This is a genomic window from Bacillus sp. PAMC28748 (genome assembly GCF_014250415.1).
GTDB lineage: Bacteria > Bacillota > Bacilli > Bacillales > Bacillaceae > Bacillus > Bacillus licheniformis.
This window is the reverse complement of record NZ_CP060192.1, coordinates 3652791-4114163: the sequence shown is the minus strand read 5'-3', so window position 1 is coordinate 4114163 and position 461373 is coordinate 3652791. Positions and strand designations below refer to the sequence as shown.

Below are 461373 nucleotides of genomic sequence, written 5' to 3'. Positions count from 1 at the left end.
TTATGTTAGCGTGAACCAAAGGGAGATGCTATACTAAAAAGCATAATTTCACAATTGGAGGAATGAAAGAATGGCTATCGTAAAAGCAACTGATCAAACATTCTCATCTGAAACAAGCGAAGGCGTAGTTCTTGCCGACTTTTGGGCTCCTTGGTGCGGACCTTGTAAAATGATCGCGCCGGTACTTGAAGAGCTTGATCAAGAAATGGGAGACAAACTGAAAATCGTAAAAATCGATGTTGACGAAAACCAAGAAACTGCCGGCAAATACGGCGTGATGAGCATCCCGACTCTCCTCGTACTAAAAGACGGCGAAGTGGTCGAAACATCTGTCGGCTTTAAACCGAAAGAAGCGCTTGAAGAACTGGTCAACAAACATTTGTAAAATAGAAACCTGTGAAAAAGGCGATTCCAAAGGGATCGCTTTTTTCTTACAAGTCATCTTCTTTCTCCATTTGTGGCGAACGTACGGTCGGTCATGGTAAACTTAAATGAAGGAAAAACGCCGAAATAAGGAAGGATTTTTGATGAACAAAAAAATCAAAGAAAAGCTGGCCCTTCTTCCGGATCAGCCTGGCTGCTACTTGATGAAAGACAGGCAGGATACCGTCATCTACGTCGGGAAAGCGAAAATCTTAAAAAACAGGGTCCGCTCCTATTTCAGCGGGTCCCATGATGCCAAAACACAGCGTCTTGTCAGTGAAATTGAAGACTTCGAATACATTGTCACATCCTCGAACATCGAAGCGCTCATTCTTGAAATGAATTTAATCAAAAAGTACGACCCGAAATATAACGTGATGCTTAAAGATGATAAAAGCTACCCGTTCATTAAAATCACGAACGAGCGGCATCCGAAGCTGATTGTCACAAGGAAGGTCAAAAAAGACAAAGGCCGCTATTTCGGGCCGTACCCCAATGTCCAGGCTGCGAGGGAAACAAAAAAGCTGCTGGACCGCCTCTATCCGCTCAGAAAGTGCGCCAAGCTGCCTGACCGCGTCTGTTTGTACTATCATCTCGGACAATGTCTGGCGCCATGCGTATATGATGTGTCTGAAGAGACAAACAGACAGCTCACAGAAGAAATTACCCGCTTTTTAAAAGGCGGCTACAATGAAGTGAAGAAAGAGCTTGAAGCAAAAATGCTCGAAGCCTCGGAAAACCTGCAGTTTGAACGGGCGAAAGAATTCCGCGATCAAATTGCCCATATCGAGTCAACGATGGAAAAACAGAAAATGATGCTGAATGACATGGTTGACCGCGATGTATTTGCCTATTCGTATGACAAGGGCTGGATGTGCGTCCAGGTCTTCTTCATCAGGCAGGGCAAATTGATTGAAAGAGATGTCAGCATGTTTCCTTTATACAGGGAAGCAGACGAGGAATTTCTGACATTCATCGGGCAATTTTACTCCAAAAACAACCATTTTCTTCCGAAGGAAATTTTGGTGCCTGACAGCGTCGACAAGGACATGATTGAGGAGCTTTTGGACGTGAACGTGCGCCAGCCGAAAAGAGGAGCGAAAAAAGACCTGCTGCTCCTTGCCCATAAAAATGCAAAGCTCGCTTTGAAGGAGAAGTTTTCGCTCATTGAACGGGATGAAGAGCGGACGATCGGCGCGATTGAAAAGCTCGGAAAAGCGCTGGACATCTACACGCCATACAGAATTGAAGCGTTTGATAACTCAAATATTCAAGGAACGGACCCTGTTTCGGCCATGGTTGTATTTCTCGATGGAAAACCGCATAAAAAAGAGTACCGCAAATATAAGATCAAGACGGTTGAAGGTCCTGACGACTACGGATCAATGCGCGAAGTCATCAGAAGAAGATATACAAGGGTGCTGAAAGAGAATCTGCCGCTGCCTGATTTAATTTTGATCGACGGCGGAAAGGGGCAGGTGTCTGCCGCCCTTGACGTTCTGGAAAATGAACTGGGTCTCGATGTCCCTGTTGCCGGTCTGGTGAAAGACGATAAGCACAGAACATCCAACCTTTTGATCGGCGATCCCCTTGAGATCGTCCAGCTTGAGCGGAACAGCCAGGAATTTTACCTGCTTCAGCGCATTCAGGACGAAGTGCACAGGTTTGCGATCAGCTTCCACAGGCAGCTCAGGGGAAAAAGCGCATTTCAATCGGTGCTGGACGGCATACCGGGCGTCGGCGAACAGCGGAAAAAACTGCTGTTAAAACATTTCGGTTCCGTTAAGAAAATGAAGGAAGCGAGCGCCGAAGATATCCGCAAGCTCGGCATACCTCTGAAAACGGCGCAGCTGATCGAAGAGGCATTGAAAAAATAATGTTGAACTTTTAAAAAGAATCTGATAGAATTTGTACTAATTTCATAATAAGATCGTGTGATATGGTGAAGATAGAGGTGCGAACTTCAAGAGTAGGCTTGATGAGGAAGATGGATTCCGATGAAGAAAGCCGAAAGGGGAGCGTCGCCGAAGCGGGGAAAAATCCACTCGTTTTTCCTGCTGGCTTTACATTGAATAAATGTGAGGCTGTCAAGAAATCATTTCTTGGAGAGCTATCTCGTTGTTTAAGATCATCGGCATTTTTGTTGGTTAAAGCAATGAGGGAATTCTCTCGTTGCTTTTTTTGTGCAAAAAAAACCGTACAGGCCGCCGGTCAAGCTTTCCTCTTCATACATAAACAAACACGAACGAAAACAAAAAGGGTGGTATTTGATGGGTCTCATCGTCCAAAAATTTGGCGGAACTTCCGTAGGGTCAGTGGAAAAAATATTGAATGTCGCAAACCGCGTCATCGAAGAAAAACAGCGCGGTCATGATGTTGTCGTCGTCGTTTCGGCGATGGGCAAATCGACGGACTCCCTCGTCGCGCTTGCCAAGGAAATCACCGAGCAGCCGAGCAGCAGGGAAATGGACATGCTGCTGACAACAGGAGAGCAGGTGACGATTTCGCTGTTGACAATGGCTTTGCAGAACAAGGGGTATGATGCGGTTTCCTATACAGGCTGGCAGGCCGGCATCGAAACCGAAAATATTCACGGCAACGCAAGAATTACGAACATTGATACAGCCAAGCTGAAAGAGCGCCTGAATGAAGGGAAAATCGCCGTTGTCGCCGGATTCCAGGGCGTCACAGCGGAAGGCGAAATCACAACGCTCGGCAGAGGCGGATCAGATACGACAGCCGTTGCCCTCGCAGCAGCCCTGAAAGCTGATAAATGCGACATTTACACCGATGTGCCGGGGGTTTTCACGACGGATCCCCGCTATGTGAAAACAGCGCGGAAGCTGGCCGGAATCTCCTACGATGAAATGCTGGAGCTTGCCAATCTTGGAGCAGGCGTCCTTCATCCGAGAGCTGTTGAATTTGCGAAAAACTACCAGGTGCCTTTGGAAGTCCGTTCAAGCACCGAAAAAGAAGCCGGCACATTAATCGAGGAGGAATCATCAATGGAACAGAATTTAATCGTAAGAGGCATTGCATTTGAAGATCAGATCACACGCGTGACCGTATGCGGCCTGGCGAGCGGCCTGACGACGCTGTCAACGATTTTTACAACGCTCGCCAAACAGAACATCAACGTTGACATCATCATTCAATCGGTGACAGGCACAAGCAAAACGTCGATTTCTTTCTCAGTGAAAACGGAAGACTTAAAACGGACGGTTGAAGTTCTAGAAGAATACAAAGACGCGCTCGACTATGAACAGATTGAAACGGAAAACAGGCTTGCCAAAGTGTCGATCGTCGGTTCTGGCATGATCTCCAACCCGGGAGTAGCAGCGGAAATGTTCGCTGTGCTGGCGGAAAAAAACATCCAGGTCAAAATGGTCAGCACATCCGAAATCAAAGTTTCGACTGTCGTCAACGAAGGCGATATGGTGAAAGCCGTTGAAGCGCTGCATGATGCTTTTGAACTGTCGAAGCAGACAGCAGTCATTTAAAAAGAAAAAGGCGGGACTTTTGCAGTCTCCGCCTTTTTGCATAGTTATGCCGGGTCTTTCAAATCCCATTTCACCGTTAAAACCACTTTTCCGGCTCTTTTTTTCACCTGTTCATAAGATTCGGCAATTTGTTCGTTCATCAGCTGGATTTGCTCGGCGATAAACCCGGCTTCAAGCTGAAAGCAGGGCTCCTTTTGATACTTGAGGCGGTTTGAAACCAGCGGGCCTTCGAGTTCAAACTCAAGCTCCTGTTTTTTTGAATGGACGATCGCAAGCGTTCCCCAGCCTGCATCCTGAAAGAAAGCGGGAAGATCCTCCCGGGATTCAAGCGGGAACTTGCGGGCGAGCTTTTTTCCCGCCCAGTACATCATATCTGCGTAGTCTTGTCCCAGCATATCGGGAAGCAGCACTTCCCTGATCAACTCATAGCCATATGCGGAGACTTCCAGCTCTTTTAATTGCGCTAAGTTTGCTTCATATTTATTCATATCCAATGTCTCCCCTCTTTTCTCCGTTTATTATAGCTTAAATGGGGTGAAAGATTACAGCGGAGACATGCATTTAGGAAGAAAAAAATCTGATATATTTATATTTTGATAAAATAAAATTTTCAAAAATATGATTAAATTTTAGAAAATTTCAATTTATGTACGCGTTTTCTTGACGCCTATTTCTCATAGGAGTAAAATGAAATTGTCATAAAAACTTAACAAAGTGCGATATTTGAAACAGGACGGGGGATAGGAGACCTTTCATTTTTACTGCACTTTTCAACTAGGGGGTAAAGCAATGGCCGGGAACAGAGAGTTTGTTTATCGAAGACTGCATTCTTTGCTTGGCGTCATACCGGTGGGCATATTTTTAATCCAGCATTTGGTTGTCAACCATTTTGCGGCAAGCGGAGAAGAGGCGTTTAATAACGCCGCTCACTTTATGGAAAACCTGCCGTTCAGGTACGCTTTGGAAATCTTCGTGATTTTCCTTCCGCTGATTTATCATGCTGTTTATGGAGTATACATAGCTTTTACAGCGAAAAACAATGCGAACAGATTCGGCTTTTTTAGAAACTGGATGTTCGTTCTGCAGCGGATTACAGGAATCATTACCTTGATTTTTGTCAGCTGGCACGTGTGGGAAACACGGATTGCCGCCCAAATGGGGGCAGAGGTGAACTTTGACATGATGGCTGATATTTTGAGCTCCCCGATCATGCTCGGCTTTTACATTGTAGGTGTCCTCTCAACAATCTTCCACTTTTCAAACGGTTTATGGTCGTTTGCTGTCACTTGGGGAATCACTGTTTCTCCTCGCTCACAGCGAATCGCCACGTTTGTGACAATGGGAGTCTTTGTTGTGCTGTCCTATGTAGGGCTGAGAGCGATTTTGGCATTTGTGTAAAAGAACTAGATTACTAGAGGGAGTGGGGCAGGCATGAGCAATTCAAGCATCATCGTTGTCGGCGGAGGACTAGCGGGTCTGATGGCGACCATTAAAGCTGCGGAAGCAGGAACAAATGTAAAACTATTTTCGATCGTTCCCGTTAAGCGCTCACATTCCGTATGTGCGCAGGGCGGAATCAACGGAGCGGTCAATACAAAAGGTGAAGGAGACTCCCCATGGGAGCATTTTGACGACACGGTGTACGGAGGCGACTTTCTGGCGAATCAGCCGCCGGTCAAAGCGATGTGTGAAGCGGCGCCGTCGATCATTCATTTGCTTGACCGCATGGGCGTCATGTTTAACAGAACGCCTGAAGGGCTGCTTGACTTCCGGCGCTTCGGAGGAACCCAGCATCACAGAACGGCATATGCGGGGGCGACGACCGGACAGCAGCTCTTGTACGCGCTGGATGAGCAGGTTCGCCGCTTCGAAGTTGAAGGGCTCGTTTCGAAATATGAAGGCTGGGAGTTTCTCGGAGCCGTTCTTGATGATGACAATACGTGCAGGGGCATCGTCGCCCAAAACTTAACGACGATGGAAATCGAGTCGTTCCGTTCGGACGCAGTCATCATGGCGACCGGGGGGCCGGGCATCATCTTCGGAAAATCGACGAACTCGATGATCAATACCGGATCAGCCGCTTCGATCGTTTACCAGCAGGGTGCTTACTATGCGAACGGAGAGTTCATCCAGATCCATCCGACCGCCATTCCTGGAGACGACAAGCTGCGGCTGATGAGCGAATCGGCGCGCGGTGAAGGCGGACGAGTCTGGACGTATAAAGACGGCAAGCCTTGGTATTTCCTCGAAGAGAAATATCCGGCATATGGAAACCTTGTGCCGCGTGATATTGCGACGCGTGAAATATTTGATGTGTGCGTCAGACAAAAGCTCGGCATCAACGGCGAAAACATGGTTTATCTCGATCTTTCCCACAAAGATCCGAAGGAATTGGACATCAAGCTGGGCGGAATCATTGAAATCTATGAAAAATTCATGGGTGACGATCCGCGCAAGCTGCCGATGAAAATCTTCCCTGCGGTTCACTACTCAATGGGCGGACTTTGGGTCGACTACGATCAGATGACCAACATTCCTGGACTGTTTGCCGCGGGAGAATGCGACTATTCGATGCACGGCGGAAACCGCCTGGGAGCGAACTCGCTCTTGTCAGCCATTTACGGCGGCATGGTGGCAGGTCCGAAAGCCGTTGAATACATTCAAGGTCTCGAAACATCCGCAGAAGATCTGTCTTCTTCCGTTTTCGATGCATACGTCAAAAAGGAAGAAGAAAAGTGGGCTGACATAATGAAAATGGACGGCAATGAAAATGCTTATGTCCTTCATAAAGAGCTCGGCGAATGGATGACAGACAACGTGACGGTCGTGCGCTACAATGACAAGCTGCTGAAAACGGATGAAAAAATCCAAGAGCTTGCCGAGCGCTACCGAAACATCAATATCAACGATACGGCAAAATGGAGCAACCAGGGCGCCGTATTCACGCGCCAGCTGCACAACATGCTGCAATTGGCACGGGTGATCACGCTCGGTGCATACAACCGGAATGAGAGCCGCGGCGCCCATTATAAACCGGATTTCCCTGAACGTAATGACGAGGAATGGCTGAAAACAACAATGGCGAAACATGCAGGCGATTTTGAAGCCCCGAAATTCCATTATGAGGATGTCGATGTTTCATTAATCGCACCGCGTAAACGGGATTACTCGAAGAAAAAGGTGGCGAAATCATGAGTGAAAATAAGACAATCAAGTTTATCATCACTCGTCAGGATACATCGGATTCTAATCCTTACCAGGAAGAGTTTGAAATTCCATACCGTCCGAATATGAACGTGATTTCCGCTTTGATGGAAATCAGAAGGAACCCGGTGAATGCAAAGGGAGAAAAAACGTCGCCGATTGCTTGGGATATGAACTGTCTCGAGGAAGTGTGCGGCGCTTGCTCCATGGTGATCAACGGCAAGCCGAGACAGTCCTGTACAGCGCTGATCGACCAGCTTGAGCAGCCGATCCGCCTTGAACCGATGAAAACATTCCCGGTTGTCCGCGACCTTCAAGTGGATCGGAGCCGCATGTTTGATTCGTTAAAGAAAGTCAAAGCATGGGTGCCGATCGACGGCACATATGATCTCGGACCGGGACCGAGAATGCCTGAAAGAAGACGTCAGTGGGCTTATGAGCTGTCAAAATGCATGACTTGCGGCGTGTGTCTTGAAGCTTGTCCGAACGTGAACGATAAAACAAACTTTATGGGACCTGCACCGCTCTCGCAAGTTCGCTTATTCAACACCCATCCGACGGGAGCGATGAACAAATCTGAACGGCTTGAAGCGATTATGGGAGACGGCGGACTGGCCGAATGCGGCAACTCGCAAAACTGCGTGCAGTCGTGTCCGAAAGGCATCCCGCTCACAACCTCAATCGCTGCATTAAACAGGGATACGACCGTTCAGGCGTTTAAAAACTTCTTCGGAAGCGACAACACGGAATAACACGAAAAAACGCACCTCTTCAAACCGAAGAGGTGTTTTCATGATCAAAGGGGATGAAAACATTGAAATTGCCGGGATATATCGAAGAACCGTTTGACACATGGTGTCAGTCATTTTCTTTTTTTGATGAAGTTTCCGTCCGTTTTTCAGAAACGGACATGTTCGGTCATATGAACAATGTCACACCGTTTGTCTACTTCGAAGAAGCGAGGATTTCCTATTTCAAGCACCTGGGCGTCATGGACCGCCTTTCAGACGGGAAGAGCGCGGCCATTCCCGTCGTGGCGAGCCAGCAATGCGACTATTTTCAGCAGGTCATGCTTCATGAACGTTTAAAAATCGGCGTCAAAACAGCATCTGTCGGCAACGCCTCGCTCACCCTCCATTACGCAGCGAAAAATGGGGAAGGCGGCCTTTGCTTTACAGGACTGGCGGTTATGGTGCAAATTGCGAAAGATACGGGTAAACCCGTGAAATGGACAGACGAACAAAAAGCAAAACTGCTTGGCAATAACTCATTTCCTGAGAAATAATTGACAGGGAGAGGAAAATGAAAAAAGCGATAATCATCGGCGCGAGTTCCGGAATTGGCAATGCGCTTGCCAAGCAGCTGTCAGCCGGAGGAGTGGAGGTCGGTCTTGCTGCAAGACGGTATGAGCTGCTAGCCAAATTGCGCGACGACCTCCCTGGACCTTCATACATTAAAAAGATCGATACAGCCGACAGCGAACACTCGCCTATACTGTTGAAAGAACTGCTTGATGAGATGAATGGGGCAGACGCAGTCTTCATCTGTTCAGGTGTTGGATATTTGGAAAGCGAAATGGATTGGAGCAAAGAAAAGGAAACGATCGATGTCAATGTGACGGGATTTGTGTCCTGCTCGAACGTGTTGATGGAGCATTTTATCAAAAACGGGAGAGGGCATTTAGTCGGCATTTCATCCATCGCCGCGCTGAGAGGAAACGGAGGGGCCGTCACCTACGCCGCTTCAAAAGCATTCGTTTCAAATTATTTAAAAGGACTTCGTCAAAAAGTGAAAAAACTCGGTTGCGATGAAATTGCGGTCACCGAAATTCAGCCCGGCTTCGTGGACACGGCTCTTGCAAAAGGTGATCATCTGTTTTGGACGGCTTCGCCCGAAAAAGCGGCTGCACAAATCATCAGCGCTGTGCAGAAGAAGAAGACGCACGCATATATTACGAAGAGATGGCGGCTGATCTCCTGGATTTTAAAATGTCTTCCTTAGAAGTTCAGCCCTGAAACGATGCCTGTGTCATGATTTGAAAAATAGGTGTTTGAGGGAACCCTTTTCTCCGTCAGAAACGTCACCGACCTTGCGTATGTTTCATATGATATCACGACTATATCGAAACCCATTCGTTTCAGATCAGCTCTCACCTTAGCAAGGAGGGTTACAATACTTGAAGGAGAAAGAGTTTCAATCAAAGCCGCTGCTAACAAAAAGAGAAAGAGAAGTGTTCGAATTGCTCGTTCAAGACAAGACAACAAAGGAAATCGCAAGCGAGCTCTTTATAAGTGAAAAGACTGTACGTAATCACATTTCCAATGCAATGCAAAAATTGGGAGTGAAAGGCCGTTCGCAAGCTGTTGTTGAACTTCTTCGAATGGGTGAGCTAGAGCTCTAAATTGAGCCGGTGTTCCTTCTTGTATCAAGAAGGGAACCGGTTATTTGTTTTTTCAAGAGCAATTTGTATATTCATGTTGAAGTCTTGCAATTTGTGTAGAAAAGAAGGAAAATAGACTCAAGTGTTTTGAAAACAAAACAACGAGTCGAGCGAGGTAGAGAAAATGAATTCGAATGCTTCTTTGAATCACATAGCGGACATTGAAAAATCACTCCGCCATATTGCGGGCATCATTAAACAAAAAGGAAGAGAAATTCTCACCCAATATACGATTACCCCTCCCCAGTTTGTCGGTCTTCAATGGCTGTATGAATACGGGGATATGACGATCGGCGAGTTATCACAAAAGATGTACCTGGCGTGCAGCACCACAACGGATTTAATTGACCGAATGGAGAAAAACAACCTCGTTGAACGGGTTAAAGATCCGTCCGACAGGCGCGTAGTCCGCATTCATCTTTTATCGGAAGGAGAGCGGATCATCCAGGAGGTCATTCAAAAAAGGCAGGACTATTTAGAAGACATGTTAGAGGCGTTTTCCGAGGAAGAAACAGCCGCGTTTGAAAAATTATTAATTAAACTTCAGCAGGAAATGAACAGAAAATGAGGCGATTTTGTTGGATCAACCGATAGGAGTCATTGATTCGGGAGTCGGCGGTTTAACCGTTGCAAAAGAAATCATGAGGCAGCTGCCGAAAGAAAAAATTATATATCTTGGAGACACGAAAAGGTGTCCATACGGACCGAGGGACAGAAAAGAAGTCCTGTCATATACATGGGAAATGACAAATTATCTGTTATCCCGCCACCATATTAAAATGCTCGTGATCGCCTGCAATACAGCAACGGCCATCGCGCTAGAGGAAATCAGCAGGGAAGTTGCGATACCCGTCATCGGCGTGGTGCAGCCCGGAGCCAGAACCGCGATTAAAGTGACGGAAAACCAGCGAATCGGCGTAATCGGAACGGAAAACACGATCAAAAGCGGCGCATACGAAGAAGCGCTTCTTTCGTTGAACGGAGATTTAACGGTGGAAAATCTGGCTTGCCCAATGTTTGTCCCGTTTGTGGAAAGCGGCAAATTTTTGGATGAGACGGCTGATGAAATCGTCAGGACGTCACTGCACCCGCTCAGAGATTCATCAATCGATACGCTGATTCTCGGATGTACGCATTATCCGATTTTAAAAGAGCCGATTCAGCGCTATATGGGAGAGCGCGTCAACATCATTTCCTCCGGAGATGAAACGGCCAGGGAAGTCAGCACGATCTTGTCATACAACGGTTTATTAAGCAAAACGGCGGAACCGCCGGAACACTTGTTTTTAACAACTGGGGAGCGCGCCCGCTTCACAAAAATTGCAAACGATTGGTTTGGATACGAAGTGAAAAATGTGGAAAGCATTTCTCTTCAGGAGACCGCTGTAAAATAAAGCTGCCGCACATGCAAACGGCAGCTTTTTTCATGGCCTTTTCTTTTAAAGAAAAGGTTTTTTGTATTCAGAGGGATTTTTTTAAAAAGCGGTCTAATTCAAAAACGGGCTCGTATACATAATAGTACAAACTGCCTTAGGAGGGAAAAGTATGCTGAAAAAAGGAATGAAAGGAATCGCGGTTACGGTTACGGCCTCCGCGCTGCTTCTTTCCGGGTGCGGAATATTTCAGTCAGATCAAGCCTCAGAGGAGATAGATCCGCCGCAGGACATCACATATGTAAAAGAGGAGAAGGAGCAAGACAAAACAGACAAAACCAAAGATAAAACAGAAGACAAAGGCAGCAAAACGACAAGCGACGATAAAGCCGCTCAAACGGGCGATACGGTCATGAGAGAGCTTTATCTCATTGATAAGAACGGCTATGTGACAGCGCAGACGCTGCCGCTGCCAAAGCAGGAAGGGACGGCTAAACAAGCGCTTGAATACCTCGTTGAAGGCGGCCCTGTTTCAAACATCCTGCCAAACGGATTCAGAGCCGTGCTGCCGGCGGATACAACGGTCAATGTTGATATTAAAGAAGACGGAACAGCGATCGCTGATTTCTCAAATGAATTTAAAAACTATAAAGCTGAAGATGAGCAAAAAATCGTACAGGCGATTACATGGACGTTAACGCAGTTTAACTCGATTGATAAAGTGAAGCTCCGCATGAACGGCCATGATTTGAAAGAAATGCCTGTTAACGGCACGCCGATTTCAGAAGAACTCAGCCGCGAGGACGGCATTAACCTCGACACGGCGGGTGTGACAGATATAACGGCGACACAGCCGGTCACCGTCTATTATTTGGCTGAATCAGATAAAGGCACATATTACGTTCCGGTGACAAAGCGGACGTCTGCAAAAGAAAAAGATCAGGTGACGGCGGCGATTAAAGAGCTGACTGAAGGACCGGACAATAAAAGCGGCCTGCTCTCCGATTTCCAGGGCGACGTCAAGCTTGAAAACAAGCCGAAGATTGAAGACGGCCATGTAACCCTCGACTTTAACGAAGCGATCTACGGAAGTGCCGACGGCCAGAAAAAAGTGATATCGGATGAAGTGTTAAACAGTATCGTGTTGACATTAACCGAACTGCCTGATGTGAAAAGTGTGTCGGTTACCGTGAACGGAAAATCCGAGCTCGTGAATGAAAAAGGAGAAAAGCTTTCCAAGCCGGTTTCAAGACCGAGCAAGGTGAACACAGGTAGTTTTTAAGCCGAAATTTTTGATATACTATAGAAAAAGAGGTGAGCGATCAAAGCTGCCTCTTTCTTTATTCAGCTTTTTGGAAGAGCGGAATGATTGTGAAAGGTTTATGTACATACAATCGGAGGTAAAAAATGAGATACGATGGAAGAAAAAACAATGAACTGCGCCCTGTCACAATGGACCTCGACTTTATTACGCATCCCGAAGGATCGGTCCTGATTACAGTCGGCGGGACAAAGGTGATATGCAACGCGTCTGTGGAAGACCGCGTACCGCCCTTTTTGAGAGGAGAAGGGAAGGGCTGGATCACCGCGGAATACAGCATGCTGCCGCGGGCCACGAACCAAAGGACGATCAGGGAATCGTCAAAAGGGAAAATCTCCGGGCGGACGATGGAAATCCAACGGCTGATCGGAAGAGCTCTTCGGGCGGTTGTTGATTTGGAAAAGCTCGGTGAGCGGACGATCTGGATCGACTGCGACGTCATTCAGGCGGACGGGGGTACGAGAACTGCGTCGATTACCGGAGCATTCACCGCCATGGCGCTTGCCGTCGGAAGACTCGTCGAAAAAGGCGCGCTGAAGGAGATGCCGATCACCGACTTTTTGGCTGCCACTTCAGTGGGCATCGATAAGGAAAAAGGATTGATCCTTGATTTGAACTACCAGGAAGATTCTGCAGCTGAGGTTGATATGAACGTCGTCATGACAGGCGAAGGCCGCTTTGTCGAACTTCAGGGAACAGGAGAGGAAGCGACATTCTCAAGAAGTGAACTGGACGGGCTTTTAGAGCTGGCTGAAAAAGGGATCGCCGAACTCATCGAAAAGCAGAAAGAAGTGCTCGGCGACGTTGCATTATCTATTCAACAATAACATGAGAAAGGCTGATACACGATGAAGGAAGTCATCATTGCCACGAAAAACGAAGGGAAAGTCAGGGAATTCAAAGCGATGCTTGAACCGAGGGGCTACGATGTCAAATCTTTACTGGACATCGGCTATACACCCGAAATCGAAGAAACCGGGCAGACTTTTGAAGAAAACGCTGTGATTAAAGCGGAAACAATTTCGAAAGAAACCGGAAAAATCGTGATTGCCGACGACTCCGGCCTGTCTGTCGACTATCTCGGCGGCAGCCCCGGCGTATACTCGGCCCGCTATGCAGGAGAAGAGAAAAACGATCTCGCCAATCTGAAAAAGCTATTGAAAGAGCTCGAAGGGGTGGAAAAAGAAGACCGTTCCGCGAGGTTCAGATGCGCGCTCGCAATATGCATTCCCGGACAGGAAACGAAAACGGTCGAAGGTTCTGTGGAAGGGTACATTACCGAAGAGCCGTGCGGCACAAACGGCTTCGGCTACGACCCGGTTTTTCTCGTCAAAGACAAAGATCAAACGATGGCCGAGCTCTCAAGCGGCGAAAAGAACAAAATCAGCCACAGAGCGGAAGCGCTGAAAAAGCTGTCCGCTTTATTGGATCAAGCGTAAAGGAGGAGGGCCGATCATGAAGGTTCTGATTGTCAGCGACAGCCACGGCCTTGAAGACGAACTGGAAATGATCGCTGAGCGGCACGGGAAGGAAACAGATCTCATCATCCATTGCGGGGATTCTGAATTGGACCCTTCCCATCCCGCGCTTTCCTCTTACTTAACGGTAAAAGGAAACTGCGATTTTTACGGGGAGTTCAAAGACGAAATCGTCGTTCCCGCCGGATCGAGAAAGCTTTTTTTCACACACGGGCATTTATACGGCATTAAACAGTCGCTTTTAAATGTGTACTGCCGGGCTGAAGAGCTCGGCGCCGATATCATCTGTTTCGGCCATTCCCACATCGCGGGAAGCGAGCTGATGGACGGAAAACTGCTGATCAACCCCGGCAGCATCCGCCTTCCGCGGGTGCGGAAAGAAAAAACTTATGCTATACTAAACATTGACAAAGACAATGCAACGGTTCGCTATTATGACTTGGACGGCCGGGAAGTCGAAAGCCTGACGAACCATGTACAATTGCCAGCACATTCATGAGGAAGAATTTTTTTCTTCCTCGTGAAGAAAAAAATTCTAAAAAGTTGTTGACTTTATGTCCCGATCCGCATATAATAAATCTTGTCGCTGATAGTTAAAGCGAAACAAAACAACATCATGTCCCAGTAGCTCAGCTGGATAGAGCAACGGCCTTCTAAGCCGTCGGTCGGGAGTTCGAATCTCTCCTGGGACGTCACGTAATGGGGCGATAAAGCCCGTCATCATACGCTTTCTACTCGTTAAATGTAACGGTCAATGTATCGGTCAATTAAAAAACCGACGCAATTTTGAACCGTTCAATTTAACGAAGTAGGAGGCGTTTTTTGTTGACGAAAAAGAAACCGATTTTCACAATCGACGAAGATTTTTCCGATTTGACTACGGCGCAGAAGCCTCCGGTAAATACGCCGAAAAAGCGAGTGAGGGATCGAATTACCATCGAAATGAAATTATTTGAGAGAAACAACAATTAAGTCTGATGGATTCAGGAATTTATATTGGTCCAAGACGGAGAGCCTGCGGACACCAAATTGACGTTGTATATACGTTTATTTGGTGTCTAATTTGTTTTTAGGAGGGATTTAGCATGTCAGCTACACAACTGACTTTTCTGCCGCCTATAGACGAAAAAGAAGTCAGAAATACGATTATAAGGGAGCTAAAAAGATATAAGGCTTTAAAGGTTCAGCTTGAAAACCGGAAAGAACGGGAAGCGGCCGGGATGAATAACCTTTTCCCGCAGCTCAGGGATCAGCACTCTTTAAATGAATTGAAAGTTTGTCAGATGGACAGGGCGCTTAAACAAAGCCTTGATGGTGATGAATTAAAGATCATAAAGGCCAAGTATCTCTCTCCCCAAAAAATAAAGGACATTGAGATTTATATGGAGATGGGGTTGAAAAAGGACAAATGCTATCAGGTCAAACGGCGGGCCATTTACAATCTTGCGACAGCTCTCGGGATAATCTGAGGGCTGTTGTGAACAAAAAAGCAGACTCCCAGGAGTCCGCTTTATCAAAGTGTACTTTTTTAATCTTAAGGGCCGAACTGAATCACGTTATGATTTAACCAAAAAACGCATTTTCAGCAACTTTAAAGTCTCCAGTACCGAATTCAGCTTTTCCTTGAGTAGTAAAGTTTAAAATACCAGTTAAAAATACACCTGTTATTACTGCACCTAAAAGTAATTTTTTCATGAGACAAGTTCCTCCGTCCATGTTTGAATTTTGTCGCGAGCGACTACTCCTTCATCGAAGTATTTCGCCGCTAATTCATGATATTCCTTCTTTTTGAAGTGTCTTGCTGCAATGATAGCTAAATCTGCTACGTCTGACCAAAGCTTTTTGTCTCTTAGCATATTCAATCCTTTATCTAATAAGGTCTTATCCAACTCTTTATATATTGAGTGTATGACTAATAACTTGGCTTCGTACGTTTTTTCGTTTATTTCTTTTGCGAGATTGAGGGCTTTTTGATACCAATGTGTCCCTTCTTCGAATAAACCTTTCTTGAATAAAACCCTTGCCAGCATATAAGAAGTTCTGATGATTGCGATTTTGGAATGTAGATTTTCAAAAATGTCGAGAGCTATTTCGAAGGATTCACGCGCTAAATCGAGTTTTTCTTGTCGTTCGTAAGCAAGACCGAGATTGTGATGTCCGAGTCCCTCAACGTAATTTTGTCGGGTATCAGCAGCCATTTTTATTGCTTTTTTATATACGGACTCAGTTAATTCGTATTGATGTAGATCCAGTCTGTTTGCCGCAATTATCATTTGAGTGGTTGCTGCCCGATTTTCATAATTTCCAAGGGCTAAAAAGCTTTCGAGCGCTTTTTCTGCGTGTGTTAACGAGAAAAAATTTTGGTGAATTTCATAATATGCAATAGCAATTTGATAATTGAATTCTGCTCGTTCTGCTTCGTCTGGTATTTTATTTATCCAATTTTCAGCAATGCGATAAAAATTAATGGCTTTCGTAAAGTTCTTTATGTAAAACTGATACAGCCCGCTGAAAAAGTAAAAGTAATACTGAAGCATGTCGTCCGTCTTCTTTTCTTCAGCTCTATACTTAAGACTTTTTAAGATGCTTCCGGATTCGTTATATTTTTCGATCAATAATTTATACCGAGAATCTATCATATTGAAATAAAGCAAAACATCTTGATTCTTCTCCATATTATCAATAGCCTTCTGAATTTCTTTCTTCATTTGAGTTGCTTTATGAACTTGCTGTAACTTAATTGTTGCATACCATTGATTCAACATATTCCCGACCTTTTCGGATCGTATTTTAACAACCAATTCCCACCATTCCTTTCGTATAATTGATTTGAAATATTCAAAAAAATAAGTATCCATTTCCTTTTTCTGCATACCTTTCATTTTACAGAAAGGATCATTTTTTTACAATGATTTTCCTTTTTTGGAATTCAAAAAAAGCCTGTCGACTGTGTTGGGTTTTAAGACCTGATCAATAAGATTCATTTTCATGGATAGACAGGATTTATTCACCAATTTCTTTCCGTAAAGTGGTAAAATCTATACTGATTGTAACTTTAGTATTAGAGGGGAATGCCATGAAGACTCTTGATGTCCATGCGTTGCACCATGCAATTGATCAAACGCTGGAACAATTAAAACAGCAGTCAGACGAATTATCCAAAGTCAAAAAAGCCGTAGAGGGCATTACATCACTTGATGATGCTTTAAAAGGAAAAGGCGGCGACGCGATCCGCGCCTTTTACGAGGAATGCCACACCCCTTTTCTACAGTTCTATGATACTTTCATAGAGGAATACAGTTCCACGCTGAAGAAAATGAAAAGCGCGCTGAATTCGCTGGAACCAAACCACAACGGGTTTATTTCGCAAAGCTTTCTTGAGCACGAGCTGGAACAAGGATTGAATGCGGCCGACCGCACTACGAAGCGTTTGGTTTCTAAAACAAATGCCACGATCGCAAAAGTCAGCCACATTGTCGATTTGCCTGATTTGAATGACAGCGGTTTTCACGAACAGAATCAGAAAGCTTTAAAGGAAATCAATCAGACAATTGAAAAGCTGCACGCCTTCGACCGCGAACAGACAAGCGCTCTTAAAACCGCTGAAAACGACCTGGAAACGATGCAGAGATACATAAGCCGGCTTGAAAAAATGTACACAGGCCCTAAAATTGAAATTACCGGTTACCAAAAAGGCTCGATTTTAAAGCCGGATGAGATGGATGCTTTGCGTGGTGGACAAGACACAGCGATGGGCGTCATGTTGGATAAGCTGGATAAGAGATCAAAGCTTGAAAAAGAGGCCAGCAAAATAGAACCTATGAGTCATACTGATACGTTGAAGAAAAAACTTGAAAAGTTGTATGATGATCCGGATGAGTTTCTCAAAGTTGCTAGAGAGATTGGATATGATAATCTTACATCTGAACAGATGAATTATGTTACTGCCATTGAAGAAGCTTATGAGTTCAGAGCAGATCCAATTAAAGGAACTCTGGAAGATGGAAAACATGTCTTAGAAAGTATGAAAGGCTTTGTGGTTGGAGGATATGAATTTGCAAAAGATACGATCCAAGGAACGATTGAAACAGGTAAAGCTCTTATTGGACAAGCAGACGACTTTATTAAAAACCCAAAAGCAACTGTAAATTCAGTACTTGAGTATGATTACAAAGCCGCTTTTGAAAGTATGTTGCAATCAATCGCAGATTCGTGGGACGAAAAAATGGTACATGGGGATTCATATTCTCGCGGACACTATATTGCTTATGCGATTGGGACGATATGGGGGTTGGCAGAGGCCGGTCCTACTGTCGTATCAGGCTCAAAAAGTCTTGGCAAAGCTGGCAAGGCTGCAGCCCAAACAGCAAAGAAAAGTGTTAACTCTGTTAAACAACATTTCAGCCCGCCTAAAAATCGCTATACTCCTGCATTAGAAGGGATGCTCCAAAGAGCGGGAGAGGCCCCTAATGTGAAAAATACGCCTTTGCTGAGAGAGCTGGTTGAGGATAAGAAGAAGAGTGTGCTTTTTAAAGCTAATAGTGGGAAAAAACCTGGAAAAGCAGATAGTCATGCAGTACATACAGTAAAATACGGAGACCAGTATACCAGATTAAATCGTAAAAAAGTTTTGAAGCCAAACGTTGTGTATGAAACAAAACAGGGCTATACGTTTAAAACGGATCAAAAAGGTCGAATTAATAGTGTAAATGCCGATTTGCAACTTGGAAAAGCAAAAAGAAATCTGTATGCTCAATCTAACGTTGGTAAACCAGATAGACTGCCAGATGATGACGGAGGACATTTAATTGCTTCTCAATTTAAAGGTTCAGGGGACATAGATAATCTTGTGCCTATGAATTCTCAGGTTAATAGAAGAGGCGGAAAGTGGTATGAGATGGAACAAGAATGGAGGAACGCTTTAAAAGAAGTTCCCCCAAAAAAAGTTAAGGTCAAGATCAGCCCTATATATAAAAATGACTCTTTAAGACCGGATTATTTTAAAGTCGAATATAAAATTGGGAATGAAAAAATCAAAAAAATAAGAATTAAAAATGAGAATGGAGGTTAATATTTATGGAAACTGAAAAGATGGAAAAATTATACCAAGAGATAGCAGAGGGGATTAACGAAATCATCCCTACTGAATGGGAAAAGGTCTATCTCTATGCTGAAATATTAGATGATTCATCAGAGGTTTTCTTTTATTTTAATGTACCGCAAAATAAGGATTATATTTATTCTCATAACATACCTGAACATTTCAATGTTAGTGAAGATATCTATGATGAGTTATTGTTTGAGCTTCATGATTTATTTGAGGATCTGCAAAATGAGTTTAAACAAAATAATTCCGAAGTTTGGACAAATCTCACTTTAACACTCGAGAGAAATGGAAAGTTTTCAATGGATTATAATTATGATGATGTAATTAAATCAGATTTAAATGGTTCTCAACGACAAATTATCTGGGAATATAAGAACTTAGGCATTTTTCCTAATGATGAAGATAATATTAGATTCTTGGAAGAGTATTTAAATTCAAATAATAATTAATAATAAGCTCCCTATGAAAGGGGAGTTTTTTTATGAAGAAGTTGCTGTTTAATGGTTAGATATCCGAGAAAAAGCCGACAAAAAGGGGGATAAAATGGGGGACTTTTTCTATTCCATTTTGTCATACGATAGAGACAAGAAAAACGAACGTGAATATCGAGTCCAAGACGGAGAGCCTGCGGACACTGATCTTTTGCACACGGATGTTGTGCAGCTGATTGGTGGCCGCTTTTTTATTGGCCAGAATGGGAGACGCACCTTTCCCTTATCAAGGGTGAACTCGGATGTATCGAATGATGATGAAGATCGTCAGCTTCAAAGGAGGAGCGGCTGGAGTCTATGCAGGATTGCGCGCGATAGTCGCGGGGAACGCAAGCGGTGAGATCCCGTTTGCACAGGAAGTCATTTTTATATGGCTTCCTATAATCTTTGCGTCCTCATGGAAGAAAATCCAAAGACTCTCCTGGTTTCAGTTGTAAATTTTGATGAGGCTGAGGAAAAAGCGCTCAACCTGGCTTTAAATAAGATCAGCGGTGACTGGGATGATTACAAACTTGAACAGGTTTTGGAAGACCTGCAGCACAATAATTTTGATCTATCCCTTACAGGCTTCTCAGAAAGTGAAATAGATGAAATCTTGGGAGAGCTGGCTGAGCATGAAGGCAACGAAGGAAAAATCAATGACAGCCAGGAATTAGACCTGGATGATTATGAAGATGATCATTTCCAACATACCTGCCCCAAATGCGGATTTTCATTTAATGAATAGATGATTACATGGAAAAGAAAGAGTACCGTTGGAAGTTGGGCGATTTAAAAAACATCAAGAAAAATGGCCTTAAAGTATTCAGTACATTCTCTTGCGGCGGGGGTTCCTCTATGGGCTATAAGCTCGCCGGTTACGATCTTTTGGGGAACTGTGAGATCGATCCGCAAATGATGAAGATTTACAGGAAGAATCATAATCCGATATATCCTTTTCTTATGGACATCAGAGACTTTAACAAAATGGAAAATCTGCCTGATGAATTGTTCGATTTAGATATTTTTGATGGTTCCCCGCCCTGCAGCGTGTTTTCTATTGCGGGGGATCGGGAAAAGGCTTGGGGAAAAGAAAAAGCCTTTCGTGAAGGACAGGCAAAACAGTCACTTGATGATCTATTTTTTCATTACCTTGATGCTGTTGAAAGGCTGCGGCCAAAAATCTTTGTGGCCGAGAATGTCAAAGGAATGGTCAGCGGAAATGCAAAAGGTTATGTGAAGCTGGTGATTGAACGGGCCAAGGAAATTGGATATGATGTTCAACTGTTCTTGTTGAATGCTGCCACAATGGGAGCCCCGCAACGTAGAGAGCGGGTCTTTTTTATTTGCCGAAGGAAGGACTTGAATTTACTACCGCTTAAATTGTCCTTCAATGAGCCACCGATTGTATATAAAGAATTCAGAAGCGGCCATGGTGCAAGGCTTAAAGAAACATCAAAGCTTTATAAAAGATGGGTGAAGCGACGGCCGTCGGATAATAATGGGAGACATCACGAAAAGGATTGAAGGGAAAGAATCTAATTTCAATACGATATTAGTGAAAAATAGCCTTGTCCCGCCTACTCTCGGGAGTGGTTCGGTATTTGTCCGTTATGATGAGCCCTACTATATCTCTGAACGGGATATCATTTTAATGCAATCTTTCCCACTCGATTATGATTTTATGGACGCATCTGTTCAATATGTTTGTGGGATGAGTGTTCCTCCGGTCATGATGAAAAAAATATCGGAACAGATTTACAATCAGTGGTTTTAATAATTCTCACTACATTTAGAAAAATGTTATTATTTTTCTAAAAAGGGTGGAATATATGACCGTTGTGCCGGAGAAATTGTACTGTAGAGCTTGTAAGAGAAAAACAAACCATCAGATAGTTAAAAATGAGCATGACAATGAACTAAAGTATTCAATAAGTAATTTAGATTATGATGAAGAAATTGATTTTCAATTTAATGAGGATTATGCAATAGTTCAATGTAGAGGTTGTGACGCTATTGCTTTTCTAAAAATATACGGCGATGAAGATATGTTTCATATAGTCGGTTCAAATTATCATACTGATAGAGAATACTTTGTCGAATACACTGTCTTTCCAGAAGAGCCAAAAAAGGAGGATCCGGTAGAACAGTTATTACAATTCAAAGAAAAATATGAATTCGATCACTTACCTAACTTAATAAATGGAATTAGAAATGAAACAATTAATGCTTATCGCCAACGTATGAATTTATTATGCAATACGGGAATTAGAATGCTTATTGAATCAATATGTATGGTAAATGGAATTGATAAAAGACCGAAGATTAAGAAGGGAGAACCAGTGTTAGATGGTGATAAAAACCCGGTAATGGTCAATTTAAATTTGGTTCAAAAGATAAATGAACTTAAAGAAAAGAATATAATTGATGAGGAACAACGAAGGATACTCTTGGAAATTAAAGATGTAGGAAATCAGACAGTACATGAAATATTTCGACCGAAACGGAGAGATTTATTGTTATATCTAGAAACATTAGATTTAATACTATTTAATATTTATGAATTACCTCATATTAAAATAACAAATTCACCAAGCCCTAGTTAGGGCTTATTTTTATAAAGAGGGTGCTGACAACACCCTCCCTTACCCAAGGCCATCACCCTGGTAAGAGCGTGATGAAGACGCGGCCGCGTTTCGTGGGAAAATCACGCTCTCATCTCTATTCTATTGGAGGACCAGGCAAATGGCAATATAAAATACAAACATACGTTCCTGCGATGATAAAGAAAAAGAGAAACTGCTTCTCCTGCATAGCGCTGAATTGCTTGAAAACATCAGTCAATCTAAAGAGAAATATCGAAAAATTATTCAGGCAGGTATCACCCAATGGGTCAAAGATTTTCAAAGCGGTCATATTAAGGTGAACACTGTTGAAGATTTAAAAAAGCTCATCGAGCTCGATATACAGCTGCAGAAAGATGAAGAAATTTAGGGAATATATTCCCTATTTGGGTTTATTAATGCATAATGAATATAAGAATTTTCTTGAATGACATAAAAAAATTGATAGTAATGCCTAAATGGGGGAGAAATTATGTCTGAGTTAATGGATAAAAAAAGTTTTTTCGAAAAATATAGAATCAAAGAAGAAACTTTCGAAGGTACTGATTTAAAATGGGAGGAATTAAAGTCGATTTACAATGATTATATATCTTATAGGCCGCTGCTTGAAAGTACAGGGAAAACGATTGCTGATCTATTAAGAACTCATCCTGATGCCCATACTGTTAGAATGAGAATAAAAAATCCTGAACATCTTATCGAGAAATTGATAAGAAAAAAGGCCGAAAATAATGACTTTTCCTTTGATTTAAAGGATTATAAGACGAAAATAACTGACTTAATTGGAGTGAGAGTTCTTCATTTATATAAAGATCAGGCAATAAATCTTGATGAGATGATAAGAGAAAATTGGGAGTTAGCAGAGCCAGTCACTATCTATTTTAGACATGGTGACATAGATGATGATGAGAAAGCTGAATTAGAAGCAGAAGGGAAATTCAATGTTAAAAAACATTCTGCTGGTTATCGTTCCTGGCACTATTTAATAAAAAGTCGTTTAACTAAAGAAGAGACATTGGCTGAGATACAGATTCGTACAATTTTTGAAGAGGGTTGGAGTGAGATAGACCATCAACTTCGTTATCCTTATTATGTCGGTGATCAAATATTAACTAATCAGTTACTAGTGTTGAATAGATTGGCTGGTAGTGCAGACGAAATGGTAAATTCAATAAAAGAAACATTAGAGCGGTTTAAAGAGCTCAATAAAGAGAAACAAGAATCACAAGATACGATTGAGGAATTACGAAAAGAGATAAGAAATTTGAACTTGAAGAAACCACAATCAGAGTCACTTTTAGAATTAGTAAATAATATTGAAAGAAAACAAAGCTATTTTAGCATTCCTGATTTCTCTCACTTAGCGGAAGCGATGGAGCGTGCCCAAAAAATCGGAGGTATTGATGCACTAAAAAGAGCTGCTGAATCTATATCTATAGCGCAAATAGCTTCAAAGCCAACAAAAGAAAATAAGTAAAACAAACTCAAACTCAATTCAGGTTGCGGAGGTGGGTGAAATGTAATGGCCAGACCGCGTGATCCAAGACGTGACGAAGCGTTCCGTTTATGGAAAGAAAGCAGCGGAACCAAGAAATTAAAAGACATCGCGGATGAATTGGGCGTCTCAAGCAGTACCGTCCGCAAGTGGAAAGCAATAGATAAATGGGAAGATAAAATCAAAGGGAGCGCTCCTAAATCGAATGGGAGCGCTCCTTTTCGTCCCGGTGCTCCAATAGGCAATAAAAACGCCAAAGGAAACAAGGGCGGGAATGCACCGCCTGGAAACGAAAATGCGAAAGGGAATAGGGGTGGTGCTGCTCCAAAAGGGAATAAAAATTCCGTCCGTACCGGCGAATATGAAACGATCATGTGGGACTTTTTAAATGAGGACGAGCGACAGCTATTTGGAGAAATTGAAACCGATCCGCTTTATCAAATTGATTTAACGATCAGGGAGTTGAGTCTTCGGAAGCGGCGGATGATGCAGCGAATAAATAGAATCCAGAACGGTTTATCTGAAAAGCAGCGCCGCGTGCTTCAGCAAATGCGCAAGGTCAAGGACATCGTTCAAACCCCGGATAAGAATGGACTAGTCAAACCCGTCCCGGTTATGAATGAGCGTCTTGTTGTGACTGAAATTGAAGAAACCGAGATGAGGGCTATTGATGATATTTTGAATATCGAGGAGGCGCTCACCCGTGTAACGGATAAACGGTTGAAAGCCATTCGCCAGAAATACGATATGATCCGCTTAATGGATGAACATGAATTGAAGCTCCGCGGCATCTATCTTTCAAATGAGACAAAACAAGCAGAGCTTGAACGCCTTACCGCCCGCCCTGTGGACAATTCTGTGAATATCACAATTACTCGTAAGGGTGACGGCAAATGACGGTAAAAGAAGTCAATCCGCATTTTGAAGATTTTCTCTTTGACTGGAACCAAAAATTTCAGCTGCTCGTTGGCGGTTACGGATCATCCAAAAGCTATCACATTGCTCTCAAGCTCATTTTGAAGCTTCTTGAAGAAAAACGGACAGTCTTAGTCATTCGTGAAGTGTACGACACTCATCGGGATTCTACATTCTCTCTTTTTGAAGGGATCATCAATGACTTAGAGATTGATCATATTGTGAGGTGTATGACATCTCCGATGCAAGTCAGGTTCCCAAATGGCAGCCGGATCATCTTCAAGGGGCTGGACAAACCGGCCAAACTGAAATCGATCAACAACATCTCAATAATATGGATTGAGGAATGTTCAGAGGTCAAATATGAAGGCTTTAAAGAGCTTCTCGGCCGTCTGCGGCATCCTACGCTGCCGCTTCATATGATTTTTTCCACGAATCCGGTCGGGGAAGACAACTGGACGTATAAGCATTTCTTTAAAGACGATCTGAATAATCGATTTGTCCTGGATGATAAAGAGCTTTATGAAAAGCGAACGATCGTCTTAAATGACACATACTATCATCATTCCACGGCGGAAGATAATTTGTTTCTGCCAGAAAGCTATGTAAGGCAGCTGGATGAACTGAAAGAATACGATCCAGACCTTTACCGCATCGCCAGGAAAGGTCATTTTGGCGTGAATGGGGTTCGGGTTTTTCCTCAGCTTGAAGAGTGGCCACACGATGAAGTAATGCAGGCCGTCTCGAACATTGACTGCCCCATCAAGCGGGTAGGAATGGACTTTGGTTTTGAAGAATCCTATAACGCCGTTGTCCGGCTTGCGGTGGATCATAAGAAAAAGTACCTCTATATCTATTGGGAGTATTACAAAAGAGGAATGACGGATGACAGGACAGCAGAGGAGCTCCAAGAATTTAAGAACACCCAAGAGCTTATCAAAGCTGATTCAGCGGAGCCTAAAACGATTCAGTATTTCCGACAGCATGGTTTCAATATGGTGGGAGCTCATAAGTACCAGGGTTCGCGCCTACAGTATACGAAAAAGATCAAGCGGTTTAAAAAGATCATTTGTTCCGACCAATGCAAGAACACCATTTTTGAACTCAAGCCGCTGACCTATAAAAAGGACAAGCTGGGTAACATCATTGAAGATGAATTCAAGATCGATCCCCACACTCTTTCGGCCATCTGGTATGCCCTCGATGATTACGAGGTCACCGATCTGAAGGAGAAACCGAAAATCCGGCAGCGGCCAAATAGAGAGAGGAGGTAAAGCATGGCTCAACAATCTGTGAAAGCCACCGTGTTCAAGGCAAATGCCCCAAGTGAAACGACCAAACAGATTTACGAAGATCAATTCGACTATAAAGGAAATGACATCATCGAGCCGCCTTATAGTTTGAAGGAATTGAAAAGCACCGCAGAGTATTCAACGATCCTGCAGCAGTGCATCCATGCCTATAAGACCAAATATTCTCGGTTTTGGTTTTGATGTAGAGTACACCTTTGATATTAACGGAGATGATGTAAAACCTGGATTTTGCTTTTGGCAACAGGGGAACGAATGTCCACTTTTTAAACTTACGAATTAATTGGAAAATTGGGAGCGAGCGGGGAGCGGATTCGCTCCCAATCAGGTATTTTTCGTTCCTCCAGAAAACAAAAAAGAGCAAAGAACCTTGATATCATGGGCTTTCGGTTAAGTGGTGTCACATGCTGTCCATAAGGGTCATCGGCCTTCTAAGCCATCGGTCTGGAGTTCGAATCTCCCCTGGGACGTCACTGAAAAAAGCCTCAAACTTCTTGGCATACAAGGGTTTGAGGCTTTTGGTGTTGCAAAACAACAACATCCTAAAAATTCCCTTTCATCATTTCAAACAAAATGAAAAAGCTAAAGGGTGTGATCAATTTTAAGGAGGATGTTGTAATGACAAAACAACAGCAAAATCAGCAGCAAAAGCAGAAGCAACAAAAACAAAAGCATGAGCAGCTGCTCGGGGCCAACATCACAGATACCGAACTTGCTCAGGAATTCGGAAATATCCAGCAGCAGCTTGCCCAGCTGGAGCAAACTGTTAATCAAATGGGGTCACAGCAGCAGGGCCAAAGCGGCCAGCAGAGCTCTCAATTGAGCCAGGGAATCAATCAGCTGAAACAGCAAATTCAGCAGTTCAGCTCCCAATCTCAGCAGCAAATGCAGCAGACGGATCAGCAAATTCAGCAAAGCATTCAGCAGGCTGTCCAGCAGCTGAATCAGGCTCTTCAAGGGATCCAGACAAACCAGGCCATGAACCAAATGAGCCAGGCGCTTCAGCAGGCGCAGCAGTCATTTAACCAGCAAGGGCAGCAAGGACAACAGGGTCAGCAAAATCAACAAAACCAGCAGCAAAATCAAAATTTTCAACAGCCTCTACAATAAAAAGCTGTAAAGAGCCGTTTAGCACGGCTCTTTTTTATATCGGTCATTCCTCGTTTTGATCCTCTTCGTCATGGGTTGGATGCGCTCCGGGATATTGACGCGGCGTTCCTTGATGAAGATTGCGGAATTCGTATGCGAAATTGCTGTAGTATTGCTGGCCTTCCTTCCATGGCGTGCTTTTGTTCTCAACGGGCTCGTCTTTGCCCTGTGCAGCTCCATACGCACCTTCAGGAAATTCTTCAGCTGTTAAAAAGTTTCTTTGCGTTTCAACGTTCGACATTTCTTTTTTGTCGTCCATCAGATCACCCCTGTTTTAGTTTTATTGTTGCCATGAAAAAGGGGAGCTATGTGTTTTCGTTTTGTATGCAGTAGGTTTCATTTTAAAAACGGGATAAGATGCTCATTCTCTGCCGGGAGTACAAGGGGGGAAATGCGCCGATCACAAAGAAAATAGACATTTTGTACAGAAAGAACCTGTCAGATAAAGTGGTATTTTATGGTTTATTGGTCCTTTTCTCCTCAGCTTTTAAGAGCTGTCCTTCTATCTTATGACCCGTCTATTCTCGCTTTTTGTTATACATCTCAATTCAGCAATGGTTTTATCTGTTTTCCAGATTGATGTAAATGGGGCATTGGTTGTAAAATTTACCATGAGAGAAAATCTTACAATGTTCGTTCTGCTTTTATTTTAGAAAGGGAGCTGAAAAAAGGTGCATACGCTAGAAAAAATGGAGCAAACAAATTTCCAGACGGCGAGAGATTATGTGACACAAGCATACGAGACAGTACAGAAGCGAAATTTTTACGAAAGCGAATTTCTTCAAGCTGTAAAGGAAATATTTGATTCCCTTGTCCCTGTATTGGCAAGGCATCCAAAGTATATCGAACACCGCATTCTTGAGAGGATCGCAGAGCCGGAACGGATGATCACCTTCAGGGTGCCGTGGGTCGATGATGAAGGCAATATCCGGGTTAACCGAGGGTTCCGGGTTCAATTTAACAGTGCAATCGGTCCGTATAAAGGCGGCATCCGCTTTCACCCTTCTGTGAACGCGAGCATTATTAAATTTTTGGGTTTTGAGCAGATTTTTAAAAATTCTTTGACCGGACTGCCGATCGGAGGCGGAAAAGGCGGGGCTGATTTTGATCCGAAGGGCAAATCGGACAGGGAGATTATGAGTTTTACGCAGAGCTTCATGAATGAACTGTACAGACATATCGGACCGGACACGGATATCCCTGCCGGCGATATTGGTGTCGGAGCAAGGGAAGTCGGGTTTATGTTCGGACAGTATAAAAAGATTCGGGGCCGCTATGATGCAGGCGTGTTAACAGGCAAAGGCCTTGAATACGGGGGCAGTTTAACGAGGAAAGAAGCGACAGGGTACGGTCTGGTTTATTTCGTGGAAGAAATGCTGAAGGATCAGGGGCTGCGCTTTGAAAACAGCACCGTTGTCGTCTCCGGTTCAGGGAATGTGGCGCTGTACGCGATGGAAAAAGCCGCTCAATTCGGTGCGAAAGTGGTGGCCTGCAGCGATTCTGACGGCTATGTCTATGACGAAAAAGGCATCTGTCTTGAGACGGTGAAGCGGCTCAAAGAAGACGGGAACGGAAGGATTCGCGAGTATGTCAGCGAGCATCCGGAAGCACACTATTTCGAGGGATGTACCGGCATTTGGTCTATTCCATGCGATATCGCGCTTCCGTGCGCGACCCAGAACGAAATTGACGAAGAGGCGGCCGAAGTGCTCATTTCAAATGGGGTCAAAGCTGTCGGAGAAGGAGCAAATATGCCGTCTGAAGAGGGCGCCGTCAAACGCTTTTTGGATGCGGGAGTTCTATTCGGACCGGCTAAGGCTGCAAATGCCGGCGGTGTAGCCGTTTCAGCGCTCGAAATGGCGCAGAACAGCGCACGGCTTCACTGGACGGCGGAAGAAACGGATGCGAAGCTCAGGGCGATCATGGCTGATATTTACAAGAGAAGCGTTGAAGCGGCTTCAGAATACGGACGGCCCGGAAATCTGCTCGACGGCTGCAATATAGCCGGATTTATCAAAGTGGCGGATGCGATGATCGCTCAGGGAGTCGTTTAACGGTAAAAAGAGAGAGCATGATGCCCTCTCTTTTTTTGTGCTTTATTCATTGTCTCTGAATCCACCGGTAAAGGCGTGTACAGCCGGAACGGAAATTCCCGGGTAGCCGATGCCGAATCCGAGCGTCGGAGTGGTGAACACCCCGCCGTACGGATAATAGGTATATGGCCCGTGTGCTGAAGGATTATAGACATAAGTAACCGGGTAGCCGAAGTATCCCGGGTATTGGCGCACGCGGGGAACAGAGTGCGCAGGAAATGTGCGGTACATCATATTCACCTGTTTCTTTTTGATTAACACCAGTTTATGTAAAAAATCGTAAAATGGAGTCTGTACATATATGTGGCAAAAAATCTAACCGGCGGGGATGAAATTATAAAAAATTGTCGGGATAAAATCTAACAAAACTGTATAAAACGCCAGTTTTTTTATGTAATCTTTATAGATTACATAAAAAATTTTAAATTGTTTTTCAATTTTACATTTCCTTTTATATCAATCATGTAAGCGTATACAAATAGATTGATTAATCAAAATTGTCTAATAATTTTAAAAAATACGGTTGACACTGTATGTAAAGGGGCGTAATATGAGTTCAAACAAAAGAACAAATCACTTGAAAACTTTTCATCTTTCCCGGGAATGACAGCGGGAAAACGGGTTCCCGCATCATGAATTTTTAATCGTTTAAAGCGTTCATTTACAACAGAAAGGTGTGCTTGAGGGATGGGGGACCAGAAAGACCAGTGGATCTTCCTAAACGACAAACTCGTTAAAAAAGAAGACGCTAAAATATCAGTCTATGATCACGGATTTTTATACGGGGACGGCGTGTTTGAAGGGATCAGGGTATACGACGGCAACATCTTCAGAATGCAAGAGCACATGGACCGCCTCTACGATTCTGCGAGATCGATCATGCTGGAGATTCCATATCCACAGGAAGAACTGACACAGCACGTACTCAAAACAGTCGAAAAAAACGGGCTGAAAGACGCTTACATCCGCTTGGTCGTTTCAAGAGGAGCAGGTGACCTCGGACTCGATCCAAACAATTGTTCAAACCCGAGTGTCATCATAATTGTCGAACCATTGGCAATATTCCCGAAACATTTATATGAAACGGGGATTGACATTGTTACGGTTCCGACAAGAAGGAACAGACCCGATGTGCTGAGCCCTAAAGTAAAATCGCTGAACTACTTAAACAATATTCTTGTCCGGATCGAGGCGCATATGGCGGGTGTGACGGAAGCGCTCATGCTCAATGATCAAGGCTATGTCGCCGAAGGGTCTGCGGATAACGTATTTATTTATAAAAACGGAAAGCTCTTGACGCCTCCGGGCTATATCGGAGCGCTTGAAGGAATCACCCGGAATGCCATCATCGAAATAGCGCGAGAGCTCGGCTATGAAGTGAAAGAAGAGCCGTTTACCCGCCATGACGTATACACAGCCGAGGAAGTGTTTTTAACCGGAACGGCTGCAGAAGTCATCGCGGTCGTAAAAGTTGACGGCCGCAAGATCGGGGACGGCAAACCGGGAGTCCACACAAACCGGATGCTTGAAAAGTTCCGCGAGCGCGTCGTCCGTGAAGGGTTAAAAGTCAGCCTCAAAGATCAAAGCTTAAGTGTCAGCTGAATAAAGATAAACGTTGAAGAGGATAAGTAGCAGCGGAAACGCCGCCTGCAGAGAGCCGGGATTGCTGGGAACCGGTGACGGCCTCCGCTTGTGAACTCCCCTCTGAGTGTCAGTCTGAACGATTTCCATGTTTAGTAGGGCTGGCCGGGTGAACATTACGAAGGTTCACTCGTTATTAAACCGGATAAGCGATTATCCATAAGGCGGCTTTCAAAAGCCGCGAACAAGGGTGGTACCGCGGAAAGAAAAGCCTTTTCGCCCCTTTGGCCTGCAAGGTGTGCAGCGTCAACAGTGGGCGGGAAGGCTTTTTTTAGCTGCAAAAGCAGATTGGATACATGCTTTGCGGCACATATATATTGATTATTTTTTGAAAAACAATTGTGAATGAACAGTGATGATGATCACTTGATAAGGAGGAAGAAAAATGGGGACGAATGTACAGTTGGATGCTGAAAATGCCCAATGTACACAAACAATGGCAGGGGCGTCAATGCTGATCGAGGCTTTAAAACAGGAAAATGTTGAAGTGATCTACGGGTATCCGGGCGGTGCGGTCCTGCCGATTTATGACAAACTCTACGGATCGGGAATGTTTCATGTGCTGACGCGCCATGAACAAGGCGCCATCCACGCAGCCGAAGGATATGCAAGGATTTCCGGGAAACCGGGTGTCGTCATCGCTACATCCGGACCGGGAGCGACCAACCTTGTAACGGGTCTGGCCGACGCGATGATCGATTCATTGCCTCTCGTCGTATTCACCGGTCAGGTTGCGACATCGGTTATCGGATCTGACGCATTCCAAGAAGCGGACGTCATCGGAATTACGATGCCGATTACAAAGCACAGCTACCAGGTACGCAATGCCGAAGATTTGCCGAGAATTATTAAAGAAGCATTCCATATCGCAACAACAGGAAGACCGGGCCCCGTTTTAATCGATATTCCTAAAGACATCGCCGTTGTAGAAGGAGAATTCCGCTATGACCACGACATTCACCTTCCGGGCTATCAGCCGACGAAGGAACCGAATTATCTGCAGATCAGAAAGCTTGTGGAAGCGGTCAGTGCAGCGAAAAAGCCGGTTATTTTAGCGGGTGCGGGCGTCTTGCACGGGAAAGCGTCAGAAGAATTAAAAAATTATGTCGAACAGCAGCAGATTCCGGTGGCACATACGCTGTTAGGCTTGGGAGGATTTCCGGCCGATCATCCGCTTTTCCTCGGGATGGCCGGAATGCACGGAACGTATGCGGCCAACATGGCTCTGTATGAAAGCGATCTGTTAATCAGCATCGGTGCCAGGTTTGATGACCGGGTCACAGGGAACTTGAAGCATTTTGCAAAATATGCGAAAGTCGCTCACATTGACATCGATCCGGCTGAAATCGGCAAAAACGTTCATACGCACATTCCGGTTGTCGGCGACAGCAAGCTTGTACTGACGGAGCTGATCAAGCAAAACGGCAAGCCGAGCGCTTCTGATGAGTGGAAAAAGCAGCTTGCGGCATGGAAAACCGAATATCCGCTCTGGTATGAAGAAAATGAAACAGAAGGATTCAAACCGCAGAAGCTGATCGAATATATCCACCGCTATACAAAGGGCGAAGCTATTGTAACAACAGACGTCGGACAGCATCAAATGTGGGCCGCGCAATTTTATCAGTTCCAAAAAGCCGACAGATGGGTCACTTCCGGCGGGCTCGGCACAATGGGCTTCGGACTTCCGGCGGCAATCGGAGCACAGCTTGCGGATAAGGATGCGACGGTTGTATCGATACTCGGCGACGGAGGATTCCAGATGACGCTGCAGGAGCTGTCTGTTATTCACGATCTGAACCTTCCGATCAAGGTCGTGGTCTTAAACAACCGCTGCCTCGGAATGGTCCGGCAATGGCAGGAAATCTTTTACGATGAGCGCTATTCGCACTCCAAGTTCACATCACAGCCTGATTTCATCAAGCTGTCTGAAGCTTACGGCATCAAAGGCGTCCGAATCACATCCGAAGAAGAAGCGGAAGAAAAGCTGGAAGCGGCGCTAACGTCGAATGAACCGATGGTCATTGATGTTCAAGTTGCACAAGCTGAAAAAGTATTTCCAATGGTTGCGCCTGGAAAAGGGCTGCACGAAATGGTGGGGGTGAAACCTTGAAAAGAATCATCACGCTGACGGTTTTGAACCAAAGCGGCGTCTTAAACAGAATCACAGGGTTGTTTACAAAACGGCATTACAACATTGAAAGCATTACGGTCGGCCACACCGAAACCGCGGGAATTTCCAGAATCACGTTTGTCGTTCATGTGGCAGATGAAAAAGAAACGGAACAGCTGACAAAACAATTAAACAAGCAGATTGATGTACTGAAAGTCACGGACATTACGAATCAATCGATCGTCCAAAGAGAGCTGGCGTTAATCAGGGTGGTTTCCCCTCCGTCGAGCAGGACGGAAATAAACGGCGTCATCGAACCGTTTCGGGCGTCTGTCGTCGATGTCGCAAAAGACAGCGTCGTGATTCAAGTGACAGGGGAATCGAGCAAGATCGAAGCCCTGATCGAACTATTGAAACCATACGGGATTAAAGAGGTAGCCAGAACAGGCACCACGGCCTTTGCGAGGGGAACTCAGCAAAAGCCGGCCTCTATTAAAACAATATCTATTGTATAAATCATAAAAAGGGAGAGATTGAAATGGTAAAAGTATATTATAACGGTGATATCAAAGAAAACGTATTAGCAGGCAAAAAAGTAGCGGTGATCGGATACGGCTCACAAGGCCATGCGCACGCACTGAACCTGAAAGAAAGCGGAGTGGACGTCATTGTCGGCGTCAGAAAAGGGAAATCCTTTGCAAAAGCAGAGGAAGACGGCCATCAAGTTTTCACGGTAAGAGAAGCGGCAGAACAGGCCGACATCGTCATGGTGCTTCTTCCGGATGAACAGCAGCAAAAAGTGTATGAAGCGGAAATTAAAGACGGACTTCAAGCTGGCAATTCACTTGTATTCGCCCACGGATTCAACGTTCATTTCCATCAGATCGTGCCTCCGGCGGATGTTGACGTATTCCTTGTCGCTCCTAAAGGACCGGGACATCTTGTCAGAAGAACGTTTGAACAAGGTGCGGGGGTTCCGGCGCTGTTTGCGATCTATCAGGATGTGACAGGGGAAGCGAAAGACAAAGCCCTTGCTTATGCTAAAGCGATCGGCGGCGCAAGAGCCGGTGTTCTTGAAACAACATTTAAAGAAGAAACTGAAACCGATCTTTTCGGAGAACAGGCGGTGCTGTGCGGAGGATTGACTTCCCTTGTCAAAGCCGGGTTCGAAACGCTGACAGAAGCGGGCTATCAGCCTGAACTCGCATACTTCGAGTGTCTGCACGAGCTGAAGCTCATCGTCGACTTGATGTATGAAGAAGGTTTGGCAGGGATGAGATATTCGATTTCCGACACAGCGCAGTGGGGAGACTTCGTATCAGGTCCGCGCGTTGTCGATGAGAAGGTAAAAGAATCAATGAAAGAAGTATTGAAAGACATCCAAAACGGTACATTCGCAAAAGAGTGGATCGTCGAAAACCAAGTCAACCGTCCGCGTTTCAACGCCATCAATGCAAGCGAAAACGAACACCAAATCGAAGTGGTCGGCAGAAAGCTTCGCGAAATGATGCCGTTTGTCAAGCAGGGCAAGAAAAAGGAAGCGGTGGTAGCCGGTGCGAAAAATTAACTTTTTTGATACGACACTCCGTGACGGTGAACAGTCGCCGGGCGTTAATTTAAACACGCAGGAGAAGCTGGCGATCGCCCAGCAGCTTGAAAAACTCGGGGTCAACATTATGGAAGCGGGCTTTCCCGCTTCATCCCCCGGGGATTTCAATGCAGTAAAAGAAATCGCAAGGACGATTAAAAACTGTTCGGTAACAGGGCTTGCCCGCTCTGTCAAAGGAGATATCGACTCGGCGTGGGAAGCGCTCAAAGACGGAGCTGAACCAAGGCTTCACATTTTTATCGCCACTTCTGACATCCACTTAAAATATAAGCTGAAAAAAACGCGCGAACAGGTTCTGGAACAGGCGGTCGCAATGGTGAAATACGCCAAAGAACGCTTCCCGATCGTCCAGTGGTCTGCCGAAGATGCGTGCCGGACTGATCTTCCGTTTTTAGCCGAGATTGTAAGCGAAGTGATCGCCGCGGGAGCGGATGTCGTCAATCTGCCGGATACGGTCGGTTATTTAGCGCCTGCCGAGTATGGAAATATCTTCCGCTATATTAAAGAAAATGCCCGCAATGCCGACAAAGTCCAGCTTTCAGCCCATTGCCACGATGACTTGGGCATGGCTGTCGCCAACTCTTTGGCTGCGATTGAAAACGGAGCGGATCAAGTCGAATCGGTCATCAACGGCATAGGCGAAAGAGCGGGGAACGCCTCGCTTGAAGAAATCGCCGTCGCCCTCCATATCCGAAAAGATTTCTACCAGGCGGAATCAACGATTCAGCTGAATGAGATTAAACGGACAAGTGATTTAGTGAGCAAGCTGACCGGCATGGCCGTGCCGCGGAACAAAGCGGTTGTCGGCGATAATGCCTTTGCCCACGAATCAGGCATTCACCAGGACGGCTTCTTAAAAGAAAAAACAACATATGAAATTATTTCTCCGGAACTTGTCGGCGTGAAAACGGATGCGCTTGTGCTCGGAAAGCATTCAGGGCGCCACGCATTTAAAGATAAGCTGCAAAACCTCGGATTCCAGCTTGGAGAAGAAGAAATCAATAAATTCTTCAACATTTTTAAAGAGCTTACCGGAAAGAAAAAGGAATTTACGGATGAAGATCTCATCTCGCTGATACTCGAAGAGAAAACGGCAGACCGCAAAATCGGCTATGATTTTATTTCACTGCAGGTTCATTACGGCACCTCCCAGGTTCCGACAGCAACAGTCTCCCTTAAAGATCAGGAAACGGATCAGGTCATCCAGGAAGCGGCGACCGGAGCGGGAAGCGTTGAAGCGGTGTACAACACGCTGAAGCGCTGTATGGATAAAGAAGTCCAGCTCCTTGATTACCGGATTCAATCCAACCGCAAGGGACAGGATGCATTCGCGCAAGTATACGTCAGGGTGATGATCGATGGAAAAGAATCGGGAGGACGCGGGGTTGCCCAGGATGTTCTCGAAGCATCTGCCAAAGCCTACTTGAATGCTGTGAACCGCTATCTCGTATTGAAGACGAATACGGAAGGATTGTCAAAACAGGCGGCTGTAGGATCATAACAGTAAGAAGGAAGGAGTTTGTTGAATTTGAAAAAACGAATCGCACTTTTGCCCGGTGACGGAATTGGTCCCGAAGTATTGGACGCGGCTGTTGATGTGCTGAAAAGCGTTGCTGAACATTATCAGCATGAATTCGAATTTGAATACGGCCTGATCGGCGGGGCGGCAATTGATGAGGCAGGAGCGCCGCTTCCTGAGGAAACTGTCGCCGCCTGCAAAGCTGCGGACGCCATTTTGCTCGGAGCTGTAGGCGGGCCGAAATGGGATCAAAATCCTTCTGAGCTGCGGCCTGAAAAAGGGCTGCTCGCCATCCGCAAGCAGCTCGATCTTTTTGCCAATCTGCGGCCTGTTAAAGTATTTGAAAGCCTTGCGGGAGCTTCTCCGTTAAAAACCGAATATATCGAAGGTGTTGACTTTGTCATCGTTCGCGAGCTGACGGGCGGCTTGTATTTTGGAAAGCCGAGCGAGCAGTACGTCAATCAGAACGGCGAGGAAGAAGCGGTTGACACGCTGTTTTATAAAAAGTCGGAAATGGAAAGGGTCATCAGGGAAGCCTTCCAAATGGCGCAGAGTCGAAAAGGCAAAGTGACCTCCGTTGATAAAGCCAACGTTCTTGAGTCAAGCAAACTATGGCGCAAGACGGCGGAAGAAGTGGCGAAAGAGTTTCCTGACGTCAAGCTTGAGCACATGCTCGTCGACAATGCAGCCATGCAGCTCATCTATGCGCCTGGACAGTTTGATATTATCGTGACAGAAAACATGTTCGGCGATATTTTAAGCGATGAAGCATCGATGCTGACCGGATCGCTCGGCATGCTGCCGTCGGCCAGCTTATCAAGCTCTGGACTTCATTTATACGAACCTGTGCACGGCTCGGCTCCTGATATCGCGGGACAGAACATTGCCAATCCGCTTGCGGCGATCTTGTCCGCGGCTATGATGCTCAGGACGTCATTCGGTCTTGAAGCTGAAGCGCAAGCTGTTGAACATGCAGTCGATCAAGTTCTCCGGGCAGGAAAACGGACGAAGGACCTGGCAAAAGGCTCGGAACATTGCACAACTCAATCGATTACAGGGGAAGTAAAAGCCGCGCTGGCAGACGACAATGCCATTTCAAACATCATGACCGCTTACGTTTAAGGAAAATGGATATTGGTAGAGGGAGGAAGAAAGATGATGCCTCGAACGATCATCGAAAAAATTTGGGATCAACACGTGATTAAAAAAGGTGAAGGGAAGCCTGACCTTCTCTATATCGATCTGCATCTGATACATGAGGTAACGTCGCCTCAGGCCTTTGAAGGCCTGAGGCAAAAGAACAGAAAAGTCAGACGGCCTCAAAATACGTTTGCCACGATGGACCACAACATTCCGACTGTCAATCGGTTTGAGATTAAAGATGATGTCGCTAAACGGCAGGTCAGTGCGCTCGAACGGAATTGCGAAGAATTCGGCATCCGCCTTGCAGACTTGTCAAGCGTAGACCAGGGGATCGTCCATGTCATCGGGCCTGAACTGGGATTGACGCTCCCGGGCAAAACGATCGTTTGCGGAGACAGCCATACATCCACACACGGAGCGTTTGGCGCGCTCGCTTTCGGAATCGGAACGAGCGAAGTCGAACACGTCTTGTCAACGCAGACGCTTTGGCAGCAAAAACCGAAGACGCTGGAAATCCGCGTTGACGGCAAACTGCAAAAAGGAGTGACGGCTAAAGACGTCATTCTGGCGATCATCGGAAAATACGGGGTTAAATTCGGTGCGGGCTATGTCATTGAATATACCGGCGAAGTGTTCCGAGACATGTCGATGGACGAACGGATGACGGTTTGCAACATGTCAATCGAAGCTGGGGCAAGAGCTGGATTGATTGCACCGGATGAGACGACGTTTGAATATGTCAAAACAAAAAAATATGCGCCAAAAGGCGAGGATTTTGAGAAAGCTGTAGAAGAATGGAAGAACCTGAAAACCGATCCGGGGGCGGTCTACGACCGGACGATCGTGATGGACGGAAGCGCCATTTCTCCGATGGTGACGTGGGGCATCAACCCTGGCATGGTGCTGCCGGTTGATGAAACGATTCCGGGGCCTGAGGCTTTCTTGCAGGAAGACGATAAAAAAGAAGCGCAGCGCGCATATGAATATATGGGTCTTGAACCATATAAAAAAATCGAGGACATTACAATTGAGCATGTCTTTATCGGTTCATGCACCAACTCGCGTATGACAGATCTTCGCCAGGCGGCCGAAATGATTAAAGGTCAAAAAGTCGCCGACGGCGTCAGAGCGATCGTCGTACCCGGCTCGCAAAGCGTCAAAATCCAAGCGGAAAAAGAAGGGCTTCACAAGATTTTCATCGAAGCGGGCTTTGAATGGAGAGAATCGGGATGCAGCATGTGTTTGAGCATGAACAATGATGTTGTCCCTGAAGGAGAGCGCTGCGCTTCGACTTCCAACCGCAATTTTGAAGGCAGGCAGGGCAAAGGAGCCAGAACGCATCTCGTCAGCCCGGCGATGGCTGCGATGGCCGCGATTCACGGCCGCTTTGTCGATGTCAGAAAATATTACCAAGAGACAACAGCTGTATAGAGGAGTGACAAGATGGAGCCATTAAAGACCCATAACGGAATAGCGGCGGTGCTAAACAGAATCAACGTAGACACGGACCAGATCATTCCGAAGCAATTTTTAAAAAGGATCGAAAGAACGGGATACGGCCGTTTTGCTTTCTTTGACTGGCGCTATCTGGATAACGGCGATCCCAATCCTGATTTTGAACTGAACCGGCCGGAATACAAAGGCGCTTCGATTTTAATCGCCGGCGAAAACTTCGGCTGCGGCTCTTCAAGGGAACACGCGCCATGGGCGCTTGACGACTACGGATTTAAAATCATTATCGCGCCGTCTTTTGCCGATATCTTTCACCAAAACTGTTTTAAAAACGGCATGCTGCCGATCCGCCTTCCTTATGAGGCGTGGAAAGAGCTTGCTGAACAGTATGAGTATCAATCTTTGACGATGACGGTCGATCTCGAAAAACAGACGATAACAGATCATGCCGGGCGGCAGATTGCCTTTGAGGTCGATCCGCATTGGAAAGAGATGCTGCTGAACGGTTACGACGAAATTTCTTTAACATTGCTCCTTGAAGAAGAAATCGAACAATTTGAGAAACAGAGAAGTTCTTGGCTGCAAGCATAAAAAAGCTGTCCGATGTAGATCGGAGGCTTTTTTTGCTGGCGGCAGCATACTGCCGCCGGTTCTTTCTTGTGTTTAGCGGGCCGGGTTGATACACTTGTTAAAAAATAAGTGCCTGAAAGGAACTTAGAAATGAAGCATGACAAGAAGAACTCGAAGATCATACCGTTCCCGAACGTAAAGGAGCGTTTAGTGCACAAAGGGATGGGTGCGCTCAAAGAAAAGAATTACCATGAAGCGCTCAGGCTGTTTTCTGAAGCGAAGCGCTATGATGATGAGGAATCTGATATTTATCTGGGAATGGCCATCTGCCTGCTTGAAATCGGCGAGCTTGAAGAAGCGAAAGGCATCTGCGAAAAAATGCTGAAGGAAGGCCACGGCCACTATTTTACCGTTTTGCAAGTCTATATGACGATTTTAATCCAGCTCAGACAATACGAAAAAGTTAAAGAAACGATCGAAGCTGTACTCGAAGAAAACAAGCTTCCTCCTGAAAGCGCGGAACAGTTTTATAAACTGCTTGATTTCAGCCGCAAGATGACGGAAGACCCGGGGCCTGAGGACATCACCGAAGACCTTCCCGAGACGGAGGAGGTTGATCAGGAAAGGCTTTTGAATGACACGGAAGAGCAGGTTAAGCTTCTTCACGGGCTGAAGGACCGCAATCTGACAAGCTATATCGGCTTGTTGAAAACGATTCTGCAAAATCCGAGCGCACATCCTGTCGTAAAAACGATGATTCTTCAGCTTTTAGCCGAGTCAGACCATGAAAAGCCGACGCTTGTCGCAAAATTTGGCGATTCGATGACAATTAATCCGACAGAGACGGTCAAGCCTGATGACATGCCGATATTAAAGCATGTTCTGAGCGTGCTCGATGATACGCTGGGGAATGAAAATCCCACGCTGTACCAGGCGGTCGAAGAGCTGTGGAGAAGGCATATTTACGTCCTCTATCCGTTTCAGCCGAAATACTCAAACCGCGAGCTCTGGGCTGCTGCACTGCATAAAGTCGGATATGAGATGCACGGGATCGACATCGATAAAGAGGAGCTTCATATTCTCTATGAATTCAATGACAGACAGCTTGACGAAGCCTGCGCGCTGATCAAAGACATAGAAGAAATTTCTTATTTGTAAATGTTGAAAGCAGCAGGCATTGTGTTATAATATAGTGGTTGCATTTGTGAAAAACGGAAGTTGATCCGTTTGCCGCTAAAGATTCATTATTTATCTTTGTATACATAATGATGGCTGTCAGAAACACATGAGCTGCACTCAGTCGGCAGCTTGCGATGGACGTAGCCGTTTGCTTGTTTTAAAATGGAAAACCGACACAACCTGAATAGATTTTGGAGGGAAACACATGTCAGTAAAATGGGAAAAGCAAGAAGGAAACGAAGGCGTTTTAACGGTTGAGGTAGATGCCGATACCTTTAATAAAGCCCTTGATGATGCATTTAAAAAAGTAGTAAAGCAAGTATCCATTCCTGGATTCCGCAAAGGGAAAGTGCCGCGCGGTTTGTTTGAACAGCGTTTTGGCGTAGAGGCGCTTTATCAGGATGCGCTGGACATCCTGCTTCCTGTCGAATATCCGAAAGCGGTAGAGGAAGCAGGCATTGAGCCTGTTGACCGTCCGGAAATCGATGTGGAAAAAATCGAAAAAGGCGAAAACCTGATCTTCACTGCGAAGGTAACGGTTAAGCCTGAAGTGAAACTTGGCGAATACAAAGGCCTTGGCATTGAAAAAGACGATACTGCCGTAACGGATGAGGACGTTCAAAACGAACTTAAGTCTCTCCAAGAGCGCCAGGCTGAACTCGTTGTAAAAGAAGACGGCAAAGTTGAAGAAGGGGACACTGTTGTTCTTGACTTCGAAGGATTCGTAGACGGCGAAGCATTCGAAGGCGGAAAAGCGGAAAACTATTCCCTTGAAGTCGGTTCAGGCTCTTTCATCCCGGGCTTTGAAGATCAGCTTGTCGGACTTGAAGCCGGTGCTGAAAAAGACGTTGAAGTGACATTCCCAGAGGAATACCACGCGGAAGAGCTTGCGGGCAAACCTGCGGTATTCAAAGTGAAAATTCACGAAATCAAAGCGAAGGAGCTTCCTGAGCTTGATGACGAGTTTGCAAAAGATGTCGACGAGGAAGTTGAAACGCTTGCCGAGCTGACTGAAAAAACGAAAAAACGTCTCGAAGAAGCAAAGGAAAACGAAGCGGACGCTAAACTTCGCGAAGAGCTTGTCTTGAAAGCAGCTGAAAACGCTGAGGCTGACATTCCTCAAGCGATGATCGACACAGAGCTTGACCGCATGATGAAAGAATTCGAACAGCGTCTTCAAATGCAGGGCATGAACCTTGAGCTTTACTTCCAATTCTCAGGACAGGATGAAAACGCGCTGAAAGAGCAAATGAAAGAGGATGCTGAAAAACGCGTGAAATCCAACCTGACACTGGAAGCGATCGCCAAAGCGGAAAACCTTCAAGTCACTGACGAAGAAGTCGAAGAAGAGCTTTCTAAAATGGCTGAAGCATACAACATGCCTGTTGAAAACATCAAACAAGCAATCGGTTCTACAGACGGAATGAAAGAGGACTTAAAAGTTCGCAAAGCAATTGATTTTCTTGTAGAAAACCGTTAATATGTTTCATAATCATACTTTATATAAAACAGGGCGCGAATGTTTCGTGCCTTGTTTTATACAATTTTGACTTATCATCTTTTCTTTGGGAAAGGATAGATAATGTCGTTTTGATCAACATACATATTGAATATGCCGGACGGCAAACACAACGTTATCGCCTTTTTGGAAAGTGTGGTAAAATGCAATACATAATGGAACGAATGTTTTCAAGCGATGTTTCTTTTAACGAAGAAACAGGAATGACAAGGATATAAGGGGTGAAAGAATGTTTAAATTCAACGAGGAAAAAGGACAATTGAAATGCTCGTTTTGCGGTAAAACACAAGATCAGGTACGCAAGCTTGTCGCCGGACCAGGCGTATATATATGTGACGAGTGCATCGAACTTTGCACTGAAATTGTAGAAGAGGAACTCGGCTCTGAAGAAGAAGTGGAGTTCAAAGATGTTCCGAAGCCAAAGGAAATCCGCGAGATTCTTGATGAATACGTCATCGGCCAGGACCAGGCAAAAAAATCCCTTGCCGTGGCCGTCTACAATCATTACAAGCGGATCAATTCGAACAGCAAAGTCGACGACGTCGAGCTGTCAAAAAGTAACATTTCCATGATCGGACCGACTGGAAGCGGAAAAACGCTTCTTGCTCAAACGCTTGCCCGCATCCTGAATGTGCCGTTCGCCATTGCGGATGCCACGTCGCTTACTGAAGCAGGCTATGTCGGTGAAGATGTGGAGAACATTTTGCTTAAGCTGATCCAGGCAGCTGACTACGATGTTGAAAAAGCGGAAAAAGGCATTATCTACATCGATGAAATCGATAAAGTGGCCAGAAAGTCCGAGAACCCTTCGATTACACGCGATGTATCAGGCGAAGGCGTTCAGCAGGCATTGCTTAAAATTCTTGAAGGTACGGTTGCCAGCGTTCCTCCACAAGGCGGAAGAAAGCATCCTCATCAAGAGTTCATCCAAATTGACACAACCAACATCCTGTTCATTTGCGGCGGAGCTTTTGACGGAATCGAGCAGATCATCAAGCGCCGTCTCGGCCAGAAGGTCATCGGCTTCGGCTCTGACAACAAGCATGAAGACCTTGAAAAAGAAGCGCTTCTTTCCAAAGTGCTTCCGGAAGACTTGCTTCGCTTCGGGCTGATCCCTGAATTCATCGGCCGTCTCCCGATCATCGCAAGCCTTGAGCCGCTGGATGAAAAAGCGCTGGTTGAAATTTTAACAAAACCGAAAAACGCGCTTGTTAAACAATATAGAAAAATGCTTGAATTGGATGATGTGGAGCTTGTGTTTGAAGACGAAGCGCTCACAGAAATCGCTAAAAAAGCAATTGAACGTAAAACAGGAGCACGCGGACTTCGTTCCATTATCGAAGGAATCATGCTCGACGTGATGTTTGATCTGCCGTCTCGCGAGGATATTGAAAAATGCGTGATCACAGGCAAAACCGTCACTGACGGCGAACCGCCGCGTCTCATTATGAAAGACGGCACGGTCGTCAATAAAGACAAAAAAACTTCAGCATAATGCAGAGAACCTCCTGGCCTAAAGGAGGTTCTTTTTTTGCATCCGGAAACCGTCGGCATCCCGGAGCAGAGTGACGGCTTCAAAAGCAAAATAATCCCTTTCTGTACGTTTATTCCCTCCCTGATCAGGAAATACTATCTGACATACTAAAGATACGAAACCATTTCAGGAGGGACCATCAGTTGAGCTGGACGAGCATTGCACTTTTTGTACAACTATTTTTCGGGATCATCATCGGATTATATTTTTGGAATTTGCTCAAAAATCAAAGAACCCAAAAGGTTACGATAGACAGAGAGTCCAAAAAAGAGATGGAACAGCTCCGGAAAATGAGATCAATCCATTTATCAGAACCTTTATCGGAAAAGGTGAGGCCGACGGCTTTTAAAGACATCGTCGGCCAGGAGGACGGCATTAAAGCGCTGAAAGCCGCCCTTTGCGGACCGAATCCGCAGCATGTCATTATTTACGGCCCTCCAGGTGTGGGAAAAACGGCAGCTGCAAGGCTTGTCCTTGAAGAAGCGAAAAAGAACAAGCGCTCACCGTTCCAGGAACATTCCGCCTTTGTCGAGCTTGACGCGACAACGGCCCGTTTCGACGAGCGGGGAATCGCCGACCCGTTGATCGGTTCGGTCCACGATCCGATTTATCAGGGCGCCGGAGCGATGGGGCAGGCCGGAATTCCCCAGCCAAAGCAGGGAGCCGTCACGCATGCACACGGTGGAGTATTATTCATCGATGAAATCGGAGAGCTTCATCCGATTCAAATGAATAAAATGCTGAAGGTGCTCGAAGATCGGAAAGTTTTTTTGGAAAGCGCCTATTACAGTGAAGAAAACACGCAAATCCCCAAGCATATTCACGACATTTTTCAAAACGGGCTGCCGGCGGATTTCAGACTGATCGGCGCGACGACAAGGATGCCTGATGAAATCCCGCCTGCCATTCGGTCGAGATGTTTGGAAGTGTTCTTCCGCGACCTTGAAAAGCACGAATTAAAAACGGTCGCCAAAAAAGCGGCAGATAAGATTCAAAAGAAAGTCGCAGAGGAAGGACTCGACCTGTTGACGCGGTATGCGAGAAACGGCCGCGAAGTCGTCAATATGATGCAAATCGCCGCCGGAATGGCTTTGACTGAAGAGCGCGACGAGGTGACGGTTGAAGATATCGAATGGGTGATCCATTCGAGCCAGCTGACACCGAAATACGAACAAAAAATCGCCTCTAAACCGCAGGTCGGCATCGTCAACGGACTTGCCGTCCACGGGCCTAACAGCGGTTCGCTGCTCGAAATTGAGGTCACAGTCAATCAGGCGGCTGATAAAGGATCGATTAATATCACAGGCATTGCAGAAGAAGAGAATATCGGCAACCAGTCAAAATCGATCCGCCGGAAAAGCATGGCGAAAGGATCGGTCGAAAACGTCATGACTGTATTGCGGACAATGGGAGTCAAAGCTTCGGATTATGATATTCACGTGAATTTCCCCGGCGGTATCCCGGTTGACGGACCATCTGCAGGGATTGCAATGGCGGCGGGCATATTCTCCGCTATTCATAAGATTCCGATAGACCATACTGTCGCCATGACGGGTGAAATCAGCCTGAACGGCCGGGTAAAGCCGATCGGCGGCGTGATTCCGAAAATCAAAGCGGCCAAGCATGCGGGGGCAAAAACAGTCATTATTCCGCACGAAAATGTTCAGTCGATTTTAAAGCGGATAGAAGGCATACATATCGTTCCCGTCAAAACCTTGCAGGAAGTACTCGACCTCGTATTGGTCAACCCTCCTTCAGAAATGCCCGACGGCGTTCAAATGAAAAGAGAATCCGTTTAAATCCCCATCGTTTCAGATGGGGATTTTTTTCGGGGCGGTTTCTCCGAAGCCGGGAGCCGGCATGTTTTCTTAGCGGAGGACATCTTTTCCTTTTTCAGAACTGAAAGAAAGGGTATACTACAGGAGACCCTTTTTATTTCGCCGGGCTTACAATTGTACAGGAATAAAAAAAGTATATTATAATGGTTCATACTAAAGTTACGGAGGTGTCAGTCAAAATGGCAGATGAAACGAAACGAAACATCCCGCTCCTCCCTTTAAGAGGTTTACTCGTCTATCCGACGATGGTTTTGCACCTTGACGTCGGGCGTGAAAAGTCGGTTCAGGCACTTGAACAGGCGATGATGAATGACCATATGATCTTTTTGGCAACGCAAAAGGACATATCCATAGACGAACCGGATGAAGACGAGATTTTTACATTCGGAACCTATACGAAAATCAAGCAGATGCTCAAGCTGCCGAACGGAACAATCCGCGTTTTGGTGGAGGGGTTGCAGCGCGCCCGCATTCTTGAGTACCATGACTTAGATGAATATACGTCTGTAAAAATCGAGCGAATCGATGAAGAGACTGAAAAAGATGTTGAAGATGAAGCACTCATGCGCACATTGCTTGACCACTTCGATCAATACATAAAGATTTCGAAAAAAATATCGGCGGAAACATTTGCCGCTGTGACAGATATTGAAGAGCCGGGAAGAATGGCCGATATTGTCGCCTCCCACCTCCCGCTCAAGCTGAAAGACAAGCAGGAAGTGCTGGAAACGATCGATGTCAAAGCCAGATTGAACAAAGTAATCGACCTGATTCACAATGAAAAAGAAGTCCTTGAGATTGAAAAGAAGATCGGGCAGCGCGTCAAGCGTTCAATGGAAAGAACACAAAAGGAGTATTACCTGCGCGAGCAGATGAAAGCCATCCAAAAAGAACTTGGCGATAAAGAAGGAAAAACGGGCGAGGTCCAAAAGCTGACCGAAAAAATCGAACAGGCAGGAATGCCTGACAATGTGAAAGAAACCGCGCTTAAAGAGCTGAACCGGTACGAAAAAATTCCGTCCAGCTCAGCTGAAAGCTCTGTCATCCGCAATTATATCGAATGGCTTATTTCTCTCCCATGGAACGATGCAACAGAAGACAGGCTGGATTTAAAGCTCGCCAGTCAAATTCTCGATGAAGAACACCACGGCCTTGAAAAAGTGAAGGAGCGGGTTCTCGAATATTTGGCTGTCCAGAAGCTGACCCGCTCGTTAAAAGGACCGATCTTATGCTTGGCCGGCCCTCCGGGTGTTGGAAAAACCTCTCTGGCGAAATCGATCGCCAAATCGCTCGGACGCAAATTCGTCCGCATTTCCCTTGGCGGCGTGAGGGATGAATCTGAAATCCGCGGTCACCGCCGCACATATGTAGGCGCCATGCCGGGCCGCATCATTCAGGGGATGAAAAAAGCAGGCAAGAACAATCCCGTATTCCTTTTGGACGAGATTGACAAAATGGCGTCGGATTTCAGGGGAGATCCCGCTTCAGCGATGCTGGAAGTGCTCGATCCTGAACAAAACCATACGTTCAGCGACCATTATATTGAAGAGACATTTGACTTATCAAAGGTTTTGTTTATCGCAACCGCGAACAACCTGGCCACAATCCCCGGCCCGCTCAGAGACCGCATGGAGATCATCACGATCGCCGGCTATACGGAAGTGGAAAAGGTCGAAATCGTCAAAGACCATCTGCTTCCAAAACAGCTGAAAGAACACGGTTTGAAAAAATCCAATCTGCAAATACGGGAGCAGGCTGTCCTGGCCGTCATTCGCTATTATACGAGGGAAGCCGGCGTCAGAAATCTTGAACGCCAAATCGCAGCGATATGCAGAAAAGCGGCGAAGCTGATCGTATCAGGGGAAAGAAAAAGAATTACGGTCACAGACAAAAACCTTGAAGACTATTTAGGAAAAAGAATGTTCAGGTACGGACAGGCTGAGCTCGACGATCAGATCGGCGTTGTCACAGGTCTTGCCTACACGACGGTCGGCGGTGATACGCTGTCCATCGAAGTGTCTCTTTCCCCCGGGAAAGGCAAGCTCATTTTGACCGGAAAGCTCGGCGATGTCATGAGAGAGTCGGCGCAGGCCGCATTCAGCTATGTCCGTTCAAAGGCGGAAGAGTTGAACATCAGCCCTGATTTTCACGAAAAACACGATATTCACATTCACGTGCCGGAAGGAGCCGTTCCGAAGGACGGCCCATCCGCGGGGATCACAATGGCGACGGCTCTTGTCTCGGCGCTGACGGGCCGACCTGTTTCGCGAAATGTCGGCATGACCGGCGAAATCACGTTAAGAGGCCGCGTTCTTCCGATCGGCGGCTTGAAGGAAAAGGCGCTCGGCGCACACCGTGCCGGCTTAAAGACTGTCATTATGCCGAAAGATAATGAAAAAGACATTGAGGACATTCCAAACAGCGTGCGGGAAGGCTTGACCTTCATTCCCGTCGCTCACCTGGACGAAGTTCTAAAGCATGCGCTAGTAGGAGAAGAGAAATGAAAGTAACGAAATCAGAGATTGTCATCAGTGCGGTGAAACCCGAGCAGTACCCTGAAGGGGGACTGCCGGAAATCGCCCTTGCAGGGAGATCTAATGTCGGAAAATCGTCATTCATCAATACAATGATCAACCGTAAAAACTTAGCGAGGACATCTTCAAAACCGGGCAAAACACAGACATTAAACTTTTATATCATTAACGATGTCCTTCACTTTGTCGATGTGCCCGGCTACGGATTTGCAAAAGTCTCCAAAACGGAGCGCGAGGCTTGGGGCCGTATGATAGAGACGTATTTGACATCCCGCGAAGAACTGAAAGCGGTCGTTCAAATCGTCGACCTCAGGCATGCTCCTTCACAGGATGATGTGATGATGTACGACTTTTTAAAGCATTATGAAATTCCTGTGATCGTGATTGCGACAAAAGCGGATAAAATCCCTAAAGGCAAATGGGAAAAGCATGCCAAAGTCGTCAAAGAGACGCTTAATATAGAAAAAGAAGACCGGCTCATATTGTTTTCCTCCGAAACGAAAAAGGGTAAACAAGAAGCATGGTCGGCGATCGAGCAAATGATCGCGAGATAAAGAAAAAGCACTTGCGGGATTGATGCAAGTGCTTTTTCTTGAATAAACTATTTTCTTTTTAAGAATAATAAGAGCAGACTAACCGCGATAAAAGCGGCCGGCCAATAAGCTTCTACATATGCCGTCTCGATATTCACCGACTTCAGCCAGGCGGCAATTTGCCGGAAAAAGTAAAGATAGAGGGCGACCGCGATCATCAGCAGACTTTCATATTGATATTCTTTTGTCTTAAACGATTTGACAAGCAGCGCCGCACCGAAGATCAGCACGATGACCGCAAAATCATCCGCGCGGCTGAAATAGTCCTCTTTAAATGTGAAATAAACGCCGATCGCTGTCATTAAGAGCCCTGCAAAGGAATGGGCGGAATCGGCTTCCTTCTGTCCCTGATAAAAAAGAGCCAGTCCGACGAGACCTGCAAGTACAGACCATTCTTCCTGGCCGTCAAACAGGCTGATCCGGCCCGACCGCAAAAAGGCGTAGACAGCAACGGCTATCAACAGCAATGGAAGCAAAACAGATTTCTTTTTCAAAGTATCACCTTCTTGATGTAGTGAAAGAAATAGAAACACATTTTCTACTATATCACATCAATTTTTTAAAATCTGTTCACATTTTGGGAAGAGAAAATAGTGAATATATGTTATAATCGTTTTGAATAATAAATTCTATATTATAATCATTCTAATTTAGATAGATGTTGGGGGTGCAAGCAAGAGTTATGCATATACTTGTCGTGGGATTGGATTACAAATCAGCCCCTGTTGATATACGTGAAAAGTTAACCTTTCAGCCGGATGAGCTGGGGCAGGCGATGTCGCAATTGAAAGAAGAAAAAAGCATACTTGAGAACATCATCGTGTCGACATGCAACCGGACAGAGCTGTATGCAGTCGTTGATCAGCTGCACACCGGACGTTATTATATGAAAATGTTTTTGGCGAACTGGTTCGGATTAAGCAAAGAGGACGTTTCGCCTTACTTGAAGTTTTATGAAAACGACGGGGCCGTTGAACACCTGTTCCGCGTATCGTGCGGATTGGATTCGATGGTTATTGGAGAAACGCAGATTTTGGGCCAAGTGCGTACAAGTTTTAAGCTGGCTCAGGAAGAGAAGACAATTGGTACCGTTTTCAACTATTTGTTTAAGCAGGCGGTCACGGTCGCAAAGCGCTGCCATGCCGAAACGGACATTGCTTCAAATGCTGTATCCGTCAGCTATGCCGCCGTCGAGCTTGCCAGGAAAATCTTCGGCGACCTTTCCGATAAACACGTGCTGATTCTCGGGGCGGGCAAAATGGGTGAGCTTGCGGTTCAAAACCTGCACGGCCACGGAATCGGACAGGTTACGGTGATCAACAGAACATTTTCAAAAGCGAAGGAGCTTGCCGGCCGTTTTTCAGGCGCGGCGAAAAGCTTGAATGAGCTGCAATGCGCTTTGATGGAAGCCGATATTCTCATCAGTTCGACCGGCGCCAGCGGCTATGTCGTCACAAAAGAGATGATCGAACATGTCAATAAGCTTCGCAAAGGCTGTCCGCTTTTTATGGTGGACATTGCCGTGCCGCGGGATCTTGACCCGGCTCTCAGCGAAGTGGAAGGCGTCTTCCTGTACGATATTGACGATCTTGAAGGGATCGTCGAAGAAAATTTGAAGGAACGCCAGGCCGTTGCCGAAGAGGTGGAGCTGATTATTGAAGCTGAGATCGTTTCTTTTAAACAATGGCTGAATACGCTCGGCGTCGTGCCGGTCATCTCGGCTCTCAGGGAAAAAGCCTTGACGATCCAGGCGGAAACGATGCAGAGCATCGAACGGAAGCTCCCTCATTTGAGCACAAGGGAGAAAAAACTTTTAAACAAGCATACGAAAAGCATTATCAACCAGCTTTTGCGCGACCCGATTTTAAAAGTGAAGGAGTTTGCGTCAGAAGCTGATGCCGAAGAAAAGCTTGCACTGTTCACGCAGATTTTTGATATTGAAGAAGCGGCTTTTCCCGACGGGGAGAAGCAGGACGAACGTCAGCCGGTTCATGCGTTTAAGCGGCAAAATCCGCAGGGTTTGACTTCTATCGCGAGCGAGTGACAGACATGACAGACACATTGTTAGCAAGGCTTAACGAAGTTACAATCGTGTTGTACGCGTTCACCGTTCTCTTTTATTTTATAGACTTTTTACAGCACAACCGGAAGGCGGGAAAAGCGGCCTTCTGGTTGCTTTCTATTGTCTGGATTCTCCAGACGGTTTACCTTTTTTATTTCATGCAGTACACAGATCAGTTTCCTGTTTTGAATAATGCGCAGGGGCTTTATTTTTACGCGTGGGTGCTCGTGACGCTGTCTCTCGTTTTGACGAAACTCTTGAAGGTGGATTTTCTCGTTTTTTTCACCAATCTCATCGGCTTTTCAATGGCGGCGATCCACACGTTTACTCCGACGGCCCAGCAGTCGGCGGAGCTTTCGGGCAGGCTCGTGTCCGAGCTTTTGATCATCCACATTACGATGGCGATTCTTTCGTACGGGGCATTTTCATTGTCCTTTGTCTTTTCCGTGCTGTATCTTTTTCAGTACCGCTTATTGAAAAAGAAAAAGTGGGGGAAATGGCTTTTGAGAATAGAAGATTTGTCAAAACTTGATCATATGGCGTATGTCCTCAATCTCATCGGCGTTCCCATGCTTCTGCTGAGCCTGATTCTGGGGATTATCTGGTCGTATGTATCGCTTGAAACCCTGTACTGGGCGGATCCGAAAGTGCTTGGATCGATCGTGCTGCTTTTTTTATACGGATACTATTTATTTATCAGGATTGTCAAAGAGCTGCAGGGAAGGATCGCGGCCATGTGGAATGCCGCGTCTTTTCTTGTTCTTTTAATCAATTTCTTTTTGCTCGGCAGCTTTTCGCAGTTTCATTGGTTTAGTTAGTTAAAACGGTTGCCCGTGACGGATTGGGAGGAAGAAAACATGAGAAACATCATTGTAGGCTCAAGAAGAAGCAAATTGGCGATGACCCAGACAAAATGGGTGATCAAAAAGCTGGAGGAATTAAATCCGGATTTCACGTTTGAAATAAAAGAAATCGTTACAAAAGGCGACCGGATTTTGGATGTTACGCTGTCAAAGGTCGGCGGGAAAGGCCTGTTCGTCAAAGAAATCGAACAGGCGATGCTTTCCGGGGAGATTGACATGGCCGTTCACAGCATGAAGGACATGCCGTCGGCGCTTCCTGAAGGGCTGATGGTCGGCTGCATTCCAAAACGGGAAGACCCCAGGGACGTTCTCATTTCAAAAGGCCGTCAAAAGCTGGCTGACTTGAAACAAGGCGCAGTTGTCGGAACGAGCAGCCTCAGAAGAAGCGCACAGCTTTTGCAAATGCGCCCCGACCTTGAGATCAAGTGGATCAGGGGAAATATCGATACAAGGCTGAAAAAACTTGAAACCGAAGATTACGACGCGATTATTTTAGCTGCGGCCGGCCTGTCAAGAATGGGGTGGAAGGACGATGTCGTCACTGAATTTCTTGATCCGGAAAGCTGCCTTCCCGCCGTTGGGCAAGGCGCTTTGGCGATCGAGTGCAGAGGCTCTGATGAGGAGCTGCTGTCTCTCTTTTCGCGCCTGAACGACCGCTACACACAGCTGACCGTCACGGCTGAGCGCGCTTTTCTTCATGCGATGGAAGGCGGCTGCCAAGTGCCGATCGCAGGATTTGCAAAGATGGACGAAGACGGCGTCATCGAACTGACCGGTCTGGTGGCATCGCCTGACGGAAAAACCGTATACAGAGAAACCGTAAAAGGAAAAGATCCGGGGGCTGTCGGCAGAGAATGCGCGGCGGTCATGTCGGAAAAAGGAGCGAAGGCACTGATTGACCGGGTGAAACAGGAGCTGGAAGATCATGAAGCATGATCTTCCTCTACAGGGAAAGAAAGTGCTCGTCACCCGCAATAAAGCGCAAGCCCAATCCTTTAGGGAAAAGGTGGAGGCTTTGGGCGGAGAAGCTGTTTTAACGTCATTGATTTCGTTTCGGCCCGCCCTTCCGCCAGAGGCGGCCCAGCGCTTTCAAGCGGATCTTGAAAGCGCGGACTGGCTTGTTTTTACAAGCGTGAACGGGGCAAAATTCTTTTTTTCTTATTTAAAGGACGCCGGGGCCAGTGCTCCTCTCGCGTCCGAGGCGAAGGTTGCTGCAGTCGGTGAAAAAACAGCCCGGTATTTGCGCGACAGGGGTCTTTCTGTCGATCTGATGCCGGAGTTATACGTGGCTGAACATTTGGCGGAGGCACTTAAGCAAAATGCCGGACGTCATGACAAAGTGGTCGTTTTAAAAGGGAATTTATCCCGGGACGTCATCAAGAAAACCCTCTCTCCTCTCGGAATTCAAGTTTCGGAATGGATTTTGTATGAAACCGTGCGTGATGAAAGGGGAATTCTGGACCTGAAGGAAGCAGCAAAGCACGCGTCTTTTGATTTTGTGACGTTTACCAGTTCTTCGACGGTACATACATTCATGTCCATTCTGAAAGAGGAGAGCTTAGCGTGGGCCGAAAAGAACCGGACGGCTTTTATTACGATCGGGCCTTTGACAAAGAAGGCGCTGTCGGACTACGGAATTCCATCATATATGCCGGACGTCTATACAATCGACGGAATGCTGCGCGAAATGTGCCGCATTTCAAGAAAGGGAGAATGACTAATGGAAGCATCATTTCAAAGACACCGCCGCCTGCGGACGACAGCAGGTATGCGGAAATTAGTAAGGGAAACCGAGTTAAGAGCATCTGATTTCATTTATCCGATATTTGTTACCGAGGAAGAGAACGTCAAAAGCGAAGTTCCTTCTATGCCGGGCGTGTACCAGCTGTCTTTGGACCGTTTGAAAGAGGAGATGGAGGAAGTCGCAAGCCTCGGCATTCAATCTGTGATCGTCTTCGGCGTGCCTGAGCACAAAGATGATGTGGGAAGCGGAGCCTATCACGATCACGGCATCGTCCAAAAAGCGATTGCACAAATTAAACAGGACTTTCCTGAACTTGTCGTTATCGCCGATACGTGCCTATGCGAGTACACGGACCACGGTCACTGCGGCCTGGTGGAAAACGGTGAAATTTTAAATGACGAATCGCTTGTTCTTTTGGCAAAAACCGCTGTCAGCCAAGCCCGTGCAGGCGCTGACATTATTGCGCCGTCAAACATGATGGACGGTTTCGTTGCCGCTATCAGGGAAGCGCTTGATCAGGAAGGATTTACAAATGTGCCGATCATGTCGTACGCTGTAAAATATGCGAGCGCTTTTTACGGACCGTTCCGCGATGCTGCGGGAAGCAGTCCGCAGTTTGGCGACCGCAAGACGTACCAAATGGATTATGCCAACCGCAGGGAAGCTCTCCGGGAGGCAAAATCCGATGTGGAAGAAGGCGCCGATTTTCTGATCGTCAAGCCGACGCTTTCATATCTTGATATCGTCAGAGAAGTGAAGAACGAATTTAACCTGCCTGTTGTCGGATACAATGTGAGCGGGGAGTATGCTATGGTCAAAGCCGCCGCCCAAAACGGATGGATTGAAGAAAAAGCTCTTGTTCTCGAAATGCTGACAAGCATGAAGCGGGCTGGCGCCGATTTGATCATTACGTACTTTGCAAAAGACGCGGCAAAATGGATTTCGGAATAAGAATTTGAACTGGGGGTTTTAGAGGATGCGGAGCTATGAGAAGTCTAAAGCGGCATTCGAAGAGGCGCAACGAGTCATGCCGGGCGGGGTGAACAGCCCGGTCAGAGCCTTTAAATCAGTCAACATGGACCCGATTTTTATGGGGCGGGGAAAAGGATCAAAAATCTATGATATTGACGGAAACGAATACATCGATTATGTCCTGTCATGGGGACCGCTTATTTTGGGCCACAGCAATGAAAAAGTGGTGAAAGAGATTCAAAAGGCGGCAGAACACGGGACAAGCTTCGGTGCGCCGACAGAACTGGAAACCGAGCTTGCCGAGCTTGTCATCGACCGCGTTCCTTCCATAGAAATCGTCCGGATGGTGAGCTCCGGTACGGAGGCGACGATGAGCGCCTTGCGGCTGGCGCGCGGATACACAGGCCGTAACAAAATCGTAAAATTTGAAGGCTGCTACCATGGACACGGTGATTCCCTGCTGATTAAAGCGGGCTCGGGAGTAGCGACACTCGGCCTCCCTGACAGCCCCGGAGTTCCGGAAAGCATTGCAAAAAACACGATTACCGTTCCTTACAATGATCTGGAAAGCATGAAACTTGTCTTTCAAGAATTCGGAGATGACATTGCAGGCGTCATCGTTGAACCTGTCGCTGGCAATATGGGCGTCGTACCGCCGGTTAAAGGGTTCCTCGAAGGGCTTCGCGAGCTGACTGAGACGCATGGCGCCCTGCTGATATTTGATGAAGTGATGACAGGATTCAGGGTGGATTACAACTGTGCCCAAGGCTATTTCGGGGTGACGCCTGATTTGACATGCCTCGGAAAAGTGATCGGCGGCGGTCTTCCTGTCGGCGCTTATGGAGGAAAGGCGGAAATCATGGAGAAGATCGCGCCGAGCGGTCCGATCTATCAGGCCGGGACGCTGTCCGGCAACCCGCTTGCCATGACAGCCGGACTTGAAACGTTGAAACAGCTGACCCCTGAATCCTACCGGGAATTCTCCCGCAAAGCTGACCGCTTGGAAAAAGGAATTTCTGAAGCTGCAGAGAAAAATGGCATTCCGTGTACATTCAACAGGGCGGGGTCTATGATCGGCTTTTTCTTCACAAATGGACCGGTCATCAATTATGATACAGCGAAACAGTCTGACCTCGGACTGTTTGCCGAATATTATAAAGGAATGGCCGATGAAGGCGTGTTTCTGCCGCCTTCACAGTTTGAAGGGCTGTTCTTGTCAACCGCTCATACGGATGACGACATTGAGCATACGATTAAAGCTGCTGAACGCGTATTCGAAAGAATCAGCCGCTCCAGATAAAGAAAAGGGCTGCCGGACATTGCCGGCGGCTCTTTTTTGCATGGTGCCGAAAACGGCTGCTGATTTTTCTGTTCATATTCTGCCTGCTTTTCACATACATCTTTACTGACATCTAATTTTAAAAATTAGGTGAAGGGAGGATATCAGTTTGCCGCAAAACAATCGTTTGCAATTTTCTGTAGAAGAGTCAATCTGTTTTCAAAAAGGACAGGAAGTATCCGAATTATTATCGATTTCATTGGATCCTGACATTACCGTTCAGGAAGTAAATGATTATGTATCCATACGAGGGTCATTAGAGCTGACAGGCGAATACAACATAGATCAAACCCGGGAGTATGCAGAGCTGCCTGCGACAAGCCGATTTGTAGAAGATGTAAAGCTGAAAGGGGACGGCAGCGCAGAGCTGACGCATTGTTTCCCAGTGGATATCACCATCCCGAAAGACAAAGTCAATCATTTAAACGACGTATTTGTTTTTATTGACGCTTTCGATTATCAGCTGACAGATGCGAGGATGCTGACGATTCAGGCTGATTTGGCGATTGAAGGCCTCTTGAATGTGAGCGGTGAAGCGGGTGAAGAAGAACCGCGCACTATGCCTGCGGCCGTCCATCCGGAAGAGGAGCTCGAACCTGCCTACAGATCACCTTCAAACGACGAAGATCAGGGTGAAGAGAAAGAATATTTGATCCAGCTTGACAGACCTTACGAAGAGCAGGACGAAGAACAGGCGGAAGAACATGATACCGGTGAGGAAACGGTTCCGATTTACCAGTCGTTTCTCGGAAACGACACAGAGGAAGCTAAACCGTTTTTTACAGCGTCTTTGTCGGCGGCAGAGCGTACGAAGCGCGAAATAGAAAATCAAAAAGAAGCCTCTCTTGAACAGCCGGAAGAAGAATATAAGCTGAAAAGAGAGAAAGTGGAAGAGGAACCGGAAGAATATGAGCTGAAAAGAGAGAAAGTGGAAGAGGAACCGGAAGAATATGAGCTGAAAAGAGAAGAAGCGGAAGAAGAGCCGGAGCTGTCGCACAGCTCTTATCAACCTCACGAGGAACTGAAAGAGAACCCGTTCTACAGTGTTCCTCCTCTTCTGAAGGAAGACCAGAATGACAGGGAGCCTGAGGCTTTTGAGGTTGAGGTGACACAGGAAGCAGAAGCGATTGATGAAGAAGAGGAAGCCGGGCATACGATTGAAATCCCGGAATATTCGTTTCATGAGCAGACGGAGCCCGAAGAAGAAAGAGATGAAATGCAGGCAGCGGATGAACAGGAAGTGTCAGCAAAGGAAAACGACAACGCACTCTATTTGACAAAGCTGTTTACAAAGCAGGGAGAGGAGGAGTTTACTCGAATGAGGATGTGCATCGTTCAGCAAAATGATACGATTGATCTTCTGTGCGAGCGCTATGATATTAACGTCCAGCAGCTCATCCGGATGAATTCCCTTTCCCTTGACGAGGAATTAAAAGAGGGACAGATCCTTTATATACCGGATTATCAAAACAGCCATGCCTAATGCATTGATAAAAATGTGGTGAAGCCGATGGAAGGCATCCAGTCTGTTTTAAATGAGTACGGTCTTACGCCTGAATATATGGAGTCCGTCAGTTCAAAGGTGTGGAAAGTGTATACGGATCACGGTGTATTTGCTCTGAAAAAATTGGCGGCTTCAAGAAACACCCGCTTCACGGAACAGATGATCATGCTGGAGGAAAAAGGCTACAGGCAGTTCGTTCCTGTCTATCGAAACCGCACAGGCGAATTTTTAACGCAAGCCGGAGAAGATGTCTGCTATCTCATGCCCTGGCTTACTCTTGAAAGGGAGGAAGAGCGGGATCAAAAACACGAATATATGTTTAAAGAAATCGCTCTTCTTCACCAGCGGACGGAAAAAGAGCTCGGCGTGAGGCGGGAAGAAATACTCGGACACTATGAACGGACAAAACGGAAATGGGAACAGCAAAAACAGAAATATGAAGCATTCATCATGAAAGCGGAAAACGAATGGTATATGTCCCCGTTCCAGCTTCAGGCGGCCATGTATTTCAAAGAGACGATATCAGCTGCCGACTTTGCGCTCGCCCGCCTTGAAGATTGGCATGAAGCCATGAGAGAAAAAGAGTCTGCCAGAATGGTCTTAAACCACGGGCACCTGTCCGTTCGGCATTTTCTCTATAACGATACCGGAACGGGTTACTTTACGAACTTTGAGAAAGCGGGACATGCGCCGCCTGCAAATGATCTCATCGTATTTTTTACTAGAATGTTTAAGACGAACCCCGTTATGTGCACGGAATGTGTAAACTGGTTTTATACGTATCACAATGTCTATCCTTTGCGGGAGGAAGAAATCGGCTTATTCCTCAGCTATATGGCTTACCCGGGGCCTGTATTCGGCGTACTGAACCGCTACGAACATGAGAAGGGGCTCGGGGAAAAAGAAGCCTGCACAAGGCTTTTAAAGGCGTACTGGCAAATGAAAAACGCTGAGCCGCTTGTGATGAGCATTCACGAGACGGAAGAAAACAGAAAACTGCAGGAAGAAACAGAGTCCCCATCATCATGATGCGGACTTTTTTTCGTGCTTAAATCCAGTCAAGGTGAAAGGCGCACGCAAGGAATATGAGAATGCCCAAAAGGAGGACATCAAATGTGGTAGGAAAGATGATCGTGCGGATGCCCTGGAATATCGTAATCGGGAGGACGACTTGAACAGCAACAAGCCTGACTTGCTTCAGCCACGGCTGGAATGAATATGTGTTGAATTTTTTTCGCATCTTATGCCTCCTCTCCTTTTCGTTACAGCATCATATGAGGAAAAGGAGCTTGTGTGCATGGCCCAATCTCGTATAAAACAACAGAAAAACGGAAAAGATGATTGACGAAAATGAAAAAGATTTAGTAATATAAGAAAAAGTACGTGCTGAAAAGTCAATGATCACCCGCTTTGAATGGGAAGAGTACAAAAACAGACGCTTGCAGAGAGGGAAGCCGGTTCGCTGAAAGGCTCCCAGTCAGTCTTTTTTGGAAGGTCGCCCAGGAGCGCAATTTCTCGAACAAAAAAGTAGAGAAATTCGGGAAAGTCCCGTTATCCCATTTAAGTGCGTGAATGCGTTTTTTTTGCATTCATGAAAAAAGGTGGTACCGCGAGAGAGTTCTCTTCGTCCTTTTAACAGGATCAAGAGGACTCTTTTTTATTGTTCAGCCGTTTAATACTGTTGGAGGTTTGAAAATGGATAATCAAGAACTGACGATGCCGACAAAATACGATCCGTCTGCAGTTGAAAAAGACAGATACGACTATTGGGTGAACGGCAAATTTTTCGAAGCGAAAAACGATCCTGAAAAAGAACCGTACACCGTTGTCATTCCCCCGCCGAATGTGACGGGTAAGCTGCACTTGGGGCATGCTTGGGATTCCACCTTGCAGGATATCGTGACAAGAATGAAACGGATGCAGGGCTATGACGTGCTCTGGCTGCCGGGTATGGACCACGCCGGTATTGCAACCCAGGCAAAAGTAGAAGCGAAGCTTCGTGAAGAAGGAAAAACGCGCTATGATCTCGGACGCGAAAAATTCCTTGAAGAAACATGGAATTGGAAAGAGGAATATGCCGATTTTATTCGCAGCCAGTGGGCAAAGCTCGGTCTCGGCCTCGATTATTCTAGGGAGCGGTTCACCCTCGATGAGGGGCTTTCTAAAGCGGTGCGCGAAGTATTTGTAAAGCTTTATGAAAAAGGGCTGATTTACCGCGGAGAATATATCATTAACTGGGATCCGGCAACCAAAACGGCTTTGTCAGACATCGAAGTCATCTATAAAGACGTACAAGGTGCGTTCTATCATATGCGATATCCGCTGAAAGACGGTTCAGGCTCGATTGAAATTGCGACGACCCGTCCGGAAACAATGCTCGGCGATACAGCGGTTGCGGTGCATCCGGAAGACGAGCGGTACAAACACCTAATCGGAAAAACGGTCATTCTGCCGATCACGGGCAGAGAAATCCCGATTGTCGGAGACGACTATGTCGATATGGAATTCGGTTCAGGCGCCGTCAAAATTACGCCTGCCCATGATCCGAACGACTTTGAAATCGGAAACCGCCACAACCTTGAACGCATTCTCGTCATGAATGAAGACGGCACGATGAATGACAATGCCCTTCAATATAAAGGCATGGACCGTTTTGAATGCCGCAAGCAGATCGTGAAAGATCTTCAGGAAGAGGGCGTGCTGTTCAAGATTGAAGAACATACGCATTCGGTCGGCCACAGCGAACGAAGCGGAGCAGTCGTTGAGCCGTATTTGTCAACACAGTGGTTCGTGCAAATGCAGCCGCTTGCCGACGCCGCCATCGAATTGCAAAAAAGCGAAGGCAAAGTCAACTTCGTCCCTGACCGTTTTGAAAAAACGTATCTGCACTGGATGGAAAATATCCGCGACTGGTGCATTTCTCGCCAGCTCTGGTGGGGCCATCGGATTCCGGCATGGTACCATAAAGAAACCGGTGAAATCTATGTCGGCGTTGAAGCGCCGGAAGATGCAGAAAACTGGGAGCAGGACAAAGACGTTCTTGATACATGGTTCAGTTCCGCTCTTTGGCCGTTTTCAACGATGGGCTGGCCTGATATCGATGAGGAAGATTTCAAGCGCTACTATCCGACGAACGTCCTTGTCACAGGCTACGATATTATTTTCTTCTGGGTATCGAGAATGATCTTCCAAGGTATCGAATTTACCGGAGAACGTCCGTTTAAAGATGTCTTGATCCACGGGCTCATCCGCGACGACCAGGGCCGCAAAATGAGCAAATCGCTCGGAAACGGCGTCGATCCGATGGATGTAATCGACAAGTACGGAGCGGATTCGCTGCGCTACTTCCTTGCAACAGGAAGCTCTCCGGGTCAGGATTTACGCTTCAGCTTTGAAAAAGTAGAGTCAACATGGAATTTTGCGAACAAGATTTGGAACGCATCAAGGTTCGCTCTGATGAACATGGACGGCATGACATACGAAGAGCTTGACCTGTCAGGGGAAAAATCCGTTGCCGATAAGTGGATTTTAACAAGGTTGAATGAAACGATTGAAACCGTGACACAGCTGGCCGACAAGTACGAATTCGGCGAGGTTGGCCGCCATCTCTACAATTTTATCTGGGATGATTTCTGTGACTGGTACATCGAAATGGCTAAACTTCCGCTTTACGGCGAAGATGAAGCGGCGAAGAAGACAACCCGCTCCATTTTAGCGTATGTGCTGGATCAAACGATGCGCCTCCTGCATCCGTTTATGCCGTTCCTGACGGAAGAGATTTGGCAGCATCTTCCTCACGAAGGGGAATCCATTACAGTCGCCAAATGGCCTGAGGCCGTCAAAGAATATACGGACACCGAGGCCGCGGCGGATATGAAGCTTCTCGTTGAAGTCATCCGCGCCGTACGGAACATCCGCAGCGAAGTTAACACGCCGCTCAGCAAGCAGATTGAACTTTATATTAAAACGAGCACGCCGGAAATCGCTGAACGACTTGAAGAAAACCGTTTGTACGTAGAACGCTTTACGAATCCGAGCCTTCTTCAGATCGGAACGGATATTCAAGCGGTCGATAAAGCGATGACCGCTGTCGTATCTGGCGCCGAGCTGATCTTGCCGCTCGAAGGTCTGATTAACATTGACGAAGAAATCAGCCGCCTTCAAAAAGAACTCGATAAGCTGACGAAGGAAGTTGAACGGGTTCAGAAGAAATTAAGCAATGAAGGATTTATGAAAAAAGCACCTGCACATGTCATTGAAGAAGAGCGGGCGAAAGAAGCCGATTATACGGCGAAGCGTGAAGCTGTAGAAAAAAGAATCGCCGAATTGAAAAACTGATAACACGAAAAAGGAGGTGTTTTCCAGGTCTTTCTAAAGCCGCTGGAAAACACCTTCATCAATTGAAGGGAAGGAATGCGCTTGTTCAAAACGTTTGATGAAGCACTCAGCTGGATTAACGGAAGGCTTAAATTCGGCGTGAAGCCGGGTTTGGAACGAATGGAATGGCTGCTGAGAAAGCTCGGGCACCCCGAGAAAAAGCTCAATGCGGTTCATGTCGCCGGAACAAACGGAAAAGGTTCAACGATCGCTTTTCTCCGTTCGGTATTAAATGAAGCCGGTTATACAGCAGGCACCTTCACATCACCGTATATCATCACCTTTAACGAACGGATCAGCGTTGACGGCGCCCCGATCTCAGATGAAGAATGGACGGCGCTCTTTAATGAGGTCGGGCCTCTTGTCCTTGAGCTTGAAAAAACCGAATTCGGAGCCGCCACAGAATTTGAAATTATTACGGCATGCGCATTTTTATATTTTGCTAAATACAGGCGGACAGATTTTGTTATTTTTGAAACGGGCTTAGGCGGCCGTTTGGATTCGACAAACGTCGTGAAGCCGATGTTAACGGTCATCACTTCGATCGGCCATGACCATACGGCGATATTAGGCGGTACATTGAAAGAGATTGCCGCGGAAAAGGCAGGGATCATCAAACGCGGCGTTCCTGTTATCACAGCCGTTCATCAGCATGAAGCGGCTGAGGTGATAAAGCGAAAGGCGATGGAGACAGAATCTGCTTTTATATCCCTTCACGAGGATTGCCAGCTGTACGGGGAGCTTTCATTGCCTGAGGGAGAGCAGTTTTCGTTGAAAACACCGTTACATCATTATGAAGGAATTGAAACAAGCCTGATCGGCACCCATCAGCGGCAAAACGCGTCTTTGGCCATACTTGCGGCCGAATGGCTGACAGCCGAAAAACATGCGGCGATCGGCGAAAAAGAGCTGAAACGCGGCATTCGTAACGTGGGATGGCCCGGCCGGTTTGAGAAGGTATTGAACAAGCCTCTTGTTTATATCGACGGCGCTCATAACAAAGAAGGGATGGAGCGGCTGGCCGAGACGATCTCCTCCCACTTCGCCGGGCGGAATATTCACGTATGCTTCAGCGCTCTTAAAGATAAGCCGTACAGAGACATGATCCGCAAAATCGAGTCGTTTGCGTCATCGATTCACTTCACATCCTTTGATTTCCCGAGGGCGGAATCCGCTCAAAAGCTGTTTGAGCAAAGTACCGCTGATTATAAAACATTTGATGAAGACATCGCCTCTGTTTTCCGGTATATCGAAGAAAAAGCTGAAGAGGAAAAAGCGGTGGTCGTTATCACCGGGTCGCTTTATTTTATTTCCGCCGTCAGGGCAGCTTTAACTGAATAAAACATAAAAATGCGCTTTTGGCCACCGGCTGACGGCGCATTTTTATGTTTTAGGAAAAGAGGAGGCGCTTCATATTTGCTAAAATAACAGCCGCTAGGCAGCAGCTTTTTTCATGAAATTTGATTCTGCGAGGTTGATAACGATGTTCATCTTTTACCTTTTTACGGCAGGTTTAGTGCTCGGCTCTTTTTTTAATTCGGCCGGGCGCCGCATTCCTGAAAAGATATCATTGATTGCTCCGCGTTCCCTCTGCCGCGTCTGCAAAAGGCAGCTGGGCTTCTCGGAGCTGATACCGGTTTTGTCCTATTTGATGCAGCGGGGGAGGTGCAAAGGATGTCAAACCCCGCTCTCGATCGTGTATCCGGCAGTTGAGCTCTCCGCCGCCATCCTGTTTGCGTTTGCCGGCATGCACGTTGGGCATGAGGGGGAGCTGGTGATTGTGCTTGCTCTTATATCTCTGCTTTTGATCGTCTTTGTATCTGATGTGACACACATGATCATTCCGGATGCTGTTCTTTGTTTTTTCCTGCCTGTCTTTGCCGTCGGACGATTCCTTGTTCCTCTGGAACAGTGGCACTCAAGTTTGAGCGGTGCGATGGCCGGCGGTATGCTGCCCCTCTTGACGCTGCTTTTGACGAAAGGGGGGATCGGCTGGGGAGACGTAAAGCTGTTTGCGGTAATCGGCATGGCGCTCGGCAGCCGCCTCCTCGTTCTCGCTTTTTTCCTCTCGGCAGCCGCAGGAACGGTGCTTGGTCTTATTGCACTCCTGGCAGGCAAACTGAAGAAAAATGAACCAATGCCGTTTGCTCCCGCGATTCTGGCCGGGACGCTGACGAGCTGCTTCTATGGCGAACCAATGATCGAGTGGTACCTTCAAACGGCATGGTGGTGAAAAATTTGACGAAACCTTTTTGGGCAAGACGACAAAAGTCTTGTTCTTTTTTTTTGAGGCTGTGATAAAGTGTGGACATTAAGAGGGACAGCCTTTAGGAGAACTCCTCCTTCCTTCTGGCTTCCCTCTGCCGAGCGTATAGAGAGCGGCCAAGCTGCCGCCTAAATCAATATAAAACAATTAACAGAAAGCGAGGGAAGCATATGAAAAAACGGAAAAGCAAGAAAAACTCAGCTAAAAAAGCGCCCGAACAAGACCCGCTTAAAGTGATGATCAACGGCAGAGAAGAGACTATCTACGGAAATGAAAAAGAGTTTTCCAACAGAAATGAAGAAAAGAAGTTTACCTTTTCGAACTGGGAAGAAAAGAGAAAGGCAGAACGGGAAATATCGGCTTCAAAAGAGGACGGCACACATGAAACAGGTGAATTTACATGGACGCCACCGGACGAAGAAGAAACCGTCTACAAAGACGATCCTAAAGTGGTGGCGCCTTATCAAAAGAAAAACGAGCCCAAAAACAACCGCAAAACGAAAACGTCTCTTACGTATCCTGTGAAGCGATTTGCCGCGACCATCGTCTTTGCTGTTTTGCTCGGGACGGGACTCGGTCTGTTTGCGCTGAATCTCGCAACGCATAAAGAAGGAGTGCCGGCTTCCGGCAGTCTTGGGGCGGATGCTGAAAACGGCCAGACCGTTAAAGCCGGTGACTCCGGTGCCGAGGAGAAAAAGAGCGGAGAAAAAAATAGCGGACAAGCGGGAGAATCTTTTAACAGCTTCGCCGTTCAGGCCGGAAAGTTTTCGTCTAAAGAAGGAGCGGATACGCTGGCCTCTCAAATCGCAGACAAGGGGTATGCCGCCGTGTCGATTGCCAAGGACGACGGGTTTTATGTAATCGCCGGAATAACGGGAGAAAAGCAGATGACATCTGAACTTGGCAAAATATTAATCGAAAACGATTTTGAAGCGTGGGGCGGAAAAGAGCTTCCGGTTGCAATCGAGTCCGGTTTGCTGGAGCCTTTTAAAGAAGCGGCTGAGCTGTCGGCAAAAGCGATTCTCGGCGCGGAGGTTACATCTCAAAACATAGCCGATGTCAAAGCTCAACTTGACGGGGCCCAATCAAAAGGCTCTGAAGAGGTAAAGAAGAGCATACTGGAAGCCGTCAACCTTCTGGAGAAACCGACCGCAGCCAACGGCTGGAAGAGCCAGCAGCTATTGCTGGGCCAAATTAAATAAATAGAAAACCAGCAGACGTGCTGGTTTTTTTATTTTCGCGATTTTTGTCATTAAAAAGTTATTTTTCTGAAATTGTGGCGGCGGCGTTCTTTTGGTAGGATAAAACAGGTATCTTTTTTTCCTATGCAAAAACCTTTGAAAGGATGGCTTCTTATGACCCGACAGCTCATATTGGCTTCACAATCACCCCGCAGAAAGGAACTCCTCGATCTCCTGCAGATTCCGTACAGCATCGTTACGAGCAATGCGGAAGAAAAATTAATTCGAAACTTTTCACCAGCAGAAAACGTCAAATGGTTGGCGGAACAAAAAGTGCGTGCAGTAGCCGAACAATATCCTGATGCCGTCGTGCTTGGCGCCGACACCATTGTTTATTATGACGGAGCTTATTTGGGCAAGCCCAAAGATGCCGAAGATGCAGAACGGATGCTGAGCATGCTTTCGGGACAGACCCATTCAGTGCTCACCGGCGTCTGCATTAAGGACGGCGAAAGATGCGAAACATTTTTTGAGGAAACCGAAGTCTCTTTTTGGCCTCTTGAAGAAAAGGAAATCAGCGCTTACATCGCTACGGGAGAACCGTTTGATAAAGCCGGTTCATACGGAATACAAGGAAAAGGCGCGCTTTTTGTCAAACAGATAAAAGGAGACTATTATACAGTTGTGGGCCTTCCGATTTCCAAAACGATGAGAATGCTGAAAACGTTTGATCTCCACTCCTTTTGATGTACCGAACGAGAAGGGAATCAAAAGGGAGGGTTTATCATAAGCGATCTGCCATTGAAATTAAAAGATTTTCCTGATGAAGAAAGGCCAAGGGAGCGCCTTCTCAACACAGGCGCCGAAAGTTTGTCAAACCATGAACTGCTTGCGATACTGCTCAGAACCGGTACGAAAAAAGAATCGGTTCTTCAGCTTTCAAGCCGGCTGCTTCAAACGTTTGACGGCCTCCGTTTGTTAAAAGAAGCATCCGCCGAGGAGCTTTCAAGCATTTCCGGGATCGGCCGCGCAAAAGCCGTGCAGATTTTGGCGGCCCTTGAGCTTGGCCGGCGCATTCACAGTCTGGCTTGCAAAGACCGTTATGTGATTCGTTTTCCCGAAGATGCGGCCAATTTTTTAATGGGGGATATGCGCTTTCTCTCTCAGGAGCACTTCGTATGTGTGTATCTGAACACGAAAAACCAGGTGATCCACAAGCGCACGGTTTTTATAGGGAGCCTGAACTCTTCAATCGTCCATCCGAGGGAAGTGTTTAAAGAAGCTTTAAAGCGCTCCGCAGCTTCATTCATCTGCGTCCACAATCATCCGTCCGGAGATCCGGCTCCAAGCCGCGAAGACATAGAAGTTACACAGCGCCTTCACGAGTCCGGACAGCTGCTCGGAATCGAATTGCTCGATCATATCATCATCGGTGATCAAAAATTTGTGAGCTTAAAAGAAAAAGGATATTTGTAACACTTTTTTTTTCATTAAATTAAGCTATAATAGAATTTATGGGTTTTTGCTTAGGAATATTGTTTTAAGAAAGGAAGATACATACAAATGTTTGGAATTGGTGCGAGAGACCTTGGAATAGATTTAGGAACGGCGAATACGCTTGTTTTTGTGAAAGGTAAAGGAATTGTCGTCAGGGAGCCTTCTGTCGTTGCACTGCAAACAGACACAAAGCAGATTGTCGCAGTCGGAAATGATGCGAAAAACATGATCGGACGTACGCCCGGCAATGTCGTTGCCCTCCGCCCGATGAAGGATGGCGTAATCGCTGATTATGAAACAACAGCGACAATGATGAAGCATTATATTAGCAAAGCAGTTAAAAACAAAGGCTTATTTGCGAGAAAGCCGTATGTCATGGTCTGTGTCCCGTCGGGAATTACGGCCGTCGAGCAGCGTGCGGTTATCGACGCCACGCGCCAGGCCGGAGCGAGAGATGCATATCCGATTGAAGAACCGTTTGCAGCGGCGATCGGTGCAAACCTTCCTGTTTGGGAGCCGACTGGAAGCATGGTGGTCGACATCGGAGGCGGAACGACCGAAGTCGCGATTATTTCCCTCGGCGGCATCGTCACATCCCAGTCTATCCGCGTTGCCGGAGATGAAATGGATGAAGCAATCATTACTTATATTAGAAAAACATATAACTTGATGATCGGTGACCGGACTGCAGAAGCGATCAAACTTGAAATCGGTTCTGCCGAAGCTTCTGAAAACGGAGAAAGCATGGAGATCCGCGGCCGCGATCTTTTAACAGGCCTGCCGAAAACGATTGAAATCACTGAAAAAGAAATTACAGCGGCTCTTCGCGACACTGTGACCGCCATTGTCGATGCCGTAAAAAATACGCTTGAAAAAACTCCGCCTGAACTCGCGGCTGATATTATGGACCGCGGAATCGTCCTTACGGGAGGCGGCGCACTGCTGCGCCACCTGGACAAAGTCATCAGCGAAGAAACGAAAATGCCGGTTTTAATTGCGGAAGACCCTCTTGACTGTGTAGCGATCGGAACAGGTAAAGCTCTCGAGCAAATTCATCTATTTAAAGGCAAAAATTAAGGACACAGGGAATAGAAGAGGTGTATAATCATGCCGCAGTTTTTTACAAATAAACGGTTGATGCTTTTACTCCTTTGTATCATCATTTTAGTGGCAATGATTGGATTTTCGTTAAAGAATGACCGGAATGCAACTTGGCCCGAAAAATTTATTGGCGATACAACTGGTGTATTCCAGACGATTTTTCATACGCCCGCTCAATTTTTTGCGGGCTTCTTTGAAAATATCGAAGACTTAAAAAATACGTACAGCGAAAATGAGCGCCTGCGGAAAAAGCTCGACGGCCAGACACAATACGAGGCAAAGCTGCAGGAGCTTGAAAATGAAAATAAGTCTTTAAGAAAAGAGCTCGGCCATCTGAAATCAATTAAAGACTACACGCCGATTCTGGCGACCGTTATCGCCAGAAATCCCGATAAGTATGAGTGGTGGAACCTGATTACGATCAACAAAGGTTCAAAGCACGGCGTTGAGAAGGATATGGCGGTAACAGATGAAAACGGCAACTTGATCGGAAAAATCAAAAGCACAAAAGTGAACAATTTCACTTCCACCGTCCAGCTTTTAAGCGCAACAGACAGAAACAACAGAATCTCCACAGTTATCGCTGCAGATAAAGGCAAGAAAACGGTGAACGGAATCATCAACGGCTACGACTCAGATAAAAAGGCGCTTTCCATGGAAATCATCGAGCCTGATGAAGACAGGGAAGTGAAAAAAGGTGACCTCGTCGAAACTTCCGGTGCGGGCGGCGTTTTTCCTAAAGGCCTGACAATCGGAAAAGTGACAGAGGTTGAACCAGATTCCTACGGTTTGACGAAAATCGCTTATGTAGAGCCGGCAGCCGATATGTATAACCTTGATAACGTCATCGTCGTCGACAGAACGCTTGATACGGTGGATGTCGACAAGATGGACGATGAGGAGGAAGGGTCGTGAAACGCTTCCTTCTTCCCGTCGTCATGATGTTTGTTTTAGTATCTGACAGCGTCTATGCGGATTTTGTCAACTTGCCTTTTGTGACGGAAGAACAGCAGCTCATCCCGCGTTTTCTGCTGCTTGTCTTAGTTTTTATGACGGCTTATGTCAATCAGCCTTTTGCCATTACATATGGATTTATTTTCGGACTGTTATATGATATTAATTACACCGACCTTTTAGGTGTATATATGTTTGGTTTTGCCGGTATTTGCTATTTATCGTCAAAAGCGTTCAAAGTATTGCAGACAAACGCGCTGGTCGTCATTTTTATTTCGCTGCTCGCCGTCTGTGTTCTTGAATTTTACCAATATGGCGTGCAGATGCTGATACGTCCGGAAATTATGCCGTTCCATCAATTTGTGCTCGGCAGGCTCCTGCCCACGCTTGCGCTGAACGCCGTTGGCGGCCTTCTGCTCATTTACCCGTTCAAATGGTTTTTTACCAGTCTTAAGAAAGAGCTGAGGAATGAGTAAAAAGAGGATTTTATGAGCCGATGTCGAAAAGAGTATGATGTTGAGGTGAACACCGTGAAGACCCAAAAGCAGCAATACGTAACAATTAAAGGAACGAAAAATGGATTGACGCTTCATCTTGATGACACATGCTCTTTTGAAGAATTATTGTACGGTCTTCAGGATATGCTGTCACTCGAACATTATATGGATGGAAAAGGCCAGAAAATCAATGTTCTCGTTAAGCTCGGCCACCGCTATGTGACCGAGGAGCAAGAACAGATCCTGACCGATGTGATCACTGAGAAACAAAATCTGTTCATCCACTCCATTGAAAGTGAAGTCATGACCAAAGATGAAGCAAACCGCTTAAAAGCGGAAAGCGAAATTATTTCTGTCGCTAAGATTGTCCGTTCCGGGCAAGTCCTTGAAACGGAGGGTGATTTGCTTCTCATTGGGGATGTGAATCCGGGAGGAATGGTGAAAGCCGGAGGGAATATTTTCATCCTCGGCTCATTAAGAGGGATTGCCCACGCCGGTTTTAATGGAAATAAACGAGCTGTTATTGCGGCTTCGGATATGAGACCGACTCAATTGCGTATCAATCATGTGCTCAATCGCTCCCCAGACAACATCCAAGAAGGGAACGACATGGAATGTGCTTATTTAGATGAAAATGAGAATATGGTCATTGACCGCCTTCAGCAATTAGCTCATTTAAGACCTAGTTTAACAAGGCTTGAGGGAGGAATGTAAAATTGGGTGAAGCTATCGTAATAACCTCGGGGAAAGGCGGAGTAGGCAAAACGACGACGTCCGCAAATCTTGGCACCGCCTTGGCCATTTTGGGGAAACGGGTATGTCTCGTTGACACGGATATCGGCCTGCGCAATCTTGATGTTGTCATGGGCCTTGAAAATAGAATCATATATGATTTGGTGGATGTCGTTGAGGAACGATGCAAAATCCATCAGGCGCTTGTGAAAGATAAGCGCTTTGATGATTTGCTTTATTTGCTGCCGGCCGCTCAGACAAGCGATAAGTCGGCTGTTTTGCCCGAGCAGATGGTCAAGCTGATCCAGCAGCTCAAACAAGACTTCGACTACATTGTCATTGACTGCCCTGCAGGGATTGAGCAAGGTTATAAAAATGCGGTCTCGGGCGCAGACAAGGCGATTGTCGTGACAACACCGGAAATCTCCGCTGTTCGTGACGCTGACCGGATCATCGGCCTGCTTGAAAAGGAAGAAAATATTGAGCCGCCGAGACTTGTCGTCAACCGGATCCGCAACCACTTAATGAAAAACGGCGATACGCTGGATGTTGATGAAGTCATTCAGCACTTGTCGATCGAACTGATCGGTATTGTTGCGGATGATGATGAAGTGATTAAAGCTTCCAATAACGGGGAGCCTGTCGTCATGGACCCGAATAATAAAGCTTCAATCGCATACCGGAACATCGCCCGCCGCGTGCTGGGCGAATCTGTGCCTTTACAGTCGTTTGAAGAAGAAAATAAAGGCGTTTTCGCAAAGATTAAATCATTTTTCGGCGTACGCGCTTAACTGCAAAAAGCAATCTCCAAAGCGAGATTGCTTTTTTTGCAGTTTTATTGATCGTTTTCTACTTTATGCTTTAGCAAGGAAAGCTTATTGTCCCAATACATGTCGAAGTAGGCGAGCCACTGCTGCAGCTCGGCGAGAGGTTCGGGATGAAGCCTGTACAGTTTTTCTCTGCCCGCTTTTCTCCCGCTGACTAGGCCTGCTTCGGACAAAACTCTGAGATGCTTTGAAACAGCCGTCCGGCTCATCGGGAAATGGCTGCTGATATCTGTGACAGGCAATTCTTTGCCGGCGAGGAGCTCCAGCATTTTTCGCCGGGAGGGATCGGAAACGGCTTGGAACACATCATGTTTTGCGGCGGATGTCACTAGCCCTCAACTGCCTGACGCAGCTTTTGATTGACGATTGTTTCCCAGCCGCCATTCATCCGATTGCGGACATCCGCTTGCTTTTCTCCCGCTTTTGAAACCGTTTCTTCCGGCGCACCCCATCCTGAATGAATCAGGGTAAATTCGGTTTTTTCTGCAGAAAGCTCTTTCAATTCAAATGTGACGATCCATCCCGACGTATCCCAGCTGAAAGCGAGTCGATGCGGCGCATCAAGCTCGATCACTTTGCACGGGGAGGGGCCGAAAGGAGACTGCAGGGTGAATTCGCAGCCGATCTCCGGGCGGAAATCATTAGGCATAAACCAGGCGGCGATGCCTTCACTGGTGGCGACGGCCTCCCACACTTTTTCTATCGATGCGTGAAAAACAGCCTGTTTATGTATATCAGGCACTAGTTGATTGCTCATAATAGACCTCCTAGAAAAAAGTAAAACCAAATGGTTTCCTTTCTATTATATGAAACCTTTTAGTTTTATGTCAATGTTCCGTCATAATTCCCTGGGACAAGGCATATCATTGAACAAACGAACCTGAATGTAAAGGATGAGGGTTATGAGTCATAGAGCAGATGGGATTCGAAAAAGAATGGCCAGGAAAAGAAAGCGGAAAACACCGGACAAACAGCCCTTTTCATCAGACGGCAAAAAGCGGCCGCTCAAGCCGCCTGCATGGACAGCCTTTTCGGAAGATGAAAAAGGAGGAGACTTCCCTCCGCCTGAAGGAAGTTCCCTGCTGATAAACGGGAAGCACCCGCTTGTCAAGGCGGATGCGCTCATCTTGAAATGTCTTCTGTCGGCATGCCTTGTTCTTGTGTCCGCCATTGCCTACAAAGGCCAGTTTGAACCCGCAAACCAAATCAAACCGGTTATCAGCCAGGTGTTTACTGAAGAGTTCCAATTTGCGGCCCTCCAGAATTGGTATGAATCCAAGTTCGGCGATCCCCTCGCATTCTTTCAGCCGAAAGGCGCCAAACCGTCCGGCCAGGTCGAGGTGAATCAGGATCTCGCTGTACCTGCCGTAGGAAAGGTTCAGGAGAAATTCTCAGGGCAGGGCATTAAGGTAGAAACAGAAGACGAAACGATCCGCAGCATGAAGGAAGGCTATGTCATTGAAGTGGACAAAAATCCGGAAACAGGCCTGACGGTGGTCTTGCAGCATGCGGACAACAGCTATACCTACTACGGCCAGCTGAAAAAAGCGGATGTCGCTTTATACGATTATATAGATAAAGGAACGAAGCTCGGAACGATTGAGCAGGATAAAAATCAAAAAGGCATCTATTACTTTGCGATCAAACAAGGAGAGGAATTTGTTGATCCGATACAGGTGATCACATTTGAGTAAATGGACGGAGCTCTTCACCAAGCTTCACATTCATCCGCTGCTGTGGCTTGTCATGGCGATCGGTATCATGACAGGACATATTAAAGCGCTGTTTTGTTTAATGATCATTATTTTGATCCACGAGCTTGGCCACGCTGCTGCTGCCGTTTATTTTTCATGGAGAATTAAAGGCATTTTCCTGCTGCCTTTTGGAGGAACGCTGGAAGTCGATGAACACGGCAACAGACCGTTAAAGGAAGAGCTTGCCGTCATCGCCGCGGGGCCTGTTCAGCACATTTGGCTTCAATTTGCAGCCTGGCTTTTGGCGGTCAATTCGCTCATCAGCCCTCATATATTTGAAACGTTTACTTTTTACAATCTGACCATCCTCTTGATAAATCTGTTTCCTATTTGGCCGCTTGACGGCGGGAAGCTGCTGTTTCTGCTGTTTTCAAAACACCTTCCGTATCAGAAAGCGCAGCGGATGATGCTGGCTGTATCGTGCTTTTGCTGCGCTGTTCTAATCGCGGCGACTCTGCTGGTCTCCCCGTCGCAGCTGAGCGCTTGGGTGCTTCTCGTATTTTTGGCTGCATCCCTTTACCAGGAATATCGCAATCGGCATTACGCCCATATCCGTTTTTTGCTTGAGCGCTACTATGGAAATGAGAGGGAAGTGCGGCGACTCGCACCGATCACGGTGTGCGCCGAACAGCAGATTTATGAGGTCATGCTCATGTTTAAAAGGGGCTGCAAACACCCGATCATTATTGAGAAGGACGGACAAAAACTGAGCCAGCTGGATGAAAATGAAGTTCTCCACGCTTATTTTACAGACAAGCGCACGACTTCCTCAATGGAAGATCTGCTTCTGGTTTATTGACCATCCTTCTAAAAGACATTGACACTCGGGCTCTTTTCTGGTATATTTTTTAATGTTATGGATGTAGCACCCGTGCTACAACCGCTCAGCACAGGCGTTAAGTGCTTTCTTAGCCCCCTGTGACTGGCGAGTCTTAGTTTATTAGGAGGTGCAGAGATGTACGCAATTATTCAAACAGGCGGAAAACAAATCAAAGTTGAAGAAGGCCAAACTGTATACGTCGAAAAGCTTGCTGCTGAAGCCGGCGAAACAGTTACTTTTGACAACGTATTGTTTGTCGGCGGTGAAAATGTTAAAGTTGGCAGCCCTACGGTTGAAGGTGCTACGGTAACAGGCAAAGTTGAAAAACAAGGCCGCGCTAAAAAAATTACCGTATTTAAGTACAAGCCGAAGAAAAACCAACACAAAAAACAAGGTCATCGTCAACCTTACACTAAAGTTGTTATCGAAAAAATCAACGCTTAAGGCGTGTATGATATGATTCATGCAAAGATTACAAGATCCCGATCGAACAAAGACATCTTGGGCTTTGAAATGTCGGGACATGCGAATTTTGCTGAACATGGTCAGGATCTCGTTTGCGCAGGGGCGTCGGCGGTCGCCTTTGGAGCCGTCAATGCCGTAATGAAGCTGACGGGCATTGAGCCGGTCATTGACCTCGGGGAAGACGGCGGGTTTTTATCTTTCCGCTTCCCGGACGGTACGGATCGTGAGGCTTTTGAAAAGGCGCAGCTCCTTCTCGAAGGCATGATCGTCTCCCTTGACACGATCGAACGAGACTACAAAGGTTACTTAAAAGTAACGACGAACAAAATATAGGAGGTGAGCTACATGCTAAGATTAGATCTTCAGTTTTTTGCATCTAAAAAAGGAGTAGGTTCAACGAAAAACGGACGTGACTCTGAGGCGAAGCGCCTAGGTGCTAAACGTGCAGACGGTCAATTCGTATCTGGCGGTTCAATCCTTTATCGTCAGCGCGGAACAAAAATCTATCCAGGTGAAAACGTTGGGCGCGGCGGAGATGACACTCTATATGCAAAAGTCGACGGAACTGTTAAATTCGAACGTTTCGGCCGTAACCGCAAAAAAGTGAGCGTATATCCTGTAGCCTAACCTTTAAACGAAACTCCGGTCGTTCTGACCGGAGTTTTTTACATTCAGCACCATGACTTGCTTAAAACACCTTCCCGACGCCTAAATAAGGCCGGGTTTCCGCTCTGATTCTGCTTCGTTAAAGTATATAAACGTGTTTCATTTATACTGCCTTCTCTGTTATAATTCAAAGTACAAACTGAATCAGACTCCTAAAAGAGAGACCAAACGATTGGGAGTGCCAAAATGGAAGAAACTTCGAAAAAACGAGAAAAGAATATGGACGATAAGGCTTTGACCCATGAGCTTATCCATCTGCTCAGCCACTCAAGGCACGACTGGATGAATAAACTGCAATTGATTAAAGGAAACTTAACATTAAAAAAGTATGACCGCGTATTTGAAATTATCGATGAAGTGGTCATCGAAGCTCAGCATGAATCAAAGCTTTCAAACCTTAGAATCCCGCGCGCGGCGTATGAGCTGCTTACATTTAACTGGATGGCCCATTCGCTGACGCTTGAATATGAGGTGATCGGTCAAGTCAAGGATTTGTCAGCTTATGAAGAAAGGCTCGTCGTTCTCATCAGAAAGCTGTTTGGGATTTTTGACGATGCCGTTTTGAAAGGCAGCGACAATCATCTGACGATCACGCTGCAGACGGACGGTCCGGACGACCGCCTCGTCATCTTTCTCGATTTCCACGGCGTATTCACAAAGCTGACCGGTATCAAAGACTTTCATCATTCACTGGCCGACTTTTATGAAATCAAGCGGTTTGATGTAACAGACCGTGAGTGCATCGCCGAAATTCATATCAAGTAAAGCGGTTTTTTAGGAATAGAACGGAGGACATTATGTTTGTTGATCAGGTGAAAATATACGTAAAAGGCGGAGACGGAGGCAACGGTATGGTTGCTTTCCGCCGCGAAAAATATGTGCCAAAAGGAGGCCCTGCCGGAGGTGACGGCGGAAAAGGCGGAGACGTCGTTTTCAAAGTTGACGAAGGTCTCAGCACGCTGATGGATTTTAGATATCAAAGACATTTTAAGGCAGCGCGCGGAGAACACGGCATGTCTAAAAACCAGCACGGCCGAAATGCCGAAGACATGGTTGTGAAAGTCCCGCCCGGCACGGTTGTCATTGACGATGATACAAAACAGGTCATCGCTGATTTAACGGAGCACGGACAGGAAGCCGTCATCGCAAAAGGGGGACGCGGCGGACGGGGCAATACACGTTTTGCGACGCCTGCCAACCCGGCGCCGCAGCTTTCTGAAAACGGCGAACCCGGCAAGGAGCGCTATATTGTTCTCGAGCTGAAAGTTTTGGCAGATGTCGGTCTTGTCGGCTTCCCAAGCGTCGGAAAATCAACGCTCCTGTCTGTCGTGTCTTCGGCCAAGCCGAAAATTGCCGATTACCACTTTACAACGCTGAACCCGAATCTCGGAATGGTCGAAACGGAAGACGGCCGCAGCTTTGTAATGGCGGATCTTCCGGGACTGATTGAGGGGGCGCACGAAGGAGTTGGCCTCGGACACCAATTCCTCAGGCATATCGAAAGAACGCGCGTCATCGTGCACGTTATTGACATGTCGGGTCTTGAAGGGCGCGACCCGTATGAAGATTATGTGACCATTAATAAAGAGCTTGAACAGTATAATCTCAGGCTGACAGAACGTCCTCAAATTATTGTCGCCAATAAAATGGATATGCCGGATGCGGAAGAAAATCTGAAGGCTTTCAAAGAAAAGCTCACAGATGATTATCCTGTTTTTCCAATCAGCGCGGTGACCAGACAAGGCTTGAGGGATCTGCTGTTTGAAATTGCCGACCGTTTGGAAACGACGCCGGAATTCCCGCTCTACGACGAAGAAGACATGGCTGAAAACAGAGTCATGTATAAGCTTGAGGATGAGGAAGCGCCGTTTGAGATCAGCCGTGATCCTGACGGCACCTTCGTGCTCAGCGGAGCCAAGCTTGAACGCTTATTTAAAATGACGGACTTTTCAAGAGATGAGTCTGTTAAGCGTTTTGCCAGACAGCTTCGCGGAATGGGCGTCGATGATGCGCTTCGGGCCCGCGGTGCAAAAGACGGGGATACGATCCGTCTTCTCGAATTTGAATTTGAATTTATCGACTGATCATACCGGAGAGTTTGCCAAGCAAGCTCTCCGACTTTTAGCTGAAAGGAACGCCCTTCCTTTCGCAGGATCAATGTAAAGGAATCAGGGTTTTTAAAAGGAGAGAAAAGTCTGTGAAAGAGGAGACCTTTTATCTTGTCAGGGAAGACGTGCTGCCGGAGGCAATGCGGAAAACACTTGAGGTCAAAAAGCTGATTGAGCGGAAAAAAGCGGAATCTGTAGCTGAAGCCGTACAAAAGGTAGATTTGAGCCGAAGCGCTTTTTATAAGTACAGAGATGCGGTTTTTCCTTTTTATACGATGGTCAAGGAACAGATTATCACGCTTTTTTTTCATTTGGAGGACCGCTCAGGAACGCTGTCCCATCTGCTGCAAGTGGTAGCTGAATCGGGCTGCAATGTGCTGTCGATCCACCAGACCATCCCTCTTCAAGGAAGAGCGAATGTCACGCTCTCTGTCAGTACGAGAGGCATGGATGAAAATATCGATTTGCTGATGAACAAATTAAGAAAGCTGGAATTCGTAGAAAAGGTCGAAATACTAGGTTCGGGCGCTTAAGGGAGAGAATGACATATATCATGAGTATGAGAGTAGGTTATTTAGGTCCAGAAGCAACTTTTACGCACCTTGCCGTCTGCTCCTGCTTTTCAGATGCAGACCAGCAAGCATTTAACACGATACCGGCCTGCATGGATGCGGCGATGAACGGGGAGATCGATCTGGCTGTCGTCCCGCTTGAAAATGCGATTGAAGGATCGGTGAATCTGACAATAGACTACTTAATTCACGAACAGCCTCTTTATATTGTCGGAGAAATCACCGCTCCCATCCGTCAGCATTTGCTTGTGCATCCTACCAGAAAAGAGGCTTGGGAAGACATTCAGAAGGTTTATTCCCATTCCCATGCCATCGCGCAATGCCATAAATTTTTGCACAGCCGGTTCCGCTCCATTCCGTTTGAATATGCGACATCCACCGGAGCAGCTGCAAAATACGTGAGCGAAAATCCGGAAGAGAACATCGGCGTGATCGCCAATGAAATGGCAGCAGATACTTACGGATTAGACATCGTCAAAAGAGATGTGCATGACTATGAATACAATCACACGAGATTTGTGATGCTTCATCCGGATCGCGAGGCATCCCCTCCGGTCAACCCTCAACTCAAGGGAAGACCGAAAACGACTTTGCTGGTGACCCTTCCTTCGGACAGATCGGGAGCTCTCCACCAAGTGCTGTCGGCTTTCGCCTGGAGAAATTTGAATCTTTCTAAAATTGAATCGCGGCCGACAAAAACCGGTCTCGGCAATTATTTCTTCATTATTGATATTGAAATGGCCCTGGATGACGTGCTGATTCCAGGTGCAATAGCTGAGCTTGAAGCTTTGGGCTGCAAGGTGAAAATGCTCGGTGCCTACAACGCATATACACTATAAAAGAAAGGTCCTTTGCGCTGATAACGGCAAAGGACCTTTTCTTTTATTCGGGAATGAGGATGCCCGCTTTTTGCAGGGCGCCGCAAGCTTGTTCGATCTTCTCTTCATCATCTGCCTCCAATGTGTGGAGATGGATGCCGTTTGTCAGCTGAGACAGATAAGCGGCGTTTGTCGAAGAGATTTTTTTGACGAAATCCGCGACTTCTTTTCTTGTGCTGACCCTGATCGAAGCTGTTAAGTCTCCGTAGACCGGATGTTCAATCGTTACATCTTTCACCGTTACGCCAAAGTCGACGATCAGATTCAGCTCTTCTTCCGTTTTTTCGGGTTCGTGGTCACAGGCGATGATCCGCTGAACCGGCTGTTTTTTGCCGAGGGCTGACCGCAAATACATGTACCCTTGGCTTGTTGCGATGATCGGTTCGTTTTTTGCTTTTAATAAAGAAATATCCTGTACGATGACCTGCCGTGAAACAGATGCTCTTTTGGCCAGCTCGCTTCCTGTAAGCGGAGCCTCTGACTCCTTCAGCCAAGCCAGCAGCTGCTGGCGCCGCTCAGCTCCCGTAAGTTTTAATCCGTCTGTCAATCCGATGGTCTCCTTTCTCATTCATCATATCTTCAAGAACGTCCAACAGCCTATCAACATGTTCGCTTGTCGTATCGCATCCGAATGAAATCCGGACGAATTGAAGCGCGAGCTCCCTAGGGATCAAAAGGGCTTTCATCGTATTCGAAGGCTCATGATAGCCCGCTGAACACGCGCTTCCGGTAGAAATGCAAATTCCTCTCCGATTACATTCCAGCATAGTATATTGTCCTTCAAAGGAATGAAAAAAACAACCTATAATATGCGGCAGAACATGCGAATTTGCCGAATCGGGCACAGCAAGGGAGACGGGAAGCTTCCGGTCTTTTACTCCTTCCAGAAAACCTGCGCGCAGCTCCTGGAATTTGAGATGCGCGGCATCCATGCGGTTTATTGTCGACTCTGCAGCGGTAATGAAAGCGCCGATTCCGGGGACATTGACGGTGCCGCTTTTAAAGCCGTTTTCATGCAAAGTGCCCGGGTAGACGGGTTTCCAGTTTACACCCGGCCGAATATAGACAGCCCCAACTCCTTTTGGGCCGTATACTTTGTGGCTTGAGACCGATAAGGCATCAGCGCCGAGCTCATCAATGCGGACCGGAATCTTGGCAAATGTCTGTACGCAGTCGCTGTGCAAGAGCACGTCCCGCTTATGCAGGTAAGCCGAGAGCTTTGCCAGAGGCTGGATGACGCCTGTTTCTGAATTGGCATGCTGAATCGAAACCAGACCCGTATCCGGGCGGAGGTGCCGTTCAAGTATATCCCTTGTAATGATGCCTGAAGCATTCGGCTTCATCAAGTCGACATCAAATCCCAGCATCTCGAGATGCCGTTTCAAAATATGGATCGACTGATGCTCCATTTCTGTCATTAAAAAGCGCTTTTTCCCGGCGGGAAGTCCATTTAAGATGGAGTGAATCGCTAAAAAGTTGGCTTCGGTGCCTCCGCTCGTAAAATAAACGCCTTCTTCTTCTCCGGATAAAAGTTCTGCCATCCTTTGGCGGCAGCAGCGCAAAATGTTTTCGGCTTTCCCTCCTGCATCGTGCAGACTGCTCGAATTTCCGTATACGTCTGTGCTAAGTTTTTGAAACGCGTCCAAGGCTTCTTTTGATGCCGGTGTCGTCGCTGCATAATCAAGATAAATCACGGCGCTCGTCTCCCATTCTTTATAAAAAATACTTGAGTTTATTTTATCGATGTGTAAATATAGGTGTCAAGACACATGTAAACTTACAGGAGGAGTCGACATGTCTCATCAGACGATTATTGTTGTCGGAGCAGGTGCCGCAGCGTTGTCTTTTGCTGCATCCATTCCGCCGTCTTATGAAGTGGTTGTGATGACAAAAGCATCTGTAAAAGACAGCAATTCAACCCTCGCTCAGGGAGGAATTGCATCTGCTGTATTGCCTCGCGATTCCTGGTCGCTTCATGCGGACGACACGTTGTATGCCGGGTGCGGCCACAATCAAATCGAAGCGGTCCATGATGCCATTAAAGACGGACAGCGCCTTGTTGATGAGCTGATCCTTCAGCATTTCCCTTTTGATACTGACGAATCAGGAAAGCTGAGCCTCGGAAAAGAAGGCGCGCATTCGGTGAACAGAATTTTGCATGCCGGGGGAGACGCAACAGGACAGGAGTTGATCCGGCACTTAATCGGACGGCTCGGTCCGCACGTCGTGCTGAAAGAATACGAAACGGCGGCGGATTTATGGATTGAAGACGGACGCTGCTGTGGCGTCTGGACGAAAGACAGCCGTGGGAAGACGTTTCTCAGAAAAGCCGATTTTGTCGTGCTGGCGGCAGGAGGCTGCGGAAATCTATTTCAAATCAACACGAATAACCGTTCTGTGACAAGCGATGCGATTTCTTTGGCGTATCGGGCAGGAGCAGAGCTCGCAGACTTGGAATTCGTTCAATTTCATCCTACATTGCTTGTCAAAGACGGGCGCGCGCACGGACTTGTTTCAGAAGCTGTGCGCGGAGAAGGTGCTGTGTTGATTGATGAAAACGGACAGCGGGTGATGGAAGGCATACATTCTTTGCTGGATTTAGCGCCGCGGGACGTTGTATCTCGGGCGATACACCAAAAGCTTGCCTGCGGAAGCAGCGTATTTTTAGATATTTCCCGCATATCAGACTTTAAAAGCCGCTTCCCTACGATTTCTTCTCTTTGCGAAAAAGCCGGTATTTCCATTGAAGAGGGCCGGATTCCGGTTTCACCGGGCATGCATTTTTTAATGGGGGGCGTTTCTGTGAATAAATGGGGAGAAACGGCTGTTCCAAACCTTTTTGTGATCGGGGAAGCCGCTTGCACCGGCTTTCACGGTGCCAACCGTCTGGCAAGCAATTCTCTCTTGGAATGCATCGTCTTCGGAAGGAGAGCGGCGGAGCGGATTCAAGCCTGCCAAAAACCGGAGCCTGTCAGAGGCCAATCTCCTCAGCCTGAGAATGTGACGTATTCTGTTCCTTTGACAGATGTGAAGGATATTCAGAAACAAATGACAGATTATGCGGCGATCGTGCGGACGGAGGATGAATTGACGAAGGTGAAAGAATGGCTTGAGCGAATGCCGGTTCAAATCGTAAATGTGAAAGAAATCACAATAGAACAGCTCGAGCTAGCTCATTTATGGCAGACTGCCAAACAGATGACGGCCTCGGCACTGCTTCGTACAGAAAGCAGGGGCGGCCATTACCGTTCGGATTGTCCGGCGCCTGATGATAAAAACTGGCACGGCAAGCAAATCGTTCACACAAAAGGCGGGATCAAGATCAGACAAAACGAAGGGATTGTGAAATATGCAGCGGTTCATACTTAGGAACATGCTTAAGGAATTTTTCAAGGAAGATATCGGCCGGGGGGATCTCACTTCAGAAGCCGTTTTTGATGACAATCATCAATGCGAAGCTGTCATCACAGCGAAGGATGACGGCTTGTTTGCAGGAGAATTAGTGATTCTGGAAGGCTTTCGGCTGCTTGATGAAACGATCGCCGTCCACATGCTGAAAACAGATGGCGAAGCGGTTCGTAAAGGGGAAACGATCGCGCGACTCAAAGGCCGTGCAGCTTCCCTCATGACCGGTGAACGGGTTGTGCTGAATCTCATTCAAAGAATGTCCGGGATCGCCACATTAACAAAGCAGTCCATTATCAGGCTGAATGATCCGAATATCGCGATTTGCGATACGAGAAAGACGACCCCGGGCCTGCGCATCCTTGAAAAATACGCGGTCAAAACCGGCGGGGGCAGCAATCACCGCTTTGGATTGGACGGCGGCATCATGATTAAAGACAACCATATTGCCGCCTGCGGCTCGATTTCAAAAGCGGTTGAAAAAGCGCGGTCAGCGTGCGGCCATATGGTCAAGATCGAAGTGGAGATCGAATCTGAACAAGAGCTTCATGAAGCGATTGAGGCCGGCGCCGATATCATTATGTTCGACAATTGCCCGCCCGAGACGGTGAAAGCATTTGCTGAAATGACACCTGCCGGCATTATAACGGAGGCTTCAGGCGGAATTTCATTTGAAAATCTCCCCGCTTACAGGGGAACAGGGGTGCACTGTATTTCATTGGGCTACTTGACTCATTCGGCGAAAAGCCTTGATATCAGCATGAATGTTGATCTGAAAAAATAAGCGGGATTGGAGAGGGTACAGATGTCTATTTTAAAAGTGATTCATGACAGGAACGCCGGCATGATGCCGGAGGTGTATAAAGAATTGACTGAGGAAGAAATGGCCGGAAGGATTTTGAAAATCAAAAAGAAATTCGGAGCAAGGCTGTTTATCCCGGGGCATCACTACCAAAAAGACGAAGTGATTCAATTTGCGGACGCGACGGGCGATTCGCTCCAGCTGGCACAGGTCGCCCAAAAAAATAAAAAAGCGGAATATATCGTGTTCTGCGGCGTACATTTTATGGCGGAAACAGCCGATATGCTCACTTCGGACGAACAGATTGTCGTTTTGCCGGACATGCGCGCAGGCTGTTCGATGGCCGATATGGCCAATATGCGGCAGACAAATCGCGCCTGGGAAGAGCTGACGAAGCTGTTTGGCGATACGGTCATTCCGCTCACATATGTCAATTCGACAGCTGAAATTAAGGCTTTTGTGGGAAGAAACGGAGGAGCGTCCGTGACATCCTCAAATGCGGCGCGCATGTTGACATGGGCGCTATCGCAAAAGGAGAGGATTTTATTTCTTCCGGATCAGCACTTGGGACGCAACACGGCATTTGACCTCGGCATTCCTCTAAGCAGGATGGCGGTATGGGATCCAATTGCAGAAAAACTTGAGTATAACGGCGATATGAAAGACATAATAATCATTTTGTGGAAGGGGCATTGTTCAGTTCACGAAAAATTTACCGTGGCGAATATCAAAAGTGTTAAAGAGCGGGATCCGGACATCAATGTTATCGTTCATCCGGAATGCACCCACGAAGTCGTTGCGCTCAGCGATTTCAGCGGATCTACAAAAAAAATCATCGACTCCATTAATGAAGCAAAACCGGGGAGCAAATGGGCGATTGGAACAGAGATGAACCTTGTTTCACGCATCATTCAAGAACATCCTGATAAACAAATCGAATCCCTTAACCCTGATATGTGTTCTTGTTTGACAATGAACAGAATCGACATGCCGCATTTGCTGTGGTCGCTGGAGCAGATCGACAAAGGTGAACCGACAGGCGTGATCAAAGTGGATCAAGATATTGCAAAAGATGCCATTCTTGCGCTGAATCGGATGTTAACGATCCGTTAACTTTTTGGAGAACAAGTTTTTATCATAACCCCTCCGCTATGCGCATAAATTTGTGGAGAAGCATATTTGTTATTCTCATCTGTTCGTTCACGTTTTTGCATAGGAGGGGAAAACGTTGAAAATTCATATTGTCCAAAAGGGCGATTCTCTGGAAAAAATCGCGGAAAGATATGAAGTGGACTTTGAAGAACTGAAAAAGCTGAATTCGCAGCTGAGCAATCCAGACTTGATCATGCCGGGCATGAAAATCAAAGTACCGTCAGGGGGAGTGCCGGTCAAAAAAGAAGAACAGCTCAATATGCGAAAGGAATTACCGAAAAAACAGCAGGAACATCCATTTGCAAAAGAAAAGCCGAAAAGCAAGCTTGATGTTGAAGATATAAAACCGAAAGAAAAGCCTTCGGTTCCTTATGTTCCGCCTGTCCCGAACATCGGACAATCAAGTTTGCCTGAAGGCGACATTTCGAATTTGTATCAAAGCGTCAATCAGCTTCATCAGCCGTACGTACCTCCAAAACCTTATGAACATCAAGAGAAAGGCCCCAACATGTATAATCCATGGACAAATGAGGAGGAAAACCATATGGAAAATGTCAATTATCCGAATGTTCCGCAGCCGCCAAATGTCGGTGCAGCAGGTGATGAAAATAAGCAGTTTCACGGCATGCCGAATGTAGCTGCAGCGGGATATCATCACCATCCATATCCTTATCCGTTCTATCCTGGAGGCTGCTGGATTCCTGTTTCACCGGTGCTGCCTGGATCGGGATTTTGCCATCCTTGGTATCCATATCCTGCTCAAATGCCTTATATGCATCAGCCTAGCTATGTATCTCCTGCTGAATATGACGATGATGACAACATGGGGCATGACAATGCCGGTCATCACGGATACCATCATCAGCCGATGACTGCCCCGGCATATGCGCCTTACCAGCCGTTCCCGGGATTTGCACCGCCAAACGTCGGTCACGCCGGGGACCCTAATATGGCACACGGCAAAGAAGATGACTGCGAGTGCGGGCCGGGCCAATTCCCGGGAGGTTTTCCAGGTGCGGCGCCATATGGACAGATGCCGCAAATGGGAGCTCCGTACGGTATGGGGGGATACGGACAGCAGCCTGCAGGGGGACAGATGTTTAACAGACCGGAAGATGATGAAGACTGATTCGGAATGGGACGATGATCTATCGTTCCTTTTTTATTGTGGACCGCTATAAACATTTTCATGCTATTTAACGGGAATGTCTATAACTGTCAAGGGTAACTCTTCGCATCCCGCACATCCTAAAAAAGAGCGCAATGCTCAAATTCAGCGGTTTTCACGGGGGGTACTACCATTGGACAGCAAGCTGAAAGTGTTTTCGGGGATTTTGCTTTTGACAGCAGGTCTATCTGCATGCGGAACGAACGACGCTATAGATAATGGAAACAATACGCGCCCGATCGGATATTATTCAAATGATGCAGATCGTAATGCAGGTCTTGATAATGACGGTCCTGTTACAGAAATGCTTGAAAACATGAACGGGAGAAACGGTGCAACAAACGTAAACAATCGAGCGGGCAACGGCAATCCCGTTCCAACAGGCGATGGAACTTACAGCCGGGGAGACATGAATTATCACAACCATTTGGTGAATACGGCGGATACAGGCTATGACAGACCGGAAAACCGTAAAATCTCAAGGAATATCACTGGGCGCGTCAACAAATTGAATTATGTTGACGAAAGCCAGGCAGTCGTAACGAATGAAACGGTCATCATCGCCGTACGGTCTGATAAAAGGCTGACAAATAACGAGAGAACTCAAATTAGAAAAGCAGCCAAAACATTTGCCGGAGACCGGACCGTTCAAGTTGTCGAGGACGACGGCGCATTTACAAGGCTGCGCGAAATGAACGATGATCCTCAGAACATTAGGGATCGCGGAGACACGACGAATAACAATTTGAACCGCTTGCGGAACCAATAACAAGCAGGGAATTGCCGGGGATTCCCCGGCAATTTTTTATAAGCGCTCGGCCGATTCCTTTACAAAAACGGGGAAAACCGTATAAAGTGTACATAGAGACGAGAATTATTTTGGAGGTAGAAAGTTATGGCTGGCCATTCTAAATGGAAAAATATTCAGAGACGAAAAAATGCCCAAGATGCTAAACGCGGCAAAATTTTCATGAAGCTTGCCAAAGAAATATATGTAGCCGCGAAAGAAGGGGGACCAGATCCCGAATCTAACGCAAGTCTGCGTCTCGTCATCGATAAAGCCAAAAATGCAAACATGCCAAATGACAACATCGACCGCGCCATCAAAAAAGCTTCCGGCAGCCAGGATGGAAAAAGCTATGAGGAAATTACGTATGAGGGCTACGGACCAAGCGGTGTGGCTGTCATGGTCAAATGTTTGACAGATAATAAAAACCGGACGGCGACAAGCGTCAGAACCGCTTTCAGCAAAAACGGCGGCAGCTTGGGAGAAACAGGATGCGTTTCTTATATGTTCGACCGGAAAGGATATATTGCAATCGAACGTGAAGATCTTGAGATAGATGAAGAAGAGTTTATGCTTGAGGTCATTGATGCCGGTGCTGAGGAGCTTGAAACGAGCGAAGAGCTGTTCGAGATTTATACAGAGCCCGAACAGTTTGAAGAAGTGAAGAAAAGCTTGGAGGAGCGCGGCTACAAGCTGGCAACATCCGAAATTACAATGGTTCCGCAAACCTATGCAGAAGTCGATGAAGCGCTTCAGGAAAAAGTCGAAAAGCTCATTGACGTGCTTGAAGATGATGACGATGTGCAGGAAGTGTATACGAACGTTCATTAAAGAAAAGGGCGCCGCTCAAGATTAGCGGTGTCCTTTTATGCTTCATCAAACCATTTAGCAGCCGTATCAAGCTCCAGCGGAAACATGATTTGATTTTTGATCATATATTGTGAAGGAATCTGTCATCTATGAGAGGAGGATCTATAAATGGCTGAACAGCAAGGAAATGAGAAGCCTTTCACGGCTATGGGCGCCGGTGCGCAAGATCAGGAAACCGCTCAAATCATCGAGAGAGTCGGCAGCCTTATCACCGGATTTGGCGAATCCATCTATGAGCTGGTACAGAAAAACAGCGGCATCGATCTGAGAGAGGCTGACTTCACAAAAAGCGAGAATGCGGAACTGAATCAAGCGATCCAAAATATTATCAGCGAATACATTCAAAATCTCAACAATCTGAATGCCGATCTCAGCGGAAAGATCGGTGAATCGATCCAAGGCATCGTCACAAGCAAAGATCAAAAAGACGCTTAAATATTGGACAGCATGATAATATTGTCGGCAAAGCTGCATTCAGCCTTGTCGACAAGTTTTTTTTATACATACGAAAATTTTGCTGTAACGGTCAAATGCTTTTTTTCATCCCGCAGCGCCGGCATTCGCGCAAAAACTGCCCGTTTTTCACAGAGCTTTTAAAAAGGGTGTAATCGCAATTGTCGCACCGTCCGTGGCGGACATCCAAATATTGATTGTAATCATAAACTTTTGTCAGGTCGTAGCCTTTTGTTTCATATTCTGTTTCCATGTTTTATCACCTGCACTTTTATTGTCGGTTATAGGATAACAGAACGGGGGAGAAAAGAAAATATAACATCTGCCGGTGGCGGCCGCAGATGATTCTCACTTTTATCAAACCGTATACCCCGTTCCTGATAGAATGCTTCATTCTCAAGCTGGATGGGCTTTTGGGAAAAACCTGCAACCAGAGGAGCCCATTCTTATGAGATTTTCTTCTTAAAATTTATCGATCTTTTAAACTAAAGAAAAAGTATTGTTTTAATAAAAATATTTAAATTTTTATTTTTTATCAAACTTATTCATAATTGAACGCGTCATGTCTAAAGCGTAAAATAAATGTGTCACAAAAAAGCCAAATATACAATGAGGCATGGAGGACATGCCTATAAATCGAAAGGTAGTGTAAAAGGGGAATAACCAATGAAGAAAAAAGTACTCATCTACTTGGTGATCGCAGCAGTGATGATAAATGGTGTATACAGGTGGTCCGAAAAAACAACCCGGGAAAGCTATCAGATCCAGGCCGGGGACAAATACAAGAACTTCAAGGAATTGCAGGAAAACGAAAAAAGCGGCTATGACATTGATTATCACGAAAAAGCGGGAAGCGACTGTTTAATCTTTTCGCCCCATGGAGGAAGAATAGAAGGCGGAGTGAGCGAGCTTGTCCGAGCTTTTAATGATGATTATTCAACTTATTTATTCGAAGGAAAAAAGGATGAGAACAACTCCGATCTTCATATTACCAGCACAAACTTTGACGAGCCTCTGGCATTGCAGAAAATAAAAGAACACCGCTATACCATCGCATTCCACGGCTATTCGGGCGACCGTCCGCACACGCTTGTGGGAGGAACGGACAGAAAGCTGGCAAAAGCCATCGTCAAATCTCTGAAAAAGTCTGACTTTTCCGCAGAATTGGTCAAAGTGGACGGGAAATTTGCCGGAACTGCTGAGGAAAACATCAATAATGAAAGCCAGACAGGAATGAGCGTGCAGCTTGAAATCAGCACGGCTCAGAGGAAAGAGTTTTTCGAAGACTTTTCCTATAAAGAGAGGGAAGAGACAAAAACGAGAACATTCCGAAAATATGTCAAGGCGGTCCGCAAGGTGCTGCAGGACAGATGCTGAAAATGGAAACTCATGTTATTCTGTGTATGAACTGCTAAAACATGAAGGAGGAATAAAAGAATGGAACGGAAAGACCGCATCGTTCAGGAATTTATGTCCCACCGCCTTGTGACAGAAGAACTCATTCAAAAAATTGATGAAAAACATCTCGATTACAAACCGACTGAAACGTCGATGCCAGCAAAGGAACTTGTCACGCATATGCTGCAATCTTTCTATACCTTTGCTTCGGCGGCAAAGGAAGGGAACGGAGAGCCTTTTAAAAAGAAGCCCGAAGAAACAGGGACAAGCTTGAGCGAGCTTGCCAAAACGTATACAGAAAAAACAAAAACGCTGCTTGAATCCTTTACGGATGAAGAATTGGATCGTGAAGTCGATTTGACCGGCGTCTTCGGACGAAAAGTAGCCGGCGAACAGCTACTGCAGCTCGCGATCGGACACGAAATTCACCACAAAGGCAATCTGTTTGTTTATGTCCGTGAAATGGGACACACGGATCTGCCTTTGTATGTAAAGATTCATTGATCCTGAGAGCCCTCCTTGAAAGAAAACCGGTTAAAAAGGAATACGAAAGCACCCGGGAGTACACATTATGAGTAAAAGCTAAAGGAGGGTGTCAGGTGAATACGCAGCGTGCCCAGGAAATCGTCGAATCACCCGATATGGTTGATGTTACTTATAACGGCAGGCCGATTTATATTCAGCGTGTCGACGAACAAAATGAAACCGCAAGAATCTTTCCGCTCGGCCAGCCGGAGAACGAGCAGGAAGTGCCGCTCGCAAATTTGAAAGAACATTAAAAAGAAACCCCTTCTGAGGAAGGGGTTTTGTTTTGGATTTGCCTGCCACACAGCCATCAAAAAAACACCCGAAAGACCGAGTGTTTAATTTATAATTTTCGCAAGTCCTCTTACTGCCAGCCTCAGCACATAAAACAATGGCTCAAGCAAATCGACGAGATAAAGATAATCCCATTTGTCATCATTACGTTTATTTTTTTTCTTCAACGAATGTTTCTCCTTTCTTGACGGTAATGGGGTTATTTCATATACGAGCATGCTTCCTATAAGTTTCAGATTACGGGTGAAATTTGTTTTTTCTGGAGGCCCATTGTTTTTGAAGCCAGCTTTTTTTATAAAGATAAGCGATCAATTCCATCCACATCTTAGGAAGCCTCTGCGGGAAACGGCTTTTTTTGTAAAGGGTTTGATAGGCTGTTTTTAAGTCATCCCACTGCCTGCATTCTTTCGTCTGCAAAAATCTGGCGACATCGATGACTTTGATTGTTCCAGACGGCGTCAGTATCAGGTTTCGGAGGTGGATATCGGATGGATTCAATCCTTTCCGCCTCGCATCGTTCAATGCGCGGTCGACCTCGCAGATCATGTCATCATCGATCCGAATGCCTTTGTTTAAACACTCATAAAAAGTATATCCTTTAATATACTCCATTAAAATATATGATGGCCCTGTTTCATATATATCAGGATAATAATTCGAATCAGAAAGCTTTTTGTAAATCTCCGCTTCCCTTGCGGCGATGTTCTTAAATTCAGGAAAAAAGACTTTAAGAGCCATTTCCCTGCCGCCCTCTTCAGTCAGCTTAAAAACGTATGCGCTCCTGCCTTTCCCGATCAATTCCAAGTCATCGGGTTTTTGGATAAGCTTGTTGAACTTTTTTTTCGTATCATACTTTACGGCTTCTGCATAGGTATGCGCCTTTTTCACGCTGAGCTCACCTTCTTTTTAAGGGCTGGTCAAACGAAAAACTCTCTATAATGTTGTTTATACATGAGAATGGGCTGTTTTGCACCTTAAATGCTTTTGAGTTCTTCATATTGGTTTGAAAATGTAACATTCGTAAACCGGTTGTCATCTAAAAAGAGATCGCTTGCTTTTTTAGATTAATTTTTAAAAGCGTTGGTCAAACTAAGGATATGATCGTTAAGGCAAAAAAGAAGGTGATATTGATGTACAGCCGAAGCAAGTTCAAAATCGGTTTATTGCTTATTGGAAGTCTGCTGGCCGCGCTCAGCTTTCACCTGGAGGCCTTGGCCGAAAAGCCGGCTAAAGTTCAAATCCAGCTTGAAAAGGTTTATCTGGACGGAGACGTTGGAATTGAGAATAAAGTAGAGGCCGCTCGCACACTGGAAGACTTTAAAGCTGCTTATAAAGGGTGGCAGCTCATCGATCAGAAAAAGGGGTTTATTCTGTTTCGCAAACAGGTGGACGACATTTCTCCCCTCAGCAAAACAAACGGTTATATCGGAGTGACTGAAGATGGCGTGATTTCGACTTTTCACGGTCGCCCGGGCATCTTATCAGAACCCATTCAATCGTTTTTTCAGATTGATATAAAGCGGCTGGAAAGCCGGATGGCGGATGATCTGCGCAAAGGGATACCATACCGCACGAAAAAGGAATTTGAACATGTCATTGAAGCCGTAAAATCATCCGGAAGCCAACATCATGTAGAAGATATGAAGACATGACGCTGTTATGTCTTTTTTCAGCTGCAGACAGAAGCTTTTTTAGCGAACATATGTTAACTTTTTCATTCTAGCTTTGCCTGTTTTGTGTTACAATGAAGAGCAGTCAAAGAGGTGAATGAACGTTGATCGAATTCGTAAAAGGGACGATTGATTATGTATCGCCCCAATATATTGTCATTGAAAACGGCGGGATCGGCTATCAGATCTTCACGCCAAATCCGTTTATTTATAAGAAAAACAGCAAAGAAACAATCTATACATACCATTATGTAAGAGAAGACACGAATGCGCTGTACGGCTTTTCGACAAGGGAAGAAAAAATGCTGTTTACGAAAATGCTGAATGTTACGGGGATCGGCCCAAAAGGAGCGCTTGCGATCCTCGCTTCCGGCGATCCGGGAGCGGTGATTGAAGCGATCGAGAATGAGGACGAAGCATTTCTCGTCAAATTTCCCGGCGTAGGCAAAAAAACGGCAAGGCAGATCATCCTTGACCTGAAAGGGAAGCTTGCGGATGCCGTTCCTGAAATCGCTGCCGATCTGTTTAACCATGAAGAGCGGGAGCAAATTCATGAAGCGGCAACGGCTCTTGAGGAAGCGCTTGAAGCATTGAGGGCGCTCGGCTATTCCGATCGGGAAATTAAAAAAGTCCAGCCTCATTTGAAAAAGGAAGAGGCGCTTTCGACAGATCAATACGTTAAAAAAGCATTGCAAAAATTGTTAAAGTAAGGTGATATCATGGATGAGCGGCTTGTATCAAGTGAACTAGACAACCATGAATCAGCGATTGAGCAAAGTCTGCGTCCGCAAAGACTTGCTCAGTATATCGGCCAGGAAAAAGTGAAAGATAACCTCAAGGTTTTCATCGAAGCTGCGAAAATGCGGGAGGAAACCCTTGACCATGTCTTATTGTACGGGCCGCCGGGATTGGGAAAAACGACGCTCGCCGCGATCATCGCCAACGAAATGGGAGTCAATCTCAGAACGACGTCAGGTCCGGCGATCGAGCGCCCCGGTGATTTGGCGGCGATATTAACGGCTCTGGAGCCAGGTGACGTTTTATTTATAGACGAGATCCACCGCCTGCACCGTTCGATCGAAGAGGTGCTGTATCCTGCGATGGAAGATTTCTGCCTTGATATCGTGATCGGCAAAGGACCGTCGGCACGTTCTGTGAGGCTCGATCTTCCTCCTTTTACCCTCGTCGGCGCGACCACAAGGGTTGGGCTTTTAACCGCGCCTCTCAGGGACAGGTTCGGCGTTCTGTCGAGGCTTGAGTATTACACGCGTGATGAGCTTTCAGAGATCGTGATCAGAACGGCAGAGCTGTTTGAAGTCGACATCGATTCGCTCTCGGCTCTCGAAATCGCGAGACGGTCAAGAGGGACGCCGCGGATTGCCAACAGGCTTTTAAGGAGGGTCAGGGATTTTGCCCAGGTGCTTGGAAACAGCTCCATCACAGAGGAAGTGGCGGTTGATGCGCTTGAACGCCTCCAGGTTGATAAACTCGGGCTTGACCATATCGACCGCAAGCTTTTGATGGGCATGATCGAAAAATTTGGCGGCGGCCCCGTCGGCATCGATACGATTTCGGCTACTATCGGTGAGGAGTCTCACACGATTGAGGATGTGTATGAGCCGTATCTTCTTCAAATCGGTTTTATTCAAAGAACGCCGCGGGGGCGCATCGTAACCCCTGATGTTTACAGCCACTTTAAAATGGAGGTTCCGAACCATGACTGAATTTCCAAAGATTTTAATGGTGCTGGGCGCCGTCATTTTTGGCATCGGTTTATTCATGCAAGTCATCGGCAGGCTTCCCGGCGACATTTTTGTGAAAAAGGGAAACGTGACGTTTTTCTTTCCGGTTGTTACATGCATTGTCATCAGCATCATTCTGTCCGTCGTGTTTTCATTCTTCGGACGAATGAAATGATGCGATATTCAAGTCTATAGATAGAGTAAGGTGAAAAAAGATGAAAGTAGAATTATTCGATTTTGACTTGCCTGAACGCCTCATCGCACAGGTTCCTTTAAAAGAGCGGGATGCGTCCAGGCTGATGGTGCTGGATAAAAAAACAGGGGAGATCACTCACAGCACGTTTAAGCACGTGATTGATTTTCTGAACGCGGGCGATTGCATCGTTCTGAACGATACGAGGGTGCTGCCGGCCCGCTTGTACGGAGTCAAGGAAGAGACGGGAGCAAAGGTTGAAGTTCTTCTGTTAAAACAGGAGGAAGGGGACGTCTGGGAAACGCTTGTCAAGCCCGCAAAGCGGGTCAAGCGCGGAACTGTTCTTTCGTTCGGTGACGGCCGTCTAACGGCGGTCTGCACAGAAGAGCTCGAGCACGGCGGCAGAAAAATTGAATTCCGCTATGAAGGGATTTTTTACGAGGTGCTCGAGTCGCTCGGTGAAATGCCTCTGCCTCCTTATATTAAAGAACAGCTCGATGACAGGGAGCGCTATCAGACGGTTTACTCAAAGAAACAAGGATCGGCGGCTGCGCCGACGGCCGGGCTGCATTTTACGGAAGAGATTCTCGATGCGCTCAGGGAAAAAGGCGTGCATATTGCGTTTATCACCCTTCATGTCGGTCTTGGGACATTCCGGCCTGTCAGTGCGGAAAATGTAGAGGAACACGACATGCATGCCGAGTTTTATGAAATGTCGGAAGAAACGGCAGCATTGTTAAACCGCGTCAGACAGGAAGGCGGAAGGATCATTTCCGTCGGCACGACATCGACGAGAACGCTTGAGACAATCGCTTCCGAGCATGACGGCCGCTTCCGGGAAGCGAGCGGCTGGACATCGATTTTTATCTATCCCGGCTACACATTCCGGGCAATAGACGGGATGATTACCAATTTTCATCTTCCGAAATCGTCCCTCATTATGCTTGTCAGCGCGCTCGCAGGCAGAGAGCATGTGCTTTCCGCCTACCGGACCGCAGTGGAACACGAATACCGCTTCTTCAGCTTTGGAGACGCCATGTTGATCAAATAAAATTCAAAAAGATTGGAGGGCTCATAATTTGTCGCAGCAACCGATACGCTATGAGTTCATAAAAGCATGTAAACAAACAGGAGCAAGGCTGGGGAGAGTGCACACCCCGCACGGCTCTTTTGAAACGCCGGTGTTTATGCCCGTAGGAACGCTCGCCACCGTTAAAACGATGTCGCCGGAAGAGCTGAAAGAAATGGGTGCAGGCATTATTTTAAGCAATACGTACCACCTTTGGCTGAGACCGGGCCATGACATCGTCAAAGAGGCGGGGGGGCTTCATCAGTTTATGAATTGGAACCGCGCCATCTTGACGGATTCAGGCGGCTTTCAGGTGTTTTCCCTGAGCGAGTTCCGCAAAATCGAAGAGGAAGGCGTTCATTTCCGCAATCATTTAAACGGAGACAAGCTGTTTTTATCTCCTGAAAAAGCGATGGAAATCCAAAACGCCCTCGGCTCGGATATTATGATGGCGTTTGACGAATGCCCGCCATACCCGGCAGAGTACGATTATATGAAGAAGTCTGTTGAACGCACGAGCCGCTGGGCGGAAAGGTGCCTGAAAGCTCACAATCGCCCTGACGAGCAGGGGCTTTTCGGAATCGTTCAAGGCGGCGAGTACGAAAATTTGAGAAAACAAAGTGCGAAAGACTTGATTTCATTGGATTTCCCGGGATATGCTATAGGTGGACTATCCGTCGGAGAGCCAAAAGACGTGATGAACCGTGTGCTGGAGTTTACAACTCCGCTGCTTCCAGCGGATAAACCGCGCTACTTAATGGGTGTCGGTTCACCGGACTCACTGATTGACGGAGCCATCCGCGGAGTGGATATGTTCGATTGCGTGCTGCCGACAAGGATAGCGAGAAACGGTACGCTCATGACGAGCGAAGGGCGCCTCGTCGTCAAAAATGCAAAATATGAAAGAGATTTCAGGCCGATTGATGAGCAGTGCGACTGCTATACGTGCCGCAATTACTCGCGCGCTTATATCAGACATTTAATCCGCTGCAACGAAACGTTTGGAATTCGTTTAACTTCTTATCATAATCTTTATTTTCTGTTAAAATTAATGGGGCAAGTGAGAGATGCCATTCGTGAAGATCGTTTAGGTGATTTCCGGGAAGAGTTTTTTGAGCGCTACGGTTTTAATAAACCAAATGCTAAAAGTTTCTGACACATAAACGAAGAAAGCGATAAAGCCATTTGAAAGGGGTGAAAAAATAATGGAGATGCTTGGAACATTACTTCCGATTATTTTAATGTTTGCGGTTCTTTATTTCCTTTTGATCCGTCCGCAGCAAAAGCAGCAGAAGGCTGTCCGCCAGATGCAGGAGGAGCTGAAAAAAGGGGATAAGGTCGTAACGATCGGCGGCCTGCACGGCATCGTGGATTCAATTGACGAAAGCAAGGTTGTCATCAAAACAGGCGACAATACCCGTCTGACATTCGACCGCCGCGCAATCAGAGAGGCGTCAGCAGAATAGCCGAAAGATACATAAACATCGGAAATCGGGCTTTCACACGACGTGACGGCGGCGCTGTTCGGACGGGGACGTCCGCGCGCTATAAGCGCCGTTCCTTATTGTTTTAGGAAGCTGCGAATGACGAAAGAAGCCTGCGGGCACTGGGAAAAGGGAGCGGACATCCGCTCCCTTTTTGCTGCCTTTATGCACGGCTCCCCTGCAGATTGACCCCGAAAACCCCGCCCAGCATGCTGACTCCCAAAAAGCCGGAATGATAGAGGAGCTGCTTCAAATTGAAGGCCTCTCCAAAGCCGAGATATTGAAACAAAAGCACCGTAAGGGAGAAGCAAAGCGCTGTCAACCCTCCGCTCAGCCACCCCTTTTCCTTCGATTTTCCTCCCGCAATAAAACCGCCGATGAACAAGGTAATAAAAGATATGGCGGTAATCAACCAGCTGAATGAACTTTCGGTTAATGATGTGAAGGTAAGGAGCAGCGAAATAAGCAGGCTTCCTGCAAACATCAAAGCGAAAATGACCACCAAGCTGTATAAAATCCCTTTGCCGACTTGTTTTGGTTCGTTCATCACGATCCTCCTTTCAAAATAGACGGGCTCGTCTTTTTAAATGTATTCTGCATGTTTCGCAAATAGACTAGCTCCCCCGACCTTTTATACATAAAAGACTCAAATTAACAAAGGCTATGTTTATGATCATGATAGGCGGAAGGAGGCGGGCCGTAATGGATGAAATCTTAGCTCTTACGTTTCGGACGATCGTTTTGTATTTCATCATCTTTATTTTGTTTCGCTTGATGGGGAAGAGGGAAATAGGCGAGCTGAGCATACTGGATCTTGTCGTTTTTATCATGATGGCCGAAATCGCGGTTTTGGCTATTGAAAATCTCGATGACCACCTTCTCCATACGATCATCCCGATTCTCGTTTTGACGCTGATCCAGGTTATATTTGCATATCTGTCATTGAAAAATCAAAAAATCCGCCGGCTTCTCGATGGAAAACCGACGATTATCATAGACCGCGGAAAAATTGATGAACACGCCATGAGGACACAGCGCTATAATTACGATGATTTGATGACGCAGCTGAGAGATAAGAATGTGGAACGAATCGGGGATGTTTCATATGCGATTTTGGAGCCGACCGGGAAGCTTTCAGTGTTTACAAAAGACGGGCCGAACAAAATGATCGAACTGCCGTTGATTGTTGACGGAGTTGTTCAGAAAGAAGAATTGGAAAAGATCGGGAAGGATCAAGAGTGGCTTGAGCAAAAGCTTGAAAAAAGAGGACACCGCGATCTTTCCAAAATTTCTTATTGCACTTACAATAAAGGTTCTTTTTTTATTGACATAAAGGATGAATTCAAGCCTTAAAAAGAAAGCTATGAAATCCAGCGGCCGAACAGCGGAAACCGCTGGATTTCTTCCTTTTTGACCAGCTTGAAGGCAATCAGAAGGAAAACGTAGAGACAGCTTGTAACCGCGATACATAAAAGCAGGCGCATCGGCTCGGACTGGGCTAAAAAAAGGTGTTCTTTCATCAGAAGGCTGCCCCACCCTGATATCAAAATGACGCCGAAGGATACGATATATTCTTTCAGGTTAATGCTGATGGGAAGCACTTTGCTGACGGTTGCAGCGTGCAGCAAAGTGACAAGGATGATTCCCGTCAAGATCGCAAGCGCAGCCCCCATAATGCCAAGCGAAGGCCGTGAAGCGAGAACAAAAATGAGACCGGTTTTCACAACGGCGCCGACCAAGCTGTTCATCATTGCCGCGCCGGCCAGGTTTAAAGCCTGCAGGACGGCCTGCAGGGGGCCTTGGAAATAGTAGAACAAAAAGAATGGAGCCATGATTTTGACGTAAATGGCGGCATTTGACGACCCGTACATCACGCTGACCAGCTCATCAGCATACGAAAATAAAATGACCGCTGATATTCCGCCGCTTAATAGGCAAAGCCTCATCGCCTGCTCAAGCCTGTATTCCACAACCTGCATTTTTTTCTGCTCGATTCCTTCGCTGATGGCGGGAACGAGCGCGGTAGACAGCGAATATGTGATAAAGCTCGGGAGGGTGAGAAGCGTCAGGGCAAAGCCGGTCAACTCCCCGTACTGGCTCGTTGCGGCGGAAGCGGCGACCCCTGCTATCGCAAGGCTTTGCGCTACGACAATCGGCTCAAAAAACCATGACAGGTTCCCGATAAAACGGCTGCCCGTCGTTGGGAGCGAGACGCTCATCAGCTCGAAAAAAGTCGTTCGCCCCGCTTTAAGCGATTGGAAAAAACGTTTTCTGATGCGGATTTTCTTTTTGTATTTAAAGGCGACGAACAAATAAAGGAGTGAAGCCAATTCGCCAAACACGGAAGACAGCATGGCGCCCGCTGCTGCATACTCGATGCCGAGCGGAAGGAATGCTGTCGTGCAGACGGCGACGAGCGATATCCGGACAATTTGTTCGAGAACCTGGGACACGGCAAGCGGCCGCATATTTTGCTTCCCTTGAAAATAGCCCCTCAGCACGCTGGAAACGGCAATGATCGGCACGACCGGCGTAACCGCCAAAAGCGGATAAAGCGTTCTTTTGTCTGTGAGCAGCGTATCGGCCATCAGCGGGGCGTAAATGAGAAACACCGGAGTGATGATGGCGCTGAGCGTCCCGGTGATCGCAAGAGACATCACTAAAATCTGTTTTGTCTTCCTATGGTCTCGGCGCGCTTCCGCTTCAGCGACCAGCTTGCTGATGGCGACCGGGAGGCCGAACTGGGTGAGGGTGACGGCCAGAAAAAAAGTCGGGGCCGCCATCATGTAAAGCCCGACGCCTTCACCACCGATGAACCTTGCGATGACAATCCGGTTGATAAAGCCGAGCATTCTCGTAATCAAACCCGCCGCTATTAAAATGAGCGTTCCTTTTAAAAACGTCTGCTTCGTCATTTCTAGAGTCCCCTGCCTTCTCAAACAACCTTTAATCATATACAATAAGATATGCGCATACATCGTCCAAGCATGACAAGTCTCTCTGAAAAAATGTGAAAGGAGCGTGGCTTTGGCATGGGCAAACATCCGGCTGATCTGTACAAGGATCATTTAAAACCCTTTCTTCGCAGCAAGACGGAAGAGTTTAGAATACTCGGTTATGACGATATTGAAATAGAGGAATTGTGGTCATACTTATTGAATAAGAAATGGAAGAACCGGAAGGATGTTCAAATTCACCAGCTGGCCGGTGACATTTTATCTGTGAAAATTGGCGAATTTATGAACTATGCAACCGTAGAATCGTTTAAAACGTCTAATTTACTCGACAGCAAAGAAGGGCAGGATATGCTCGATGAGCTGCTGAGGTAGCCGTTGATTTTGGTTGATTTAAGGAGGAAATACATAATGAAAAAAGGACGCTTGATTGCGTTTTTCCTTACCGTTCTCTTGATCGGTACAGGACTGGGAATGTTCACGAAGCCGGCTGCAGACAACATCAGCCTCGGCCTTGATCTTCAGGGCGGTTTTGAGGTTCTGTATGAAGTCCAGCCTGCCAAACAGGGCGACAAAATTGACAGGGATGCCCTCATCAGCACGGTTGAAGCGCTGAACCGCCGGGCGAATGTATTAGGCGTCAGCGAGCCGAACATTCAAATTGAAGGAAACAACCGGATCAGGGTTCAGCTTGCCGGCGTCGACAACCAGAACAGGGCGCGGGAAATCTTATCGACACAGGCTCAACTTACGTTCAGGGATACGAATGACAAAGAGCTTTTGAACGGTGCGGATCTTGTCGAAAACGGCGCCAAACAGTCGTTCAAGCAGGATACGAATGAGCCGATCGTGACGATCAAGCTGAAGGATGCCGATAAATTCGGCGAAGTGACGAAGAAAGTGCTCGATATGAAGCCGAACAACCAGCTCGTCATCTGGCTTGATTACAAAAAAGGCGACTCTTTTAAAAAGGAATCGCAAAAAGCGGATCATAAATACATTTCCGCTCCGAATGTCAGCCAGGTGCTGAATACGTCAGACGTGATGATTGAAGGCAACTTTACGATTCAGGAAGCAAAAGACATGGCGAGCATTTTAAATGCGGGAGCTCTTCCTGTCAAACTCGTTGAAAAGTATTCGACATCCGTCGGAGCGCAGTTTGGGGAGCAGGCTTTGAATGATACCGTGTTTGCGGGAATCATTGGTATTGCTATTATTTTCTTATTTATGCTTCTTTACTATCGCTTGCCTGGTTTTATTGCGGTCATTACGCTTTCGGTCTACATCTACATTACACTGCAGATATTCGACTGGATGAATGCGGTTCTGACCCTTCCGGGGATCGCGGCTCTTATATTGGGCGTCGGGATGGCGGTTGACGCCAACATCATTACGTATGAACGCATAAAAGAAGAGCTGAAGCTCGGCAAATCGGTCCGTTCGGCTTTTAAAGCAGGAAACAGAAGATCGTTTGCAACGATTTTTGATGCCAATATTACGACGATGCTTGCCGGAATCGTGCTTTTCATATTTGGTACAAGCTCTGTCAAAGGCTTCGCGACCATGCTGATCCTATCCATTTTGACAAGCTTTATTACAGCTGTCTTCCTGTCGCGCTTCCTGCTCGGCCTGCTGGTCGAAAGCCGCTGGCTTGACCGGAAAAAAGGCTGGTTTGGGGTGCGCAAAAAAGACATTTTGGATATCAGAAAGACAGACGAAAATACGGAGCCTCCGAACCCGTTTTCCAAATGGGATTTCGTCGGGAAGCGCAAATGGTTCTTTGCATTTTCGGGCGTTCTTCTGGCCGCTGGTCTTATCGTCTTGCTTGTGTTTAAGCTGAACCTCGGCATCGATTTCTCAAGCGGATCGAGAATCGAAGTTCAAAGCGATCATAAGCTGACAACCCAGCAGCTCGAAAAGGACTTTGAACAAGTCGGGCTTGATCCTGACTCGATCGTTCTTTCAGGCGAAAAAAATGATCATGGCGTCGCCAGGTTTGTCGGCGTGCCGAATCAGAAAAAGATCGCTGAAGTGAAAGATTATTTTAAAGACAAATACGGAAGCGAACCAAATGTCAGCACCGTATCGCCTACCGTCGGCAAGGAGCTGGCGAGAAATGCGCTTTATGCGGTGATCATCGCGTCAATCGGGCTCATTTTGTATGTCTCGATCCGCTTTGAATACAAGATGGCGATTGCGGCTATTACTTCATTGCTGTATGACGCGTTTTTCATCATTGCCGTCTTCAGCCTGACAAGGCTTGAGGTTGATGTTACTTTCATTGCTGCCGTGCTGACGATCATCGGCTATTCGATAAATGATACAATTGTAACGTTTGACAGGATCAGGGAGCATATGAAAAAGCGCAAACCGAAAACCTTCAGCGACTTGTCGCATATTGTGAATTTGAGCTTGCAGCAGACGTTCACGCGTTCGATTAATACGGTGCTGACTGTCGTCATTGTCGTCATTGCACTTCTCATCTTCGGCGCTGCATCGATTTCGAACTTCTCTGTTGCGCTGTTGGTCGGACTTTTGAGCGGAGTATATTCATCACTCTACATCGCAGCTCAACTATGGCTTGTCTGGAAAGGGCGCGAACTGAAAAAGCCGAAGCGCAAGCCTGCAGAAGAATAAATAATGGACTGCCCGCACTGCCGGGCGGTCTTTTTTTGATTTGAATAGAAAAAAAGTTGTTTTGGCGGCTTTCTATCGATCTTCTTTTTGTTTAAAATTGGAGCAGAGCGGGAAAATAACGCTAGAAAACGACGCGAATGGAGAGAGTATCTCATGAACAAACAATGGACGTTAATTGCTGCACTTATTTTTACATTAATTGTTGCTGTTTTCGCGGTCATTAATGTTGAACCGGTGAAGGTTGATTTTCTTTTTGGTACAGCAGAATGGCCTTTGATCCTGGTGATTTTGGTGTCGGTATTGATGGGGGCGCTTATCATCGGCTCGGCCGGCGCTTTCCAGATCATGCGGCTGAAAAAAGAGCTCAAGACGCTCAAGAAAGAAGAACGGGCAAAGCATCCTGAACTCGAAGCCGAACCGGCGGCGCCCGAAAATCAGAAAGACTAGAAAGATTGTACGAAATAAATTGAATCCCCTCATGCCGCTCTAGTATAATAGTGTGGTTGAGGGGTGAATTTATGTTAGCGTCAAAAATGCGTTGGGACGTGCAAACGCCCGACAAAGAAAAGGTGGAGCAGCTCGCCGGAAGGTTAGGCATTACTCCCCTTGCCGCCTCATTGCTTGTCATGAGAGGTTACGATACAGCCGACAAAGCATCTTCATTTTTATATGGCAATGATGCACGTTTTCACGATCCTTATCTGCTGAAAGATATGGAAAAAGCTGTACGGCGAATCAAACAGGCAATTTCAGATCAAGAAAAGATTATGATTTACGGCGATTATGATGCGGACGGTGTGACAAGCACGACTGTCCTTTTGCAAATGTTGAAAAAATGTTCAGCACAAGCCGATTTTTATATACCTGACCGCTTTAAAGAAGGGTACGGTCCGAATGAAGCGGCCTTTCGCGGGATCAAAGAATCAGGCTATTCATTGATCATTACAGTTGACACAGGCATTGCCGGCGTTCATGAAGCTGAAGTCGCTAAAGAGCTCGGCATCGACCTGATCATTACGGATCACCATGAGCCGGGTCCCGTTTTGCCGGATGCTTATGCGATCATTCATCCGAAACAGCCGGGCTGCGGCTATCCATTTAAAGAGCTTGCCGGCGTCGGTGTGGCATTTAAGCTTGCCCATGCCTTGAACGGAGAGCTTCCGGAAGATTTGCTCGACCTTTGTGCGATCGGTACGATTGCCGATCTTGTGCCGCTTCATGATGAAAACAGGCAGATAGCCAAGCGCGGCATGGAACAGTTCAGGAAAACGAAGCGTCCAGGATTAAAAGCGCTGGCGAAAATTGCCGGAGCGGAGATACATAACGCGGATGAAGAGACCATCGGTTTTCAAATCGCGCCCCGCTTAAACGCGGTCGGCAGAATTGAACAGGCTGACCCGGCCGTTTACCTCCTGAACACAGAAGACGAAAGAGAAGCGGAAGAGCTTGCTGAGGACATCAACGCCTTGAACAAGGAGCGCCAAAAAATCGTCAATCAGATGACAGAGGAAGCCGTTCAGATGATCGAGGAGGAAGGCCTTGACCAGCCTGTGATCGTCGTAGCGCGGCCGGGCTGGAATCCTGGCGTCGTGGGAATCGTGGCTTCAAAGCTTGTCGAGCGGTTTTACAGGCCCGCCATCGTCCTTGGCGTCGATGAAGAAAAAGGAATTGCCAAAGGATCTGCGCGCAGCATCAAAGGATTTGATTTATTTCAAAACCTTTCCGAGTGCCGGGATATTCTCCCGCACTTCGGCGGCCACCCGATGGCAGCCGGAATGACGCTCAACCTGGAAGACGTTTCGGCTCTGAGGGAGAGAATCAACCGTCAGGCTGAAGCGGTTCTGACCGAGGCAGATTTTATCCCCGTCCAAGACGTCGATTTGTGCTGCCGGCTCGAAGATATATCGGTTGACAGCATTGCCGAAATGAACTTGCTGGCGCCGTTCGGCACGGGAAACCCGAAGCCGTTCGTTCTTGTCAGCGACGTAAAAATTGATGACGCCAGAAAAATCGGCGCCAACAAGAATCATTTGAAGCTTGTGCTTGCAGACGACGGGAACAAGCTCGATTGCATCGGATTTTATAAAGGCGATATCGAAGAAGGAATCGTTCCTGGAGCAAAGATCTCGATTGTCGGGGAACTGTCGATTAACGAATGGAATAACAGAAAAAAACCGCAGCTGATGATCAAAGATGCGGCCGTCAATGAATGGCAGCTGTTTGATCTGCGGGGAAAACGGTCATGGGAAGAAAAAATATTGAAGCTGGACCCTGCGAAACGGGCGTGCATCTGCTTCCGCGAGGAAACAAAAGCAAAGCTGGCAGGGACAGGCCTTGAAGAAGAGCTGACCGTCATCAGCGGCCCTGAAGATGCAGAGCGGCTCGACCTTGAGAGCCGTTATGCGGTATTTATAGATATTCCGCAGTCGCTCGACATCTTTGATCATGTAATAAACGGCAAAAAGCTGGAGCGCATTTATCTGATTTTTTATCAATCAGACGAACATTTTTTCTCAACATTCCCAACAAGGGAATATTTTAAATGGTACTATGCTTTCCTCCTGAAAAGAGGTTCTTTTGACTTGCCGAAATACGGCGGAGAGCTTGCCAGACATAAAGGCTGGACAAAAGACACAATTGATTTTATGACAAAGGTGTTTTTTGAGCTCGGTTTTGTTACAATAGAGAATGGTGTTTTATCTGTTGTTTATCATGCCGAAAAGCGCGATTTAACAGATTCTGAAACCTACCGGGAAAAACAGCGCCTGATTGAATTGGAGCAAAAGCTCATTTATTCTTCGGCGGATGAGCTTAAACAGTGGCTGGATAAGCGGATGGCGGAAAAAGCCGGCGCTTATAAAGTATGAGGAGGACATGAAGACAGATGGATTTGAAGAAGTATGTGACAATTGTGCCGGATTACCCGAAGGAAGGCGTACAATTTAAAGATATTACAACATTGATGGACAAAGGCGACGTCTATCGCTACGCGACAGATCAAATTGTAACGTATGCGAAGGAAAAAGAGATCGATCTCGTCGTGGGACCTGAAGCGAGAGGATTTATCATCGGCTGCCCTGTCGCATATGCGCTTGGGGTAGGGTTTGCGCCTGTCCGCAAAGAAGGCAAACTGCCGCGCGAAGTCATCAAAGTCGACTACGGATTGGAATATGGAAAAGATGTCCTGACCATCCATAAAGATGCCATTAAACCGGGGCAGCGCGTCTTGATCACTGACGACCTGCTTGCAACCGGCGGGACGATTGAAGCAACGATCAAGCTTGTTGAAGAGCTCGGCGGCGTCGTGGCCGGAATCGCTTTCCTGATCGAACTGACATATCTTGAAGGAAGAAATAAACTGGACGGATATGATATTTTAACCTTGATGCAATACTAAACAAATTTTATACTATAAAAAGCACTCATAAAAAGCGGGTGCTTTTTTTCCTATTCATAAAAGTATTCCGGGGCCGGCAAAAGCCCTTTTGAATTTCTTCTCTTTACATCTGTGACATTTTTCTTGATAATAATTACAATACAGTTTTCAATTATAAAAAAGGTGATTCCATGGCGAACGAACAAGTATTAACCGCTGAGCAAGTCATTGAGAAGGCGAAAAGTTACCTTTCCGATGAACATGTTGCTTTTATAAAAAAGGCTTATCAGTACGCGGAAGACGCACATCGCGAACAATACCGCAAATCGGGCGAGCCGTATATTATCCATCCGATCCAGGTCGCGGGAATCCTCGTCGATTTAGAAATGGACCCCGCCACAATAGCGGGAGGATTTCTCCATGATGTGGTGGAAGATACGAGCGTAACGCTTGAAGATTTAAAGGAAGCATTCAACGAAGAAGTTGCGATGCTTGTCGACGGCGTCACGAAGCTTGGGAAAATTAAATATAAATCACAGGAAGAACAGCAGGCAGAAAATCATCGGAAAATGTTTGTGGCTATGGCTCAGGACATCCGCGTCATTTTGATCAAGCTGGCGGACCGCCTTCACAACATGAGAACCCTGAAGCATCTGCCGCAGGAAAAGCAGCGCAGAATTTCAAATGAGACGCTTGAAATATTTGCTCCGCTGGCTCATCGCCTTGGGATTTCAAAAATAAAGTGGGAGCTTGAGGATACCGCTTTACGGTATTTAAATCCGCAGCAATATTACCGGATCGTCAATTTGATGAAGAAAAAGCGGGCCGAAAGGGAATTGTACGTCGAAGAGGTCGTAAACGAAGTGAAAAGCCGCGTCGAAGAGGTCAATATTAAAGCGGACTTTTCCGGCCGGCCGAAGCATATTTACAGCATCTACAGAAAAATGGCGATGCAAAACAAGCAATTCAACGAAATTTACGACTTGCTCGCAGTCCGGATCCTCGTCAACAGCATCAAGGACTGCTACGCGGTTTTAGGCATCATTCATACGTGCTGGAAGCCGATGCCGGGCAGATTTAAAGACTATATCGCAATGCCGAAGCCGAACATGTACCAATCGCTCCACACCACGGTCATCGGTCCGAAGGGCGATCCGCTGGAAGTCCAGATCAGGACGTTTGAAATGCATGAAATTGCGGAGTACGGAATCGCTGCCCACTGGGCTTACAAAGAAGGCAAAAATGCCAATGAAGATTCAAGCTTTGATAAAAAGCTTTCCTGGTTCCGCGAAATTTTGGAATTTCAAAATGAGTCGAGCGATGCCGAAGAATTTATGGAATCTCTTAAAATCGATTTGTTTTCCGACATGGTATTCGTTTTTACGCCGAAAGGGGACGTCATCGAATTGCCGTCAGGATCCGTGCCGATCGACTTTTCGTACCGAATCCATTCAGAAATAGGCAATAAAACGATCGGGGCCAAAGTAAACGGCAAAATGGTCACCCTTGATTACAAGCTGCGCACAGGGGATATCGTAGAAATTCTGACGTCCAAGCATTCGTACGGTCCGAGTCAGGACTGGATCAACCTTGCGCAGACATCTCAAGCGAAGCATAAAATCCGTCAGTTCTTTAAAAAGCAGCGCAGAGAGGAAAATGTCGAAAAAGGCAGAGAACTGGTTGAAAAAGAAATTAAAAACCTGGACTTTGAAGTGAAGGACGTCTTAACAGCCGAGAATCTGCAGAATGTCGCCGACAAATTCAACTTTGCCAATGAAGAAGACATGTATGCCGCTGTCGGCTATAACGGCATTACAGCCGCTCAAGTTGCAAACCGCCTTACGGAAAAAGAACGGAAGATCAGAGATCAGGAAGAACAGGTGAAAAGCGTTCAGGACGTAACGCCTGAAGTGAAACCTTACCAAGGGAAGAAACGCGAAGCGGGTGTTCGCGTCAAAGGCGTTGACAACCTTTTGATCAGGCTGTCAAAATGCTGCAACCCTGTTCCGGGAGATCCGATCGTCGGATTCATTACAAAAGGCAGGGGCGTATCCGTCCATCGCGAGGACTGCCCGAATGTTTTAACAAATGAAGCGCTCGACCGGCTCATTCAAGTAGAATGGGAGCATGAACCGCAGACCCAGCGGAGAAAAGAATATAACGTCGAAATTGAGATTCTCGGCTATGACCGCCGCGGTCTTCTTAATGAAGTTCTACAGGCAGTTAATGAGACAAAAACAAATATTTCATCTGTTTCAGGTAAATCGGACCGCAATAAAGTGGCGACGATCCATATGGCGATCTTCATTCAAAATATTAACCATTTGCATAAAGTAGTTGAACGGATTAAGCAGATCAAAGATATTTACTCCGTGCGCAGGGTGATGAATTAGGAGGAAAAGCGTCATGAGATTAGTTGTTCAGCGCGTCACAGATGCAAGCGTTTCGGTAGGAGGCGAGACTGTCGGCGAAATCGGCCTCGGCTTGATGGTGCTTGTCGGCGTGACGCACGAAGATACGAGCGAGGATGCCGCATATTTGGCGGAGAAGCTTGTCAATCTGCGAATTTTTGAGGATGAAGGCGAAAAGATGAACCTGTCGCTTTTAGATGTCGGGGGCTCCGTTTTATCGGTTTCTCAGTTTACCTTGTACGGCGACACGAAAAAAGGAAGACGGCCGAATTTTACAAAAGCGGCAAAGCCCGATCAGGCGCTTCAATTGTACGAAGAGTGGAACAGCATGCTTCGCGCAAAAGGCGTCACTGTCGAAACGGGAAGATTTGGAGAAATGATGGATGTCAAGCTGACAAATTCGGGTCCCGTCACGTTTATTATGGATTCGAAAGCATAAAAAGCTCCCGATTGGGAGCTTTTTAAATTAGTCAAAATAGTTTTCTAGACCGCTTCTGATGCCGTCTGTCACTCTTTCTCTGTAAGCGTTCGTGCTGACTACCGCTTCTTCTTGAGGATGGCTCAAGTAGCCGAGTTCAAACAATGCGGCGGGCTGTTTATTTTCTCTTAATACGAAGTAGTCCCCGAATAGTACGCCGCGGCTTGGCAGAGGCGAGTGCCTTTCGATCTCGGACTGCACGTCTGCTGCGAGCTTCCGGTCTTTGGACGGGCTGTAGTAATAGGCCGTATTTCCCCTGACGGACGCATTTGGAAAGCTATCATAATGAATGCTGATAAAAGCGTCGGCGTTTCGGTAATGAGAGGTCGCGACCCGCGACTGAAGGCTGACGAAAGAATCGTCATTCCGCGTCATATAGACGTTGACGCCATCGGCTCTCAGTTTCGCGGCAAGAAGCGTTGCCGTTTTGATGGTCAGCCGTTTTTCGAGCGTCCCCCGCGTTCCGATTGTCCCGCTGTCATGTCCTCCATGTCCGGCATCGATGACAACCGTTTTATTTTTGATTGTGCCTCCCGAGCTTGACCGCTTTGCCAAAGGCGGTGCTGCGCTTTTCGAATCTCCGGCTGAGCCTGCCTGGTCAACAGTCTGAACGACCCAGCTTGCGACATAAGCGGAATCGCCGTTTGACAGTTTGATTTCATACCAGTCTCCTTTTGTAGAGACGATCGGGTAAGACTCGCCTTTTCCCGTGCGTTTGACGATCGCTGAGGATGTCGAAGGCCCGCTTCTAACATTTGTGCCTTCATACACGATGGTGGCCTGCCGTTTTGCTTCGGAGCTGCTGCTTGTTTCCGAGGTTCCGCTGTTCTGTTTGTTTCCTTCGAGAATATAGTGGCTTGCGGCCCAGCCTTTTTGTCCATTAAATTCGATTTCATACCAGCCGTGCTGTTTGTTTAAAATCGTCACACTTGCATTCCGTTGGAGCGTGGCAATAATCCGGCCTTGATGGGAAGCTGTGCTCCTGACATTTAAGGTGGATACGCCGACCGTTCCCGATTTTGATGATGAAGCATGTGATGAAGACGATTGAGACTGTTTCGCGCCTGAACCTTGATTGACATAATCTGAATAGACCCAGCCTGTGATGTTCTGATAGGAAATCTTTATCCATTTTCCGTCGGTCTTTAGCAGGTCAGCCTGTTCTCCTTCAGGGAATACGCCTTGGACTTCATATGAAGTGCCGGGGCCTTTTCTGATTCTCAAGTTTGCTTCGGAAGATGTGACTTTTCCCGATGCGGAATCAGATCCGCTGGAGACTTGGCTCTTTTTCTTGATCAGCCAGGATACGACCCAGCCTTTTTGCCCGCCGTTCAGCTGGATTTGCACCCAATCCCCGCGTTCTTCAAGAATCGGATAGCTTTCATTCCTGCTGACGACGCTGACGATTTCGTGGCTCAGTCCAGGCCCGCTTCTGACATTGATTTCATCGGTGGCAATCACGGCTTCCCCGATGGCTGCAGAAGCTGTGTTTGACGATGTATAAAAGGCTGCTTGTGCTGCCAGCATCATCGATAGGATCAATACCGCTCTTTTTTTCATATTGATTCCCATCTCCTCCTTTCGGTAAAAAACTTGGAACACTACTTCTTCTTCTATATCGTATATTCCTTGCCGTTTTTTTAATAAAATGAAAATGATTTGTTTATACTATAGAAAAAAGATATCAAAAGGATGTTGCTGCATGAGGTATAATCAAAGAATGGGCAGGGCGATCCATGAGCAAGATGCGAATCTGCATCTAAAGGAGCATGCGGACCCGGAGCGCGCCGGCTTCATGGAAGAAACGGCCACTGAGCTGGGGCTCACGTCCAAAGAATCAATTCAGAATAAAAAGAACCGCAAATAGGGTTGACATGCAAACGTAACACTCGTATTATAATATAAATTAGTGTACATATGAGCTGAACTGAAGATGGAGAATAGTAGGCAAGAGTACGTGAAAAGAGAGGAACCGCCCTGGGCTGAAAGCGGTCTGCACGGTATCTTGACCGAATGAACACTCCGAAGGTTTCCCGCTGAAAGCCCGGCATAACATGCGAGCAATTAGGCGGCGGACGTGAACCTGCGTTAAAGGCATGAGCGGGAACGGATTTATCGTTCCAACTAGGGTGGCACCACGGGTATAACTCTCGTCCCTACTATTGGTTTTATAGTAGATTCGGGGGTTTTTTTATTTCCATAAATGAGAAAAGCATTTAAGTCATGAGGAGGATTTTAAAAATGGGATTTAATATTCCAAGGGGAACACAAGATATTCTCCCCGGAGAATCGGAACGCTGGCAATATGTCGAAAAGATTGCGAGAGAAACGTGTCATGCGTATCAATATAAAGAAATCCGGACGCCTATTTTTGAACATACAGAACTATTTTCCCGCGGGGTGGGAGAATCGACCGATATTGTGCAAAAAGAAATGTATACATTCGCAGACAAAAAAGGAAGAAGCCTGACGCTTCGTCCTGAAGGCACTGCATCTGCAGTACGCTCTTTTGTGGAAAACAAACTTTTTGCAAATCCGGTTCAGCCGACGAAGCTTTACTACATTGGACCGATGTTCCGCTATGAAAGGCCGCAGACGGGCCGCTACCGCCAATTTTATCAATTCGGCATCGAAGCGATCGGTTCGAACGATCCGGCGATTGACGCGGAGGTCATTGCTTTGGCGATGAGTGTATACCGGAAAGCGGGTCTCAGCAACCTGAAGCTTGTCATTAACAGCCTCGGCGACAAAGAGAGCCGAACCGCTCACAGAGAAGCGCTGATCCGCCACTTTGAGCCGCGGATCGACGAGTTTTGTTCAGACTGTCAAAAACGGCTCCGGCAAAACCCGCTGCGGATTCTGGACTGCAAAAAAGACAGGGATCATGAACTGCTGAAAACGGCTCCGTCGATTCTTGACTACTTAAATGAAGAATCTAAAGCATATTTTGCAAAGGTACAGCAATATCTGACGGACATCGGCATTGCATTTGAGGTCGATCCGAATCTGGTGAGAGGGCTTGACTATTACAATCACACGGCCTTTGAAATCATGAGCAATGCCGAAGGCTTCGGAGCGATTACGACGCTTGCCGGCGGGGGGCGCTATGACGGCCTTACCGAGGAGTTCGGCGGTCCGAAAGCGCCGGGCATCGGCTTTGCGATGAGCATCGAACGCCTTCTCGCCGCACTGGATGCTGAAAATGTAAAAGTCGGAGCGGATGAAGGCATTGACTGCTATATCGTGACACTTGGCGACAAAGCCAAAGACTATTCCGTATCCCTTCTCTATAAACTGAGAGAAGCGGGGATATCCGCGGAAATCGACTATGAACAGAAAAAAATGAAAGGCCAGTTTAAATCCGCCGACCGTCTCAATGCGAAATATATCGCTGTTTTGGGCGAGGATGAACTGAACCAAAATCAAATTAATGTCAAAGATGGGAAAACAGGAGATCAACAGGCCATCGGCCTTGATGATTTCATCCGTTTTTTGAAAACAAACACTGAAAGTTAAAGGAGAGGACCGCTTTGTTTGGACGAACGTATTATTGTGGCGAAATAACGGAGAAGGCGATCGGAGAAACCGTCGTTTTAAAAGGATGGGTTCAAAAAAGACGCGATCTCGGAGGCTTGATTTTTATTGATTTGAGAGATCGTACCGGCATTGTGCAGGTCGTATTTAATCCAGACGTTTCCAAAGACGCCCTGGAAACAGCTGAAAGCATCCGCAGCGAATATGTGCTTGACATTACAGGCAAAGTCGTTGCCCGTGAAGAAGCAACAGTCAATCCAAACTTGAAGACCGGAAGGATCGAAATTCAGGCGGAATCGGTAGATGTGCTGAGTGCGGCCAAAACGCCTCCTTTTGCGATCAGCGACCAGGCTGCAGAAGTATCTGAAGACATCAGATTAAAGCACCGCTATCTCGACTTGCGCCGTCCGGAGATGTTCAACTCCCTGAAAATGCGCCATAACGTCACAAAAGCTGTCCGCCGCTTTTTGGATGACAACGGCTTTCTTGATATTGAAACGCCTGTTTTAACAAAAAGCACGCCTGAAGGCGCGCGCGACTATCTTGTACCGAGCCGGGTGCATGAAGGGGAATTTTATGCGCTTCCGCAATCTCCGCAAATCTTTAAGCAGCTCTTGATGGTGTCAGGGTTTGACCGCTATTATCAAATCGCCCGCTGCTTCAGGGATGAGGACCTGCGCGCCGACCGTCAGCCTGAGTTTACGCAAATCGATATCGAAATGTCATTTATGAGCCAGGAAGACATCATGAAGCTCTCAGAAGAAATGATGGCGCATGTGATGCGTGAAACGCACGGCATTGAAATCTCGCTTCCGCTTCCTAGAATGTCGTATGAGGATGCAATGAACCGATACGGCTCAGACAAACCGGATACGCGCTTCGGCATGCTGTTGACGGATGTGTCAGAAGCAGTGAAGGATTCGGACTTTAAAGTGTTCGCTTCGGCTGTGGCGAACGGCGGAGCGGTCAAGGCGATCAATGTAAAAGGAGCCGCTGCAAACTACTCTCGCAAAGATATCGATGCGCTTGGAGAGTTCGCTGCAAACTATGGAGCAAAAGGGCTGGCTTGGCTGAAAACAGAAGCGGATGGACTTAAAGGACCGATTGCGAAGTTTTTTGCCGGCGAAAAACAGGAGGCACTTGTTCAGGCGCTTGACGCCGCAGACGGGGATCTGCTTCTCTTTGTGGCCGACAAGCTCGAAGTCGCCAATGACGCGCTGGGAGCGCTTCGTTTAAAGCTTGGTAAAGAGCTGAACCTGATCGATGAAAGCTTGTTTAACTTCTTATGGGTTGTCGACTGGCCGCTTCTTGAGTACGATGCTGAGGAAGGCCGCTACTATGCCGCACACCACCCGTTCACAATGCCTGTCAGAGAGGATCTCAAGCTGATCGAGACGAATCCGCAGGACATGAAAGCGCAGGCTTACGACCTTGTCCTAAACGGCTATGAACTTGGCGGCGGCTCGATCCGTATTTTTGAAAAAGACGTTCAGGAGAAAATGTTTGGCCTTCTCGGCTTTTCAGAAGAAGAAGCGAAGGAGCAATTCGGGTTCCTGCTCGAGGCTTTTGATTACGGGGCTCCTCCGCATGGCGGAATTGCGCTCGGTCTTGACAGGCTGGTGATGCTGCTCAGCGGCCGTACGAATTTGAGGGATACGATCGCATTTCCGAAAACGGCCAGCGCAAGCTGCCTGATGACCGAAGCGCCAAGCGAGGTCGACAATGCTCAGCTTGATGAGCTGCACCTTGAAATCAAACGCAAAATTCGACAGTAAATTGTAAAATATACGGCTGTACATCCCATTGAAAATCAAAGGGACGTATGATATCATTTTTAACAAATAAAGTCCTGATGTGTTTGTTGTACACCTAGTTTTGACCGAACATTTTTTTACTTGGGAGTTCGATGTTTCCGAATGGAGCAAATGCCTCTTATCACTCGTGTGCTCAGGAGGACTTGCAAAGTTTGGAACAGAACACCCACCTGCCGAGAGCGGGATCAAAACGAAGGAATACGACAACGGCACAATCGGGACTTTTTTGTGCTTGAAAAGGCCGTTTTTCGGCCATACATAGGATAATCTATGAGGCGAAGCGAAAAAATATGACGGCAAAATGAAATAGACCGCTTGTTTAATCACCCGATTATGATAAGATACTATCGGTAACTGTTTATAAAGATGGAGTGAGATTCTTGTTACATCAGTTTTCACGCAACGAATTAGCGATTGGAAAAGAAGGTTTAAATATTTTAAAAAACAGCACGGTCGCCGTTTTGGGCGTCGGCGGGGTCGGTTCTTTCGCCGCGGAAGCGCTCGCCCGTTCAGGTGTCGGCAGAATCGTGATGGTCGATAAAGACGATGTTGACATCACGAATGTCAACCGTCAGCTGCCTGCTTTACTTTCAACGGTCGGACAGCCGAAAGTTGACTTAATGAAAGCGAGAATCGCCGATATTAATCCGGAATGCGACGTCATCGCTTTAAAAATGTTCTATACCGAAGAGACGTATGAACAGTTTTTTGCATATGAACCGGATTATGTAATCGACGCTTCAGACACGATTCATTATAAAATCCACTTAATGAAAGAGTGCCTGAAGCGCGGCATCAACATCATCTCAAGCATGGGAGCGGCCAATAAAACAGATCCGACAAGGTTTCAAGTGGCCGATATTTCAAAAACCCACACCGATCCGATTGCAAAAGTCATCCGGACGAGGCTTCGCAAGGAAGGCATTACGAAAGGCATTAAAGTCGTCTTTTCTGACGAAAGTCCGATCGTGATCCGTGAAGACGTACGCCAAGTCGTCGGAAATGATGAAGCGAAAATCCGCAAAGCGCAGATGCCGCCGTCTTCAAATGCTTTTGTTCCGTCAGTCGCAGGCTTGATTATGGGCGGCCATGTGATCATGGAGCTTTTGAAAGATATTCCGATCAAAAGGGTGAAAGATAAGTAATACAAAAACGACAGCAGAGGTGCTGTCGTTTTTGGTTTCAAGACAAACGGCCTGTCTCCTTAATGAAAAGAAACAGGCCGTTTATTATTTTTGTTTCATCAGCTTGTCGTATACTTGTTTCAGTGCGAGTTCAAATTTTCCCGTCTGCTTCGGCTGATAGTAAACTTTGTTTTTCAGCGGATCAGGCAGGTACTGCTGTTTGACCCAGCCGTTCTCGTAATCGTGCGGATATTTGTATTCCACACCTCTGCCAAGCTCAGCGGCTCCTTTGTAATGGGCGTCCTTTAAATGGTTCGGCACATCGCCGATCTTTCCGGAGCGGACGTCTGACAGCGCTTCGTCAACTGCAAGGATCGCCGAGTTCGATTTAGGAGACAGGCAGAGCTCAATCACGGCGTTGGCCAGCGGAATCCTCGCTTCCGGAAATCCGATTCGTTCCGCCGTTTGAATGGCTTGAAGCGTTCTTCCACCAGCCTGCGGACTCGCCAGCCCGACATCCTCATAGGCGATAACAAGCAGCCTCCGTGCAAGGCTTTCCAAATCCCCCGCTTCAATAAGCCTTGCCATGTAGTGCAGTGCAGCATTGACATCAGAGCCTCTGATTGATTTTTGGAAGGCGGAAATGACATCATAATGCGCGTCTCCATCTTTGTCATGGACAAAGCCTTTTTTCTGCAGGCATTCTTCTGCGATTTCCAATGTAATGCGTATCGCTCCCTCACTGTTTTCCTTTGTGGACAATACGGCAAGTTCGAGCGCATTCAAAGCTGAGCGGACATCTCCGCCGCAGCCGCGGGCCAAATGGTCAAGCGCCTCATCATCGACGGCAACGTCATACGAACCGAGGCCTCTGTGTTTATCTTCAAGCGCCCGTTTAATGGCCGTTTTGATTTGTTCAGGGTCTAACGGATGCAGCTCGAAAATCTGCGTTCTGCTTCTGATCGCCGGATTGATCGCATGGTACGGGTTGGCTGTCGTCGCCCCGATCATGATAATCATGCCGTTTTCCAAATACGGAAGGAGAAAGTCCTGCTTGCCTTTGTCAAGCCGGTGCACCTCATCAAGGATTAAGATAACCTGCCCCGACATTTTTGCTTCGGCGGCAATGGCTTCCATATCCTTTTTATTATTGATGACTGCGTTCAGCTTTCGGAAAGCGATGCTCGTGCTGCCGGCAATCGCCGTGGCGATCGACGTTTTGCCGATGCCCGGGGCGCCGTACAGAATCATCGATGAAAGGTGTTTGGCCTGCACCATCCGATGAATGATCTTTCCTTCCCCGACCAGGTGATCCTGGCCGAGAACCTCTTCGATTTTTGTAGGGCGCATTCGAAATGCGAGTGGTTTCATGATTGATCTCTCCCGAATGTATTCTTTTTATAGAGTAACGGAAAAAAGACGATTAGAAAAGAAATGAATATGGCAAGCTGAATATAAGGCCGAAAATGAAAGTTTATATAAAGTGTGCTATAATAACCTGTAATCTATCAGACGGACAAGGCCGGAACCTTGTCCCAACCGAGTTTTTAATATATAACAGACGCTTGAATCCGACAGCCGGCTTCCTGCCGGTGTTTCAATCTTGGAGATCGGCTTATGCCTTATGAGGATGCACCGCGGCGCTTTCTGCGCCTGAACGGGACTCGGCTTAAGGGCTTTTGTTTGCTGTGAGGAACGCCGAGCACCTTTGTTCTGGTGTGAAAAGGACTCGGCTAAGGGCTTTCACATCCTGTGAAAAACGCCGAGTACCTTCGTCCTGGTGTGAAAGGAGACTCGGCTAAGGTCTTTCGCGTCCTGCGAAAAACGCCGGTCACCTTCGTCCTGGTGCAAAAGGAGACTCGGCTAAGGTCTTTCGCGTCCTGCGAAAAACGCCGAGTACTTCGTCCTGAAGGCATGATTTATTATAGGTTAGAGGTGTTTATTTTGAAAATATCAACTAAAGGCAGATACGGGCTGACGATTATGATTGAGCTTGCGAAAAAGCATGGGGAAGGCCCGACTTCTTTGAAAAGTATTGCTCAGACAAACGATTTATCGGAACATTATTTGGAACAGCTTGTTTCACCTTTGCGGAACGCCGGGCTTGTGAAAAGCATTCGCGGGGCCTACGGCGGCTACATTCTTGGTGACGAGCCTGCGGCGATTACGGCGGGCGATATCATTCGCGTCCTGGAAGGGCCGATCAGCCCGGTGGAAGTGCTTGAAAATGAGGAGCCGGCAAAGCGCGAACTGTGGATCAAGATTCGCGATGCTGTCAAGGAAGTGCTGGACTCCACGACGCTTGAAGACTTGGCCAGCTATACAGAGGGCGAGCAGGAAGCGTATATGTTTTACATTTAAGATCGAGGTGTAATGGTAGGATGGAACGGATTTACTTAGACCATGCAGCGACTTCTCCGACTGACCCCCGGGTAGTGGAAAAAATGCTGCCTTACTTAACGGAAAACTTCGGAAACCCTTCAAGCATTCATTCCTTTGGAAGGGAGAGCCGGAAATGGCTTGACAGCACGAGGGAGCTGATCGCTCAGGAAATCGGAGCGCATCCCAATGAAATCGTTTTTACGAGCGGGGGAACCGAAGCCGACAATATGGCGATTCTCGGAAGCGCGCTGGCGAGAGAGAAGCAGGGCCGCCACATCATCACGACAAAGATCGAGCACCATGCCGTTCTGCATACGTGCAACAGGCTTGAAGAAATGGGATTTGACGTCACATATCTAGACGTCGACGAAAGCGGAAGAATCTCCGCCGAGCAGGTGAAAGACGCACTGCGAGACGATACCATCCTGGTGACGGTTATGTATGGGAACAATGAAGTGGGAACGATTCAGCCGATAGATGAGATCGGCGATCTGCTAAAGGACCATCCCGCGCTGTTTCATACAGATGCGGTTCAAGCCTTCGGTTTTTTGCCGATTGATGTGCAAAAAAGCCGTATCGATATGATGTCTGTCTCCGGACATAAACTTAACGGGCCGAAGGGAACAGGCTTTTTATACGTCAACGAAAACGTGAAGCTCAGCCAGCTTCTTTTCGGAGGAGAGCAGGAACGCAAACGCCGGGCGGGAACGGAAAATGTCCCGGGAATCGCGGGGCTCGGTGAAGCTGTTTTGCTCTCGGGTCGGGAAAGAGAAGAAAAATCGGATCTTTACCGCCGGTTTAAAGACATCATCACCCGTACGCTGGAAGCAGAAGGCGTCTCATTCGATGTGAACGGCAGCAGGCGGCACAGTCTGCCGCATATTTTGAATTTGTATTTCCCGGGAGTATCTGTTGAATCGCTGCTCGTCAATCTCGATATGGCGGGAATCGCAGTATCGAGCGGATCGGCGTGCACGGCCGGGTCTGTGCTTCCGTCTCATGTTCTCTCCGCCATGTTTGGCGAAGAAGACGATCGGCTCACGTCATCCATCCGGATCAGCTTCGGCTTTGGCAATACAGAGGAACAGGTTGAGCGCGCCGCGAAAGAACTTGCTAAAGTTGTTAAGCGTCTGTCATAAATTTCGGGAAGCCATGCTCCGAGCTAAAGATTCGCATCCTGCCCGAAAATGATGATATGATCTGAAAGGACAAGTTTTTGAATTGATTTATTGGAGTTGATGAAAATGGCGAAGCGGCCTGAAGATACACGGGTGGTCGTCGGAATGTCCGGAGGCGTTGATTCCTCTGTGGCGGCTTTGCTTTTGAAAGAGCAGGGCTATGATGTCATCGGAATTTTTATGAAAAACTGGGATGACACAGATGAGAACGGTTTTTGCACAGCGACGGAAGATTACGAAGATGTCATAAAGGTATGTAATCAAATCGGCATACCGTATTATGCGGTGAATTTTGAAAAGCAGTATTGGGAAAAGGTTTTTCAATATTTCCTTGATGAATATAAAGCGGGCAGAACGCCGAATCCAGATGTCATGTGCAATAAAGAAATTAAATTCAAAGCCTTTTTGGAGCATGCTTTGTCGCTTGGAGCCGATTATTTGGCCACCGGCCACTATGCGCGGGTCGACCGTACGGACGGGCGTGTTAAAATGCTCAGAGGGCTTGATGAAAATAAAGATCAAACCTATTTTCTAAACCAGCTGACAGAAGAGCAACTGAGCAAAGTGCTGTTTCCGATCGGGCAGCTTCAAAAAAGCCGCGTCAGGGAAATTGCAAAAGAAGCGGGGCTTGCGACAGCTGCCAAAAAAGACAGCACAGGCATCTGCTTTATCGGGGAACGGAATTTCAAAACGTTTCTCAGCCAGTACCTTCCAGCACAGCCGGGAGATATGCGGACGATGGAAGGCGAATTTAAAGGCCGCCACGACGGTTTAATGTACTATACGATTGGACAAAGGCACGGCCTCGGCATCGGCGGAAGCGGAGAGCCGTGGTTCGTCGTCGGAAAAGACCTTGAAAAAAACATCTTGTATGTAGATCAAGGTTTCGACAATCCGCTGCTTTTCTCCGATAAGATTACGGCGACAAACGTAAGCTTTGTGCATAAGGGCGTCTTCGGCGGCGAAGAGGAGCTCGCCTGCACGGCCAAATTCCGCTACCGCCAAGCCGATCATGAAGTCACTGTCAGAATGACCGGGACGGATGAAGCGGAGGTCGTCTTTAAAGAGCCGGTCCGCGCCGTGACGCCGGGACAAGCGGTTGTCTTTTACAAAGGCGAAGAATGCCTCGGCGGCGGAACGATTGATGATGTGTTTAAAGACGGACAACAACTTTGGTATGTATAAAACCGGGGCTCTGGATACACCCCGGAGCTTCTCGAACGGCTGCCGGCAATGTCGGCGGCCTTTTTAAAATAGTTCGTGAAAGGGAGAGGGCTTTTGGATTACAATCAAATTGGAATAGATGCAATGCAAAAAGGCGACTTTGAAAAAGCCGCTGAAGCCTTTACAAAGGCAATTGATGAAAACAGCGGAGATCCGGTGCCTTATATCAACTTTGCCAACCTGCTTTCTGCAGTCGGCGAATTGGACAGGGCGCTTAAGTTTTACGACAGGGCGGCTGCTTTGGATGAGAAAGCAGGAGCGGCTTATTATGGAGCAGGGAATGTCTATGTCATGAAAGAGCGGTATCAAGAAGCGAAGGACATGTTCGAAAAAGCGCATCGGACGGGCATGGAAAACAGCGACTTATATTATATGCTCGGAACCACGCTCGTGAAGCTTGAGCAGCCGAAGCTCGCAATGCCGTATTTGCAAAGAGCCGCCGAGCTGAACGATGCGGATGTCGAAGCCCGTTTTCATTACGCGATGTGCCTTGCCAATGAAGGGATGCTGGACGAAGCGATCACGGAATTTTCAAATGTAACGGAGCGCGACCCGTCCCATGCCGATGCATTTTATAATTTAGGCGTTGCCTATGCGTTTAAGGAAGATCGGAAAACAGCGCTCGACATGCTGAACAAGGCGCTGGACATTCAGCCGGATCATATGCTCAGCATTCGCGCCAAGCAGCTTTTAGAAGAAGCTTGATTGATCAAGGGCCGTCATGACCGATTTTGAATGGAGGGGGGATAACAGTGATGCAGCGCCATAACCCGGACCAGATCGAAATGGAAGAAGCTTCATTTGTAAAAGGAACGGTAACGGCTGTCATATATCATAATGAAACAAACCTGTATACCGTACTGAAAGTAAAAGTGGAAGAAACATCAGAGTCTTTTGAAGACAAAACCGTTTCTGTCACCGGTTACTTTCCTTTGATCCATGAAGACGATATCTACACATTTTACGGAAAAACCGCCTCCCATCCGAAATTTGGCCTGCAATTTCAAGCGGATCATTTCAAAAAGGAAGTGCCGACAACGAAAGAAGGCGTGATCCAATACTTGGCCAGCGATTTATTTGAAGGAATCGGCAAGAAAACGGCCGAGGAAATTGTCAATAAGCTGGGGGAAGGGGCAATCAACAAAATTTTAAGCGACGGCGCCGTCCTGTATGATGTCCCGAAGCTCTCCAAAAAAAAGGCGGATAAGCTTGCCGCTGCCCTTCAGCAGCATCAGGGGCTCGAGCAGATTATGATCTCCTTGAGCGAATTCGGCTTCGGCCCCCAGCTGTCCATGAAAATTTATCAGGCGTACGAAGCGGAAACGCTCGATAAAATCCGCGAAAATCCGTACCAGCTTGTCAAAGATGTTGAAGGAATCGGCTTTATCAAAGCAGACGAACTGGGCGGCAGAATGGGGATCTCAGGCAAACATGAAGAGCGGATCAAAGCGGCGATTTTATACACGGTTGAAGCGACATGCCTTCAAGAAGGGCATACGTACATAGAAACGAGACAGCTCATCATCGAGACGCAAAAGCTGTTAAACCAGTCAGCAGGCGATGAAAAAGTAACCGAGATGGATGTGGCGGACGCGATCATTTCCTTAGGGGAGCAAAAAGAGCTGTTCATTGAAGATGAAAGGTGTTATTATCCGTCCCTTTACTACGCTGAACAAAGCTTTGCCAAAAGGGTGCAGAAAATCGCCGGACAGACCGAATACGATGACCAGTTTCCCGAATCGGAATTCCTGCTCGCTTTAGGGGAGCTTGAAGAACGGATGAAAGTGCAGTACGCGCCAAGCCAAAAAGAAGCCATACAAAAAGCGCTGATGTCGCCGATGCTGCTTTTGACGGGCGGACCGGGAACCGGGAAAACGACCGTCATCAGGGGAATCGTCGAGTTGTACAGCGAGCTGCACGGCTTAAGCTTAAATCCGGCTGATTACAAAAAAGATGAAACGTTTCCGTTTGTGCTGGCAGCACCGACCGGCCGGGCCGCTAAGCGGATGAGCGAGTCGACCGGTCTGCCGGCCGTTACGATTCACAGGCTTCTCGGCTGGAACGGAGCCGAAGGATTTACGCACGATGAAGACAATCCGATTGAAGGACGGCTGCTCATTATTGATGAAACGAGCATGCTTGATATATGGCTTGCCAACCAATTATTCAAGGCGATCCCCGATCGGATACAGGTGATCATGGTCGGAGATGAAGACCAGCTTCCGTCCGTCGGTCCCGGACAGGTGCTAAGGGATCTGTTGGCATCGAATGTGATTCCTTCTGTCAGATTAACCGACATTTACAGACAGGCTGAAGGCTCTTCAATCGTTGAACTGGCGCACGAAATGAAACAGGGAAAGCTTCCGGAAAACTTGGCCGCCCCGACAAAAGACCGTTCTTTTATTCGCTGCCGCCAGCAGCAGATCAAAGAAGTCGTCGAAAAAGTCGTCAAAAACGCGCTGCAAAAAGGATATTCGGCCAGGGATATTCAGGTTTTGGCTCCGATGTACAGAGGAGCGGCCGGCATCAATGAGTTGAACGCCCTTTTGCAGGGCATACTGAATCCGCCGAAGCCGAAAGGCAGGGAAATGAAGTACGGAGATGTCGTGTACCGTACCGGAGATAAAGTGCTCCAGCTCGTCAACCAGCCGGAGCATAACGTGTTTAACGGTGACATGGGCGAGATCGTCTCGATTTTTTATGCGAAAGAAAATACGGAAAAAGAAGATATGGCCGTTGTCTCTTTCGACGGGAATGAAATCACGTTTGCAAAAAAAGATTTCAACCAGTTTACGCACGCCTATTGCTGTTCGATCCACAAATCGCAAGGCAGCGAATTTCCGATCGTCATCCTTCCGGTCGTCAAAAGCTATTACCGGATGCTGAGAAGGAACTTGCTTTACACGGCTATTACAAGAAGCAAAAAATTCCTGATTCTGTGCGGCGAAGAGGAAGCCCTTGAATGGGGCGTGAAAAATAAGGAATCATCAGAAAGGCAGACATCGCTTAAAAGACGGCTTCAGCAGGCGGCACATGAAGAGGATGAAGAGCTCATGGCGCTTCAAAAAGAGCTGCCATTCAGCGTCTATGACGCCAATATCGGGATGGAAGGCATTACACCTTTTGATTTTATGGAAAAGGAAGCAGAATAAGTGTTTTTCATGGAATCCATTTCATCGTATGAGTCGCGGCGCAACAGCAGATCATAAGAGTGTTCGTAAAAAGGTGGTTGATCACACTTTGAGAACATGCAATGAGCTGGAAGGACTCAATGTTTACGACAGACAGTCTTCTCTCCCGCTTGGGGTGGTAACGGATATCTGTTTTTCTCACGAAGGGACATGTCTCGGATTGATTATGGAAGAGAAGCGGCGCTTTTACAATCCCCGTTCGCTTCTTCCGCTTCCCGCGGTCACCGAAATCGGACGTGACGGCGTATACGTTGATTTCACCGAGTTCAAGCCGATGCAAGTTCCGAAGCAGAGTCTTTCTTATGACCAGATGAAGCAAAAAATGGTCAAAAACGGAGCAGGAGATACGCTGGGCATGCTGGAAGATGTATACTTTTCTTCCGACACGGGCATAATCGTAGCATATGAACTATCAGACGGTTTTTTTGCCGATTTGTCAGGCGACAAAAAGCAGATTCACTCATCTGGGGAACCGCTTGAAGTAGGCAGAAGCACAATCGTCTTGAACGAATAAGAGGTGTGTGTTCAAATGCTCGTTTGCCCGAATTGCAAAAGCAAAAACATCGGCAAAATCGGTGTAAATCAATATTACTGCTGGGGATGCTTTATTGAGCTGACCCTATCAAAAGGAAAAATTTCGACCCATCAAGTCGAAGAGGACGGAACATTGAGCAGCCTGGACGATCTGTTTACAGATGACGAACGAACGATCAACCTTTGAATGGAGGTTAGAAAGTTGAATCGTACAATGACTTCTCTCATTTCTTTAGGAGCCGGGGCTTTAATGTACTACATGGCGTCTCAGAACGATATGATGAACAAGCGAAACATGAGAAAGCTGAGAAGACGCGTCATGAAAATGTTTTAAGCAGAAAGGGATACCCTTAAAAGGGGTGTCCCTTTTTTTCTTAGGGAATAATTACAAGCAGAAATCAAAAGCTAACAAGGGGTGAAAAACATGCTGAAAAAACCGCTGCAGCTTTTAATGTGGGTCTCGATCTTTATGCTTTTGCTATTAACCGTCTATATCTTTTTGCAGCTGAGAATGATTTGGGAGCCTGTCTGCGTGCTGCTCAAGTCGATTCTGATCCCGCTGGCGATCGCGGTTTTTATCACCTATCTGCTTTTGCCTGTCGTGGAAAAGATACACCGGGCAGGCGTGCCGAGAACATTGAGTATTTTGCTGATTTATTTTCTGTTTTTTGCAGGTCTCGGCTACGCTTTTTACAAAGGGGTGCCGATCCTCATTAAACAGCTGACAGAGCTTTCAGAGGGAATTCCGGTTCTTGCCGCATCATACGAAAACATGCTGGATCAGCTGCATCATCATACAGACGGCTGGCCTGACGGCATGCACGACAGAGTCGACAGGTTCGTCAATCAGACGGAAGAATTCGTTGCAAGCTGGGTAGAACGGACGATACGAAGCATCCGATTCGTTTTTGATTATATGCTCTTGGCGGCGATCATTCCGTTTTTAGTATTCTACATGGTGAAAGATATTGATACGATGAAAAAGGCGGTATGGTATTTGACGCCTTCTTCATGGAGAGCAAGAGGCAGCGAATTCATCCGGGATGTCGATGATTCTCTCGGGGACTACATCAGAGGCCAGCTTTTTGTCTGCCTTGTCATCGGCTTGGGAGCGAGCCTGTCATTTTGGTTTTTTGACCTGCCCTATCCGCTGATCCTCGGCCTTGTCATCGGCGCGACAAATGTCATTCCGTATTTCGGCCCTGTCATCGGCGCGATTCCGGCTGTCATGGTAGCAGCCGCTTTATCGACGAGGCTCGTTTTCGTGGTGATCATTACGATTTTGATTCTTCAGTTTATTGAAGGCAATATCCTCGGGCCCCTTGTCGTCGGCAAAAGCCTGCATATGCATCCGGTTGTCATTATGCTTGGATTGCTGGCGGGCGGGGAGCTTGCCGGCATCATCGGCATGATTCTGGCTGTGCCTGTCATGGCTGTTATCAAAGTGATGCTCGTCCATTTTTTAGCGGCAAGAAAAGCGTAAGCGGCAGAAGTTTGACATAACGGCTTCCGTTGTCTATAATTTCGAAATAGACATACATACGTATCTCGATTGACGGATCCGAGTATACTGAAGCCCTGTTTTATAGAGAGAAGCTCCATAGCGGTGAAAGAGCTTTAACAGAAGATCAGTAGAAGCTAATCCTGAGTGCAGGCGAAAACCTGCCGTCTTCATCCGGCGTTATTCGGATATCAAGGTGATGGGCGTTTCGTTTTGTTACGCACATAATCAGGGTGGTACCGCGAGAGGAGCTCTCGTCCCTGTGTAAACGTTGTTTGCATGGGGCGGGGGCTTTTTAATTTGCATGTGCATCATTAAAGGAGGAAAAAATAATGAAGACATTAACATCCGCACAAGTGCGCCAAATGTTTTTAGACTTTTTTAAAGAAAAAGGGCATGCCGTTGAACCGAGCGCCTCTCTTATTCCGCATGAAGATCCCTCCCTGCTTTGGATCAACAGCGGAGTCGCGACGCTGAAAAAATATTTTGACGGACGGGTTGTGCCGGAGAATCCGCGCATCTGCAACGCTCAAAAATCAATCAGGACGAACGATATTGAGAATGTCGGGAAAACAGCCCGCCACCATACGTTCTTTGAGATGCTCGGCAACTTTTCGATCGGCGATTATTTCAAAGAAGAAGCGATCGAGTGGGCATGGGAATTTTTAACCGATCAAAAATGGATCGGCTTCGATCCCGAACGCCTGTCAGTCACGGTGCATCCGGAAGATGACGAAGCGTATGAATTATGGTCAAAAAAAATCGGCATACCTGAGGAACGGATCATCAGACTGGAAGGAAACTTCTGGGATATCGGCGAAGGCCCGAGCGGACCAAATACCGAAATCTTCTATGACCGCGGTGAAGATTATGGAAATGATCCGTCTGATCCGGAGCTTTACCCGGGCGGGGAGAACGAGCGTTACCTAGAAGTATGGAACCTTGTGTTCTCCGAGTTCAACCACAATCCTGACGGAACATATACACCGCTTCCGAAGAAAAACATTGATACCGGGATGGGTCTTGAACGGATGGTATCTGTTATTCAAGACGCCAAGACGAACTATGATACGGATTTGTTTATGCCGATCATCAAGGCGACAGAAGCCATTTCAGGAGAAAAGTACGGCACATCTGCTGAAAAAGATACGGCGTTTAAGGTTGTGGCCGATCATATCCGGACGGCTGCGTTTGCGGTCGGCGACGGAGCGCTTCCGTCAAACGAGGGGCGCGGCTATGTCATCAGAAGGCTGCTTCGCCGCGCTGTCCGCTATGCGAAGTCCATCAATATCAACCGTCCGTTTATGTATGAGCTCGTACCGGTAGTTGCCGACATCATGGCCGCTTTCTACGGCGAAGTCAAAGAAAAAGCGGACTTTATTGCGAAAGTCATCAAAACAGAGGAAGAACGCTTCCATGAAACATTGCACGAAGGCTTGGCGATTCTCTCAGAAGTTATTCAAAAGGAAAAAGCAAAAGGTAACCGCATCATTTCCGGGGAAGATGTCTTTAAACTGTATGATACGTATGGATTCCCTGTTGAACTGACTGAAGAATACGCAGAAGATGAAGGCATGCAAGTCGATCATGAAGGATTTGAGCGCGAAATGGACAAGCAGCGCGAACGGGCCCGGCAGGCGCGCCAGGACGTCGGCAGCATGCAGGTTCAAGGCGGCGCTCTCCGCGATATCATGACAGAAAGCGAGTTCATCGGCTATTCCGATATCAAAACGGAAACGAAAATCGCCGAGCTTCTTCAAGACGGAGAACTTGTCGATCTCGTTCAGGAAGGCCAAAAGGTTCAGTTCATTCTGGAAAAAACGCCGTTCTATGCTGAAAGCGGCGGACAAATCGGTGATAAAGGCTGGGTTAAAAGCGGTGATGCGGCTATTCGCGTCACAGACGTTAAAAAAGCGCCAAACGGCCAGCACCTGCATGAAGGGATCGTGGAAAGCGGCGCAATTAAAAAAGGCATGAGCGTAACGGCAGAAGTCACTGAGCGGCTCAGAAAAGACATCGTCAAAAACCATACCGCGACACACCTGCTTCACCAGGCGCTGAAAGATGTGCTCGGTACGCATGTCAACCAGGCCGGCTCGCTAGTCACTGACAGCCGTCTGCGCTTTGACTTCTCTCACTTTGGACAGGTGACAAAGGAAGAACTCGAACAAATCGAAACAAAAGTGAACGAGAAAATTTGGGCATCGATTCCGGTTCAAATCGACTTAAAACCGATTGATGAAGCGAAAGCGATGGGAGCCATGGCACTGTTCGGCGAAAAATACGGGGACATCGTCCGCGTTGTTCAAGTCGGCGACTACAGCATCGAGCTGTGCGGAGGCTGCCATGTGAGAAATACGGCTGAAATCGGCCTCTTTAAGATCGTATCCGAATCAGGCATCGGGGCTGGCACCCGCAGGATCGAAGCGGTAACAGGGCAGGGCGCTTACGAAGAGATGAACGCCAAACTGGAGCTTCTCGAACAGGCGGCAGAAGTCCTGAAAACCAACGTGAAGGAAGTGCCGAAACGGATCGAAGCGCTCCAGTCTGATCTGAAAGAAGCTCAGAGAGAAAACGAATCTTTATTGGCGAAACTGGGCAATAAAGAAGCCGGAGAGATTTTGGAAAAAGTAAAAGAAATTGACGGAATCAAACTGCTCGCAGAAAAAGTGAATGCCAAAGATATGAATCACCTGCGCACAATGGTTGACGATCTGAAGGCGAAACTGGGCTCAGCCGTTATTGTTCTCGGGGCGGTTCAAAATGAAAAAGTGAATATTTCCGCCGGAGTTACAAAAGATTTAATAGAGCGGGGTTTCCATGCAGGCAAGCTTGTCAAGCAAGTCGCAGAAGCATGCGGAGGCGGCGGAGGCGGCCGTCCTGACATGGCGCAGGCGGGAGGAAAACAGCCTGAGCGGCTGGCTGAAGCATTGGCATCTGCGGAAGAATGGGTAAAATCCGTTTTATAAATAGCGATTGTGGTGTAGAATGGTGATTAGAAGGTAATCAGGCTGAAACTTTGCCTGCGAATTTGGGAAAGAGGTGCAAAACGGTGAGCTCATTTGATAAGACGATGAAATTCAACTTTTCCGACGATTCGATGGAAACCAATGTAAATGAAGTGCTGATAACCGTCCATGACGCGCTTCAGGAAAAAGGCTACAACCCGATCAACCAAATTGTCGGATATCTGCTGTCAGGAGATCCCGCTTACATTCCAAGGCATCGAGATGCACGCAACCTGATTCGGAAAATAGAAAGAGACGAGATAATCGAAGAATTGGTTAAATCGTACTTAGAACAGCATAAAGAGGCGTAAACAAGCATGCGAATATTAGGTCTGGATTTAGGTTCGAAAACGCTCGGCGTAGCGCTGAGCGATGAAATGGGCTGGACGGCTCAAGGGATAGAAACGATTAAAATCGACGAGGCGGGCGGTGACTACGGCTTGAACCGCCTTGCCGAATTGACGAAAGACTATGTAATAGACAAGATTGTACTCGGTTTTCCCAAAAACATGAACGGAACCGTCGGCCCGAGGGGGGAAGCGAGCCAGAAGTTCGCGGAAGTGCTTGAAGAAACGTTTCAAGTTCCCGTCGTGCTTTGGGACGAGCGCCTCTCGACAATGGCGGCCGAAAGAATGCTGATTTCAGCAGATGTAAGCAGGCAAAAGAGAAAAAAAGTAATTGATAAAATGGCGGCCGTGATGATCCTTCAAGGATATCTCGACAGCCTAAACTCATGAGGTGATTACGATGGAACACGGAGAAAAAAACATTACAATTGTAGACGATAAAGGGAATGAACAGCTGTGTGAAGTGCTCTTTACATTTGACAGCGACCAGTTTAACAAGTCATACGTGCTTTATTATCCGATTGAAGCACAGGACGATGAAGAGATCGAGATCCATGCTTCAAGCTTCGTACCGAATGAAGCAGGAGAAGACGGCGAACTGATGCCGATTGAAACAGAAGAAGAGTGGGATATGATTGAGGAGACGCTGAACACGTTTTTAGCGGATGAAGACGAAGAAGAATAAAGAAGCGGCTAGACTGCTTGACAAAATCCTAAAACGATTGAAGTTTTAGGATTTTGTCATTCTTTAAAGCGTGATCTGCAATTTTTCTCACCCGGCTGCCGACAGGCGGCTTTTTTTATTAAAACATTTTGTAATAAATTGCCGAATGATAACGAATCATGTAGTATATACCATGGGAGGAGAGGAGGACACCAATGTTTGAAGATCAGACAAAGAAACCGTTTATAAAAAGACTCCTTAAACATAAAATAAAGTTTTGGCTGACTGTGGTTGCGGTTCTGCTGATTTTAACCGCAGGCGCTGTTTCGCTCTACGTTAAATCGGCGCTCGAACCGGTCGATAAAAATAATGCAAAAACGGTCAATGTCTATATTCCGGAAGGATCGACCGTTACGTCCATCGCCGCCAAACTAAAAAAAGAGGACCTAATTAAAAACGAAAAAGTATTTATCGCTTATGTGAAATTTAAAAATGCCTCCGGCTTTCAAGCGGGGAACTTTCAGCTCAGCCAGTCGATGGATGCGGCAGGCATGATTAATAAGCTGACAACCGCTTCACATGTGCCGGCATTTAAAATTACCGTTCCTGAAGGAAGGCAGCTCCAGGAAATCGCAGACATCATCGCCGGACAAACGAACTACTCGGCAAAGGACATTATGAAAAAGCTGGATGACAGGGAATTCATCAGCCGATTAAAACAGAAGTATCCGAAACTGATCACAGACGACGTGTTGAACAAGAACATCAAGCATCCGCTCGAAGGATACCTGCATCCTGCGACATATCTATTTTACGACCCTGAGACGAAGCTTGATGCCATTATCGAAGCGATGATCAAACAAACAGATCAGCTGGCTGAAAAGTATGAAAAGCAGATGAAAGACAAAAAGATGTCCGTCCACAAAGCCTTGACGATGGCTTCGTTAATTGAAGAAGAAGCTACCGAAAAAGCGGACCGGCACAAAATCTCAAGCGTTTTCTACAACCGCATCAGCAAAAATATGCCATTGCAAACGGATCCGACCGTCTTATATGCACTGGGAGAACATAAAAACCGCGTCATGTACAAAGACCTTGAAGCGGATTCCCCATATAATACGTACAAACATACCGGTCTTCCGCCCGGGCCGATTGCAAACGCTGGAGAGACTTCCTGGGAGGCGGCATTAAATCCGGAGCAAACAGACTATGTTTATTTTCTTGCAAAGAAAAACGGGGAAGTCGTCTTTACAAAAACGCTTGAAGAACACAATAAAGCAAAAGCCAAATATATTACGAACACGCAGGACGAGGAAAAAGGAGAGTAAAAAATACTCTCCTTTTATTCGCAAATACAAAGGTTTTATGATAAAATATATCGGGTTGTTTATTGGAGAAAAGACAGTCAACTGCTTTAGGAGAGTGCTGAACACCTGACCTAAGGCTCTTTTTTATGAAAGGGAGGCCATCTGCCCGTGAAGATTGGACACGAAGAATTGACCGGCTATCTTGAAAAGCTGCTAAAGCCGCGGCCGGCTGAAATTATGAAACTGGAGGCCTATGCCGAAGAGCATGGCGTGCCCATTATGGAACCGACAGGAATCGAAGTGCTCCTGCAGCTTCTTTCATTCAAAAATCCGAAAAAAATTCTTGAAATCGGTACCGCCATCGGCTATTCGGCGATTCGGATGGCGCTTGCCCTTCCCGAAGCCGAGATTTTTACAATCGAGCGCGATGAGGACAGGTATCGGGAAGCGCTGAAAAACATCCGGTCATTCCAGCTTGAAAACAGAATTCACGTGTTCTTCGGCGATGCGCTCAGCGAGTCTGACCCCGTTCAATCGATGGCTCCCTATGATGCGCTGTTTATCGATGCCGCAAAAGGCCAGTATCAGAAGTTTTTCAGTATATATGAAAAAATGCTTGCCGATGACGGCATCATTTTTACGGACAATGTCCTTTTCAAAGGCCTTGTCGCATCAGAATACAATCAGATCGAAAGCAAGCGCATCAAAAAGCTTGTATCGAAAATAGATCATTACAATCATTGGCTGATGGAGCATCCTGACTACCACACGGCGATCCTGCCTGTGGGCGACGGATTGGCCGTCAGTCAAAAAAGAGGTGAACGGATATGAAAAAGCCTGAACTGCTTGTGACGCCGACTTCTGTTTCGGATATTAAGCCTTTGGCAGAGGCGGGCGCCGATGCGTTTATCATCGGTGAACAAAGGTACGGTCTGCGTTTAGCCGGGGAGTTTTCCAGAGAAGAAGTAAAAGAAGCCATCATTCAGGCTCATGAAAAAGGCGCAAAAGTATATGTTGCTGTGAACGCGATTTTTCACAATGACCGGGTTCCGGAACTGAATGACTACCTTTCATTCTTGGACGAGGCAGGCGCGGATGCGGTTGTCTTCGGCGATCCCGCCGTACTGATGGCTGCACGGGAATCAGCGCCGAACATGAAGCTTCACTGGAATACGGAAACGACCGCAACCAATCATTATTCCTGCAACTATTGGGGGCGCAAGGGCGCGAAGCGCGCGGTGCTTGCAAGAGAGCTCAACATGGACAGTATCGTTGAGATTAAAGAGAAAGCAGACGTCGAGATTGAAATTCAGGTTCACGGCATGACATGCATGTTCCAGTCAAAGCGCTCCCTGATCGGCAACTATTTTGAATACCAGGGAAAAGTCATGGATATCGAAGGCAAGAAAAAAGAAAAAGGCATGTATCTCCATGATAAAGAACGCGGAAATAAATATCCGATTTTCGAAGACGAAAACGGCACGCACATCATGAGTCCGAATGACGTCTGCATCATTGATGAGCTTGAAGATTTAATCGATGCCGGCATCGATTCATTTAAAATCGACGGAATTTTAAAATCGGTCGAATACATGACTGAAGTAACGGCCATGTACCGCGAAGCCATCGACCTTTGCATCGCAGACAGGGAAGCATATGAAGACAAGAAAGAACAATGGATCGAGCGGATCGAACAGCTGCAGCCTGCAAACCGCAGCATCGATACCGGATTCTTTTTCAAAGAAACAGTATACTAAAAGGAGGGATAGCCATGTCTGCAGTAAAAGATAAAATTTCCAAAATCGTTAATGGAAAACGCGTCATTACGAAAAAGCCAGAACTTCTTGCTCCGGCGGGGAATTTGGAAAAACTGAAAATCGCTGTCCACTATGGAGCAGACGCTGTATTTATCGGCGGACGTGAATATGGACTCCGCTCAAACGCAGATAACTTTTCAATTGAAGAAATGGCTGAAGGTGTCGAATTCGCGAAAAAATACGGCGCAAGAATTTATGTCACGACAAACATTTTTGCGCATGAAGAAAATATCGACGGACTGGAAGACTATTTGCGCGATCTCGAGGGAGCAGGCGTGTCAGGCATTATCGTCGCTGATCCCCTGATCATTGAAACGTGCCGCAGGGTTGCGCCGAAGCTGGAAGTGCATTTGAGCACACAGCAGTCCCTTTCAAACTGGAAAGCCGTTCAGTTCTGGAAGGAAGAAGGCCTTGAGCGGGTTGTGCTCGCACGTGAAACGAGCGCACTTGAAATCAGGGAAATGAAAGAAAAAGTGGATATTGAAATCGAAACGTTTATTCACGGTGCGATGTGTATCGCTTATTCCGGCCGCTGCGTGCTCAGCAACCATATGACGGCAAGGGACTCCAACCGCGGAGGCTGCTGCCAGTCATGCCGCTGGGACTATGATTTGTATCAGACGGACGGGACGAATGCACTGCCGCTATATGAAGAAGGCGATGCTCCATTTGCGATGAGCCCGAAAGATCTGAAGCTGGTCGAATCGATACCGCAAATGATTGAAATGGGCATCGACAGCCTGAAAATCGAAGGCCGGATGAAATCGATCCACTACATTGCGACAGTCGTCAGTGTGTACAGAAAAGTGATCGATGCTTATTGCGCTGATCCTGAAAACTTCGTCATCAAAGAAGAATGGCTGAAAGAACTGGACAAATGCGCCAATAGAGACACGGCGCCTGCTTTCTTTGAAGGAACGCCAGGATATGAAGAGCAGATGTTCGGCGTCCACGGCAAAAAGACAACATACGACTTTGTCGGACTTGTCCTTGACTATGATGAAGAGACAAAAATGGTCACGCTCCAGCAGCGGAACTTCTTTAAATCCGGAGACGAAGTCGAATTTTTCGGTCCGGAAATCGAAAATTTCACATGCAAAATTGACACGATTTGGGACGAAAAAGGCAATGTGCTTGACGCAGCCCGCCATCCCCTGCAGATCGTCAAATTTAGAGTGGACAACAAGATTTATCCTAGCAACATGATGAGAAAGGGGCAGTAATGGCATGGGGAAAAAACCGGTAGTTATCGGCATAGCGGGAGGCTCCGGATCAGGAAAAACGAGCGTCACCAGATCCATTTATGAACAGTTTAAAGGTCATTCGATCTTAATGCTCGAACAGGATTTATATTATAAAGATCAGAGCCATCTGCCGTTTGAAGAGCGGCTGAATACGAACTACGACCATCCGCTTGCATTTGACAATGACTATTTGATCGAGCATTTAAACGAATTGCTCGCGTACAGGCCGATCAAAAAGCCGATTTACGATTACAAGCTGCATACGCGTTCAGAGGAAGTCGTGCACGTCGATCCGAAAGATGTTATTATTTTGGAAGGAATCCTTGTTCTCGAGGATGAAAGGCTCCGCGACTTAATGGACATCAAGCTGTATGTCGATACGGACGCCGACCTGCGGATCATCAGAAGGATGCTCAGAGACATAAAAGAAAGGGGACGTTCGATCGATTCTGTCATCGAGCAGTACATCTCAGTCGTCAGACCGATGCATAACCAGTTTGTCGAACCGACGAAACGCTATGCCGATATCATTATTCCGGAGGGCGGCCAAAACCGCGTCGCCATCGACCTGATGGTAACAAAAATACAAACTATTCTTGAACAAAACGCGATTTTATAATAACATAGCATAGACAAACACAACTCTGACCATATTATGTATAGAAATTGAAGGGTTCTCATCCTGAGCCCTTCTTTAACTGTATAAGCACCATTTACCGGAGCCTTCCATCCGGTTTATATGATACTTTACAAATATGGGAGAGAAGAAGGGGACAAGGGTTGTCCTCATTCTTGTATATTCAAGTCTATACTCTCACATACAAGTGATGAGGAACCAACTAGAAGGAGTGAAGGAACATGGCACAAGAGAAAGTATTTCCTATGACAGAAACGGGAAAGAAAAAACTGGAAGAAGAACTTGAGTATTTGAAAACGGTTAAACGTAAAGAAGTTGTTGAACGTATTAAAGTGGCAAGAAGCTTCGGAGACCTTTCCGAAAACTCCGAATACGATTCAGCAAAAGAAGAACAAGCTTTTGTAGAAGGGCGCATCACAACCCTTGACAATATGATCCGCAACGCAAAGATCATCGAAGATGACGGTGCAAACTCAGACATCGTCAGCCTTGGAAAAACCGTTACATTTACGGAGCTTCCTGACGGTGAAGAAGAATCTTATACGATTGTGGGCAGCGCGGAAGCCGATCCGTTTGAAGGAAAAATCTCGAACGATTCCCCAATCGCGAAAAGCCTTCTCGGCAAGCAGGTTGGAGACGAAGTAACCGTTCAAACACCTGGCGGCGAAATGCTTGTAAAAATTGTGAAAATTTCATAAAATTTGTTTAGCAAACGATGACCTCGTCCACAATGTGGATGAGGTGTTTTTATAATGAAATGGCAAAAGCGTATGAAGTGGGTATCGATTATCATTTCGGCTGCTCTTTTATTTCTGCTGATCAGGCTGGCTGAAATTCAACTGTTTTTTACCGAGTCCTTTTCTAAACGGAATGTGAACTTAATCCAGGAAAGCGTCAAACAGCGCACGGAGGAAGTTCGGATTTCAGACGGGAGAGGATCTTTTTTAGATCGGAACGGCGAACATTTGTCCGTCAGCCAAAGACCGGCCATCGTCTTGTTCCCTTTTTTAAAAAATCAGCCGTGGCCGGCCAAAGAAGCAGCCGAAATTTTAAACATGACAGAAGATGAGCTTGGAAGCAAGCTGGACCATGCAAAAAAACCCGTGATTCTCACAAAACATGACGGAGCGTCCGTTTCAAAGACGGCTCTCGAAAAAATCAATAAACTGAAATATCCGGGCGTTTACGGCGTATACATAGAAGAAACAGAAAAGAACAGGCTGGCTTCGCATACGCTCGGTATGACCAATCAAGACCCGGACCTCCTCAGACGCAAATATCCCGATAAAGAGGGCCTCTCCATCAGCACGAAAATCGGCACCTTCGGCATGGAGCGGACGTTTGATGAATTCCTGCTGCCTGAACAAGACACAAAACTGTTGTATCATGTGGACGGATTGGGAAACCCTTTGTTCGGCATGGACGTCAAATATACAGCAGACGCAAATCCGTTTTACCCGCTGCAAGTCAAAACAACGCTCGATAAAAAGGTTCAGCAGGCAATGGAAGATGTACTTGATGACCATCAGCTCGATAAAGGCGGGGCGGTCCTGCTTGACATCGAGACGAACGGCGTGGTGGCGATTGCGAGCAAGCCCGACTTAAACATGGCTGCGCAAAAAACAAGGCAGAACTATATGCTGACTCCGGTATATCCCGGCTCGGTTTTTAAAACCGTGATTGCCGCTGCAGCGATTGAAAACGGCTTGGATCATCCGTCTAAAACCTTTAACTGCAATTTGAACCTGTACGGTGAGGCCGGAGAGGACAAAGGAAAGCTCAGCCTGGAAGACAGTTTTGCGGAAAGCTGCAACTACACGTTTACAAATCTTGCCGGACAGCTCGTAGAAAAAAACAGCTCCGTGATCGAAGATACTGCTGCAAAGCTTGGGCTGACCGGACGGGTCGGCTGGGAAGGAAAGCTGTATCATGAAGATGAGTTCAGACAGTTTTATCATGAAACTGCAGGATCAATCTGGGGGGATGAAAAGGACAAAAAAGTTAAAAAAGCTGTAGCCCAGACCGCTATCGGCCAAAAGAATGTGAAGCTGACTCCGTTGGAAATCGTCAACATGATGGCGACCATCGCAAGAGGCGGAGAGAAAAAACAAGTCAAGATCGCAGACCAGATCGAATATAAAAACGGCACATTGATGACGGCTTTTAAAGATCACGAGCTCCCAGGAGAGAAAATCGACCAGTATACAGCGCAAAAGCTGCAAAAACTGCTCAGAAAAGTTGTCACATCTGAAAAGGGGACGGGCCGGCGCTTCAGCGATCTTCCGTACGATGTAGCGGGAAAATCGGGCACAGCGCAGACAGGCAGGACGACAGATGACAAAAAAACGCTCTATCATAAATGGTTTGCCGGTTATTTTCCGGCGGACAAGCCGAAATATGCGCTCGTCGTCGTCCATATGGATACGCCGGATAGCAAGGCTGCGACAAATGCCGTATTTTATGATATTGTTAAAAAAGTATATGAAATTGAAAAGAACCAGACATAGAAGAATGCCTCAGGTGATGATAAAATAGGAAGCGAGGCAAGAGGGAAAAAGGAGTGCAATGAACTTGAGCGAAACAAGGGAATCTCGTTTTGAAAATCGTGATAAGCGCAGGAAAGCGAATCTTGTGCTTAACATTTTAATAGGCATCGTATTGGTATTAATCGTTGTCGTTGCCAGCAGTCTGATGATGAACAGTCCGAAGGAGCAGGCGCAGCAAGATGTCTCGAAAAACGATTCTGAACAGACGACAGAAGCGCCTGCTTCCGACAATAAGAAACAAACATCTGATGAAGATGTAAAAGATGAGGACAAAGGAAAAAGCGATTCTGCCGATAAAGAAGACAGCGATTCCGACTCAGACAAGAATAAAGAATCTGCTTCAGACGAGGACAAGTCAACATCAGATGATCCGTTTGAAGGAGCCGAAGTGACAGAAGGCGGTTCAAGCGCCAATGTTGAAAAAACGATCATCAATCCTGACTGGGAGCCTGTCGGCACACAACAGAGCGGACAGCATACCGCAACATATGATTCCTCTTCACAAGACTGGAAGGAAATGCTTGAAGCCATTTCATATGCGACAGGGGTTTCTAAGGATAACATGACGGTGATCTGGCTCGGAAACAACGGCAGCCCGCAAGATGCGAAAGGAACCATTCGGGCGAAGGACACTGGCGTCAAATACCAGGTAGCCATTACTTGGGTTGACGGAAAAGGCTGGAAGCCGACAAAAGTTGAACAATTGAAATAAAGAAAAAAGCGGCCGGTTGCTAAAACCGGGCGCTTTTTTTATGATTCGGCTTTAAAATGAACGACTGCGCTGTAGTGGATCCGTCCGTCAATAACCGCCGTATGGTGGGAAACCGAATGGACCCTCAGCAAAAGCGCCTGGTTGTTTTCAATCTGCTGACTGATCTTTTTTTCAAGCTCCTCTAAGCTCAGTGCCTCAAAAAACTCAATTTTATCTTTGATCAGATCGAGGCCGAAGTTCATAAACCAATCCTCCATTCGTTTCAAGTCATTTTTTATTAAAGCAGAGAAGCGGCCGGGTGACAAGGGAAATATAACCAAGCCTTTTTTGTACCCAAAACGAATGACTTGTGGTAGGATAAGAACTAATCAATCGAATAAATCATACTATACTTATAGGAATTGTAAAAATAGATGGAGAGTGACGACAAAATGGGAAGAGAGTTCATTCCTTTATTTGAGAACTGGGCAAATTCTTATGATGATACAGTAGTTGGCCGCGATCTTCAATACAAAGAAGTGTTTCGCGACTACGACGGCATTTTGGATGATGTCGTCAGCCGCTCGGGGCATAAAGTTCTTGAATTCGGCGTCGGCACAGGCAATCTGACTGCAAAATTGCTGGCGGCCGGAAAGGCAGTCACCGGTGTAGAGCCTTCAAAAGCGATGAGGGAAATTGCCGAGGCAAAGCTGCCGGAGAATGCAGTGATCGTTGACGGAGACTTTCTTGACTTTCCGGACCCTCCGTTTTCTCCCGACACGATTGTCAGTTCTTATGCGTTTCACCATCTGACAAACGAAGAGAAGCGGGAAGCTGTGAAGCGATATGGAAAAATGCTCGGGAAGCATGGTAAAATAGTGTTTGCTGATACCGTCTTCAAGGATCGGGAAGCCTTCTCTGCCGCTGTTAAAAAAGCGAAGGAAAACGGGTTTCTGCAATTGGCGGAAGACCTTGAAACGGAACATTATCCGACGATTTCGGAGATGGAAACGATCTTTACCTCAGAACATTTCAGTATCGCCTTTCAAAAGCATAATGATTTTGTCTGGGTAATGGAAGCGGCAAAATTGTAATTTGAAGGGAAGTTTTAAGATATGAAAATCGCAGTTATCGGAGCAATGGAAGAAGAAGTCACGATTTTGCGAAGCAAACTCGAACAGACGAACCGGGAAGTCATCGCAAACTGTGAATTTACCAGCGGGTTTTATGAAGGAAAAGAGGTCGTGCTTTTAAAGTCCGGCATCGGCAAAGTCAATGCAGCCATGAGCACGACGATTCTGCTTGACCGCTTTAAACCGGACGTTGTCATCAACACCGGATCAGCCGGCGGCTTTCATCATTCGCTTAATGTCGGAGACATCGTCATCTCGACCGAAGTCCGCCATCACGATGTCGATGTCACGGCATTTGATTATGAATATGGACAGGTTCCGAATCTGCCGGCTGCATACAAAGCCGACAGTGCATTGATCCAAGCGGCGGAAGACGAAGCGTCTGAACTGGGGCACATTCAGGTTGTCAAAGGAACGATAGCAACAGGCGATTCCTTTATGAGCGATCCTGACCGCGTCGCATTCATCCGCGGCAAGTTTGAAGACCTTTACGCGGTTGAAATGGAAGCTGCGGCTGTCGCGCAGGTTTCTTATCAATTTAATACGCCGTTTGTTGTCATCAGGGCGCTCTCAGACATCGCCGGAAAAGAATCTGAAATTTCATTTGACCAATTTTTGGAACAGGCTGCCAAGCATTCGACAGATCTTGTGCTTCGCATGATTAAAAGAATCAATTAAAACAGGGGGAGGCTCCCCCTCTGTTTTGCACCTCTTGAAGGAGGAAGGAACATGAATGTGATCAAGGATATCACCGAATTGATCGGCAAAACGCCGCTTCTGCAGATTTTGGATTTTCGAATCCCTAAAGGCGTTAACATATATGCAAAACTTGAAATGATGAATCCGGGAGGCAGCATTAAAGACCGGCTCGGAGAAGTGCTGATTGCTGAAGCGATCGGTTCGGGAAAGCTGAAACCCGGTGGAACGGTCATTGAGGCAACAGCAGGCAATACGGGAATCGGTCTGGCTCTCGCCGCCAGAAAGCACGGCATTCGACCCGTTTTTTGCGTACCCGAGCATTTCAGCATGGAAAAACAGTCGATTATGAAAGCGCTCGGCGCTCGGATAGTTCATACCCCCAGAAGTGCCGGGATGAAGGGTGCGATTGAAAAAGCACTTGAACTTGAGAAGGAGATTCCCGATTCTTATTGCGTTTTGCAGTTTAAAAACCCAGTAAATCCATTGGCTTACTATAAAACGATTGCCCCGGAAATATGGAATGATCTTGGCGGCCGGATTGACGTCTTCGTCGCCGGAGCGGGGTCAGGCGGCACATTTGCGGGAACCGCCAAGTTTCTGAAAGAAAAAAATCCGTCCATTAAAACGGTTATTGTTGAACCGGAAGGCTCGATTTTAAACGGAGGGGAACCGCATGGGCATAAGACCGAAGGAATCGGAATGGAATTCATCCCGGAATACATGGAGGAAAGCTATTTCGATGAGATTTACACAGTGCTTGACGAAGATGCGTTTCGACTCGTAAAAGAAGCCGCGGAAAAGGAAGGGCTTCTGATTGGAAGCTCATCAGGCGCCACGTTGTTTGCCGCATTGAAAGAAGCCGAAAAAGCGAAAGCCGGCACAAACATTGTGACGATTTTTCCCGACAGCAGCGACCGCTATTTAAGCAAAAAAATTTACGAAGGAGGAATATGATATGAAGCCAAAAACGAAAATGATTCACGGCGGAATTACAGGAGACGAAAAAACAGGAGCGGTATCGGTTCCTATCTATCAGGTCAGCACGTACAAACAGCCTCGCGCCGGCCAGCATACAGGATACGAATATTCCCGGACGGGAAATCCGACGAGAACGGCGCTCGAATCCTTGATCGCGGATGTTGAAGGCGGTGCAGCAGGCTATGCGTTCGGCTCTGGGATGGCGGCGATCACAGCCGTCATGATGCTTTTTAAAAGCGGCGATCACATCGTATTGACAGATGATGTATACGGCGGCACCTACCGCGTGATGACAAAGGTATTGAATCGCATCGGCATTGAAGCGACCTTCAGTGATACGAGCAGCATCGAAGACATCGAAAAAGCGATCAAGCCGAATACAAAAGCGATTTATGTTGAGACGCCGACAAATCCTTTATTGAAAATCACTGACATCAAGAAAACTGCTGAAACAGCGAAAAAGCACGACTTATTGCTGATTGTCGACAACACCTTCTACACGCCGTACTTTCAAAATCCAATCTCGTTGGGAGCCGATATCGTCCTCCACAGCGCGACGAAGTACTTGGGCGGACACAGCGATGTCGTCGGCGGACTTGTCGTAGCAGCCTCGAAGGAACTCGCAGAAGAGATCCATTTCATTCAAAACTCTACAGGCGGGATTCTCGGGCCTCAGGATTCCTGGCTCTTAATGAGGGGGATGAAAACCCTTGGCTTGAGAATGGAAGCCCATGAGCAAAATGCCCGGAAAATCGCGGCGTTTTTAGACGATCATCCCGCCGTCAAAAAGGTTTATTACCCAGGGCTGCCGTCCCATCCGGGACATGAGCTTGCCAAGCGGCAAAGTACGGGCTTCGGAGGCATGATCTCGTTTGATATCGGAAAAGAAGAGAACGTGGACCTTGTCCTTGGCCGTTTGAAATGGTTTACGATCGCCGAAAGCCTTGGTGCGGTTGAAAGTCTGATATCGGTGCCGGCGCGAATGACTCATGCTTCGATCCCGCCTGAACGCAGGCTGGAGCTTGGCATCACAGACGGATTAATCCGTATTTCCGCCGGGGTTGAGGATATTGACGATCTGTTGGAAGACTTGCAGCAAGCGCTGGCCCCTCTTTCTTAAAATGGCTGAATTTACATGTCTGGTCATCTGTCAATCTATGTTATTCTCAAATCATATCCATTATGAAACAAAAGCAGGTGATCATGACATGCAGAAGAAAAAAGTCAAATCGCTGATGGAAGACTATAAGCAGTTTGCTTTTACGCTTCTCAGCGTAAGCGCATTTTTATATATCGGATCTGTCATTCCGGGACAAGGTTTGGAAACAGGCCAAAAGATGACAATGATGCTCGCGACGTGCGGCTTTTTAGGAGGAGCTTTCTATTGTGTGAAGCGCTCGCTCAAATATAAAAGACAATTAGACGAAATGGAAGAATCATAAGCAGAGAGACTCCTGAAGGGGTTCTCTGCTTTTTTTTGCTCGATCAATCCGTCCATTTTTTAAAAAAACGGTTTACAAACAGGAATTTGATGGATATACTTACAAAGTAAACAAAAAGCAAAGGAGGTTGATGAACATGAAACCAGCACTGACTACATACATTAGACTTTGTGAATGCCAATACCATGATTCATCAAACCTGTGGGAGAGATTGTGCACTTCCTTAACCGATGCTTTTACAGCACAGCCGATACGTTAGGAAGTTAGGCATAATAATACGCTGCTCCTCCCGCAAGATAAAGACTCGATTCGTTTTTATCTGGCGGTTTTTGTTTGCGCCCGCAGGTTTGTCAGATGATCTGCGGGCTGTTTTTGTTTTTTAGCGAACTTGAAAGGGGGTGAGCGATGTGACCATTAATCTATTCTTCTTAACACTAACCATTCAGAGACGATTTAAAAGTCCGGAAGAGTACGAGCGAGAATACGAAATTGAACAAATGTACAATGAAATGAAAGATCTGCAGCTAAAATATCTTTACCTGAACAGCCAGCGCTAACTTAAAGCGCGAAAAAAAATAAAGGAGGAGATCATGATGATTTATAGAAGGGAACTGTTGGCACATTACACTCGGGAGAAGGACCAGGTTTAGCCGGGGCAAAACGAGTTCCGCATCTCCGCTTTTCTGCATAATATGAAGCAAGCAATTCAAGGAATGCAGGTGAAAAGCATGCAGAAAAACGGCAGAATGCCTTTTATCGGCCACGGGTATACATCGATGCCCCATTCTTTCAAGCACGGATACGGTAATCCGTACCGGCGCCAAAGAATGGAGATGGTGCGCCACTTCGGGTATTGGCCGCATTATTGGTATTATTGAGAAAGAGCAGAAAACGGTTTGTTTTCTGCTCTTTTTCATTTGAACAAACTAAATGGCAAAATGAAAGGGGAGCTTTAAAGCCCCCCTCCTGTTCATTTAGCAGACGTAACAAGCGCCGATGATAATTAAAAGAATGAATAGAACCACAACAAGCGCGAATCCGCCTCCATAGCCGTATCCGCCGCCGTATCCGCCAGGGTAGCCACCCCAGCTGCCGCAGCATCCGCCGCCGTAACCAAAGCCCATAAATAGCACCACCTTTTAGTGAAAATTCCATATATACTATGCATGGGATTAAGTTGTGGAAAGGGCGGATAGACCAATTCATTAAAAAAACAGTTTTCTTAAAGCGAAACTTTTCAAAGCTGAAGCCGTCTAGTTATGGAATGTAACAAAACAATGCAGTTATTTTTGCAAATGCTTTTAATATTCGGTTCATTGGCCGATATGAGTGGAGAAAGGCCCGTTTGTACGATTTGCAGCAAAAATCGGGCTAATTAGAATTAAAGCAGGTGTTTTAACGTGTTTGAACAATGGCTTGGAAAACAATTGCGGAGCCCGAGAGGCATTTTGTCGAAATGGGTCGCGTCATATATGGAAAACGGGAATCATGATATAAACGAATGGACCATCAACTTGATGGATATCTGTCCGCATGAGCGCATCCTTGAAATCGGAACGGGAAGCGGAGCGGCACTTTATCGGATTGCGGAGATGCTTGAGGGCGGCAAGGCCTGCGGCATAGACGCATCAAAAAGCATGGTCAAGCAGGGAATGCGGCGAATCCGTCATGTGAAAGAAGAAGGAAAAGCCGAATTAAAGCTTGGCCATGCCGAACAAATTCCTTATCCGGATCGTTCTTTTCATAAAGTATTTTCAGTCCACACCATTTATTTTTGGACGGATTTCAAACAGGCATTAAAAGAAATTTACCGTGTTTTACAGGTTGACGGCACGCTGTTTCTCGCTGTGCATCTGGAAGGGCAAATGAAAAAATCGAAAAAAACAAAAGGCTTTTCCTTATACTCAGAAGAGCAAATCAAGCAACTGCTTGAGGAAAGCCATTTCAGAGACATCACGGTACATATGAACAAAAATTACTGCTGCATTTCTGCGGTAAAATCATGAACTTTGTATGATCATCCCTTTCAATACGGAAGGGATTTTTTATGTTTGATAGAGTTGAAACTGGATCTTAAATATCATATTTTTGATTTTTAAAGAAAAGTATTCCATTAACATAGCAAACATGGTTTAATATCAAAGTGAACGTTTTTACTATATTTTCCGGAGGTATTTATGAACAAAAGGATCGTGAAAAGTTCAATTGTTTTCTTTCTCCTTGCCGCATTAATTTTTGGCCAGCTGCCTTTACCGAAGACAATGGCAGCCGAAGACAGCGTTCCGAATAACGAAACCACATTGACCAGCGCGTCCCCTGTTGAAGCTTCGTTTCAAAGCGATGACGAGGTGCATTGGTATAAAGTCAATCCTTCAAATCAGGAAATCGCAAACTATACGCACTTCCGCGTCAAATTGAAATCAGATGCAGAGCTGAACATTTCCGTCTACTCCAGCCTGGAAAATGCAACTGGTCATCAAACGTTTGACCGATACAACGGCTACTCCTATGAAAATAATCCCGCTCTAATCGATTTTCCGATTGCCTGGAAAGGTCCTTACTACATAAAAGTAGAAAATCACCATGATGAGGAAAACGAAACCACTTCAATTACAGATATTTCTTACACCATAAGCTATGAAGGCGTCACCCTGCCTCCGTCAATCCAAGAGGCAGAAGAAGAGTGTCCGGCAGAATTAAGCGTCTCCGAAAGGGAAACAGGCAAGGGCATATTAAAACAGTTAAGAACGATCAGGGATGAAGTTCTTTCAAAAACTGAAAAAGGAAAAGAGCTGTCTTCCCTTTACTATAAAGCAGCTCCATTCATCAGCGCAAAAATGCTCTTTAACAAATCGATGAGAGACAGTGTCTACAAAGACCTGGTGCAGCTGAAGCCGCTGTTTGCCGATGTCGCAAAAAACGGACAAGTGAGCGCATACTCGATTACGAATGATGATCAAAAAGCGATCAGCCGCCTGTACGAAACAGCTCGCGCGTCCGTTCCCGAGCCGTTGAAAAAACAGCTGGATCAAGTCGCGAAAGACATCGGCATCGAACAATTAACAGGCAGCAAAGTATCGGCTGTGCTTGAAAAAGCGGGGATGGCGACAGCTTCATCAAGCGCGCCCGAAAACCGTTACATCGTAAAATTGAAAGAAGGCAAAAAACCGGGATCTTTCAAATCTAAAGCCCAATCATCCGGCGTCCAGGCATTAGAGCCCCTCGGTAAAAGCAAAACGGCATTTAAAGATATGTACGTTGTGGAAATGAAGGAAAGCCGTTCTTCCGGATTCAAAGCGGCGGCAAAGCAATATCAGGCGGCAGCCTCCAAGATCGCCAAGATGCCTGAAGTGGAATTCGTCGAACAGGTTCAGCAATATGAAGCACTGTCAAGAGACACCCAATATCCATATCAATGGTCGCTCAAAAATAACGGCAAAAACCGTGCTGCGAATGCTGACATACAATTTGAACAGCTTCAGAAGCTGATGAAAGGCAAAAAGCTGAAAGATACAGTAATCGCCGTCGTTGACACAGGCGTTGATCATACCCTTGCGGATTTAAGCGGCAGCGTCAAAAAAGACGAAGGCTATAACTATGTCGGCCGCACGGCGGATGCGATGGATGACAATGGCCACGGCACACACGTGTCAGGCATCATTGCAGCCGCGCAAGACAACCATTTTTCGATGGCGGGAATCAATGCTTATGCCAAAATTCTGCCTGTCAAAGTGCTGGATTCTTCAGGCAGTGGAGATACGGAACAGATTGCAAACGGCATCATCTATGCCGCCGACCACGGTGCAAAAGTCATCAATTTAAGTCTTGGCGGGCCATACAGCCGGGTGATGGAATATGCGCTTAAATATGCGGCTTCCAAAAATGTGACGATCGTTGCCGCCACCGGAAATGACGGAGTATCGGAGATTTCCTACCCTGCATCTTCGAAATATACGCTTTCAGTCGGGGCGACCAATAATCTCGATCTTGTCTCGGACTACTCCAATTATGGAAAAGGTCTCGATATGGTGGCGCCGGGAACCGATATTCCAAGCCTCGTTCCGGACGGGAATGTCACTTATATGAGCGGAACATCGATGGCGGCGCCGCACGTGGCAGCTGCAGCAGGACTTCTTTTGTCACAGAATCCGTCCTTGAAACCAAAGCAAATCGCAAGCCTATTGACCGAGACGACAGCAGATGTGGCATTTGAAGAGCAGGATAATCCCAACCCGGATTATGACCTGGATATAGAACCGGCTGCACAAATTCCCGGATATGACTTCGTCTCCGGGTGGGGAAGGCTGAATGTTTTTCATGCAGCCAGCGTTTTTGAGCTGAACATGAAGGTTCATCCCGTTTTAAACCGCCATACGGCAGTGACAGGCACAGCCAAAAGCGGTGTGACGGTCACAATCTTGCGAGGGAAGCAAGTATTGGGGACGGGCACGGCCGGAAAATCAGGCGCGTTTTCAGTGAAAATTCCGGCCCAGAAGGCGGGGCAAGTTCTTCATGTCGCGGCATCGGGCCATCAGGCGGAAACCTCGCTCAGAACCGTCGTGGAAAAAGCGCCGAAAAACCCGTCCGTCAAACGCATCACGAACAAAGATACTGCCGTAACGGGTAGAACGGCAGCCGGCTACACGATCAAAGTGAAAAACGCGTCCAAAAAAGTGATCGCGCAAGGCAAAGCGGATGCATCCGGAGCGTTTAAAGTGAAAATCAACAAGCAAAAAGAATATGCCGTTTTGTATGTCTCCGCATCTGCTGATGACCACAGAGAAAGCGGCGATGTCAAAATGACGGTGGCTGACGTCATCCCGCCAGGCGCCCCGAAAGTTTATCAGGTTTCCGATAAAAGTACGGTGATTCAGGGAAAAACAGAAGCAAACGCGCAAGTCAGCGCAAAAGCTAAAGGAAAGACGATCGCTTCCGGCAAAGCGAACGGAAAAGGTGAATACAAGCTGAAAATCAGCAGGCAAAAAGCCGGAACCGTCATCAGCGTAACAGCAAAGGATAAAGCCGGAAATGTCAGCAAAGCGACAGATGTCACTGTGCTTGACAAAACCCCGCCGTCTGCGCCGAAGGTGAATCCGGTGACAAACAAGAGCACGGCCGTTAAGGGGAAAGCAGAAGCGAACGCCGCCATCATCGTCAAATCAGGAAAGAAAACGATCGGAACCGGCAAGGCCGATAAAAAAGGCGCGTTTTTTGTCAAAATAAAAAAACAAAAGGCAAACACCGTTTTAGCGGTCACTGCAAAAGATAAAGCCGGCAATACGAGCAAAGTGAGCAAAATAAAAGTCAAAAAGGCAAAATAATCCGATGGCGGAGGAACTGATGACATATCAGTTCCTCTTTTTTTCATCAAAATTAATATATAAGAATATTATTAAATCTGCACTGTCTATTTTCAATTTGTGATTTTCAGCTCATATCGCCAATTGGTCCTATTATCCCTTTTTTCATTTTTCCTTAAAAATTTTTATATTAAAAAAGGAATCTTCGGGTGTTCTGTCAAAAAGTGAATGTATTGGAAACAGCGGAATGAACGTTCATTCCGCTGACTTGGAGGGCAAAATCAATGGAATCGGAAAGCAAATATCAGAAGATTATCGAGGCTTCGCTCGTCCTTTTCGCGGACAGAGGCTTTGACGCCGCAACCATTCCGATGATCGCCGATAAGGCAAACGTCGGTGCAGGCACCATCTACCGCTACTTTGACAGCAAGGAAGCACTTGTAAACGTCTTGTTCCAAGACAGTGTGAAGAGATTTAAAGAAAAGATAGAGGAGGGCTATCCTGAAGATTCAGCAGGCATAAAAAAACAATTTCAGCACATTTTCCGCTGCCTTTTCGAGTTTTCTCAGGAAAATATCCATGCGCTGTATTTTTTGGAAATTGACAAGACCTCTCATTACTTGACTGAGAAAAGCCGCGAGGTCTTGAACGAACTGCTGGATTTCATCTATTTATTTTTTGAAAAAGGGAAAGCGGCCGGCATGATTCGCCCTTTGCCTTCCCACATTTTGTCGGCTGTTGTATTCGGAGCGTTCGTTCATATTCAGAAGTTGGTAAGAGCAGGGGAATTCGAGGACCCTACCGAACTGATGGAGGAGATTGAAGAATGTTCCTGGGATGCTGTTAAACATCATGGATGAAAAGCTTTTTTCCAAAACAGAAAGGATGATTTTCATGAACAAGTTAGATGGAATTCCAATCCCTAAAACTTACGGGCCGCTCGGCAACCTGCCTTTGCTTGACAAAAACAGGGTCTCCCAGTCACTTTGGAAAATCGCGGATGAGATGGGGCCTATCTTTCAATTTAAGTTTGCGGATGCGATTGGGGTTTTTGTGTCCAGCCATGAACTGGTTAAAGAAGTCTCTGAAGAATCCCGTTTTGACAAAAACATGGGGAAGGGGCTATTGAAAGTTCGCGAGTTCAGCGGAGACGGGCTCTTTACAAGCTGGACGGAAGAACCCAATTGGCGGAAAGCCCACAACATCCTTCTGCCGAGCTTCAGCCAGAAAGCGATGAAGGGATACCATCCCATGATGCAGGATATCGCCGTCCAGCTCATTCAAAAGTGGTCCCGTCTCAATCAGGATGAAAGCATTGATGTGCCGGACGATATGACGCGGCTGACGCTGGACACGATCGGCTTATGCGGGTTTAACTACCGCTTTAACAGCTTCTACCGTGAAGGGCAGCATCCGTTTATTGAGAGCATGGTCCGGGGTTTGAGCGAAGCGATGAGACAGACGAAGCGCTTCCCGCTGCAGGATAAGCTGATGATTCAAACGAAGCGCCGCTTTAACAGCGATGTCGAGTCGATGTTTTCTCTTGTTGACCGGATCATCGCTGACCGGAAGCAGGCCGAGAGTGAAAGCGGAAATGACCTCTTGTCGCTTATGCTTCATGCGAAAGACCCTGAGACCGGCGAAAAACTGGATGATGAGAATATCCGCTATCAAATTATTACATTTTTGATTGCCGGACACGAGACGACGAGCGGTTTATTATCGTTTGCAATCTATCTGCTCCTGAAGCATCCGGATAAGCTTAAGAAAGCGTATGAAGAAGCAGACCGCGTGCTGACCGATCCCGTCCCATCCTACAAACAGGTTCAGCAGCTGAAATACATCCGAATGATTTTGAATGAATCGATAAGGCTTTGGCCGACGGCACCGGCTTTCTCTCTTTATGCAAAAGAAGAAACGGTTATCGGGGGAAAATATTTGATTCCAAAAGGACAGAGCGTTACAGTGCTCATCCCAAAACTGCACAGGGATCAAAGCGTCTGGGGAGAAGATGCCGAGGCATTCCGGCCTGAACGGTTCGAGCAGATGGACAGCATTCCGGCGCACGCATACAAACCGTTTGGCAACGGCCAAAGGGCATGCATCGGCATGCAGTTCGCCCTTCATGAAGCGACGCTTGTGCTCGGCATGATTCTTCAGTACTTTGATCTTGAAGATCATGCAAACTACCAATTGAAGATCAAAGAATCGCTGACATTAAAACCGGATGGTTTCACAATCCGGGTGAGGCCGAGGAAAAAAGAAGCAATGACGGCGATGCCGGGCGCTCAGCCTGAAGAGAACGGACGGCAGGAAGAACGGCCTTCCGCACCGGCGGCGGAAAATACGCACGGAACCCCTCTTCTTGTGCTCTACGGTTCAAATCTCGGCACAGCCGAAGAGATTGCGAAGGAGCTTGCTGAAGAAGCGCGTGAGCAAGGGTTTCACAGCCGGACGGCGGAGCTTGATCAATACGCAGGCGCCATCCCGGCAGAAGGGGCTGTTATCATTGTGACGGCTTCCTATAACGGAAACCCGCCCGATTGCGCAAAGGAATTTGTCAATTGGCTTGAGCATGATCAGACAGACGATTTGCGTGGTGTCAAATATGCGGTATTCGGCTGCGGTAACCGCAGCTGGGCCAGCACCTACCAGCGGATTCCGCGCCTGATTGACAGCGTATTGGAAAAAAAAGGCGCCCAAAGGCTGCACAAGCTTGGAGAAGGGGATGCAGGCGATGATTTTGAAGGACAGTTTGAGTCATGGAAATATGATCTGTGGCCGCTTTTAAGAACCGAATTTTCATTGGCCGAACCCGAGCCGAATCAAACAGAAACAGACAGGCAAGCCTTATCTGTCGAGTTCGTAAACGCACCTGCGGCTTCGCCGCTGGCTAAAGCTTATCAGGTGTTCACAGCGAAGATATCGGCAAACCGAGAACTGCAGTGTGAAAAGAGCGGGAGAAGCACAAGGCATATTGAAATATCGCTTCCTGAAGGCGCCGCATATCAGGAGGGAGACCATCTCGGTGTGCTACCGCAAAACAGCGAAGTGCTGATTGGCCGCGTTTTTCAGCGGTTTGGGCTGAACGGAAATGAACAAATTCTGATTAGCGGCCGGAATCAAGCATCACATTTGCCTTTGGAGAGGCCCGTTCATGTCAAAGACCTTTTTCAACATTGCGTCGAGCTCCAGGAACCGGCCACAAGGGCCCAGATACGCGAGCTGGCGGCTCATACTGTTTGTCCGCCTCATCAGCGCGAGCTTGAAGACCTGCTGAAAGATGACGTCTATAAGGATCAAGTGTTGAATAAGCGGCTGACAATGCTTGACCTGCTTGAGCAATACCCGGCCTGTGAACTGCCGTTCGCCCGTTTTCTGGCGCTTCTTCCTCCGCTAAAACCGAGGTACTATTCGATTTCCAGTTCGCCGCAGCTTAACCCGCGGCAAACAAGCATCACCGTCTCTGTCGTAAGTGGCCCGGCGTTGAGCGGCCGCGGGCATTATAAGGGAGTTGCATCGAACTATCTCGCCGGCCTTGAGCCGGGAGACGCGATTTCGTGTTTCATCAGAGAGCCTCAGTCAGGCTTCCGGCTTCCCGAAGATCCTGAAACACCGGTGATCATGGTCGGGCCGGGCACCGGAATCGCCCCTTACCGCGGATTTCTTCAGGCGCGCCGCATCCAGCGCGATGCCGGTGTGAAGCTCGGTGAAGCGCATTTGTACTTCGGCTGCCGCCGTCCGAACGAAGATTTTCTGTATCGAGACGAGTTGGAGCAAGCGGAAAAGGACGGAATCGTCCATCTGCATACAGCGTTTTCCCGGCTTGAGGGCCGGCCGAAAACATATGTGCAAGATTTGCTCAGAGAGGATGCAGCCTTGCTGATTCACTTGTTGAACGAAGGCGGCCGCCTGTATGTGTGCGGAGACGGAAGCCGCATGGCTCCAGCTGTTGAACAAGCTTTGTGCGAGGCGTATCGCATAGTACAGGGTGCGAGTCGGGAAGAGTCGCAAAGCTGGCTGTCCGCACTTTTAGAAGAAGGGCGCTATGCAAAGGATGTATGGGACGGCGGCGTTTCCCAACATAATGTGAAGGCGGACTGCATTGCAAGAACGTAAACAAAAAGAGGCATTCTGAATTGATCAGGATGCCTCTTTTTTAGAGTTTGTTATTTTTTCATTGATATAGATGAAAAGGTTTGATCCCAAGAACAAAACGAGCAAAATATACACCCATTTTGCCGGCGTTTCCCAACCCTCGAAAAAAGGCAGAGAAGCAATGAATGTTTGTCCTTTCATGATGACAAACACCAATAACGCCACAAAGATGATGAGAGTGATTCCCTGTAAGATGAGCGTTTTTGCACTTCGTTTTTTCAAGTCGTCCCATACGTACACCAGCACGAATACGAGGGAGGCCGTTGAGATGATATCATTCGCTGTGCCGTTTATCTTGAGCCCAAACCTGAGAAAAAGATTTAAACATACAGATGCCAAAAATCCATAAAATCCGATTGTTTTAAGCAAGGTGATTCCCCCCCTCAAACCATTATAGAGGGAGATAAAGGAAAAGCCAACATGACAGGCTGTGTTCAATCATTCTAAAAACGGCTGATCTTCAGGAGGAATCGCCATGCTGGCTTTGATTTAAATATCGGCATGCGGTGAAGAAAGTTTAGCTTTTATTTCGGACCTGTGAATTGTCTTGCCGTTTGTTTCTTTTGGCTTCGGCAAAGAAAATGACCGGATAAGCGATCAAAAGCAGCCCGATAATGAATGAGATGATTCCCGGCCATTTAAAATGGGTCCAGAAGAAGCCTCCGAAAGACCCCGCTAAGCTTGAGCCGAGATAATAGCTCAGCAAATAAAGGGAGGAAGCTTGAACGCGCTGTTCGCCGGCCGTCTGCCCGACCCAGGAGCTTGCGATCGAATGCGACCCGAAAAATCCAAATGTAAAAACAGCGATTCCGGCAATTTTAAGAGGAAGCTGAGGCAGAAGCGTAAGCAATGCGCCTCCTGCGATAATGGCAATCCCGATTTTCAGCATCAACGGGCTGCCAAAACGATCGGCTTTCTTCCCCATATAGACAGAACTGAGCGTCCCCGCCAAATAAACGATAAAGATGAACCCGATGACAGTTTGAGAGAGTCTGTACGGAGGTCCCATCAACTGAAACCCGATATAATTGAACAGCGTAACAAAGCTTCCCATTAATAGAAATCCAAGTGAAATGATTGACAGCAGCCGTTTGTTCATCAAGACGGCGCCGTAGGCCAAGCTCGCTTTTTTCACACTTGTTTTTCGCTTAGCGGAGTGCTGCGGCCGGGGCAGCAAAATCCAAAACAAATAGCTTAATAGTACTGATAATGCCCCGATGATTCCTAGCTCCGCGCGCCAGCTGAACAAGTCTGTCAAAAGGCCGGTCAAAAGCCTTCCGCTCATTCCTCCGAGGCTTGTGCCGCTAATGTATAGCCCCATCATTTTGCCGAGCCCTCGCGGATCAAATTCCTCTCCGACATAAGCCATGGCGATCGCGGGCATGCCTGCAAGGAAAAAGCCAAGCAGCCCTCTCATCGCCAAGAGCGCCGCGAAGTTCGGACTAAAGGCGGTCAAGAGGCCGAGCACTGATGTCGCAAACAGGGATATTGCCATAATCGTTTTCCGGCCGAACCCGTCAGATAAAGCTGCTGCCGTGAGCAATGCAAAAGCCAATATGCCTGTTGAAATGGATAAAGTTAAGCTTGCAGCTGCCGCCGATATGCCGAATTCCTCCGCAAACAGAGGCATGAGCGGCTGTGTGGTGTAAAGTGTGGCAAATGTCACAAAACCGCTGATGAATAAGGCGATGCTCGCTTTGTGATAATCCTTCGAATGCGGCTGTATGTAGGTCATGGCAGCTCCTCTTTTCTAGAATGACAATCTATGTTTCATGGTACGCTTTCATTTGTGATGTGTCTAATTTATAATAACTATCATCATCATGCGTTTTATTTATGAAGGAGCGGATGAGGATTGGAACTCTATCAAATTGACCATTTTATTGCCGTGAGCAGGCATAAACACTTTACAAAAGCAGCCTTGGAACAACGGATTTCCCAGCCGGCTTTGAGCAGGTCGATCAAAAAGCTTGAAGAAGAATTGGGCGTCCCGCTGTTTATTCGAAAAACAAAATCGATCCGCCTGACAAAGTACGGCGAGCAGTTCCTCATCAAAGCGAAGCAGGCCCGCCTTGCCCTTGACGAAGGCGTTCAGCAAATCAGGGAAAGCGTCAATCCGAATGCCGGGGAAATCTCGGTATCATTTTTGCATACGCTTGGTTCGCGGCTCATGCCGCAGCTGATTGCCGAATTTAAAAAGAAATACCCGAATGTTGCTTTCCGTCTGTATCAGGCCGCAAATGAACATCTTCAGCACATGGTGGAGACGGGCGAAGCTGATATCTGCCTCAGCTCTCCGCCGCTTCCAAACGAGCATCTTGAATGGACGGTGTTGGATACTGAGCAGCTTTATCTGGTGCTTCCAGCCGACCACCCGCTTGCAGATCGGAAAGAAGTCGCGATCCGGTCGATTGCACACGAAGACTTTGTCTGTTTTAAGCCGGGCTATGGTCTTCGATATGTGTTTGATCAAATGTGCCGGGGACTGTCCATCAGCCCGAAGCTTGCTTTTGAAGGGGAAGAAGTGTCGACGATTTTGGGACTAGTATCAGCAGGGCTCGGTGTAGCAATCCTGCCGAAAACGGCGGAGCACGTCCATTCTCCAGTGGCATTTTGCCGAGTGTCAGACTACCGTTCTGAGAGGACGATCGGTCTCGCCGTCCTGAAAGACCATTATTTGTCGCCGGCGGCACGCAACTTTAAAGAATTTGTCATTGAATATTATCGCCGGAACGAACGGTCTGATCAGCCGTAACTCAAATAAGGACTTCTCAAGATGACAAATATCCTGTATATTGATAATGATAATTATTATCAATTGGAGGATTAAATATGACGAAAAAGCAATATTCTTATATATTCACCCTTTTACTCGCTTTCGCTGTATTTCTTTCAGGCTGTCAAAGCGGCCAGAAACAGGCTGCATCAGAGAAAAATGAAGAGAAAACAAGAGTGGTGAAAACCATCAACGGAAATGTCACTGTACCGGCTAATCCGAAGCGCGTCGTGACGATTGGCTATGCGGGAACCATGCTTGCATTCGGGATCAAGCCGCTTGGAGAAACGGGAAAGTACCTTGGAAGTCCTTATATTAAAGATCAAGTTTCAGGAATAAAGGATATCGGGGGAAAAGACGGTTTTTCAGTATCTGTGGAAAAAGTTCTTGAACTTAAACCCGATTTAATCGTATCGATGACGAACGATTCAAAAGAATATGAAAAGCTGTCAAAAATCGCTCCCACTGTCGTCTATCCGTTCGGCACATTTAAAGATGCACGCGATGAAATGAAAACGTTTGGCAAGCTGCTCGGCAAGGAAAAGGAAGCTCGGGAGTGGACGAAAACGTTTAATCAAAAAATGAAAGCCGCCCGCGCGAAAATTAAAGATGCATCTGTAAAAGGTGAAACGTTCTCTTTAATCGGCGCATATGCAAAATCTTTATATGTCTACGGGGCATACGGGTATCGGGGCGGAGAAGCGATCTATACGCAGCTGGGACTGACGCCGCCTGAATCTGTTAAAAAGGATGCAATTGATACAGCTGACGGATATAAAGCCATATCTTTCGAGGTCCTGCCGAAATATGCCGGAGACTACATATTTGTCGACGAATCATACAACGGAAAGCTTGATCAGGACAATCCGGTTTGGGCATCGCTTGACGCGGTGAAAAAAGGCAAGGTCTTTTTCCTCGATCCGGACAGATTTTGGCCGTATGATCCAAACGCTGTTCAGGCACAGGCCGAAGAAATCGCCGACATGATTTCCAAGAAAGCGAAAAATAAATAGAAAAGCGGGGAGCCGAAAAGAATGATCCGGCTTCCCGCTTTTTCATTTTTCATAATGCTGAAATTGAATATCCAGTGTCCGGAGGTACGTTTGCAGGCCCGCATCTTGGATGGGGATGATATAGGCGGCTTCATCTGACTCATTATGGTGGGAATGCCATAATCCCGGCGGTGTAATGAAGGCTTTTCCGGTTACCCAGTCAATTCGTTTCGGATCAATGATTTCCTTTGTGGCCGGATCGATTTTGCTTCCGACTAATGTATACGTGCCGGGTGCGGCATAGGCGACAAAATCGAGAGCCACCGACTTGTGGCTGTGAGGAGCTTGATTGGAGCCGGGAGGCACGATGCCGAACATTGCCCACAATACATGGGTGATCGTCAGCGTTTGATCGAATATTTCATTGTTCAAGAGAACGGAAATGCGGTTGCGATAACGGGCGTCAGGAGCGGCGGCCGCTTCAGCCAATTTTGCTTTTGACTGTTCAGCGGTGTAGAGAGTTGGTTGAAAGCGGGATTCCGACGGCTTTACGCCCAAATAATTCAGGAGAGGTGAATCGGTGATGTAATAAATGGCTGCATCTTCTGCTGCGGTATGCCGGCTGCCTGAACCGGCAGGCAAAGTCAAAAAATCGCCTTTCTGCCAGTGAATCGTATCTTCGCCCGTTTCGGTTTTCCCTGCGCCGCTGACAATGTAATATAGTTCGCTTGTCGCACGGGGGGCAGTGTGTATCGTGTCGCCTGAACGAATCTTGATGAAGTGGGCGAGAAGGGAAGGGCTTGAAGCGGGATAATCCGTCTTCAGTTCTTCGGAAATGTCCAGCGGGATGATCCGCGTTTCACCTGTCTCATACAATTCAGGCCCGAACTCTTTCACAGGAACCGGGCTGATTATTCCGCTTCCAATCGGGTCAGAGGCAGTGGTATACTCGAAAAAACGGGCATGTTTCGTCAAATGCTCGGCTCGGGTTTCAAATTGAGAATGCATTGAAAAAACCTCCTGTTATTTTTAGATAATTCAATCATATCTCATTTGGAAGATGCTAGTAAACAGTTGCATTGACAAAAAACAGATTACGGAAAAGAGGGATTGCATTGGGAAAAGGATTGAACGGCAGAAGAATTGCCATCGGAGCATCGCGAAAAACGGATGAAATGAGCACGCTGATCAAAAAGCAAGGCGGGGTTCCCCTCATTCGCTCCCTTCAGGGTACCGTGTTTTTGGCCGAAAAAGAAGTAGGCCCTGATTTGCGTGCCTTCGTTGAAACGGGAGCCGACTGGGTGATTTTCACGACCGGAATCGGGACGGAAACGCTTGTCAGCCTAGCTGAGAAACTTGGGATCGGAGAGCGCTATTTACAAGCGATCCGCAGGGCGAAAGCGGCATCGAGAGGCTACAAAACAATCGCCGCTTTAAAAAAGCTCGGCATTACGCCCGTTGCGGCGGATGAAGACGGCACGACCAAGGGACTGATCGACTCGCTCCAATCCCACGATTTTTCCGGCAAACGGGTGATGGTTCAGCTCCACGGCGAAAACGCTCCGTCACTGCTTCAGTTTTTGGAAGAGAAAGGTGCAGACGTTGTTCCGCTTCTGCCGTATCGGCATGTTGCTCCAGACCGGGAAACCGTCGCTTTATTGTGCAGCGAGATCATCAACCGTGAAGTGGATGCGGTTTGCTTTACAACGGCTGTCCAAGTCCGCTCGCTTTTTCATTTCGCGAAAGAAAACGGCTATGCGGAGAAAATTGTTCAATCTTTTCAAGACAGCGTGTTGGCGGCCGCTGTCGGAAAAGTGACGGCAGAAGCTTTAAGAGAAGAAGGAGTCGAACGCCTTCTCGCTCCGGATCTCGAACGGATGGGAGCGATGATTGTGGAGCTGGCGCGGTTTTATGAAACGGAAGAGGGGATAAGAACACAGTAAGTGCGAAAGAAATCAGCAGATTGGGGTGTGGGAGTCTCCTTGGGGGCGTTGTGATGTTTTTTAAAGATGCAGACCCAAAAGGAAAAAAGCCGAAGATGCAGCTTGCCGTGCGGCTTTTATTTTCTGGGCCGTGATACTTTTTGGAAATAGTACTTTTGAATATTTTGATCATGAGCCGTTGATTGCGAATTTTTCTTTTTTGCTAGGCTTAGGCTTAGCCGTGTTTTTTCTGACGGAACGCCTGGTCAAACGGCTTGCATCCGCAAAAACAAGAAAAACGCTTCGCTGATGAGCCGAAGCGTTTTTTGCTTTATAAAACAAATTGATCTGAGACGAATACTGCGCCGTCTTCTTTAAACATACGGGCGGGCTTTGTTCCGATGACCCGGATGTCTGAAGTGCTTGCTGCGATTCCTGTTTCCTCTGGCAAGGCGATGACGGGAGTGCCAAAAGCATTCCTAAACCTTTTAATCAGCGGATCATGTTCAGCCTTGTAGTGGCACCAAACCGAATAGTCTCCGAGGAGCTTTAAGCCGTTAAAATCCCGCAATCCGCAAGCGTTGCGATCCATATAAGAGCAAGTCATAATGTTCTTTCCGAGAATGACGGCGCCGGCGCTTCCGCCGTAAATGGCGCCGCCGCTTTCGGCACAGCGCTTTAAAACCGCGGTAAAATGCGATTCGATGAATTGTTTTAGCAGACGAAACGTGTTTCCTCCGCCGATATATACGGCAGAAAACACGTCTAAATCGTGTACGGTTTTACCTTTGACATCCGTCCACATGACAATGTTTTTGATGCCGAGCGGGTGAAAGAGCCGGCTGATCCAGTCGAAGCCGTCATCATACCTGTCGGCGTCCATGGCAATCGGAATATACAATAATGGCTTATGAGGACAGATGCTCCGGGCAAAATGCCGATCCAGCTGTTCGGTTTGGTGTGCATCTCCGCCTCCGGAAAGAAACCATTTTCCCATCCTGACCTCCACTTATTTATCATGTTTCCTGTAATTGTTCATTCAGCACGCTGTCCTCCAAAACAGCAAATTTGTCTCCATACACTTTTGTAATGTGTTTTTCGCCCCAGGAGCACAGCGAATCCAAAATGTCTTTAAGCGTCCATCCGTATTCGCTGAGTTCGTATTCGACCTTCGGCGGCACCTGCTGGTACACGATCCGGTTGATGACGCCGTCCTCCTCCAGTTCGCGCAGCTGCTGGGTCAGCATTTTCTGCGTAATGTTCGGCATCAGCCGCTTGAGCTCGCTCGTGCGTTTTTTGCCGTGCGTCAAGTGACACAAAATCACGCATTTCCATTTCCCGCCGATCACTTCAAGTGTAGCTTCGACAGATATATTATACTTTTTCGGCTTCATGTTCTCCTCCAATCCATAGGTACCGAAAAGTACCTATCTCACTTTTTGGTTCCTATCACACTTAAAAGTGCGTACTTTTTTTTGCAGATGATATGTACCATAATATCATTAGCCGGCAGCCATTTGCTATACCTTAAAAAAGAAAGGAGAAAAAGAATGACCTCTGTTCATGATAAAAAACGCAGTATATTAGCGCTTTTAGCCTTGGCGGCCAGCGCATTTGCCATCGGCACGACCGAATTCATCAGCGTGGGGCTTCTGCCTTTAATTGCTGAAGACATGAATATTTCGGTGACGACGGCAGGACTGACCGTATCATTATACGCACTGGGCGTAACAGTCGGCGCACCTGTTCTGACGTCTGTCACATCCAGTATGCCGAGAAAAGCGCTGCTGCTGGTGATTATGCTCATTTTTATGATCGGCAACGGGCTTGCGGCATGTGCCGGAAGCATCGGTGTTTTATTAACCGCCCGCGTGATTTCGGCGTTTTCTCATGGCGTATTTATGTCAATTAGTTCAACGATTGCGGCAAGCCTAGTCCCGGCGGATAAAAGAGCCGGAGCGATATCGATCATGTTTACCGGGCTGACGATTGCAATGATTACCGGAGTTCCCATCGGCACGTTCCTCGGTCAGCAGTTCGGCTGGCGGATTGCTTTTGCGGCGATCGTCGCTGTCGGCGCACTGGCGTTTATCGCCAACAGCTTACTTGTTCCGGGCGATTTGCCGAAAGGCGTCCGAACGTCTTTCAAGAGCCAGTTGAAGCTTGTGACCAATGGGCGGCTGCTGCTTTTATTCATCATTACGGCGCTTGGTTATGGAGGGACATTTGTTGTCTTTACGTATTTATCCCCGCTGCTTCAGCATGTGACGGGCTTTAAACAGGAAGCTGTTGCCGTCATTTTGCTTGCTTACGGCATTGCCGTCGCGCTCGGAAATATTATCGGAGGTAAAGCGGCCAACAAAAAACCGCTTACTGCATTATTCTATATGTTCATCGCCCAGGCGGCTGTGCTTCTCATCTTAACGGCGGCTGCTCCTTATCAGGCAGCGGGCTTTATCGTCATCATGCTGATGGGATTTTTAGCCTTCATGAATGTCCCCGGGCTCCAGTCCTATGTGGTGATTCTGGCTGAACGGTTTGTTCCAGGGGCGGTTGATGTCGCATCAGCTGTCAATATTGCGGCGTTCAACGCCGGTATAGCGATCGGTTCTTATACAGGAGGCGCCATCACACAATCGATCGGATTGATTCACACTCCATGGGTGGGAGCTTTGATGGTGCTCGGCGCCGTCGTGCTGACAGGCTGGAGCAGGGCGCTGGAACGAAATGATCAAAAACAAAATGATCAAAAACAAAATCAAGCTTTAAAGGAAAACTGCGCATGACGCATACAAAATATAAGGAGGCCAATTAAATGATGACAGCAAAAAATTTGCAAGATCGAATCAAATTGAATAACGGGACAGCTATGCCTTGGTTTGGACTTGGCGTATTTAAAGTAGAAGAAGGGCCCGAACTGGTACAAGCCGTAAAAACGGCGATTAAACACGGCTACCGCAGTATTGATACCGCAGCCATCTACGGTAATGAAGAGGGGGTTGGGCAAGGAATCCGCGAGGGGTTGAAAGAAGCCGGCATTTCAAGAGAAGACCTGTTTGTTACATCAAAGGTCTGGAATGACGATTTAGGCTATGACGAAACGATTGCAGCCTATGAGGCGAGTCTCGAAAAGCTCGGACTTGACTACCTTGATTTATACCTGATCCACTGGCCTGTTGAAGGACGCTACAAAGCGGCGTGGAAAGCGCTTGAAACACTTTATGAACAAGGACGCGTAAAAGCAATCGGAGTGAGCAATTTTCAGATTCACCATCTGGAAGACTTGCTGAAAGATGCCGCCGTCAAACCGGCGATCAACCAGGTTGAGTATCATCCGCGGCTGACGCAGAAAGAGCTGCAAGCGTTTTGCCGTGCGCACGGCATCCAGCTGCAAGCATGGTCGCCGCTGATGCAAGGCCAATTGCTCAGCCATCCACTGCTGAAAGATATCGCGGACAAGTACGGCAAGACACCGGCCCAAGTCATTTTGCGCTGGGATTTGCAAAACGGGGTCGTTACGATTCCGAAGTCGACTAAAGCGGAGCGGATTGCCCAAAACGCGGACATATTTGATTTTGAACTGACCACCGAGGAAATGAAGCAAATTGACGCGCTGAATGAAAACACCCGTGTCGGCCCTGATCCCGATAACTTTGACTTTTAACAAAACGGCCCCGTTCGACATTCGAACGGGGCTTTAATTGAATTGTGCGGTTACACCGCCGGACTCCATCATCATCAGTTCTTTTTTCATATCCAATCCGCCCCGGTATCCCGTGAGCTGCCCGCTTTTACCGATAACCCGATGGCAAGGCACCACCATTAACAGCGGATTTGCGCCGATCGCCGCGCCTACTGCCCGCACAGCGGCCTGCTTTTCAATATGCTCGGCGATATCGGAATAGGAGCAAGTGCTGCCGTAAGGGATTTCGGAGAGCGCCTTCCACACTGTCAGCTGAAAAGGCGTGCCGGCAAGGTCGACAGGAAAGTTGAAATGAGTTCGCTTGCCGTTCAAATACGCCTGCAGCTGCTCGGCGTATTCTGCCAATCCTTTGTCATCCCGAATGAAAACTGGCTGTGTAAATCTTTTTTCAGCCCAAGCGGCCAAATCCTCGAAGCCTTGATTCCATCCCCCTGTAAAACAGAGCCCGCGGGCAGTCGCCCCAATGTGAATCTGCCAACCTCGGCAAATAAGCGTACGCCAGTATACGATTTGATCGTCCATATGTTTACCTCCGTTTCATTTGCCGGTACGACGTCGGCGATTGCCCAGTCTTCTTTTTAAACAAAGAGGCAAAATATTCCGCATTCGCAAAATGCCTACCATTGAAGCGATTTCTGCGATCGATCGTTCTGAATGAGCAAGCAAATCGACCGCTTTCTCAATCCTTTTCTGCAGGATGTATTCTGCCGGCGAGACGCCTTTGATTCGTTTAAATGTCCGCTGCAGGTGAAAAGGGCTGATATGGCACCTGTCAGCCAAAGCTTGCAGAGACAGCGGATCGCGATAAGATTCCTCGATGATTTCCACCACACGCTGTGCCAGCTCTTCATCCGGCAGCAGCGCCCCGGCCGGATTGCAGCGTTTGCAGGGGCGGTACCCTTCTGATAAAGCATCTTTTGCATTGAAAAAGATCTGCACATTGTCGATTTGCGGAACTCTCGATTTGCAGGAAGGGCGGCAAAATATGCCGGTCGTTTTGACCGCGTAATAAAAAACTCCGTCATAGGCGGAATCGTTTTCCGTAATCGCCCGCCACATTTCAGGCGTCAATCGTGATTTGCTGTTCATATCTTCACCCCGATCTATGTCAGTATAACCTATATGACAGCCGGAGGTGGAGAGGCGGAGAACGGCACAGCAAGAAGACAAAGAAGAAGAGAGACTGTTGCCTGGACCTCCGAAACGCGCTACAATTCATTTACAACACAGGATGGGGTGAGAATATTGCCGGAATCAGTGAAGCAGGCCTCCTAAAATAAAAATCTATATTTTAGGAGGTAAAACATGAATTTTCAAACAATCGAGCTTGACACATGGTATAGAAAATCTTATTTTGACCATTACATGAAGGAAGCGAAATGTTCTTTCAGCATCACGGCAAACGTCAATGTGACAAATTTGCTCGCCTTGCTCAAGAAAAAGAAGATCAAGCTGTACCCGGCTTTTATTTATATCGTATCAAGGGTCATTCATTCGCGCCCTGAGTTTAGAACAACTTTTGATGACAAAGGACGGCTGGGTTATTGGGAACAAATGCATCCGTGCTATGCGATTTTTCATCAGGACGACCAAACGTTTTCCGCCCTCTGGACGGAATACTCAGACGATTTTTCGCAGTTTTATCATCAATATCTTCTGGACGCTGAGCGCTTTGGAGACAAAAGGGGCCTTTGGGCTAAGCCGGACATCCCGCCCAATACGTTCTCAGTTTCATCTATTCCATGGGTGAGCTTTACAAACTTCAATTTAAACCTTGATAACAGCGAACACTTGCTGCCGATTATCACAAACGGGAAATACTTTTCAGAAGGCCGGGAAACATTTTTGCCCGTTCCCTGCAAGTACACCATGCCGTGTGTGACGGCTATCATGCCGGCGCCTTCATGAACGAGTTGGCACGGCTTGCCGCCGATTGTAAGGAGTGGCTTGTGTGACAGAGGAAAGGCCGATATGATTCGGCCTTTTTTATATGCGCTGCTTAGCGGTCTTACTGTGGTGTGTTTACTCCCGGCATTTGGAACGCCGGCTCTCAACAAACTTTCTGTAGTGAAAATCATGAACCAAACGGATCGTCGGCCTGATTAACAGCTGAAAGCTGCCGATCACAAACATCCATAGTCCCGCCGGCTTCAGTTCCTCGGAGAAAAAGCAGAAGCTCCCGACAAGGAATAAAAGGCCGATGAGAAAATCGTTTAATGTATGTAGAACTTTGTATCTTTTTTTGAAAAAGAGTTCATATCGATTGTTATTGTTTTGCGGCATTGCTTGATCACTCCAATCCTTTTATTTACCCTGCCGGAAGCCGGAGTGAAACGCCGGTATACATAGGATTTATGAATTAGGAAAACATATGGGGAAATAAACCATCCAGGAGTGAAAAATATGCGGTTATTCATATGTGCATCGTGCCTGTTCGGCTTGATTGTTCCGTCATTTGAAACGAAAGCGCTGACGTTTGAAGAATTGCCGGTTAAACAAGCTTCAAAACAATGGGAAGTTCAAATCGGTAAAGCCGAAGCCGGAAACGGAATGGCGAAACCGGAAAAAGGAGCGTTTCATACTTATGCTGTCGAAATCAAAAACATTGGACACGATGTGGCTTCGGCGGAAATTTTTGTCTATCGGAACGAGCCTAATTCTTCAACGAAATTTTCGCTTTGGAACATTCCTCACGAAAATCCGGTTTCTTTAGCCAAAAGCTTAAATCACGGAAGCTCTGTCAAGCACCGCAATCTGCTTATGGCAGAGAATGCGACCGAATTGGAAGTGGACATGATTTGGACGGAAAAAGGAAGCGAAGGCAGACTTTTAAAGGAAACGTTCATTTTCAAGGGAGATGAATCATGAAGAAAAAATGGCCGTTCATCGTCAACGGTCTTTTTTTAATGACTTAGGCAGCCGATCGTTCGGCCATACGATATCGAAGCGACCTCGAACCAGCAGAGCTCGTCACAAAACATTTGCATTTAAAGAAAAATACAGGATGTTTTCACCAATATTTTTCTCAATGATGATACACTATTGACAAGCTGCTACTTTGGGAGGGTGTTTCCATAGATGCCGATGAAGCAAAAACACCAAATGTGTCATGAGAGCTCTCTCTAATCGATATAAAAGTAGGGTGAACCGGGGTTGTCAATCTGTAAAAGATCTTTTTTTATCCCGTGATACGCTTTTGGAATTCTGAATCTTCAAGAAAGTCCCCAGCCTTTTGCTGATCAATCGAGAACAAAGGATGATACATATGAAAAGAATAGATAAAATCTACCATCAGCTGCTGGATAATTTTCGCGAAAAGAATATCAATCAGCTTTTAAAGATACAAGGGAATTCGGCTAAAGAAATCGCCGGGCAGCTGCAAATGGAGCGTTCCAATGTCAGCTTTGAATTAAACAATCTCGTTCGGGCCAAAAAGGTGATCAAGATTAAAACGTTCCCCGTCCGCTACATCCCGGTGGAAATTGTTGAAAACGTCTTGAACATCAAATGGAATTCAGAGTTGATGGAGGTTGAAGAACTGAGGCGGCTGGCTGACGGCCAAAAAAAGCCGGCGCGCAATATATCCGCCGATCCCCTCGAGCTCATGATCGGGGCTAAAGGGAGCTTGAAAAAGGCAATTTCTCAGGCGAAAGCGGCAGTCTTTTATCCTCCGCACGGCTTGCATATGCTGCTGCTCGGGCCGACGGGTTCGGGGAAATCGCTGTTTGCGAATCGGATCTACCAGTTCGCCGTTTATTCTGACATATTGAAGCCCGATTCCCCGTTCATCACATTCAACTGTGCAGATTACTATAACAACCCTCAATTATTGCTCTCTCAATTGTTCGGACATAAAAAAGGGTCTTTTACAGGTGCGGGTGAAGACAAAGCAGGATTAGTCGAGCAGGCGGACGGGGGCATTCTGTTTATGGATGAAATCCATCGCCTCCCGCCGGAGGGGCAGGAAATGCTGTTTTATTTCATAGACAGCGGCACATACAACAGGCTTGGTGAAACAGAGCATAAACGAACGGCAAAAGTCCTGTTTATCTGTGCGACAACAGAAAATCCGAGCTCTGCATTGCTGAAGACATTTTTGCGGAGAATTCCGATGACCGTACATATCCCTTCGCTCAATGAACGGTCCCTTGGAGAAAGAGTGGAGCTGACAACGTTTTTATTGGGGAAAGAAGCAGAGCGGATCAAAAAAAACTTAAATGTGCACATCGATGTCTATAATGCACTGATTCATTCTGCAAAATTCGGAAATGTCGGGCAGCTGAAATCAAATGTACAGCTGGTCTGTGCGCACGGGTTTTTAAATAACCTTGACAAAGACGAGGTTGTTGAACTGACCGTCCGGGATCTTCCGGACGAGATCAAAGAGGACTGGATGTCCAGCAGCAAAAATATTGAACGGAGCAAAATGATTTCTGAATATGTCAACATTACAACGATCATCTCTCCGATTGTGGAAGATGAAGCAACGAAAATCGATGACTCCTTTAACTTGTATCATGTCATAGAAGAAAAAGCGAAAATCCTCAATAAAGAAGGCTTAACAAAAAAGCAAATCAATCAATATATATTAACGGATATTCATTTGCACGTCAGAAGCTTTTTTAATCAGAAAATGCTTCAAAACCACAGTTTACTCAAATTCGTTGAAGACGACGTGATTCAGATGACGAAAGAATTAAAGGGAGTCGCCGAACATGAGCTTGACTGCAAGTTCGACCGTAAATTCATCTATTTCCTGAGCATGCACATCGCCGCATTTTTAAAGCGCGGAAAGCAGATTGATGTCTTAAATTCGCAGGAAACAGATGAAATCAGGGAAACCCATGTGAAAGAATACGAGGTCGCACTCATTTTCAAAGATAAAATTCAAGCATATTTCAAAGTAACCGTTCCGGAAATCGAAGTCATCTACTTGACGATGCTCATTCAGTCGATTAAATCATGGAAAGAAAACAAAAGGACGGGCATTGTCGTGGCCGCCCATGGAAACAGCACGGCAAGCTCTATGGTTGAAGTAGCCACTGAACTGCTGGGAAGCACCCCGATCGCTGCGGTTGATATGCCTTTGACCGTTTCACCCTCGGAAATCGTCAGCTGCCTAGCGGAGAAAGTGAAGCAGGTTGATGAAGGAGAAGGCGTTTTAATGCTTGTCGACATGGGATCGCTTGCGATGCTGGAAAGCAGGCTTGAACAACAAACGGGCGTTAAAATAAAAACGATCAGCAATGTTACGACATCTATGGTGCTCGATGCCGTCCGCAAGGTGAATTATTTGAATTTGAATTTGCACGCCATCTACGATTCGGTTACAAAGGATTTCATCGATTTATGGGCCGATAAACCGCGGGTCTCAGGCAAAAAGAAGGCGATCGTCTCCATTTGCACAACAGGCGGCGGAACGGCGAAGAAGCTCGAAGAGATTTTAACATCAATCGTGAGCAGGACATCTGATGAACAAATCAGCATTTTGACGGTGCCATCGATCAAATTAGCAAGCCGCATCAAAGAAATTGAAAAAGCGTATGAGATTCTTGCCACGGTTGGCACGAAGAACCCTAAAATCGATGCTCCGCACGTCCCTTTAGAAGTATTGATTGAAGGGGAAGGGGAAAAAGTGATTCAGCAGGTGATTGCAACCGGCGATATCCCGATGAGCGGCGGATTATCCGGTGAAAATGTGGTTGTAAAGGAGCTTTGCGAAGACAGCCTGAAGAAGTATCTTGTCTTTTTGAATCCCTATCATGTGATAGACATGCTGTTGGAGTGGCTTCAGACGGTTCAAGACGAACTGCGTATGACATTCAGCAACGCTGTGCTGATCAAAGTCATCATGCATACCGCTTTTGCTTTTGAAAGGGTGATCAAACAGAACCCGATCGCTTTTCCGGAGGAGGAAGAGATGAATGATCAGCTTGAAAACGTTCTTCACATCACAGAGAAAACATTAAAGCCTTACGAAGAAAAGCTTGGTCTTGCGATCAGCGAAGATGAAAAAATGTTTATCGCGTCCATCTTTGCTGAAGAGTTATAGCTGTTTCCCATCGGCAATTTTTTCATGTAAACCTGTATTAAGTGGACCCCCATTTTAATACAGGTTTATTTTTATGCTTAAACGTGTTTCAAATATGAAAATAATTCGTCTTGAAATACAATGAAAGCGCTTAATACAGCTTTGTTGGCACGATACTTGCATTATAAATAAGCGAACGAAAAAAGAAAGGAGCAAATGTACATGATTACAGTCATTATCAGCGGCCACGGAAACTTTCCCATAGCATTAAAAGAATCTTCAGGGATGATATTCGGAGAAGAGGAGAGCCTGATCGCGGTGCCGTTTCTGAAAGGGGAAGGCATTCAGACACTGCAAGAAAAATATCATCAGACGCTGAAGGATGTTCCGGAGGAACACGAGGTGCTTTTTTTAGTGGATATTTTCGGCGGGACGCCATATAACGCAGCGACCCCTTACATCGCGAAAGAGCGGAGATTCGATATGGCAGCCGGAGTGAACCTGCCGATTTTGTTAGAGGCATTGAGCTTGAGGGAGCATATGCCGCTCAAACAACTGCTGAACCAGTTGAAAAAGATGAGCCGGGAATGCTTCCAAATATGCAGCGAGCAATTGGAAAAATTCAGTCAGTCCAATCAGGGAAGAGAGGATGAATTGTAATGAAAATCGTTTTGGCAAGAATTGATGACCGCTTTATTCACGGCCAAGTATTAACAAGATGGATCAAAATCCACGCTGCTGATCGCATTATCGTTGTCTCCAATGAGGTGGCACAGGACGAAATGAGAAAAACGCTGATCCTTTCTGTTGCACCTTCAAATGTAAAAGCCAGCGCCGTTTCGATTTCCAAAATGGCCAAAGCGTTCCACAGTCCGCGGTACGAAGATACGACGGCAATGCTGTTATTCGAAAATCCGGGCGACATTGTTTCCTTAATCGAAGCAGGCGTTCCGATCGAAACAGTCAATGTCGGCGGGATGCGTTTCGAGAATAACCGCAGGCAAATCACGAAATCGGTAAGCGTTACTGAAAAGGACATCAAAGCGTTTGAACAATTGCAAGAATTGGGCGTAAAGCTTGAATTGAGGCAGCTGCCGTCAGATTCGAGCGAAGACTTTATGCAGATGTTAAGAAACGCAACAAAATCCTAGAAGGAGGGTTCTAAAGGCATGTCAACGATTCAAATTATTTTGCTGCTCGTCATTGCAGCTATAACAGGTATCGGTAGTGTATTGGACGAAGGGCAGACACACCGTCCGCTGATTGCCTGCACTTTGGTCGGCCTTGTCCTCGGGGATCTGAAAACAGGCATCATTCTCGGCGGAACGCTGGAGCTGATGGCGCTTGGCTGGATGAATGTCGGTCTTGCAATGGCCCCCGATACGGCCATCGCTTCCGTGATTTCGACTATCTTAGTGATTACCGCCGATCAGGGAATCGGCGAAGGGATCGCCGTCGCGGTGGCTTTGGCAGCTGCGGGTCAGGCGCTGACGATTTTCGTCCGGACGATCACCGTATTTTTAATTCACCGCGCCGACAAATACGCAAAGGATGGCAATTTTAAAGGAATTGAAATTATGCATATAACTGCCATGGCGTTTCAGGCGCTGCGCGTTATGATTCCGACATTGATCGTGGCTCTGATCAGTGTCAGCGCTGTTCAGGCGTTTTTGGGAAATATTCCGGAAGTCATCACAAAAGGCTTGCATATAGGCGGAGGCATTATCGTTGTTGTCGGGTATGCGATGGTCATCAACATGATGAACATTCCGTATTTGAAGCCGTTTTTCTATATCGGTTTTTTGCTGGCCGCGTTTACCGATTTCAATTTAGTCGGCTTCGGCGCCCTCGGGCTCTGTCTGGCATTTTTATATCAGCAAGTGATGCAAAAAAATCATGCTCAAGGGGCGGTTGCTGCCGCCAGTGACGGCAGCATGGCCGCTTATGATGATGACGATGATCTGGATGCTTAAAAATTAAAGGAGGGACGAATAATGGGCACAGAAAAAAGATTAACGAAGAGAGAGATTTTCAGTATGTTTATCCGCTCAAACTTTTTGCTCGGATCTTTTAACTTTGAGCGTGTACAGGCGCTCGGCTACTGCTACGTCATGATTCCGGCGATCAAAAAACTGTACGGTCCGGGAGCAAAACGGAGCGAAGCGCTCCAGCGCCATTTGGAATGGTTTAATACACATCCGTGGCTGACAGCGCCGATATTTGGCGTAACCGCTGCGATGGAAGAAGAAATGGCCAACAATAAAAAGATTGATGCCAAAGCAATTAATGGAATGAAAATCGGCTTAATGGGCCCGTTGGCAGGCGTGGGCGACCCGATTTTCTGGGGGACGTTGCGCCCGGTTTTGGCGGCCTTGGGAGCGTCGCTTGCTTTAAGCGGAAACATCGCCGGCCCGCTTTTGTTTTTCTTTTTAATCAACGCCGTCAGATTAAGCACTAAATACTACGGATTAAAGTACGGCTATGTGAAAGGCATGGAAATATTGCAGGACTTGGTGGGGAACCGCATTCAAAAACTGACGGAAGGCGCTTCAATACTCGGGCTGTTTGTGATGGGAGCTCTCGTTTCCAAGTGGACCACAATCAATATCCCGATCGTCGTGTCGAGAATTAAGGATGATGCAGGCAAAGTCGATGTACAGACCGTGCAAAACATTTTAGACAGCATCATGCCTGGTGTGCTGCCTTTAGGATTGACATTGCTCGCTGCCTGGATGCTTCGCAAAGGGGTGAATCCTCTGCTCATGATTTTCGGTATTTTTATCATCGGGATTGTCGGCTATTGGGCAGGTTTTTTGGCATAACATGTTTTGGGTGTTCTTTTCTTAGCTTTTGAGAAGCAGGTCCATTCGGCCGCAAAAAAGGGGGCGGCTGTTTGGACTTCCTGCCTAAAAAACCGAGTGAAGAAGAGGGGGGGAAAAGTCATGAAAAAGAGAATGATTCAGATGGGGATCATAGGGGCTATGATGTTCCCGGAAGCCTTTTCCGCAGCTGCTGCCGACCCGGACTACTATAACGAGGATCATCGGCCCAAGTATCATTTCACGCCGGAAGCAAACTGGATGAATGACCCGAACGGGATGGTGTATTACGCGGGGGAATATCATCTGTTTTATCAATATCATCCATATGGCTTGCGCTGGGGGCCAATGCATTGGGGGCACGCGGTAAGCAAAGATTTAGTCAAGTGGGAGCATTTGCCGGTCGCACTGTATCCGGATGAAAAAGGAACGATTTTTTCGGGCAGCGCTGTCGCCGATCGGCATAATACTACAGGGTTTCAAACAGGGACGGAGAAGCCGCTCGTTGCCATTTATACGCAGGACCGGAGCGGGGAACAAGTGCAAAGCATCGCCTACAGCAATGACAAAGGCAGGACATGGACGAAGTACTCAGGCAACCCTGTCATTCCAAATCCGGGAAAAAGAGATTTCCGCGATCCGAAAGTCATTTGGCATGAACAGACAAAAAAGTGGGTGATGTTGCTTGCGGGGGGCGATCGAATTCTGATCTATACATCGCCTGACTTGAAGCGGTGGACATATGCGAGCGAATTCGGCGAAGGAGAGGGCAGCCATGGAGGCGTGTGGGAATGTCCGGATCTGTTTGAGCTTCCTGTAGAGGGCAGGCCGAATGAAACGAAATGGGTGATGCAAGTCAGTGTTGGAGACGGTGCTGTCTCAGGAGGATCAGGCATGCAATATTTCGTCGGCAGTTTTGACGGAACAACCTTTAAAAATGAAAACCCGCCGAATCGCGTACTATGGACAGATTACGGCAAAGACTTCTACGCAGCTGTCAGCTGGTCTGATATCCCGAAGTCAGACGGACGAAGGCTTTGGTTAGGGTGGATGAGCAATTGGCAATACGCAAACGATGTTCCCACTTCCCCGTGGAGAAGCGCAATGTCGATCCCGAGAGAAGTAAAATTGAAAGCGTTTTCCGAAGGGCTTAGAATGATTCAAGCTCCGGTAGCGGAGCTGCAGTCGATACGGGGAGCATCGCAAACGTGGAAAAACAAGATCATTTCGCCTCGAAACGGAAATTTGCTGAAAGGGCTGTCAGGCGATGCTTATGAAATCAATGCGGAATTTCAAGTAAATACCGGAGCTGCGGCCGAATTCGGCTTTAAAGTCCGAACAGGGGAAAACGAGTATACGAAAATCGGCTACAGCAAAAACAGCGCTTCACTGTTCGTCGACCGGAGCCAATCAGGAAACGTCTCCTTTAATCCGAACTTTAACACTGGAAAGCATGCGGCCCCGCTGGAACCGGTCGCTGGGAAGGTGAAGATGCGCATTTATGTCGACCGCTCTTCAGTCGAAGTATTCGGCAACGACGGGAGGCAGGTGATCACCGACATTATTTTGCCGGACCAATCCAGCAAAGGGCTAGAAGTATACGCATCAAACGGGTTTGTCAAGCTGAATTCCATGACGGTTCATCCTCTGAAAAAAGTATGGGGAGCGTCGCCCTTTCAATCAAATTTGACCGGCTGGACGACCGTAAACGGTGTATGGGCCGATACGATTGATGGAAAACAAGGGCGCTCTGAAGGAGATTCGTTCATTTTATCTTCAGCAAAAGCAACAGATTTCACATATGAAGCAGATGTCGCGATAAAGGATGGAAATGGAAGAGGGGCAGGGGCTCTCGTGTTTCGGGCCGATCAGGATGTTAAAAACGGATACCTTGCCAATGTGGATGCCAAGCATGACGTGGTGAAGTTTTTCAAATTTGAAGACGGCTCGGCCTCTGTTATTGCCGAACACCGCACACCGATAGAAACCGGCCGGAAATATCACCTGAAAACGGTGGCCCGCGGTGCAAACTTTTATATTTACCTTGATGATCAATTGGTGATAAGCGCCCGGGATTCAACGTTTGCCGATGGAGCCTTCGGTTTGAATGCATGGGATGCGACCGCAGTCTTCCAACATGTTTATGCCAAACGATGATCATGTGGCTGGAATGCCGGGCATTCCAGCCTTTCCTTTAAAAGACGCTGCGGACCAATCCGCCGTCCGCACGCAAGGCTGCACCATTGATCGGCGAAGAAAGCGGACTGCTTAAAAATGTGACAAAGTGCGCGATTTCTTCCGGCCGAATCAGCCTTTGTATGATAGAGGTCGGCCGGTTTTCTTTCATAAACCGCTTTTCCGCTTCTTCGACTGTCAGGTTTTCATCCGGATAGAGGGTCTTCAGCATCGTTTCAACGCCTTCGGTTAAGGTTGAGCCCGGCATGACCGTATTGACGGTCACATTTGTACCTGCCGCTAGCTCTGCCAGGCTCCGGGAAATCGAAAGCTGCATCGTTTTTGTTGCGCTGTAATGAGCCATTTCCTGTGACGGCATAACCGCGGCTTCGCTCGCAATAAAAATGACCCGGCCTTCTTTTTTCTCGATCATGCTTTGCAAATACCTCCGCGAGAGCCTTACCCCGCTCATAATATTCACTTCGAAAAAGCGGAACCAATCCTCATCCGGTATCTCGAAATATTCCGCCGGTTCAAAGATCCCTAAATTATTGACCAGAATATCAACATCCGGGAATGCTGCTAATAGGCTTTGACACCCTTTTTCAGTGCCAAGGTCATAAGGGGCCGCTTGAAGAACAGCCTCGGGAAATTGGCCTTTCAATTCGTCTATTGTTTGGTTGACCTTTTCTTGCCGGCGTCCGTTAATGATGACAGACGCACCTTCTTTCGCAAGTGAAGCGGCAATCGCTTTGCCGATTCCGGACGTCGATCCGGTCACCAACGCTCTTTTTCCCCGTAAATCCAAGTTCATCATTGATCCCTCCGTTTTCTTTTCATTATAAACAGAACAATGTCAAACAAAACATCAATTATGATTATGGAACAGAAGACACCAAAACGGAAGTACGCACTTTTAAGTCATATAGGCACTTTTTTGTGCCTATAGGTATAAGGAGGGAACTTGATCAAAAAAACCCGCCGGCTGTAAACGGCGGGCTTGCTGTTTATGGGAAATTCAATCATAACAAGTAACGGTGATATATGTATCATTCCCTTTAAACAGGACGAGTTCTGCTTGTTTATTCGCACCATCTGTAAAACTGCTGACATCGATCGCCGGACTGTTGCTTTTCGGTCCGACGTAGAAATTTTTTCTTGCGATTTCAGGCGTGCTTCCCGCCCCGTCAACTTCATACAGCGTAAATGTAAAGCCGTAAAAGCTGTTGTTGTGAAAATAAAATTTCCCTCCGCTTGATTTGATGATCGGAGTTTGCGACGTCATGCCGTATGTGCCGATATTATCCCATACACCGGCACCTGCTGCAGTCGCCGAAGAAAAAGGCAAAAGCAAACACGCCAAAGTGAGCAGTAAGGCACCGATTTTGCTGAATTTCATGGCTTGAGCCTCCTTTTGAAGTCATTACATGGGGGATTATATCATCATTGCCAATGAAACGAATGAGGCGTTACTCCCCGACGCCTTTTCTGCACGATGCATTTTTTGTAAGCAGCATCCATAAACTGTCTTTCATTAAGACAAAAGACCGGGGGATAGGCGCTCATTTTGCATGCATATGCTCTTTTTTGCTGGTGTCGATGAAAAATACAAAAAATTTATATTTTTTAAAATTCGCACTTTACAGGTAGGCATAGTATAGATTATATTTAACAATAAAAATAAACCAATTGAAGTGGGAGGCCAACATGAAAAAGCTGATTGTGTTTGTCTTGATAGGATTATTTGCGCAGCTGATAGATGGCGCCTTAGGGATGGCGTACGGGGTGACATCGTCATCATTGCTGCTTGCCTTCGGCATCGCACCGGCGGTTGCGTCAGCATCCGTTCACCTGGCGGAAGTCGTTACAACCGCGGCATCTGGTGTGTCGCATATAAAGTTTGGAAACGTCGATAAACAAACGGTCAAACGACTCGTCATCCCAGGATCGCTCGGGGCATTTCTCGGCGCTTCCTTTTTAAGCAACATTCCGGGTGAGCTTGCGAAACCTTATATTTCAATGTTTCTGCTTGTTCTCGGCGTGTATGTGCTCATTCGATTTCTATTCATGTTTAAAATAGGAGAGCAAAAAAACAATATCAGCCTTTCGGGAAAAAAAGCCGTTCCCCTGGGATTGATCGCGGGTTTTGCCGATGCAACCGGAGGGGGCGGCTGGGGGCCGATTGCCACTCCTGTTTTGTTATCCAAAAAAGGCGTCAGTGCGAGAAAAGTAGTGGGAACTGTTGACACAAGCGAGTTTGCCATTGCCGTTTCGGCAACGTTAGGATTTTTCATTTCGCTCGGCTGGGAAGAAGTCAATTGGCTGTGGGTTGGTGCATTGATGATTGGCGGAATTATTGCGGCACCGATTGCCGCCTGGCTGGTGCAGAAGGTGCATGCCCGATTAATGGGCGTTCTGGTCGGCGGGCTGATCATCCTCGTCAACACAAGAACGCTTATCCATTCGTGGATCGATCAAACAGCATTATATCCGGTTATTTATATTGGAATTATCGCAGTTTGGATATCAGCTATTGTCTATATTGTTGTAAAAATAAGAACAAGTGATCAAACTGCTCAAGCGTTCAATCAGTAACTCTGCGACGGCTTTAGGCTTTCATGGACGTCGCCGTCAACAAACGAATAGATTCCGATCGGACAACCGAAGGGCTCCTGTTAGACTGCCGTTCCTTAAAAAGGAACTGTTAACTAAGAGGATTTTTTATTTTTAAATTTACTTATAGCGAGATCGGCATAGCACCGGTCTCAGCTTGTTTTCATTCCTTTTTTACATCTCTCCGTCTCATTTCTATACAAGGAATGCGGAAGGTGTTCATTAATGAACACCTCCCGCTTGATTGCCGATTGAATGTGGATTTTCCTGGAATTATAATATTTGTGAATGAGTGGATGTGAACAGCCTAACGCATTATTTCGGTATACAATTCCGATGCAGGCTGTTATTTACAAAAACAGAGATGGAGGTTGGATGTATGTCTTCAAAACAAGAGGAGAGCTTCGCCATATTAACTGAGAGAGAATTGTCTTCTGCAGCATTTAAAGATGAGGCGTATGAATTTTACAAGCGATTACGCGCTTCCCGTCCTGTCTGTCCCGTATCGATGGGGGAGCTGGGCGAAGGCTGGCTCATTACGAGGTACGATGATGCGGTCCATATATTAAAGGATGCAAGAGTGAAAAAAAATTACGAAAATGCGTTTACCGAAGAAGAATTAGAGAACTTCTCCGCTCTGGAAAATGAAGAACCTTTATCAAAGCATATGCTCAACGCAGATCCCCCCGACCACGGCCGTTTGCGGTCTCTTGTTCAGAAAGCATTTACTCCCCGGATGGTTTTACAGCTCGAAAACAGAATCCAAAAAATAGCTGATTCCTTATTGGATCAAGTAGAACCGAATCATTCCATGAATCTTGTAGACGACTTCGCTTTCCCGCTGCCGATCATTGTCATCAGCGAGATGCTTGGTATTCCGCTTGAAGATCGGCAAAAATTCAGAGTTTGGTCCCAGGCGGTTATTGATTTTTCTGACACGCCCGAAAGCCTGGAGGAATACAAGTATAAAATAGGCGAATTCGCTGAATACCTGGAATATTTGGTACGCAAAAAAAGGGACGAGCCGGCTGAGGATTTAGTCAGTGCATTAATTCAGGCAGAAAGCGAAGGAACGAAATTAAGCATAGAAGAGCTGTATGCGACGATTATGCTTCTTATCGTCGCAGGACATGAGACAACGGTAAACTTAATAACCAATATGACCTTGGCCTTGCTGAACCACCCTGAGCAACTGGAAAAGCTTCGCCAAAACGCAGATTTAATCGACTCAGCCATTGAAGAGGCGCTCAGATTTTACAGCCCCGTGGAATTAACCACCCTCCGCTGGGCGGCCGAACCGTTTACATTGCACGGCCAGGAGATTAAGAGAAAAGATGTGGTCATCATTTCATTAGCCTCGGCCAACCGCGATTATATGGTCTTTTCGAATGCCGACCGCTTTGATATTGAAAGAAAGGATAACCGCCACCTAGCCTTTGGCCATGGCAGCCATTTTTGCCTGGGCGCACCGCTTGCCCGATTGGAAGCCAAAATCGCCATTCAAACCTTGCTGCGCCGCTTTGAACATATAGAGATTAAAGGCGAAAGGGAGCAGATCAAATGGAAAGGCAACTTTTTGATGAGAGCTTTAGAAGAGCTGCCATTATCTTTTTAAATGATGGGATTTGCGATCAGCTGTGATGTGCTATCTGCCATTTTGGCAAGAGAAGGTATGGAATGTTTTCATCTTGAAAATAGAACATCAGACGATGAGACGTTCATCTCTATCACAAGGCTCATAAAAAAATCGTACTCCCCGATATGACGGGGAGTACTCCTCTTGCCGGCTTAATCTTCTATTGTTATTCAGGTTCGCTTTCACGAATGCCTCCTCTCATATTTTCCTCGCAGGTTTACCGCACAACAGCTTTAACTTTCTTATTGATTTTAATATTTGTAAGTTTCTTGTTTCTGTTTATAATTAGAAACATATGTTAATGTTCCGGCACCTGTTGAAACCGCTTGACAGATGGGCATTCCCGGAATATTATGTGAGGCTCTTTAAAATATACTGGCTAAAGAAGAAAGGTGTTTTTTAATTTGAGAGGATTCATCAAATGGGCAGGATTGGCGATTCTGTGTATTGGCTTGTTTGCGTGTACTTCTAACAGGAATGCCGAAAATGTTCATTATGCAAAAGACGACAGACAAACATTGGATATTTATACACCGCAGTCAAACGAGGGCGAAAAACATCCCGTTCTCATCTACCTTCACGGCGGAGGATGGACAAGCGGCGACAAAAGCAGGGCTGCTTCGAAGCCGGCATTTTTTACGGATAACGGCTATGTTTTTGTATCTGTCAACTATCGGCTTCATCCCGATGTTCAGTATGATGAAATGGCTGATGATGCGGCCAAGGCCGTAAAATGGGTGATGGATCATGCGGACGAGTATCAAATCGATCCGTCAAAAATCAACGTCATGGGACATTCGGCAGGGGGACACTTGGCCGGATTAATTGCCGCAGATTCAACATATTTAAATCGTGTCGGCCTCACGCCGGCCGCACTCAATTCGATTGTTGTTTTAGATGGCCCCTTGGATATGAAACGATTCATCGAAGCGATCCCGTCTTATAAAGAAGTGTTTGGCACAGACGAAAAGGTGTGGACAAAAGCATCGCCGCTCTCATACATAAACAACTCAAAATTGCCGCCGGCCTATCTTGTGACCCGCTGGGAAGACCCTGCCGTTTACAAGTTCGCGGAAACCGCAAACAAAGCGAAGGCAACGGAATTTGTGTATCAAGTCAACAGCTTATCTCACAGTGATTTAAACAAGATGTTCGGCTCTCCAGATGCACCGGCAGAAGCGCAGAATCTGACAAAAGCGGTTATGGCGTTTTTAGAGAAGGAAAATAAATAGATCAAACGGCCGACTCGGCTTCCTACATGTACTTGCTGAAAGGATATAAACAGCTGTTAAACTAGCAGAGAAAGGCCGAAAATGTTAAATTCGGCCTCTTCTCACACTTGGCACCCCCTTACTCATAAGACATCGATCTGAAAATTCCCAAAATATAAACAAAACATTAATAAAATCAAGCCATTTGATTAACAAATTTACGATACGATCATATAGAACTTGATGATTGGGAAAAGCATTTTGAGAGAAGATTAAGAGCAAGGGAGATATGATGTGAGAATGAAACGATTAAGGATGAGGAAGCATTTACTGATAGCTGTCTGTACTTTGGCACTTCTTCTAAGTTCCCCGATTGTAAGCGATGCGAGCCCGGCAACTAAACCAACAACTGCAGATTCGCCGCAATCTTCCGGATTTTTCGTAGACCATTACAAAAATAATATCTCTGCCAATACGACGGCGGAATCCAATCCTGTCATCGGCCTGCTTTCCGAATTTAATAAACTTTGGACTCCCGGAAAGACATGGAATACCGGTACTAAACTGAACAGCAGGGTGCTGGATGCCAACATTCAAAAAGTCGTGGATATTGCTGAACGCCGCACGATGCTTGAGGAAAATGCTGCCTATTTTGATGATCGGCGGAGCCAGAGCTACAGTATAATTGACGGCCTCGGCAAGCTTGCCGGCGTCTATCGAATGAACGCGGGAGCGACGACAACGATCACCAGCATTCCGGCAGATGCCTCGATTAGAAAATACAATGATGAAGGAACCAATTCGGGCAGCACCAGCTCTGAACTTGGAAATGTCGTAAGTTTGGTCAATACTTTACGCGGCAACTATTCTTCATCGAATCCGGCTAAAAGCTATTTCAACTATCCCCGCCCGTTTCGCTGGAAAGACAATTCGATCATTGTTCCAACGCTTATCCCCGTCATCAATCCTGATCCGAACAAAGACGGAGGTTTTCCAAGCGGACACACGAACGCCGCATATCTCAGCGCTTTTGCTATGGCCTATGCGATACCGGAGCGTTATCAGGAGCTGCTGACTCGCGCTTCAGAACTCGGTCATAACCGGATTGTTGCCGGTATGCATTCCCCGCTGGACGTCATGGGGGGACGAGTAATGGCAACAGCTTTGTCTGCAGCAATCCTGTCTGACCCCGCAAATGAAAGATTGAAGAAAACGGCTTTTGATGAAGCCCGCCGTAAATTATTAACGCAAACCGGTACAGCTGAAGACAGATACAGCGATTATGAGAAGAATAAAAAACAATATACGGAACGATTGACATATGGATTTCGACAAATGAACAAAACCGCCAAACCAATGGCAGTTCCAAAGGGAGCCGAAGTCCTGCTGGAAACACGTTTTCCTTACCTTGACAAAAAGCAGCGCCGTTCGGTTTTAGCCACTACCGGTCTTCCGGCCGGCTACCCTGTTCTTGATGATCGAGAAGGATGGGGAAGGCTTAATCTCTTTTCCGCGGCAGATGGGTATGGGGCTTTTACCAAAAATGTTACCGTGACCATGGATTCCGCAAAAGGCGGCTTCCATACAGCCGATCGCTGGCGCAACGACATCTCCGGCACCGGAAAGCTGACCAAAAAAGGGACAGGCGCTTTGAAGCTGGAAGGGGATAATACATATTCCGGCGGTACACGGATTGATCAAGGAACACTTGAGGGCGGTTCGGAGACAGCTTTCGGGAGAGGTGATGTTGCACTAAACGGAGGCATCCTTAAGGAAGATGCGCCGGGAAAACTGATCATCGAAGGAGACTACAAACAATCTGCTAAAGGAATACTTGAACTTCAGCTCAGCGGCAAAAAAGATCAGTTGAAAATTAAGGGAAAAGCAAGATTGAAAGGGACATTGCGTCTCAATTTTACGGACAATTACGTACCGGCTGACGGATCGGCGATCATAACCTTCCGCAAGCGTCATGGATCATTTTCTTCCGTCGAGACCAGTGGATTGCCAAGCAAGTATAAAGTGAAGATCATCTATAAATCCAACAGTATTCAGTTGAAAGTTGAGCAAAAGGGGAGAAGCTGATCTGCAAGAGGATTCACTCAAAAGCTGCAAGCTGGCGCATACTGCCGCCAGCTTGCTTTTAGTTTTGATGAAATCACAGCCAGAATGGCTGTACATCTTGAATGGGGAATCTTAAAAAATAGTCGGCACCATTCCCCCGTCCATACGGATCGGGGACCCTTTAAATGCGGATGCATAGGGACTGCATACAAATGCAGCCAGTCTGCCGATTTCAATAGGCTTGATAAATCGCTGTATTTCGGATTGAGGCAGGTTTGTCGTCATAAATTTCTTCTCTTTTTCTGAAAAAGTCATCCCTTCATCGGGGTACATTCCCTCAATGATTTGCTTCACATTCTCAGAGAGCGTCGGCCCCGGCATGATCGTATTGACTGTCACTTCTGTTCCGATTGTTAATTTTGATAAGCTTTTTGACAATGATAATAGCATTGATTTTGTCATACAATACTGAGGCATCTGGCCTGAAGGCATCATCGCTTCTTCACTTGCGATAAAGATGATGCGGCCAAAATCACTTTTCAGCATTTTAGGCAAATAAAATTTAGATAAACCGTTTGCAGCCAGCACATTGGTGCGGAAGTATTTTTCCCATACTTCATCGTCAACGTCCTCATATTGCATCAGTTCATAAATGCCCATATTGTTTACTAAAATATCGATTTGAGGGTGTTTTTTAAATAAAGCTTCCCTTTGCCTAATATCCACAATATCAGCCGCGGCGTTTTGGGGAAAGGTGTCAGGAAAAGCTGATTTTATTTCATTGACTGTTCGTTCTGCCTCTTCCTCATTTCGTCCGTTAATGAGTACATGAACACCTTCTTTGGCAAGTTCAATAGCGATGGCTTTTCCTATACCTTTCGTCGATCCGGTAACTAAAGCTGTTTTATTTTTTAATCCCATATCCATTAAACATTTCTCCTATTCTAGTTAAATCCATTCAGCCGGGTCTTCTTACGCCAATTAGAAGGAGTCTCGCCTTCCCAAAGGCGGAAGGCCCGGTAGAACGAGTTCTGATCTTCATATCCGATCAGAATGGCCACTTCTTTAATATCGAGCGAAGGGTCTGCCAAGTACTCCCGCGCCTGCTCATGTCTGACTTGGATCAACAGCTGTTTGAAGCTAGTGCCTTCGTCAGTAAGCCGGCGCTGCAAGGTGCGGCCGCTCATTCCCAACTCGCTCGCAACAGTCTGAATGTCGGGGTGCCCTCCTGGAAGCGTGCGTTTCATGATCCACTTGACCGCTCCGCTGATTGAAAGGCTATTTTGCTGATCATTCAACGATTGATCCAGCACGGGAGTCAAAATCTCCAGCAACTCCGCGTTATACGAGACAAAAGGGCGGTCAAGATCTCCTCGATTCAGCGTCAGCCGGTTCCGAGCTGCACCGCTCCGGATGCGGCAGCCGAAGTATGCTTCAAGCGCCTGCATGTCGCCCATTGGGTGTGCAAACTCGACCGACTTCGCTGTCAACGGCTGACCTGTGCCCCGGCGCCCGAGTTCCAGAAGAAATGCCAGTGTAATGCCAATCAAGAGCGGCGGACCGGGTAGCTTATCATCCAACCATTCCAGTTCGATTGCGCAGTGCTCATCTTCTTCGGTGATACGCAGGCTTTCAGGAGGGCATAATTGTTTGTAGCGGGCCATTCGTTTTAGCGCGCCGCGGTAGTCACGGGCATGGTAAGCCGCTAATACGGCCGGAGGGTAATGTGCCGGCTCAAAGCCGGTCGCAAGCTTGATGATTCCTTTGGAAACGTCATCAACAAGGTCGGAATACGCCTGCCAGATCGCGAAGTATTGGGCGGCGGTGACAACTGGTTCAGTCATCACGGTGAGCGGCAGCCGGGCTTTTCGAAGCACATCAGGGGCGTTAATTCCTAATTGACGCAATCCTGCCCAAAATCCTGCCGGGAATTTAATTCGAGTATGAGACATCTTGAGCACTCCTTTAACTTTCTGCACCTTCGCTCGTTTGGTCGTCATTCTGTCCAGCCTTGTTGGCGGGACAGTTATAACTTTACCTAACCATTGTCGATCTGTAACTAGCAAAGAGCGACATTTAACTTGCCGATCACGCCGAACGTGTCAGCCCGCCATATGCGTACGAAGGCTGTGACAGGCAGGCGCCTTTAATCTATCATGTCCTTCGAATAGGAGGGGATTCAAACAGCACAAACATTTCTTTTCCTTGAATGGACAAATTAAGTTCTATAGGACAACAAGCGGGGAAAATCTCCCGGCTGTAAAATCATCCCTTCCCGATAGCGGGATTTCCTTTTCCCATCACATGTTTTCTTGCAATGAAAAAGAGGAGGACGGCAACAAAAAACTCGGAAAGCGGCAAGGATAGCCAAACTCCCGTGACGCCAATAAACTTTGGCAAAATCCAAAGCAGGATGAACAGGGACACGAAGCTTCGCAATATAATGATAACAACCGATGAGCCGGCCCGGCCAATAGATTGAAAGTAACTCATATAGACAAAGTTATAGCCAAGGAAGGTATAGCCGATAAAAAACAGGCGGATTCCATCGATGGCCAGCTGCTGGATTTCGGTTGATTCTATTCCGAATAAGCCTACAAGGAATGGGGCAGCCCCCCAGCCGATAACGAGCAAAAGTATGCCCAGGATTACGGCGGTCTTCTCCCCAATCTTCATGCTGCTTTTGATTTGTTCGGTTTCTTCAGCACCATGATAATAGCTAATCATGGGCTGAAGTGCCATTTCAATGCCGAAGAAGGACAGGAACATGAACCCGTGAAGGTAGTTAATGACCGAGAAGGCAGCGACTCCTTCCGTGCCTGCCAGGCTTGCCATTGCCAAGTTGTATCCTGTAACAAATACGAGGAGCCCGGCCTCTGCCAGAAAGCTTGGAAACCCGATGGCAAAGATGTGCATAAGGGATTTCCAAGACCACTGAAACGCCGGCCTTCTCAGTTGCGCTTGACGGTTGAAGAAGTGCAGGGATAATACAAGCAGTCCGGCGAATCCGCCAAGCACCGTTGAAATCGCAGCGCCTGTTACCCCCATGTCCAAAATCATGATCGTATAAAAATTCAGAATGATATTCACAATCGATGTCGTTGCAAGAGCCATCATCGAAAGCTTCGGACTGCCGTCATTCCTTACAAAAATACTTAAGACCTGTTCTAATGTAATGACCCAGCCGAATAAAAACATGACACTTAAGTACTCTATGACAAAAGAAGAGGTGTCGGAGTTGGCACCAAGCCATATCGAAATGGTTTGAATGTTGAGAATCCCGAATACTCCTAAAAGCACGCTGATGATAAGCGCCAAGAAGAGAGCCAATGAAAAAATGCTGCTGGCCTTCTTGGGGCGATTCTCCCCGATGCTGATGGAGTACTTTGTTGCTCCGCCTATCCCAATCCAAAGAGCGATGGCCATAATGAGTGAAATAACCGGATAGGAAAGGTTCACTCCAGCCAGTGCTGCGGTTCCAATGCCATTGCCTACGAACAGGCCATCAATTAAAATATTCGCTGACATCAGGATTAATCCAAGCGTTGCAGGGACGAAATATTTAAAAAACACTTGATTTACTGGTAATTTCATGAGCTGCTGATGTGTTTCTGTCATCATGTATTCCTCCTATAATGAGCTACAGGAGTATTCTAAACCTTCAAGTTACTTGAAGGTCAATCAAAACTCTTTGTTACCGGAATTTGGATTAAAGTGACATAACGAGCTGACTCCTTGATCACAGCATCATCAAGAAATGAGATTTCAACAGGGATTCCCGCCAGCTCGTATTCCTTCTCTTTCAGCTGGCTTAAAACGAGCTGATAACTTTTCCTGATGTCCTCGTAGGGACCAATATGGGGGTAACTCGCATACAACCCTTCGTTTAAATAGTCTTCACTGTCTTCCTCGTGCAGCAATTCAAATACGCCGATATATTTTACCGGTCCTTCTTGCTTCAAGCTCTCCATATCAACGATTGTTCCAATGTCTCCGGTGAAGAAGCCGTTATTCTCAATCGACTGGCTTGAAAGCGTTTCTTTATCCTTTAAATAAATGTCGTCGCCTTCCTCCATCAGGTCGACAGGCTTGTCAAAATACAGGTAGGAAATAGCCCGTTTTGGGAAATACTGAAATGTTAAAGCAGGATGTTCGGCAAGTTTTATTCCTTCTTCGATTGTGGAAATTTTGTTCTCGATTCTCGCCGCGTTGCGTTGGAGACGAAAAATTTCCGCTCTGACTTCCTCAAGCTTTTTCTTCAAAATTTCCATCGTTGTTTCCGGAGTCCTTTGATCTAACTGATGCTGAATATCTTTTAACGAAAATCCATTTTTCCTTAAAAAAATAATCGTATCCAGGATCTGAAATTGTTCAACACCATAATATCGATAAGATGTTTCAGGATCGGTATACTTTGGCCTGAACAGCCCGATTTCATCATAGTAACGCAGAGTCGATGCAGGCAGCTTGAAAAGTCTTGCTACTTCTCCTACACGGAATCGATTGTTCATCATGTTTCACCTCATCTGTTCGTTTTAGTGATATCACCAAATACAGAGCTATTCGGTTATCGGAATTATGTATTAAGTCTACTATTGACATTAGGTGAAAATACATGCCTGGTCAATAAGGAGGCCCAGTATCCCTAAGCAATCTGTTCGATGCAAAACAATTCTTTTTGCCAAACCAATCTATTGAGGATTTTTAAAAATAAATGAGGGCTCCATCATTGGAAGCCCTCATTTGCCATATTTTTTTCACTGCGAATAAAAAAATCTGTATACAGTTTGATTAAAGAAGCTCATTCAGGAAAGCTCCCGGCTAATTTATTGCCGAACCGCTCTTGTTCTGATCGAACGAAAGCGCGGGTGTTCTGCCAGTATGGAACGCTTCATTTCTTGTACAACCGGGTGGTCTGACTTTAAAAAACGATGTTTATCGTAAAGTCCGGCCAATTGGCCGTGGTCTAATACACCTAGTGTATCACTCAATTGATAGGCGGCTTTTAAATCATGTGTGATAAAAAAATAAGACATTCCGAAATCGTCTTTGAGCTCTTTTAATAAACCCAATATAAGCGTTTGGGTTACCATGTCCAGGCTGCTGACAGACTCGTCTAATACGATCAGCTTCGGCTTGAGCGAGACCGCTCTTGCAATATTAATCCGCTGCAATTGGCCGCCGCTGAACTGGTGCGGATATTTTGTTAAATCCTTTTCAGTTAAGCCTACTCTTTCCAAGAGCTCGATAATGGTCCGTTTTTTCTCAGCGATTGTGAGCCTTTCATAGTTTTCTAGCGGTTCTGCTAGAATTTGTTCAGCCGTCATTCTCGGGTTGACGGAAGAATAGGAGTCTTGAAAAACAGCTTGAAGGTCGCGGCGGATTTTCCGCCGGATTGACTGATCTGCTTTATAGAGATCATGTCCTTGAAAAAAGATTTGCCCCGATTGCGGCCGCTCCAAACCAAGCATCACTTTTCCCAATGTGCTTTTCCCGGCTCCGCTCGGTCCAACCATGCCTAAGCATGCGCCTTCCTCAATCGAAAAGCTGACATTGGAAAGGACTTGTTTCGATTGAATTTTCCACTTGAATAATTTGCGCGCTGTATAATGATGAGTGACTTCTTTCACTTGTAATAAACTCACTTGTTCACCCCATCTCAAATGCCGGCCTTCCTCATACTGACTCAAGTCGCAAGTTGATCCACCGGCAATGTCAACCGTGCACTTAATAGCTTCTTAGTATATTCATGCTTTGGTTCATCAAACAGCTGAAACACATCTCTATTTTCTACAATTCTCCCATTCTGCATCACAGCAACTTCATCCGCCATTTCAGCAATAACGCCGAGGTCATGAGATATAAGCAAAATCGCCGTGCCGAAGTCAGAACGCATGCCGTCTAAATATTTCAGCACCGTCTTCTGATTATACACGTCGAGCGCAGTGGTAGGCTCATCCGCGATGAGAATGGCAGGCTTTAAGCATGATGCAATTGCAATCATGACCCGTTGAAGCATTCCGCCGCTTAATTGAAAAGGATAAGAATGTAAAAGTTTAGCAGGGTGGGGTAGGTTCACATGATGCAATGCTTCGGTCGCAAGCTCTTTCGCCTGTTTCTTGCTAAAAGATGTATGAGAGCGAATCGATTCGGTCATTTGCTGTCCTATCGTAAAAACGGGTGTAAAAGCGTTCATCGGATTTTGCATGATATAGGCAATATCTTTGCCGCGGATTTTACGCATTTCCTTATCTGCTAATCCGTTCAATTCACGGCCTCGCAATGCAATACTTCCTTCCACCTTAGTTGTTTTTGGATCAAGCGTCTGAAGAATAGACATGCTTGTTACCGTTTTTCCGCAACCGCTCTCACCAATCAGACCAAGGACTTGGCCGCGCTTCAAATCAAAATTGATGTCTTGCACAAGGGTTGAATGTCCTTTTTGGTTGTTAACCTGTACATGCAAATCTCTGACTCGAAGCACCGTTGATTGTTCTGTTCCCAACTTCCTCATTCCTTTTTAAAATCGACGTTTGACACCGTATTGATCTGATAAGGCTTCGCCCAATAAATTGAATGTCACAACCACAATCATGATCATCACCCCTGGATAAATCATTAACTCGGGATTCGACCGAATATACGATTTACCTTCATGAATCATCGCTCCCCATTCAGCCGCCGGGGGCTGGACGCCCAAGCCGAGAAAAGACATAGCCGAGATATCCATAATGGCCCAGCCCATTTCCAACGTACCGATGACGACGAGGGGAGGGAGGACATTAGGGATGATATGATTTTTAATGATTTTCCATTGTGAAGATCCATTGATTTTTGCCGCCGCAATAAAGTTCTCCTCTTTCAGACTCAGCACCATTCCTCTGAAAATTCTCGCATAATAGACCCATTGCACAAGCATGAGGGCCAGAATGACTTGAGGAAGTCCGGGGCCGAAAATGCCCACGAGGCCAAGAACTAAAATTAAGTTCGGAAAGGCCATTACACCATCGCAGCATCTCATTAACAGCTGGTCAATCCAGCCGCCTTTATACCCTGAAATCGTCCCGACAATGAGGCCGATAACGAGGGAGGAAATGAAAATAAGCATCGCGAATCCCAAAGAAATCCGGGCGCCGTACAAAAGGCGGGATAAGTTGCATCTTCCCAGATGATCAGTTCCTAAAGGAAATTCCCAGGATGGAGGCTGCAGCTTATATACCATATGGACATCAGCAGGATGGTGCGGCGCAATCCAAGGGGCGAATACAGCGATAATAAAAAGGATGGTTAATATAGTGGTGCATACCGTAATCACTTTTTGGCCTTTGAATATCCTGCGTATACTTATCATCATCGATGCTGCCCTTCTTTCCTTGAAATGCGCGGGTCAATATACATTTGAATGAGATCAACAATTAAGTTGCTCAATATAAAAAAGGTAGCGGCTAAGAACACATAGCATTGAATGACAGGGATGTCCCGATTGAAAATGGCCTCAATAAAATAACGGCCAAAGCCGGGCCAAGAAAAAACGACTTCAACAATAATTGTGCCGGTAAGCAGCTTGCCAAGATTCATTCCCAGACCCGTAATCATCGGAGAAATGGCCATTCGCAATACATGTTTGGCCATAATGTTCAACTTCGCTATTCCTCTTATGCGTGCAAATTGAACATATGGTTCCTGCAGGTTTTCGATGACGCTTGCACGGAGCAGCCTTGTATACATCGCAATTAAAGGAAGCGCCAATGTCATAGACGGCAGTACGAGATGCTGCCATGTCCCAGCGCCCTCTACCGGGAAAAGGTCTAATTGAACAGAAAAGAAAAAAACCAGCATATACCCTAACCAAAAAGTTGGGATGGATGCCCCGAAAAAGGAAATGAAGCGGCTGATATGATCAACTGCACCATTTCTTTTGATTCCCGCTAAGAAGCCGAGCGGCACACTGACAAGCACCGCAATCAATAAACTCCCAAGCGCAAGTTCGACCGTTGCCGGCATTCGGTGTGCCACTTCGTCCCAAACCGGCTGGTTTGAAACATAAGATATGCCAAAATCAAGCTGGCATATCTTCAAAACAGAGTTTACATATTGAATAAAAAATGGCTGATCCAAGCCAAACTCATGTCTTTTTTGCGCTAAAATTTCATCAGTTGGCTGGATATGCGCTGCGGCTAAGTATGCTTCAGCTGGGTCAACCGGCGAGAGATGAATCATTCCAGTTGTCAGAAGTGCAGCTAAAAGAAAAACTGGAATAATCGACATGATTCGTTTCAATATATAGTTGCCCATAAAAGCCTCCTAGTGTTGCTGCTTGACGCGAATGCCTGTAAATGGATGTTCGTCACGGTTAGCAGGGAACGTAAAGTCGGTGATATTCTTTTGATATATCGCCGTCTTTTTAATGTAAGAAACAGGTACGATGGCTCCCTGGTCTTGAAGTGATTTTAAAATAGATGAGTAATGCTCCTGCCGCTCTTTTTCATCAGTCGTTTGAGGCACCTTTGCCATCTGTTTGATTAGCTCGTCCTTGTTTGGATAGGCTGAGATCGCTTCATTAAATCCGAATCCTTTGGACGCGACAATGTTTAAAAATGTATGCGGGTCATAAGGCGCACCATAGTTGCTAAAGAAGTTCATATCAAACTCATTTGCCTTAAACCGTTTGACTTGGGTTGCCAATTCTACGCCTTCAAGATTCAGCTTTACCCCGATCGCTGCCCATTCTGCCTGCAGCGTTTCAGCCATTGTTTTTTGAATGGATTCAGCTGAATCATACATTAAACTAAATTCAAGAGGCTTTCCGTCTTTCTCGCGCACGGTCTTGCCATTCGGAAGCTTCCAGCCGGCCGCATCTAATAACTCTTTTGCTTTTTCTGTATCATAGTTGATTTGCTTTACATCAATATCAGACGTGTATGGGAAGTCTGTCGGCAAAATATGATCTGCTTTTTCTTCTAACCCTGAGGTGATGCCTTTCACCATGGCTTCTTTGTCAAAACCGTATTGCAGGGCCTGCCGCACGCGCTCATCAGAAAGCTGTTCTTTTTTCGTATTCATGACGAGCTGTCTCGTCGCCACGGGTTCAGAAAGGCTTGTTTCATATTGACCTGTCGATTGCAGCTGCTTGTATGCATCCAAACTGATAACGCCTTCGCCGTAAATGAGGTCAAGCTCGCCTTTTTCAAATGCTAGCACCCTTGTTTCGGCATCTGGGATAACTTTCACTTTGATTTTCTCGACTTTTGGCTTTTCACCCCAATAATGTTCATTGCGTTTAAAAACCGCATATTCATCAGCTTTATGCTCTTCCAATACCCATGGGCCCGTACCAACCGGTTTTTCGACACCCTTTGATGTATCGCCGTCCTCAGGGAAGCCCGCTTCTCCCAAAAACCGGACCGGCCGTACAACGGCTAGTTCCTGAATGGTCGGGTAGTATGGTTCAGTCAATTTTAATTTAAATGTATGGTCATCGATCACTTCTGTTTGGGCTATTTTTGAAATAAACCCTAACCAGCTATGTAATTCAGTATGTTTTAAAATGGAGTCAAAATTCTTTTTCACAATTTTCGCATCAAACTTCGTTCCATCTGAAAATGTTACATTCTTACGCAAATGAAACGTATATACTTTACCGTCACTTGATATATCCCAAGATTCGGCTAAATGCGGTTTAAGCTTTCCTCCCGCTTCATAGGTAACCAAAGGTTCATATACCATCGACTGGGCAAATAATTGGGAAGGATTATACACATGCGGATTCATTTCGCCTATATCTCTAGGCCAAGCCATTGTGACCAAGTTTTCATGAGTTTTCTCTGTTGAATTTCCTGAGGTTGTACATCCGGCTAATAAAATAGAAAAGGCGAGCATTAATATAAAAATAATTTTAATTTTCAAACTAATCCTTCCGCTCATCATGCTTTGTTTCCTCCTAAATGAAGTTGATAATCATTTTCATTTTATGCAGGGGGCATACCCTTGTCAATGTAAGATATAGGAACTATCTAAATGCTGCGGAATAGGGAGCGGCGGCAACCCATGAAGAACGAGCGGAAAGGGGGAAGCGGCAAAATCGAAGTGGGCGAAGCATGAACTTTTTATTAAAATGGATTGTAAAAATGGAGCAATCAAAGTACACTTAATGATAATGATAATCATTTGCGTTTGGTGTTTGTGAACTCATGACATATACCGGGAGTGAAGAGCGATGAGCAGAAATGAATTGTTTGATGTGACCGTTATCGGCGGAGGTCCGGCTGGGTTATATTCCGCCTTTTACAGCGGACTGCGGGGAATGAAGGCAAAGATTATTGAATATCAGCCGATGCTGGGCGGAAAGGTTCACGTTTATCCTGAAAAAATGATCTGGGATGTCGGGGGATTAACGCCTATTTCCGGAGCCAAGCTGATAGAACAGCTGGTGCAGCAGGGGTTAACGTTTCATCCTGAAGTGCTGCTGAATGAGAAAGTCGAATCGATTGCCCGCAATGAAGAAGGGTTGTTTGAATTACATACGGCTGCCTCAGGTGTGCATCTTTCCAAGACGGTCATCGTTGCCGTGGGCGGCGGCATCCTCAATCCGCAAAAGCTTCAGATAGAAGGCGCAGAGCGTTTTGAAGTGTCCAATCTGAATTATACGGTTAAGTCACTGCAGCATTTTAAAGATAAAACGGTCATTGTATCCGGCGGCGGCAATTCGGCTGTCGATTGGGCCAACGAACTCGAACCTGTAGCGAAAAAGGTCTACCTCGCTTACCGCAAAGATGCGCTCAGCGGGCATGAGGCCCAGGTGGATCAGCTTCTGAACAGCTCGGTGAGCTGCTTCTTTCATACAGAGATTACCAAGCTGATCGCTTCGGAAGATCATGAGGTGATCGAACGGGTCGAGCTCACGAACGCTCAAACAGGTGAGGTGATGGAACTGCCTGTCGACGAGGTGGTTATCAACCACGGATATGAACGCGACACCTCACTTCTGGAGAACAGCCGCCTTGATGTTACCCGAGTGGATGACTATTATATTGCAGGTACTTCCAACTGCCAGTCTTCCGTGCCCGGTCTGTATGCGGCGGGGGATATTGTGCATTACGAAGGCAAGCTGCACCTGATCGCCGGAGCGTTTCAAGATGCGGCAAACGCGGTCAACAGCGCCAAGCGATTTATCGATCCCGAAGCGCACAAGAGTGCGATGGTGTCGTCGCATAATGAGGTTTTCAAAGAGCGCAACCGCGAGCTTGTCAAGAAGATGTTCGTGTAGATAAGGAATATTTTTCACCCGCGGGAGCGGCTGATTCGTCAAAGAGGATCTTGGACATATGGCAAGATCCTCTTTTTATTTAAACCAGCCTTTTTCCTTTGAACGAGTAATGGCTTCAATCCGATTTTTCACCTCAAGCTTTTCAAGAATCATTGAGATATAATTTCGCACGGTTCCGCTTTTGATGCTGAGTTCTTGGGCGATTTCTTTTGTGTTTTTTCCGTCAGCCACAAGTTCAAGCACTTCTTTTTCTCTATCTGTGAGGGGATTGGCCTCACTGTACATGTCTTCCATCAGTTCAGGCGCATAGATCCGCTTTCCTTTCATGACGCTGCGGATGGCGCTCGCAAGCTCTTCGCTTGGGCTGTCCTTTAACAAATAGCCTTTAACACCTGCTTTAATGGCTCGCTGAAAATAGCCGGGGCGGGCAAAAGTGGTTAAGATAATAATGTTGCAGCCTGTATCCTTTAATTCCTCAGCAGCTTCAAGCCCCGTCTTTCCGGGCATTTCAATGTCCATAATGCATATATCAGGCCGATGTTTTTTTGTGAAATCAACGGCATCTTGTCCGGTAGTGCCTTTGCCGACGACTTCCATATCATCTTCTAAGTTCAGAAGCGATCCTAAAGCGCCCAAGAGCATCTGCTGATCTTCCGCAATAAATATACTAATCATGTAAGCCATCCTTTTTTTTATTTTGAGTTGTTAGGAATTGACATGGTAAGCTTGGTGCCGTTTTTTGTATCAATGTGTAGGCTTCCGTTTGCAAATTCAAGCCGTTCTCTCATGCCAAGCAAGCCGTGTCCTTTTGAAAAGCACTTCTCTTCACCTTGAAACGTTCCATCGTCAGTCACTGTAATGACAACCTCCTTCCAGAGCTGCTGGATGTCAACGCGGCAGGTCTTAGCCTGGCTGTGTTTGACGACATTAGTGACAGCTTCCTTCAAGCACATGCTCAATATGTTTTCATTAAGCAATGAGATATTTTCCGGCAATTTATCTTCTTCATAGATGAACGCAATGCCGGCTGCTTCAAGAATTTGTTTGATGTTTATGATTTCATCCTTGAGCCGGATGCCTTTCATGGAGGATACGATTTTTCTGACTTCATTTAAAGAAGTTCTCGCAGTTTGCTGAACGCTTTTCAGTTCACGCGCGGCTTGATCGGGATCTTTGTAAATTAATTTTCTCGCCAAGTCGCTTTTTAAACCGATAAGAGACAGCTTTTGTCCAAGTGTATCATGGAGGTCGCGGGCAATCCGCTGCCGTTCTTCTAATTTTACCAAATTGGCAATCCGTTCATTAGCATACTCGAGCTTTTCTTCCAGGCGTTCACGCTCCTTGCGGCTTCTAATGCTGAACGGCAATAAAATCGCACTGATGAGGGTGATGACCACAAAGGGAATTTGTGTCAGAAAAAATTCCTTTTTTAACACGAGACTGAAGTTGGCAGCGACGGCTGCGCTTATTAAGTGGACGTAATATAAAATATGAAAAGGGGCTCGTTTTTTAATGTTCCCTATAAAATATGCGATAAAAAAAGCAAAATAAATATAACTGAACATCATAATCGAAGCGGTTGAAATGCCGATTAAAATAAACGCCCACAAATAAACGTCCCAGCCTTTTGAGACAAAAGCAAATCTGTATACCGCAAAAAATAAAAGCGTCAAAATGATGCCGACGACGATAACAAGTGTAGATGATGATTGCATGATAAAGTAGAAGGGAAGGATGAAAAATATTGTCCATATATACGGCGAGATCCCGTTCAGTTTTTGAAATGTAAAATGTTTTTTGAACATGTTATAACCTCATTTTCAGCTTTTCATCTTTAGAGTAACTTTACCATTGCCGGAGCCTGATTGCATCATCGGACAATAAAAAGGAAGTCTTCTTGTTGATATAAGAAGACCTCCTTATCGTCAGGCGTTCTTCCGCAGCTTCTGTTTTTTCGTTGAATCCGGCGAAGGATGGGAAGATGTTTGTTTCATGTCCCGAAAGGTTACAAATTGCTTTTTTTCTTCATCCCAAAGCCGGAACGCGAGTGATTGCAGGCTTGTTTTCAAAGTGATGGTCGGGACGTTTTTTAAAGGTTCGTGCTGTTCATGTGCGGTTTCAAGTTTATAGTTAGGCACCTTTGGACTGAGATGGTGAACATGGTGGTACCCGATATTGCCTGTAAGCCATTGAAGCAGTTTCGGGAGTTTATAAAACGAACTTCCTTCCACAGCGGCCTGAACATAGCTCCAATTTTCATCCGCTTCAAAATAAGAATCTTCAAATGTGTGCTGAACATAAAACAGCCAAACGCCGATCGAACCTGAGATCAGAAAGATCGGACCTTGTACGAGCAAAAATGATTGCCAGCCAAAAATCAGGCAGCAGACAGCAGCCAATGCCGCGATTGCAAGGTTGGTGAGGTATGTGTTCACACGCTCTTTCCGTCTTGCTCCTTTTTTGTTAAAGCGGTTTGTGATCAGAAAGACATAAATCGGTCCGAGAATAAACATGATAAACGGATTTCTGTAAAGTCTGTATGCGATTTTTGTGCGCAGAGGTGCGGCTTTATATTCATTTACCGTCAGCAGCCAGATGTCACCCGTTCCCCGTTTATCCAGGTTGCTGCTTGTCGCATGATGAATCGAATGGCTGTGCTGCCATTGAAGATAAGGAAATAAAGTCAGAACGCCTGTCAAAAAACCGAGAATATGGTTAAGGCGTTTTTGTTTGAAAAAGGATAAATGGCAGCAGTCGTGAAAAATAATGAAAATTCTCGTCAAAAACCCTGCGGCAATCACCGTTATTCCTAAAGTAAGGAGATAGGAGACATTGAGGCTGAAATAGGCAAGAAACCACAGTCCGAAGAAAGGAATAAACGTATTCAAAAGCTGAAGCAGACTGTTCTTGGTATCAGGCTGTGCAAACGCAGCAACCTGTTTTGTCAACTGTTTTTGTTTATGGGCAATGGTTTGTTCAGTCATAGTAAAGTTATCCTCTCATAAATAGGTCTTAAATTAAGTTTACGGCACAGAGAGATGTCTTTGTAGTAGCACACATCATGCTTCAAACATGACACTTGTCATGTTTCCTTAACTCGAATGGATATAAGAAGATTGACAATATCATGATGGGGCAACTCCGCATGGTAAGGTGGCAAGCAGGTGAAGTTAAGGAACGGCTAAAACGTGCGATGATTGATTAATGAAACAAAGTTCTTTTACAATGATGTAATTGATGATCATATATTAGTCATTTAGATAAGGAGTGAATTCATATGTCACGAATGGAGAATAAAACATTTAATTGTGAAAAGGAGTTGACGCTCAACATTATCGGAGGAAAGTGGAAAATGCTGATTTTGTGGTTTTTAGGAAAAGAAGGTACGAAAAGATTCGGAGAATTAAAAGCCCTGATGCCCGGCATTACGCAAAGAATGCTGGTGAATCAGCTGCGTGAATTGGAAGAAGATCATATTGTACATAGGGAAGTATATCCGGTTGTTCCCCCAAAAGTTGAATATTCCCTTACAAAACAGGGAGAAAGTTTAATGCCTATATTAGAGGCGATGTATGAGTGGGGTAAAAATTATATAGAAACCAACTTTTCAAAAGATGACAAATAGAATAATTGACTTTGAGATATTGTTCTAGAGACAGTATCTTTTTCTACACCATATGAGGAAAAGTATAGTATGTAAAAAAAAAGTGCGTACTATTAAAGGCATTTTCCCCTTGTTATACTTTTGATGTAACAGAAATATCAAAAGAGAATCATCCGCGGAATTCTTAATTTAACAGGGGTGACGTTAAGTGGAATTACAGTTAGCATTAGATTTAGTCAATATACCGGAAGCAATCAAAGTGGTAAAAGAAGTAGAAGAATACATTGACATTGTAGAAATCGGTACGCCGGTTGTGATAAATGAAGGCCTTCGTGCAGTAAAAGAGATGAAAGATGCTTTCCCGAATTTGAAAGTGCTGGCAGACCTTAAAATTATGGATGCGGCCGGGTATGAAGTAATGAAAGCCTCAGAAGCAGGAGCCGATATCATCACCATTTTAGGAGCCGCTGAAGATATGTCTATTAAAGGCGCTGTAGAAGAGGCAAAAGCTCAAGGAAAAAAAATCCTGGTGGATATGATCGGAATTAAGGACATCGAATCACGCGCTGCCGAGTTGGATGAACTTGGTGTGGATTATATTTGTGTGCATACGGGTTATGATCTTCAAGCCATTGGCCAAAATTCATTTGCAGACTTAATGACCATTAAGAATGTAGTAAAAAACGCTAAAACGGCTATTGCAGGCGGAATTAAATTGGACACATTGCCCGAAGTCGTTAAATTAAAGCCCGATTTGATTATTGTTGGGGGCGGTATTGCAAATCAAGATGATAAAGCTGCGGCAGCCGCAAAAATGAAGCAGATGATCCAGCAATCATGAAGACCCATGATTATGTAAAAGCGATCATCGCAGAGCTTGATCATGCAACGTCTCAAACTCAAGCGGAAGGAATAGAGAACTTCATATCCAGTATCATGTCTTCTGAAAAAGTGTTTGTTACCGGTGCAGGTCGTTCCGGTTTAATGGGGAAGTCATTTGCTATGAGATTAATGCACCTGGGTATCAATGCATTTGTAACAGGAGAAACCGTAACACCTGCATTTACCGAAAACGACTTGCTTATCGTGGGCACAGGATCAGGGAAAACAGAAAGTTTGCTTCATATGGCGGAAAAGGCAAAAGATATCGGAGGCACTGTAGCGGCAGTTACGACCTCTTCAGATTCGCCAATCGCTGAAATAGCTGATCTGATCCTGCAGCTGCCGGGTTCACCCAAGGATCAAACGACGGGCAGTAAACAGACTATACAACCGATGGGATCGCTTTTTGAACAGACTCTTTTATTGATTTATGATGCTATCATATTGCGAATAATGGAAATAAAAGGGCTGAATACTCATAACATGTACGCAAATCATGCAAATCTTGAATAAATAAACCTTCATGTAAAGAAAATCACCATCCGCTATCTCGGACGGTGATTTTTTGTATACCAACCGGTTTTTAACATAACATTTACATCTTTATTATGATTTTAAAATGTGAATATCGTAAAATGAAAAATCAATTGGACATTGAGGAAAGGAGCTTGTCATGCTTACAAGTTTTAGCCTGATTGGATTTATACCTTTCATTATTGTTGCTGCTTTAATCATATTCGGGTTGAGAAAGCTTGTGCTTTCTTTAAGAAATAAGTAGAGTGCTGATAGTCATATCATTGTCACATTTTGATAAAGTGTTGTTTATATACTAATCACCTAAAGATTGGGTGCGAGCTGATTTTTAATGATATAGCTCTTGTATCTTCTATTATGATGAACATATGGTCAATTATTGAATATATTTTGATTATGTGTTATGTTTTTATCAAGTTAGCAGAAATCATTCTTTGTACCAAAAGCGAAACAATTGATCAGGGACAGGTAAAACCTCTTATTTCTCTAACGAAATTTAAAATGATCAAAAAGGGGATAAGCAAATGCCATTATTACGTTTCGATCTAATAGAAGGCCGTGATGAACAAGCATTAAACCTGGTCTGCCTTATTTAGACATCATCAGGGATATGCGAAATTCTCTCCAGATTCCGCTGGTTTCGTATCAAGTAAGCGGAGAATATGCCCAAATAAAAGCCGCATCGCAAAACGGCTGGATTGACGAAAAAAATACAGTGTTGGAAAGCATGCTTGCGATGAAGAGGGCCGGTGCGGATCTTATTGTTACATGTTTTGCAAAAGATATAGCAAAATTTCTTCGGGAGGAATCATGAAACGGGCAGCGATCATATTCATTCGATTCTACCAAAAGGCGATATCCCCTCTTTTCCCGCCGACTTGCAGATTTTATCCAACATGCTCCAACTATGGGCTTGAAGCGATTCAAAGGTTCGGGTTTATCAAAGGCAGTTATCTGCTTATTAAACGATTACTGAAATGCCACCCTCTTCATCCGGGAGGCTTTGATCCTGTTCCAAGCAAAACAGATCAAAAAAGGGAAGGGGATTCAAATTAATATTGTAGGATGATCTATTGATCGTTTTTCCTTGCAGGGCAGGCAGGGGAAGTTGACCGCTTTCCTGAAGAACTCCTGCACATTCAGAGCAGTAAATGAAAAGGCTGCATAAAGATGACCGGGTGTATGTTTCAGCAATACACCCGGTCATCTAATTGTGTATTTTTATACGAGAAATTTCGTTATTTATCAAGACCTAAATCAAAAAAAGTCATAAAAAATAAGGAGTTATATATATTTTACATGACTAATATGTATAACTCCTTTAGTTCTTGTTCAATAATCGCGCCCGATTGTGGAAGATCGTTATTCAACTAAAGCCCCCGATAGTTGAATAAGAAAAGCAAAAGAACTTGCTATTTCACAAATATATCCACCAAATTTTCATATTAGTTTGTTTTTCATACATACTGATAATAAATAAAACCTTGTTAAAACTTTACAAGACAAACTGAATTGACTATAGTCTAATTAGACCAAAATATTGATGTAAAGAAGTGAAAATTAGATGATAAAGTCTTTTTTAATGTTGGGGCAGTCGAATATGGCAGGCCGTGGATTTTTGAATGAAGTAGACCCTATCTATAATGAAAAAATAAAAATGCTGCGCAATGGGCAGTGGCAGATGATGACAGAGCCGATTAATTACGACCGTCCGGTTTCCGGCGTTGGCCTGGCGGCATCTTTTGCAGATGCATGGTCGAAAGCTCATCCCGATGAAGAAATTGGCTTGATCCCTTGTGCGGAAGGTGGCAGTTCATTGAATGACTGGCATCCGGAAGGCATCCTTTTTCAGCATGCTTTGTCCGAAGCCCGCTTCGCCCTCCGCTCCAGTCAAATTTGTGGAATCCTTTGGCACCAGGGTGAGAGTGACAGTTATCGTTCGCTACATGAAACTTATTACGAGAAATTAACCCTTATCATCGAGACGCTAAGAAACGAGTTGAAACTTGATGAGGTACCGTTGATTATTGGAGGGCTTGGTGACTTTCTTGGGAAGACCGGTTTTGGACAGCACGCGACCGAATTTCGACAGGTTAATGAACAATTGCTGCGTTTTGCTAATGAACAACAGAATTGTTATTTTGTTGCTGCGGCAGGTTTGACTGCGAATCCTGATGGCATTCATTTAGATGCAGCTTCACAACGCAAATTCGGTTACCGCTATTTCGAGGCTTTTTCGAAAAAGTACCATATCCTGAAACCCATTTCGGGAGAGGAGCAATCACTGAAAGTGAATGGTGACTATTCTAAAACAGAACAGATTTACCTTCACAGCATGGATTTGGCTTCGGGTAAAATCACGTACGCGGAATTCGAGGCGCGGATGGCGATGGTGATGAAACCATAATTCCCTTACTTATCCTTGGCTTGCTAATCCAAAACCCCGGAGCTCACGGCTATGAACTTCTGGCCTGTTTGTTGGACAATCAAATAATATACAATTATTTAACCGATTTATAAATGAAAAACTCCCCAATCTAAATTCTTTAATAGATTTGGAAATGGTAGGACTTTTTCTCGCATCCTCTCCAACGATCAAGTTTGGCAATGTGAGGGCCGATTAAACCAATAAAGCCAATTGCTCCAACAATCGAAACGGCCCCTGCGGTTAAAAGGGCAGAGATGAAAAATAAAAGAGCATTTGTTTTCTTTAAAGAAAGGCCCAGGAGCACAGCTGATTCTGTTCCAGCCTCCAGGCATTTGCGATTCCCGCTGTCAACAATCCCGCAATGAGCGCAGGAACTGCAATTGGCCATAAAAGGTTCAAGTGAATCCAAACCCTTCCATTCAGTGATCCGATCGTCCACAATAAAATGCTTCCAAGCGCTTCTTGATGTCTAAGTAAAATAAATGAAGTCACAGCTTGCAATACCGCTGAAATTAACCATGCCGTTTAACAAAAAGACAGACGACATCTTCTTGGTATAAGCGCTTAATAGATAAACGAAAACAGCCGCCAAAATTCTGCCGATGCATTAAAAAAATGGAAGAAAAAATGAAAGCTGCAAATGAGCAGGTCCATATGTAATCCGCTCGAAGACGGACTTCCGTCTCTTAAGGTATCGTGAACACCGCCAATCCCAATCACCAAATCCGGTTCATATTGATAAATGTTCTGAAGATTAGGTTTATAAAACGTGCCGCCGATTAATGGGATCTGATGGTCTTTCCCATAAAAATTCGTCTTCATAGCGTACCATTCAACAAAGATAAAAAAGTCATTTAAAAGGAAGCAAAAAAATTAGGAAAAAAAGCTTCCCATGGATGTATCAGGCTTGCGATTCCAGATGCAAAATGGATGTATGAAAACATACCTGAAAAAACAAAAGCTGTGATCAGCTGATTTGGCTCGTTTTATTGATCAAGTTAGGAGACTCTTTTTTTAAGAGTCTTCTTTTTGCAAATATCGGTGGCATTCGAAATTGACGCATGAAGAGAAAAGGCGGTCAAAAACACCCCCTTTCTGCTTTAAAATGTTTCATATAATAAACATAAATGATATGCAGAGGAAGTTTAGTTTTGATCAGACTTAGGAAACAAAACAACCGCTAAAAAAGATGAGGATCATACATGGCAACTGATCTTTTCATGCTGATGTAGCCGTTGATGGAGAGCATTAAAACAAATAAAGTGGATTTGTAATGATTAGATGAAGTGAAAGAGCATGATAATGGAGTTAAAGTAATGAATTTAATTTAAGAAGGAAGTGAAAGCATGGATCTTGAAACGGTTATGAAAGAACTGGAAGCGCTGGGTACGGAAAACATGAAAAAAAGATACATAACGAATGGTGCACACGAACCGCTGTTTGGCGTGGCTACAGGCAAAATGAAGCCGCTCGCAAAGAAAATCAAGAAAAATCAGCCCTTGGCGGAGCAGCTTTACGCTACCGGGAACTACGATGCCATGTATTTTGCCGGCATTATTGCTGACCCAATGACAATGACTGAAGCGGATTTTGAGCGGTGGATCGATGCGGCGTATTTCTATATGCTATCTGATTATGTTGTTGCCGTAACTTTGGCAGAAACCGATTTTGCGCAGGCTGTTGCTGATAAATGGATCTCAAGCGGTGAAGAGCTTAAAATGTCGGCAGGCTGGAGCTGTTACTGCTGGCTTTTAGGTAATCGACCGGACGATGAATTTAATGTAGCTAAAATTGCCAGTATGCTTGATCAGGTGGAACGTACGATTCACGATTCTCCAGATCGAACAAAATCGGCTATGAATCATTTTATCTACACAGTCGGGATTTCATATTTGCCGCTTCATGAAAAGGCGGTTGAAACCGCAAAAGCAGTAGGCCCGGTCGAACTCAGGCGGGGCAAGAAAAAAAGCAGTATCCTGAATGCTTCCAAAAATATTCAAAAAGATATTGATAGAGGCCGTCTCGGTTTCAAACGGAAATATGTAAGGTGTTAGCATAGTTTTCAGTAAACCATCTAAAAATAAATAGGAAGTGGAATATGGAAAATAACGTTTTTGAACAGATCGCAAAGCGATATGATACAGAAGAAAGAATTGAATTAGCTAAAGTGATCGTGAATGAAGTAAGACCGGAATTGCGAAACAGTCAATCAAAATCTTTAATTGACTATGGGAGCGGTACGGGTCTCATTAGTTTAGAATTATCAGATTTAGTACATTCTATTTTGCTGGTCGATTCATCCAAACAAATGCTGGAGGTGGCGAAAGCTAAAATTTCTCGCAAAGGAATCGCCAACGCAAAGACGCTTTATTCAGATTTCACCCAAGAAACTCCTGAACTGAAGGCAGACATCGTTTTAATGTCACTAGTCCTTCTTCATATTCCGGATACAAATAAAATTTTACAAGAACTGTTCGGCATTTTAAATGATGGCGGCAAGCTCATAATTATTGATTTTGACAAAAATGACAAAATACAACATCCGAAAGTTCACAACGGTTTTTCGCACGAAGAATTGAAAAAAAGATTATCCGATATTGGATTTAAATCAACTGAAATGAAGACATTTTTTCACGGCCGGCGTATTTTTATGAATCAAGATGCTTCAATGTTTATATCCAGCAGCATAAAGTGATTTCTTGTTTTTTTAAAATGAAATAGGAAAAGCCGGAAAATGACCCGGCTTTTTTCATCACTTCTTTTTCTCTGGACGGTAAAACTCATCATGCATTTTCGATCAACGCCCGTTTCTCGGGTTCGCGAAATCTAAGCTCCTTCGCGGTTTCGCACTGCGCTTTTTTTCTTAATTCAGTCCGAAACGGCCGACGGTGACTTCTTTTGTCGATGTTTTTTTGTTTTTAAAGATGGCGCTTATTATACTTTTGCAGAACTAAAAATTTGATTTATCCTCAGCAGTTCAGTATTATACGCATAGGGGTATATGTATAGGCGGGCGATGGTCCATTAGGATAAAGCTTGTCTGGACAAAAAGCCATCACTGGTCTTAACGAATGTGACAGAAATGCAGGACAGTTCATATCTGCGTAGTAACGGTTTGCGGAAAAGTTGAAGGATATGTCATCATCATAAGGAAATAGGAGGTTATGTGATGGAATACGATGATCAATTAAAAAATAGGATCAAACGAGTTGAAGGTCAAGTTCGAGGGATATTAAAGATGATGGATGAAGGAAAAGAGTGTAAAGAACTCGTAAGCCAAATGTCAGCTGTTCGTTCTGCATTAGATCGGGCCATCGGTGTTGTTGTAAGCAGTAACTTGGAGAAATGCGTCCGCCTTCAAATTGAAAGAGGAGAAGATACCGAAGACCTCATCCAAGAAGCCGTTAATTTATTGGTTAAAAGCAGATAATGTTTAGATGGCTGTTGTTTATGATACAGCCTCTATATACCCCTGGTTAAAAGAAATTTTGCTGTTTTTATACCCTTTAGGGTATAAAAAGCTGACTTATATTTTTTTTAGTTTTTATATACCTGTACGGGTATAAGTATACAAAAGTGGGAGAGTTGTTATATGTCAGACCAAAAAGAAAAAACGACCATTGTTTTATTTAGCGGTGACCTAGATAAGGCGATTGCCGCTTTTATTATTGCAAATGGCGCCGCTGCTTATGATCATGAGGTAACAGTTTTTCATACTTTTTGGGGGCTTAACGCTTTAAGAAAAGATGAACCGGTGCCAGTAAAGAAAGGACCGCTTGAAAAAGCGTTCGGCTTTATGATGCCCCGTGGTTCAAAGAAACTCGGATTATCCAAAATGAATTTTGCCGGTATCGGGCCTAAAATGATCAAACATGTCATGAAAAAGCACGGCGTACTGTCTCTGCCTCAACTGATTGAAATGGCGCAAGAACAAGGAGTTAAGCTTGTTGCCTGTACAATGACAATGGACTTGTTAGGCTTGCAAAAAGAAGAACTCATCGACGGCCTTGATTATGCAGGTGTTGCCGCTTATCTAGGCGATGCCAACGAAGCAAAGGTGAATTTATTTATATAATCTCCAAATTGAACGGTTGCTTCTTCGGGAATGCAAAACAGGAAATCCTGAAGCAGCCAAATGGAACAGTGATATAAAACAGAAAATGAATATGGAGGGATGATTGATGAACATCAAAACTGATCGCGTATTAGATGCAAAAGGGCTTGCTTGTCCAATGCCCGTCGTAAAAACGAAAAAAGCCATGAATGAGTTAAAACCGGGGCAGGTAATTGAAGTGCATGCTACTGATAAAGGGTCTCTTGCTGATATACGGGCATGGGCAAAGGGAAGCGGTCACCAGTATCTCGGTACAATAGAAGACGGAGATATATTAAAGCATTATCTTCGAAAAGCGGGTCACTCTGAAATAAAGAAAGTAAAAACGTTTCCTTATACGATTCAAAATGAAGAGCTTCAAAAAAAGGTAGAGGCGGGCGAGCGGCTAACAGTAGTTGATGTTCGGGAACCTGCAGAATACCGTTTCGGCCATATTCCCGGAGCGATTTCAATTCCATTAGGTGAACTTGAAAAAAGAGCGCACGAACTGAATAGAGACGGGAAAATTTATGTTGTTTGCCGTACGGGTAATAGAAGCGATCTGGCAGCTAAACAGCTTGCGGATAATGGCTTTAAAGATGTTGAAAATGTTGTCCAAGGTATGGCGGAGTGGTCAGGCCCTGTTGAAAAAAATCAATAAAAGAAAAATTGGAGGAATGATTTGAACGGCCGTAAAAGTTGCAATCATTGCAACAAGTTCTGATGCCATTTGGGCCCTAACATTTTAAGGAGGTTTAAATGTGAATTTTACATTCGTTTCACCAAAAGAAGTAGCTGAAAAGCTATTAAGAAAAGAATCATTTTTTATTTTAGACGTACGAAATAAAGAGGCCCTTAGTGATTGGAAAATCGAGGGAAGCCGGGTTGAACATTTAAATGTTCCGTATTTTGATTTAATTGATGGTATAGAAAAAATTGATGGCCAAGTCCTAAAGATCAAGATGTTCTAGTCGTTTGCGCCAAACAAGGGTCTTCAGAGATGGTTGCACAGCATTTAGTGGATGCCGGTTTTGAAAGAGTGCTGGTACTTAAAGGCGGTATGAAGGCGTGGAGCAAATTTTTACATCCAGTCAAAATCGGAGACTTGAAAGAAGGAGGGACGATCTATCAATTCGTAAGAATGGGGAAAGGCTGTTTATCCTATTTTATCGAAACCGACGGAGAAGCAATTGTAGTTGACCCTGCTCGTTCTGTTGATGCATATATAGATTTTGCGAAAGAGAGAAACGTTACGATTAAACATGTGGTCGATACACACTTACATGCGGATCATATTTCGGGCGGACGTTTACTGCGTAAGCGTACAGGAGCTGCATACTACCTGCCGCCAAAAGATGCGGAGGAAGTGCTATTTTCATATGAACCGCTAGTTGAAGATGAAAATATTTCTGTAGGAAGCGCAGGTATGAAAGCAGAACCTATTTACTCACCTGGACATACGATTGGTAGCACCTCTTTAATGATTGATAATCGCTATTTGTTAACAGGAGATATTTTATTTGTTGAATCGATTGGCCGGCCGGACTTAGCTGGAAAAGCCGGGGATTGGGCAGAGGATTTGCGTAACACATTGTATGTAAAATACAAACAAATATCAGGTGACTTGATTGTTCTTCCAGCTCACTTTTCGACAGTCAGTGAATTAGGCGATCAGGGGCAAGTCCAAGCTAAGCTGAGTGATTTATATAAAAAGAATGCCGGTTTAAATCTGGATGAAAATGAATTCAAAGGGGCTGTATCAGAAAATCTGCCGCCACAGCCAAATGCATATCAGGAAATCCGTCAAACCAACATGGGCAAAATAATGCCTGATGCTGACAGGCAAAGCGAGATGGAAATGGGACCGAACCGTTGTGCGGTTCATGGATGAATATAGATTTGAAGATAGGGAGAGATAAAAAATGAAATCAGATAAAGTAATAGATGCTAAAGGATTTGCGTGCCCGATGCCAATTGTGAAAACAAAAAAAGCGATGGATGAATTGCAATCCGGAGAAGTGTTAGAAGTACATGCCACTGATAAAGGGGCAAAAAGCGATCTAACAGCATGGGCGAAGTCAGGCGGTCATGAGTTGCTTAAAGATACAGAGGAAGATGGTATATTAAAGTTTTGGCTTAAAAAAGGTTAAATGTGATAAAAGGGGGCTATTCCCCCTTTTTATTGATGGAAAGGAGGAAAGGTAGTGGACATATCTTTTATTCTTCTTATATTTTTCATCGGATTCATTGGCTCTTTTATGTCCGGAATGCTTGGTGTCGGGGGAGCAATTATTAATTACCCGTTGCTATTATATATACCTGCTTTATTAGGGTTTACAGGCTTTAACGCACACCAGGTTTCAGGTATAGTGGCAGTCCAGGTTTTTATTGCTGCATTTTCCGGTGTGTGGGCTTACCGGAAAGACGGTTACTTAAATAAAGAACTGATCTTCATCATGGGGTTAAGTATTTTGCTTGGAAGTCTAATCGGCGGCTATGGGTCACATTTTTTCTCCGAAGATGCCATAAACATGGTTTACGGATTATTGGCGATCATTGCAGCCATCATCATGTTGATTCCAAAGACAGGAACAGAAGGTAATCAAAGTGATCACATTCGCTTTCCAAAGATATTAACCTCAATCATGACTTTTGTGGTCGGTTTGGCTTCAGGTATAGTCGGTGCGGGCGGAGCTTTTCTGCTTGTTCCGCTCATGTTAGTCATTATAAAAATACCTGCACGAATCACAATCGCAACATCACTCGCAGTTACATTTATTTCATCGATTGGAACAACAGCTACAAAGCTCGTCATTGGACAGGTGCCTATTATGCCGGCTTTGGTTGTAATGGCTGCCAGTCTGATTGCATCCCCGCTAGGTGTTTTCATTGGCAAGAAAGTGAATGCTAAAGTTCTTCAAGGTATTTTGATATTCGTTATTTTTCTTACAACAGTGAAAATTTGGGTTGATATCTTACTGTATTGACCGTCTTGAAGGAGGAATTGGATGAAAGAAGCTGCAGAACTAACTTCAATGGTGTCAATTGAGAAATTTATAACTGATCATCAATTAAGTTTTATATATATATCAAGACCTCAATGCACAGTCTGTCACGCTGTTCTGCCTCAGCTTAGAGCACTGTTGGCCCGCTTTCCAAAGATCAAATTAGGACATATAAATGCTGACATAGTGGAAGAGGTTGCCGGCAGGTTTTCAGTCTTCACAGTTCCTGTGCTTCTTTTGTTTATTGAGGGAACCGAATGTCTACGAGAAGCGCGTTTTATTCATTTTGAACAGCTTGAACAGAAGTTAAAAAGAGTCTATCAGTTGTACGAGGAATAGATAGCTAAGGGAGGGTCCATGATGTGTCAAAACCCGGCTCGGTATACAGAAGAAGGAATGTCAAATGAAAGCGGCTATTTAAGGCAGATCTTCGACCATTTGCAGGATGGGATCATCATGATGGATCAGGAACGCACAATTCTGGTGATTAATCCGTCCGCAGAGAAGATGACGGGATGGAAACTAGGGGATAAGGTTCCGTACTGTTCCTACTGCCAAACGAGAAAACTGGAAGCGGGAGAAGAGCGTTGTTATTTGCTGGCCAAGCGGGAAATTCCTTATTTTCTCTCCTCGATGCCCACCTATGAAGGGCGATTCGTCGACATGGAGATGAGTACGGCTGTCATTTCCGAAAACGGCGATCAAATGGAAGTTCTTTTGGTCCTGAAAGATTTAACAATGAAGAAAAAGGAGGAAGAAGCGAAGATCTCCAAGCTGGTTCTGCAAAAAACGTTAGAGGCCCAGGAAAACGAACACAAGCGGCTTGCCCAGGAACTGCACGATGGTGTAGGGCAATCGCTTTATTCGGTTTCAGTAGGCATTCAAGCGATTCAATCGCGCATGGAGCAGGAAGAAACATTTAAAGATTACATGCAGGACATCATCGATGAACTGGAAAAAGCAATCCAAGACGTCAAGCTCTACTCTCTCCAGCTGCGCCCGCACAGTCTCGATCAATTGGGGCTGATCCCTGCTGTCAAGCATCTTGTTTCCAGCTTAAACAAGACGCATCAGGATGTTTCTATTACGTTTGCCTCAAGCGATATCAGCAATCGCTTGCTGCCGATTTTTGAAATCAATTTGTACCGCATCATTCAGGAGGCGCTTCATAATGCCCTGAAATATTCGCAGGCGACACTTATTGAAGTCATACTTTACAAAGAAGACGGCGAGCTCGTTTTGATCATTCAGGACGATGGCATTGGTTTTGAACGCGGGCTGACAGAGGAAGGCCTGGGGTTCAAACATATGAAAGAGAGAGTCGATCAGATGGATGGAAGTCTTCGAATTCACTCTGCACTTCAGAGTGGCACGACGATTAAAGTGAAAGTACAGGACAAGGAGGGGAAGGAGAGTGATCAGGGTATTGCTGGTCGATGACCATATGATGATTCGCAAGGGCATCCGTGTCCTTTTGGAAGGCTTTTCTGGAATTGAAATTGCGGGAGAAAGCAATAATGGCAACGAAGCCGTTCTTAGCGCCGGACAGTTAAAGCCGGATGTCGTGCTGATGGATTTGTCGATGCCGAACGGGTTGGACGGATTCACAGCGAGCAGTGAGATCCGAAAGTTGAATCCTTCTGTTAAAATCGTGATTTTGACAATGCATGATGAGGAAATTTTTGTCCAAAAAGCAATAGAGGCGGGGGCGCATGGCTACGTCTTGAAAAACAGCCATTATCGGTTGCTTTATCAGGCGATTGTCGAAGTGTACAGGGGCAATCTCTTTTACAAAACATCTGTATCGCAAGACATCATTGATCAATGGCTCAATTCAGAGCCCAAAAAGCCGACCTCTGTATTAACTGTCCGCGAAAAGGAGATTCTCAGATTCATTGTGCTGGGTTATGCCAATAAGGAGATTGCCGATAAACTCTCAATCAGCGTCAAAACCGTCGAAAACCACAAAACGAATATGATGCAGAAGTTAGATCTGGACTCGAAACACGAATTGATTCAATATGCGATCAAAAATAAATATCTCGATCTGTCGTTGTAACATACGGCCCCTTAACCCCTGTCAGCTTGTGAAGACGGAGCTCACATAAAAGTAGGGGAGTTCCCCTATACAGAAAAAGGAAGATTGATGTTAACTTAAAAAAAGAGAGACGCATCATTAAGAAAAACAGCAGCTTTCTATAAACATAAGGGGGTTGACCATGGCAAGACATGCTCGTTATTCCATTGTCATTGTAGGAGCCGGGACTGCTGGCATCTCTGTCGCCGCCCGTCTCGTAAGGATTTCTAAAAAACTCAAAGGACAAATTGCCATCATTGACCCGCAAACAAAGCACTACTACCAGCCTTTGTGGACATTAGTTGGAGGCGGCGCAGCGAAGAAGGAAGAGTCCGAGCGAGATCTGGCTTCTTTAATTCCCGCTGGTGTCGACTTGATCGGCGATGCTGTAACGGAGTTTCGGCCGAATCAGAACACACTTCTTACAAAACAAGGAACGATCGTTTCCTATGATTATCTTGTTGCAGCAGCCGGTTTGCAAATCGATTGGGACGGGGTCAAAGGCTTGAAAGATGCGGTCGGAAAAAACGGGGTTTGCAGCAACTATTCATATCATACGGTAGACAGCACTTGGGAAAACATCCGCAATTTTAAAGGCGGAACCGCCATTTTCACTCATCCTGATTCTCCCGTAAAATGCGGGGGAGCTCCACAGAAAATTATGTACTTAGCAGACGACTATTTCCGCAAGTCAAATGTCCGCCATCAGTCGGAGATTATTTTTGCATCGGCGAAATCGATCATTTTTGATGTCACCAAATACGCAAATGCGCTCGAAAAAGTCGTCCTGCGCAAGGATATCCAAACGATGTACAAGAGAAACTTAATCGAAATTCGGCCTGATTCAAAAGAAGCCTTGTTCGAACATTTGGAGACGGGGGAGCAGGAAGTATTCACATATGATCTTCTTCATGTGACTCCACCGATGAAAGCACCTTCATGTATAAAAGAAAGCGCATTGGCGGATGCCGGCGGCTGGGTCGATGTTGATCCGTACACTCTGCAGCACAAAAAGTTTGCCAATGTTTTCGGAATTGGAGACTGTTCCAACCTGCCGACCTCCAAAACAGGGGCGGCGATTCGCAAACAGGCTCCGGTTGTCGTGCGAAATCTAATGTCCTTGATAAAAGGCTCTTCATTAGATGCAAAGTACGATGGATATACCTCGTGCCCCTTGGTTACAGGGTACAACAAACTCGTGCTGGCCGAGTTTGACTATCACAAGGTGCCGCAAGAAACGTTTCCATTTGATCAGTCCAAGGAACGATTCAGCATGTACCTGTTAAAAAGAAGATTGCTTCCCATCATGTATTGGAATGGCATGTTAAAAGGACTGATGTAAGACAGGACAAAGCATGATGCGAACTCAAAAAAGGATATATTGCGATAAATGTTTCAAGAGGGGGAATACAACATGTTATTGCGCTATTTTTACGATAAAAAACTGGCCCATGCATCCTATCTGGTTGGCTGCCAAAAAACAGGGGAAGCCATTGTGATTGACCCCGGCCGCAATCTAAAACCATATTTGCAAGCAGCCAAGGAAGAAGGGCTAAACATCACAGCGGCCGCAGAAACCCATATTCACGCCGACTTTGTTTCCGGTGCCCGCGAACTCGGCGCTACACATCAAGCGAAGCTGTATCTTTCCGATGAAGGAGACGCAAATTGGAAATACCAATATGTCGATGAATCGAAACATCAACTTGTGAAAGACGGCGATCGCTTTTCCATTGGTAACCTGATGTTTGAGGTTATGCATACTCCCGGCCATACCCCGGAAAGCATTTCTTTCCTGTTGACGGACGGCGGAGGAAATGCGGATCGTCCAATCGGCATCTTTACTGGAGATTTCGTCTTTGCAGGCGACATCGGCAGACCCGATTTGCTTGAAAAGGCGGCGGGGATTAAGGGAACGTCAGAGTCGGGGGCAAGAGCGATGTTCAAGTCCCTCATGAAGTTTAAACAGCTCCCGGATTACTTGCAGGTTTGGCCGGCTCACGGCGCAGGGAGCGCTTGCGGCAAGGCATTGGGAGCCATTCCAACTACGACTGTCGGCTACGAAAAGATGTTTAACTGGGCAATGGCTTACACCGATGAAGAGGAATTCGTAAATGCCTTGCTTGATGGACAACCAGAACCGCCGAAGTATTTTGCTGAGATGAAACGAGTGAATAAAGAAGGCCCTGCATTGCTCAAAGATCTTTCTGCCGTTTTAGAGATTATGTCGATTGAACAAGTGAAAGATTTGCAGGGGAAAGAGCAAATTGTGGATACCCGCTCCTCCCGGGAATTTGCTGAAGGGCACCTCAAAGGCACGATCAACATTCCATTCAACAAGGGGTTTACAAACTGGGCAGGCTGGCTCATCGACTACAATCGTCCTGTGTACTTCATAACGTATCCGGCTGAAGTGAACGAACTCGTGGAAGCGCTGCGCTCTGTAGGCATTGACAATATTGCAGGGTTTATGGATCGTGACAAAATTCTGGAAAGCGGTGCTTTTTCACTTGAATCGTACGCGGAGATCATACCACTGGAGATCGCAAAATTAGTGGAAGACGGATTCGTGCACGTGCTTGATGTTCGCAATCTGACTGAATGGCAGGAAGGTCATATTCCGAATGCGCAACACATCATGCTGGGAACGCTCCCAGAACGGCTCGATGAAATTAGAAGGGACTGTCCGATTCTTGTGCAATGCCATTCCGGAGCCCGATCTGCAATAGGGGCCAGCATCCTGCAAGCTAACGGCGGTTTCAAACAAGTATTGAGTTTAAGCGGCGGCATTGTCCAATGGCAGAAAGACGGGCTTGCCATTTCAACCCCTTGCAGCGAATTAAAATGAAAGAAAGTTTCTCTGCTCAAGCGCATGGAATAAAAAGTAAAGAGGCCGCTATGTCTTACTCCCGGCCTCTTGACTGATAGTATTTCCGCTTTTCCTTCTCCGTCTGATCACTCTTCTGAAACATATCCGCAGCGCCCGATTCTTCGTTTTTCTCTTTCTTCGAATCAAGGCCGACGATGACTGTTTTTCCCGTCCGTCCACGATGAAATACATTTCGTTGCATACAAAAAGCGATTTGTTGACTTTAGGAAATTGACATTGACAAAAGTATTGTGCAAAATACCCCCTTTTTATAAAATGAAAAGTAATTATTTGGATATTGAAGGGGGAGAGTGTGTGAAAAAGAAAATGTGTTTTTTAATAGTGCTGCTTTTTGCAGGTGGTTGTTTTGTGACTCCATATGACTTTGTCTCGGCTGAAGAGTTTGTAGACCATCAAACTGACAGTGACGATCTATATTACTCAGGGAAAAAGACAAGGGAAATGGTAAAGGATGGGCCGATGCATTTTACGCTGGAAACAACATACCATGAAAATGGAATCGTTGAAGCCATTGTTATGGAAAATAAACATACGACTCATATTCAATATAACCCCGCAACGGGCATGACTATATTAAACGGTGTCACATTAGAAACAAAGAAAGAATTTGAAATGGGTTTGCCAGCGTACAAAGAAGTATACATGGGCACTGTAACAAATAATGTTCCGGCAGGCACTTTGGTTGGAGCGGCAATTTCTTTGACGAGTATATGGACCAGGGTTCCTGCGAGCAGAGTAAAACAAACAGTTTTAACCCTAACTTCATTGGCTGTAGGAGAGACGCTTGATAAATTAATAAAGGTAAAAATCAAGCAATATAGAACTTCGAAGCCTGTGAAAGATGGAAGCATGTGTTACAAACAATATAAATATAAGCATAAGTCCACTTGGTACTATAAGAAAAAACAAAGTAAACAACAAAGCTCAAGCTGGTTTTTACAAAGTAAGCCCTGTTAAGGAGAGAGAAAATGAGCAAATGTCCGATATGCAGGAAACCGTTTACTTTTAGAGAAAAATATAAGCTTATTAGAACAAAAACGCCAACTTGCCCCAGATGTAAAAGTCCACTAAAGGAAACAACAGCTTCAAAATTGCTTTTTGGTTTAATTTTTATTTTGCCAATACTTTATTTTATGTCTTTTTGGAGCGGATGGGATTCAATAGTAAAGTGGTTTTCTCTTTTTATTTGGATTGTGTTTTGTTTATATATTTTGCAACCTGTACTTTATCGTTTTGATAAGACAAAAGCTTAAGTTATTAAGCTAAGGAGAGAGAGTAAAGCAACTCCCAAAAAGGAGTTGTTTTTTATTGGTGAAATAACAATTGCTTTTTATCATATTTTATTAAAATTTGTTGAATTGTGTTCGTGTTATTTTTAATCATATATAACATATTTGCTGAATATTTGTTTTGATAATCATAAATCAATATTTTTTGAGAGCGAGTGTTTTTACGTGAGGTGCGGAATGAAAAAGATCATAAAGGTATTTTGTATTGCCGGATTAATAAATTTGGGCAATTGTGTTTATATAATTAGAGGATTTTTTGAAGAAAAAAGAGTGAATTACCTTTTTTTGATGATAGAATACTATGTAATAGCATAAATAAGGAGGATTCTATGAAAAAGAAACTTTTATTTATTGGAGTGCCAATTGTGGCAATCCTTGCAATCATTTTATTTATTTCAGGCAGATCCCCTGAACCTTCAGATCTCGCAAAAGAATTTGAAGAAAAAATTAAACAGGAAGATGCTAAGGGATTATTGAAACTTGTTAAAGTTGACAATGGAACGAAGTGGGGAGAAAAGGAAGCCGAAAGTATAATCAAGTATTTAAAAGATGATGAGTCTGATTATAAAGATCAAATCATGCTATTAAATGCACAGGCCAGTTACTACGAATCAGATGGAAAAGCCAATAATATAATTTCGCAGCAATATCCTGGGGAAAGCATATCTAATATTGGTCCTTTTTATATTAAAAAGGATAAAGGGATTTTTGGAGGCGACAAATACGTTTTAAAGGCCCGTGGTTATAAGTTAGAAGTACATGCAGCCAAAGGAGCTAATGTTACTTTTAACGGTGAAACAGTTGATATGCAAGGTAAGGGTTCCAAGGAGCTAGGTGTTTTTGGGCCAGGGGTATATACCATTAAAGGCAGCAAAAAATATGATTATACAACGGTTGATGATAAAACAGAAGTGACGCTATTTGATCCTGAAAAATTTGAGGAAACCGCCAGCCTTAATTTTAGCGGTGATACGGTTTCTGTAAACTCTGACATTCCGAATACAAAGGTACTGGTTAATGGGAAAGAATCAGGAGAATCTATTTCCGAAAATACGGTGTTTGGCCCCGTAAAAGACGGTATTAAGCTTCAAGGATTAGCTGAATTTCCATGGGGGGAAGGAAAAAGCGAGGCAGTCACAGTCCAATCAGAAACTACGGAAGAATATAACCTTACACCTAACCCAATTGTCAACGATGAGATGAAAGAAAAAATAAAATCGCTGATCAATGATTTTGCTAAAAATAGAAATGAAGCTAAAGCGAAAAAAGATGCAAATAAGCTTAAAAATGTTTCAGACAGTTTGAAGAAAAGCTACATAGATGTAATTAAGAATTATGACAAAGAAAATTACTATGAAGGTAAAGCTTTGGGTACTCGCATTGACTTTTCTAAGGTGACTTACGAAAACGGCAGTGGGGGAAAACAGTTGATCCATGTTCCTGTGGAATTTCATCTGAAATCGAGAGAGGTTTATGAATTTATGGATTCAGAGCTTGAAGAAAATTTCGATGAAGAAATCGTAACATTACAATACGATGAAGAGAAAAAAAGCTGGATTATCGAAGGTGAAAAAGATGACTATGAGTCATCGAATAATGATTATATGGCAAGCAAAGATGTAGCCAAAACAACTTTTTAAGATGATTAGCCCTTCATGATTGAAGGGCTAAATTCTTTTCTGCTTGTTTTTTTTGTTTTTCTTTCTTAACCCTTTCCTTATCGATAAAACTCATGGAACATCTACATTAAAATCGCGTTTTTCAATCTTAGAAACATAACTGCATGTGATCCCTAGTTCTTTTGCAATTTCCTTTTGTATTTTTTCTATTTTTAACTTAATCCCAAATCCTCCAAATATAACTTATTTTTCACGCTCATCTAAAATATTGATGGTCTTTTTATTTTGCTAATTCCAGATTTAACTGAATTGTGGAGATAAAATCCTCATTTTAGACTTCAGCATATTAATCAGCGATACTTCCTTTTCTTCTTGATCTTGGCCGATGGGTTCGTACAGTGAAACATCCTTTTGAGTTTTCTTCCGGGTTCTAAGGTGCATCAGAATTTCGTTTTCTATACACAGCGCGGCACACAACAAAGTAGCAAGTTCTAGTTGTAACAAAGGAAGAAAAACCCCTTCTATTAGTAAGGATAAAAAAGTTCCTTATTCTAATGGAAGGGGGAGGGCGTACTATTAAACTCTAAAAGAGTTCAGTTTTCCAAGACTTTTTAGGAGCGAAGAACCACAAATTCCAAAAGTCATCCTTTGACTTAACTGCATATCTGTAGATTGTTGTTGACTTTGAAGCGGATGGAGCACTTAAATAAAATTCATGGTTCGGAGCCTTGTCATGTTTACCTGAAATGGATGCCATACTCTTCGTCAGCATTACATTATAACTGTAGTCAATCTTTGGATAATAGCTTCCGAATGGTATTCCAACTGCATGTGTTACAGTCCAATGGAGGTAATCGCTTTTTTTGCTAGTGATATGCAGCTTTATTCCAGAGCTACTGGCGGTTTTTCTTTCGATGATTTTTTTGCAGTTCGGGTCGCTACATCTAACAGATTGACTGACATCTTTAAACAGGGTTATGCTTGTCGGCGAATGGAATTGTGTATTAACCATCGCCTGTGTTCTGAATTTACTTGATGTATCTGAAAATCCTCTATTATCCCCCTTTAAATATGTTTTCGAAATCTCTGGTTTAGGATCTGCAACTGTTTTGTAAGGAATGAAAGTTTTATAATCCCATCCCTTCATATTATCCTTTGGTAGCTTTCCTTGTATTGAAAAGTTTTCGTCAGTCGTTACATCAGCTAATACAGAATCTTTTGATTCTAAGTATGATTCTTTGTTTTCCGGCATATCTACAACTGCAGAGAGGGAACCTTCAACACTCATGATTTTAGATTTTTCTTCTTCTGAAAGATTTGAACCCGATTCTTGTATCTTTTTCTCGATCTCTTTTTTCTTTGCTTCAGGCGGGTCCAAACTAACTTGGATAGAGTAGTTGTATTTTTCACCTGATTTCACATGGTAGTCTATAAACTCTTGATTTGTTGTTTCACCTATTTTTTGATCGTCTCTATAAACCTCATATACTCCGTCTTTGTCAGGGAGTTCATCCCATGAAAGCTGAACGCTTTCAGCATCAGCTATAACATTTAAGTGACCGTTTTGAATTTGGTAAGCCATTAAATCTTCGGCATAAGATTCTTCAGATGAATTTAAAGCTTTTTCTCCTAAATCATTGGAGACGTTTAGAGTAACCACTTTCTTTAACTTATCTTTTTGAAAGATCCCTATTTTATATTTATCTCCAATCGTTGACACATCATCACTGTATTCGTTAGAATCACCTTCGTAAACTGGTGCGCCATTTTTGAAAAACTTGTATTCGTCTCCTTTTTCGTTTACCTTTAATGTAACATGTCCATTTTTTACTTTTGTTTCAATATCAGGGATCTCTTTCGCATAACCTTTAGGTATTGAACATAAACAAAGAAACAGAATTAGCAAGAAAGATAGAACAAAAAACTTTCTCATGGGAATTCCTCCGATCTTTGAAAAAATTGATTTCAAGAGAAAGGGAGTTTGATTAATGCGTATTTTTGGTGGGATTATTAGTTATTTATGTACAGTTGTTTTTTCAGTTGTATCAGCGGCAATTGTCTACACGTTGATGTTCTTAGAAGGGTTTGGTTTTTCGTCTTTTGGAGCGATAAGTTTGTTTATGTTTGTTGCTTATTTAATCTTTGCTACACCGATACAAATCTTTCTAAATCGCAAACCAAAAAAATTTCATGGATGGTATTTGGTGACTTACTTTATAGTTTCTCTTGTCGTTTGTGGGGTTTTAGCCTTATTGACTAATTACGGTCTGACTGCTTTTGTTTCGTATAAACTATATCTTTTTAGTTTTCTTTTGGCATTAATTTATTGGTTTTGGGACTCTGTTTTTAGACAAAAGAAATAGAGCACATAAGATTAAGTCAAATTTCACCCCTTTACTTTTTATTTGTGCGAGTCAATTGTACCACACGAAATTACAATTTCAAGAAAATATACATATTTTTTAGAAATAAACCTTTTTTAGGATTTAACTGTTCTTTGTTAGATCAGTTCAGTGATAAACAATACACTTTATGATGAACCATAGGGTTTCTTCATGTGCGGGTCAGCCAACGGATATGATCACAACCGATAAAGCGAAGACCTAGTCGTCCGTTGCTTGGGTGATCAACTATCATCACATTTTGTTTCTCCAGCATCAGCACACCTTACGAAAACATACGTTAAAAATGGAGTTAATCCGGGATATCTAGGCAGTAGAAGCTCAGCGACTTATCGAAAAAAAGTTATTAGGAAATTTAAGTCTGACAATGCTGTCAAAGTATCAATAAAGGGATGGCAACAAAAACAAACCGATGATAATGAAGCTAAGGTGACTTATTACCTTTACCAGGATGGATCAGAAGTAAACCATGTAACTGTACTGAGAGAATATAACTGAATCACGCAATTGGTATTACAAAGCCTTCAGCAATGTTAAACCTGGTGTTGAAAGAGAAACCTATGCGGAAAACAATTCCTCAGGAGGTGTTGGATTAGGATTAGATGCTTATTGGGATACGGCAGAAAAATAAAACTGACGTAAGGATAATCCACGTCAGTTTTTTAGTATTGAGAGAAGGGGACTCAGAATCTAATCCTGTTACTATACTATGTAAAGGCATCAGACCCGACACTATCCTACTTTTATACTCGAAGGAGTGAAGAGTTTAGTCGGTGTTCCGGTTTTACAAAGTATTCAGTATCTCTTTGAGTCCATTATTTTTCCAATGCTCAGACTGTCGAGTATCATTTTTGATTAACCTTTCAATTTGTTTAGGAGATAAAATTACAATATCCTTGACTGCACCAGATCTGATTGCTTTACGGAGAGCAGATATGTCAAGTTCTATTATATTTTCACTATATCCCTTTGCACACCGCCTTTTTCAGTACCATCTTTATCAAATCGATTTATCGGAATCCATGCCTCTTGTATTACTGACAGAAATGGTAATAGTATGTTAATTGTCGGAGAAAGGTGGTATGGAAAAAGTACTTTATCCTTAGAGTTCCTTCTGAACAATTGTTATATTCAGATTTTAACCATTTAAGAGAAGCCGCCGATATTTGCGATATCCTTTTTAAGGAAAATATTAATTATAGGAGGAAAAAATGATTTTAATAAGAAAAGCCAAATCGTCAGACGCTAATTCAATTGCCAATGTTCATGTGGAAAGTTGGAAAACCACATATCAAGGAGTATTGCCTGATGACACGTTATCTAAGCTCTCTGTCGAAAATCAGGCAGAGCTTTGGAGAACTTCATTAAGTGATCCTCAAAATCAAGATATTGTCTATGTTGCACAAGAAACCGACGGTAAAATTATAGGCTTTGCTTCCGGAGGTCCAAACCGTGATCATCTTAGCAAATATAAGGGTGAAGTTTCCGCGATTTATCTGTTGTTACAGTATCAGAAAAAAGGAATCGGATCTCGACTAATGAAGGCGATTGTAGAGGAGCTTGTAAAGAAAAACATAAAATCATTATTGGTATGGGTTTTAGCCGGTAATCCATCGATAAATTTTTATGAAAAGCTAGGTGGAAGGCAGAGCACAACAAAACAAATACAATTCGGTGAAGGTTATTTCAAAGCTATTGCTATCGGCTGGACGGATATAAATGGTTTTTTGTTATAAAATGATCTACGTGTTATTATATGCTCCCCTAAAGGTAGGCAGATGAAATAAAAAAATCTGTTTGGTTGCTTTGGGAATCGGGATGCTCGTTACCAGGCCAATGATCGGAAAAATGATTGATAAGATTGGTGCGAAATCCGTGGTTATGATCAGTCTTGTTTTTCCGCTTATCTTAATCACCGATAAAACAAGTTTGATCTGGATTTCCATCGTATTGTTCATCCGCTGCACCAGTATCGGGGGGAATCTTCCGTTGGCGAGTGACGCTTATACAGGGCTTGACAGAAAACAACTTCCAGAAGCAGGTGTCGGTATTAATAATATTGAAAACCCTGGTTCAAGCTTCGGTTCAGCTGTGATCGCAACCGTTGGCGCAACTGTCATGGAAGGATTGCAACCAACGATTGCGAATAGCTTAAAAGGTTATCATGCCGGGTTCTTAGTTTCTACAATTGTCCTTGCCATAATCTTCATCCCACACATAAAAAAGCCAAATAAACAAATGCTCACTGGTGAAGTTTACACGCTCCAAGAGCATTCAAAATTGGCTGATTTATTCCATACGGGGAAACTTCATCAAGCAGAAGACGCGCCCGTTACCCAGCCAAATTAGCTCGCATAAAAAGAGGCCGGGTTTATATAATTCCGAGCCTCTTCATCGATCTCACTTCCCCTTCGCCTTCTTCCTTTTCTCCTTCTCCGCCCGGTAAAACTCATGAAACATCTTCATCAGCGCGCGCTTCTCAATCCGCGACACATAGCTCCGCGAAATCCCAAGCTCTTTCGCAATTTCGCGCTGCGTTTTTTCTTTCTTCAAATCAAGGCCGAAGCGGCCGACGATGACTTCTTTTTCTCTGCCGTCAAGGATGTCGATGTATTTTTTGACTTTTTCAAGCTCCATGTTGAGCTGGATGGTGTCGATGACGTCTTCGTTTTCTGATTTGAGGACATCAATGAGGCTGATTTCAATGCCACTCACAGGTTATCCGTTTTTGTTGTATTAAAGTGTTAAAGATTTGACTGTTTTTGTTCCGATCGCCACTCTCCCTTATCCTTGGTGGATCGCTTTTTTCGATGAGTGATGGCGGGCAAGGTCCGCCCATTTTCTTCGCGACTCTGCACTACTCCTAGCCGTTACAGTACGTTGTATTTTTAATAAAATCACGAAGCCGCTAAAGGAAGTGGTTTGATATTAGGGAATTGCATCTGACCGATTAAAGGATTGGTTTTGTACTTTGTTTTTAATAAAAGGACAATATGCTGTGCAGGAGCCAGAAATGTTTGCGGTGTATGCGTTAGTGTCTCATAAGTCACAGCGTGCTATATGAGCAGAAGTTGAATTGATGATTAATCAGATAGAATAAATATTGGAAGAAGGGATGTAAGCAAAAGAATTTAGATAAGGAGATGCTGGGGTGAAAGCACAGGCACTTTTTCAGACAACAACAAGTATCGATCATCCGGCTTACTCTTCAGAATGGACCCATACTGCAATCGATAAAATGTTTAATGAGTTGCTTGATCTTGTTATACGTGGTTTGAAATAGAAGCCTTTGAAAAATTTAGCCTTCAGACAGCCACTACAAACTTCCGGTTTAAAAAGAGTTAATCCTTGTTGATCATCAAGTCATGAATTTGACATGGGACGAAGCGAGGCAAAGCAGAGGAATGACAGCAAAATGATCTTGGCACAACGTTGGCACTCTGTTTTTGTTTAGACCGTGTATTATGGTATTAAGCGAGTAGACAAGTTTATTTTTTGTGATTACTGCATAAAATACATCGAGAATTACCCCTTTTTTCAAGAGGTATCCTGAAGGATGCTTCTTGTTTTTTGGAATGAATTCGAATAGGCAAATATGGATCTTACACATATTTATAAATATATATTCTCTCCTTTCAATTTAAGTATCCTTAAAAAAGATTTTTGAGGATACTTTTTTTGATTTTAGGCTATGGATAGTACGCGATCGGACAAATATGGGTGATTGTAATGGTACATGTATACACTGTTTATCATAGTTTGATAATGATAATATGATTAATGAATGAAAGGGGAGCTTATTCATGTTTCATTGCAAACCAAATGTGATGCCGCCAATTGTACACCCGACTAATTGTTGTCAAACTCATACTTTTTCAAAAACAGTTGTGCCGCATATTCATCCGCAGCATACAACTAATGTGCATCATCAGCATTTCCAGCATGTCCATCAATATCCGCACAATTATTCTAGTTTCAATCCGGTTACACACTCTCATACTCATTGCGGTAAACCTTGTTGTAACTAGTGTGATTTAACAATGTTTGTATGGTTTACAGTGCATCTTCATATTTAGCACCCAAATGAAGGGTGCTTTTTTACTTGGATAGCTACTGATCACGGGAGCTTCGAGTGTATACGAATAGCCAGAGTACAAGTGGTAAAAAATGATTTTCATTGGTAAGATCATCGCCGACAAAAACAATTTTTAAGTAGACTGAGTAACTCTTTGGTGTGAAAAAAGTGGATCAAATAAAGAATATTTTCGAAAATGAATGATTATATAAATATCATTCAATTTAAAAAAAGGCGGGAATGAAGAAGGGGATGTATAGTTAAAAACATGAAAATATATAAATGTAGTGCAGATTTATAGCAATGGTGAGTAGCATCCTACATGATTGATCTGGAAGATGGATCTTATGGGATAAGAAGACGATGTTAAAAAAGTTTAGTTAGGATTCAAACTTATCTTATCTCTCAGTAAACAGAGGCTAGAATTTTCTTCTCTTGGCTTCTTACAATCACTTCCCCTTCGCCTTCTTCCTTTTCTCCTTCTCCGCCCGGTAAAACTCATGAAACATCTTTATCAGCGCGCGCTTTTCAATCCGTGATACATAGCTCCGCGAAATCCCGAGCTCCTTCGCAATCTCCCGCTGCGTCTTTTCTTTCTTCAAATCAAGACCGAAGCGGGCGACTATGACTTCCTTCTTCAGTCCGTCATGAATGTCGATGTATTTTTTACTTTTTCAAGCTCCATGTTGAGCTGGATGGTGTCGATAACGTCTTCGTTGTCCGATTTAAGGACATCAATAAAACTGATTTCATTGACTTCTAGAGGTTTTCCGTTTTTGCTTTATTAAAGAGGGAAAGAATTAATTGGTTTGGTTCAGTTCAGGTATCTCTTTTAACAACCTGACAATTTAAATGCTTATTGTGTAACTTAATGTTCAACATTGTTTAAATAAAGGCTTAAGGATTAAGAAATAATGCAGGAATCTTTAATATTTTTCGTAAACGGGTCACTTTTTTCGGAAGTACATAAAAGCCCTCAATTTGTCATTAATGAATCTGTCATTTAAAATATATGATGAAATTTTTTTCGGAATTTTTGGGATTGTGATTACTATCGATCTATCTACAGGTGAAAAGGTTAAGAAAAAGAAACGAAAATAAGGGAGAAGGTCTTTGTGATCTGGCCAGAAGAAGTAGCACATAAGGCGAACCATTCAGAAGCCTTTTAGGGTTTGTCAGTAAAAAAGGCTTTCAGCCGCAGAGAAAACCACCCGTTATCATGGGTGGTGATTAATGAATAGAAAAAATTCTTATAAAAAGGAGTCTCAAAATGATTAACATACTTATTGTCGATGATGATGAACATATTCTTGAATTACTCAGTCATTACCTTCAAGTCGAAGGCTACGTTGTTTTTGAAGCTTTTGATGGTGAACAAGCTTCATCCATTCTTGCAAGAAAACAAGTTCATTTAGCTGTGGTCGATGTGATGATGCCCAATAAGGATGGATTTCAACTATGTAAAGAAATCAGAAAATATTATGATTTTCCTGTTATTTTGCTGACAGCAAAAGACCAGTTGCCAGATAAGGAAAAAGGCTTTTCTGCCGGAACGGATGACTATTTAACTAAACCTTTCGAGCCGACGGAATTAATATTTCGCATAAAAGCATTACTGCGTCGATATAAAATGGTGAATTCCGAAAAAATCCGCCTCAATGATACTGTAATAGACCGGAAAAGTTATGAAGTGCATTGTAACGATAAATTATTGATGCTGCCGATGAAAGAATTTGAACTATTGTCACAGCTTGCAAGCTATCCAGACAGAGTTTTTACACGGGATGAATTAATCCAGTTGATTTGGGGAGCGGACTTTGATGGAGATGATCGAACAGTAGATGTTCATATTAAACGGCTGCGCAGCCGTTTTTCCACTACCGATGATTTTAATATTAGAACGATTCGCGGTGTCGGTTATAAATTGGAGGTGGCAAAAAAGTGAGGACACTCTATTTAAAAATTGTGTTGACTACTATTGTTGTCATGATGTTCAGCAGTGTGGCCGCTTTTTTCATTTCCAATGCATATTATCAATACAACCTTAAACCTTACAATGACAAAAAATTAACCCGTATGGCTGAAGATGTAAAGACATTTTATGAAAGCAGTCCAAATGTCAGACTTGATCACTATTTAAGAAATATCGGTGATTTAGGTTATCAAATTTATTTAGTCGATGAACAGGGGCGGGGTTCTTTTTTTGGCGGGTCATTTAGAGAAAAAGAGTTAAGCGATAAAGTGATTCAATCTGTATTAGATGGTCATGTATATCACGGTATTTCCCAATTTTCTTCAAAAGGTTTTATTACAGGATTTTTTGATAACGTACTCATCAATACGATTGGAATTCCAATTAGGGACAATGGTCATCAATACGCCCTTTTTTTCCGTCCTAATACGGAACTTCAATTTGGAGAGTTACGGATTTTTTTTGCGTTGATCCTTCTTCTCACCATTTTCATCAGCATTCTTTTAGTTTTGGTTAGCACCCGTTACATTGTGAAGCCAATCACTAAGTTAACTCAAGCTACAAAACAAATCGCCGAAGGAAAATACGATATTCAATTAAACACAACATTGCGCGATGAAATCGGTGAATTGACCAACCATTTTTCGCGCATGGCAAAAAATTTGGAGCAGCTGGAAGCCATGCGTCAAGAATTTGTTTCTAACGTTTCTCATGAAATTCAATCACCGCTTGCTTCTATACAAGGCTTCTCAAAGACATTGCAATCGAAGAAATTATCTGAAGACCAGCGTCAACATTACTTGTCCATTATCGAAAAAGAGAGCCGACGCATGTCGCAATTAAGTAAGCAATTATTAACACTTGCTTCCTTGGATAAAGAGAAGGAAATATTGAGTAAAAACACCTTTGATGTTGCTGCTCAAATTAAACAAGTGTTATTTATGACGGAATGGAGCTGGCGTGAAAAAGACTTAGCTTTGGAATTGGAGCTTCCCGCTGCTTTCATTTATGCGGATGAACAATTGCTCCATCAAGTTTGGACGAACCTTCTTGTGAATAGTATCAAATTTACTGAAAACGGCGGTTCCATTTCCATCAAGCTGATGCAAAAAGATGATGAATATCACATAGAATTCAAGGATACAGGCATTGGTATTTCCCAAAACGATTTGCCTTATATATTCAATCGTTTTTATAAAGCGGATAAGGCAAGGGGCCGTAAAGAAGCCAGCAGCGGTTTAGGGCTTGCTATTACTAAAAAAATTATTGAGCTGCACGACGGGCAAATTTATGTTGAAAGCCAAATAGGAAAAGGAACAATTTTTCATATTTGCTTGCCTAAAGAGTAATGTAATTTGCCGTTCATGTGCTGTTCATATTCCCCGTCTATATTTTATCTAAGGCAATAAAGCTGTTAAGAATAAAGGATATCGCGATTGGAGGAATAGACGGTGTTTCTTGCTTTACGAGAAATTAAATACGCAAAGTTGCGTTACTTTCTAATTGGGTTCATCATGGTGCTTATTGCATGGCTTGTTCTTTTTGTTTCAGGACTTGCAAAAGGGTTATCTTCTGATAATGCGTCTTCAATTCAAAAGATGGATGCGGACTATCTTGTGATTCAAAAAGAAGCGGATAATCGCTTGGTCCGTTCAATATTGTCTGAGGATAAACTGAAAGACATTCGAAACAATACCAACAATAAATCGGCTGCGCCTTTAGGCATACAGATGACCACATTTACTCAGAACGGGTCTTCTAAGAAGGTTGATGCAACATTTTTTGCCGTAGATATGAAAGGGTTTTTGGCTCCTGATGTTGTCGAAGGCCGTATGATTAACAACAAGACCAAAAATGAAGTCATTGCAGATCGTTCGTTAAAAGAAGATGGATTGAAATTGGGGGACTATATAAAAGAGCAGTTCTCTGGTAAAACGTTTAAAATCGTGGGGTTTACTAAAGGAGAATCATTCAGCCACGCACCTGTGATTCACATCAACTTCACAGAGTGGGGAGATATTCATCAACGTTCTGCGAATCAACAATTGTTTTTTAATGCAATCGCATTAAAGACAAGTCAAGATACCGCAGAGCAAATTGGCGAGAATGTAACAGGGGTTGATATCATTGACAAAAGCCAGGCTCTAAAAGGTATTCCCGGTTATGCTGAAGAGCAAGGCTCACTTATCATGATGATTGCATTTCTCTTTATTATTGCAGCTTTTGTGTTAGCCGTATTCTTTTATGTGATGACCATACAGAAAATCAATCAATTTGGAATATTAAAAGCCATTGGTGCAACGACCGGTTATTTAGCGCTTCATATTATTTTACAAGTTTTATTGTTAACATTGATCAGTCTCTTGATCAGTATTGCATTAACATATGGTGTAGCAGCTATATTACCAACCAACATGCCATTTGATCTTACACCGCAATTGGTTTTAAGTTGTTCAGGTCTATTTCTGTTTGTTTCTCTGATAGGATCATTACTTTCTCTATATAAGGTTTCAAAAATTGATGCAATTGAAGCGATTGGGAGTGCTGCACAATGAGTCAAAAACTGATTTTTGATCATGTCGATAAAGTATTCGGAGATGGCGATTCATCTGTAAAAGTTCTTGATAAAGTGTCTTTAGAAGTGAAAGCCGGGGAATTTGTTGCTGTGGTCGGACCTTCTGGGTCTGGTAAAAGTACGTTCCTCTCAATTGCCGGTGCATTGCTTTCTCCGACAACAGGCCGCATTCTGATTGATGAAAACGACATAAGCCAGTTAACTGAAAAAAAGTTGAATCGTATTAGATTGGAAAAAATCGGATTTGTATTCCAATCATCTCATTTAATCCCTTATTTAACAGTTCACGATCAGTTGTTGCTTATTTCAAAGCTGGCCGGAAATGATCATAAAGAAGCGGAGCAAAGAGCAGTTAATCTGCTTGAAAAACTTGGATTGAAACATCGTATTCATCGTTATCCGCAAAGTTTATCCGGGGGAGAACGTCAACGAGTTGCAATCGCTCGTGCCTGGATGAATGACCCGGAGATTATTCTTGCGGATGAACCGACAGCGAGTCTTGACTCAGAGCGGGGCCGGCAAATTGTAAAAATGTTAGCAGATGAAGTAAAATCCAGAGAAAAGGCCGCTGTAATGGTTACTCATGATAAAAGAATGTTAGATTTATGTGACCGTGTGGTGTATATCGAAGATGGCAAACTTTTAGAACTAACTTAAGAGAATAGTAAAAGTACGTGCCTGCTCACTTAAGACTTAATGAAGCAGAAGCTTCCTATGTGATAAAGAGGATGGTTTTAATGCTTGTTTATGGTTTCCCGTGCAACTTATTTGTCATTGATATGAGTTAAAAGTTCTTATACGATCAATCTGTTCTTCGAAATCTTTTCACTTTGTTTAGAGTCAGGGGAAATTCCCTTGACTTTTTGTTCTCTCTATATCTCCCCCTATAAAACTTATTAAACACCTTCATCAGCGCGCGTTTCTCGATCCGGGACACATAGCTCCGCTCCTTCGCGATTTCCCGTTGCGTTTTTCCTTTCTTCAAATCAAGACTAAAGCAGTCGACGATGACTTCTTTTCTTTTAATTTTTTCAAGTTCTATGTTGGGCTGGTGTTAATGACGTTTTCGTTTTCAGACTATCATATTACATTGACTCCCAGAAGTTATTATTTTATTAAATCGATAAGGAGTGACACGGATTTACTCAGGAATCTAGGCAAGCTCACTAGTTCAGATTCATTCTTTATTTCCTTTTAATTAAAAAGATGAAGTAGTGACTATTTTGCTGAAAAACAGTGTACTAGCGTTGAAAACAAACAGAATTGAATGGATACAATAAAAGGATATTGGTACTACACGATTTTCACAATTCTTAAAAGAGTTTAAGAAACTGAACAGCATTATTCATAGAATAAAAGAAAATTTTTGTTTAAGGTGTAAGACGTATGTATAGAGAGAATAGATGCCCATACTGCGGTAGATGTATAAATGTATGCTGTTGTGTTAAAACAATTGGTATTCCAGGAAAGAGAGGACGACGAGGTCAAGCCGGTCCTCAAGGACCAACAGGTCCGACGGGAGCCACGGGAGCCACAGGGACAAGTGTAACTGAAAACTCTATGTATGCATCTAATACAATTGGAAGTACGATACTAGTTGTTTTAGGTGGTTCACCAATCCCTCTACCGAATAATCAAAGTTTAGATGGATTCATAGCAAATGGAAGCAATACCACATTTACTGTTCCAGTGACAGGACGATATTATCTCTCATATCAAATAAACACGACTGCTTCATTACTTGCTGGTTCAAGGTTAACTTTGAATGGAAGCCCAATATCTGGTTCAATTATATCACCAGCAGTGGCTATTTCGAGTTACAACAATGACGTCATTGCGAACCTACAGGCAGGGGATAACATATCACTACAATTATTTGGATTAGTGGCTACTGTAATACTATTAGGTGGGGGATCAACAGGTGCTGCCTTAAGCGTTATTCGTTTAAACTAATTCTAAGTAAAAGATTCAATACGAAAAAATGCAATAAGTAAAGAACTATGATGAGTAGTGAGAGAATACAGAGAAAAAAAGGGTTGTTTTTAAAAAAGAAACATGTCAGTGGGAAAATCTAAACTGTAGCTACAGCAAACAACAATGTAATTTTTAAGGTAAGACTTTATCGATATGAAACTTTAGAAATCTAACCCGTTATTCTAAAAATAATAAGGTACTTGATTAGAGTATCCCCCTCAACATATGAAAAATGTACCTGATGGAGTAAATTTTTCAAAAGGGATAAAAAAAGTTAGAAGTGGAGGACGCTTTTAAAGCATCCTCCCTTACATTTTTGGGGGGCGCGGAGTTGGTTTGTGTATACAATAAATGATTTTACTTCCTCTTCGTCTTTTTCAGCTTCTCCTTCTCAGCCCGATAAAACTCATGAAACATCTTCATCAGCGCGCGTTTCTCAATCCGTGATACATAGCTCCGCGAAATCCCGAGCTCTTTCGCGATTTCGCGCTGCGTTTTTTCTTTCTTCAAATCAAGGCCGAAGCGGCCGACGATGACTTCTTTTTCTCTGCCGTCCAGGATGTCGATGTATTTTTTTACTTTTTCAAGCACCATGTTGAGCTGGATGGTATCGATGACATCCTCATTTTCAAATTTCAAGATATCAATTAAAGAAATTTCGTTGCCACTCACAGGTTATCCGTTTTTGTTGCGTTAAAGTATTAAAATTTTCTTGAGGTTAAAAAAGATCACTAATGCTTTTCTGTCATTTCTAAAAAAATTTAAAATCAAAAACTGCTGTACACATCGCATTATTATAAAATCAGCATGCTCATACTGTTTTTGAATGAGCAAAAGGGAGGCTTGGGTCAATTTGAAATTAAGAAGTGTATTGTTTAAATTAGATTTTAGTAAAACAATTTTCGGATTTTTCTTTATATTCATATTGATATTGATATTGATATGGAAAATCCGGAAGCGTATGTAATATTCTTATGGTAAAATTATAATATTGAAAAATTTAAAAAAGAGGTTGATGTCATGGTAAATTTCAGAAAACTCAAATCGAAAAAAACAAAACCGAAGTCAATTGAACCAACTGAGATATTCAGAAGATTACCCAAACCAGAAGGAATTAATGATTTGTATACAAGTCAAACTGAAATACTCCAAAAATGGTTTGACCGTAGAAATGAGCGGGATATAGTACTTAAGTTACATACAGGAGGCGGTAAGACTTTAGTGGGCTTACTTATTGCACAATCTACCCAAAATGAAACTGGTGAACCAGTTCTCTATTTAACCCCCACTACACAACTGGTTAAGCAGACACTTGAAAAAGCTGATAAATTAGGTATTCCTGCTGTACCATACGTAAAAGGTGGGCCTCTTAACAACGATTTTGTTAATGGGAAAGCTATTATGGTCGGGACATATAAGGCATTATTTAATGGAAAAAGTAAATTTGGTCTTCGAGGTGAAGCAAATCCGCAGAAGATAGCCGCAGTTATTCTTGACGATGCACATGCTGCTTTTTCAGTGGTTCGTGATTCGTTTACTCTTAATGTGGAAACTAAGGATAATTATACTCGTTATTCAGAGCTAGTTGACCTGTTTCGAAAATCTTTTAAGGATATTGATAAACTTGGGACATTAGAAGATATAGTTTCAGGTTCTGATTATTCAATTCTAGAAGTACCCTATTGGGCTTGGCATGAACAATTAGATGTGGTTAGAGAGCAACTAAAGTCTGATTCGGATAAGTACGGTTTAGTATGGCCGTTGTTAAGAGATCAACTTCATCTCTGTCACGCACTTGTCAGCAAAGATGCTTTTACAATCACACCCATTCTTCCTTTAGTAAATGCATTTCCAACCTTTTATGAAACACCCAGGAAAATTTATATGTCAGCAACTATCGCAGACGATAGTGAAATTATTCGAACTTTTGATGCAAATCCTGATTCTGTTAAAAATGCTCTTCAATCTCGATCCTTGGCAGGTGTAAGTGAGCGAATGATTCTTATACCTGAATTAATGTCATTTGAGTTCCAACAGGAGCATAGTGAAGGAATTATTAAATGGGCAGCTGATAAAAAAGAAGTTGGGTCGGTTGTTCTTGTTTCATCGGATGAAGCGGCAAAGGTTTGGTCCAAAGTGGCAACTGTCGCAAAGGGGTCAAAAGAAGTCGAAAGATTGGTTACACAATTGCAAGAGGAAAAGATTAGAGGTCCTGTTGTCTTCGCCAATCGGTACGACGGAATTGATTTGCCTGGTGACTCTTGTCGAATACTACTTATGAATGGTTTACCATCAGGAACTTCTAATTACGAGCTTTTCAAAGCAAGTGCCTTTTATGGGGGGACAACTATCACTCGCGTGTTAGCTCAAAGAATTGAGCAAGGAATAGGCAGAGGAGCTCGTGGAGCAGGGGATCATTGTGTAATTTTATTAGTGGGAAGTGATATTTCATCTTGGGTTGCAAAGGATGCAAACTTTCAATTTCTTACTAGTGCAACCAGAGCTCAATTAGATATAGGTATAGAAGTAAGTAAGGAAATAGAGAGTGCGAGAGACTTAGTAGAAACTATTCAAAGAAGTATTGACCGAGATAAAGAATGGACTGAATATCATGCTGAAACTCTTGCTGAGCTGGTCGATGAAGATGCATCTAATGATTTTTACCTTACTCAAGCTAAAGTGGAAAGGAAAGCAGTAAATCTTTGGAATGACGGTTATCATGAAAAAGCAATTGCTAAACTTGAACAAGTAGTAGATGACGATAAACAAGCTCATGATATACAAATGCGTGGATGGTTTCAACAATTAGCGGCTCGTATAGCAGATAGATGGGGTAACAAGGAAAGAGCTTTAGACTTACAGCGTCAAGCCTTTGCCAGTAATAGAAACTTAATTAGGCCAAGAAGTCTTACACCATATCGGCCTTTATCAGTACCAACATCGCAAGCAAGAGCAATTGCTCAGAAAATAGGGGGCTATCGACAGCGTCAAGGGTATTTAAAGTCATTCGAGGAAGTTGTAGCGAATTTGCATCAAGATGCAACAGCTAATCGATTTGAACAAGCTCTTTGCGATTTGGCTTCCATGATAGGACTTAGCTCTGAGCGTCATGATGTTGACGGTGAAGGCCCAGATGTACTTTGGCTATTGCCAGAACGAGTTGGATTTGTTATTGAAGCAAAGAGCAGAAAAAAAGAAAAAAATGCATTGACAAAGGAACAACACGGGCAACTTCTGGTAGCTGCTGAGTGGTTTGCAAAAGAATATCCAGAATACAAGTGTGTAAGAGTCAGTGTGCATCCAAAGAATCAGGCTACCCGTTCTGCTGTAGCAGGAGCCTCACATGCACTTACATATGAAAAGCTTATGTCTTTGGTTGCAGATGCCCGTACATTTTTATCTTCACTTTGCGAATCACAGCTTAATACTGAAATGCTAGAGGCAGAATGCAATCGACTGTTAGAAATTTCAAATCTTCGTTCTGATCATATTGCAAAAAACTATTTGATACCTTTTGATATTCAAGCTTGAGTGATTTCACATTGAAATTTTGCTAGTTAATTTGCTTATTATTTTGGTAGTATATCAGTGTCTAAAGGCGCATATTCCAATTTTTAAGCATTTTTTACTGAATGTGTTGTTAAAAGCTGAATAATCATTTTGTTCTAAGAAAATGAGGTCAATAAATATCAGATAAACCAAATTGTTAAGGAGAATTCAAGATGTTAAAAAAAGAAAGGGAATCAGATGGTCTTTTGTATTATGGGGAGGAGGGTTATTAACTTTAATATTATTACTAATAGTATTCATGATGGCAGGGGATTTTGCTGTCTCTGTTCATATTTTAATGCTTATTGGTTATGTGATTTTTGCAATTCCGATTTATGTATTTTTTTATTATCCAATTAAACCTAAAAGAGATAATTTATATTTATGGTTAGATTCACCTTACGGAAGAGATGAGGACCTTATTTCTGATCTATCAAAAATTCCAGTTAATAATACGTTAACAAATTTAGATACATTATCAAGAAGATTGTTAGTTTATGCTAATTTTGATGTGAAAAAATTGAGGCTATTAAAAGCGTACTTTAGGACTCTTTATGCAGAAAGTCAGGGCGAAACGTTTTTAAAGGCAGCTTTTGCAATTTTTTGTGGTCCTGTTATCATTTACGCGTTAAATAACTTTGACTCATTAATGCTCTTTAAACCCATAGAGTTTCAAGACGTGAATCCAACATTTTTGACATTATTTAATATTTTGGCTGCTATATTTTATCTATGTGGTTTCTTATTTAAAATGATAAGAGGTATTACGACAAATAAAAAAAGAAATCGTTTAGTCGAAGAAGTTATTGATGCTTGTATTAGCAATTTAAAAGATTAGACCCTGAGAAGTTTATTGGCAAAAAATCTTACTAATATTTAATACTAGCGGGGCAACCCTGTGAAGGTTCAAGTCCTTTCGACCGCATCATAGGAATACCAAGGGTTTAATTCCCCCCTTGGTATTTTTTGTTATACTTTCGTTTATTTTTTACTCCAGTTACTTAAAGTAAGTTTTTATAAGAAAAATAGTATACTACCTTAAATTTTCATAAAAATGGTAGATTGGAAACTCCATCAGTTTTTCTTTGTCTTCAGCCTCAAGGGAATTAAATATTCTCTGAGCCTTCACTTTACTTTCTAATAAGACTTCACATGCGAAACTTAATGTTTTGTCCGTAGCACTCTCAGCTCTATCTTGTATATCCAAGATATCAGCTTGTTCTTCTTCTGACAGTTTATAACCCTTTATGAGCTTAATTAGGTAAATATTGACCTTTGGGATGTCCTCTGTTAAAAATTTCGAGAGGTGTCGTTGATTTAGATCAAGAGCAAGGTCTAAATATTTCTCATCATGGAATTTATTATAATAATTTATATAGTTTAATGAAGTATTAATTGTTAAGTGAGCTTTGATATCATGGTGTTTATCAGAGAAAGATAATTTAACTATTTCAAAATCAAAGTTAGCATCTTTCGCCATCTCCTCAACGTTTTGAGCTGAATAAATACTAACTCGTTGATAATAATCCTCCCAATTATCAGGTAAACTGACAGGAATCTTATCATCTTGATCATGTTCTCTAAGAAGATCTGTTTTCGGTAATAATCCACCTATTGTTGTTAAAACTTCATTACTGTAAAAGTTAATGAAGTTATCACCAGTGAAAACTAATCTTACTCTTACGTAATCAGAAAGATTAATTGCGTATAACCTCATGTTTTCTAGTTTTTCTTGATTATTGATGTTTAGCAACTTATATTGTTTCTTCTTAAAAACTTTAATTATGCCATTGAATAACGACGATAAATTCTCATCTTTATTAAATACATAATTTTCGTTTATTCCAATTTGACTGCAAACGTCTATTAACTCTTTGTGCGACTTAATGTCTTCTTCAATAGTCTCTAACTTCTTTTTATTGTCTAACCTCAACTGTAACTGGAAAGACTGAAATGGGAGTTTATCGTGTACCATGAAATAGTTTATTATTTGCAAACACTTCATATATGAACCTAGTGTTTTCAATTTACCTAATTTAAAAGACCCGGCTATTTTTTCTTTTTGCAATTCAATACTCAAAGTGTCTTCTATGACAACTTTGTGATAATCTTCCGTCTCAATTATTTCGTAGGTAATATTAACTTCCTCATCATTTAATCGTATACTCTCTGTTTTAACACTTTGTATTTTGGTTAATTGGGCTACGTCTATAGGTATCCCTATATTGTCTGCTGTGAACCCATAAACATAGGCAGTCCTTTCAAATAAATCAGAATAGTCATTGTTTATATCGGAGATGTCCACTTTATAACTTGTGAAATTCATTTGCTCACTAACCTCAATATATTGTTGGGGCTGTTTTTTTACGATATTTATAAATCTATTACACAGAGGTTCTAAAGCGCCCTTATCTAACTTTTTGAAGTCTAGGGTAATAGACTTTTTTCCGTTTTTATCAAGTTCTACTAAGAGCATTTTTAAATCGAATGGAGCCAACATTCGATAATATGCTTGCCTTTTTAGTGTAGTTGGATTTATTGTTACAACAAAGTAAAATACGCCCACACCAAATTTATAATAAACTTCTATGTCTTCTTTCTTTACAGGGTGTTTTATTTTGTCTCTTTTGTGAATTTTTTTAAATGTCGTAGTTCCTTTAACTTGTACTCGAACTTCACCAACAACATTTGATTTGACTAGGTTTTTATTGTTATAAACAAGAATCTCACCATCAAAAGAGATCCCCTTATCATTCCAAGTAATGTTACTAACCAAGTGGAATGGTGGTTGAAGTGTTAAATTGTTGATTTCTAAGCAAGCCAAATGTTCAATAATTGTTGTATCAATTTTGTCATGATTTTTTTCATTACGCTTTTTTATCATTAAAGTATCTCCTTAATATTATTAATTAGAAGTCCATAAACGATAACCTTTATTGTGGGCTTATGCCTGTGATAGTTTAAGACTCTCATATTAATAATACCAAGGATTACAATTTCTTTGGAATTTTTTGTTTCAGGATGTGAAAGTATTGATATGATGATATAACTGAAAGAAATATGAAGTGAGACAAAAAATAAAGAGAGAAGAGAGTATGAATATGGAGTTTAACTGAATTCTATTAATAGTGTTGAGTTAAATAACTAACGCCAACTCACCTTGAAGACGAAAACAGTGCGCATTTTGTGCCCAAAATGAATATAAACCATTGTAAATGGACGTAGTGAGTGACTTGAAATGCTTGAAATAATAGGTTTTTATTAGTAATAATCTCCCGCTATTGCGTGCCTAGTGAAAGAAATAGAAGCCGGAATTTTAGACCGGCCTCTACGACATCACTTCCCCTTCGCCTTCTTCCGCTTCTCCTTCTCCGCCCGGTAAAACTCATGAAACATCTTCATCAGCGCACGTTTCTCAATCCGCGACACATAGCTCCGCGAAATCCCGAGCTCTTTCGCGATTTCACGCTGCGTTTTTTCCTTTTTCAAATCAAGGCCGAAGCGGCCGACGATGACTTCTTTTTCTCTGCCGTCGAGGATATCGATGTATTTTTTGACTTTTTCAAGCTCCATATTGAGCTGGATGGTGTCGATGACGTCTTCGTTTTCTGCTTTCAAGACATCGAGGAGAGAAATTTCAATGCCACTCACAGGTTATCCGTTTTTGTTGTATTAAAGTAATAAAGAATCTTTAAGTTTAACGTAAGTTTTTGGGCATGCCGAGATGTGAAAACAAAGAAATTTCAGTTTCTCTTTCCAATATTCGGGAGACGATTTAATCAAGCTCGATCTATTTCGCCCTGATCAAGAAAAAAGTGAATACTTGGGTACGTTATGGACGGTTTCAGAGAACGGTACGGCTCGTCAGCACTTCTACACGAAGTTTCTTATACAAACGCCTGAACCGCACGATTTAGATTAAAGCTAGAAAGGAAAATTGTGTATGCTGCGGGACAGAGGAGTATCAAATGGGTGTCAATGATGTTACCGGAACACGTTGAATTGATCAAAGAATATCATGAAGGTCTTGATAAGGTTAAAAAGCCGGTTTTAGATGAACAAAAATATGACGAACTCAATAATAAAGTAATCCGTGATGCGATGGAAGAGAATAAACTTTTGCAATTTTTCTTTTATCAGATTTCAGAAGAGAGAGAAGATAAAAGAGTTGACTGGACATATCCATTATATTGATACCTTAAAGTGAGAGCTATGAGCCTTACAGATTAAAGATGTATTATAAGTAGATAACATTATCGGGATCGAATCAAGCACTCTCTTCTAAAGCTCTTATCCAAGTATAGGGCTGATTCACTTGTGTTGAATAAAAGGAATTGATAGCTGTTCAATTTCAGAAAGGTCAATTAAGTTTTCTAACCAGGACTTAATTGACCAAAACAGAGAGAGGGTCAAGGTAATAGATGGGACACAAAGTATTTATTCTTTTAAGAAATTTTCGGCTAAACAAAGCCCCCCCATTAAGACACCAGCTACAAAAAAACCAATCGTAATTTTCCAATCAAAAAGGAAGTAAGAAAACAAAGTACTGATAAAGGTGTAAATTAACCAAATTAAAGGTGGGCTTTTTTGTTTCAAGATCATCCATCCCTTTCAGCTCAATATTTTTCAGCATCGTTCTGTTTCCAGAAATAATCAGAAAAAACGCCTGCAAAAGCCTCCATTGAATTGTCTAGCTCTTGCATATTGTTATCTACTCCACCAGCTTCTAATAAAATAGAGTGCTTGGACAAATCTTGATTATAGAGGCCATTCCCTGCATCTCTCCCTTTCGCTAGTACACCTCTGCTTATTCCAGGGTATTTTTTTTCTAGTTCTTTATGAAGATTTTTTGCAAATTCTAGATTTTCTTCGTAGTTAGGATTTGCTTTGCCTATAACAAAAACCAAGCGAGCATAACTCTTACCTTTTATATTAATCGTAGTTTTCTCTTTTCTAAGTGCATCTCTATGAATATCGATTGCATATGTTAAATCTTTATTTGTTGCAGTTGCTTCTTTAACAAGTGAACGGGAATAGCGATATGATTGATTGGCGTTCCATCCTCTATTATGAAGTTTTTCAGTTGCATTTACAGTACTTTGTTCAACACCAATTCCTTTACTTTCTAGGTTTTGTTTTAATTTTTTCCCCACCCCTATAACATTAACTCTTTCATCAGAACTAACTGCATCATCTGGCGTATTTGCATTCTTAAGAAGAGGAAGGAAGGATTCCCAGCTGTGAGTATGATAAAGGTAAACAACTTTTCTTCCGTTAGTGGTCTGAGAAGGTTTTGGGTTCGAATCTTTATTTTCTTTACTATCCTCTGTCAACATTTCTTGTGAAACTTCTTTTTCTTTTAGCAATACTTCCATTGGGGGTGAAGACTCTTCAGGTAGAGTAGTGAAATCTGTCCCTTGTCCAGCGACTTCAATTTTCGTATCAAATTCTGAAAACCCCGGAATTTCTTTTCCTAAGAAGGTTCTGTAGTCATCGGGTTTTACATTGGTCATTAATTGAAAAGCTAACTTAGTTATTGAAATGTCCTTTAATGGATTTTGATTTGCTGCAAAATATTTATTTTCACTGGCTAGAAAATAGTGAAAAACCTTTTGAGAATCGGTTTCTCTTAATGCAGTATTCATAAAGTCCGCTGAGATTCTAATTGAAAGAAACGTTGTCATCAATCCTATGATTATAAACAAACCAACAAAGGATAAAATCCCTGCTTGAATATAAAGGAAGACATATCTCTTTTTTCCCTTTCTTTTCATAATGCCCCTCCTAAAAAACGATTTCCTTGTAAGTATATGAAAGAGTAAGAGGGAATAGAATCATAAATAGACAAGTTTCAAAAAACAACCCTTTTCGAACCAAATTTCCCTTTTATTTTTTTTATATGAAAAAAAAGGATTTTTTGTAGTCTTGAAGAAATGAATACAAAGAACTTATTTCTTTGCTGAAAGGGTGGGATTGGATGGAGTTAATTTTTTTCATACAATGTTTCTTTAGTGTAATGTTCTCAATCTCTTTTATCGTTAAATTGAAAAACATTAGCGGTTTCATCGAAACAGTCTCTTCCATAATAAGCAATCTTTTTGTTGTAAAAATTTCCGCATACTTTTTCCTTATCTTAGAGGCGTTAGCAGCGATAACAATAGCATTTAATACTACCAAGCTTTTTGGTGAAGTGATCATTTTGATGTTATTGCTGGCATTCTTAATTAGCAATCTATTGGTTCAATTTAAAAAGCAGAAAATCAAATGCAATTGTTTTGGGAAACTAAGTGAAGAATTTCTTGGTGACAAGGTTTCATATTATCGTATAACAGTTTTAGGTCTGTTACTGGGAACTCTAATTTTTTTTAGAAGGTCCCAAACAGGTATTGAACTCGTTCCTCTTAATACGACTCTAAATCTATTCTTATCAAGTATTGCTGTCATGCTTACATACTTTTTAATTAATACTTACATACATTTAATGTATATGAGGAGGAATAAATATTGAGTGAAACAATTCTAATGATCTCCCTGTCTTTTTTAGTTATAACAGTTGCATTCTTGGTACTGCAACTTTATAGGAATATGCTAAGAACAAAGAAGCAACAGGGATTATTAAAAAGTGACGAAGGACTACCGAAAGGAGAAACTTACCCAATCACCACATTAAAAACGATTGTGGGGCAAGAAGTGACTATCTCAAAAAAGACACGAGGAGTTATATTGATCTTCACTTCATATGGATGTAGTGGTTGTAAGAGAGTTTACCCATTTCTTGAATTACTTAAGAAAGAGTATCCCAAAATACAATTTGAACTAATAATGTTAGCGAACAAGAAACAGGCACAAGAAACTATATCTTTATATAATTTAGAAGATTGGTCAGTATCAATAATCGACCATGAACACTTACATACCCTTGGAATAACCGGTTTTCCTTTTTCTTACTTAATTTCAAATGAAGGAAAAGTAATCGAAAAGGGTTTGATAAATTATAAAAAAGATATTGACTTTTTAGTATCTATGTTACAAGTAAAAAAAATATCTTAATATATTCAGAACTTGAAAGGGGGTGAAAAAATGGAGAACGAAGAACTTAATCTTGATTTTGCACCTCAAGATGCAGACTGCTGGTATATTTATTGCTCCACTAACACTTGTGGACCAGGAAGACAAGCTACAATAGAATATTGTAATGGACCAGATAGAGTGCCTTATAAACAGCATTGTGGATGTGGGTACTTCGCGTAAAATAAAGGGGGTCGGGTATTAATCCGATCCTCTCTTAAGAGGTTAAAATTGTGATTACATACTTTTTGAAATCTTTTCATTTAATTTTCAAAACTAATAAGCTATGGATTTTTGGTTCTCTATTTATTCGTATCTTGAATGGATTGTTTCCTGTATGTGAATTATGGATACTTACTAGACTTGTTAACGAAACAGCAAGTATCATAACAGACAAAAAAGACAACGTTTTTACATTACTCCTCTTATTATTTATACAATTAATAATTATGATATCTAGGTCTGCTTGTGTTCATATCATGAATGTATTAGACAAGGATATGGAATTAAAATTGAATCTTAAGTTGGGAAACATGATCATTGAAAAATCCATGAATTCCCCCTTCTTTTATTTTGATATGCCTGAGTTTTATAACCATCAATTTAGGATTAACAACTATGGGCCCAGTTTTTTAAGGCCGATCAGCAACTCTATGCATGTACTGCAATTATGTATAACAATTGTTTCGTATATAGGCTTTTTGTTCTTTATTCACTGGGGACTTGTCGTCTTAGGGATCCTAGCATCAATTCCTGCCTTCATCATCCAATACAAGTTTGGTTACTCAAATTTCAATTTGAATAGGCTCCAATCCGGATTAATGAGAGAAGCAAGCTATATCAATTCCTTATTTTGAAACAAACAAAGCGTTAAAGAGATCAAATTATTTAGATCAGGGAATTTTTTAATTAATAGATGGAGGAATCTCACCACATCAAACAATAAAAAAATGTTAAAGCTTTTTTTAAAACAAAATAGGGCAAACATAGGATTGGACTCTCTGACCGCTGTTCTTTATTCCATGTCTGCAGTTTTAATGGTCTGGCTGTTGAAATTAGGAAAAATGAATATAGGAAGCTTTGTATCAACTGCACAAGCAATTCAGGGACTACAAGGAACTGTTAACCAAACATCACATTTATTAGCTTCACTTTTCGAAAGCAATCTCTATATAAAAGACTTTTTTGATTTTATTGAATATCAAAATGAAGATGATGCAAAAAAAGAAAAGTTAGAAAAAAACATTGTAAATAAATCGGATACAGCAAATATCTCACTTAAGCATGTTTACTTTAAATATCCACTAAGCAACGGTTACTCTCTGAAGGACATTAATTTGGAAATAAAGGATAAAGAAAAAGTTGCGATTGTAGGTCATAATGGTTCAGGAAAAACTACATTGATTCAATTGATTACCGGTCTATATAAACCCACTGCTGGAAACATCTTTTTAGAAGGGAAAGATTTATGCCAAATAGACGAAAATGAGTTAAGTGAGTATGTGAGCGTTGTTTTCCAAGATTTTGTTAAATATGCCTTGTCAGTTAAAGAAAATATTGCTTTAAGCGATATTAGTCAAATAGACAATTTAAACGAAATTAAACAGACTGCATTTTTAAGCGGAGCAGACAGCTTTATAGAGGCATTGCCTAATGGTTATGATACGACTTTGGGAAAAGTGCTCCCGAATAGTATTGATATCTCAGGAGGTCAGTGGCAGCGGATAGCTCTTGCTAGATCAATTTTCAAAAAATCAAAATTAATAATACTGGATGAGCCAACTGCTGCTCTAGATCCTAAAACAGAGGCCTATGTCTTTGAGAAATTTAGAGAATTGACCGAGAATAAAACAGCTATTTTTATTTCACATCGATTAGCTTCGGTTAAGATGGCAGATCGAATTATTCATTTAAAAGATGGTCAGATTTTAGAAGAAGGCAGCCACAAAGAGCTTATGGCGTTAAAGGGTGAATATTATAATATGTATATGTCCCAGGCTAAGTGGTACGATGGGCAAAGAGAGGAGGTTATCTCCTAAGTTAGTGGCAGCTAGATAGGGAGGCCAGTCTATTTCCTGCAGTTATCAAAATGAGACTGAAAATGAAACGAATACCGGCTTCGATCGATGAAAGTGGGCTGTCTCAGTGCAGGGTTAAGGGCTTGATGACGACTAATTACATAATGGTCAAATAAGTTTTCTAAACCAAACTCAATTGACCTTTAGCGATGTTAAAGCCTATTATTTTGGGGGAGAGGCGCTATAATACTTTTAAATTTAACCCGTTATCCTTAAAAATAATGAAGAACTCGATTAGAGTATCCCCCTCACCATATAAAAATTAATTTAGATTAGCTAACATTTTTGTTGGAAATGTTCCTGCTTGAGTGAAACTTACAATACTGTTAGTGTTGTGGTTGGTTCAAACGTTACTTTTTAACAGGCTTAAAAGTGGTTAGAAGTGGGGGAGTTTTTAAAGCATCCCCCACTTACATTTTCTGAATAATTAGAACAGAAACACAATGAATGAATTTCACTTCCTCTTCGTCTTCTTCAGCTTTTCCTTCTCCGCCCGATAAATAAACAAAAAGAAAGCATAGAAAAAACAATTTCAATAATCCCTGTATGATGTCAACGCCAGATGTTAATGATACATGTTGAACTTTTTAAATGAAGAGTACAGCTGAAATTTTTCCATAGGGGTTGGTGAAAGTGGTAATACCTAATGTTGGTGAAAGTACACGGATCTGTTTACAGACATGGATGGGTACTTATGTTTGCGCGGAGAATGGTGGCGGTGATTTGGTTGTGGTTAACCGCCCAGAAGCTAAAGAGTGGGAAACCTTTGAACTCAACCGTTTGGATGAAGACCACATCACACTTAAAGCACATAATGGCCAATACTTATGCGCTGAAAACGGTGGTGGAACAATCATCGTTGCGAACCGAGGAGAAGCACATGAATGGGAGAAATTCGGTCTGTTCATCGATCATAATGGACTTGTGTCCCTGTCAGTACATAATGGCCAGTTCCTTTGCGCTGAGTCAACAGGGGTACTTATGGCAAATCGAAATGAACCAAAAGAATGGGAAGCTTTCCGGATCGTCGATCCTTCAAACTCGAACATTGAACAGACACGGATCGAAGTTAATGTATACAAGATCGTTTCTGCTCCCTTCTGGCATACTGGGACTGTCATTGATGGTCGTGAGTACTATTTCCAGGATAACAATCAGGTTGAGACTTGCAATCCAAGCGGAATGGATCTTAAACACCATCGTACAATGGTACGTATCGTACCTGGTAACTTGGATAAAGCAAAGGCGACTCTCGAGTCAGTCATTAATCGATGGAACGGCACAAGATATGACGTAGCTGGTCACAATTGTAACTTTTTCACTGACGATCTTATTAAATCTCTTGGTGCCCCTGGCCTCGATCAAGAATACCTCAATGCTAGTGGCTTGGCCAAGGGATTGAGGCAAGTACCCGGGGGAGCCACTGTGCAAGAGTTAATTGTCAAGTGGCCTATCACTGACAAACGACTTGATCAGGCCTTCATGGATGATTTACAGCGACTTGCACGTTTGCCAGATGATATAAGAAAAGAGATTGTCCGTTTCTTTGATCGTATTCGTTTTCCGTGGTCATGGTGAATTATTTTGGACAGATTCACTAACAAATTATCTTGCAGTGATCATGATAGATGTGCTGTGAAAAACGAAAATAACATTATAGTAGCAAGACCGAAGAAGATGTATTACAGGAGGTGAAACAATGTATCAATCAATACATAACTCACAAATGTTTATGTTCATATGTGTTTGCCTTATATCTTTATGCGGTATTACGGCTGTAGTATTGGGATTGCGAAAAAAAAGTAAAGGCTAATTTAATTTACAAAAGAAAAAGAGGCCAGGTTAGTATAACTCCGAGCCTCATCATCGATCTCATTTCCCCTTCGCCTTCTTCCGCTTCTCCTTCTCCGCCCGGTAAAACTCATGAAACATCTTCATCAGCGCCCGTTTCTCAATCCGCGACACATAGCTCCGCGAAATCCCAAGCTCCTTCGCAATTTCGCGCTGTGTTTTCTCTTTCTTCAAATCAAGGCCGAAGCGGCCGACGATGACTTCTTTTTCTCTGCCGTCCAGGATGTCGATGTATTTTTTCACTTTTTCAAGCTCCATGTTGAGCTGGATGGTGTCGATGACGTCTTCGTTTTCCGATTTGAGGACATCAATCAAACTGATTTCGTTGCCTTCTTTGTCCTGGCCGATCGGGTCATGGAGTGAGACGTCTTTTTTCGTTTTTTTCAATGCGCGCAAATGCATGAGGATCTCGTTTTCTATACAACGCGCCGCATAAGTGGCGAGCTTAGTTCCTTTTCCGGCTGAATAGCTTTCGATTGCTTTGATCAGCCCGATCGTTCCGATGGAAATCAGGTCTTCTGCATCCTCGCCTGTGTTTTCGAATTTTTTGACGATGTGGGCGACCAGCCGGAGGTTATGTTCGATCAGCATGTTTCTCGCGTGTTCATCCCCCTGGGCCATCAGCTCCAAGTACTTTTTTTCGTCACTGCTTGACAGCGGTTGTGGAAAGGCATTGTTTTTCACATATGATACTAAAAAAACGAGTTCCTTGATGACATAACCGAGCGCTGCAAAAACACCTGTCATTAACGGCACCTCCACAAAATGTATGTAGGCAGAAGCCTATATGTAAATGTATGTGGGAGGGGGGATGTCTGTGTCTGTACCCGGCAAAATTGCCGGACTGCCAAATATTCCGGCGTTCTGTTCGGCATGAAGCCGCTTGTTTTCGCCGGAAAGGGCGACCGTTGCAATCGCTTCCATTTTTTAGCCGTTTACAAAAGTTAACAAGAGCGGGATAATAAAGGTAAGGGGGTGAGGGTGCCGGACGGTTCACCATATCGTAAACGCTATCAACCAGCCGGTCCGGTGCGGCAGATGAAAAACAAACGTCTGTTCATACTTTCGTTGATTGTGTTGAGCGTGGTCATGATCGGAGTTCAGGAAACCTTCCCAAACCTGCTGACGACAGGGTTAATGACTGTCGTTATTGCGGCGGCAGTTTTTAATATTTTAAAAGAATCGCTGAATAAAAAAGATGAAACACACAGCAAATGAGGCGACAGAAAGCGACGGTGCTTCTATCGCCAATAGGAAAACCGGCTCAAAGTGGTGAGCCGGTTTTCTTATTTGTTATTCTTTCAGCGCTTTTCCCATGCCTTTTAAAAATTGCAGGCCGAAGCCGACGGCCCGGTTGATGTCCGGATCGTTCATGGCTTTCAGCAGATCGAGGACTCCGGTTTTTTTATCGCTTTTTAAAAAGTCCTCTCCTTGTTTTGTGCCGGCGACGATGCTTTCTACAAGTTTCCCCATGACTTCCGGTTCGGCTTTGGAGAGAGCGCCGCCTGCTGCAATGGCTGTATTCATCAGGTTTTTGGCCGGCTCTTTGGACAGCTGGCCGAGGACGATTTTGGCGATGTCTTCCTTCGCGCCGATCATGCTGTCTGCGGCATCAAGGATCCCGAGGCCGTTCAGTTCGCCGAGAAGCTTCATCGTTTTTGAAACGGCGGCTTCCTGTTCAGCCAAAAGGGCTTTGAGTTCTTCGAGTTTTTCAAGCTTTATTTGCTCCTCAGATTTTTCTTCTTTGCGGATGGCGGTGATGGGAGCTGCCATGTGTGATGACCTCCTTTTGATTTAGTCTGTTAAATGAACGTACCCCGGACGCTTCCATTTCCGCTCGACTTCAGCCCCGTTTTGCGGATGGCGTTTCTTATTGCGCGGATTTGTTTTCGGAAGCGGCGGTTCTGCACATCCGCCGAGCACTTCCATACGAACCTTGGTCTGCTTGTAAGCCGGTGTATTGGTGCGCGCATCTACTGCGGGACCGGTCAAGAAATTGATCGCCGATTCTTTATCTGTCGAGTTCATCGGCAGATAAAGTTCGTTCGCTCTGACCCGGTCTGTCACAAGCGCCGTTAATTTTACGGCGCCAAACGGCGAGATCAGCCTGACCTGCGATCCGTCGCAGATGCCCCGTTCTTTGGCGAGCTCAGGCGAGACTTCCACAAAGACGTCCGGCACTTTTGCCTGGATGCCTGCCGATTTGTTTGTCATATTGCCTTCGTGAAAATGCTCCAGCATTCGGCCGTTGTTAATGTGAAGGTCGTACTCCTCAGGAAATTCGGCGGGCTCTGCCCAGTCTGCGATGGCAAAGCGCGCTTTCCGGTCAGGAAAGTTAAAGCCGTCTTCATACAAAAGAGGCGTGCTTTCTCCGGTCAAGCTGCCCCACAGGAAGCTGTTCCATCCTTCAATTGCGTCATAATCCGCCTTGGAGAACAGCGGAGACAGGCTTGCCATTTCTGAAAAAATGTCGCCAGGGTGGCTGTAACTCCAGTCAGCTCCAAGCCGGTTTGCGATGTCTTGAATGATAACCCAGTCCGGCTTCGCATCTCCGAGCGGCGGGAGCGCCTGATACAACCGCTGGACACGTCTTTCCGTGTTTGTAAAAGTTCCATCTTTTTCAAGAGAAGCTGACGCAGGCAGAACGACGTCGGCGTATTGAGCTGTTTTCGAAAGGAACACATCCTGAACCACAAGGAATTCAAGGCTTGATAAAATGTCATGGACCCGGTTTGCGTTTGAATCGACTAAAGCCATATCTTCTCCGACGATATACATGGCTTTCATTTTGCCTTCTTCAACGGCGTGAAGCATTTCAATGTTGTCAAGTCCGGGCTCCTCGTCGATTGTTGTGCCGTAAGCTTGTTCGAACTTTTTCCGCGCTTTGTCATCTGTAATGTGCTGATATCCCGGAAGCCAGCCGGGAAGCGTCCCCATGTCGCAGGCGCCCTGGACATTGTTGTGGCCGCGGAGCGGGTAAGCTCCTGCGCCCGGGCGGCGGTAATTCCCGGTAGCTAAAAGCAGGTTTGAAATCGCTGCGGACGTGTCGGAACCGCCCGTGTTTTGGGTGACCCCCATTCCCCAAAGAATGCATGTACCGTCGGCGTCGCGGATCATCTCAGCGATTTGAATCAGCGTCTGTTTATGGATGCCTGTAATTTTTTCTGCATATTCAAGGGTGTATGTCTCAAGAGATTGCTTATATTCCTCAAAGAAATTGACGTTTTCATCGATAAACGCCTGATCGTGCCAGCCCTGGTCGATCATATACTTTGTCACGGCCATCAGCCATACTTGATCAGTTCCTTGCCGCGGTCTGATGAACAGATCCGAGCGTTCGGCCATTTCGTTTTTGCGAAGATCGGCGACGATCAGCTTTTGTCCGTGAAGCTTATGGGCGCGCTTCACGCGGGTCGCCAGTACCGGGTGGCCTTCGGCCGGGTTGGCGCCGACGATGATGACGAGGCCTGCTTTCGCGATGTCTTGAATGGTGCCTGCATCGCCGCCCATGCCGACCGTGCGGAACAATCCGTCTGTTGCCGGAGACTGGCAGTAGCGCGAGCAGTTGTCGACATTGTTAGTGCCAAATACTTGCCGCGCCAGCTTTTGCATTAAGTAGTTTTCTTCATTCGTGATTTTTGAAGACGAAATAAATCCGACTGCGTCTTTTCCGTTCTGCTCCCGAATCGAGCCTAATCTGCGGGCAACGTAGTCAAGCGCTTCTTCCCAAGTCGATTCGACAAATTCGTTATTTTTGCGGATCAGCGGTTTGGTTAAACGTTCTTCCGAATTGACGAAATCCCATCCGAATTTCCCTTTCACACACGTCGAGATGGCATTGACTGGAGCTTCTGAAACCGGCTGAATTTTTAAGATGTCACGGCCTTTTGTCCATACTTCAAATGAACAGCCGACACCGCAGAACGTACAGACGGTTTTTGTCTTTTTGGTCCGCTGTGAACGCATCGCCGCCTCGACTTCTGAAACGGCAAAGATGCTGCTGTATCCCGGCTCTACATCTTTGACAAGGTCGATCATCGGCTCCATGACATCCGGTTTGATGCCTGTCATGAAACCGGCTTTTCCAAGCATTGATTTTTCCATTAACGCATTGCACGGACAGACCGTGACACACTGCCCGCAGCTGACGCATGAGGATTCGTTGATTGATACGCCTTCATCCCAGATTACCCGCGGCCGTTCAAGCTCCCAGTCAATCGAGAGCGTCTCATTGACCTGCAGGTTTTGGCAAACTTCAACACATTGTCCGCAAGCAATGCACTGATTCGGATCATAGCGGTAAAAGGGGTGTGACATATCGACGGCGCAAGACGGGTCTTCTTTAGGCGTGTAAGGGTATTTCTGGTCTTCGATTCCCATCATTTCTGCCGTATTATGTAGCTTACAGTTCCCGTTGTTGTTGTCGCATACCGTACAATAGAGCAAATGATTTTCGAGCAGGCGGTCCATTGCTTCTTTTTGTGCAGCTTTGACCCGTTCTGCTGACAGGCTGATCGTCATTCCGTCTTCAGCCCGCAGGGAGCATGCCCGTTTTAATTTTCCGTCTGCTTCCACAATACACGTATCACACGTTTGAATAGGATCCGTCTCTGGTACATGGCATATTTGCGGGTGTTCAAACCCGTTTTTGTTCAATATGTCTAAAACGGTTGCCCCGGCCACTGCTTCAAATTCTTTGCCGTCTATCCGGATACTGATTGGCTTTCCGTCCATCTTCATTTCCCTCCATCATGTTCAAAATCAAAAAAGCCATGTACATATATACCGATTTCCGGCGCGGGAAATCGGTATAAACATACATGGCGGAATAGTTTACTAGCAAAGCTTACTAACAGACCAATCCTATATTGTCAGATTCGATAGATTCATAACACGACGGTATTACAAATCCATCAGCCCGGCTTTAATTATAAAGTGATATTGATTATAATTCAATAGAATAGGAAAATTTTAACCAAGTGAAATGTCTAAGGGGACATCGAGACAGGTGTAAGGTTTTAAACGGAAGGGGTATGCATGATGTCTAAAAAAATCCATGAATTCAACGATATGATTCGCAAGCTTCGAAAAGAGCTGTTTGGCAAGGGGCCTGAACGGATACGAACGGTCTTTGTCGACAATATGGCAGTTTCGACACTGTACGGCAATTTGACGGCGAGCGAGCAGTTTATCGCAAGCACGCCGGAGGGAAGGGAAATGGTGCATGCGGCAAGGACGACCCTGATTCAGAAACACTACTCCAATCACGTGCCGGAAGGAATGGAGGAGCTTATCGGAGCGAAGCTAGAGCACCTTTTTACGGACATCAAAATTCAGGAGGATATTGCAGTGTCTGTTTTTATCTTTGACCGCAATATTGAAGGCGTCGCCGAATCAGCCGGCGGGGCTTGATGATCTGTCTCAAGTTCGAGGGGGAGTCATGATGATTGAACTGAAATCGAGTGAAAAACGAAAAGCAAAGGCTTTGTTAGCGGAAGAAAGCCCGACATTCGCGCATGCGATAGCCGAAGGAATCATCGAAGGAAACGTCTATGTCGATGATTTCCTCACACCGGCCACTGCTCTTTTTCGAACATCTTCCGGGATTTATTATGTCGCTGGAAACCCTCCGGACAGCGGAAGAAGCGAGTGGCTCCATTATTTAAATGAACAGAGGAGCGGAGCGCGCTTTACCGTGTTTTCGGCTTCTGAAGAGTGGGACGCTTTTTTAATCGGGGGGCTTGGCGATCCTCTGCAGCAAATGGAGCGCGTGTCATTTTTCCTCGGAAAAGAGGAGCGTGATTGCGGCGCAGCATTTGCCGGGGTAGAAAGATTTACTGAAGATGACCTTCAAAAAAGCGCGAATTTTACTGAAAAATACGCTGATGAGTATTGGGGAGGGGCCAGCCGTTTTTTGAAGAACTGTTTCGGGTTTAAAGTGTTGCATGGAGGTGTGGTCGCAAGCGAATGTGTCACCATTTTTTGTTCGGAACGCTTTGCCGAAGTTGATATCGCAACACACCCGGATTACAGGGGGCGGGGATTTGCAGTCAGCTGCGCCAGCGCCTTTATCGCACATGCAATAAAGAACCGTTTGAAACCGCGTTGGGATTGCGACCGGCAAAACCGCGCATCGATCCGCCTCGCTGAAAAATTAGGTTTTCGACCTGTCAAAACTTATTCTTTATTTGTCGGAAAACCGTGAACCAATACGAATGTTTTTAAACAGGGGGGACAGGTTAAAGGCATAGCAAGGACTGGATGCGGCAGGATGACAAAGAGTTCTCCCGTTGAAAGTGCGGCTTCTCTCCTATATGATCGTAGTATTGGCTTTTGGAGGTGGAACGAATGAAAAAAAGCTTGGTGATGGTTCTCGTTTTTCTGCTTCTGCTTTCAGGCTGCGGAGAGGACGATCCCAGAAAAGTCGTAGCATTTGGAGACAGCAATACACGCGGCTCAAATTGGCAGTTTCGCGATTATCCAAAAGCGGAAAAGTGGGTCAATTTACTTCAGACTTCCCTTCAAGGGCAGTACAAAATAAATAATGCAGGAATAGGCGGAGAAACGACGGAAGACGCCAGGTTTCGGTTCAGGAAGGATGTGCTGGACAAGCAGCCGGCATATCTTTTTATCATGTTCGGAACAAATGATGCAGCAATTCTTACGAAAGGGCTGCCGCGCGTATCCAAAAAAAGGTTTAAAGAAAACCTTTATTATTTTGTTAAAGAAAGCCGCCGCCGCGGGATAGAGCCGGTTTTAATGACGTGCCTGCCGATCGTCGAAGGAAGCGGGGACAACATCTTTTATTATGCAAGATACCGGGCTTCTTCGTTTGAAAAATACGGTGGAGCGCGTAAATGGCACGATTCCTATAATGACGTCACAAGGGAAACGGCGCGGGAACTTGATGTTCCGCTTATCGACAACTGGAAAAACATCGTGAAAAAAGCGGGCGGAGCTACAGATGAAAAGCTGATCCATTCGGGGTTTATCGACCCATCGGGAAATCACTTAACCCCAAAAGGCGCGCGAATTATTTTTGAAGGAATTAACAAAAGCAAAATCATAAAAACGTCTTGATTTAAGTAAAAGGCCTAGCCATTTCTCCTTTTTCTTCATAGGCTGTTACTATAACAGACCAAAGGAGGAATGATGCGATGGGATATCCTTTTCCCGCTGGTCCGTGTTCGTACCCGGCTTATCCCGGATATGCAGGCGCCGCATACGGATATGCGTTCGTTGTCGTCCTTTTAGTCGTCCTGCTGGTCATCGGCGGGTTCTACTGGCTTAGTCCTCGCGGATTCTTCAAATAGCACCTCTTTTATAGAGAGGTGTTTTTTCATGAAAAACAGTAGTAAGCGTATTATTCAAGTGATATAATATCAACCTAAGTGAAAAAAAGCGGCAAGAGCGCCCGGGAGTGCTTGAGCTATGAAGAGACGGAAAGCAGATGACCGAGCGACCTTCTTTTGATTTCGGTTTCAATCAGCTCGATGAATTCGCGGTTCAAATTCATCTCATTTGCTTTAATGTATGATTCTATTAAAAGTTCATCAGACAGCTTTTTCATACTCGGTACCCATTTAATGGGGAAGACACCTCCTCATGAAAATTGGAATAACCTGTTTGGAATAAGCATAAAATGTTAAGTTATATGATCTTTGTTTGAAGTACCTATAATCTATCATGAATATTGGGCGAGAACAATCGTTCTGTTATCCACACCAAAAAGTGGATAACTTGTGGGTATCATGTTTATAATTTAATAAAAGGTCGATGAAATATGAGTGGATACTGTGTGTAATTTTATCCACACCTGTTGAAGAATCCTATTATATGTCGAAAACTTTTCGGACAGCCGATTTTTTAAGACACTTTTAGATTTGATTCGACACATTGAAAAAAGAAGCAGTAATTGAAAGGAAAGGGTGCGGCTTTGTGTTAAAAAAGTTTTTTTTGCCGGATGAATTTGTAAAAAATATTTTTCATATTACCCCTGAAAAACTAAAAGAGCGCAATGTAAAAGGGATTATTACAGATTTGGACAATACGCTTGTAGAATGGGACAGGCCGAGTGCTACACCGCGTCTTATCGAGTGGTTTGAAGAGATGAAAGAGCACGGGATTAAAGTGACAATTGTCTCTAATAATAATGAAAAACGCGTCAAAATATTTTCTGAACCGCTTAATATTCCGTTTATTTACAAAGCGAAAAAACCGATGGGCAGAGCTTTCAGAAAAGCCGTTAAAAATATGGGTCTTAAAAAAGAAGACGTCGTTGTCATAGGAGATCAGCTCATGACAGATGTGCTTGGAGGGAACCGCAACGGGTTCCATACCATTCTTGTCGTGCCTGTGGCTGCTTCCGACGGCTTTTTTACGCGTTTCAACCGCCAAGTCGAACGCAGAATTCTCAGCGCTCTAAAACGGAAAGGCCATATTCAGTGGGAGGAATAATGAATGGAAAAGGTAGTTTGTATCGGATGCGGAGTCGCCATTCAAACCGAAGATAAAAATAAACTGGGCTATGCGCCTGAAGCATCGCTGTTAAAAGAAGACGTCATCTGCCAGCGCTGCTTCAGATTGAAAAATTATAACGAAATTCAAGATGTTTCACTGACGGACGATGACTTTTTGAAGATTCTGCACGGCATCGGGGAAACGGATTCACTCATCGTGAAAATCGTCGACATCTTTGATTTCAACGGAAGCTGGATCAACGGACTGAACCGCTTTGTCGGAGGTAATCCGATCTTATTAATAGGAAACAAAGCAGATATTCTCCCTAAATCAGTCAAGCGCGAGCGCCTTGTAAACTGGATGAAGCGCGAGGCGAAAGAGCTTGGCTTAAGGCCTGTTGATGTGCTGCTCGTCAGCGCCGGGCGCGGGCAGGGGATGAAAGATGCGATCGACGCGATCGAACATTACAGACAAGGCAAGGACGTGTATGTCGTCGGATGTACGAACGTCGGGAAATCAACGTTCATCAACCGGATTATTAAAGAGGTTTCCGGAGAAGACGACATTATCACGACATCCCAATATCCGGGGACGACGCTTGATGCGATTGAAATCCCTCTGGATGATGGATCTGCGATGTATGATACGCCGGGAATCATCAACCATCATCAAATGGCGCACTATGTCGCGAAACGCGATCTGAAAATATTGACGCCGAAGAAGGAGCTGAAGCCGCGCACCTTTCAGCTGAACGAGGAACAGACGCTGTTTTTCGGCGGATTATCGCGGTTTGATTATGCAAGCGGAGGCAGGTCTTCGTTTGTATGCTATATGCCGAATGAACTCAAGATCCATAGAACAAAGCTTGAAAACGCGGATCAGCTGTATGAAAAGCACGCTGGGGAAATGCTTGCTCCCCCTGCAAAAGAAGATCTTGACTCGTTTCCGGCGCTTGTCAAACATACGTTTACGATTAAAGAGCCGAAAACGGACGTTGTGTTCTCGGGCCTTGGCTGGGTAACGGTCCAGGGGGCAAACCAAAAAATTGTCGCCCACGCCCCTAAAGGCGTTCACGTGTTTTTGCGCAGATCTCTAATATAAGTGCTAAGGGGAGAGAGTTATGAAACCGATATACGGACTGATTGGCAATCCGGTGGCCCATTCCATGTCTCCGGACATCCATAATGCGGCTTTGAAGGATCTTTCTTTAGAAGGGCATTATCACGCTTTTCGCGTGGAAAACGAAGATCTTGAAGATGCTGTGAAAGGTATGCGGGCCCTTGGCATTCAAGGGTTTAATGTGACCGTCCCCCACAAAGTATCGATCATGAAGCATCTCGACCGTATTGATGAAAGCGCCGAAGCTCTCGGGGCGGTAAACACTGTCAGAAGAGAAAAAGAAGGGCTGGTCGGATATAATACAGATGGAGCAGGGTTTCTTAAATCGCTGAAGCCATCCCTTGATCGTCCGCTTTCTGAGCTCTCGATACTGTTGATCGGAGCAGGCGGTGCGGCGAGGGCGATATTTACCACTCTGGCAGCCGAGACGCCCAAGCGGCTTGATGTGGCGAATCGTACGCCTGAAAAGGCATTAGCATTCACTCAGCGTTTTGATGGAGAGGCACGCGCCTTGTCACTGCAGGAAGCGGAAGCAGACTTGTCAGCATATGATATCGTGATTCAAACGACGTCGGTCGGGATGCATCCGAATGTCGAAGCTGCCCCGCTTTCATTGGCGAATGCGAAAGAAACGTGCCTTGTATGCGATATTATCTACAATCCGCTGAAAACGGCCCTGCTGCATGAGGCTGAAGCAAAAGGCTTGAAAACATTGGACGGAGTCGGCATGTTCATCGGCCAGGCAGCCCTTGCTTTTGAGCTGTGGACAGGACATGAGCCGAATATGGAAAAAATGAAATCAATTGTGTTGCAGCAACTAGGAGGAAAATCATGCTAACAGGAAAACAAAAACGCTATTTGCGCCGGGAAGCGCATCATCTGTCACCGATTTTTCAAGTCGGCAAAGGCGGAGTCAACGAAAATATGGTCAAACAAATCAGCGAAGCTCTTGAAGCAAGAGAATTGATCAAGGTGAGCGTGCTGCAAAACTGCGAGCAGCCTAAAGAGGAAGTAGCCGAAGCGCTGGCGGGCGGAGCGCGCGCCGAACTGGTGCAGACGATCGGAAACATTATTGTGCTGTATAAGGAGTCAAAAGAAAATAAAAAAATTGAGCTTCCTTAATGCTTAAAGGTGGTAATCATGAGGAAAATCGGGATTTTTGGAGGGACATTCGATCCTCCGCACAACGGGCATTTATTAATGGCAAATGAAGTCCTGTACAAACTGGATCTTGATGAAATCTGGTTTATGCCCAACCAAATTCCGCCGCATAAACAAAAAAACTCGTTTTCACTAAGTATGCACAGGGTTGAAATGCTGAAGCTCGCCATTTCGGGGAAAGAGCAATTTAAACTGGAGACGATCGAACTCGAAAGGGAAGGCCCTTCTTATACATTTGATACCGTTCGCCTGCTGAAAGACCGATACCCTGATCATGAGTTTTACTTTATTATCGGCGCGGATATGGTGGAATACCTGCCGAAATGGTCAAACATTGACAAGCTTGTCAACATGATTCAGTTTGTCGGGGTGAAGCGGCCCGGCTTTCAAATTGAGACGCCGTATCCGCTCGTTTTTGTCGATGTGCCTATTTTTGAAGTGTCATCATCTTTGCTCAGGGACCGCATTAAAAATCGGCAGCCGACAGATTATTTAATACCTGACGAAGTGAAGGTCTATGTGAAGGAGAATCGTTTATATGAAACGTGAGGAAGCCTTAGCCTGCGTGAAAGAACAGCTGACAGAACAGCGCTACATCCATACGGTCGGCGTGATGGAGACGGCTGTCAAACTTGCTGAACGGTTTGGCGCAGATCTGAAAAAAGCCGAAATCGCCGCGATCTTTCATGACTACGCCAAATTTCGCCCAAAAGAGGAGATGAAACAAATCATCCTCGACGGAGGCGGGCCGCTTGAAGTGCTCAATTTTCATCATGAACTTTGGCATGCGCCGGCAGGAGCAGCGCTTGTCAAAACAGAGGTCGGAATTACGGATGAAGACATCCTGTCAGCCATTCGGTTCCATACATCTGGAAGGCCCAATATGACTCTTCTTGAAAAAGTGGTTTATGTAGCGGATTATATCGAGCCGGGCCGCCGTTTTCCGGGGGTTGAAGAGGTTCGGACTCTCGCTGAGGAAGATTTGGATTCGGCGCTCATCCAGGCATTGAAAAATACGATTACCTTTTTAATTTCAAAAAATCAGGCCGTTTATCCGGAAACGGTCGCCACATATAATGCTTTAGTAAACGATAGACATTAGGAGGAATTACTGAATGGATCAAGCTTCAATTTTAAAAATTGCCGCAGAGGCCTGCGATGATAAACGGGCGGAAGATATTATCGCCTTGAATATGCAGGGGATTTCCCTCGTGGCTGACTATTTTCTGATTTGCCATGGGAACTCTGACAAACAGGTTCAGGCCATTGCCCGGGAAATTAAGGATCAAGCTGAAGAAAATGGAATTGATGTGAAGAAAATGGAGGGCTTTGACGAAGCCAGATGGGTTTTAATCGATTTGGGCGACGTCGTTGTCCACGTTTTCCACAAAGAGGAACGAGGCTATTACAACCTTGAAAAGCTGTGGGGAGACGCGCCGATTGAAGACCTTTCGTTCGGAGTTAATGAATGATCTATAAAGGATTTTCCAGTATTTATGACAAGCTGATGTCTCATGCTCCTTACGATCAGTGGGTCAGCTGGATTGAACAAACGATCGGCGCGCAGCAGAAAGAACGTATACGGGTGCTTGATCTGGCGTGCGGAACGGGTGAAATATCTGTCCGCCTGGCTGAAAAAGGCTATGATGTCACAGGAATCGATATCAGCGAAGACATGCTTGCCCAGGCCCAGTACAAAGCAGCCGTCAGGCAGCTCGATATTCAGTTCTTTCAGCAGGATATGCGCGAACTTGCCGGGCACGGACAAGAGTTTGACGCGGTTGCGATCTGCTGTGACTCGCTGAATTATCTAAAGAGCGAAAAAGACGTTTTCAATACTTTTAAAAACGTTTTTTCTCTATTAAAAGAGGGCGGTCTTCTTCTGTTTGATGTTCATTCCGTTTACAAAATGGATGTCATTTTTCCGGGAAGTACGTATGCCGATCAGGATGAAGAAGTGAGCGTCATATGGCAAAGCTATGCGGGGGAAGAGCCTCATTCAGCTGTTCACGATTTGACCTTCTTTGTACAAAATAGAGACGTATACGAAAGGTTTGATGAATCGCATGAACAGCGGACTTTCCAGACGGAAAAGTACATCAGTTTATTGCGGCAAGCCGGATTTGAGGTGCAGTGCATCACTGCTGATTTTTCAAAATTGGAGCCTAGCGCAGAGTCGGAACGTCATTTTTATACAGCAAAAAAAACAAAAACCATCGTTTAATCGTAACGATGGTTTTTCATAATGCATTTTTCCTTTGTTGAGATCTCAGTACATTCGTGAAACAATGAATCAAACGGAAAATTGCTTCTTGACTAGAGCGATATCTTCTTCATACTTCAAATGGGTGTTTCGGAACATCTGGCGGAACATATCCTGAACACCGCTTTCCAGCGCCTTAATTCCCTCACCGGTTACACCGCCTTTAACGCAAACCTTTTCCTGCAGGGCGGGCAGTGTGTAAAGGCCTGTTTCGAGGAGCCTTCCCAAACCGACCAGCATCTCTTTCGTCATTAAAATAGCGTCCTCTTTTGACACGGATGTTTCTTCGACAGCCGCCTGAATAAACTCCTGAACCAAATAGCTGACAAAGGCAGGGCCGCAGCTGACAATGTCTGAGGCGACCCTCGTAATCCCGCTTTCGATTTCGAGAGGGATTGAGATCTTGCTTACTAAAGCCGTCAATTTTTCTTTTGCCTCAGCTGTGCAGCTTTCTCCGAAAGTCAATAATGACACGCCGGACAGCGCTCTGTTCGTAATGCTCGGGATCACTCTTGCCGCCTGGCAGGAGACGATGGCTTCCAGCTGTTCGACCTGCACCGGACTCGTAATGGTTACCACAGTCTGATCGCGGGTGAAGACGGGTGAAAGCCGTTTTAGCAAAGGATAAATATCCAGCGGCTTTACACAGATAAACACGGCATCACTTTCCGTAATCACTTCTTCCGGCCGTTCTGCAACCTGAATGTCTGGGAATCGTTTTTTTATGTTTAACGCTTTGTCGATCGTTCGGTTAGTAATTGTTAAAGATGAGGGAATGACCGCTCTGGATTCAATCAACGCCTCAATTAAAATGGTCCCCATATTTCCTGTCCCGATAAAGCCGATATTCAATCGTTCTCCCCTCCTTTGAACCTGTATCTTTTAAACGATATGAAGGCTTCAGTCAAAATATGTATGAAAGCAGGTGAGCAGGTTTGACAGATTGGCTAAAACAATATAAATGGCATGCTGCGGGAGGCGTTGCACTCGTCTTGATCATCAGCGCTGCCTTCATGCTGTTAAGCGGAAAGCGTGAAACTTCATCCGGCCTCTCCATTCCCGAGGAGGCTTCTGCACAGACGTATGACAAGAAGGAGGAGGTGAAACGGGAAAAAAGCGCGGGAAAAGAGGCGGTTATCATCGATTTGAAAGGCGCTGTGAAAAATCCGGGCGTCTATCAAATGAAAGAGGGAGACAGGGTCCACGATGTATTGAAAAAAGCAGGCGGCACCGAGAAAAAAGCGGATCAAAAGCAAATTAACCTTGCAGCCGTTTTGCAGGACGGTATGGTGGTTTACATTCCATTTGAGGGGGAAGAGGCTGCTGATTCTTTCTCGAAAGCGGGTTCAAGGGCAGATGGCGCTTCCGTCGATATCGTCAATATCAATACGGCTTCCTCTGAGGAGCTTCAGGCGATTCCCGGCATCGGCCCTTCAAAAGCGGAAGCGGTTATCGAATACCGCGAGGAGAACGGACCGTTTCACACGGTAGAAGACATAACAAACGTTTCGGGAATTGGAGAAAAGTCTTTTGAAAGAATAAAATCTGCAATCACGGTAAAGTAAATTGACGTTTGCGGATCATCATATGTAAACTTAGGGAAGTCGACATCGTATTTTTGGAGGGAAAACAAGTGGAACGGATTTCTTGGGATCAATATTTTATGGCGCAAAGCCATTTGCTGGCGCTTCGCAGCACGTGTACAAGGCTTGCTGTAGGAGCGACGATTGTCAGGGATAAACGAATTATAGCGGGAGGCTACAACGGATCGATCGCCGGAGGCGTTCACTGTGCGGATGAAGGCTGCTATATGGTGGACGGGCACTGCATTAGAACGATTCACGCCGAGATGAACGCGATTCTTCAGTGTGCAAAATTCGGTGTTCCGACCGAAGGCGCTGAAATATATGTCACACATTTTCCGTGCATTCAATGCTGTAAATCGATCATTCAGGCAGGTATTAAAACGATATACTATGCGAAGGATTACAAAAACCATCCTTACGCGGTTGAACTTTTCGATCAGGCTTCTGTTAAAGTGGAGCAGGTAGAGCTCGATGAGATGATTATCGACTTGAAAAACCAGGAAAAGTTGGCGTTTGTAGCCGATCTGATCAAACAGCTGGCTGATAAAGGCCTTGAGGAAGAGGAGATCAGGAAAATACACGAAGAGGCCAACAAACTGTTTACAAGCTACGTGTAACCAATGGACAGACATCGCATCTTCCCGTGCGGAGCGATTTCAGCGGCAGCCGGAATCGCCTCCGCTCACTCTTCTCTTTATCTCTTCCTCGCCGTCGGTTTTTTTCTGTTCTTTATCCTCTGTTTCTTCAAAAAACAAATACTCCTTTTCGCTTTATGTGCAGCGGTTTGTATTTTATATTTTACTTCTTTTTACGTGATCGACCATTTCAATACAACGATTTATCATGAAGGCAAATTTCACACGCTCGCTTCTGTTCAGGATATTCCCGTAATAGACGGAGACCGGCTTTCTTTCACAGCCGAAACAGATGAGGGAGAAGCTTTGAAAGCGGGATATACGCTCCGGTCTCCACAAGAAAAACGGGCGCTCTCAGCTCTTCAGCCGGGCAGCCTCTGTGTCATGCAAGGTGAATTAAAAGAGCCGAAAAAAGAGACGGTTCCTGGCACTTTTAATCAAAAAGAATCCATGTATCAAAAAGGGATTCACTGGATTTTTGCAGTTCAGTCTATTACAAGCTGCAAGCCGGGCGGCGGCCTGATGCCATCTCTATTGAAAATCAGAAAAGCGGGCCTTGATTTTATAGAGGAAAATATGGCGGACTCGGCTGCCGGTATTGGAAGAGCGCTAATTTTCGGAGACCGGTTTCTCATTGAACAAGATGTCCTGGACGGCTATCAGCGTCTTGGAATCATTCACCTTTTAGCGATTTCCGGGCTTCATGTCGGTCTGCTCTCAGCCGCTCTGTTTTACATATTTATTCGCTTCGGCGTCACGAGGGAATGCGCAAAATGGCTGCTCGTGATCGGCCTTCCCGTTGCCGCAGTTTTGACCGGAGGCGCCCCGTCGGTGATGAGAGCGGTTTTCATGTCTGAAATCTATCTGCTGGCATCACTGTCTAAAAAGAACTTCAAAAGTGCCGATGTGATCAGCATTGCCTGCCTCGGACTGCTGCTGTATCATCCTTATCTGTTATTTCAAGCCGGATTCCAGCTTTCTTTTGCTGTATCCTTCGTTTTCATTCTTTCAAAGGAGATATTGACCAGGCCGAAAAGCCGAATCTCTCAGCTGCTATTGGGGTCATTTTTGGCTCAGCTCGCTTCCCTCCCGATTCTGCTTTTTCATTTTCAAGAGTTTTCATTTCTCAGCACATTAATGAATCTATTTTTTATACCTCTTTATATTTTCATCATCATGCCGCTGTCTTTCGGAAGCCTGCTTGCTTTCATATGTTTTCATCCCTTGGGGGAGGCGGCAGCCGCCGTTCTTGACCGTCTGCTTGTGTGGAGCCATCAGGCTGTTAAAACGGTGTCTGCCGCGGATGTTTCGGTCTTTTCTGCGGCTAAGCCGCCGGATCTTTTGTTGTTTTTCTACTTCACAGCCATTTTTCTGTTTTTGCTGTTGCTGGAAAAAGAGATGTCGCTTCGTGCGGTCATGATTCCGTCCGGCCTGCTTGCTGCTGTGTTTGTGATTCACGCATGTCTTCCTCAGCTTGCAGGTGAGGGAGAGGTTACAATGCTTGATATCGGCCAAGGGGACAGCATGTATGTCAGCGCTCCCGGTCAGAATGGCACGGTCTTCATTGATACGGGAGGAACCGTATCCTTCCGGAAAGAGCGGTGGAGAAAGCGGAAGAAGGATTTTTCATTGGGGGAGAGCGTGTTAATGCCTTTTCTGGCAACCAAAGGGGTCAAGAAGCTCGATGCTTTAATTTTGACCCATGCTGATCAGGATCATATCGGTGAAGCGCATGTGCTGATCCAAAAACATAAAGTGAAGCAATTGATCGTGCCGAAAGGCTTCGCAGCCGAACCGTCTGATGAAAAGCTGCTTCGCCTTGCCTTGAAGGAAGGCGTCGAGGTGAATGTAGCCAAAAGAGGTGACATCCTTCATATTGGCAATCTTGAATTTTATGTTCTTTCACCGAAAGAGGCGGACAAAAACAGCAAAAACAATGGTTCCCTCGTATTGTGGATGAAAGCAGGCGGATTTTCGTGGCTGTTAACTGGAGATTTGGAGAAGGAGGGCGAAAAGGAGATGATGGAAGTGTATCCGAATCTTAAAGCGGATATTCTGAAAGTCGGTCACCATGGAAGCAAAGGTTCGACGGGTGAAGAGCTGATCAAGCAAATTGAGCCGAAAACCGCCCTCATTTCGGCGGGGGAGCACAACCGCTACGGGCATCCCCACGGGGAAGTGCTGGACATCCTAAACCGCCACGATGTGAAGGTGTTCAGAACGGATCGGCACGGTTCGATTCAGCACCTATTTCGAGGCGGGAACGGAACGTTTTTGCTACATCCTCCATATGATAAAGTACATTCCCCGCAAGAAAAAATGACTGCTGAAAAACAGCAGTCGTCAAAAAGCCGCTTGCCTGACGGAGAGTAAAGCGGTGTCCATGACTTGGCTTGATTAAGCGGCCAGATGTATAACAGTAGCGATAATAAACATTGTAGCGAAAAAGCCAAAAGACACGATAAAACCGACACCTGAATCTACAAGATCGTTACGTTTGCTTTGCACGTCTTTTTCAAATTCATTCACAATTTACCCCTCCTATTGATATCCAGTATAATTCAATTCTTTGCAAAAATCTAGGAGCTTCATGCAACCGTTTTCTAAAATTTATGAACATCGTCTTCTATAAACTGACCCGGGGGTTTATGGAAGGCGTTTATTATAAATGAGAGAGCGGGTGACTCCGCTTCTCTCTTTACTAATTGCAAAACACGCTTTAGGATAGAAAGGAAGGATGAAAGAGGGGAAAGTGCAGATGACGGTATTTGATGTTTGGAAAAGCTTGAAAAAAGGCGACATTCATCCTGTTTATTGCTTGTACGGGAAAGAGACGCATCTTCTGCAGGAGACGGTTCAAAGGATCAGACAAGCCGTTGTTGATGAAGAGACGAAAGACTTTAACTTCTCGATATTTGATCTGGAAGAAGACGCGCTCGATCTTGCCGTGGAGGATGCGGAAACCTTTCCGTTTATGGGGGAAAGGCGTCTTGTCGTGGCGAAAAACCCGGCGTTTTTAACAGCTGAAAAAAAGAAGGATAAGCTTGAGCATAATCTCGGTGTACTGGAAGCTTACATTACGCAGCCGGCACCTTATTCCGTGTTTGTTTTGCTTGCGCCTTATGAAAAGCTCGATGAACGGAAAAAGCTGACCAAGCTCCTGAAAAAGCATGCGCACATGGTGGAAGCGAAGGAATTAACCGCCAAAGAAACGGCTGACTTTATCGCAGGCCTCGCGAAGTCGGAAGGCAAACAAATCGAACCGGAAGCGGCGGAGGAGCTTGTCCTGTTATGTCATGCAAGTCTGTCAGCCATTGCCCAGGAGGTTAAAAAGCTCAGTACATATACCGGTGACCGCGGAGAGATCACCATAGAGGATGTCAGAAAGCTTGTAGCGAGAGGGCTTGAACAAAATATTTTCGAACTGATCAATAAGGTCGTCAATCGGAAACGTACAGAAGCGCTGCAGATTTTCTACGATCTATTAAAGCAAAATGAAGAGCCGATTAAAATGATGGCGCTGATTGCTAATCAGTTCAGGCTGCTGATGCAGACCAAATATTTTTCTGACCAGGGATACGGACAAAAGCAAATCGCCTCAAACCTTAAAGTGCACCCGTTCAGGGTGAAGCTGGCGATCGAGCAGGCGAGGCTTTTTTCAGAGCAGGAGCTTAGGAACATTATCGAGCAGCTCGCCGTGATGGATTATGAAATGAAGACAGGCAAAAAAGACAAGCAGCTCCTGCTTGAACTGTTTTTGCTGAAGCTGCTGCAGCCTCATGAAAAAAACGGCCTCCTTTAAAGAGAGCCGTTTTTTTCATCCTTCACGCAAGCAAAAAAGCTTGGCATAGCCAAGCTTTCTATTATGCAGAAAGTCCGTTCACTTTTTTCGCTAGGTTTGATTTGTAACGAGCGGCGGTGTTTTTGTGGACAAGACCTTTTTTAGCTGCTTTATCGATTTTCTTTGCTGCTGCAGATAGAGCTGCTTTCGCTTTGTCTGCTTCGTTGTTGCTTACGAAAGTTTCAACTTGTTTCATAGCAGTGCGCATTGCAGATTTGATTGTTGCGTTGTGCGCGCGGCGCTCGTTGTTTGTTTTTGTGCGTTTGATCGCTGATTTAATGTTTGGCAATGTGTTTCACCTCCTAAGACATAACCTCTGTTCCTTTTCTATAGGTTAGATCTCAACAATAGAACAAATTGTATTCTATCAAACACACCCTTAGATTGCAATATAAATGTAAAGTATTTTTATTTGAAAGCTCCGCTTCGCGGGAATGTTTGCAGACCTTGTGGGCACACTAACACCAGTTATGTTTTTGGAGGGAATGCAAATATGGAGAAAAAGAAGCTCGATTTAAGTCAATATGCAGTCCGGACAGACTTAGCCGTGGAAGCGAGGGATCTGGCAGAGGAAAAGGAAGCTTCTCCAAAGAAAGAGCTGAAAGGGTTTACAGTCAAAGAATACGAAAAAGACGGGGTCAAAATTCAGACGATGGATATTGATGAAGAAGGAGCGAAGCTGTCGGGGAAAAAAGCCGGCCGCTATTTAACCTTTGAAACACAAGGGATCAGACAGCAGGATTCCGTATTGCAGGAAAAAGTCGTCGATGTCTTCGCAAAGGAATTTTCCTCGTTTCTCGATTATTTGGGCATTCCGCGGGATGCCAGCTGCTTAATAGTCGGGCTCGGCAACTGGAATGTCACGCCCGACTCGCTCGGCCCCCTAGTGACGGAGAACCTTCTCGTGACGAGGCACCTGTTTCAGCTGCAGCCCGAAAATGTAGAGGAAGGCTACCGTCCGGTGAGTGCGCTTTCCCCGGGAGTCATGGGCTTGACCGGAATTGAAACGAGCGACATTATCCAAGGGGTGATCGATCGCTCAAAGCCCGATTTTGTCATTGCCATTGATGCGCTGGCATCAAGAGGGATCGAGCGTGTGAATTCTACCATTCAAATTTCAGACAGCGGGATACACCCCGGGTCTGGTGTGGGGAATAAAAGAAAAGAGTTAAGCAAGGATACGCTCGGCATTCCGGTCATCGCCATCGGTGTTCCGACAGTGGTCGATGCCGTCACGATCACGAGCGACACGATTGATTACATGCTGAAGCATTTTGGAAGAGAGATGAGAGACGACAGTCCGTCCAGGTCGCTCGTTCCCGCGGGGATGAGCTTTGGGAAAAAAAAGGTCCTCACCGAAGAAGACCTTCCCGATGAAGAGCACCGCAAATCGTTTCTCGGTATAGTCGGAGGCCTCGCAGAGGATGAAAAAAGGCAGCTGATCCATGAAGTCCTCGCTCCGCTCGGCCATAACTTAATGGTGACCCCTAAAGAAGTCGATACTTTTATCGATGATATGGCAAATGTGATTGCAAACGGTCTGAACACAGCGCTCCATGAAAATGTATCGCAAGACAATAAAGGAATGTATAACCACTAAGATCAAGGCGGCTGGCCCGGCCGCTTTTTTTCATGACATTTAGCATTGCCGGAACTTGTTCTACTTCCTCTATCTTGTACATAGTCTATTTACTAGACAAGCTCTGGAGGGATTTACAATGAGAAAAAGAGGCAGGAATCGTCAGTTTGTGCTGGCTGTAAATGGAAGAAGCGCGGTTAAGACAGTATTCTTATTTATCGTCAGCCTGCTGCTCGTTTTTATTTTATCAGGCGTGCTCACATCGCTGCGTCCTGAGTTAAGGCCGTCTTCATCGTTGTACCGGGTGGCTGATGAACTGAAGGGCGAGACCTTTGGGCTCATTTTGGGAATGGAAAACCACTACTTTGCATCAGAATTGCCGGAACCGAATAAGCGCTTTGAGCTTTCCCCCCTCGTCCTGAAGCTGGCGACCAGCATTAATTTGAAAGATCCGCGAAGTTTTCTCGGACGGGAGCTTCCGGGATTCTCTCATTTTGACTCGGAAATCCTCATTGCCGGGCAAGGGACGGATTATACGAATATGCCGTCAGAATCTCCGCCGCCGACTGAGGTCTTAAAAGAGGAGAGAGAAGCGAATCTTGCAGAGCTTGAAGGGAAACAGAAAAAGAAAACAGACGGGGAAAAACCTCCTGAACAATCGACGGGCGGCCGCAAAGTCGTATTTATCTACAATACGCACAATACGGAATCGTATCTTCCCTTTTTAAAAGGTGAGGCAGATCCTGATCGGGCGATTCATTCGAAAGCAAATGTTACGCTTGTCAGCGATATGCTCGCAAATGCGATGAAATCGCAGGGCGTCGGGGCGATGGTGGATAAAACCGATTTTCAGGCGAATTTGCGGAAAAAAGGCTGGGCCTATGCCCGTTCCTATGATGAATCAAGGCCGGTCGTCAAAGAGGCGATGGCCCAGAACAAAGACTTGCAGTATTTTATCGATATTCACAGGGATTCGCAACGGAAGAAAGCGACAACCGCGACTGTCAAAGGAAAAAGCTATGCACGCGTTGCGTTTGTGCTCGGCAAGAAGAGCTCTAATTTCGAATCGAACTTAAAGCTGGCAAAAGAGCTGCATGAACGGATGGAAAAAAAATATCCCGGTTTGAGCCGCGGAGTTATATCTAAGGGAGCTGCCGGGGATAATGGCATATATAATCAGGATTTAAACGAAAGATCCGTCTTAATCGAATTTGGCGGCGTAGATAATAACCGCGAAGAGCTGGAGCGGGCTGCAGAAGCGATGGCGGATGTATTCAGCGAGATGTACTGGAATGCTGAAAAAGTTGATGCAGACTCCGGTGAAGACGATAAGAAAAAACAATAGAGGCAGGTGATCGAAGTGGCTTCTTTTATGGGAAAATGCATATTGGCTTGCGCTGTCATGTTTTTCGGCGTTCTTCTCGGCATGCAGCAGGCGAACAACGGAATGATTGAAATGAAAGGGTACGAGGACCCTGATTTAAAAGCAGCGCTCAGCATATCTGAAGGGGATGCGAAAGAGGCGTCAGTCCTCGGCCATCAAATCGATTTGGAGGAAAAACAAAAAGAGCTGGAACAGCTGGAAGCTTTCAACCTCTTTTCCTCGGCCGGCCGAGCCCTGGCCGATTCGGTCACAAACACAGCCCGTTCATTGTATGACTGGATAAAGGAAAAAACGGAATAGGTAAAAGAAAAAACGAGCCGGATGCAGGACTCGTTTTTTCTTTTTCGGGTTTAGAAAGCATATGTGACTTAGCATTGAATCTTCACAACCCTATTGATATAATCTAAGCTAGCGCATATTGCGTTTCATAGTAGGAGTGATTAGTGTGACAGATAAAGAAAAACGATTACAAAGGCAGTCGAGAATCCGAAATTTCTCTATTATCGCCCATATCGACCACGGCAAGTCAACGCTTGCGGATCGAATCTTGGAAAAAACGGCGGCAATCACTCAAAGGGAAATGAAAGAACAGCTCCTCGACTCAATGGATTTGGAACGTGAAAGAGGAATCACCATTAAACTGAACTCCGTACAGCTGAAATATCAGGCGAAGGACGGAGAGGAATATATTTTTCATCTGATCGATACCCCGGGACACGTCGATTTTACGTATGAGGTTTCGAGAAGCCTTGCCGCATGCGAAGGCGCGATTCTCGTCGTAGACGCCGCCCAGGGAATCGAGGCGCAAACGCTGGCAAACGTTTACCTTGCGCTTGACAACGACCTTGAAATCCTGCCGGTCATTAATAAAATCGACCTTCCGAGCGCAGAACCCGAACGCGTCCGCCAGGAAGTCGAGGATGTTATCGGTCTTGACGCTTCAGAAGCCGTCCTTGCTTCAGCAAAAGCAGGCATCGGAATTGAGGAAATATTGGAGCAGATCGTTGAAAAGGTTCCCGCACCAAGCGGAGATCCGGAAGCGCCGCTTCAGGCGCTGATCTTTGACTCCCTGTATGATGCTTACCGCGGGGTCGTCGCCTATATCAGAGTCGTGCAAGGTACCGTAAAAGCCGGTCAAAAAATCAAGATGATGGCGACCGGAAAGGAATTTGAAGTCACTGAAGTCGGCGTTTTCACACCGAAGGCCGTTCCGGCTGACGAACTGACTGTCGGCGACGTCGGATTCCTGACGGCCGCAATCAAAAACGTCGGAGACACTCGTGTAGGGGATACGATTACGAGCGCGGAAAACCCTGCACCCGAAGCCCTGCCAGGCTACAGAAAGCTGAATCCGATGGTTTATTGCGGCCTGTATCCGATTGATACAGCGAAATACAACGACTTGCGGGAAGCGCTTGAAAAACTTGAGCTGAACGATTCAGCCCTGCAGTACGAAGCGGAAACGTCCCAAGCTCTCGGATTCGGCTTCCGCTGCGGTTTCTTAGGGATGCTCCACATGGAAATCATCCAGGAGCGGATTGAACGCGAATTCAACATCGATTTGATTACGACGGCTCCGAGCGTAATCTACGACGTGTACATGACAGACGGTGAAAAAATCGTCGTCGATAACCCGTCAAACATGCCTGATCCGCAGAAGATCGACCGGGTGGAAGAACCGTTCGTCAAAGCGACGATGATGGTGCCGAACGACTTTGTCGGAGCGGTCATGGAACTGTGCCAGGGCAAGCGCGGCCAGTTTATTGATATGCAGTACCTTGATGCGAACCGCGTCAGCATTGTCTACGAAATTCCGCTTGCGGAAATCGTCTACGAGTTTTTCGATCAGCTTAAATCAAATACGAAAGGCTATGCGTCATTTGATTACGAACTCATCGGATATAAACCGTCCAAGCTCGTGAAAATGGATATTATGCTGAACGGCGAAAAAATCGATGCCCTTTCCTTTATCGTTCACCGCGATTATGCTTATGAACGAGGAAAAGTTATCGTCGAAAAGCTGAAAGAGCTCATTCCGCGCCAGCAGTTTGAAGTGCCTGTCCAGGCAGCCATCGGTACAAAAATTGTCGCCCGTTCAACCATCAAAGCAATGCGCAAAAACGTTTTGGCGAAGTGCTACGGCGGGGATATTTCCAGAAAGCGCAAACTGCTTGAAAAGCAAAAGGAAGGAAAGCGAAGAATGAAACAGGTCGGCTCTGTCGAAGTTCCGCAGGAAGCCTTTATGGCAGTCCTGAAAATGGACGACAGCGGCCCGAAATCATAATCATGAGCCGCCGCAGCGTAACACACTGCGGCTTCTTCCTGTAAAAGAAGGTGAAAACAATGAAAGCAGCATATATCCATATTCCGTTTTGCGAGCACATTTGCCATTATTGCGACTTCAACAAGTTTTTTATTCAATCTCAGCCCGTTGATGAATATTTGCGTTCCTTAGAGAAGGAAATGGCCAATTCAATGGAGGCAACCGGACATCCGGAGCTGAAAACGATCTTTATCGGGGGAGGAACGCCGACATCGCTGTCGGCAGCTCAGCTCGAACGGCTCCTGGATTCCATTCATCGCGTTTTGAAACCGTCCGAAAGCCTTGCTGAATTTGCAGTGGAAGCCAATCCCGACGATTTATCAGCTGAAAAGCTGGATGTTTTAAAAGCTGCCGGTGTAGACAGGCTGAGCTTTGGCGTGCAGACGTTTGAAGACGAGCTGCTGAAAAAAATCGGCAGGGTTCACGAGCAAAAAGACGTACTCGTTTCGTTTGAAAGAGCGAGAAAGGCGGGGTTTGATAATATCAGCCTTGATCTGATGTTCGGTCTGCCCGGACAAACCATCGGCCACCTCGCTTCATCGCTCGATACGGCGCTTGCCCTCGGTGCTGAACACTATTCGGTTTATTCGCTGATCGTCGAACCGAAAACCGTTTTCTACAACTTGATGAAAAAAGGCCGGCTTCACCTGCCGCCGCAGGATCAGGAAGCTGAAATGTACGAACTCGTTATGCGGAAAATGGAAGAAGCGGGCATCGGCCAATACGAAATCAGCAACTACGCCAAAAAAGGATATGAGAGCAAACATAATCTCACATATTGGAACAATGAGGATTATTTCGGTTTTGGCGCGGGCGCACACGGTTATATCAATGGTGAAAGAACGGTAAATGCGGGCCCTGTCAAACATTATATCGACCTGATTGAACAATCCGGCTTTCCTTATAAGGAAAAGCACATGGTCACAAAAAATGAACAGATTGAAGAAGAAATGTTTCTCGGTCTTCGAAAAACTGAGGGAGTAAACAAAGAGCGCTTTTTCGAAAAATATGGAAGATCTGTTGACGATCTCTTTCCGAAGGTGCTCCATTCGCTGGAAGAAACAGGGTTGATTGTGAACACGAACAAAAACGTGTTTCTAACACATAATGGAAAACTGTTGGGAAATGAAGTATTTCAGGCATTCCTGGGTGAGTTATAATTGACATTTTGATTTCGGTTTGGTAATTTTGATATACAATTAGCACTCAGTTGTGCCGAGTGCTAACAGGGGTGATATGGATGTTAACAAATCGTCAGCTGTTAATCTTGCAGGTTATCGTCAACGATTTCATTCGTTCAGCTCAGCCGGTAGGATCAAGAACGCTTTCCAAAAAGGAAGATATCACATTCAGCTCGGCAACGATCAGAAACGAAATGGCTGACTTGGAAGAGCTCGGTTTTATCGAAAAAACCCACTCGTCTTCAGGCCGGATTCCTTCTGAAAAGGGCTATCGCTATTATGTCGATCATCTGCTTTCACCTGGAAAGCTGTCAAAAACGGACTTAAACATTATTCATTCGATTTTCAAAGAAAAAATCTTTGAACTCGAAAAAGCCGTGCAGAAGTCGGCCCAAGTGCTGTCCGACCTGACAAATTATACATCGATTGTCCTCGGTCCGAGACTGAGTGAAAACCATCTCAAACAGATCCAGATTGTACCGATTCAGCCCAAGAAGGCCGTTGCCATTCTAGTAACGAATACCGGCCATGTGGAGAATAAAACGATTAATTTCCCGGCGGAGGTCGATCTTTCCGATCTCGAGAAGCTGGTGAATATATTAAATGAACGCCTTAGAGGCGTGCCGATCTCAGAACTGAAAGACAGGATTTTCAAAGAGGTTGTCATCTTCTTGAAGTCGCACATTCAAAATTACGATACGATTTTGCACGCGCTCGGCGCAACGCTGGATTCATCTGTTCAAACCGACCGGCTGTTTTTCGGCGGCAAGATTAACATGCTGAACCAGCCCGAATTTCACGATATTGACAGAGTGAAATCGCTATTGTCGCTCATTGAGAAAGAACAGGAGATTCTCCGGCTCTTTCAGTCGACTGAGTCCGGAATTACCATCAAAATCGGCAAAGAAAACGACTATGAAGAGATGGAAAACTGCAGCCTGATTACCGCAACATACACGGTCGGCTCAAAACAGATCGGCTCCATTGCGGTCATCGGACCGACGCGCATGGACTACTCCCGCGTCGTCGGCTTGCTTCAGCACGTATCATCTGACTTGTCAAAAGCGCTGACAAGTTTGTATGATGGGTAAGGCAGTACCTGAAAACAAACAGAAGGGAGGAATCCCTTCTTTATCATGAAACTCATCCTTTAAGGGAGGTGAACACAGATGGCAGAAGAAAAACAAAACGAAGAGCTAAACGAACAAGAGGAACTGAACGAGACAGAAGCGGAGACAGCCGAAGCTGAACAAACGGCTGCTGAAGCTGATGCCCCGGCAGAAGAAACTCAAACAGAAATGCTTGAAAAACAACTAAAAGAACTTCAAGAACGTCTTGAAGAAAAAGAAAATAAACTTTTACGTGTTCAGGCGGACTTTGAAAACTACAAAAGACGCGCACGCCTTGATCTCGAGGCTGCTGAAAAGTACCGCTCCCAGCGCATCATCAGCGATTTGCTGCCGGCGCTTGACAACTTTGAGCGCGCACTTCAGATCGATCCTGACAATGAGCAGACGAAAAGCCTGCTTCAAGGAATGGAAATGGTGCACCGTCAAATTTTGGAGGCTCTTAAAAATGAAGGAGTTGAACAGATTCCATCAGTCGGAGAGCAATTTGACCCGAACATGCACCAAGCTGTTATGCAGGTTGAGGATGAAGCGTACGAATCAAACGCAGTCGTTGAGGAACTGCAAAAAGGCTATAAACTTAAGGACCGGGTGATCCGTCCTTCTATGGTAAAAGTCAATCAATAACTACATAGCAGGAGGTAAAAATCATGAGCAAAGTAATCGGAATCGACTTGGGAACAACGAACTCATGCGTTGCAGTGCTTGAAGGCGGAGAGCCGAAAGTCATCCCAAATCCAGAAGGAGCCCGCACGACTCCTTCAGTTGTCGCATTTAAAAACGGAGAACGCCAGGTGGGTGAAGTGGCGAAACGCCAGTCCATCACGAACCCGAACACGATCATGTCGATCAAGCGCCACATGGGCACTGACTATACAGTTGAAATTGAAGGCAAAAAGTACACGCCGCAAGAAGTGTCTGCCATCATCCTTCAGCATTTGAAATCATATGCTGAAAGCTATTTGGGCGAAACCGTGTCTAAAGCCGTGATCACAGTTCCTGCATACTTCAACGATGCAGAGCGTCAAGCGACTAAAGATGCCGGTAAAATCGCCGGACTTGAAGTTGAGCGGATCATCAACGAGCCGACTGCAGCTGCGCTTGCCTACGGTCTGGATAAAACGGAAGAAGATCAGACGATCCTCGTCTACGACCTTGGCGGCGGTACATTCGACGTTTCCATCCTTGAATTGGGAGACGGCGTATTCGAAGTTCGCTCTACAGCGGGTGACAACCGCCTTGGAGGAGACGACTTTGACCAAGTGATCATCGATCATCTCGTCTCAGAATTCAAAAAAGAAAACGGCATCGACCTTTCTAAAGACAAAATGGCGCTTCAGCGCTTAAAAGATGCTGCTGAGAAAGCGAAAAAAGACCTTTCCGGCGTATCTTCTACGCAAATTTCCCTGCCGTTTATCACAGCGGGTGAAGCAGGTCCGCTGCACCTTGAATTGACACTGACCCGCGCGAAGTTTGAAGAGCTGTCTTCACACTTGGTAGAGCGCACAATGGGTCCTGTACGCCAGGCTCTTCAAGATGCGGGACTTTCTGCAAGCGAAATCGACAAAGTCATCCTTGTCGGCGGATCAACACGTATTCCTGCCGTTCAGGAAGCGATCAAAAAAGAAACTGGAAAAGAAGCGCATAAAGGCGTCAACCCTGACGAAGTCGTAGCCCTTGGTGCAGCAATTCAAGGCGGCGTCATCACAGGCGATGTCAAAGATGTTGTCCTTCTGGACGTAACTCCGCTGTCACTTGGTATCGAAACGATGGGCGGCGTGTTCACGAAGCTGATTGAGCGCAACACGACAATCCCGACAAGCAAGTCCCAAGTGTTCTCAACAGCGGCCGACAACCAAACAGCGGTTGACATCCACGTGCTCCAAGGTGAGCGCCCAATGGCTGCCGACAACAAAACGCTCGGACGCTTCCAGCTTACAGATATCCCGCCGGCTCCTCGCGGCGTACCGCAAATCGAAGTGTCATTTGACATTGATAAAAACGGTATCGTCAACGTCAGCGCGAAAGATCTGGGCACTGGCAAAGAGCAAAACATCACGATCAAATCTTCTTCAGGCCTTTCTGACGACGAGATCGAGCGTATGGTGAAAGAGGCTGAAGAAAACGCCGAAGCAGATGCGAAGAAAAAAGAAGAAATCGAGCTTCGCAACGAAGCGGACCAGCTTGTCTTCACAACTGAAAAAACGCTGAAAGATCTTGAAGGCAAAGCCGATGAAGCACAGGTGAAAAAAGCGAATGAAGCAAAAGACGCGCTAAAAGCTGCGATCGAGAAAAATGACCTTGATGAAATCAAGGCGAAAAAAGATGAGCTGCAAGCGATCGTTCAAGAGCTTTCAATGAAGCTTTACGAAGAAGCCGCAAAACAGGCTCAGGCTCAGCAAGACGGCGGAGCTGGCGCTAAAAAAGCCGATGATAATGTCGTGGACGCTGAATATGAAGAAGTAAACGACGACAAAGATCAAAAATAATCGAAATAAAATGTGCTGTGCTTACCCCGGTTTGCACAGCACATGACCTTACAGGCGATGAAAGTCAAAGTCAGGATCTCTTGACTTTGACTTTTTTCTTCCTAAAGGACAAAAGGAATTGAAAAAACATAATTTGAAATGATACAATCTAATTTATGTGAGAAAATCGGGAGTGTGAAGAGATGAGTAAGCGTGATTACTATGAGGTGCTTGGGGTAGGTAAGAGCGCTTCTAAAGATGAGATTAAAAAAGCTTACCGCAAGCTTTCTAAAAAATATCACCCGGACATCAACAAAGAAGCCGGAGCGGCTGAAAAATTCAAAGAAGTCAAAGAAGCCTATGAAACACTTTCTGATGACCAAAAACGGGCCCATTACGACCAGTTCGGCCACACCGACCCAAATCAAGGATTCGGAGGCGGAGGTTTCGGCGGAGGCGACTTCGGCGGCTTTGGGTTTGACGATATTTTCTCAAGCATTTTCGGAGGCGGCGCAAGGCGGAGAGACCCGAATGCCCCGAGGCAGGGTGCCGATCTGCAGTATACGATGACACTGTCATTTGAAGAGGCAGCCTTCGGAAAAGAGACGACGATCGAAATTCCGCGTGAAGAAACGTGCGAAACATGCAGCGGCTCCGGCGCAAAACCGGGAACAAAGCCGGAAACATGTTCACACTGCGGCGGATCAGGCCAGCTGAACATGGAGCAGTCAACACCGTTCGGAAAAGTTGTCAACAGAAGAGTATGTCATTACTGTAATGGAACGGGTAAGCAAATCAAGCACAAATGTTCAACTTGCGGCGGCACAGGAAAAGTGAAAAAACGCAAGAAAATCAATGTCACCATCCCGGCGGGTGTGGACGACGGCCAGCAGCTTCGAGTAGCCGGACAGGGCGAACCGGGGATCAACGGCGGTCCGTCAGGTGACTTATTCGTCGTTTTCCGCGTCCAAGAGCACGAATTTTTCGAGCGCGATGGAGACGATATTTACTGCGAAATGCCGCTGACATTTGCACAGGCTGCCCTTGGAGATGAAATCGAAGTGCCTACTCTTCACGGAAAAGTAAAATTAAAAGTGCCGGCGGGCACCCAGACGGGTACCAAGTTCCGCTTAAAAGGAAAAGGCGTTGCCAACGTGCGCGGGTACGGACAAGGCGATCAGCACATCGTTGTCCGCGTCGTGACACCGACGAATTTAACAGAAAACCAGAAAAATATTCTCCGCGAATTTGCAGAAGTGAGCGGAAATATGCCGGATGAACAGGAAATGAGTTTTTTCGATAAAGTAAAGCGCGCCTTTAAAGGCGATTAATGATTGGATGAGGAGTTGGTAGTATGAAATGGTCCGAAATCTGCATTCACACGACACATGAAGCGGTTGAGCCCATCTCGAATATTTTGCATGAAGCTGGTGCGAGTGGAGTAGTGATTGAAGATCCGCTTGATTTAATTAAAGAGCGTGAGAATGTATACGGAGAAATCTACCAGCTCGATCCCAATGATTATCCTGATGAAGGAGTCATCATCAAAGCGTATCTTCCGATCAACAGCTTTTTGGGGGAGACCGTAGAAGGAATCAAAGAAACGATCAATAATCTGCTGCTGTATGATATTGACCTTGGACGCAACAAAATCACCATCAGCGAGGTTAACGAAGAAGAATGGGCGACAGCATGGAAAAAATATTATCATCCCGTGAAAATTTCCGAGAAGTTTACGATTGTTCCGACTTGGGAAGAGTACACACCGGTTCATACGGATGAACTCATCATCGAGATGGACCCGGGAATGGCGTTTGGAACAGGCACCCACCCGACAACCGTCCTTTGCATACAGGCGCTTGAAAGGTATGTGAAAGAAGGGGATTCGGTCGTGGACGTCGGAACGGGAACCGGCATTTTGAGCATTGCTTCAGCCATGCTTCGCGCCAAACAGGTTGAAGGATATGATCTCGATCCTGTAGCCGTTGAAAGCGCCCGCTTGAACTCCAAGCTCAATAAAGTCAGCGATCATATCGAGATTAAGCAAAATAATCTGCTTGACGGCGTCGAAGGCGAAAAAGACATCATCGTCGCCAATATCCTGGCCGAGGTCATCTTGCGCTTTACGGATCAAGCATACAGCCTGTTGAAAGACGGCGGCTATTTCATCACTTCGGGGATCATCCAGCAGAAAAAACAGGAAGTCAAAGATGCACTGGTGAAAGAAGGCTTTACGATCGTTGAGGTTCTTTCAATGGAGGACTGGGTCAGCATCATCGCTAAAAAATAATCGTTAGTAGGTGTGACAAGCGTATGCAACGATATTTTATCGAACAATCAAAACAAGAGGTCACAGCCGCACCCGCATTCTCGATCAAAGGCGAAGACGTTCATCACATTGCGACTGTGATGAGGATGTCTCCCGGAGATGAGGTCATTTGCTGTGCAAAAGACGGCCATGAAGCGAAATGCCGGATCGAGTCCGTCACTAAAGAAGAGGTTTTATTGAGCGTTATCGAATGGACGGGGGAAACACGCGAACTGCCCGTCCAGATCCATATTGCAAACGGCCTTCCAAAAGGAGATAAGCTGGAATGGATCATTCAAAAAGGGACAGAGCTCGGTGCAAGCTCGTTTATTCCTTTTCAGGCATCGCGCTCCGTTGTTAAACTTGATGAAAAAAAGGCAAAGAAAAAACGGGAAAGGTGGGCGAAAATCGCCAAGGAAGCGGCAGAACAGTCCCACAGAAACGCGATTCCCGATGTGGCGCCGGTTCACACGTTTCAACGTTTGCTTGAGAGCCTTGAGGACTTCGATAAATGTGTCGTTGCATACGAAGAGTCATCAAAGCAAGGCGAGACGAGCCGGTTTCAATCCGTGCTCAAAAGCCTTTCTGAAGGATCATCCGTACTCATGGTGTTTGGTCCTGAAGGCGGATTTACAGAAGAGGAAATTGAGGCGCTAAAAGAAAAAGGTGCCCTCGCCTGCGGGCTCGGTCCGCGGATCTTAAGGGCGGAAACAGCTCCGCTGTACGCGTTGGCGGCAGTTTCTTATCATACAGAGTTATTAAGAGGTGAATAACAATGGCAACCGTTGCATTTCATACACTTGGCTGCAAGGTCAACCATTATGAAACAGAAGCAATCTGGCAGCTTTTTAAAGAAGCCGGCTACGAAAGAAAAGAATTTGAAAGTTCGGCGGACGTATACGTCATTAATACATGCACCGTCACAAATACGGGTGATAAAAAGAGCCGCCAGGTGATCAGACGGGCGATCCGCCAAAATCCTGACGCCGTCATTTGCGTGACAGGGTGCTACGCCCAGACTTCCCCGGCGGAAATCATGGCGATCCCGGGCGTTGATATCGTCGTCGGTACACAAGACCGCGAAAAAATGCTCGGCTATATTAAGCAGTACCAGGAAGAAAGACAGCCGATTAACGGCGTCAGCAATATTATGAAAGCGAGAGTGTTTGAGGAGCTTGATGTTCCTGCATTTACCGACAGAACGCGTGCTTCTTTGAAAATTCAAGAAGGCTGCAACAATTTCTGCACATTCTGCATCATTCCGTGGGCGCGCGGCCTGCTTCGTTCCCGCGACCCTGAGGAAGTCATCCGCCAGGCGCAGCAGCTCGTTGATGCCGGCTATAAAGAAATCGTTTTGACCGGTATCCATACCGGCGGTTATGGAGAAGATATGAAAGACTACAACTTTGCGCAGCTGTTGAAAGAATTGGACAGCCGTGTGAAAGGTCTGAAAAGAATCCGTATCTCTTCAATCGAAGCGAGCCAAATTACAGACGAAGTCATCGAAGTGCTTGACCGCTCAGACAAGATCGTCAGACACCTTCACATCCCGCTTCAATCCGGCTCAAACAGCGTTTTAAAGCGGATGAGAAGAAAGTATACGATGGAGTTTTTCGCCGACCGGCTGACAAAACTCAAAAAAGCTCTTCCGGGGCTTGCAGTCACCTCTGATGTGATTGTCGGCTTCCCGGGTGAAACGGAAGAAGAATTCATGGAGACGTATAACTTTATCAAAGAACACAAGTTTTCCGAGCTCCACGTCTTCCCGTACAGCAAACGGACCGGAACCCCTGCAGCACGCATGGACGGCCAGGTTGACGAAAACGTGAAAAACGAAAGGGTTCATAAACTGATCGCTCTTTCAGACCAGCTTGCGAAAGAATATGCATCAGACTATGAAGGCGACGTTCTGGAGATCATTCCGGAAGAGCCGTTCACGGAAACGGGCGAAGGCAACCTGCTTGTCGGCTACACGGACAACTATATGAAAGTCGTTTTCGAAGGTTCAGAAGACCTGATCGGCCAGCTTGTTAAAGTGAAGATCTTAAAAGCCGGCTATCCGTACAACAAAGGACAGTTCGTCCGCGTCGCGGAAGACGACGTCCGCGAAAACATCCGCTTATCGTCATAAATCATCAATTCAGCCGGTTCACAAAAAAGGTGTTCCGGCTTTTTTTGCGAATATCTTAAGCAAACAACCACCTAAAAAGGAGTCAGGATGATGACAAAACAAATTGCGCGAATGATCGATCACACTGCATTGAAGCCAGATACCGTCAAATCCGAAATCGAAGCGCTTTGCAAAGAAGCGCGTGTTTACGGTTTTGCCTCCGTTTGTGTCAACCCTTGCTGGGTGAAGCTTTGCGCCGAGCTTCTTAAAGAGTCAGAGGTGAAAGTATGTACAGTTATCGGCTTTCCTTTAGGTGCAGCGTCTCCGGAAACAAAAGCCTTTGAAACCAGGCAGGCAATTGCAGACGGTGCCGGTGAAGTTGATATGGTGATCAACATCGGTGCACTAAAAGACCGCGATACGGGAACAGTGGAACATGACATCAGGGCGGTGACAGACGCGGCCGACGGCAAAGCTCTTGTAAAAGTCATCATAGAGACGTCGCTTTTGACGGATGAAGAAAAAAGGCTGGCTTGTGAACTGGCCGTAAAAGCAGGCGCCGACTTTGTCAAAACATCGACCGGTTTTTCCGGCGGCGGTGCGACAGTCCGGGATATAAAACTGATGCGGGAAGCTGTCGGACCTGATATCGGCGTTAAAGCTTCAGGTGGCGTCCGCGATAAGGAAAGCGCACTTGCCATGATTGAAGCCGGAGCGACGAGAATCGGAGCGAGCGCCGGCGTGTCGATTGTCAAAGGGTTAACAGCGGATGAAGACTACTAATCAAACAAAAACCAGGCGTTTATCGGGCCTGGTTTTTGTTTGGAATGAGAAACATGATCAGCGAATGAAACAGATTTGAGAGCGGCAAAAACAATAGGGACGTGACGACGTTGAACAGCAGGCTGAAATGGGCAATCTGCTGGGCGGGGCTTTCGGACAGTCCGGAGATAAAGCCTGTGATTGATGAGAGCAGAGGGTATACAGCTGCTACACCAATGACATTAAACAGAACATGGGCATAAGCTGTTTGCCTGGCTGCAGCTCCGCCTTTGAAGGATGCCATCACGGCCGTAATGCATGTCCCGATGTTGGAGCCAAGAACAACGCTCATCGCTTCGGTCAATCCGACGACACCTTGATCCATAAAGCTCATCAGGATGCCGACACACGCCGAACTGGAATGAATCATCGCGGTCAAAACGGTGCCGATGAACAAAGCGTAAAGCGATGAATCTTCGGCAAGCTGCACGATATAAGCGCCCGAGTCTAGCTGTGACAACGGCACGGCAAGCCGGCTGAAACCGCTGATACAGAAAAAAATAACCCCCAAGCCGATCATGCTTACGCCGACTTGCCGAAAAGGGGATTTTCCGGCAATGAAAAGAGCTGCACCTGCGGCCAAAAGGGCAAAAATCAAAAATTCCAGCTTCACCGCCAAAAATTCCGTTGTGAAAGTGGACCCGATGTTTGTCCCTAAAATGAGCGGAATCGAACGTTTAAATGAAAGAGCGCCTACTGAGACAAACCCTATGACGATCACCATAAATGCCGAGCTGCTTTGCAAAATCCCCGTAAATATAATACTGACCAAAAAAGCTTTCACCGGATGATCCGTGAAAAACAGCAGCCGCTTTTCGATTTTTTCAAATGTCAGTGAAATCAGGCCTTTTCTCAGCATGCTCATGCCTTTGAGAAAAAGAACGATCAATAATACGAACAAGATCAAGATCATCATCAGTTTTTCGAACAGCCTCCTTTATAAATATATACAGACAAGCTGCCGAAATCATGACTGAACAATAAAACGATTCTCCTTGGTTGACCTTACCGGAGGCTTATATTATAATGTCAAAGTACATGTTTATATGTATGTCTTTTTTTAAAGCAGTCGATTGGTGTATTCGGAGGGAGGGAAAGAGAATGTCAAAAACGGTCGTTAGAAAAAACGAATCGCTTGAAGATGCTCTTCGTCGCTTCAAACGCAGTGTATCAAAGACAGGTACTTTGCAGGAAGCAAGAAAGCGTGAATTTTATGAAAAACCTAGCGTAAGACGCAAGAAAAAGTCTGAAGCTGCAAGAAAGCGCAAATACTAAAAGAGGGTGGATTTATGAGTCTTCTTGAGCGGCTGAATCAAGATATGAAGCTCTATATGAAAAACCGTGAGAAAGACAAACTGACTGTCATTCGCATGGTCAAAGCTTCGCTTCAAAACGAAGCAATCAAGCTTAAGAAAGACAGGCTGACCGATGATGAAGAACTGACTGTTCTTTCTCGTGAATTAAAACAGCGTAAAGACTCCCTCCATGAATTTTCAAACGCTAATCGTTCAGATTTAGTAGATAAAGTTCAAAAAGAGTTAGACATTCTGGAAGCTTATATGCCTGAACAGCTGACGGAAGAAGAGCTGCTCGACATCGTCAACGAGACGATCGCCGAAGTCGGGGCTTCTTCAAAAGCGGATATGGGCAAAGTGATGAGCGCTGTCATGCCGAAAGTCAAAGGCAAGGCGGACGGCGGTCTCGTCAATAAGCTTGTCAGCAAACAACTGTCTTGAGAAAAAGACGCCTTTTAAGCAATTAAAGGCGTCTTTTTTTGTGCGTGTTCATACAATAGAAAAGTAGTAGAAAGATGAAACCTTTGCTACATGTATAACGTATGTAATGTTAATGATAATAGGGGAAGGAGGCCTCATCCATCATTGCTGCTGAAAAAATTTAGAATTTTTGTTGCTCTGGCCTGCGGTTTTGTTTTATTCTTATTACTAGGCGTTCATTTGACCGTGAAAGCGGATGGAGATACAGTGTATGTCATTCCGATCGAAGAAACCGTTGAAAAAGGGCTTTCAAAATTTCTTGAGCGCTCATTTCAAGAAGCGGAAGATATGAATGCCAAACATATCATACTCGATATCAATACCCCCGGCGGAGCGGTCGACGCAGTCCTTGACATGGCTGATACGATACATAACTCCGACATTCCGGTGACCGCTTATGTGAATAGAAGGGCTCTGTCCGCAGGCGCTTACCTCGCCTTGAATGCAGACGATATTTATATGGCGCCCGGCGGAAAAATGGGAGCTGCCGCGATCATTGACACGCAGGGAAATGCCGCTGACAAAAAGTCGGAATCGCTGTGGCTGGCTGAAATGGAAGACGCAGCCAAAAAAAACGGACGTGATCCGAAATACGCTCTCGCGATGGCCGATGCAGACGTCGATGCTAAAGAAGTAGGGGCGCCAAAGGGCGAGCTGCTCACATTAAGCCCTGACAAAGCGCTGAAAGTCGGCTATTCCGAAGGCACAGTTTCGAGCCTTGATGATCTTTTGAAAAAGCTGAATTTGAAGGATGCCAAAATCGAGCGTGCCGAGGTAAGCTTTGCCGAAAAGGTGGCCAGGTTTATCACGCATCCGGTCGTGATTCCGATTCTTCTTTCAATCGGAAGCCTCGGGCTGATTGTGGAGCTTTATTCTCCTGGTTTTGGGATCCCCGGCTTTATGGGACTCACCGCATTGCTGCTCTTTTTCTACGGTCATCTCGTCGCCGGGCTTGCCGGAATGGAAACGATCCTTCTGTTTGCAGCAGGCATTATTTTAATCATTTTAGAGATTTTTCTGCCGGGCGGAATAGCAGGGATTGCCGGCCTGATCGCAATTGTTGCGAGCCTCTTTTTAGCTTCGGGAAGCTTTAAGGTCATGGCCGTCTCCATTTTGATTGCAACTGCTGTTTCGATAGCGGCATCCATTCTATTGACAAGGGTGTTGGGTAAGCGTATGAAATTTTTTAAAAAATTGATCTTAACCGACTCGACAAGCACAGAAAGCGGATACGTGTCAAATGAAAGCCGGCGCGATTTAATTGGCAAAATCGGCGTCACGTATACACCGCTCAGACCGTCCGGAACGGTCATCATCGACGATGAACGGCTTGATGTTGTATCTGAAGGCTCGTTCACCGCAAAGGATAAGAAAGTGAAAGTGGTTAAAGTGGAAGGCTCACGCATTGTTGTGAGAGAATTATAAATTACATTTTTAGGAGGAATATAATGGATCCGTCAACACTGTTTCTTTTACTTATTATCGCAGCCGGAATCATCCTACTAGCTGTCTTCTTTACATTCGTCCCGGTCATGCTGTGGATCTCGGCTTTGGCCGCTGGTGTTAAAATCAGCATTTTCACACTGATCGGAATGAGGCTCCGCCGCGTCATTCCAAACCGCGTGGTGAACCCGCTCATCAAAGCGCACAAAGCGGGACTTGATGTTGCCATCAATCAGCTGGAAAGCCACTATCTTGCAGGGGGTAATGTTGACCGGGTCGTCAACGCGCTTATCGCTGCCCAACGTGCAAACATTGAACTTACATTCGCCAGATGTGCGGCCATCGATTTAGCGGGCCGTGACGTGCTTGAAGCCGTTCAAATGAGCGTTAATCCGAAAGTCATCGAAACGCCGTTTATTGCCGGTGTAGCAATGGATGGTATCGAAGTGAAAGCAAAAGCGAGAATCACGGTTCGCGCTAACATCGACCGCCTTGTCGGGGGAGCGGGCGAAGAAACGATCATTGCCCGTGTCGGCGAAGGGATCGTTTCGACAATCGGTTCTTCCGATAATCATAAAAAAGTGCTTGAAAACCCAGATATGATTTCACAAACCGTATTGAGCAAAGGGTTGGATTCAGGTACAGCGTTTGAAATTCTATCGATCGATATCGCTGACGTTGACATCGGCAAAAACATCGGAGCGATTCTGCAAACCGACCAGGCTGAAGCCGATAAAAACATCGCCCAGGCGAAAGCGGAAGAGCGCCGCGCCATGGCGGTTGCGCAAGAACAGGAAATGCGCGCCCGCGTCGAAGAAATGCGCGCCAAAGTCGTCGAAGCCGAAGCCGAAGTGCCGCTTGCAATGTCTGAAGCTCTCCGCAGCGGAAAAATCGGCGTCATGGACTACCTCAATATGAAAAACATCGACGCCGACACTGACATGCGCGATTCTTTCGGAAAGATGACGAAAGACCAAAATGAAGAGGATCATAAATAAACAAGCCCCTGTAAAAAGGAGGGAGCTCATTGCTTGATATCCTGTTCGACAATCCGATTATCATGGCGGCCATCATCGCAGCCATTTCCTTCATATTCAACAAGCTCGGAAAAAACGATGAAAATGAAGAAGCGAAGCGAAAACCGGCGCCTGAACAGCAGAGGACGCAGACGCCGAAGCCGAAACAGACGGCGCAGCACCGTCCTGCAAAAAATAAAAACCAGCGGCCGGCAGCGGCAGCTGCAAACAGCGCAGATATGGAAGCAGAGCTCCGCAGAATCAAAGAAGATGCCGAGCGTTCCATGCCGGCCGTTGAACGGACCATTAAAAAGCAGAGCAGCCGGGTGATCAACCGGAAGCAAGAGCTGCTCGACATGAATAAAAAAACAATAGTTCAAGGCATTGTCCTCAGTGAAGTATTCGGCCCTCCGCGGTCGAGAAAGCCGCATTACACAATGAGGCGCCGGCCTAAAATTTAAGTATTAGAACCCCCTTCTCACTCATACATATGAGATGAAAGGGGGTTCTTTTTTTATGGCGCAAAGAAAAAACCGCATCAAAGCGTGGCTGACAAGAACACTGGAAATTCCCCCTGATGTCATGATGGATCTTCCGAGAATTACGATGATAGGAAGACTTCACATATATATTGAAAACCACAGAGGGCTTTTGCTTTTCAGCGATACGGAAGTAAGGCTGATGCTCAAACAGGGGCAGTGCATCATTCAAGGCAAAGACTTTGTCATCAAAACGATTTTGCCTGAGGAAATTCTGCTTGAAGGCACGATTGAGCTTGTCCGCTATATCGATTCATAAGTCGGGGGGAAAGAAGCGTGAAGAATAAATGGCTTTCTTTTTTTTCAGGAAAGATCCAGCTTAAGATAACGGGAAAAGGGATCGAACGGTTATTAAATGAATGCACCAGGCGCAACATCCCGATGTTTAATGTAAAGAAAAAGAAAGACGCCGTCTTTCTTTATATTCCGCTTTCTGATGTACATGCCTTCCGGAAGGTCATCAGAGGCTTCGACTGCAAGTGCAGGTTCATCAAACGAAAAGGGTTTCCTTTCCTCGTGCAGAAGTCTAAACGGAATAGCGGCTTCACTTTTGGAGTTGCTGCATTTTTTATCATCATGTTCCTATTGTCCAACATGCTTTGGAAAATTGATATTACAGGAGCCAATCCAGAGACAGAACATCAAATCAGACAGCAATTGGATCAAATCGGCGTCAAAAAAGGCCGCTTTCAGTTTTCAATGCTGACCCCGGAAAAAATTCAGCAGGCGCTCACAAAGCGGGTCGAAAACATCACTTGGGTGGGCATTGAGTTAAACGGTACCGCCCTTCACATGAAAGTCGTTGAAAAGAATGAACCTGACAAAGAAAAATATATCGGTCCGAGGCACATCGTCGCCAAAAAAGGGGCGACCATCTCGAAAATGTTCGTGGAAAAAGGCGAGCCGCTCGTCACGGTGAACCAGCACGTTGAAAAAGGGCAAATGCTCGTTTCCGGGCTGATCGGAAGCGAAGAGGAAAAGCAAAAAGTCGGAGCAAAAGGGAAAATCTATGGTGAAACCTGGTACAAGTCAACAGTAACGGTTCCTCTTGAGACATCATTTGACGTTTTTACGGGTAAAGTAAGGACAAGTCACAAGCTATCCCTCGGATCATTTTCCGTGCCGATCTGGGGCTTTTCATTTAAAAAAGAAGACTTCTCGCGCCCGAAGACGGAGACCGAAAAACACTCGCTGCATTTTATGAATTTTAAGCTTCCTGTCGCTTATGAAAAGGAGCATATGAGGGAGAGCGAACAAATCAAAAGGGTGTACTCGAAAAAAGAAGCAGTTCTTGAAGGAATCGAAATGGGAAAAAGAGACATCAGGAAAAAAATCGGCAGAGACGGGAACATTATCAGTGAAAAAGTTTTGCACGAAACGAGCGAGAATGGTAAAGTTAAATTGATCATCCTTTACCAGGTTATTGAAAACATTGTTCAAACAACACCAATTGTTCAGGAGACTAAAGAATGACAGAACACTTACTTGCGATTCATCAGCAACTGGAAAGTCCGAATGAGGCTCAAGCGCTGTTTGGGAACCAGGATTCCCATTTGAAGTTGATGGAGGAAGAGCTGAACATTTCAATTGTCACGCGCGGAGAAACCGTGTATGTGACAGGAGATGAAGAAACGTTTGAAATCGCGGACAGCCTGCTTGCCTCTCTCCTAAATCTGATCCGCAAAGGAATCGAGATATCCGAACGCGATGTCTTGTATGCGATCAAGATGGCGAAAAAGCAGAAGCTTGAGTTTTTTGAAAGCATGTATGAAGAGGAAATTACGAAAAACGCCAAAGGAAAACCGATCAGAGTCAAAACCATCGGTCAAAGAGAATACATCGCCGCCATGAAAAGGCACGACTTAATCTTCGGCATCGGCCCAGCAGGAACGGGGAAAACCTATTTGGCTGTCGTAAAGGCCGTTCATGAACTGAAAAACGGACGCATCAAAAAGATCATTTTGACAAGACCAGCTGTTGAAGCAGGGGAAAGCCTCGGATTTTTACCGGGGGATTTAAAGGAGAAAGTCGACCCTTATTTAAGGCCGCTGTACGATGCGCTCCATGATGTGCTCGGAACGGACCATACGGCACGGCTGCTTGAAAGAGGAACGATTGAAATCGCGCCGCTTGCTTACATGAGGGGGCGGACGCTTGACGACGCATTTGTGATTTTGGATGAAGCGCAGAATACGACACCGGCACAAATGAAAATGTTTTTGACGAGATTGGGTTTTGGATCTAAAATGGTCATTACAGGCGACATTACGCAAATCGATTTGCCAAAGGGCGTCACATCAGGGCTTGCCGTTGCAAAAAAGATGCTCCTTGATATCGAGGGCATTTCAATTGTTGAACTGGATCAGACGGACGTGGTCAGACACCCGCTTGTCGCCCGTATTATTGAAGCATACGAAAAGTCAAAATAACTCCGAATGGCCCGATCGCCCGTTATCGGGTCATTTTTTAGTTTCCCGCGGGAAAAGAGGTGCTTTTGTTGAAAAAGAAAAAAAGAGGCGGAAAGTTTCGGCTTATCCGCTTGAATAACGGGGGCTTCCTTCCCGTCATTCTTTATGCGGCTTTATCCGCGCTGATGTTCATCCTGCTGTTTTTCCATGTGAGGCCGGAGTCCCTCGACCTCGATTTATTTTCGATCAGCGAGAATACGATCTATGCGCCGGCGACAGTTGAAGACCAAAAGGCAACGGCTAATAAAAAGCAGGAAGCGAGAGAGGAAGTTCCCGACCAGTACACTTTGAAAAAAGAGTACTCTGACAACAGGGTCGACCTTGTCTCATCGATTTTCGACATCATTAAAGAAGTGAAAAAAGAAAGCGCAGAAAAAGAGAAAAAAGACAAGCAGGCCCCATCTGAAAAAGACCAGATCAAATCTGTTGAAGAAAAGCTGACTTCCGATGTGACGGACTCGCTGTCACAGGATTCAGTCAAACACCTGCTGAGGGCCAGCGACGGAGAGCTTTCCATGACGCAGGATTCGGTCATCACCGCCGTCAATGACGTGATGAGCAAAGAAATCCGCGCAGGAAAGCTCGATGAAGCGAAAGAACATGTAACGAAAGAACTGAAGGGCAATTCGATACCTTCAAAATTAAAAAACGCCGCTGATGAAATCGGACGCTTTGCGATCATTCCCAATTACGTATACGATCCTGACAAGACGGAGCAGAAGCGTCAAGAAGCGGCTGACAGCGTACAGCAGGTACAGATCAAGCAGGGGCAGATACTCGTTGAGGAAAATCAGCTGATCGACAGGGAAGTCTATCGAAAGCTCGAATTGACAGGGCTCTTGAGCGGAGCCAACATCTTCAAACCTGTCGGCGGACTGCTGCTTTTAATCGCGCTTTTCATCTCAGCTTTGGTTTACTATTTCGAAAAGCAATACAGCAGCCGGATTCCGAAAAACAAGTCGCTCATGCTGTTTTCGTTGATCACAGGGATCGTTTTAATCGTCATGGAAGTGATCAGCCTGTTTCAGCAGCTTGAAATCGGCCATATCGGCTATCTCGTGCCGATTGCGATGGGCGTGATGCTCATTAAACTGCTGATCAATGAAAGGCTGGCGATCCTGTCGAGCATGATTCTTTCCATTTGCGGAAGCATGATGTTTAACCAGGGTGTGACAGGCACGTTCAACTATGGAATCGGAACGTATTTCTTAATCAGCTCGATGGCGGGTATACTGTTTTTAGGGAAGCATAACGCGAGGGCGAAAATTCTCCAGGCCGGTTTATTTGTCTCTCTGATCAACATCGTTGTTCTGTTTACCCTGCAGCTGATTCAAAACACGGCGCAAACCGGGCTTGAGATGGGTACATATCTTGTCATGGGGGCGGTGTCCGGCATCGGATCGTCAGTTCTTGTTCTCGGACTCATGCCGTTTTTTGAAAGCGGATTTGGCATCCTGTCCACGATGAAGCTTCTCGAGCTTTCAAATCCGAATCATCCGCTGCTCCGCAAAATTCTGACGGAAACACCGGGCACATACCATCACAGCGTTATGGTCGCGAACTTATCTGAGGCGGCATGCGAAGCGGTCGGAGCAAACGGGCTGCTGGCAAGGGTCGGCGCCTATTACCATGATGTCGGCAAGACAAAGCGGCCCCAATATTTTATAGAAAACCAAATGAATATTGATAACCCGCATGACAAGCTTTCTCCGCAGCTGAGCAAAAACATTATCATTGCCCATGTGACGGACGGCGCCGATATGCTGAGGGATCATAAAATGCCGAAGGAGCTTGTCGACATAGCCGAACAGCATCACGGCACATCGCTGCTCAAGTTTTTTTACTATAAGGCGAAAGAAAAAGGCGATAAGACGACTGAAGAAGAGTTCCGCTATCCCGGTCCGAAGCCCCAGACAAAAGAGGCGGCGATCATCTCGGTGGCCGACAGCGTCGAAGCGGCCGTCCGCTCAATGCATAACCCTAATCCCGAAAGGATTGAAAAGCTGGTGCGCGGGATCATAGCGGATAAGCTGCAGGACGGGCAGTTTGACGAATGCGATTTGACTTTAAAAGAGCTCAATACTATCGCGAAGACGCTCTGCGAAACGCTGAAAGGCATTTTTCATTCCCGGATAGAATATCCGGAAGCTAATCCTAAACAGAAGGTGAAACATACATGAGTTTAATTCTAGATATCACAGACGAGACCGGACGCGTCCCTGAAGACCGGCTTGCTGAAATTGAAAAGCTTCTTCAATTCGCAGCGGCGGAGGAAGGCGTCGCAGACGGCGCCGAAGTCTCGGTTACGATCGTCAACAATGAAGAGATACAAAAAATCAACAAAGAGTACAGAGGCAAAGATTACCCGACTGACGTCATTTCATTTGCCCTCGAAGAAGACGGCGAAGGAGAGGTTGAAATTATCGGCGCTGATATGCCGCCCGTTCTCGGAGATATCATCATCAGCGTCGATAAAGCCCGGGAACAGGCCGAAGAATACGGACATTCACTGATGAGGGAGCTGGGTTTTCTGACGGTTCACGGCTTTTTGCACCTCCTCGGCTATGACCATATGACAGAGGAAGAAGAAAAAGAGATGTTCACTAAGCAAAAGGAAATTTTGAATCGATATGGGCTCTCAAGATCCTCATAAACAAAACGAATGGCGCCGTCTGAAAATGAGTTTTTCAAACGCCTTTACAGGAATTATCAAGACGTTCATATCAGAGCGCAATTTTAGAATTCACTGCGGAGCCGCCATCCTCGTGATCGCCTGCGGCTTTTTCTTCAGGCTGACGCTGATCGAATGGACCGTCATCTTGATCCTGATCGGCGGAATGCTCGCCTTGGAGCTGATGAATACGGCTGTTGAGCATACGGTCGACCTCTTCACAAAAGAGAACCACCCGCTTGCAAAAGCTGCAAAGGACGCGGCAGCCGGGGCGGTTTGCGTGTTTGCAGCCGTTTCGTGTATGATTGGGTTACTTATCTTTTTGTCAAAATTGTTTTGATGCCCGCCCTTCGTCGTGCGCTATTCTTACAAAAATTTTACATTTGCGATTTGGGCGTGAAAAAGAAGCCATTTTTATGTAAAATAAAAGTGTTAGCGGTACCATCACTGCTATAGGAAGGAATACACACATTGACTAAACAAGAATTGATTGCAGAAGCTTTAAAAGCAAGGGAATTTGCATATGTTCCGTATTCGAAATTCAAAGTCGGCGCTGCACTTTTAACCGAAGACGGCAAGGTGTACAAAGGCTGCAACATTGAAAATGCTGCATACAGCCTGTGCAACTGCGCCGAGCGGACAGCGCTGTTCAAGGCTTATTCAGAAGGGGAAAAATCCTTTAAGATGCTTGCCGTTGCTGCGGATACGCCGGGTCCGGTGTCGCCGTGCGGCGCCTGCAGACAGGTGATTTCCGAACTTTGTTCGCCAAACATGCCTGTCATCTTAACCAATCTGAATGGCCAAGTCAAAGAAATGACGGTTCAAGAATTACTGCCAGGAGCATTTTCATCGGAGGACTTACATGACACAGGAAAGCTTTAAATCAGGATTTGTCTCGATTATCGGACGACCAAACGTAGGAAAATCTACTTTTTTGAATCGCGTAATCGGCCAAAAAATCGCCATCATGAGCGACAAACCGCAAACAACAAGAAACAAAGTGCAAGGTGTGCTGACAACCGATACATCCCAGACGATTTTTATCGATACGCCCGGCATTCATAAACCGAAGCATAAATTGGGCGATTTTATGATGAAGGTGGCGCACAACACTTTAAAGGAAGTCGACTTGATCTTGTTCATGATCAATGCGGAGGAAGGCTACGGAAAAGGCGACGAATTTATCATTGAGCGATTAAAAGGAGTCAAGACGCCGGTATTTTTGATCGTCAACAAAATTGACCGGATTCATCCGGATGAGCTTCTTGTGCTGATCGATGAGTACAGAACCAGGTATCCGTTTCAGGAAATCGTTCCGATCTCCGCCCTTGAGGGAAATAATATCGATACGCTTTTAAAGCAAATTGAGGATTATTTGCCGGAAGGTCCGCAGTTTTACCCGAGTGACCAGGTGACCGATCATCCGGAGCGATTTATCATTTCTGAGCTGATTCGGGAAAAAGTGCTGCATCTGACAAGGGAAGAGATCCCTCACAGCATTGCGGTCTCGATCGAGTCCATTCAAGAACGGGAAAACGGTTCTGTGTATGTGAGCGCGACCATCGTCGTCGAGCGAGATTCGCAAAAAGGGATCGTCATCGGAAAAAGAGGCAGCCTGCTTAAAGAAATCGGCAAGCGGGCAAGAACCGATATCGAGGCGCTGCTCGGGTCATCGGTGTTTTTAGAGCTGTGGGTTAAAGTGCAGAAAGACTGGCGCAACAAGATGTCTCAGCTTCGTGATTTTGGATTTAGAGAAGACGAGTATTAACGGACAGAACTTGACCGCGGTTTAATCGTGACAATATCTCTCGAAATCAAAGATATATTAGAAAAAATTGTTTAACATGAAATGGAGGATACAAGGTCAAGATAATCTTAAGAACTTGGATGTTTAAATAGCTAGTTATAAACAGAAAGGTGGGGCTTTTTATGTTGAATTTTACTTGGAATGTATTTTCACAAACAGGAAGCGTTGACACGTACCTCCTTTTTAAAGAATTGGAAAAGGAGAACCTGGAAAGACCCGAAGTACTTGAAGAAGAGCTAGCGCAAATTGACTTTCCAATTTTGTGATCATGCTTGACCCCTCCAATTTTTGGATGGTGCACATATGCTGACGAAATGTGAAGGTATCGTCCTTCGTACAAACGACTATGGTGAAACAAATAAGATCATTACGCTATTGACGAGAGAACACGGGAAAATCGGTGTGCTGGCAAGGGGCGCCAAAAAGCCGAACAGCCGCTTGTCAGCGATTTCCCAGCCGTTCCTTTATGCATCTTTTTTATTCCGCAAATCATCCGGCCTCGGCACATTGGAGCAGGGCGAGATGATCGAAAGCATGAGGAATATCCGCGAGGATCTGTTTTTAACAGCTTACGCGGCCTACATCGCTGAATTAATCGACAAGGGAACGGAGGAAAAGAAACCGAATCCGTTTTTATTTGAGCTGCTGCTTCAGTCAATGAGGAGGCTGAATGACGGTACAGATCCCGACATTATCGCCAACCTCATCGAAGTCAAAATGCTCAGCGTGATGGGGCTGTATCCGGAGCTGGATGAATGTGTGCACTGCAAAAGCAAAGACGGCACATTTCATTTTTCGATCCGCGACAACGGCTTTATCTGCCACCGCTGTTTTGCGAAAGATCCATACAGGATACCGCTGTCTCCCGCATCCGCCAGGCTGTTGAGACTGTTTTTTTATTTTGACCTGTCAAGGCTCGGAAATGTCTCGGTCAAACAGGAGACGAAGGATGAGCTGAAAAGGGTTATTCAGACGTACTATGACGAGTACTCAGGGATCTACCTGAAATCGCGGCGCTTCATGGAACAAATGGACAATATGAAAAAGATGCTGGGCGATGAAAACAAAAGTTGACAACCTCTTCATCTTTTTATAAGATCATGACATGAAGATTGGATTCAATAATGATGTTGCGTTGACGGAAAGAAGTAATTGCGCACAGCCTCATTGAAGCGACTCCGGGGCGGTGAAAGCCGGGGATGAGAGCGCAATGAAAGGCATTCCCTGAGCAACTTTTAAAAAAGAGGCTGAGACATTTCCTCTCAGCAATTAGGGTGGAACCGCGGGAGAACTCTCGTCCCTATGTTTGTGGGTAAACAAGCATAGGGACGGGAGTTTTTTTCTGCCCAAACCAGCCCTATGCCAAAAATTAAACTTGAAAACACGTTTTGTGGAGGTGCTTCATTTGAATATTCAAGAAATGATTCTGACCCTGCAAAAGCATTGGTCCAATGAAGGATGCGTACTTTTGCAGTCGTATGATGTAGAGAAGGGTGCAGGCACGATGAGCCCATATACATTTTTGCGGAGCCTTGGGCCTGAGCCTTGGAAAGTCGCTTATGTGGAGCCGTCAAGGCGCCCTGCGGACGGAAGATACGGTGACAACCCGAACAGGCTTTATCAGCACCATCAATTTCAGGTGATCATTAAGCCGTCTCCAGACAACATTCAAGAGCTTTATTTAGATTCATTAAAAGCCCTTGGAATCGACCCTCTGGAGCATGATATCCGCTTTGTCGAGGATAACTGGGAAAATCCGTCGCTCGGCTGCGCCGGGCTTGGCTGGGAAGTATGGCTTGACGGCATGGAAATTACCCAGTTCACCTATTTTCAGCAGGTCGGCGGGCTTGAGTGCAAACCGGTTTCCGTGGAAATCACATACGGTATCGAACGCCTTGCTTCTTATATCCAAGATAAAGAAAACGTCTTTGATCTTGAATGGACGAACGGCTATACGATAAAAGACCTGTTCAAGATGGCTGAATACGAGCATTCCGTCTATACGTTTGAGACATCTGACGTCGACATGCTGTTCGAATTGTTTGCAACGTACGAAAAAGAAGCAAATCGCCAGATGGATCAGGGACTTGTCCATCCTGCATATGATTATGTTTTGAAATGCTCGCATACGTTCAACTTGCTTGACGCAAAAGGGGCGATTTCCGTCACGGAGCGCACAGGATATATCGCAAGGGTGAGAAACCTGGCCAGAAAAGTGGCGAAAACGTATTATGATGAACGCGAAAAGTTGGGTTTCCCAATGCTGAAGGAGGAAGAGGCTTCACATGAGTAATCAAGATTTGCTTTTAGAAATCGGATTAGAAGAAATGCCGGCGCGCTTCATGCATGACAGCATGACTCAGCTGGGTGAGAAGCTGGAAAGCTGGCTCAAGGAAAAAAATATTGCCTTCGGTTCCGTCAAGCTGTATAACTCCCCTAGAAGACTGGCCGTTCTTGTCGAGAACGTGGCGGAGAAGCAGGATGATGTGAAAGAAGAAGCGAAAGGACCGGCAAAGAAAATCGCCCTTGACGAAAACGGCGAATGGACAAAGGCGGCCATCGGCTTTTCACGGGGGCAAGGAGCAAGTCCGGAAGATTTGTATTTTAAAGACATCAAAGGAACGGAATATGTATTTGTGCAAAAATTCCAAAAAGGCCAGGATACGTTTTCATTGCTTCCTGAGCTCCGCGATTTGGTGACAAGCCTCCACTTTCCGAAAAACATGCGCTGGGGCAGCGAAGATTTAAAATATATCAGGCCGATTAAATGGATCGTCGCGCTGTTCGGAAGTGAAGTCGTTCCGTTTTCAGTCGCTCATGTCGAAACCGGACGCACAACGCAGGGACACCGCTTCCTCGGAAAAGCAGCCGACTTGAGCGCACCTTCTGAATACGAAGCGACACTGGAAAGCCAGTTTGTGATTGCCGATTCGGCCAAACGGAAGCAGCTGATCGTTAAGCAGCTTGACGAACTGGCTGCTGAGAAGTCCTGGGACATTCCGAGAGACGAGGATCTGCTGGATGAGGTCAACCATCTGGTTGAATATCCAACGGTACTGTTCGGTTCTTACGAAGAGGAATTTCTCGCAATTCCTGAAGAGGTGCTCGTGACAACAATGAAAGAGCATCAGCGTTATTTCCCTGTCAAAGATGAAAACGGCAGCTTGCTTCCTTACTTTGTGACCGTCCGCAACGGAGACAGCCGCGCCCTTGAAAACGTGGCGAGAGGGAATGAAAAAGTGCTGAGAGCAAGGCTTTCAGACGCTTCCTTCTTCTATAAAGAAGATCAAAAATTAAACATTGACGAGAATGTGAGAAAGCTCGAAAAGATCGTTTTCCATGAAGAACTGGGGTCGCTCGGAGATAAAGTGAGACGCACTGAGGCGCTTGCTGAACGGATCGCTGAAGTCATCGGTGCCGATCAAGAGACGGTGCAGCTGATCAAGCGCGCTGCGCACATTTCAAAATTCGACCTTGTGACACACATGGTTTACGAATTTCCTGAGCTGCAGGGCATCATGGGTGAAAAATATGCGCGGATGCTCGGTGAGAAAGAAGAAGTTGCGCTCGCAGTCAATGAGCACTATATGCCGAGACAAGCCGGAGGACAAACGCCTTCATCAATCGCCGGCGCCGTCGTCGCATTGGCGGACAAACTCGATACGGTCGCTTCATTCTTCAAAATCGGCGTCATTCCGACAGGATCTCAGGATCCGTATGGACTGAGAAGACAGGCGAGCGGCATCGTCCAAATCCTGCTTGACCGGAACTGGGGCATTTCATTCAAAGAACTGGCTGCGTTTGCCGGACAGGAAGCAAACAGCGAACTGCTCGAATTCTTTAAACAGCGCCTCAAATATGTATTAACAGCGGAAAACATCCGATACGACGTCGTGGATGCCGTGCTCGAAAGCACGAACCTTGAGCCGTATTCGGCTGTCAAAAAAGCCGCCGTCCTTGAATCGGCTGCAGCCAAACCGGAATTTAAAGAAACGGCTGAAGCGCTGGCAAGGGTTATTTCGATCAGCAAAAAGAGCGAAACGAGCGCCATTGACGCTTCACTGTTTGAAAACCCTCAAGAAGAGGAGCTTTTCAAAGCTTATGAGGCGTGCAGGCAGCAAATAGAGACCCTTTACCAAGCAAAAGATTATGAGGGCGCCTTCAGTGAGCTGTCCAAGCTGAAAGAGCCGATTGAAGCGTATTTTGATCATACGATGGTACATGCCGAAGATGAAAGATTAAAAGCAAACCGCCTGGCGCAAATGGCAAGCTTGGCGGAGCTGATCCGATCTTTTGCAAACATCAATGCCATCATTGTAAAATAAACACCGCAGAAGACGGTTGCTGACAGGCTGGCAATCGTCTTTTTGCTCAAATCGATTTTTCACATCCTTGTCAAATACCGCCTGTCTTTTTCATAGAATTCAATTGTAATTGCTGTTATTTTAGTCTTCATATGCGTTATAATATGTTATCGACTTTTATACATAACGAACGAATTGTGAGCTTCGGCTTAAAGGTGGTGAGTACGATCGAACTAAATAAACGTCAGGAGCATATTTTGCAGATTGTCAAAGAGAACGGGCCGATTACCGGAGAACATATCGCGGAAAAGCTGAATCTGACGAGGGCTACCCTTCGTCCGGATTTGGCAATATTGACGATGTCGGGATTTTTGGAAGCAAGGCCGCGGGTCGGTTATTTCTACACGGGAAAGACGGGCACGCAGCTCTTGGCTGATAAGCTGAAAAAACTGCAGGTGAAAGACTTCCAGTCCATTCCGGTGGTCATTCATGAAAATGTCTCCGTTTATGATGCGATTTGCACGATGTTTTTAGAGGACGTAGGAACGCTTTTTGTCGTTGATGATAATGCCATCTTAGTCGGTGTACTTTCACGAAAAGACTTGCTCAGAGCCAGCATCGGCAAACAGGAGCTCCCTTCAATACCCGTCCATATCATTATGACGAGAATGCCGAACATTACGCTTTGCAGGCGCGACGATTTCATTTTGGACATTGCCAAGATGCTCATCGAAAAACAAATTGACGCACTGCCTGTTGTAAAAGATACAGAAAAAGGCTATGAAGTTGTGGGAAGAATTACGAAAACGAACATGACAAAAATTTTAGTCGGCTTATCTGAAAATGAAATCATGTAGAGTGAACTTCAAATGGAGGGATATCATGAGTAATCGGACGATTTATGTTGTATCAGACTCTGTCGGCGAGACCGCTGAGCTCGTAGTCAAAGCGGCTATCAGCCAGTTTAACGGTTCATCCGAGCAGACAAATATCAGGCGGATTCCTTATGTCGAAGACCGCGGAACAATAAAAGAAGTGATCTCGCTGGCAGAAGCGGACGGCGGCATCATCTGTTTTACGCTTGTTGTCCCGGAGATTCGTGAATTTTTAATCGCCGAAGCCGAAAAGGCGAATGTCGTGTATTACGATATCATCGGCCCGCTGATTGAGAAAATGGAGTCGGTCTACGGCTTCAGTGCGAAATATGAGCCGGGCAGAGTCCGACAGCTGGACGAAGATTATTTTAAGAAGGTAGAGGCCATCGAATTTGCGGTTAAATATGACGACGGCAGAGATCCAAGGGGCATCTTAAAAGCGGATATCGTGCTGATCGGCGTGTCGAGAACGTCCAAAACTCCGTTATCCCAATACTTGGCGCATAAACGGTTAAAAGTGGCAAACGTTCCGATCGTTCCCGAGGTGGACCCTCCCGAAGAGCTCTTTACCGTTGATCCGGCTAAATGCATCGGGTTAAAAATCAGCCCGGATAAACTGAACCATATCCGCAAGGAGCGCCTGAAATCGCTCGGCCTCAACGACAAAGCCATTTACGCTAATATCAACCGCATCAAAGAAGAGCTTGAATTCTTTGAAAAGATCGTCGGCCGCATTGGCTGCAATGTCGTAGACGTATCAAATAAAGCGGTGGAGGAAACGGCCAACATTATTCACAACATGATGACAAAAAGGGTCTAAGAATAAAACTCAGGACACCCCATCCTGGGTTTTTGCTTTGATGGTTTTGGGAAAAGTGAAAATGATAGCATCTTTAACCCATTTGTATTATAATAAAAAATTGTGATAAAATAATTAACTTTTAGGTTTAAGCTTAGTACAGAACGAATAAACTATTATGGGTATCGTGTCAAGAATTTCCCGAAAAAAACTTTCGACAAATTCTTATAGATCGATTAATTTTGAAACCTGTGTGATTTTGCCTGTATTTATAGCAGGAGATTGATGGAGGGATGGAGAATTAGTCTTCTTGAAAAAGAAAGGACGATTTTTGTCGATGCAGACGCATGCCCGGTGAAAGATGAAGTGCTCAAAACAGCGGCGGATTTCGACGTAAAGGTGGTATTCGTGGCTTCATTCGAGCATTTTCAAATCACAAGGAAAGAAGAAGAGAATTGGACATATGTCGATCCGCACAAAGAAGCAGCGGATCTGTACATTGCCAACCATGTTCGACCTGGTGATGTCGTCGTCACACAAGATATCGGGCTGGCATCGCTTTTGCTTGGCAAAAAGGTCTATGTGATGTCGGAGAGAGGCTATCTTTTCGAAGAGAACTCCATCGATCATGCTCTTTTCCGCCGTCACGTCGCACAAAAATTGAGAAGAAGCGGACGTTACACGAAAGGCCCGAAAAAACTGGTCAAGGAAGACCGGGAGCGATTTGTCAAAGAGCTGCAAAAAATCTTGTCGAAAATTGAAGGATTTACGTACTAAGCAGCGAATTATGTACGACGGAGTGTTGGAACATGGGCAATCGTATACCAGACGAAATTGTAGAACAGGTGCAGAAATCAGCTGATATCGTAGAAGTTATCGGAGAGTACGTCCAGTTAAGAAAACAGGGGCGTAATTATTTTGGGCTTTGTCCTTTTCATGGTGAGAACACACCATCTTTTTCCGTTTCTGGAGAAAAACAGATTTTTCATTGTTTTGGTTGCGGAGCGGGAGGGAACGTTTTTTCATTTTTAAGACAAATGGAAGGCTATTCATTTACCGAGGCTGTCTCTCACCTGGCGGACAAATATCAAATAGATCTGCCGGAGCAGGTCGCAGCTGTATCAGCATACAGCACAGGCAGTTCGGATGAACAGAAAATGGCGGAAGCTCATGATCTGTTAAAGAAATTTTATCATCATTTGCTCGTCAATACAAAGGAAGGCCAGGCAGCGCTCGATTATTTGCTTGAAAGAGGCTTTAAGATGGAGCAGATCGAGCAGTTTGAAATCGGATGCGCGCTTGACTCGTGGGATTTCATCACGAAGTTTTTGGAACGGAGAGGTTTTGATCTTGCGCTGATGGAAAGAGCTGGACTCATCATCAGACGCGAGAACGGCGACGGATATTTTGACCGTTTCAGAAACAGGATTATGTTTCCGATTCATGATCATCACGGCACAACGGTCGCTTTTTCCGGAAGGACGTTCACCGGGGAGCAGCCAAAATACATGAACAGCCCGGAAACGCCGCTTTTTCGAAAAAGCAAGCTTCTCTATCATTTCCATCAGGCCCGCCTTCACATTCGGAAAGAAGAAAGGGCCGTCCTTTTTGAAGGATTTGCCGATGTCATTTCAGCCGTCACCTCCGGTGTGAAAGAATCGATCGCCACGATGGGTACATCGCTGACGGAAGAACATGCGAAGATCATCAGGCGAAATGTCGGAGAGGTCATACTGTGCTATGACTCGGATCATGCCGGTTATGAAGCCACGCTGAAAGCGGCGGAGATTCTTCAGAAAAAAGGCTGCAACGTCAAGGTGGCCATGATACCTGACGGGCTGGATCCCGATGACTACATCAAAAAATTCGGCAGCGAGAAATTCAAAAATGATGTAATAGGGGCCAGCGTTACGATGATGACGTTTAAAATGAACTATTTCCGCAAGGGCAGAAACCTGTCTGATGAAGGAGACCGTTTAGCCTATATCAACGATGTACTGAAGGAAGTCAGCCTTCTCAGCGGTCCTTTGGAACAGGAAATATACATCAAACAGCTGGCAAATGAATTTTCAATCTCATTTGAATCCTTGAAGGATCAGCTTTCCGTATTTGAAAAGCAGGCTGCAAGCCGCAGCAGGGAAAGCAGCCGCCAGGACTCTAAAGAGCGGCAGGCGGCCGTATCGCGCGCCCCTCGGAGAAAGACGGGGCTTCGGCCGGCTCATGAGAATGCGGAGCGGATGCTCCTGGCCCACATGATTCATGACCGGGACGTCATTCGAAAGGTTTTGGAACGGGTGGGCTTTGAATTCAACCTTGATCAGCACCGAGCGATTGCCGCTTATTTGTACGCCATGTATGAAGAAGGAGCGGACATTTCCATCCAGGAGCTCTTTAAGAGAGTCGAGGATCAGGAACTTGGCCAGCTTCTGACAGATATCTTAATGCTTCAGGTGAACGAAGAATTAAGTGAAGCGGAATTATCTGATTATGTAAAAAAAGTGTTGAATTATCGAAATTGGTCAATGATAAAAGAAAAAGAAGCTGCAAGGGCGGAAGCCGAGAGGCAAAAAGACTTTATCAAAGCGGCGACTTTGGCGCAGGAAATTGTTAAGTTGAACCGTTCGCTGAAATAAACCGTTATATATAATAGGAAAAGCTTTTGGCAATGAATCCTAACGGAGGAGCAAAAGCTGCTTGTCCTAATCAATATATTGTCAATTTATGATTTGCTTTCCCGTGAAGCCGTAGATGAGAGAGAAGGCTTTACTCGTGAAATAGGAACAAAAAAGCGGGATGCTTTTAGAATTCGTCTGTAAGTTTTGGAAGGAGGGATCCATGAATGGCTGATAAACAAGCTCACGAGACCGAAACTGAATTCACATTTGAACAGGTGAGGGATCAATTAACAGAAGCCGGCAAAAAGCGCGGAGTGCTCACATATGAAGAAATTGCAGAGCGCATGTCCAGCTTCGATATCGAATCAGACCAAATGGATGAGTATTATGAATTTTTAGGAGAACAAGGCGTTGAATTAATTAGCGAGAACGAAGAAACTGAGGATCCTAATATTCAACAGCTGGCCAAGGCCGAGGAAGAATTTGACCTTAACGATTTAAGCGTGCCTCCGGGCGTTAAGATAAACGACCCTGTCCGCATGTACCTGAAAGAAATCGGACGGGTAAACCTTTTGTCTGCAAAAGAAGAAATCGAATACGCAAAAAAAATCGAGGAAGGCGACGAAGAGTCGAAGCGCCGTCTCGCTGAAGCCAACTTGAGACTTGTCGTCAGCATCGCAAAACGGTATGTCGGCCGCGGAATGCTTTTCCTTGACCTTATTCAGGAAGGAAACATGGGCCTGATGAAGGCGGTGGAAAAGTTTGACTACCGCAAAGGATATAAGTTCAGCACATACGCGACATGGTGGATCAGACAGGCGATTACAAGGGCGATTGCCGACCAGGCGAGAACGATCAGGATTCCTGTTCATATGGTTGAAACCATCAACAAGCTGATTCGTGTTCAAAGGCAGCTCCTTCAGGATCTCGGCCGCGAGCCAACGCCTGAAGAGATTGCGGAAGATATGGATCTGACGCCTGAGAAAGTCCGTGAAATCCTAAAGATCGCCCAGGAACCGGTTTCACTCGAGACTCCGATCGGTGAAGAGGACGATTCACATCTGGGAGACTTCATTGAGGATCAGGAAGCGACTTCTCCATCAGATCATGCAGCATATGAATTGCTGAAAGAACAGCTTGAAGATGTGCTGGATACATTGACAGACCGTGAAGAAAATGTGCTCCGCCTTCGCTTCGGCCTTGATGATGGTCGTACAAGAACATTGGAAGAAGTTGGTAAGGTGTTCGGGGTAACAAGAGAACGAATTCGTCAAATAGAAGCTAAAGCACTTCGTAAATTAAGACATCCAAGCAGAAGCAAACGCTTGAAAGATTTTCTCGAATAAACTTGAACGGGTCAGGAGATCCGTTCTTTTTTTCACAAAAGAAATGAAAGCGCTATTATTGGTAACCCGATTATATTTTACTTAATTTCTTTCGAATTTGCAAATATCCAAAAGTGTATTTTGAGTCATTATAACCTTGAGATCGAAGGAAAAGCCCTTTATAATGGTTGTTGTAACCGTATTCAAAAACTGGTTTTTAAATGGGAAATAAACAATCGCTTCATCGTCCATTTTTTTGTCTAAAATGTGAACTTCATCAGCTTTTGTTTCATAACCGGTTTACTTTTTGTAAAATTAAAGTAGAATTAGAATTGTTTACATAAGGGGCAGGGGCAAATTAAAAAGGGGGATGTAAAATGAACCGCAATCCATTGATACCATTTTTGTTAATCGCCATTATGGGCATAGGACTGGTTTTTATCTTATCTATAAAAGGCCTTTATGACGCAAAAGAAATTGCAGGCGAAGGGAATAAAACAGCTCAAGAAGACAAAGCCGATGCTTCGCCTGAAGAAATTTACAAAGCGAACTGTGTAACCTGCCACGGCGAGAATTATGAAGGTGTGTCAGGCCCTAAACTGAAAGGCGTCGGGGACCGGATGGATACAGGTGCGATTAAAGAAAAGATTGAAAAAGGCGGCAACGGAATGCCGGGAGGACTGGTCCCGGCGGAAAAGCTTGATGATATGGCCAAATGGGTGTCAGAGATTAAATAGCTTTCCCAGATTGGCTAAAACCGTTTAATCACTTAAAGGATTCGCAAAGAAAGCTTTGAAAAGAGCTTTCGGGCGAATCCTTTTTCTGTTTTTGTTCAATGAGGCTCTTGCTAGAAAAAGAGTCGCCTCGATAGGGTGATTTGTACTATTCCAGCATCTGCGATTCCATCCTTTCAGGCGGTGCGGCGCTATCGAAAGTAGGTCTTTATTACTTTTTCTGGAGGATTCACTCATCTTTGCAAGGGAAAAATAAGCAATCCACCCTATTTAAGTAAGATTGCATCTATTTTACTATTATATAAATGGAAAAAATGCAGCGGATGCCCTGTTGTCATCCGTCTATTTGAGTATTTCCCTGAGGTGAATCAAATGAGTCATGCGAGCACATTGAATCATATCCACAGCACGATTAACCAAAAGCTGGCCGATGTAGAAAGGCGGATTGAACGAGTTAAAACAGCAAAAAAGGAGATTGAGAAAGAACACGAAACCGGGATTGTCGAGATCAGGCAAATCTTGCACCCTCATCTGAACAGCCACTGGACAGGGGACTTCGCCAACGATTTTGATGGCGAACGGGATGAGGCTCATACATCTATGTACAACATCGTGAACGGAAAGTACGAAGGCTATATTTCCCAGCTGGAGAGAAAAATTTTTGCGCTCGAAGTTGAAAAGCACAGCCTTGAATTGGCGGGAGCGGCAGCTAAAGAGGCGGATCATTTGCTTTCTCTGGGGGAAAAAGCGGTTGATCAGTTGAGCGATAAAATCCGCTCAATCAAAAACAGTTGGAGCTGGTTTTAATGACGACAATCAAGCTGAAACATGAAACGGTCATCAAAAAGCTGGAGGCCGTAAGAGCGGCGATTGATGCCCTAGACCTGCCAAACCCTCCGAAAGCTGCAGGGAAAAATAAATTGACATATACGACAAAGTGCCACGAACGCGAGCAGAACATTCATCAGATGGTGGCCGATTACAAAAAAGCCGTACACAAAAACATAAAGGATACGAAGGAAAATGTCGATTTGCTGAAAGAGCAGGACAAAGCAATCGCCAGAAAATAGCCTGAGGTTAGAGAGGACAATTCAATGAAAGTATTTGAAGCGCATTCTTTAATTGAAGCAGCGAATAACCGCAAGAAACAATACGAAACCTTTGAGGATCAACTGCAAACGCTCAAAAAAGCGTTTCTCGGAGTCGCCGATTTAGGTGATGATTTTCAGGGGAAAGGTGCGGATAACATTAAAGACTTCTACAAGGGACAGGCCGAGATCGTTGACAGCTGGTTAAAGCTTGTTGAAGCGCAGATTGCTTTTTTTAATGGTGTATCAGGTGACATAAAAGACAAAAAGCTGTCCGATTCTTATGTGGAAGTCTCTTTTTTGGATCATGAACTGAAAAACGCTGATTTGAAAGCGACGGAAATCGTCTCGGGGCTCAAGCTGGAAATGGATAAAATCATCGCAAGCATCAGCGATATCGTTGATTTGGACAATTGGACGCTTGACGATTATATTGATAAAATGTCTAAAGCGCAAACAACTCGGCAAAACACCATCGACGCTGTGAATAAACTGGATGAATCGCTCAAGACCGAATACACAAACTTACAAGCGCTCGACAGCGCCGTGCTCGGCAAATATTCCGGGCTGATGGAAGCTACAAGTCATGGAAAAACCGCCTCACCGATGTATTTTAGCTTGAAATCGTTCCACTCAAGCGAGATCTATAAAAATACGATAGAAGTCGAAAATCAAGCCGCCAATTATATTGAATTCAAAAATGAACAGGCAGAAGCGCGCAGGCTTCAAGAAAAACAAGAAGAAGAAGCGAACAAGCCTTGGGATTTAAAAGCGCTTGACGCTGCCGGAACATTTGTCGGAGAAGTCAGCGGGTATTATGATTATAAGAGAGCCGCTGAAGGCGTCGACCCGGTCACAGGAGAAAAGCTGACAGACGGCCAGCGTGTCGCCGCCGGAGCAATGGCGGCAGCAGGATTTATTCCGATCGTAGGGTGGGCAGGCCGAGCCTTCAAAGGCGGAAAAGCCATTTATAAAACAGGAAAAGGACTCATCGCCGCTGATCACGCGCTTGACGCCTACAAAGCCTCAAAAACGTTGAACGTCTTGAAAATGACGGAAATGGGCGCCTACGGCCTTGTCGCTTCAAATGGGTTCTCAGAAGCCGTCACGGGCAAGGACATGTTTGGAAACAAAGTTTCTGAAGAGAGGCGGAAACAAGGCCTGATCGAAGCCACCTTGAGCCTCGTCGGTGCAGGTGCTGTCGCAAAAACGGCAAACCACGGCGCTCAAACATTGGCCAAAACGGCCGGCAAAAACATTCCGCTCGCCAAATCGCCAAAAGCAGCTCTGGTGCAAAAAGGAAACAACATCCTTGAAAAGGTGAAATCCTTCCAAGTCCCGACAAACGTCCGCGTCTACGTCGAACAGCCTGCCTCCGCAACAGGCCACCGCATCGGCACCCCAATTGTCCGCGTGAATGTTGAAAAAACGCCGGTGAAAGAGCTTGGAATTGTGAAGATGGTGAGTGGTGGGGGGAACGTCAGTAAGGGAGCCAGGACTGGTAGTAAAATAGATGTTGGAAAAGCTGATTTAGGTGTTCTGCGCCAAAAATGGAATGTTCCTAAAACTGACACTGTTGCGGTTGGAAAGACAGATGTGGAAGGTTTGGAAAATTTAGTATTTGAGGGTGGATCCCCTAAAGTTAGAAAAGAAGCCGGGCTTCCCGATTTAGACTCAGTAATGCCAGATAGACCTATAAAATCTCCAGGAAAAATCGCAAGTGCAACAAGACATGCTGAAGAAGGCGTGTTAAATGATTTTATAAGCAAAGTAGAAGCTTTAGGAAAAAATCCTGCTGAAATAACAGGAACATTAAAAATTCACCAATCTAATCCTAAAGGGGTTTGTCCAACCTGTATTCAAGGACTAAATAATCCGAATGTACCAGCTGGAGTATTTAAGCAATTTAGCGAGATGTTTCCTAATTTGACGATAGAAGTAACTTCTGAGACTATTCAAGGAATCAAGCCAAACGGAAGATTGAATTTAGTTATTAAAAATGGTGAATATATTTAATTGAGGAGTGTAGTATATGTTTCAAGAATGGGAAGAATTGAATGATGATTTAAAATCTGCATATTATTTAGGACTTTGTGAAGCAATAGTTCCTACATTAAAACAATCAAATGATTTCAATTTTATAAAAGAAGCATTAGATGCCTGCTGGAAGTGGCTTGAACACAAGAATATAGAAGCAGACGATCTTTATACTTACCTGGAAAATTTAGATGACACAGGGATTTTAACTTTAATGCAGCTTGAATCAAATGAAGATGATCTAGATGCTTGGATATGTATTGCTGATGCAATATCTTATACAATTTACAAAGCATATAAATATCAGAAAGATGAGTATTTACCTGAAACCATCGAATCTATTGATTCTTACGAGTTATTTGAGGAATTTCATAGTCACTTTAGTTTATTATCTAAAAATCCAGGTCAAAAAGAAAAAGCTTTTTTGAAGTTTTTGAAAAAAGAGGGGGAGAAAAAAATTTCCAGGGAGAGCATTCAAGATTTTTTACTTAATAGTGTAGAATAAAAATAAGAAAGTTGGGATATTCCAGCTTTCTTATTTTATCTAATGGATGGGAATATCAAGAATTTTAGAAAAGTGGAAAAAATAAAAAGCTCCCTATTTGGAACAGAGGCGGTGAAGCAACCGAAGAGTTATTGAAAAGGTGGTTATCTAAATGAATTTTGGTAAGAACACTCAATTAGTCGAAGAAGTAATGAGCTTTATTCGTAATAACAAGATGTTTTTCAATGAGAACTTTAATGTCCCTAATTTGCGAGTCATTAATAATTTTAGTGATGCCCAAAATTTTGCCTGGTCACAAGATTTAAAGAAGTTGATACAGTGTGGGAGCATGTTAAGTCATTAGAAACTGAAAATATTGCAGAAAAGATATACGATTTAGATTTAGCTACTCAGCAAGATGAATTATACGAGTATTTCGGTGACTATGAAAATTACTCTGAACATTTTCTTCCGTTTGATTATGTAGATATTCATGAGGAGATTGAAGGAGACCTCACAATGTGTGCTTTAAATCGGTTGGTCAATGGAAAAACAAATAATTTTTATGAAAAGGTTTTTGAGTTATATAAAGAAGGCGGATGGCCTTGCGGTTGGAAGGGAACATATCCTAAAGGGGAATTTATTGTGTTTGTCCCATCTAACAGCAATGAATAAGAAAAAATAAATATAATCATTTCAAGCCTTGATTAGCTGTATGCTTTTCAAGGTTTTTTAGAAATTTGATACAGGTTAGTGTTGACAATGAGTTAATGTATATAAAGGTAAATGAATTACAACGAAGTTCAGCCTATCACTTCCTACAGGTTTGAGCATAAAGAAAAGCGTCTTCGTAGAACAGCCGACCACATCGGCACTCCAATTGTCTGCGTGAATAAGGGAGGGTATCATGAATAATATATTTTTGGACAATTTGCAAAATAAAGTTAAAGTAGGCTTTGTTTTAACAGTTGCCGAAAGAGTATTTTCTGTAATCAGCAAAGATGATGAAAGGCATCCGGAAGGAAGAGAAGCATTGGACAAATGTTGGTTATGGGTTGAATCTCATGCCGTTACTGGTGATGACTTATACGAGCTAATTGATAACGCAGACTTTACAGGAATTTCAGAATTTGCTGAGGAAGAAGAAGACTCGAATATTGCCAGGCTGTGGTCGCTACTAGTTGATGCTGTCGCTTATACTTCTTGGGAAGCTTATAAAAAAGAAAAAGTAAAACATTTGCCACAAGCGTTAGAGGGTATAAATAAAGATAGCATTACCATCTTTTTAAATAGTACGGTGGAAACTGGTTTTATCACATCGAAAGAGGTTGAAAAGATAAGAAAGGGCATTGAGGTTTATCAGAGTGCAAAAGAGGAGATCCCCACAAATAGAGAAGCGTTTATAAAGTTATTTTAATTATGAAAGAACTCAATCGCAAGTTAAATATATGTTTAATAACCGCTCCTAAAGTTAAGAATAAACCACTTGATTGCCAAGCACAGGGGATACGATTCTTATATGGAAGACCCTTTTTTGGATCATGAAGTGAAAAACGCGGATTTGAAAGGGGCGGAAATTGTCTCGGGGCTCAAGCTGGAAATAGATAAAATCACCGTAAGCATCAGTGCTACCGTTCATTGGACAATTGTACGCTGGACGATTATATTGATAAAATATCTAAAGAGCAAACAACTAGGCAAAACACCATCGACTAAAAGTAGAACTCATTTTGATGTAAATTCAACTGTCATATTAGAATCGCAAAAGGCCACTATATTTTTAAGGGAAGTACAGTGGGTCCCGCTCAAAAAGAGTACACCTAAAACTCTTAGGACATGCTCAACTAACTCATGCTGAATCTCATGCAGGGCTTATGAAAGACACGGAAGAGTAACAAGCCAATAATAATTGAGGCTACCAAATAAGGTGGTATTAATATGATCACGTATAATGGACCGGTTGAAGAACCAATTGAAAACCCGAATGATGATTTTATAAGAAGTATTGTATTTGAAAAAGGCGAGGATTATTGGAAGCAAGGAAGCGGGGATTCATGTTTTGAAGTAGAGGGCTGTGATGAATGGTTAATTTTCTTTTATGATGAACCATATGGGTTCTTTATAATGAGACATCCAGACTACCTCGTTCCAATGAATAAAAATGTTGAAATAGAAACGGTGGAACATTTAGTAGGTGGGGAGCCAATGAAGGTTCCGTCTTGCAGCTATGTAGATCGTGGTTTAGCTTACCGTATAATTAATGAGTTTACTACCACTAAATCAATGCCGATTTTTATAGAATGGGTAGATTTGTATGAAATAGACTTTGACCATGGATTTTGATCTATATAGAATTATTCATATTTCATTTTGTCATACATAAAAGACAAGAAGACGATCATGATTATTGCTTGCTCCAAGTAGGAGAGCTTGTGGACACAGTCCTTTGTATTCTAGTGTCGGCAGTTTGGTCTGGCTGTGAAATAGAATGATCTCCGTCAGTCATCTAATGCAAATAGTAAAGTACTGACACATTATTTGTATAAAACTTGGTAATAAAACAAATAAGAGGACAAGACCTGAACTCAAGAGACGAATATACAAATCAGGAGTGAACGATTTGTCTAATTCCATAAAATCATTAGAACCTATAAATATACCGTGCGGCTGGTTCGTTAAATATAATGACTTAACCGACACACATGAAAAAGTTGAACCAAATACCAAATTATTAGAATTAGAAAAACAAAGATATCATGCTGCGGTCAAAATCATTAAAGGCCAGGATGAATATCTTATTCATATTTATGACAATCATAGAGAAACGATTGACACAATCAATGTTGAAGATCGCAGGCAGCTAGTAAAAGAGCTGGAACGGATCATTTGGAAAATAGAAGCGGCGGCATTTGGAGGGAACTTTTTCATTTTTGAAGGGCCTCCTGACTATTTACGTCTTAGAATTCCTCAAGGATGGACCGTCTCTTATAATAAACTAATTGATATCGATCCAGATCAGTTAGAGGAGGACAGTGATGACTGGTTTAACTTTACGTCATCATTACTACAGTTGGAGCATAAAGAAAGCCGCTTGATTTTAGATGTCGGCTGGTACGTGGATATTGAGCCTTCAGGCACTTTTTATATGCTATTAATTAAGAATTTGGACTGGGAAAACCCGTTAGAAGACATGGAAACGAGAAGACCGGAAAAATTAGTGGACCACATAGAAGCCGCCCTTCAAAAAGCAGCCGAACATCAATATAAATAGCCAGCCGATGCTTTGTTTGACTTCAGCCCCTCATTATTAATCGATTTTAGTCAGAAAAAGTTGTATTCCATGTACCTAGAACCAGCATGTTATGAAGAATATATACCAAAATCATTGGATTGGAGTTTATGAGGACTTTACAAGTCTAGTTCCTACAAATTAAAAGTATTGGATAAATCATAAAGGGAAAAGTTTATTTTAAAAAAGATAGGAGAGTTTCTAATGAATAGTAATGATACGGTAACCATGTTGAATGAGGAATTTGAGAATGATCAGACAGGTGAAAAGGTCGAAGGCATTACGATTATCGTAGATGGACAATTTAAACAAGTTTTAGATATCATTAAAGCCAAAAGCGACAGTTACCAGAATTACACTGAAATCATACGGGACGCCCTTTTTGAAGGTGTAAACAGCATGACGATGAAGCTGAGAAATAAAGAATAATAATGAATGATTAAAACATCACCCGATTTACAAAAAGACAAACAGAGCTCCCGAATTTTTGCTTGTTAAGGGGCTCTTTTTTTACAATGATCATTCTATAAGACATCTTGCTGTCCGGCATCGGAGTGATGTCCCGGTAATGAACTGAACAATTTAGATATGATCTAGATAAAGGCGTTCAAAAAAAGGCATGTAGAAAGTTGGTTTTTAAAGATGAACATCAACAATATACACGATTTTAATTTAAACCAAGAAAATGACTTCTTAACGATACAAACAAAACTAAAAAAACATATCAATCTAGAAAACCCCATCAGTAAAGACGCTCTGCAAACCTGTGCGGGGGTTGATTTAGCTTATTGGGAGAAAGATGGTGAAGCATTTGGTGTCTGCAGCATCATCGTGCTGGATTTTCATACGAAGCGTGTCATTGAAAAAGTACATTGTGCAGGGAAAATCGCCGTGCCTTATATCGCAGGGTTTCTTGCTTTTAGGGAGCTGCCGCTTATTATTAAGGCAGCTAAAAAGCTGACGATTGAACCGGATGTTTTTTTATTTGACGGGAATGGCTATCTCCATATTAACCATATTGGATTGCGACACATGCTGCGTTTTTTCTCGAAAAGCCAACGATCGGCATTGCGAAAACTTACTTGAAAATAAAACAAACTGATTTTGTGATGCCTGATAATAAATTCGGCGCTTATACAGATATTGTGATTGATGGCGAAGTCTACGGACGTGCGGTGCGGACAAGGCAAGATGTCAAACCGATATTTCTATCATGCGGACATTTGATTGATTTAGACAGCAGTTATGACATCGCGATGAGCTTAATCAATCGAGAAAGCAGGCTGCCGATTCCGGTTCGGCTCGCGGATCTTGAGACCCATACTTTACGTGGATATTACAGAGAGAATCCAAAATTGACCGAGTAGAATGTTGATTTGCTGTTCCAGCTTGGAAAGTAAAGCGATTTTTTATATGATAGTAAAAGTAAAATGAATCTAGAAAAGTAGTGATGATTGTGAATGAATTGAAGTTATCGAAAAGGCTGCAGACTGTGGCGGAATACATAACAAAAGGGGCTGTTGTGGCTGATATCGGGTCTGATCATGCGTATTTGCCTTGCTATTGTGTGCTGAATCGCCTGGCAAGCGCCGCGATCGCCGGAGAAATCACAGATGGTCCGTTTCTTTCTGCGAAACAGCAGGTTGAGAAACTGCAGTTAAGTTCGCTCATATCCGTCAGGAAAGGAGACGGGCTTGAAGTGATTGAAAAGGGCGAAGCCGATGTGATCACGATTGCCGGAATGGGTGGCTCGCTCATTGCTCACATTCTAAAAACGGGCAAGGATAAGCTCTCAGGTAAGGAGCGTTTGGTTTTACAGCCGAATATCCACGCTCACCATATTAGAGAGTGGCTCTACCAGGAAGGCTATGCACTGATCAATGAAGAGATCCTTGAAGAAGACGGCAAGTACTATGAGGTTCTCGTGGCTGAAGCGGGCGATCGGGATGCGGCTTACGATGGGGTTTCCTTTGCGGCAGGCATGCTTGTCGGCCCATTTTTGGTCAAAGAACAAAATGATGTTTTTATCAAAAAATGGTCGCAGGAGCTGAAACATACGGAAAACATCTATCGACAAATTGAAGCGGCTCCTCCGAGTGAAGAAAATCGACAAAAATTGCTTGAGCTGTCAGAACGGATAGAGATCTTAAAGGAGGTACTTAGAAGATGACAAAAACGATAAACGGGCATGAAATCATTCAATTGTTTGAACAGTTCTCGCCTAAGTCTTTAGCCGTTGAAGGAGATAAAATCGGCCTGCAAATCGGCACGCTGAACAAAACGGTGGCCAATGTCATGGTCACGCTTGATGTTCTCGAAGAAACGGTTGATGAAGCGATCGCAAAGAACGTTGATTTAATTATTGCGCACCATCCCCCTGTTTTCAGGCCGCTGAAACATGTCATCACAGATCAGCCCGGCGGAAGGCTGATCGAAAAGTGCATCAAGCATGATATCGCGGTTTATGCGGCTCATACGAATCTCGATGTCGCTGACGGCGGTGTCAACGACATGCTAGCGGAAGCGCTGGAATTAAAGAACACAAAAGTTCTGGTTCCAACCTATGAAGAGCCGCTGAAAAAACTTGCCGTCTATGTCCCGAAAGATTATGAAGAACAGGTACGCACAGCTCTTGGAGACGCTGGAGCCGGCCATATCGGCGCCTACAGCCACTGTGCGTTTTCTGCAGAAGGAGTCGGCAGCTTCAAGCCGCTATCTGAAGCTGATCCGTTTATCGGCAAGCGGGGCGAGCTTGAACGGGTCGAAGAGGTAAGAATCGAGACCGTTTATCCGGCGGGTATTGAAAAATCCGTGATCAAAGCGATGAGTGAGGCCCATCCGTATGAAGAAGTGGCCTTTGATATTTATCCGGTCGAGCAGAATCCGCTTCAAAAAGGGCTGGGCCGCATCGGTGAATTGAATGAAGAGATGACACTCGAAGCGTTTGCCCGATATGTGAAGGAAAAGTTGGAGGCGAACGGAGCGCGGATGGTGGGCAAGTCTGATGCGAAAGTGAAGAAGGTCGCCGTATTAGGCGGTGACGGCAACAAATACATCCATCATGCAAAACGTATGGGCGCTGATGTATATGTCACGGGAGACCTGTATTTCCATACGGCGCACGACGCCATGATGATCGGGCTGAATGTAGTTGACCCCGGCCATTATGCTGAACAAATCATGAAAAACGGGGTTGCAAAAAAGCTGACAGCGATGTGCCGGGAGAAAAAATTTGATGTCTCGGTCTTTCCATCGGATACGAATACGAATCCGTTTACGTTTGTATAAAAAACAAAACCTGAAGCTATTAGCGCTTCAGGTTTTTGCTTTTACTTTAGGCAAGATTTTATGCAGCGGTACTTCGTGACTGATCTTCCATGTGGACGGATCTTCATGATCGAATTGCTCTAAAAAGCGGATGACTTCCTTTGTAATCGGGGTCGGTGTCGATGCGCCGGCCGTTACAGCGACGGTTTCTACGCCGTCAAGCCATTCCAGCTTTAATTCGCTTAAATCACCGATCCGGTATGCTTTCGTGCCCGCGATTTCTTCGGAGACCTGGGCGAGGCGGTTTGAGTTATTGCTTTTCGGATCGCCGACAACGATCGTCAAATCGGCTTTTTTCGCTTGTTCGGACACCGCTTCCTGACGCACTTGGGTGGCCAGGCAAATCTCCTGGTGGAATTCAACATCCGGATATTTTTCTTTTACCTTTTCCATAATATCGTGGACATCCCATTGGGACATCGTCGTTTGGTTCGTGACAATCAGTTTCTCCGCTTCAATGTCCAGCCTTTCCACATCTTCTTCGGTTTCAACAAGATGAACGATATCCGGGGCGACGCCGACCGCTCCTTCAGGCTCCGGGTGTCCTTTTTTTCCGATGTAGATGACGTGATAGCCTTCGGCTTTCATTTTCCGGATTAAATCGTGTGTTTTTGTCACATCAGGGCAGGTGGCGTCAATCGCGACAAGACCTTTATCCTCAGCTATTTTGCGGACTTCGGGCGAAACGCCGTGAGCGGTGAAGATCACCGTTCCTTTGTCGACCTGATTCAAAATCTCGAGCCTGTTCGGGCCGTCAAGCGTATAAATGCCCTCTTTTTCAAATGCGTCTGTGACATGTTTATTGTGAACGATCATTCCTAAAATATAAATAGGTCTCGGCAGACTTTTATCGAGAGCCGCGTTTTTTGCGATGACCATGGCGTCGACGACACCGTAGCAATAGCCGCGCGGCGATATTTTAATTACGTTCATTCTTAGTCCTCCTATAAAGAAGTAAGAGCCGGGCATGATAAAAAGCCGTAAAAAACGGCTTATTTTTGCAGTCTCTATAGACCTCATTATATCTGATCCCGCAGGAGATATCAAAGAATGTTATATATACAGTTTAGGTTTAGATCCTCCGGTTTTTCTTTTTGCAGACGGAGGGGCTGAACGGCTCTGTTTTTTTCTGATTTCTTCGGGTTTGGATTTTTCGGGTTTTTTGGATGACACTTTAATTTCTTCTTTCTTTTCGCCGCTCGTTTCGGTCTTGTGTTCCGGTTCGTCTTTTTGTTGTTCGCCGTCTTCTGCTTCCGTATCATCGGAATTCAGCTGTCTGAACATTTTCACCATTCCGGGGAGATTGCGGACGAGCGGTCCGTATTGCTGAATCATCGGTGTTACTTGCTGGGCTACGCCGAGCGCTTTTTGAACATTGCCGAGCATATTTGAAATGGTAGACGGATTGGCCAGACCCTGAATGCCTCCAAGGCCGCTTCCGGTTCCGCCGAGACCCGCTCCTGTTCCCCCGGATGCGGCAGATCCGGGAAGAAATTTCGAGAGCAACCCCTGAATCCCTCCTCCTCGCGCGCCTGCTTGCTGCTGGGCGGCGCCCATTGGCTGAAACATCTGCTGCAGGCCACGCTGCTGCGCTTGAGGGGGCTGCATTCCCATCCCCGGATGTCTCGGCATCAAGGCTCTGCCGGGCCTTTGCGGCGCCTGCGGTCTTGGCTGATTTCTCATCGGCTGTTGCTGAAACATACTTGTACCTCCTTTCAAAATCCTTCTCTTGATAGGGTATGCACCAACGGTGGCAAAGTGCCTTTGTCCGCCGGCCCGATTAGGGCGGGGGTGATGGTTTTTTTCTGCAGGATCAGTTATAATTTAATGATGGACATGATATCAGCCTTTTTTTTAGCAGTGCGGCATAAAAAAGGATACATAAGCGCACAATTCAGCCATATAGGATAAAGCTTGGAGCGCCGGAATAACGGCTTTCCAAGAAGGAGTTGGGAAAATGAAACAAACGAAATTTGAAATGTACGATTTAAAGCCGTTTATTATAGAGGCTGTTCACCACTTGGGATTTTATGAGCCGACTGATATTCAAAAGCGGTTAATCCCTGCGGCGCTGAAAGGAGAGAGCGCGATCGGGCAGTCGCAGACAGGTACGGGAAAAACGCACGCCTATCTGCTCCCGCTTTTAAGCAGGATCGATCCTGAAAAAGAGTTCGTTCAAGTCGTGATTACGGCTCCGACAAGGGAGCTGGCCAACCAGATTCATCAGGAAGTTCTGAAAATCACCAAGTTTTTAGGGCCTGATGAAGCGATTCGTTCGAAATGTTTCATCGGCGGTACCGATAAACAAAAATCGATTGACAAATTAAAAACGCAGCCCCATCTGGTGGTAGGTACGCCGGGGCGAATTGCAGACCTGATCAGGGAGCAGGCGCTCGATGTTCATAAAGCCGGTTCGCTCGTTATTGACGAGGCGGACTTAATGCTTGATATGGGATTTTTGGAAGATGTCGATTTTATCGGGTCGCATATGCCGGAAGGCTTGCAGATGCTTGTATTTTCCGCAACGATTCCCGAAAAATTAAAGCCTTTCCTGAAAAAATACATGGCCAATCCGAGGTATGCACATGTTGAGCCGAAGCACATCACGGCTGAAAAAATCGAACACGTGCTGATACCTTCCAGGCACAGGGATAAAAATGAGCTGCTGCTCGAGGTCATGACCCATTTAAATCCGTATTTGGCGATTGTTTTCGCCAATACAAAAACAACGGCCGACGAGATCGCCGCTTATCTGACGGACAAAGGGATGAAAGTCGGACTTCTGCACGGGGGGCTTACGCCGCGGGAACGAAAAAAAGTGATGAAGCAAATCGGCGATCTGGAATTCACCTATATCATAGCCACTGATTTGGCTGCAAGGGGAATCGATATTAAAGGCGTCAGCCATGTCATTAACTATGAACTGCCTGATGATCTTGACTTTTACGTTCACCGCGTCGGCCGTACAGCGCGCGCCGGAACATCCGGAACAGCGATGACGTTTTATGATACATCTGATGAAGATGCACTTGTGAAGCTTGAACAGATGGGGATCGTGTTTGAAAACATGAGGATTGAAAAAGGCGAGTGGAAAAAGATCGATGACCGCAAGCGCCGTCAGAACCGAAAAAGAACGCCTGATGAAACGGATGAGGTCGCCAAGCGGCTTGTGAAAAAACCGAGAAAAGTCAAGCCTGGATATAAGAAGAAAATGCAGACGGAAATCCAAAAAATAAAAAGACAGCAAAAAAGAAAGCAATTTAGAAAAGGAAAGTAGGGGAAACAGTTTTGTTGAAAATCGGTTCACATGTCTCAATGAGCGGAAAACATATGCTGCTTGCGGCCAGTCAGGAGGCAAGCTCCTACGGCGCCAATACATTTATGATCTATACGGGAGCGCCGCAGAACACGCGCAGGAAAAAAATCGAGGATTTGAATATTGAAGCGGGAAGGGCTCACATGGAAGAGAACGGCATCTCTGATATCGTCGTTCATGCCCCGTATATTATCAATATTGCCAATACAACGAATCCGGCCACATTTGAGCTCGGTGTCGAGTTCTTGCGTTCTGAAATTGAAAGGACGTCGGCAATCGGCGCCAGACAAATCGTTCTTCACCCGGGAGCTCATGTAGGCGCAGGCGCAGAAACGGGCATTCAAAAAATCATCGAAGGATTGAACGAGGTCATCGACCCGAATCAGAATGTGCAGATCGCTTTGGAAACGATGGCCGGGAAAGGTTCAGAATGCGGGCGGACGTTTGAGGAGCTTGCACAGATCATCGACGGCGTTACACACAACGAGCATTTATCCGTCTGCTTCGATACATGCCATACCCATGACGCGGGTTACGATGTAGTATCCGACTTTGACGGTGTCTTAAACGAATTCGATAAAATTGTCGGAATCGACCGTTTAAAAGTGCTTCATATTAATGACAGCAAGAATGTCAGAGGTGCGAGAAAGGACCGCCACGAAAACATCGGATTCGGAGAAATCGGTTTTGATGCGCTCCAATACATCGTTCACCACGATCAGCTGAAAGATATTCCGAAAATCCTTGAAACGCCTTATGTAGGAGAAGATAAAAAGAACAAAAAGCCGCCTTACCGGTTTGAAATTGAAATGCTCAAAAATAAACAGTTTGATGAAGAGCTGCTTGAAAAAATCAAGCAGCAATAAAAAAAGGGGGGCACACCAGCTCCCCTTTTATGATACGTATTGAGCAAACAGCTGGTTCAATAGCTGCACCGCTTCTTTTGAAGTGACCGCTTCCACTTGCTTGAGCAGTTTATTGCGTTCTTCTTCATTAAAAATATTGATGTTTTTTCCTTTCACAAGCTTTTCCACTTCAAGCGCCTGTTTTCTTGTTACTTGAATTCCGTATTGTTTAGCGTACTTCAGCACCTCGTCAGCCGTGACCTGATTTAAACGCTGCAGCACGATCTTTTGAAATAAAATCACGTCCATTCCTCCCCTCTGAACTAATGTATGGCGTAAAATTAAAAATGTGTCATTTTTTTATTTCAGTCTGTTAAATGATATGATAGTGATAAGGAACGGTTTGGCCAGTTTGTGAAAAGGAGAGACAGAATGGCAAAGACTCAAAAACAGCATAAAAAAGAATCAGCGGTCAAAAAAGCGTTTAGGATCGTCATGATTCTTATCGGGGCTGCCTGTGCTGCCGCCAGCATCGAATTATTTCTAGTGCCGAATAACATCATCGACGGGGGCATTATCGGCATTTCATTAATATTGGACTACCTCTTTAAAGATAACCCGTATATCAACTTCGCTCTGCTCGTCGTCGTTCTCAACATCCCGTTTATGTTTTCAGGCTACAAACACATCGGAAAAACGTTCTTAATTTCAACACTAATCGGAATCGTCAGCTTGTCAATTATTGAAACACTGTTGCATCATGTAGAAGGGGTTACGACTCAGCCCGTCCTGGCAGCCGTATTCGGCGGTCTTCTGCTCGGATTCGGCGTAGGGCTTGTTATTCGTAACGGCGGTTCTATGGATGGAACTGAGATACTCGGCATTTTGCTTACGAAAAAGCTGCCGTTTTCTGTCGGCGAATTTGTCATGTTCGTCAATGTCTTTATTTTTGCATGGGCGAGCTTTGTGTTTGGCCTTGAGCAGGCTATGTTTTCGGTTATGACATATTATATTGCGATGAAGACGATTGATGCCGTCATTCAAGGGCTTGAAGAGACGAAAGCGGTCATCATCGTTTCAGATCAATACGAGGAGATTTCCGATTCGCTGCTGCATCGCCTCGGCCGGGGAACGACCAAGCTCAAAGGGAAAGGCGGCTATTCCGACGAGGACACAGAAGTGATTTATGCCGTTGTGACCAGGCTTGAAGTGACGAAGCTGAAATCGATTGTCTTCGATATTGATCACAATGCTTTTATAACGATTATGGACACGCACGAAACGCGCGGAGGAAAGTTTAAAAACGCCATCCATTAGGCTTTCATTTACTTTTTTAAAGTTTATATGTATAATTTAAAGATGAACTGGTCAATCGTGAAAATGGCTTGCTGCTTTTCGGCTGCCATTTTCTTTTTGTGCGATAAATCGTAATGATTCTGGAGAATTTGAAGGTGAACGAATTGAAACAACCTATTATTGAAATGAAGCATGTATCATATTCCTATGATCATCGCAATGTGATAGAAGATATAAATTTGCAAATTGAAGAAGGGACTTTTCTCGGCCTGGTTGGTCCAAACGGATCGGGAAAGACGACATTGCTGAAATGCATTTTGGGGCTGATTAAGCCGCAGACAGGCGAACTTAAACTGTTTGGCGTTCCTCTCAGAAAATTTAAGGACTGGAGCAAAATCGGCTTCGTATCCCAAAAAGCAAACAGCTTTAACACCGGTTTTCCCGCTTCCGTTTATGAAGTGGTGGCAAGCGGTTTAACCGCAAAGCTCGGCTTATTCAGACGCATGTCCAAAGCCGATAAGCAGAAGGTGGATGAAGCGATCGAAGCTGTCGGCATCACGTCCCTGAAAGACAGAAACATCGGCGAGCTTTCGGGAGGACAGCAGCAGAGAACTTTCATCGCGAGAGCGCTGGTGAGCGAACCGAAGCTGCTCATTCTTGACGAGCCGACGGTTGGAGTCGATCAAAAAACAGTTGAAGGGTTTTACAAGCTGCTGGAGAAACTGAATCATGAAAAAGGCATTACGCTCATTCTTGTCACCCATGATGTCGGCACGGTTTCCGATAAAGTCACACACGTTGCCTGCATGAATAAGCATCTTCATTTTCACGGCAATACAGAAGAGTTTGAGTCCATGACAGATCAAGACTTGTCTCAATTTTACGGGCATGATGTTCAAGCCATCAGCCACAATCACCATCATCATGGAGGACACGAATAATGCTGACACCTTTTTTTCATTATGAGTTTTTGCAAAACGCTTTTATTTCAGGAATATTAATCGGCCTCATCGCGCCCTTGCTCGGCGTATTCATCGTTGTCAGGCGGCTGTCGCTGATCGCAGATGCGCTCAGCCACGTCTCTTTAGCCGGCATAGCAGCGAGCCTGTATGCAGGCAAACAGTTTGCAGTGTTCGCAGGAGTCAGCCCGATCTATTTCGGAATGGCGTTTTCCGTTGCCGGCTCTTTAATCATCGAGAGGCTGAGAACGGTTTATAAACATTACCAGGAGCTGGCGATCCCGATTATCATGTCGGGGGGAATCGGCATTTCCGTTATTTTTATTTCGCTTGCGGACGGATTCAATACGGATCTGTTCAGCTATTTATTCGGCAGCGTCAGCGCTGTTTCACGGGAAGACATGCTGGTGATCGTCGGCATTTCCGCAGCCGTTTTGATCGTGGTGTTTTCCCTTTTTAAAGAGCTGTTTCTTCTGTCGTTTGATGAAGAGCATGCAAAAGCTTCAGGGATTTCCGCAAAGTGGATTCATTTTATTTTTATTTTGATCGTTGCGCTTGTTATCGCCGCCTCAATGAGAATCGTCGGTACGCTTCTCGTTTCAGCGCTGATGACGCTCCCTGTCGCTGCGAGCATGCGCATTGCCAAAGGATTTAAGCAGGCGATTTTCTTATCGATCCTGTTCGGTGAACTTTCCGTCATCGTCGGCCTTGTGCTTGCCTATCATCTCGATCTTGCACCGGGGGGAACGATCGTGATGCTGTCGATCTTTATCCTGATACTGTGCATCAGTTATAATAAAGTCAAAAGGAGGATTCGCCGTGAACGTACAGGAAGCGCTTGATTTACTGAAGGAAAAAGGATATAAATATACAAGCAAACGGGAGGATATGCTTCAGCTGTTTAGTGATTCAGATAAATATTTAACGGCGAAAAATGTCCTTTCCGCTTTAAATGATGATTATCCGGGGCTAAGCTTTGATACAATCTACAGGAATTTGTCGCTGTTTGAAGAACTCGGCATTTTGGAAACGACTGAGCTTTCCGGTGAAAAGCTGTTCCGTTTTAAATGTTCTTCTGCTCACCACCACCACCATTTTATTTGCATGGTGTGCGGCAAAACGAAAGAAATTGAGCTATGTCCGATGGAAAAGCTGACAGACGATCTTGACGGCTATCAGATCAGCGGCCATAAGTTTGAAATTTACGGAACCTGCCCGCGCTGTGAAGAAGAAAGCACGGAAGCGCAGTAAAGGGAGCGGCATATGGCGGTTAAAGCCATATGCCTTTTTTTAACGCAAAAAGCATGTAAGATAAAACCTCTTACATGCTTTTTGCGGCTTTAAGCGTTTTCTCGTTCTTTTTCAGCCATTCGGCGGCTTCAGGCCAGCTGTCGACTCTGACGATGTTTGAATCGGTCGGAAGCTGATTGTACGGCGTATTAAACAACAGAACAGGAATGCCTGCTTCTTTTGCGATCATGGTTGCATTCCCGTGGTGGTCTTCAAAGAAAACATCGATCTCATGTCTGAAGACGGCTTCCAATTTATCGTGACCGCCGACAAGTTCTATATGGTCATAATGAATGTCGCGTTTCTCGAACCAGTCATAGGTGATATCCTCCAGGTGATGTCTTCTTGCTGTAATATATATCAGCTTATGCTGCTTTTTCAGCTCATCCAGCGTCTGTTTGGCATATTGAGCCAGCAATGCTTCCTGATAGATGCGGGGCTCGTTTTCGTTCATCCATTTCCAAAAATCTTCTTGAGATATATTCAGCAGCTTTGTCAGGTCATATTCCTTAATATCTTCCAATGTAATGGAGAGGCTGAACGACTCGTTCAAATAGGGAACAAAAGTATCCTGGGCAGTGATCGTTCCATCAATATCGATTCCTAAATGTAACATGTCCACACTCCTTATCATCCATTCCTCCAGTGTATCATAATCTTTTAACATTTACAGTAAAGTTTAGCAAACATGAATCGGGCTAAAATGCTTAAACTATAAATGCTCCTGGATTAAAGAGGGGGGATATCGAATGGAAAGAGATCAAAATGTTCGCGATCGTAACCGAGCAGGTTATGATGCTGACTTAGTCGATGCGACTTTAGATAATGATGAATTTTTAGAAGAAACAGCAGCAGAAGTTGCCCCGACCTATCGTACGGATAACGGGGACAACGGCGAAGCGCGTAACGATGCCGATGCTGCCGGCGGACGTGTAACCGGATATATTGCGCTTGCGCTTTCGATTATTTCCTTGTTTATGCTTCCAGTGCTGTTAGGAATTGCAGGGATCATTGTCGGTTATATAGCCAGAAGACAAGGAGCAGCTGGCTTAGGAGCATGGGCAATGGGTATCGGTGCAGTTTCCTTGGTGCTTGGCATATTCATCACCCCGTTTTTCTAACGGAAAAAGCTTGACGGATATCCGTCAAGCTTTTTTTTATTATGTGTTTAATTTTTCTTTTTCTGCCGCTTGTTTGGCATAATGCTCTTCGGCGAGCTTGTCGATTTCCTTTTTCAATTCCTCGACCATCGTTTCTTCAGGCACTTTCCGGACGATTTCGCCTTTGCGGAACAGAAGTCCTTCGCCGCGTGCGCCGGCGATCCCGATATCGGCTTCGCGCGCTTCTCCGGGACCGTTGACGGCACAGCCGAGAACGGCAACTTTGATCGGCGCCTTGATTTTCGCGATGTAATCTTCGACTTCATTGGCAATGCTGATCAAATCGATTTCGATCCGGCCGCAAGTCGGGCAGGAAATCAATGTTGCCGCATTGGAAGCGAGCCCGAAAGATTTCAGGAGCTCCCTGGCGACTTTTACTTCTTCGACCGGGTCCGCGCTTAAAGAAATCCGCAATGTATTGCCGATTCCTTTTGAAAGGATCGCGCCGAGACCCGCGGCGCTTTTCACTGTACCGGCAAACAGCGTTCCCGATTCGGTGATGCCTAAATGAAGCGGATAATCGAAAGCTTTAGCCGCTTTTTCATATGCCTCAATTGCCAGGTTTACATCAGACGCCTTCATGCTGACGATGATATCGTGGAAATCGAGATCCTCAAGAATTTTAATGTGGTGCAGGGCGCTTTCGACCATGCCGTCTGCTGTCGGATAGCCGTACTTCTCAAGGATTCGTTTTTCCAGAGAGCCTGCATTGACGCCGATCCGGATCGGAATGCCCTTTTCCTTCGCTGCGTTGACGACCGCTTCAACCTTTTCGCGGCGGCCGATGTTACCCGGATTGATGCGGATTTTATCGGCTCCGCCTTCGATCGCTTTTAATGCCAATTTATAGTTGAAATGAATATCCACGACAAGAGGGATGGATATCCGCTTTTTGATCTCTGGAATGGCGTCGGCAGCCCGTTCATCAGGACAGGCGACGCGGACGATTTGACATCCTGCTTCCGCGAGTCTGTTGATTTCGGCGACGGTTGCTTCAACGTCATGTGTTTTCGTTGTTGTCATGCTTTGAATGACGACTTCGTTATTGCCGCCTATTGTTAAAGGTCCCACTTTAACGGGACGCGTTTTTGTACGATGTGTGATTTCACTCACTTAAATTCGCTCCTTAAGTATAATTCGGAGGCGGTTGCTCCTTTTCTTATACCAAATCGTTTACAAGTCTTATTGTAACAGCCCGTTCATGAAACTGACAAGAAATTAACACTTAATCAGGATAAACGGGAAACTTGTAGGTGACACCTGCTTGAATGCGGCCCGCCTCAACATTCGGATTCAGCTCTTCAAAATCTTCGGCTATTTTGTCAGCCGGAACGGCGCTGTTCCCGATGATTGAAAATACCGTTTGTCCGGGCTTTACCGTAACGGACTTATATTGCAGGCTTGTAGCCGGAGCTTCCGCTGCCATGGTTGAAGCCGGTAAGGCGTTTTGAGGGATGGTGCCTGATTTCAAGTCATAATAAACAATGAACAGGGCGAGCAAAATCGAAAACAGCACAATGACACGTTTCATCTGATTTGTCCCCATTTCGTGCATTTTTTATTATGTTACGCTTGTCCCTCTTCCAACATGACAACAAATTTGCTCCTGCCCGCTTTACCTCGCTGCTTTAGAAGCCGGCGTTTCTTTAATGGCGAGAAACAGCATGATAAAGTTCACAAACCAGTTCAGGAGGAACTGACTTGGAACCACCGCCTCCAGCGCGTCCATAATTGCAAAAAACACGGTTGCGAGGGTGATGGAATAAGCAGACATTACCCAAAGCTGCTTATAGGAGAGCATTTTCTTCTGCCCGTTGCGAATGATCAGCCCGATGACGGCGAGAACCGAGACATCAATGAATTTTCCGGCTGCCGTCGCCAGGAACAGCAGAACGCACAAGACGGGAACAATCACCGCTTTATTTTGATCAACTAAAGAAAGAATATCATCCTTAGACATGTCCTCGGGAAGCATTGTGTACGGCATTTCCTGGACTTGGCCGTCAATGGCGATGACGAATTTATCTTTCAGGATGCCGACGGAATTGCGTTTGTCTTCGATCTGTTTTGTTTCATAAGAGCCGCTCGGATCAAAAACGATGACAAATCCGAATGACTGTGATTCAATCGCTTTCTTTGCATCTGTTTGCAGTGTGCCGTCTTTTATGGAGAAAGCGGGGAATTCTTTCACAGCTGACTGAAAGCTGTTCATCGTATTCACCACTCCGCTGCTGATATGGTAAAGGTTCGGGAGAGCGGCGATCACGCTGAGCAAAAATACGTATAAAATCGTTTTTCCTATGCCTTGGAAACGCATTTTCCCAATAGCTTGAGGGGAATATGTACTTTTAAAAAATCGCTGAAATAAATTCATTCGGTTTTCACTTCCTATTTCTATAATGTATCTGCATTATTGTATCGTCACAAAAGGACGAATACAAGAAAACTTATCGATCAACAGGCGCTCTGGAAGTTTCCTTTCAGAAAAATGGGTATAATATGAAGCATCACAATCGATTGGAGGGATTCGGATGGATGTTTTGTATTGGATCATCATTGCGGCAATGTTCGTCATTGCTTTCATCGGCCTTGTCTATCCCATTATTCCGAGCGTCGTTTTCATCGTAGCCGGCTTTGTTCTATACGGATTTTTATTTACATTCGGGCATTACTCCTACCTATTTTGGATCATTGAAGGCATTTTTACAGCCGTATTGTTTGCCGCCGACTATATTACAAATCTCCTCGGCATTAAGCGCTTTGGCGGCAGCAGGGCAGCGATATGGGGCAGCACGATCGGCCTTCTGGCCGGACCGTTTGTGATACCGGTGGCGGGCATTATTTTGGGTCCGTTTATCGGGGCCTTGGCGGGTGAGGTGATTGTCCATCAGAAGGATTTAAAAACGGCGGCCAGAATCGGAATCGGTTCATTGATCGGGTTTATTTCAGGCGTTTTTGCGAAAAGCGTGATTCAGCTGATAATGATCGGCTACTTTTTATATACCGTGCTCTAAAATTTTCCCCTGCATGTTTAAAAAGAAGGGGAAAAGGATAAAGTTTAGTGAGCGCTTGAAATGCATTTGTGATCATTTTGTGAGCATTTCCATTGAAACAAGCCTTTTCTTTTGATAAATTGAAAGAGGAAAGGCTTGCTAAAGGCGGCATTTCAATACATACAATATTAAGGAGGAATTGATAATGGCTTACAAACTTCCAGAATTACCTTATGCTTACGATGCGTTAGAACCTCACATCGACAAAGAGACGATGAATATTCACCATACGAAGCACCATAACACATATGTTACAAAATTGAACGAAGCGGTGGCAGGCAAACAGGATCTTGAAAGCAAATCTGTTGAAGAGCTTGTTGCAAACCTTAATGCAGTACCGGAAAACATCCGTACAGCTGTCCGCAACAATGGCGGAGGGCATGCCAACCACTCATTGTTCTGGAAACTTCTTTCTCCAAACGGAGGAGGCGCTCCAACTGGTGAATTGGCAGAAGCCATCAACAGCAAATTCGGCAGCTTCGATCAATTCAAAGAAGACTTTGCGGCTGCAGCAGCAGGCCGTTTCGGCTCCGGCTGGGCATGGCTTGTTGTCAATAACGGAGAGCTTGAAATCACAAGCACGCCAAACCAAGATTCTCCTCTTTCAGAAGGCAAGACTCCTATCTTAGGTCTTGATGTATGGGAGCACGCATACTACCTGAATTATCAAAACCGCCGTCCAGATTACATTAAAGCATTCTGGAACGTCGTTAACTGGGATGAAGTTGCACGCCTTTACAGCGAAGCAAAATAATCCAGCTTGAGAAAAGAGGCCCGCGAGAAGCGGGCCTTTTTATGTTGTCCGCGAAGCGGAGCGTCTGCTGAAAGACCGGCGAAAAGCCGGTCTGTTTGTTTTTCGTTTCTTTTGCTCTGAAGTACATAACTGACTTTTGATGAGACAGACTAATGGTGATCAGTAAAGGGGAGTCAGTTATGAGCAGAATCAAAAACATAATAGGCGATGTGGAATTAAACAGGGACCTCCTGCTGCTGCTTGCAGTCGGCGGCCTTTATTCTCTTAGCATTGCCCTTTCCAATACGTTTGTGAATGTATATCTGTGGAAGCAGTCCGGACAGTTTGTCGATTTGGCCATTTATAATTTGTCGATCGTCGTGATGCAGCCGATTATCTTTATGTTCGCCGGCCGCCTTGCCAAAAAAATCGACAGGGTTTTTATACTCAGGTTTGGCGTTTCGTTTTTAGCTGTATTTTATTTAACTGTGCTGTTGGCGGGGGAAAATGCGGGATCACGGCTGGTGCTGCTCGGAAGTGTGCTCGGAATTGGCTACGGATTTTATTGGCTTGCGTTTAATGTCCTGACATTTGAAATCACTGAGCCGGACACGAGAGATTTTTTTAACGGGTTCCTCGGCATTTTAAATTCCGGCGCGGGAATGATCGGTCCGATTGTTGCCGGCTATGTCATTTCGAGGCTTGCCGACAACACGGGATACACGGTGATTTTCAGCCTGTCCTTGGCTTTATTTTCAGTGGCCGTCATTACGAGCTTTTTTTTAAAAAGGCGTGAATCGCGCGGCCGCTACATTTTGAAAAAAATCTGGACGGAACGAAATTCAGACCCGAATTGGCGCAGCATTACAAATGCTCATTTTTTTCAGGGGCTGAGAGAAGGGATTTTCGTTTTTTTAATCAATGTCTTTGTCTTTATCACGACAAAGAGCGAGTTGGCATTGGGGAAGTTCGGCTTGATTAATTCAGCTGTTTCTTTTTTTGCATACTATTTCGCAACGCGGCTTATTAAAAAGGGAGCGCGCAAAAAGGCGATTTTAATGGGCGGTCTCGTCCTGTTCGGCGCTCTCTTTCTGATTTTGTTTCATATGACGTATGTGACGCTTTTGCTGTATGCTGTTGCGATTGCGATCGGCTATCCGATTTTGCTCGTACCGTATTCATCGCTCACATATGATGTGATCGGTAAAGCGAGGTATGCCCGGAAAGCGCGGATCGAATACATTGTCGTCAGAGAAGTTTTTTTAAACATCGGACGGATTGTCTCGATTTTGGTTTTTTTGCTGCTCGTGTCGCTTCTGAAGGAGGACTTGGGCATTCCGGTTTCTCTCGTTTTGCTGGGGGCAGGCCACACGCTGATCTACTATTTCGTCAAAGATATCCGTCTGACAGAGCCCGCCCGCGAAACGGTCGGAAAAGATGCGCATAAACAAACAGCTGAACCGAATTATTTAGAAGGAAAAAGGTAAGCCCCAAGGGAAAATAGTAGAAAAATGCCGAAAAAAACTTTACAATATATTTGGCACCTTTTCATAAGGTGTCTTTTCTTTATTTCAAAAAGGTGATGCTAATGATGAACAAAAAAATGAAAAATGAAAAACGCAAATCGCTCCCCATCAGATTGAACATATTGTTCCTTCTCGCTTTTATTATTTTCACCATCGTCGTCGTGCGCCTCGGCATGGTGCAGATCGTCTTTGGCGAAGACTATACGAACGAAGTGCAGAAGCAGGAAGAAGTCGATGTCTCGACAAGCGTTCCGCGGGGGAAAATATATGACCGGAACTTGAATACGATCGTGAAAAATAAACCGATGAATGCCATTACATACACAAGGACATCTTCGACCTCTCAGGAGGACAGGCTCAAAATAGCAAAAAAACTTGCAGAAATGATCAAAATCGATACAGATAAAATAACGGAGCGCGATAAAAAGGACTACTGGATTTTAACGCGCCCGAAAGAAGCCGAGAAGCTCATCACCGATGAGGACCGGAAAAAAGTCAAGGACGGCAAGCTGAAGGAAGACGATTTATACCAGCTGCAGCTTGACAGGATCACGGAAGATAAACTGAATGAATTGACAGATCAAGATTTGAAAGTCTTGGCAATCAAGCGTCAGATGGATTCTGGATACGCGCTGACTCCGCAGTATATTAAAAACAAAGGTGTAACTGCAAAAGAAATGGCGGTTGTCAGCGAACACCTGGACGAGCTCCCGGGAGTCGATGTGACGTCTGATTGGAAGCGGGATTATCCTTATAACGGTCTGCTCAGAACGATGATCGGCAGCATATCCGATTCAAATGAAGGGCTTCCGAAAAGCCTGCTTGATCATTATTTGTCGCTCGGCTACAACCGGAATGACCGCGTCGGAAAAAGCTACCTCGAAGCCGAATATGAAAATGTGCTTCAGGGACAGAAAGAGAAAGTGAAAAATATTACCAATAAATCAGGGGATATCGTCGATACGGAAGTCATTTCCGAGGGGAAAAGCGGAAAGGATTTAGTCTTGACGATTGATGTTGATATGCAAAAAGCGATTGAAAAAATTGTCGAGGATGAACTGAAGTCTGCCAAAGCCAAGCATAGCGCTCCGCTTCTCGACCGCGCATTCGTCGTTATGATGGATCCGCGAAACGGGGAAGTGTTATCGATTGCCGGCAAACAGCTTAAAAACGAAAGCGGCAAATTAAAGGTTGACGACTATGCGCTCGGCGCGATGACGTCTTCTTATGCGATGGGCTCGGCTGTCAAAGGGGCCACTGTTTTAACAGGTCTGCAGACGGGAGCCATTAATTTAAATACGACTTTTCTTGATGAACCGCTCTATATCGGAAAAGGAAAACCGAAAAAATCTTGGGCGAGCAACTTGGGAACACTGGGTATCCAGGGAGCTCTTGAAAAGTCTTCAAACGTGTTCATGTTTAAAACGGCGATCGCCCTTGGTAAAGGCCAATATAAGGCGCATCAGCCGCTCGACCTTCAAACAAAAGCATTTGATACATTCAGGTATTATTTCAGCCAGTTCGGCCTCGGCGTCAAAACCGGAATCGATCTGCCAAATGAAGCTTCAGGCTACAAAGGATCTCAAAGACTGCCCGGTTTCCTGCTTGACTTTTCCATCGGACAGTATGACACATACACACCGCTGCAGCTGGCTCAGTACGTATCAACGATTGCCAATGGGGGATACCGCATGAAGCCGCAGCTTGTGAAAGAGATCAGAGAGCCCGATTCGAAAAAAGGAATCGGAGCCGTTACACAGTCTGTGCAGCCTGAAGTATTGAACAAAGTGGACATGAGCGATGAATATATAAAAGAAGTCCAGAAAGGATTCAGGCGCGTAATGACAAAAGGTACGGCAGCGGGACAGTTTGCCTCTGCTTCATATAAACCAGCTGGAAAAACAGGAACGGCCCAGTCTTTCTATGACGGACCGGACAAATCGAAAACGGGAACATCGACATACAATACAACGCTTGTTGCCTACGCACCTTACGATAATCCGGAAGTCGCTATTTCCGTCGTCGTTCCTTGGGTTTATAATGACTATGGCCAGAGATATTCGATCACAAACGAAATCGGCCGAAAAGTGCTTGATAAGTATTTTGAACTGAAATCAAAACAATCAAAAGAAAATACTGTCGAAAAAAATAAAGACAAAATCGAAAAAGAAGCTACAGAATAGGACTTTTTCATTAAAACACCTGCATTGAACCATGCAGGTGTTTTTTTTGTGCGCCCGTTCTTTTCGTGCGCATTCTATACAAAGTTCAAGCTTAATTTACAAAACCTTAATAATTCATTTAAACAAGATTAATACTGAAAAGTTACGCTATACCCGTAGGACAAATTACACATTTACGCGGGAGGATTAAGAAGTGAAACCATTTAAAAAAATCACACTGATGTTCATCATGTCCGTTTTAGTTGTCTTCGCAGCAGCTTGTGGAAGCAGCAGTACAAACAACAATGCAGACGAAGGCAAACAAAGCGATAAAACAGAGAATAAGGCTTCAGGTTCTTTGACGATTTCGGGTTCTTCGGCGATGCAGCCTCTTGTCTTAGCAGCGGCTGAAAAATTCATGGATGAAAATCCTGATGCCGATATTCAAGTTCAGGCTGGAGGTTCTGGTACAGGCCTTTCCCAAGTGGCTGAAGGCACAGTCCAAATCGGAAACTCCGATGTCTTTGCCGAAGAAAAAGAAGGCATTCCTGCCAAAGAACTTACCGATCATCAAGTTGCGGTTGTCGGAATGGCAGCTGCCGTTAACCCTGAAGTAGGCATCGATGACATTTCGTTAGAAGATCTCAAAAAGGTATTCACAGGTAAAATCAAAAACTGGAAAGAACTAGGCGGGAAAGATCAAAAGATCACCCTTGTCAACCGTCCTGATTCTTCAGGAACCCGCGCGACTTTTGTCAAATATGCACTTGATGGAGAGACTCCAGCTGAAGGAATCACGGAAGATTCTTCAAACACAGTGAAAAAGTTAATCGCTGAAACGCCTGGTGCAATCGGATATCTTGCGTTCTCGTATATCAAGGATGATACTGTCACTCCGCTTTCAATCGACGGCGTTAAGCCGACAGCCGAAAATGTACAAAAAGGCAAATTCCCGATCTGGGCTTACCAGCATTCTTATACGAAAGGCGAACCTGAAGGCTTGGCGAAAGAATTCCTCGACTATTTGATGAGCGATGACATTCAAAAATCCATCGTGACGGAGCAGGGCTACATTCCAGTAACAGACATGGAAGTAAAACGCGACGCGGATGGAAAGCAAACTGATAAATAATGACAATAGAAGGCGGGAAAGTGTGCTCCTGACACTTTCCCTCTTATGACTTGTTCTTATAGGAGTGTAAAAAATGGTTCAAAAAATAGAGAAACTGTCCGCGAAAGAGCGGCTGATCAGCTCCAAGCATAATCGCAAAATGGATGAAATCCGCGGGAGGATTTTGGTTGCGTCGTGCGCCTTTATCATGATGGCGGCGGCGATTTCGATCACAATTTTTCTCGGAAATAAGGGGTTGCAATCTTTTCTGGCCAATGGTGTAAGTCCAATTGAGTTCTTAACCAGTCTAGATTGGAATCCAACGAACGAAAACCCTGAATACGGAGCACTTCCGTTTATACTCGGATCTTTTGCAGTGACCCTTCTTGCATCTTTGATTGCTGCACCGCTAGGAATAGGAGGTGCGATTTTCATGACGGAAATCGCGCCATCATGGGGCAGAAAAGTGCTGCAGCCGGTTGTCGAATTGCTTGTTGGCATTCCTTCCGTCGTTTATGGATTCATAGGCCTTACAGTGTTAGTGCCGTTCATTTCACAGTTTAAGTCAAGCGGATCGGGCCACAGCCTTCTGGCGGGAACGATCGTCCTGGCTGTCATGATTTTGCCGACGGTCACTTCGATTTCAACGGATGCGCTCATGTCGCTGCCGAAAAATCTCCGCGAAGGATCATACGCATTAGGCGCAACCCGCTGGCAGACGATCCGCAAAGTGCTGATACCGGCAGCGCTGCCTTCGCTTCTGACAGCCGTCGTCTTGGGAATGGCGAGGGCGTTCGGCGAAGCGCTGGCCGTGCAGATGGTCATCGGAAATTCCCGAAATCTGTTTGAGAGCCTTTTAGACCCTGCGGGGACATTGACAACGATCATTACGTTGAACATGGGCCATACAACATACGGGAGCGTGGAAAACAATACGCTCTGGTCAATGGGGCTTGTCCTTCTGATCATGTCGTTCTTGTTCATCCTGCTCATCCGCTATCTGTCATCCAGGAGGAAACTGTAATGAACAGCAAAGTAACAGATCGTTTAGCAACCGGTGTTTTTGGATTGATTGCTGCGGTAATCGCCGCTATTCTTGTCGGTTTGTTCGCTTATATCATCATCAATGGTGTTTCGCATATCAGCCTCAGCTTTTTAACTTCGCGTTCAAGTGCGCTGTCAAGCGGCGGAGGAATTCGAGATCAGCTGTTCAACTCGTTTTATATTCTCGTGCTGACGATGCTGATCACGGTTCCCCTGGGAGTCGGCGGGGGAATTTATATGGCGGAATATGCGCCCGCAAACAAATTGACCGATTTTATCCGTGTCTGTATTGAAGTTTTGTCATCCCTTCCTTCGATCGTTATGGGGATGTTCGGCATGCTGATGTTTGTAAATCTGACCGGATGGGGGTACAGCATTATCGGAGGAGCGCTTGCTTTGACGATTTTCAACCTGCCTGTCATGGTCAGGGTGACAGAAGATGCGATCCGCTCCGTACCTAAGGAGCAAAAAGAGGCTTCCCTTGCTTTAGGCGTGTCCAAATGGCACACGATTAAAACGGTATTGATTCCTGGCGCGGTGCCGTCCATCATCACAGGCGCGATTCTTGCGTCGGGCCGTGTATTTGGCGAAGCTGCCGCTTTGCTGTTTACAGCCGGACTAACCACGCCGAGACTGAATTTTGCCGATTGGAATCCGTTTTCTGAGACATCGCCGCTCAATATTTTCAGACCGGCTGAAACGCTGGCCGTTCATATTTGGAATGTAAACACACAGGGGATCATCCCCGATGCTGAAGCGATCGCAAACGGCGCATCCGCCGTTCTCGTTCTGTCCGTCTTGATCTTTAACCTGGCAGCCCGATGGCTCGGCTCTTTTATTCATAAAAAGTTAACGGCAAACAAATAAGAAGGAAGGATGAAATCATATGGCTCAGGTTCAGATGCCGGTTTTGGAAACCGTGCGCGACAATATCGGAATCGCTCCGTTCCCTGAAGCGAAAGAGCATATTTTAGAAGTGAAAAATTTAAATATTTACTATGGAGAAAAGCGGGCCGTCAACGACATTTCCATGCGTATTGACAAACATGCGGTCACGGCTTTGATCGGTCCGTCAGGCTGCGGAAAATCGACTTTTTTAAGAAGCATCAACCGGATGAACGATCTGATTCCATCAGCCAGAACATCCGGAGAAATACGGTATGAAGGGCTTAACATCCTTGATTCCAATATCAATGTCGTCAATCTGAGAAGGGAGATCGGCATGGTATTTCAGAAGCCGAACCCCTTTCCAAAATCGATTTACAGCAACATTACCCACGCATTAAAATATGCGGGCGAACGGCGGAAATCCGTGCTTGATGAGATCGTGGAAGAAAGCTTGACGAAAGCCGCGCTGTGGGATGAAGTGAAAGACAGGCTGCATGAGTCGGCTCTTTCGCTGTCAGGCGGGCAGCAGCAGCGTCTCTGCATCGCCCGGACGCTCGCGATGAAGCCCGAAGTCCTGCTCTTGGATGAGCCTGCTTCAGCGCTCGACCCGATTTCAAACGCGAAAATAGAGGAATTAATCGTCGGTTTAAAAGAGGAATACTCGATCATCATTGTCACGCATAACATGCAGCAAGCTTCAAGAATTTCCGATCAAACGGCGTTTTTCCTTAACGGAGATTTAATCGAATACGATCGTACGGAAAAGATTTTTATGAATCCTTCAGAAAAAAAGACAGAGGATTACATCAACGGCAGATTTGGATAAGGAGGGGCCGGTATGAGCGCTGTAACAGCTGTAAAGCCAGAAGATGTATACCAGATCAACGACTTGAATTTATGGTACGGCGAACATCACGCATTAAAGAACATTAACTTGACAATACCCGAGTACGAAATTACCGCCATCATTGGACCGTCAGGGTGCGGAAAGTCGACATTCATTAAAACGCTGAATCTCATGATCAATATGGTTCCGAATGTCAAAATGACCGGAGAGATCAGCTACAACGGAACGAACGTACTCAACAGCAAAGTCGACCTTGTCGAGTTACGGAAAAAAGTCGGCATGGTGTTTCAAAAAGGAAACCCGTTTCCCCAGTCGATCTTTGATAATGTCGCATACGGACCAAGAATCCATGGATTGAAAAACAAAAAAGAACTGAATGAGAGAGTGGAAAAGGCGCTTGTGGATGTAGCGCTGTGGGATGAAGTGAAAGACCGTCTTCATTCCCAGGCGCTCGGACTTTCCGGGGGGCAGCAGCAGCGCCTCTGCATCGCAAGGGCGCTGGCCACCAATCCTGACGTTCTCTTGATGGATGAACCGACATCCGCCCTTGATCCCGTTTCAACTTTGAAAATCGAAGAGCTGATGCTCAAGCTGAAAGAGAAATATACAATTGCCATCGTCACGCACAACATGCAGCAGGCCTCGAGAATTTCCGATCAAACGGCGTTTTTCCTGATGGGCGAGCTGATTGAGTGCAATGATACGGTCAAAATGTTTTCAAGTCCTGACGATCATCGGACGAAAGATTATATAACAGGCCGGTTCGGATGAGAAAGAGGCTGCCGTTTTAAAGCGGCAGCCTCTTTTTTCACCGGCGGCGAGACAATAAAAAAAGCAGGCTGATTCGTTCCAGCCTGCTTTTTTATTTGGACAGCGTTTTGACGATGTTTTTCAAGCTGTCACCGCGCTTCAGTTCGTATTTACCTGCGCGGATTTTAGATTCGTTTCCGGTCTTTTTCACATAATCTTTGAAGTCATCGGCGGAAGAAATTACTTTTCCTTTTGCAAGGAGGTCTGCTATCTCAGCCGTGCTCATGCCGCTTTTGATTTCAAGCTTGTACTTGGAACCTTTTTTCGCATCATCCTGCTCTTTTTTGTTTTGAGACGCAGCATCCTGCTTCAGCGCGGTCTCTTTATAGTGGAGCAGCTGTTGGTATTCCTCGCGTTTCAGCGAAACCTGCTGATTGTCCTTTAAATAGGTTTTGACATCGGCTTCGCTGATGTTTTGAGCCTCCTTGGAAGCTTCAGCTTTTCCGTTATCCGTCAAATAAAATGCGCCTGCAAGAACGGCGGTAGCCAAAATCATTCCTCCGGCAAATGCTTGTACACTTTGTCTGGTCATACAAGCACCCTCTCATTGTCTTTAATGATCGCTTTGACATCTTCGACAGATACGTGCTCAGCTTTTGCGATGGCGTCTACAGACATGCCGTTTTGATATTTTGAAAGAATCTGCTTCGCAATATGCTGGCTGATTCCGGCATTCGGTCTGCGGACGACCACATTTGAATCGAGGAGCTCTTCCTCAAGCACGGTCATCTTCTTTTTCAGTTTATAGATTTCCTGCATGGCGGACAGCTGAAGGGTTTCCAACTCCTGTTCAACTTCCTTGATCGGTTCTCTTTGAAAATATGAGAATGCAATCAGCGCAATACTGACAACGAGCAGCGCAATGATAGCAATTTCCACGTTCATCACCTTCAATTCTAATTTTCTCCTTCTTTTTTATACCATAAAAACGCTTGCTTCAAAAGGAGTTAATGCAAAAAATAAAAATTTTGTCGAAGAATTTTATTTTCGTTGCGCCTGCGGGGCCATTTCCAATAGGATAGATACATAACAAGGCTTAACGGGAGGGCGCGCGGTGAAAAGGACAATCATCGGGAAAAAACCTTTTCAACATAGTATTCGAGGCGATTCTTCGTTTTGTAACGATATTTTAAAAATAACTTCGCCGGATCATGAAACCGTTCGGCTGAGCTGGGAAATCTCAGAGGCTGCGCTTTCAGCGGCTGAAGCGGTGCTGTTTGAAAATATTAGAGACGTCGAAAAGCAAATCCTTCTCTTTTGCGTAAAAAACGGAGAGCGCAGCGCACGGACGATCCATACCGGTGCATTTAAAGGGGAGGCCTCGGTTTTCCCCGCTGCAGGAAACGCTTTCTACAAAGCGGAATACCGGATATACAATTCGCTCAACATGTCACTGGCCGTTCTCTCATCCGACTGCTTCTACCTTGGGGAAAACGGAATCCATTCAAACAGCAGCTGTTTTCAGCATCAAGACAATCAGCAGGATTGGACGACTCAATTTTCCGCATATACGAGATATTCTTTAATAGAAGGAAAGGAGCGGCCCCGTTGATCAACGTATTGCTGCTGTCGCTGGAAAATCCCCTTTCATCGAAGAGCGGAGCGGGGCGCTATGTGAAAAGCCACCTTGAACTATTGCGGAACGAAGTCAGCTTTACCGTCTGCACGACGGCTGCCGGGCAAAACAGCAATGGATGGGAAACGCTGGAGATTCCGCTTGATTTAAAAGCGTTCGCTTCTTTTGAAGAGGCGGTAGCCGCCATGAATTTTCAGATGATCAAAATCGTGCTGGAGCATAGAGGACAATTTGATTTCGTCCATGCAAACGATGGTGTCACCGCGCCTGCCGCCGTTTATCTCAGCGAGGTGCTGGCGGTGCCGCTGATTTCCACGGTGCACGGCCTTGAAAGCGGCCGAAAAAAGGCAGCAGACGGATATGTCCACCCATACAGGGCAATCCTCGAACGGCTTCTGGCTGAAAAAAGCGATCAAATCCTCGTGCTGAGCAGCATGATGAAGTCAGACATGCAAAAGGCGTTTTCGCTTTCTTTTGAGCAAATCCGGGTCATTCCACATCCGTGCATAAAAAGCCGCACGGTGAAAAAACGAATGAAAAGCGCGCCCTACTTTTTTTCCTACGGAAGATTTGTTCCGGAAAAAGGGTTTATCGAATTGCTGCACGTCTTTCAGAAGCTACGCAGCCGGCGTCCTGATCTTGAACTTGTCATTGCCGGGGAAGGGCCGCTTCAAAGCGGGATCGAGACCATAGCAAAAGAATTGGGCATTAAGGACAGTGTGACCATTCTTCCTTTCCTTTGTGAAGAGGAAAGAGAGAGCTGGCTGGCATTTTGTGAAATGGCTGTTTTTCCAAGTTCTTATGAGCCGTTCGGCATTGCTGTTCAAGAAAGCATGGCCGCCGGCGCTGCCGTCGCTGCCGGAATCAACGGGGGCTGGAACGATTTCGTTATCGATCGGGTGACCGGCTTTCGAATTGATTTTAGTGATCCGCATAAGGCTGCAAATGCGCTCGCAGAAATTGTCGGCAATAAGGAGCAGCTGCTCAAGGTCGGACAAACGGCAAAGGCTTATATATTTGATTTGCATGATCCTGGATATGTAAAAAATATGTTTTTGCATCATGTATATCATACGTCTTTTTAACAAACCGTGATAAACTAAAAAAAACGCCTGGCATTCCTGCATCATAAGTGGTATTATAGATAAGTCTGAACAGAAATGATATATAGTTTGGAGGGAAAAATAAATGCGCGTTAATATTACTTTAGCTTGCACTGAATGCGGCGAGCGTAACTATATTTCTACAAAGAACAAGCGTAACAATCCAGATCGCGTTGAATTCAAAAAGTATTGCCCACGTGACAAAAAATCAACATTACACCGCGAAACAAAGTAAGCAGCAGGGATTTTCCTGCTGTTTTTCTGTTTTTAAGGGGGAAAGAGATGTGAAGCGTTCTTTACGAAGCGAGGTCAGAAAGAGGCTGGCTAACATGCCGGAACAGGAGTTTCACCTAAAGGCGGAAGCGATTCACCGGAAGCTTTTCCAATCAAAACAGTGGAAAAAAGCGTCTGTTATTGCCCTTACGGTATCCAGAAATCGCGAAGTACCGACAAAACCGATTATCGAACAGGCCCGGCTTGAAGGAAAAACGGTGTGCATTCCGAAATGTATGCCTGAAACAAAAAAGATGCACTTTCGCAGCTATCAGGATGAAAGCGATCTTGAAGTCGTGTATTTTGGCCTGCAGGAACCGGTCGTACACAAAACCGAGCGGATGGAACCCGAAGACATCGACTTCATCCTTGTGCCGGGAATTTGCTATGACCGGAGAGGATACAGAATCGGCTATGGAGGCGGCTATTATGACAGATACCTGGCCGGCTTTACAAAAGATACCGCGTCGCTTGCTTTCGAGTGCCAAGTGATCGGTCATGTTCCAAATGAGCCGCACGACATCCCGGTCAAGCAGGTTTTGACCGAAGACGCCGTTTACAACTGCCTCGACACTGCTGAATAATTATTAAAAAATGAGACACGATACGGTTATAGGTTATAGGAGGGATCATATGAGAAAAGTTACGTTTATTGTAGTAGGCGTCATTGCAGCCCTTGTATTTTTTCAAAACCGTTATCGTGTTATCAATTTCATTCTTGGTCAAAACCAAATCCGCCACTATTTCATCCATTTGATGATGAGAATTCCGTTTTTTCGCAATAAGTTTATCCAGCAGGCATTCTGAATCCCGTTTGAAAACGGGATTTTTTAAAGCTCTTAAAAGACGCAGAGTGTCGCGTTTCCTGTTATAATGAACAAAAACAATTGTGGAGCGTCGGTATGTATTCAATCGATTATTTGTATTGGAATTTCATCGGGAACCTTTTAGACAGGGATTTTGAGCTTGTGCAGGCACCTGCTTCATTCGGAGAAGCCTGGCTTGAAGCGAGGGGGAGCGCGCCGTATGATTTGGTTCGCGTTTTCCGGAAGGATATCGACTTCAGACAGGATCTCGTCCGCGACCTGGAATCTCTTTATGAAAGGGCGGAGCGCCTGAGAGCAGCATCAGGTCAGCGAAAGCTCTCGATATTGAATGTCTATTTGTCGCAGGAAGCGCCTGTAGATGAGTGGGAAGATGTTGTCGGTCATCCGGTCGCAGATAAGCGGATCAGCATCGTGCCGGTTTTTATTGATCACGCTTCGGCTGAAGAAGGATTACGCAAACTCGCCGTGGCTTTAAACATGGAGCCGGATGAGCTGACAGGCCAAATGCAGGATGCCGGATACGAAAATGTGGAAGAGAAGAGAGCCGAAGTATTGGCAGCGGCTAAAGCAAGAGAAGAAGAAAGGCGGCGGGAAGCGGCTGTATTTGAGAAAGGCAAACCGATGTTTACCTGGATTTTCGCAGTGCTTCAAGTCTTCATGTTTCTGCTTCTGGAAATGTCGGGCGGCAGCCAGAATACCGAAACGCTCGTCCGGTTCGGGGCGAAGGAAAACAGCCTCCTGTTAGCCGGGGAATGGTGGCGGCTAGTCACGCCGATCGTTCTTCATATCGGATTGGTCCATCTCATGTTTAATACATTTGCATTATTGTCTGTTGGAGCCGCAGCAGAAAGGGTGTTTGGATCATTCCGCTTTCTTGTCATATACATATCAGCCGGGATTTTTGGATCGATCGGCAGCTTTCTGTTCAGTCCGTATCCGTCTGCAGGGGCTTCGGGAGCCATCTTCGGTTGCTTGGGAGCCCTTTTGTACCTGGCTTTTTCAAACCGGAAAGCTTTTTTAAAAACGATCGGAACAAATATCATTGTGATCATCATTCTGAACCTCGGCCTCGGTTTCACCATTTCAAATGTTGACAATGCTGGCCATATCGGCGGATTGATCGGCGGTCTCCTGACGGCCTTGGCGGTCGGAATCCCCGGAAAAAAAAGGCCGCTCCAGCGGCTGGCAGGCTGGGTCCTCATCTTTGTCATCGGAGGAGGGGCCCTGTACTTTGGGACACATTCGGCTCCGGTGCAGGAAAATGCCATGCTGCATCAGGCGGCGAAATGGTATGAAGAGGGAGAGTATGAAAAAGTAAAGGATGCTTTGAAGGAAGCGGGCTCAAAACCGGACGCTTCCAGCGACACTTTAAGGCTGCTCGCTTATTCCGAAATTCGGCTCGGCGAGTATGAAAACGCCGAGAAAAGGTTTGAGGCCGTCGTTGAAAATGATCCATCGGACCACGCCTCTCTCTATAGTCTTGCCTGGCTTTATACCCAAAGAGGCGAGCTTGCCAAAGCCGAGCAGTCCATTGAAAGAGCGTTGGCAGAAAAGCCTGATGAAGAGATGTATAAAAAGCTTCGGGACGAAATAAAGAAAGAAAGCGCCCGGTAATCAAGTATGAAAAGCTTCCGTTATGTTAAAAATGGTCTTTAGAACAGACTCATTTGACGGGAGCTTTTAATATACAATGAAAAAAAAGCATGCGGTCCAAAAAAATTTAGCGAAAAATGTTGAATATTTAAATGAAAAGCTTGGTGTCGACAAAAGCTTCGACATGATCCGGCTTGATGTCGTTTATGCTGATAGAGACATGTCGCTTTATCTTGTCGACGGCTTTGTAAAAGATGATATTATGCATCATTTGCTTAAAAATCTCTCAAGGCTCACACCTGAAAATCTGGAAGACGATCCGCTTGAAAAGCTGATCAAAACGCATATCCCATACATCGAAATTGATACGGAAGATGACCTCGACAAAGCAGCCGACCAGGTGCTGTCCGGGCCGGCTGTCCTCCTTGCTGACGGAGTTGACCATGCGATTATTATCGATGCGCGGACGTATCCGGCAAGAAATCCGGAGGAACCCGACAATGAACGCGTTGTCAGGGGTTCAAGAGACGGCTTCGTCGAAACGATCGTGTTTAACACCGCACTGACGAGACGAAGAATCCGCGACCGTTCCCTCAGAATGGAGTTCCTGCAGGTCGGCAGAAGAAGCAAAACGGATGTCGTCATCTGTTATTTGGAAGATATCGCCGACTTGGAAAGTGTAAAAAAGCTGAAACAATCGCTTGAAGCGATCGACACGGATGCTTTGACAATGGCGGAAAAGACGCTGGAAGAATACATCGGCGGCCGTCATTGGAACCCTTATCCGACGGTCCGCTATACAGAAAGACCTGATACTGCGGCCGTTCATTTGTACGAAGGGCACATTCTCGTCTTTGTGGACGGCTCGCCAAGCGCGCTGATTACCCCTGTTACTTTTTGGCACCATCTGCAGCATGCCGAAGAGTACAGAAACAAACCTCTTGCGGGTGCTTATTTGCGAATAGTCCGTTTTATATCTGTCTTGGCATCGATCTTTTTGCTGCCGCTGTGGTTTCTGCTTTCCGTCCATCCCGATCTTTTGCCGGACGCCCTTGAATATATAGGGCCTGAAAAAAAAGGAGCCCTTCCGCTGCTTGCGCAATTCATCATTATTGAAATCGGCGTCGACATGATGCGGATGGCTGCAATCCACACCCCGTCGTCTCTTGCTACGGCTCTCGGACTCGTAGCTGCTTTAATGATCGGCGAAGTGGCGGTGCAGGTCGGGCTTTTCTCGCATGAAGTCGTCTTGTATCTCGCTGTCGCAGCCATCGGCACGTTTGCTACGCCGAGCTATGAGCTGAGCATAGCGAACAGGCTTGCAAGAATCGTTCTCCTGATCGCCGCAGGTGCATTCGGACCGATCGGCTTTGTCATTGCGATATTCTGCTGGGTGATTTATCTCGTCAGAATGAAGTCGTTTCATGTGCCGTATTTATGGCCGTTTATTCCTTTTGACTACAGAGCCTTCCGCGATATCGCAATTCGCACGCCGATGCCGCTGAAAAACAGAAGACCCTTATTTTTGGATCCCCAGGATCCCGACCGCTGAATGTCTGTTTTCCGGCAGGAAAACAGGCTTTTTTTTTTGCTTGACGCCGGACAGCTTTATGAATACTCTAATGTTAGACCTTTAAAGAATGGTGAAATCAGATGAAAACAGCCTATGATGTACAGCTTTTGCTGAAGCAGTTTGGATGTTATGTTTACTTTGGAGATCGCGAGCTTGAACTTGAATACATGATGGACGAACTGAAGGAAATGTTTCTTTCAAATTTGATAGAAAAAGAACAATGGGTTCAAGGTGTTTCAATTTTGCAGAATGAACTCACAAATATAAAGAGAAAATAAAACAGGGATTAGAGGGGGATCAGTATGAATGACAGCTGGCTGGTCGGGGTCGACCTTGGAGGAACAACAGTAAAACTCGCTTTTGTAAGCGCTTATGGCGAAATCCTGCACAAGTGGGAAATCCCGACCGATAAATCAGGGAAAACGGTTACGGTAAGCATCGCGAAAGCCATCGACAGCAAATTGAACGAGCTCGGCAAACCGAAGCACATCTTAAAATGGATCGGCATGGGCGCTCCCGGACCCGTCAATACGGAGACCGGCATCGTTTATAAAACGACGAATATGGGCTGGGAAAACTACCCGTTGAAAGACCATCTGGAAGCAGAGACAGGGATAGCTGCGGTCATTGAAAATGACGCGAACATCGCAGCTCTCGGCGAAATGTGGAAGGGAGCGGGAGACGGCGCGAAGGATTTGATTCTTGTTACATTGGGAACGGGCGTTGGAGGCGGCATTATTGTAAACGGGGAAATCGTCCGCGGGCAAAACGGAGCAGGCGGTGAAATCGGCCACATCTGTTCTGTTCCAGAAGGCGGAGCGCCGTGCAACTGCGGAAAAAGCGGCTGTATCGAAACGATCGCTTCGGCTACCGGCATCGTCAGGATTGCCAAAGAAAAAATAGAATCTGACCATCGAGATACAAGCTTGCGTGAATGTCTGGACATAACGGCGCGCGACATCTTTGAAGCCGCCAGAAAAAACGATCCTGTTGCCGGCGAAGTCGTCGATTATGTGGCGGGTCATTTAGGAATGGTCCTCGCTAACTTGGCGAGCTCGCTTAATCCTTCAAAGATCGTAATCGGCGGAGGCGTGTCAAAAGCGGGAGAAATCCTGCGCTCCAAAGTTGAACAATCTTTCAAGCGCTTTGTATTCCCGCGGGCCGGCGAGGCGGCTGAGATCGTAATCGCTTCACTTGGAAACGACGCAGGCGTGATCGGCGGTGCATGGATCGCAAAAAACCAATGGCTGAAAAGCCAGGCGCAGCCTGTTTTATAAAGCATTTTCGGACCGCTTTGCAGCATTGTTAACACTTTTAAGCCAATGTGAAAAATGATTGATTTTTTTGTACAGACAGGTTAAGATATGATTTAGTAATTTTAGCGATTTTTCTAAAATAAACAATATGTGGAAATGCCGTTTGCAGAAACATGCGTCTTGCTGCATAGGGAGGTTTGGAATGCGAAAGTCATTTTTTTCAAAAATTTCGTTTTTGTTAATCGCGACATTGCTGATGTGGCTGAAAACGTATGTCGTCTACAAAACAAGCTTCAACATTAAAATTGAAAACTTCATGCAAGAGTTTATATTGTTCATCAATCCTCTAAGCTTTTTGCTGTTTATATTCGGAATCGGCCTGTTTTTTAAAGAAAAAAACAGAAACCGGTTTATTATCGGGGCAAGCATCGTCCTGACGTTTGTCTTGCTTGCCAACATGATTTTCTACCGTTTTTACAACGACTTTTTAACCATTCCTGTTTTGTTCCAGACGAATAATATGGGCGATTTGGGAAGCAGCATCAACTCTTTGTTTATGCCGGCCGATTTGCTTCTCATCGTTGATATTGCCATTTTAATTTGGCTGTACAAGCGCCAGCCTGCCAAAACAGGCGGAAAGGCGACAAGAAAGGAGCGCGCGGCTTACTATCTATTTGTCGCTGCCGTTTTCTTTTTTAATTTAGGGATTTCTGAAACAGAAAGACCGCAGCTTTTGACAAGATCGTTTGATAGGGAAGTTCTTGTGAAAAACATCAGCCTTTACAACTTCCATATCTATGACGGGCTGATCCAGTCGAAGCAGTCTGCGCAGCGTGCGCTGGCCGACAGCAACAGCCTCACGGAGATTGAAAACTATGTCAACGCAAACCGCACGGACACCAACAAGGATCTGGCCGGGATCGCCAAAGGACGGAATGTGATCCTCGTTTCTCTGGAATCCACCCAAAGCTTTGTCGTAAACCAAAAGTTAAACGGCAAAGAGATTACGCCGTATTTAAATGACCTGATTAAGAAAAGCTACAGCTTCGAGAATTTCTATCATCAGACAGGCCAAGGCAAAACGGCTGATTCCGAATTCATTGTCGACAACTCTCTCTACCCTCTTGGAAGGGGAGCGGTCTTCTTTACAAATGCAGGAAACGAATATACGGCAATGCCTGAAATATTGAAGAACCACGGCTACTATTCCTCGATTTTCCATGCGAACAACAAAAGCTTCTGGAATCGGGATATTATGTACGAAACGTTTAAATACGATAAGTTTTACGATATCAAATCCTATGATGTAAACGAAGAAAATTCAGTTGGATGGGGATTGAAAGATAAGGAATTTTTCGAACAAACATCAGAGCTGATGAAAGAAATGCCTCAGCCTTTTTATACCCGTCTGATCACGCTGACAAACCATTTTCCGTTTGAGCTTGATGAGGAAGATAAACTGATCGATGAATTCGATTCAAAAAGCCGTACGTTAAACAGATATTTCCCGACCGTCCGCTATCAGGATGAAGCGCTGAAACGTTTCATTGAAAAGCTGAAAGAAGACGGCCTCTACGATAATTCTGTTATCGTTTTATACGGTGACCATTACGGGATTTCCGAAAACCATAACGAAGCGATGAGCCAATTCCTCGGCAGAGAAGTAACCCCTTTTGAGGAAGTGCAGCTTCAAAGAGTCCCGCTTGTGATCCACATTCCGGGAGTGACGGATAAAGAGCCGAAAACCATTGACACGGTCGGCGGCCAAATCGACATTCGACCGACTATACTGAATCTTCTCGGAATCGATTCAAGCGATCAGATCCAGTTTGGAAACGACCTGTTTGCCAAAGACAAAACGGAGTTCACAGTGCTCCGCGACGGCAGCTTTATTACGAAAGACAAAGTATACACAGACGGCATATGCTATGATAAATCGACAGGCGAGCCGTCTAAAGATAAAAAAGGCTGTGAGCCGTACATTGAAAAAGCCAAACAGGAGCTTTCATACTCAGATCAAATCATTTACGGCGACTTGCTGAGGTTTTATGACAGCGAGCGCTTAAAAAAGCAATCTGACTCCAAGCCAAAAGACGAGTAAGCTTCTTTTTAGGCGGAGAAAGCTGATGCAGCAGGCCGGATATCGTTCCGGCCTGTTTTTAATGACAAGAGGCCGTCATAAAAATCATGATCAAACCGATGCCGGTTATGATATAATTGATAATGATTCTCTTTATCGGGTGATCAAACAGGAAAGAAGGTATGAAGAGTGAATATTAAAGGTAAGACGATCGCGGCAGCGTGTTTTGTACTATTATTGATCGCAGCATTGACAGCATGCGGCAATCAAACAGAGAGCAAAGATTCTTCTTCTAAATCAAAAAGCGAAGAAACGATTACATACAAGGCTGAAAACGGAACGGTTAAAGTGCCGAAGCATCCGAAGCGGGTGGTTGTCATGGCTGACGATTATTTCGGCTATTTCAAGACACTCGGTCTCAATGTAGTGGGCGCCCCTGACAGGGTTTTCAAGAATCCTTATTTCAAGGGGAAAACCGATGGTGTGACAAACATAGGTGAAGGAAATTCTGCTGAAAAGGTTATTCAATTAAAACCGGACTTGATTGTCGTATGGACGACCCAAGGCGCTGATATCGAAAAGCTGGAAAAAATCGCTCCGACGGTCGCGTTGAAATATGACAGTCTGAATAGCACTGAACGGCTGAAGGATTTCGCAAAAATGACAGGCACTGAAGATCAAGCGGAGAAATGGCTGGCTGAATGGGACAAAAAAGTTGCGGCGGCCAAATCAAAAGTTCAAAAAGCTGTCGGGAACAAAACGGTTTCCATTATGCAAACTAACGGTAAAGAAATCTTTGTATTCGGCGATCAATTCGGAAGGGGAGGAAGCATTGTTTACCAAGATCTCGGCTTAAAGGCGACAAAGCTGACAAAGGAAAAAGCAATCGACGAAGGCCCGGGCTACACGAGCATTTCCTTAGAAAAGCTGCCTGATTTCGCTGGAGATTATATATTTATAGGACCTTGGGAATCAAGCGGAGACGACAGCGCCGTGCTTAATACATCCATTTGGAAGAACCTTGGGGCGGTCAAAAACCAACATGTCTATAAAATCGACCCTGTCGGCTTCTATTTTTCCGATCCGATTTCATTAGAGGGCCAGCTCGAATTTATTACAGAAAACTTAACAAAATAGAAGAACTTCCGCCTTGTCAGGCGGAAGTTTTTTTGCGCGCGAAACCGGGGTGAACCCTCATTGAAAAAGCGATTTTCAAGTGCAAGCCGGGAGAGTTTTTAAACGAGCATTCCTCATATGCTATTGTGGGAGGGATCATTGATGGCATTCATCAACATCAAACCGGAGTTAAAGCAGAATATGGAAAGACTGTCTGACATTCTGAACATACCCGAACCGCTTTTAATCAGTGCAAATGCAAATGTATCCGCGGACGAACTTTATTTTCCGGGAGTATCTTTTCATGCAGGAAAAAACGTTCAAGCAGCAGAAACATATGAACAGCTGCAATTATTGGCGAATCAATACACGTTTGAAGATGAACAGTGGCTGACAAAAACAGCCGTTTACGATTCAGCAGAACTGAAAAAGGAAATTGGCAGATTGACGGAATGCTTTCCGTTTGTTACTTCCCGTATCATCGGCCGCTCAAGCATGGGCCAGCCTATATATGAACTGCTCCTTGGAGCTGAAAATGCCGGAAAAAGAACGCATATGAATGCCTCTTTTCATGCCAATGAATGGATCACCACTTCTGTTTTGATGAAATGGCTCAAAGAATACTGTTATCATTTATGTACAGGCCAGACCGCTTTAGGTTTTTCGCCGCTCGATATTTTTTCATCAACAAAGCTTTCCGTCGTGCCGATCGTTAATCCCGACGGTGTTGACCTTGTACTTAACGGCCCCGGTCATCTTGGGATCGCGAGAGAAGCGCTGGATGAGATGAACGAGCATCAGCCGGATTTCCGGGAATGGAAAGCCAATATAAACGGAGTGGATTTAAATAATCAGTTTCCGTCTTTCTGGGAGATCGAAAAACAAAGAAAACCGCCTAAATCCCCTTCCTACAGAGACTACCCCGGAGATGAACCGCTGACAGAACCGGAAGCGGCAGCGATGAGGGATTTAATCGCAAACGAGCCGCCTGACCGGCTTGTGGCGCTTCACACACAGGGGGAGGAAATTTATTGGGGATACAAGGGATTGGAGCCTCCTGAATCAGCTGATGTGATCCAAACATTTGAGCGCCTGAGCGGTTATAAGGGCGTCAGATATATAGACAGCTATGCAGGATTTAGAGATTGGTTTATTCATTATTACGGAAGAGAAGGATATACTGTTGAACTTGGCAAAGGAAAAAATCCTTTACCGCTGAAACAATTTGACGATATATATTGTAAAAGCAGAGGAATACTTTGGGCATCCTGTTTTTTTGAAAGCTGAAACTTTTCACGGTGAAAATCGTAAATTAGACAGCCAAACATTTATGGAGGGAGAATGGCCGGTTTGAGAGTTTCATTATTGATTATTGCCGCTCTGATGGCCGTGGCTGCGGCTGGTTGCACGCCGCAGCATCAAGAAGGATCAAAAAGCGTTCATCATGAGGAGCCGGAAGGGAAAAGAGAAAGCGGTGCAGCAGTAAAAGATAAAAAAGTGATAGCGCTGAAGGACCGGCACTTTGATGAGACGGCAGGATGGCTTGATAATGAAACCGTTATATACACCGCAACCGATCCGGTCGGAGGAAGTGAAATCAAATCATATGATATATTTAAAGGGACGGGCAAAACGATCTACAAGACAGATGACAGGCTGATAGCGTCGGAAGTCAACAGTGAAAAAGGCATGATTCTTATCCAAACCGCCGGAAACGGCTCTGAAATGAAGTTAACTTTGCTTAATTTACAGGGGAAACAGCTGTTTGCAAAAAAATTTCGCACGCATGAGTTGCAAGTGGACTGGAATCGATTCGATCCTTCTCTTTTATATGTCACAACATTCACGAAAGACTGGAATTATGAATCAAGCCTAATTGATGCAAAAGAAGAGCAAACGGAAAAAAACATCGCACAGGCCGCCTTTATTCATTGGACTTCCGCCGACACTTTTGAATATATCAAATGGAATGAACGGGACCGGGAAAAGCCGGCTCCTGTTTATTCCTACAGCACAGCGGACGGACGGGAAAAGAAGCTCGCAGGCGATGCCGTACTTCTCGATATTGTAGGCGATATGCGGCTCATCGTAACGCCTTCATCCGATCAGCGCCAGGGCACCTACATATTTTCAGACGTTTCTTCATCGGAAAAGAAAATCTCTTTCAAGTTGCCGCTGTTCTCGGAATATGGCAGCCTGTCACCGATGGAATACGGTTATGACCCTCGGCATGAGCTGTTTTATACGTATCAGCCAAATGAGTCGGGCTCCTTGTATGATCTGATTTCCGTCAACCTCAAATCAGGCAAGCGGGAAGTCATTCGTGAAAAAGTGGAAATGCTTCCGATTACCTTATCTCCTGACGGGGATTATGCATTGTACGGCTATACTCAGGATCAAATCATTTCACTCAACTCAAAAACAGCAGCGCCCCTTGTGACCAAAGAATAGAAAGGAGAATGGACAGTGGCCATAGCAGACGTCACCATCATACCGATCGGTACCGAGACTCCGAGCGTAAGCGCGTATGTAGCGGAGATTCAAACCATTTTGGAAGGATTTAAAAAAGAGGGCAAAATCAATTATCAGCTGACACCGATGAATACTTTGATTGAAGGGGAACTAAGCGATTTATTTCAGGTGATTCAGACGATTCACGAAGCGCCTTTCCAAAAAGGCATCCACAGAGTAGCGACAAATATCAGGATTGACGACCGCCGTGATAAGAAAACGACGATGGAGGGCAAGCTTGCAAGCGTTCAGCGTCATTTCAGTCAATAAGAAAGACAGCCTTGTTCCGAAATAACGGAATAAGGCTGTCTTTGTCTAAAGGCATCGGGTTTAGTGGACTGTCGGATACCCGCTGTTAATAATTGTCATGACGGTAAACCATCCGAACACTAAAAAAGCCGCCCCGCCGAACAAGATGCCAAGAACGTTGATTTGTTTAAGAGAACGAAGAACCCCAAGAGCAGATAATATCGTGACTAGACCGAAAATGATCACGAGCAACATCAATATAAACCCCCTTCGCTTGGATCCCCTGCAGTATATTTCCAATTTTATTTTAACCGTTTTCATCAAATTTGTCGAGGACAACATGATTCATTGAAAGTTTCTCACAAAACCTTCATAATGGAACAAAGAAAGATGAATCTGAGGTGAAAATAATGAAATGGAGAAGAATGCCTTTAGGGCCTATCCAGACGAACGCTTATATTTTATCCAATGATGACGGCACCTGCTTAATATTTGATCCAGGCAGCGAATCAGGGAAGCTGAATGCATACATAAAAGAAAACGGGCTGAAACCTCTTGCCGTATTGCTCACTCACGCTCATTTTGATCATATCGGAGCTGTGGACAATGTCAGAAAAGAATGGAACATTCCTGTATACGTGCATAAAAATGAAGCTGAATGGCTGACTGATCCTTCATTAAACGGTTCAGCGCTGCTTACAGGGCAGACGATCACAGCAGAAAAAGCAGATCATCTGATCGAAGAAGAGGGAGACCTTAAAATCGGCCCTTTTACGCTCCGCATGCTCTTTACGCCTGGGCATTCTCCGGGCAGCGTCTCGTATTATGCCGAAGAGGAAAACCTGATCGTTTCCGGCGATGTTTTGTTTAAAGGAGGGATCGGGCGTACAGACCTGCCGGGGGGCAATCAAAAGGTGCTGATGGACAGTATTCATCAAAAACTGCTGACACTTCCGGAAGAGACGCTTGTGTTAAGCGGGCACGGCCCCGAGACGGACATTGCAACAGAACAGGAACAAAACCCGTTCATCAACGGATTTACTTTGTAAAACATAAAAAAAGACGATCCATCTGGATCGTCTTTTTTTAATGGCCTCCCTGTCCGGGAACCATAATGAACACAGAATAATATGTAAATGCGGCAAAAAAGATTGTCAAGTAAGCACCGAAAATATAAATGTACATCCGCTCGGTCAAGTTGAGATACGATAAGAACACAAAAAATACAGTTTGACCGAAGAACAGCAGTGATGCATCTTTCATATTTCCTAAATAAAACATGACCGCAAAGATACCTGTCCAGAAACCTAACACACGGAACATGCGATTCATTTATATCCCTCCCAAAAAGCCCCTTTGATTTCATTATAAATCAATTTATCTTAAAATGTAAACATTTTCATTTTGGGAAAAACAATTCATTTTTTACAATTTTGTGATAAGGAATTTAAAAAATAACCTGTCACGTGTTTAAACGGAAAACATCACGGGTACTGAAACATACAAAGACAAAGTCAGTACATTTAAGGAGGAATCATTCATGGAAGAGCTGACCTTTTATTCATACCCGAGCTGCACATCATGCCGAAAAACGAAACATTGGCTGAAAGCGAACCAGGTTGATTTTACAGAACGGCATCTTTTCAGGGAAACGCCGAACCAGGATGAATTGAAACATATTTTGTCTCTCACGACCGAAGGAATCGATGAAATATTGGCGACAAGAAGCCAGGCATTTAAAGAGTTAAATCTTGATATTGAAGAATTAACGGTAAGCGAAGTGCTGGAATTGTTAATTCAAAAGCCAAAGCTGCTGAGACGCCCGATTATCGTAAACGGCGATAAGCTGGTCGTCGGATACAATCCCGGCGAACTCTTAAAATTAAAAAAACACACCTTACACCGTTCTGTTTCCTGAAAAAAACGAAGATTGCTGACATATTGCATGTTCAGCATATCTTCGTTTTTTCGCCTGTGTAACTGGGCTAGCTGGATTCGAACCAGCGCGTCACGGAGTCAAAGTCCGTTGCCTTACCGCTTGGCTATAGCCCAATGCGCTTACATATAGTGTTGACAATCGATTTCGTTTTATACATAGCATTCAAATCAGTTGGTCATTAAGCGATTGATTTAAAGGGAAAACAATGAGGAGGATTGACATGGAAAACAAGCATGCAGCCCTTTATGAGTATCTGGTCAAACAGGCGGACAGAATCACAGATGAATGGCTGTCCCGAACAGCGTCTGAAAAAGAAAAAACGGCACAGCAATACAAGGACTTTATACTGGCTGTTTCAAAGGTATTTGCCAAAGATGAACAGGCGCTATGCTGGAATAAAGCTTCCGGGTGCGCCAAGGAAATTGCCTACGACAGGGCTGTCAGCCAAATTCCGGTTACCGAAAGCATAAATGGTTTTAAAGTGTGCCGTGAACTTTTAATAGATGAGATCGAGCAATTTTCAGATGAACATGCACCAGACAGTTCGAAAAAAGATTTTTTTATCTGGAATAAACAGCTTCACTTAATGATGGATGAGGTCATAGAGCAGTTTATTCTTGAATATGAGCATACGACAAAGAGCCAATTGAAGGCGCAGACCGAGATGATTCGCGAACTGAGCGCACCGGTCATACCGGTATCAGAGCACATCGGTGTGCTGCCGCTCATTGGTGAAATTGATACTCACAGGGCAACGGTGATCATTGAATCTGCGCTCACGCAGTGTGCTGAGCTTCATCTCTCGCATCTTTTTATTGATATTTCCGGTGTTCCTGTTGTCGATACGATGGTCGCCCATCAGTTGTTCAAAGTCGTAGACAGCACAAAGCTGCTTGGCGTTGAAACGGTTCTTTCGGGTTTGAGACCGGAGATTGCCCAAACAGTTGTGAAGCTCGGCATGGATTTTTCACATATTAAAACAGAACAGAGTCTTGCTAAGGCGCTTTGCAATAAAGGCTTCTGCATCCATGAAGACGGCAAGGCCGAAGAGCAGGTTTAAATTTCTATTTCAGCGGCTTGAAGTCGAATAAAATAGTCAAATTGGTATTCGGAGATTCCGTTTTTGTTACGTATTCGGCTTGATTTGCGCTTTTTATGGATTTGATGCTTCCGATGGTTTTCGTATAAACTGCGCTTAGAAAGGAGGCGCAATGGTTTGTACACGATCGAATCATTAAGCGGAAGATTAATTGACGAGGCATATAGAATGAAGGCGTCAGACATTCATATTGTTCCCGGTGAAAAAGAGGCGGTGGTACGCTTCAGGATTGATGACGAACTGTTTCAAAAAGACGGATTAACGAGAAATGAGTGCTCTAGACTCATTTCTCACTTTAAATTTCTTTCTTCGATGGACATTGGCGAGAGACGGCTGCCGCAAAGCGGGGCTTTAACTCTTTATATCAACCGTGAGCCCGTTCATTTAAGGATGTCCACTCTGCCCACCATCCATGATGAAAGCTTGGTCATCAGGCTTCTTCCCAAGATGAGCAGCAAGCCGCTCACAAAGCTCTCATTGTTCCCGAGTGCAACATTCAAGCTGCTGTCTTTTCTGAAGCATTCCCACGGATTAATGCTTTTCACCGGCCCGACAGGCTCGGGAAAAACGACAACACTCTATTCTTTAATTGACTACGCCAAGCGGCATTTTAAGCGAAATATCATTACGTTGGAAGACCCGGTCGAATCAAGAAGCGAAAACATTTTGCAAGTACAAGTGAACGAAAAAGCGGGCATGACTTATTCTGCGGGGTTGAAGGCGGTGCTGCGCCACGATCCGGACATGATCATCCTAGGGGAAATTCGCGATGCCGAAACAGCCCAAATCGCAGTCAGGGCAGCTTTGACGGGACACCTTGTTCTATCGAGCATGCATGCGAAAAATGCTAAAGGTGCGATATACAGGCTGCTCGAGCTCGGCGTTGATATGACAGAAATTGAACAAACATTGGTCGCAGTCAGCGCCCAGCGTCTTGTCGATATCGTCTGTCCGTTTTGCGGCGACAGCTGCACTTTGTATTGCAGATTGTCGAGACCAGTTAGAAGAGCAAGCGTCTTTGAACTTTTGTACGGAAAAAGCCTTAATCTCTGCATCGAAGAAGCAAAAGGCAGATGCGGTGGCATCAAAACAGACACCTTAAAAATGCTGATCCGCAAGGGAATAGCACTCGGATATCTGCCGTCGAAAACTTATGAACGCTGGATAGGCCATGAAGATTAAAATGAAGTGGCCTGTCCGGGAACAGGCGGACCTTCTGAAAAAACTAGGAGACATGATGCAGAGTGGCTATACGATTTTGGATGCTTTAAGTATGCTGAAATTGCAATTGAATGAAAGACGAAGAGCGGATCTGACATTTGCGATGGAGAAGCTGACAGAAGGGTGTCCTGTGTTTCAAGTTCTTGAAATGATTTCCTTTCACAAGGATGCTGTCACCATTGTTTACTTTGCCGAACAGCACGGGAATTTGCCATTTGCCTTTAGGCAGAGCGGAGAGCTGCTTCACCGCAAGATCGCTCAAAGCGAAAAATTAAAGAAAGCCGCCAGATACCCCTTGTTTTTAGTTTTAACGGTCTGCGTCATCATCTCTATTATGAAATCAGCAATAGTTCCGCAATTTTCCGCCATCTATGAATCGATGAACGTTGAAACGTCTTTTGCAACGACTCTCATCTTTTATGTTTTCGATCACTTTTATCTTTTTTTCGCGGGACTGCCGCTGGTTGCCGCAGCTCTATCCCTCTATTATCTGTGTTCATTCCGCCATAAACCTCCAGAAGACAAAATGGCCTTTCTCATTACAATTCCCTTGCTGGGCCAAACCTTCAAACTATTCAACAGCTATTTTTTATCGCTCCAGCTGAGCAATCTTTTGCAAGCGGGTCTGTCTGTATATGACAGTTTAAAAGCATTTGAAAGCCAGCCGTTTTTACGATTTCATAAAAATGAAGCGAAGCGCTTGATCGAGCGGCTGAAACAGGGGGAGAGTCTGGAGCAGATGCTGGCCGGACATCCGTTTTATGAAAATGATTTAGCAAAGGCTGTTGCACACGGCCAACTAAATGGGCACTTATACAGAGAGCTGTATTCATATAGTCAGTTTTTGATTGAGCGGCTTGAAAGAAAGGCCGAAAAATGGACAGGCCTGATCCAGCCATTGATTTACGGGCTAACCGCGGCGATGATATTAATTCTTTATTTGTCCATGCTTTTGCCAATGTATCAAATGATGAACCAGCTATAAGGAGGACGGAACTGTGAATGAAAAGGGATTTACACTGATAGAAATGTTAGTCGTCATGCTCGTTATCTCCATCCTGCTGTTGATCACCATTCCGAATGTGACCAAGCATAACCAAAGCATCCAAAAGAAAGGATGCGAAGGATTAATCAATATGGTTCAAGCGCAGATCACGGCCTATCAGATGGATCATGACGGGAAAACGCCGAACAGGGCGGAGCTTGAATCTGAAGGTTACATAAAAAAGAACTTAAAGTGTCCGAATGGGAAAGCAATTAAAATTTCAAACGGCAAAGCACAGGCTGATTGACGGTTATGAATCAAAAAGGATTTACGCTTTTGGAAAGTTTAACTGTATTGATGATCGGTTCTATTATGTTCTCTCTTCTCTTTGCTCTACTGCCTCCCATTTATGAAAAAAGAATCGTTCAGCACTTTGTCTCACAGCTTGAAGAGGATTTGCTTTACGCTCAGCAGACGGCTCTCGTCCGCCATACGACGGTTAAGGTGCAGTTTGACTTTGCCGGCTGCCGCTATATCATGAAGCATTCGGACGAAGGCTCATCGCCTGAACTGGTCAGGACATACAGCTGCAATATCGCAATCAAAAAGTCGACGCTCAAACCAATTCTTACTTTTAATCCAAGCGGTGTTCCGAATCAAGGGGGAAAGATCGTGATCGATACACAGCATGCCTCTTTTATACTGACGATCTATTTAGGAAGCGGAAAGATTAATGTTCAAAAAAAATAAAGGCTTTACAACGGTTGAAGCTGTTTCCGCATTCGGCATATGGGTAATGATCACCATGTTATTGATCCCTATGCTTCATCAGCTGTCATTGCAGCGCGAAGCGTCCGAAAAAGAAGAAGAGACATATCGCATATTGGAGGAAAAGATCAGCCGCTACACGCTGACCGGACGGTTCCAGGCTAAAGAAGCTGTGCTTTACCGGAATACATCTTACTTTATTGAATGGAAGGAGAAGGGAGATGATTATGAAGTATGCATCTCTATTAAAAAAAGAGACAGCCAAAGGCACTGTTTCACCATTTTGCGGGCAAAGGGGATATACCCTTCTTAATATAATGTTTTCCTTAATGGTGCACATGTTCGTTGCAGGTACGATGGCCTCGATATTTCATCTGTTTTTATCCCCGGAAAGAAACGGTTCGGATATTCACCCCCGTGAATGGACGATTACTGCCGAGCAAATATTGAAGGAGTCTAGGAATTCGATTGACATAAGAAGTGCCGGTGATCATCAGTCACTAGCGATGACAAACCGCCAAGGTGACACCGTTCGCTATGAGCAATATCAGACAGTTATTCGAAAAAGGGTCAATGGAAAAGGTCATGTGCCTCTATTACAGCATGTCAAAAAAATGAGGTTTATGATTGAAAATCACCTGCTGATCCTTGAAGCGACAAGTCTAAGCGGCAAATCATACCGCACGTCTATTCCGCTCTATCATATGTAAAAGGGTGATCACGTGAAAAATTCAAAAGGATTCATTTATCCCGCTGCTGTTTTCGCAGCTGTGATTTGCATGCTCTGCGCGAGTCACTCAGCCGCTTTATTAACGAATCAGCGAACGTTTGCACAGCAAACAAAAGAATTTCACATTCAGCAAAACCTTCTCCAAAATGGAATTCTCCATGCCTTGTCCCATATTCACGAAGAGACAAAAGAAAAAGTTCAAAAACAGCATGGCTTGATATCGTATTCTGTCAGCCCGGCTCATCAGCAGCTCACACGAGTCCAGATTCAGGTAACGACAGCTTCCGGCACAGAAACAAGCGCTCAATTTCAATATGATTTAAGAAATCAAAAAATCACGCAGTGGAAGGAATATTAAAAATTGTGTGTCCAAATCATGAAGAATGTATAAAAAAAGATTCGGATGACAACACTTCAACTGACAGAACTCCCCAAGAGGTGATGCGATGAAAACGAACGATTATGTTAAATATATGACGGAACAGCTCGTAAAATATATGGACACGCCTAAGCAGGAAAGAAAAGAAATGAAAGAAAAACGTAAAGAATTAAAGCCGCCGTCCAGGATATATCAATGGTTCGGCATTCTTCCCCTTGGCTGTATCATGTTTTTTAAAAAGCATAAATAAGCCGCTTTGCACTGCAATGCGGCTTATTTATATTCTTCCACAACGACGACTTTGTTAATTTTGTGTGTCGCAGGTTCAAATGAAATTGTGACAAACACTCCGAAATTTTTATTTCCTTCACTCAATGTGACATGGTATTGTTTGACCGCTTCATCGGCCCGCTTTCGATCCCATACTTTTTTCGTGAGGCGCACTTCTGCTTCCGGATATCTCTTTTTTGCTTCCTCAACCGCTTTTTCTTCCCACTTAGACATGCGGGCTGTTTCGTAAGCTGCCGCATGGGCATTGAGCGGCCCAATGCTAGAAAGCAGTAAAAAAGAACATAATATGACATTTTTCAGCACGGGTCATCATCCTTTCTATCCTATTTTTTCCTTGTCAACAGTGTTTATACAAAAATTAAGAAGAAATTGTGTACACTATAAAGAACTACAAACTTTTCAAAAAGATGAGAATTTGAGAGGTTTTTTGAGGAATTAAACGAAAATGTTCTTTAGAACGAACTTAATCGACTTTTTTGACAGTTTTCAAACGGCACACTTGTTCTTTATACTCTAACTATAAAGTTCTTTAAAACGAACGGAAACAAAAGCCATTACATACTCGCTAGGAGGGTAGTCATGTTCCGATTATCTCGAACTAGGAGATGCCGAAAAAGAGCCGGAAAAAACATTATCGTTTTTCAAACGCTGCTGATCATATACCTGTTAATTGGATTGGGGAGTCAGCTGTCACAGCATACAAACGCATCATTTCATGATGTGGAAACATACAGCATGACAATGAAAGCGGCCTCAACTTTTCCTCAAGATGAGAAGCAGTGGGACGGGAGCGATTTGAAGCTTCAAAAGCAGACGAAGACGAAAGGAACGGTCTGTGCACCGCTGACATTGTTTGCAGAATATAAAAACCGCGGCAGTCAAATCGCCGACTCTGAATGGAAGTGGGAGCTTCATAAACTCGGTCATTCCAAAAAGCCGCTAGAGGACGGGACTGTGATCGATAAAGGCGTGTTCAAAAAAGAAGCCGAAAGCAGCATCTACCGGATAGAGTCAAAGCGGGCAGCAAAAGGAGGGCTATACGCTTTTAAATTGATCAGACCTGAAGGCCATCCAGATGTTAAAAAGGGCAAACCTTTCATTTGGTCAAATGTAATGGAGCTTCAAGACTGCAAAGAAGAAACACCGAAGCCTCCTAAAAAAGCTTCAGCAAAACCAAAGCAAACTGAACAGACTCAAACAACGCAAAAGTCTGAGCAGGATATAGAGGAAACACCAAAGGACAGTGAATCCGTAGATAAAGAAAATAGAAAAGAAGATAATTCATTAGAAAGCGGGGAAGCGTCATGAAACATGTGATGAAATGGATCAGCAATTTCTTATATGTGATTATTTTCACAATCATCATCGCCGCGGTCATCGTCGTGATTTCGACAAAGTCGTCCGGCGGGGAGCCGCAGCTCTTCGGCTATCAATTGAAAACGGTTTTATCCGGATCGATGGAGCCGGAGTTTAAAACAGGTTCTGTGATTGCCGTTCAAAAAGTTGAAAATCCCGGGTCTTTGAAAAAGGGAGATATCATTACATTCATGCAAGACGAAAACACCATGGTTACCCACCGAATTATCGGTATAACAAAAAATAAATCAAATCTCATGTTCAAGACAAAGGGTGACAATAACCAAAACCCTGATTCCGATCCGGTACTGGCGGAAAATGTTGTCGCTAAGTATTCGGGCATTACGGTTCCGTATGCCGGGTATTTGCTGGACTTTGCAAGTAAACCGATCGGCACAGCCATTTTGCTGATCGTGCCGGGACTCTTGTTGATTCTTTATGCAGTAATTACTGTATCCGCGGCTTTAAGAGAGATTGACCAAAAAGCTAAAGCAATTGAAGCCGCTGGAAAAGATCAATCAGTTTCCATGTAATCTTCGTTGGTCACCTGAACATTCAGGTCTCCATATATACAGATTTTCTTAATTATAAAAGGAGGAGTTATCAATGGGTACAAAGAAAAAACTAGGATTAGGCGTTGCGTCTGCTGCGCTTGGACTGGCATTAGTAGGAGGAGGAACTTGGGCTGCGTTTAACGACATCGAAACAACTCAAGCAACTTATGCAGCAGGTACGCTTGACTTAAATGCGAAAGATACATCTGCAAGAGTGAACTTGTCCAACTTAAAACCAGGCGACAAATTCACTAAAGATTTCGAGTTCAAAAATGACGGATCACTTGCGATTAAAGAAGTGCTGATGCAGGTTGGCTACAGCAATTTCGTTGACGGAAACGCGAAAAACGGCGGAAAAAGCACAGCGGAAGACTTCCTGAAACAATTTAAAGTCAGCGTTCTGACTGTCGGAGTTGAAGGCGGTAACGGCTATCCTAAAAACATCATTTTAGATGAAGCCAACCTTTATGATCTGTACAATATGTCCGCGAAAAAAGATAAGAACGCATATGAAAAAGTGAAGAAAGCCATTGAGCCAGAGTTCCTGCATGACAATGGCAAAATCAATGTAGCGACAATCAACGGAAAAACTGCGCCTGAATACGACGGCATTCCGAAAGACCCATATGACTTTGATAAAGTTCAATTGGTGATTGAGTTTGTAAATGACAAAACAACAGACGCCAGCGGCAGAATGGTACAGAACAAATATCAAGGTGATTCTGTACAGCTTGACTTCTCATTCGAAGCTACTCAATGGAACGGCTTGACAATCGACGGCAAAAAACATGCCGATGAAAAAGGTTATGTGAAAGAGAACGAAAGAGCGCACAGTGAAGATAAATAATGGTGCAATTTAAAAAACGGATCTTTATGATCCGTTTTTTTATGTTCATGAGGAATCGGCTTATTCAGCGTAAAAAATGCCAAAGGGAGTAAGATGTGTTTCCCTTACTCCTTTTCCTGTCTTCTCTTCCACTTTTGATAATCTAAAAATTCTCGAAATTGTTTTTTAGAAACCCCTGATGCCATAGCGTCACGAACTAGATTTTCCCATTCACTATCTAATTGACCATCGTATTCGGTTTCATCTTTCTCATCGAGCAGGGTATGAACCGAGACGTCCAGAACAGCGGAGACTTTTTCTAGAAATTGAATGGAGGGGTTTGTTTGCAAGTTTCTTTCTATTGAACTTAAATAAGACTTCGCTACCCCAGCCTTTTCAGCTAGTTCAGATAGTGAGTAGCCTTTTTCTTTTCGATATTGTTTAATACGCTGGCCAATCAATGTCATCACCTTCCTTTCGATATTATAGCACATTCAGAAAGGATTTATTGAATGACTTCTTTCAATTGATGTGGAAGGATTTGAAGACTTCTTTCCCAAATTGAGAAAAATACGTATTTCCTCTGGACTAATGCCTTGTTCAAGAGCGTGTTTAATCAAGTCTGTCCACTCCTCATCCAATTCTTCTTTCTCATTTTTATCTTTATTCATACATTTCCCCCCCAAAATACTTGATTATGTATTTCAGACAACCATGTTGTGATAAACAAAGATAAACCTCAAGGCTCAACACTTTTCCAAGCTTGTCCAAATGCTGTTACGAAAGTTTCTCTTTTCTCTTTAGTTCTATTATAATTCCAGCTCTCTGAATAAAAACAAGAACGATGTCGAATTGGAAAAATTATCCTGAATTTTTTTTACGCAGATAAAATAATCCCCCGTTTTGAACTTTAATATCGATTTTAGGCTCGTAAAGCGTTTGGAGGGCCTTTTTCTCAATTTCGTATTCCTCCGGTTTTTCTTCAGTATCCTCGTAAAATTGGTTTAAGAGTGCCAGGTCGTTATTCCAACGTTTCAGGGAAGCTTCAGCCCAATCAAGCGGTTCGCTTCTGGCCGCCTGTTCGATATAGCGCTCAAGCCGTTTTATGCCGCTTTCCGGCTTAATCAACGGCGACATCGTATAACAGTAGTCAGAGATCTGTGAGGAAAGCTCGCGTGCTTCCATTTGCTCTTGAAACGATTCGGTCAGCTGGCCGCTGATTAAGTGAAGGCCAAGGGACAGAAGCTTATCTTTTTTCATGTCGGACTGGTACGAGATCGTCACATTCATGCCGAGCCAAGGTTCCAGAGGGATATGAGCCCCTTCGGAACGGATTTTCTCATAAAGGCGAATAAATTTGCCGTTTTTTTGCACTGCCTGGAAAATTTGAAAAAGTCTTGGTGATCCAAAATGAATAAACTCCCCTTCGATATCGGAAGGGGCCTCGTCTTCATTCGTGATCAGCGTGATTTTCATCGGATTCGGCTCTCCTCCCGTCTTTTCAAGCCAGTGCCAGTAAAACGGCCTGTTCATGATTTGTTTATCGACCTCAACCGTCAGCTGCACGGTCATGTGGCCTGGACTTTTGTCGGTGATCGTGCAGCCGTTTGCGGTGAAAAAACGTTCTAAAAACAGGTAGATTTCTTCCTGACGCATTTGAATTTAGCCTCCTATCTGTGTATGGTTTGAAACGTCTTCATTTCCGTAAGAGATGAAAGAGGTTAAGTTTTCCATTTTGATTTTCATTTCCTCGTCTGTCGCAGAGTAAAAAAGAATATCGTGGAGGTGCTCTTCAAAATTGCCGACCTCGATTTTTGTTAAAATATCATCCAAGTCTCCGACGACTTTTTCGAACAAATGAATCTTTTCATAAAGAAGCTTTAAAATATGTTCTTCTACGGTATGCTTTGTTGCCATATTGTAAATGTAGACATCGCGTTCCTGGCCGAGCCGGTGAATCCTGCCGATTCTTTGTTCGAGGCGCATCGGGTTCCACGGAAGGTCATAGTTGATGATTTTATTGCAAAATTGAAGGTTGATTCCTTCGCCGCCTGCTTCAGTCGCGATCAGAACTTGCACTTTGCCCCTGAACAAATCTTTCATCCAGTCTTTCTTTCCTCTTTTAAATCCGCCTCTGAACGGTACGGAACTGATGCCGTTCTGCTGGAGGAACCATTGCAGATAAATCTGCGTCGCCCTGTATTCGGTAAAGATGATGACTTTGTCATCGAGTTCTTGAATGAGTTCAACGACTTTCAGCGCTTTTGAATTTTGTGCGACCTCGTTGACCTTTTCGATCAAATGGTGGATGACAGGTTCAGAGATTACCGGCGCTTCGCGGTCCTTTCGGTCAAGCATGTTTTTCAGCGTCATATAGACAGCCTCCCTGCTTGAACAGCATTCGCGCTCCAATGTCATGATTGAGAACATGCTTGATGAATGCTGATGATTTGTCTTCAGCTTTTTAATCTCGTCATACAAAGCCTGTTCTGTAGGCGAAAAGGAAATAGGCACGGTTTCGACATGACGCTTTGTCCAGGTGATGCCGGTATCATGCCGCCTGTTTCTGATCATGACTTTATTGATAAGGGACTTCAAGCGCTCGTGTGCTTCAGCTGAATTGATCTGTTTTGTATAATCTTTGTTGAAGTTGCTTTCATTTCCCAAGTGTCCGGGTTTTAGCAGGGAGACGAGATTAAATATTTCGTCGATCTTGTTTTGGATCGGCGTCGCCGTCAGCATCAGACAGTATTTTTTCTTTAAGCTGCGGACAAACTCGTAATTTTTTGTTTTATTGTTTTTCAGTTTGTGAGCTTCATCAATAATCACCACATCGTACTGGATCGACAAAACCGTCTCTCTGTGCGGCGACCGCTTTGCCGTGTCAAGGGAGGAGACGACAACATCGCATTGCTCCCATACATAGCTTTTTTTCTGTTCAACGGCCGGAATTAAAAACTTTTCCCGAAGTTCCTTTACCCATTGCGAGACGAGCGAGGCGGGGACAAGGATTAATATTTTCTTGGCCAGCCCGCGAATCATGTATTCTTTTAATATCAGCCCCGCCTCGACTGTTTTGCCGAGGCCCACTTCATCCGCCAAGATGGCTTTTCCGTTCATCTGTTCGACCACCTTCCGGGCGACTTCGAGCTGGTGGGGAAGCGGTGTGAAGCCGGGGAGGTGGTATGGGGCCTGCAAGCCTTCAAACGTCGGAATCGCAAGCCTTTTCTGCACTTCACAGGAAAGCTGGTAAAGCTCCCAATTCGCCCACGGGCCGTCTTCATCAAGATGCTTTTTGAACTGTTCCGGCCATTCGTTGTCGAAATGAATGTCTGGTCTCATCGTCATGCCGCCTTTCTCTTCTGAGATTCAAATGTTCTTTTTTAAAAGGAAATCTTGCGTGAAAAAAACGGATTTTACTAAGAAATAAACAAAACACGAACGTTCTTATTCTGAAATAATAAATTGTTAATGGTTTTTTCTGTTGCCCAATCGTTGTGATGATGGTAGGATATTTGTAGATCATCAGTAAAAAAATCGTAAGCTTTATATAGTATGTCCATGAAAAGAAATGAATATGAGCGAATGACGGCAAGGGGAGAGACCGGCAGAGGGAAACCTAAAAGCGGCGCCGAAGGAGCAAGCTGGGGAAACAGTGAATCTCTCAGGCAAAAGAACTCTTGCTTGACGCAACTCTGGAGAGAGTTTGTATCATATTATGTTTTGCAAACCACCAAAGGGGACATCTTTGCTTTTGATGCAAAGTAAACTTTCAGGTGCCAGGACAGAGAGCCTCCAAACTGACAAAGGGGCTTCTCTGTCCTTTTTTGTGCCGTATAAAGCGGCGCAGCCATCCTGTTGATGTTGAAATCTTTCTTGTTTTCTGATGATTGGCAAACTTGTTTTTAGTTTGAAAAGCGAAGGGGGAAGCAGAATGCTTAAACGTACGCCTTTATTTGACCTTTATAAGGAATATGGCGGGAAAACGATTGATTTTGGCGGCTGGGAACTGCCAGTCCAATTTTCTTCTATTAAAGAGGAGCACGAAGCCGTCAGGACGAAAGCGGGGCTTTTTGACGTCTCACACATGGGAGAGGTCGAAATCACAGGAACGGACAGCCTTCCGTTCTTGCAAAAGCTGTTGACAAACGATGTTTCGACGCTGAAAGAAGGCGGCGCCCAGTATACGGCTATGTGCTATGAAGACGGCGGAACGATCGACGATCTCCTCGTCTATAAAAAAGCGGCCAATGTCTATATGCTCGTCATTAACGCAGCCAATATCGACAAGGACGTCGATTGGATGAACAAGCATATAAAGGGTGACGTGTCGGTTCGAAACGTATCTGACGAGATTGCGCTCCTTGCCCTTCAAGGGCCGAAGGCCGAAGCAATTTTAAAACAGGTCGCAGATCATGACCTTGCAGAATTAAAGCCGTTTATGTTCCGGGATGATGCAGCGGTTGGCAGCGTGCAGGCGCTTGTGTCCAGAACGGGATACACGGGAGAGGACGGCTTTGAGATTTACTGCCGGAATGAAGATGCAGCCTGCATTTGGAAGCTGCTCCTTGAAACGGGCAAGGATTCGGGATTGGTGCCGTGCGGCCTCGGGGCTCGGGATACGCTGAGGTTTGAAGCGAAGCTGCCGCTTTACGGACAGGAGCTCTCAAAAGACATTACGCCGATCGAAGCCGGCATCGGATTTGCCGTCAAAACGAACAAAGCCTCGGATTTCATCGGAAAAGCCGTCCTGGCAAGCCAAAAGGAACATGGAGCGGACAGAAAGCTGGTTGGCCTTGAAATGATCGATAAAGGCATTCCAAGACACGGATACGCCGTCTATTATCAAGGCGAACAAGCAGGCGAGGTGACAACCGGCACACAGTCGCCGACTTTAAAGAAAAACGTCGGCCTCGCATTGCTGAAAAAAGAAGCCTGCGCCCTCGACACCGTAGTTGAAGTGGAGATCAGAAATAAACGTTTGAAAGCCAAAATCGTGAAAACCCCATTTTACAAACGGCAGCCGTAAGTTTGCCAAGACCTTGAAAGGAGACTGAAGATGAAGCACCGTTACCTGCCAGCTACAGATCAGGATAAAAAGGAGATGCTTGAGGCAATTGGAGTCGAGAGAATCGACGAGCTATTCTCCGATATACCCGAAAGCGTCAGATTTAAAGGGGAATACCAAATTAAAAAGGCAAAGTCCGAGACGGAGCTTACAAAAGAGCTGACGAAACTCGCGGCTAAAAATAAAGATACAGTGACGTACGCCTCTTTTTTGGGAGCGGGCGTATACGATCATTACCAGCCCGTCATCGTGGATCACGTGATTTCGCGGTCGGAATTTTACACGGCCTACACACCGTATCAGCCAGAAATTTCTCAAGGGGAGCTCCAGGCGATTTTCGAATTTCAAACGATGATTTGCGAGCTGACGGGCATGGATATCAGCAACTCGTCGATGTATGACGGAGGAACGGCGTTAGCCGAAGCGGCAATGCTTGCTTCAGGACATACAAAAAAGAAAAAAATCGTCGTTTCGGAAACCGTCCATCCCGAATCGCGCGAGGTTCTAAAAACGTATGCGAAAGGACAGTACATCGATGTGGTAGAAGTCCCTTCCAAAAACGGAACAGCGGATCTTGAGGCTCTTGATGAAGCCGTCTGCGAAGATACAGCAGCAGTGATCGTCCAATATCCCAACTTTTTCGGGCGAATTGAGCCGCTGAAAGACATTAAACCGATCGCCCATAAAGGGAAAAGCATGTTCATCGTTTCCGCCAATCCGCTGGCTCTCGGGCTTTTAACACCGCCCGGGGCGTTGGGCGCTGACATCGTTGTCGGAGATGCCCAGCCGTTCGGAATCCCTGCTGCTTTCGGCGGTCCGCACTGCGGATTCTTTGCCGTCACGAAAAAATTGATGAGAAAAGTGCCTGGCCGTCTAGTCGGTCAGACGGAAGATGAAAACGGGAAAAGGGGATTCGTTCTCACCCTGCAGGCCCGCGAGCAGCATATCAGACGGGATAAAGCAACATCAAATATATGCTCCAACCAGGCGCTCAACGCGCTTGCTGCGTCAGTCGCCATGACGGCGCTCGGAAAAAAAGGCGTCAAGGAAATCGCATGGCAGAACCTGCAAAAAGCGGCTTACGCAAAAGAAGCAGCTAAACGGGCCGGTCTTGAAGTCGCGTTTGAGGGGCCGATGTTCAACGAGTTTGTCATCAGACTCAATGAACCTGTCGAAAAAGCGAATGAACGCCTGCTTGAGAAAAATATTATCGGAGGCTACGATCTCGGCGCTTCATATCCGGATTTAAAACGGCACATGCTGATCGCCGTGACAGAGCTCAGAACAAAAGAGGAAATCGATACACTCATGAATGAATTGGGGGATTGCCATGAATAATCAGGATCAATCGCTTATTTTTGAAGTATCAAAAGAAGGGCGGGTCGGCTACAGCCTTCCTGAGCTTGACGTCCCTGAAACAGATGTGACAGACGTCATTGACGAAGCGTATATCAGAGACGAACCGGCAGATCTCCCCGAAGTGTCCGAGCTTGATATTATGCGCCATTATACGGCTTTATCTAGGCGCAACCACGGAGTGGATTCGGGATTTTATCCGCTCGGTTCGTGCACGATGAAGTACAATCCGAAGATTAACGAAAAAATCGCGAGAATCCCTGGATTTTCTGCGATCCATCCGCTCCAGGATGAAGCGACCGTGCAGGGTGCGCTGGAACTTTTGTACGACTTGAGCGAGCATTTGGAAGAGATCACAGGAATGGATGAGGTCACCCTTCAGCCGGCTGCCGGCGCGCACGGCGAGTGGACCGGGCTGATGATGATCCGCGCGTTCCATGAGGCAAACGGCGATCATAAAAGGACGAAGGTTATTGTTCCTGATTCGGCCCACGGTACAAATCCGGCGTCTGCGACTGTTGCCGGATTTGAAACGGTCACCGTCAAATCGAATGACGACGGCCTTGTTGATCTGGAAGATTTAAAGCGTGTCGTAGACGAAGAAACTGCCGCGTTAATGCTGACCAATCCAAATACGCTCGGCCTTTTTGAGGAAAATATTTTAGAAATGGCTGAAATCGTCCATAGTGCCGGAGGAAAGCTGTACTATGACGGAGCGAACCTCAACGCCGTACTCAGCAAAGCAAGGCCGGGTGACATGGGATTCGACGTCGTCCATTTGAATCTTCACAAAACCTTTACGGGACCGCACGGAGGCGGAGGACCTGGGTCAGGTCCTGTCGGCGTTAAGAAGGAATTGATACCGTATTTGCCGAAGCCGGTGCTTGTGAAAAAAGACGGACGCTATACTTTTGACCATGACCGTCCGCATTCGATCGGCAGGGTGAAACCTTACTACGGAAACTTCGGGATCAATGTGAGGGCATATACGTACATTCGTTCAATGGGGCCGGACGGGCTCAAAGAAGTGACGGAAAACGCCGTTTTAAATGCGAATTATATGATGAGAAAGCTTGCTCCTTACTACGATCTGCCGTTTGACCGACACTCCAAGCACGAATTTGTGCTGTCGGGAAGGCGCCAGAAAAAGCTGGGAGTCAGAACGCTTGACATTGCAAAGCGCCTTTTGGACTTCGGCTTCCATCCGCCGACCATCTATTTCCCGCTCAATGTCGAGGAATGCATCATGATTGAACCGACAGAAACAGAGTCGAAAGAAACGCTCGATGCGTTTATCGATACGATGATCCAGATCGCAAAAGAAGCGGAGGAAACGCCTGAAGTCGTTCAGGAAGCACCGCATACAACCGTTGTGAAACGCATGGATGAAACAAAAGCTGCGCGGAAGCCCGTGCTGCGCTATGAAAAATGATAAGAAAGCCGGCGGATCGATTTCGCCGGTTTTTTTTATGTGAAAAATAATATCTTTATGTAAGCGATTTACTGATTGAATGAGAAGGATGTCTCCCGTATTAAATAGTAAATTCATCAAATTTAAAAGTAAAAATAAAAATTACTTTGCAAAACGCGATAGTTTCAATGTTTTCTAGTGAGATAATGGTTTAATTCACCTTGAAAGAAGAGGATTATGGAGCATTTAGAAGGATTCGCAAGGGTGGAGAGTGACAACGATGAATATGAAGGTATGATACAAAATGATAGCGAATATGCCGTTTGTCTCATATGTTACATAAATGTTACGGTATATTAGATTGCTTCATACGGGAGGAGAAATATGAATTCAGACGAAAAGCGAATCAAGATAAAAGTAGAAAAAGTGTCCAAAGTGTTTGGAAAGAATACAAAGAAAGCAACGCAGCTGCTTGCCGATGGCAAAACCAAAAAAGAAATTCTGAAAGAAACCGGGGCGACCGTCGGGGTGAACCAAGCAGATTTTAGCGTGTATGAAGGTGAGATATTTGTCATCATGGGTCTATCAGGGAGCGGTAAATCAACCTTGGTGCGGCTTTTAAACCGTTTGATTGAACCGACTGCAGGACATGTGCACATAGATGGTGACATGATAACAAATATGTCCAAAGACCAGCTTCGGGAAATCCGCCGAAAAAAAATCAGCATGGTCTTTCAAAAATTCGCTCTGTTTCCGCACAAAACAATTCTTGAAAACACAGAGTACGGATTGGAACTGCAAAAAGTGGATAAAAGAAAACGCCGGCTAAAAGCTATGGAATCATTAAAGCTTGTCGGGCTTGAAGGGTATGAACAGCAATATCCGGATCAGCTGAGCGGCGGGATGCAGCAGCGCGTCGGGCTTGCCCGCGCATTGACGAACGATCCGGACATTCTGCTGATGGACGAAGCGTTCAGCGCGCTTGACCCCCTGATTCGCAAGGATATGCAGGATGAACTCCTCGATTTGCATGAATCAGTAGGAAAAACGATTATTTTCATCACCCATGATCTTGATGAAGCGCTGAGAATCGGCGATCGAATCGCATTGATGAAAGACGGAAACATCGTTCAAATCGGTACGCCGGAAGAGATCTTAATGAACCCGTCGAACGAATATGTTGAAAAATTCGTTGAAGATGTCGACTTATCTAAAGTGCTGACGGCCGGCCACATTATGAAACGGGCTGAAACCGTGCGCGTAGACAAAGGGCCGCGCGTTGCACTGACGCTGATGAAAAACCTGGGGATCTCCTCGATTTATGCTGTTGACAAACACAATAGGCTCCTCGGCTCCGTCGATGCTGAAACAGCGAAGAAAGCAGCCGAAAAAAGCCAGACGCTGGAGAGCGTCATCTCAAGAGAAATCACAACCGTAGAAGAGAATGTTGTCCTGACGGATATCTTTGAATTGGTCTCGGATGCCAGCATTCCGATTGCTGTCGTCGATGAAAAACAGCGGATGAAAGGGATCATCGTCAAAGGCGCATTAATCGGAGCGCTTGCCGGAAATGACCGGTATATTAATGCTCATGAACCAGCCCATGAAGCTGTTATTCAGGAGGTGAGATAATGTTTACTTTATCATCGCTTCCCCGCATTCCTTTAGCCGATTGGATCGATCAGTTTGTTGACTGGCTGACGGTGTCGTTCGGCGGTGTATTTAACGGAATTGCCAGCGGAGTGGAATCGTTTGTTGATGAGATTGTCCAAGGGCTGGGTTTTGTTCCGCCGGTTATGTTGACCGTTATTTTTGCCGCGCTCGTCTGGCTGATCAGCAAAAGAGGCATTGCGCTGTTTACTTTAATCGGATTTTTTATCATTGATTATTTAGGATATTGGGACGCCATGCTCCAGACATTGGCGCTTGTCGTCACATCCGTTCTGATTTCTGTCATTATCGGCATTCCGGTCGGAATCTGGGGCTCCCAAAAGAAAACGGTTCGGAGAGTCGTTACGCCCATCCTTGACTTAATGCAGACAATGCCGGCATTCGTTTATTTACTTCCGGCCATCTTCTTTTTCAATATCGGGGTTGTGCCGGGTGTTGTCGCTTCCGTTATCTTTGCGATGCCTCCGACAATCCGGATGACGATCTTAGGGATCCAGCAGGTGCCTGAAGATCTGATTGAAGCTACAGAAGCATTTGGTTCAACGACAAGCCAGCGGCTCTTTAAAGTTCAGCTGCCGCTCGCGACGAAAACCATTCTGGCCGGTATCAATCAAAGCATCATGCTTGCTTTGTCAATGGTCGTTATTGCATCAATGGTAGGCGCGCCCGGACTCGGAGAAGAAGTTTACCGGGCTGTGACCCAGCTGCAAACGGGTACCGGTGTAGAAACCGGACTTGCGATTGTTATTATTGCGATCGTACTTGACCGGGTTACACAAAATATAAAATTGAAAAAGAGCAGGGGGAATGCATAATGTGGAAAAAGATAGCGGGAATCGGCACTGCAGCGGTACTCACATTGGGTCTGGCTGCCTGCGGAAGCAGCAATAATAATGAAAATGCGTCAGTAGGAGATCAAGTCAATTATAAAATTACCGGCATTGATCCTGGAGCGGGCATTATGAATGCGACGGACCAGGCGCTCAAGGACTACGATCTCAGCAAGTGGACTGTAACGTCAGGATCAAGCTCAGCAATGACAGCCGCATTGAAAAAAGCTTATGACAAAAAAGATCCGATCATCATTACGGGCTGGACGCCGCATTGGATGTTTGCAAAATACGATCTGAAATATTTAAAAGATCCTAAAGGTTCCTACGGCGATGCCGAAGAAATCCATACTGTTACGCGCAAAGGATTCAAGGACGACCATCCGGGCGCAAACAAGCTGCTCAGCCAATTCAGCTGGACAGAGGATGATATGGGAGAAGTCATGCTTGCCGTTCAGGAAGGCAAAAAACCGGAAGAAGCTGCAGCAGACTTCGTGAAAAAACATCAAGATCTAGTTAAGAAATGGACAAAAGGCGTCGATAAAGCGGACGGTGAAAAAATTAAGCTCGGCTATGTGGCATGGGACAGCGAAATTGCGAGCACGAATGTCATCGCAAAAGTTCTTGAAGACTTAGGATACAACGTTACGCTCAGCCAAGTAGAAGCAGGCCCGATGTGGACTGGCATTGCAAATGGAAGCGTCGATGCTTCACTTGCTGCATGGCTGCCGCAAACGCATAAAACATATGCTGAAAAATACAAAGGCAAATACGAAGATATCGGTACTAGCATGACAGGCGTAAAAATTGGCCTTGTCGTTCCGACATATATGAAAGATGTCAATTCAATCGAAGACTTGAAAAAATAACGAACAAAGCCGGCGAACCCATCTCGCCGGCTTATTTTTGCCGGAAAGGGATAACCGCTCATCACCCGAATCCTCCCGGATGCAAAAAAAACATCCTAAAACGTTAAACCGCTTTAGGATGCTGGACTCAACTGAAGCCTTCCATAGCAGAGACAGCTTCGGTTATTAATTTTTCGTTTTAATTTTTCCGCCCCATTTTTTGAACCCGCCTTTCAGGTTGTAAATCTCCTTACAGCCGTGTTTGCGGAGCGTTTGGGCGGCCCTTCCGCTTCTGACGTTGTTTTGGCAGTACAGGTAAACCGGTTTGTCAGGCCGGATTTCGCTTTTTCTTTGCTTAAGCTGTGAAAGCGGAATGTTTCTCGCACCCAAAATGTGGCCGCCTTCATACTCATTCGGCTCGCGCACATCGATGAGCTGCGCTTTGCGATAGCCTGCCCGGAATTCTTCTTCTGTCAAGGTTTTCATAATGCGCTGCTGATAGATGTATGAAGCGACCGCGTAGATGATGAGCGCGGCGCAAATCAAGAGAACGACAATGCTGCTGGTAGACAATCTGATCCGACTCCTTTTTGAATTCGTCCCGCCTAAGTAAGTATGCGGGAGATTTTTAACGATATGTTAAGACAAGTACTATTATAGTAAAGCCTCAGAAATCTGTCATCTGATTCGCCGAATTTATTTTCAATTTTAAGAGGGAATGGTAGACTTATTTTATACCAAAGAAAAAGAGGGTAGGTTATGGAAAAAGAAACATGGCGTTTTATCGATTCGGGACGACGGGATCCCGCTTTTAATATGGCGCTCGACGAGGCGCTCCTTTTTTGGCACAGCGAAAATAAGATTCCGCCGACCATCCGCTTTTACGGCTGGAATCCGCCAACGCTTTCAGTCGGCTATTTCCAAAATATCGAAAAGGAAATCAATCTGGATGCCGTCAAAAAACACGGTTTGGGCTTTGTGAGAAGGCCGACCGGAGGAAGAGGCGTGCTTCATGACCAAGAGCTGACCTACAGCGTCATTGTGTCTGAAGAACACCCGGAAATGCCGAAGACGGTGACGGAAGCGTACCGCGTCATCTCTGAAGGTATTCTTGAAGGCTTCAGAGAGCTGGAGCTTGATGCGTATTTCGCCATACCGAGAACGGAAAAAGAGAAACAGAGTCTGAAAAACCCGAGATCTTCCGTCTGCTTTGACGCCCCGTCGTGGTACGAGCTCGTTGTCGAAGGCAGAAAGGTCGCAGGAAGCGCCCAGACAAGGCAGAAAGGAGTCATTCTTCAGCACGGTTCGATCCTTCTTGATCTGGATGAGGACAAGCTCTTTGATTTGTTTATTTACAAAAATGACCGCCTCAGAGAGCGCATGCAGAGAAACTTCAAACAAAAAGCGGTCGCCATCAATGAGCTGACGAAAGAAAAAGTCACGATTGAAGAAGCGAGCGAAGCTTTTAAAAAAGGGTTTGAAAAAGGGCTTAACATTCATTTGGAGCCTTATGAACTGACGGAAGAGGAAACGGAATTTGTCGAAGATCTCGCCAGGACGAAGTATGCGACAGATGAATGGAATTATAGAAGGTAATCGGGTGAAAACGTTATCCTGTTGCTTGTTTTTTGCATGCACATAGTGTAAACTTGTTATGATTTGAATAGGTGTAATTTGGAGGGATTCGATGACAACACCGAGTATGGAAGATTACATAGAACAAATTTATATGCTGATTGAAGAAAAAGGATATGCAAGAGTCTCAGATATAGCCGAAGCTCTGGCCGTCCATCCCTCCTCGGTTACAAAAATGGTTCAAAAACTCGATAAAGACGAATATTTGATTTATGAAAAGTATCGCGGCCTCGTGCTGACGCCTAAAGGAAAGAAAATAGGCAAGCGTTTAGTATACAGACATGAATTATTGGAGCAGTTTTTACGAATCATTGGTGTTGACGAAGAGAAAATTTATGATGATGTTGAAGGAATCGAACATCATTTAAGCTGGAACAGCATTGACCGTATCGGAGATCTTGTGCAGTATTTTGAAGACGACAGCAAAAGAATCGACGATTTGAGAAGCGTCCAAAAAAGAAACGAACAGGAAAATCAATAAAAGCCGCCGGGTAACGGCGGTTTCAGATTGTTGACAAATCCCAAAACGACTTTTTGTTTTGGGATTTTGTCATCCCTTTCAGCGTTATTGAAAACCCTTGCAGTCTAGGAAGGCCGAGCATCGGAGCGGAGCGAATGTTGGAATTCGTGAGCACCGACGCGCAGGCCTGACAACGAATGCGAGGGTTTGTCGACACGCTGAAGCCGCTGGGTAACGGCGGTTTTTTTCTTTTCGTATCATTTTTTCCGGATGCCGCTCGTTGTCTCATGGTCTTTTTTTTCTGTCCGTTTCTTAAAATGATGTAGAGCCATCTTTTAAGGGGGGGAGATCGCGATGTACATCGACGGGGTTTTTTCAGGCGGCGGCATGAAAGGGGTTGCGCTTGTGGGAGCATACGAAGCGCTTGAAAAACGGGGCTTCCGATTTAAAAGGCTGGCCGGAACGAGCGCCGGTTCGATCATTGCCTCATTTATCGCGGCCGGCTATACAAGCGCGGAGATCCGCCAAATGATGGAGGAATTAAATGAAAGCGAGCTCCTTGACCCGAGGTTTTCACTCTTGCCTTTGAAATTGCTGCAATGGGCATCGATTTATTGGCGGCTCGGTTTATATAAAGGAGATAAATTGGAAAACTGGATTTCCGAAAAGTTGAAAGCGAAGGGCATTTCAGTGTTCGGGGATCTTGAACAGGGAAAGCTGAAGTTGATCGCTTCCGACTTATCGAACGGCAAGATGCTTGTGCTGCCTGACGATTTAAACAGGTACGGTTTGAATCCAGGGCGATTTTCCGTCGCCAGGGCGGTCCGGATGAGCTGCAGCATCCCTTATTTTTTTGAGCCGGTGAAGCTCAAGTCACCTCTCGGAATCAGCGTCGTCGTAGACGGCGGAGTTCTGAGCAATTTTCCGATGTGGCTGTTTACAACAGAAAAAAAACGGCCGGTATTGGGCATCACGCTGATGCCCAATGAAAAAGAGAGGCCGAAGAAAACGATTAAAAATGCGTTCGAGCTGTTCGGGGCGCTGTTTGAGACGATGAAAGAGGCGCATGACGCCAGGCACATTGCCACGAAACATGAGCGGAACATCATTTTTTTGCCTGTTGAGGAAGTTTTGTCGACTGAATTCGCGATGTCGGCAGAAAAAAAACTAGCTCTAATCGAGCTAGGAAAAAAACGAACAGAATTATTTTTGAAACAGTGGACGTTTTAAAAGAAAGCCCTGTTTTTCTTTTTGCTTTTTTTGCCTTCAATCACTGTCAGCTGGGTCTGGCTTTTTTTCTTCACCAATACCGGCTTCGATTTATTGATAGACGGTACGCTTCTCAGGTGATTGACCCTGCCTTTTACAGAGCGTTTTTTATGATCCTGAAAACGCTTGTTGGATTGTTTGGCTGCTTTCTTAAAAGCGGCTCCCTCACTGCCCATATTGCGATTGGAAATGCGCCTGATCACGAAATAAATGATGGCGCCGACCGCGGCAAAAACAAGCAAGTATTGGAGCAGGCGGCCCGGACTTGTGACGGCGAAATAAACAAACCCAAAAATTCCAAACGCAATAATTAAAGCTGAGACAGGATGTACGCGTTGCTTCATAACTGTCCACCTCCCAAAAAATTAACCAATTCGTTACATTACATTACGATATTAGAAGGTTCCTTCTGTTCGTCCTCTGCTTTGGTTTCCATATGAAGAAGCTCATTGAAGCTTGCGATTGCCACTTCCACCTGATCGTCAGACGGCTCTTTCGTTGTTAAAAGCTGCAGCCATAAGCCCGGGTAGCCGAGCGCCTTCAATACAGGGATGTCTCTCAGTTTGTTTGTCAGCTGCAGGACTTCAAATGAAATGCCGAGAACGACGGGTATCAGTGCGAGTCTATTCAAAATACGAACCCAGAGAGGGTCAGTAGGAACAAGCAAGTAAACAAACATGCCCACGATGACGGTGAATAGAATAAAGCTGCTTCCGCAACGGTAGTGCAGTCTTGACTGCCGCTGAACGTTTTCAACCGTGACCGGCAGATTTTGCTCGTAACAGTTTATGACCTTGTGTTCTGCTCCGTGATATTGAAAAACTCTTTTAATAAAAGGAGTGCATGATATAGCGTAAATATAGCTTAGGAGAAGGAGCAGCTTAAAGAAGCTTTCGATCATAATCTGCGCGACGTCCGACTGAAAGACCGGACGGGTGAGCTCCGCTAAAAAAACGGGCACGAGCGTAAAAATAAACTTGCCGAACAAAAAAGACAGGACGCCGACTGCGGCGAGACCAAAAATCATTGTCAGATTGGACGGCTTCTCTTCTTTCAATTGATCGTCTAAAGAAGGGTCGAGGTCATAGCGTTCGCTCGAAAAATTCAAGTGCTTGGTGCCGTTAGCGCTCGCTTCAACAATCGCGATAATCCCTCTGAGAAAAGGAATTTTCTTTAATTTTTCAAGCGTCGGATTGGTTTTCCGAGGCAGCTTGAAAAATTCAATGCTTCCGTCTTTTCTGCGGATCGCGGTTACATAATGGCGCCTGCCGCCGAACATGACGCCTTCGACGACAGCCTGCCCTCCGTATGCGGGCTGTTTTGTTTGATTTGACATTTGCATCAACCTATCTGTATCAATCTATGAGTACATTAACCATTTCCTTACACCTATTGTACAGGAAAAACGCTGAAACCTCTAGATTGACGGGCTCAAAAATTTAAGAAATTCGAACCTCTTACAAAGCCAAATCTAATTAAAGTATACCCTTTTTCATGCTTTTTACACTCGGATTTTAAAAATCTGGGAAAGCTGATGTTGCCGCGGCTGTTTTTGGACATACTGGAAATGGAGGTGATCTGGACTGTATGGGTAATGAAGACAATCAAAAACAGCCGGAAGAGCTTGAGCAGAATAAGCGTGAAACCCCGATGACTTTCACCGGAAGGGTGATCATGACTGGCTTTGTCGGCGGAGTGCTCTGGAGTGCACTCGGTGAGCTGGCGTACCTTTTTAAGTTCTCCGAGGTCAATGCGAACATGATTCTCCAGCCTTTTGTCATCGGCGACTGGAAAAACGGATTTCTCGGAACGTTTATCAGCATACTCTTGATCGGAGTGATTTCCATCGGGGCTGCCTTGCTTTACTACGGCACTTTGAAGCAGGTCAGAGGCATGTGGGCAGGCATTGTCTATGGAGCCGTTTTGTGGGCTGTCGTGTTTTACCTGTTCAATCCGATGTTTCCCGATGTTCAGACAGTGGCTGAATTAAAGAGGGAAACGATTGTGACGACGCTGTGCATTTATCTGCTTTACGGTTTATTCGTCGGCTATTCCATTTCGTTTGAATACAATGAGCTCAATTCTGAAAAACTGACGCGCGCCCTTGGAGAAACAAGAGAATAGTGCCTGATCAGGAAGCAATATGATAAAATGTTCACTGTAAGTGGACATTTTTTTGCGTGATGAGAAGGGGGAGGCAGAGTTGCCGCATATTTTAATTTTGAACGGACCGAATTTAAACCGGCTTGGAAAACGCGAACCCGATGTATACGGGACAGACACATTAACCGATTTGGAACAAAGACTTTTTCAATTTGCCGAAGGCATTCAGACAGAATTGACTTTTTTTCAGTCAAACCACGAAGGGGACCTGATTGATGCTCTTCATGAGGCAGAGGAGCAATACGATGGAATCGTCTTGAATCCGGGGGCTTTCTCGCATTACAGCTATGCCCTCCGCGATGCGGTGGCTGCAATCAGCATACCGGTGATTGAGGTTCATCTTTCAAATCCTCATGCAAGGGAAGAGTTCCGGCACCGCTCGGTCATCGCTCCGGTTGCAAGAGGCCAGATCACCGGACTCGGCTTTGAAGGTTATAAGCTGGCCATCTCTTATTTTATGAACACAAATAACAAATAGGGGGACTAGTGGACAATGAAACTAAACAAATTGAGAGAGCTTTTCGGCGGTTTAGGCATTGACGGTATATTGGTGACGAGCGGCGTTAATTTGCGGTACATCACCGGATTTACCGGATCTTCAGGACTGGCGGTCATCTCAGACGATCAAGCAGTCTTTATTACGGATTTCCGCTATACAGAACAGGCGAAGGATCAAATCAAAAGCTTTGACATCGTTCAGCATGCCGGCGGAATCGTTCAAAAGACCGCCGAAGTGATCAAAGAGATGGGGATAAACAAAATCGGTTTTGAACAGGATAAAATGACATACGGAACGTATGCCGCCTACAAAGAGCAGCTTGGCGCAGCTGAACTCGTTCCCGTTTCTCAATCTGTGGAAAAGTTGCGCTTGATTAAGTCAAGTGAAGAGATTAAGATATTAAAGGAAGCTGCAAAGATTGCAGATGATGCATTCAGCCATATTCTGACGGTCATCAAGCCCGGCATCACCGAAATTGAAGTCGCCAATGAGCTCGAGTTTTACATGCGGAGCCAGGGAGCCGATCATTCGTCCTTCGATATGATCGTGGCGTCAGGCGTACGCTCAAGTCTGCCGCACGGAGTGGCAAGCGGCAAAGCGATCGAGAAAGGCGACCTTGTGACGCTGGACTTTGGGGCTTACTATAAAGGTTACTGCTCGGACATTACGCGTACAGTCGCGGTAGGAGAGCCGGATGATGAGCTGAAACGCATTTATCAAACCGTGTTTGAGGCGCAGGCTATCGGCATGCGGAGCATCAAGCCGGGAATCACCGGGAAACAGGCTGACGCATACACAAGGGACTACATATCTTCACAAGGCTACGGCGATTATTTCGGCCATTCAACAGGCCATGGCCTCGGCATGGAAGTTCATGAAAGTCCGGCGCTTTCAGCACGTTCTGACCAGATGCTTGAAAAAGGCATGGTTGTAACGGTTGAACCGGGAATTTACATACCGGGCAAAGGCGGGGTCAGGATAGAAGATGATATTGTCCTGACAGAGGAAGGAAACGAATCCCTTACCCATTCCGCGAAAGATTTAATTATTTTATAATCCGTTTGATTGGAGCAATAGGAGGATAATCATGATTTCAGTAAACGATTTTCGCACAGGTTTAACGATTGAAGTAGACGGAGGGATTTGGCGCGTTGTTGACTTCCAGCACGTTAAGCCGGGAAAAGGCGCGGCATTTGTCCGCTCAAAATTGAGAAATCTTCGCACAGGTGCGATTCAGGAAAAAACATTCCGCGCAGGTGAAAAAGTGGCCCGCGCCCAAATTGAAACAAAAACGATGCAGTACTTGTATGCCAACGGCGATCAGCACGTTTTTATGGATACGACATCTTACGAGCAGCTTGAGCTGAACGAGAAGCAAATCGAACACGAGCTCAAATTCCTGCTTGAAAATATGTCTGTTCAGATCATGATGTATCAGACAGAGACGATTGGAATCGAACTTCCGAACACGGTCGAACTGAAAGTTGTTGAAACAGAACCGGGCATTAAAGGCGACACAGCCTCAGGCGGAACAAAACCAGCAAAAACAGAAACAGGCCTTGTCGTCAACGTGCCATTCTTCGTAAACGAAGGAGATACGCTTGTTGTCAATACTTCTGACGGTTCTTACGTATCAAGAGCATAAAGGTAACAGCGGGAAAGAGCCGGCTTCATTGAAGCCGGCTCTTTTTTTGCTGTCTGAAATCTTTTACCTCTCACATGCCAAATAGAAAAATCGGAAGACTACTTTTTCAAAGGAGAGCATAGAGTGTAAAAAAAGAGGAAGTGTTACTGGAGGTTTAAGATCATGAAGCTTTTCTTTGGACAAGTCAATCCGACGGTTTTGACAATGGCGGCGTTAAGGGTGGTATCATCTTTGATCGAACTGACGGCGGCTGTTGTGATGCTTTTGACAAACGACGTCAGAAAAGCTGTGGCGGTCAACAGCGTACTGGCCATGGTCGGGCCGCTCATCTTTATTATTACAATGACAATCGGCATCTATCAGATTGCAGGGCAGCTTTCTTACGCAAAGCTGATTTTGATCTTTATGGGAGTGGTTTTGATCATCGCGGGGATCTATAAATAGCGACACATGATAAGAGAGGGCGACTTGTCATAATGTCTTCCTTTGATCATACATTTTTATAGAAGACAAGCAAAAAGAGGAGGGAGTGTTTTTGCACCACATCACAGAGATTCTCCCCGATACGATCAAACGCGCGCTCAGCGGTCTTGGCGACCATGAAATCGATCAGATAGAAGAAATTCGGGTTCGGACAAGTCGTCCGCTGGAACTGGTGAACAAAGGAAAGCCGCGCTTTCTCCCTTATGTGGCGACGCCTGAAGACTCGGCGCTTCTTTTAAACAGATTGGGAAATTACAGCATGTATACACTGGAAGAGGAATTGAAAAAAGGATATGTCACGATCAGAGGCGGACACCGCGTGGGGCTTGCCGGCCGGGTTGTCGTCGAAAACGGGGCCGTCAAAGGAATCAGAGAAATATCATCATTTAATATTCGCATTGCCAAAGAAAAAATCGGCATTTCCAAACCGTATGTCCCCCATTTATTTCAAAACTCGTGGCTGAACACGCTGATTATCGGTCCGCCGCAAACCGGAAAAACAACACTGCTCAGAGACCTCGCCAGGCTGATCAGTTCGGGAAGCGGCAACGCCCCTGCCAAAAAAGTGGGGATTGTTGACGAAAGGTCTGAAATCGCAGGCTGTGTAAACGGCATACCGCAATATCGGCTCGGCGACCGGGCAGACATCCTTGACGCCTGTCCAAAAGCGGAAGGGCTGATGATGATGATCAGATCGATGAGTCCGGAGGTAATGATCGCCGATGAGATCGGGAGAATGGAAGACGCAGAAGCGCTCTTGGAAGCGGTCCACGCGGGGGTGACTGTCATCGTTTCGGCTCACGGCTACACATATGCAGATCTCGCCAGGCGTCCATCATTGAAAATGCTTCAAGAGCACCGGGTTTTTGAGCGAATCGTGGAACTTTCCAGAAAGAACGGTCCCGGCAGCCTGAGCCGCATCCTAAATGGGAACGGAGAGCCGCTCGGGGCAGCAAAGAGGATGTTATCATGCTGAAGCTTTTAGGTGCCGTGCTTATTTTGGCAGCAGCCACATGGACAGGATTTGAAATGGCGAAGCCTTTCAGGGAAAGGCCGAAGCAAATCCGCCAGCTGTTGGCCGCTTTGCAGTCTTTGGAGGCTGAAATCATGTACGGGCATACACCGCTCCGTCAGGCATCAAAACAGATCGCACACCAGCTTACCGAGCCGGTAGCCTCTTTGTTTCAGACATTTGCAGAACAGCTTGAAAAAGGCAGCGCTTCAGCAGGGACGGCATGGGAAGACAGCCTGGAGAAAGTATGGCCCGAAACGGCTCTTAAAAAGAAAGAATACGAGATTTTACGGCAATTCGGCGAAACGCTGGGCCGTCATGATCTGATTTCTCAGCAAAAACATATCAAACTGGCGTTAACCCATTTAGAGACAGAGGAAGCTGAAGCAAATCTCGCCCAGGCGAAAAATGAAAAAATGGTCAAAAGCCTTGGATTTTTGACGGGACTGCTACTGATTCTTCTATTGATGTAATGAAGAGGGGAGCATACACGAAATGGGAGTAGACGTAAATATTATTTTTCAAATTGCCGGCGTCGGGATCGTCGTCGCTTTTCTTCACACCATACTGGATCAAATGGGGAAGAAGGAATATGCCCAATGGGTCACGCTTTTAGGATTCATTTATATATTGTTCATGGTGGCAACTGTTGTCGATGATCTATTCCAAAAGATAAAAGCTGTCTTTCTATTTCAAGGATAGGGGGGCTCACTCATTGAAATCGTTCAAATCGTAGGACTGGGAATGATCGCCACCTTCCTCAGCTTGATTGTGAAAGAGCAAAAACCGACGTTTGCTTTTTTGATTGTCGTTTTTGCCGGCTGCACGATTTTTTTATTCTTAGTAGATCAGGTCTACGAAATCATTCGGATGATTGAAAAAATAGCTGCCAATGCCAACATCAACATGATGTATGTCGAAACGATTTTGAAGATTATCGGGATTGCTTATATTGCGGAGTTTGGCGCCCAGCTGACAAAGGATGCCGGACAGGGTGCGATTGCTTCGAAGATCGAATTGGCAGGCAAAATCCTCATCTTAGTCATGGCTGTGCCTATTTTAACCGTGATTATCGAAACGATCATCGGACTCATCCCTTCCATGTCTTAGTCAGAAAGGAGGATTTCCTGAGTGAAGCGTTTTCTGTTCTGGCTCTTGGTCATCGGAATCGTATGCTTTGGAGCGCATAATGTACAAGCTTCGCCAAAAGAAGCGGAGCCGGCTGGGGAAACCGCCGCAGAAGAATCGGCAGAAGCCATTGCAAGAGAGCAGGCTGAAGGTTTGGAACTTGACCGGGTCGGGGAGTTCTGGAACAACATTTTGACAGAGTATGGGGGACACCTTCCCGAAAGTCAAAAAGGAAGCCTGCTTGAATTTGTCAAAGGAGAAAAGCACTTTTCGCCTGAGGAATGGGGCAAAGCGCTGTTTTCCTACTTGTTCCATGAAGTGCTGGCTAACGGGAAACTGCTGGGGACGCTGATCCTGTTGACCATCTTCTGCGTCCTGCTTCAGCTTTTGCAAAACGCGTTTCAACAAAGCACCGTCAGCAAAGTGGCGTATGCAATTGTCTACATGGTGCTGATTATTCTTGCGCTCAACAGCTTTCGGGTTGCCGTCACATATGCGAATGAAGCGATTCAGACGATGACAAGCTTTATCCTGTCGCTCGTACCTCTGCTTCTGGCGCTGATGGCGACTTCGGGGGGAGCCGCCTCAGCCGCATTCTTTCATCCGGTCATTCTTTTTCTCATGAACACGAGCGGCTTGTTTATCCAATATATCGTGTTGCCGCTTTTATTTTTATCAGCGATTTTAAGCATTGTCAGCACGATGACGGACCAATATAAAGTCACACAGCTGGCCCAGCTCCTCAGAAATGCGGCGATCGGCACGCTGGCTGCATTTTTGACCGTATTCCTCGGTGTCATCTCGGTTCAGGGCGCCTCAGCCGCAGTGACGGACGGCATTACTTTGCGGACGGCAAAATTCATTACCGGAAACTTCATCCCCGTATTGGGCCGCATGTTTACCGAAGCGACAGACACGGTGATCAGCGCGTCTCTCCTGCTGAAAAACACCGTCGGGATACTCGGTGTGGCAATCTTAATTTGCATCGCAGCCTTTCCCGCGATCAAAATCCTTTCCCTCGCGCTCATATACAAAATTGCCGCGGCGGTTCTCCAGCCTCTCGGAGGCGGCCCGGTTATCAGCTGCCTGGATGTCATCAGCAAAAGCGTCATCTACATTTTCGCGGCCATGGCCATCGTTTCGCTGATGTTTTTCTTAAGCTTAACCGTGATCATTACAGCGGGGAATCTGACGATGATGATGAAGTAGGGAGGGATGAGATGGAATTTCTGACAGAGTGGCTCACGAATATTATTCTATTTATTCTGATGGCGATCGTCATCGATATGCTTCTGCCGAATTCGAGCATGCAAAAATACGCGAAAATGGTGATCAGCCTGCTCTTGATCGTTGTAATACTGAACCCGATCTTCTCTTTATTCAGGACAGATCCGGATGTGATTTTTGAGAAGCTTACAAAAAACGGACAAGTTCAGTCAAACGAAATAAAAAATCAGCTGAATTCAGAAAAAAAAGAAATACAAGCCTCACAACAAGCATATATCTTAGAACAGATGGCTGTTCAATTGGAAAAGAACGCAGAGGGCAGGTTTACAAGCGACAAATACAAGATAGACCGAGTCGAGGTCTCTTCTGACAGCCAGCTGAAAACAGAGAAAGACCTCAGTAAGCATGCGGAAGTCTCGGTATTCTTGAAACCAGCATCGGAAAAAACGGTCCAAGCCGTCGCTCCTGTCGAGATCAATACGGACCGGAGCTACCAGTCCATGCAGGAAAGAGAAAAGAAAGAGACGGGGGAAGTCAGAGAACAGCTAGCAGGCATCTGGGAAATAAGCCCCGACAAGATTACAGTTCATATCGAAGGGGGAGAACGAAGCGGCAATGAATAAAAGAACCTGGATCGAAAAGCTGATCGGCCACCTGCTCCCGAAAGACGAGAAAGACGGAAAAAAGCTGACGAAATATCACTACTTTCTGCTGCTTTTTGTTCTCGGCGTTTCCTTCATGCTCGTCAGCCAGATCTTCTCTTCCGAACCTTCCCAAGAGCCAGCGGCAGATCAGCCGGCGGCTTCACAAAAAGCTACGTCTGAAAGCACCGTACAGAGCGGTGAAGGAGAAAAAGAAGTGTTCAAGCCCGCCTCAGATGACAAACCGAAGGAATCGATCCAAGATTACGAACAGGAATATGAAAATCAGCTCAAAGACATATTGGAAACCATCATCGGCGTTGAGGACGTGTCAATCGTCGTCAATGTTGATGCAACCTCATTGAAAATATTCGAGAAAAACAGAAAAACCCAGGAAACTTCAACGAATGAGACAGATAAACAGGGAGGCAAGCGGACGGTGTCTGAAATGTCTTCAGACGAAGAAATCGTCATCATCAAAAACGGAGATAAAGAGACGCCTGTCGTCGTTCAGACGAAAAAGCCCGATATCAGGGGTGTTCTCGTTGTCGCTCAGGGAGTCGACAACGTTCAAATAAAAAAGACCATTATTGAAGCAGTGACAAGGGTTCTTGATGTTCCGAGCCACCGCGTCGCTGTTGCCCCTAAAAAAATGAAGGAGGATTCATAAATGATGCTGAAAAAACAAACGGTTTGGCTTTTAACCATGTTAAGTCTCGTCGTTGTACTGAGTGTCTACTACATTATGTCGCCCGAAGGAGAAAATGTCGTCACGGTTGATGACAAGGAACAAGTTGCCGCTGAAAAAGAAAAACCGATGAAAGAAGAGCCTGCCAAGGATGGCAAAGATGATACCGCGCCTGCTAAAGACAAAACTGAAGGGAAAGATACAAAAGATAAAGAAACGTCTGCGAGTGAGCAGAACGGAGAGGTTGTCACAGAGGAATCATCGGGTGATGAAGATTTATTCACAACATACCGCATGGAAATGGACGATCAGCGCAGCAGGGAGAGGGAGGAATTAACCGAAATCGTCAGAAGCGATAAAGCGACGGCAAAAGAAAAAAGCGAAGCTTACGACAAGATGACAGAGCTCAGCGAAGCTGAAGGAACGGAAAAGACCCTTGAAACCCTCATCAAAACAAAAGGCTATAAAGACGCCTTGGTCAACGCCGACGGCGATAAAGTCAATATTACGGTGAAGGCGAAGGAGCACTCGAAAGCCGCTGCCACCGATATCATCGACATCGTCGCAAAAGAAGTGAAAAACTTAAACGATGTGGCTGTAACGTTCGAGCCAGCAGATTAAACCTATCCCGCTTGCAAAAAGCGGGATTTTTTTATGCCTAAGGCCCCTGTTGGTGCAGGGCGTCCATGATTGTAGTTGAATTCGGCATTCCTCTCCTGTAAGATGAATATAGTATGTACTTTTAGTACTAACTGATAAATGCGTAAAATCTTTTTCATTAGGAGTGCGATAGCATGTTAAACATTGATGAAATCAGACAGTTGATAAAATTAATTGATGAATCTTCGATAAATGAATTTACATACGAAAACGAAGGATCGAAGGTTGAACTGAAAAAACAAAGCGGAACCGTGCAAACCATTCAGCAAGTGGCTGCGGCGCCTGTTCAGGCACCGGCTCCGGAAGCTCAGGCCAAGCAAGCGCCTGTTCAGGATGCGCCTGCAAAAGAAGAAGCGGCAAAAGAAGGCGGAAACTTCCACAAGATCACCTCTCCGATGGTTGGAACGTTTTATGCATCTTCTTCGCCTGAAGCCGACCCTTACGTAACAGTCGGCTCGAAGGTAACAGAGTCCTCTGTCGTCTGCATTGTGGAAGCGATGAAGCTCTTCAATGAGATCGAAGCCGAAGTGAAAGGCGAGATCGTTGAAGTATTAGTTGAAAACGGCCAGCTGGTTGAATACGGACAACCTTTATTTTTAGTAAAAGCAGAGTAAGGAGCAATAAGATGATCAAAAAGCTATTAATTGCGAACAGGGGAGAAATTGCTGTCAGGATTATCAGAGCTTGTAAAGAACTGGGGATTGAAACGGTAGCCGTCTTTTCCGAGGCCGACAGAGAGGCGCTCCATGTTCAGATGGCTGATGAAGCATTTTGCATCGGACCTAAGCTTTCAAAAGACAGCTACTTGAATATAACGAACATCGTCAGCGTCGCCAAAATGACCGGTGCTGATGCGATTCACCCCGGCTACGGCTTCCTGGCAGAAAACGCCGATTTTGCCGAGCTTTGCGAAGAGGTAAATGTAACCTTTGTCGGGCCGACAGCAGACGCGATTTCCAAGATGGGGACAAAGGATGTTGCAAGGGAAACAATGCAGCAGGCCGGTGTTCCGATCGTACCGGGCTCCAAAGGAATTATTGAAGATATTGAAGATGCGGTTTCATTGGCCCGCGATATAGGGTATCCTGTCATTATAAAGGCAACTGCCGGGGGCGGCGGAAAAGGAATCAGGGTCGCCCGGACGGAAGAAGAGCTGATCAACGGCATTAAAATCACTCAGCAGGAAGCTGCCACCGCTTTCGGCAACCCGGGTGTGTACATTGAAAAATACATTGAAGATTTCAGACACGTCGAAATCCAAGTGCTTGCAGACACACACGGAAACACGATTCATTTGGGGGAACGCGACTGCTCAATCCAAAGAAGGCTCCAAAAGCTGCTTGAAGAAACCCCTTCACCTGCTCTGGATGAAGGAATCAGGGAGCAGATGGGGCAGGCCGCTGTCAAAGCGGCTGAAGCCGTGAAGTACACGGGAGCGGGAACGGTAGAATTTATTTACGATTACCGCGAGCAGAAGTTCTACTTTATGGAAATGAACACGCGCATTCAGGTTGAGCATCCGGTGACAGAGATGGTGACGGGCGTTGATTTGATTAAAGAGCAGATCAGAGTGGCGTCAGGCGAAAAATTAACCCTCACCCAGGATGAAGTCACCTTTAACGGATGGGCAATCGAATGCCGGATTAATGCGGAAAACCCTGAGAAAAACTTCATGCCTTCTCCGGGAAAAATCGAGATGTATCTGCCTCCGGGAGGGCTCGGCGTCAGAGTGGACTCCGCGGCTTATCCGGGATACTCGATTCCCCCTTATTACGACAGCATGATTGCCAAAGTCATCACTTACGGAAAGACGAGGGAAGAAGCTGTTTCAAGGATGAAAAGAGCGCTGAGCGAATTCGTCATCGAAGGCGTTCATACGACGATACCGTTCCATCTGAAGCTGCTTGAGCACGAAACATTCGTAAGCGGAGAATTTAATACGAAGTTTTTAGAAATATATGATGTAATGGGGTCGTAATTTTAACGGAGGTGAACATATTGAAAGACGACAACAGCTTATTGGAAATGAGCCATGAAGACAATCATTTGGGAAAAGTGGAAATCGCTCCGGAAGTGATTGAAGTCATTGCCGGAATCGCAGCTTCCGAAGTTGAAGGCGTAGCTGAAATGCGCGGCAATTTTGCGACAGGTGTCGTAGAACGGTTTGGAAAAAAGAATCACGGCAAAGGCGTCAAAGTTGATTTGTCCGATGACGGAATTATCATTGATGTTTATTGCGTGATGATGTTTGGCGTGTCGATTCCTAAAGTTGCGAATGCCGTTCAGGATAATATCCGCCAGACGCTTCTCAATATGACAGCTCTTTCGATTAATGAAATCAATATTCACATCGTTGGCATTCAATTCGATTCAAAAACGCACGAGGTGGAAATCGATCAAGAGATGTAGTGCGGTGAAGTGGAAGAACCAAGGGGAATGACGGCCCTTTGGTTTTTTCATGTTCCGTTTTAAAAAATGACGTTTAAAAGCATCTTTCCGCCGATATCGATCAAAAATAAGATGAACCGGAGAGTTTGTTGAGAAGTTCGAAAAACGAATGATAATAAACGATTGTTCCTTATTATTCGGTTATTGACGATAAAACCGCGATTTTTGCATGCGGAAAGACTAAAAATATGATATGATCTCTTTGTGGCTTAAACGGCAAGCAGCAAAGAGGGTAAAAGGAGAAAAAGAAAGAATGAAAAGAAGAACAGCAAGAGAAAAGGCTTTGCAGTCACTATTCCAGATTGATGTCAGTGATATAGAACCGAATGAAGCGATGCAGCATGCCTTGGACGGGCAGGAAAGCGATGCTTTTTTCGAACAGCTCGTTTACGGGGTCTTAGAGAACAAAGAGAAAATCGATGAGATGATCAAGCGGCATCTCGTCAATTGGAAGCTTGACAGGCTGGCGAATGTCGACCGCGCGATTTTGCGTTTGTCCGCCTACGAAATGATCTTTTTAGATGACATACCTGTCAACGTCTCTATGAATGAAGCGATTGAACTGGCAAAGCAATTTGGTGATGACAAGTCGGCGAAGTTTGTAAACGGTGTTCTTTCTAACATTAAATCCGATCTTGAATAATCTAGGAGGAGAGCAAATGACAGCAACCATCATTGACGGGAAAGAAACAGCAAAGGAAAAGCGCGGGCAGCTGGCCAAGGAAGTTGAAGAGCTGAAAAAACAAGGAGTTACCCCGGGACTGGCCGTTATTTTAATTGGTGATGATCCGGCGTCTCTTTCATATGTACGGGGAAAGAAAAAAGCAGCTGAAGCAATGGGGATTCGTTTTCAGCTGGATCATTTCGATGCAAGCTTCACTGAACAGGAGCTTCTTGAAGTGATTGACCAGTACAATCAAAATGACGACTTTCACGGAATTCTTGTCCAGCTGCCTCTTCCGGATCATATTTCCGAACAAGCGGTGATCGAGAGAATATCCCCTGAGAAAGATGTTGACGGTTTTCATCCATTAAACGTAGGGAAGATGCTGCTTGGCGAAGATACGTTTCTGCCTTGCACGCCTGCGGGGATCGTGGAGCTTTTAAAGAAAACCGAGATTGACCTGTCGGGAAAAGAGGTTGTTGTCGTCGGACGAAGCAATATCGTCGGAAAGCCGGTAGGGCAGCTGCTCTTGAACGAAAACGCAACCGTTACGTACTGCCATTCAAGAACGGCCGACATTACGGCTCATACAAAAAAAGCCGACATTCTGATTGTCGCTGTCGGAAAGGCGAATTTCATCAAAGCGGATCAAATTAAAGAGGGAGCCGTCGTCATCGATGTCGGCGTCAACCGCCTTGACAACGGAAAGCTCGCCGGTGATGTCGATTTTGAAGAAGCGAAGGAAAAGGCTTCCTATATTACACCTGTACCGGGCGGTGTCGGTCCGATGACGATTACAATGCTGGCCCACAACACGGTTAAATCAGCGAAGCGTACAATTCAACTTTAATGTACAGCCGTTCATCCGCCTGGTCTCGCGCCGGCGGATGAACGTTCTTGTGCCTTCTTAGAAAGGAGACTGTGCCATGAGTGAAATATCATTTGTCACGGTCACGGCTTTGACAAAATATATTAAGCGCAAATTTGACGTGGACCCTCATCTTGAAGATATTTGGATCAAGGGCGAGCTGTCAAATGTTAAAATACATAGCAGAGGCCATATTTATTTCACACTGAAAGATGATAACGCCCGCATCCAATCCGTCATGTTCGCCAGACAAAACAGGAATCTCGCCTTTACCCCTGAAAACGGGATGAAAGTATTGGTGAGAGGCGGCATTTCGGTATATGAACCGAGCGGCAGCTATCAGCTTTATGCAAAAGAAATCCAGCCGGACGGCATAGGTGCGCTTCATCTCGCGTATGAGGAACTTAAGAAAAAGCTATCGCAAGAAGGCTTATTTGATGAAAAATACAAGAAACCCATCCCCGCGTTCCCATCCGTCGTCGGTGTTGTCACGTCTCCAACTGGAGCGGCTGTACGCGATGTGATCACCACCATTAAAAGAAGATATCCCCTTGTAAAAGTGATCGTCCTTCCTACGCTCGTTCAAGGAGTAAACGCGGGCGAGTCCATCGTAAGCAGCATTGAAGAGGCTAACCGCAGAGACTTATGCGATGTATTAATCGTCGGTCGAGGAGGAGGATCGATCGAAGAGCTGTGGGCATTTAACGAAGAGGCCGTCGCCAGGGCCATTTTTTCTTCTGACATTCCGATCATTTCTGCCGTCGGGCATGAAACGGATTTTACAATCAGCGATTTTGTCGCCGATTTGCGCGCGGCAACCCCGACAGGAGCGGCCGAACTGGCCGTACCTAATATGCTTGATTTGCTGGAGCGTCTGAAAACGCTCGAAGCGAGAATGACAAAATCGATGCAGCAGGACTTAAAAAAGCGGCAGGAGCGGGTGAAAAACCTTCAGTCCTCCTATGCCTTCCGATACCCGAAGCGGCTATATGCCCAAAAGGAACAGGAATTCGACCTGATATTCGACCGTTTCCAAAAACAGCTGGCGATGACCGTCGACCGCAAAAAACAAAAACTGAACGAACAGACATACAAGCTGGAGATGCTTCATCCCGAGGAGCAGCTTAAACAAGCGCGAAAAAGGCATGAAGAGCAAACAGTCCGGCTGAAGCGGAATATGAAAGTGCAGCTGAAGCAGATTCACTCGCAGTTTCAAACGGTTCTTGGTAAACTGAATGCATTAAGCCCTCTCCAAGTGATGGAAAGAGGGTACAGTTTGACATATAAAGAAAACGAATTGATTAAAAGTATTGAACAGGTTCATGAAAAAGACGAGATCCGCGTCACATTAAACGATGGGACGCTGACCTGTGAGGTACTGCAAAAGAGAGGCGAAACAAATGGCTGAAGAAAACAAAACAAACCGGGATGACCTGACATTTGAAGAGGCGATGAAAGGTTTGGAACAGATCGTATCAAAGCTTGAAGAAGGGGACGTGCCTTTGGAAAAGGCGATCGACTATTTCCAGGAGGGGATGGCTCTTTCGAAAATATGCCACGAAAAACTGCAAAATGTCGAAAAACAGATGGACTTCATTTTGCGGGAAAACGGGGAATTAGCTCCTTTCAGTGTTCGGGAGGAGGAAAAAGGTGACCGGTAAACTTGAAGGATTTTTAAAATCGAGAAAAACAGTAATTGAAGAGCGCCTTCCGATGTATATTAAAGACTTGCAAGCGCCGTCCATCCTCAAGGAATCCATGCTGTACTCATTGGAAGCCGGGGGGAAACGGCTGAGACCGATATTGGTTCTTGCGCTTCTTCATGCGTACGGAAAAGACGAAGAAGCCGGAATTCCAGTCGGATGCGCGGTTGAAATGATCCATACGTATTCATTAATCCATGACGACCTCCCTTGTATGGATGACGATGACCTCAGAAGAGGTAAGCCGACAAACCACAAAATTTACGGGGAGGCGACGGCCATTCTCGCGGGAGACGCCTTATTAACCGAAAGCTTCAAAATGATCACTTCCAATATGCCTTCTGATGTATCCGCTGAAAAGCGCATCAGACTGGTGAACGAGCTGATTTCGGCAGCGGGGGCCGAAGGCATGGTCGGCGGTCAGATTTTAGATATGGAAGCGGAATCAAAGTCTGTATCTCTTGATGAACTGCAGCGAATCCACGAAGGAAAAACGGCTAAACTCCTCAGCTTCAGCGTCATTGCGGGAGCCATTCTTGCAGATGCATCTGAAAAAGAGATCGAAAAGCTGCGCGAATTCAGCCATCATATCGGCATCGGCTTTCAGATCAGAGATGACATTTTGGACCTTGAAGGCTCGGAGGATAAGATCGGCAAACGGATCGGATCCGACGCTTCAAACGGAAAGTCGACGTATCCGTCGCTCCTTTCGCTTGAGGGCGCCAGCCAAAAACTTGATGAACATATTGAAAAAGCAAAACAGCTGATTTCAGAGCTTCCGCTTGAAAAAGAGCTTATGTACGAGTTCTGCGATATGATTGCCGCTAGGGATCATTGATACAGGGCTTCCATTTGAGCATCAAAGGCTTATTGTGATAAAATGTAGAGAGTTGAACTCTAAAACGCCGCGCCGTTATCACGTTGTGTTAGCGGCTGTTTTTTCAAACGAAGCGTCCGCATATGCAAGTTTGCGCATGGGGATGAATTCATCATATAATAATTCAAGCTGAAAACCTAAAACGAAGCAAGGCGCATACTTGCAGAAATCATGCTGAAAGTGAGTTGATCCGATTGGATCTGTTATCGATAAAGGACCCTGCATTTTTGAAGAACCTTTCAAATGAAGAACTGGAAAGCTTGAGCGCTGAAATTCGCCGTTTTTTAATTGAAACGCTTTCTGAATCCGGAGGGCACATTGGTCCGAATCTCGGCGTTGTCGAGCTTACCATTGCATTGCATAAAGAATTTGACAGCCCGAAAGATAAGTTCTTGTGGGATGTGGGGCATCAATCGTATGTTCATAAACTGTTGACCGGCCGCGGAAAGGACTTCGCCACGCTGCGCCAGCATAAAGGGCTGTGCGGTTTTCCAAAGCGGAATGAAAGCGAACATGATGTCTGGGAAACGGGCCACAGCTCGACTTCTCTCTCCGGTGCGATGGGGATGGCGGCTGCGAGAGACTTAAAAGGCACAAACGAATATATCATCCCGATCATCGGAGACGGTGCACTGACCGGCGGCATGGCTCTTGAAGCGCTTAACCATATCGGCCATGAACAAAAAGATATGATTGTCATTTTGAATGACAACGAAATGAGCATCGCTCCAAACGTCGGAGCGATTCATTCCATGCTCGGAAGGCTGCGTACAGCCGGAAAATACCAATGGGTCAAAGATGAGCTCGAGTATTTGTTCAAGCGGATTCCTGCTGTTGGCGGAAAGCTTGCCGCTACAGCCGAACGGATTAAAGACAGCCTTAAATATCTGCTCGTATCCGGGATGTTCTTTGAAGAGCTTGGATTTACGTATTTAGGGCCTGTAGACGGCCATTCCTACGATGAACTGTTTGAGAACTTGCAGTATGCGAAGAAAACGAAAGGCCCGGTACTCCTCCATGTTATTACGAAAAAAGGAAAAGGCTACAAGCCTGCGGAAACTGATAAAACCGGAACATGGCACGGAACCGGCCCATATAAAATCGATACCGGTGACTTTGTCAAACCGAAAGCTGCTGCACCATCATGGAGCTCGCTCGTAAGCGAAACGGTCAGGAAGCTTGCCCGCGAGGATGAACGGATTGTGGCCATTACTCCGGCCATGCCTGTCGGTTCAAAACTTGAAGGGTTTGCGAGCGAATTTCCGGAGCGCATGTTTGATGTCGGCATTGCGGAACAGCATGCGGCAACGATGGCGGCGGGACTTGCGACACAGAATATGAAGCCGTTTCTGGCGATCTATTCGACATTTCTTCAGCGCGCCTATGACCAGGTTGTCCATGATATCTGCCGGCAAAATCTAAATGTATTTATCGGCATTGACAGAGCAGGTCTCGTCGGCGCCGACGGGGAAACACACCAGGGCGTGTTTGACATTGCTTTTTTACGGCATATTCCGAATTTGGTTCTCATGATGCCAAAAGACGAAAACGAAGGCCAGCACATGGTCAACACGGCTGTCAAATACGACGACGGCCCGATTGCCATGCGCTTTCCGCGCGGAAACGGACTCGGCGTCAAAATGGATAAAGAATTAAAAACGATCCCGATCGGAACGTGGGAAGTGCTGCGACCTGGGACAGACGCGGTCATTTTAACGTTCGGCACCACCATTCCGATGGCGCTTGCTGCCGCGGAGGAGCTGCAAAAAGAAGGCCGTTCGGTCAGAGTGGTAAACGCCCGTTTTATCAAGCCGCTCGATGAAAACATGCTGAAGGAAATCCTGAACGAGGGGCTTCCGATTTTAACGATCGAAGAGGCTGTGCTTCAAGGCGGATTCGGCAGCTCGATCCTTGAGTTTGCCCATGAACATCAGTCTTACAGTCCGATCATTGACAGAATGGGGATACCTGATCAATTTATTGAACACGGCAGCGTCGCCAAGCTTCTGGAAGAGATCGGAATGACAAAAGAAGACGTCATCAGACGAATAAGACTTTTGACGCCCGTAAAGACTCATAAAGGAATTGGATCATGACAGGAAAAAAAGAACGGCTCGACGTTTTATTAGTAGAAAGAGGGTTAATGGAAACGCGGGAAAAAGCGAAAAGAGCCATCATGGCCGGCATTGTCTATACGAATGAAAACAGACTGGACAAGCCGGGCGAAAAGGTCGACCGCACGATCCCGCTGACCGTTAAAGGAAACCCGTTAAAATACGTCTCAAGAGGCGGATTAAAACTTGAAAAAGCATTAAAGGAGTTTCAGCTCTCCGTTCAAGGCAAGCTGATGATTGACATCGGCTCGTCCACCGGCGGCTTTACAGACTGTGCGCTGCAAAACGGCGCTCTTTGCTCATATGCCGTTGATGTCGGTTATAATCAGCTCGCCTGGAAGCTGAGGCAGGATGAGCGGGTTGTTGTGATGGAACGCACCAATTTCCGGTATTGCACACCTGCCGATTTTACGGAAGGGCTGCCGGAGTTCGCGACGGTCGATGTCTCTTTTATCTCACTGAAAATCATCCTCCCTGTGCTGAAGAACATTTTAGTGCCGGGAAGCGACTGCATCGCTCTCGTCAAACCGCAGTTTGAAGCAGGGCGGGAATCCGTCGGGAAAAAAGGGATCGTCCGCGATCCCCTCGTCCATAAAGCTGTGCTTGATGACATCAGCCGGTTTGCGGCTCGAGAAGGATACGACTGCCGAAACGCCTCGTTTTCTCCGATTACCGGCGGCGACGGCAACATCGAATTCCTTCTCCATTTGCATTGGGACGGAGAGGCGCAATCCGGAACGCCGATAGCGGAAGAAACGATCAATCAAATTGTCGAAGAGGCTCACAAGACATTAAAAGCGAAAAAACCGGATCAGCGTGATTAAAAACCCTTGCAGGGCCGTACGGCGAATGCGAGGGTTGGCCGGCACGCAAAAAGGAATAATAGTGGGCTATTATTCCTTTTTTACTGCAAACATGTACTTTTCCGACAAAATCATTTAACATAAATGTATAAACATACACAATTTGTGTATAAAACGAGGTGTGAAATGAACAAAGGTCAAAGGCATATTAAAATCAGGGAGATTATCACCGCGAATGAAATTGAAACGCAGGATGAGCTTGTCGATATTTTAAAGAAAGACGGCTATAATGTGACGCAGGCCACCGTCTCACGGGATATTAAAGAGCTTCATTTGGTGAAGGTGCCGACAAACAACGGTTCCTACAAATACAGCCTGCCTGCTGATCAGCGCTTTAATCCCCTTTCCAAATTAAAAAGATCGTTAATGGACGCATTCGTCAAAATCGACTCAGCCAGCCATCTGATTGTGTTAAAAACAATGCCGGGAAACGCGCAGGCGATCGGGGCGCTGATGGACAATTTGGATTGGGAAGAAATCATGGGAACGATCTGCGGAGATGATACCATTTTGATCATCTGCCGGACGCATGATGATACGAAAGTCGTACAGAAGAAAATATTGGAGCTTTTATAAACGAAGGCCTGAAAAGAGGTGTCATGAAAGCTTGTTAGCTGAATTATCGATCAAAAACTTTGCGATTATCGAAGAATTAACCGTTTCTTTTGAAAAAGGGCTGACGGTTCTAACCGGTGAAACAGGTGCCGGAAAATCGATCATCATCGACGCCGTCTCTTTGCTTGTCGGAGGCCGCGGATCGTCCGAATATGTCAGGTATGGCGAAAAAAGGGCCGAATTGGAAGGGCTTTTCCTCCTTGACGGCGGCCATCCGGTTTTTGATTTGTGCACAGAGCTGGGGATTGAAGCCTCGGACGACATGATCGTCATGAGAAGAGATATTAACGCAAACGGCAAAAGCATCTGCCGCGTCAATGGAAAACTTGTCACCATTGCCGCATTGCGGGAAGTCGGCAGACTGCTGCTTGACATTCACGGGCAGCACGACAATCAGCTGCTGATGGAGGACGAGCACCATCTTCAGCTTCTGGACAGGTTCGCAGGAGAAGAAATCGAGAATGCTTTAAAAGCGTATCAGGAAGTTTACAGCCGCTACATGGATGTCATGAAGAAGGTGAAAGAGCTTTCTGAAAGCGAGCAGGAAATGGCTCACAGGCTCGATTTAATACAGTTCCAGCTTGACGAAATCGAATCAGCAAACCTTGAGCCGAAAGAGGACGAGCTTCTTCAGGAAGAGCGCCGTCAAATTGCAAATTTCGAAAAAATATACGAAGCGCTGCAAAATGCCTATAATGCGCTTCGCAATGAGCAGGCCGGGCTTGACTGGGTCGGCATGGCTTCAAGCGAGCTTGAAAACGTCTCAGGCATTAATGAAGGGCTCAATAAAGTATCTGAATCGGTAGCCAACGCTTACTACATTCTCGAAGATTCAACCTTTCAGATCAGAAATATGCTGGATGAACTCGAATACGACCCCGAGCGCCTCGATTATATCGAATCGCGTTTAAACGAAATCAAACAGCTGAAACGCAAATACGGCGCTACTGTCGAAGACATCCAAGCTTATTCGGCTAAGATAGAGGAAGAAATCGACCGGATCGAAAACCGGGACAGCCACTTGCAGGCTTTAAAATCACGACTCGAATCAATCGGCAAGGATGTGGCGATTGAAGCAGCCAATGTGTCCGAAATCAGAAAAAAATGGGCGGAAAAGCTGGCCAAACAGATTCAGCAGGAATTGAAAGATCTGTATATGGAAAAATCGACATTTGATACGGAATTTCATGTGAAAAAAGCGGAACGGGATGATGATGCACCCGTCGTCAACGGAATGCCTGTTCAGCTCACAAAGCACGGCATTGACACCGTTCGTTTCCTGATCTCCACAAACACGGGAGAACCGCTTAAATCCTTGTCAAAGGTTGCTTCAGGAGGAGAGCTCTCAAGAATCATGCTGGCGATGAAAAGCATTTTCTCCGCTCAGCAGGATGTTACATCGATCATTTTCGATGAAGTGGACACTGGTGTAAGCGGAAGAGTCGCGCAGGCGATCGCTGAAAAAATACACCGCGTCTCTATCGGCTCTCAAGTTTTATGCATTACCCACTTGCCGCAGGTGGCCGCGATGGCTGACACCCACCTTTTGATCACGAAACAGTCGAAAGACGGGAGAACAACAACAAGCGTCACACCTTTGTCAAAACAGGAAAAAATAGCGGAAATCGGCCGGATGATTGCCGGCGTTGAAGTAACGGATTTGACGAAGCGCCATGCGAAAGAACTTTTAAATCAAGCTAAGCTAGTCAAAACCAGCGGATAAGCTGTTCATTTTTTGAACAGCTTATTTTTTTGTCGGCATTTTCTTATACAAACTCTTTCTTATCATTTTATCCAATGTTTTTCTTCCGTTCACAGTTATAAATCGCCGTCCGGAAGGCAAAAGTAATGAATGTAGCGAAAGAAATTTATATGGTGTGGGTTAGGTGCGAGGAGAGTGAAAAGGTGGATGTTGAAAAAATCAGAAAAGCTGTGGGTATAATTCTCCTTGTTTCTTTAATAAGTGTAGGATTTTACAAACCGGTGAAAGAATACATTGTAATACCAAAAAATTTGAACATTTTTGAGACGGGTACCCGTGCGGTTGAAACGAGCTTATCCGTCAGTACTCCGAAAGATGGATCATCAGAAGCATTCACATTGAAAGAAAATCAAAACGAAGTGGAAATAAAAGGCGAAAAGAATGGAAAGGCCGAACTCGTCTATGACTTTGCCGGATTTCCGGTTAAAAAAACGAAAGTAAATGTCCTGCCTGATTTGAAAGTGGTTCCCGGCGGGCAGTCCATTGGTGTAAAACTTCATTCCGTTGGTGTATTGGTCGTGGGTTTTCATCAAATCAATACCTCTGAAGGCAAAAAATCGCCCGGTGAAGCAGCCGGAATCGCGGTAGGCGACATTATCACCGAAATCAACGGCACGAAAATCGAGAAAATGAATGACATTACCCCTTTTATTCAAAAGGCCGGAAAAACAGGAGAAACCTTACATCTGTCGATAAAAAGAGATAAACAGGAAATCAAAACGAAGCTCGTTCCGAAAAAAGACCAGGCTGAAGACAAATACAGAATCGGCTTATATATCAGGGACTCTGCCGCAGGAATCGGCACAATGACTTTTTTCGAGCCGAAATCGAAAAAATACGGAGCGCTTGGCCACGTGATTTCAGATATGGATACGAAAAAACCGATCGTTGTTGAAAAAGGACAAATCGTGAAATCGACCGTCACCTCGATTGAAAAAGGAACAGGCGGAAATCCCGGAGAGAAACTGGCTCGTTTCGCATCAGAACGAAAAGTGATCGGCGATATCAACAGAAACAGTCCATTCGGGATCTTCGGAACGCTTCACGAGTCAATTAAAAACCGCATCGCTGACAAAGCCATTCCGATTGCATTTTCAGATGAAGTAAAAGAAGGCCCTGCCCAAATTTTAACGGTTATTGAAAACGACAAAGTCGAGAAATTCGATATTCAGGTCGTCAGTACGACACCTCAGAAGTTTCCGGCCACAAAGGGCATGGTGCTGAAAATCACCGACCCGAGGCTGTTGAGTAAAACAGGAGGCATCGTTCAAGGGATGAGCGGAAGCCCGATCATCCAAAACGGAAAGATCATTGGCGCCGTAACCCACGTTTTCGTCAATGATCCGACGAGCGGGTACGGTGTGCATATTGAATGGATGCTGTCTGAAGCGGGAATCGATATTTATAAAAAAGAAAAAGCAAGCTGACTGCCGGATTCCTCCGGCAGTTTTTGATTTCGCCTTTTTTTCTTGGGCGTTGTGCGTTAAAATGAAAGAAGAAAAGATTTTTCGACAAATTCACGTTCCCCGGTTTGTCAAGTCGCATTTTAAGTCGAAAAATCGAGAAAATCAGAAAAAAACAGAGAAAAAGCTAGACATACCACTATTATTGGAAAAATCCTTTTTAAAAAAAGGGAATAAAGTGGTGCTGTCGAATTAAACATATTAGAAAAAGAATGATGAAATTTATCAACATACACATTGGGGAGGAAGAAACGTGGAGAAAATTAAAGTATGTGTTGCTGATGATAACAGGGAGCTTGTCGGCCTATTAAGCGAATATATCGAGGGACAGAGCGACATGGAAGTGCTTGGTGTCGCATACAACGGACAGGAATGCCTTTCTTTGTTTAAAGACAAGGAGCCCGACGTGCTTGTGCTGGATATAATCATGCCTCATCTCGACGGATTGGCCGTTCTTGAAAGGCTGAGGGAATCGCAGCTTAAAAAGCAGCCGAATGTCATCATGCTGACGGCGTTCGGCCAGGAAGACGTGACCAAAAAAGCTGTAGATTTAGGCGCGTCGTATTTTATTTTGAAGCCTTTTGACATGGAGAATTTAGTCGGACATATCCGCCAGGTCAGCGGAAACGGATCTCAATTGACACACCGTGCCCCGTCCTCTCAAAGCAGTGTGCTTCGGCCGCAGCCTGAATCGCCGAAGAAAAACCTGGACGCCAGCATCACGACCATCATCCACGAAATCGGCGTACCTGCTCATATTAAAGGCTATTTGTACTTAAGAGAAGCCATCTCCATGGTATATAACGACATCGAACTGCTCGGCAGCATTACAAAAGTGCTTTATCCGGATATCGCCAAAAAATTCAACACGACTGCAAGCCGCGTCGAACGGGCGATTCGCCACGCCATCGAAGTCGCATGGAGCAGAGGCAACATCGACTCGATTTCGTCACTTTTCGGCTACACAGTCAGCATGTCAAAAGCAAAGCCGACCAATAGTGAGTTCATCGCGATGGTCGCAGACAAGCTGAGACTGGAGCATAAGGCTTCTTAAACGTTGATATGACGCAGTTTTAACGAAGATTTAACCGTCGAATTTTCGACCTGTTTCTAACGAATAGTTTATCGTAATTCCGATGAATTTTTCGCCCATATTGCGATGAAATTGTGCTACGATCCGAAGGGTTTAATACAGTATTTGAAGGCCTCGTTTTTATAAACGAGGCCGTTTTTTTGCCCGCAAATGTACTGTTTGCGATGTAAGATCAAAAAGGTGAATCATTTCAGCACAGTGTGTATTGTGTAAAGTCATCCTAAAAGCTTATCTATTGATTCCGAAATATTGTAATTTGTACACTTTTTGGACATACCTGCATGTTATATGATGAAATAGAAATGAAATAAATGGAAAAGGAGTTGTTTTAAAATGAAGGTCAATAAATTATTAACTGGTACGACTCTGGCTGTTGGTTTACTTATTTCTGCAGCGCCGGTATTTGCTGCATCGCATTCATCTGAGGTGATTGCACATCCGACTGCTCAATATATCAATTGTCCAAGTGACTTGCCAAGCTCATTCAAAAGCAGTAAATCATCAAAATGTGTAAAATCATCTTCTGGAGTTTTCAGTAACAAATTTTCTGATAGCGATGGAACATGGTATTTCAAAGGGAAATTTTACAGTAATGTTTTTAATACTTGGGTTGGTTTTTATGAAGGATGAACCAAAAAAGGGGGGCTCCCCCTTTTTTTTGTTTTCCTTTTAGTATCAAGTAGGAAATAGATGGCGGAGAATGTAAAACTCTTCGAAGAGCCGATCTCGAGTTAAAAGTATGAAATAAGCGGGTGGTATGATGATCTTTACGAAAACAGATCTTCGCTATCCGGTGAATTTTTTCGGGCCAGGGTTGAGGATTAACCATTACGGATTGCTCATCGTAAACAGCAATGCAAAAATAGGTGCAAACTGTGACATTCATCAAGGGGTTAATATCGGACAAAATCACGCTCGCCGCGATGTTCCCACAATCGGAGACAATGTCTGGATCGGGCCGGGGGCAAAGCTCTTTGGCGACATTCACATTGCTGACGGCATATCAATTGGCGCAAACGCCGTGGTCAACAAATCTTTCACTGAGGAAAATATTACAATAGCCGGCATGCCTGCCAAAAAGATTAAAGAGGCGCCGTCAAATAAAGACCGGAAGCAAGCTGTTCAGCGGCAAATACAAGCATGAGAAATGGAGCAGCGCTGCTGATCATCCGCTATGAAGGCCTAAATGTAAAAATGATTTAAAAAGAATATTTGATCTTGCATTCGTGCAAGTTCTGACAAAAAAACTACATAGCGCGGCAGCCAGTTGTGTTTCCGTCTATTTCTCAAAGTTTGTCTCACGCTCGGAGCATTGCTGTCATAGACTGGATCATATAAAGCGAAAGCCGAATAAAACGTCTTTTTTCATAAGAAAAAAGACGTCAGCTTGTCGACAAAGTCACAAAAAAGTGGCTTGATCGACAAGCTTTTTTTGTTAAAATGTGTGTGGAATCTAATTTTTGGAGGTTTTACCATGTTGACCAAACACTCTAAAGATCAGCGTGAACAGCTTGAAGTCGTTGCCTTAAGTGAGCTTGTACCTGAAGACCATTTGGTCAGGAAGATGGAAGAAGCCATTGATTTTTCATTTATTTATCAAAAAGTTGCCCCTCTTTATTCTTCAAAAGGGCGTCCAAGTATTGATCCTGTTGTACTGATTAAAATGGTGCTCATTCAATACGTGTTTGGTCATCGCTCCATGCGCGAAACCATTAAGCGAATCGAAACTGATGTAGCCTATCGCTGGTTTATTGGATATGGATTCTCTGAAAAAATCCCTCACTTTTCAACCTTCAGTAAAAACTATGAACGTCGCTTTCATGACACAGACCTATTTGAAACAATCTTCTATAGGATTTTACGTCAGGCCATGGATCTCGGCCTCGTCGATCCTTCGGTTGCCTTCATCGACAGCACACATGTCAAAGCGAATGCCAATAAGAAAAAGTTTGTGAAAAAGATCGTAAGAAAAGAAACAAGAGCTTATCAGGAACAGTTAGATCAAGAAATTAATGCCGATCGCGAAGCCAACGGCAAAAAGCCCTTAAAGCCCAGGCAATGCTCAGAAGAACGAGAAATAAAAGAAAGTACAACAGATCCTGAGAGCGGCTATTTTGTAAAGGGTGAACGGGAACGCCTTTTTGCTTATGGTTTTCATACAGCTTGTGACCGGAACGGATTTGTGCTGGGGACGGTTGTTGAGCCTGCCAATATTCATGACAGCCAAGTGTTCACGACCCTGTTTCAACAAGTGAAAGAGCGCGTCGCCAAGCCTCATACGGTCGCAGTTGATGCCGGATACAAAACACCGGTTATCGCAAAATTTCTTCATGAAGAAAACGTTCGCCCTGTTATGCCTTACACGCGTCCGCAAACCAAAAAAGGATTCATGAGAAAACACGAGTATGTTTACGATGAATTTTATGATGTCTATATCTGCCCGCAAGACCATATTCTCTCCTATCGCACAACCAATCGGCAAGGTTATCGAGAGTATGCTTCAGATCCAAATCGATGTAAACAATGTCCATTACTACATACGTGTACAGAAAGTAGAGATCATCGAAAGATGATTCACAGACATATCTGGCAGGATCATTTAGACGAAGCTGATCATCTTCGGCATACGGAAGAGAATAAACAAATCTATGCCAAACGTAAAGAGACGATCGAACGAGTTTTTGCCGATTTAAAACATAAGCATGGCTTGCGCTGGACAACCTTACGGGGAAAGAAAAAATTGTCCATGCAGGCGATGCTTGTTTTCGCTGCCATGAATCTGAAAAAGCTGGCGAATTGGACCTGGAAAGGTCCTAACCGCCAGCCTTCTGATCGAAATAATAGAATAAAATGGACAAAAACAGGTCGGATTTTTAAAATCCGACCTGTTTTGTCAACGGTCTGACGTCTTTTTTCATAAGAAAAAAGACGTTTTTTTATACAAAAAAATAAAAATGATGAAAAAGATCTGATTTCTTCCAGTTTACAGCCATTTTTCGCCTTGGGTAGATCGTTTTTCACAGACGTTTTTACGCGGATGGCTTCTAACAATTCGGAAATCCTTGGGGAATTGGACGGGGAAAGCGGGCGAAAACCTGCTGCTGCGGCTTGCTTTACAGCCCCGGGTATTAAAGATAAGGTACGGGGTGTAAAAAATTCAGCGGGTGAGGTGGTCGACATGAGGAAAGGAGTCATCCTTGTTCTGTTCGCTATGCTGTTATTGGCAGGCTGCGGCACAACGCAGCATAATGGGCAAAGCGGTGATGAGAGCCGAAAAGGAACAGGCGAGGAAACGCTCGTGAAAGAAGGCACCTTTGTCGGTTTGGCGGACCAGCATACCGTCGCCGTCAATATTGACGGCAAAGAAACGATGTTTCAGGTCCCTCCCGAAAAACGGGACAAATATAAAGGGATCGAGGATGATACAAAGGTGGAAGTGGAGTACACGAAAGCAGAGGACGGAACATTACAGCTTGAAGATATGAAAAAGAAAGAATGATCGTTTGCAAAAAGGGATTGTAGGAGGAACAAATCGTGAAACTGTTAATAAAGAGTTTTGTTTTGCTGCTGTTTTCGTTTATGGCGGCTTTTCCAGCTGCTTTTGCGGCTGAGCCGCTTTCCGGGAAGACGGTATATGTTGACGCAGGTCACGGGGGTGAAGACAGCGGTGCTGTCGGAAACGGGCTGCTTGAGAAAGATGTCAACCTTGAAGTGGCAATGCTGATTGATGAAAAGCTGAAAGAAGAAGGAGCCGACACAGTCGCCTCAAGAACGGATGATACGTTTTTGACGCTGGAAGACCGGGTGGCCAAGGCGAGCAAAAATGCTTCAGACTTGTTTATCAGCATTCATGCAAACTCGGCCGTCCCTGAAGCGTCCGGTACAGAAACATATTTCGATTCCACGTATCAAGCCGCTGACAGCGAACGGCTGGCATCTGACATTCAAGAGCGGCTTCCGGATGCGCTGGGCACTCGGGACAGAGGTGTAAAAGAATCAGGGTTTTATGTCATCAAAAATTCTCAAATGCCGAGTGTTTTAGTCGAACTGGGCTTTATCACAAACAAAACTGATGCAGATAAACTCGAAAGTCCGGAATATCAGGAAAAAGCTGCAGACGCGATTGCTGACGCTGTCGTATCTTATTATGAATAATAGAAGGGCCCTGGTATATGACCGGGGTTCTTGTGTTATGTTTATGTTAAAAAAGGCCTTATGTGTGGAAAGAAAACAGTAAGACCTTCATAATGGGTTATAAACTTGCAATTCTTGTAGAGGTGAACCAGAAATGACGAAAATATTTGCACACAGAGGGGCTTCAGGCACTTTTCCCGAAAATACAATGGCGGCGTTTAAGCATGCGGCGGCCATTGGTGCCGACGGCATCGAATTGGATGTTCAAATGGCAAAAGACGGACGTCTTGTTGTCATTCATGATGAAAAGCTTGACAGGACGACTTCACTGAAAGGGTATGTGAAAGATCTTACATATGAGGAAATAAAACATGGAGACGCAAGCCACCGTTTTGCCGAAAAAACCGGTTCTGTCCCTGTGCCGACCCTTGAAGAAGTGTTTGAGTGGGCGGCAGATGCTGAATTTCTTCTTAATGTTGAATTGAAAAACAGCATTATCCGCTATGAAGGGATGGAAGAAAAAGTGATGTCGATGATTGAAGCGTACGACCTTCAAGACCGGATCATTCTTTCATCATTCAATCATGAAAGCCTTGCGTTATGCCACAGACTGAATCCAAGTATTGAATTGGCTGCGCTTTACATGGATGTCATCTACAAGCCGGAGGAATACATTGAGATGATTCCGGCTTCAGGATTTCATCCGTATCGCCGTTCAATGTCGGATGACACGATCAAAAACGCCCATTTGAAAGAAAAAGCGGTCAGGCCGTTCACCATCAACCGTGAAGAGGAGATGAAAAAGCTGATTGCTGCGGGAATAGACGGTTTCTTCACCGACTTTCCCGAAAAAGCGTTAAAATTAAAGGCCGAGATGTGAGATGCAAAAAGCCGCAGATATTGTCTGCGGCTTTTTCTTGTTCACAGATATCACACCTCGCGGCCGCTCTGCTTTTTTCTGAAACGGGGGCTTACTTGGTTGCGTTTTCTGTCTCTGTATAGAATAAATCCGCCTAACAAATAAAGGCCGCCTGCGAAGCATATGAACCCCGCCAGCCCCTGAAGCCAAAGGATCTGAAACGGGCCGATCAAAATGCCGAAAACCGTGTCGCGCATCAATTTAATTCCGAGAGCAGCCAGGCCTCCCGGGATCAGCAAAACGAGCAGTGCGATCATTCTCCCCATACACGAATCCCCTTACCAAAGATTTACCTTTATTGTCTATTTGAAAAAAAAGTTTGTCAAGAAAGGAAAACATGATAACATAGATGTTGTGCAAATTGTTGCAAGAGAACGTGAGAGTGTGCAAAATTTTTCATACAAAGGGGTAAAGGGATGATGCAAAAAGTACTGATCGTTGGTGCTGGAAAAGGGGGGACCGCCCTCTTGGATTTGCTGCTGAAAACAAAGACGATGCATATCGAGGCGGTCATCGATAAAAATCCGGAAGCTCCCGGGCTTTTCGTCGCGCAGAAAAACGATATCGAAACGGCACTCGACTGGACGCCATACATCACAGAACAGATCGACATCATCATTGAGACGACCGGAGACGCCGGCGTGTTAAAGCAGCTGATGCGAAAAAAGCACGACAGAACGATCGTGGTGCCGGGATCGCTCGCTTATATCATCTCTCAGCTGATGAATGAAAAGCAGCAGCTCATCCAAATGTTAAAAGAGCAGACGTATAAACACGACCGTATTTTCAACTCGATGAATGACGGCATGATTTTTATCGACATTAACGAAGAGATCATTTTGTTTAACAAAATGGCGGAGGTTATGACCGGAACAAAGCGCAGCGAAGCGATCGGCCAGCATATTCAAAGCGTGATCCCGACGACGAAGCTGCCGCGTATTCTCAACACGAGAGAGCCTGAGTATCATCAAAAACAATTTCTCCATCCGAACAGGCAGATTGTCACGACCCGAATTCCGATTATTGATGACGGAGGAACGCTCCTCGGGGCGCTCAGCATATTTAAGGACATTACCGATGCGGTCGAGCTGGCTGAAGAGGTGACCAACCTGAAGGAAGTCAGAACGATGCTTGAAGCGATCATTCAATCTTCCGATGAAGCGATTTCGGTCGTTGACGAAAACGGAAACGGAATGATGATCAACAGGGCATATACGAAGATGACAGGTCTGACAAAAGACCAGGTGATCGGGAAGCCGGCTAATACCGACATATCTGAAGGCGAGAGCATGCATTTGAAAGTGCTCGAAACGAGGCGCCCTGTCAGAGGGGTCAGAATGAAAGTCGGCCCGAATAAAAAAGAAGTGATCGTCAATGTTGCGCCGATTATCGTCGACGGCATTTTAAAAGGGAGCGTCGGCGTCATTCACGACGTATCTGAAATTCAATCGCTCACAAACGAGCTGAACAGAGCACGGCAGATTATCCGTACACTTGAGGCGAAATATACATTTGCCGACATCATCGGGTCAAGCGAGCAGATGCTCGTCGCGCTGGAACAGGCGAAATTGGGGGCGAAGACGCCTGCGACGATTTTGCTGAGAGGCGAATCGGGAACGGGTAAAGAGCTTTTTGCCCATGCCATACATAACGAAAGTGACCGAAAGTATAATAAGTTTGTCCGCGTCAATTGTGCGGCCATATCGGAATCACTGCTTGAATCAGAGCTTTTCGGCTATGAGGAAGGCGCTTTTTCAGGTGCGCGCCGCGGCGGGAAAAAAGGATTCTTTGAAGAAGCGAACAACGGAAGCATTTTCTTGGATGAAATCGGCGAGCTCTCGCTAAACACACAGGCGAAGCTCCTCCGCGTTCTTCAGGAAAAAGAAATCGTCAGAGTCGGCGGGACCAAACCGATCCCTGTGAACGTCCGGGTCATCGCGGCGACTAACGTCAATATTGAAAAGGCGCTCGCTGAAGGCCGGTTTCGCGAAGACTTGTACTACCGGATCAATCGCTATCCGATATCGATTCCGCCGCTCAGACAGCGGAAAGAGGACATTGAAGCCTTGAGCAGGCATTTGATAGGGAAGATCAACCAAGAGTACGGGCGCAATGTAAAGGGGCTTACGAAAAACGCCCTCAAATCGCTAAAAGCGCGGAAGTGGCCGGGGAATGTCAGAGAGCTTGAAAATGTCCTCGAGCGGGCGATGATTTTTTTAAAACCGCAAATGGAATGGATTGATCTAGAACATCTTCCTGAAGCGGACCGTCCGAGAAAAAAGATGGAAGCCGGCGAAGCTTTCCCTGAAATTGAAGATGAAAAGCTGTCTGATGCGGTCGAACGGTTTGAAGCTCATATCATTAAAGAAACGCTTGAAAAGCATCAATATAACAGAACGAAAACGGCAAAAGCTCTTGGAATCAGCATTCGCAACCTCTATTACAAAATGGATAAATACAACCTTGCAAAAGATAGCATGCAATAAATTGCAAAAACGAGTGCAAAATCATGCAAACTGTAAACAGGTTCACAGTACCGAACCGCTTTTTTCATACTGGCACGAAACTTGCATGATATAGTGGGCGGATGTTTGCTTAGAAAGGTGGGTACTATGAAGCTGAAACAACTATTGCAAAAAGCGGCGGAGCTTGACAATAAAACGGTCGCCGTCGCACATGCGGAAGATGACGAAGTGCTGCAAGCGGTCAAACTTGCGGTCGACAAACAATTTGCCCGGTTCTTGCTGATCGGGCACAGAGAAAAACTTAGACATATGATGACAGAGCAGAATATTTCAAAACGGCACGTGGATATCATTCATTCGGAATCGCCGGCGGATTCTGCGAGAATTGCCGTTCAAGCTGTCAAAAGCGGCAATGCGGATGTTCTTATGAAGGGGAATGTCCCGACAGCTGTGCTATTAAAAGCCGTTTTGAATAAAGAGTACGGGCTTCGTTCCTCGCACGTGCTGTCACATGTAGCAGCATTTGAAGTCAGCGGGTTTGAGAGGCTGATTTATGTAACAGATGCGGCGATGAATATCAGCCCCAAGCTTGATGAGCTGAAGCAGATTTTAGAAAACGCAGTCGGCGTGGCGAGGTCGGTCGGCGTGCAAATGCCGAAAGTCGCTTGTCTTGCCGCAGTGGAAACAGTGAATCCCGCGATGGAAGCGACATTGAATGCAGCTGCCTTGACGCAGATGAATCATCGGGGCCAAATCAAAAACTGCGTTGTTGACGGGCCTCTTGCATTGGATAACGCGATATCGCCGCTTGCCGCCCGGCATAAAAACATTTCCGGGATCGTAGCAGGCGAGGCCGATATCCTGCTTGTTCCTTCAATTGAAACAGGCAATGTCCTTTATAAATCATTGATTCATTTTGCGGGTGCAAAAGTGGGAGCCATTTTAGCAGGGGCAAAAGCACCCATCGCCTTGACAAGCAGGGCCGATTCCGCAGAAAACAAGTTGTATTCGATTGCTTTGGCGCTGTGTACGTCTGAAGCACGACATGAGGAGGAATAAAAAATGGAACTATTTCGATATATGGAACAGTATGACTACGAGCAATTGGTATTTTGCCAAGATAAACAGTCCGGTTTAAAAGCGATCATCGCGATTCATGATACGACGCTCGGGCCGGCTCTCGGCGGCACAAGAATGTGGACATACGAAAGTGAAGAAGCCGCAATTGAAGATGCGCTGCGCCTTGCGCGGGGAATGACCTACAAAAATGCGGCGGCCGGACTGAACCTCGGAGGAGGCAAAACCGTTATTATCGGAGATCCGCGCAAAGATAAAAACGAAGAAATGTTCCGCGCTTTCGGCCGCTACATTCAAGGCTTGAACGGCAGATACATCACAGCCGAAGACGTCGGTACAACCGTTGAAGATATGGACATCATTCATGACGAAACCGATTTCGTTACAGGCATTTCACCTGCTTTCGGTTCATCAGGAAATCCTTCTCCGGTAACAGCTTACGGGGTATATAAAGGGATGAAGGCGGCGGCGAAAGCGGCATTCGGAACGGATTCGCTTGAAGGCAAAACCGTTGCGGTTCAAGGCGTCGGAAACGTGGCCTACAACCTGTGCCGGCACCTCCACGAAGAAGGCGCGAAACTGATCGTGACCGACATCAACAAAGAAGCAGTTGAACGTGCAGTCGCCGAATTCGGCGCCCGCGCCGTCGATCCGGATGATATTTATTCGCAGGAATGCGATATATATGCGCCGTGTGCCCTCGGAGCGACAATCAACGATGATACGATTCCGCAGCTGAAAGCCAAAGTGATTGCCGGGGCAGCCAACAACCAGCTGAAAGAAACCCGCCACGGTGATCAAATCCACGACATGGGCATCGTTTATGCCCCGGACTATGTCATCAATGCCGGCGGCGTCATCAATGTCGCTGACGAGCTTTACGGCTATAATTCGGAGCGCGCGCTGAAGAAAGTCGAAGGCATCTACGGAAACATTGAACGCGTCCTTGAAATTTCGAAGCGCGACCGCATTCCGACATACTTGGCCGCAGACCGTCTGGCGGAAGAACGAATTGAGCGCATGCGCCAATCGAGAAGCCAATTTTTGCAAAACGGCCATCACATTTTAAGCAGACGTTAAAATCATAACCCCTATTCTCTATTGGAGGTTTTAATTCAATGCAGGTACAGGAAAAACGTATTCTCGTCATCAATCCGGGATCTACATCTACAAAGATCGGCGTTTTTCATGATGACCGTTCGATTTTCGAAAAATCAATCCGTCATGACGAGGCTGAGCTACAGCAATATCAGACCATTATTGATCAATATTCGTTCAGAAAACAGGCGATACTCGAAACCCTGCATGAACAGGGAATCAATATTTCTAAATTGGATGCCGTTTGCGCCAGGGGAGGGCTGCTTCGGCCGATTGAAGGCGGCACTTACGAAGTCAATGATGCGATGATTGTCGATTTGAAAAACGGCTATGCGGGGCAGCATGCATCAAATCTCGGGGGCATCATCGCCAGGGAGATTGCCGACGGGTTAAATATTCCCGCTTTTATCGTCGACCCCGTTGTTGTGGATGAAATGGCTCCTATCGCAAAAATTTCCGGCACCCCGGCTATTGAAAGGCGCAGCATTTTTCACGCGCTCAACCAAAAAGCAGTCGCAAGGAAAGCGGCTTGGCAGTTTGGGAAGCGTTATGAAGATATGAAAATGATCATCACCCACATGGGAGGCGGCATTACGATCGGCGTCCATTGCCGCGGCCGGGTGATCGACGTCAACAACGGCCTCCACGGGGAAGGTCCGCTCAGTCCAGAGCGGGCCGGAACCATTCCTGCGGGTGATCTGATCGATATGTGCTTTTCCGGCGAATATACGAAAGACGAGCTGATGAAAATGCTTGTCGGCGGCGGAGGGCTTGCCGGCTATCTCGGCACGACGGATGCGGTAAAAGTTGAGAAAATGATCAAGGAAGGCGATCAAAAAGCTGCGCTCATCTATGAAGCGATGGCTTATCAAATCGCCAAAGAAATCGGGGCGGCCAGCGCCGTCTTAAAAGGCGAAGTCGATGTCATTATTTTGACAGGAGGACTGGCATATGGAAAATCGTTTATTTCCTCGATCAGACAATACATAGACTGGATTTCGGATGTCGTCGTCTTTCCAGGAGAAAATGAACTTCAAGCATTGGCTGAAGGTGCATTTCGCGTATTGAACGGCGAAGAAGAGGCAAAACAGTATCCGAACCAGAGGAGGGAAAGTCATGGCAACTGAATACGATCTCGTGATTCTTGGAGGGGGCACAGGCGGCTATGTGGCCGCCATCAGAGCCTCGCAGCTGGGGCTGAAAACAGCCGTCGTTGAAAAGCAGAAGCTCGGCGGCACGTGCCTTCATAAAGGCTGCATCCCGTCGAAGGCGCTCCTTAGAAGCGCGGAAGTATACAGGACAGCAAAAAAGGCGGACGAATTCGGAGTGGTCATTCCTGAAGTCGGACTGCGGTTTTCTCAAGTTCAAAGCAGAAAACAAAAAATAATTGACCAGCTGCACAACGGTGTCAAACACTTGATGAAAAAAGGAAAGATCGATGTTTACGAAGGAATCGGACGGATTCTCGGGCCGTCGATTTTTTCCCCGATGCCTGGGACGGTTTCCGTTGAGATGGCGAACGGGGATGAAAATGAGATGCTCATACCGAAAAACGTCATCATCGCTACAGGCTCAAGGCCCAGGTCGCTGCCAGGGCTTGAGCTTGACGGAGAAAACGTTCTGTCATCAGACGAAGCGCTTGAACTTGAGCAGCTTCCGGCTTCCATGCTGATCGTCGGAGGAGGTGTCATCGGGATCGAGTGGGCTTCCATGCTGAACGATTTCGGTGTTGATGTCACCGTCATTGAGTATGCAGACCGGATTTTGCCGACTGAAGATGCCGATATTTCTAGGGAAATGCAGGCGCAGCTCGCGAAAAAAGGCATCACAATGATCACGGGAGCAAAAGTGCTGCCCGACACATTGGAGAAAGGCGATGCGGTCAGCATTCAAGCGGAAAAAGACGGAGAAAAACAATCCTATTCCGCTGAGAAAATGCTCGTATCGGTCGGAAGGCAGGCAAATATTGAGGGTATCGGTCTGGAAAACACGGATATCCAGGTGGAAAACGGCTTTATCGTGACAAACAGCATGTACCAGACAAAAGAATCCCACATCTATGCGATAGGAGATGTGATCGGCGGCCTTCAGCTTGCACATGTAGCTTCTCACGAAGGGATTACGGCCGTTGAGCATATTGCTGGTGAAAACCCGCACGCCATCGATTATTCGCTTGTTTCAAAATGCATCTATTCAAGCCCTGAAGCCGCATCGGTCGGCTTGACAGAGGGTGAGGCGAAGGCGCAGGGGAAAAGCGTTAAAGTAGGCAAATTTCCGTTTCAGGCGATTGGCAAAGCGCTCGTGTACGGTGAGACGGACGGCTTTGTCAAAATCGTCGCCGATCGCGAAACAGATGACATTTTGGGCGTTCACATGATCGGCCCGCATGTGACAGACATGATATCTGAAGCCGGTCTGGCAAAGGTGCTTGACGCCACCCCGTGGGAAGTCGGTCAAACGATCCACCCGCATCCGACGCTGTCGGAGGCGATCGGAGAAGCCGCCCTTGCCGTGGATGGAAAAGCGATTCATTTTTAGAAAGCATGAAGGAGTGAAAAAAATGGGCAATAACCGTCATGAAGCAGTGGGATTAACAGATGAACAAGCAATCGACATGTACAAAACCATGCTTTTAGCCAGAAAACTCGATGAGCGGATGTGGCTCTTAAACCGTTCAGGCAAAATTCCTTTTGTCATCTCTTGTCAAGGACAGGAAGCAGCCCAGGTCGGAGCGGCTTTCGCTTTAGACCGGGAGAACGATTATGTGCTTCCGTATTACAGAGATATGGGCGTTGTGCTTGCTTTTGGAATGACGGCAAAAGATTTAATGCTGTCGGCGTTTGCAAAAGCCGAGGATCCGAATTCAGGAGGAAAGCAGATGCCAAGCCACTTCGGCCAAAAGAAAAACCGGATCGTCACGGGCTCTTCGCCGGTGACCACGCAAGTTCCGCATGCGGTGGGCGTAGCGCTTGCCGGAAGGCTTGACAAGAAAGACATTGCAACTTTTGTGACGTTCGGCGAAGGCTCTTCAAACCAAGGGGACTTCCATGAAGGGGCAAACTTTGCCGCCGTGCATAAGCTTCCCGTCATTTTTATGTGTGAAAACAATAAATACGCGATCTCGGTTCCTTATGAAAAGCAGGTAGCTTGCGAAAACATTTCCGACCGCGCCGTCGGTTACGGCATGCCTGGCGTGACCGTTGACGGAAATGATCCGCTTGAAGTCTACAAAGCTGTTAAAGAAGCAAGGGAACGGGCCGGAAGAGGCGAAGGGCCGACATTAATCGAAACGATATCATACCGGCTGACCCCGCACTCCAGCGATGATGACGACCGAAGCTACAGAGAGCGCGAAGAGGTGGCGGAGGCGAAGAAAAATGATCCGCTTAACAAATTCGCACAATACTTAAAAGAAGCAGGTCTTCTGGACGACCAGTCTGAGAAGCAAATATCGGATGAGATCACAAACATCGTCAATGAAGCAACAGATTATGCTGAACATGCACCTTATGCAGATCCGGAAGATGCGCTGCGGCATGTTTATGCGGAGTAAGGGGGAAGAACAATGCCAGTTATGTCATATATAGATGCTGTCACTTTGGCTTTGAAAGAAGAAATGGAAAAGGATCCCCGCGTCTTTGTTTTAGGGGAGGATGTCGGCAAAAAAGGCGGTGTATTCAAGGCGACAGCCGGTCTTTACGACCAGTTCGGCGAAGAGCGGGTGATGGACACGCCTTTGGCGGAATCCGCAATTGCCGGCGTCGGAATCGGGGCCGCCATGTACGGGATGAGACCAGTCGCTGAAATGCAGTTTGCTGATTTTATTATGCCGGCTGTCAACCAGATTATTTCGGAAGCGGCAAAAATCCGCTACCGCTCCAACAATGACTGGAACTGTCCGATCGTCATCCGCGCACCTTACGGCGGAGGCGTGCACGGCGCGCTGTACCATTCACAGTCGGTTGAAGCCGTGTTTGCCAATCAGCCCGGCCTGAAAATCGTCATGCCTTCGACGCCTTATGATGTCAAAGGGCTTTTGAAAGCGGCCATCCGCGATGACGACCCTGTGCTGTTCTTCGAACATAAACGGGCATACCGGCTGATCAAGGGCGAAGTGCCGAGTGACGACTATGTGCTGCCGATCGGAAAGGCGGACGTGAAGCGGGAAGGCGAAGACATTACCGTCATCACATACGGATTGTGCGTCCATTTCGCCCTTCAGGCTGCCGAACGGCTTGCCAAAGACGGGATTTCCGCACATATCCTTGATTTAAGAACGGTATATCCGCTCGATCAGGAAGCGATTATTGAAGCGGCTTCCAAAACGGGCAAAGTGCTTTTGATGACCGAAGATACGAAGGAAGGCAGCATTATGAGTGAAGTGGCCGCGATCATTTCAGAGCATTGCCTGTTCGATTTGGATGCGCCGATTAAGCGGTTGGCGGGCCCTGATGTCCCGGCAATGCCGTATGCTCCTACAATGGAAAAATTCTTTATGGTCAATCCGGATAAAGCAGAAGCAGCGATGAGAGAATTGGCTGAGTTTTAATATAGCGAAGGAGGACACATCGTATGGCAGTGGAACAAATGACAATGCCGCAGCTCGGGGAGAGCGTGACTGAGGGAACCATCAGCAAATGGCTCGTCAGCGTCGGAGATCACGTCAACAAATATGATCCGATTGCTGAAGTGATGACGGATAAGGTCAATGCTGAAGTCCCTTCATCGTTCACGGGAACGATTGCCGAGCTAGTCGGGAAGGAAGGCGAAACTCTGCAAGTCGGAGACGTCATCTGCAAAGTCGAAACAAATGAAGAAGCGAAACCGGAGGCTGAGGCTGTTTCCAAGCCAGATCAAGAGGAAGCGGAGCCGGCCAAACCGGAGGCGAAAGATACATCTCAGAAAAAACGTTATTCCCCGGCGGTGCTGAGACTTGCCGGAGAGCACAACATCGATTTGGAGCAGGTGGAAGGTACAGGCGCCGGCGGACGGATCACAAGAAAAGACATCCAGCGCATCATTGCTTCCGGAGCTGTTCCTCAAACTGATGCAGCGCCGGAAAAACAGCCGGGTGCAAATGCCGCGGGAGCGATTGAACCTGATCAAAAACCGGCGCAAGCCGCACCTCAAGCTGCACCGCCTCAAAGTGCGGCCGGAGACGTTGAGATTCCTGTAACTGGAATCCGCAATGCGATTGCGACCAACATGGTCAGAAGCAAGCATGAAATCCCTCATGCCTGGACGATGATGGAAGTGGATGTCACAGGTCTTGTGAGCTACCGCAACAAAATAAAAAACGAATTCAAGAAAAAAGAAGGCTTCAGCCTGACCTTTTTCGCGTTTTTTGTCAAAGCAGTCGCACAGGCGCTGAAGGAATTCCCGCAAATGAACAGCATGTGGGCCGGAGATAAAATCATTCAGAAAAAAGACATCAACATCTCAATTGCAGTAGCGACTGAAGATGCGTTATATGTTCCTGTCATCAAGCATGCCGATGAAAAAACGATTAAAGGCATCGCAAGGGAAATCTCCGAACTGGCTCATAAGGTCAGAAGCGGCAAGCTGACCAGCGGGGATATGAGCGGAGGTACGTTTACGGTCAATAATACCGGTTCGTTTGGATCGGTTCAGTCGATGGGGATCATCAACCATCCGCAGGCTGCCATCCTGCAGGTTGAATCGATCGTCAAGCGTCCCGTCGTCATGGAGCACGGCATGATCGCGGTCAGGGATATGGTGAACCTATGCTTATCCCTCGATCACAGAGTGCTTGACGGCCTCATTTGCGGCAGATTCCTTGCCCGTGTGAAAGAGATTCTTGAACAGATCGATGATCATACGTCCATCTATTAAAAAAGCCGGCCCGTTTAGGGTCAGCTTTTTTCTTTTTCTAAGGGGGTGAGCATGCGGAGGTGCCCGTTTAGCACCTCGATTGAAGCCGGCGTTTTTGTGCAGATTTCGCCGTCTGTATCGGCTTCCATGGGAAGGGCGGTTTCAATTCGAACGGTTTGCCCCTGATAATAGGATAGCTCGCCTTTAAAGGAATCCCATTCGGGATCATCCATTGCAAAAAGCTCTTTCAATGCAGCCAGATTCGTATTCCGGCAGACGAGAATGTCCGCTTTTCCGTCGTTGATGCTCAGCTGCGGAAGGGGGATCTTGTTCGTTCCGATAAAGGGGCCGTTCAGCACGACGACCATGACCGCTTCGTCAGCAAACTCTTCTCCGTCGATCGACAGACGAAAAGAGAAGGGCTCAAGATTGGAGATTGTCCGCAGTGCGCTTGTAAAATAACTGATTCTCCCGAGCAGCGCTTTTTCCGTTTGATTGATATGGCTGGAAGCTTCCGTGATCAATCCGATGCCCCAAAAGTTGAGACAATAATGATCATTCGCTTTTAAAACATCGACCGGGACGGGACTTCCATTGGCGAGCGCTTCCGCCGCTTTCTCTATGTTCTGGGGAATGCGGAGCGCCCTCGAAAAGTCGTTGCATGTACCGCCAGGGAGGATGCCGATATCTGGCTTGGTTTGAAGCTGACTAATCCCGTTAATGCATTCATGCACCGTCCCGTCACCGCCTAAGATAAACAACTGCCCGATATCCTCCCCGATCTCCAGGCAAAATTCGAACGCATCGCGCTTTTTTCTCGTCGGTTTCACGATGAGTTCGTCTATAGCTTGTGAAAGAATCGGTACGGCAGCACCGAGTGTTTTTTCAACATTTTTTTGCCCTGCATTCCCGTTGTAAATCAGCATTGCTTTCTTTCGGTTCATAAAGTACTCCTTTATTTATAGGGTCTTTACTTATTTTTCCCCGGGCTGCCCGTTCCGTAAACCTGAAGGAACACGAATCGCCTGATTTGCGGTCCGGGCGGTTTCAAAGTATCATTAGAACAGATGAGCAAACAGCGGCTTTAGCATCATGCTATAAGCGCTAAAAAGGAGAGATCTTAAAGTGAACATGGATTTTAATCTGTTTATGAACGATGTCGTACGCCAGGCCAGACAAGAAATAACGGCTGCCGGCTACACCGAATTGAAAACGCCTGAAGAGGTCGATGAAGCGCTCACGAAAAAAGGCACTACGCTTGTCATGGTCAACTCCGTCTGCGGCTGTGCAGGGGGGATTGCAAGACCTGCCGCGCACCATGCGGTTCATTACGATAAGCGCCCTGATCATCTCGTCACCGTTTTTGCCGGACAAGACAAAGAAGCGACGGCAAGAGCAAGAGAATATTTTGAAGGATATCCGCCTTCTTCTCCGTCATTCGCCCTTTTGAAAGACGGCAAGATTTTAAAAATGGTGGAGCGCCATGAAATTGAAGGCTATGAGCCGATGGCTGTCATCACCAAGCTTCAAGGACTGTTTGAAGAATACTGTGAAGAAGTATAATGGAAAAACTGCCTGCCAAAACAGATGGCAGGCTTTTTTTGTGTATAAAAATGCTTTTTGTATGCAATCAGAAAGATAAAGGCACAGGCGTTCAATTGGTATTTAAAGGCTTATTTAAAGGTTTTTTAGTTATTTTTCAAAATGGTATTGCATCCGCCTCGGAAAATGTTTAAAATACATAACAACGAATAAATATTCAAACAGGTTCAGGGGGATACACAACATGAAAAAATGGATGTTACTGGTAGTGGCAGCATGTGTCACATTTGCATTGACTGCTTGCGGGACGAGCAGCAGCTCTGATGATAAAAAAACATTGGTGATGGGAACTTCTGCCGATTACCCGCCTTTTGAATCGAAAGACGGGGATAAGATTGTCGGTTTTGATGTTGATCTGGCCGAAGCACTGGCTGAAAAGACGGGCCATGAAATCGAAGTGAAAGACATGGACTTCAACGGCTTGGTGACCGCTCTTAAAACAAACAAAGTCGACATTGTGCTTTCAGGAATGACGCCGACGCCTAAACGCAAAAAACAGGTCGATTTTTCAAATGTCTACTATACGGCTCACAACATGATCGTTACAAAAAAATCAAGCGGCATCAAATCGCTTGACGATCTGAAAGGAAAAACGGTCGGCGTACAGCTTGGCTCCATCCAGGAAGAAAAAGCAAAGGAGCTCACGCCGGATTACGATTTAAAAGTTGAAAACCGCAACCGCATTTCGGATTTAACTGAAGAAATCAAAGCGGGCCGCTTTGACGCTGCAATCATTGAAGATATCGTTGCCGAAAAATATATTAATAAAAATGAAGAACTGGTTGGCTACAATCTGCCGAAAGAACCGGATGAAAAAGCCGGCTCCGCGATCGCCTTTAAAAAGGGAAGCGATTTGACCGAGAAGTTCAACAAAGCGCTTGAAGAAATGGAGAAAAGCGGAGAACTTGATAAACTGAAAGAAAAATGGTTCGGCGGAGAAACAAAAAAGTAAGCGTAAAAAGTTCAACTTTTTGTTGAACTTTTTTTTTCTAAAGCGATGTACGCCTCTTTGATCATGAGGCGGGAGAGGGAGAGTCATCATGAATTTTCTTGATTTTTCTAGTACAGTACCCGAAATGCCTTTCATCCTGGAAGGCTTGGGCGTTACCTTAAAAGTGGTCGCGGCTGCGGCCGTGCTTGGATTTTTGCTGGGGGTTTTGATTACGCTTTTAAAAATCAGTTCGATCAAGCCCCTCGCATGGATTGCAGACTTTTACACTTCCATATTCCGGGGGACACCGCTCGTTCTGCAGCTGATGATCGTCTATTACGGACTGCCTCAGGTGCTGGGCTTTGATATTGATGCTTATTGGGCGGCCGTCATCGCATTCGGCTTAAATTCCGCTGCTTATGTATCAGAAATCATCAGAGCAGGAATCAATGCGATCGACAAAGGGCAAAAAGAGGCGGCGATGGCTCTGGGCGTCCCGTATGCAAAGATGATGAAGGATCTCTTGCTGCCGCAGGCCTTTAAAAATATCATGCCCGCGCTGATCAACGAATCGATTACACTGACAAAGGAATCGGCTGTTGTCACCGTCATCGGACTCGGCGATATAATGAGGCGAAGCTATCAGGCGGGAGCTGCGATCTACAGCCCGCTTGAGCCGATGCTGTTTGCAGGCCTCATCTACTATGTGCTCGTTTTGATCCTGACGTTTGTCGGCAAAGCGATTGAAAGGAAGCTGAATGTCAATGATTAATGTTCGCAATCTCTCAAAATCTTTCGGAAAGCACGAGGTGCTTAAACATATTTCCGTTTCCTTTGAAAAAGGCGAAGTAGCCGCAGTCATCGGCCCGTCGGGATCAGGCAAGTCCACGTTTCTGCGTTGCTTAAACCTGCTCGAAAAGCCGACGGAGGGCAGCATTTTCATTCAGGATCAAGAGATTACAAGCCCGAAAACAAATGTGCTGAAAATCAGAGAGAACATCGGCATGGTCTTTCAGCATTTTCACTTGTTTCCGCATAAAACGGTTCTTGAAAATATTACGTATGCACCTGTCCATGTCAAAAAAGAAAGCAAACAGGCGGCTGTGAAAAAAGCGGAAGAACTGCTTGAGAAAGTGGGGCTTCTCGATAAAAAAGATGATTATCCGAACCGTTTATCAGGGGGACAAAAGCAGCGCGTCGCGATTGCGAGGGCGCTGGCGATGAATCCGGATATCATGCTGTTTGACGAACCGACATCAGCTCTTGATCCCGAGATGGTCAAAGAAGTGCTCCAAGTGATGCAGGATTTGGCGAAAACCGGGATGACGATGGTGATCGTGACGCATGAAATGGGATTTGCCAAAGAAGTCGCCGACAGAGTGCTTTTCATGGATGAAGGAACCATTGTAGAAGACGACGATCCTAAAGCGTTTTTTTCTTCTCCAAAATCGAAAAGAGCTCAAGACTTTTTAGAGAAAATACTATAAAATAAGCTGAAGAAGATGCTGATCTTCTTCTTTTTTATTCACTAAGACTAGCAGAAAAGATTGGGGTTAACGATGTTTAAAATAGGTTATCGCACATTAAAAACAGCGCTTGGAACAGCATCGGCCATCTATATCGCACAGCTGCTCGGCCTCCATAATTTTGTGTCGACAGGGATCATCACGATCCTCTGTATTCAAGTGACGAAAAAACGGTCCCTTCAGGCATCATGGGCACGGTTTGCAGCATGCATTCTTGCGATCGTCTTTTCATACGCATTTTTTGAGCTGATCGGCTATCATCCTGCTGTCATCGGTCTGATGCTGCTGTTCTTTATTCCGACAACCGTTCTTCTGAAAATAAAAGAAGGAATCGTCACAAGTTCGGTCATCATTCTTCACCTTTATATGTCGGAAGGGATCACCCTTTCTCTCGTTTGGAACGAATTCCTTATCATCATTACGGGAATCGGCGTAGCCCTGCTGATGAATCTGTACATGCCGAGCCTCGATAAAGAGCTCAAACAGTATCAGCAGAAAATAGAAGATAACTTTGCCAAGATTTTTGAAGAAATCGAACGGTATTTGCTGACCGGGGAGCAGGATTGGACGGGAAAAGAGATTCCTGAGACGCACCGTTTGATCAATGAAGCGAAGACCCTGGCATACCGCGATGTGGAAAATCATTTTCTCAGGCACGAAAACCTCTATTATCACTACTTTAAAATGAGAGAAAAGCAATTTGAAATTATCGAAAGGGTTCTGCCGAAAATCACGTCGATTTCGATGACGGTTGAACAGGGGCAGATGATCGCGGCGTTTCTCCATGATTTAAGAGGAGCCATCCATCCCGGAAATACGGCTCATAAATTTTTGAAGCGGCTCGTGAAAATGAGAGAGGAAATCGAAGAGATGGAGCTGCCGACGACACGAGAAGAATTTGAAGCGCGCGCTGCTCTTTTCATTTTTCTCGGCGAAATGGAACAGTATCTTGTGATTAAGAGTTACTTTAAAGGTATTAAATCTCCTGCATAACCGCATGAGTTTCTCCTTCATTGGTCAATCTAATGAAACAGGGAGAAGCTTGTGCGGTTTTTTCTATTCTTCCCGGAAGCCTGAGCCCGAAAAAAGCAGGCGTTTCTCCGAAAAAAGAATCGCCTGCTTTCATGATCTGTATTAAAAAATCATGCTGATTCCGGTAAGCAGAGTGGTCAGCACCATGACGCCGATCATTAAAATAACCATGAACTTGATGAATTTTCGAGACAAGCTTTTCACCTCTGTTTTTTAATCTCCCATTATTTTATACTGCTTTTTTTCATCGGACAAGTTTCGTTCTTGGAATCAAATAGAGAAGGGGCAGAACGTGATGAATATGTTTGAAAGAGTCGACGATTTAAACAACAGCCGCCAAAAAGCTTCGCTCGGAGGCGGCCAGGAACGGATCGACAGGCAGAAGCAAAAAGGCAAGCTCACCGCCAGAGAACGAATTGATCTTCTGCTTGATGAGGGGACGTTCACTGAACTGAATGCCTTTGCCAGAAGCCGGCAGTCCGGCGGCCCGTTAGGCGACGGGGTTGTCACGGGATTCGGAAAGATCGACGGGCGGCCCGTTTATCTATTTTCCCAGGATTTTACCGTCACCGGCGGAGCGCTCGGAGAAATGCACGCCAAAAAAATAGCGGCCGTCATGGATCTTGCCCTCAAAAATAAGGCGCCGTTCATCGGTCTGAACGACTCAGGTGGTGCGAGAATTCAAGAGGGTGTGCTATCATTAGATGGATACGGTCATATTTTTTACCGAAATGTCCTTTGCTCAGGCATCATTCCGCAAATCTCTGTCATTCTCGGCCCTTGTGCGGGCGGCGCGGTTTATTCCCCCGCTTTGACCGACTTCGTTTTCATGAGCGAAAAAACCGGACAGATGTTTATTACCGGTCCGAAAGTCATCAAAACGGCGACAGGCGAGGCTGTCAGCTCCGGTGAATTGGGGGGCGCCTATATACATAATTCAATCAGCGGGAATGCCCATTTTTCCGGGGATTCCGATGAGGCCGTCCTCCATGAGGTGCGCAAGCTCTTGTCCTACATCCCCCAGAATCACGAAGAAAAGCCTCCCGCCAAGGCGAGAAAGGCGAAAGATCATGAGATAAGGCCTGCTTTAATGACGATCCTGCCTGAAGACGGTCAGCGTCCGTATGACGTCAAACAGATCATCGCGGAAATCGCAGACGGCGGAACATTTTTTGAAGTGCAGTGCCATTTTGCCAAAAACGCGGTGATCGGTTTTGCAAGGATAGCGGGGGAAACGGCGGCGGTCGTGGCCAACCAGCCGAAGTATTTAGCCGGAAGCCTCAGCATGGATGCGGCTGACAAAATCGCCCGGTTTATCCGTTTTTGCGATTCCTTTCAGATCCCGATTTTGACTTTGGTTGATTGTCCCGGTTTTCTTCCGGGAATACGCGAAGAGCACGGCGGGGTGATCAGGCACGGCGCCAAAATCCTTTACGCGTATGCGGAAGCCACTGTCAGCAAGGTGACGGTCATTTTAAGAAAAGCATACGGCGGAGCATATGTCGCTTTAAACAGCAAGGCGCTTGGAGCGGATGCCGTGTTTGCGTGGCCGAATGCAGAAATTGCAGTGATGGGCGCCTCGGAAGCTGCAGACGTGCTGTTTGCGAAGGAAATCGAACGGTCAGACGACCCGCGGGCCGCCCGGGAGGAAAAAATCCGGAAGTGCATGCAGGCTTCAAGCCCTTTTACCGCTGCAAGATACGGCATGGTTGACGATATCATCGATCCGAAAGAGACGCGGAAGAAGCTGATCCAAACGTTTGACATGCTGAAGAGCAAAAAAGAAATCCGGCCGGACAAAAAGCATGGAAATATACCGCTTTAAAAAATGGAGGGGAAACTAGTATGAATAAAAAACGCTTGTTAGAAGAGTTTTTAGAACTTGTGCAAATTGATTCCGAGACAAAACATGAAGCTGAAATCTGCAAGGTGCTGAAAGAAAAATTTGCGGCGCTTGGAATGGATGTCGTGGAAGATGACACAAAGCCAAAAACCGGGCACGGAGCAGGCAACCTCGTGTGCACGCTTCCGGGAACGAAAGAAGCGGACACGATTTACTTTACATCCCACATGGATACGGTCGTACCCGGAAAAGGCGTAAAGCCGGTCATTGAAGACGGATATGTCAAAACAGACGGCACAACAATTTTGGGAGCCGACGACAAAACAGGCCTTGCAGCGATGCTAGAAGCCGTAAAAGTGCTGAAAGAAAAAAACATTCCGCACGGAACGATCCAATTTATCATTACGGTCGGTGAAGAATCGGGGCTTGTCGGAGCGAAGGCTCTAGACCGTTCGCTGATCAAAGCCGATTACGGATATGCGCTTGATTCCGACGGGAAGGTCGGCAATATTATCGTGGCAGCGCCGACACAGGCGAAAATTAGAGCAACTGTCTATGGAAAAACGGCTCATGCCGGTGTAGAGCCGGAAAAAGGAGTCTCAGCGATCACGATCGCTTCAAAAGCGATTGCCAAAATGCCGCTTGGCCGCATCGACGAGGAAACGACGGCTAACATCGGCCGCTTTGAGGGCGGAACGCAAACCAATATCGTCTGCGATCAAGTCGACATTCTTGCTGAAGCCCGTTCGCTTGTTCCGGAAAAAATGGAAAAGCAGACGGAAAAAATGAAGCAGGCGTTTGAATCGGCAGCCGCCGAAATGGGGGGCAGAGCCGAGGTGGAAATCGAAGTCATGTACCCGGGCTTTAAATACAAAGACGGTGATCTTGTCGTTGAAATTGCCAAAAAAGCCGCCGGGAAAATCGGCCGTCCGTACGAGCTGTTGACGAGCGGCGGAGGAAGCGATGCGAACGTCATCGCAGGCCACGGCATTCCGACTGTCAACCTTGCAGTCGGATATGAACAGATCCATACGAAAAACGAAAAAATGCCGATTGAGGAACTTGTCAAAACTGCAGAAATGGTCGTTGCCATTATTGAGGAAGTAGCGAATCGTTCATAAAGGCGGGGTTTTACAGGGGAAGTTGCCGTTCGTTTCAGCTCTTAGAGCGGCGTTCTCGAACAAAAGAGCCGTCTCATTATTCTCATCAGCCCTTTAGTCGCGATCGAGAAGATTAAAGGGAAACGCAAAAAAGCTTGCGCCTTTAAAGGCGCAAGCTTTTTTATTTTGTAGCCGATTCAGCAGGCTGAATGGCTTTTTTGTTTTTTTGGTAAACTTGATGAAGAACGACCGATTGAATCGTCAGAAGCAGTCCGCTTGTCAGCCAGTACAGCGGCAGGGCTGCAGGGACATTGATCGAAAAGATCGTCATCATTACAGGGAAAAAGAAGCCCATGATTTTGGCGGACTGCTGAGCCGCCGGATTTGATTGGGCGTTCTGTGCGTTCAGCTTTTGAGACACATAGAACTGGATAAAATACATGAACCCGGCGCTTAAAGATACGATAATATCAGAATGCCCGAGGTTAAACCAGAGAAAAGAGTGCGAAGCAATTTCAGGCGTCGAGCGGATCGCATAATAGAAACCGATCAGAATCGGAAACTGAATCAGCATCGGCAGACAGCCCATCGCCAGCGGATTGATGTTGTGCTTTTGGTAAAGCTGCATCATCTCCTGCTGGATTTCCCTCTGCTTCACGGGGTCTTTCGTCTTTTTTAACCTGCTTTGAATCGCATCCAGCTCAGGTTTGACAAGCGCCATTTTTTCCTGCATCGCCCGCTGCTTTTTATACTGGTTGGCAAACAGCGGAAAAACGAGAACCCGGACGATGATGGTCACAAAAATAATCGACAATCCGTAGTTTCCGTGGAAGATTCCGGCGATTCCCTTAATCAGCTCTGAAAAAGGCACCACGACATAATGGTGGAAGAAGTTGTCGCTTCCTCCGGTGCTGCCGGTGGCTGCCGAAGCTTGTTCACCTATAAACATAGTCATGATCAAAAACATTGCAGTCGCAAACAATTGCTTTAGTTTCGTGTTCAACACGTTCTCCTCCTTCTAAATAAGGGCCCGTATGCCGGACGCCCTTCACGTTTAAATTGAAAGAAGAAGGAAACGGTGGTCTTCATCGTCGTTCGATGAAGCTTTCATGCGAATGACTTTACTTATCCATACCGTAATGCGATGATATAGGATGATGAGAAAATCGACTGCAGAAACAAACTGTATTGCATGATATTCTTCAAACCGTTTCGTTTTCCAGCTGTCTCCCGTACTGCAATCCTTCAGGATCAGGGCGATACCGATCGCCGTCAGTGCGGGGAGGACGATTGTGAAAAACTCAATCAGAAAAAAAGCATCGTTGAAAGATTCAAGAATCATCTTTTATCACTTCCGTTTCATTTAACATCTTACTATATGAAAGCTGGGATGTCTAATCAGAGTGCCAGGAGGGAGCCGTTTTGTCTGCTGATAAACAAAAGGGGAGAGTCATCTTTCATATCGATATGAACAGCTTTTACGCGTCTGTTGAAATGGCGTATGACCCTTCGCTGAAAGGCAGGCCGCTAGCCATCGCGGGAAATGCGAAGGAGCGGAAAGGAATCGTCGTCACGTGCAGCTATGAGGCGAGAGCACGCGGCGTCAAACCGCCCATGCCGCTCTGGGAAGCGAAGCGGCTCTGTCCCGAGCTGATCGTCAAGCCGCCGAATTTCGACCGCTACAGAAGCTCTTCAAGAGAAATGTTTCAAGTGCTCAGGGAGTACACGGACCTTGTCGAGCCTGTTTCGATCGACGAAGGGTACATGGACTTAACGGATACGCCATACAGAAATCGGGCATGCGAAACGGCAAAGGAAATTCAGGAGCGCCTTCAAAAGGAACTGCTGCTTCCGTCAAGCATCGGGATCGCTCCGAATAAATTCCTGGCCAAAATGGCTTCGGATATGAAAAAGCCGCTCGGCATTACGATTTTGAGAAAGCGTGAAGTGCCCCGGATTCTTTGGCCCATGGACATCAGCGAGATGTACGGAGTCGGCCGGAAAACCGCCGAAAAGCTTAAGACGCTCGAGATCGAAAAGATCGGCGATTTGGCTGCCGCAGATGAGTATGCTTTAAAGCGCCTCCTCGGCATCAACGGCCCCCGTTTAAAAAGAAGGGCAAACGGCATCGACACAGGAGAAGTGAATCCCGACAGAATATACGAATTCAAAAGCGTCGGCAATTCCTCGACCCTCCCGCATGACAGCACAGATGAGAAAGAGCTGTTCGGACTGATTGACAAGCTTTCAATCTCAGTAAGCGACAGGCTGAAGCGAAAAGAGGTCATGGCAGCAAAAGTTTTCATCATGATCCGCTTTGCGGACTGGACGAACATAACAAGAAGCAAGACCCTTCTGAATCCGACCGATTCAAAAGACGAAATTGCGAAGGAATCGAAAGCCCTTTTCAGGCAGCATTGGCACGGAAGCCCTGTCAGGCTTTTGGGCGTGACGGGAACAGACCTCGTCAATCGAAAGGAAGCCGTCAAACAGCTTGATTTGTTTTCCTTTCATGAGGATGCCAAAGATGAGCCGATCCAAAAAGTGATGGCCGAACTGAATGAAAAATATGGAACAGACCTCATCAAAAAAGGGGTCAGGATTGTGAAAAAAGAAAGCAAAACGAGCGGAACAAGCTTTAACAAAGATTTTTTCCAAGACGAGAGACAAGATCAATAGCTTGAAAATGTAGGTCAAAGTGTGGTAATTTCAATTTAAATAAAAATTAAACTATAATGCTAAACGCTTTAGAAGGGACGTTAGACATGGCAAAACAACAAATAGGTGTAGTTGGTTTAGCAGTAATGGGAAAAAACTTGGCTTTAAACATTGAAAGCCGCGGGTTTTCAGTTTCTGTCTACAACAGATCAAGCGAGAAAACCGAAGAGTTTCTGAAAGAAGCCGAAGGCAAAAACGTTGTCGGTACATACAGCATTGAAGAGTTTGTTGAATCTCTTGAAAAACCGCGCAAAATTCTTTTAATGGTCAAAGCTGGAACACCGACAGACGCAACGATTCAATCGCTTCTGCCTCATCTTGAAAAAGGCGACATTTTGATTGACGGCGGAAATACATATTATAAAGATACGCAGAGAAGAAACAGGGAGCTGGCCGAAAGCGGCATTCACTTCATCGGCACCGGCGTTTCCGGCGGTGAAGAAGGCGCTCTGAAAGGGCCGTCTATCATGCCAGGCGGACAAAAGGAAGCCCATGAGCTTGTCAAGCCGATTCTTGAAGCTATTTCTGCCAAGGTGGACGGCGAACCGTGTACGACATACATCGGTCCTGACGGCGCCGGCCATTATGTAAAAATGGTTCATAACGGCATCGAATACGGCGATATGCAGCTGATCTCAGAATCCTACTTTATTTTGAAACACATTGTCGGTCTGTCATCAGATGAGCTTCACGAAGTCTTTTCCGAGTGGAATAAGGGAGAGCTTGACAGCTATCTGATCGAAATCACGGCTGATATTTTCACGAAAAAAGACGAGGAAACCGGCAAGCCGCTTGTTGACGTCATCCTCGATAAAGCAGGTCAAAAAGGCACAGGAAAATGGACAAGCCAAAGCGCTCTTGACCTGGGCGTTCCGCTTCCAATCATTACGGAATCTGTTTTCGCCCGCTTCATCTCTTCCATGAAAGAGGAGCGCGTCAAAGCGAGCAAGCTTCTGGCAGGACCTGAAGCGAAACCTGCCGCTGAGAACAAAGAAGAGCTGATCGAAGCGGTCAGAAAAGCGCTCTTCATGAGCAAAATCTGTTCTTACGCCCAAGGCTTTGCTCAAATGAAAGCCGCATCAGAAGAATACGGCTGGGATTTGAAATACGGCGATATCGCGATGATTTTCCGCGGAGGATGCATCATCCGCGCGGCGTTCCTGCAAAAAATCAAAGAAGCGTATGACCGCGATCCAGAGCTTGACAACCTGCTTCTTGACCCGTACTTCAAAAATATCGTTGAAAGCTATCAGGGAGCCCTCCGCAAAACGATTTCTCTTGCGGTTGAACAAGGAATTCCTGTACCTTGCTTCTCAAGCGCTCTCGCTTACTTTGACAGCTACCGCACTGCCACCCTGCCGGCCAACCTGATTCAGGCGCAGCGCGACTACTTTGGCGCCCATACGTATGAGCGTACAGATAAAGAAGGCATTTTCCACACTGAGTGGATGAAATAAGATGTAAAGCCGCAAGCTGAAAAGCTTGCGGTTTTTTGATTTTCGGAAGGATGCATGTTTAAGCGGTTGTGTGGAAACCTACTCAAAGAGAGAGTTTCAATAAGGAGGAATCAACCCATGTATCCAAGTTTAGAGGGAAAAACGGTCGTTATCACAGGGGCGGGTACAGGTCTTGGAAAAGCGATGGCACTGCGCTTCGGTGATGAAAAGGCCAATGTAGTGATCAATTATTTCAAGGAAGAAGAAAATCCCGAAGAGACGGTGGAGAAAATAGAAAGCAGCGGAGCGCGCGCGATTGCCGTTCAAGGAGATGTCTCAAAAGAAGATGATGTGAAAGCGCTGATCAGACAGGCTGTTGATTCATTCGGTTCCGTTGATGTGATGGTGAACAACGCCGGGGTGGAAAATGAAGTACCTTCTGAGGATTTGTCTCTGGAGGACTGGAACCGCGTCATATCAACCAATTTGACGGGGATGTTTCTAGGATGCCGGGAAGCGATCGGCTATATGCTCGACCATAATATTAAAGGCTCGGTCATCAATATGTCCAGCGTCCATCAGCAAATCCCGTGGCCGCATTTTGTCCATTATGCGGCAAGCAAGGGCGGGGCAAAACTGCTGACGGAAACCCTTGCTTTGGAATATGCTCCGAAAGGAATCCGGGTAAACGCGATCGGCCCCGGTGCAATCGATACGCCGATTAACGCCGAAAAATTCGCTGATCCCGAATTGAAAAAAGGCGTTATTGAATTGATTCCGATAGGGTATATCGGAAAGCCGGAGGAAGTCGCAGCCTGCGCGGCCTGGCTAGCATCTGAAGAAGCAAGCTATGTGACAGGCCTGACGCTGTATGTAGACGGCGGGATGACAAAATACCCGGGATTCCAAGCGGGAAAAGGGTGAAAAGAAGGCGGGATGCCTTCTTTTCATCATAAGCCCATGAAAATTTACATAAGATTAATAGAAAGCAATAGTGCTGTTTACATAGCAATGATAGTGTAGGTGTGTCAACAAAAAGCGGTTATGGAGGGAGTACATAAGAATGGGTTTCTTACGCAACAGAATCGTCGGCATTACACTGGCAGGAGCAGTCGCTTTAGGATCGGCGGGAACAGGCAGTGCGGCAATGGAAACAGCGAAAAAAAAGGAAGAGCCGAAGGTCAAAAACGTGATCATGATGGTCATGGATGGAACAAGCTCTTCTGCATCAACTTTGGCACGCTGGTATAAAGGCGAACCGCTCGCAATGGACCAGATCGTCAGCGGCGGTGTCCGGACGTATTCGGCAGAATCGGCGATCACTGATTCTGCACCTGCAGCAACTGCGATGGCAACGGGACGAAAATCAAATTCTTCCTATATCGGTGTGCTGCCTTCAAAAGTGAACACACCAGGAGTCGAGAAGGTCCGTGAAAAAGATCATTACCGGCCTGTAGCAAACGTGCTGGAAGGCGCAAAACAGAAGGGGAAAGCAACCGGCATCATTGCAACATCTGAAATTCAGCATGCCACGCCTGCCGGCTATTCCGGCCATCATAAAGACCGCAATAATTTTGAAGTGCTCGGTGAACAGCAGGTTTATCAAAACATGGATGTTGTCCTTGGCGGAGGAAAAGAATCGCTTCAGCCGGGTACAAAGGATAAAAGCCGCAAAGACGGTGAAGACCTTGTAAAAGTGCTCAAAGATAAAAAGTACGATTTCGTTGAAACGAAAGATCAACTCCTCAAGTCAAAATCGAAAAAAATCTGGGGCGCCTTCTCACAGCGCGATCTCGCGTATGACATGGACCGCCGCGCAACGCATCCAGAGCAGCCGACTATTGCAGAGATGACGAAAAAATCGATTCAGACGCTTTCTAAAGACAAGGACGGTTTCTTTTTATTCGTGGAAGGAAGCAAGCCTGACTGGGCAGCGCATCAAAACGATCCGATCGGCATGATCAGCGATGTATTGGCGTTTGATAACGCGGTGAAAGAAGCGCTTGATTTCGCTAAAAAAGATAAACATACAATGGTTATTGCCGTCTCGGACCATGGCAACAGCGGCATCTCCATCGGCAACAGCAACACGACGAAAGGCTATGACACAACACCGGTATCAGCCTATGTCGATCCGCTGAAAAAAGCTAAAATGACGGTGGAAGGCGCAACTGGCAAATTAAAAGACGACTTATCGAATATCGAAGAAGCGGCGAAGCTTTACGGACTTGATGATTTAACGCCGGCAGAGAAGAAACAGCTGAAAAGCGTGAAAAACAAAAAAGAAGCGGCTTCATTATTTACCAAGCTGCTCAGCAACCGGGCCAACATCGGATTCACAACAGGCGGTCATACGGGTGAAGACGTCTTCCTGTATTCGTATGGTCCAGAAAAGCCGCAGGGTCTCGTCGAAAACACCGATATCGCCAAAACGATGGCAAAGGCAATGGGCTTCAACTTAGACAAATTAACAAACGAATTATTTATCGAAGCAAAACAGGCATTTAAAAAAGCCGGAGCCAGCGTAACGATCGATCAAAAAGATCCGGCTAACCCAGTTCTTGTCGCAGCGCGCAAAAAAGCAAAAGCCGAAATGCCTGTGAACAAAAACATTATCAGAATCAACGGGAAGGAATACGAACTAGACAGCGTGATTGTTGAAAGCAATGGATCCTTCTACGTGCCTAAAGAAGCAGTTCAGCTATTCAAAAAATACGCCAGATAATTTATTTGAAAACCCCTCTGGAAAGAAGAGGGGTTTTTTATTGTTCGAAATAAATACATACATTTATTTTTAAATGTCTAGACATTTAAAAATAAAAAGATATAATAATAGTTGTGTGAAAGCGCTTTTAATAAAGGGAGGAGATCACCATGAAGAAAATTTTACTCGCATGCAGCTCTGGAATGTCGACAAGCCTCCTTGTCACCAAGATGCAGGAATACGCGCATTCAATCGGTGATGAGGCAAAAATTTGGGCGGTCGGACAGGACCAGGCGAAAAAAGAGATGGCAGAGGCAAACGTCGTTCTCATCGGCCCGCAAATGAGCTTTTTAAAAGGCGAGCTGCAGAAGGAAGCTGAACAGTACGGTATTAAGGTTGATGTGATTGATATGCTGGCTTACGGAATGGCTGATGGAAAGAAAGCTTATGAACAGGCGCTAAGCCTGATCGGGGATTGACGATAATGGAAAAATTAAAGCTCGATGAATTAACAGGCGAACAAATTTGCTTTCAGCTCATTCTTCACAGCGGAAACGCCCGCAGCAAGGTTATTCAGTCCATCAGGGAATACCGCGACGGCAGCGTTCAGAAAGCAGAGGAGCTGCTACAACAGGCAGAAGACGATTTGCAGCAGTCCCACGATATTCATTTTCAAATGATCCAAAAAGAAGCGGGCGGGGGAAAAAATGAGTTCTCTTTGCTGCTCTTGCATGCCGAGGACCATTTGATGTCGACGCTCACGATGAAGGAACTCGTTTCTGAATTATTGGAATTGTTCAAAGAGAAAAGTCTATGATTCGCACTGCATGGCAAAATCGAAGGGGGATAAGAGACCATGTTTGAAAAATTGAGCAACCTCTTGGTGCCGATTGCCGGGAAGCTGAATAATAACCGGTATTTAGGCGTGCTGAGGGATGCATTTATGCTGGCTTTTCCGCTCACCATTTTCGGATCGATCATTGTCGTTTTAACCAATTTGCCGTTTCTCAATAAAATGATGAGCAAATCCGCGCTTGAAACGTTCCAGTCGGCTTTAAGCATAGCGCCGAGCGCAACGATCAGCATCATGTCCGTTTTCGTCGTATTCGGGATCGGGTATTATTTGTCCAAAACTTATGAAGTCGAAGCGGTTTTTGGAGGAGTCGTCGCTTTGGCATCGTTCCTTCTGCTGACTCCGTTTGTATTAAACGGCGAAGGAGGGGAAGTGATTCCGAACGTCATCCCGATTGACAGGCTCGGTGCGAAAGGGATGTTCCTCGGAATGATTACCGCCTTTACATCCGCTGAGATTTTCAGATTTTTTGTCCAGAAAAACTATACGATCAAAATGCCTGCCGGCGTTCCGCCTGCTGTAGCAAAATCTTTTGCCGCGCTGATTCCGGCGGTGATGACCTTGTCCGTCTACTTGGTGATCAATATCCTTGTAACCCAAGTGTTCAATACGAATATGCACGATTTAATTTACAACCTGGTGCAGGCTCCGCTTGTCGGTCTTGGAAGCGGTATCATTCCGACCTTGATTGCCATATTTTTCACTCAGCTGCTCTGGTTTTTCGGACTCCACGGACAAATTATCATCAACTCCGTTATGGATCCGATCTGGAATACGCTTTCGATCGAAAATTTGAATAGCTATACCGCAACAGGAGAAGTGCCGCATATTATCAATAAGCAGTTTATGGAAGTCTACACCGTCGGAATGGGCGGAACCGGCATGACCTTGGCCGTGATTATTGCGATCCTGCTGTTTATGAGGAGCAAGCAGATGAAGCAGGTCGCAAAACTCGGAGCAGCCCCGGGAATTTTCAACGTAAATGAACCGATCATTTTCGGTCTGCCGATCGTCATGAACCCGCTCATTTTTATTCCGTGGGTCATCTCGCCGATGATCGTCACTTTGATTACGTATTTCGCGATGGCGTCCGGGCTTGTACCGCCGCCGACCGGGGTCACGATTCCTTGGACTGTGCCGATCTTTATCAGCGGAATGATGGCGACCAATTCGCTTGCCGGCGGCATTCTTCAGATTGTGAATTTAGCCGTTGTCTTTATGATCTGGTTCCCATTTTTGAAATTCATCGACCGGATGAATATGAAAAAAGAGCAGGAGATCAATGAAGCGGAACAAGAAAAGACAACACTAGGACTTTAAAAGGAGATTGATGACATGTCAAAAACAGAACCGCAGCTAGAACAAATTCAATACCGTTTTCCAAATGGCTTCTGGTGGGGGTCGGCGGCTTCCGCCACTCAGACTGAAGGAGCGGCGGCCGAAGGAGGCAAAGGAAAGAACATTTGGGATCACTGGTACGAAAAAGAGCCAAACCGATTTTTTGACGGAGTAGGCCCTGAGAAGACTTCGCGTTTTTACGAGACTTACAGAGAAGATATTCAGCTGATGAAAGAGCTTGGCCACCACTCTTTTCGTTTCTCCATTTCGTGGGCTCGTCTGTTTCCTGATGGAAAAGGGCGGCTGAACAAAGAAGGAGCTGCCTTTTATAACCGAGTCATCGATGAACTGCTTGCGGCTGGCATCGAGCCTTTTGTCAACCTTTATCATTTTGACATGCCGCTTGCGCTCCAGCAAATCGGCGGATGGGAAAACAGGCAAGTCGTCGATCACTTTGCTTCATACGCGGAAACGTGCTTCAGGCTGTACGGGGACCGAGTGAAAAAATGGTTTACCCACAATGAGCCGATCGTTCCTGCAGAAGGCGGCTATCTATACGATTTTCACTATCCGAACATCGTCGACTTTCAAAAAGCCGTCCAGGTCGCATACCATGAAATTCTTTCAAACGCTAAAGCTGTCGAAGCTTATCGCAGACTCGGGGGCGACGGCAAAATCGGCATCATTTTAAATTTAACGCCGTCCTACCCGCGAAGCCAGCATCCGGCAGATGTAAGAGCATCTGAAATAGCCGACGCTTTCTTTAACCGATCGTTTCTTGATCCCGCCGTTAAGGGTGAGTTTCCGCAGCTTTTAACAGATATATTAAAAGAAGAAGGCTATTTGCCTGTCATGGAAGAAGGAGACTTGGAGCTGATCAAAAATCACACTGTCGATCTGCTCGGCATCAATTATTATCAGCCGAGACGGGTGAAAGCGAAGGAGCACCTGCCTCATCCGGACGCGCCTTTTATGCCGGAACGGTTTTTTGACCATTATGAAATGCCCGGACGAAAAATGAACCGCCACCGCGGCTGGGAGATATATGAAAAAGGAATCTATGATATTTTAATCAATGTCAAAGAAAACTACGGAAATATTGAATGCTTTATTTCTGAAAATGGGATGGGCGTTGAAGGAGAAGAACGTTTCCGCGGCGAAGACGGCATGATCCGCGATGACTACAGAATTTCGTTTATAAAAGAACACTTAAAATGGGTGCACAGAGCCATTCAGGAAGGAGCGAATGTCAAAGGCTATCATCTTTGGACCTTCATGGACAACTGGTCATGGACGAACGCCTATAAAAACCGCTACGGATTTGTATCTGTCAACCTTGACAAAAACGGCGAACGAACGATTAAAAAAAGCGGATACTGGTTTAAGAAAGTTGCCGAGAACAACGGTTTTTAAAAAGGGACTCGGGCTAAAAGATGGTCAGTTGGGCCATCTTTTTATTTCCGCATTAAAACCGATATAATGATAAAGAAGGTGTTACAGGCTACAGAATCCTTAGTAATGGTGGTTAAAACATGAGAAAATACGAATATATTTCAAACGAAATGAGGAGGCGGATTCAGGAGGAATACTATCCGATTGATCAGCCCATACCTGATGAGCTTTCTCTCGCCAAGGAATTTTCCTGCAGCAGAATGACGATGAAAAGAGCCCTCGATATTCTTGTGTCAGAAGGCATGCTGTACCGTAAGCGCGGACACGGCACCTTCATTGTAAAATCATCGATTCAGCAGCTTCCCGTCAGTGTAACAGACCGCGAAAACCTTGGGCTGACCAAGCTTCTTGCCAACAAACAAATCGAAAGCCGCATCATTCAATTTGACGTCGAATTCCCTTCAGATGAAGTGGCAAAGCAATTGTCAATCGAAAAGACCGTTCCGGTGTATCATATCATCAGGCTCAGAAAGGTTGAAGGCGAACCGTATGTCATTGAAGAAACGTATATGCCTTCGAACGTCATCTCTGAATTAAATGAAGACGTCCTTCACGGCTCCGTTTACCGGCACATCACCGAGACGCTGAAACTGACAATCGCCGGATCGCACCGGAAGATCAGGGCGGATAAGTCGAGTGCACTCGACCGAGAGTACTTGGAATGCGCCCCTGACGATCCGGTTCTTGAAGTCGAACAGGTCGCTTTTTTAAATACGGGGGAACCGTTTGAATATTCTTTTGCAAGGCATCGCTATGATAAGTTTGTGTTTTCGAGCGTCCATATTCGGAAATGAAAAACCTGCATAACCGCGGGTTTTTTTGTTTTGTCATAGAATCTTCCAGCACGCTTGTCCTCCGAAGGGATTATGGACTAACATCGCTGTAGCGGACGAGAATTTCAGAGGCCGTGCGCATATTCAGAACGAGCGGCTCATAAAATTAACTAAATAATTAGAAATAAAACAATATATTGACAACTAATACATTTTTCATGGTACGATAGGATTGTTATTTGTCCATCAAGCAAAGGGGGAGAATGAATGAAAAAGTGGAAAAGCCTATCATGGATGGTATTGCTGCTGACGCTCGTCATGGGATTGGCTGCGTGCGGAAGCAACAATGCATCAGGAAATAAGGACGGCGGATCTGCGTCAAAAGGATCAGGAAACTACAGTCTGCTGACAGGGGGAACCGGCGGTACATATTATCCGCTTGGCGGTCAGTTTGCAAACCTTTGGGAGGATGCCACAGGAGACAAATTTACGACGCAGACTACAGGGGCTTCTGCTGAAAACATGGCAACTCTGCAAAAAGGGGAAGCTGAAGTCGCTTTTTCCCAGACTGACATTGCCACTTATGCCATAGAAGGCAAAGAGATGTTTAAAGAAAAAATTGAGGGAATCAAGGCGATTGCCGCCCTGTATCCTGAAACTGTACAGATTGTGACAACAGAAAAAAGCGGAATCAATTCGGTTGAGGATTTAAAAGGCAAAACGGTTTCCGTGGGTGCTGCGGGAGCAGGGGTCAACATTAATGCCAAGCAGATTTTGGAGGTTCACGGGATGTCTTTTGACGACATCAAACCGCAAAACCTGTCTTTTGAAGAATCAACCGACGGCATTCAGTCAGGCGCTATCGATGCCGCATTCATCACGGCTGGAACGCCTACAGGCGCTGTCGAAGGGCTTTCCGCACAAAATAAAATCAAAATTATAAACATTGAAGAAGACAAGCAGAAAAAGCTGATTGAAAAGTATCCGTTCTATGCGGAGGATACGATCAAAAAAGGAACCTACGGCATCGGGAGCGATGTGAACACGGTCGCTGTCAAAGCGATGCTCGTCGCATCCGACAAGATGGATGAGGACACCGTCTATAAAATGACGAAAGCGCTGTTTGAAGCCGATAAAATCAATCATGCGAAAGGCGAGTTTATCAAGCCTGAAACCGCGCTTGAAGGATTGGGCGATATCGACATTCATCCGGGAGCGGCTAAATACTTCAAAGAAAAAGGGATCGAAAAATCGTAAAACCAAGGAAGATAAGCGATGAATAAGCCCGGGCAATCGATAGACCGTTGCAATGAAACATCGGTCTATCGTTTTTCTATTCGGCAGGGGATATGGAAAAAATGGGGAAATTAAAAATCATAAAACGGCTTGTGCCGGCGCTGATCATTGCCGTTTTTGCAGCGGCATGCCTGATTCCTTATCAGACCGCCGTCGTGTTCGAGAAAGAGGACAGCGGCGAGATCATCGCTTTTCTTCCCCTCCAAAAGAAGAAAAGCTTTGATGTGGTCTATACGCATTCCATCCATCGGACAGAAGTGATCGAATCGTATGTGTGGGAAAAAGGGATGATTCGGCAGACCGCTCTGACCTATCATGATCCGGCCGTCGGAATGCCCGCAAACGCAGAACAAGGTGAAAGGCTCGACATCAAAAACGGCGTCTACACCATTTCGAACATGAAGAGGACCTTTCCGTTCATCGATATGCGGATCGGCAGGGTGAGGGCGAATCACAGGATCAAGTATTCAGGCGCTGAACATGAGTTAAAGCGGTACATCCGTCCCGGCACATGGACAAGGATGAGTGTCCGAAAACTAAATGTCTTGCAACAACTGAGGGGAGTGAAGATCAATGACTGAGCAGCTTTCGGAAAAAGATCAGCAGGAACTGCTGGAGAAATACGATCCTGAAGCGGGAACGAGAAAGCTCAAAGGATTGACAGGGGCCATTGCATTTGCCGGCCTGCTCGCTTTTTCTTTGTTTCAATTATACACAGCCATTTTTGGCGTTTTTCCGGCTCAAATTCAAAGGTCCGTTCATTTAGGGTTTGCGCTCGGTCTGATTTTTTTGCTGTTTCCGGCGACAAAAGGTTTGCGGAAGACCGGCAAATTCAAAGTCGCCTGGTATGACGCAATTTTAGCCGTGTTAGGAGCAGGCGTCGGCGCTTATTGGGTCGCCAATTATGAAACGATTGTGGGCGGGATCGGATTGATCACGGAAACTGACTTTTATGTCGGGCTGTTGGCCGTCCTGCTCGTATTGGAAGCGACGAGACGGGCTGTCGGACTGCCGATTACGATCATCGCCGGCCTGTTTCTTTTGTATGGCCTTTACGGCTCGTATCTTCCGGGCTTTTTGTCTCACAACGGCCTGACGATGGAACGGCTCGTTCAGACGATGTATTTTACGACGGAAGGAATCCTGGGCACGCCGCTCGCTGTGTCCTCGACTTTCATCTTCCTGTTCATCCTGTTCGGTTCTTTTCTTGTCAGGACAGGAGTGGGGCAGTATTTTAATGACCTTGCCGTAGCGATCGCCGGACGAAGCACGGGCGGACCGGCAAAAGTCGCGATTTTTTCAAGCGCCCTTCAGGGAACGATCAGCGGCAGCTCTGTCGCCAATGTCGTCACTTCCGGATCGTTTACGATTCCGATGATGAAAAAACTGGGCTATAAAAAAGAATTCGCCGGTGCAGTCGAAGCTTCCGCATCTACCGGCGGACAGCTGATGCCTCCGATCATGGGAGCCGCCGCCTTTTTAATGGTTGAGTTCATCGGCGGAGGCATTACGTACTGGGATATCGCGAAAGCCGCGGCGATCCCGGCTGTTTTATACTTTACGGGCATCTGGATCATGACGCACTTTGAAGCGAAGCGCCTCGGCCTGCGCGGACTAACGAAAGAAGAAATGCCGAACCGCAAGGAAGTATTCAAAAAGATTTATTTGCTGCTTCCGATCATTTCGGTCGTCGTTTTGTTAATGTCGGGCATCACGGTCATGCATGCCGCTTTGTATTCGATCGTTCTGGCGATCCTGGTCGGTTTGTTCAATAAAGAAACGCGAATGGGCGTTAAAGGGATTGTGCTGGCTCTTGCGGAAGGAGCGAGAATGGCGCTTTCCGTTGCGGCGGCAACGGCAGCTGCCGGCATCATCGTCGGAGTCGTCACAAAGACGGGTCTCGGCCTCAAACTTGCAAACGGCCTGCTCGATTTGGCAGGAGGCGCATTATTGCCTTCGCTCTTTTTGACAATGATCGCCGCTCTTGTTCTCGGAATGGGGTCGCCGACGACGGCAAACTATGTCATTACGTCGACGATTGCCGCGCCAGCCTTGATTTTGCTGAATGTTCCTGATCTGTCGGCCCACTTGTTCGTGTTTTATTTCGGCATCGTAGCTGACATTACGCCGCCCGTTGCTTTGGCAGCATTTGCAGCTGCGGGGGTTGCGGGAGGAGAGCCGATCAGAACGGGGATCAATTCAGCAAAGCTTGCGATTGCCGCTTTTATCATCCCGTATATATTCGTCCTGTCTCCGGAGCTTCTCATGATTGATGCGCATTGGTATGAAATTCTCTGGGTGGTCTTTACCGCATTGTCCGGAATGATCGCCATCGGCGCTGGCATGATCGGATTCTGGATGAGAAAAGTGTTCTGGTTTGAAAGAATACTGGCGGCTGCCAGCGGTCTTCTGCTGATTTATCCAGAAGGCTATTCCGATATGATCGGCCTCGGCATATTCCTTCTGCTGTTCGTCCTTCAGCTGATGTGGAAGCGGGACAAAAGCCATCCGGAAGAGATGCAGGCCTTGAAAGCATAAAAAAACAGCCTTCAATTGTGAAGGCTGTTTTTTTATTAAAGCGGCCACCAATGAAAGCCGTCTTTTGCGAGCAGGTCGTCAGAAGCTTTCGGCCCCATGGAGCCCGCCTTATAGTTAGGGGAAAGGGTTTTGTTTTCCTCCCAGTTTTGAGATATCGCATCAACAAAACTCCAGGAAAGCGCAACTTCATCCCAGTGGGCAAAGTTTGTCGCGTCTCCGTGCAAGCAGTCCAAAATCAGCTTTTCATAAGCTTCAGGCGTGTTGATGCCGTCCCCGCAGTTATGGCAGTAGTCGAGCTTGATCGGCTGGGCAAAAGTGCCGCCTCCAAGCTTCCTTGCGTTTAAATGAAGGGTGATGCCTTCATCCGGCTGAATATGAATCACCAGCAGATTAGGGTGCATCGTGTTGCCGTTTCCGTAATAAAGATTCATCGGAATGTCTTTAAATTGGACGACAATCTGCGTTGATTTTTTCTGCATCCGTTTGCCTGTCCGGATGTAGAACGGCACACCGGCCCATCTGAAGTTGTCGATCAGCAGTTTGCCGGCAACGAACGTTTCCGTATTCGAATCTTTTGCTACGTTTTGCTCATCGCGATAAGCCGGAACATGTTTTTCGTCGACGACTCCTGCGTCATACTGGCCGCGCACAAAAAATTGGTCGACATCGTCTTTTTGAATCGGACGAAGGGCTCTGAGAACCTTCACTTTTTCGCTGCGGATCTCTTCCGTGTTCAGCTTGATCGGCGGTTCCATCGCAAGCAGCGCCACCATTTGAAGAATGTGGTTTTGCACCATGTCTCTAAGCGCACCCGATTTTTCATAATATCTCGCTCTGTCTTCCACACCCAAATCTTCACTTGACGTAATTTGAATGTTCGAGATGTATCTGTTTGTCCAAAGCGGCTCAAAAATCGCGTTGGCAAAGCGGATGACTTCGATGTTCTGCACCATTTGCTTTCCTAGATAATGGTCAATCCGATAAATTTGATCTTCTGTAAAAGCTTCACGGATTTCCTGGTTCAAGGCTTTTGCGCTCGGCAGATCATGCCCGAAAGGCTTTTCGATAACGAGCCTTGACCAGCCTGTTGTTGAAGTGACACCCTCTGATTTTAGGAACTTTGCAATCGTTCCGAAAAATTCAGGAGCCATCGCTAAGTAAAACATCCGGTTATTCGGAATATCATATGTACTTTCCAGCTTCTCTATAAGTTCGTTTAATTCCCGGTATGAGCCGGAATTTGTAACATCAAAAGGATGATAGTAGAAGTGAGATGTAAACTCGTCCACATCCTTTTCGTTTAACGGAAACTTCGAAACCGATTGCTGTACGGTACTGCGAAAGTCTTCATTTGTCCAAGGGCGTCTGCCGACTCCGACAACCGCGAATTCATTCCCGATTTGTCCGTTTTCGTAGAGCCTGTGGATAGAAGGATATAGTTTTCGTTTTGCCAAATCCCCTGTTGCGCCAAATATTACGATAACTGCTTTTGGTTCCATTTGATCTTTTTTCAATTAAACGTACCTCACTTTATTCGAAGCATAAGTTTATTTTCTTCATTTTAAAGCTAATAATCCCTTAAAGCAAACATTTGAGATCGAATCGTATGAAAACTTTACTGAAAACGGTCAGGGTATTTAGTTGCATAGCCCGACGCGAGGCCGGCGTTTCTTTTTTCCAAGACTTCCTGTATGCTTGTGATAGATGAAGTTTTTAGCAGGAGGAAAGGATATTGGAGTTATTATTTTTAGGAACGGGAGCGGGCATCCCCGCAAAAACGAGGAATGTCACATCCGTTGCATTGAAGCTTTTAGAAGAAAGGCGGTCTGTTTGGCTGTTTGACTGCGGGGAAGCCACACAGCATCAAATTCTACATACATCGATCAAACCTAGAAAAATTGAAAAGATTTTTATTACCCATCTTCACGGCGATCATGTATACGGGCTTCCGGGTCTTGTCAGCAGCCGATCTTTCCAGGGAGGGGAAGGCCCGCTGACCGTATACGGACCGCAAGGAATCAAAACGTTTCTTGAAACGGCGCTTGACGTATCGGGGACGCATGTCACATATCCGCTTGTGATTAAGGAGATTGGAGAAGGGACAGTCTTTGAGGATGACCAGTTTATCGTGACGGCCAGAAGCGTATCTCACGGCATTCCCGCTTTTGGGTACCGCGTGCAGGAAAAAGATGTTCCGGGCGCCCTTGACGCTGAAGCACTGAAAGAGATCGGAGTCTCGCCGGGCCCTGTTTATCAAAAACTGAAAAACGGGGAGACGGTCACATTGGAAGACGGCCGGACGATTCATGGGGCAGACTTTATCGGACCGCCAAAAAAAGGGCGGATTGTCGCCTTTTCCGGGGATACGAGGCCATGCGAGAATGTGAAGAGGCTTGCCGAAAAAGCCGATGTTCTCATCCATGAAGCAACATTTGCGAAAGGCGACAGGGAGCTCGCCGGAGACTATTATCACAGCACTTCAGAACAAGCTGCTGAAACAGCGCGGGAAGCCTGTGCAAAAAAACTGATTTTAACCCATATCAGTGCAAGATACCAGGGGGAAAACGTGCTTGAACTGGTCGATGAAGCAAAAGCGATCTTTCCTGATACCGTGGCAGCTTTTGACTTTTATGAGCATGAGATCAAAAGAACTTAATGGGCAGTTATAAAGCTTCTTTGTTCCGACAATCCGGGACGGGAAGCTTTTTTTATTGACACGGTTCTAAAATGATGTATAATAAAGCGTAATGATTACGTTTTATTAAGGAGGACAACATGAGAGTAAAAATTACATTGGCGTGCACCGAAACAGGGGACCGCAATTATATTACGACAAAAAACAAACGCACAAATCCGGATCGCCTGGAATTGAAAAAATATTCTCCGCGTCTGAAAAGGCACACGATTCACCGTGAAACAAAATAACTAAAACCAGCAGACTGTCTGCTGGTTTTTTGTTTAATTGGCGGCTTGATAGGCGTATGTTTGCTGCTGTGCCGCATACCACACATCATAGATCGCAAGCTGGACGATGTGCGGCTCATCATGATGGATCAAATGCGAGCTGTTTTTCGCCTGAATCCAGCCGCTTTGATGCGATAGAGACAGCAGTCTGCTGTGAAGCTTCAGCCATTCTTGATGAGCTTGCTTCGCCGCCTCCGTCCTTTTTCCCGCCGAGAGGACGAGCAAAGGAACCGAACCGAGGTGTTTCTTTTCCTGCTTCAGCATGTCCAGGCTTTGTTTAAAGTCCTCATGGGACCCTTCGATCGAAAACTGTTTGACATAATCTTCTTTTAATGTGTCCGGAAGTAGCGGCAGCACTTTTTCCTCCTGATCTTCACAAGCGGGATCAAGCAGCACCATGCCGATGACTTCATCGCTGTACCGGCTTGCAAACAGCCTTGCAATGACGGCGCCGAACGAATGGGCGACAAACAGGTAGGGCGGTTTGACGTCTGCTGCTGCAAGCAGCGCTTTTAGTTCTTTCACCATCTGATCCGCTGTTCGTTTGCTGGTGCTCGGCCCGCTTTTGCCAAGGCCTGCACGGTCGTATGCAAACAAGCCGAGATCTTCGTCTATATCGGATAAAATGGGCTGCCAAGTCGTTGAAGAAAAACCGTAGCCCGCTTCAAAAATAATCGTTGCGTTCTTTTTTCCTTTTCTCTGCTTTGTATAAAACATGCACCCTTCAACAGTATATATTCTTTCCGTTATGGTCATAGAGGTCATCCTCTCTTTGTATATGGTGTTCTATTAGGAAAGACGCACAAACAAGGATGTTCGTTTCTCACGAGTTGAAAAAAAGAAATATCCCGCCATAAGGCGGGATATTAAGTTTACCAGGCTCTGTCGTACTGAACAGGCCCTTCAATTTTTGTGTTCAACTGTTTGGCAGCGGTTTTCGGCCAGTATGGATCTCTCAGCAGCTCCCGTGCAACGAAAATGAGATCAGCGCGTCCATTTTGGAGGATTTCCTCAGCTTGTAGGCCACTAGTGATCAATCCGACAGCTCCTGTCTGAATCTCGGCTTGAGCGCGAATTGTATCGGCGAAGCCGACTTGGTAGCCTGGGAAGACGTTGATATCAGCAGGCACAACAGCACCGGAGCTGACATCGATCAAATCAACGCCCTGTTCCTTCATCCATTTGGCGAAACCGACATAATCGGCGACATCAAGGCCTTTTGTTTTGTAGTCTGAAGCTGAAACGCGTACGAATAATGGTCCGGCCCAGACTTCTTTTACAGCGTCGATGACTTCGCGAAGCAGCCTGTAGCGGTTTTCCGGTGAACCTCCGTATTCATCCTCGCGTTTGTTGGAAAGCGGTGATAAAAATTCGTTGATCAAGTATCCGTGGGCTCCATGAATCTCGATGATGTCAAAGCCGGCGGCTTTCGCGCGTTCAGCTCCTTTTTTGAAAGCCTGAACGGTTTCTTTTATGTCCTCTTTTGTCATTTCAACAGGCGTTCGCGAATTTTCGTCGAAAGGAATCGCTGAAGGTCCGTAGATTGTACCTTCGACCTCGGCTTTTCTTCCGGCGTGCGCCAACTGAATCGCCGTTTTGCTGCCGTACGTCTTGATTTGTGACGTCAATGCAGCAAGTCCGTCAATATGCGCGTCATCCCATATGCCCAGATCCTGGTCAGAGATTCTTCCCTGCGGAGTGACGGCGGTAGCTTCTACCATGATTAGTCCGACTTGTCCGACGGCGCGGGAGATGTAGTGGGTCATGTGGAAAGGCTGCACTTTTCCATCCTTTTCATGGGAGGAATACATGCACATCGGCGACATGACAATCCGGTTTTTTAGTGTAACTCCTTTTAAACTCCATGGTGTGAATAGTTTTCGATTACTCAAATTTTTTCGCCTCCCGTAAGTTTTCGCCTCGATTATACCAATTCTGCCCATTCTCGTCATATAAACTGCTCAAGTCATTTCCATATGTAAGAATGTTCAGTACAATAAAGTTGTACACATTCTATTTTTTACTAAATATGATATCACATACATTTGCGGAAAACAGTGAAAGAGGGGGGCTTGCTTTGTGAAGTGGCAGACAGTGGAAGAACTGAAACGGCTGCTCATTTCTCTTGTTCAATACGAAAGCATCTCAGGCACGGCCGGAGAAGTGGCGCTTGCGAAATATATGCATGATGTCTTAAAGGACCGTTCGTACTTTCAAAAGAATCCTGAATACTTAAAGCTTCACCCGATGGAGGATGGGCGCTATTTTTTAACCGCCCTCGTCAAAAAGGAAAAGAAATCAAATACGGTGCTCCTCTTGAGCCATTTTGACGTGGTCGATACGGCAGACTACGGAGAATTCAAACATATGGCATGCAAAGTCCCGGAACTCATGGACCTATTAAATGATAAAAAAGAACTTTTGCCTGAACGGGTCAAAAAAGACCTGGAAAGCGGCGAATGGCTGTTCGGTAGGGGAAGCATGGATATGAAAGCGGGTCTTGCTGTTCAATTTTCTATGCTGGAACGGGCGATGAACGGAGAATTTGACGGAAACCTTCTATTAATTACGGTTCCGGACGAAGAAGTCAACTCGCAGGGGATGCTTGAAGCAGTACCTGTACTGAAAGCTTTAGAAAAAGAATTTGGCCTTCATTATACAGCGTGCTTAAACTGTGAGCCGATGTTTGAAAAACATCCGGGTGATCCGAAGCAGTACGTCTATTCAGGCAGCATCGGCAAAGCGCTTGCCGGATTTTTCTGCAAAGGGGTTGAGACGCATGTCGGCGAGCCGTTTGCAGGGGTGAATGCGAATCTAATGGTGTCTGAGATCAACAGGCTGCTCGAATTAAACGTCGACTATTGCGAAGAAGCGGACGGAGAGGTGACGCCTCCCCCGGCCAATCTGATGCAAAAAGATCTGAAGGAGGCCTACTCGGTTCAGACTCCTCACACAGCGGTGTCGCTCTTTAATGTGCTGATGATGCAGCGTTCCGCCGCCGAGCTCCATCGCATGCTGCTCGACACAGCCAGGGAAGCGGCCGCCAATATTCAAACAAATATCGAACGTAAAACGGCCGAATATCAGCGGTTTGAAGCCTTCATGCCAATTAACCCGGCCGTTTCCGTGCTGACGTTTGAGAAGCTGTGGAACAAAGCACAGGAAAAAGCCGGGAAGCCCGAGGCGGAACGCATCCTCAACTTTGCATTTGCGAACAGGGGGGAGCTTGGAGACCGCGACTTTTCAACGAAAATCGTCTCTGAATTGGCTTCACTCTGCAAAGAAGATGCTCCGATGATCGTTCTGTTTTACAGTCCGCCGTTTTATCCGGCTGTTTCTTCAAAGGACGATCCTCTGATCCGAAAGGTGATGAGAGAAGTGAAGCAGTATGCGGCCGACAGGCACGGAATTGAATTTACAGAAGTCCAATATTTCCCCGGCCTGTCCGATTTAAGCTACCTGCAGCTGCAAAAACAGTCAGTCGATGCGTTCACATCCAATATGCCGCTTTTTCATCACGGCTATTCACTTCCAAAAGGACGCGAAAACGCACTGTTTGTGCCGGTCATCAATATCGGGCCGGCCGGCAAAGATCCTCACAAATGGACGGAACGTCTCCATGTGCCGTTTTCATTTGGAAAGCTGCCAGATATCCTCCGGCTCGCGATACACAAGCTTCTCTAAGATACGGGACCGCTTGAAGAAAAATCGGGAACGAGCGAAAACGCTGTTCCCGACTTTTTTAAATTTTGGCGGCAAACATATCCCTGAGTTCCGCAGAACGATTCGCCGCTTCTTTGACGCAGGATATGACGGTCTGTTCAAATTGATGGTCGTCAAGCATCCTAAGGCCTGCTTCCGTTGTCCCTCCGGCGCTTGTGATCTCTTTCCTCATGACAGAAGGATCTCTGCCGGTTTCAAGCATTTGAGCCGCTCCTGCCATCATATCGATAATCAGCTGTTTCGCCGTTTTTTCAGGAAGCCCCAGCTCGGCAGCCGACGCCTGCAGGGCTTCGACAAACCGATAAACAAAAGCGGGCCCGCTTCCGGCTACGGCTGTCACAGCATCAAGGGCAGATTCCTCAACGATTGTAACGCTGCCGACCGTCGCAAAGAGGTCAGCCGCTTCCTGCATCTGCTCTTTCGTGACAAGCGGGCTTGCCGCAAAGGCTGTGGCTGATTTTTGAATGGCGGCCGATGTATTCGGCATGGCTCTCACAACAGGCAGCTCAAGCCCGGCATAGTGCTGGATCGTATGAATCGGAATGCCTGCAAGAACAGAGATCAGCAGCTGTTCTTTTCGCAAATAGGGGCGGAGTGCGGCTATTCCTCCTGCCGCGTCTTTCGGCTTCATCGCCAAAACGAGTGTATCCGACCGGGCGGCGACTTTTGCCGTATCTGCTTCTCCGCATACCCCGTAAGTCTCGCTTAATTCACGAAGCCTGGCCGTATTCGACTGATTCGTAACGAATATCGCCTCAGGTTCCATTGCACCGCTTTTGACAAGCCCCTTAATCATCGCTTCAGCCATCGAACCGGCTCCGATAAATCCTATTCGTTTCATTTTGATTCCTCCTTCTAAAAACAAAAAAACCTTTCCGTCTTCGCAAAGGACGAAAAGGTTTCGCGGTACCACCTTCATTAGCATATACATGCTCAGCTCTTGCCCCGTAACGCGGGATACGTTTAGGTTTGCCTAAGCGCTCTGAGGGCAGGTTCAACAGGCAAGCGGGCTGTGAAATCTTTCAGCCGTGGATTTCACTCTCTTTAGCCATTGCTCGTTTACTATTCCTCTTCATCGCGTCTTCATTCATTCACCTTCATATATTTGTTGTTCATTATGCTATGAGGAATGCTGAAATGTCAACAGGCATTTGAGGCAAAAATGACATGCGCGGGAGAAAAAGGTAAAATATGATCAACATCAATTCGCAGGATGAGGAGAATAAAACGATGAAAGACGCAAGAATCATTCCTATTGCACTGCCGACTCCGTTTGCAGTCGGAGACGTCAACATTTATTTGCTCAGAGGCGAGGCGCTCACTCTGGTGGATGCCGGGCCCAACACAAAGGAGGCGGCAGCCGTTTTGAAGAGCGAGCTGGCCGAACAGGGACTGTCATTAAGCGATATCGACCAGGTCGTCCTGACCCACCATCACGCTGATCACGCCGGACTGCTGAACGAATTCCCGGCAGAGGTAAAAATCATTGGCCATCCGTTCAATGAACCGTATATCAGTCAAAATCCCGATTTTATTGAAAAACAAAAGTCCTTTTTTACATACCTGTTTCAACGATTCGGCGTTCCCGGCGATATGAAGCCGCCAGGCCATACCATAAAAGCGTCGTACCGGTATTCATGTAATCGGACATTGACAGAGACCGTTTCAGAAGGTGGGCAAATTGAAGGGCTTGACGGGTGGCGGGTTCTTGAGACGCCCGGACATGCCGCTTCGCATATTGTCCTTTATAATGAAGAACTTGGAAGCATGCTCGGGGGAGACTTGCTGCTAAAGCCGTCTTCTTCAAATCCGCTTCTGGAAGTGCCGCAAAAAGGAGGGAAACGCCCGACTCCGCTGCTGGATTACCTGGAATCTCTCGGCAGGCTGCAGGAGCTTCCGCTTCACATGATTTATCCCGGCCATGGGGAGGAAATCACAAAAGTGAATGAGCTTGTCGCCAAAAGGCTGGAAAAGCAGCGAAACAGAGCCGAAGAGGTGTACCGCATCCTCTCTGAAAAACCGCATTCACCTTATCAGATATGTCGAAAACTGTTCCCTGCAGTCTATGAAAAAGAGCTGTTCTTAACACTGTCAGAAACGATTGGGCAGCTTGACGATCTGGAATCCCAGGGGAGGATCGGAGTTGATGCGGCCGATGGAATCGATTACTATTATGCAAAGTAGGTGACGAACATGGAGCAGAAGTTGAAAGCGCACAAAGTGATGATTACAGGAGCTTCAGGAGGGCTTGGCGAACGGATCGCATATCATGCTGCAGGGGAAGGAGCGGAGATCATTCTGGCTGCGCGCAGAAGAGACCGCCTCGATGCTTTGAAGCAAAACATCGCGGATAAAACCGGCGCAAAGTGCCGTATAATCGTATTGGACGTCAGCCGGACGGATGAAGTTGAAGCGGCGTTTCAAGAGGCCGGTCCGGTTGATATTCTTGTCAATAATGCGGGGTTCGGCATTTTTGAAAGCGCGCTTGACGCTTCCCTTGAAGATATGAAAGCGATGTTTGAGGTCAACGTATTCGGTCTGATCGCCTGCACGAAAATGGCACTCCCGCATATGATCAGGCAAGACAAAGGCCATATTATCAATATCGCTTCACAAGCGGGCAAAATAGCGACGCCCAAGTCAAGCCTTTATGCGGCAACAAAGCATGCGGTGCTCGGATATTCAAACAGCTTGAGAATGGAGCTTGCAGAAACAGGGGTCAACGTGACAACGGTCAATCCTGGACCGATTCAAACAGACTTTTTCAAGACGGCAGATAAAAAAGGCGATTATGTAAAAAGCGTCGGGAGATGGATGCTAGATCCGGATCGGGTTGCTAAGAAAATCGTCTCGGCAATGATGACGAACAAGCGCGAAATCAATCTTCCAGGCTGGATGAACAGCGTCAGCAAACTCTACCAGCTTTTCCCTTCGCTGGTTGAACGAACAGGTCGAAGCGCTTTCTATAAAAAATAATGGTTTCTCGAAGAAAGGAACGGAATCATCCGTTCCTTTTTTGTTTGCATTTTTTTAGCGATGCCCCCTGCAGAGAGGCTCAAAATATCATATAAAAACAGGGAGACTTTGTCCCTCTGCAAAACCCGGCATCGAACCTCTGCTTCCTTCTTTAAGCGCTGCTTGATCTGATGGCACCTGTCCAGCCTGAGGCAATTGATATAAAAATACGGCACGCCGAAAGATTCCGTGCTTCCGGGAACACGTGCCGGCCGCTGATGAAAAATAAGGTAAAGGTCGCTTTCGTTTTGCCGTTCTTCTTATATAAAATGGCAACTGGGTGACGAAAGGGAGTAATATTTTACCATTTATTGAAATTCTCTCATCCCGGCCGAAACATGATATCACGTGATACTCGCAACAAAATACACGATAAAAGGAGTTTCTTAACGGTGCAGGAAGAATGGAACCCATTGATGAAAAATCGTTGCATCATCTGGTTAGTCACGGGGATTTGCTTAACGGTCATCTTTCAATTTCCGCTGAAAAGCGTCGCTTCATCCGCAGACAAATACGCCAATTTTGCCGAGCTTGCCGAACATGAAACAGAAGGAGAAGATTACCAAATCGAATACACAGACATGGGCACCGAACTGTTGATTCTTTCACCGCACGGCGGAGGAATCGAAGGAGGTGTCAGTGAACTTGTCCGCGCCTTCAGCGCCGATTATTCCACTTATTTATTTGAGGGAATCAAACCCTCGCAAAACTGGGATCTCCACATCACAAGCAATCATTTTGATGAACCTCAGGCCCTCAAAGCGGTCAAAGAGCACAGCTATGTGCTGGCTTTTCATGGATATCATGACATCGTTGAACATACGCTTGTGGGGGGAACGGATACAGGAGGGGCGAAAGCGATTGTCAGAGCGCTGCTGAACAAAGGTTTTTCGGCGGAGCTGGTCAGCCCGAGCCACCGGCTTGCAGGAGGAAATCCTGAAAATATCAATAATCAATGCAAAACAGGTCAAAGCATTCAATTGGAAATCAGCACGCCTCAACGAGAGGCTTTTTTTTCGGAGTTCGGCCTGTGGACGCGGGCAAGTTCTAAAAATGAGACGTTTCAAGCGTATGTCTCAGCTGTTAAAGAAGTTCTGGAAACGAGGTATAAATAAGCATTGTATATTTGGGCCACATTAAAACCAAAGACATGAAGAGGGTGAGCAGGTTGATCTATATATACAATTGTTACGGCGGCACTCATTCATCTGCACTTGCCGCTGCTTATCATCTGAAAAAGCTCCCATTCAGCAGAAAACCAACAAGAAACGAAATTTTAAGCACCGACTGTTTTAATCAATTAAGTCCGAAGGAAATGGGAAAATTAATCTTTCACGGACTTGATGAAGAAGGCAACCAGGTGTACACGATCGGCAGAGGATCGTCAAAAGCTGTCATTCCAGCCATGCGAGGCGTTCTCGAGCTGTTTGAAAAAAACGGGAAACTTCAGGAGAAAGTCATTTTTTCAAACACGTCTCCGACTGTGCCAATAGCGATGACATTCGGCGGTTTATTTTCGAGGAGGCTGAAAATCGATCCGATCGGGGTTCCTTTGCTGGTGCTTGGAGCGCAGCAGGCATACCAAGACATCATCAAGCTTGTGCAGCAAACAAAAAACCATGCAAAAACGACTTCTTCGATGATCGAGGTACTCGATAACGGCTTTAAAGGATAGTGGCCGAAGGATGAATATAAGGAATTTATTTGAAAAAACAAGGCGTTCTGATCGGTGGGATGCCTTGTTTAATAGGAATGCCTTTTTCCAATGAATAGAGGGGAACACAGTTTCATTGCAGCGGTTGTTGACTTTTAAAAAAGATCGACATTCACAGAACGGAAAGCGGGAGGCGCATCAAAACGCCTCCCGCTTGCTTGCGCTCTAAAGCCCGCGTCTGTAAAAGAATCAGCCGCTCGTTCACGCTCTGTTCTCCAAAAGCGGATCGAAGCATGTTCATATTTCAGACGCCAGCTGCACGTTGTTTATTTTTTGACATAGCAGCGGTCTTGGTACATCGTTTCACATTTTTCGCGTGTGACATCTGTTTTACCATTTATTACTCTGTAAACATCGACATATCTCTCGCCATTTATTACCTTATATTCGTATTGCGCACCGGGATACTTGTCCCTCACCCATATTAATTCAGGCAGTGTATCCGCACTTACGGGCAATCCAGACACTAACAAAGCACCTGCAAATGCAACCGCTCCGACTGCTTTTTTGATTTTGTTTTGAAACATCCCTAACGACCTCCTAAAGATTGTTTTTTTGCCTATGACATCATAGGCATGTACATCCTATCACTCGGCTGGAGAAAAAAATGTCTAATTGTGTAGAAATTCAATAAAATTCAAAAATAATACACAAATTTACATTTTAATCAGAGGTAATAGGTGTTCGCCTAAGAACACCCTCGGGAAAAATGGTAAAATAAGAGAATTTGATTGAAGGTAAGGAAAAATATGTTATAATTTTACGAGAGGGAGGAGGGGATAGTTTCCAATAGGTAACGATGAAATGGTCCATTTTGCTAGGAATCTATTTTTTCATCCATTAAAATAAGAGAACTCGGACCTTAAATTGTTTTGGATGTGGCAGTAGCTTATGGATGGCAGCTGAAGACGTACATACAAATATTTCAAAAACACGGAGGGAAACGAAATGAAAAAAGCGATTTTAGGGTTTTCTTTGTCTGCGGCGCTCCTGGTTCCATCCTCATTCGCTGCGGCTGCTGGGGACGGGCAGCTGACAAGCGAGCAAAAGGAACTGCTTGAAGCCAAGACAGAATACGTTCAATCACTTCCTGAACAGGCATCCGTTCAAAGCGGTGTGACGGCTTATGCAGGAAAAAGGCTGACAATTAAAAGAGGAAGCTTCCTCGCCTGGTCAAAAGATTATATCGACTGGTACTACAACGGCAAAAAAGTATCGAAAAGCAGCGGATCGCAGGATGTCGGCTACGTCTTTCCGAATGTGGTGAGGGCAAAGGGGATTAAAAGGTATTATAAGTCATCAGGGCTTCACAAATGGAGAGCGAAAAAAACGCTGAGCTTCGGAACCGTTACACCGTGGGGAGATGTTGAATTGGCCAGCTCAACCTTTACAGACAGAAGGTGGGTCAATAAAAAAGGAAAATACGGAAACGATTAATTTACTATAAGCCATTTCATACAACGCTGCTAAAAGACTATTTAGAAATTAATGGCAGCGTTGTATAATGGAGAATGTTGCAACACCATCCTGATGCGAGAAAGGATTTTTCAAATTGATCAAAATCGATGACCTGACGAAATCTTATGGAAGCAAATCGGTATTCAACCGTCTCAACATGAATATTGAAAAAAACAAAGTCACCTTTCTGATGGGAGAAAACGGCGCCGGAAAAACGACGCTCTTGAAATGCCTGCTCAAGCTTGAACCTTTCGAAGGCGGCATACTGTACGACGGCGAGCCGCTTGAAGCAGTCAGGAGCAAAGTCCACGTCATCTATGACGATTCCCCGTTTTACGATCATCTGAGCGGCTATCAAAATATCAAACTACTGATCAATAAACCTGCCGGCAAAGAAGAGCTTGAACAATTGTCGCAAAAGTTTCTCGGCAGGGAGCTGCTGAAAAAAAAGGTCAAGACCTATTCATACGGACAAAAGAAAAAGCTGGCCTTAATGATCGCTGCATTAAACAAACCGTCATTCTTGTTTTTGGATGAGATATCAAACGGGCTTGACTACCGGTCCATGATGGAGCTTCAGGAGCTCATCAATGACTGGTCAAGCAGGATGACGATTGTTGCCGCCGGCCATCAGTTTGAGTTTTATTCTTCAATCGTCGATCAATTATACGTGTTGAAAGACGGTTCAGCTATCCACATAGACAATTTTAAAACGAATGGAGCAGAATTGGGCGATGTCTATAAAGAATATTTATAATATTTTCAAGAAAGAGCTTGCATTTCAATCGTATTCTAAATTGCTCATCATTTTATTGCTTCCTCTATTATTCATTTCATCCGGATACATATATGTTCACTATAAAAATACAATGGACAGCTACCAGCAGTTCAAAAAGACTGAAAATGAATATAAAGAACTCGGCATCGATATTAAGCAGGCGCTGGAGTCGCCCGTCAAGGTGAAGGAAGGTGAGCTGAAAAGCGAGGATGGCGACGGAGAGATCGTCGAAAATATTTTAAGGTTCGACTATGAGAATTTCGTCTTGTCCCTCCATCACCTGGAGCCGAAACAGTCAGTCACTATGACGCTTGAGCTGATGGGCTTCATCATTTTTCCCTTGGCTTTCACGCTGTATGCCATCTATATCTCCTCATACGACATCAGATTCAAGACGATGAAAGTGAAAGCGGTCAGCCATGATTGGAAATCCGTTCTGTTTGCCAAACAGTGTTCGGTTTACATGGTGATGGCTGCCGCCGTGATCGCCGTTGTATGTACGGCATATGTGTCAAGCCTCGTCTTTTATTCCCTTGCTTCAAGGGATATACCGGTCGGCGAGTTCACAATACCCGCTGTTTCAAAAAGCAATATCCTGCTTCAGCTCGCTGTCGTTCTGGCGGTCAGCTTCATCTTTTCGACGATCGGATTTTATTTGGGCGTCCTCTTCAGAAGCTTTATTACGCCTGCTTTGCTTTATGTCGTTTACAGCCTGCTGATCCCTGCTTTGGGCAGGTTCGATTTAAAAAACCTGCTGTCTAATCTCGGGCATGCGGTTTTCAGTTTCAGCGGCGGCTTTAAACTGTTTACACCGGTGAAGGTGGACATGATTCCGGTCATCATCATTTTAGCCGCATCCGTCGGCTTGCTGTCTGCGGTCACTTATTACATGGCGCACAGGCAAAGCAAATATGTCGTTTGAAAAAAGAGTGCGGGCGCCTGCGCTCTTTTTTCTTTTGCAAACGAAGGACACCCGTTGGCTCAGGGTTGACAGGAAGGAGAGCCATTCGCATCCGCCATGCAAGGAAACCGGACCCACCCGTCTCTGGAGGAAGACGGTTTTTTTGATTGAAACGTTGTTCCTCGTAAATATTCGAAAAATTCTATATAATAATAAAGCGGTCTCAGAATTCATGCACTTTTTTAAGTAAACAGCGTTTGAACAGAGGGCAGGTGAGAATAGTGGCGAATCAGGATTTGAATTTGCACACGTTATATACGAGTCATACCCGTGATGCCTGGGCAAATCTCGGCGGGCATATGTCGGTAAAGATGACCGAAGAGGAAGTAAAGAAGCTTGAAGGTTTAAATGACTATCTGTCTTTGGAAGAAGTCGAAACCGTTTATGTTCCGCTGGCGAGGCTGCTTTATTTACACCGGGCAACTCAATATGAACGGAACACCCGGGTAAACGGTTTTTTGAATCATCCTCACGCGGCCAAGATTCCGTTTATCATCGGGATTGCCGGAAGCGTCGCGGTTGGAAAAAGCACGACGGCCCGCATCATTCAGACTGTGCTCTCCCGTTTGCAGGAACGGCTGAAAGTCAGTCTGATCACAACCGACGGTTTTCTTTATCCTAATGCGGTTCTGACAGAAAAGCAGATGATGTCGAGGAAAGGGTTTCCCGAAAGCTATGATGTCAAAGCGCTGCTTGAGTTTTTGAACGATTTAAAATCAGGAAAGGAAATTGTCCACGCACCCGTTTATTCCCATCTAACGTATGACAGATTGGAAGGGGTTTATGAAACGGTAGAACAAGCGGATATCGTGATCATCGAAGGCGTTAATGTGCTGCAGACACCGACGATCGAAGACGACCGTACAAAACCGCGGGTTTTCGTTTCCGATTTTTTTGACTTCTCGATTTATGTGGATGCCGAAGAAGACCTCATTATCAAATGGTATCTTGAACGCTTTCGCATGCTCAGGGAGACGGCTTTTCAAGATCCGAGTTCTTATTTCCATAAATTCAAAGACCTCGCGGACGAAGAAGCGGACCATATGGCAAAGTCAATATGGGAGACCGTCAACCGTCCGAATTTGTATGAGAACATTCTGCCTACAAAATTCCGGTCTGATTTAATCTTGAGAAAAGGCGAAGGCCACAAGGTGGAAGAGATTTTGGTCAGACGGGTATAGAAGAGGAGGCTTGCATGATCCATCATATTGAACTGTACGTTTCAGATTTGGAAGCGTCGAAGCGCTTTTGGGGCTGGTTTCTCGGGGAGCTCGGCTATGAGGTTTTTCAACAATGGGAAGGCGGCATCAGCTGGAAAGCAAACGGCGCCTATCTCGTGCTTGTGCAGGCGAAAGAGCAGTTTATCAAAGCGGGTTATCACAGGTGCCGCGTCGGCTTAAACCATCTTGCTTTTTACGCGGCATCCAAAGAGCAGGTCGACGAAATGACAATGAAACTGAGAGAGCGGGGATGCCGCATTTTATATGAAGACAGACATCCGTTTGCCGGCGGAAACGGGCATTATGCCTTGTATACCGAAGATCCGGACCGCATCAAAGTTGAACTTGCTGCCCCTTGAGGCGGGCGGCAGCCGAAGGCCGGCCTTTGTTCGAGCCGGCCTGTTTTCAATTAATGCTGCATCGTTTTTTTCGAACTTAAATTGACTTTTGCTTCATCCATTTTGAGTTTCCGGTAGGCTGCTACCAGGAAAGGAACGCCGCAAATGGTGGCAGCAGACAGGATTGCAAAAGTGAAAAACGGTTTTTCCGCTCCAAAGGTGTCCAGCAGCATTCCCCCCGCCCAAGGGCCGACCACGCTTCCAAGCTGGGTGAAGCCCATAGCCCCAAAGTAAGTGCCTTTCAGCTCAGGCCGGGCAATCCGGTCGACCAGTAAATCCATCATCGAAAAGAGAAGCACCTCCCCGATCGTAAACACGATAATGATCAAGACAATGGACCATAGATCATGGAAAAAAGAGAGGCTGAACAGGCTTCCACTAATCAGCACATTTCCTGCAATCAGCGATAAAATCGGTGAAAACCGTTTGGCGATATGTACGATCGGGTACTGTACGGCAAGAACGGCCAAGGCATTCAGCGTCAGCATCATGCCGAACACTTTCGTCCCGTCTTCAATGAACGGGCTGGCCGCCATGTATTGTGCAAGCGTCGATGTGAAGTGGGAATATCCGAACAAACAAAGAATCGAACCGATTAGCGTAATCGTAAATACCCGGTCTGTTTTTGTCACCTCCAGCGCGTCCCGCACTTTTATACGCTTATTACGCTCAGCTGCCGGTACGGTGTGGTGTTTAAATTGAATGACCAGCACCGCCGCATAAATAAAATAAATGAAAGCCGCAATGAAAAACGGCAGCGTCGTTTTGGAAGATCCGAGATACAGGCCTAAAAGCGGGCCGAAGACGACGCCGAGGTTGATCGCGGTATAGCGGAGATTAAAGACGAAAAGGCGCGTTTCGGGTTTGGATACGTCTGAAAGCAGCGCTCTTGAAGTCGGTTCAAACAAAGCGCGGCATAATCCGTTTAAGGCATTCATGATAAAGAATGTCCAGACATGATCGGCGAGTGCAAAACCGGCGAACACGAACGTCCAGCCGAAAATCGAGACGAGCATGATGGTTTTCCGGCCGAACCTGTCTGATAAGTACCCGCCATAAAAGCTTGCCGCAATTCCGATCAGAGAGCTCGCTGCAATGACAGCTCCCGCAAAGCCGGAAGAGGCGCCTTTCACTTGTGTCAAATAAATTGCTAAAAAAGGGATGCTCATGGCTGTTCCCATGCGTCCGAAAATGGTTCCGACAATAATGGTCCAGCTGAGCGGGTGGATGTTCTGCCATTTTTGTTTCATGATAAACTCTCCGTTACGTTTTTATTTGTTTATCATACATGAAACAGATGGCGGTGAATAGAGGAATTTCTAAATGCTGGGTGATAAAAGGCTTCCTGTACAAAGGAAGCCGCAAAGAAAAATCGTTTTATGATGAGAACAAGCCTTGATTTGTGACATAATCATAGATGACATCCTCGATATGGGCATGCAGCCCTTCATTCGGCTCCTCGATCCGCCTTTCCTGCAAAGCCAGCTTCAGGATTTCTTTTTCGCCGGGGCTGAGCGGATCGGTTGCAACATTGCGTCCGTACTGCTTCAGCGCCTGTCCGAGCATTTTTTCAATCAGTTTCTCATCCATTTGTCTTCTCCTTTAGGAGCGCTTTTTCTTTTATCTTACTAAGAAAAACTGATGTTCTCAAGAGAGCATTCAATTTGAATCATCAAACTGAATAAGGCGAAATTCCGAACTGGAATGGTCAACCATGTCACCTTCTTTCCAAAGAAGGTGTTTTTTATTGCTTTCCGCCAGGATTTTCTTTGGATAAAATTACGCCTGGAAATCGAACGTATATTCGGAGTATAGTATTCATACACTAATTGTGCGAACATCAGTTCTTCTGGAGGGAGAGTATGGATTACAGTCAATATCCGTCGCGTTCGGTTTTGTGCGTTGATATGCGGAGCTTTTATGCAAGCTGCGCCGCAGTCCTGCTCGGACTTGACCCGATGACTTGCTTCTTGGCGGTTGTCGGAAACACGGAGCGGCAGGGAAGCATCGTTCTCGCTGCTTCTCCGGCTCTGAAAAGAGAGTTCGGCGTTCAAACGGGAACAAGGCTTTATCAGCTGCCGGATGATCCGCGCATCAAGCTGGTCAATCCGAAGATGGGGCTGTTTGTCCGTGTTTCTACAGAGCTCACCCGGCTGTTCTGCCGCTATGTGCCGCCTGATGCCATTCATACGTACAGCGTGGATGAAAGCTTTATTCAGGTGGACGGTGTTGAAAGCATGTGGGGAGACGCCCGAACGATTGCGATGAAAATTCAAGATGATATGGAAAGGGAGTTTGGCCTTCCCTGTGCTGTCGGAATCGGACCGAATCTGCTGATGGCAAAGCTGTGCCTTGACCTTGAAGCGAAAAAATCAGCAGGCGGGGTGGCCGTTTGGGGCTACGAAGACGTGAAAACGAAGCTGTGGCCGCTGTCTCCGCTGCGCCGCATGTGGGGAATCGGCTCCAGGCTGGAAAAGACGTTAAACCGGATGGGGATTTTTACAGTCGGCCAGCTGGCGCACTATGATCTCAGTCGGCTTGAGAAAACATTCGGGGTGATGGGAAACCAGCTCTATTATCACGCTTGGGGCATCGATCTTTCAGCGATTGGAGCGCCGCTCATGGAGGGGCAGGTCAGCTATGGAAAAAGCCAGATTCTGCTTCGCGATTATCCGAATCCGGAGGAAGTCAAGCATGTCATTCTTGAAATGTGTGAGGAAGTGGCCAAAAGGGCGCGCGCCCACCGCCAGGCGGGCCGGACCGTCAGTCTCGGCATCGAATACAGCCGCGATGAGCTTGGCGGCGGATTTTACCGTTCAAAAACAATGGAAAGCCCTTCAAATGTCACGCTTGATCTTTACCATACATGTCTGGCACTGTTCGAGCGGTTTTATGCCGGCAAAACGGTTCGGAAAATTTCCGTCTCTTTGTCCAATATTCAAGATGACACCAATATGCAGCTTGATCTTTTTCGCCCCGATCAGGAAAAGAAGCGGCAGCTCGGGTATGTGATGGACGGCATCAGAGAACGGTACGGCTCAACAGCGCTTTTGCGGGCCGTTTCCTACACAAACGCCGGGACGGCCCGTCTGCGGTCAAAATTGGTCGGAGGCCATCAGGCATAGAAAGGAGAATCATTTATGCTTCGCGACAGAGGCAGTATCAAATGGGTTTCCATGATGCTGCCTGAGCACGTGGAATTGCTCAGGGAATATCATGAAAGCTTTCAAAAAATCAAAAAACCGATCCTGGATGAACAAAAATATGAAGAATTCAATGAAATCATTTGTGAAGCGATGGCAGAAAACAGGTTTTTGCAATTTGCTTATTACCGGCAGGGGGAAGTGAAAACGCTCGCCGGCCGGATTCACTATGCTGACGCTCTGAAAAGGGAGCTGCGGATCGTAAGCCGGGCGGATGAAATTTGCATTTTAAAGATAGAGGATATCATTGAGATTGAATACGATTGTCGTTTATAATGGAATCAGTATTCGGAGGTGGATAAAATGGTAAATGACATTCATTTGCCGACTGCAGCGTCTCATGCAAAGCCTGTTATCTTGAAAGGCGATACTTTGCATGAGGCGGGGTTATAAACAAATCGCCTGACAGAGCAAGGTATCATTTCTGATCATCCGGCTTTGCACCTTATTTTAAAATATAGATCTATAAATAAGGAGCTGGCAGAAATGAAGACACCTTTTATCAGAAATGACCAATATAATTTTATTAAGTTTCAAACGGACAGCCTCGTCCAGGGACATGCGAACATCAATGACGAAAACGTCCTTGACGCTTTGAAGTGCAATGCGCTGGATCAAGTGTTCAACCTGTTTCCTGATCTCAGCAGCGATCAAAAGTCTTTGCTGGAGAAGCTGGCAGAAGTGGAAGACAGCGGTGAAGCGGTGCGCTTTTTAGCTGAATTAAAACTTCATGTGATTCCATTTCAGAATGTAACGGTAAAGACTGCTAAAAAGCTGTTCTCTAAAGTGAAAAAATTAAAGACGCCCGAATTTGAGCAGATGGATTTCAGCGGATATTCCTACCTGGGATGGAACGATGCAGGATCAGGCAGGAAATACATGATTGTGGACGCCGGCGGAAAGCTGACCGGAATCCACGGCACCATCAAATCCAGCAATAAAAAAGGAATCTGCTCGATATGCAACAGGACCGAAGAGATCGGACTGTTCATGGCCCGCGTGAAAAGCGGGAAAGAAACCTATACGGACAGAGGCAATTACATTTGCTGTGACAGTGAAAAATGCAATCAAAATTTGATGACGCTGGATCATCTGAACCATTTCGTCGCACAATTAACGAAAGAATAAACGTAAACACCCCGGCTAAAGCTTAGCCGGGGTGTTTTAATGATTTCGGTCTTTGGCCTGCCTCTCTCGCAGCACTGCGCTCTCCGAAAAGCCGGGTGGTCAGCCCGGGAACAGCCATGCATAAGAATACGGAACGCCCAAGGCTGAATAAAAGAAAAGCGAGCCACAGCCCATGGTTTCCGAAAGCGGGGACAGCGGTAAAAAAGGCGGCCAGGAAGACGAGAACAGCCAAAAACATTGAATTTCTGACCGGGCCTATTTCGGTGGCGCCTGTGAAAATCCCGTAAAAAACGAGTCCGAAACTTGCGGCCAAAGGAAAAAGAGCGATCCAAACATCGTAAGTTTTCGCTGCTTCCAGAACGCTTTCAAGCGGTGTAAACAATGGAAGGATCGCATTTCTCAAGAGAAAGTAGCCGACTGAAAGCAGCGCGGCCGAGATCAGCGACCACTGGATCGAAAGGGAAAGCGTACGGGAATAGAGATCCCGATCCATTCTTCCAACGGCTTTCCCGGCAAAGATGCTCGATGCATTGGCAAACCCGTCAAAAACATAAGCCATCAAATAATGAATTTGAATCAAGATCGCATTTGCGGCTAAAATTTCAGCGCCGAAGCCGGCTCCTTTAGCCGTAAATAAATTGAAAACCGTCAAAAGGCACAATGTCCGAATCAATAGATCTCGGTTGACAACCATCATTTTTTTAAACGGTTTCGGGTCGAATAAAAGCTTGACGGACGGCAGCTTAAACGGCATGGCGGCATTCGTTTTCACAAGCCAGCAGCCGATCAGGCAGCCCGTCACATCCGAAATCAAAGTGGCTAGAGCGATGCCGTATACTTCCATGTGAAAGACGTAGACAAAAACGATGTCAAGCACGATATTCAAGACGTTCATCGAAATCTGCAAAAGCAATGTCACTTTGATTAGAGACATTCCCATCAGCCAGCCGAGAATGCAATAGCTGATTAAAGCAAATGGAGCTCCCCAAATCCTCAGCGAAAAATACTGCGAGGCGAATTCAGCGGTATGGCGGTCGGGCTGTATGAGCGTCAGCGCTGCGTATTCAAGCGGTTTTTGCAAGATGATGAACATCAGTCCGGCAAACAGCGCGATGCAAACGGGCCGGGCAAGGGCCAAAACGCTCTCTGATCTGTTTTGGGAGCCGAGTGACTGAGCGGCGAATCCGGATGTGCTTACCCGCAAAAAACCGAGGAGCCAATACATCGTATTAAAAATCATCGTTCCGACTGCAACACCGCCGATGTAAGCAGGGGAGGAAAGCTGGCCGGCGACCGCCGTATCGACCGCACCCAATAAAGGAGTGGTGATCGTTGAAATGATCAGCGGAACGGCGAGTGCTAGATATTGCTTGTGATTCATCTGTTAAGACCCCCCTTAGGATTCAAACACCTGAAGCAGCTTTTTGGCATATGGGTGCCTTTCGGCAGAAAAAAGCTCTTCTTTTTCAAATTGATCGGCAATCTGCCCGTCTTTCATGACCATGATGCGATGGCTCATGAAGTGGACAGCGGCCAGATCGTGGGAAATAAATAAATAAGAAAGGCCCATAGCATCCTGCAAATCTTTGAGAAGATCCAGGATCTTCGCCTGACTGGTGACATCCAGGCTTGCTGTAGGCTCATCAAAGATGATTAAAGACGGATGAGTGCTGATGGCTCTGGCGATCAAGGCCCGCTGGCGCTGCCCGCCGCTTAATTCGTGCGGATAGCGGTCAAGGAGGCGCGAGGGAAGGCCGACCATTGAGAACAGACGCTCAGCCGTCAGACGGCGGCTGCCTCGGAAGTCCCTTAAAAATGACGGCATGTCTTGTTTGGAAACATCAAGCGGCTCCATAACTGAATCGATAATATTGAGCTTTGGATTGAATGATGCAGCTGGATTTTGGAAAACAGCCTGCAGTTTTCGACGCAGTCTCCGGGTCTCTTTTTTGTTTATGCCGGTAAGCGGATGTTGATGAAGCCTAATCTCTCCGTGATCGATTTTTTCGAGCAGCAAAAGGCAGCGTGCGAGGGTGCTTTTCCCGCTGCCGCTCTCGCCGGCGAGCCCGAGGCATTCGCCTTTTCGAATGGAGAATGATACGTTGTCAACCGCTTTGTGGCCGCAAGCGTAATGTTTTGTCAAATTGCTGACAAAAAGAACGGTCTCTGCAGAATGGGTCATCACGCACCTCCTGTTCCCGCCAGCACCGCTTCCTTTGTTTCAGGCGGGGCTGCCGTCAGCCTTGGCGGAGGATTTTTCAGCGGCGGGATGGCCGCGAATAAACACCTCGTATATTCATGTGCCGGCTGTCTAATTAAATCAGCGGTTAAGCCGCTTTCGACGATTTCTCCGTTTTGCATGACGGCGGTTTGATCGGCGTATCTTTTGACAAGCCGCAGGTCATGAGTGATAAAAAGGATGGCGCAGTTTGTTTTGGCGCGCATCGCGGCGAGCTGTTGCAAGACGTCCGCGGCCGTGATGCTGTCTAAAGCCGTCGTCGGTTCGTCTGCGATGAGAAGCTTGGGGCGGAGCACCATCGCTTGAGCAATCGCGGCCCTTTGCAGCTGCCCTCCGCTCAATTGAAACGGGTAGCTTTCATATACTCTGTTTTCCGGCAGAGAAACCTCCCGAAAAGCATGGAGAATCGCTTCTCTTCGCTTATTCTTAGACCAACCTGTATGCGTTTTGACCATTTCGTCAATTTGTTTGCCGATCCGTATAAAAGGGGTGAATGCTCCGTGACAGTCCTGAAAAATACAGGCGATATCCTTTCCGCGCACGCGTCGGAGTGCTTTGCGTCCGGCTTGAAGCATCTGTTGGCCTTCAAATATCACGTCTCCGCCGGTCACCGTTAGTCCGTCCGGAAGCAGCCCGGCTATGGCCGAAGCGGTCAGGCTCTTTCCGCTGCCGCTTTCCCCGAGCAGCGCGAACCATTCCCCTTCATGAATCGAGAAGGAGGCATTTTTGACAATGGTGTGCTGCCGGGAGCTGATTGATAAGTCCTCAATGGATAACATCGGCATGCTAAGAAACTCCTTTCTTGTGTTTGACGTCAAACCTGTCCCTTAAACGATCACCGTACAGGTTGGACAACAGAACGATGAACATGATCGCAAGACCGGGAATCACCATAAGCTGAGGCGCATGCAAGAAGTAATGTTTTCCGTCGTTCAGCATGGCGCCCCATTCCGGGTATGGAGGCTGAGCACCCAGGCCGATATAGGACAGGGCAGCAATCATTAACACCGTTTTTCCGATATCAAGTGTCGCAAGTACGGAAAGGTTGCCGAGAACATGGGGCAGCAGGTGCTTTTTTAAAATCGCCCCGGAGCTTAAACCGGTAAGCTTGGCCAAGGCGATGTAATCTTTTTGTTTTTCCGAAAAAACCGTGCTGCGGACCAGCCTTGCATAGCCGACCCATTTGACAGCGACGACGGCCAATATTAAGTTCATCAGCCCCGGACCAAGCAAACCGCTTAAAACAATCGCGACAATATAGTCCGGAAAAGCCATAACCGCGTCAACAATTCTCATCATCATCCGGTCCAGCCGTCCGCCGAAAAACCCGGAGACAAGCCCGACAGGAACACCTATGAAAACGGAAATCAGAATCGCGCCCAAGGCGGTGCCGACCGTCGCTTTCGCACCGGCGACCATCCGGGAAAATATATCTCTGCCCAAATGGTCGGTTCCGAGCCAATGCTGCATACTGATCGGCTGAAGACGGTTGGCCATATCTGTGCGGAGCGGATCGAACGGCAAAAAGAAGGGGACGGTGAACAGCGCCGCGGAAAACAGCAGCACAAACCATAGTCCTGTTTTAGATCGAAATACGTTTTTTCTCATCGGCGACCAGCCTCCTTTAAGCGAATTTCCGGATTGAGGTACCGATAAGAGAGGTCGACTAAAAGATTGATCAGGACAACCGCGATCCCCATGAAAAGAATGTACCCCTGAATGATCGGATAATCACGCTGAACGATGGCATCAACGACAAGCTTGCCGACGCCGGGATATGCAAACAGGACTTCAATAATCACCGTGCCGCCGAGCAGGCTGCCGAGGCTGACCCCGAATATCGTGATGACAGGGACAAGACAATGGCGAAACGCGTGAAAGAAGAAAATTCTCGCCTCGCTGATGCCGCGTGCCCTGGCAGATCTGATGAAATCCTGACCAAGGCTTTCGATCAGGCTTGACCGTACAAGGCGGACATAAACGCCCGACATCGCGATCCCAAGCGTGAGAGAGGGGAGAATCAAATGTTTAAACGTTCCGGCTCCCATCGACGGCAGCCAATTCAGCCTGACGGAAAAGAGATCGATCAGTATCAATCCGAGCCAAAAGCTCGGGAGCGCGGCTCCCACTAAAGCGAGCAAGCGGCTGAGATGATCGATCCACCGATCCCGGTATAAAGCGGAAAGCGTTCCGACCGGCACGGCAATCAGCAGCATAACGAGAAGCGATGCGCCGGTTAGAAGCAATGTCGCCGGGAATTTCCGGCTGAGCTCGTCGATGACGGGTTCGTGTGTTGTATAGGATTTTCCCAAATCAAATTGGAAAAAGCGCTTGAACCAGTTCCAATATTGAATATAAACCGGTTTGTCCAAACCGAGCTCCTCTCTGAATGCCTCGATCTGCTCGTCCGTTACCGCAACATCATCTACGCGAAGCATCTGTTTCACCGGATCACCGGGAGCCGCTTTCATAAACACAAAGCTGATAAATGAAAGCAGGAATAAGAACAGGACCAGTTCAAACAGCCGCTTGGAGATCTGCTTCATTTCGTTTTCACATCCAAATCTTTCGTCAGCATATAATACTCACTTTTGCTCGTTTCCCAATTTAATACACCGTCTCGGTAGGCTGTGATGTTTTCGGGAGTCACGATAAAAGAGTTCAATGTCTCCTTCTCGATCAATTCAGCTGCTTTTTTGGCAAGTCGGTTCCGCTTCTCTTTGTCGATCGTGCGGTTGAATTCCTTAATCCATTTGATCAAGGTTTGATTTTCGATGCCGCTGTAGTTTAAAGCGCCGTTCGGCATATAGGCGGTGTTCAGCAAATAGCTGGCATCGCCTCTTGGCGCGGTCATTGAGCTGTATGTCGCTAAATCCCAGTCATCGTTTTTCGCCAAATATTCATCAATATTTTCGACTTGCTGAATCTTAATCGAAATGCCCAATTCCTTCGCATTTGATTCAAGAATTTGCGCGATTAAAGGCAATTCCGGACGAGACTGATAGGTTAGCAGTGTAAAAGACAAGGCTTTTCCGTCCTTTACGGCTTTACCGTTTTCAAGCTCGTAGCCGGCTTTTTTCAGCTCAGCTTTTGCAGCCTGAAGTCCGCTCGGCTTTTGAACCGTATCGGAGGAAAATGGGAAATCGGCTAGGAAGGGGCCGTCTGCCGGCTGAGCATGTCCGTTCAAAATGCTTTCAGCGATTTCTTTGCGGTTCAGTAGTGCGCCGAAGGCGCGGCGCAGGTGGCGGTCAGCAAGATGATCCTTCTTTGTATTGTAAAGAATCTGGTGAACGCGCAAGTTCGGTACCGAATCAACGGTAATCGACGAATCTTTTTGAATTTGGTCAATATCCTCAACGCTCGGTCTGTAAATGATATCGGCATCTTTTGATTGGAGAGCCATGACGCGGGCGTTTGCGTCTTCATTAAACGAGAATGTGACGTGCTTCAGCTTCGGTTTGCCGTCCCAATAATCGTCATACCGTTCTAACTCTATTTTATGGCCGGCCTCAAAAGAGGAAACTTGGAAAGGTCCCGTTCCGACGGGCTGTTGAGAAATGTTTGCTGCGCTGACGTCAATGATCGATGTGTTTGGATGAACCAATTCTGAAGGGAATTCGGGAAACGGCTCCTTCGTTGTAATCGTCAATGTTTGTCCTTCAGCCTTTATTTCCTTGATTTTTAGGGCGTTCTTCATGGCTTTACTCTCGCGTATCGTCCGTTCTAAAGACGCTTTTACCGCTTTGGCATCCGCTTTTTTACCATTTTGAAACGTCAGATTGTCTTTAAGGGTGAAGACCCAAGTTTGTCCGTCTTTGCTTTTCCAATCTTTGGCAATCCACGGTTCGATGGAAAGGTCCGCACTGATTTTGACGAGTGTTTCACTGATGCCGGCGCGGATAGCCGTATAATTGACATCAAGATTCGGGTCAAGGGTTTGACTCGGAATATTGAAAAGAAAGGTGAGTTTCTTCTCTTCCCCTTTCGCTGAGCCAGCGCCTCCGGCGGAGCAGGAAGCGAGAATGAAGAGAAAAATAATCGGTATGATCATGCGTTTTGCTATGTAAGCCATAAGTTATACCTCCAAGTAGTAATGATTTCGATTTACCTCATAATCATAGGGGATATTCTCATTGTTGTAAACAGGAATATTTGCCTTTATATGACGAAAGTACGAAGACACATTTTTCGGATCCCGTCCGGCTTTTCCATATAAAATAGGTCTGTAAAAAAGAAAGCCCGAATAATTTGAATCAAGGGAGTTAATGGAACGATTTACAGAGGAAAAAAATATGCTGTTAATAAGATGTTCAAACAGCAAGTGAAAGGAGCCAAAAAGTGATGATGATTACAGTAAAAATACGCCATACTGCTGAAACCGAAGGCACAGACATAGGTGACTTCACTCCTGCTGAACTCGAAAGCATCGTCCAGACGATCAGAAAATACGGAGCTTGGCTTTCACCTGATGCCGACACAGATGATTATAAATTTACATTCCAAGACGCTAAATACAATCTCGAACAAAGAGTCTTTGAAATCATAGTGGAGTAATCACATATCGAGGGGGTTGACGGACACTGAATGAACGGTCGGAATAGGCGTTTATTTAGAGTCCTTTTTATTTTGGCAAGAGGGGTGACAATTCCGATCAATGAGGAGCCTTGAAGAAGTTAAGCTCTTCAAGGCTCCTTCAATCTTATTTCCCGCTGGCGGTCAGCCCGTCTTTAATCAAGGCATTTACTTTGCTGCTGAACAAAAGACCGACATGGCTTACGCCTGAGATTTGCACATTGTTTGCACCATCAAGTTTGGAGAGGCTGTTTAAGACGATATAGTCGCTTGTGCTGTAAATCGAAGTGTATGAGATTTTGTCATTCTGAGGCGCCGTGTTTGTAACGAGACGATTAGCGCCCCCAAGGGTGACGACATGTCCGACTTTATCCGCGCCATCCAGATTTTTAATATAATAGAGCGTATTGGCCCCGCCCATGCTGTGGGCGACAATATCGACTTTTGATGCTCCTGTTTGATTCAGCACACGCTTGATGTATTCGGATAATCTCGGAGCATTGTTTATATTATTTCCCGTTTTATCGATAAAGTTGATGGCGTAAAGCTCACTGCTTGTCCAGCCTTGAGATTGTAAATACGATTTAATGCCGATGAAGTTATAATCGGCTCCGCCGATGCCGTGGACCATGACGACCGGATTGTGGGAAGCGGCGGAAGCTGCTGAAGGCCGGAACGAAAATACGGACACAACAGACAGCATGCAAATCAATAGAATAGATAAAAATGAATGACGACGCATAGTTTTTCCTCCTAAAAAAGTAATAAGTTCACAACAACGACAATTCTATAAAACGAAAATATGAAAACGAAGTGTAATTTTATCTATTTTTCATACCCGAAAAAAGAGCAGTATATGAAACGTTTTTTTACCGCTGCGCGCCGGTTCTCTTATAGGGTAAGGAGAGTGAAGCTTTTCTGGGAGAAAGCAAATCGGTTTGTGCTGTTGAATTGGAACTAAGGAATTTTTCCTATTAATCTACTGACGTACGTATTAAAATGGTAAATTAGGATCGGGAAACGGTATAATAAGGAAGCATATCCAATACTGCAGAACACTTTGGCGGATGGTCAGGTACAATGTTGAAAAGAGCGGGTGGATCTTGATGAAAACATGGGCTTTGAAGCTTCTCTCTCATGTGCAGCGTGTGCCGGCTGCAAAGCGGTCCGCTGCATGTCAACAATGTGCCGATTGGTTATCACCAGGGATTTTCGATGGAAAAAAGTGTCCAAGGTTTTCGAATGATGGCAGAACGGATCAGGAGTAAGTTCTGGTTATCAAAGAGCTGTGAATCAAAGGGGGATGAATATGATTTCAAAAACGCCGGAGCCGCCGTATTACGCGGTGATTTTCACATCGGTCAGAACGAATGGGGATAACGGCTACAAAGAGACGGCTGAGAACATGCTAAAGCTTGCCGCAGAACAGCCCGGCTTTTTAGGAGCAGAAAGCGCAAGGGACATGAACGGAAAGGGAATAACGGTCTCCTATTGGGAAAGCCTTGAAGCGATTGAAAAATGGAAGTTTCACGGCGAACACCGGCAGGCGAAGGAAAAAGCCCGAACAGAATGGTACTCTGACTTTGCCGTACGGATTGCAAAAGTTGAAGACGCCAGAATTTCGGAGCGTTCCGGCCGGCCCCCGTCAGATGGCACCAGCGGGGAGGAAATGCAATGATTCAATTGTTAAACCAAAAAGATCCGCATACAGCCCGCAGCATTGTAAATGTTCAAAGGCCGGCTTATGAAAGAGAAGCGGAGATCATTCAATTTCAGGGCATTCCGCAGCTGAATGAAACGGTTTTTGATGTAATGGATTCACGAGAAACTTTCATCGGCTCGTTTGAGGGGGAAGAATTAGCCGGAATCGCTTCCTTCATACATACAGCTGAAAAGCTGACGATCTGCAGGCTGGCCGTTCATCCGGTCCATTTTCGAAAGGGGATTGCAATGGCCCTGCTTCGTTATATATTGATGGTGAAGGAAGCTGAATCGTTTGAAGTGACGACGGGTGCGGGGAATGAGCCGGCAAAAGCGCTGTATCGGAAATTGGGGTTTTCTGAAATTGAACAGTATGAACCTGAAAAAGGGGTTGTTCTTTCAAGGCTTACGCTGCAAGCACCGAGAAAGGTTAAAGTCGTCTCCTATAAAGAAGAATGGAAGGGCGAATTTTTCAAGGAAAAAAAGCAGCTTGAAGCGCTTTTCCGGAATGAAGTCTTGCATATTCACCACATCGGAAGCACGTCAATTCCGGGAATGAGCGCCAAGCCTATCATTGACATACTGATCGAAGTGAAAGATCTCGGCTCCGCCGCCGGCTTCGAAAAGGGGATGAAAATGCTCGGCTATGAACCGAAGGGGGAAAACGGAATTCCGGGAAGAAGATTCTATCAAAAAGGGAGACGGAAGCGTACACACCATGTCCATCTGTATGAAACGGGCATCCCGATATCAGACGGCATCTCGCGTTTCGGGATTATTTAATCTCCCATCCGGAGCGGGCCGAAGAATATGCTGCACTGAAGATGAAGCTGGCGGAGATGTTTCCGCTTGACATAGCAGGCTATATTGACGGCAAAAGCGGCTGGATAAAAGAGACTGAGCGCTTGGCTGAACAATGGGAAAAGGCGGAGGAGGACAGATAAAGCCCCCCTCCTGCTTCAAGCTCTGACACAAGAGTCGAACATTCCTTTATGGCTTCCGTCACAGTAAGGCATTTTCAGCGATTTCCGCATCTGCACAGCGAAAAAGCCGGTTTTTCAGGGAAAGGATTTCCTTCCATGTCGATCAGTTCGACGTCTCCCGTGACCCGGAAACCGCCGTTGTCCATCACTTTAATCTGCACTTTTTTGGACATCATTCCACCTCCGAATCCCTTCATATTTATGCCTGACAGCCGGAAACGATGCGCTTTTTCCCGACCCGTGGTACAATGTCCGTAAACATAACAAAGAAGGATGATATCATGCAGCTTGAAATCACTGCTCAGGCAAGACAAGCCATTCAACGGGCAACAGAGCCTTATCCTGATAAAAAGATCCAGCTCCGCTATGATTCCGAGGGATGCGGATGCGCGGTCAGCGGTGTGCCGGTCTTGTGGCTGACGGACGAATTATCGGGAAGTTGCGAGCCCCTTGAGACAAACGGGCTTCCGATTTATATTCAGTCATCGCAAAAAGTCTTTTTTGATGAAGCGATGACCATCGACTATTATGAGAAAGCGGGTGCGTTGATGCTGAAGAGTCCGGCACAGGTGCTTTCTCCCAGAATGAGTATTTTAGTGAAATAGGGTGGCGTTCGATTTGAATCAAAAGGTAAAATCTTTAAAGCAAACCGCTCAAAATAAAACATGGGCGTCCTTTTTACATCAAAATCATCCGTATACACTCCTTCATTGGTCAATCGGAGGGACAGAGTCCGTCAAAAAGGATGTCTGGCTTCTTCAGGATGAAATGACCTTTGAAACAAAGGAATTTGATACAATTGAGACGGCCATCTCCTGGATCGGCGATCATATGAGCGACATTACAGATATCCTGTAGCACCAAAAGAAGGCGGACGAGACTTATGCTCGTTCGCCTTCTTTGTGCCGGTTTGTGATTTCTTGAAGAAAGTCCCGCACCGTGTTTTTGTAGCTGTTTCTGTTTTGGGTGTAGCTCATTGCGTGCGCTCCTCTTTCAGCAATATAAAGCCGTTTCTTCCCCGGTTTTTTCTCGTAAAGCATTTCGCTTGATTCAGCCGGGATATAGTCGTCGTGCTTGCTGTGAATGAACAGCACCGGTTTTTTGATCTTTCCGACGACGGATAAAGGGGAGACATCACGGATGCGGTAGCCGTCCCGCCATCTCAAAAAGAGGCTGGCGAGCGGCAAAATGAAAGCTCCTGGAAGATGAAAATCTTCTTTCAGCCGGTAAATGAGCTGATCCTCAAATGTGGCAAACGGACAGTCGGCCACATAAAAATCAGCCTCGGCGTCATCCATTCCCGCGTAAAGAAGGGTTGTGACAGCGCCCATCGATTCGCCGTGAATCCCGATCAGCGCTTGTTCGCCGTGTTTTTCCCTCAGCCAATTGACAACCGTTTTCAAATCGTTTTTTTCATAATATCCGTAGCTCGTCGTTTTTCCGCCGCTTGCGCCGTGCCTTCTGTGGTCATATATGACGGCGTTCCAGCCGAGATCCAGAAACAGATTCATATATTTGATTGAATTCAGCAGATTCATCGTCACTCCGTGGCAGATAATCACGGTGTTTTTCGTTTTGTGCGGGTGCACGTAGTACCCTTTAATATTGTAGCCGTAAGAAGAAGCGAGGGTGATTTCTTCCTTCGGGAGAGCGGCGAAAGCTTTTTCGTCATAATGGCCGTCGGCAGTTTCCCGCTCAATAATGTATTGGTCGGTCCGTTTTTTAATGTACATGATTTGATTCGTAAAATAGATTCCGAGCGCAGCAATGAACAGCAAAACCGCTCCGATAGCAGCCAGCCAAATCAACATTTGTTGTATTCTTCCTTTCTTAAATGCTTCTCTCTTTATCATACCACACAACCATTGAGATTTGCCGAGGGGGGCGGCTCCCAGAGTGACGGCTTGCCTGAACTTTTAGATTCCTGATAAACTATCATCACAAACAGGGAGAACGGAGGACAGGAAATGGGAAAGAAAAAACAAGACCCAAATACCCGGCAGCTGCTGAAAGATGCACTCGCCGACGATTTGAAACATAAGCTTCAGCAAATGAAAAGCGAATTGAAAGAGGAGGACGAGAAAAGAAAAGAGCGTGAGAAAGAACGGCTTATCAAGGAAAGACAGGAAAGGGAAAAAAATAAAAGCTTTGAAGAACTCCTCAACGAAAGCGGACTTGACGACTGGAGGAAGTATAAGTAAAGAAGCACCGTCTGCCAAAGAGACGGTGCTTTCTTATTGAATTCATTCGCGATGCGCAGTGTACACGTCGCGTTTTGTATAAAAGCGGAGCGCTTTGATTTCCTGTTCTGTCAGGCTGCGTCCGCCGACAGATTCAACGTTTTCCCGAAGCTGGGAGAGTTTGCTCGCCCCGGGGATGACCGCGCCGACAGCCGGCTGGGCGAGAATATACTTCAGCGCGGTTTCGGTTGCGGATAAATCAGGCGCTGCTTTTTCAATGTCCGCCTTTGTTTTGATGAGTTCATCGTAGGAATATGATAAATAGCCGCTTTTCTTAATCGATGCGTTTGCATCTGACAGGGGTTTTTCTGTCAGAATCCCTTTTGCCAGAGGTCCTCTTGCAATCACGCTGATTCCATGTTCTTCAAGGAGAGAAAGCCATTCCTCAGGCCGTCTGTCCAACAAGCTGTATTGCATCATGACTGTGACGATGTTTGATTTTTTGACGTATTCCTTTAGGACGTTCGGCCGGATCGAGGAAATGCCGTAATGGCGGATGACGCCTTCCTGTTTTAACTCTTCAAAGGCCTCAATCGTTTCGTCGATGTTATCTTCGATCGTTCCGCCATGCAGCTGATAAAGATCGATATAGTCGGTTTGCAGCCGCTTTAAGCTGCGTTTGACGGCTTCTTTTATGTATGCTTTCCGGGGATCCCAGAACCAGCCCGGTTTTCCTTCCTCCCAGCGGTTTCCCGCTTTTGTGGCGAGGATGACATCTTGGCGCCTTGATTTGATCGCTTCACCGACAATTTCTTCGTTGCGTCCAAAATCGTACAGGTCGGCAGTATCCAAGTAATTGATGCCGAGTTCCAAAGCTTCATCCAGAATTGACAGTGCGTGCTTTTTGTCCGTTCCGAGAGACATGCAGCCTAGGCCGACTTCACTCACCTGTAAATCGGAATGTCCGAGCGTCCTTTTTTTCATAAGCCTCACTCCTTTTTTTCTTACTTTGACCGTAATACAAAGGAGCGAAGTTTTCAACCCATCGGCATCGGGATCAGAAGTACAGCTCGACGATGATCATGCTTAGGGCGCAAATCAAACAAACCGCGGCAGGGATGGCCGTGAAAAAAGGCTGCCGCGCCCGGACCAGGTGGGCATGGATGGCTCCTGTCATAAGC

479 protein-coding genes, 2 tRNA genes, 1 other RNA gene, 18 pseudogenes, 2 riboswitches and 5 other annotated features (1 of these 507 cut by a window edge) are annotated in these 461373 nt (G+C 45.7%); of the genes and pseudogenes, 394 read left to right on the top strand and 106 right to left on the bottom strand.

What is annotated here, in order from left to right; genetic code table 11:
* The first annotated feature begins 70 nt into the window (after positions 1-70).
* The 3 genes from trxA (at position 71) to H7F26_RS21275 (ending at position 3923) form a co-directional block, all read left to right on the top strand.
* Positions 71-385, top strand: a complete 315-nt coding sequence (gene trxA, locus H7F26_RS21285) for a thioredoxin (protein ID WP_003184189.1) — start codon at positions 71-73, stop codon at positions 383-385.
* Positions 386-527: 142 nt separating this feature from the next.
* Positions 528-2300, top strand: coding sequence for an excinuclease ABC subunit UvrC (uvrC, locus tag H7F26_RS21280; RefSeq protein ID WP_016885566.1), 1773 nt, complete (start codon positions 528-530; stop codon positions 2298-2300).
* Between the two features lie 64 nt (positions 2301-2364).
* Positions 2365-2544, top strand: a riboswitch (Lysine riboswitch).
* A gap of 149 nt (positions 2545-2693) precedes the next feature.
* Entirely contained in the window at positions 2694-3923 is a 1230-nt protein-coding gene (locus H7F26_RS21275) for an aspartate kinase (RefSeq protein WP_003184185.1), read from the top strand.
* 44 nt (positions 3924-3967) lie between these two features.
* Here H7F26_RS21275 and H7F26_RS21270 read toward each other — a convergent pair whose 3' ends face one another.
* On the bottom strand, positions 3968-4411 hold the full coding sequence (locus H7F26_RS21270) for a YslB family protein (protein ID WP_003184184.1): 444 nt from the start codon (positions 4409-4411) through the stop codon (positions 3968-3970).
* A gap of 301 nt (positions 4412-4712) precedes the next feature.
* On the opposite strand from H7F26_RS21270, the gene H7F26_RS21265 reads away from it, so the two are divergent.
* The 15 genes from H7F26_RS21265 to H7F26_RS21195 all read left to right on the top strand — a co-directional run bounded on the left by H7F26_RS21265 (position 4713) and on the right by H7F26_RS21195 (position 15208).
* A complete protein-coding gene (locus tag H7F26_RS21265; RefSeq protein WP_003184182.1) occupies positions 4713-5321 on the top strand; it encodes a succinate dehydrogenase cytochrome b558 subunit in 609 nt (202 codons plus the stop codon).
* 33 nt (positions 5322-5354) lie between these two features.
* Complete coding sequence (gene sdhA / locus H7F26_RS21260) at positions 5355-7118, top strand: succinate dehydrogenase flavoprotein subunit (protein WP_003184180.1); 1764 nt, start codon at positions 5355-5357, stop codon at positions 7116-7118.
* On the top strand, positions 7115-7879 hold the full coding sequence (gene sdhB, locus H7F26_RS21255; RefSeq protein WP_009329332.1) for a succinate dehydrogenase iron-sulfur subunit: 765 nt from the start codon (positions 7115-7117) through the stop codon (positions 7877-7879). The genes sdhA and sdhB overlap by 4 nt, the downstream gene beginning before the upstream one ends.
* A 62-nt stretch (positions 7880-7941) precedes the next feature.
* The gene (locus tag H7F26_RS21250; protein WP_003184175.1) at positions 7942-8412 is read left to right on the top strand and encodes an acyl-CoA thioesterase; all 471 of its coding nucleotides are present in this window, start codon (positions 7942-7944) and stop codon (positions 8410-8412) included.
* A gap of 17 nt (positions 8413-8429) precedes the next feature.
* Positions 8430-9128 carry an SDR family NAD(P)-dependent oxidoreductase gene (locus tag H7F26_RS21245; protein ID WP_003184174.1) on the top strand — a complete coding sequence of 233 codons (699 nt, stop codon included), beginning with the start codon at positions 8430-8432 and terminating at the stop codon, positions 9126-9128.
* 175 nt (positions 9129-9303) lie between these two features.
* Positions 9304-9528, top strand: a complete 225-nt coding sequence (gerE, locus tag H7F26_RS21240; protein WP_003184172.1) for a spore germination transcription factor GerE — start codon at positions 9304-9306, stop codon at positions 9526-9528.
* A gap of 163 nt (positions 9529-9691) precedes the next feature.
* Complete coding sequence (locus tag H7F26_RS21235) at positions 9692-10135, top strand: MarR family winged helix-turn-helix transcriptional regulator (protein ID WP_003184148.1); 444 nt, start codon at positions 9692-9694, stop codon at positions 10133-10135.
* Between the two features lie 7 nt (positions 10136-10142).
* Positions 10143-10961 carry a glutamate racemase gene (racE, locus tag H7F26_RS21230; RefSeq protein WP_009329331.1) on the top strand — a complete coding sequence of 273 codons (819 nt, stop codon included), beginning with the start codon at positions 10143-10145 and terminating at the stop codon, positions 10959-10961.
* A gap of 151 nt (positions 10962-11112) precedes the next feature.
* Positions 11113-12222, top strand: coding sequence for a GerMN domain-containing protein (locus H7F26_RS21225; RefSeq protein WP_003184146.1), 1110 nt, complete (start codon positions 11113-11115; stop codon positions 12220-12222).
* A gap of 125 nt (positions 12223-12347) precedes the next feature.
* The gene (rph, locus tag H7F26_RS21220; RefSeq protein ID WP_003184144.1) at positions 12348-13088 is read left to right on the top strand and encodes a ribonuclease PH; all 741 of its coding nucleotides are present in this window, start codon (positions 12348-12350) and stop codon (positions 13086-13088) included.
* A 21-nt stretch (positions 13089-13109) separates the two neighbouring features.
* On the top strand, positions 13110-13700 hold the full coding sequence (locus H7F26_RS21215; protein WP_003184143.1) for an XTP/dITP diphosphatase: 591 nt from the start codon (positions 13110-13112) through the stop codon (positions 13698-13700).
* Between the two features lie 16 nt (positions 13701-13716).
* Positions 13717-14238, top strand: a complete 522-nt coding sequence (locus tag H7F26_RS21210) for a YfcE family phosphodiesterase (RefSeq protein WP_003184142.1) — start codon at positions 13717-13719, stop codon at positions 14236-14238.
* A 119-nt stretch (positions 14239-14357) separates the two neighbouring features.
* Positions 14358-14431, top strand: a tRNA-Arg gene (locus H7F26_RS21205).
* Positions 14432-14564: 133 nt separating this feature from the next.
* Entirely contained in the window at positions 14565-14711 is a 147-nt protein-coding gene (locus H7F26_RS21200) for a hypothetical protein (RefSeq protein ID WP_011198176.1), read from the top strand.
* A gap of 113 nt (positions 14712-14824) precedes the next feature.
* Positions 14825-15208, top strand: coding sequence for an ArpU family phage packaging/lysis transcriptional regulator (locus H7F26_RS21195; RefSeq protein WP_003184139.1), 384 nt, complete (start codon positions 14825-14827; stop codon positions 15206-15208).
* Positions 15209-15302: 94 nt separating this feature from the next.
* Here H7F26_RS21195 and H7F26_RS21190 read toward each other — a convergent pair whose 3' ends face one another.
* Both H7F26_RS21190 and H7F26_RS21185 read right to left on the bottom strand, forming a co-directional pair.
* Positions 15303-15434 carry a Phr family secreted Rap phosphatase inhibitor gene (locus H7F26_RS21190; protein WP_003184137.1) on the bottom strand — a complete coding sequence of 44 codons (132 nt, stop codon included), beginning with the start codon at positions 15432-15434 and terminating at the stop codon, positions 15303-15305.
* The gene (locus H7F26_RS21185) at positions 15431-16621 is read right to left on the bottom strand and encodes a Rap family tetratricopeptide repeat protein (protein ID WP_009329326.1); all 1191 of its coding nucleotides are present in this window, start codon (positions 16619-16621) and stop codon (positions 15431-15433) included. The genes H7F26_RS21190 and H7F26_RS21185 overlap by 4 nt, the downstream gene beginning before the upstream one ends.
* 194 nt (positions 16622-16815) lie before the next feature.
* On the opposite strand from H7F26_RS21185, the gene H7F26_RS21180 reads away from it, so the two are divergent.
* From H7F26_RS21180 to H7F26_RS21135, 11 genes and pseudogenes are all read left to right on the top strand, one after another.
* Entirely contained in the window at positions 16816-18810 is a 1995-nt protein-coding gene (locus tag H7F26_RS21180; protein ID WP_026699140.1) for a T7SS effector LXG polymorphic toxin, read from the top strand.
* Between the two features lie 5 nt (positions 18811-18815).
* The gene (locus H7F26_RS21175) at positions 18816-19295 is read left to right on the top strand and encodes an antitoxin YezG family protein (protein ID WP_009329324.1); all 480 of its coding nucleotides are present in this window, start codon (positions 18816-18818) and stop codon (positions 19293-19295) included.
* A 412-nt stretch (positions 19296-19707) separates the two neighbouring features.
* The gene (locus H7F26_RS21170; protein WP_003184124.1) at positions 19708-20064 is read left to right on the top strand and encodes a ParB N-terminal domain-containing protein; all 357 of its coding nucleotides are present in this window, start codon (positions 19708-19710) and stop codon (positions 20062-20064) included.
* A gap of 110 nt (positions 20065-20174) precedes the next feature.
* Positions 20175-21093: pseudogene (locus H7F26_RS21165) on the top strand (DNA cytosine methyltransferase).
* A gap of 55 nt (positions 21094-21148) precedes the next feature.
* Complete coding sequence (locus tag H7F26_RS21160) at positions 21149-21922, top strand: DUF4145 domain-containing protein (RefSeq protein WP_009329322.1); 774 nt, start codon at positions 21149-21151, stop codon at positions 21920-21922.
* 160 nt (positions 21923-22082) lie between these two features.
* A complete protein-coding gene (locus H7F26_RS22125) occupies positions 22083-22310 on the top strand; it encodes a hypothetical protein (protein WP_025805069.1) in 228 nt (75 codons plus the stop codon).
* 102 nt (positions 22311-22412) lie between these two features.
* Complete coding sequence (locus H7F26_RS21155) at positions 22413-23417, top strand: RelA/SpoT domain-containing protein (protein WP_017474640.1); 1005 nt, start codon at positions 22413-22415, stop codon at positions 23415-23417.
* 45 nt (positions 23418-23462) lie between these two features.
* Positions 23463-24332, top strand: a complete 870-nt coding sequence (gene terS / locus H7F26_RS21150; RefSeq protein ID WP_059260972.1) for a phage terminase small subunit — start codon at positions 23463-23465, stop codon at positions 24330-24332.
* Positions 24329-25624, top strand: coding sequence for a PBSX family phage terminase large subunit (locus H7F26_RS21145; RefSeq protein ID WP_003184115.1), 1296 nt, complete (start codon positions 24329-24331; stop codon positions 25622-25624). The genes terS and H7F26_RS21145 overlap by 4 nt, the downstream gene beginning before the upstream one ends.
* A gap of 3 nt (positions 25625-25627) precedes the next feature.
* Positions 25628-25880 (top strand): annotated as a pseudogene (locus H7F26_RS21140) (phage portal protein); the annotation flags it as partial.
* A 398-nt stretch (positions 25881-26278) separates the two neighbouring features.
* A complete protein-coding gene (locus H7F26_RS21135; RefSeq protein ID WP_003184110.1) occupies positions 26279-26770 on the top strand; it encodes a hypothetical protein in 492 nt (163 codons plus the stop codon).
* 43 nt (positions 26771-26813) lie between these two features.
* Here H7F26_RS21135 and H7F26_RS21130 read toward each other — a convergent pair whose 3' ends face one another.
* Entirely contained in the window at positions 26814-27068 is a 255-nt protein-coding gene (locus H7F26_RS21130) for a hypothetical protein (RefSeq protein WP_009329319.1), read from the bottom strand.
* Between the two features lie 412 nt (positions 27069-27480).
* On the opposite strand from H7F26_RS21130, the gene gdhA reads away from it, so the two are divergent.
* Complete coding sequence (gene gdhA, locus H7F26_RS21125) at positions 27481-28863, top strand: NADP-specific glutamate dehydrogenase (protein WP_003184106.1); 1383 nt, start codon at positions 27481-27483, stop codon at positions 28861-28863.
* A 42-nt stretch (positions 28864-28905) separates the two neighbouring features.
* On the opposite strand, the gene H7F26_RS21120 is transcribed toward gdhA, so the two are convergent.
* Positions 28906-29136 carry a hypothetical protein gene (locus tag H7F26_RS21120; RefSeq protein ID WP_225853000.1) on the bottom strand — a complete coding sequence of 77 codons (231 nt, stop codon included), beginning with the start codon at positions 29134-29136 and terminating at the stop codon, positions 28906-28908.
* A 453-nt stretch (positions 29137-29589) separates the two neighbouring features.
* Here H7F26_RS21120 and ilvE point away from each other — a divergent pair, with 453 nt between their 5' ends.
* From ilvE to yihA, 14 genes are all read left to right on the top strand, one after another.
* Positions 29590-30504 (top strand): branched-chain-amino-acid transaminase, encoded by a 915-nt coding sequence (gene ilvE, locus H7F26_RS21115; RefSeq protein ID WP_003184102.1) that lies wholly within the window; start codon positions 29590-29592, stop codon positions 30502-30504.
* Between the two features lie 4 nt (positions 30505-30508).
* Positions 30509-30770: a binding site (T-box leader), on the top strand.
* Positions 30771-30928: 158 nt separating this feature from the next.
* Positions 30929-32653: an acetolactate synthase large subunit gene (ilvB, locus tag H7F26_RS21110; protein ID WP_003184100.1), complete on the top strand. Its 1725-nt coding sequence runs from the start codon at positions 30929-30931 to the stop codon at positions 32651-32653.
* Complete coding sequence (gene ilvN, locus H7F26_RS21105; protein WP_003184097.1) at positions 32650-33168, top strand: acetolactate synthase small subunit; 519 nt, start codon at positions 32650-32652, stop codon at positions 33166-33168. The genes ilvB and ilvN overlap by 4 nt, the downstream gene beginning before the upstream one ends.
* A 23-nt stretch (positions 33169-33191) precedes the next feature.
* Positions 33192-34220, top strand: coding sequence for a ketol-acid reductoisomerase (ilvC, locus tag H7F26_RS21100; RefSeq protein WP_003184095.1), 1029 nt, complete (start codon positions 33192-33194; stop codon positions 34218-34220).
* The gene (locus H7F26_RS21095) at positions 34207-35763 is read left to right on the top strand and encodes a 2-isopropylmalate synthase (protein WP_003184093.1); all 1557 of its coding nucleotides are present in this window, start codon (positions 34207-34209) and stop codon (positions 35761-35763) included. The genes ilvC and H7F26_RS21095 overlap by 14 nt, the downstream gene beginning before the upstream one ends.
* Positions 35764-35790: 27 nt before the next feature.
* Positions 35791-36903, top strand: a complete 1113-nt coding sequence (leuB, locus tag H7F26_RS21090) for a 3-isopropylmalate dehydrogenase (RefSeq protein ID WP_003184091.1) — start codon at positions 35791-35793, stop codon at positions 36901-36903.
* 33 nt (positions 36904-36936) lie between these two features.
* Positions 36937-38355, top strand: coding sequence for a 3-isopropylmalate dehydratase large subunit (leuC, locus tag H7F26_RS21085; protein ID WP_003184089.1), 1419 nt, complete (start codon positions 36937-36939; stop codon positions 38353-38355).
* A gap of 12 nt (positions 38356-38367) precedes the next feature.
* Entirely contained in the window at positions 38368-38967 is a 600-nt protein-coding gene (gene leuD / locus H7F26_RS21080; protein ID WP_003184088.1) for a 3-isopropylmalate dehydratase small subunit, read from the top strand.
* Between the two features lie 129 nt (positions 38968-39096).
* Positions 39097-40104 carry a DNA damage checkpoint antagonist DdcA gene (gene ddcA / locus H7F26_RS21075; protein WP_003184086.1) on the top strand — a complete coding sequence of 336 codons (1008 nt, stop codon included), beginning with the start codon at positions 39097-39099 and terminating at the stop codon, positions 40102-40104.
* 226 nt (positions 40105-40330) lie between these two features.
* The gene (tig, locus tag H7F26_RS21070; RefSeq protein ID WP_003184085.1) at positions 40331-41605 is read left to right on the top strand and encodes a trigger factor; all 1275 of its coding nucleotides are present in this window, start codon (positions 40331-40333) and stop codon (positions 41603-41605) included.
* Positions 41606-41873: 268 nt separating this feature from the next.
* On the top strand, positions 41874-43139 hold the full coding sequence (gene clpX / locus H7F26_RS21065; protein ID WP_003184083.1) for an ATP-dependent protease ATP-binding subunit ClpX: 1266 nt from the start codon (positions 41874-41876) through the stop codon (positions 43137-43139).
* 182 nt (positions 43140-43321) lie between these two features.
* Positions 43322-44977, top strand: coding sequence for an ATP-dependent protease LonB (gene lonB, locus H7F26_RS21060; RefSeq protein WP_003184080.1), 1656 nt, complete (start codon positions 43322-43324; stop codon positions 44975-44977).
* A 218-nt stretch (positions 44978-45195) separates the two neighbouring features.
* The gene (gene lon / locus H7F26_RS21055; protein WP_016885551.1) at positions 45196-47520 is read left to right on the top strand and encodes an endopeptidase La; all 2325 of its coding nucleotides are present in this window, start codon (positions 45196-45198) and stop codon (positions 47518-47520) included.
* Positions 47517-48104 (top strand): ribosome biogenesis GTP-binding protein YihA/YsxC, encoded by a 588-nt coding sequence (yihA, locus tag H7F26_RS21050; RefSeq protein WP_003184076.1) that lies wholly within the window; start codon positions 47517-47519, stop codon positions 48102-48104. Before lon ends, yihA begins: the two co-directional genes overlap by 4 nt.
* Positions 48105-48151: 47 nt before the next feature.
* On the opposite strand, the gene H7F26_RS21045 is transcribed toward yihA, so the two are convergent.
* Positions 48152-48637 carry a hypothetical protein gene (locus H7F26_RS21045; protein ID WP_003184074.1) on the bottom strand — a complete coding sequence of 162 codons (486 nt, stop codon included), beginning with the start codon at positions 48635-48637 and terminating at the stop codon, positions 48152-48154.
* Positions 48638-48825: 188 nt separating this feature from the next.
* On the opposite strand from H7F26_RS21045, the gene hemA reads away from it, so the two are divergent.
* The 8 genes from hemA (at position 48826) to ysxE (ending at position 57656) form a co-directional block, all read left to right on the top strand.
* On the top strand, positions 48826-50187 hold the full coding sequence (gene hemA / locus H7F26_RS21040; protein WP_017474375.1) for a glutamyl-tRNA reductase: 1362 nt from the start codon (positions 48826-48828) through the stop codon (positions 50185-50187).
* A 5-nt stretch (positions 50188-50192) separates the two neighbouring features.
* A complete protein-coding gene (locus H7F26_RS21035) occupies positions 50193-51023 on the top strand; it encodes a cytochrome c biogenesis protein (protein ID WP_003184070.1) in 831 nt (276 codons plus the stop codon).
* Between the two features lie 39 nt (positions 51024-51062).
* On the top strand, positions 51063-52004 hold the full coding sequence (gene hemC, locus H7F26_RS21030; protein WP_003184068.1) for a hydroxymethylbilane synthase: 942 nt from the start codon (positions 51063-51065) through the stop codon (positions 52002-52004).
* Positions 51994-52785, top strand: coding sequence for a uroporphyrinogen-III synthase (locus H7F26_RS21025; protein WP_003184065.1), 792 nt, complete (start codon positions 51994-51996; stop codon positions 52783-52785). Before hemC ends, H7F26_RS21025 begins: the two co-directional genes overlap by 11 nt.
* Before the next feature lie 3 nt (positions 52786-52788).
* Complete coding sequence (gene hemB / locus H7F26_RS21020; protein WP_003184063.1) at positions 52789-53763, top strand: porphobilinogen synthase; 975 nt, start codon at positions 52789-52791, stop codon at positions 53761-53763.
* A gap of 25 nt (positions 53764-53788) precedes the next feature.
* A complete protein-coding gene (hemL, locus tag H7F26_RS21015; RefSeq protein WP_003184061.1) occupies positions 53789-55084 on the top strand; it encodes a glutamate-1-semialdehyde 2,1-aminomutase in 1296 nt (431 codons plus the stop codon).
* A 148-nt stretch (positions 55085-55232) separates the two neighbouring features.
* Positions 55233-56606, top strand: a complete 1374-nt coding sequence (locus H7F26_RS21010) for a LysM peptidoglycan-binding domain-containing protein (RefSeq protein WP_011198165.1) — start codon at positions 55233-55235, stop codon at positions 56604-56606.
* 27 nt (positions 56607-56633) lie between these two features.
* Positions 56634-57656 carry a spore coat protein YsxE gene (gene ysxE / locus H7F26_RS21005; RefSeq protein ID WP_009329292.1) on the top strand — a complete coding sequence of 341 codons (1023 nt, stop codon included), beginning with the start codon at positions 56634-56636 and terminating at the stop codon, positions 57654-57656.
* Positions 57657-57675: 19 nt separating this feature from the next.
* Here the strand turns inward: ysxE and H7F26_RS21000 are convergent, their stop codons facing one another.
* A complete protein-coding gene (locus H7F26_RS21000) occupies positions 57676-57867 on the bottom strand; it encodes a hypothetical protein (RefSeq protein WP_003184058.1) in 192 nt (63 codons plus the stop codon).
* Positions 57868-58028: 161 nt separating this feature from the next.
* Positions 58029-58262, top strand: a binding site (T-box leader).
* A 60-nt stretch (positions 58263-58322) separates the two neighbouring features.
* Between H7F26_RS21000 and H7F26_RS20995 the strand changes: the two genes are divergently transcribed.
* The 11 genes from H7F26_RS20995 (at position 58323) to minD (ending at position 70023) form a co-directional block, all read left to right on the top strand.
* Positions 58323-60965: a valine--tRNA ligase gene (locus H7F26_RS20995; RefSeq protein ID WP_003184055.1), complete on the top strand. Its 2643-nt coding sequence runs from the start codon at positions 58323-58325 to the stop codon at positions 60963-60965.
* Between the two features lie 81 nt (positions 60966-61046).
* Complete coding sequence (locus tag H7F26_RS20990; protein WP_026080808.1) at positions 61047-62345, top strand: bifunctional folylpolyglutamate synthase/dihydrofolate synthase; 1299 nt, start codon at positions 61047-61049, stop codon at positions 62343-62345.
* 142 nt (positions 62346-62487) lie between these two features.
* Positions 62488-63237: a prepilin peptidase gene (locus H7F26_RS20985; RefSeq protein ID WP_011198164.1), complete on the top strand. Its 750-nt coding sequence runs from the start codon at positions 62488-62490 to the stop codon at positions 63235-63237.
* 203 nt (positions 63238-63440) lie between these two features.
* Positions 63441-64472, top strand: coding sequence for an SPOR domain-containing protein (locus H7F26_RS20980; RefSeq protein ID WP_003184050.1), 1032 nt, complete (start codon positions 63441-63443; stop codon positions 64470-64472).
* A 153-nt stretch (positions 64473-64625) separates the two neighbouring features.
* Positions 64626-65198: a Maf family protein gene (locus H7F26_RS20975; protein WP_003184048.1), complete on the top strand. Its 573-nt coding sequence runs from the start codon at positions 64626-64628 to the stop codon at positions 65196-65198.
* Between the two features lie 54 nt (positions 65199-65252).
* On the top strand, positions 65253-65927 hold the full coding sequence (gene radC, locus H7F26_RS20970; RefSeq protein ID WP_003184045.1) for a RadC family protein: 675 nt from the start codon (positions 65253-65255) through the stop codon (positions 65925-65927).
* A gap of 87 nt (positions 65928-66014) precedes the next feature.
* Positions 66015-67025, top strand: coding sequence for a rod shape-determining protein (locus H7F26_RS20965; protein WP_003184042.1), 1011 nt, complete (start codon positions 66015-66017; stop codon positions 67023-67025).
* A gap of 30 nt (positions 67026-67055) precedes the next feature.
* Positions 67056-67964, top strand: a complete 909-nt coding sequence (gene mreC, locus H7F26_RS20960) for a rod shape-determining protein MreC (protein ID WP_003184040.1) — start codon at positions 67056-67058, stop codon at positions 67962-67964.
* A complete protein-coding gene (mreD, locus tag H7F26_RS20955; protein WP_003184039.1) occupies positions 67961-68479 on the top strand; it encodes a rod shape-determining protein MreD in 519 nt (172 codons plus the stop codon). Before mreC ends, mreD begins: the two co-directional genes overlap by 4 nt.
* Before the next feature lie 54 nt (positions 68480-68533).
* On the top strand, positions 68534-69214 hold the full coding sequence (minC, locus tag H7F26_RS20950) for a septum site-determining protein MinC (RefSeq protein WP_011198163.1): 681 nt from the start codon (positions 68534-68536) through the stop codon (positions 69212-69214).
* Positions 69215-69216: 2 nt separating this feature from the next.
* Complete coding sequence (gene minD, locus H7F26_RS20945) at positions 69217-70023, top strand: septum site-determining protein MinD (protein ID WP_003184035.1); 807 nt, start codon at positions 69217-69219, stop codon at positions 70021-70023.
* Positions 70024-70067: 44 nt separating this feature from the next.
* On the opposite strand, the gene H7F26_RS20940 is transcribed toward minD, so the two are convergent.
* Both H7F26_RS20940 and H7F26_RS20935 read right to left on the bottom strand, forming a co-directional pair.
* The gene (locus H7F26_RS20940; protein WP_202604349.1) at positions 70068-70328 is read right to left on the bottom strand and encodes an ArsR/SmtB family transcription factor; all 261 of its coding nucleotides are present in this window, start codon (positions 70326-70328) and stop codon (positions 70068-70070) included.
* A gap of 59 nt (positions 70329-70387) precedes the next feature.
* Positions 70388-70819 (bottom strand): SRPBCC family protein, encoded by a 432-nt coding sequence (locus H7F26_RS20935; protein WP_369878943.1) that lies wholly within the window; start codon positions 70817-70819, stop codon positions 70388-70390.
* 142 nt (positions 70820-70961) lie between these two features.
* Between H7F26_RS20935 and H7F26_RS20930 the strand changes: the two genes are divergently transcribed.
* From H7F26_RS20930 to pheA, 9 genes are all read left to right on the top strand, one after another.
* Positions 70962-71753 (top strand): M23 family metallopeptidase, encoded by a 792-nt coding sequence (locus H7F26_RS20930; RefSeq protein WP_044789852.1) that lies wholly within the window; start codon positions 70962-70964, stop codon positions 71751-71753.
* Positions 71746-72612, top strand: coding sequence for a M50 family metallopeptidase (locus H7F26_RS20925; RefSeq protein ID WP_003184028.1), 867 nt, complete (start codon positions 71746-71748; stop codon positions 72610-72612). The genes H7F26_RS20930 and H7F26_RS20925 overlap by 8 nt, the downstream gene beginning before the upstream one ends.
* 69 nt (positions 72613-72681) lie before the next feature.
* Positions 72682-72756, top strand: a sequence feature (ribosomal protein L21 leader region).
* 12 nt (positions 72757-72768) lie between these two features.
* Entirely contained in the window at positions 72769-73077 is a 309-nt protein-coding gene (gene rplU, locus H7F26_RS20920; RefSeq protein ID WP_003184027.1) for a 50S ribosomal protein L21, read from the top strand.
* A gap of 12 nt (positions 73078-73089) precedes the next feature.
* Positions 73090-73431 carry a ribosomal-processing cysteine protease Prp gene (locus tag H7F26_RS20915; RefSeq protein WP_003184025.1) on the top strand — a complete coding sequence of 114 codons (342 nt, stop codon included), beginning with the start codon at positions 73090-73092 and terminating at the stop codon, positions 73429-73431.
* Between the two features lie 12 nt (positions 73432-73443).
* Positions 73444-73725, top strand: coding sequence for a 50S ribosomal protein L27 (gene rpmA, locus H7F26_RS20910; protein WP_003184023.1), 282 nt, complete (start codon positions 73444-73446; stop codon positions 73723-73725).
* A gap of 225 nt (positions 73726-73950) precedes the next feature.
* The gene (locus tag H7F26_RS20905; RefSeq protein ID WP_003184022.1) at positions 73951-74529 is read left to right on the top strand and encodes a sporulation initiation phosphotransferase B; all 579 of its coding nucleotides are present in this window, start codon (positions 73951-73953) and stop codon (positions 74527-74529) included.
* Positions 74530-74561: 32 nt separating this feature from the next.
* Complete coding sequence (obgE, locus tag H7F26_RS20900) at positions 74562-75848, top strand: GTPase ObgE (protein ID WP_003184021.1); 1287 nt, start codon at positions 74562-74564, stop codon at positions 75846-75848.
* 113 nt (positions 75849-75961) lie between these two features.
* On the top strand, positions 75962-76405 hold the full coding sequence (locus H7F26_RS20895) for an ACT domain-containing protein (protein ID WP_003184018.1): 444 nt from the start codon (positions 75962-75964) through the stop codon (positions 76403-76405).
* Between the two features lie 26 nt (positions 76406-76431).
* Complete coding sequence (pheA, locus tag H7F26_RS20890) at positions 76432-77283, top strand: prephenate dehydratase (RefSeq protein WP_025805050.1); 852 nt, start codon at positions 76432-76434, stop codon at positions 77281-77283.
* 43 nt (positions 77284-77326) lie between these two features.
* Here the strand turns inward: pheA and H7F26_RS20885 are convergent, their stop codons facing one another.
* Positions 77327-77869: a transcription repressor NadR gene (locus tag H7F26_RS20885; protein ID WP_003184015.1), complete on the bottom strand. Its 543-nt coding sequence runs from the start codon at positions 77867-77869 to the stop codon at positions 77327-77329.
* Positions 77838-79016, bottom strand: coding sequence for an IscS subfamily cysteine desulfurase (locus H7F26_RS20880; protein WP_003184013.1), 1179 nt, complete (start codon positions 79014-79016; stop codon positions 77838-77840). The genes H7F26_RS20885 and H7F26_RS20880 overlap by 32 nt, the downstream gene beginning before the upstream one ends.
* Positions 79017-79116: 100 nt before the next feature.
* Here H7F26_RS20880 and nadB point away from each other — a divergent pair, with 100 nt between their 5' ends.
* The 7 genes from nadB to H7F26_RS20845 all read left to right on the top strand — a co-directional run bounded on the left by nadB (position 79117) and on the right by H7F26_RS20845 (position 85941).
* Positions 79117-80691 carry an L-aspartate oxidase gene (gene nadB, locus H7F26_RS20875; protein ID WP_003184010.1) on the top strand — a complete coding sequence of 525 codons (1575 nt, stop codon included), beginning with the start codon at positions 79117-79119 and terminating at the stop codon, positions 80689-80691.
* Positions 80672-81511 carry a carboxylating nicotinate-nucleotide diphosphorylase gene (gene nadC / locus H7F26_RS20870; RefSeq protein WP_009327769.1) on the top strand — a complete coding sequence of 280 codons (840 nt, stop codon included), beginning with the start codon at positions 80672-80674 and terminating at the stop codon, positions 81509-81511. Before nadB ends, nadC begins: the two co-directional genes overlap by 20 nt.
* A 21-nt stretch (positions 81512-81532) precedes the next feature.
* Entirely contained in the window at positions 81533-82642 is a 1110-nt protein-coding gene (gene nadA, locus H7F26_RS20865; protein WP_016885542.1) for a quinolinate synthase NadA, read from the top strand.
* A 115-nt stretch (positions 82643-82757) separates the two neighbouring features.
* Entirely contained in the window at positions 82758-83810 is a 1053-nt protein-coding gene (gene safA, locus H7F26_RS20860) for a SafA/ExsA family spore coat assembly protein (protein ID WP_185855202.1), read from the top strand.
* A 172-nt stretch (positions 83811-83982) separates the two neighbouring features.
* A complete protein-coding gene (locus tag H7F26_RS20855) occupies positions 83983-84618 on the top strand; it encodes a YhcN/YlaJ family sporulation lipoprotein (RefSeq protein ID WP_009327770.1) in 636 nt (211 codons plus the stop codon).
* 126 nt (positions 84619-84744) lie between these two features.
* Complete coding sequence (locus H7F26_RS20850; protein WP_003183995.1) at positions 84745-85467, top strand: YebC/PmpR family DNA-binding transcriptional regulator; 723 nt, start codon at positions 84745-84747, stop codon at positions 85465-85467.
* A gap of 147 nt (positions 85468-85614) precedes the next feature.
* On the top strand, positions 85615-85941 hold the full coding sequence (locus H7F26_RS20845) for a hypothetical protein (protein ID WP_003183994.1): 327 nt from the start codon (positions 85615-85617) through the stop codon (positions 85939-85941).
* Positions 85942-86032: 91 nt separating this feature from the next.
* Here the strand turns inward: H7F26_RS20845 and H7F26_RS20840 are convergent, their stop codons facing one another.
* Positions 86033-86212 carry a DUF8096 family protein gene (locus tag H7F26_RS20840; RefSeq protein WP_025808021.1) on the bottom strand — a complete coding sequence of 60 codons (180 nt, stop codon included), beginning with the start codon at positions 86210-86212 and terminating at the stop codon, positions 86033-86035.
* 413 nt (positions 86213-86625) lie between these two features.
* Between H7F26_RS20840 and H7F26_RS20835 the strand changes: the two genes are divergently transcribed.
* The 3 genes from H7F26_RS20835 (at position 86626) to H7F26_RS20825 (ending at position 88136) form a co-directional block, all read left to right on the top strand.
* Entirely contained in the window at positions 86626-87336 is a 711-nt protein-coding gene (locus H7F26_RS20835; protein ID WP_003183992.1) for a poly-gamma-glutamate hydrolase family protein, read from the top strand.
* 60 nt (positions 87337-87396) lie between these two features.
* Positions 87397-87861 (top strand): DinB family protein, encoded by a 465-nt coding sequence (locus tag H7F26_RS20830; RefSeq protein ID WP_003183991.1) that lies wholly within the window; start codon positions 87397-87399, stop codon positions 87859-87861.
* Between the two features lie 95 nt (positions 87862-87956).
* Positions 87957-88136, top strand: a complete 180-nt coding sequence (locus H7F26_RS20825; protein WP_003183990.1) for a small acid-soluble spore protein H — start codon at positions 87957-87959, stop codon at positions 88134-88136.
* A 277-nt stretch (positions 88137-88413) separates the two neighbouring features.
* On the opposite strand, the gene H7F26_RS20820 is transcribed toward H7F26_RS20825, so the two are convergent.
* A complete protein-coding gene (locus tag H7F26_RS20820; RefSeq protein ID WP_003183988.1) occupies positions 88414-89064 on the bottom strand; it encodes a protein kinase family protein in 651 nt (216 codons plus the stop codon).
* Positions 89065-89306: 242 nt separating this feature from the next.
* Here H7F26_RS20820 and H7F26_RS20815 point away from each other — a divergent pair, with 242 nt between their 5' ends.
* The 7 genes from H7F26_RS20815 (at position 89307) to yajC (ending at position 94316) form a co-directional block, all read left to right on the top strand.
* Positions 89307-89828, top strand: coding sequence for an intercompartmental signaling factor BofC (locus H7F26_RS20815; RefSeq protein ID WP_003183987.1), 522 nt, complete (start codon positions 89307-89309; stop codon positions 89826-89828).
* A gap of 122 nt (positions 89829-89950) precedes the next feature.
* The gene (gene ruvA / locus H7F26_RS20810) at positions 89951-90556 is read left to right on the top strand and encodes a Holliday junction branch migration protein RuvA (protein ID WP_003183986.1); all 606 of its coding nucleotides are present in this window, start codon (positions 89951-89953) and stop codon (positions 90554-90556) included.
* A gap of 9 nt (positions 90557-90565) precedes the next feature.
* On the top strand, positions 90566-91570 hold the full coding sequence (ruvB, locus tag H7F26_RS20805) for a Holliday junction branch migration DNA helicase RuvB (protein WP_003183985.1): 1005 nt from the start codon (positions 90566-90568) through the stop codon (positions 91568-91570).
* Positions 91563-91763 carry a DUF2905 domain-containing protein gene (locus H7F26_RS20800; RefSeq protein WP_003183984.1) on the top strand — a complete coding sequence of 67 codons (201 nt, stop codon included), beginning with the start codon at positions 91563-91565 and terminating at the stop codon, positions 91761-91763. Before ruvB ends, H7F26_RS20800 begins: the two co-directional genes overlap by 8 nt.
* Before the next feature lie 40 nt (positions 91764-91803).
* On the top strand, positions 91804-92832 hold the full coding sequence (queA, locus tag H7F26_RS20795; RefSeq protein ID WP_003183982.1) for a tRNA preQ1(34) S-adenosylmethionine ribosyltransferase-isomerase QueA: 1029 nt from the start codon (positions 91804-91806) through the stop codon (positions 92830-92832).
* Between the two features lie 28 nt (positions 92833-92860).
* Positions 92861-94006 carry a tRNA guanosine(34) transglycosylase Tgt gene (gene tgt / locus H7F26_RS20790; protein WP_003183980.1) on the top strand — a complete coding sequence of 382 codons (1146 nt, stop codon included), beginning with the start codon at positions 92861-92863 and terminating at the stop codon, positions 94004-94006.
* Between the two features lie 46 nt (positions 94007-94052).
* Positions 94053-94316, top strand: coding sequence for a preprotein translocase subunit YajC (yajC, locus tag H7F26_RS20785; protein WP_085959518.1), 264 nt, complete (start codon positions 94053-94055; stop codon positions 94314-94316).
* Between the two features lie 181 nt (positions 94317-94497).
* Here yajC and H7F26_RS20780 read toward each other — a convergent pair whose 3' ends face one another.
* On the bottom strand, positions 94498-94881 hold the full coding sequence (locus tag H7F26_RS20780) for a TIGR04086 family membrane protein (protein ID WP_003183976.1): 384 nt from the start codon (positions 94879-94881) through the stop codon (positions 94498-94500).
* A 155-nt stretch (positions 94882-95036) separates the two neighbouring features.
* Here H7F26_RS20780 and H7F26_RS20775 point away from each other — a divergent pair, with 155 nt between their 5' ends.
* Entirely contained in the window at positions 95037-95687 is a 651-nt protein-coding gene (locus H7F26_RS20775; protein WP_003183974.1) for a DUF421 domain-containing protein, read from the top strand.
* An 8-nt stretch (positions 95688-95695) separates the two neighbouring features.
* Here the strand turns inward: H7F26_RS20775 and spoVB are convergent, their stop codons facing one another.
* A complete protein-coding gene (gene spoVB, locus H7F26_RS20770) occupies positions 95696-97249 on the bottom strand; it encodes a stage V sporulation protein B (RefSeq protein WP_009327771.1) in 1554 nt (517 codons plus the stop codon).
* 117 nt (positions 97250-97366) lie between these two features.
* Between spoVB and H7F26_RS20765 the strand changes: the two genes are divergently transcribed.
* The 7 genes from H7F26_RS20765 to dtd all read left to right on the top strand — a co-directional run bounded on the left by H7F26_RS20765 (position 97367) and on the right by dtd (position 106151).
* Positions 97367-97663: a post-transcriptional regulator gene (locus H7F26_RS20765; RefSeq protein WP_003183971.1), complete on the top strand. Its 297-nt coding sequence runs from the start codon at positions 97367-97369 to the stop codon at positions 97661-97663.
* A 36-nt stretch (positions 97664-97699) separates the two neighbouring features.
* Positions 97700-99925, top strand: a complete 2226-nt coding sequence (gene secDF / locus H7F26_RS20760) for a protein translocase subunit SecDF (RefSeq protein ID WP_003183969.1) — start codon at positions 97700-97702, stop codon at positions 99923-99925.
* 153 nt (positions 99926-100078) lie between these two features.
* Positions 100079-100372, top strand: a complete 294-nt coding sequence (locus H7F26_RS20755) for a LapA family protein (protein WP_003183967.1) — start codon at positions 100079-100081, stop codon at positions 100370-100372.
* Positions 100373-100443: 71 nt separating this feature from the next.
* Positions 100444-102792, top strand: coding sequence for a single-stranded-DNA-specific exonuclease RecJ (gene recJ / locus H7F26_RS20750; RefSeq protein WP_003183965.1), 2349 nt, complete (start codon positions 100444-100446; stop codon positions 102790-102792).
* A gap of 17 nt (positions 102793-102809) precedes the next feature.
* Complete coding sequence (locus H7F26_RS20745) at positions 102810-103322, top strand: adenine phosphoribosyltransferase (protein WP_003183964.1); 513 nt, start codon at positions 102810-102812, stop codon at positions 103320-103322.
* A 170-nt stretch (positions 103323-103492) separates the two neighbouring features.
* A complete protein-coding gene (locus H7F26_RS20740) occupies positions 103493-105694 on the top strand; it encodes a RelA/SpoT family protein (RefSeq protein WP_061565974.1) in 2202 nt (733 codons plus the stop codon).
* 13 nt (positions 105695-105707) lie between these two features.
* Positions 105708-106151 (top strand): D-aminoacyl-tRNA deacylase, encoded by a 444-nt coding sequence (dtd, locus tag H7F26_RS20735; RefSeq protein WP_003183959.1) that lies wholly within the window; start codon positions 105708-105710, stop codon positions 106149-106151.
* A 27-nt stretch (positions 106152-106178) separates the two neighbouring features.
* On the opposite strand, the gene H7F26_RS20730 is transcribed toward dtd, so the two are convergent.
* Complete coding sequence (locus H7F26_RS20730; RefSeq protein WP_016885538.1) at positions 106179-107762, bottom strand: N-acetylmuramoyl-L-alanine amidase family protein; 1584 nt, start codon at positions 107760-107762, stop codon at positions 106179-106181.
* A gap of 130 nt (positions 107763-107892) precedes the next feature.
* Here H7F26_RS20730 and H7F26_RS20725 point away from each other — a divergent pair, with 130 nt between their 5' ends.
* The 5 genes from H7F26_RS20725 (at position 107893) to H7F26_RS20705 (ending at position 112683) form a co-directional block, all read left to right on the top strand.
* The gene (locus H7F26_RS20725; RefSeq protein ID WP_003183953.1) at positions 107893-108057 is read left to right on the top strand and encodes a YrzK family protein; all 165 of its coding nucleotides are present in this window, start codon (positions 107893-107895) and stop codon (positions 108055-108057) included.
* A gap of 54 nt (positions 108058-108111) precedes the next feature.
* Positions 108112-108351 (top strand) — a binding site (T-box leader).
* An 80-nt stretch (positions 108352-108431) separates the two neighbouring features.
* Positions 108432-109706, top strand: a complete 1275-nt coding sequence (gene hisS, locus H7F26_RS20720; RefSeq protein WP_003183951.1) for a histidine--tRNA ligase — start codon at positions 108432-108434, stop codon at positions 109704-109706.
* 14 nt (positions 109707-109720) lie between these two features.
* On the top strand, positions 109721-111499 hold the full coding sequence (gene aspS / locus H7F26_RS20715) for an aspartate--tRNA ligase (RefSeq protein ID WP_003183949.1): 1779 nt from the start codon (positions 109721-109723) through the stop codon (positions 111497-111499).
* A 68-nt stretch (positions 111500-111567) separates the two neighbouring features.
* Positions 111568-111764: non-coding RNA, 6S RNA (ssrS, locus tag H7F26_RS20710), on the top strand.
* Positions 111765-111918: 154 nt separating this feature from the next.
* A complete protein-coding gene (locus H7F26_RS20705) occupies positions 111919-112683 on the top strand; it encodes a tRNA threonylcarbamoyladenosine dehydratase (protein ID WP_003183947.1) in 765 nt (254 codons plus the stop codon).
* Positions 112684-112767: 84 nt separating this feature from the next.
* Here H7F26_RS20705 and H7F26_RS20700 read toward each other — a convergent pair whose 3' ends face one another.
* Positions 112768-114033 carry a replication-associated recombination protein A gene (locus H7F26_RS20700; RefSeq protein ID WP_017474364.1) on the bottom strand — a complete coding sequence of 422 codons (1266 nt, stop codon included), beginning with the start codon at positions 114031-114033 and terminating at the stop codon, positions 112768-112770.
* A gap of 573 nt (positions 114034-114606) precedes the next feature.
* Between H7F26_RS20700 and cymR the strand changes: the two genes are divergently transcribed.
* From cymR to H7F26_RS20595, 21 genes are all read left to right on the top strand, one after another.
* The gene (gene cymR, locus H7F26_RS20695; protein ID WP_003183943.1) at positions 114607-115023 is read left to right on the top strand and encodes a cysteine metabolism transcriptional regulator CymR; all 417 of its coding nucleotides are present in this window, start codon (positions 114607-114609) and stop codon (positions 115021-115023) included.
* A 20-nt stretch (positions 115024-115043) separates the two neighbouring features.
* Positions 115044-116183, top strand: coding sequence for a cysteine desulfurase family protein (locus tag H7F26_RS20690; RefSeq protein ID WP_003183940.1), 1140 nt, complete (start codon positions 115044-115046; stop codon positions 116181-116183).
* A gap of 105 nt (positions 116184-116288) precedes the next feature.
* Entirely contained in the window at positions 116289-117407 is a 1119-nt protein-coding gene (mnmA, locus tag H7F26_RS20685; protein ID WP_003183938.1) for a tRNA 2-thiouridine(34) synthase MnmA, read from the top strand.
* A 93-nt stretch (positions 117408-117500) separates the two neighbouring features.
* On the top strand, positions 117501-118151 hold the full coding sequence (locus H7F26_RS20680) for a tetratricopeptide repeat protein (protein WP_003183935.1): 651 nt from the start codon (positions 117501-117503) through the stop codon (positions 118149-118151).
* A 50-nt stretch (positions 118152-118201) separates the two neighbouring features.
* On the top strand, positions 118202-120598 hold the full coding sequence (locus H7F26_RS20675) for an SF1B family DNA helicase RecD2 (RefSeq protein WP_003183932.1): 2397 nt from the start codon (positions 118202-118204) through the stop codon (positions 120596-120598).
* A gap of 88 nt (positions 120599-120686) precedes the next feature.
* The gene (locus H7F26_RS20670) at positions 120687-121151 is read left to right on the top strand and encodes a PRC-barrel domain-containing protein (protein WP_003183930.1); all 465 of its coding nucleotides are present in this window, start codon (positions 120687-120689) and stop codon (positions 121149-121151) included.
* Between the two features lie 15 nt (positions 121152-121166).
* Entirely contained in the window at positions 121167-121358 is a 192-nt protein-coding gene (locus tag H7F26_RS20665) for a hypothetical protein (RefSeq protein ID WP_003183928.1), read from the top strand.
* Between the two features lie 15 nt (positions 121359-121373).
* The gene (locus H7F26_RS20660; protein ID WP_003183926.1) at positions 121374-121505 is read left to right on the top strand and encodes a YrzQ family protein; all 132 of its coding nucleotides are present in this window, start codon (positions 121374-121376) and stop codon (positions 121503-121505) included.
* A 90-nt stretch (positions 121506-121595) separates the two neighbouring features.
* Entirely contained in the window at positions 121596-122654 is a 1059-nt protein-coding gene (locus tag H7F26_RS20655; RefSeq protein WP_003183924.1) for an AI-2E family transporter, read from the top strand.
* Between the two features lie 350 nt (positions 122655-123004).
* Positions 123005-125641 carry an alanine--tRNA ligase gene (gene alaS / locus H7F26_RS20650; RefSeq protein WP_017474362.1) on the top strand — a complete coding sequence of 879 codons (2637 nt, stop codon included), beginning with the start codon at positions 123005-123007 and terminating at the stop codon, positions 125639-125641.
* An 83-nt stretch (positions 125642-125724) separates the two neighbouring features.
* Complete coding sequence (locus H7F26_RS20645) at positions 125725-125991, top strand: IreB family regulatory phosphoprotein (protein ID WP_003183920.1); 267 nt, start codon at positions 125725-125727, stop codon at positions 125989-125991.
* 6 nt (positions 125992-125997) lie between these two features.
* Positions 125998-126417: a Holliday junction resolvase RuvX gene (ruvX, locus tag H7F26_RS20640; protein ID WP_003183918.1), complete on the top strand. Its 420-nt coding sequence runs from the start codon at positions 125998-126000 to the stop codon at positions 126415-126417.
* Positions 126418-126427: 10 nt separating this feature from the next.
* Positions 126428-126712, top strand: coding sequence for a DUF1292 domain-containing protein (locus H7F26_RS20635; RefSeq protein WP_003183915.1), 285 nt, complete (start codon positions 126428-126430; stop codon positions 126710-126712).
* Positions 126713-126906: 194 nt separating this feature from the next.
* On the top strand, positions 126907-128019 hold the full coding sequence (gene mltG, locus H7F26_RS20630; protein WP_003183913.1) for an endolytic transglycosylase MltG: 1113 nt from the start codon (positions 126907-126909) through the stop codon (positions 128017-128019).
* A gap of 147 nt (positions 128020-128166) precedes the next feature.
* Positions 128167-128829: an O-methyltransferase gene (locus H7F26_RS20625; protein WP_003183911.1), complete on the top strand. Its 663-nt coding sequence runs from the start codon at positions 128167-128169 to the stop codon at positions 128827-128829.
* Positions 128826-129755, top strand: coding sequence for a peptidase U32 family protein (locus H7F26_RS20620; protein ID WP_003183909.1), 930 nt, complete (start codon positions 128826-128828; stop codon positions 129753-129755). The genes H7F26_RS20625 and H7F26_RS20620 overlap by 4 nt, the downstream gene beginning before the upstream one ends.
* Before the next feature lie 14 nt (positions 129756-129769).
* Entirely contained in the window at positions 129770-131038 is a 1269-nt protein-coding gene (locus H7F26_RS20615; protein ID WP_003183907.1) for a peptidase U32 family protein, read from the top strand.
* Between the two features lie 4 nt (positions 131039-131042).
* Positions 131043-131678, top strand: coding sequence for a uridine kinase (udk, locus tag H7F26_RS20610; protein WP_003183905.1), 636 nt, complete (start codon positions 131043-131045; stop codon positions 131676-131678).
* Positions 131679-131917: 239 nt separating this feature from the next.
* Entirely contained in the window at positions 131918-132394 is a 477-nt protein-coding gene (gene greA, locus H7F26_RS20605; RefSeq protein WP_003183903.1) for a transcription elongation factor GreA, read from the top strand.
* Between the two features lie 54 nt (positions 132395-132448).
* Positions 132449-134203 (top strand): peptidoglycan D,D-transpeptidase FtsI family protein, encoded by a 1755-nt coding sequence (locus H7F26_RS20600; protein WP_003183901.1) that lies wholly within the window; start codon positions 132449-132451, stop codon positions 134201-134203.
* A 58-nt stretch (positions 134204-134261) separates the two neighbouring features.
* Positions 134262-134954: a YrrS family protein gene (locus H7F26_RS20595; RefSeq protein WP_003183900.1), complete on the top strand. Its 693-nt coding sequence runs from the start codon at positions 134262-134264 to the stop codon at positions 134952-134954.
* 38 nt (positions 134955-134992) lie between these two features.
* On the opposite strand, the gene H7F26_RS20590 is transcribed toward H7F26_RS20595, so the two are convergent.
* Positions 134993-135196: a YrzA family protein gene (locus H7F26_RS20590; RefSeq protein WP_025808035.1), complete on the bottom strand. Its 204-nt coding sequence runs from the start codon at positions 135194-135196 to the stop codon at positions 134993-134995.
* Positions 135197-135385: 189 nt separating this feature from the next.
* On the opposite strand from H7F26_RS20590, the gene H7F26_RS20585 reads away from it, so the two are divergent.
* The 7 genes from H7F26_RS20585 (at position 135386) to H7F26_RS20555 (ending at position 140063) form a co-directional block, all read left to right on the top strand.
* Positions 135386-136027: a class I SAM-dependent DNA methyltransferase gene (locus H7F26_RS20585; protein WP_003183896.1), complete on the top strand. Its 642-nt coding sequence runs from the start codon at positions 135386-135388 to the stop codon at positions 136025-136027.
* A gap of 21 nt (positions 136028-136048) precedes the next feature.
* The gene (gene mtnN, locus H7F26_RS20580) at positions 136049-136744 is read left to right on the top strand and encodes a 5'-methylthioadenosine/S-adenosylhomocysteine nucleosidase (RefSeq protein WP_003183892.1); all 696 of its coding nucleotides are present in this window, start codon (positions 136049-136051) and stop codon (positions 136742-136744) included.
* A gap of 51 nt (positions 136745-136795) precedes the next feature.
* Entirely contained in the window at positions 136796-137719 is a 924-nt protein-coding gene (locus tag H7F26_RS20575) for a PLP-dependent cysteine synthase family protein (protein WP_071583557.1), read from the top strand.
* A 1-nt stretch (position 137720) separates the two neighbouring features.
* Positions 137721-138863, top strand: a complete 1143-nt coding sequence (locus H7F26_RS20570; protein ID WP_003183885.1) for a bifunctional cystathionine gamma-lyase/homocysteine desulfhydrase — start codon at positions 137721-137723, stop codon at positions 138861-138863.
* Positions 138864-138951: 88 nt separating this feature from the next.
* Positions 138952-139185, top strand: a complete 234-nt coding sequence (locus H7F26_RS20565; protein ID WP_011198155.1) for a YrhC family protein — start codon at positions 138952-138954, stop codon at positions 139183-139185.
* Positions 139186-139592: 407 nt separating this feature from the next.
* Positions 139593-139742 (top strand): YrzI family small protein, encoded by a 150-nt coding sequence (locus tag H7F26_RS20560; protein WP_009327800.1) that lies wholly within the window; start codon positions 139593-139595, stop codon positions 139740-139742.
* 171 nt (positions 139743-139913) lie between these two features.
* Positions 139914-140063, top strand: coding sequence for a hypothetical protein (locus H7F26_RS20555; RefSeq protein ID WP_016886344.1), 150 nt, complete (start codon positions 139914-139916; stop codon positions 140061-140063).
* A gap of 96 nt (positions 140064-140159) precedes the next feature.
* Here H7F26_RS20555 and H7F26_RS20550 read toward each other — a convergent pair whose 3' ends face one another.
* Positions 140160-140309, bottom strand: coding sequence for a YjcZ family sporulation protein (locus H7F26_RS20550; RefSeq protein WP_017474360.1), 150 nt, complete (start codon positions 140307-140309; stop codon positions 140160-140162).
* Between the two features lie 276 nt (positions 140310-140585).
* On the opposite strand from H7F26_RS20550, the gene H7F26_RS20545 reads away from it, so the two are divergent.
* The 4 genes from H7F26_RS20545 to H7F26_RS20530 all read left to right on the top strand — a co-directional run bounded on the left by H7F26_RS20545 (position 140586) and on the right by H7F26_RS20530 (position 148604).
* Positions 140586-141191 carry a class I SAM-dependent methyltransferase gene (locus H7F26_RS20545; protein ID WP_003183874.1) on the top strand — a complete coding sequence of 202 codons (606 nt, stop codon included), beginning with the start codon at positions 140586-140588 and terminating at the stop codon, positions 141189-141191.
* 171 nt (positions 141192-141362) lie between these two features.
* Complete coding sequence (locus H7F26_RS20540) at positions 141363-144506, top strand: S8 family peptidase (RefSeq protein WP_185855201.1); 3144 nt, start codon at positions 141363-141365, stop codon at positions 144504-144506.
* A gap of 263 nt (positions 144507-144769) precedes the next feature.
* Positions 144770-145345 (top strand): TetR/AcrR family transcriptional regulator, encoded by a 576-nt coding sequence (locus tag H7F26_RS20535; RefSeq protein WP_003183871.1) that lies wholly within the window; start codon positions 144770-144772, stop codon positions 145343-145345.
* Between the two features lie 34 nt (positions 145346-145379).
* Complete coding sequence (locus tag H7F26_RS20530) at positions 145380-148604, top strand: bifunctional cytochrome P450/NADPH--P450 reductase (RefSeq protein ID WP_003183869.1); 3225 nt, start codon at positions 145380-145382, stop codon at positions 148602-148604.
* A 24-nt stretch (positions 148605-148628) separates the two neighbouring features.
* Here the strand turns inward: H7F26_RS20530 and H7F26_RS20525 are convergent, their stop codons facing one another.
* Positions 148629-149012, bottom strand: coding sequence for a YoqO family protein (locus H7F26_RS20525; RefSeq protein ID WP_003183867.1), 384 nt, complete (start codon positions 149010-149012; stop codon positions 148629-148631).
* A gap of 148 nt (positions 149013-149160) precedes the next feature.
* Positions 149161-150378: an MFS transporter gene (locus H7F26_RS20520; RefSeq protein ID WP_025808041.1), complete on the bottom strand. Its 1218-nt coding sequence runs from the start codon at positions 150376-150378 to the stop codon at positions 149161-149163.
* Between the two features lie 120 nt (positions 150379-150498).
* Between H7F26_RS20520 and H7F26_RS20515 the strand changes: the two genes are divergently transcribed.
* Positions 150499-151398: a LysR family transcriptional regulator gene (locus H7F26_RS20515; protein ID WP_025808043.1), complete on the top strand. Its 900-nt coding sequence runs from the start codon at positions 150499-150501 to the stop codon at positions 151396-151398.
* Between the two features lie 77 nt (positions 151399-151475).
* A complete protein-coding gene (locus H7F26_RS20510) occupies positions 151476-152432 on the top strand; it encodes an ABC transporter substrate-binding protein (protein WP_003183861.1) in 957 nt (318 codons plus the stop codon).
* A 42-nt stretch (positions 152433-152474) separates the two neighbouring features.
* On the opposite strand, the gene H7F26_RS20505 is transcribed toward H7F26_RS20510, so the two are convergent.
* Complete coding sequence (locus tag H7F26_RS20505; protein ID WP_003183859.1) at positions 152475-153419, bottom strand: cupin domain-containing protein; 945 nt, start codon at positions 153417-153419, stop codon at positions 152475-152477.
* Between the two features lie 107 nt (positions 153420-153526).
* Here H7F26_RS20505 and H7F26_RS20500 point away from each other — a divergent pair, with 107 nt between their 5' ends.
* Positions 153527-154354, top strand: coding sequence for a uroporphyrinogen-III synthase (locus H7F26_RS20500; RefSeq protein WP_003183857.1), 828 nt, complete (start codon positions 153527-153529; stop codon positions 154352-154354).
* Positions 154355-154664: 310 nt separating this feature from the next.
* Here the strand turns inward: H7F26_RS20500 and H7F26_RS20495 are convergent, their stop codons facing one another.
* Both H7F26_RS20495 and H7F26_RS20490 read right to left on the bottom strand, forming a co-directional pair.
* The gene (locus H7F26_RS20495) at positions 154665-155330 is read right to left on the bottom strand and encodes a peptidase E (RefSeq protein ID WP_003183855.1); all 666 of its coding nucleotides are present in this window, start codon (positions 155328-155330) and stop codon (positions 154665-154667) included.
* A gap of 19 nt (positions 155331-155349) precedes the next feature.
* Positions 155350-155727 carry a winged helix-turn-helix transcriptional regulator gene (locus tag H7F26_RS20490; protein WP_003183854.1) on the bottom strand — a complete coding sequence of 126 codons (378 nt, stop codon included), beginning with the start codon at positions 155725-155727 and terminating at the stop codon, positions 155350-155352.
* A 156-nt stretch (positions 155728-155883) separates the two neighbouring features.
* Here H7F26_RS20490 and H7F26_RS20485 point away from each other — a divergent pair, with 156 nt between their 5' ends.
* Both H7F26_RS20485 and H7F26_RS20480 read left to right on the top strand, forming a co-directional pair.
* The gene (locus tag H7F26_RS20485) at positions 155884-157119 is read left to right on the top strand and encodes an MFS transporter (protein ID WP_026080806.1); all 1236 of its coding nucleotides are present in this window, start codon (positions 155884-155886) and stop codon (positions 157117-157119) included.
* Between the two features lie 29 nt (positions 157120-157148).
* Positions 157149-157997 (top strand): aldo/keto reductase, encoded by an 849-nt coding sequence (locus tag H7F26_RS20480; RefSeq protein WP_003183850.1) that lies wholly within the window; start codon positions 157149-157151, stop codon positions 157995-157997.
* A gap of 33 nt (positions 157998-158030) precedes the next feature.
* Here the strand turns inward: H7F26_RS20480 and H7F26_RS20475 are convergent, their stop codons facing one another.
* Positions 158031-158558 carry a methylated-DNA--[protein]-cysteine S-methyltransferase gene (locus H7F26_RS20475; RefSeq protein WP_017474357.1) on the bottom strand — a complete coding sequence of 176 codons (528 nt, stop codon included), beginning with the start codon at positions 158556-158558 and terminating at the stop codon, positions 158031-158033.
* Positions 158559-158562: 4 nt separating this feature from the next.
* A pseudogene (locus H7F26_RS20470) lies at positions 158563-159125 on the bottom strand (bifunctional transcriptional activator/DNA repair enzyme AdaA).
* Positions 159126-159341: 216 nt separating this feature from the next.
* On the opposite strand from H7F26_RS20470, the gene H7F26_RS20465 reads away from it, so the two are divergent.
* Positions 159342-159944: a CatA-like O-acetyltransferase gene (locus H7F26_RS20465; protein ID WP_003183843.1), complete on the top strand. Its 603-nt coding sequence runs from the start codon at positions 159342-159344 to the stop codon at positions 159942-159944.
* A 114-nt stretch (positions 159945-160058) separates the two neighbouring features.
* On the opposite strand, the gene H7F26_RS20460 is transcribed toward H7F26_RS20465, so the two are convergent.
* Positions 160059-160319, bottom strand: coding sequence for a YrhK family protein (locus H7F26_RS20460; RefSeq protein WP_003183841.1), 261 nt, complete (start codon positions 160317-160319; stop codon positions 160059-160061).
* Between the two features lie 120 nt (positions 160320-160439).
* Between H7F26_RS20460 and H7F26_RS20455 the strand changes: the two genes are divergently transcribed.
* The 7 genes from H7F26_RS20455 to H7F26_RS20425 all read left to right on the top strand — a co-directional run bounded on the left by H7F26_RS20455 (position 160440) and on the right by H7F26_RS20425 (position 169043).
* Entirely contained in the window at positions 160440-160904 is a 465-nt protein-coding gene (locus H7F26_RS20455) for a hypothetical protein (protein ID WP_003183839.1), read from the top strand.
* A gap of 397 nt (positions 160905-161301) precedes the next feature.
* On the top strand, positions 161302-164088 hold the full coding sequence (locus H7F26_RS20450) for a sigma-54-dependent transcriptional regulator (protein ID WP_003183837.1): 2787 nt from the start codon (positions 161302-161304) through the stop codon (positions 164086-164088).
* Between the two features lie 201 nt (positions 164089-164289).
* A complete protein-coding gene (locus tag H7F26_RS20445) occupies positions 164290-164727 on the top strand; it encodes a mannose/fructose/sorbose PTS transporter subunit IIA (RefSeq protein WP_003183836.1) in 438 nt (145 codons plus the stop codon).
* Positions 164727-165218 carry a PTS sugar transporter subunit IIB gene (locus H7F26_RS20440; protein WP_003183833.1) on the top strand — a complete coding sequence of 164 codons (492 nt, stop codon included), beginning with the start codon at positions 164727-164729 and terminating at the stop codon, positions 165216-165218. The genes H7F26_RS20445 and H7F26_RS20440 overlap by 1 nt, the downstream gene beginning before the upstream one ends.
* Before the next feature lie 18 nt (positions 165219-165236).
* Positions 165237-166040: a PTS mannose/fructose/sorbose transporter subunit IIC gene (locus H7F26_RS20435; RefSeq protein WP_003183832.1), complete on the top strand. Its 804-nt coding sequence runs from the start codon at positions 165237-165239 to the stop codon at positions 166038-166040.
* Positions 166041-166061: 21 nt separating this feature from the next.
* Positions 166062-166889: a PTS system mannose/fructose/sorbose family transporter subunit IID gene (locus tag H7F26_RS20430; protein WP_003183830.1), complete on the top strand. Its 828-nt coding sequence runs from the start codon at positions 166062-166064 to the stop codon at positions 166887-166889.
* Between the two features lie 120 nt (positions 166890-167009).
* A complete protein-coding gene (locus tag H7F26_RS20425) occupies positions 167010-169043 on the top strand; it encodes a glycoside hydrolase family 32 protein (protein ID WP_003183827.1) in 2034 nt (677 codons plus the stop codon).
* Positions 169044-169080: 37 nt separating this feature from the next.
* On the opposite strand, the gene H7F26_RS20420 is transcribed toward H7F26_RS20425, so the two are convergent.
* Together H7F26_RS20420 and H7F26_RS20415 are read right to left on the bottom strand one after the other, a co-directional pair.
* Positions 169081-169875 carry an SDR family NAD(P)-dependent oxidoreductase gene (locus tag H7F26_RS20420; RefSeq protein WP_011198151.1) on the bottom strand — a complete coding sequence of 265 codons (795 nt, stop codon included), beginning with the start codon at positions 169873-169875 and terminating at the stop codon, positions 169081-169083.
* A gap of 204 nt (positions 169876-170079) precedes the next feature.
* Entirely contained in the window at positions 170080-170460 is a 381-nt protein-coding gene (locus tag H7F26_RS20415; RefSeq protein WP_003183823.1) for a hypothetical protein, read from the bottom strand.
* Positions 170461-170768: 308 nt separating this feature from the next.
* Here H7F26_RS20415 and H7F26_RS20410 point away from each other — a divergent pair, with 308 nt between their 5' ends.
* From H7F26_RS20410 to H7F26_RS20395, 4 genes are all read left to right on the top strand, one after another.
* On the top strand, positions 170769-171656 hold the full coding sequence (locus H7F26_RS20410) for a sulfite exporter TauE/SafE family protein (protein ID WP_003183822.1): 888 nt from the start codon (positions 170769-170771) through the stop codon (positions 171654-171656).
* A 397-nt stretch (positions 171657-172053) separates the two neighbouring features.
* A complete protein-coding gene (locus H7F26_RS20405; protein ID WP_003183820.1) occupies positions 172054-173289 on the top strand; it encodes a cytochrome P450 family protein in 1236 nt (411 codons plus the stop codon).
* A gap of 425 nt (positions 173290-173714) precedes the next feature.
* On the top strand, positions 173715-174542 hold the full coding sequence (locus H7F26_RS20400) for an alpha/beta hydrolase (RefSeq protein ID WP_003183818.1): 828 nt from the start codon (positions 173715-173717) through the stop codon (positions 174540-174542).
* A 279-nt stretch (positions 174543-174821) separates the two neighbouring features.
* A complete protein-coding gene (locus tag H7F26_RS20395) occupies positions 174822-176606 on the top strand; it encodes an acid phosphatase (RefSeq protein WP_025805010.1) in 1785 nt (594 codons plus the stop codon).
* A 111-nt stretch (positions 176607-176717) separates the two neighbouring features.
* On the opposite strand, the gene H7F26_RS20390 is transcribed toward H7F26_RS20395, so the two are convergent.
* The 9 genes from H7F26_RS20390 to nikA (H7F26_RS20350) all read right to left on the bottom strand — a co-directional run bounded on the left by H7F26_RS20390 (position 176718) and on the right by nikA (H7F26_RS20350) (position 186512).
* Positions 176718-177512, bottom strand: a complete 795-nt coding sequence (locus tag H7F26_RS20390) for an SDR family NAD(P)-dependent oxidoreductase (RefSeq protein WP_003183814.1) — start codon at positions 177510-177512, stop codon at positions 176718-176720.
* A 17-nt stretch (positions 177513-177529) separates the two neighbouring features.
* Positions 177530-178537 (bottom strand): AraC family transcriptional regulator, encoded by a 1008-nt coding sequence (locus tag H7F26_RS20385; RefSeq protein ID WP_003183812.1) that lies wholly within the window; start codon positions 178535-178537, stop codon positions 177530-177532.
* Between the two features lie 313 nt (positions 178538-178850).
* Entirely contained in the window at positions 178851-180206 is a 1356-nt protein-coding gene (locus H7F26_RS20380; RefSeq protein ID WP_003183810.1) for an MATE family efflux transporter, read from the bottom strand.
* A 56-nt stretch (positions 180207-180262) separates the two neighbouring features.
* The gene (locus H7F26_RS20375; protein WP_003183808.1) at positions 180263-181099 is read right to left on the bottom strand and encodes a MerR family transcriptional regulator; all 837 of its coding nucleotides are present in this window, start codon (positions 181097-181099) and stop codon (positions 180263-180265) included.
* A 312-nt stretch (positions 181100-181411) separates the two neighbouring features.
* On the bottom strand, positions 181412-182230 hold the full coding sequence (gene nikE, locus H7F26_RS20370) for a nickel import ATP-binding protein NikE (protein WP_003183807.1): 819 nt from the start codon (positions 182228-182230) through the stop codon (positions 181412-181414).
* A 41-nt stretch (positions 182231-182271) separates the two neighbouring features.
* Positions 182272-183090, bottom strand: coding sequence for a nickel import ATP-binding protein NikD (gene nikD, locus H7F26_RS20365; protein WP_003183804.1), 819 nt, complete (start codon positions 183088-183090; stop codon positions 182272-182274).
* A 15-nt stretch (positions 183091-183105) separates the two neighbouring features.
* Entirely contained in the window at positions 183106-183939 is an 834-nt protein-coding gene (gene nikC, locus H7F26_RS20360) for a nickel ABC transporter permease subunit NikC (RefSeq protein ID WP_003183802.1), read from the bottom strand.
* On the bottom strand, positions 183936-184880 hold the full coding sequence (nikB, locus tag H7F26_RS20355; protein WP_003183800.1) for a nickel ABC transporter permease subunit NikB: 945 nt from the start codon (positions 184878-184880) through the stop codon (positions 183936-183938). Before nikB (H7F26_RS20355) ends, nikC (H7F26_RS20360) begins: the two co-directional genes overlap by 4 nt.
* Before the next feature lie 9 nt (positions 184881-184889).
* Complete coding sequence (gene nikA / locus H7F26_RS20350) at positions 184890-186512, bottom strand: nickel ABC transporter substrate-binding protein (RefSeq protein ID WP_003183798.1); 1623 nt, start codon at positions 186510-186512, stop codon at positions 184890-184892.
* A gap of 289 nt (positions 186513-186801) precedes the next feature.
* Here nikA (H7F26_RS20350) and H7F26_RS20345 point away from each other — a divergent pair, with 289 nt between their 5' ends.
* Entirely contained in the window at positions 186802-187851 is a 1050-nt protein-coding gene (locus H7F26_RS20345; protein ID WP_003183797.1) for an NAD(P)/FAD-dependent oxidoreductase, read from the top strand.
* Positions 187852-187926: 75 nt separating this feature from the next.
* On the opposite strand, the gene desR is transcribed toward H7F26_RS20345, so the two are convergent.
* From desR to desE, 3 genes are all read right to left on the bottom strand, one after another.
* Positions 187927-188526 carry a two-component system response regulator DesR gene (gene desR / locus H7F26_RS20340; RefSeq protein ID WP_003183795.1) on the bottom strand — a complete coding sequence of 200 codons (600 nt, stop codon included), beginning with the start codon at positions 188524-188526 and terminating at the stop codon, positions 187927-187929.
* A gap of 17 nt (positions 188527-188543) precedes the next feature.
* Positions 188544-189656: a two-component sensor histidine kinase DesK gene (locus tag H7F26_RS20335; RefSeq protein ID WP_003183793.1), complete on the bottom strand. Its 1113-nt coding sequence runs from the start codon at positions 189654-189656 to the stop codon at positions 188544-188546.
* Positions 189657-189776: 120 nt separating this feature from the next.
* Positions 189777-190835: a Delta(5) desaturase DesA gene (gene desE, locus H7F26_RS20330; RefSeq protein WP_009327821.1), complete on the bottom strand. Its 1059-nt coding sequence runs from the start codon at positions 190833-190835 to the stop codon at positions 189777-189779.
* Between the two features lie 293 nt (positions 190836-191128).
* Between desE and H7F26_RS20325 the strand changes: the two genes are divergently transcribed.
* From H7F26_RS20325 to H7F26_RS20295, 7 genes and pseudogenes are all read left to right on the top strand, one after another.
* The gene (locus tag H7F26_RS20325; protein ID WP_006637692.1) at positions 191129-191476 is read left to right on the top strand and encodes a winged helix-turn-helix transcriptional regulator; all 348 of its coding nucleotides are present in this window, start codon (positions 191129-191131) and stop codon (positions 191474-191476) included.
* 187 nt (positions 191477-191663) lie between these two features.
* The gene (gene hxlA, locus H7F26_RS20320) at positions 191664-192296 is read left to right on the top strand and encodes a 3-hexulose-6-phosphate synthase (protein ID WP_017474354.1); all 633 of its coding nucleotides are present in this window, start codon (positions 191664-191666) and stop codon (positions 192294-192296) included.
* Positions 192293-192850, top strand: a complete 558-nt coding sequence (hxlB, locus tag H7F26_RS20315) for a 6-phospho-3-hexuloisomerase (RefSeq protein WP_009327823.1) — start codon at positions 192293-192295, stop codon at positions 192848-192850. The genes hxlA and hxlB overlap by 4 nt, the downstream gene beginning before the upstream one ends.
* 592 nt (positions 192851-193442) lie before the next feature.
* Positions 193443-193685, top strand: a pseudogene (locus tag H7F26_RS20310) (porphobilinogen synthase); the annotation flags it as partial.
* Entirely contained in the window at positions 193682-193927 is a 246-nt protein-coding gene (gene yidD, locus H7F26_RS20305) for a membrane protein insertion efficiency factor YidD (protein WP_003183770.1), read from the top strand. The pseudogene H7F26_RS20310 and the gene yidD, both read left to right, overlap by 4 nt.
* Before the next feature lie 508 nt (positions 193928-194435).
* The gene (locus tag H7F26_RS20300) at positions 194436-195278 is read left to right on the top strand and encodes a sialate O-acetylesterase (protein WP_003183768.1); all 843 of its coding nucleotides are present in this window, start codon (positions 194436-194438) and stop codon (positions 195276-195278) included.
* Positions 195275-195349: pseudogene (locus H7F26_RS20295) on the top strand (PadR family transcriptional regulator); the annotation flags it as partial. The gene H7F26_RS20300 and the pseudogene H7F26_RS20295, both read left to right, overlap by 4 nt.
* 68 nt (positions 195350-195417) lie before the next feature.
* On the opposite strand, the pseudogene H7F26_RS22120 reads toward H7F26_RS20295, so the two are convergent.
* Positions 195418-195791 (bottom strand): annotated as a pseudogene (locus H7F26_RS22120) (iron chelate uptake ABC transporter family permease subunit).
* A 72-nt stretch (positions 195792-195863) separates the two neighbouring features.
* On the bottom strand, positions 195864-196121 hold the full coding sequence (locus H7F26_RS20280) for a hypothetical protein (protein WP_009327828.1): 258 nt from the start codon (positions 196119-196121) through the stop codon (positions 195864-195866).
* On the opposite strand from H7F26_RS20280, the pseudogene H7F26_RS20275 reads away from it, so the two are divergent.
* From H7F26_RS20275 to H7F26_RS20210, 14 genes and pseudogenes are all read left to right on the top strand, one after another.
* Positions 196119-196274 (top strand): annotated as a pseudogene (locus H7F26_RS20275) (L,D-transpeptidase); the annotation flags it as partial. The gene H7F26_RS20280 and the pseudogene H7F26_RS20275 sit on opposite strands and share 3 nt — an antisense overlap.
* A 371-nt stretch (positions 196275-196645) precedes the next feature.
* On the top strand, positions 196646-197353 hold the full coding sequence (locus H7F26_RS20270) for a DNA alkylation repair protein (protein WP_009327829.1): 708 nt from the start codon (positions 196646-196648) through the stop codon (positions 197351-197353).
* Positions 197354-197397: 44 nt separating this feature from the next.
* On the top strand, positions 197398-197994 hold the full coding sequence (locus tag H7F26_RS20265; protein ID WP_016885495.1) for a class I SAM-dependent methyltransferase: 597 nt from the start codon (positions 197398-197400) through the stop codon (positions 197992-197994).
* A gap of 474 nt (positions 197995-198468) precedes the next feature.
* Entirely contained in the window at positions 198469-198729 is a 261-nt protein-coding gene (locus H7F26_RS20260; RefSeq protein WP_009327831.1) for a metal-sensitive transcriptional regulator, read from the top strand.
* Positions 198730-198891: 162 nt separating this feature from the next.
* On the top strand, positions 198892-199374 hold the full coding sequence (locus tag H7F26_RS20255; protein ID WP_003183753.1) for a DsrE/DsrF/DrsH-like family protein: 483 nt from the start codon (positions 198892-198894) through the stop codon (positions 199372-199374).
* A 106-nt stretch (positions 199375-199480) separates the two neighbouring features.
* Positions 199481-200053 (top strand): sulfurtransferase TusA family protein, encoded by a 573-nt coding sequence (locus tag H7F26_RS20250; RefSeq protein ID WP_016885494.1) that lies wholly within the window; start codon positions 199481-199483, stop codon positions 200051-200053.
* 100 nt (positions 200054-200153) lie between these two features.
* Positions 200154-201283, top strand: a pseudogene (locus H7F26_RS20245) (MBL fold metallo-hydrolase).
* A gap of 31 nt (positions 201284-201314) precedes the next feature.
* Positions 201315-201542, top strand: coding sequence for a sulfurtransferase TusA family protein (locus H7F26_RS20240; protein WP_003183749.1), 228 nt, complete (start codon positions 201315-201317; stop codon positions 201540-201542).
* A gap of 54 nt (positions 201543-201596) precedes the next feature.
* Positions 201597-202379 carry a sulfite exporter TauE/SafE family protein gene (locus tag H7F26_RS20235; protein ID WP_003183747.1) on the top strand — a complete coding sequence of 261 codons (783 nt, stop codon included), beginning with the start codon at positions 201597-201599 and terminating at the stop codon, positions 202377-202379.
* Positions 202380-202400: 21 nt separating this feature from the next.
* Positions 202401-202736, top strand: coding sequence for a thioredoxin family protein (locus H7F26_RS20230; RefSeq protein ID WP_003183745.1), 336 nt, complete (start codon positions 202401-202403; stop codon positions 202734-202736).
* Between the two features lie 18 nt (positions 202737-202754).
* Positions 202755-203837 (top strand): PAS domain-containing sensor histidine kinase, encoded by a 1083-nt coding sequence (locus H7F26_RS20225; protein WP_003183743.1) that lies wholly within the window; start codon positions 202755-202757, stop codon positions 203835-203837.
* A complete protein-coding gene (locus H7F26_RS20220) occupies positions 203812-204456 on the top strand; it encodes a response regulator (protein ID WP_003183741.1) in 645 nt (214 codons plus the stop codon). The genes H7F26_RS20225 and H7F26_RS20220 overlap by 26 nt, the downstream gene beginning before the upstream one ends.
* 160 nt (positions 204457-204616) lie before the next feature.
* The gene (locus H7F26_RS20215; RefSeq protein WP_003183740.1) at positions 204617-205816 is read left to right on the top strand and encodes an NAD(P)/FAD-dependent oxidoreductase; all 1200 of its coding nucleotides are present in this window, start codon (positions 204617-204619) and stop codon (positions 205814-205816) included.
* A 72-nt stretch (positions 205817-205888) separates the two neighbouring features.
* Positions 205889-207322, top strand: coding sequence for an MBL fold metallo-hydrolase (locus H7F26_RS20210; protein ID WP_003183739.1), 1434 nt, complete (start codon positions 205889-205891; stop codon positions 207320-207322).
* A gap of 55 nt (positions 207323-207377) precedes the next feature.
* Here H7F26_RS20210 and H7F26_RS20205 read toward each other — a convergent pair whose 3' ends face one another.
* Positions 207378-207545 (bottom strand): hypothetical protein, encoded by a 168-nt coding sequence (locus tag H7F26_RS20205; RefSeq protein WP_017474352.1) that lies wholly within the window; start codon positions 207543-207545, stop codon positions 207378-207380.
* A gap of 113 nt (positions 207546-207658) precedes the next feature.
* On the opposite strand from H7F26_RS20205, the gene H7F26_RS20200 reads away from it, so the two are divergent.
* Both H7F26_RS20200 and H7F26_RS20195 read left to right on the top strand, forming a co-directional pair.
* Positions 207659-208321, top strand: coding sequence for a hypothetical protein (locus tag H7F26_RS20200; RefSeq protein WP_017474351.1), 663 nt, complete (start codon positions 207659-207661; stop codon positions 208319-208321).
* Between the two features lie 661 nt (positions 208322-208982).
* A complete protein-coding gene (locus H7F26_RS20195; RefSeq protein ID WP_017474350.1) occupies positions 208983-210293 on the top strand; it encodes a TcaA 3rd/4th domain-containing protein in 1311 nt (436 codons plus the stop codon).
* A gap of 13 nt (positions 210294-210306) precedes the next feature.
* On the opposite strand, the pseudogene H7F26_RS22115 reads toward H7F26_RS20195, so the two are convergent.
* Positions 210307-210743 (bottom strand): annotated as a pseudogene (locus H7F26_RS22115) (RNA polymerase subunit sigma-70); the annotation flags it as partial.
* A 112-nt stretch (positions 210744-210855) separates the two neighbouring features.
* On the bottom strand, positions 210856-212205 hold the full coding sequence (locus H7F26_RS20185; RefSeq protein WP_003183736.1) for a hypothetical protein: 1350 nt from the start codon (positions 212203-212205) through the stop codon (positions 210856-210858).
* A 55-nt stretch (positions 212206-212260) separates the two neighbouring features.
* Between H7F26_RS20185 and H7F26_RS20180 the strand changes: the two genes are divergently transcribed.
* From H7F26_RS20180 to H7F26_RS20170, 3 genes and pseudogenes are all read left to right on the top strand, one after another.
* Positions 212261-212635: a UPF0715 family protein gene (locus H7F26_RS20180; protein ID WP_003183734.1), complete on the top strand. Its 375-nt coding sequence runs from the start codon at positions 212261-212263 to the stop codon at positions 212633-212635.
* Between the two features lie 1250 nt (positions 212636-213885).
* On the top strand, positions 213886-214410 hold the full coding sequence (locus H7F26_RS20175; RefSeq protein ID WP_003183733.1) for a GNAT family N-acetyltransferase: 525 nt from the start codon (positions 213886-213888) through the stop codon (positions 214408-214410).
* A gap of 55 nt (positions 214411-214465) precedes the next feature.
* Positions 214466-214921: pseudogene (locus H7F26_RS20170) on the top strand (hypothetical protein); the annotation flags it as partial.
* Positions 214922-215074: 153 nt separating this feature from the next.
* Here the strand turns inward: H7F26_RS20170 and H7F26_RS20165 are convergent.
* A pseudogene (locus H7F26_RS20165) lies at positions 215075-215383 on the bottom strand (sigma-70 family RNA polymerase sigma factor); the annotation flags it as partial.
* A gap of 262 nt (positions 215384-215645) precedes the next feature.
* Here H7F26_RS20165 and H7F26_RS22310 point away from each other — a divergent pair.
* The 3 genes from H7F26_RS22310 to H7F26_RS20160 all read left to right on the top strand — a co-directional run bounded on the left by H7F26_RS22310 (position 215646) and on the right by H7F26_RS20160 (position 216702).
* Positions 215646-215738, top strand: coding sequence for a hypothetical protein (locus H7F26_RS22310; RefSeq protein WP_219619955.1), 93 nt, complete (start codon positions 215646-215648; stop codon positions 215736-215738).
* Positions 215739-215825: 87 nt separating this feature from the next.
* Complete coding sequence (locus H7F26_RS22110; protein WP_017474348.1) at positions 215826-215957, top strand: hypothetical protein; 132 nt, start codon at positions 215826-215828, stop codon at positions 215955-215957.
* Positions 215958-216477: 520 nt separating this feature from the next.
* Positions 216478-216702 (top strand): CotD family spore coat protein, encoded by a 225-nt coding sequence (locus tag H7F26_RS20160; protein WP_017474346.1) that lies wholly within the window; start codon positions 216478-216480, stop codon positions 216700-216702.
* 496 nt (positions 216703-217198) lie between these two features.
* Here H7F26_RS20160 and H7F26_RS20155 read toward each other — a convergent pair.
* Positions 217199-217521 (bottom strand): annotated as a pseudogene (locus H7F26_RS20155) (sigma factor-like helix-turn-helix DNA-binding protein); the annotation flags it as partial.
* Positions 217522-218019: 498 nt separating this feature from the next.
* On the opposite strand from H7F26_RS20155, the gene H7F26_RS20150 reads away from it, so the two are divergent.
* From H7F26_RS20150 to H7F26_RS20135, 4 genes are all read left to right on the top strand, one after another.
* Positions 218020-218694, top strand: a complete 675-nt coding sequence (locus H7F26_RS20150) for a response regulator transcription factor (RefSeq protein WP_017474344.1) — start codon at positions 218020-218022, stop codon at positions 218692-218694.
* Positions 218691-220070 (top strand): sensor histidine kinase, encoded by a 1380-nt coding sequence (locus H7F26_RS20145; protein WP_017474343.1) that lies wholly within the window; start codon positions 218691-218693, stop codon positions 220068-220070. Before H7F26_RS20150 ends, H7F26_RS20145 begins: the two co-directional genes overlap by 4 nt.
* 102 nt (positions 220071-220172) lie before the next feature.
* The gene (locus H7F26_RS20140) at positions 220173-221276 is read left to right on the top strand and encodes an ABC transporter permease (RefSeq protein WP_017474342.1); all 1104 of its coding nucleotides are present in this window, start codon (positions 220173-220175) and stop codon (positions 221274-221276) included.
* Positions 221273-221953 (top strand): ABC transporter ATP-binding protein, encoded by a 681-nt coding sequence (locus H7F26_RS20135; protein WP_017474341.1) that lies wholly within the window; start codon positions 221273-221275, stop codon positions 221951-221953. Before H7F26_RS20140 ends, H7F26_RS20135 begins: the two co-directional genes overlap by 4 nt.
* A 145-nt stretch (positions 221954-222098) precedes the next feature.
* On the opposite strand, the pseudogene H7F26_RS22105 reads toward H7F26_RS20135, so the two are convergent.
* Positions 222099-222347: pseudogene (locus H7F26_RS22105) on the bottom strand (hypothetical protein); the annotation flags it as partial.
* A 335-nt stretch (positions 222348-222682) separates the two neighbouring features.
* Here H7F26_RS22105 and H7F26_RS20130 point away from each other — a divergent pair.
* The gene (locus H7F26_RS20130) at positions 222683-223249 is read left to right on the top strand and encodes a BclA C-terminal domain-containing protein (RefSeq protein ID WP_111304961.1); all 567 of its coding nucleotides are present in this window, start codon (positions 222683-222685) and stop codon (positions 223247-223249) included.
* Between the two features lie 378 nt (positions 223250-223627).
* Here the strand turns inward: H7F26_RS20130 and H7F26_RS20125 are convergent.
* A pseudogene (locus H7F26_RS20125) lies at positions 223628-223936 on the bottom strand (sigma-70 family RNA polymerase sigma factor); the annotation flags it as partial.
* A 354-nt stretch (positions 223937-224290) separates the two neighbouring features.
* Between H7F26_RS20125 and H7F26_RS20120 the strand changes: the two are divergent.
* Entirely contained in the window at positions 224291-226801 is a 2511-nt protein-coding gene (locus tag H7F26_RS20120) for a DEAD/DEAH box helicase (protein WP_061565978.1), read from the top strand.
* Positions 226802-226973: 172 nt separating this feature from the next.
* A complete protein-coding gene (locus H7F26_RS20115) occupies positions 226974-227657 on the top strand; it encodes a hypothetical protein (RefSeq protein ID WP_126043048.1) in 684 nt (227 codons plus the stop codon).
* Between the two features lie 195 nt (positions 227658-227852).
* Here the strand turns inward: H7F26_RS20115 and H7F26_RS20110 are convergent, their stop codons facing one another.
* Positions 227853-229703, bottom strand: coding sequence for a DUF4365 domain-containing protein (locus tag H7F26_RS20110; RefSeq protein ID WP_017474337.1), 1851 nt, complete (start codon positions 229701-229703; stop codon positions 227853-227855).
* A 452-nt stretch (positions 229704-230155) separates the two neighbouring features.
* Positions 230156-230464: pseudogene (locus H7F26_RS20105) on the bottom strand (sigma-70 family RNA polymerase sigma factor); the annotation flags it as partial.
* A gap of 333 nt (positions 230465-230797) precedes the next feature.
* On the opposite strand from H7F26_RS20105, the gene H7F26_RS20100 reads away from it, so the two are divergent.
* Positions 230798-231013, top strand: coding sequence for a YolD-like family protein (locus H7F26_RS20100; protein WP_225315882.1), 216 nt, complete (start codon positions 230798-230800; stop codon positions 231011-231013).
* A gap of 243 nt (positions 231014-231256) precedes the next feature.
* Here the strand turns inward: H7F26_RS20100 and H7F26_RS20095 are convergent, their stop codons facing one another.
* Complete coding sequence (locus tag H7F26_RS20095) at positions 231257-231415, bottom strand: hypothetical protein (RefSeq protein WP_153915838.1); 159 nt, start codon at positions 231413-231415, stop codon at positions 231257-231259.
* Between the two features lie 20 nt (positions 231416-231435).
* Entirely contained in the window at positions 231436-232593 is a 1158-nt protein-coding gene (spoIIP, locus tag H7F26_RS20090; RefSeq protein ID WP_003186689.1) for a stage II sporulation protein P, read from the bottom strand.
* A gap of 203 nt (positions 232594-232796) precedes the next feature.
* Here spoIIP (H7F26_RS20090) and H7F26_RS22305 point away from each other — a divergent pair, with 203 nt between their 5' ends.
* From H7F26_RS22305 to H7F26_RS20075, 4 genes are all read left to right on the top strand, one after another.
* Positions 232797-233327 carry a MauE/DoxX family redox-associated membrane protein gene (locus tag H7F26_RS22305; RefSeq protein ID WP_025808060.1) on the top strand — a complete coding sequence of 177 codons (531 nt, stop codon included), beginning with the start codon at positions 232797-232799 and terminating at the stop codon, positions 233325-233327.
* On the top strand, positions 233324-233869 hold the full coding sequence (locus H7F26_RS20085; protein WP_017474332.1) for a TlpA family protein disulfide reductase: 546 nt from the start codon (positions 233324-233326) through the stop codon (positions 233867-233869). Before H7F26_RS22305 ends, H7F26_RS20085 begins: the two co-directional genes overlap by 4 nt.
* A gap of 968 nt (positions 233870-234837) precedes the next feature.
* Entirely contained in the window at positions 234838-235926 is a 1089-nt protein-coding gene (locus tag H7F26_RS22100) for an ABC transporter ATP-binding protein (RefSeq protein ID WP_017474330.1), read from the top strand.
* Between the two features lie 672 nt (positions 235927-236598).
* Positions 236599-237543 (top strand): DUF7910 domain-containing protein, encoded by a 945-nt coding sequence (locus tag H7F26_RS20075; protein WP_017474328.1) that lies wholly within the window; start codon positions 236599-236601, stop codon positions 237541-237543.
* Between the two features lie 294 nt (positions 237544-237837).
* On the opposite strand, the gene sigK is transcribed toward H7F26_RS20075, so the two are convergent.
* On the bottom strand, positions 237838-238563 hold the full coding sequence (gene sigK, locus H7F26_RS20070; protein WP_003183729.1) for an RNA polymerase sporulation sigma factor SigK: 726 nt from the start codon (positions 238561-238563) through the stop codon (positions 237838-237840).
* Positions 238564-238797: 234 nt separating this feature from the next.
* On the opposite strand from sigK, the gene H7F26_RS20065 reads away from it, so the two are divergent.
* Positions 238798-239034, top strand: coding sequence for a hypothetical protein (locus tag H7F26_RS20065; protein ID WP_003183727.1), 237 nt, complete (start codon positions 238798-238800; stop codon positions 239032-239034).
* A gap of 75 nt (positions 239035-239109) precedes the next feature.
* On the opposite strand, the gene H7F26_RS20060 is transcribed toward H7F26_RS20065, so the two are convergent.
* Both H7F26_RS20060 and fdhF read right to left on the bottom strand, forming a co-directional pair.
* A complete protein-coding gene (locus H7F26_RS20060) occupies positions 239110-239589 on the bottom strand; it encodes a helical membrane plugin domain-containing protein (RefSeq protein ID WP_003183725.1) in 480 nt (159 codons plus the stop codon).
* 21 nt (positions 239590-239610) lie between these two features.
* Positions 239611-242550 carry a formate dehydrogenase subunit alpha gene (fdhF, locus tag H7F26_RS20055; protein WP_003183723.1) on the bottom strand — a complete coding sequence of 980 codons (2940 nt, stop codon included), beginning with the start codon at positions 242548-242550 and terminating at the stop codon, positions 239611-239613.
* A 306-nt stretch (positions 242551-242856) separates the two neighbouring features.
* Between fdhF and H7F26_RS20050 the strand changes: the two genes are divergently transcribed.
* The 4 genes from H7F26_RS20050 (at position 242857) to H7F26_RS20035 (ending at position 245129) form a co-directional block, all read left to right on the top strand.
* Positions 242857-243228: a Na-translocating system protein MpsC family protein gene (locus H7F26_RS20050; RefSeq protein ID WP_011198135.1), complete on the top strand. Its 372-nt coding sequence runs from the start codon at positions 242857-242859 to the stop codon at positions 243226-243228.
* Positions 243229-243256: 28 nt separating this feature from the next.
* A complete protein-coding gene (locus H7F26_RS20045; RefSeq protein ID WP_003183718.1) occupies positions 243257-244021 on the top strand; it encodes a GNAT family N-acetyltransferase in 765 nt (254 codons plus the stop codon).
* Positions 244022-244164: 143 nt separating this feature from the next.
* Positions 244165-244896 (top strand): SGNH/GDSL hydrolase family protein, encoded by a 732-nt coding sequence (locus H7F26_RS20040; protein ID WP_003183716.1) that lies wholly within the window; start codon positions 244165-244167, stop codon positions 244894-244896.
* 77 nt (positions 244897-244973) lie between these two features.
* The gene (locus H7F26_RS20035; protein WP_003183715.1) at positions 244974-245129 is read left to right on the top strand and encodes a hypothetical protein; all 156 of its coding nucleotides are present in this window, start codon (positions 244974-244976) and stop codon (positions 245127-245129) included.
* Positions 245130-245245: 116 nt separating this feature from the next.
* Here H7F26_RS20035 and H7F26_RS20030 read toward each other — a convergent pair whose 3' ends face one another.
* A complete protein-coding gene (locus tag H7F26_RS20030; RefSeq protein WP_003183713.1) occupies positions 245246-245386 on the bottom strand; it encodes a sporulation histidine kinase inhibitor Sda in 141 nt (46 codons plus the stop codon).
* 368 nt (positions 245387-245754) lie between these two features.
* Here H7F26_RS20030 and H7F26_RS20025 point away from each other — a divergent pair, with 368 nt between their 5' ends.
* Genes H7F26_RS20025 through H7F26_RS19990 form a run of 8 tightly spaced genes read left to right on the top strand, consistent with a single transcriptional unit; the run spans position 245755 to position 250780 of the window.
* On the top strand, positions 245755-246273 hold the full coding sequence (locus tag H7F26_RS20025) for a YqeG family HAD IIIA-type phosphatase (protein ID WP_009327861.1): 519 nt from the start codon (positions 245755-245757) through the stop codon (positions 246271-246273).
* Positions 246274-246276: 3 nt separating this feature from the next.
* Entirely contained in the window at positions 246277-247377 is a 1101-nt protein-coding gene (gene yqeH, locus H7F26_RS20020) for a ribosome biogenesis GTPase YqeH (protein ID WP_003183708.1), read from the top strand.
* A gap of 19 nt (positions 247378-247396) precedes the next feature.
* Positions 247397-248233 (top strand): shikimate dehydrogenase, encoded by an 837-nt coding sequence (gene aroE / locus H7F26_RS20015; RefSeq protein WP_003183706.1) that lies wholly within the window; start codon positions 247397-247399, stop codon positions 248231-248233.
* Positions 248227-248517 (top strand): ribosome assembly RNA-binding protein YhbY, encoded by a 291-nt coding sequence (yhbY, locus tag H7F26_RS20010; protein WP_003183704.1) that lies wholly within the window; start codon positions 248227-248229, stop codon positions 248515-248517. The genes aroE and yhbY overlap by 7 nt, the downstream gene beginning before the upstream one ends.
* An 18-nt stretch (positions 248518-248535) precedes the next feature.
* Positions 248536-249105 carry a nicotinate-nucleotide adenylyltransferase gene (locus H7F26_RS20005; protein WP_003183702.1) on the top strand — a complete coding sequence of 190 codons (570 nt, stop codon included), beginning with the start codon at positions 248536-248538 and terminating at the stop codon, positions 249103-249105.
* Positions 249095-249658 carry a bis(5'-nucleosyl)-tetraphosphatase (symmetrical) YqeK gene (gene yqeK, locus H7F26_RS20000; RefSeq protein WP_003183701.1) on the top strand — a complete coding sequence of 188 codons (564 nt, stop codon included), beginning with the start codon at positions 249095-249097 and terminating at the stop codon, positions 249656-249658. Before H7F26_RS20005 ends, yqeK begins: the two co-directional genes overlap by 11 nt.
* 13 nt (positions 249659-249671) lie before the next feature.
* A complete protein-coding gene (gene rsfS, locus H7F26_RS19995) occupies positions 249672-250028 on the top strand; it encodes a ribosome silencing factor (protein WP_003183699.1) in 357 nt (118 codons plus the stop codon).
* Entirely contained in the window at positions 250025-250780 is a 756-nt protein-coding gene (locus tag H7F26_RS19990) for a class I SAM-dependent DNA methyltransferase (RefSeq protein WP_003183697.1), read from the top strand. The genes rsfS and H7F26_RS19990 overlap by 4 nt, the downstream gene beginning before the upstream one ends.
* A gap of 69 nt (positions 250781-250849) precedes the next feature.
* Here the strand turns inward: H7F26_RS19990 and comER are convergent, their stop codons facing one another.
* A complete protein-coding gene (gene comER, locus H7F26_RS19985; protein WP_003183696.1) occupies positions 250850-251671 on the bottom strand; it encodes a late competence protein ComER in 822 nt (273 codons plus the stop codon).
* Between the two features lie 83 nt (positions 251672-251754).
* Here comER and H7F26_RS19980 point away from each other — a divergent pair, with 83 nt between their 5' ends.
* The 3 genes from H7F26_RS19980 (at position 251755) to H7F26_RS19970 (ending at position 255413) form a co-directional block, all read left to right on the top strand.
* Positions 251755-252384: a helix-hairpin-helix domain-containing protein gene (locus H7F26_RS19980; protein ID WP_003183693.1), complete on the top strand. Its 630-nt coding sequence runs from the start codon at positions 251755-251757 to the stop codon at positions 252382-252384.
* Between the two features lie 68 nt (positions 252385-252452).
* The gene (locus tag H7F26_RS19975) at positions 252453-253022 is read left to right on the top strand and encodes a ComE operon protein 2 (RefSeq protein ID WP_003183690.1); all 570 of its coding nucleotides are present in this window, start codon (positions 252453-252455) and stop codon (positions 253020-253022) included.
* A gap of 3 nt (positions 253023-253025) precedes the next feature.
* On the top strand, positions 253026-255413 hold the full coding sequence (locus tag H7F26_RS19970; protein ID WP_009327865.1) for a DNA internalization-related competence protein ComEC/Rec2: 2388 nt from the start codon (positions 253026-253028) through the stop codon (positions 255411-255413).
* Positions 255414-255437: 24 nt separating this feature from the next.
* On the opposite strand, the gene H7F26_RS19965 is transcribed toward H7F26_RS19970, so the two are convergent.
* Entirely contained in the window at positions 255438-255569 is a 132-nt protein-coding gene (locus H7F26_RS19965; RefSeq protein ID WP_003183686.1) for a YqzM family protein, read from the bottom strand.
* A gap of 229 nt (positions 255570-255798) precedes the next feature.
* Between H7F26_RS19965 and holA the strand changes: the two genes are divergently transcribed.
* Entirely contained in the window at positions 255799-256842 is a 1044-nt protein-coding gene (holA, locus tag H7F26_RS19960) for a DNA polymerase III subunit delta (RefSeq protein WP_009327866.1), read from the top strand.
* A gap of 61 nt (positions 256843-256903) precedes the next feature.
* Here the strand turns inward: holA and rpsT are convergent, their stop codons facing one another.
* Positions 256904-257170 carry a 30S ribosomal protein S20 gene (gene rpsT / locus H7F26_RS19955; protein ID WP_003183682.1) on the bottom strand — a complete coding sequence of 89 codons (267 nt, stop codon included), beginning with the start codon at positions 257168-257170 and terminating at the stop codon, positions 256904-256906.
* Between the two features lie 204 nt (positions 257171-257374).
* Here rpsT and gpr point away from each other — a divergent pair, with 204 nt between their 5' ends.
* From gpr to deoC, 13 genes are all read left to right on the top strand, one after another.
* Positions 257375-258481, top strand: a complete 1107-nt coding sequence (gene gpr / locus H7F26_RS19950) for a GPR endopeptidase (protein WP_185855200.1) — start codon at positions 257375-257377, stop codon at positions 258479-258481.
* Between the two features lie 118 nt (positions 258482-258599).
* Positions 258600-259805 carry a stage II sporulation protein P gene (gene spoIIP / locus H7F26_RS19945; RefSeq protein WP_003183678.1) on the top strand — a complete coding sequence of 402 codons (1206 nt, stop codon included), beginning with the start codon at positions 258600-258602 and terminating at the stop codon, positions 259803-259805.
* Between the two features lie 15 nt (positions 259806-259820).
* Positions 259821-260144: a YqxA family protein gene (locus H7F26_RS19940; RefSeq protein WP_003183676.1), complete on the top strand. Its 324-nt coding sequence runs from the start codon at positions 259821-259823 to the stop codon at positions 260142-260144.
* A 145-nt stretch (positions 260145-260289) separates the two neighbouring features.
* Entirely contained in the window at positions 260290-262128 is a 1839-nt protein-coding gene (lepA, locus tag H7F26_RS19935) for a translation elongation factor 4 (protein ID WP_003183674.1), read from the top strand.
* Between the two features lie 59 nt (positions 262129-262187).
* The gene (gene hemW, locus H7F26_RS19930) at positions 262188-263327 is read left to right on the top strand and encodes a radical SAM family heme chaperone HemW (RefSeq protein ID WP_003183672.1); all 1140 of its coding nucleotides are present in this window, start codon (positions 262188-262190) and stop codon (positions 263325-263327) included.
* An 80-nt stretch (positions 263328-263407) separates the two neighbouring features.
* Positions 263408-264439, top strand: coding sequence for a heat-inducible transcriptional repressor HrcA (gene hrcA, locus H7F26_RS19925; protein ID WP_003183671.1), 1032 nt, complete (start codon positions 263408-263410; stop codon positions 264437-264439).
* Positions 264440-264517: 78 nt separating this feature from the next.
* Complete coding sequence (gene grpE, locus H7F26_RS19920) at positions 264518-265102, top strand: nucleotide exchange factor GrpE (RefSeq protein WP_003183669.1); 585 nt, start codon at positions 264518-264520, stop codon at positions 265100-265102.
* A gap of 23 nt (positions 265103-265125) precedes the next feature.
* A complete protein-coding gene (dnaK, locus tag H7F26_RS19915; protein WP_003183668.1) occupies positions 265126-266964 on the top strand; it encodes a molecular chaperone DnaK in 1839 nt (612 codons plus the stop codon).
* A 182-nt stretch (positions 266965-267146) separates the two neighbouring features.
* Positions 267147-268274: a molecular chaperone DnaJ gene (dnaJ, locus tag H7F26_RS19910; RefSeq protein WP_003183667.1), complete on the top strand. Its 1128-nt coding sequence runs from the start codon at positions 267147-267149 to the stop codon at positions 268272-268274.
* A gap of 23 nt (positions 268275-268297) precedes the next feature.
* On the top strand, positions 268298-269233 hold the full coding sequence (gene prmA, locus H7F26_RS19905) for a 50S ribosomal protein L11 methyltransferase (RefSeq protein ID WP_003183664.1): 936 nt from the start codon (positions 268298-268300) through the stop codon (positions 269231-269233).
* A gap of 23 nt (positions 269234-269256) precedes the next feature.
* Positions 269257-270024: a 16S rRNA (uracil(1498)-N(3))-methyltransferase gene (locus H7F26_RS19900; RefSeq protein WP_003183662.1), complete on the top strand. Its 768-nt coding sequence runs from the start codon at positions 269257-269259 to the stop codon at positions 270022-270024.
* A 2-nt stretch (positions 270025-270026) separates the two neighbouring features.
* Positions 270027-271382, top strand: a complete 1356-nt coding sequence (mtaB, locus tag H7F26_RS19895; RefSeq protein ID WP_016885482.1) for a tRNA (N(6)-L-threonylcarbamoyladenosine(37)-C(2))-methylthiotransferase MtaB — start codon at positions 270027-270029, stop codon at positions 271380-271382.
* A 90-nt stretch (positions 271383-271472) separates the two neighbouring features.
* The gene (gene deoC / locus H7F26_RS19890) at positions 271473-272144 is read left to right on the top strand and encodes a deoxyribose-phosphate aldolase (RefSeq protein ID WP_011198130.1); all 672 of its coding nucleotides are present in this window, start codon (positions 271473-271475) and stop codon (positions 272142-272144) included.
* Between the two features lie 19 nt (positions 272145-272163).
* Here the strand turns inward: deoC and H7F26_RS19885 are convergent, their stop codons facing one another.
* Positions 272164-273099 carry a Na/Pi symporter gene (locus H7F26_RS19885; protein WP_003183656.1) on the bottom strand — a complete coding sequence of 312 codons (936 nt, stop codon included), beginning with the start codon at positions 273097-273099 and terminating at the stop codon, positions 272164-272166.
* A gap of 185 nt (positions 273100-273284) precedes the next feature.
* On the opposite strand from H7F26_RS19885, the gene rpsU reads away from it, so the two are divergent.
* The 35 genes and pseudogenes from rpsU (at position 273285) to H7F26_RS19705 (ending at position 304740) form a co-directional block, all read left to right on the top strand.
* Positions 273285-273458 carry a 30S ribosomal protein S21 gene (rpsU, locus tag H7F26_RS19880; protein ID WP_003183654.1) on the top strand — a complete coding sequence of 58 codons (174 nt, stop codon included), beginning with the start codon at positions 273285-273287 and terminating at the stop codon, positions 273456-273458.
* A gap of 14 nt (positions 273459-273472) precedes the next feature.
* On the top strand, positions 273473-273919 hold the full coding sequence (locus H7F26_RS19875; protein ID WP_003183651.1) for a GatB/YqeY domain-containing protein: 447 nt from the start codon (positions 273473-273475) through the stop codon (positions 273917-273919).
* 144 nt (positions 273920-274063) lie between these two features.
* The gene (locus tag H7F26_RS19870; protein ID WP_003183649.1) at positions 274064-275383 is read left to right on the top strand and encodes an NfeD family protein; all 1320 of its coding nucleotides are present in this window, start codon (positions 274064-274066) and stop codon (positions 275381-275383) included.
* 23 nt (positions 275384-275406) lie between these two features.
* Positions 275407-276399 carry a flotillin-like protein FloA gene (gene floA, locus H7F26_RS19865; protein WP_003183647.1) on the top strand — a complete coding sequence of 331 codons (993 nt, stop codon included), beginning with the start codon at positions 275407-275409 and terminating at the stop codon, positions 276397-276399.
* A gap of 29 nt (positions 276400-276428) precedes the next feature.
* Positions 276429-276878 (top strand): hypothetical protein, encoded by a 450-nt coding sequence (locus tag H7F26_RS19860; protein ID WP_003183645.1) that lies wholly within the window; start codon positions 276429-276431, stop codon positions 276876-276878.
* Positions 276879-276933: 55 nt separating this feature from the next.
* Positions 276934-277215, top strand: a complete 282-nt coding sequence (gene yqfC, locus H7F26_RS19855; RefSeq protein WP_003183644.1) for a sporulation protein YqfC — start codon at positions 276934-276936, stop codon at positions 277213-277215.
* Between the two features lie 17 nt (positions 277216-277232).
* A complete protein-coding gene (yqfD, locus tag H7F26_RS19850) occupies positions 277233-278429 on the top strand; it encodes a sporulation protein YqfD (RefSeq protein ID WP_003183642.1) in 1197 nt (398 codons plus the stop codon).
* Positions 278426-279385, top strand: coding sequence for a PhoH family protein (locus H7F26_RS19845; protein WP_003183639.1), 960 nt, complete (start codon positions 278426-278428; stop codon positions 279383-279385). Before yqfD ends, H7F26_RS19845 begins: the two co-directional genes overlap by 4 nt.
* A gap of 164 nt (positions 279386-279549) precedes the next feature.
* Positions 279550-281604: an HD family phosphohydrolase gene (locus tag H7F26_RS19840; protein WP_228767688.1), complete on the top strand. Its 2055-nt coding sequence runs from the start codon at positions 279550-279552 to the stop codon at positions 281602-281604.
* A complete protein-coding gene (gene ybeY / locus H7F26_RS19835; protein ID WP_003183635.1) occupies positions 281601-282077 on the top strand; it encodes an rRNA maturation RNase YbeY in 477 nt (158 codons plus the stop codon). Before H7F26_RS19840 ends, ybeY begins: the two co-directional genes overlap by 4 nt.
* On the top strand, positions 282055-282435 hold the full coding sequence (locus tag H7F26_RS19830) for a diacylglycerol kinase family protein (protein WP_003183633.1): 381 nt from the start codon (positions 282055-282057) through the stop codon (positions 282433-282435). The genes ybeY and H7F26_RS19830 overlap by 23 nt, the downstream gene beginning before the upstream one ends.
* A gap of 131 nt (positions 282436-282566) precedes the next feature.
* On the top strand, positions 282567-282977 hold the full coding sequence (locus H7F26_RS19825; RefSeq protein ID WP_003183631.1) for a cytidine deaminase: 411 nt from the start codon (positions 282567-282569) through the stop codon (positions 282975-282977).
* On the top strand, positions 282958-283863 hold the full coding sequence (era, locus tag H7F26_RS19820) for a GTPase Era (RefSeq protein WP_009327871.1): 906 nt from the start codon (positions 282958-282960) through the stop codon (positions 283861-283863). The genes H7F26_RS19825 and era overlap by 20 nt, the downstream gene beginning before the upstream one ends.
* A gap of 161 nt (positions 283864-284024) precedes the next feature.
* Entirely contained in the window at positions 284025-284168 is a 144-nt protein-coding gene (locus tag H7F26_RS19815; protein ID WP_003183626.1) for a YqzL family protein, read from the top strand.
* A 37-nt stretch (positions 284169-284205) separates the two neighbouring features.
* Positions 284206-284976: a DNA repair protein RecO gene (gene recO / locus H7F26_RS19810; protein WP_003183624.1), complete on the top strand. Its 771-nt coding sequence runs from the start codon at positions 284206-284208 to the stop codon at positions 284974-284976.
* Between the two features lie 331 nt (positions 284977-285307).
* Positions 285308-286195, top strand: a complete 888-nt coding sequence (gene glyQ, locus H7F26_RS19805; protein ID WP_003183621.1) for a glycine--tRNA ligase subunit alpha — start codon at positions 285308-285310, stop codon at positions 286193-286195.
* Positions 286188-288227 carry a glycine--tRNA ligase subunit beta gene (gene glyS / locus H7F26_RS19800; RefSeq protein WP_003183618.1) on the top strand — a complete coding sequence of 680 codons (2040 nt, stop codon included), beginning with the start codon at positions 286188-286190 and terminating at the stop codon, positions 288225-288227. Before glyQ ends, glyS begins: the two co-directional genes overlap by 8 nt.
* Before the next feature lie 197 nt (positions 288228-288424).
* Positions 288425-289063, top strand: coding sequence for a transcriptional regulator CcpN (locus H7F26_RS19795; protein WP_025804968.1), 639 nt, complete (start codon positions 288425-288427; stop codon positions 289061-289063).
* A gap of 25 nt (positions 289064-289088) precedes the next feature.
* The gene (locus H7F26_RS19790) at positions 289089-289901 is read left to right on the top strand and encodes a pyruvate, water dikinase regulatory protein (protein ID WP_003183615.1); all 813 of its coding nucleotides are present in this window, start codon (positions 289089-289091) and stop codon (positions 289899-289901) included.
* A gap of 264 nt (positions 289902-290165) precedes the next feature.
* Positions 290166-290657, top strand: a complete 492-nt coding sequence (locus H7F26_RS19785) for a YaiI/YqxD family protein (protein ID WP_003183612.1) — start codon at positions 290166-290168, stop codon at positions 290655-290657.
* Positions 290658-290689: 32 nt separating this feature from the next.
* Positions 290690-292513 carry a DNA primase gene (gene dnaG / locus H7F26_RS19780; protein WP_003183611.1) on the top strand — a complete coding sequence of 608 codons (1824 nt, stop codon included), beginning with the start codon at positions 290690-290692 and terminating at the stop codon, positions 292511-292513.
* Between the two features lie 206 nt (positions 292514-292719).
* Positions 292720-293841: an RNA polymerase sigma factor RpoD gene (gene rpoD, locus H7F26_RS19775; RefSeq protein ID WP_003183609.1), complete on the top strand. Its 1122-nt coding sequence runs from the start codon at positions 292720-292722 to the stop codon at positions 293839-293841.
* Between the two features lie 356 nt (positions 293842-294197).
* Positions 294198-294557, top strand: coding sequence for a cytochrome c550 (gene cccA / locus H7F26_RS19770; protein WP_003183607.1), 360 nt, complete (start codon positions 294198-294200; stop codon positions 294555-294557).
* A gap of 369 nt (positions 294558-294926) precedes the next feature.
* Positions 294927-295361 (top strand): YwqH-like family protein, encoded by a 435-nt coding sequence (locus tag H7F26_RS19765; RefSeq protein WP_003183606.1) that lies wholly within the window; start codon positions 294927-294929, stop codon positions 295359-295361.
* On the top strand, positions 295361-295624 hold the full coding sequence (locus H7F26_RS19760; RefSeq protein WP_003183604.1) for a YwqI/YxiC family protein: 264 nt from the start codon (positions 295361-295363) through the stop codon (positions 295622-295624). Before H7F26_RS19765 ends, H7F26_RS19760 begins: the two co-directional genes overlap by 1 nt.
* A gap of 24 nt (positions 295625-295648) precedes the next feature.
* Positions 295649-297658: a ribonuclease YeeF family protein gene (locus H7F26_RS19755; protein ID WP_003183602.1), complete on the top strand. Its 2010-nt coding sequence runs from the start codon at positions 295649-295651 to the stop codon at positions 297656-297658.
* A 16-nt stretch (positions 297659-297674) separates the two neighbouring features.
* Complete coding sequence (locus tag H7F26_RS19750; RefSeq protein ID WP_003183600.1) at positions 297675-298184, top strand: Imm6 family immunity protein; 510 nt, start codon at positions 297675-297677, stop codon at positions 298182-298184.
* 318 nt (positions 298185-298502) lie between these two features.
* Positions 298503-298838 (top strand): hypothetical protein, encoded by a 336-nt coding sequence (locus H7F26_RS19745; RefSeq protein ID WP_003183595.1) that lies wholly within the window; start codon positions 298503-298505, stop codon positions 298836-298838.
* A gap of 232 nt (positions 298839-299070) precedes the next feature.
* Complete coding sequence (locus tag H7F26_RS19740; protein WP_009327873.1) at positions 299071-299580, top strand: Imm6 family immunity protein; 510 nt, start codon at positions 299071-299073, stop codon at positions 299578-299580.
* Between the two features lie 521 nt (positions 299581-300101).
* Positions 300102-300506, top strand: coding sequence for a hypothetical protein (locus H7F26_RS19735; RefSeq protein ID WP_003183588.1), 405 nt, complete (start codon positions 300102-300104; stop codon positions 300504-300506).
* Between the two features lie 268 nt (positions 300507-300774).
* Positions 300775-301434 (top strand): hypothetical protein, encoded by a 660-nt coding sequence (locus H7F26_RS19730; RefSeq protein WP_223307053.1) that lies wholly within the window; start codon positions 300775-300777, stop codon positions 301432-301434.
* A 222-nt stretch (positions 301435-301656) separates the two neighbouring features.
* Complete coding sequence (locus tag H7F26_RS19725; RefSeq protein WP_003183583.1) at positions 301657-301881, top strand: hypothetical protein; 225 nt, start codon at positions 301657-301659, stop codon at positions 301879-301881.
* A 213-nt stretch (positions 301882-302094) separates the two neighbouring features.
* Positions 302095-302819: pseudogene (locus H7F26_RS22095) on the top strand (endonuclease V).
* A 155-nt stretch (positions 302820-302974) separates the two neighbouring features.
* Positions 302975-303622, top strand: a complete 648-nt coding sequence (locus H7F26_RS19710; protein WP_025804967.1) for a tRNA (adenine(22)-N(1))-methyltransferase — start codon at positions 302975-302977, stop codon at positions 303620-303622.
* Positions 303619-304740 carry a Nif3-like dinuclear metal center hexameric protein gene (locus H7F26_RS19705; protein ID WP_003183574.1) on the top strand — a complete coding sequence of 374 codons (1122 nt, stop codon included), beginning with the start codon at positions 303619-303621 and terminating at the stop codon, positions 304738-304740. The genes H7F26_RS19710 and H7F26_RS19705 overlap by 4 nt, the downstream gene beginning before the upstream one ends.
* Positions 304741-304767: 27 nt before the next feature.
* Here H7F26_RS19705 and H7F26_RS19700 read toward each other — a convergent pair whose 3' ends face one another.
* Together H7F26_RS19700 and vrrA are read right to left on the bottom strand one after the other, a co-directional pair.
* Positions 304768-305712, bottom strand: a complete 945-nt coding sequence (locus tag H7F26_RS19700; RefSeq protein WP_003183572.1) for a 4-hydroxy-3-methylbut-2-enyl diphosphate reductase — start codon at positions 305710-305712, stop codon at positions 304768-304770.
* Between the two features lie 120 nt (positions 305713-305832).
* A complete protein-coding gene (vrrA, locus tag H7F26_RS19695) occupies positions 305833-306480 on the bottom strand; it encodes a VrrA/YqfQ family protein (protein WP_003183571.1) in 648 nt (215 codons plus the stop codon).
* Between the two features lie 256 nt (positions 306481-306736).
* On the opposite strand from vrrA, the gene H7F26_RS19690 reads away from it, so the two are divergent.
* The gene (locus tag H7F26_RS19690) at positions 306737-308056 is read left to right on the top strand and encodes a DEAD/DEAH box helicase (protein WP_003183569.1); all 1320 of its coding nucleotides are present in this window, start codon (positions 306737-306739) and stop codon (positions 308054-308056) included.
* Positions 308057-308067: 11 nt separating this feature from the next.
* Positions 308068-308961: a deoxyribonuclease IV gene (locus H7F26_RS19685; RefSeq protein ID WP_003183567.1), complete on the top strand. Its 894-nt coding sequence runs from the start codon at positions 308068-308070 to the stop codon at positions 308959-308961.
* A 27-nt stretch (positions 308962-308988) separates the two neighbouring features.
* On the opposite strand, the gene H7F26_RS19680 is transcribed toward H7F26_RS19685, so the two are convergent.
* Positions 308989-309243, bottom strand: a complete 255-nt coding sequence (locus H7F26_RS19680) for a DUF2624 domain-containing protein (RefSeq protein WP_009327878.1) — start codon at positions 309241-309243, stop codon at positions 308989-308991.
* A gap of 129 nt (positions 309244-309372) precedes the next feature.
* On the opposite strand from H7F26_RS19680, the gene H7F26_RS19675 reads away from it, so the two are divergent.
* The 4 genes from H7F26_RS19675 (at position 309373) to H7F26_RS19660 (ending at position 312446) form a co-directional block, all read left to right on the top strand.
* Entirely contained in the window at positions 309373-310257 is an 885-nt protein-coding gene (locus H7F26_RS19675; protein ID WP_003183563.1) for a YitT family protein, read from the top strand.
* A 164-nt stretch (positions 310258-310421) separates the two neighbouring features.
* Entirely contained in the window at positions 310422-311177 is a 756-nt protein-coding gene (locus tag H7F26_RS19670) for a metal ABC transporter ATP-binding protein (RefSeq protein WP_371268609.1), read from the top strand.
* Positions 311177-312037 carry a metal ABC transporter permease gene (locus tag H7F26_RS19665; RefSeq protein WP_003183557.1) on the top strand — a complete coding sequence of 287 codons (861 nt, stop codon included), beginning with the start codon at positions 311177-311179 and terminating at the stop codon, positions 312035-312037. The genes H7F26_RS19670 and H7F26_RS19665 overlap by 1 nt, the downstream gene beginning before the upstream one ends.
* On the top strand, positions 312015-312446 hold the full coding sequence (locus H7F26_RS19660; protein ID WP_003183555.1) for a zinc uptake transcriptional repressor Zur: 432 nt from the start codon (positions 312015-312017) through the stop codon (positions 312444-312446). The genes H7F26_RS19665 and H7F26_RS19660 overlap by 23 nt, the downstream gene beginning before the upstream one ends.
* A 70-nt stretch (positions 312447-312516) precedes the next feature.
* Here the strand turns inward: H7F26_RS19660 and H7F26_RS19655 are convergent, their stop codons facing one another.
* Positions 312517-313101, bottom strand: a complete 585-nt coding sequence (locus H7F26_RS19655) for a 5' nucleotidase, NT5C type (RefSeq protein WP_017474315.1) — start codon at positions 313099-313101, stop codon at positions 312517-312519.
* A gap of 133 nt (positions 313102-313234) precedes the next feature.
* Here H7F26_RS19655 and H7F26_RS19650 point away from each other — a divergent pair, with 133 nt between their 5' ends.
* Complete coding sequence (locus tag H7F26_RS19650; RefSeq protein WP_003183551.1) at positions 313235-313606, top strand: hypothetical protein; 372 nt, start codon at positions 313235-313237, stop codon at positions 313604-313606.
* 39 nt (positions 313607-313645) lie between these two features.
* Here the strand turns inward: H7F26_RS19650 and ispG are convergent, their stop codons facing one another.
* The 3 genes from ispG to H7F26_RS19635 form a co-directional block, all read right to left on the bottom strand.
* Positions 313646-314758: a flavodoxin-dependent (E)-4-hydroxy-3-methylbut-2-enyl-diphosphate synthase gene (ispG, locus tag H7F26_RS19645; protein WP_003183549.1), complete on the bottom strand. Its 1113-nt coding sequence runs from the start codon at positions 314756-314758 to the stop codon at positions 313646-313648.
* A gap of 112 nt (positions 314759-314870) precedes the next feature.
* Complete coding sequence (locus tag H7F26_RS19640) at positions 314871-315176, bottom strand: LysM peptidoglycan-binding domain-containing protein (RefSeq protein WP_026080805.1); 306 nt, start codon at positions 315174-315176, stop codon at positions 314871-314873.
* An 84-nt stretch (positions 315177-315260) separates the two neighbouring features.
* Positions 315261-316019, bottom strand: coding sequence for a DUF1189 domain-containing protein (locus H7F26_RS19635; RefSeq protein WP_003183545.1), 759 nt, complete (start codon positions 316017-316019; stop codon positions 315261-315263).
* Between the two features lie 157 nt (positions 316020-316176).
* Here H7F26_RS19635 and H7F26_RS19630 point away from each other — a divergent pair, with 157 nt between their 5' ends.
* The 9 genes from H7F26_RS19630 to pstB (H7F26_RS19590) all read left to right on the top strand — a co-directional run bounded on the left by H7F26_RS19630 (position 316177) and on the right by pstB (H7F26_RS19590) (position 325780).
* Positions 316177-316659 carry a DUF456 domain-containing protein gene (locus H7F26_RS19630; RefSeq protein ID WP_009327884.1) on the top strand — a complete coding sequence of 161 codons (483 nt, stop codon included), beginning with the start codon at positions 316177-316179 and terminating at the stop codon, positions 316657-316659.
* A gap of 184 nt (positions 316660-316843) precedes the next feature.
* Positions 316844-317452, top strand: coding sequence for a superoxide dismutase SodA (gene sodA / locus H7F26_RS19625; protein ID WP_016886720.1), 609 nt, complete (start codon positions 316844-316846; stop codon positions 317450-317452).
* 179 nt (positions 317453-317631) lie between these two features.
* Positions 317632-318918 carry an MFS transporter gene (locus H7F26_RS19620; protein WP_003183539.1) on the top strand — a complete coding sequence of 429 codons (1287 nt, stop codon included), beginning with the start codon at positions 317632-317634 and terminating at the stop codon, positions 318916-318918.
* A gap of 101 nt (positions 318919-319019) precedes the next feature.
* Positions 319020-321140, top strand: coding sequence for a peptidoglycan D,D-transpeptidase FtsI family protein (locus tag H7F26_RS19615; RefSeq protein ID WP_003183537.1), 2121 nt, complete (start codon positions 319020-319022; stop codon positions 321138-321140).
* 220 nt (positions 321141-321360) lie between these two features.
* On the top strand, positions 321361-322251 hold the full coding sequence (locus H7F26_RS19610) for a phosphate ABC transporter substrate-binding protein (RefSeq protein ID WP_031314660.1): 891 nt from the start codon (positions 321361-321363) through the stop codon (positions 322249-322251).
* Between the two features lie 73 nt (positions 322252-322324).
* Positions 322325-323254, top strand: coding sequence for a phosphate ABC transporter permease subunit PstC (gene pstC, locus H7F26_RS19605; RefSeq protein WP_003183532.1), 930 nt, complete (start codon positions 322325-322327; stop codon positions 323252-323254).
* Positions 323254-324141, top strand: coding sequence for a phosphate ABC transporter permease PstA (gene pstA, locus H7F26_RS19600; protein WP_003183530.1), 888 nt, complete (start codon positions 323254-323256; stop codon positions 324139-324141). Before pstC ends, pstA begins: the two co-directional genes overlap by 1 nt.
* A 34-nt stretch (positions 324142-324175) precedes the next feature.
* Positions 324176-324988 carry a phosphate ABC transporter ATP-binding protein PstB gene (gene pstB, locus H7F26_RS19595; protein WP_043928725.1) on the top strand — a complete coding sequence of 271 codons (813 nt, stop codon included), beginning with the start codon at positions 324176-324178 and terminating at the stop codon, positions 324986-324988.
* Between the two features lie 12 nt (positions 324989-325000).
* Complete coding sequence (gene pstB / locus H7F26_RS19590) at positions 325001-325780, top strand: phosphate ABC transporter ATP-binding protein PstB (RefSeq protein WP_003183523.1); 780 nt, start codon at positions 325001-325003, stop codon at positions 325778-325780.
* A 91-nt stretch (positions 325781-325871) separates the two neighbouring features.
* Here pstB (H7F26_RS19590) and H7F26_RS19585 read toward each other — a convergent pair whose 3' ends face one another.
* Both H7F26_RS19585 and H7F26_RS19580 read right to left on the bottom strand, forming a co-directional pair.
* The gene (locus tag H7F26_RS19585) at positions 325872-326351 is read right to left on the bottom strand and encodes an endolytic transglycosylase MltG (protein ID WP_003183520.1); all 480 of its coding nucleotides are present in this window, start codon (positions 326349-326351) and stop codon (positions 325872-325874) included.
* Positions 326348-326698: a hypothetical protein gene (locus tag H7F26_RS19580; protein WP_011198121.1), complete on the bottom strand. Its 351-nt coding sequence runs from the start codon at positions 326696-326698 to the stop codon at positions 326348-326350. Before H7F26_RS19580 ends, H7F26_RS19585 begins: the two co-directional genes overlap by 4 nt.
* Positions 326699-326873: 175 nt before the next feature.
* On the opposite strand from H7F26_RS19580, the gene H7F26_RS19575 reads away from it, so the two are divergent.
* From H7F26_RS19575 to H7F26_RS19505, 15 genes are all read left to right on the top strand, one after another.
* Positions 326874-327371 (top strand): hypothetical protein, encoded by a 498-nt coding sequence (locus H7F26_RS19575; protein WP_003183503.1) that lies wholly within the window; start codon positions 326874-326876, stop codon positions 327369-327371.
* Positions 327368-328480, top strand: coding sequence for a glycosyltransferase family 4 protein (locus H7F26_RS19570; protein ID WP_003183501.1), 1113 nt, complete (start codon positions 327368-327370; stop codon positions 328478-328480). The genes H7F26_RS19575 and H7F26_RS19570 overlap by 4 nt, the downstream gene beginning before the upstream one ends.
* A gap of 103 nt (positions 328481-328583) precedes the next feature.
* Positions 328584-328733, top strand: a complete 150-nt coding sequence (gene rpmG / locus H7F26_RS19565) for a 50S ribosomal protein L33 (RefSeq protein ID WP_003183500.1) — start codon at positions 328584-328586, stop codon at positions 328731-328733.
* Between the two features lie 49 nt (positions 328734-328782).
* Positions 328783-329355, top strand: coding sequence for a 5-formyltetrahydrofolate cyclo-ligase (locus tag H7F26_RS19560; protein WP_003183499.1), 573 nt, complete (start codon positions 328783-328785; stop codon positions 329353-329355).
* Between the two features lie 49 nt (positions 329356-329404).
* Positions 329405-329578, top strand: coding sequence for a hypothetical protein (locus tag H7F26_RS19555; RefSeq protein ID WP_003183498.1), 174 nt, complete (start codon positions 329405-329407; stop codon positions 329576-329578).
* Positions 329579-329673: 95 nt separating this feature from the next.
* Positions 329674-331212, top strand: coding sequence for a rhomboid family intramembrane serine protease (locus H7F26_RS19550; protein ID WP_107661554.1), 1539 nt, complete (start codon positions 329674-329676; stop codon positions 331210-331212).
* 76 nt (positions 331213-331288) lie between these two features.
* Positions 331289-332743, top strand: a complete 1455-nt coding sequence (locus H7F26_RS19545) for a spore germination protein (RefSeq protein ID WP_003183496.1) — start codon at positions 331289-331291, stop codon at positions 332741-332743.
* 101 nt (positions 332744-332844) lie between these two features.
* Positions 332845-333042, top strand: coding sequence for a YqgQ family protein (locus tag H7F26_RS19540; protein ID WP_003183495.1), 198 nt, complete (start codon positions 332845-332847; stop codon positions 333040-333042).
* 24 nt (positions 333043-333066) lie between these two features.
* Positions 333067-334041 (top strand): ROK family glucokinase, encoded by a 975-nt coding sequence (locus tag H7F26_RS19535; protein ID WP_003183494.1) that lies wholly within the window; start codon positions 333067-333069, stop codon positions 334039-334041.
* A gap of 181 nt (positions 334042-334222) precedes the next feature.
* Positions 334223-336121 carry an LTA synthase family protein gene (locus H7F26_RS19530; protein ID WP_003183491.1) on the top strand — a complete coding sequence of 633 codons (1899 nt, stop codon included), beginning with the start codon at positions 334223-334225 and terminating at the stop codon, positions 336119-336121.
* 25 nt (positions 336122-336146) lie between these two features.
* Complete coding sequence (locus H7F26_RS19525) at positions 336147-336293, top strand: hypothetical protein (RefSeq protein ID WP_016885934.1); 147 nt, start codon at positions 336147-336149, stop codon at positions 336291-336293.
* Complete coding sequence (locus H7F26_RS19520) at positions 336290-337237, top strand: iron-hydroxamate ABC transporter substrate-binding protein (protein WP_003183490.1); 948 nt, start codon at positions 336290-336292, stop codon at positions 337235-337237. Before H7F26_RS19525 ends, H7F26_RS19520 begins: the two co-directional genes overlap by 4 nt.
* Before the next feature lie 141 nt (positions 337238-337378).
* The gene (locus tag H7F26_RS19515; RefSeq protein WP_003183489.1) at positions 337379-338503 is read left to right on the top strand and encodes a M14 family metallopeptidase; all 1125 of its coding nucleotides are present in this window, start codon (positions 337379-337381) and stop codon (positions 338501-338503) included.
* A gap of 54 nt (positions 338504-338557) precedes the next feature.
* Positions 338558-339667 (top strand): YqgU-like beta propeller domain-containing protein, encoded by a 1110-nt coding sequence (locus tag H7F26_RS19510; RefSeq protein ID WP_003183488.1) that lies wholly within the window; start codon positions 338558-338560, stop codon positions 339665-339667.
* Between the two features lie 15 nt (positions 339668-339682).
* Positions 339683-339997: an MTH1187 family thiamine-binding protein gene (locus H7F26_RS19505; protein ID WP_003183487.1), complete on the top strand. Its 315-nt coding sequence runs from the start codon at positions 339683-339685 to the stop codon at positions 339995-339997.
* A gap of 60 nt (positions 339998-340057) precedes the next feature.
* Here H7F26_RS19505 and H7F26_RS19500 read toward each other — a convergent pair whose 3' ends face one another.
* Positions 340058-340231 (bottom strand): DUF2759 domain-containing protein, encoded by a 174-nt coding sequence (locus tag H7F26_RS19500; RefSeq protein WP_003183486.1) that lies wholly within the window; start codon positions 340229-340231, stop codon positions 340058-340060.
* A 155-nt stretch (positions 340232-340386) separates the two neighbouring features.
* On the opposite strand from H7F26_RS19500, the gene H7F26_RS19495 reads away from it, so the two are divergent.
* A complete protein-coding gene (locus tag H7F26_RS19495) occupies positions 340387-341025 on the top strand; it encodes an MBL fold metallo-hydrolase (protein WP_003183485.1) in 639 nt (212 codons plus the stop codon).
* A gap of 37 nt (positions 341026-341062) precedes the next feature.
* Here H7F26_RS19495 and H7F26_RS19490 read toward each other — a convergent pair whose 3' ends face one another.
* On the bottom strand, positions 341063-341308 hold the full coding sequence (locus H7F26_RS19490) for a DUF2626 domain-containing protein (protein WP_003183483.1): 246 nt from the start codon (positions 341306-341308) through the stop codon (positions 341063-341065).
* Between the two features lie 208 nt (positions 341309-341516).
* Between H7F26_RS19490 and H7F26_RS19485 the strand changes: the two genes are divergently transcribed.
* Positions 341517-341894 carry a Spx/MgsR family RNA polymerase-binding regulatory protein gene (locus tag H7F26_RS19485; RefSeq protein ID WP_003183482.1) on the top strand — a complete coding sequence of 126 codons (378 nt, stop codon included), beginning with the start codon at positions 341517-341519 and terminating at the stop codon, positions 341892-341894.
* Positions 341895-341956: 62 nt separating this feature from the next.
* On the opposite strand, the gene H7F26_RS19480 is transcribed toward H7F26_RS19485, so the two are convergent.
* Positions 341957-342028, bottom strand: a tRNA-Gln gene (locus H7F26_RS19480).
* A 107-nt stretch (positions 342029-342135) separates the two neighbouring features.
* Between H7F26_RS19480 and H7F26_RS19475 the strand changes: the two genes are divergently transcribed.
* From H7F26_RS19475 to H7F26_RS19435, 9 genes are all read left to right on the top strand, one after another.
* A complete protein-coding gene (locus H7F26_RS19475; RefSeq protein WP_003183480.1) occupies positions 342136-342975 on the top strand; it encodes an STAS domain-containing protein in 840 nt (279 codons plus the stop codon).
* A 156-nt stretch (positions 342976-343131) separates the two neighbouring features.
* Positions 343132-344196 (top strand): competence type IV pilus ATPase ComGA, encoded by a 1065-nt coding sequence (comGA, locus tag H7F26_RS19470; protein WP_003183477.1) that lies wholly within the window; start codon positions 343132-343134, stop codon positions 344194-344196.
* Positions 344186-345220, top strand: coding sequence for a competence type IV pilus assembly protein ComGB (comGB, locus tag H7F26_RS19465; RefSeq protein ID WP_011198115.1), 1035 nt, complete (start codon positions 344186-344188; stop codon positions 345218-345220). Before comGA ends, comGB begins: the two co-directional genes overlap by 11 nt.
* A gap of 13 nt (positions 345221-345233) precedes the next feature.
* The gene (comGC, locus tag H7F26_RS19460) at positions 345234-345527 is read left to right on the top strand and encodes a competence type IV pilus major pilin ComGC (protein ID WP_003183466.1); all 294 of its coding nucleotides are present in this window, start codon (positions 345234-345236) and stop codon (positions 345525-345527) included.
* A gap of 5 nt (positions 345528-345532) precedes the next feature.
* A complete protein-coding gene (gene comGD / locus H7F26_RS19455; protein WP_009327905.1) occupies positions 345533-345970 on the top strand; it encodes a competence type IV pilus minor pilin ComGD in 438 nt (145 codons plus the stop codon).
* Positions 345954-346301, top strand: a complete 348-nt coding sequence (comGE, locus tag H7F26_RS19450; RefSeq protein ID WP_009327907.1) for a competence type IV pilus minor pilin ComGE — start codon at positions 345954-345956, stop codon at positions 346299-346301. The genes comGD and comGE overlap by 17 nt, the downstream gene beginning before the upstream one ends.
* On the top strand, positions 346210-346698 hold the full coding sequence (comGF, locus tag H7F26_RS19445; protein ID WP_011201694.1) for a competence type IV pilus minor pilin ComGF: 489 nt from the start codon (positions 346210-346212) through the stop codon (positions 346696-346698). Before comGE ends, comGF begins: the two co-directional genes overlap by 92 nt.
* Before the next feature lie 12 nt (positions 346699-346710).
* Positions 346711-347076 carry a competence type IV pilus minor pilin ComGG gene (comGG, locus tag H7F26_RS19440; RefSeq protein ID WP_003183459.1) on the top strand — a complete coding sequence of 122 codons (366 nt, stop codon included), beginning with the start codon at positions 346711-346713 and terminating at the stop codon, positions 347074-347076.
* A gap of 88 nt (positions 347077-347164) precedes the next feature.
* The gene (locus H7F26_RS19435; protein ID WP_003183456.1) at positions 347165-347347 is read left to right on the top strand and encodes a YqzE family protein; all 183 of its coding nucleotides are present in this window, start codon (positions 347165-347167) and stop codon (positions 347345-347347) included.
* Between the two features lie 23 nt (positions 347348-347370).
* On the opposite strand, the gene H7F26_RS19430 is transcribed toward H7F26_RS19435, so the two are convergent.
* Positions 347371-347691, bottom strand: coding sequence for a YqzG/YhdC family protein (locus tag H7F26_RS19430; protein ID WP_003183454.1), 321 nt, complete (start codon positions 347689-347691; stop codon positions 347371-347373).
* Between the two features lie 276 nt (positions 347692-347967).
* Here H7F26_RS19430 and tapA point away from each other — a divergent pair, with 276 nt between their 5' ends.
* From tapA to tasA, 3 genes are all read left to right on the top strand, one after another.
* Positions 347968-348696 (top strand): amyloid fiber anchoring/assembly protein TapA, encoded by a 729-nt coding sequence (gene tapA / locus H7F26_RS19425; protein ID WP_003183451.1) that lies wholly within the window; start codon positions 347968-347970, stop codon positions 348694-348696.
* Positions 348693-349277, top strand: coding sequence for a signal peptidase I SipW (sipW, locus tag H7F26_RS19420; protein WP_003183449.1), 585 nt, complete (start codon positions 348693-348695; stop codon positions 349275-349277). Before tapA ends, sipW begins: the two co-directional genes overlap by 4 nt.
* A 73-nt stretch (positions 349278-349350) precedes the next feature.
* Positions 349351-350145 carry a biofilm matrix protein TasA gene (gene tasA, locus H7F26_RS19415; RefSeq protein ID WP_003183447.1) on the top strand — a complete coding sequence of 265 codons (795 nt, stop codon included), beginning with the start codon at positions 349351-349353 and terminating at the stop codon, positions 350143-350145.
* 104 nt (positions 350146-350249) lie between these two features.
* Here the strand turns inward: tasA and sinR are convergent, their stop codons facing one another.
* From sinR to H7F26_RS19395, 4 genes are all read right to left on the bottom strand, one after another.
* Positions 350250-350585 carry a transcriptional regulator SinR gene (gene sinR, locus H7F26_RS19410; RefSeq protein ID WP_025804940.1) on the bottom strand — a complete coding sequence of 112 codons (336 nt, stop codon included), beginning with the start codon at positions 350583-350585 and terminating at the stop codon, positions 350250-350252.
* Between the two features lie 33 nt (positions 350586-350618).
* A complete protein-coding gene (gene sinI, locus H7F26_RS19405) occupies positions 350619-350795 on the bottom strand; it encodes an anti-repressor SinI (RefSeq protein WP_003183444.1) in 177 nt (58 codons plus the stop codon).
* 190 nt (positions 350796-350985) lie between these two features.
* Positions 350986-351780 (bottom strand): YqhG family protein, encoded by a 795-nt coding sequence (locus H7F26_RS19400; RefSeq protein ID WP_003183441.1) that lies wholly within the window; start codon positions 351778-351780, stop codon positions 350986-350988.
* Between the two features lie 6 nt (positions 351781-351786).
* Positions 351787-353466: a DEAD/DEAH box helicase gene (locus H7F26_RS19395; protein WP_003183439.1), complete on the bottom strand. Its 1680-nt coding sequence runs from the start codon at positions 353464-353466 to the stop codon at positions 351787-351789.
* A 243-nt stretch (positions 353467-353709) separates the two neighbouring features.
* Positions 353710-353814, top strand: a riboswitch (glycine riboswitch).
* A gap of 244 nt (positions 353815-354058) precedes the next feature.
* Between H7F26_RS19395 and gcvT the strand changes: the two genes are divergently transcribed.
* The 6 genes from gcvT to H7F26_RS19365 all read left to right on the top strand — a co-directional run bounded on the left by gcvT (position 354059) and on the right by H7F26_RS19365 (position 361329).
* Entirely contained in the window at positions 354059-355153 is a 1095-nt protein-coding gene (gene gcvT, locus H7F26_RS19390; protein WP_003183436.1) for a glycine cleavage system aminomethyltransferase GcvT, read from the top strand.
* 30 nt (positions 355154-355183) lie between these two features.
* On the top strand, positions 355184-356530 hold the full coding sequence (gene gcvPA, locus H7F26_RS19385; protein WP_003183435.1) for an aminomethyl-transferring glycine dehydrogenase subunit GcvPA: 1347 nt from the start codon (positions 355184-355186) through the stop codon (positions 356528-356530).
* Entirely contained in the window at positions 356523-357980 is a 1458-nt protein-coding gene (gene gcvPB, locus H7F26_RS19380) for an aminomethyl-transferring glycine dehydrogenase subunit GcvPB (RefSeq protein WP_003183434.1), read from the top strand. The genes gcvPA and gcvPB overlap by 8 nt, the downstream gene beginning before the upstream one ends.
* A 363-nt stretch (positions 357981-358343) precedes the next feature.
* On the top strand, positions 358344-359591 hold the full coding sequence (gene opuAA, locus H7F26_RS19375; protein ID WP_003183433.1) for a glycine/proline betaine ABC transporter ATP-binding protein OpuAA: 1248 nt from the start codon (positions 358344-358346) through the stop codon (positions 359589-359591).
* Positions 359591-360445 (top strand): ABC transporter permease, encoded by an 855-nt coding sequence (locus H7F26_RS19370; protein WP_003183431.1) that lies wholly within the window; start codon positions 359591-359593, stop codon positions 360443-360445. Before opuAA ends, H7F26_RS19370 begins: the two co-directional genes overlap by 1 nt.
* Positions 360445-361329 carry a glycine betaine ABC transporter substrate-binding protein gene (locus tag H7F26_RS19365; protein WP_003183430.1) on the top strand — a complete coding sequence of 295 codons (885 nt, stop codon included), beginning with the start codon at positions 360445-360447 and terminating at the stop codon, positions 361327-361329. The genes H7F26_RS19370 and H7F26_RS19365 overlap by 1 nt, the downstream gene beginning before the upstream one ends.
* A gap of 165 nt (positions 361330-361494) precedes the next feature.
* Here H7F26_RS19365 and H7F26_RS19360 read toward each other — a convergent pair whose 3' ends face one another.
* Positions 361495-361881 (bottom strand): rhodanese-like domain-containing protein, encoded by a 387-nt coding sequence (locus H7F26_RS19360; protein WP_003183429.1) that lies wholly within the window; start codon positions 361879-361881, stop codon positions 361495-361497.
* A 186-nt stretch (positions 361882-362067) separates the two neighbouring features.
* Here H7F26_RS19360 and H7F26_RS19355 point away from each other — a divergent pair, with 186 nt between their 5' ends.
* The 3 genes from H7F26_RS19355 (at position 362068) to H7F26_RS19345 (ending at position 364633) form a co-directional block, all read left to right on the top strand.
* Complete coding sequence (locus tag H7F26_RS19355; protein ID WP_003183428.1) at positions 362068-362904, top strand: lipoate--protein ligase family protein; 837 nt, start codon at positions 362068-362070, stop codon at positions 362902-362904.
* A gap of 91 nt (positions 362905-362995) precedes the next feature.
* Entirely contained in the window at positions 362996-363424 is a 429-nt protein-coding gene (mntR, locus tag H7F26_RS19350; RefSeq protein ID WP_003183427.1) for a transcriptional regulator MntR, read from the top strand.
* 333 nt (positions 363425-363757) lie between these two features.
* Positions 363758-364633: a patatin-like phospholipase family protein gene (locus tag H7F26_RS19345; protein ID WP_003183423.1), complete on the top strand. Its 876-nt coding sequence runs from the start codon at positions 363758-363760 to the stop codon at positions 364631-364633.
* Here H7F26_RS19345 and H7F26_RS19340 read toward each other — a convergent pair.
* Both H7F26_RS19340 and H7F26_RS19335 read right to left on the bottom strand, forming a co-directional pair.
* Entirely contained in the window at positions 364630-365016 is a 387-nt protein-coding gene (locus tag H7F26_RS19340; RefSeq protein WP_003183421.1) for an SA1362 family protein, read from the bottom strand. The genes H7F26_RS19345 and H7F26_RS19340 overlap by 4 nt on opposite strands.
* A gap of 38 nt (positions 365017-365054) precedes the next feature.
* Positions 365055-366008, bottom strand: a complete 954-nt coding sequence (locus H7F26_RS19335; protein ID WP_003183418.1) for a DUF1385 domain-containing protein — start codon at positions 366006-366008, stop codon at positions 365055-365057.
* Between the two features lie 251 nt (positions 366009-366259).
* On the opposite strand from H7F26_RS19335, the gene H7F26_RS19330 reads away from it, so the two are divergent.
* From H7F26_RS19330 to H7F26_RS19170, 33 genes are all read left to right on the top strand, one after another.
* Entirely contained in the window at positions 366260-366796 is a 537-nt protein-coding gene (locus tag H7F26_RS19330) for a YqhR family membrane protein (RefSeq protein WP_003183417.1), read from the top strand.
* 79 nt (positions 366797-366875) lie between these two features.
* Complete coding sequence (gene aroQ, locus H7F26_RS19325; protein WP_003183415.1) at positions 366876-367313, top strand: type II 3-dehydroquinate dehydratase; 438 nt, start codon at positions 366876-366878, stop codon at positions 367311-367313.
* A gap of 15 nt (positions 367314-367328) precedes the next feature.
* The gene (locus H7F26_RS19320) at positions 367329-368390 is read left to right on the top strand and encodes a M24 family metallopeptidase (RefSeq protein ID WP_003183414.1); all 1062 of its coding nucleotides are present in this window, start codon (positions 367329-367331) and stop codon (positions 368388-368390) included.
* Between the two features lie 31 nt (positions 368391-368421).
* Complete coding sequence (gene efp / locus H7F26_RS19315) at positions 368422-368979, top strand: elongation factor P (RefSeq protein WP_003183413.1); 558 nt, start codon at positions 368422-368424, stop codon at positions 368977-368979.
* A gap of 162 nt (positions 368980-369141) precedes the next feature.
* Positions 369142-369423 (top strand): YqhV family protein, encoded by a 282-nt coding sequence (locus tag H7F26_RS19310; protein ID WP_003183412.1) that lies wholly within the window; start codon positions 369142-369144, stop codon positions 369421-369423.
* Positions 369424-369514: 91 nt separating this feature from the next.
* The gene (spoIIIAA, locus tag H7F26_RS19305; RefSeq protein WP_003183411.1) at positions 369515-370438 is read left to right on the top strand and encodes a stage III sporulation protein AA; all 924 of its coding nucleotides are present in this window, start codon (positions 369515-369517) and stop codon (positions 370436-370438) included.
* The gene (gene spoIIIAB / locus H7F26_RS19300; protein ID WP_003183410.1) at positions 370432-370947 is read left to right on the top strand and encodes a stage III sporulation protein SpoIIIAB; all 516 of its coding nucleotides are present in this window, start codon (positions 370432-370434) and stop codon (positions 370945-370947) included. The genes spoIIIAA and spoIIIAB overlap by 7 nt, the downstream gene beginning before the upstream one ends.
* Before the next feature lie 22 nt (positions 370948-370969).
* Positions 370970-371176: a stage III sporulation protein AC gene (gene spoIIIAC, locus H7F26_RS19295; protein ID WP_003183409.1), complete on the top strand. Its 207-nt coding sequence runs from the start codon at positions 370970-370972 to the stop codon at positions 371174-371176.
* Positions 371177-371218: 42 nt separating this feature from the next.
* Positions 371219-371584 carry a stage III sporulation protein AD gene (gene spoIIIAD, locus H7F26_RS19290; protein WP_003183395.1) on the top strand — a complete coding sequence of 122 codons (366 nt, stop codon included), beginning with the start codon at positions 371219-371221 and terminating at the stop codon, positions 371582-371584.
* 21 nt (positions 371585-371605) lie between these two features.
* The gene (gene spoIIIAE, locus H7F26_RS19285) at positions 371606-372811 is read left to right on the top strand and encodes a stage III sporulation protein AE (protein ID WP_003183394.1); all 1206 of its coding nucleotides are present in this window, start codon (positions 371606-371608) and stop codon (positions 372809-372811) included.
* Between the two features lie 11 nt (positions 372812-372822).
* Complete coding sequence (gene spoIIIAF, locus H7F26_RS19280; protein ID WP_003183393.1) at positions 372823-373452, top strand: stage III sporulation protein AF; 630 nt, start codon at positions 372823-372825, stop codon at positions 373450-373452.
* On the top strand, positions 373445-374140 hold the full coding sequence (gene spoIIIAG, locus H7F26_RS19275) for a stage III sporulation protein AG (RefSeq protein WP_009327917.1): 696 nt from the start codon (positions 373445-373447) through the stop codon (positions 374138-374140). Before spoIIIAF ends, spoIIIAG begins: the two co-directional genes overlap by 8 nt.
* Positions 374141-374779: a SpoIIIAH-like family protein gene (locus H7F26_RS19270; RefSeq protein WP_003183391.1), complete on the top strand. Its 639-nt coding sequence runs from the start codon at positions 374141-374143 to the stop codon at positions 374777-374779. It abuts the gene before it with no gap.
* Between the two features lie 173 nt (positions 374780-374952).
* Positions 374953-375432: an acetyl-CoA carboxylase biotin carboxyl carrier protein gene (accB, locus tag H7F26_RS19265; protein WP_003183390.1), complete on the top strand. Its 480-nt coding sequence runs from the start codon at positions 374953-374955 to the stop codon at positions 375430-375432.
* A gap of 11 nt (positions 375433-375443) precedes the next feature.
* The gene (gene accC / locus H7F26_RS19260) at positions 375444-376796 is read left to right on the top strand and encodes an acetyl-CoA carboxylase biotin carboxylase subunit (protein ID WP_003183389.1); all 1353 of its coding nucleotides are present in this window, start codon (positions 375444-375446) and stop codon (positions 376794-376796) included.
* Between the two features lie 47 nt (positions 376797-376843).
* On the top strand, positions 376844-377227 hold the full coding sequence (locus tag H7F26_RS19255) for an Asp23/Gls24 family envelope stress response protein (RefSeq protein WP_031314658.1): 384 nt from the start codon (positions 376844-376846) through the stop codon (positions 377225-377227).
* A gap of 292 nt (positions 377228-377519) precedes the next feature.
* Positions 377520-377909 carry a transcription antitermination factor NusB gene (gene nusB, locus H7F26_RS19250; RefSeq protein WP_003183384.1) on the top strand — a complete coding sequence of 130 codons (390 nt, stop codon included), beginning with the start codon at positions 377520-377522 and terminating at the stop codon, positions 377907-377909.
* A 16-nt stretch (positions 377910-377925) separates the two neighbouring features.
* Entirely contained in the window at positions 377926-378780 is an 855-nt protein-coding gene (gene folD, locus H7F26_RS19245; RefSeq protein WP_003183381.1) for a bifunctional methylenetetrahydrofolate dehydrogenase/methenyltetrahydrofolate cyclohydrolase FolD, read from the top strand.
* A 76-nt stretch (positions 378781-378856) separates the two neighbouring features.
* Complete coding sequence (gene xseA, locus H7F26_RS19240; RefSeq protein WP_003183378.1) at positions 378857-380206, top strand: exodeoxyribonuclease VII large subunit; 1350 nt, start codon at positions 378857-378859, stop codon at positions 380204-380206.
* Positions 380199-380459 carry an exodeoxyribonuclease VII small subunit gene (locus tag H7F26_RS19235; protein WP_011198110.1) on the top strand — a complete coding sequence of 87 codons (261 nt, stop codon included), beginning with the start codon at positions 380199-380201 and terminating at the stop codon, positions 380457-380459. The genes xseA and H7F26_RS19235 overlap by 8 nt, the downstream gene beginning before the upstream one ends.
* Complete coding sequence (locus H7F26_RS19230) at positions 380449-381339, top strand: polyprenyl synthetase family protein (RefSeq protein WP_003183374.1); 891 nt, start codon at positions 380449-380451, stop codon at positions 381337-381339. Before H7F26_RS19235 ends, H7F26_RS19230 begins: the two co-directional genes overlap by 11 nt.
* 233 nt (positions 381340-381572) lie before the next feature.
* On the top strand, positions 381573-383474 hold the full coding sequence (dxs, locus tag H7F26_RS19225; RefSeq protein ID WP_003183372.1) for a 1-deoxy-D-xylulose-5-phosphate synthase: 1902 nt from the start codon (positions 381573-381575) through the stop codon (positions 383472-383474).
* Entirely contained in the window at positions 383471-384316 is an 846-nt protein-coding gene (locus H7F26_RS19220; protein WP_003183371.1) for a TlyA family RNA methyltransferase, read from the top strand. The genes dxs and H7F26_RS19220 overlap by 4 nt, the downstream gene beginning before the upstream one ends.
* Positions 384317-384481: 165 nt before the next feature.
* Complete coding sequence (ahrC, locus tag H7F26_RS19215) at positions 384482-384931, top strand: transcriptional regulator AhrC/ArgR (protein WP_003183369.1); 450 nt, start codon at positions 384482-384484, stop codon at positions 384929-384931.
* A gap of 31 nt (positions 384932-384962) precedes the next feature.
* Positions 384963-386693 carry a DNA repair protein RecN gene (gene recN, locus H7F26_RS19210; protein ID WP_003183366.1) on the top strand — a complete coding sequence of 577 codons (1731 nt, stop codon included), beginning with the start codon at positions 384963-384965 and terminating at the stop codon, positions 386691-386693.
* A 149-nt stretch (positions 386694-386842) separates the two neighbouring features.
* Complete coding sequence (spoIVB, locus tag H7F26_RS19205) at positions 386843-388159, top strand: SpoIVB peptidase (RefSeq protein WP_044051837.1); 1317 nt, start codon at positions 386843-386845, stop codon at positions 388157-388159.
* Positions 388160-388448: 289 nt separating this feature from the next.
* Positions 388449-389249 (top strand): sporulation transcription factor Spo0A, encoded by an 801-nt coding sequence (gene spo0A / locus H7F26_RS19200; RefSeq protein WP_003183361.1) that lies wholly within the window; start codon positions 388449-388451, stop codon positions 389247-389249.
* A 372-nt stretch (positions 389250-389621) separates the two neighbouring features.
* Positions 389622-389918 carry an antimicrobial peptide LCI gene (locus H7F26_RS19195; RefSeq protein ID WP_003183359.1) on the top strand — a complete coding sequence of 99 codons (297 nt, stop codon included), beginning with the start codon at positions 389622-389624 and terminating at the stop codon, positions 389916-389918.
* 130 nt (positions 389919-390048) lie between these two features.
* A complete protein-coding gene (locus tag H7F26_RS19190; protein ID WP_003183357.1) occupies positions 390049-390432 on the top strand; it encodes a serine O-acetyltransferase in 384 nt (127 codons plus the stop codon).
* Between the two features lie 330 nt (positions 390433-390762).
* Complete coding sequence (locus tag H7F26_RS19185; RefSeq protein WP_016886315.1) at positions 390763-392193, top strand: IS1182 family transposase; 1431 nt, start codon at positions 390763-390765, stop codon at positions 392191-392193.
* A gap of 273 nt (positions 392194-392466) precedes the next feature.
* On the top strand, positions 392467-392787 hold the full coding sequence (locus tag H7F26_RS19180; RefSeq protein ID WP_003183355.1) for a hypothetical protein: 321 nt from the start codon (positions 392467-392469) through the stop codon (positions 392785-392787).
* 35 nt (positions 392788-392822) lie between these two features.
* Complete coding sequence (locus tag H7F26_RS19175; RefSeq protein WP_003183353.1) at positions 392823-393443, top strand: N-acetylmuramoyl-L-alanine amidase family protein; 621 nt, start codon at positions 392823-392825, stop codon at positions 393441-393443.
* Between the two features lie 133 nt (positions 393444-393576).
* Complete coding sequence (locus tag H7F26_RS19170) at positions 393577-394302, top strand: glycerophosphodiester phosphodiesterase (protein WP_003183351.1); 726 nt, start codon at positions 393577-393579, stop codon at positions 394300-394302.
* Between the two features lie 50 nt (positions 394303-394352).
* Here H7F26_RS19170 and H7F26_RS19165 read toward each other — a convergent pair whose 3' ends face one another.
* Entirely contained in the window at positions 394353-394607 is a 255-nt protein-coding gene (locus tag H7F26_RS19165; RefSeq protein WP_003183348.1) for a DUF2627 domain-containing protein, read from the bottom strand.
* Positions 394608-394760: 153 nt separating this feature from the next.
* Between H7F26_RS19165 and H7F26_RS19160 the strand changes: the two genes are divergently transcribed.
* From H7F26_RS19160 to H7F26_RS19125, 8 genes are all read left to right on the top strand, one after another.
* On the top strand, positions 394761-396827 hold the full coding sequence (locus H7F26_RS19160) for a sigma-54 interaction domain-containing protein (RefSeq protein ID WP_026080755.1): 2067 nt from the start codon (positions 394761-394763) through the stop codon (positions 396825-396827).
* 126 nt (positions 396828-396953) lie between these two features.
* Entirely contained in the window at positions 396954-397865 is a 912-nt protein-coding gene (gene yqiS / locus H7F26_RS19155; protein WP_003183343.1) for a phosphate butyryltransferase, read from the top strand.
* A 3-nt stretch (positions 397866-397868) separates the two neighbouring features.
* Positions 397869-398963, top strand: coding sequence for a branched-chain amino acid dehydrogenase (bcd, locus tag H7F26_RS19150; RefSeq protein ID WP_003183340.1), 1095 nt, complete (start codon positions 397869-397871; stop codon positions 398961-398963).
* Positions 398964-399001: 38 nt separating this feature from the next.
* The gene (gene buk / locus H7F26_RS19145) at positions 399002-400108 is read left to right on the top strand and encodes a butyrate kinase (RefSeq protein WP_009327926.1); all 1107 of its coding nucleotides are present in this window, start codon (positions 399002-399004) and stop codon (positions 400106-400108) included.
* Positions 400098-401519, top strand: coding sequence for a dihydrolipoyl dehydrogenase (lpdA, locus tag H7F26_RS19140; RefSeq protein WP_003183335.1), 1422 nt, complete (start codon positions 400098-400100; stop codon positions 401517-401519). The genes buk and lpdA overlap by 11 nt, the downstream gene beginning before the upstream one ends.
* A gap of 22 nt (positions 401520-401541) precedes the next feature.
* Positions 401542-402534: a thiamine pyrophosphate-dependent dehydrogenase E1 component subunit alpha gene (locus tag H7F26_RS19135; protein WP_003183334.1), complete on the top strand. Its 993-nt coding sequence runs from the start codon at positions 401542-401544 to the stop codon at positions 402532-402534.
* Positions 402535-402546: 12 nt separating this feature from the next.
* Positions 402547-403530 (top strand): alpha-ketoacid dehydrogenase subunit beta, encoded by a 984-nt coding sequence (locus H7F26_RS19130; RefSeq protein ID WP_003183332.1) that lies wholly within the window; start codon positions 402547-402549, stop codon positions 403528-403530.
* Between the two features lie 23 nt (positions 403531-403553).
* Positions 403554-404834, top strand: a complete 1281-nt coding sequence (locus H7F26_RS19125) for a dihydrolipoamide acetyltransferase family protein (RefSeq protein WP_003183330.1) — start codon at positions 403554-403556, stop codon at positions 404832-404834.
* A 20-nt stretch (positions 404835-404854) separates the two neighbouring features.
* Here H7F26_RS19125 and H7F26_RS19120 read toward each other — a convergent pair whose 3' ends face one another.
* Positions 404855-405757 (bottom strand): YegS/Rv2252/BmrU family lipid kinase, encoded by a 903-nt coding sequence (locus H7F26_RS19120; protein ID WP_011198106.1) that lies wholly within the window; start codon positions 405755-405757, stop codon positions 404855-404857.
* Between the two features lie 181 nt (positions 405758-405938).
* Here H7F26_RS19120 and H7F26_RS19115 point away from each other — a divergent pair, with 181 nt between their 5' ends.
* The 6 genes from H7F26_RS19115 to H7F26_RS19090 all read left to right on the top strand — a co-directional run bounded on the left by H7F26_RS19115 (position 405939) and on the right by H7F26_RS19090 (position 409865).
* Positions 405939-406376, top strand: coding sequence for a BrxA/BrxB family bacilliredoxin (locus H7F26_RS19115; protein WP_003183325.1), 438 nt, complete (start codon positions 405939-405941; stop codon positions 406374-406376).
* On the top strand, positions 406376-406549 hold the full coding sequence (locus H7F26_RS19110) for a hypothetical protein (protein ID WP_017473919.1): 174 nt from the start codon (positions 406376-406378) through the stop codon (positions 406547-406549). The genes H7F26_RS19115 and H7F26_RS19110 overlap by 1 nt, the downstream gene beginning before the upstream one ends.
* Before the next feature lie 50 nt (positions 406550-406599).
* Positions 406600-407367, top strand: a complete 768-nt coding sequence (locus H7F26_RS19105) for an arginine ABC transporter substrate-binding protein ArtP (RefSeq protein ID WP_017473920.1) — start codon at positions 406600-406602, stop codon at positions 407365-407367.
* Between the two features lie 88 nt (positions 407368-407455).
* Positions 407456-408118 carry an arginine ABC transporter permease ArtQ gene (locus H7F26_RS19100; RefSeq protein WP_003183320.1) on the top strand — a complete coding sequence of 221 codons (663 nt, stop codon included), beginning with the start codon at positions 407456-407458 and terminating at the stop codon, positions 408116-408118.
* Complete coding sequence (locus H7F26_RS19095; RefSeq protein WP_003183318.1) at positions 408111-408833, top strand: arginine ABC transporter ATP-binding protein ArtM; 723 nt, start codon at positions 408111-408113, stop codon at positions 408831-408833. The genes H7F26_RS19100 and H7F26_RS19095 overlap by 8 nt, the downstream gene beginning before the upstream one ends.
* Before the next feature lie 72 nt (positions 408834-408905).
* Complete coding sequence (locus H7F26_RS19090; protein WP_011198105.1) at positions 408906-409865, top strand: aromatic acid exporter family protein; 960 nt, start codon at positions 408906-408908, stop codon at positions 409863-409865.
* A gap of 141 nt (positions 409866-410006) precedes the next feature.
* Here the strand turns inward: H7F26_RS19090 and prli42 are convergent, their stop codons facing one another.
* Positions 410007-410108: a stressosome-associated protein Prli42 gene (gene prli42 / locus H7F26_RS19085; protein ID WP_016885946.1), complete on the bottom strand. Its 102-nt coding sequence runs from the start codon at positions 410106-410108 to the stop codon at positions 410007-410009.
* Between the two features lie 91 nt (positions 410109-410199).
* Between prli42 and H7F26_RS19080 the strand changes: the two genes are divergently transcribed.
* Positions 410200-411729 (top strand): acyl-CoA carboxylase subunit beta, encoded by a 1530-nt coding sequence (locus H7F26_RS19080; protein ID WP_009327930.1) that lies wholly within the window; start codon positions 410200-410202, stop codon positions 411727-411729.
* Positions 411730-411749: 20 nt separating this feature from the next.
* Positions 411750-412868: a tripeptidase T gene (locus H7F26_RS19075; protein WP_003183307.1), complete on the top strand. Its 1119-nt coding sequence runs from the start codon at positions 411750-411752 to the stop codon at positions 412866-412868.
* A gap of 160 nt (positions 412869-413028) precedes the next feature.
* Here the strand turns inward: H7F26_RS19075 and H7F26_RS19070 are convergent, their stop codons facing one another.
* Together H7F26_RS19070 and H7F26_RS19065 are read right to left on the bottom strand one after the other, a co-directional pair.
* Positions 413029-413853, bottom strand: a complete 825-nt coding sequence (locus H7F26_RS19070; protein ID WP_003183305.1) for a membrane protein insertase YidC — start codon at positions 413851-413853, stop codon at positions 413029-413031.
* A gap of 48 nt (positions 413854-413901) precedes the next feature.
* A complete protein-coding gene (locus H7F26_RS19065) occupies positions 413902-414189 on the bottom strand; it encodes a hypothetical protein (protein ID WP_003183303.1) in 288 nt (95 codons plus the stop codon).
* A 125-nt stretch (positions 414190-414314) separates the two neighbouring features.
* Between H7F26_RS19065 and H7F26_RS19060 the strand changes: the two genes are divergently transcribed.
* The 12 genes from H7F26_RS19060 (at position 414315) to H7F26_RS19005 (ending at position 427955) form a co-directional block, all read left to right on the top strand.
* Positions 414315-415526, top strand: a complete 1212-nt coding sequence (locus H7F26_RS19060) for a DNA polymerase IV (RefSeq protein ID WP_228767684.1) — start codon at positions 414315-414317, stop codon at positions 415524-415526.
* An 86-nt stretch (positions 415527-415612) separates the two neighbouring features.
* Entirely contained in the window at positions 415613-417022 is a 1410-nt protein-coding gene (gene gndA, locus H7F26_RS19055) for an NADP-dependent phosphogluconate dehydrogenase (protein WP_003183299.1), read from the top strand.
* Positions 417023-417139: 117 nt separating this feature from the next.
* Complete coding sequence (locus H7F26_RS19050; protein ID WP_017473921.1) at positions 417140-417925, top strand: glucose 1-dehydrogenase; 786 nt, start codon at positions 417140-417142, stop codon at positions 417923-417925.
* A gap of 139 nt (positions 417926-418064) precedes the next feature.
* Positions 418065-419726: an alkaline phosphatase gene (locus tag H7F26_RS19045; protein ID WP_003183293.1), complete on the top strand. Its 1662-nt coding sequence runs from the start codon at positions 418065-418067 to the stop codon at positions 419724-419726.
* A gap of 149 nt (positions 419727-419875) precedes the next feature.
* Positions 419876-420184: a PTS sugar transporter subunit IIB gene (locus H7F26_RS19040; RefSeq protein ID WP_003183291.1), complete on the top strand. Its 309-nt coding sequence runs from the start codon at positions 419876-419878 to the stop codon at positions 420182-420184.
* 5 nt (positions 420185-420189) lie between these two features.
* Positions 420190-420522 carry a PTS sugar transporter subunit IIA gene (locus tag H7F26_RS19035; protein ID WP_003183289.1) on the top strand — a complete coding sequence of 111 codons (333 nt, stop codon included), beginning with the start codon at positions 420190-420192 and terminating at the stop codon, positions 420520-420522.
* A 39-nt stretch (positions 420523-420561) separates the two neighbouring features.
* Positions 420562-421878, top strand: coding sequence for a PTS cellobiose transporter subunit IIC (celB, locus tag H7F26_RS19030; protein ID WP_003183287.1), 1317 nt, complete (start codon positions 420562-420564; stop codon positions 421876-421878).
* 15 nt (positions 421879-421893) lie between these two features.
* Positions 421894-423309, top strand: coding sequence for a glycoside hydrolase family 1 protein (locus H7F26_RS19025; RefSeq protein ID WP_003183285.1), 1416 nt, complete (start codon positions 421894-421896; stop codon positions 423307-423309).
* 119 nt (positions 423310-423428) lie between these two features.
* Positions 423429-424142, top strand: coding sequence for a GntR family transcriptional regulator (locus H7F26_RS19020; RefSeq protein WP_003183283.1), 714 nt, complete (start codon positions 423429-423431; stop codon positions 424140-424142).
* A gap of 246 nt (positions 424143-424388) precedes the next feature.
* The gene (locus H7F26_RS19015; RefSeq protein WP_003183281.1) at positions 424389-425378 is read left to right on the top strand and encodes a TAXI family TRAP transporter solute-binding subunit; all 990 of its coding nucleotides are present in this window, start codon (positions 424389-424391) and stop codon (positions 425376-425378) included.
* 101 nt (positions 425379-425479) lie between these two features.
* On the top strand, positions 425480-425998 hold the full coding sequence (locus tag H7F26_RS19010) for a DUF1850 domain-containing protein (protein ID WP_011198098.1): 519 nt from the start codon (positions 425480-425482) through the stop codon (positions 425996-425998).
* A complete protein-coding gene (locus H7F26_RS19005; protein ID WP_009327932.1) occupies positions 425991-427955 on the top strand; it encodes a TRAP transporter permease in 1965 nt (654 codons plus the stop codon). The genes H7F26_RS19010 and H7F26_RS19005 overlap by 8 nt, the downstream gene beginning before the upstream one ends.
* Positions 427956-427990: 35 nt before the next feature.
* Here the strand turns inward: H7F26_RS19005 and zwf are convergent, their stop codons facing one another.
* Entirely contained in the window at positions 427991-429454 is a 1464-nt protein-coding gene (gene zwf / locus H7F26_RS19000; RefSeq protein WP_031314657.1) for a glucose-6-phosphate dehydrogenase, read from the bottom strand.
* 233 nt (positions 429455-429687) lie between these two features.
* Here zwf and rnz point away from each other — a divergent pair, with 233 nt between their 5' ends.
* Together rnz and rpmG (H7F26_RS18990) are read left to right on the top strand one after the other, a co-directional pair.
* The gene (rnz, locus tag H7F26_RS18995) at positions 429688-430611 is read left to right on the top strand and encodes a ribonuclease Z (RefSeq protein ID WP_009327934.1); all 924 of its coding nucleotides are present in this window, start codon (positions 429688-429690) and stop codon (positions 430609-430611) included.
* Positions 430612-430730: 119 nt separating this feature from the next.
* Positions 430731-430880 carry a 50S ribosomal protein L33 gene (gene rpmG, locus H7F26_RS18990; RefSeq protein ID WP_003183271.1) on the top strand — a complete coding sequence of 50 codons (150 nt, stop codon included), beginning with the start codon at positions 430731-430733 and terminating at the stop codon, positions 430878-430880.
* A 33-nt stretch (positions 430881-430913) separates the two neighbouring features.
* Here rpmG (H7F26_RS18990) and H7F26_RS18985 read toward each other — a convergent pair whose 3' ends face one another.
* Positions 430914-431675, bottom strand: a complete 762-nt coding sequence (locus H7F26_RS18985; protein ID WP_009327935.1) for an alpha/beta fold hydrolase — start codon at positions 431673-431675, stop codon at positions 430914-430916.
* Between the two features lie 116 nt (positions 431676-431791).
* Positions 431792-432862: an NADPH dehydrogenase NamA gene (namA, locus tag H7F26_RS18980; RefSeq protein ID WP_085959520.1), complete on the bottom strand. Its 1071-nt coding sequence runs from the start codon at positions 432860-432862 to the stop codon at positions 431792-431794.
* A gap of 136 nt (positions 432863-432998) precedes the next feature.
* Between namA and H7F26_RS18975 the strand changes: the two genes are divergently transcribed.
* The gene (locus tag H7F26_RS18975; protein ID WP_021837564.1) at positions 432999-434603 is read left to right on the top strand and encodes a M20/M25/M40 family metallo-hydrolase; all 1605 of its coding nucleotides are present in this window, start codon (positions 432999-433001) and stop codon (positions 434601-434603) included.
* 58 nt (positions 434604-434661) lie between these two features.
* Here the strand turns inward: H7F26_RS18975 and proC are convergent, their stop codons facing one another.
* Positions 434662-435483, bottom strand: coding sequence for a pyrroline-5-carboxylate reductase (gene proC / locus H7F26_RS18970; RefSeq protein WP_003183264.1), 822 nt, complete (start codon positions 435481-435483; stop codon positions 434662-434664).
* 42 nt (positions 435484-435525) lie between these two features.
* Positions 435526-435727: a binding site (T-box leader), on the bottom strand.
* Positions 435728-435872: 145 nt separating this feature from the next.
* Between proC and H7F26_RS18965 the strand changes: the two genes are divergently transcribed.
* From H7F26_RS18965 to H7F26_RS18950, 4 genes are all read left to right on the top strand, one after another.
* Positions 435873-436826 carry an MBL fold metallo-hydrolase gene (locus tag H7F26_RS18965; protein WP_011198095.1) on the top strand — a complete coding sequence of 318 codons (954 nt, stop codon included), beginning with the start codon at positions 435873-435875 and terminating at the stop codon, positions 436824-436826.
* Positions 436827-436835: 9 nt separating this feature from the next.
* A complete protein-coding gene (locus tag H7F26_RS18960) occupies positions 436836-437618 on the top strand; it encodes an SDR family NAD(P)-dependent oxidoreductase (protein WP_003183261.1) in 783 nt (260 codons plus the stop codon).
* A 431-nt stretch (positions 437619-438049) separates the two neighbouring features.
* A complete protein-coding gene (locus H7F26_RS18955) occupies positions 438050-438772 on the top strand; it encodes a poly-gamma-glutamate hydrolase family protein (protein ID WP_003183259.1) in 723 nt (240 codons plus the stop codon).
* Between the two features lie 53 nt (positions 438773-438825).
* Positions 438826-439332: a DUF3189 family protein gene (locus H7F26_RS18950; RefSeq protein WP_003183257.1), complete on the top strand. Its 507-nt coding sequence runs from the start codon at positions 438826-438828 to the stop codon at positions 439330-439332.
* Positions 439333-439483: 151 nt separating this feature from the next.
* Here the strand turns inward: H7F26_RS18950 and H7F26_RS22090 are convergent, their stop codons facing one another.
* Together H7F26_RS22090 and H7F26_RS18945 are read right to left on the bottom strand one after the other, a co-directional pair.
* Positions 439484-439612, bottom strand: coding sequence for a hypothetical protein (locus H7F26_RS22090; protein WP_254926366.1), 129 nt, complete (start codon positions 439610-439612; stop codon positions 439484-439486).
* A 25-nt stretch (positions 439613-439637) separates the two neighbouring features.
* Positions 439638-439898, bottom strand: a complete 261-nt coding sequence (locus H7F26_RS18945; protein ID WP_003183255.1) for a hypothetical protein — start codon at positions 439896-439898, stop codon at positions 439638-439640.
* Between the two features lie 421 nt (positions 439899-440319).
* Here H7F26_RS18945 and H7F26_RS18940 point away from each other — a divergent pair, with 421 nt between their 5' ends.
* From H7F26_RS18940 to H7F26_RS18920, 5 genes are all read left to right on the top strand, one after another.
* Positions 440320-440808 carry a hypothetical protein gene (locus tag H7F26_RS18940; RefSeq protein WP_003183253.1) on the top strand — a complete coding sequence of 163 codons (489 nt, stop codon included), beginning with the start codon at positions 440320-440322 and terminating at the stop codon, positions 440806-440808.
* Positions 440809-440923: 115 nt separating this feature from the next.
* Positions 440924-441586 (top strand): ATP-binding cassette domain-containing protein, encoded by a 663-nt coding sequence (locus H7F26_RS18935; RefSeq protein ID WP_003183252.1) that lies wholly within the window; start codon positions 440924-440926, stop codon positions 441584-441586.
* Positions 441564-442529 (top strand): ABC transporter permease, encoded by a 966-nt coding sequence (locus H7F26_RS18930; protein WP_003183250.1) that lies wholly within the window; start codon positions 441564-441566, stop codon positions 442527-442529. The genes H7F26_RS18935 and H7F26_RS18930 overlap by 23 nt, the downstream gene beginning before the upstream one ends.
* A gap of 260 nt (positions 442530-442789) precedes the next feature.
* Complete coding sequence (gene coaA, locus H7F26_RS18925) at positions 442790-443749, top strand: type I pantothenate kinase (RefSeq protein ID WP_003183248.1); 960 nt, start codon at positions 442790-442792, stop codon at positions 443747-443749.
* Positions 443750-443763: 14 nt separating this feature from the next.
* A complete protein-coding gene (locus H7F26_RS18920) occupies positions 443764-444147 on the top strand; it encodes a VOC family protein (RefSeq protein ID WP_003183247.1) in 384 nt (127 codons plus the stop codon).
* Positions 444148-444197: 50 nt separating this feature from the next.
* Here H7F26_RS18920 and H7F26_RS18915 read toward each other — a convergent pair whose 3' ends face one another.
* A complete protein-coding gene (locus tag H7F26_RS18915; RefSeq protein ID WP_009327942.1) occupies positions 444198-445436 on the bottom strand; it encodes an MDR family MFS transporter in 1239 nt (412 codons plus the stop codon).
* A 127-nt stretch (positions 445437-445563) separates the two neighbouring features.
* Positions 445564-445776, bottom strand: coding sequence for a YqzH family protein (locus H7F26_RS18910; RefSeq protein WP_003183240.1), 213 nt, complete (start codon positions 445774-445776; stop codon positions 445564-445566).
* Positions 445777-446048: 272 nt separating this feature from the next.
* Between H7F26_RS18910 and H7F26_RS18905 the strand changes: the two genes are divergently transcribed.
* The 3 genes from H7F26_RS18905 to H7F26_RS18895 all read left to right on the top strand — a co-directional run bounded on the left by H7F26_RS18905 (position 446049) and on the right by H7F26_RS18895 (position 448517).
* A complete protein-coding gene (locus H7F26_RS18905) occupies positions 446049-447311 on the top strand; it encodes a Y-family DNA polymerase (protein ID WP_003183238.1) in 1263 nt (420 codons plus the stop codon).
* A 15-nt stretch (positions 447312-447326) separates the two neighbouring features.
* Positions 447327-447665, top strand: a complete 339-nt coding sequence (locus H7F26_RS18900; protein ID WP_003183237.1) for a YolD-like family protein — start codon at positions 447327-447329, stop codon at positions 447663-447665.
* Between the two features lie 210 nt (positions 447666-447875).
* The gene (locus H7F26_RS18895) at positions 447876-448517 is read left to right on the top strand and encodes a FusB/FusC family EF-G-binding protein (protein WP_016885952.1); all 642 of its coding nucleotides are present in this window, start codon (positions 447876-447878) and stop codon (positions 448515-448517) included.
* Positions 448518-448539: 22 nt separating this feature from the next.
* Here H7F26_RS18895 and H7F26_RS18890 read toward each other — a convergent pair whose 3' ends face one another.
* The 6 genes from H7F26_RS18890 to nikA (H7F26_RS18865) are packed head-to-tail and all read right to left on the bottom strand — an operon-like array spanning position 448540 to position 454828.
* Complete coding sequence (locus H7F26_RS18890; RefSeq protein WP_016885953.1) at positions 448540-449898, bottom strand: MATE family efflux transporter; 1359 nt, start codon at positions 449896-449898, stop codon at positions 448540-448542.
* 15 nt (positions 449899-449913) lie between these two features.
* Positions 449914-450699 (bottom strand): ABC transporter ATP-binding protein, encoded by a 786-nt coding sequence (locus tag H7F26_RS18885; protein WP_011198093.1) that lies wholly within the window; start codon positions 450697-450699, stop codon positions 449914-449916.
* A complete protein-coding gene (locus H7F26_RS18880) occupies positions 450699-451541 on the bottom strand; it encodes an ATP-binding cassette domain-containing protein (RefSeq protein ID WP_003183230.1) in 843 nt (280 codons plus the stop codon). Before H7F26_RS18880 ends, H7F26_RS18885 begins: the two co-directional genes overlap by 1 nt.
* Position 451542: 1 nt before the next feature.
* Positions 451543-452364 carry a nickel transporter permease gene (gene nikC, locus H7F26_RS18875; RefSeq protein ID WP_016885954.1) on the bottom strand — a complete coding sequence of 274 codons (822 nt, stop codon included), beginning with the start codon at positions 452362-452364 and terminating at the stop codon, positions 451543-451545.
* Positions 452361-453302 carry a nickel ABC transporter permease gene (nikB, locus tag H7F26_RS18870; RefSeq protein WP_016885955.1) on the bottom strand — a complete coding sequence of 314 codons (942 nt, stop codon included), beginning with the start codon at positions 453300-453302 and terminating at the stop codon, positions 452361-452363. Before nikB (H7F26_RS18870) ends, nikC (H7F26_RS18875) begins: the two co-directional genes overlap by 4 nt.
* Complete coding sequence (nikA, locus tag H7F26_RS18865) at positions 453299-454828, bottom strand: nickel ABC transporter substrate-binding protein (protein WP_017473925.1); 1530 nt, start codon at positions 454826-454828, stop codon at positions 453299-453301. Before nikA (H7F26_RS18865) ends, nikB (H7F26_RS18870) begins: the two co-directional genes overlap by 4 nt.
* 269 nt (positions 454829-455097) lie before the next feature.
* Between nikA (H7F26_RS18865) and H7F26_RS18860 the strand changes: the two genes are divergently transcribed.
* Complete coding sequence (locus tag H7F26_RS18860; protein WP_003183222.1) at positions 455098-455310, top strand: hypothetical protein; 213 nt, start codon at positions 455098-455100, stop codon at positions 455308-455310.
* A 145-nt stretch (positions 455311-455455) separates the two neighbouring features.
* Here H7F26_RS18860 and H7F26_RS18855 read toward each other — a convergent pair whose 3' ends face one another.
* Complete coding sequence (locus H7F26_RS18855; protein ID WP_003183220.1) at positions 455456-456070, bottom strand: esterase/lipase family protein; 615 nt, start codon at positions 456068-456070, stop codon at positions 455456-455458.
* A gap of 567 nt (positions 456071-456637) precedes the next feature.
* On the opposite strand from H7F26_RS18855, the gene H7F26_RS18850 reads away from it, so the two are divergent.
* Complete coding sequence (locus tag H7F26_RS18850; RefSeq protein ID WP_017473926.1) at positions 456638-457006, top strand: antibiotic biosynthesis monooxygenase family protein; 369 nt, start codon at positions 456638-456640, stop codon at positions 457004-457006.
* Positions 457003-457973, top strand: a pseudogene (locus H7F26_RS18845) (GNAT family N-acetyltransferase). The gene H7F26_RS18850 and the pseudogene H7F26_RS18845 overlap by 4 nt, the downstream one beginning before the upstream one ends.
* Positions 457974-457988: 15 nt before the next feature.
* On the opposite strand, the pseudogene H7F26_RS18840 reads toward H7F26_RS18845, so the two are convergent.
* Positions 457989-458185, bottom strand: a pseudogene (locus H7F26_RS18840) (CDGSH iron-sulfur domain-containing protein).
* A gap of 108 nt (positions 458186-458293) precedes the next feature.
* On the opposite strand from H7F26_RS18840, the gene H7F26_RS18835 reads away from it, so the two are divergent.
* Entirely contained in the window at positions 458294-458617 is a 324-nt protein-coding gene (locus H7F26_RS18835) for an iron-sulfur cluster biosynthesis family protein (protein WP_003183213.1), read from the top strand.
* Between the two features lie 13 nt (positions 458618-458630).
* The gene (locus tag H7F26_RS18830) at positions 458631-458870 is read left to right on the top strand and encodes a YqkC family protein (protein WP_003183211.1); all 240 of its coding nucleotides are present in this window, start codon (positions 458631-458633) and stop codon (positions 458868-458870) included.
* A gap of 23 nt (positions 458871-458893) precedes the next feature.
* Here the strand turns inward: H7F26_RS18830 and H7F26_RS18825 are convergent, their stop codons facing one another.
* Positions 458894-459823 carry an alpha/beta hydrolase gene (locus H7F26_RS18825; protein ID WP_003183209.1) on the bottom strand — a complete coding sequence of 310 codons (930 nt, stop codon included), beginning with the start codon at positions 459821-459823 and terminating at the stop codon, positions 458894-458896.
* A 156-nt stretch (positions 459824-459979) separates the two neighbouring features.
* Between H7F26_RS18825 and H7F26_RS18820 the strand changes: the two genes are divergently transcribed.
* Entirely contained in the window at positions 459980-460213 is a 234-nt protein-coding gene (locus H7F26_RS18820) for a YqkE family protein (RefSeq protein WP_003183207.1), read from the top strand.
* Positions 460214-460255: 42 nt separating this feature from the next.
* On the opposite strand, the gene H7F26_RS18815 is transcribed toward H7F26_RS18820, so the two are convergent.
* Complete coding sequence (locus tag H7F26_RS18815) at positions 460256-461176, bottom strand: aldo/keto reductase (RefSeq protein ID WP_017473929.1); 921 nt, start codon at positions 461174-461176, stop codon at positions 460256-460258.
* 73 nt (positions 461177-461249) lie between these two features.
* On the bottom strand, positions 461250-461373 hold the final stretch of the coding sequence (locus tag H7F26_RS18810; RefSeq protein ID WP_003183202.1) for a DoxX family protein. The gene runs 224 nt beyond the window's last position; 124 of the gene's 348 nt are visible here — the last part of the coding sequence; the start codon falls outside the window, past its right edge; the stop codon is at positions 461250-461252.

What these genes read in the sequence shown, in the direction of transcription:
- comGE (WP_009327907.1), top strand. Translation starts at nt 345,954, where the DNA reads ATGTTCAAAAAAAATAAAGGCTTTACAACGGTTGAAGCTGTTTCCGCA.
- spoIIIAF (WP_003183393.1), top strand. Translation starts at nt 372,823, where the DNA reads ATGGAATTTCTGACAGAGTGGCTCACGAATATTATTCTATTTATTCTG.
- H7F26_RS18930 (WP_003183250.1), top strand. Translation starts at nt 441,564, where the DNA reads ATGTCTATAAAGAATATTTATAATATTTTCAAGAAAGAGCTTGCATTT.
- H7F26_RS21120 (WP_225853000.1), bottom strand. Translation starts at nt 29,136, where the DNA reads ATGATGTACCGCACATTTCCTGCGCACTCTGTTCCCCGCGTGCGCCAA.
- hisS (WP_003183951.1), top strand. Translation starts at nt 108,432, where the DNA reads ATGGGATTTAATATTCCAAGGGGAACACAAGATATTCTCCCCGGAGAA.
- H7F26_RS19400 (WP_003183441.1), bottom strand. Translation starts at nt 351,780, where the DNA reads ATGCGTCAGGAAGAAATCTACCTGTTTTTAGAACGTTTTTTCACCGCA.
- hemA (WP_017474375.1), top strand. Translation starts at nt 48,826, where the DNA reads ATGCATATACTTGTCGTGGGATTGGATTACAAATCAGCCCCTGTTGAT.
- lpdA (WP_003183335.1), top strand. Translation starts at nt 400,098, where the DNA reads ATGGCAACTGAATACGATCTCGTGATTCTTGGAGGGGGCACAGGCGGC.
- desR (WP_003183795.1), bottom strand. Translation starts at nt 188,526, where the DNA reads ATGATTAGTATATTTATTGCGGAAGATCAGCAGATGCTCTTGGGCGCT.
- deoC (WP_011198130.1), top strand. Translation starts at nt 271,473, where the DNA reads ATGACAAAACAAATTGCGCGAATGATCGATCACACTGCATTGAAGCCA.
- H7F26_RS20725 (WP_003183953.1), top strand. Translation starts at nt 107,893, where the DNA reads ATGAGGTATAATCAAAGAATGGGCAGGGCGATCCATGAGCAAGATGCG.
- pstB (WP_003183523.1), top strand. Translation starts at nt 325,001, where the DNA reads ATGAGCGCTGTAACAGCTGTAAAGCCAGAAGATGTATACCAGATCAAC.
- sigK (WP_003183729.1), bottom strand. Translation starts at nt 238,563, where the DNA reads ATGACAGGTGTTTTTGCAGCGCTCGGTTATGTCATCAAGGAACTCGTT.
- H7F26_RS19170 (WP_003183351.1), top strand. Translation starts at nt 393,577, where the DNA reads ATGACGAAAATATTTGCACACAGAGGGGCTTCAGGCACTTTTCCCGAA.
- alaS (WP_017474362.1), top strand. Translation starts at nt 123,005, where the DNA reads ATGAAGACATTAACATCCGCACAAGTGCGCCAAATGTTTTTAGACTTT.
- H7F26_RS21275 (WP_003184185.1), top strand. Translation starts at nt 2,694, where the DNA reads ATGGGTCTCATCGTCCAAAAATTTGGCGGAACTTCCGTAGGGTCAGTG.
- nikC (WP_003183802.1), bottom strand. Translation starts at nt 183,939, where the DNA reads ATGATGATAAGTATACGCAGGATATTCAAAGGCCAAAAAGTGATTACG.
- H7F26_RS20300 (WP_003183768.1), top strand. Translation starts at nt 194,436, where the DNA reads ATGATAAAGTCTTTTTTAATGTTGGGGCAGTCGAATATGGCAGGCCGT.
- H7F26_RS19740 (WP_009327873.1), top strand. Translation starts at nt 299,071, where the DNA reads ATGAATAATATATTTTTGGACAATTTGCAAAATAAAGTTAAAGTAGGC.
- rplU (WP_003184027.1), top strand. Translation starts at nt 72,769, where the DNA reads ATGTACGCAATTATTCAAACAGGCGGAAAACAAATCAAAGTTGAAGAA.
- H7F26_RS19195 (WP_003183359.1), top strand. Translation starts at nt 389,622, where the DNA reads ATGAAGGTCAATAAATTATTAACTGGTACGACTCTGGCTGTTGGTTTA.
- H7F26_RS20565 (WP_011198155.1), top strand. Translation starts at nt 138,952, where the DNA reads ATGCAGAAGAAAAAAGTCAAATCGCTGATGGAAGACTATAAGCAGTTT.
- proC (WP_003183264.1), bottom strand. Translation starts at nt 435,483, where the DNA reads ATGAAACGAATAGGATTTATCGGAGCCGGTTCGATGGCTGAAGCGATG.
- H7F26_RS20390 (WP_003183814.1), bottom strand. Translation starts at nt 177,512, where the DNA reads ATGGATATGGGATTAAAAAATAAAACAGCTTTAGTTACCGGATCGACG.
- queA (WP_003183982.1), top strand. Translation starts at nt 91,804, where the DNA reads ATGAAAGTAGAATTATTCGATTTTGACTTGCCTGAACGCCTCATCGCA.
- vrrA (WP_003183571.1), bottom strand. Translation starts at nt 306,480, where the DNA reads ATGTTTCAGCAACAGCCGATGAGAAATCAGCCAAGACCGCAGGCGCCG.
- H7F26_RS20985 (WP_011198164.1), top strand. Translation starts at nt 62,488, where the DNA reads ATGTTCATCTTTTACCTTTTTACGGCAGGTTTAGTGCTCGGCTCTTTT.
- H7F26_RS20535 (WP_003183871.1), top strand. Translation starts at nt 144,770, where the DNA reads ATGGAATCGGAAAGCAAATATCAGAAGATTATCGAGGCTTCGCTCGTC.
- hemB (WP_003184063.1), top strand. Translation starts at nt 52,789, where the DNA reads ATGGAAGCATCATTTCAAAGACACCGCCGCCTGCGGACGACAGCAGGT.
- H7F26_RS20230 (WP_003183745.1), top strand. Translation starts at nt 202,401, where the DNA reads ATGAAAGAAGCTGCAGAACTAACTTCAATGGTGTCAATTGAGAAATTT.
- H7F26_RS20600 (WP_003183901.1), top strand. Translation starts at nt 132,449, where the DNA reads ATGAAATGGCAAAAGCGTATGAAGTGGGTATCGATTATCATTTCGGCT.
- udk (WP_003183905.1), top strand. Translation starts at nt 131,043, where the DNA reads ATGGGGAAAAAACCGGTAGTTATCGGCATAGCGGGAGGCTCCGGATCA.
- H7F26_RS20395 (WP_025805010.1), top strand. Translation starts at nt 174,822, where the DNA reads ATGAAACGATTAAGGATGAGGAAGCATTTACTGATAGCTGTCTGTACT.
- H7F26_RS20100 (WP_225315882.1), top strand. Translation starts at nt 230,798, where the DNA reads ATGATGTTACCGGAACACGTTGAATTGATCAAAGAATATCATGAAGGT.
- H7F26_RS20440 (WP_003183833.1), top strand. Translation starts at nt 164,727, where the DNA reads ATGAAAATCGTTTTGGCAAGAATTGATGACCGCTTTATTCACGGCCAA.
- H7F26_RS20930 (WP_044789852.1), top strand. Translation starts at nt 70,962, where the DNA reads ATGAGTCATAGAGCAGATGGGATTCGAAAAAGAATGGCCAGGAAAAGA.
- ruvX (WP_003183918.1), top strand. Translation starts at nt 125,998, where the DNA reads ATGCGAATATTAGGTCTGGATTTAGGTTCGAAAACGCTCGGCGTAGCG.
- H7F26_RS18885 (WP_011198093.1), bottom strand. Translation starts at nt 450,699, where the DNA reads ATGACCCATTCTGCAGAGACCGTTCTTTTTGTCAGCAATTTGACAAAA.
- H7F26_RS21035 (WP_003184070.1), top strand. Translation starts at nt 50,193, where the DNA reads ATGACAGACACATTGTTAGCAAGGCTTAACGAAGTTACAATCGTGTTG.
- namA (WP_085959520.1), bottom strand. Translation starts at nt 432,862, where the DNA reads ATGGGCAGAATTGGTATAATCGAGGCGAAAACTTACGGGAGGCGAAAA.
- H7F26_RS21195 (WP_003184139.1), top strand. Translation starts at nt 14,825, where the DNA reads ATGTCAGCTACACAACTGACTTTTCTGCCGCCTATAGACGAAAAAGAA.
- floA (WP_003183647.1), top strand. Translation starts at nt 275,407, where the DNA reads ATGGATCCGTCAACACTGTTTCTTTTACTTATTATCGCAGCCGGAATC.
- H7F26_RS19335 (WP_003183418.1), bottom strand. Translation starts at nt 366,008, where the DNA reads ATGTCAAATCAAACAAAACAGCCCGCATACGGAGGGCAGGCTGTCGTC.
- H7F26_RS19025 (WP_003183285.1), top strand. Translation starts at nt 421,894, where the DNA reads ATGTCAAAAACAGAACCGCAGCTAGAACAAATTCAATACCGTTTTCCA.
- H7F26_RS20160 (WP_017474346.1), top strand. Translation starts at nt 216,478, where the DNA reads ATGTTTCATTGCAAACCAAATGTGATGCCGCCAATTGTACACCCGACT.
- uvrC (WP_016885566.1), top strand. Translation starts at nt 528, where the DNA reads ATGAACAAAAAAATCAAAGAAAAGCTGGCCCTTCTTCCGGATCAGCCT.
- H7F26_RS19700 (WP_003183572.1), bottom strand. Translation starts at nt 305,712, where the DNA reads ATGAACGTAATTAAAATATCGCCGCGCGGCTATTGCTACGGTGTCGTC.
- recO (WP_003183624.1), top strand. Translation starts at nt 284,206, where the DNA reads ATGCTGACGAAATGTGAAGGTATCGTCCTTCGTACAAACGACTATGGT.
- H7F26_RS19110 (WP_017473919.1), top strand. Translation starts at nt 406,376, where the DNA reads ATGGAAAAACTGCCTGCCAAAACAGATGGCAGGCTTTTTTTGTGTATA.
- H7F26_RS20255 (WP_003183753.1), top strand. Translation starts at nt 198,892, where the DNA reads ATGTCAGACCAAAAAGAAAAAACGACCATTGTTTTATTTAGCGGTGAC.
- H7F26_RS20030 (WP_003183713.1), bottom strand. Translation starts at nt 245,386, where the DNA reads ATGAAAAAGCTGTCTGATGAACTTTTAATAGAATCATACATTAAAGCA.
- spoIIIAB (WP_003183410.1), top strand. Translation starts at nt 370,432, where the DNA reads ATGCTGAAGCTTTTAGGTGCCGTGCTTATTTTGGCAGCAGCCACATGG.
- hemC (WP_003184068.1), top strand. Translation starts at nt 51,063, where the DNA reads ATGAGAAACATCATTGTAGGCTCAAGAAGAAGCAAATTGGCGATGACC.
- grpE (WP_003183669.1), top strand. Translation starts at nt 264,518, where the DNA reads ATGGCAGAAGAAAAACAAAACGAAGAGCTAAACGAACAAGAGGAACTG.
- H7F26_RS20035 (WP_003183715.1), top strand. Translation starts at nt 244,974, where the DNA reads ATGGGATATCCTTTTCCCGCTGGTCCGTGTTCGTACCCGGCTTATCCC.
- efp (WP_003183413.1), top strand. Translation starts at nt 368,422, where the DNA reads ATGATTTCAGTAAACGATTTTCGCACAGGTTTAACGATTGAAGTAGAC.
- H7F26_RS19015 (WP_003183281.1), top strand. Translation starts at nt 424,389, where the DNA reads ATGAAAAAGTGGAAAAGCCTATCATGGATGGTATTGCTGCTGACGCTC.
- H7F26_RS18860 (WP_003183222.1), top strand. Translation starts at nt 455,098, where the DNA reads ATGATGATTACAGTAAAAATACGCCATACTGCTGAAACCGAAGGCACA.
- H7F26_RS21180 (WP_026699140.1), top strand. Translation starts at nt 16,816, where the DNA reads ATGAAGACTCTTGATGTCCATGCGTTGCACCATGCAATTGATCAAACG.
- H7F26_RS20530 (WP_003183869.1), top strand. Translation starts at nt 145,380, where the DNA reads ATGAACAAGTTAGATGGAATTCCAATCCCTAAAACTTACGGGCCGCTC.
- H7F26_RS20205 (WP_017474352.1), bottom strand. Translation starts at nt 207,545, where the DNA reads ATGCAACGAAATGTATTTCATCGTGGACGGACGGGAAAAACAGTCATC.
- H7F26_RS18855 (WP_003183220.1), bottom strand. Translation starts at nt 456,070, where the DNA reads ATGCGTCGTCATTCATTTTTATCTATTCTATTGATTTGCATGCTGTCT.
- H7F26_RS21210 (WP_003184142.1), top strand. Translation starts at nt 13,717, where the DNA reads ATGAAGGTTCTGATTGTCAGCGACAGCCACGGCCTTGAAGACGAACTG.
- H7F26_RS19990 (WP_003183697.1), top strand. Translation starts at nt 250,025, where the DNA reads ATGATCTATAAAGGATTTTCCAGTATTTATGACAAGCTGATGTCTCAT.
- H7F26_RS19165 (WP_003183348.1), bottom strand. Translation starts at nt 394,607, where the DNA reads ATGGGGAGAATGATCGCACTGCTCGTTTTGCTGATCCCGGGAGGCCTG.
- H7F26_RS19180 (WP_003183355.1), top strand. Translation starts at nt 392,467, where the DNA reads ATGAGGAAAGGAGTCATCCTTGTTCTGTTCGCTATGCTGTTATTGGCA.
- comGB (WP_011198115.1), top strand. Translation starts at nt 344,186, where the DNA reads ATGAAGATTAAAATGAAGTGGCCTGTCCGGGAACAGGCGGACCTTCTG.
- H7F26_RS19020 (WP_003183283.1), top strand. Translation starts at nt 423,429, where the DNA reads ATGAGAAAATACGAATATATTTCAAACGAAATGAGGAGGCGGATTCAG.
- H7F26_RS20455 (WP_003183839.1), top strand. Translation starts at nt 160,440, where the DNA reads ATGCGGTTATTCATATGTGCATCGTGCCTGTTCGGCTTGATTGTTCCG.
- pstC (WP_003183532.1), top strand. Translation starts at nt 322,325, where the DNA reads ATGGTTCAAAAAATAGAGAAACTGTCCGCGAAAGAGCGGCTGATCAGC.
- H7F26_RS20445 (WP_003183836.1), top strand. Translation starts at nt 164,290, where the DNA reads ATGATTACAGTCATTATCAGCGGCCACGGAAACTTTCCCATAGCATTA.
- H7F26_RS20575 (WP_071583557.1), top strand. Translation starts at nt 136,796, where the DNA reads ATGAATGTGATCAAGGATATCACCGAATTGATCGGCAAAACGCCGCTT.
- H7F26_RS21175 (WP_009329324.1), top strand. Translation starts at nt 18,816, where the DNA reads ATGGAAACTGAAAAGATGGAAAAATTATACCAAGAGATAGCAGAGGGG.
- H7F26_RS19035 (WP_003183289.1), top strand. Translation starts at nt 420,190, where the DNA reads ATGGAAAAATTAAAGCTCGATGAATTAACAGGCGAACAAATTTGCTTT.
- H7F26_RS20005 (WP_003183702.1), top strand. Translation starts at nt 248,536, where the DNA reads ATGAGGAAAATCGGGATTTTTGGAGGGACATTCGATCCTCCGCACAAC.
- H7F26_RS19885 (WP_003183656.1), bottom strand. Translation starts at nt 273,099, where the DNA reads ATGATGATCTTGATCTTGTTCGTATTATTGATCGTTCTTTTTCTCAAA.
- H7F26_RS20465 (WP_003183843.1), top strand. Translation starts at nt 159,342, where the DNA reads ATGAATTTTCAAACAATCGAGCTTGACACATGGTATAGAAAATCTTAT.
- secDF (WP_003183969.1), top strand. Translation starts at nt 97,700, where the DNA reads ATGAAAAAAGGACGCTTGATTGCGTTTTTCCTTACCGTTCTCTTGATC.
- H7F26_RS19760 (WP_003183604.1), top strand. Translation starts at nt 295,361, where the DNA reads ATGACGACAATCAAGCTGAAACATGAAACGGTCATCAAAAAGCTGGAG.
- H7F26_RS20480 (WP_003183850.1), top strand. Translation starts at nt 157,149, where the DNA reads ATGATGACAGCAAAAAATTTGCAAGATCGAATCAAATTGAATAACGGG.
- H7F26_RS19610 (WP_031314660.1), top strand. Translation starts at nt 321,361, where the DNA reads ATGTTCATCATGTCCGTTTTAGTTGTCTTCGCAGCAGCTTGTGGAAGC.
- H7F26_RS19050 (WP_017473921.1), top strand. Translation starts at nt 417,140, where the DNA reads ATGTATCCAAGTTTAGAGGGAAAAACGGTCGTTATCACAGGGGCGGGT.
- ysxE (WP_009329292.1), top strand. Translation starts at nt 56,634, where the DNA reads ATGGAAGGCATCCAGTCTGTTTTAAATGAGTACGGTCTTACGCCTGAA.
- H7F26_RS20335 (WP_003183793.1), bottom strand. Translation starts at nt 189,656, where the DNA reads ATGTTCAAAAAACATTTTACATTTCAAAAACTGAACGGGATCTCGCCG.
- H7F26_RS21160 (WP_009329322.1), top strand. Translation starts at nt 21,149, where the DNA reads ATGACCGTTGTGCCGGAGAAATTGTACTGTAGAGCTTGTAAGAGAAAA.
- H7F26_RS19075 (WP_003183307.1), top strand. Translation starts at nt 411,750, where the DNA reads ATGAATAAAAAACGCTTGTTAGAAGAGTTTTTAGAACTTGTGCAAATT.
- yqeK (WP_003183701.1), top strand. Translation starts at nt 249,095, where the DNA reads ATGAAACGTGAGGAAGCCTTAGCCTGCGTGAAAGAACAGCTGACAGAA.
- H7F26_RS20175 (WP_003183733.1), top strand. Translation starts at nt 213,886, where the DNA reads ATGATTTTAATAAGAAAAGCCAAATCGTCAGACGCTAATTCAATTGCC.
- terS (WP_059260972.1), top strand. Translation starts at nt 23,463, where the DNA reads ATGGCCAGACCGCGTGATCCAAGACGTGACGAAGCGTTCCGTTTATGG.
- glyS (WP_003183618.1), top strand. Translation starts at nt 286,188, where the DNA reads ATGAGTAATCAAGATTTGCTTTTAGAAATCGGATTAGAAGAAATGCCG.
- H7F26_RS19620 (WP_003183539.1), top strand. Translation starts at nt 317,632, where the DNA reads ATGAGCAGAATCAAAAACATAATAGGCGATGTGGAATTAAACAGGGAC.
- H7F26_RS20225 (WP_003183743.1), top strand. Translation starts at nt 202,755, where the DNA reads ATGATGTGTCAAAACCCGGCTCGGTATACAGAAGAAGGAATGTCAAAT.
- H7F26_RS18965 (WP_011198095.1), top strand. Translation starts at nt 435,873, where the DNA reads ATGAAAGACGCAAGAATCATTCCTATTGCACTGCCGACTCCGTTTGCA.
- H7F26_RS19875 (WP_003183651.1), top strand. Translation starts at nt 273,473, where the DNA reads ATGAGTCTTCTTGAGCGGCTGAATCAAGATATGAAGCTCTATATGAAA.
- nikA (WP_003183798.1), bottom strand. Translation starts at nt 186,512, where the DNA reads ATGATGAGCGGAAGGATTAGTTTGAAAATTAAAATTATTTTTATATTA.
- H7F26_RS21185 (WP_009329326.1), bottom strand. Translation starts at nt 16,621, where the DNA reads ATGAAAGGTATGCAGAAAAAGGAAATGGATACTTATTTTTTTGAATAT.
- H7F26_RS20195 (WP_017474350.1), top strand. Translation starts at nt 208,983, where the DNA reads ATGAAAAAGAAACTTTTATTTATTGGAGTGCCAATTGTGGCAATCCTT.
- H7F26_RS20430 (WP_003183830.1), top strand. Translation starts at nt 166,062, where the DNA reads ATGGGCACAGAAAAAAGATTAACGAAGAGAGAGATTTTCAGTATGTTT.
- H7F26_RS19330 (WP_003183417.1), top strand. Translation starts at nt 366,260, where the DNA reads ATGGGTAATGAAGACAATCAAAAACAGCCGGAAGAGCTTGAGCAGAAT.
- H7F26_RS21170 (WP_003184124.1), top strand. Translation starts at nt 19,708, where the DNA reads ATGGCTTCCTATAATCTTTGCGTCCTCATGGAAGAAAATCCAAAGACT.
- H7F26_RS20550 (WP_017474360.1), bottom strand. Translation starts at nt 140,309, where the DNA reads ATGGGCTTTGGTTACGGCGGCGGATGCTGCGGCAGCTGGGGTGGCTAC.
- H7F26_RS18815 (WP_017473929.1), bottom strand. Translation starts at nt 461,176, where the DNA reads ATGAAAAAAAGGACGCTCGGACATTCCGATTTACAGGTGAGTGAAGTC.
- H7F26_RS19635 (WP_003183545.1), bottom strand. Translation starts at nt 316,019, where the DNA reads ATGAATTTATTTCAGCGATTTTTTAAAAGTACATATTCCCCTCAAGCT.
- H7F26_RS20180 (WP_003183734.1), top strand. Translation starts at nt 212,261, where the DNA reads ATGCGTATTTTTGGTGGGATTATTAGTTATTTATGTACAGTTGTTTTT.
- tapA (WP_003183451.1), top strand. Translation starts at nt 347,968, where the DNA reads ATGTTCCGATTATCTCGAACTAGGAGATGCCGAAAAAGAGCCGGAAAA.
- dnaG (WP_003183611.1), top strand. Translation starts at nt 290,690, where the DNA reads ATGGGCAATCGTATACCAGACGAAATTGTAGAACAGGTGCAGAAATCA.
- H7F26_RS18905 (WP_003183238.1), top strand. Translation starts at nt 446,049, where the DNA reads ATGGATTACAGTCAATATCCGTCGCGTTCGGTTTTGTGCGTTGATATG.
- H7F26_RS20210 (WP_003183739.1), top strand. Translation starts at nt 205,889, where the DNA reads ATGTTATTGCGCTATTTTTACGATAAAAAACTGGCCCATGCATCCTAT.
- spoVB (WP_009327771.1), bottom strand. Translation starts at nt 97,249, where the DNA reads ATGACGAAGCAGACGTTTTTAAAAGGAACGCTCATTTTAATAGCGGCG.
- H7F26_RS19545 (WP_003183496.1), top strand. Translation starts at nt 331,289, where the DNA reads ATGAAAAAAAAGCATGCGGTCCAAAAAAATTTAGCGAAAAATGTTGAA.
- tig (WP_003184085.1), top strand. Translation starts at nt 40,331, where the DNA reads ATGTCAGTAAAATGGGAAAAGCAAGAAGGAAACGAAGGCGTTTTAACG.
- H7F26_RS20425 (WP_003183827.1), top strand. Translation starts at nt 167,010, where the DNA reads ATGAAAAAGAGAATGATTCAGATGGGGATCATAGGGGCTATGATGTTC.
- H7F26_RS20980 (WP_003184050.1), top strand. Translation starts at nt 63,441, where the DNA reads ATGAAAAAACGGAAAAGCAAGAAAAACTCAGCTAAAAAAGCGCCCGAA.
- mtaB (WP_016885482.1), top strand. Translation starts at nt 270,027, where the DNA reads ATGGCAACCGTTGCATTTCATACACTTGGCTGCAAGGTCAACCATTAT.
- H7F26_RS20405 (WP_003183820.1), top strand. Translation starts at nt 172,054, where the DNA reads ATGTCTTCAAAACAAGAGGAGAGCTTCGCCATATTAACTGAGAGAGAA.
- sinI (WP_003183444.1), bottom strand. Translation starts at nt 350,795, where the DNA reads ATGAATAAAGATAAAAATGAGAAAGAAGAATTGGATGAGGAGTGGACA.
- H7F26_RS19310 (WP_003183412.1), top strand. Translation starts at nt 369,142, where the DNA reads ATGAAGCTTTTCTTTGGACAAGTCAATCCGACGGTTTTGACAATGGCG.
- tasA (WP_003183447.1), top strand. Translation starts at nt 349,351, where the DNA reads ATGGGTACAAAGAAAAAACTAGGATTAGGCGTTGCGTCTGCTGCGCTT.
- H7F26_RS20325 (WP_006637692.1), top strand. Translation starts at nt 191,129, where the DNA reads ATGTCACGAATGGAGAATAAAACATTTAATTGTGAAAAGGAGTTGACG.
- sodA (WP_016886720.1), top strand. Translation starts at nt 316,844, where the DNA reads ATGGCTTACAAACTTCCAGAATTACCTTATGCTTACGATGCGTTAGAA.
- fdhF (WP_003183723.1), bottom strand. Translation starts at nt 242,550, where the DNA reads ATGGACGGAAAGCCAATCAGTATCCGGATAGACGGCAAAGAATTTGAA.
- H7F26_RS19900 (WP_003183662.1), top strand. Translation starts at nt 269,257, where the DNA reads ATGCAACGATATTTTATCGAACAATCAAAACAAGAGGTCACAGCCGCA.
- H7F26_RS19785 (WP_003183612.1), top strand. Translation starts at nt 290,166, where the DNA reads ATGGAGGGATGGAGAATTAGTCTTCTTGAAAAAGAAAGGACGATTTTT.
- H7F26_RS19065 (WP_003183303.1), bottom strand. Translation starts at nt 414,189, where the DNA reads ATGATTCTTGAATCTTTCAACGATGCTTTTTTTCTGATTGAGTTTTTC.
- H7F26_RS20150 (WP_017474344.1), top strand. Translation starts at nt 218,020, where the DNA reads ATGATTAACATACTTATTGTCGATGATGATGAACATATTCTTGAATTA.
- sdhA (WP_003184180.1), top strand. Translation starts at nt 5,355, where the DNA reads ATGAGCAATTCAAGCATCATCGTTGTCGGCGGAGGACTAGCGGGTCTG.
- yqeH (WP_003183708.1), top strand. Translation starts at nt 246,277, where the DNA reads ATGGAAAAGGTAGTTTGTATCGGATGCGGAGTCGCCATTCAAACCGAA.
- H7F26_RS20050 (WP_011198135.1), top strand. Translation starts at nt 242,857, where the DNA reads ATGTCTAAAAAAATCCATGAATTCAACGATATGATTCGCAAGCTTCGA.
- gcvPA (WP_003183435.1), top strand. Translation starts at nt 355,184, where the DNA reads ATGAAGCACCGTTACCTGCCAGCTACAGATCAGGATAAAAAGGAGATG.
- spoIIP (WP_003186689.1), bottom strand. Translation starts at nt 232,593, where the DNA reads ATGAAAAGAAAGGGAAAAAAGAGATATGTCTTCCTTTATATTCAAGCA.
- H7F26_RS19540 (WP_003183495.1), top strand. Translation starts at nt 332,845, where the DNA reads ATGAAAACAGCCTATGATGTACAGCTTTTGCTGAAGCAGTTTGGATGT.
- H7F26_RS19845 (WP_003183639.1), top strand. Translation starts at nt 278,426, where the DNA reads ATGACAGAACACTTACTTGCGATTCATCAGCAACTGGAAAGTCCGAAT.
- H7F26_RS18825 (WP_003183209.1), bottom strand. Translation starts at nt 459,823, where the DNA reads ATGTTGATTTGGCTGGCTGCTATCGGAGCGGTTTTGCTGTTCATTGCT.
- H7F26_RS20505 (WP_003183859.1), bottom strand. Translation starts at nt 153,419, where the DNA reads ATGCATTCTCAATTTGAAACCCGAGCCGAGCATTTGACGAAACATGCC.
- rsfS (WP_003183699.1), top strand. Translation starts at nt 249,672, where the DNA reads ATGGATCAAGCTTCAATTTTAAAAATTGCCGCAGAGGCCTGCGATGAT.
- H7F26_RS20595 (WP_003183900.1), top strand. Translation starts at nt 134,262, where the DNA reads ATGAACTTGAGCGAAACAAGGGAATCTCGTTTTGAAAATCGTGATAAG.
- H7F26_RS20745 (WP_003183964.1), top strand. Translation starts at nt 102,810, where the DNA reads ATGGATTTGAAGAAGTATGTGACAATTGTGCCGGATTACCCGAAGGAA.
- H7F26_RS19340 (WP_003183421.1), bottom strand. Translation starts at nt 365,016, where the DNA reads ATGAAGCAACGCGTACATCCTGTCTCAGCTTTAATTATTGCGTTTGGA.
- H7F26_RS18985 (WP_009327935.1), bottom strand. Translation starts at nt 431,675, where the DNA reads ATGACCATAACGGAAAGAATATATACTGTTGAAGGGTGCATGTTTTAT.
- H7F26_RS20475 (WP_017474357.1), bottom strand. Translation starts at nt 158,558, where the DNA reads ATGGACGATCAAATCGTATACTGGCGTACGCTTATTTGCCGAGGTTGG.
- spoIVB (WP_044051837.1), top strand. Translation starts at nt 386,843, where the DNA reads ATGGTGTGGGTTAGGTGCGAGGAGAGTGAAAAGGTGGATGTTGAAAAA.
- H7F26_RS18915 (WP_009327942.1), bottom strand. Translation starts at nt 445,436, where the DNA reads ATGAAACAAAAATGGCAGAACATCCACCCGCTCAGCTGGACCATTATT.
- H7F26_RS21245 (WP_003184174.1), top strand. Translation starts at nt 8,430, where the DNA reads ATGAAAAAAGCGATAATCATCGGCGCGAGTTCCGGAATTGGCAATGCG.
- H7F26_RS20940 (WP_202604349.1), bottom strand. Translation starts at nt 70,328, where the DNA reads ATGCTGGAGCTCCTCGCCGGCAAAGAATTGCCTGTCACAGATATCAGC.
- H7F26_RS19585 (WP_003183520.1), bottom strand. Translation starts at nt 326,351, where the DNA reads ATGACCAGACAAAGTGTACAAGCATTTGCCGGAGGAATGATTTTGGCT.
- H7F26_RS20540 (WP_185855201.1), top strand. Translation starts at nt 141,363, where the DNA reads ATGAACAAAAGGATCGTGAAAAGTTCAATTGTTTTCTTTCTCCTTGCC.
- H7F26_RS21190 (WP_003184137.1), bottom strand. Translation starts at nt 15,434, where the DNA reads ATGAAAAAATTACTTTTAGGTGCAGTAATAACAGGTGTATTTTTAACT.
- H7F26_RS19255 (WP_031314658.1), top strand. Translation starts at nt 376,844, where the DNA reads ATGAGCCATGAAGACAATCATTTGGGAAAAGTGGAAATCGCTCCGGAA.
- H7F26_RS20240 (WP_003183749.1), top strand. Translation starts at nt 201,315, where the DNA reads ATGAAATCAGATAAAGTAATAGATGCTAAAGGATTTGCGTGCCCGATG.
- comGD (WP_009327905.1), top strand. Translation starts at nt 345,533, where the DNA reads ATGAATCAAAAAGGATTTACGCTTTTGGAAAGTTTAACTGTATTGATG.
- nadC (WP_009327769.1), top strand. Translation starts at nt 80,672, where the DNA reads ATGCAGCGGTTCATACTTAGGAACATGCTTAAGGAATTTTTCAAGGAA.
- H7F26_RS19665 (WP_003183557.1), top strand. Translation starts at nt 311,177, where the DNA reads ATGCTGACACCTTTTTTTCATTATGAGTTTTTGCAAAACGCTTTTATT.
- celB (WP_003183287.1), top strand. Translation starts at nt 420,562, where the DNA reads ATGTTTGAAAAATTGAGCAACCTCTTGGTGCCGATTGCCGGGAAGCTG.
- H7F26_RS20690 (WP_003183940.1), top strand. Translation starts at nt 115,044, where the DNA reads ATGGAACGGATTTACTTAGACCATGCAGCGACTTCTCCGACTGACCCC.
- H7F26_RS19160 (WP_026080755.1), top strand. Translation starts at nt 394,761, where the DNA reads ATGCAAAAAGTACTGATCGTTGGTGCTGGAAAAGGGGGGACCGCCCTC.
- H7F26_RS19185 (WP_016886315.1), top strand. Translation starts at nt 390,763, where the DNA reads ATGTTGACCAAACACTCTAAAGATCAGCGTGAACAGCTTGAAGTCGTT.
- hemW (WP_003183672.1), top strand. Translation starts at nt 262,188, where the DNA reads ATGAAAGCAGCATATATCCATATTCCGTTTTGCGAGCACATTTGCCAT.
- H7F26_RS19100 (WP_003183320.1), top strand. Translation starts at nt 407,456, where the DNA reads ATGAATTTTCTTGATTTTTCTAGTACAGTACCCGAAATGCCTTTCATC.
- pstA (WP_003183530.1), top strand. Translation starts at nt 323,254, where the DNA reads ATGAACAGCAAAGTAACAGATCGTTTAGCAACCGGTGTTTTTGGATTG.
- H7F26_RS19550 (WP_107661554.1), top strand. Translation starts at nt 329,674, where the DNA reads ATGTATTCAATCGATTATTTGTATTGGAATTTCATCGGGAACCTTTTA.
- H7F26_RS19750 (WP_003183600.1), top strand. Translation starts at nt 297,675, where the DNA reads ATGTTTCAAGAATGGGAAGAATTGAATGATGATTTAAAATCTGCATAT.
- H7F26_RS20040 (WP_003183716.1), top strand. Translation starts at nt 244,165, where the DNA reads ATGAAAAAAAGCTTGGTGATGGTTCTCGTTTTTCTGCTTCTGCTTTCA.
- H7F26_RS21235 (WP_003184148.1), top strand. Translation starts at nt 9,692, where the DNA reads ATGAATTCGAATGCTTCTTTGAATCACATAGCGGACATTGAAAAATCA.
- H7F26_RS19395 (WP_003183439.1), bottom strand. Translation starts at nt 353,466, where the DNA reads ATGAGACCAGACATTCATTTCGACAACGAATGGCCGGAACAGTTCAAA.
- H7F26_RS20520 (WP_025808041.1), bottom strand. Translation starts at nt 150,378, where the DNA reads ATGACCTACATACAGCCGCATTCGAAGGATTATCACAAAGCGAGCATC.
- H7F26_RS20060 (WP_003183725.1), bottom strand. Translation starts at nt 239,589, where the DNA reads ATGGCAGCTCCCATCACCGCCATCCGCAAAGAAGAAAAATCTGAGGAG.
- H7F26_RS20590 (WP_025808035.1), bottom strand. Translation starts at nt 135,196, where the DNA reads ATGAACTTCGGCCTCGATCTGATCAAAGATAAAATTGAGTTTTTTGAG.
- H7F26_RS19840 (WP_228767688.1), top strand. Translation starts at nt 279,550, where the DNA reads ATGTTCATCCTGCTGTTTTTCCATGTGAGGCCGGAGTCCCTCGACCTC.
- prmA (WP_003183664.1), top strand. Translation starts at nt 268,298, where the DNA reads ATGAAATGGTCCGAAATCTGCATTCACACGACACATGAAGCGGTTGAG.
- greA (WP_003183903.1), top strand. Translation starts at nt 131,918, where the DNA reads ATGGCACAAGAGAAAGTATTTCCTATGACAGAAACGGGAAAGAAAAAA.
- H7F26_RS20375 (WP_003183808.1), bottom strand. Translation starts at nt 181,099, where the DNA reads ATGATGAACAATCGATTCCGTGTAGGAGAAGTAGCAAGACTTTTCAAG.
- dnaK (WP_003183668.1), top strand. Translation starts at nt 265,126, where the DNA reads ATGAGCAAAGTAATCGGAATCGACTTGGGAACAACGAACTCATGCGTT.
- gndA (WP_003183299.1), top strand. Translation starts at nt 415,613, where the DNA reads ATGGCAAAACAACAAATAGGTGTAGTTGGTTTAGCAGTAATGGGAAAA.
- H7F26_RS19690 (WP_003183569.1), top strand. Translation starts at nt 306,737, where the DNA reads ATGAAACAAACGAAATTTGAAATGTACGATTTAAAGCCGTTTATTATA.
- H7F26_RS21225 (WP_003184146.1), top strand. Translation starts at nt 11,113, where the DNA reads ATGCTGAAAAAAGGAATGAAAGGAATCGCGGTTACGGTTACGGCCTCC.
- H7F26_RS19235 (WP_011198110.1), top strand. Translation starts at nt 380,199, where the DNA reads ATGGCTGAAGAAAACAAAACAAACCGGGATGACCTGACATTTGAAGAG.
- H7F26_RS20490 (WP_003183854.1), bottom strand. Translation starts at nt 155,727, where the DNA reads ATGAAGCCGAAAAAGTATAATATATCTGTCGAAGCTACACTTGAAGTG.
- mtnN (WP_003183892.1), top strand. Translation starts at nt 136,049, where the DNA reads ATGAAAATCGCAGTTATCGGAGCAATGGAAGAAGAAGTCACGATTTTG.
- hemL (WP_003184061.1), top strand. Translation starts at nt 53,789, where the DNA reads ATGCGGAGCTATGAGAAGTCTAAAGCGGCATTCGAAGAGGCGCAACGA.
- H7F26_RS20110 (WP_017474337.1), bottom strand. Translation starts at nt 229,703, where the DNA reads ATGATAAAAAAGCGTAATGAAAAAAATCATGACAAAATTGATACAACA.
- H7F26_RS20730 (WP_016885538.1), bottom strand. Translation starts at nt 107,762, where the DNA reads ATGGGAATCAATATGAAAAAAAGAGCGGTATTGATCCTATCGATGATG.
- obgE (WP_003184021.1), top strand. Translation starts at nt 74,562, where the DNA reads ATGTTTGTTGATCAGGTGAAAATATACGTAAAAGGCGGAGACGGAGGC.
- H7F26_RS20415 (WP_003183823.1), bottom strand. Translation starts at nt 170,460, where the DNA reads ATGAAATTCAGCAAAATCGGTGCCTTACTGCTCACTTTGGCGTGTTTG.
- H7F26_RS21270 (WP_003184184.1), bottom strand. Translation starts at nt 4,411, where the DNA reads ATGAATAAATATGAAGCAAACTTAGCGCAATTAAAAGAGCTGGAAGTC.
- H7F26_RS22305 (WP_025808060.1), top strand. Translation starts at nt 232,797, where the DNA reads ATGGAGTTAATTTTTTTCATACAATGTTTCTTTAGTGTAATGTTCTCA.
- H7F26_RS20915 (WP_003184025.1), top strand. Translation starts at nt 73,090, where the DNA reads ATGATTCATGCAAAGATTACAAGATCCCGATCGAACAAAGACATCTTG.
- H7F26_RS19495 (WP_003183485.1), top strand. Translation starts at nt 340,387, where the DNA reads ATGAAATGGAGAAGAATGCCTTTAGGGCCTATCCAGACGAACGCTTAT.
- H7F26_RS18910 (WP_003183240.1), bottom strand. Translation starts at nt 445,776, where the DNA reads ATGGATGAGAAACTGATTGAAAAAATGCTCGGACAGGCGCTGAAGCAG.
- ahrC (WP_003183369.1), top strand. Translation starts at nt 384,482, where the DNA reads ATGAACAAAGGTCAAAGGCATATTAAAATCAGGGAGATTATCACCGCG.
- H7F26_RS20380 (WP_003183810.1), bottom strand. Translation starts at nt 180,206, where the DNA reads ATGATGACAGAAACACATCAGCAGCTCATGAAATTACCAGTAAATCAA.
- opuAA (WP_003183433.1), top strand. Translation starts at nt 358,344, where the DNA reads ATGAATTCAGACGAAAAGCGAATCAAGATAAAAGTAGAAAAAGTGTCC.
- H7F26_RS19345 (WP_003183423.1), top strand. Translation starts at nt 363,758, where the DNA reads ATGTACATCGACGGGGTTTTTTCAGGCGGCGGCATGAAAGGGGTTGCG.
- H7F26_RS19005 (WP_009327932.1), top strand. Translation starts at nt 425,991, where the DNA reads ATGACTGAGCAGCTTTCGGAAAAAGATCAGCAGGAACTGCTGGAGAAA.
- zwf (WP_031314657.1), bottom strand. Translation starts at nt 429,454, where the DNA reads ATGGAACCAAAAGCAGTTATCGTAATATTTGGCGCAACAGGGGATTTG.
- hrcA (WP_003183671.1), top strand. Translation starts at nt 263,408, where the DNA reads ATGTTAACAAATCGTCAGCTGTTAATCTTGCAGGTTATCGTCAACGAT.
- H7F26_RS19650 (WP_003183551.1), top strand. Translation starts at nt 313,235, where the DNA reads ATGGAAAGAGATCAAAATGTTCGCGATCGTAACCGAGCAGGTTATGAT.
- H7F26_RS19365 (WP_003183430.1), top strand. Translation starts at nt 360,445, where the DNA reads ATGTGGAAAAAGATAGCGGGAATCGGCACTGCAGCGGTACTCACATTG.
- H7F26_RS19755 (WP_003183602.1), top strand. Translation starts at nt 295,649, where the DNA reads ATGAAAGTATTTGAAGCGCATTCTTTAATTGAAGCAGCGAATAACCGC.
- H7F26_RS20775 (WP_003183974.1), top strand. Translation starts at nt 95,037, where the DNA reads ATGGATGAAATCTTAGCTCTTACGTTTCGGACGATCGTTTTGTATTTC.
- gcvT (WP_003183436.1), top strand. Translation starts at nt 354,059, where the DNA reads ATGCTTAAACGTACGCCTTTATTTGACCTTTATAAGGAATATGGCGGG.
- H7F26_RS19790 (WP_003183615.1), top strand. Translation starts at nt 289,089, where the DNA reads ATGAGTAATCGGACGATTTATGTTGTATCAGACTCTGTCGGCGAGACC.
- H7F26_RS19355 (WP_003183428.1), top strand. Translation starts at nt 362,068, where the DNA reads ATGGAAAAAGAAACATGGCGTTTTATCGATTCGGGACGACGGGATCCC.
- H7F26_RS20435 (WP_003183832.1), top strand. Translation starts at nt 165,237, where the DNA reads ATGTCAACGATTCAAATTATTTTGCTGCTCGTCATTGCAGCTATAACA.
- yhbY (WP_003183704.1), top strand. Translation starts at nt 248,227, where the DNA reads ATGCTAACAGGAAAACAAAAACGCTATTTGCGCCGGGAAGCGCATCAT.
- H7F26_RS20850 (WP_003183995.1), top strand. Translation starts at nt 84,745, where the DNA reads ATGGCTGGCCATTCTAAATGGAAAAATATTCAGAGACGAAAAAATGCC.
- H7F26_RS20215 (WP_003183740.1), top strand. Translation starts at nt 204,617, where the DNA reads ATGGCAAGACATGCTCGTTATTCCATTGTCATTGTAGGAGCCGGGACT.
- H7F26_RS18890 (WP_016885953.1), bottom strand. Translation starts at nt 449,898, where the DNA reads ATGAATCACAAGCAATATCTAGCACTCGCCGTTCCGCTGATCATTTCA.
- buk (WP_009327926.1), top strand. Translation starts at nt 399,002, where the DNA reads ATGCAGGTACAGGAAAAACGTATTCTCGTCATCAATCCGGGATCTACA.
- H7F26_RS19655 (WP_017474315.1), bottom strand. Translation starts at nt 313,101, where the DNA reads ATGTTACATTTAGGAATCGATATTGATGGAACGATCACTGCCCAGGAT.
- mntR (WP_003183427.1), top strand. Translation starts at nt 362,996, where the DNA reads ATGACAACACCGAGTATGGAAGATTACATAGAACAAATTTATATGCTG.
- cccA (WP_003183607.1), top strand. Translation starts at nt 294,198, where the DNA reads ATGAACCGCAATCCATTGATACCATTTTTGTTAATCGCCATTATGGGC.
- H7F26_RS18820 (WP_003183207.1), top strand. Translation starts at nt 459,980, where the DNA reads ATGGGAAAGAAAAAACAAGACCCAAATACCCGGCAGCTGCTGAAAGAT.
- H7F26_RS20740 (WP_061565974.1), top strand. Translation starts at nt 103,493, where the DNA reads ATGGCGAACGAACAAGTATTAACCGCTGAGCAAGTCATTGAGAAGGCG.
- desE (WP_009327821.1), bottom strand. Translation starts at nt 190,835, where the DNA reads ATGACTGAACAAACCATTGCCCATAAACAAAAACAGTTGACAAAACAG.
- ilvC (WP_003184095.1), top strand. Translation starts at nt 33,192, where the DNA reads ATGGTAAAAGTATATTATAACGGTGATATCAAAGAAAACGTATTAGCA.
- H7F26_RS20830 (WP_003183991.1), top strand. Translation starts at nt 87,397, where the DNA reads ATGGAACGGAAAGACCGCATCGTTCAGGAATTTATGTCCCACCGCCTT.
- H7F26_RS19090 (WP_011198105.1), top strand. Translation starts at nt 408,906, where the DNA reads ATGTTTAAAATAGGTTATCGCACATTAAAAACAGCGCTTGGAACAGCA.
- H7F26_RS20385 (WP_003183812.1), bottom strand. Translation starts at nt 178,537, where the DNA reads ATGTCTCATACTCGAATTAAATTCCCGGCAGGATTTTGGGCAGGATTG.
- H7F26_RS18945 (WP_003183255.1), bottom strand. Translation starts at nt 439,898, where the DNA reads ATGTTTCAAAACAAAATCAAAAAAGCAGTCGGAGCGGTTGCATTTGCA.
- H7F26_RS20485 (WP_026080806.1), top strand. Translation starts at nt 155,884, where the DNA reads ATGACCTCTGTTCATGATAAAAAACGCAGTATATTAGCGCTTTTAGCC.
- H7F26_RS18850 (WP_017473926.1), top strand. Translation starts at nt 456,638, where the DNA reads ATGATTTCAAAAACGCCGGAGCCGCCGTATTACGCGGTGATTTTCACA.
- H7F26_RS20250 (WP_016885494.1), top strand. Translation starts at nt 199,481, where the DNA reads ATGAACATCAAAACTGATCGCGTATTAGATGCAAAAGGGCTTGCTTGT.
- trxA (WP_003184189.1), top strand. Translation starts at nt 71, where the DNA reads ATGGCTATCGTAAAAGCAACTGATCAAACATTCTCATCTGAAACAAGC.
- H7F26_RS20700 (WP_017474364.1), bottom strand. Translation starts at nt 114,033, where the DNA reads ATGAAACCACTCGCATTTCGAATGCGCCCTACAAAAATCGAAGAGGTT.
- accB (WP_003183390.1), top strand. Translation starts at nt 374,953, where the DNA reads ATGTTAAACATTGATGAAATCAGACAGTTGATAAAATTAATTGATGAA.
- H7F26_RS19530 (WP_003183491.1), top strand. Translation starts at nt 334,223, where the DNA reads ATGCGAAAGTCATTTTTTTCAAAAATTTCGTTTTTGTTAATCGCGACA.
- H7F26_RS19705 (WP_003183574.1), top strand. Translation starts at nt 303,619, where the DNA reads ATGACAAAAACGATAAACGGGCATGAAATCATTCAATTGTTTGAACAG.
- H7F26_RS19010 (WP_011198098.1), top strand. Translation starts at nt 425,480, where the DNA reads ATGGGGAAATTAAAAATCATAAAACGGCTTGTGCCGGCGCTGATCATT.
- H7F26_RS20265 (WP_016885495.1), top strand. Translation starts at nt 197,398, where the DNA reads ATGGAAAATAACGTTTTTGAACAGATCGCAAAGCGATATGATACAGAA.
- H7F26_RS19190 (WP_003183357.1), top strand. Translation starts at nt 390,049, where the DNA reads ATGATCTTTACGAAAACAGATCTTCGCTATCCGGTGAATTTTTTCGGG.
- H7F26_RS20840 (WP_025808021.1), bottom strand. Translation starts at nt 86,212, where the DNA reads ATGGAAACAGAATATGAAACAAAAGGCTACGACCTGACAAAAGTTTAT.
- lon (WP_016885551.1), top strand. Translation starts at nt 45,196, where the DNA reads ATGGCAGATGAAACGAAACGAAACATCCCGCTCCTCCCTTTAAGAGGT.
- H7F26_RS19765 (WP_003183606.1), top strand. Translation starts at nt 294,927, where the DNA reads ATGAGTCATGCGAGCACATTGAATCATATCCACAGCACGATTAACCAA.
- H7F26_RS20045 (WP_003183718.1), top strand. Translation starts at nt 243,257, where the DNA reads ATGATGATTGAACTGAAATCGAGTGAAAAACGAAAAGCAAAGGCTTTG.
- rpoD (WP_003183609.1), top strand. Translation starts at nt 292,720, where the DNA reads ATGGCTGATAAACAAGCTCACGAGACCGAAACTGAATTCACATTTGAA.
- clpX (WP_003184083.1), top strand. Translation starts at nt 41,874, where the DNA reads ATGTTTAAATTCAACGAGGAAAAAGGACAATTGAAATGCTCGTTTTGC.
- H7F26_RS21130 (WP_009329319.1), bottom strand. Translation starts at nt 27,068, where the DNA reads ATGGACGACAAAAAAGAAATGTCGAACGTTGAAACGCAAAGAAACTTT.
- H7F26_RS19500 (WP_003183486.1), bottom strand. Translation starts at nt 340,231, where the DNA reads ATGTTGCTCGTGATCATTTTCGGTCTAGTCACGATATTATCTGCTCTT.
- nikB (WP_016885955.1), bottom strand. Translation starts at nt 453,302, where the DNA reads ATGAAGCAGATCTCCAAGCGGCTGTTTGAACTGGTCCTGTTCTTATTC.
- pstB (WP_043928725.1), top strand. Translation starts at nt 324,176, where the DNA reads ATGCCGGTTTTGGAAACCGTGCGCGACAATATCGGAATCGCTCCGTTC.
- H7F26_RS19615 (WP_003183537.1), top strand. Translation starts at nt 319,020, where the DNA reads ATGATGAACAAAAAAATGAAAAATGAAAAACGCAAATCGCTCCCCATC.
- H7F26_RS20615 (WP_003183907.1), top strand. Translation starts at nt 129,770, where the DNA reads ATGTCTGCAGTAAAAGATAAAATTTCCAAAATCGTTAATGGAAAACGC.
- leuC (WP_003184089.1), top strand. Translation starts at nt 36,937, where the DNA reads ATGATGCCTCGAACGATCATCGAAAAAATTTGGGATCAACACGTGATT.
- bcd (WP_003183340.1), top strand. Translation starts at nt 397,869, where the DNA reads ATGGAACTATTTCGATATATGGAACAGTATGACTACGAGCAATTGGTA.
- H7F26_RS20765 (WP_003183971.1), top strand. Translation starts at nt 97,367, where the DNA reads ATGGGCAAACATCCGGCTGATCTGTACAAGGATCATTTAAAACCCTTT.
- H7F26_RS22090 (WP_254926366.1), bottom strand. Translation starts at nt 439,612, where the DNA reads ATGAACATGCTTCGATCCGCTTTTGGAGAACAGAGCGTGAACGAGCGG.
- H7F26_RS18895 (WP_016885952.1), top strand. Translation starts at nt 447,876, where the DNA reads ATGAAGACACCTTTTATCAGAAATGACCAATATAATTTTATTAAGTTT.
- H7F26_RS19125 (WP_003183330.1), top strand. Translation starts at nt 403,554, where the DNA reads ATGGCAGTGGAACAAATGACAATGCCGCAGCTCGGGGAGAGCGTGACT.
- H7F26_RS20655 (WP_003183924.1), top strand. Translation starts at nt 121,596, where the DNA reads ATGCTGAAAAAACCGCTGCAGCTTTTAATGTGGGTCTCGATCTTTATG.
- xseA (WP_003183378.1), top strand. Translation starts at nt 378,857, where the DNA reads ATGAGTGAAATATCATTTGTCACGGTCACGGCTTTGACAAAATATATT.
- H7F26_RS20845 (WP_003183994.1), top strand. Translation starts at nt 85,615, where the DNA reads ATGGCTGAACAGCAAGGAAATGAGAAGCCTTTCACGGCTATGGGCGCC.
- H7F26_RS20410 (WP_003183822.1), top strand. Translation starts at nt 170,769, where the DNA reads ATGAAAAAGCTGATTGTGTTTGTCTTGATAGGATTATTTGCGCAGCTG.
- H7F26_RS19270 (WP_003183391.1), top strand. Translation starts at nt 374,141, where the DNA reads ATGATGCTGAAAAAACAAACGGTTTGGCTTTTAACCATGTTAAGTCTC.
- H7F26_RS20555 (WP_016886344.1), top strand. Translation starts at nt 139,914, where the DNA reads ATGCAGAAAAACGGCAGAATGCCTTTTATCGGCCACGGGTATACATCG.
- H7F26_RS19725 (WP_003183583.1), top strand. Translation starts at nt 301,657, where the DNA reads ATGAATAGTAATGATACGGTAACCATGTTGAATGAGGAATTTGAGAAT.
- spoIIIAG (WP_009327917.1), top strand. Translation starts at nt 373,445, where the DNA reads ATGAATAAAAGAACCTGGATCGAAAAGCTGATCGGCCACCTGCTCCCG.
- H7F26_RS20995 (WP_003184055.1), top strand. Translation starts at nt 58,323, where the DNA reads ATGGATAATCAAGAACTGACGATGCCGACAAAATACGATCCGTCTGCA.
- H7F26_RS19735 (WP_003183588.1), top strand. Translation starts at nt 300,102, where the DNA reads ATGATCACGTATAATGGACCGGTTGAAGAACCAATTGAAAACCCGAAT.
- H7F26_RS20130 (WP_111304961.1), top strand. Translation starts at nt 222,683, where the DNA reads ATGTATAGAGAGAATAGATGCCCATACTGCGGTAGATGTATAAATGTA.
- ilvB (WP_003184100.1), top strand. Translation starts at nt 30,929, where the DNA reads ATGGGGACGAATGTACAGTTGGATGCTGAAAATGCCCAATGTACACAA.
- mreC (WP_003184040.1), top strand. Translation starts at nt 67,056, where the DNA reads ATGCCGCAGTTTTTTACAAATAAACGGTTGATGCTTTTACTCCTTTGT.
- H7F26_RS20675 (WP_003183932.1), top strand. Translation starts at nt 118,202, where the DNA reads ATGCAGCGCCATAACCCGGACCAGATCGAAATGGAAGAAGCTTCATTT.
- H7F26_RS20280 (WP_009327828.1), bottom strand. Translation starts at nt 196,121, where the DNA reads ATGAAGACGAATTTTTATGGGAAAGACCATCAGATCCCATTAATCGGC.
- H7F26_RS20635 (WP_003183915.1), top strand. Translation starts at nt 126,428, where the DNA reads ATGGAACACGGAGAAAAAAACATTACAATTGTAGACGATAAAGGGAAT.
- H7F26_RS20270 (WP_009327829.1), top strand. Translation starts at nt 196,646, where the DNA reads ATGGATCTTGAAACGGTTATGAAAGAACTGGAAGCGCTGGGTACGGAA.
- H7F26_RS20450 (WP_003183837.1), top strand. Translation starts at nt 161,302, where the DNA reads ATGAAAAGAATAGATAAAATCTACCATCAGCTGCTGGATAATTTTCGC.
- H7F26_RS20780 (WP_003183976.1), bottom strand. Translation starts at nt 94,881, where the DNA reads ATGAACGAACCAAAACAAGTCGGCAAAGGGATTTTATACAGCTTGGTG.
- H7F26_RS22100 (WP_017474330.1), top strand. Translation starts at nt 234,838, where the DNA reads ATGTTAAAGCTTTTTTTAAAACAAAATAGGGCAAACATAGGATTGGAC.
- nikA (WP_017473925.1), bottom strand. Translation starts at nt 454,828, where the DNA reads ATGGCTTACATAGCAAAACGCATGATCATACCGATTATTTTTCTCTTC.
- H7F26_RS19435 (WP_003183456.1), top strand. Translation starts at nt 347,165, where the DNA reads ATGAAAACGAACGATTATGTTAAATATATGACGGAACAGCTCGTAAAA.
- mltG (WP_003183913.1), top strand. Translation starts at nt 126,907, where the DNA reads ATGTTTGAAGATCAGACAAAGAAACCGTTTATAAAAAGACTCCTTAAA.
- H7F26_RS20120 (WP_061565978.1), top strand. Translation starts at nt 224,291, where the DNA reads ATGGTAAATTTCAGAAAACTCAAATCGAAAAAAACAAAACCGAAGTCA.
- ddcA (WP_003184086.1), top strand. Translation starts at nt 39,097, where the DNA reads ATGAAGCATGACAAGAAGAACTCGAAGATCATACCGTTCCCGAACGTA.
- H7F26_RS20975 (WP_003184048.1), top strand. Translation starts at nt 64,626, where the DNA reads ATGACCCGACAGCTCATATTGGCTTCACAATCACCCCGCAGAAAGGAA.
- aroE (WP_003183706.1), top strand. Translation starts at nt 247,397, where the DNA reads ATGAAACCGATATACGGACTGATTGGCAATCCGGTGGCCCATTCCATG.
- H7F26_RS20185 (WP_003183736.1), bottom strand. Translation starts at nt 212,205, where the DNA reads ATGAGAAAGTTTTTTGTTCTATCTTTCTTGCTAATTCTGTTTCTTTGT.
- H7F26_RS19490 (WP_003183483.1), bottom strand. Translation starts at nt 341,308, where the DNA reads ATGAATCGCATGTTCCGTGTGTTAGGTTTCTGGACAGGTATCTTTGCG.
- spoIIP (WP_003183678.1), top strand. Translation starts at nt 258,600, where the DNA reads ATGAGAAAAAGAGGCAGGAATCGTCAGTTTGTGCTGGCTGTAAATGGA.
- hxlB (WP_009327823.1), top strand. Translation starts at nt 192,293, where the DNA reads ATGAAGACCCATGATTATGTAAAAGCGATCATCGCAGAGCTTGATCAT.
- recJ (WP_003183965.1), top strand. Translation starts at nt 100,444, where the DNA reads ATGTTAGCGTCAAAAATGCGTTGGGACGTGCAAACGCCCGACAAAGAA.
- H7F26_RS19555 (WP_003183498.1), top strand. Translation starts at nt 329,405, where the DNA reads ATGAGAAAAGTTACGTTTATTGTAGTAGGCGTCATTGCAGCCCTTGTA.
- pheA (WP_025805050.1), top strand. Translation starts at nt 76,432, where the DNA reads ATGAGAGTAGGTTATTTAGGTCCAGAAGCAACTTTTACGCACCTTGCC.
- H7F26_RS20495 (WP_003183855.1), bottom strand. Translation starts at nt 155,330, where the DNA reads ATGGGAAAATGGTTTCTTTCCGGAGGCGGAGATGCACACCAAACCGAA.
- H7F26_RS19515 (WP_003183489.1), top strand. Translation starts at nt 337,379, where the DNA reads ATGGCATTCATCAACATCAAACCGGAGTTAAAGCAGAATATGGAAAGA.
- H7F26_RS19095 (WP_003183318.1), top strand. Translation starts at nt 408,111, where the DNA reads ATGATTAATGTTCGCAATCTCTCAAAATCTTTCGGAAAGCACGAGGTG.
- H7F26_RS19080 (WP_009327930.1), top strand. Translation starts at nt 410,200, where the DNA reads ATGAATATGTTTGAAAGAGTCGACGATTTAAACAACAGCCGCCAAAAA.
- H7F26_RS19320 (WP_003183414.1), top strand. Translation starts at nt 367,329, where the DNA reads ATGAAACTAAACAAATTGAGAGAGCTTTTCGGCGGTTTAGGCATTGAC.
- H7F26_RS19220 (WP_003183371.1), top strand. Translation starts at nt 383,471, where the DNA reads ATGACAGGAAAAAAAGAACGGCTCGACGTTTTATTAGTAGAAAGAGGG.
- rpmG (WP_003183500.1), top strand. Translation starts at nt 328,584, where the DNA reads ATGCGCGTTAATATTACTTTAGCTTGCACTGAATGCGGCGAGCGTAAC.
- H7F26_RS20510 (WP_003183861.1), top strand. Translation starts at nt 151,476, where the DNA reads ATGACGAAAAAGCAATATTCTTATATATTCACCCTTTTACTCGCTTTC.
- H7F26_RS19670 (WP_371268609.1), top strand. Translation starts at nt 310,422, where the DNA reads ATGAAGCATGTATCATATTCCTATGATCATCGCAATGTGATAGAAGAT.
- H7F26_RS20965 (WP_003184042.1), top strand. Translation starts at nt 66,015, where the DNA reads ATGTTTGGAATTGGTGCGAGAGACCTTGGAATAGATTTAGGAACGGCG.
- H7F26_RS21000 (WP_003184058.1), bottom strand. Translation starts at nt 57,867, where the DNA reads ATGCGAAAAAAATTCAACACATATTCATTCCAGCCGTGGCTGAAGCAA.
- gcvPB (WP_003183434.1), top strand. Translation starts at nt 356,523, where the DNA reads ATGAATAATCAGGATCAATCGCTTATTTTTGAAGTATCAAAAGAAGGG.
- H7F26_RS18920 (WP_003183247.1), top strand. Translation starts at nt 443,764, where the DNA reads ATGATCCATCATATTGAACTGTACGTTTCAGATTTGGAAGCGTCGAAG.
- H7F26_RS21135 (WP_003184110.1), top strand. Translation starts at nt 26,279, where the DNA reads ATGACAAAACAACAGCAAAATCAGCAGCAAAAGCAGAAGCAACAAAAA.
- dtd (WP_003183959.1), top strand. Translation starts at nt 105,708, where the DNA reads ATGAGATTAGTTGTTCAGCGCGTCACAGATGCAAGCGTTTCGGTAGGA.
- sdhB (WP_009329332.1), top strand. Translation starts at nt 7,115, where the DNA reads ATGAGTGAAAATAAGACAATCAAGTTTATCATCACTCGTCAGGATACA.
- H7F26_RS19130 (WP_003183332.1), top strand. Translation starts at nt 402,547, where the DNA reads ATGCCAGTTATGTCATATATAGATGCTGTCACTTTGGCTTTGAAAGAA.
- H7F26_RS19640 (WP_026080805.1), bottom strand. Translation starts at nt 315,176, where the DNA reads ATGAAACGTGTCATTGTGCTGTTTTCGATTTTGCTCGCCCTGTTCATT.
- H7F26_RS19060 (WP_228767684.1), top strand. Translation starts at nt 414,315, where the DNA reads ATGAACAGCTTTTACGCGTCTGTTGAAATGGCGTATGACCCTTCGCTG.
- H7F26_RS21155 (WP_017474640.1), top strand. Translation starts at nt 22,413, where the DNA reads ATGTCTGAGTTAATGGATAAAAAAAGTTTTTTCGAAAAATATAGAATC.
- accC (WP_003183389.1), top strand. Translation starts at nt 375,444, where the DNA reads ATGATCAAAAAGCTATTAATTGCGAACAGGGGAGAAATTGCTGTCAGG.
- H7F26_RS21025 (WP_003184065.1), top strand. Translation starts at nt 51,994, where the DNA reads ATGAAGCATGATCTTCCTCTACAGGGAAAGAAAGTGCTCGTCACCCGC.
- spoIIIAC (WP_003183409.1), top strand. Translation starts at nt 370,970, where the DNA reads ATGGGAGTAGACGTAAATATTATTTTTCAAATTGCCGGCGTCGGGATC.
- H7F26_RS20755 (WP_003183967.1), top strand. Translation starts at nt 100,079, where the DNA reads ATGAACAAACAATGGACGTTAATTGCTGCACTTATTTTTACATTAATT.
- H7F26_RS19535 (WP_003183494.1), top strand. Translation starts at nt 333,067, where the DNA reads ATGAATGACAGCTGGCTGGTCGGGGTCGACCTTGGAGGAACAACAGTA.
- era (WP_009327871.1), top strand. Translation starts at nt 282,958, where the DNA reads ATGACACAGGAAAGCTTTAAATCAGGATTTGTCTCGATTATCGGACGA.
- H7F26_RS19525 (WP_016885934.1), top strand. Translation starts at nt 336,147, where the DNA reads ATGCAGCAGGCCGGATATCGTTCCGGCCTGTTTTTAATGACAAGAGGC.
- H7F26_RS20585 (WP_003183896.1), top strand. Translation starts at nt 135,386, where the DNA reads ATGGGAAGAGAGTTCATTCCTTTATTTGAGAACTGGGCAAATTCTTAT.
- H7F26_RS19045 (WP_003183293.1), top strand. Translation starts at nt 418,065, where the DNA reads ATGGGTTTCTTACGCAACAGAATCGTCGGCATTACACTGGCAGGAGCA.
- ybeY (WP_003183635.1), top strand. Translation starts at nt 281,601, where the DNA reads ATGAGTTTAATTCTAGATATCACAGACGAGACCGGACGCGTCCCTGAA.
- leuD (WP_003184088.1), top strand. Translation starts at nt 38,368, where the DNA reads ATGGAGCCATTAAAGACCCATAACGGAATAGCGGCGGTGCTAAACAGA.
- gpr (WP_185855200.1), top strand. Translation starts at nt 257,375, where the DNA reads ATGGAGAAAAAGAAGCTCGATTTAAGTCAATATGCAGTCCGGACAGAC.
- H7F26_RS20620 (WP_003183909.1), top strand. Translation starts at nt 128,826, where the DNA reads ATGAAAAAGCCTGAACTGCTTGTGACGCCGACTTCTGTTTCGGATATT.
- H7F26_RS18960 (WP_003183261.1), top strand. Translation starts at nt 436,836, where the DNA reads ATGGAGCAGAAGTTGAAAGCGCACAAAGTGATGATTACAGGAGCTTCA.
- H7F26_RS19485 (WP_003183482.1), top strand. Translation starts at nt 341,517, where the DNA reads ATGGAAGAGCTGACCTTTTATTCATACCCGAGCTGCACATCATGCCGA.
- nusB (WP_003183384.1), top strand. Translation starts at nt 377,520, where the DNA reads ATGAAAAGAAGAACAGCAAGAGAAAAGGCTTTGCAGTCACTATTCCAG.
- H7F26_RS19040 (WP_003183291.1), top strand. Translation starts at nt 419,876, where the DNA reads ATGAAGAAAATTTTACTCGCATGCAGCTCTGGAATGTCGACAAGCCTC.
- H7F26_RS20570 (WP_003183885.1), top strand. Translation starts at nt 137,721, where the DNA reads ATGAAGCCAAAAACGAAAATGATTCACGGCGGAATTACAGGAGACGAA.
- H7F26_RS20420 (WP_011198151.1), bottom strand. Translation starts at nt 169,875, where the DNA reads ATGAACTTGGATTTACGGGGAAAAAGAGCGTTGGTGACCGGATCGACG.
- nikB (WP_003183800.1), bottom strand. Translation starts at nt 184,880, where the DNA reads ATGGGCAACTATATATTGAAACGAATCATGTCGATTATTCCAGTTTTT.
- H7F26_RS21265 (WP_003184182.1), top strand. Translation starts at nt 4,713, where the DNA reads ATGGCCGGGAACAGAGAGTTTGTTTATCGAAGACTGCATTCTTTGCTT.
- H7F26_RS19105 (WP_017473920.1), top strand. Translation starts at nt 406,600, where the DNA reads ATGAAAAAATGGATGTTACTGGTAGTGGCAGCATGTGTCACATTTGCA.
- sipW (WP_003183449.1), top strand. Translation starts at nt 348,693, where the DNA reads ATGAAACATGTGATGAAATGGATCAGCAATTTCTTATATGTGATTATT.
- H7F26_RS20135 (WP_017474341.1), top strand. Translation starts at nt 221,273, where the DNA reads ATGAGTCAAAAACTGATTTTTGATCATGTCGATAAAGTATTCGGAGAT.
- H7F26_RS20835 (WP_003183992.1), top strand. Translation starts at nt 86,626, where the DNA reads ATGAAGAAAAAAGTACTCATCTACTTGGTGATCGCAGCAGTGATGATA.
- comGF (WP_011201694.1), top strand. Translation starts at nt 346,210, where the DNA reads ATGATTATGAAGTATGCATCTCTATTAAAAAAAGAGACAGCCAAAGGC.
- H7F26_RS20905 (WP_003184022.1), top strand. Translation starts at nt 73,951, where the DNA reads ATGGAAGAAACTTCGAAAAAACGAGAAAAGAATATGGACGATAAGGCT.
- H7F26_RS20460 (WP_003183841.1), bottom strand. Translation starts at nt 160,319, where the DNA reads ATGCCGCAAAACAATAACAATCGATATGAACTCTTTTTCAAAAAAAGA.
- H7F26_RS18940 (WP_003183253.1), top strand. Translation starts at nt 440,320, where the DNA reads ATGAAAAAAGCGATTTTAGGGTTTTCTTTGTCTGCGGCGCTCCTGGTT.
- nadA (WP_016885542.1), top strand. Translation starts at nt 81,533, where the DNA reads ATGTCTATTTTAAAAGTGATTCATGACAGGAACGCCGGCATGATGCCG.
- H7F26_RS19830 (WP_003183633.1), top strand. Translation starts at nt 282,055, where the DNA reads ATGGGCTCTCAAGATCCTCATAAACAAAACGAATGGCGCCGTCTGAAA.
- H7F26_RS21145 (WP_003184115.1), top strand. Translation starts at nt 24,329, where the DNA reads ATGACGGTAAAAGAAGTCAATCCGCATTTTGAAGATTTTCTCTTTGAC.
- yidD (WP_003183770.1), top strand. Translation starts at nt 193,682, where the DNA reads ATGAAACGGGCAGCGATCATATTCATTCGATTCTACCAAAAGGCGATA.
- H7F26_RS19370 (WP_003183431.1), top strand. Translation starts at nt 359,591, where the DNA reads ATGTTTACTTTATCATCGCTTCCCCGCATTCCTTTAGCCGATTGGATC.
- H7F26_RS18835 (WP_003183213.1), top strand. Translation starts at nt 458,294, where the DNA reads ATGCAGCTTGAAATCACTGCTCAGGCAAGACAAGCCATTCAACGGGCA.
- ilvE (WP_003184102.1), top strand. Translation starts at nt 29,590, where the DNA reads ATGGGGGACCAGAAAGACCAGTGGATCTTCCTAAACGACAAACTCGTT.
- H7F26_RS19815 (WP_003183626.1), top strand. Translation starts at nt 284,025, where the DNA reads ATGTTGAATTTTACTTGGAATGTATTTTCACAAACAGGAAGCGTTGAC.
- H7F26_RS19630 (WP_009327884.1), top strand. Translation starts at nt 316,177, where the DNA reads ATGGATGTTTTGTATTGGATCATCATTGCGGCAATGTTCGTCATTGCT.
- rph (WP_003184144.1), top strand. Translation starts at nt 12,348, where the DNA reads ATGAGATACGATGGAAGAAAAAACAATGAACTGCGCCCTGTCACAATG.
- H7F26_RS18900 (WP_003183237.1), top strand. Translation starts at nt 447,327, where the DNA reads ATGCTTCGCGACAGAGGCAGTATCAAATGGGTTTCCATGATGCTGCCT.
- nadB (WP_003184010.1), top strand. Translation starts at nt 79,117, where the DNA reads ATGTCTCATCAGACGATTATTGTTGTCGGAGCAGGTGCCGCAGCGTTG.
- yihA (WP_003184076.1), top strand. Translation starts at nt 47,517, where the DNA reads ATGAAAGTAACGAAATCAGAGATTGTCATCAGTGCGGTGAAACCCGAG.
- rpmA (WP_003184023.1), top strand. Translation starts at nt 73,444, where the DNA reads ATGCTAAGATTAGATCTTCAGTTTTTTGCATCTAAAAAAGGAGTAGGT.
- nikC (WP_016885954.1), bottom strand. Translation starts at nt 452,364, where the DNA reads ATGAGAAAAAACGTATTTCGATCTAAAACAGGACTATGGTTTGTGCTG.
- folD (WP_003183381.1), top strand. Translation starts at nt 377,926, where the DNA reads ATGACAGCAACCATCATTGACGGGAAAGAAACAGCAAAGGAAAAGCGC.
- spoIIIAD (WP_003183395.1), top strand. Translation starts at nt 371,219, where the DNA reads ATGATCGCCACCTTCCTCAGCTTGATTGTGAAAGAGCAAAAACCGACG.
- H7F26_RS18880 (WP_003183230.1), bottom strand. Translation starts at nt 451,541, where the DNA reads ATGCCGATGTTATCCATTGAGGACTTATCAATCAGCTCCCGGCAGCAC.
- dnaJ (WP_003183667.1), top strand. Translation starts at nt 267,147, where the DNA reads ATGAGTAAGCGTGATTACTATGAGGTGCTTGGGGTAGGTAAGAGCGCT.
- rpsU (WP_003183654.1), top strand. Translation starts at nt 273,285, where the DNA reads ATGTCAAAAACGGTCGTTAGAAAAAACGAATCGCTTGAAGATGCTCTT.
- H7F26_RS20800 (WP_003183984.1), top strand. Translation starts at nt 91,563, where the DNA reads ATGACTGAATTTCCAAAGATTTTAATGGTGCTGGGCGCCGTCATTTTT.
- H7F26_RS20815 (WP_003183987.1), top strand. Translation starts at nt 89,307, where the DNA reads ATGTACAGCCGAAGCAAGTTCAAAATCGGTTTATTGCTTATTGGAAGT.
- H7F26_RS19120 (WP_011198106.1), bottom strand. Translation starts at nt 405,757, where the DNA reads ATGAACCGAAAGAAAGCAATGCTGATTTACAACGGGAATGCAGGGCAA.
- H7F26_RS21215 (WP_003184143.1), top strand. Translation starts at nt 13,110, where the DNA reads ATGAAGGAAGTCATCATTGCCACGAAAAACGAAGGGAAAGTCAGGGAA.
- H7F26_RS19510 (WP_003183488.1), top strand. Translation starts at nt 338,558, where the DNA reads ATGGCCGGTTTGAGAGTTTCATTATTGATTATTGCCGCTCTGATGGCC.
- H7F26_RS20260 (WP_009327831.1), top strand. Translation starts at nt 198,469, where the DNA reads ATGGAATACGATGATCAATTAAAAAATAGGATCAAACGAGTTGAAGGT.
- H7F26_RS19135 (WP_003183334.1), top strand. Translation starts at nt 401,542, where the DNA reads ATGGGCAATAACCGTCATGAAGCAGTGGGATTAACAGATGAACAAGCA.
- H7F26_RS20665 (WP_003183928.1), top strand. Translation starts at nt 121,167, where the DNA reads ATGCTCGTTTGCCCGAATTGCAAAAGCAAAAACATCGGCAAAATCGGT.
- H7F26_RS20345 (WP_003183797.1), top strand. Translation starts at nt 186,802, where the DNA reads ATGAGCAGAAATGAATTGTTTGATGTGACCGTTATCGGCGGAGGTCCG.
- mnmA (WP_003183938.1), top strand. Translation starts at nt 116,289, where the DNA reads ATGGCGAAGCGGCCTGAAGATACACGGGTGGTCGTCGGAATGTCCGGA.
- H7F26_RS19675 (WP_003183563.1), top strand. Translation starts at nt 309,373, where the DNA reads ATGGCAAAGACTCAAAAACAGCATAAAAAAGAATCAGCGGTCAAAAAA.
- yqiS (WP_003183343.1), top strand. Translation starts at nt 396,954, where the DNA reads ATGAAGCTGAAACAACTATTGCAAAAAGCGGCGGAGCTTGACAATAAA.
- H7F26_RS19475 (WP_003183480.1), top strand. Translation starts at nt 342,136, where the DNA reads ATGGAAAACAAGCATGCAGCCCTTTATGAGTATCTGGTCAAACAGGCG.
- rpmG (WP_003183271.1), top strand. Translation starts at nt 430,731, where the DNA reads ATGAGAGTAAAAATTACATTGGCGTGCACCGAAACAGGGGACCGCAAT.
- ruvB (WP_003183985.1), top strand. Translation starts at nt 90,566, where the DNA reads ATGGATGAGCGGCTTGTATCAAGTGAACTAGACAACCATGAATCAGCG.
- H7F26_RS19970 (WP_009327865.1), top strand. Translation starts at nt 253,026, where the DNA reads ATGGACAGACATCGCATCTTCCCGTGCGGAGCGATTTCAGCGGCAGCC.
- holA (WP_009327866.1), top strand. Translation starts at nt 255,799, where the DNA reads ATGACGGTATTTGATGTTTGGAAAAGCTTGAAAAAAGGCGACATTCAT.
- yqfC (WP_003183644.1), top strand. Translation starts at nt 276,934, where the DNA reads ATGGCGCAAAGAAAAAACCGCATCAAAGCGTGGCTGACAAGAACACTG.